The following is a 461,373-nucleotide window of genomic DNA, read 5'->3' as shown; positions in this document are numbered from 1 at the left end:
CAACACAAAGAATCCTTTGGCCCGGGCCCGATGGACACACTATCAGCGTAGGCGCGGATGAACCCTGAAAGCTGCTGGGTGCAGCAGACCCGGGCGGCATGATTCCCGTCTCCGGTCGGCACCCTCGATCACTTCAAACACACTCGTCGACAATCTCAGTCGGCCCGAACGGGCAAGGAAGAATGCCCATATCTTTCGGCCCGGTCACTGTGTTTGGTCGCTCGCAGTACACACACGTCGGTGTACTGGCTGGAACCGATCTATCGCAGCGGAATCGGTTGGCACTGAGTCCGGCCACCGAGGCGCCGGGATAAGGCGCACGAAGACGAATACGGTTAGGATAATCACGATATGAGTGCTCTTCAGATGCCGCCCAGGCTTGCCCCCGACACGTTACGAATCATCCCCCTCGGCGGGCTCGGTGATATCGGCCGCAACATGACCGCCTTCGAGATCAACGGCAAGGTGCTGGTGGTCGACTGTGGCGTCCTGTTCCCCGAGGACGACCAGCCGGGCGTCGATCTGATCCTGCCCGGCCTGGATTATCTGGACGACCGGATGGACGACATCGTCGGGCTCGTGCTGACTCATGGCCATGAGGACCACATCGGCGGCGTGCCGTATCTGTTGCGCCGCCGCCAGGACATCCCGCTGTACGGCAGCAAGTTGACGCTGGCGTTTGTCGACGGCAAGCTGCGCGAGCATCGGCTGCGCGACACCGCGATGTATCACACGGTTGTCGAAGGCGAGACCGTGCAGCTGGACGAATTCGAGCTGGAGTTCTTCGCCGTCAACCACTCCATTCCGGACGCGTTAGCGGTCGCGATCAAGACCACCGCGGGCATCGTGCTGCACACCGGTGACTTCAAGATGGATCAGATTCCGTTGGATCACCGGATCACCGACCTGCGTGGATTCGCCCGGTTGTCGAACGATGAGCGCGGCGTCGATCTGCTGATGGCCGATTCGACGAACGCGGACGTCGCAGGCTTCACGCTTCCCGAAAAAGACATCGAGCCTGCCCTCGAACGGGTCTTCAACCAGGCCACCCAGAAACTTGTGGTGGCATGCTTCGCCTCGCACGTGCACCGGGTGCAGCAGATTCTCAATCTCGCCGTGCGGCATGGCCGCAAGGTCGTTTATGTCGGACGCTCAATGGTGCGCAATATGGGCACCGCGCAGGAACTCGGGTACCTCAAGGTGCCCGGCGGTACCTTGATCGAGTTGAACGACATCGAGCGCTATCCGGACGAAAAGGTTGTGATCATCTCGACCGGTTCGCAAGGCGAGCCGCTGTCCGCGCTGGCCCGGATGGCCAACCGTGAGCACCCCATCGTCCAGGTCGGTCAGGGTGACACCGTGCTGCTGGCGTCCTCGCTGATTCCGGGCAACGAGAATTCGGTTTACCGCGTGATCAACGGACTGACCAGGCTCGGGGTCACGGTCGTGCACAAGGGGAACGCGCTCGTGCACACCTCGGGGCACGCCAGTGCGGGGGAGTTGCTCTACACCTACAACGTGGTCAGGCCGCGCAACGCGCTGCCGGTTCACGGCGAGGCCAGGCATCTCGTGGCGAACGCGAAGCTCGCCCAGCAGACCGGAATCCCGGCCGACCACACGATCGTGGCCGAAGACGGCGATGTCATCGATCTGGCGAAGGGCGTGGCCAAGCGCACCGGACGAGTGGACGCGTCCTATATCTTTGTCGACGGCACGACCGTCGGCGACGTCACCGAGACCTCGCTCACCGATCGTCGGATTTTGGGCGAAGAAGGCTTCATCTCGGTGATTGTGGCCGTCGACCTGCGTTCCCAGACCATCGTCGCCGGGCCCGATATCAGCGCGCGGGGCTTCTTGGAGGACGCATCGATCTTCGACTCGGTCACCGAGGAGATCAGACGTGCCCTGGAGCAGGGGCTGGCCGATGGGGTCGACGACCCGCACCGATTGCAGCAAAGCGTTCGCCGTGTGATCGGACGCTGGGTCTCGCGCACCTACCGCAGCCGTCCCATGATCGTTCCCGTGGTCATCGCCGTCTGAGGATATCCGGGGAATCAGTCGTTGGGTGCTGCTTCGGCGATCGGATGCCTTGGCTTCGACCATGATCGCGTGCAACAGCGAGGAATAGAGATCGCCGCTCGACGTGTCGATTCTTCATCATGGCGCAGGGTGCCCTGGTCTTGGGCTGAATCGTGAATTATGACCGCATCGGTTCTCGGCAGGGAGTATACGCCGAGAAATGCCCGCCCGAGCGGCGAACTCGGACGGGCACCTCCCGTTCCTTGATGACTGCGGATCAGTTGCCGTTGCTGATCAGACGAGTCCCGTCAGGTAGTAGAAACCGATGGTGACGAAGGCAGTGAGGCACTTCAGCAAGGTGATGGCGAAGATGTCTTTGTACGACTGCCGGTGAGTCAATCCGGTGACGGCGAGCACGGTGATGATGGCGCCGTTGTGAGGCAAAGTATCCATGCCGCCCGCGGCCATGGAGGCAATGCGGTGCATGACGTCCAGCGGGATCCCGGAGTCGTTGGCCATGTCGATGAAGTGATCGCCCATCGCGCCGAGGGCCATGCTCAATCCACCCGATGCCGATCCGGTGACGCCGGCCAGCACGTTGACCGTGACTGCTTCGCTCAACAGCGGATTCGGGATCGACAGCAACGCGTCCGCGGCCACTTTGAAGCCGGGAAGCGAGGCTATGACGCCCGCGAAGCCGAACTCGGATGCCGTATTCAAGTTGGCGAGCAGAGACCCTGCGATGGCGTCCTTACTGCTCGGGATGAATGATGCGGTGACCTGCTTGCGTCCGATGATGAAGATCGTCACGATGCCGAGAACCAAGCCGATGATCAATGCCCAGGTAGCCACCGCGCCGGAGATGGTCACCGAGGTGATCAGACTTTCCGGATCAGCGTTCTTGGCCGGGACGGAGGTGTTCTGAAACTCCACGACATCGGGGAAGAGGCTCGGCAGCGTCTTGGTGAAGACGAGATTGGCGACCCAGACCAGGACCAGCGGGAGGGCGGCTATCAGTGGGTGAACAAGTTTGTCGGTGGTGGTGGCGATGACCGGCTCATTGAGGTGCCCAGAGCCGTAGCCTTCTCCGGCGGCCTTGGCGGTGCGGCGCCGCCATTCGAGGTACAGCATTCCGACGACGAAGACGAACAGCGAACCGAAGATGCCGAGGATCGGAGCCGAGAATGCGGTCGTCCCGAAGAAGGTGGTGGGGATGATGTTCTGGATCTGCGGGGTGCCCGGCAGGGCGTCCATGGTGAAGGCGAAGACACCCAGACCGATGGTCGCCGGGATCAGCCGCTTGGGGATATCCGACTCCTTGAACATTTCGGCAGCGAAGGGATAGACGGCGAAGACGGCGACGAACATCGACACGCCACCATAGGTGAGGATGGCGCCCACCAGGACGATCGCCATGATCGTGAACTTCTCGCCGACGACCCTGACGACCGCCGAAGCGATCGATTTGGCGAATCCGGAGATCTCCATCATCTTCCCGAACAATGCGCCGAGCATGAAAATCGGGAAATAGTTTTGGACGAAGAATGCCATCCGGACCATGAAAAGGTTCGTGTAGACCGGAAGCACTTTGGTTGGTTCGGTCAGGACGACCGCGAGTAAGGCAGCTATGGGCGCCATCAAGATGACGCTATGGCCCCGGTAAGCCATGACGATCAGAAAAGCCAGGGCTCCAAGAATGACTGCGAGATGGACGAGATCCATGGTTTCTAATTTCCTCTGACTGCAATGTCTTTGGTTTGCCGGTGCATAGTACGGGCTCCCTTTCTGGTTGCATTGGCGGAGCACGGGCATACGGATATCGTTTCGTTGGTTCCGAATGCCTCACTCAAGTCGGCCGGCTCCTTTGACCGTGCTGCTGTAGTGAGTGCTCCGCGACGACGTCTGGCGTGGTCGTGCATGCCGATCGTGCAACGCTGGTTCCTGATTTGTCAAGAGAAAGAACGGCAAGCCAGAATCAGGCTGACAAAAAGCTGTAGAGATAGTTACAAAATGCTTGTGCGTCTTGTCCGGATGGACAACAATTGACACCGGACCGTTGGGTTCAACGACATGGGAGTCGAAATGAACGAATCACGTTTGGAACAGGTGCTGGTGCGGTTGGGCAGCGATCTGCCGATTCTGTCGAAGAGGGTCACTGACGTGGTCCGCGAGGGACGTGAGCCGGATGGCGAGGCCGGCGACGAGGCACTGTTCGTGAGCGTTCATCGCACCTTGGTCATGGTCTTTCGGGCGCTTCGGCAAGGACATTCCTATCTCGACGCCGAAGGCTTGGACTTGGTTTCGCAGATCATTCAGCAGCGATACCGCGACGCAGTGCCGACCGAGGACGCGGTGCGCGAGTTCGCACAGTGTGTGGGGCATGTCAACCAGCATTTCCTCCGGGTGTGCGCGGATCTCGGCGCAGATGGTGATGACGCGATGCACGGCTCGGACTGCCTGTGGCGCCTGGGTGACGCGATATCGGAACGCGTGGTGAAGCTGTACGACGACCTCAATCGCCAGCAGGCGCAGCTCGACACGCAGCAACGAACATTGCTGGTACGTCGGCTGGTCACCGGAAGAGCCGCTCCGAGCGAGTTGCGGTCGTTGCCGCTCGATGTGGACGCCGATTACGCGGCGATAAGGGTGCTGGCCAGGCCCGGGGCGTCGCTGAGCGTGCAGAACCTGGAGTCTTCAGGAGGCATGCCGATGCGCCGGGGCTTCTTGGCGGCTGTGAACGGTGAATGTATCGGGGTGGTGGCGAAAGCCCCTCAGGTCGGTGATGGGGCCGTGGCGGGGATGGGGCCGCTGCGGCCGCTGTCGGATGTCGCGCAGTCGTTCACGATTGCCGATCGCGTGGCCCATTTGGCGTCATACCGCGGCCTGGCAGGAGTGCACACCCTCGGCGAACTGGGGTGGCAGGTCGCGGCGGTGGCGCAGCCCGAAGTCAACCGGACGTTGCGGCATCGCTTCCTCGATCCGCTGCGTGGGCGGGGAGCCTTCGGCGCCGACCTCGAGGTGACGGTTCGCAACTACCTCGCACATCACTGCAACTACACCGATGCCGCTCGCGAACTCAACCTGCATGTCAACACCCTGCGCTATCGGCTGCGTCGATTCAGCGACATCACGAACGCCGATCTGGATGACCCGGTAGATCTCGTCAATGTGGTGTGGGCCTTCGAACTGGGTGACATGCCCGTCTGGCAGCCGTGCTTGCAACGAGGCTCGGGGTCGGCTCGCCAATACGAAGAATCCGCCGAGTTGCGGACCGCGCCGGTCGAGGCATTCGCGGCCGCCCGAAGTATGTCAGCCCTAAGTGTGTAATTGTAAAATTGACAGCTGTCGCGGCAGCCATGTTGGTGGATCCTCCGTAGCGTCCCGAGGACATCAGGAATAGATTTGTCCTAACAACGAGATGAGCGGTCATCGATAGACCCTTCCCATTGCCCCTGTAGCGCAGTGGCTTGTCGGGACGATGCTGTGGACCAACGTCAGTAAACGATTGGTCTGCACATAGGAGAGCGTTTATCGAGGCCCAAGGAAAGGCAGTCGAAGGGCGCTTCAATGCAGAAGTTATGCCAGCACGCCCATTGTGGGGCGTCAACGGAGATATCAGGATGACTACAAATAAGAGCTCGAAATTCATGTCGCTAGAGGAATCCATTCAGCTGATTCCCGATGGCTCGACCATCGCAATGAGCGGATTCGTCACCTGCTCTAATCCCGACTATCTGGGCGCGGGAATTGAGCAGGCTTTCTTGCGTGATGGCCACCCGCGTGATTTGACACTGGTGCATACGGCCGGAATCGGCGATGGTCAGGGCCGCGGCGCCGACCGGTTCGCCCATGAAGGAATGCTCAGGCGCGCTATCGCAGGCCACTATAACTTCGCACCCAGCCTGCAGAAGCTCATCATCGACAACAAGGTGCAGGCCTACAACCTGCCGCAAGGCGTCGTCTCCGAGATCATTCGCGATACTGCCGGCGGACGTCCTGGTACGGTCAGCAAGATCGGGCTCGGAACCTTCGTCGACCCTCGTAACGAAGGCGGGCGCATGAATGCCGCCACCACTGACGACCTGGTCGAGGTACAGCAGATCTTTGGCGAAGACTGGCTGTTCTACCACCGCGTTCCGATCGACGTGGCGCTGATCAAGGCGACATACGCGGACGAGGACGGCAACATCAGCGGTGAGCATCTGCCGGTGTGGAGCTCGGTGACCACGATGGCGCAGGCTGCGTACAACAACGGCGGGAAGGTGATCGTCCAGGTCGATGCGCTCGTCGGCAACGGCACACTCGACCCACGCATGGTGAAGATCCCCGGATTCATGGTTGCGGCGGTCGTCGTGGCACCGCCCGAGGAGCAATTCAGTACGGCTCTCGACAGCTGGGAGCCGGCGTTTTGTGGCGAGACGCGGGTCCCGCTGAGTTCCATCGGACAGCTCCCGTTGAACCAGCGCAAGGTCATTGCGCGCCGCGCCTATCAAGAACTCGGTTCCGAAGGTGGCGTCATCAATCTGGGAATCGGAATGCCCGAAGGCGTCGCTTCGGTGGCCGTCGAGGAAGGCACGATCTCTTCGCTGCATCTGACCGTCGAATCGGGCATCAGCGGCGGTATCCCGGAAAGCGGGCTGCGGTTCGGCGCTGCACTCAACCCCGACATGATCATCGACGAGGCCACCCAGTTCGACTTCTACGACGGCGGCGGTCTGGACGCGACATTCATCGGGTTGGCCCAGATGGACAAGGACGGCAATATCAACGTCAGCCGGTTCGGGCCACAGATCGCCGGCTGCGGAGGCGCCATCAACATCACGCAGACGGCCAAGCGCGTGGTCTTCTGCGGCACCTTCACGGTGAAGGGGCTCAAGGTCGAGGTGGCGGCCGGCAAGCTGAAGATCATCCACGAGGGCACCGCGCAGAAGCTGCTTGACCAGGTCGAACAGGTCACCTTCTCGGGCACGTATGCGCGGGAGACCGGTCAGCGCGTGATGTACATCACCGAACGCGCTGTCTTCGAGATGCTGCCCGAGGGTCTGACCTTGATCGAGATAGCACCGGGTGTCGACCTCGAACGTGACGTTATCGCCCAGATGGGGTTCCGGCCGCGCATCGCCGAAGACCTACGGGTGATGGACGCCCGGATATTTGCCGACGGACCCATGCAGAGCACTCCTGCTCCGGCCGAACTGGACCGCTACGTGCAGCCCGAGTCCGAAGAAGCACTGGTTTAGGAAAGGGAATCAAAAGATGAGCTTTACCATCAACGACCTGACCATCGGACAATCCGCGAGTTTCACCAAGACGGTGAGTGAAACCGACGTCTACCTGTTCGCAGGCATCAGCGGCGATCTCAACCCGGCTCATGTGAATCAGGTCGCGTCCGAGCAGACCCAATTCAAGGGACGCATCGCGCACGGCATCTTGGGGGCCGCCTTCATCTCGACTGTGGTCGGCATGTACCTGCCGGGACCCGGCACGATCTACATCGGCCAGGAGTTGCGCTTCCGTCGTCCGATTCATATCGGTGACACGGTGACCGCGACCGGCACCGTGACCGAGATCAACGTCGAGAAAAACCGGGCCAAGCTCGAGACCACGATCACCAACCAAGACGGCGTCGTCGTCACGACCGGTGTCGCCACAGTGATGCCGCCGACCGCCGAGTAGGCCACCACACAACAATCCGGACTTGCCGGTCGACGGGTCATTCGCGGCCGGCGAATCCGCAGGAACACATACCTATTTATCCCACGGAATATTTCCCAACCGCACAAAAGGAAGACAGTGATGTTTGAACTGACAGAAGATCAGCAACTGCTGAAGCAAAACGTTCGCGAGTTCATGGAGAAGAATGTCGAGCCGACCGTCCTCGAGCGTGATGCCGCCCAGAAGTGGGATCGTTCGCTCTACGATCAGGCTGCCGAACTCGGCCTCACCGGCCTGTATCTGCCGGAAGAATACGGCGGCTCCGGGATCGACTTCCTGAGCTACATCATGGCGGTCGAGGAGATCTCCCGCGTGGACGACGGCCTGGGCATCGCGCTTTCGGCTTCGGTCTCGCTGTGCTCGAACCCGATCAACGACTTCGGCACCCCCGAGCAGAAAGAGAAATACCTCACGCCGCTGGCCAAGGGCGAGCATCTCGGAGCGTTCGGCTTGACCGAGCCCAACGCCGGTTCGGACGCTGCCCGCCAGCAGAGCATCGCCCGCCTCGAAGGCGACCACTACGTGCTCAATGGTTCAAAGATCTTCATCACCAACGCCAGTTCCGCCGAGACCTACGTCGTGTTTGCGATGACCGATCCCTCGGCAGGCACCCGCGGCATCACCGGCTTCATCCTCGAGAAGGACATGCCGGGCTTCACCTTCGGCAAGAAGGAGAACAAACTGGGCATCCGCACCTCGCTGACCCGTGAGCTGCTCTTCCAGGACGTCAAAGTTCCGGTCGAGAACGTTCTCGGACAGGTGGGCAAGGGCTTCAAGGTCGCCATGGCGACCCTTGACGGCGGACGCATCGCCGTCGCCGCGCAGGCCGTCGGCATCGCTCAGGGTGCCTACGAGCACGCTCTGGCATACGCGAAGGAGCGCGTCCAGTTCAACGCCCCGATCGCCAAGAACCAGACAATCGGCTTCAAGCTGGCCGACATGGCGACCAAGATCGACGCTGCCCGCCTGCTGACCTACCGCGCCGCCTCGCTCAAGGACGCCGGCAAGCCGTTCAGCAAGGAAGCAGCCATGGCGAAGTACTACGCGTCCGACATTGCACTCGAGGTCACCGCGGACGCCATTCAGATCTACGGTGGCTACGGCTATTCCGAGGATTACCCGGTGGCCCGCTACTTCCGCAACGCCAAGATCACCCAGATCTACGAGGGCACGAACGAGATCCAGCGTGTCGTCGTTTCCGGCTCCATCCTTCGCTGAGGTTTATCAATGAAAATCGCAGTTATCTACAAGTGGGCGGCAAACCCGCAAGAGGCTTCGGTCGCCCCGAACGGAAAGATCGACTGGTCGCGCGCAACCTTTACGGTCAGTGAATACGATCATCCGGCCATCGAGTTGGGCCGCCGGTTGGCCGATGCCACCGGCGCGGAGTTGATCGGTATTTCGCTGGGCGACGAGGCAGCCGCGCCGATGGCCAAGAAGTCGGCGCTGTCGCGTGGTCTGGACGAGCTATACCTGATTCCCACTCCCGAGCAGGGTGCTGATTCGACCACTACCGGCCTCGAACTGGCGGCGGCCATACGGGCGATCGGCGACGTCGATCTGGTGCTGGCCGGAGACGCGTCCATCGATATCGGTGCTCAGCTGGTGCCTGCCGTGGTTGCCGGGGCTCTGGGATGGCCTGCCGTCGCGCAGGTGACCGAGGTTGCTTCCAGCGATGGTGGTTTCCAGGTGACCCGCAACTGGCAGGGTGGCACGCAGGAGCTTGCCTTCGATCAGGCGTGCGTGCTGTCGGTGGCCCCCGACGCGGTCAATGCTCGGGTGCCCGGCATGAAGGACATCCTGAAGGCCGGTAAGAAGCCGTCGGAGACCCTGGCACTCGATCAGCTGGACGCGAGGCTCGCACCTGCGACCACCTTGGTCAGCCGTTCGCAGCCGAAGCTCGCCGCCCGCAAGCACGAGATTCTGGACGGCGCCGACGCCGCGAATGCTGCCGGGACCGTTGTCGCAGGCCTGCGTGCCGTGGCCGCCATCTAAGTCTGACAAGGAATGACAATGACCAGTAACTGGATTGTGGTCGCCGGCGATGCTCGGGTGGCCAATCTGATCGAAACTGCGAAAACCCTCGATGGTGGTGTCGGTGCCGTCGTCGTCGGCCCGAAGGAGGTCGCCCAGCAGGTGGCCGATGGCGGAGTTGACCAGACGCTTTGGCTCGGCGACCCGGGCGAGGCGCCGCTGGAGGCATACGCCCAGGCGATCGCGAAGGTGATCGTCGAGCAGAGCCCGCACCTGGTGCTGGGTGCGGCCCGCGATGCTGAGCGCGCCGTGCTCGGCGCGGTGGCGGCGGGGTTGCCTGCTCCGCTGTTTGCGATGCCTAAGGAAATCACATCCGTTGACGGCAAGCTGGAGATCCGAAATCCGGCATTCGGCGGCATCGCCGAAGACGTCATCCAGGTCGATGGGCCTGCGGTGGCGATGCTGGACGGCGGACCTGCCCCCGAGGCCACCGGCTCGGGCACCGTGGACGAGCAAGCTGCGTCCGATGTCTTGGCGGTCAAGGTGACGCAGACAATTCGGCCGGAACGGGCACAGGTCGATCTGGGCCGTGCCGAGCGCATCGTCTCGGTCGGACGCGGACTTCGCAGCCAGGGCGATCTGAAGCTCGTCCAGCAGCTGGCCGACGCGCTGGACGCCGAGGTCGCCTGTTCACGACCGCTGGCCGAGGGACTCGGGTGGTTGAACGCTGATCGCTACATCGGCGTGACCGGCCAGCACGTGTCGCCGAAGCTGTATGTCGCGATCGGTATCTCCGGCCAGCTGCAACACGTGGTCGGGGCGCGAACGGCAGGAACGGTCGTCGTGATCAACAACGACGAGAACGCTCCCTACTTCTCGGAGGCCGACTACGGCATCGTCGGTGACCTGTACAACGTGATTCCGGCGCTGGTTTCGGCGCTCGGCTAGGAGCCTATATGAGTGAGGACTTCGAACCGGATTTCGACGTCATCGTCATCGGGGCGGGTATCGCCGGCTGCGTCATCGCTTACCAGCTCGCTCAGCAGGGCCACGAGGTGCTGCTGATCGAGCGCGGTGAACAGCCGGGTTCCAAGAACCTGTCCGGTGGGGTGCTGTATTGCCGGGTGATGGACAAGGTCTTCCCGGACTTCATCCACCAGGCGCCCGTCGAACGAGTAATAACGCAAAACCGCATTCAATTCATGAATGCCGGTTCGGTGTTCGGCATCGACTATGCCGATCAGCGTCTTGCCTCACCTGCGAACGCGGTGACCGTGCTGCGGGCAAAGCTGGACGGGTGGCTGGCCGAGCAGTGCGAAGCGGCGGGCGTGATCGTGATGCCGGGCGTGCGTGTCGACTCGTTGCTGACCACCGAAACAGGACGCGTGGTGGGCGTGAAGGCCGGCGACGACGAGTTGCATTGCCGGGTGGTTGTCGCCGCCGATGGCGTGAACTCCTTCATCGCTCGGTATGCGGGAATGCGCCCGAGACCTGCGGAGAACCAACTGGCGGTGGGCGTCAAGGCCGTTGTCAAGCTCGACTCCGACGTGATCGAGGACCGCTTCCAGTGCGCGCCCGGCGAGGGCGTGGCGTACGCGATCGTCGGCGACTGCACTCAGGGTGTGGGCGGTGGCGGCTTCTTGTACACCAACACCGACTCGATCTCGATCGGCGTCGTGCTACGGCTCGATTCGCTGACCGAATCGGGGTTGACGGCCTACGAGATCTTCGACCGCTACCTGGAGCACCCGTTCGTCGCTCCGCTCATTGAGGGCGGCGAGATCAGCGAATACGGCTGCCACCTGGTCGCTGAGGGCGGCTTGGACATGGTGGGTGAGATCGCTGCCGACGGCATCGTCATCGTCGGCGAGGCGGCAGGACTCACGCTCAACACAGGGCTGACGGTTCGGGGCATGGATCTGGCTGCAGGTTCCGCAATCGCGGCGGCCGCGGCCATCGACGAGGCAATCAAGGCGGGCGAAACCTCGAAGACCGGACTGGCGGGCTACGGCAAGCGCCTGTTCGAGAGCTTCGCGGGCCAAGACATGGAAACTTACGAGAAGGCTCCGGAGTTCTTGGAGACCGACCGGATGTATGGCGAATACGGCCGGTTGCTGGCCGATGTGCTGTATGGCGTCTTCAACCATGATCTGACGCCCCGACGGCATCTGATGAAGGTTGCCACCGACACGTTGAAGCAATCCGATCTCAAGCTGACGCAACTCGGACGAGACGGTCTCAAGGGGGTGCGGGCACTGTGAAGATGCCACCAGTTCCGGAGCGACTGGCCAAGGTACGGTTCGTCACCGATGAGGAAGAGCCACACATCAAGGTCAACCAGGCCATCGCCAAAGCGACGGGCACGGGCAAGTTGCTCTGTGCGGTTTGCCCTGCGCAGGTCTACCAAGAAGAACCGGATGGGACGATATCCGTCGAGTACGCGGCGTGCCTCGAGTGCGGAACGTGTTTGGCTGTCGCGGCTCCCGGAAGCCTCGAATGGCACTATCCACGCGGCGGGTTCGGCGTCCAGTTCCGAGATGGTTAATTGATCTCTGCGGGTGAGTGTGAGGCAGACCACGCTCACCCGCAGAGTCACATTTCAAAGTTCTCGAGGGGATTCCCCGGCGCCACCCACGAGAACGATACCCAGCCCAGATGAGTGTGCCGGATTTCCCTGGCGACTCCAACGATGGAGCCGCCCACCAAGGAGGAAAAAATGTCCTACGTACAATACGAGCTGGCCGACGATCTTGTCGTCACGCTCACGATCGATCGGCAGGAGGCGCTCAATGCCCTGAACGAGCAGGTACTGCTCGATCTGGACGAGGCCCTCGACCGAGCGGTCGCCGATCATGCTCGTGCGGTGATCGTCACCGGCGCAGGTGACCGTTCGTTCGTCGCCGGTGCCGACGTGGTCAAGATGAGCACGATGACCTCGGCCGAGGCGTTGGCGTTCAGCGATATGGCCAACCGCATCTTCTTGAAGCTGGAGCGGTTGCCGATGCCGACCGTGGCCGCGGTGAACGGCTGGGCGCTGGGCGGTGGCTGTGAACTCTCCTGCGCCTGCGACATTCGGCTGGCGTCCGAGAAGGCCGCCTTCGGCCAGCCCGAGACCGGCCTCGGCATTCCTCCGGGCTTCGGCGGTACTCAGCGTTTGGTTCGCACCGTGACGCCGGGTGTGGCAAAGGAAATGATCTACACCACGCGCAAGGTGAAGGCGGACCGCGCGCTGGCCATCGGCCTGGTCAACGAGGTTCTGCCGCCCGAAGAGCTGATGGACGCTGCGCACAAGCTGGCGTCCGAGATCGCTGCTCAGGCGCCGATCGGCGTCCGCGCGGCGAAGCGTGCCCTGACGCTCGGTACCGGTACCGACATGGCGACAGCAGTGGCGATCGAAGCGGCGCAGTTCGCGTCCTGCTTCGGATCTGCCGATCAGCGTGAGGCCATGACGGCATTTGCGGAGAAGCGCAAGCATGCGCCATTCGAGGATCGCTGAGTAATCAGGGCCCACCGAGGGCGTGACAGATGCGTGGCCGTGTCAATCGTGCGGGATTTGGCACGGCCACCTTGTATTGGCTAAGATTGGGTGGTTGCGTCTTGACGACGCGCTGCTAGACAAAACAGAACGTTATCCTAAGCGAGGAGTGCTCCCATGGCTGCCGTGTGTGAGGTTTGCGGTAAGGGCCCAAGCTTCGGGCACAACGTCCCCTGGTCGAAGAAGAAGACCAACCGGCGCTGGAACCCGAACATCCAGCGGGTGCGTGCAGTCGTGAATGGTGCCCCGCAGCGCCTGAATGTATGCACCGGCTGCCTAAAGGCTGGTCGCGTCACCCGCTGACGCTGTCTTAACCGCTTGATGCCCGTTGTCCTGTCGGACGACGGGCATTGTGCTGTGCTCGGCAGGTTCTCGCTCGCCTTAAACTGATAACGCTCGCCATGGTCCACGGATGCCTACCGTGCTGCACCACGCTCGCCTTAACTTAGTTTGCTGCTGTTGCAACGCGAGCGAACTCCCTTTGAGTAGGCGTTATGCAGGAAGGCGAGCGTGCGTGAATTGCCGCGAGCGTCTGGACGATCAGCTGCGAGGTTTTCTGCTGCGGATCAATCGCCATGCCATTTGCCCGGCGATGAACAACATCAGCGCAGCGAACAGAATGTTCCCGGCAAGCGGGCTGATCAGCGTGGCGATCCAGACCCCGAGCGAGGTGCTGGCGCAGGCGCCGAGACCCACGAAGGCGGCGGCGGAAAGATCGACGGTGTGCCGGCGGGCGTTGGCGATCGTCCCGGAGATGGCTGCCGGAAGCATCGTCAGCAACGAGGTACCGCGTGCCACCAGATCGCTGGCGCCGAACAACAGCATCATGGCCGGAACCACGATGACGCCGCCACCGACGCCCAACAGCCCGGAGAGTATGCCCATCGCGAGCCCGACGCCGATCATCCCGATGGCCGTGCCGACGGTGACCACGAGTGCCGAGTCGCGGCTGGGCGTTGTGGTGAACAAGGTGGCGACGACCACCAGCAGGAAGCAGACGAAAAACCAGCGGAGCGTACGTTCGGGCAGATGGGCCGACAGCCAGGTGCCGATCTGGGCGCCGATGACCGCTCCGACTGCGAGCAGCAGAGCCGGAATCCAGGCGACGGAATCGTGAGCGGCGTAGGAGATCACGCCGACGGCCGCGGTGGGCACGATGGCGGCCAGGGAGGTCGCCGAGGCCTTGCGTTGATCGAATACGAGAAGCCAGCTCAACATCGGGACGATGATGGTTCCGCCGCCCACTCCGAACAACCCCGACTGGACGCCTGCCGCGAGACCGATGACGACACATTTCAGAACGTAGCGATAGTCACGGAGCATGTCATGCTGCATTTGTCCGGCGTCCAATCTGAGCAGCGCCAATGGGTCAGGTGCGAGGGCGCCGATCGCCGATGATCTTACGCCTGAGCACGTGAAAAATGTCGGACGGTCTCGGTAGTCTGCAAAGGTGGTTGAAACGCACCCTCCCGAAAGATCGCGAGCTCGTCCGCAGGCAGGCGGACGAGTGGTGGGGCTGTGGCGCACGGAGGCGTATCGGCGGCTCGCCACACCGTTGGCGGAGGTACTCGGAGCGCCGACCGCGAAGGCGCTGGTTCTGCTGAAACTGGAGAGGGTGGAAGACCTGATGGGTCACCTTCCCCGCCGTTATCTGTCGGGCACCGAGACGACCGAGTTGAGTGGTCTCGAACCGGGCGAAGATGTCGCCCTGGTGGCGCAGGTGGCAAATATGGTCGCTCACCCGGCGCACGGTGGGCGAGGCTCCAGAGGGCGGCTGGAGCTGAGGTTGACCGATGGCACCGGGCACCTGCGGGCCACGTTCTTCGGCAAGGACCGCTACCTGAAGTTCTGGCAGCTGCAACTCAGCAGGGGAGTCAAGGGCATTTTCGTCGGAAAGATCAGCGTCTTCAACGGCGAGCTACAGATGAGCCATCCGAATTTCGTGATGCTCGATGAGCACGGGACCATCGTGGGCCGCGCCGATGAGACCAAGACCTCGATGGCGAATCGGGTCAGCCGCTCCGGCTTGGTAGGCATCTACCCGGCAACGAGCAAGATGCCCACCTGGCAGATTGCCGAATGCGCCGATCTGGTCCTCGAGCTGCTGAAGGGCACCGATGATCCGATGCCCGCCGAGTTGAGGTCGCGGCTGGGGCTGCCGGAGTTTTATGAGGCGTACGAGTCGATCCACCGGCCCGAGAGCATCGAAGCCGCAGAACTCGGCGTCGACCGGCTGAAATTCGATGAGGCGTTGTCGTTGCAGGTCACGATGGCCTACCGCAGACGAGACGCCGCGAACCACACTGCCGCGTCCGTGACCCGGCGCAGCGACGGTCTGCTGGCCGCTTTCGATCAGCGTCTACCATTCACACTCACCGATGGCCAGGTCGAGGTCGGAGAAGAGATCTTTGCCGACTTGGCGCGGACGCGTCCGATGCAGCGGTTGCTGCAGGGTGAAGTCGGTTCGGGCAAGACCGTGGTCGCCCTGCGGGCCATGCTCGCCGAGGTCGATTCCGGGCGCCAGGCAGTGTTGCTGGCGCCGACCGAAGTGCTCGCCGCCCAACATTTTGAATCGTTGCGGTCGCTACTCGGCGATCTGGGCGAGGGACAGGTGCTGGGCGCCCCCGACGATGCCACTGAGGTTGTCCTGGTAACCGGTTCGCAAAGCGCGGCCCAGCGCAGGGCGGCCCTCGCAGCGATTGCCGACGGACGGGCGGGAATCATCGTCGGCACGCATGCCCTGTTGTCCGAAACCGTCTCGTTCGCCGATCTCGGTCTCATCGTGGTGGACGAGCAGCACCGGTTCGGTGTCGAACAGCGTGCGGTGCTGCAATCCCGGGCTGACTTGGTCCCGCATCTGCTGGTTATGACGGCCACCCCCATTCCGCGCTCCATCGCCATGACCGTCTTCGGCGATCTGGAGGTGTCGACGCTTCGGGAGATTCCCGCGGGCAGGCAAGATGTGCAGACAACCGTCGTCCAGGCAAAGCTTCGTCCGGGGTGGCTGGACAGGGCCTGGGAACGGATCCGCGAAGAGGTCTCGATCGGACGCCAGGCGTTCGTCGTGTGTCCCCGGATCAGCTCCAATGATGAGCCGGTCCCCGACGGACTACCTGACCCCAGTGTCGAGGCACTCTACGAGTATCTCGCGGATGGCCCGTTGGCAGGGCTGCGGCTCGGAGTGCTGCACGGCCGGCTGGCCGGGGGTGAGAAAGACTCAACAATGGCGGCTTTTGCGTCGGGCGACCTCGACGTGCTGGTGGCGACGACGGTGATCGAGGTCGGAGTCGATGTGCCGAATGCGTCGATGATGGTGATCATGGATGCCGACCATTTCGGTATCAGCCAATTGCATCAGCTGCGTGGACGAGTAGGCCGCGGGGGATACCCCGGGGTCTGCCTGCTGGTCACGTACTCCGATGGCACGACCGATGCCGATCGCAGGCTGGCGGCAGTCGCCGCATCTCGCGATGGCTTCGAGCTGGCCGAGGTCGATCTGGAGCAACGTCGCGAAGGTGACGTGTTCGGTGCCTCTCAGTCAGGCGGGCGAACCACCTTGAAGCTGCTCCGCGTGCTGGACGATGCCGAGCTGCTCACCGAATCCCGCGAGATCGCCGAAATGCTGGTCGCACGCGACCCCGACAAGGCCAGCGACTGGTTGGCCGACATGGTGACCCACACCGAGTTGCGTGCCGATGCCGATTTCCTGGAGCGCTCGTAGGGTGAGCATGGCTTGAAGCTATTGTTTGCGCACGCTCGCTGCCCCCCGCCCAGAGAAAATCGGCGGCTCGGCTTCCGGAGGGACACTTTCGGGCTGCCCACCTCACGAACGCGCGGGGAAGCGTCCCTCTTCTTCGATCCGCTTGTTCAACTCGGCGAGGTACGCATCGTCGTCGAAGCGGGCCAGCTCGATGTCCTGCCCGGTCCAGCCGGATAGCTGCATGGCATTCGCCAGCCGGACGCTGGTCAGGCCGTCGGCTCCGGGAGCGATCAACGGCGTGCCGTCGGTGATGTGCTTGCCGAAGTTGTCGAGCAGCAAGGAATGCTGCTCACCCCACGCGCTGGTGTATTCGCGGGTTTCACTGGCAAAGAAGACACTGCGGTCGAATGCGCCGGACGGTACCAGGGCGGCGTCCTCGTCCGAAATGGTTCGCGCGATCTGGCGCTCGTCATCGGTGAACCGGTCGATGGTCATCTTCAGGCTGTTGTCGACCAGCACCCGTGCCTTATCGAAGCTGAGCTCCAACCGATCGGTGCCGACCAGGTCGTTGGTGCTGGTGATGAAGACACCGTTGGCGCCCCCGGGAAACTCGAGTGAGGCGCTGACCTCGTCCTCGACCGGGATATCCCGGCGGAATCCGAACCGGACTCGTGCGAAACAGCGAAGAGGCGTCCCGCACAGCCATTGCCACAGATCCAGCTGGTGCGGTGCCTGATTGACTAGTACGCCACCACCCTCGGTGCCCCAGGTGGCGCGCCAAGCCGACGACGTGTAGTACGCGTCGGGACGCCACCAGTGGGTCAGCTGCCACGAGGTGCGCCGCAGCGCGCCGAACTCACCGGAGTCGATCATGGATTTCAGATCGGCGAACAGTGGATTGGCGCGCTGGTTGAACATCATTGCGAAGGTGACCTGGGGGTGTGCTACGGCACTATCGAGCAAGCGGACGACCTGTTTGCCGTAGATTCCGGCGGGTTTTTCGAGAAGCACATGGATACCGTGCTCGATCGCCTCGATGGCCATGCGCGGATGCTCGTAGTGCGGAGTGGTGATGACGACCGCGTCCACTGCGCCAGAGTCGAGCAGCTCGCCGTAATCGGTGAACAACGGCACGCCCATCTGTTGGGCAAAGACCGCGTGAGACTCGTGGGAACTGCTGTTGGGGTTCGAACTGCACAGCGCCGCGAGTTCGAGCGAGGGTGCGCGTCCGTCTGACACGAGAGTTGCGTAGAGCCGGCCCTGCGCGCCCACGCCCACCACACCGATCCGAACCCGATCCACCATGCGCATTCTCCTTCGAATAGACCTGAGGCAGCCGGAACCTGCCAGCCGCGCGTCCTCATCTTGGCACATACGGCCAAAGCTCAGAGGATAGTGGGGTGTCCGCCGGCGAGAGCGTTGACGTCCTGGCAGGCAGTTGCTGCGAACCTCAACCTGATTGATGCTTACGAATACGCGACACCGCTGGCGTTCAGCAGCCGAACCAGGGATTCATGGGCTCGGGTCCATTCATCGGCCCCGCTGAATCCGCCGAAAGCTCCCTGACTGGCCAGATGCGGTTCCATGGACAGGAAACCATCGAAGTCGTCGTCGCGCAGTGCGGCCAACAATTCGGGCCACTGCCCGTCGCCTTCCCCCGGGACGCAGATCGAGCCGTCGGCCAGGTGAGCGTCCTTGACGTGAACATATCGAGTCGCGTCCCGCACAACGGGGTAGGCGTCCGAAAATGGATGAATGCCCGCCTGCACATAGTTCGCGGCATCGAAAACCAGACCGAAGGTGAGCCGGGGCAGGTAGCCGACCAGATCGGCGCAGCGGGCCGGCGTATCGGCCCAGACATCCGCCTCGTTCTCATGCAGATAACGGATATCGGCCGCGTCGGTGACAGCGACGATCTCGCCCAACCGATTGATGACCTCGGATCGGCAGGCATCTCGGTCTTCGCCGTCGGCCATCAAGAATGAGAACCCTCGCACGTCCGAGGTCTCAAGACGCCAAGCCACCTCGGCGGCGCGCTTGGCCCGGTCGAGATGGCCGGCAAAGTCGTCGTCCAGCCTGATCTTGCCGAGATCGGTGCCCAGCGCGCTGACCGCGATGCCGTGGTCGTCCAGCAACTGCTTGATGCGGCGCACCTGGGCATCGTCCAGATCGCAGACCTTGATGCCCCAAGCGCTACGCAACTCGATGAATCGGATTCCGCGCCGGTTCAGAAATCTCAGCTGGGCAGCGAAATCGTCGGTCACCTCATCGGCAAAGCCGCTGATGGTCCACAACGCGGATCAAGCCTGCTTCGGCTCGGGCCCGAAGACGAAGTGGCGCCCACTGATGCCGATCGTCGGGGTGACCCGCACGAAAGTCGTCTTGACGGTCGGAATCCACGGCAGCAGGGGGGCCTTGCGCGCGCGGGCCAGTTCGTCCTCATCGGTGATGGCCTCGGCCACACCCTTCACCATGACGCTCCAGCCGCCCTCGTCGGTCCAGCCGTCGACCTCGAAGACCACGTTCTTGTTGAGGCTGAGCTGGTCGAGCTTGCTACCCTCGGCGGAGCGGAAGATGACCGATTCGCCGTCAACGTAGTAATTGATCGGGAAAATCTCGGGGACGTCATGCGAGCTCACGCCGAGCCGACCGACCTCCTGCGAAGCGAGGTATCCCCAGCAGGTATCTTCCGGGATGATGGCCACGGGGTTGTTGTTGTCAGACATACCGCTATTCAACCGCACCGGCGCCCGGCTGTCATAGGGAACCCGTCACCGAATTGTTCGCTGAGGGGGTAATGATGTGCGCGAGACGGTTCGGTGGCATCCACCGGTAGACGCGACGTGGTCTGCATTGACCGTTGACCTGCGGCGATGGACGATGTCGAGGCAACGGCGAGCACCACGATCGCCGGGCGGCGGTTCATCGCGATCGTCTCGGTAGGCTGGCGTGGTGACCAGGATCATTGCCGGATCGGCACGTGGCAATCCGTTGAAGGTGCCGCCGGGCGAACGTACCCGTCCGACCACCGACCGGGTGAGAGAGGCGTTCTTCTCCGCGCTGGCCGCTTGGGCCGAAGGCATGGATTCACCGGCCGCGCACCAACTGGCAGGTATCAGGCTGCTCGACCTGTATGCGGGTTCGGGAGCGATCGGGCTGGAGGCGGCCAGCAGGGGAGCCGATGAGGTGGTGCTGGTGGATAGCTACCGCCCGGCCGGGACCACGATCAAACGCAATGCGGCGGCCATCAAGGTAGCCGATCGGGTGCGGGTACAGGTCAGCGATGTGCGCGGCTATCTCGCGGGCTCACCCCAGCGTCGGTTCGATGTGATCTGGGCCGACCCTCCCTATGCGCTCCCCGGTGATGAATTGGACGCTCTGCTGGCCCGTATCAGCGGGGGTTGGCTTGCCGATGACGGACTGGTCGTCGTCGAGCGGGACGCCAGGGATCCGGAGCCGCATTGGCCTGATGACTTCTCCGAGCGCTGGTCGCGGCGCTACGGTGAGACGAAGCTTTACTACGCGCGCCGAACGCCCCCATCAACCGAGGAAGTTTCATGACGAACTGCGAAATCGCCCAGGTACGTGCGGTCTGCCCCGGATCGTTTGACCCGATCACCCGCGGCCATCTCGACATCATCGGCCGTGCCGCGAGTGTCTTCTCGGAGGTCATCGTTGCGGTCGGACGCAACACCACCAAGAACTACATGTTCGACTTCGATGAGCGGCTGCAGCTGACGGCCGATGCCGTCGCCGAACTGGACAATGTACGGGTGGCACCGATCGAGGGTCTGCTGGTCGACTTCTGCCACGAACACGATGCAAAGGTGATCGTCAAGGGAGTCCGGTTCGGCTCCGACTTCGACTACGAATTGCAGATGTCGCAACTGAACAGGCAGCTTTCGGGTATCGAAACCGTCTTACTGCCGGCCGGACGTGAATTCGGCACCATCTCCAGCTCGATGCTGCGCGAGGTGGCTCACAACGGCGCCGACGTGAGTGCCTTCGTCACCGACGAGGTCAACCGGGCCGTCCTGGCCAAGGTTGCACGGTCGGCGTGATCGCCGGCGTGTTTTCGCCTTACTGTCCGCGTCGGCGTCGAGTTCTGCTACGCGGGGCAGAGGTGTTTTGTTGTGGCTTGAATGCCGTTCGCTCCCCGCGGTGCCGAGGTCGACTTTCTTGATTGCCGTGCCGCTATAGGCTGGCCAGATGAACGAGCACCAGCCCCTGGATCTAAGGTCGCCGTGGGTCGTAAGCATCCACGACCTGGTTCGCCGCCCCGGCGAGATGAAGGAGTTCCATCAGGAGATCCCCGCCCCGGCCGACCTCGGTACGGAGATGATCGGTGTTCCGGACGAAAGCCCGATCGTGGTCGATCTGCGGCTCGAATCGGTGAGCGAAGGCGTGTTGGCCACCGGTACGGTGAGCGCACAACTGGTCGGGCAGTGCTCGCGTTGCTTGACGGCTGTCCGCGAGGAACGCGATTTCGACCTGCAGGAGTTGTATTACTACCCGGGCCGCGACGCCGAAGAGGACGCGTTGTTCGTGGTGGACGAACACATCGATCTCGATCCTCCGATGCGTGACGCGATCGTTCTCGAGCTGCCGTTCACCCCGCTGTGCCGACCCGACTGTCTGGGGCTGTGCCCCGAGTGCGGGTTCAATCTGAATGATGATCCCGAGCACAGTCACGGTGAGCAGACCGATCCGCGCTGGGCCAGTCTGCAGGGTTTTCAAGCCGAGGGCTGAGCGGTGGGCAGCGCGGGACGCTCGTCCAGCGACGACAAATCGGGCGAATCAGCGGCATAGAACCGGCGGAGATCGGCGTTCAGTTTCTTCAGGCATCCGGGGCTGGTGTAGACCATGTGGCCCGCAGGGTAGTAGGTGAAGGCGATATTCGATCGAAGAGGTTTCGGTAGACCCAGGTGGTCGATGTCGTATTCGGTCTGGAAGAACGGCGTCGCCAGGTCGAAGTAGCCGTTTGCCACCAGTACTTTGAGCCGCGGGTTGCGGACGAGTGCCGCGGTGAGGTCGGCCATCACCTGCGGGTGGGTGATCTGTGGATCGTCCCACATCGACTTGGTGTGCTCGGGCAACTTGTGCGTCCACACCCAGGATTTGCCCGGCTCCGTGGTGCCGAAATCGATGTCTGCATAGGGACGCCGCTCTATGCTCGCGGTCCAGCCGAGCTCCTCGCGCAGGTAGGTGTTGACCAGCGCCGCATAGGCCGGGGAGATGAAGGCATCATCTGGAATAAAAGTCTCATCGTCCGACGCCTGATCGAGGTCGAAGCCCGATACCCGGCCGTCATAGCGTCCGACCACCAAGTCCCGGTCACGCAGCAGTTCTTTGCGGAACCGTCGATCGAGGACGCGCAGATTGGAGCGCAGCACGTAGTCGGGGCTGAGTCCGGTCAGCTCGCCGAACCGTTCAGCCACGCTTCTGGCAGAATCGTCGTCCAAGCGGTCGCCACGGGAGAGCGCGGCCCGCAAGCTGGTGTCGGCGAAGGCCCGAGCGTGTTGCACGTGATCTCTGAGAGCGTCGATGTCAGGGACCGGTCCCGAACCTGCGTGGTTGCCGGTACCCGAGTTCGCGGGACCCGTCTCTGAGCCGCCCTTGGCACCATCCCGTCCGGTTTTGCCTGCTCGTCCGTGGTAGTGCGCGATCGCGGCGTAGGTCGGGAAGTAGCCGACAAAGGCCTGATCTGTGGAGCCCATGATGTGGCCGTAGTCGAGGATGTCAGACAGCAAGATCAGGCCGTTGAGCGCGACTCCTGCGTCCAAAAGTGCATACGACAAGATCGAGCCACGCACCGTGCCGTAGGACTCGCCGAAGACATACTTGGGCGAGTTCCAGCGGCCGTTGGCCGACAGCCACTTCTGAATGAATTGGACGAATGCCGCCACGTCGCCGTCGACCGACCACAGTTCGGGCTTGGCCTCGTCGGCGATCTCGGAGAATCCGGTGCCGGGAGCGTCGATGAACACCAGATCGGATTCGGCGAGCAGGGTTTGCGGGTTGTCGATCAGCTGATAGGGGGCAATCGTCGAAGGGACGCCCGGTTCGGCGACGGGGTCCTCGGTGACGATCCGTCTGGGTCCGAGCGACCCCAGCAACAGGAACGTCGAAGCGGAGCCGGGGCCACCGTTGAAGAAGAACGTCACCGGGCGAGAGGGGTCGGGATGCCGGCCGTCGGGCAGCGCAATGAAGTCGGCATGAAAGACACTGGACGCGGGGCGGACCTTCGTGGTCTCGATCTGCACGGTGGCGAGAGTTGCATCATATGCCCAGTCGTTGCCGTCGACGCTCACCACATGCCGGGTGGTGTGGCTTATCGGCTCAGAAAGCGGACGCTTCGGTGCCCGGGGGTTGGGCGTGGAACCTGCATTCAGCCGCTGATCGTCGCTTGCCTTGGTGTGAGGTGAGCCGGTTTCCATAGTTCGCTTCCAATCGCGATCATCGTCGCTCGGCGCAGCCCGTCTCGCCCGGACGCTTCGCCCGCGTCCATCATCTGTCAGACCCACGTTCCCCAGACCTCTTCGCCTCGATACCGTTCTGCCGTCAAGTATGACCCTCGCGGCATTCGGTGCGCTCTATAGTGTCTACGCGGACGCGAGACCCCTGTGAGCGCCCTGAACGATTCGGTGCGAGCTAACCAGCCGCCTCGCTATCGGTATGGACGACGATAGCCAACCGTTTTGCGAATGCCTTGGGCCGCGGGGTAGTGTGTACAGGCGTGCGTCCTGACGGGCGCGGTAGAACTTTGCCCGTATGGGCAGCTCCCGCCAAGCGGGGGCACAACGATTGAAGGAGATACATCGTGGCTGTCCCGAAGCGGAGGCTGTCCCGCAGCAACACGCGGTCTCGTCGGTCCCAGTGGAAAGCGGCCGCGGTTCAGACCGTGACCTGCGCCAACCCGGCCTGCCGCAAGCCCCACCTGCCCCACACTGCGTGCCCGTCATGCGGCCAGTACGGCCCGCGTGGCGACCGCCGCCAAGTGCTTGAGGGCTGATCTCGCGAGTGGCTGCCGATAACGGCGGCAGCGCCACGTCGCTGTCATTCTTATCGCTGATCGAGGAGCTTGGTGTCCAGATGGACGCCGACCTCCTCGATCTTGCGTTGACCCACCGTTCCTATGCCTACGAGCACGGGCAGATCCCCAACAATGAGCGCCTCGAGTTTCTCGGCGACTCGGTGCTGGGGGTCATCGTCACCGAATACCTCTATCGCAGCTATCCCGATCATGCCGAGGGCCAGCTGGCCAAGCTACGCGCGAGCGTGGTGAGCGCCGTGAGCCTGGCCGAGGTCGCACGCGAACTCCACATCGGCACCATGATCAAACTCGGCAAGGGCGAGATCAGCACCGGCGGCGCCGACAAGAGTTCGATTCTGGCAGACACCACCGAAGCTTTGATCGGCGCGATCTTCTTATCGGGCGGACGCGAGAACGCCGAGACGTTCGTCCACCACATCTTCGATCCGCTGGTCGACCACGCCGCCACCTTGGGCGCCGGACTCGACTGGAAGACCTCGCTGCAAGAGATTGCTGCGTCGCTCGGTCTCGACCCGACCGTTTACGAAATCGAAGAATCCGGCCCCGACCACGACAAGCGGTTCAAAGCTTGGGCGGTGCTGGGTGACCGACGTTTCGGCCCGGGCAAGGGACACAACAAGAAGCACGCAGAGCAGCAGGCGTCCGCGGTCGCCTACAAGGTGCTGGCGGCCGAGGCCGCGAAGGCTGCCGAGGTGGTCAAATCCGCCGGCGGCGATGCCTGAACTACCCGAGGTCGAGGTGGTCCGGGCAGGGCTTGCACAAACGGTCGCCGGCCGCACCATCTCGCAAGTGCAGGTCTTGCATCCCAGGCCGGTGCGTTATCACCCGCTCGGCCAGGACGCCTTCGCCTCCGATCTTGCCGGACGCCGGGTGGGCATCCCCAAGCGCCGCGGCAAGTACCTGTGGCTACCGCTCGACGGCATCGATGCGCTGCTCATCCATCTCGGCATGAGTGGGCAGTTCCGGATCGACGATATGGACGCACCGCTGCTGCCCAACACCCGCGTCCTCTTCGACTTCACCGACGGCGGCCCACAGCTGCGCTTCGTCGATCAGCGGATGTTCGGTGGCTTGCAGCTTTCCCCGGGCGGCGCAAATCTTCCGCAGCAGATCGAGCACATCGCACTCGACCCCTTCGACGACGCATTCGAACCGGCTGCGGTTGCCGGGAAGATGCATGCCCGTAAGACGACGGTCAAGAGAGCTCTGCTCGATCAGACACTGGTGAGCGGCATCGGCAACATCTATGCCGACGAATCGCTGTGGCAGGCCCGGCTGCACTTCAACCAGCCGACCGAAACCTTGACCCAGCGCAGAGCGATCGAACTGCTCGCCGCGTCCACAGACGTCATGGCGCAGGCACTGGCCGCCGGAGGCACCAGCTTCGACGCACTGTATGTGCACGTCAACGGCAACTCCGGCTATTTCGGACGAAGCCTGCACGTCTACGGCAGGGCCGGCCAGCCATGCGACAGGTGCGGGGCGACCATCGTTCGCGAGCCATTCATGAACCGGTCGAGCTACCGCTGTCCGCGCTGCCAGCGGCGTCCGCGCCGCGTATCACAAAGAACTGACAGCTTTCAGCGATAGGTTAAGTACTCATGAGTGGAGAACCCCAACCCCGGCGGGGACGTTTCTGGGCGACGCTGATTCAGTTCATCAAATTCGGCATCGTCGGCGGATCAGGTGTCGTGGTGAATCTGATCATCGCCTACGTCATGACCCAACTGAACGGCGGTGTCGGCAACGACAACAACGTCATCTTCCAACTACCCGGACGCTTCGCCTTCCGCTTCACCATCCTGGTCTGGATCGTCGCCTTCCTCGTCGCGAACCTCTGGAACTTCCAGCTGAACCGCAGCTGGACCTTCAAACGCGACCGGATGCGTGGCTGGTGGGCCGAGTTCTGGCCATTCTTCCTCGTCGGAGCTGTCGCCGCGGCCGCCGGGGCCATCATCAAGGTGCTGTTGACCAACCCCACCTCACCGCTCTATCTACCCAGTCCGTGGTTCAACGACCACCAGGGTCTGCGCGCCCGCGCCTATTGGGCGCAGCTGTTCACTATCGTGCTGACCATGCCCATCAACTACCTGGTCAACAAGGTCTGGACCTTCCGGGCCATCAAGAACAAGGACGCCGACCCCGATCCCACCCCACACGCCGAAATATCCGGGGTCGCGTGAGGTGTACCTCAAGCAGCTGACTCTGAAGGGCTTCAAATCGTTCGCGTCGGCGACGACGCTGAACTTCGAGCCCGGAATCACTGCCATCGTCGGACCGAACGGCTCGGGCAAATCGAATGTGGTGGACGCCCTGGCCTGGGTGATGGGTGAGCAGGGCGCCAAATCATTGCGTGGCGCGAAGATGGAAGATGTCATCTTCGCCGGCACCTCAGGGCGGGCTCCGCTGGGCAGGGCCGAGGTCTCCTTGACCATCGACAACACCGATGGCGTTTTGCCCATTGACTACACAGAAGTGACGATCAGCCGCACCCTGTTTCGCACCGGCGGGTCGGAATACGCGATCAACGGTCATGGCGTCCGGCTGCTCGATGTTCAGGAGCTGCTGAGCGACACAGGCATGGGCCGCGAGATGCATGTCATCGTCGGCCAGGGCCAACTCGACCAAATCCTGCAGGCGACTCCCGAAGCCCGGCGTGGATTCATCGAAGAGGCGGCAGGAGTGCTGAAGCATCGCCGCCGCAAGGACAAGGCCGTCCGCAAACTCGAATCGACCGCCGCGAACCTGGCCCGGCTCACCGACCTGATCGCAGAGATCCGCCGACAACTCAAGCCGCTCGGACGCCAGGCGGCCGTCGCCCGCAAGGCCGCCACCGTGCAGGCAGAGCTTCGGGACGCCAAGGCCCGGCTGCTGGCCGACGATCTCACCCAGGCCCAGCTCGCACTCGATTCCGATCGTGCCGCCGAAGCCGAGCTGCAGACCCGCAAACAGACGGCCGAACACGAACTCGCTGCCGCCCGCGAAGCCGAAGCCGCCCTGGAGAGACAGCTCGACGAGCTGAAGCCCCGGCTGGCCGGCGCGCAGGAGAACTGGTATGCGCTCGCCGGTTTGGCCGAGCGGGTCACCAGCACCGGTCAGGTCGCCGCCGAACGGATGCGGCACGGCGAGGCTCAACCCGCAACCCCCAGCGGGCGCGATCCCGAAGCCCTCGAACAAGAAGAGGCCAAGGTCCGCGAACAAGAAGCAGAACTTGCAGCCGAGGTGACCACGTCCCGGCAACGGCTGGAGCAGGCCTCCGCAGATCGCAGCGCGGCAGAGAAAGCCGAAGCCGACGAGGCCCGGCGCTATCAGGCGCAGCTTCGTGCGATAGCCGACCGCCGCGAAGGCCTGGCGAAGCTCACCGGGCAGGTCAACTCCTTGCAGTCGCGGCTCCAGGCGTCGGACGAGGAAGAATCCCGGCTGAGCGCACGAGTGACCGAGGCGGAACAGCGTGCGACCGAAGCCGAGCATCAGTACAAGGTCTTGGAGACCAGGCTCGGGGGAGTCAGCGACGGCGAGTTCGATCTCGACGCGGGCTATGAGCAGGCGCTGGCCGAACAGCAAGAGGTCGAAGAGGAGATCTCGGGTCTCAAATCCGCAGAACAGGAAGCTGAGCAGCGGCAGGCGATGCTGGGTGCGCGAATCGATGCGTTGCGGGTAGGTCTGCAACGCCGTGATGCCTCCGGCGCACTGCTGGCGTCCGAACCGATCGACGGCCTGCTCGGCTCGCTGCCGGAGATGATCACCGTCGATCCGCGCTGGCAGCATGCGGTCTCGGTCGCTCTCGGCGCCGCAACCGAAGCACTCGTCGCGACGGGGTTCCCGACCGTCAACGAGGCCTTCGACCGACTGAAAACAGAAGACCTCGGGCGTGCGGGGCTGCTGATCAGCGGCCCCGCAGACCAGACCCAGTCGCATGCCCAACCGGGCCGGACGCTGCCCGGCGCCGCTTGCTGGGCCATGGACGCCATCACCGCCGATCCTCGGCTGACATCGGCGCTCCGGCAGCTACTCGGCACGGTCGCGCTAGTGGACGACCTCGCCGGTGCTCAGGCATTGATAGCGGACTTCCCAGAGCTCACCGCGGTCACCGCCGATGGTGATCTGGTCTCGGCCTGGTTCGCCAGCGGCGGCTCCGCGGCGCAGCCCTCGGTGATCGAGGTGCAAGCCAGTATCGACCAGGCCCGGACCGAACTCGAATCTGCGAAACACGACGCAGAGCAGTTGCGCTTCCGGATAGCAGCGGCGAACCAGCGGCTGCAGCAGGCCACAAATGCGACCGCCATCGCCTTCGAACAACTGAATGAGTCGGACGCACAGCTGACCGCGCTCACCGAGCAGTTGAGTACCTGGCGGCAGTCGGGCCAGAGCGCCCGGGTGGAAGCCGACCGGCTGCGGCAGGCCATCGAGCAGGCCGGGCACAATCAGGCGTCCAATCGTGAAAAGCTCGCCGAGCTCGAATCCCGGCTGGAAGCCGCCCAAAGCGAGGACGAACTGGCCGCCCCGGACGCCACGCAGCGTGACCGGCTCACCGTCGCGTCCCGCCAGGCCCGTGAAAAAGAGATGGACGCCCGGCTGGCGCTGCGCACCGCAGAAGAGCGAGCCCGCTCGCTCGCCGGACGCGCCGACTCTCTGCGCCGGGCAGCCCAAAATGAGCGGCTGGCCAGGCAAAAGGCACAGGCCAGAGCCGAGCAGCTACGCCGCGAGGCAACCGCAGCCAGAGCAGTCCTCACTGCTGCCCAATGGCTGTCGGGGCGGGTCGAGAAGGCGAAAGCCGCGGCACAAGCCGAACGGCAGGCCGCCGAAGAATCCCGCGTCATGGCCGAGACGAAGTTGGGTCAGCAACGTGCCGACGCGCGGACGAAGGCCCGGCAACTCGAAGAACTCGTCGAGGGCGAGCACAAGGATCAAATGGCCCGCATCGAGATGACCATGCGGGTCGAGCAATTGGCCGAGCGGACGATGACCGAACTCGGCATGGAGCAGGGCGTGCTGGTCGATGAATACGGTCCCGATCAGCTCATTCCCGTCATCACCAACCCCGACGGCACGCCGATCGATCCCGAAACCGACGAGGTACCCGAGCCCTACCCGTTCGTCCGCAAAGAACAGGAGTCACGGCTCAGGACGGCCGAGCGCAACCTGGCGGCGCTGGGGAAGATCAATCCTCTCGCGCTCGAGGAGTTCGAGGCGATGAACGAGCGGCACCAATTCCTCGCGGAGCAGCTGGAAGATCTGAAGAAGACCCGCAAAGACCTCCTCGACATCATCGATCAGGTCGACAAGCGGGTGCAGGAGGTCTTCGCTGCCGCCTACGAAGATGTGGCGACGACCTTCTCCGATGTGTTCGGCAGGCTGTTTCCCGGCGGTGAGGGACGATTGGTGTTGACCGATCCGGCGGACATGCTGACCACGGGCATCGAGGTCGAGGCGCGCCCGGCCGGCAAGAAGGTGCGCAGACTGTCACTGCTGTCCGGCGGCGAACGTTCCCTGGTGGCGGTTGGATTCTTGATCAGCCTGTTCATCGCCCGGCCCAGCCCGTTCTACATCTTGGACGAAGTCGAGGCGGCTCTCGACGACATCAACCTCAGCCGGCTGCTGTCGATCTATGAAGAACTGCGGGAGAACTCGCAGCTTTTGATCATCACCCATCAAAAACGGACGATGGAGATCGCCGACGCGCTCTACGGCGTCACTATGCGAGGTGACGGGGTATCCACAGTGATTTCACAACGTCTTGCCGAACGCTAGAACCGTAGTTCAGCCTCGGCGGCGTGGCGTTGCAGCGTTGCGCGCGAATTGGCTCACACTAGAGACGCACCTTTCTCTTCCCAGCTGCACCGGAGGCCCGCAATGGCGATCTTCTTTGTCACGTTATTCCTCGTGGTCGTATGCGCGCTTGCGGTGCTCGTGCTGGTCGCCGGTGAGGCATCGGGACGCGCCGCGAGCGACCAGCAGCAATTCTCGCGGTTCCGCTCGGTCATGCGTCATCTCAATGGTGATGCTCGGCCGCCGCAGGCGATCGAATCTCTGCTGCGTCGCACACCCGATGAGGACGCCGGAGCCGGGCAACGCACTGCCGATCAGCTGCCTGCGTCCGTGATGGAGGAGCCGTCGGCCGATCGATCGGTGGTGCCCTCGACTCTGGACGCCGAGACCGCGCGCCTGTCGCGCGGAGCCTCGAGGGTCAATCGCACGCAGCCATCGTCGGCTCGGGCACGAGTGAGCGAGATCGTCGCCGATACGGACGAAGGCGAGCACCTGGCAGCGTGAGCCGTGGCCTGCCGACAGGCCACCCACCGATGGCACTGCCCAGGGGCAGCGCGTGGTCGGTGAGCAGAGCACGGGTCCCACCGATGGAGGGCCCGGGTCGGCCCGTTTCGAATCACCGTCGTCAACGGTTCGCTCAGTTGTGCCGGAAGCACTACGGGTCGTAAGCGTGAGTCATCAAAGGCGCGTTTAGACACAACCGGTAGTCTGAGCCCGTGGAATGGATTCCGTGGACAGTCATTATCGGCATTCTTGTGGTGGCAGCCATTGCGGGCCTGTCGATCGTCATCAGCAAGAGGCGCGCCCAGGCGCGTGGTGAGCTTGGGACGAAACAAGCTCCCGCGGTTGAGGATGTCGCCTCCGGCGAGCTGATCGAAACCGAGCCGCCCGCCGACATCGAGGCCGCCGAGGCAGAGATTGTCGAGCCCGAGACTGCGCCGCCGCTCGAAGAGACCGCTCTGATTGAGCCGGAGGCCCCCGAGCGCGAGATCGAATCCCCGGAGAAGGCCGCGTCCAGGCTGGCCAGGCTCCGCCGCAAACTGGCGAGCAGCAACAACGCATTGGCCCGTGCCCTGGCCGATCTGCTGTCCAGCGACCGGATCGATGACGAGACCTGGGACGACTTCGAAACGACACTGATCACCTCTGACCTCGGTGTGGGACCGACAGGTGAGCTGGTCACCGCGCTGCGTCAAGAGCTGCGCATCGACGGCATCGCCGACCCCGCCCAGGCCAAAGACCTGCTGCGGGGCGAGTTGATCAAGCTGGTCAACCCCGATCTCGATCGCTCCTTGAATCTCGACCACCCTGCCGGCCAGCCGGCGGTCGTGCTGGTGGTCGGTGTCAACGGCACCGGCAAGACCACCACCGTCGGCAAACTGGGACGCATGCTCATCGCCGAAGACAAGACTGTGCTCTTCGGCGCGGCAGATACCTTCCGCGCCGCCGCCGCCGAGCAGCTCACCACCTGGGGTGAGCGGGTGGGGGTCGAGACGATCCGCTCGGACGAGGGCGCCGACCCCGCGTCCGTGGCCTTCAACACCGTCGACGAGGGCATCGAGCAGGAAGTGGACGCGGTGCTGATCGACACCGCAGGCCGGCTGCACACCAAGGTCGGTTTGATGGACGAGCTCGGCAAGGTCAAACGAGTCATCGAGAAGAAGGCTCCGGTGGGCGAGGTGCTGCTGGTGTTGGATGCCACCACCGGCCAAAACGGGCTCACCCAGGCCCGTATCTTCGCCGAGGTCGTCGACATCACCGGCATCGTACTGACCAAGCTCGACGGATCGGCCAAGGGCGGCATCGTCGTCCAAGTGCAACGTGAACTCGGCGTCCCGGTGAAGTTCATCGGGCTGGGGGAGGGCGCCGACGACCTGGCACCCTTCGACGCCGAACAATTCGTGGACGGCCTGCTGGGCAACTGACCTGGATGCCAGACGGTATCGTTGGTCAGTGATATCCGCCAGTTTGTGAGGACACCCGTGTTCGACACCCTTCAAGATCGTCTTGCTGCGACCTTCAAATCACTGCGTGGCAAGGGCCGGCTCACCGATGCCGACATCGACGCCACCGCCCGCGAGATCCGTATCGCGCTGCTCGAGGCCGACGTCAACCTCGCCGTGGTCAAAGACTTCGTCGCGCGCATCAGGGAGCGGGCGAAGGGCGCGGAGCTGTCGCGGGCCCTCAATCCGAGTCAGCAGATCATCAAGATCGTCAACGAGGAACTCATCGAGATCCTCGGCGGCGAGACCCGGCTGCTGCGCTATGCCAAACAACCGCCGACCGTCGTCATGCTGGCCGGTCTGCAGGGCGCCGGCAAGACGACCTTGGCCGGCAAGCTGGGCGCCTGGCTGAAAGAACAGGGCCACTCGCCCTTGCTGGTGGCGGCCGACCTGCAGCGTCCGCAGGCCGTCGAACAGTTGAGGGTGATGGCCGAACGGGCCGCCGTGGGCATCTATGCTCCGCAACCCGGAAACGGGGTGGGCGATCCCATCCAGGTCGCTAAAGACTCCATTGACTACGCTAAACATCATCTGTTCGATATGGTCATCATCGACACGGCCGGCCGGCTCGGCGTCGACCAGGAGATGATGCGCCAGGCCGAGATGATCAAGGCGCTCACCAAACCCGACGAGACCCTGTTCGTCGTCGACGCCATGATCGGCCAGGACGCGGTCAACACCGCCTTGGCCTTCGAACAGGGCGTCGGCATCGACGGCGTGGTGCTCACCAAACTCGACGGCGATGCCCGCGGTGGCGCGGCGCTGTCGATCGCGAGGGTGATCGGCAAGCCGATCATGTTCGCGTCCAATGGCGAGAAACTCTCGGACTTCGACGTCTTCCATCCCGACCGGATGGCCAGCCGGATTCTGGGCATGGGCGACATGCTCACCCTGATCGAGCAGGCCGAGAAGGCGTTCGACGCGGAAGAGTCCGCCAAGGCCGCCGAGAAACTGATGGGCGGCGGCGCCAAATTCGGCTTGGACGATTTCCTCGCCCAGATGCAGCAGATCCGCAAAATGGGTCCGCTGAGCAAGGTCTTCGGCATGTTGCCGGGAGCCTCCCAGATGAAGGCGATCTCGGAGATCGACGAGAAAGAGGTCGACCGGGTCGAGGCGATCATCCGTTCGATGACCCCGGCCGAGCGCGCCGACGTGAGCATTCTCAACGGATCACGCCGGGCGCGCATCGCGAAGGGCTCCGGAGTCGAGGTGCGCGACGTCAACGAGCTGGTGAACCGGTTCGTCGAGGCCCGCAAGATGATGCAGTCGATGAGCCAGATGATGCCGGGAATGCCCGGCATGGGTGGCGGAAACCGGCAGCAGCGCAAGCAGCAGGCGAAGAAGGGCAAGGGCGGCAAGAAGGTTTCGGGCAACCCGGCCAAGCGCGCCGCCCAGGCGAAGGCCAAGGCCAACCCCGAGTTGCGCGCTCAGCAGGAGCAGGCGGCCCCGATGAGCGCCGAGGAGACTCAGGCCGCCATGAAGGACTTCTCGCTGCCTCCCGAATTGCAGCAGATGCTCAACCAGCAGAACAAGGGTCCGCGCTAAACTCCGGCCACGTCGCGACCGGTGCTTCGGTGGCGACCCTTGGCTCAGGCGGCGTCGGTCGCCGACGCTCGCGCAAAAGATAAGCTCGCTTTCCGGCGACCGGGCGCCACCTTACTGTGGGGTGGGCTGATATGAACACATGTGGATGAGGGAGATGACTCAATGAAGAGTTGGCATCTGAACGGCGTCGTGCTGCCCGGGACCGATCGGGTCGATCTGTGGGTCCGCGACGGCGTGATCAGTGCCGAACCCATCCCCGGCGCCGAATCTTTGGGATCCGGGCTCTGGATCATGCCCGGCCTGGTGGACGCGCACTGTCACATCGGTTTGGGGGCGGGAGGAGCCGTCGATCGGGCCACTGCCGAACAACAGGCCATCACCGATCGCAACTCCGGCGTCCTGTTGATCAGGGACGCCGGAGCCCCGGTCGACACCCACTGGGTCGACGCCCGGGCTGATCTGCCCAGGGTCATCCGGGCCGGACGCCACATCGCGCGTCCGAAGAGGTACCTGCGCAACTACGCCGTCGAGATCGACCCCGCCACCATGGTCGCCGAGGTCGAGCGCCAAGCGCGGGCCGGTGATGGCTGGGTGAAACTGGTGGGGGATTGGATCGACCGCGAGGCCGGTGATCTGGAACCACTGTGGCCGGCCGGGCTCGCCGAGCAGGCGATCAGCCGGGCACATGAATTGGGTGCCAAGGTCACCGCCCATTGCTTCGCCGAACAATCGGTGAGCGAACTGGTGGCGGCGGGGATCGACTGCATCGAGCATGGCACCGGCATGAGCGATGAGGTCATCGCGCAGATGGCCCACCGGGGGGTCAGCTTGGTGCCGACCATGACCAACCTGGAGCACTTCCCCGATTTCGCGGCGGCCGGCGAAGCAAAATTCCCCACCTACTCGGCGCACATGCGTGCACTGCATGCCTCGCGCTACGAAGTTCTCGGCAATGCATTGGACGCAGGCGTCCCGGTGTATGCCGGCACGGATTCCGGCGGCGTGCTCCGTCACGGCCGTATCGCCGAAGAGGCCGAACTGCTGGCCAGACTCGGGGGAGCCGAATTCGCGCTCGGCGCCATTTCCTGGCGGGCCCGCGAATGGCTGGGAGCCCCGAGCCTGACTCCGGGAGCACCGGCGGATCTCGTCATCTACCGTCAAGATCCGCGTGTTCATCTCGACACGCTGCACCACCCGGCTGTGGTGATGCTGCGCGGCGCGCTCTATCCGCGCTAACTAATACGTGCGCGTAACGCCTCGCGATCGGTCGGGGCGTCCGCCAGCACCTGGCGAGCACGATCCATCGTGTCCCAGACATTCCAGGCGAGCACGCCCACCGGACGCGACTGATCGTCCAGATAGTAGACGACATGTCCATCGTCGACATCGACGACCTCGGTGGTGAGCGTAGCGTCCAGACGTCCGATCGCCTCGTAGCCGTTGTCGAAGATGTCAGACCAGAAGAACGGCGTGTAGTCGTAGACCTCGTCGCTGCCGGCCATCGAATGCCCCGCCGTCGCGCCGGAATGCCGCGCGTGGTCGACGTGCTCGATGCGGGTGCGACCGAGAATCGCATCGCGATATTCGATGATGTCTCCGGCCGCCCAGATGTCGGGATCGGAGGTCCGCAGGTGTTCGTCGACCAGTACGCCCTTGTCGACATCGAGCCCGGCCTCGGACGCCAGCCCAAGCGCAGGCTTGGCGCTCATACCGGCAATCACCACTGCGGCCGAATACGTGCTGCCGTCGTCCAGGACGACGCCGGGGCGTCCATCGGAACCGATGACTGCGTGATCGACGAGGTGACCGGCGACCAGCCTGACGCCGTGATCGACGTAGGCCTGGTGAATCTCGTCGGTGATGACCTTCGGATAGCTTCGCTCACCCAGCACCCGCTCCGGATAGATCAGCGTCACGTCGACATCGTTGGACGCGAGACTTGCCGCGATCTCGGTGCCGATGAAACCGCCGCCGACCACGATCGCGGTCTTGTCGTCCGCAATGAGTTCGCGGATCTTGCGGTAGTCGGACAGTGAACGCATCGCGATAATCCGTTCGTCCGAGCTGCCGGAAATCGCTGTGGGAACAGAACCCATGGCCAGCAGCAGCTTCTTATAGCCGATCGTCTCGCCACCCGATGTGCTGACCTCGTGGGAACCGCGATGAATCACCTTGACCGTCGTGTTCAACAGCAACGTCGCGCCCGTGTCGGCATCGGTGCCGGCCAGGATGGACTGCTCGGTGCTATCGGGATCGGTCCACAATGCCTTGGTCAGCGCCGTGCGGTCGTAGGGTCCATCGGTGTCGGCACTGATGATTCCTATCGATCCGTTCTGGTCCTGCTCACGGATTCCGCGGGCAGCCGCGTTGGCCGCCTCGCCGCCGCCGATGATCAGGTAGTCATATTCGCTCATAGTCATTGACCTCCTGCGCTGACAACAATCTTGAACAACCACGCTATTCCGCATTTCGCACCCACTGGGGTGATCTGGCACAATAGAGGGTGCGTCTGGCGTCCAGGTGCCCTCTCATCACTGGCGACGCAGTCCACCGGTGCAAACGATCATGCCCCACATGTGAGCGACCACCACCCGAATGAACCGGGAAACACCCGGGATTTTCCTACAGGAGATACCACACAAGTGGCCACCAAGATTCGTCTGAAGCGGCTCGGCAAGATCCGCTCGCCGCACTACCGCGTTGTCGTCATGGATTCCCGTACCCGTCGGGACGGCCATGCCATCGAGGAAATCGGGATCTACCATCCCAAGAACGAGCCGTCGGTTATCCGCATCGATTCTGAGCGCGCACAGTACTGGCTGGGCGTCGGAGCCCAGCCGACCGAGGCCATCGTCGCGCTGCTCAAGCGCACCGGTGATTGGCAGAAGTTCACCGGCGACGATTCGCCTGCCGGCATTGATCCTCAGCCGGAGCCGGTCGACAAGCTGGCCCGTTTCAACGCTGCACTCGCGGAGGCCGATGGCGAGCCCGTCACCGAGGCGATCAGCAAGAAGTCGAAGAAGGACGAGGCCGCCGACGAGGCTGCTGAGGCTTCCGAGGAGGCCTGATCATGCTGGCCGAGGCGCTCGAACATCTGGTTCAGGGCATCGTCAGCAACCCTGATGACGTTCGCATCCGCGACAAGGAGCTACGTCACGGCAGGATGCTGGAGGTGCGTGTGAACCCCGACGACATCGGTAAGGTCATCGGCCGTCAAGGACGCACCGCTTCGGCGTTGCGCACCGTGGTGCAGGCGCTGGCCGGGCATGAGCAGATCCGTGTCGACTTCGTCGATGTGGACCGCAGGCCCGGACGCGGCCGCCGCTGAGATTCATCACCGTCGCAGACGCCCCAACCGTGAACGATCGGTTGGGGCGTCTGCCGTTGCGGCCCTTGATGGTCGGGGACGCGATTTGCGAGAGGACAATATGGCCCAGCTGGTAGAAGTCACCGTGGGTGTCATCGGACGCGCACACGGAGTGCGTGGCGACGTCAACGTCGAACCCCGTACCGATGAGATCGAGCGCCGGTTCGCGGCCGGGTCCACCATGCGCACCGATCAGGGCGAGTCGTTGACCGTCGCAGACTTCAGGCAGCCGTCGGGCCGATTGATCGTGACCTTCACGGAAGTTGCCGATCGCACAGCCGCCGAGAAGCTACGTGGACGAGCCCTCGTCATGAAAATCGCCCCCGATGAGCGGCCCAGCGGCCACGACGAGTATTTCGATCGTCAGCTGGTGGGGTTGCGGGTGCTCGGCACCGATGGCCGGGCCCGGGGGACGATCAGCGGTGTCGTCCATGGCCCTGCCCAGGATCTCCTGGTGGTCGATGTCGACCAGGACGAACGCATGGTGCCGTTCGTCCGTGCCCTGGTGCCCGTGGTCGATGTGGACGCCGGTAGCGTGCAGCTTGCCGACGTGCCGGGGCTCCTCGATGACGAGGTGGCGGAGGCCTGATGCGCATAGACATCTTCTCGATCTTTCCCGACTACTTCGCGCCGCTGCGGCTCAGCCTGATCGGCAAGGCCATCGACGATGGTCTGCTCGACGTACGCGTCCACGATCTACGCGATTGGACGCATGACCGGCATCGTACGGTGGACGACACCCCCTACGGTGGGGGAGCGGGCATGGTGATGAAGCCGGAACCGTGGGGTGAGGCGCTGGACGCGCTGCTGGCAAGCTATAACAGCGCCGCCGCTGCCGGGCAGGTTAGCGCGCCTGCCGCCGATCGGGCCCGGTGCGCGGAGACGCTCGTGGACGCGGCCGGCACCAACGAGGCCTCGGCGCTGTCGGGAAATGATCGTTTCGGCGACCGATCGGTCGATGACGGGCGCCCGGTGCTGTTGGTGCCGTCTCCCTCGGGACGGCCCTTCACTCAGCAGGCGGCCGAAGAGCTGTCGTACCGGTCGCGGATCGCATTCGCGTGCGGGCGCTACGAAGGTATCGACCACCGGGTGGTGGAATGGGCGGACCAGCATTTTGATGTTAGTGAGGTTAGCCTTGGCGACTACGTCCTGAATGGCGGTGAAGTAGCGGCCTTGGCTATGATCGAGGCCGTTGTGCGCCTGATTCCGGGCGTGATCGGCAATCCCTCTTCACTCGTCGAGGAATCGTATTCGTCGGCTTCCGATCATCTGCTCGAGTACCCCGTCTTCACCAAACCTGCTAGTTGGCGCGGATTTGACGTGCCCGAGGTGCTGCTCAGTGGACACCACGGCAAAGTTGCCGAATGGCGTCACGAGCAGTCCGTCGAGATCACGTCACGAAGGCGCCCCGACCTGCTGAATTAGGTTTGGGCAACCCAAGACACCAGGGCCCGGCGTCCACGAGAAATGTCGAACCATTAGACTCCTGCTCGTGGCAACCAAACTCGTTACTCGCGATTCGAGCAGGACGGCCAACAACAGGGCAGTTCATTCGACGGTCTTCCGCAAAGTGCTGATGTCCGTCACAGGACTGTTGTTCGTGGTCTTCCTGCTCATGCATATGTTCGGCAATCTAAAACTCCTCATCCCCAATGTCGGATTACAGGAGTTCGATGAATATTCGCACTTCCTGCGGACGTTCCTGTACCCGATGCTTCCGTATCGCTTCTTCCTGACTCTCTTCGAGATCCTTCTCGTCGTAGCGCTGCTCATTCACATGGAGGCCGCCATCCGGCTCACCTTCCGTGACTACGACGCGCGGATGGGCATGGGGCGCTACCTCAAGCAGCGCTACCTGGCAGGTAGCTTCGCCGCCCGCACGATGATCTGGAGCGGCGTCCTGATCTTCCTCGGCGTGATCTACCACATTCTGCAGTTCACCACCCAGACCGTCACCGTCGGCTACGACGGCACCGCGGAACCGCACATGCGTGTCATCCTCGGCTTCCAGGAACTGTGGATGGTGCTTCTCTACGGCTTCTGGGTTCTCTTGGTCAGCCTGCACATCTACCACGGCTTCTACAGCGCGTTCTGCACCCTGGGTGCACGCGTCGGAGCCTTCAGCGCGAAGGTCATCAAAGCCTGCTCGGTGATCGTTTGCCTGCTGGTGTTCTTCGGCTTCATGGCAAGCCCGCTGGCGATTTACTTTGGATTGGTGACTGCGTGATGACTGAGACAACAACTCCCAAGTTCGCATTCAACGACGATGCCGACTACTACACGGTCGGCGAAGAGATCCACGACACGAAGGCGAACACAGATCTTCCGATCGACCAGGTGTGGCCCGATCGGCAGTTCCGCGCCAAGCTCGTCAACCCCGCCAACCGGCGCAAGATCAGCATCATCGTTGTCGGCACCGGCCTGGCCGGTGGCGCCGCTGCTGCGTCCCTGGGCGAGGCCGGCTACAACGTGCTGAACTTCTGCTACCAGGATTCGCCCAGGCGCGCGCACTCGATCGCCGCCCAAGGCGGTATCAACGCGGCAAAGAACTACAAGAACGACAACGACTCGACCTATCGGCTGTTCTACGACACGGTCAAGGGCGGCGACTACCGCGCTCGTGAGACCAACGTCTACCGTCTGGCAGCTGTATCGGCGAACATCATCGACCAGTGCGTCGCGCAGGGTGTTCCGTTCGCCCGCGAATACGGCGGCCTGCTTGACACCCGTTCGTTCGGTGGCGTCCAGGTACAGCGCACCTTCTACGCCCGCGGCCAAACCGGCCAGCAACTGCTGATCGGCGCCTATCAGGCACTCGAGCGTCAGGTCGCCGCGGGCACCGTTGAGATGTTCGCTCGGCACGAGATGCTCGAGCTGATCGTCAAGGACGGTGTGGCACGCGGAATCGTCGCCCGCGATATGGTCACCGGCGAGGTACAGCCCTACACCGCGGACGCGGTCGTGCTGGCCACCGGCGGATACGGCAACGTCTTCTTCCTGTCGACCAACGCCATGGGTTGCAATGTGACCGCCGGTTGGCGGGCACACCGCAAGGGCGCCTACTTCGGCAACCCCTGCTTCACGCAGATCCACCCGACCTGTATTCCGGTGCACGGCGACAACCAGTCGAAGCTGACCTTGATGTCGGAATCGCTGCGTAACGACGGACGCATCTGGGTACCGAAGAGGGCCGAGGATTGCGACAAGGATCCGCGCGAGATTCCCGAGGAAGACCGCGATTACTACCTGGAGCGCATCTACCCGTCCTTCGGCAACCTGGTGCCCCGCGATATCGCCTCCCGCCAGGCAAAGAACATGTGCGATGAGGGACGCGGAGTCGGACCGGTCGTCAAGGAAACCGATGCCGACGGCAACGTGCACGAAGTGCGCCGCGGCGTCTACCTCGACTTCTCCGAGGCCATCGGGCGTCTCGGCAAGCATGGTGTCGAGGTCAAGTACGGCAACCTGTTCGACATGTACAAGCAGATCACCGCCGAGGATCCCTACGAGGTTCCGATGCGGATCTACCCGGCCGTGCACTACACCATGGGCGGCGTGTGGGTCGACTACGATCTGGAGACCACCGTTCCTGGCCTGTTCGTTGCGGGCGAGGCAAACTTCTCCGACCACGGTGCGAACCGGTTGGGTGCTTCGGCGCTCATGCAGGGCTTGGCGGATGGCTATTTCGTCCTGCCGAACACGATCAACAGCTACCTGGCTGATCACCACGACGGAAAGCTCGCCCTCGACGATCCGGCCGTGACGGAAGCCGTCGCGTCCACCAAGGCACAGATCGAGAAGTTGCTCAGCATCAAGGGCAATCGCACCGTCGACTCGTTCCACAAGGAACTCGGTCACATCATGTGGGAGTACTGCGGCATGGCGCGCAGCGAGGACGGCCTCAAGAAGGCCATCGGCATGATCCGCGACCTGAAAGAAGAGTTCTGGCGCGATGTCAATGTGACCGGTGCCGCCGAGGATCTCAACCAGACCCTGGAGCGTGCCGGCCGGCTCGTCGACTTCTTCGAACTGGGCGAACTGATGTGTGTCGATGCCCTGCATCGCCGTGAGTCCTGTGGTGGCCACTTCCGTGTCGAGCATCAGACCGAGGAAGGCGAGGCGCTTCGCCACGACGACGAGTACGCCTACGTGGCGGCCTGGGAATACACCGGTGCGGGCAATAAGCCGGTCCTACACAGGGAACCGCTGGTCTACAAGGCAATCGAGCTGAAGCAACGGAGTTACAAGTGAAACTCACACTGAAGATCTGGCGCCAGGAGCGTGGCGCGCAACAGGGCAGGTTTGTCGAGTACCCGATCGACAACATCTCTGAAGACATGAGCTTCCTCGAGATGCTGGATCAACTGAATGAAGAGTTGACCGTCGCCGGCGAGGAACCGGTCGCATTCGATTCCGATTGCCGTGAGGGTATCTGCGGTATGTGCGGCCTGGTCATCAACGGTACGGCCCACGGACGAGGCAACTCCCCGGTGCCGACCACGACCTGCCAGCTGCACATGCGTTGGTTCAACGACGGTGACACGGTCACGATCGAGCCTTGGAAGGCCAATGCATTTCCGGTGGTCAAGGATCTCGTCGTCGATCGAACCGCGCTGGACCGGGTCATCCAGTCGGGCGGGTTCATCTCGGTGAACACCGGATCGGCTCCGGACGCGCACGCGACACTCGCACCGAAGCTGCAGTCGGACCGTGCCTTCGACAACGCCACCTGCATCGGCTGTGGCGCGTGCGTGGCGGCCTGCCCGAACGCTTCTGCCATGCTGTTCACCTCGGCGAAGGTCACGCATCTGGCCAACTTGCCACAGGGTCAGCCGGAGCGTTTCCTGCGGATCAAGAACATGGTGGGCCAGCACGATGCCGAAGGTTTCGGTAACTGCACCAACATCGGTGAGTGCGCCGCGGTGTGCCCGAAGGGCATTCCGCTGGAATCCATCAGCCAGCTGAACCGCGACCTGGTGTGGTCACTGTTCCGCAAGGATGGCTTCACGGCCTGAGCCGAGCTTTACATCGCGAGTAACCTACGGGGGCGGTGCCGGGGCAATCCGGTCCGTCCCCGTAGCATGTGCTCCAGAGATTTCGAGTGCCGATGTCGCTGCGCCATCACATTTCAGATTGCGTTCGCGGCAGTGCTTAGTGAAGCGCTCGTGGTGATGCAGGGGGGGGGATCGTCGCGGTTCCGAGACGCTCGCCGAATGCCGATCCGCTCCTGCTGCCTCGGGGCCAGACCTACCGGAACTGCCCTGCGCCTGGCAGACGGAGTGAGCTGACAGGCGACATGCACGGCGGCGGCAACCGGGGCTGGGCCGATTAACCCTATTGATCGGCTCTGTGGCATGATTATGAAGTTGCTCTGGCGTATCGGCTCCTGCCACAGGGGGATTGATCGGTCGGCAGAGTTCGAATACACGTTCTACCGCGAGGTGACCTGTGGCACCGACGAGGAAATCATCATGAATCCGATCATTGCTGAGCTCGACAAGGCTTCGATGCGCAGTGACATCCCCGAGTTCCGTCCCGGCGACTCCGTGCGGGTGCACGTCAAGGTTGTCGAGGGCAATAAGTCTCGTATCCAGGTTTTCGCCGGCGTTGTGATCGCCCGTAACGCTACCGGCGTGCAAGAGGCATTCACCGTGCGCAAGGTCTCCTACGGAACCGGCGTGGAGCGCACCTTCCCGCTGCATTCGCCGATCATCGACCACATTGAGGTCGAGCGTCGCGGTGACGTGCGCCGCGCCAAGCTGTACTACCTGCGCGGTCTGCGCGGCAAGGCTGCGAAGATCAAGGAGCGTCGCGTCTAGTTTCGCGATTTCACTCCGAAAGCCCTGGCCAAGTTTCAGCTGGCCAGGGCTTTTGCATGTTCGGGAGATGTGAACTCGTCCGGACGTTCTGTTGCCCATGACACACGTCTTGCACCGTCAGCTGTCCGCCTGTCGGTGCGATCAAGCCGCACGATGACGGGTGTCCTTTCGGTGCTTGGTCTGGCGTTAAGATTGGACGCGGTTGTTGAGCGAGAGGTCGGCTATGGGGCGCAAGGGTAAGGGTGACGAGTCCGTCGCCGAAGTCGACGATCTCGATCTTCCCCCGTCGCCCAAACCATCGAAGCCGCGCCAGGTGCTCACTTTCCTCGGTGAGACGGCCTTGGCCATCGTGGTGACCCTGGTCATCACCGCGCTGTTGCGGGTCTTCGTCTTCCAGGTTTTTCAGGTGCCCAGCGGTTCCATGGAAGAAACGTTGGAACTCAAGGACAGGATCGTCGCCACGCGGATCTCGGATTTCGACCGCGGTGACATCGTTGTTTTCGAAGACCCGGACGCAATGTGGATGGGTGAGCAGCCCGAGGCGACCAATCCGGTGCGCCGCGTGCTGGAGGAACTCTACCTGCTGCCTGACAGCAGCCAGGGATACCTGGTGAAGCGGGTTGTCGGCATGCCCGGGGACAATGTCGTGTGCTGCAACCAGCAGGGCCAGATCACGGTGAACGGGACCGCGCTCGACGAGACCGGCTATCTCTACACCGACGCCAGCGGACTACCCGTGGCACCGTCGGACACCCCTTTCGATGTCACGGTGCCGGCCGGCCACATCTTCGTGCTGGGTGATCATCGCGACCGCTCGGGTGACTCGAGATTGCACATGTGCGAGACGACGCCGGCCGATGTGCCTGCGGGAAGCTATGGCTTCATTCCCATCGATAGCGTTGTCGGGCCGGTGAAGGCTATCGTGGCGCCACTGGGACGGATCACGACGTTCAGCACTCCCGACACGTTCGCGAGTGTTCCCGATGCATCCATCGATGCTCCGGCCGAACCGATAGTGGCGGAGGGGTCCTGCGGAGGATCATGACAGTCATTCGTCCCGGCAAGGGGATATTCGGATACGAGAGAGCGCTGCACAGGGCGGGTTTCCAGCTGGTGGCAGGCGCCGATGAGGCCGGACGCGGAGCCTGCGCCGGGCCCCTGGTGGCAGGCGCCGTGGTTTTGGACGAGCGCTCGGCGCGACATCTCGACGGACTGAACGATTCGAAACTGCTGACCGCCAAGACCCGGGAGCGGCTCTACGACCAGATCACCCAGTACGCGGTGGCGTGGTCGGTCTGCGAGATCTCGCCCGCCGAGTGCGACCTTCTCGGCATGCACGAGGCCGACCTACAAGGCCTGCGGCGCGCCCTCCTCAGGCTTTATCCCGAGCCTGATTTCGTGTTGACGGACGGATTTCCGGTGGCCGGTGTCGGCTGCCCCGGCCTGGCCGTGTGGAAGGGCGACCAAGTGGCGGCGTGCGTGGCGGCAGCGTCCATCATCGCGAAAGTCACCAGGGACCACATCATGTGCGAATTCGATCAGCTGTACCCCGGCTACGAATTCGCCGGTCACAAGGGATACTGCACGCCCGTGCATCAGCGGCACCTCGAAGAAATGGGGCCTTGCGAGATACACCGCCTGCGGTATGAGAACGTCCGGGCAGCGGCTAGAGTGGCCTCACAATGAGCAGTGATGACCTGGAGGCCTACGAGGCCAAGCTGGAACTCGACTTGTACCGCGAGTACAAGGACGTGGTCGACATCTTCACCTACGCGGTGGAGACCGAACGGCGTTTCTATCTGTGCAACCAGGTCGACCTGAAGGTCCGCACCGAGGGCGGGGACGTCTATTACGAAGTCTCCATGGGAGACGCTTGGGTCTGGGACATGTACCGTCCGGCGAGATTCGTGAAATCCGCCAAGGTGCTGACGTTCCGGGATGTCTCGATCGAAGAACTGCAGCATCGCGAATTGGAGATCCCCGACCAGGAGTGATCCGCGGGAACTGACGACGCGGGGCCGCATGGGAATCGCCGGGGGACGGTGTGCCGTGTTGCCGATCAATGCGAAGACAGCGCCCGGCCAGCCGGCAATCTCGCGATCTCGTCGCGGAAAGCCGAGATTTTTCTGTGGATAACTGAACGATCCGGCCCCCATTTACCAATCATTCATCTCGAAGGAGAGGTGAACGATGGGCACATCGGATCTGGCATCCGAACCAAACGCGGAGCGTGAGGTTCGTACTATCCACGGTGCCGAATATCCGGCCGGGAAAGATATCCGGCGGGCTCTCGGCAATTGGGGTGAGCAGCTTGCGGCGGAGTACCTCATCGCCCTCGGGTGGAAGATCATTGCACGCAACTGGCGCTGCCCGGTGGGAGAAGCCGATCTGATCTGTCTGGAGCCGGCAGCGGAGAGGCTGCCGATCGGTGTCGTCGTCGAGGTGAAATGCCGCAGCGGACGGGGCTTCGGGGATCCGTTGGAAGCCATCACCTACGCCAAACAGAAGAAGCTACGGCAACTGGCAGTGGCATGGCGTAAGGCCGAGATAGCCGCGCTGTCGGACCTTCGAGTGGACGCAGTTGGCATCCTCAAGCTGCCCGGTGCTGCGCCACTGATCAGGCATGTGCGAGGTGCGGCGTGAGCACCTCGAGCGCATGGTCGGTGGCGATGCTCGGCATGCAGGGCACTCTGATCGAAGTGGAGGCGTCGATCGGTGCCGGGTTGCCCAGAACGGTGCTCGTCGGGCTGCCCGATACTGCTCTCTATGAGGCCAGGGATCGCTGTCGTGCGGCTGTCGCGGGTGCCGGGCTGGCTTGGCCCAGTCAGCTGCTGACCATCAACCTGACACCGGCAAGCTTGCCGAAGGCCGGTTCTCACTACGACCTGGCGATCGTCGCAGCCGTGCTCGCGGCGAGCGATGTAGTGCCGCGTTCCATCGCGGCCTCAAGTGTGCTGGTGGGCGAATTGGGACTCGACGGACGAGTCCGTGAAGTGCGGGGAGTGCTTCCGGCCCTGCTCGCCGCCAGAGACGCCGGTTTCGAACGAGCGATCGTACCGGCCGGGCAAGTTACCGAAGCCGGGCTGGCGACAGGTATCTCGATCTGGGGAGTGAGCTGTCTGGCCGATCTGATCGAGGTATTGCACGGGCGCCCGGTGCTCGATCCGCCTGCCGCAGCCGCCCGCGCGGCGTCCCCACCCGATGTGTATCAGCCCGATCTGGTAGATGTCAGGGGCCAGCCAGAAGCCTGCTGGGCCTTGGAGGTCGCTGCTGCGGGCGGGCATCACATCTTCTTGCACGGAGCCCCTGGTGTGGGCAAATCGATGCTGGCGCAACGGCTTCCCACGTTGCTACCGGATCTCACCGCTGAAGAATCGTTGGAGGTGTCAGCGGTGCATTCGCTGGCCGGATATTCGCTGAACAGCGGATTGATGAGGCGTCCGCCCTATTCGAATCCGCATCACAATGCATCGATGGCGGCGATGGTCGGAGGGGGAATGCGGGTGGCGCGTCCTGGTGCGATCTCGCTGGCCCATCGGGGTGTGCTCTTCTTGGATGAGGCGCCCGAGTTCAGCCCACGGGTGCTCGATGCGCTACGAACCCCGCTGGAGACCGGACAAATCACCATCGCACGATCGGCCGGCCAGGCGTGTTATCCGGCCAGATTTCAGCTGGTGATGGCCGCGAACCCCTGCCAGTGCGGCATGCTCGGTGTGCCGGGTGCGAATTGCCGATGCACGCCGATGAGCGTGCGGCGCTATAACGAGCGGTTAAGCGGGCCCATTCTCGACAGGATCGATATTCACCATCGGTTACTGCCGTCGCTGCTGGTGTCATCCCGGATTTCGGCGGGGGAGCCGAGCGCAATAGTCGCTGCACGGGTAGCGCAGGCGCGTGAAAGGCAGGCTCGTCGCCTGGCCGGCAGCCCCTGGCGACTCAACGGCGATGTTCCTGGTGCGCAATTGCGCAAGCTTCCTGAACCACAAGATATGTCCCTTCTGGACAACGCGGTGCGCGCTGGCCGGCTCAGTGCGCGTGGGATCGACAAGGTACTGCGGATTGCGTGGACGCTCGCGGATCTGGATGGGCATGACCGCGTCTCGAAGGGAAATCTGGCGGCGGCATTAGGACTTCGGCAAGACAGTTGGAGGTGCGCGGCATGAGTGGTCTCGATGAAGAGCGGCAGGCGAGAGCGGTACTGACCAGCATTTGTGAGCCTGGTCACCTGAAACTGGCGCGCCTGATCTCGGAACACGGGCCGATCGCCACCGTCGACGCCTTACGGTGCAGCGGCACCGAATCAGCGTGGGGGCAACGTGCCAGGAAAGCCGACGGCGCGACATTACTTGTCGAGGCGAAACAATGGGGGATTCGTTTCGTCATACCGGGCGATGAGGAATGGCCTGTGCAATTGGACGATCTTGAGCACGGCGCGGAAGTCCAGGGATTGGGCGGTATCCCCGTCGGGCTATGGGTGGCAGGCCCATGGTCACTGCGGGCATGGGCGCGTTCCAGCGTCGCCGTGGTCGGGGCGCGCGCCGCGACCCGGTACGGTGAGGCCGTGGCAAGCGATCTCGCCGCGCACCTAGCGTCTGGCCCCGGGGAGTACTCCGTGGTCTCGGGCGGTGCCTACGGCATCGATGCTGCTGCACATCGTGGCGCAATGGTCTGCGATGGCAGGACAATCGGTGTCTACGCCGGCGGTCTCGACGAACCATATCCGCGGGGCAATGCCCGGCTCTTCGAAGAACTGAAAGGCGAACATGTGGTGGTTTCAGAGGTTGCACCCGGAATACATGTGACCCGGGCCGCATTCTTGGCGAGGAACCGACTGATTGCCGCCCTGACCGTGGGAACCGTGGTCGTCGAGGCAGCAGCCAGGTCAGGAGCACGAAATACCGCGAGTTGGGCAGCAGCGTTAGGACGCGTGGTGATGGCTGTGCCCGGATCGGTGCACTCGGCAATGTCGGTTGGCTGCCATCGCCTGATCCGGGATGGGCAGGCGACTCTGGTCTGCGACGCCGACGATGTGAAGGCGCTGCTTGCCCCGGTGGGGCTGGGCCCTGATCTGCCTGAACGCGGAGCCGATCGGGTGCTTGACGATGTCGATCCCCACTTGCTGGCGATACGTGAGGCGATGCCGGCCCGTGGTGCGGTAGGCCCTCCGGAGTTGGCCGAGAAGTGCGGGCAGACGGTTCCGCGAGTGGTTGCCGGGCTCGTCGAACTCGAGATCCTCGGATTGGTGAAGCAAGACGAACAGGGCATGTGGCGGCTGAAGCGTCCGACCGCGGGAAAACAGCGAAGTGAAGCGACGATCTGGTAAGCGTGAGAGCCGAAGCATTAGGAATGCGCGGCATCGTGCGCTGAAATGGAGGGCATGAAACTTACTGTTCCCGTTGCCGAAGATGGCCAGATCGATCCCCGCTTCGGGAAGGCGGTGCGGATGGGTGTGGGCTCCGTCACCGATGAAGGAGAACTGCAAGATTGGCAGATACATGAGGTCGGTTGGGATGTGCTGCACGATCAAGGCGAACACGGCCAGCATCACGCCCGCATCGTGCGGTTCCTGAAAGACAACGGGATCGACCGCGTGATCTTCGCGCACATGGGGCAGCCCATGATGCACACCATCAACAAGATGGGCCTGCTCTTGATCGAGGCGCCCATCATGGACGCCAAGGACGCGGTCGTTCAAGCGGCGGCTCTTGAGCAACAGTGAACTCGTAGCAGACGCCCGTCAACGTGATGCCAGCGCGGACATGAGCTCGTGTGCAGCATCGTCCGAGTCGAACTCCATCTTGAGTGGCTTCTTACGCCCTTCGATCTGGACGACGATCCGCTGCAGCGCGCCGTGATAGTCGCACGGTTCGAAGCGTGCGGAGACGATACTTGATCGTGGGATGTCTCCGTGGCGTTTGACCGACCACATGAGCATGTCCCAATCGGTGAGGTGCAGCAGCCGCCGATCGGTCAGGACAAGAAGCCGGTATTCGGAGTGAATAGCCGAGTCGCATACGACGACCTGCACCTGCTCATCGGGGGAGAGGATCTCCCGGTAGATCGTGGCGAATTTGCGGTACCGGTAGGGCTCATGCGCCAAGGTTCGCGCAGCAGCCGCAAGGAAAGACTGCTCTGCCGGAGGAGGAGGCAAGGCCCCGGATGCCTCCATCACCGGATGGATCGGCCCGGTGGTTTGCTTCAACCGGTTGAGGGTCTCGATGAATTCGGTTGCGCTTCGTCCCTTGCTGAACCGCAATCGGATGGGCTCGCCACCCACTCTGTCGACGACAAGTCGATCGGTACTTAATACGGTCGACACCCTGGAGGCGCGGAGTACCTCTGCGGCGCCTATTTGAGTCTTGATCTTCCAACGATTGGACAGCCCGTCACTGACCAAGACGATTCGCCGATCGGTCAGCATGAGGATTTGTTCGGTGAAGCGATCTTCACCGGTCTCCCGCACCAGCACATGCACCGACTCGTCCGTGTCCAAGATGTCGTGGTAAATGCCCGCGTAGTTCCCCATGCCTCTGCGTCCGCCATGGTCTCGCCATAATGCGTCGATGAACGTCTGCTCTGCGTGGGCGGCGACCATGCGGTCAGGCTACGCCGCCGTTGGGTGATACAGGACAGCTCAGCACTCCACGACGTTGACGGCCAGCCCCGCCCGGCTGGTTTCCTTGTAGCGCTCCGACATGTCTGCCCCGGTCTGCCGCATGGTTTCGATGGTGACATCGAGCGGGACGACGTGGCGTCCATCACCGAGCAATGCCAGCCGGCTGGCGGCCACCGCTGTGGCGCCGGCGATCGCGTTGCGTTCGATGCACGGAATCTGCACCAAGCCACCCACCGGATCGCAGGTCAGGCCGAGGTGATGCTCGATGGCGATCTCTGCGGCGTTCTCGATCTGCTCGGGTGTTCCGCCGCGTATCGCGGTGAGCCCGGCCGCGGCCATGGCGCAGGCGCTGCCGACTTCGGCCTGGCATCCTGCTTCGGCCCCCGAGATCGAGGCATTCGCTTTGAAGATTGATCCGACGGCTGTCGCGGTGAGTAAAAAGGTCCGGATGGTATCTGTCGGGAAATCCTCTTCCACGCAGGCCCCGTAGAGCACCGCCGGCAGCACGCCGGCGGCGCCGTTGGTCGGAGCGGTCACCACGCGCCCGCCTGCCGCGTTTTCTTCGTTGACGGCAAGGGCGTACATCGAGAGCGCGTCAACGGAGTTGCGCGATACGCCTTGGCTCAGCAGCGAGCGCCAGCCTGCGGCGGCCCTGCGCCGCACCTTCAGTCCGCCCGGCAGCGTGCCTTCGGACGACAACCCGCGCTCGATGCATTCCCGCATGGTCTGCCAGATCGCATCCAACCCCTGTACAGCCGGATCTGCCCCGTGCAGCGCGACCTCGTCTTCCCAGGCGATTTCGGCAATGGTGCGACGGCACGAGGGAAAGGTGGTTCGTTCGGTGCCGGCGTCCGCCGGGAAGGTCTGTGCGGGAATGACCGTTGTCGGATCGGTTTCGAAATGGGTGAGCGCCAGCAATTCGGCCATGTTTCGATAGCGATGCTTGAGTTGGGTGCCTGTGGTCCCCGCACCCGGCTCCTCGCCGAGCCTGCGGATGAAACCGCCACCGATCGACAGGTAGGTCTCGGTGGCAAGAATCGAACCGGCATGCTCGGCGATCAGCATCATCGCGTTGGGATGTCCGCCATGTCTTGACAGGGGAGCGAACTCGATGTCGTCCCTGCTCAGGGGTACATGGTCGATGTCGAGAACTTCGCCCGCATACAGCCGCGTCCAATTGCCGTGAACCACGCCGGGATCGACGCTTTCGGGCTCATAGCCCCGCAATCCGGCGATCACCGCGTCCGGTGTGCCGTGGCCGACCCCGGTAGCGGCCAGCGAGCCTTCCAGCCGGCAACGGAATCGCGTTACCGAATCGAACTGGCCTGCGTCCCGCAGCCGATTCCGGAAATCTAGTCCGGCGCGCATCGGCCCCACCGTGTGCGAGCTCGACGGTCCGACGCCGATAGAAAAGAGGTCGAGCGCAGAGACATAAACTCCGCTCCCGGCCTCAGATCCATTGCTCATTAATTCAGCATAGCCAGAGCGGCTTCTTCGGCGGCCAGTGGGCCATCGCGTGTGTCCGAGAGAGGACTTGAACCTCCATGCCCTAAAACGGGCACTAGCACCTCAAGCTAGCGCGTCTACCTATTCCGCCACCCGGACGAGTGTCTTCGCTCATTTTTCGAGCGCCAGGAAACAATAGCATCAAACCCCCATTGACCGCGAACCGACTTGTTTTCGCTCCAGAGAGGACTTGAACCTCTCTCACCAGGGCCCGGATGTCCGCATGTGAACGGCACTCCCGCGCGAACGGTTCCAGCCCCCCGATTGTGCGGTGGTGCTCCTCGCGCTCCGCGCTCGTCAACAGGCTTCACTCGCCTCGGTCAAGAACGCGAGCGTCCTTTCCGCTCGGTTCTGTGAGTGTTCGTGGCACGATGGGGGGATCAAACACAGGTTGAGTTCAGGAGGTGCGATGGGCGAGCCAGCCACCACATATATCGCTTCGTGGTCGTTACGGCAGGAGCTCATCTCCGGTGCAGAGTTCGAGGTTGGCCAGATCAACCTTCCGCGATGGGTAACCAACAAGCAGGTCCAGCGCGTGCTCACCGATCAGGCCGAGCACGGCGGTTGGGAGCTGATGCGGCTGCGTCAGTATCGCGACGGCAGCCGCCAGGCCTGGTTACGGCGCAAAATCATCAAGGTACGTCCGACGCTCTACGCGTGAGCGCGGCAGGGTGGGTGCTACCAATCCCTGCCTGCGTGTGGACCACCCGTCACGTCATCGAGCGCCTGCACGATCGGCTTGGGTAGGGTCACATCGTCCACCGAGAGCAAGGACGACAACTGTTGCACGGTGCGGGCACCGAGCAATGGTGCGGTCACTCCGGGGGCATCGCGTACCCACAGCATGGCGACCTGGGCAGTCGTCAAACGCAATCCGTCGGCGGCACGGGCCACCGCGTCGACGACGGCGTCCGAGCGGGTATCGAGATAGGGCTCGACGAACCAGGCCATGTGGTCCCTGCCGCCACGCGAATCCCTTGGAGTGCCGCCTCGATACTTGCCCGTGAGCACGCCGCGTCCCAACGGGGACCAGGGAAACAAACCCATGCCGTGGTGCTGAAGCGCCGGCAGCACCTCGACCTCGGCCCGGCGGGCCAGCAGCGAATACTCGATCTGTCCGCTCACCAGGTGGGCGCGTCCGGGCATTGCCCGCTGCCAGGCGGCAGCGGTGCCCAGTTGCCAGCCGATGTAGTTGCAGACACCGACGTAGCGGGCCATGCCCGAATGGACGGCCTGATCGAGGGCGGCAAGTGTCTCTTCGAGTGGCGCATCGCCCCACGCATGTATCTGCCACAGATCGACATGGTCGGTGCGCAATCTCCGCAACGATCCGGTCAGATCGTCCAGCAGCGCACCTTTGGATGTGTCGATGGCTTGCGCGCCGCCATGCGTCCCGAATCCGGCTTTCGTGGCGATGACCAGGTCGTCGCGGCGCAGGTCGCTGCGCATATAGCGGCCGATGAGCTCTTCGGCGCGTCCCCCACCGTAGGCAGGAGCAGTGTCGACGAGGTCGCCACCCGCTTCGACGAAGGTCCGAAGCAGCGATCGCGCCATATCGGGGGAGACATCGCTGCCCCAGGTCATGGTGCCCAGCCCCAAACGCCCGACGCTTAGCCCGCTCGAACCCACTGCCCGTCGTTGCATGGCCGTCAGCTTACGCAGCCGGTCACGATCGGCACGGACGGATCGAGATAGCCGGTGAGCAGCAGGACGGCGAGGGTAAGGGCCAGCACCACCCGGTAGACCACGAACGGGGTGAACGAGTGGGTGGTGATGTAACGCAGCAGCCATGCGATCACGGCATACCCCACCACGCCCGCGATGACCGTCGCCAAGATCGTCGGGCCCCATGCAACGCATGCGTCTTCGCCGATGTCCTTCAATTTGTACAGGCCGGACGCGAAGACTGCCGGAATGGCGAGGAGGAAGGCGTAGCGGGTGGCGGCGGGCCTCGAGTACCCCATGAACAGCCCGCCGGAAATGGTGCCGCCGGAACGAGACACTCCAGGAATCAGCGCGCATGCCTGGGCCAGACCGAAGATGATCGCGTCACGCCACGTCAGGTCGTGCAATTCCTTGGGCCCGAGCTGGCGCTTGGCGACCCCTGGAACGACCTCATGCTTCGACGCGACACGGTCGGCCCATCCCAGCACCAGGCCGACTCCGCCGAGCATCGCGACAGTGATCCACAAATTGCGCAATGTGGTGTCGATCGAATCCTGAAACAAGATGCCGAGTGCGCCGATCGGGATCGATCCCGCAATCACGAACCAGCCCATCCGGGCGTCCGGATCGCTGCTCGGCACCTTGCCCAGCAGCGACAGCACCCACTGCTTGATGATCCGCCCGATGTCTTTGGCGAAGTAGATGATCACAGCGGTCTCGGTGCCCAGCTGGGTCACGGCGGTGAATGCGGATCCCGGATCGTGACCGGAGAAAAACAGCTGACCAACCACCAATTGATGGGCGCTGGAACTGATCGGCAAGAACTCGGTGAGCCCCTGAACGATGCCCAAGACGATGGCCTCGAGCCAACCCATAGACGATCCTTCCGCCATAAAAGATGGCCCTCGACTGGGCCTATCCCGCCCGTAAGCCTAGCCCGGTCGACGATCGGCAAGTCGCGAGCGGGGTACAGCACACATCACCGGCCCTGAAGGTGATCGTGTGTGTTCGAGGTAGACCGCAGATCGTTCGGACGGCGGCCGGCGGGTGTGCAACTAATCAGCCATCCATCACCGAATCCCAGCGAACCCGTAAGAACGCGCTTACCCTGAGTTTCATGGAGCCAACCCATAGGTATGCATTCCCTGACAGGTTTGTCAGTGGGGCAGTGGGTGTCGTCGAGCATCGGGTCTTCTTTGTGCAGACTCGCCAGGGATCGCGAATGACGAACGTGGTCTGCGAACCTCAGCAGATCCGAGTACTGGCCGAGCACATCAGCGAGGTCCTGAAAGAACTGGAGGGATTCGGGATCTTCGCCGAACCCGCAACCAATCGGGCTCGTCCGCACGACAGCGGACCTCTCGATGTTCCCTTGGACGAAGACTTCAGGGCCGGGACGATGGCCATCACCTGGGTGCCGGACCCTGCCTCGCTGCAGATCGAACTGTTCGCCCTCGGTGTCTACCAGAGACTGAACGAGCCGGGATCCCAAAGCAAGCCGGGCGAGGCGCTGCAGGTGTCGATAACTCTCGACCAGGCGCGTGACTTCATCGTCCGTACCGGGCAATTGCTGGGTACTGATACCCCCAGCTGTCCGTTCTGCGGACAGCCGATCTGGCCCGGCGGGCACCTGTGCCCGCGCTGCAATGGCTATCGCAAACCCTTGATCGAGTTCGACCGCCGCACCTCGAATATCGCTCGAGATTGAACGCTGACGCTAGATTTAGCATCATGCATGCTTGGTCTGCCCCTCGAGTCCCGAACCTGCCGCGCAACACGAACCCCGAGATCGACGACAGGGTACGCGTGTGGGATACCGAATCTCGCGCGTTGAAGGCAGTCGGCCCCGCCAGCGGCACTGCCGGTCTTTATGTCTGCGGCATCACACCCTACGACGCGACCCATCTGGGGCATGCATTCACCTACCTGACCTTCGACCTGCTGCAACGCGCCTGGCGTGATCTGGGGCTCGACGTCAGCTACGTGCAGAACATCACCGACGTCGACGATCCGCTGCTGGAGAGGGCGAACCAGACCGGCCAGGACTGGGAAGAATTAGCGGCCTCACAAGTGGAGCTTTTCCGTGCCGACATGGCGGCGCTGCGGATACTGCCTCCCGAGCACTACATCGCCGCCACGGAGGCACTCGACCTGGTGACCGGCACGGTCGAAAAGCTGGAAGCCAAGAACCTCGCCTACCAGGTCAAAGATGAGACGCATCCCGATTGGTATTTCCGCTCGGATGCGGTCGAAGGTTTCGGCGAGATGTCCCATCTCAACCGTGACGAGCAGCTGGTCGAGTTCGCTGACAAGGGCGGCGACCCCGAGCGTCCGGGCAAGGTGGACGCACTCGACTCGCTGGTGTGGCGGATGGCCCGCGACGGTGAACCTTCGTGGCCCTCGCCATTGGGCCGTGGCCGTCCTGGCTGGCACGTCGAGTGCACGGCAATCGCCCAGCGCTACCTGGGTGCGGATTTCTCGGTGCAAGGTGGCGGCTCCGATCTCGCGTTCCCGCACCATGAGATGTGTGCCGCGGTTGGACGCGCAGTCACCGGCGAGCGTTTCGCCGACGCCTACGTGCACGTGGGGATGGTCGCCCTCGACGGGCAGAAGATGAGCAAGTCGCTGGGCAACCTGGAGTTGGTCTCCCGGCTGCGCGGCCAGGGCATTGCCGCTCCGGTGATTCGGCTGGCTCTGCTCACCCACCACTACCGCACCGATTGGGAGTGGTTCGCCACCGATATCGACAAGGCGCAACGCAGGGCGGACGCATGGGCGGCTGCCTTCGCCAGCCCGGCGGGCACTCCGACCGGGCCGGTCCTCGATGACCTTCGCCGCGCCATGCGAGACGATCTCAACTCCCCGGAGGCCTTGGCGATCGTGGACGAGTGGAGTGCAGCCACGCTCGCCGGAGACGGTGAGGACGTCCAGTCACCCACCCAGGTTGCCGAGGCAGTGGACGCTCTGCTGGGCATTTCGCTCAACTAACGTCGGGAACTACTCAGCGGCGCCGGCCACCGACTCGGAATGGAAGTCGCTTTGAGCCGGACGCTCGATTCCGGCGATCTTGTAGACCTCGTCCTCGTCCAAGGTCTCCTTCGCGAGCAGCTCGCGGGCAATCGCGTCGAGTTTGTCCCGGTGCTCGTTGAGCAGGTCAACCGCACGGGTATGACATTCGGCGATGATCGCGCGGACCTCGGCGTCCACCAGTGAGAGCGTCTCATCGGAAATGCCGAGATCGCGCGGGTTGACGTCTTCGAACAGCACGGTCATCGGGCCGACCTTCGGCGACATGCCCCACTTGCCGACCATCTGGCGGGCGATGGAGGTCGCCGACCGCAGATCGGATTCGGCGCCGGTGGTGACCACGCCATAGACAGCGGCCTCGGCGGCCATGCCGCCCAGCGCGCCGACGATGCGTCCACGCAGATATTGCTCGTCATACCCGTATTTGTCGGTATCGGGGGTCGACAAGGTGACGCCGAGAGCCTGGCCGCGCGGGATGATCGAGACCTTGCGAACCGGGTCGGCACCCTTCTGCAACATGCCGAGCAGCGCGTGACCGCCTTCGTGGTAGGCCGTACGGCGCTTCTCATCGTCGGGAATCAGCACAGAACGGGCAACGCCCAACTGAATCTGCTCCAACGCGTTGGTGAAGTCCGACTGATAGACCACCGTGTCGTCACGCCGGGCCGCCCGCAGCGCCGCCTCGTTGGCCAGATTGGCCAGATCGGCACCAGTCGCGCCGGGCGTGGTCTGCGCCAGGGCTTTCAAATTGACATCCTCGGCCAACGGGATCTCGCGGGTGTGCACCTGCAGAATCTTCTCGCGTCCCAGCTGATCGGGCGGGCTCACCGTGATCACGCGATCGAATCGTCCGGGCCTGGTCAACGCCGGGTCGAGCACATCGGAACGGTTGGTGGCGGCCATCACGACGACACCCTCGGTGCCGTCGAAGCCGTCCATCTCGGTCAGGATCTGGTTCAGGGTCTGTTCGCGTTCGTCGTTGCTGCCGGACGCTCGGCTCGAGCCGCGGGCCCGGCCGATGGCGTCGATCTCGTCGATGAACACGATCGCGGGGGCCACTTTCTTGGCCTCGTCGAAAAGCTGGCGCACTCGCTGTGCACCGACGCCGACGATCATCTCGATGAATTCGCTGGCCGAGGCGCTGAAGAACGGCACATCCGCCTCTCCCGCGGTTGCCCTGGCCAGCAGCGTCTTGCCGGTGCCGGGCTGGCCTTCCAACAGCACGCCACGAGGTGCGCGTGCGCCGACCCGGCGGTATTTGTCGGGGCTCTTGAGGAAGTCGACGATCTCGTCCACCTGTTCTTTGACTTCGTCAATGCCTGCCACGTCGGAGAAATTGACCCGCACAGCGGTCTTCTCGATCGGCTTGATCTCGCGCTGCATACCGAATCCGCCAAGCCCGCCGCCGGATTTCGCGATCTTGCGGAACGCCCAAAAGGACACCCCGATCAACAGGCCCCACAACAGCAGCGACGAGATGATATTTGCTACCGCACCACGTTGCTCGCTGAGCGGGGTGGCCCGGACCACGGCGCCCTTCGATTGCAATTCGGCCAACAAATCGTCTTGCGCGAATGTCGGACGCTCGGTGCTGAACTCGGTATAGCTGCCTTCGTCGGTCGAGTCGTCGCCGTCGTCGGGCAGCTGAGCCTCGTTGTTCAGTTCGCCCTGGATGGTGTCGCCTTGGGCGTAAATCTCCTTGACATTACCGGCTTCGACCTGGGCGACGAACTCCGTGTAGGGAACCGTCGGGGGAGCATTGCGCGCATCCTGCCAGCTGAACAGGCCCCATAGCCCGAGCAGCACGATCCCGGCTATCAGCCAGAACTGCCACATCCGTGATCGTTTCGGCTTGTCCCCTTTGTCGTCCTTGCCCTGATTCGGCAGCCCCTCGGTGCGCCAGGGCCGTGGCGAATCCAGCGGCGGAGGTCCCGAAGGTGCTTGCGAGGGACGGCGCGGTTCGTCTGTCGAACGCTCGGGCGTGGGTACATCAGATGGCCGCGACGGGCGGGGATCGGTCATGAAACCTCCTGCATGGTTCCTCAATGCTAGACGGCCTCACTAATAGACACGGATTCGCCTTGCAGTGGCTGCAAGCCGCGGGCAGTGGTTGACTGGAGCCATGAAAAAGCTGATCAACGATCCTGGCACCGTCGTCGCCGATGCGTTGCGCGGCATCGAAGCTGCGCATTCAGCCACCTTGCACATTGACCATACCAATCGCCTGATCATCCGTTCGGACGCTCCCCGGCCCGGCAAAGTTGCCGTGATCTCCGGCGGGGGATCGGGCCATGAGCCGCTGCACGGCGGCTTCGTCGGCCCCGGCATGTTGGACGCAGCAGTCTGCGGCGAGGTCTTCACTTCCCCCACTCCCGACCAGGTGGAGGCGGCCTTGCAGGCCACCAACGGTGGTGCTGGCGCACTGCTGATCGTGAAGAACTACACCGGCGATGTGATGAACTTCGAGATGGCCGCAGAGCTCGCGGCCGCCGACGACATCGAGACCGCCAGCGTCATCGTCCAAGACGATGTCGCCGTCACCGATTCGCTGTTCACGGCCGGACGCCGCGGAGTGGGCGGCACGGTGGCCGTGGAGAAGATCGCCGGAGCGGCCGCCGAAGCTGGTCTCGGGCTCACCGAGGCGACGGCGCTCGCGCAGCGCACCGCCGACGCCTGCCGGTCGATGGGCTTGGCCCTCACCTCGTGCACCGTGCCCGCGGCCGGACGACCCACCTTCGACCTGGCCGACGACGAGATCGAATTGGGCATCGGCATCCACGGCGAGCCGGGACGCTCCCGACACAAGATCGCTCCCGTGCACGATCTCGCGCCGCTGCTGCTGGATCCGATATTGGGCGACCTCGACTTCACCGACGGACCGGTCATCGTGATCTGCAACGGCATGGGCGGCACCCCGCTGATGGAGCTCTATGGCCTGTACGCGGAGGTCAGCGACCTGCTGAAGGCCAGGGGAATTCAGATTGCCCGTAACCTTGTCGGTAATTATGTGACTTCACTGGAGATGGCCGGTGCATCGGTCACCTTGGTGAAAGCCGATGACGAACTGTTGAACTATTGGGACGCGCCGGTCGCCACGAGCGGATTGAGGTGGTAGGCACAATGCAGCTGAACGCACAGGTCATGGCCCGCTGGCTGAAGGAGTTTGCGTCCGACATCGCAGCCAATGAGGCGTTGCTCACCGATCTCGACCGACAGATCGGCGACGCTGATCATGGCGCCAACATGGTCCGGGGCACCAAGGCTGTCGCTGAACTCGATCCCGCCGACTTCGCTGACGCCAAGGCCTACGTGAAAAAGGTAGCCATGACATTGATCAGCACCGTCGGCGGAGCCTCCGGCCCGCTGTACGGCACCTTCTTTCTGCGGCTGGCCGCGGCATTGCCCGCCGACGGCCCGATCGGGCACGCCGTCTGGCTGGAATCATTGCGGGCAGGGGTACAGGGAGTGATGGATCGCGGCAAGGCACAGGCCGGAGACAAAACCATGCTGGACGCGCTGCTTCCGGCCGCCGACGCATTCGAGTCACACCCGGATCGTCCGTGGCAGGCGGCTGCGGAGGCGGCAGCAGCCGGACGCGACGCCACCGTGCCGATGGAGGCACGCAAAGGCCGCGCGTCCTATCTCGGGCAACGGAGCATCGGCGTCGCAGACCCGGGTGCCAGCAGCTCAACTCTCCTCTTGGAGGCAGCCGCGAGGACGCTGGCGTGATCGGAATCGTCATCGTTTCGCACAGCCACGCGCTGGCGGTCGCCGCGCAAGATCTCGCGAGCCAGATGGTTCCCGATAACAAACCTGAGATGGCGGTTGCCGCAGGCCTGGGCGACGGCACGATCGGTACCGATGCGGCCACCATCGCACTGGCCATAGGTGAGGTCGATTCGCCCGACGGCGTTCTGATTCTGCTCGACCTGGGCAGCGCCGTGCTCAGTGCCGAACTCGCGATCGAGTTCCTGGCCGACGACCTGGCATCCAGGGTGAAGATCAGTTCCGCGCCCCTGATCGAAGGCCTGATGCAGGCGGTCGTGACCGCCTCGACCGGGGCGTCCCTGGGCGAAGTCGACCAGGAAGCCCACCGCGGGCTCGCGGCGAAGACCGCGCACTTGGACGACGGCGATCAGCCTGCCGTACCGCTCCAAGTGAACAAACACGCCAAGGCGCCTACTGCTGCGCACCGCGTGGTCTGGCGCACCACCGTGCGCAACCCGCATGGCATTCATGTGCGTCCGGCGGCGGCGATCGTCACCTCATTACGAGGCCTGGACGCCGACGTGACGCTCAGCAACGCCTCGGCCGACAAGGGTTCCGCTCCGGCGGACAGCCTGTCGAGTATCGCCGGCCTGGAGGTGGCCTACGGGCAGATTCTGGAGGCCCGGATCTTGGGTCCGGACGCCGATGCCGCCCGTGATGTGCTCGCCGGATTGGCCGCGCACGACTTCGGCGAAGACCTGACTCCCAAACCGGCGCGGCCGAGCGAAGCCGGCGGCGCTGCCCATGCGCACGCCGCCTCGGCATCGGTCCGGGCATTCGGCGAGATTCCCGCCGCGGCCGAACGGCGGGCCGTGATCGCTCCGGTCACCAAGGTGGGGATGCGTCCGCCGGTCGGGGAATACCATCCGCTGCCACCCAAGGACGAGCTGGCCAGATTCAACGAGGCCGTCAGCGACGTGGACGAGTTCTTGAGCGGCATCATTTCTGAGGGCGCCGTGATACCCGGCATCCTCGAGGCCCAACAAATGATGCTCGCCGATCGGGAGCTGCAGCATGGTGTGGTGGGCCGCATCACGGCCGGCTTCAGCGCGGTGGACGCGGTGGACGACCAATTGACCGACCTGGCCCGCTCGTTCGACAAATTCTCCGACGCCTATCTGCGTGAACGCGGGCAGGATCTGCGCAGCCTGCGCAGGATGCTGCTGTTGGCGTTGCTGGGCCGTCCGCTTGAGCAGGAGACTCCGGACGCCCCGCGCATCTGGGTGCTGGAAGAACTCGACGCCGCGACCGCGATGCGCCTTGATCCCAGGATCTGCGTCGGCGTCATCACGGTTGCCGGCGGGCTGAGCGGACACGGCATGCTCGCCGCGCAGGCGCGCGGCATCCCGGTGCTCAGCGGATGCCAGGACGCCGACCAGATCTCCGACGGCCAACTCGTCGCCTTCGACCCGGTGACCAGGGAGTTCTGGGCACACCCTGACGACGCACTCGCGGCAGAACTCGACCGCCGCAACGAGCAACGCACAAACGCGGCGGAGCGGGCGCAGCTGCGCGCCCACGAGCCTGCTGTCACCAGTGGCGGTCAGGTCATCAAGGTCGAGGCGAACATCGGTGCGATGGACGACGCCGAAGCCGCAGCGAAGCAAGGCGCCGACGGGTCGGGTGTGGTGCGCACCGAGAACATCTTCGCCAAGGATTACAACGCGCCGAGCGTCGATACTCAGACCGACGTCTTCGTCCGCATCGGCCAGACGGTGGGCGGGGTCATTACGATCCGCACCTGGGATCCGGCCGGCGACAAGCCCCTGGCGTTCATGCCCAACCAGCCGGAGGACAATCCCGCGCTCGGGGTGCGGGGTGTCCGGATGATGCGCAAGGCCCCGCAGTTTTTCCGTGATCAGATCAGGGCGGCACTACTGGCCAGCCGGCAGGTGAAACTGCAAATCCTGATCCCGATGGTCAGCGAACCCGAGGAGATGGTCTGGGCCCGGGAACAAATCGAGTCGATCCGGTCGGAGCTGGGTGTCGATCCGGTCCCTGTCGGGGTGATGGTGGAAGTTCCCGCGGCTGCCCTGCGTGCTGCAGAATTCGCCGAACTCGCAGATTTCGTCAGTATCGGCACCAACGATCTCAGCCAGTACGTTCAGGCCGCCGATCGGACGAATTCGGCTGTCCGCGAGCTCGCCAGGCAGAACTCTCCGGCGGTGCTGGAGCTGATCAGGATCACTGCCGAGGCTCTGCCCGGCATGCGCATCGCGGTCTGCGGCGACCTGGCCAGCGATCCCGAGGTGACGGCTGCACTGATCGAACGCGGGGTCACCGAGCTATCGGTGCGTCCGGGAATGGTGGCCGAGATCAAGCAGGCAGTTCGGGCAGTGTAGGCCCGGCCTTCGGGCAGGCACTAGGCTTAGCGGTCGTGAGCAAGACTTTCGAAGAGCTGTACGCGCAACTGACCGAGATCGCCCAGACTCGTCCCGAGGGTTCGGGCACCGTCGAACGGCTGGACGCAGGCGTCCATGCGATCGGAAAGAAGATCGTCGAGGAGGCCTCCGAGGTGTGGATGGCGTCCGAGTACCAGAGTCTCGAAGAGACCGCGGAAGAGATGAGTCAGCTCATCTACCACGTGCAGACCATGATGGTGAAGCTCGGTCTGACGCCCGAAGACATCTACCGCTATCTGTAGCCGGGAACCCGGACGCCCATCGAGCCCATTGAGCGGCGCTGCGCGACGATTTCGGACCGCGGACCCGCGGTGGTATCGAAGCGGCGCCACCCGAATGTGAAAAAAGGAATTGACGTGTCAGAAATGCTGAGAGTCGCGGTGCCCAACAAGGGTGCCTTGTCCGAGGCCGCCGCGGCCATGTTGAGCAAAGCCGGTTACCGCCAGCGAAGCGACAGCAAGGATCTTGTGCTGGTCGACGACATCAATGGTGTCGAGTTCTATTACTTGCGTCCCCGCGATATTGCCGTCTATGTGGGGGAGGGCACGTTGGATCTGGGCATCACCGGACGCGACATGCTGCTCGACTCCGCTGCTCCCGCCGAAGAGATCATGGCGCTGGGCTTCGGATCGTCGAAGTTCCGGTTCGCGGCACCGGCAGGCGAAGGCTGGACGCTCCAGAAGCTGAACGGCACGCGCATCGCGACCAGCTATCCGGGACTGTTGGGGAGCTACCTCGACGAACATGGCATCACGGCACGGCTGATCCATCTGGACGGCGCCGTCGAATCGTCCATCAGGCTCGGCGTGGCCGATGCGATCGCCGACGTGGTGGAAACCGGAACCACCTTGCGCAAGGCAGGTTTGGAACTTTTCGGCGACCCGATCCTGCTCAGCGAAGGCATCTTGGTGCAGCGGCCCGGCGAGCGGGCCGAGATCGACCCGGTTGCTCTCGACCACCTGCTGCAGCGGCTCTCGGGCGTCATCGTCGCCCGCGACTATGTGCTGATGGACTACGACATCGCCGAGGACGTCGTCGAGCAGGCGATGGCCCTGACTCCCGGACTGGAAAGCCCCACGATCTCACCCCTGGCCAAGCAGGGCTGGGTGGCGGTGCGGGTCATGGTGCCCGCCAAGGGCCACCAGTTGTTGATGGACAACCTGCACGACCTGGGGGCTCGCGGCATCCTGGTGAGCGAGTTGTCCGCCTGCCGGCTCTAGCGCGGCGCTCGACTTGAGCTAGTCCAGGCGTTTGGTTTCCTTATCAGCCTTTTGATCGGCGCGGGCAGCAGTCTTCGCATCTTCGTCGCGTTGTTTGGTGGCGCGTTCCAGCTCACGCAGCCGGGCCTCCTCCTTGGTCGGCGCCTTCATCGCTCCGCCGATGAAGAACGCGACGAGACCGAGCACGGCCACGATCAGCCCCGCCCAGGTGAGGCCGCTCAACTCGCTCAAGTGACGGATCCAGGTGACGACCTGCCCGGTGAGGCCGACGAGAGCGGCGCCCACGATCAACAAGATCGCTCCGGTGGCGCGCATCAGATGGCGGGGGCTATGCAGCGAATTCCACTTCAGCACTGCCCATCCCGCTGCGACCAGCCCCAGCAGAACAGTGATCAGCACGATGATCGTTGTGTCGCTCATAGTCACAGCGTAGACGCGCTCTGGTGGTTCCCGGGTGCGGTGCACCGTGCCCGGGAACAGACCGAGTGGTACGGCTGCATCAGGGAGCCCGGGTGCGGCCGGGCCGAGGGCTCTTGGTCTGCGTCAACCGAGTACTGGTTTGGGAAAATGACCTGTCTGGGCTATAGTTCCTTGCGCTGATCGGCCTACTTGGCCGGATCCAACGAAGTGAGGGCCTGACCCTCCACCTGTGGCCGTATCTCGATGGCCTCGGGTCGGTATTGAAAGTGATACCCCGGACGGCATGTCCGGGTGATGTGGCTGGGGCGCGGAGGCGTCCGGATGCCGCAAGATCACTTGCTGTCAGGTCTTCGCATTCGCGGAGACCTTTTTCATTGGGTCGGTGGCCCTTGATCGGGTCATTCACCGGGCTGGAACAAGCCGGTCAGCCGGACTAACGACATTGGAGGACAGTCATCAGCAACGAAACTCGTATCAATGAGCGGATCAGGGTGCCGGAGGTGCGCCTGGTCGGCCCGCAGGGCGAACAAGTTGGCATCGTGCGTATCGAGCAAGCACTGCAGCTTGCCCGCGAGCACGATCTGGACCTCGTTGAAGTCGCGCCGACGGCTCGCCCGCCGGTTGCGAAGCTCATGGACTACGGCAAGTTCAAGTACGAGAACGCCCAGAAGGCGCGCGAATCGCGCCGTAATCAGGCCAACACCGTCATCAAAGAGATGAAGCTGCGTCCCAAGATCGATGAGCACGATTACGAGACCAAGAAGGGCCACGTCGTGCGCTTCCTCAAGGGCGGCGACAAGGTGAAGATCACCATCATGTTCCGCGGACGCGAACAGTCGCGTCCCGAACTCGGCGTGAATCTGCTCAAGCAGCTCGCGGAGGATGTCGCTGAGGACGGCGTCGTGGAGCAGGCTCCCCGGCTTGAGGGCCGCAACATGCACATGGTTCTCGCACCCACCCGCAAGAAGAGTGAAGCCAGGGCTCAAGAGGCCGTCCAGCGTGAAAAGCGGATGGCCGAACGCCAGGAGGCCGCCGAAGAGAACAAGCGCGTCGAGGCCGAGCTGCGCGCAAAGGCAACGAGCCAACCAAAGAAGAAGAAGGGGCCCTCAGACAACATGGACCCCGACGTCGTTCTTTAGCACTCAGGGCCCCAGGCCGTCGTGCTCACGTTGGTGAGCAGGCCTGCGGATCCGGATGTTAGCCAAAGGATCTGGCAACAGATCCTGCCCCGGTGCGGCATTCCGCATCGGGATGATCGAGAGAATGGAGCGGCACCAATGCCGAAGATGAAGACGCACTCCGGTGCCAAGAAGCGGTTCAAGGTAACCGGAAGCGGCAAGCTGACGCACAAGCGCGCGGGCAAGGGCCACTTGAACGAGCACAAGCCGTCGAAGCGCACCCGCCGGCTCAATGTGGACGGTGTCCTCGAGCCCGGTGACGCCAAGAAGGTCCGCAAGCTGATCGGTGGCTACAAGCCGAAGTCCAAGCGCGGCTGACGCCGTTCCCTACCCGAACCACTTTTCAAGGAGCACGAAATGGCACGCGTCAAGCGCGCAGTCAACGCACAAAAGAAGCGTCGCGAGGTACTCGAGCGGGCCTCCGGCTACCGCGGGCAGCGGTCCCGCCTGTACCGCAAGGCCAAAGAGCAGACCCTGCACTCGGGCGTCTACGCATTCCGCGACCGTCGCGCCAAGAAGGGCGACTTCCGCAGCCTGTGGATCCAGCGGATCAACGCCGCCTGCCGCGAGAACGGCATGACCTACAACCGCTTCATCGCGGGTTTGAAGAATGCCGGTGTCGAGGTCGATCGCAAGATGCTCGCCGAGCTGGCCGTCAGCGACTCGGCTGCTTTCGCCTCTCTGGTGAAGGTTGCCCAGACCGCCCAGCCTGCCGCCTGAGGTAGTGACTGACATCAACGACGGGCCGCACCTGCTCGCGCCGATATCGAAGGCCGAGCTACGTGCGGCCCGTCGACTGCATCAACGCAAGGGACGGCTGGCCGCCGGCGAGTTCCTCATCGAAGGCGCGCAGGCCGTCCGTGAGGCGCTGCTCGGCCCGGACGAAGTCAGGCTGCTGATCGTCGACGACCCCGATCGGCATACCGACCTGTTGGGCTATGTGGACGACGTCCCTGTCGTCGGGGCCGGCCCCGACGAGATTCGCCAGCTCGCCGACACCGTGACCAGCCAGGGCATTTTCGCCATCGTGCGGGACGTTCCTGTCCGGCTGGCCGATATCCCATGGACTGCTCGGCTGGTGGTCATCTGCGCTCAGGTCCGTGATCCGGGCAATGCCGGCACTGTCATCAGATGCGCGGACGCCTTCGGCGCCGATGGCGTCGTCTTGACCAAAGGCTCGGTGGAACGTACCAATCCGAAGACCGTGCGGGCTTCGGTCGGCAGCATCTTCCACCTTCCGGTGATCAGTGGTTTGAGCATCGCAGAAGCGGTCGATTGGGCCCATGACCAGGGTATGCAGGTTTTCGCCGCGGATGCCGGCGGCACGGCTCTCGACGAGCTACCGGACGCGAAACTTGCGCGTCCGACCGCCTGGGTGATGGGCAACGAAGCGTGGGGACTGCCCGACGATGTCATCGAATTGGTTGATGAGGTCGTCTCCATTCCGATGTGGGGCGCCGCAGAAAGCCTCAATCTTTCCACCGCGGCCGCCGTCTGCCTGTACGCGAGCGCGGTCGCCCAGCACCATGCGATATCATGACCCCATGCTTAGAGATCGCGCGGACAGGCAGTGGTCTGCTGTGGTCACCCCGGAATCTGAAATACCCTCGCGACGACCGTGCCCGTCCATCCGACCTCCGTTCGGAGCTGTTGTGCGCACGGCCGGGCCCGGAGCCATCCCCTTTATTGCGCAGGTCTAGGCCTGCAGCTCAACCACCGACCACCGCCGCCTCGCATCTTGTCACGCGAAGCAGGCCCCATGAACTGATGATGGCGCATCCGCGCGCACGGCATGTGCGAGCAGATCTGCGCGTCCTTAACATAAATACGAGGGGAGCCCATGACTACCTCACAGCCCGTTGACGCCGAGCCGAATCCGCTCGACGTCGACCATGTGATGAGCCTGGTCGATGCCGCGCTGCAGGCGATCACCGCCGCAACCAGCACCGCCGAAATCAAGCAGGTGCGTATCGATCATGCCGCCGACAAATCACCGTTGGCCCTTGCCAACCGGGCGATCGGCAAACTCGAACCAGGCCAGCGCAAATATGCCGGCCAGATCGTCGGGCAGGCCCGTGGCAAGGTGAATGCCGCGCTGGCGGCCCGCCAGAAAGAACTCAACGAGGCCGAACTCGAGCAGGCCCTGCTCGCCGAACGGATCGATGTCACCCTTCCGGTCGAGATGCACCCGCAAGGAGCACTGCACCCGATCACCGCGCTGATCAACGACATGTGCGACGTGTTCACCTCGATGGGCTGGGAGGTCGCCGAAGGCCCCGAACTCGAATCCGAATGGCTGAACTTCGACTCCCTCAACATCGGTCCCGACCATCCGGCCCGCGGCACCTCCGACACCTTGTTCGCCGAGCCGATCAGCGACCACAAGTTGCTGCGCACCCAGACCAGCCCGGTGCAGATGCGCACCCTGCTGAGCCGCGACCTGCCGGTCTACATCGTCAGCCCCGGCAAGGTCTACCGCGCCGACGAATACGACGCCACCCACCTGCCGGTCTTCCATCAGCTCGAAGGCCTGGTGGTCGACCAGGGCATCACCATGGGCCACCTGAAGGGCACCCTCGATCACCTCGCACAGGCGATGTTCGGCGATGTGCGCACCAGGCTTCGTCCGCACTACTTCCCGTTCACCGAGCCGAGCGCCGAGATGGACCTCGAATGCTTCGTCTGCCACGGCGCCTCGGTCGGCAACCCCGACCGGCCTTGTCGCACCTGCAAGTCGGAGGGCTGGATCGAATGGGGCGGCTGCGGCGTGGTCAACCCGCGCGTGCTTGCCGCCGCCGGCATCGACACGGACGTGTACTCGGGATTCGCGTTCGGCATGGGCGTCGACCGCACCGTGATGTTCCGCAACAACGCCGCCGACCTGCGCGACTTCGTCGAGGGTGACATCCGCTTCCCCCGTTCTCTGCAAGGAGGTGCCCGATGAGGGTTCCGTTGTCATGGCTGCGTGAACTCGTCACGGTTCCGGCCGAGATCAGCACCCAGCAGATCGCCGACGCCTTGACCAGGGCAGGTCTGCAGGTCGAACGCATCGAGGCCACCGGCGCCGATGTCAGCGGCCCGGTCGTGGTCGGCCGCGTCCTCGAATTCGTCGATGAGCCGCAGAAGAACGGCAAGATCATCCGCTGGTGCCAGGTCGACGTGGGCGAGGCCGAGCCTCGCGGCATCGTCTGTGGTGCCCACAATTTCGAGCCAGGTGACAACGTCGTGGTGTCGCTGCCAGGCGCGGTGCTGCCCGGCGGATTCGAGATCTCCGCGCGCAAAACCTACGGCCACAAATCCGACGGCATGATCTGCGCCGTGGACGAACTGGGCATCGGCGAGGATCACACTGGCATCCTGGTGCTGCCCGCCGAAATCGACGGCAAGCCGCTCACCCTCGGTGCCGATGCCATGGACCTGCTGCAGGCCCGCGACGAGGTCTTCGAGATCGACGTCACCCCCGACTCCGCGCACTGCCTGAGCATGCGCGGCATGGCTCGCGAGACCGCCCAGGCCTTGGAGCTGGACTTCACCGATCCCTACCCGCCCGCCGATTCCGCCGAGACCGCCGGTGGCTACCCGATCAAGCTGGAGTCGCCGAACTGCACACTGTTCGCCGCACTGAGCGTGACCGGTGTCGATCCGAATGCGCCGGTTCCGCTGTGGATGTCGCACCGGCTTGCTGCTGCCGGTATGCGTTCGATCAGCCTGGCCGTCGACATCACCAACTACGTGATGCTCGAATCCGGGCAACCGCTGCACGCCTACGACGCCGATCAGCTGGCCGGCCCGATCGTGGTCCGTCAGGCCCGCGAGGGCGAGCACCTGGTCACCCTGGACGATGTCGATCGCACCTTGTCGTCCGATGACCTGTTGATCACCGATGACTCCGGACCGATCGGGCTGGCCGGTGTGATGGGTGGCCAAACCACCGAACTGAATGAGGCGACCAGCAATATCGTCCTGGAGGCGGCGCACTTCGCGCCCGGTCCCATCGGACGAACCTTCCGCCGCCATCACTTGCCCTCCGAGGCATCCGCCCGGTTCGCGCGTGGGGTCGATCCGGCGTTGCCGCTCGCGGCGGCACGTCAGGCAGCCAAGCTGATGGTCGAACTCGGCGGTGGAACTCTGGTGGCCGATTACACCTTGACCGGTGCCGTGGTGCCGATGCCGGTCCAGCAGATCGATGCGGGGCTGCCCGGCAAAATTCTTGGTGCCTCGATTACGGCCGAACAGGTCATCAAGGTATTGAGGGCCTCCGAGATTCAGGTCACCGAACCGGCCGCTGGCTTGCTCGAACTGGTTCCGCCGACCTGGCGTCCGGATCTGGTTGACCCCTATGACTACGTCGAAGAGGTCGGACGAAAGCTCGGCCTCGACCTGATCACCGCGGTGGTGCCGACCGGTCGGGCGGGCCACGGGCTGAGCTTCGAGCAGCGTTCCCGCCGCTCGGTGCTGTCGGCAGTCGCCAATGCCGGGTTCGCCGAATTGATCACGCTGCCGTTCATTAGCACAGCGGAGCTGGACAAACTCGGCCTTGTTGCCGATGATCAGCGCAGGGCCGTCGTCCGGTTGGCCAATCCGCTGGCTGATACCCAGCCGTTCATGCGGACGACCCTGCTGCCGGGATTGTTCGCCGCAGTGGCGCGCAACACCTCGCGTTCCCAGGACGACCTGGCGCTGTTCGAGTGCGGATCGGTGTTCTGGAACAACGGCACGCCTGCTGCTCCGGTACCCGATGTTTCGCATCGCCCGACCGACGACGAGATCGCCGCGGTCACCGGCAATCTGCCCGATCAGCCACGGATGCTCGCGGCCGTGCTCACCGGGAATTGGGTGCCCGCCGGATGGCAGCATCCGGCGGTGAAGGCCGATTGGACGCACGCCGTCTATTTCGCAGAGACCGCCGCCGCTGCCCTGGGACTGACGCTGACTCGCAAGGCGGCCACCCACACACCGTGGCATCCCGGACGATGTGCCGAACTGAGTGCCTCGTCCACCGATGGCTCGACGGTCGTGGTCGGATATGCGGGGGAGCTGCATCCGTCAGTGGTGAAGGCCTTTGGGTTGCCCGAACGGGCCTGCGCCGTCGAGCTGAATCTGGACGCCATGATCGCGGCCGCCCCGCGCGGCGGCGAGATCGCCGAGCTGTCGGCCTACCCGCTGACCAAGCAGGATGTCGCGTTGATCGTGGACGCCGACATGCCCGCCGAGCATGTGCAGCAGGCGCTGGTTGATGGGGCAGGGGAGTTGCTGGAGGCGATCAGGCTCTTCGATATCTATACCGGAGCCCAGGCAGGCGAGGGCAAGAAGTCGCTGGCCTTCGCGCTCGGCTTCCGCGCCCCCGACCGGACGCTCACCGAAGCCGAGGCAGCGGTCGCCCGTGAGGCAGCCGTTGCCAAGGCCGCCGAGATCTGCGGAGCCGTCCAGCGGGCTTGATAGGTAAGCGGAATTAACCAGCGGCGGAGCCCAGGAAATACCGGTGATGGCCGGTCGTCCTGGGTCCGCCGTCGGTTGCGGATCGCGGAGCAGTGGCGGCCATATCGCCACGGGATTGCGTTGTCCACCGCCCAGCACGTCGATCTGATCCGCAAGGTCGCCGAGATGTCGGTCCGCCGCTGGTTCGCAGACGGGGCGCTGGTCCCGTCGCCCGGTAGAGCGGGGTGTCGTAGAGTCGTTTTGACACCCGGAGCTTTCAAAGATGAGCCCGGGCGATATGGAAGCTGTACTTGTGAGAGGCATCTGATCATGGACGATAAAACCGTCGTGCTGAACGCCGGACTCGTGAATTATGACGGACGGGTCGATTACCACCAGATCGGCTCGGAGGTGATGGTTTACGACGAGACTTCGGAAGACCAGATCCTGGAGCGGGTCGAGGGTTTCACGATCGTCGTCACGAAGGAGATGAAGCTTCCCGGCCACATCATCCGCAGATTCCCCGACAGCGTGCGGATGATCTGCGAGGCCGGCACCGGGTTTAACAACATCGACCTGGATGCAGCGCGCGAGAAGGGCATCGCGGTCTGCAACATCCCCGCCTACAGCAGTGATCGCGTTGCGCACACCGCGATCCTGCTGATGCTGAGCCTGGCCAGTTCGCTGCAGAAGCAGATCCGCATGCTCGAGCAGGGAAACCACGACAACTTTCGCAAACACCTGATGGTCGATCACGTGGAGGTCAATGCAAAGACGCTCGGCGTGGTTGGATACGGGAACATCGCGAAACAGATCATCCGCGTGGCCCAAGCGATGAGCATGAACATTCTGGTCAACACCAGGAGCGCACGGGACGACGTGAATGGCATCCACTTCACCACCCTCGAAGAGGTCTTGGAGAAGAGCGATTTCGTCTCACTCAACTGTCCGCTGAATGAGTCGACGAGGCATATGATCAACGCCGAGACACTGGCGATGATGAAGCCGTCCGCCTACCTGATCAATACGGCACGGGGTGCGCTGATCGACGAGGCTGCTTTGATCCAAGCGCTGAACGATGGCGTGATCGCCGGCGCCGGCCTGGACGTGCAAGAAGTGGAGCCGTTGGACGACGCGAGCCCCCTGTACGCCATGGACAATGTCATCGTCACGCCGCACATAGGCTGGCGTGGCCTGGAGACCAGGCAGCGTCTGGTGTCGATGATCGGCGACAACATCCGCGCATTCGTCTCGGGCAATCCGATCAACCGGGTGGATATCGTCGAGTAGTCGCCCGAAGCCGACTCGCACACCCGGTGGAAGCAGTTGAGTGCCGCGGGAACAGACCACTCGGGGCGTGCCAGCACGCTCAGGAACTCCTCGTTGACGAAGAGGACTTCCCGGTCCGTCCTGACCTCACTCAGCTCCTTCGACAGATCCGCATTTCATGTTAAGAATTCCGGGCAAATTTAACACGTTGCGAAGATCTATCAGATAGTTTGACACAAAACCACTCCATCGTCGCAGTACCGGAACTCATCATTATGGGAATGTGTCAGCTGGCTCGACGCAAAGCCGCGCGGTGCCGATTCATCGCCGATGACCGCGTCTCAAACCCTGATCAAGGGATCCGCGCAGCTAGTGCTGTGGAGTTCATTTGTTGAGTTTGTCAGGGCGAGCTATGACAAATTTGCGTCGGTGTGGGGTGATTGCCGCATTCCATACCCGAACTGGCGCCAGACTTCGTAGACCGCGACCGCCGCGGTACTTGCTAGGTTCAGGGAGCGCGACCCTGGAAGCATCGGTAACTGCAGGATGTCGGTGATTCGAGAGTCTTCCAGCACCTCGGGAGCCAGACCGGTGGGTTCGGGCCCGAAAAGCAGGACGTCTCCCGGTCGAAAGCGCACGTTCGTAAAGGGCTGCCTTGCCCGGGCGGAGAAGGCGAACACGCGGGCAGGGAGTAATGCGGCGTAGGCGTCTTCCAGATTCTTGTGAGCATGGAATCTGGCTCGATCGCGGTAGTCCAGGCCCGCCCGGCGCAGCTTGGTGTCGTCCAGATCGAAGCCGAGCGGTCCGGCTACGCGGAATTCGCATCCGGTGATCGCCGACAACCGCATGGTCGCTCCGGTGTTGTTGGGAATACAGGGCCGCTCGAACAGCACTGTGATCGGGCAGGGCTGCGGTTCAGTCAATTCAGTCATTGGTCGGCCAATCGAGCGGGATTTTGCTGGCGAAGTGGCGCCTGGTGCCGTCCACCGGATCGATGAAGGACAGCTCGCGCGCTACCAATTGCAAAGGTGTGGAGAAATCGTCGAGGTCGACATCTTGGATCGTGGGGTAGAGCGGGTCGCCCATTATGGGGATACCCAAGGCGTTCAGGTGCACCCGCAGCTGATGAGTTCGTCCGGTGATAGGGGCGAGCCGGTATCGTCCGATATGGCCCCGGCGTTCGGCCAATTCGACCAGCGTCTCGGAGTTGGGCTCACGGTCCGGGTACACGACGGCCTGCAAATTGCCCCGCTCTTTGACAACGTGATTGCGCACGACCTGGGGGAATTCCAGCGAATCAGAGATCGGAGCCAACGCCTCGTAGCGCTTGTGAATCTGGCGATGCCGGAACGCCTCTTGGTAGGCGCCGCGCCACTTCTTCTCGGTGGTCAGCACCAACACTCCGGCGGTCAGCCGGTCGAGGCGGTGCGCGGGCGATGCGTCCGGAAAGCCCAATTCGTTGCGTACCCGGACGACCACTGACTGCAGCACGTGATTGCCGCGGGGAATGGTGGCCAGGAAATGCGGCTTGTCGACCACTACGATGCGTTCATCGGCATACAACAACTCGATCGTGAAAGGTACCACCGGTTCGTTACGGCGATCCCGGTGAAACCAGATGAACGTGTGCGGACGATAAGGCTCACGGCCGGTGATCGGGGTACCGTCATCCAGCACGAACCTGCCATCTGCCAGCATCTGCGCGGTCGGGGCATGCTTCGCGATCTTGAAAAGCAGGAAGTCTGACAACGTTTCCCAGTCGGGTGATTCCTTGCCGCGGTCAGGCGTGCGGACCCAGGCAGCCTGCAGACCATGACGGGGCGGCAGGGGCGAACGCGGTGGCACAGCGACAACAGTACTGCTCAGTCGGGGATGCGGGTCTCCTCGCAGTACTCGGCGATGCGTCCGATGGCCTCGCGCAGCACGGACTCCTCGGGCAGTGCGACGAGCCGGAAGTGATCGGGCCGCGGCCAGTTGAAGCCCCGTCCGTGGCTGATCAGGATCTTCTTGCGCTGCAGCAGCCCGAGCGCCCACTCCTCGTCGTCGTCGATGTCATACATCTCGGAGTTCAGGTGTGGGAACAAATACAGCGCACCGCGCGCCGGCTCGCAACTGATGCCGGGAATCTCGTTCAACAACTTGTGCGCAAGCTGCAACTGATCGTGAAAACGCCCGCCCGGTTTCACCATGTCGTCGATCGACTGATAGCCGCCGAGTGCGGTTTGAATGGCGTGCTGGGATGGCACGTTCGCACACATGCGCATATTGGCCAGTAGCTGCAATCCCTCGAAAAGATCCTCGGCATCGTCCAAGGGCCCGGTGGACGCCAGCCAGCCGGCCCGCCAACCACAAGCCCGATAGGCCTTCGACAACCCGGAAAACGTGAAACACAGGACGTCGGAACCGGTCAGTGAAGCAACATTGATGTGCTCACCCGAATAAAGGATCTTCTCGTAGATTTCATCGGCCAGAACAATCAATTCATGATCGCGAGCTATATCAACAATCTGCTGCAAACATTCCCGTGAATAGACGGCCCCGGTCGGGTTATTCGGATTGATGATGACGATTGCCTTGGTGCGGGCCGTGATCTTCGACTTTATGTCGTCGATATCAGGCTGCCAGCCATTCGACTCGTCGCATGCGTAATGGACGGCATGCCCGCCTGACAGGATGGTTTGCGCCGTCCATAGCGGATAGTCCGGCGCCGGGATGAGAATCTCATCACCGATATTCGTCATCGCCTGCAGCAGCAGAGAAATAAGCTCGCTGACCCCATTGCCGATGAGAACTTGAGGTACGTCGACCTCGAGACCGCGGGTTTGGTAGTAATTCGCGACCGCGGTACGTGCCGAATAGATGCCGCGTGCATCGGCATAACCGTCGGATTCATGAATATGGGAGACGATACTGCGGACCATGGTTTCGGGCGGTGCGAATCCGAAGCTTGCGAGATTGCCGATGTTGAGGTGCAGAACGCGCTGGCCCTCTGCCTCCATGCGCTGCGCCTCAACCATGTTCTTTCCGCGCACGTCATAGTGCACGCCGTGCAATCTGCTCGCCTGCTCGAACTTCGGCATCTGCCGCCCTTTCATTCGTGAGATCACAACCGGCCATCAACCGGCGCGCGATCCTGAACCTTGATCCACCGGCTAGGACCGCCCTTGGCGGCACCGGCTGATGGCTCAGCGTCTAGAGCAGAGTATCCCCGATAGCGGAAATGCCCTGGCAATCGTTTCACTCACAGCACATGAGAGAGCATCCGGACAGGTTTGACCGATCGTCTGCATGCGGCCGAACGACTCGAACCCATCGCAAGCTGAATCGGCAGATGGGCACTGGAAAGACCGTGCCTAGGCGCACGCATGTCGATTCGGGATAGGGTCGCAGGGTGGCTGTGACGAAGGCAAGCATTGTGGACGCTGCTCTCGGGATTCTTGACCAGTACGGTCTCCCCGACCTGTCGATGCGCCGCATCGCTGACGCCCTGGGTGTGCAGGCAGCAGCGATCTACTGGCATATCGCCAACAAGCAGACCCTGTTGGCGGCGGTCTCCGATGCCATCTTGTCCGATCAGCGAAGCGTGGACGGGCAGATATCGCTCGCGGATTGGGCTCGTGATCTGCGGCAGGTGCTGCTTTCACATCGGGACGCAGCCGAACTCGTCGCAGCCAGTCTCGCGGTCGGGCTTTGCGAACGTGTCCCGGACGCCGCCGCAATCGCCCTGCTGAGCCGCGCCGGGTGGTCTTCGCCGGACGCCGAGCGTGCCGCACGCGCCATGGTGCACTTCATCCTCGCGCACGTCATGCAGGAACAGACCCGCCAAGATCTGTTGTCGGCCGGTGTGTTGCAGGCCTCGTCCGAGGCATTGGACGAAGAAGGCTTCGAGCTGGGCCTGCGGATGCTCATCGAAGGTATAGCGCGAATAACCGGAACTCCTGAATAGCCATGTCAGCAACCGTCGTAGCCCACACGGTCGGCAGTGAACATCGCTGACAGGCGGCGCGGGAAACGGAAATCGCCACTCGATGGCGGTGCTCAATCAGACCTACCCATGTCACCACACGACGGACACAGCATCGGCCGACGTGCCATGACCGCGCCGATGTCAGTCCCGGTGTTTAGCGCTTCGCGCTTTCAACCCCTGCGTTGGCCTCGGCAGTTTGAGCAAGCTCGACTGCCCGCCCTTCCTTGGGATGGGTGATGATCTGCATCGTGAAGGCGCCCGACTGCATCCCGGCAAGGTCAACCGTCACATATTTGAATCCGGCTGCGCGGATTCCCCGCAGGGCCTGTTCGTGGATTCCGGGCTCACCGAATCGTCCGAGTTCCGGCAGCGGAACCTCGATCCGGGCGATCGTGCCATGGTGACGCACCCGGGAATCAGAGAACCCGAGGTCGCGCAGCACCTGCTCGGCATCTTCGATCTGTCGCAGCTTCTCCGGGGTGACGGCTTCGCCGTGCGGAATTCGGGACGCCAGGCACGGCGCCGCCGGTTTGTCGGCCACCGACAGCCCCAGATCGCGGGCCAATGCTCGCACCCGGGATTTGGTGATGCCCGCCCCGGCCAGTGGACGCAGCACCCTGTGCCTGGTCGCGGCCTCGGCTCCCGGACGATCGACACGCGTGGCGTCGTCCGCGTTCTCGCCGTAGGCGACCGCGTCCAAGGCCAGATCATCGGCGAGACGATCTTCGATAACGGTGAACAGTTCGTCCTTGCAGTAGAAGCAGCGGTCGGCGCCGTTGGCCTGATACTCGCGGCGATCGCCCTCGTGGGTGGCGAACTCGACGACGTCGGCACCCATCTGTTCGGCTACGGAGCGGGCCGTCTGAAGCTCATGACGAGCCAACGAAGGGGAATCGGCAAGCAAACCGACGGCATGTTCGCGTCCGAGGGCACGCACCGCGACCGCCAGCAAGACCGCGGAATCGACGCCACCTGAGTAGGCGACGCCCAGTTTGTGGACGCCCTTCAACTGCTCAGCGACCGCTTCAGCGTCGGCGCGGGTCGCCACCTGCAGATCATCGAACCTCACAGCCTGTGAGTCTAACGCGCGCCTCAATTTCTACTTGGTAGGGTGCACTTCGTGCGCAACGCGCCGGATGATCTGCACGGATGCCTCTCGGCGCCAGATTCCATCCGATGTACAGATCGGGTCACAGTGCCGCGGACGAGGCGTGGTGGCCTTCCGGTTGTGGATGGGCGGTCGAGTCCGGGGCTTGGGCACTGCTCGCTGATCCCTCCGAAGCGGCTCAGAATGCTCCGAAAGTTCATCGCAGAGTGTCGTTTCGTGGCTCGAGCGTCAGCAGAAACAGAAACTGCGCGCGACAGGCGAGTTCTTCGTATCGGCATGGACGCGGCTGTTTGCATATCTATTAGTTGCACGGCATAGTTATGCGCATGACGTATTCGATCGCGGTCGCCGGATGCACCGGCTATGCCGGTGGCGAGGTGGTGCGCCTGGCCGCTTCGCATCCAGAACTGTCCATCGGCGCGCTCACCGCTCACTCCAATGCCGGCAGCAGGCTCGGTGCCCATCTGCCCAATCTGCCCGAGCTGGCCGACCGCGAGATCCTCGATACCACCCCGGAAAACCTGGCAGGGCACGACATCGTCTTCCTCGCCCTGCCACATGGAGCCTCCGCGCCGATCGCCGCCGCGCTCGGCGACGACACGGTGGTGATCGATTGCGGCGCAGACTTCCGGCTGGCGGACCCCGCGCAGTGGACGAAGTTCTACGGCACCGAACATGCCGGCACCTGGCCTTATGGATTGCCGGAGCTGCCTGGACAGCGCGCCAAACTAGCGGCGACGAAGAAAATCGCCGTTCCCGGGTGCTATCCGACCAATGTCACGTTGTCACTGTTGCCCGCACTCACCCACGGCCTGGTCACCGGACGCGACATCACGGTGGCTGCTGCGTCCGGCACGTCGGGGGCGGGCAAGGCTGCCAAGCCCCATCTGCTCGGCAGTGAACTGTTCAACTCGCTGAGCGCCTATGGGGTGGGCGGCATGCACCGCCACGTACCCGAGATCTTGCAAAATCTCGGCCTACTGGGCGCCGTCGACCCGACGGTGAGCTTCACCCCGATGCTGGCGCCAATTTCGCGCGGCATTCTCGCCGTCGTTACGGCGCCGATCTCGGAACATGGTGTTGCCGAGGTGCGAGACGCCTATGCCGATAGTTATGCCAATGAGCCGTTCTGCTGCCTGCTTCCCGAAGGGCAATGGCCGCTATCGAAGTCGGTGCTGGGCAGCAATGGCTTCCAGGTTCAGGTGACCGTGGACGAAGCCGCCGGGCGGCTGGTTGCCGTCGGCGTTCTCGACAACTTGACCAAGGGCACCGCGGGAGGCGCCATCCAATCGATGAACCTCGCCCTCGGCCTGCCCGAGACCACCGGACTGTCGGCGATAGGAGTCGCGCCGTGAGCATCACCACTCCTCAAGGGTTCGTCGCCGCAGGTATTGCGGCAGGCATCAAGCAGGCCGGCAAGCCCGACCTCGCGCTGGTCGTCAACCAGGGACCGCGCTTCGACGCGGCCGGTGCTTTCACCACCAATCGTGTCTTCGCGGCTCCGGTCGCCTGGTCGCGCGAGGCCATCGCCGACGGCGTGTTGCACGCAGTCGTGCTGAACTCGGGCGGCGCGAATGCCTGCACCGGCAAACCCGGATATCAGGATTCGGTGGCCACGGCACAGGCCGTGGCCGAGGCCGTTGAGTGCGAGCCAGCCGATGTGGCCGTCTGTTCTACCGGGCTGATCGGCGTCCGGCTGCCGATGGACGCCCTGCTTTCGGGTGTCAAGACCGCGGTCGACGAGCTTAGCGAAGAAGGCGGACCGGACGCAGCCCAGGCGATCATGACCACCGATACCCACTCCAAGCAGGCGCTCGCTCAGGGCGCTGGTTACACCATCGGCGGTATGGCCAAGGGTGCGGGAATGCTGGCCCCGGCGCTCGCGACGATGCTGGTCACGATCACCACCGATGCCGAGATCGCCCATGCCGATTTGCAGGCCTGTCTCGAGAAGGCCACCTCGCTGACCTTCGACCGCATCGATTCCGACGGCTGCATGTCGACCAATGACACGGTTGTCGCCATGGCGTCCGGTGCCTCCGGCGTAGCCCCCGATCTCGGAGAGTTCACGGCCAACCTCGCCAAGGTCTGCTGGGATCTCGCCCGGCAACTGATCGGCGACGCAGAAGGCGCTTCGCATGACATCGAGATCGAAGTCGTGAACGCCGCCACCGAAGAAGATGCCCTCGAAGTAGCCCGCGAGATCGGGCGAAGCAACCTGTTCAAATGCGCCATCTTCGGCAACGACCCCAACTGGGGACGCGTGCTGTCTGCCGTGGGCGTCACCAAAGCCGCATTTGACCCAGACCAACTCGACGTCACCATGAATGGCGTCCAGGTCTGCCGGGCCGGGGGAGTGGGCGATCCCCGCGAACTCGTCGATCTTGCCGGACGCCAATGCCACGTGCTCGTCGATCTGCACGCGGGAGCTCACGCCGCGACGATCTGGACCAACGATTTGACCTACGACTACGTCAAAGAGAATGCGGAGTACAGCTCCTGATGGCCGTTCAAAGAACCACACGAGATGAAGCGACCCTGATCGCCAAGGCAGGCGTGCTGATCGAGGCGCTGCCCTGGCTGATGGACTACGCCGGAAAGATCATGGTGATCAAATACGGCGGCAACGCGATGATCAACGACGAGCTCAAGGGGGCATTCGCCAAGGACATCGTCTTCTTGCGCCAATGCGGAGTGAAACCGGTCGTTGTGCACGGTGGTGGGCCGCAGATCTCGTCCATGCTGAAACGGCTCAACATTCAGTCCGAGTTCCGCGGCGGGCTGCGGGTCACCACTCCCGAAGCGATGGATGTCGTGCGAATGGTGCTGGTCGGCCAGGTCGGCCGTGAACTGGTGAACCTGATCAACCGGGACGCGCCGTTTGCGGTCGGATTGTCCGGCGAAGATGGTGGCCTGTTCACCGCCGCGCCCAAGCTGATCCAGCTCGACGGCGAGGAGATCGATCTCGGCCAAGTGGGCGACGTCTCCTCGGTGAACCCGGATGCGGTGGTCGACCTCATCGAAGCCGGACGCGTCCCCGTCGTCGCGACCGTGGCCCCGGGTCCCGAAGGACTGATCTATAACGTGAACGCCGACACCGCCGCGGCGGCGCTCGCCACCGCCCTCGGAGCCGACCGCTTAGTGATGCTGACCGACGTCAGCGGGCTCTATGCCGACTGGCCGAATTCGGACAGCGTCATCAAGGAGATCGATTCGGCGGAGCTCCACCAGCTTCTGCCGAGTCTGGAGTCGGGCATGCGCCCCAAGATGGAGGCCTGCCTGCGTGCGGTGGACGGGGGAGTCGACCGCGCCACCATCATCGATGGCAGAGTGCTGCACTCGCTGTTGCTGGAGATCTTTACCGACGAGGGAATCGGCACCATGGTTCGCGCCGCGGATGCCCCGAAGGAGGCCTGATGCCGACCCAGACCGAATGGATCAAACGCTACGACCACACCATGATGCACAACTTCGGGAAACTGAAGACCGTGTTCGTGCAGGGGTCGGGGTGCTATCTGCAAGACGCCGATGGCAACCAGTACACCGACATGTTCAGTGGCATCGCGGTCGGCGGCCTCGGCCATGCGCATCCGGCCATCGTCGAGGCGGTCACCAAGCAGCTGAGCACGCTCGGTCACATCTCGAACCTGTTCGCCTCCGAACCGCAGATCGAACTAGGCGAACGGCTGGCCGATCTCGCCACCGGCGGGCTCATCGGCAAGGCGGCCCGCGTCTACTTCGCGAACTCCGGCACCGAGGCAAACGAAGCCGCCTTCAAGATCACCCGGCTCACCGGACGCAAGAAGATCGTCGCGATGGAGGGTTCTTTCCACGGCCGGACGATGGGTGCTCTCGCGCTGACCTCGCATGCTGCCTATCGTGAACCCTTCGAGCCGCTGCCTGGCGAGGTCGTCTTCGTGCCCTATGGCGATCTGGACGCGGCAGCGGCGGCCATCGATTCCGACACCGCGGCGGTCATCGTGGAGACCATCCAGGGCGAGAACGGTGTGGTCTGCCCACCGGAGGGTTTCCTGTCGGGGCTCCGCCAGCTGGCCAGCGAACAGGACGCCCTGCTCTGGGTGGACGAGGTGCAAACCGGCATCGGGCGTTGTGGTGAATGGCTGACCTCGGTGGCTGACGGCCTGGACCCTGACATCATCACCGTTGCCAAGGGCCTGGGCAACGGTCTGCCGATCGCTGCCTGCATCGCGATCGGCCCGGCCGGTGAGCTGTTTACCCCGGGCAGCCATGGCAGCACGTTCGCGGGCAACCCGGTGACTGCTGCGGCCGCGCTCGCCGTGCTCAACACCATCGTGCATGAGGGTCTCTTGGCCAAGGCCGTCGACCTCGGCGATCAGCTGGTCGATGCGGTCATGGGCTTGGGTCTGCCACAGATCACCGAAGTGCGTGGACGCGGGCTGTTGCGCGGCGTCGTGCTGTCGTCCGATATCGCGCCCCAGGTTGCGCAGGGCATGCTCGACTGCGGCTGGATCGTCAACGCTCCGCGTCCCGGTGTCTTGCGGCTCGCGCCGCCGTTGATCATCACACCCCAGATCATCGGGGAATTCGCGCAGGTGCTCGGCACCGTTGTCAGCAATGCGGCGGCAGCATGAGACGCTGCAGATTTCATGTTGGGCATCCATCGTGTGGAGCGAGCGGGGCAGTGGCCTGGGCAAAGCCCGGGTGCATCAATGAGTCATCTGAACCCACCGATACCTCATGCTGGACCGCCATGGTGTTGAGCGAGCAGGGCGGTGGCTTAGCAGCACTCGGGTGCATCAAAGAGTCACTTACACCCGCCGACATCAGGAAGGTAGTCCAGTGACCGAGGAGGCGCAGCCCAGGGGGTCCAGTAGGGTGGCCCGCCAGGCCCGCATCATCGAGTTGATCCAACAACATGAGATTGGCTCGCAGGCAGAACTCGCTGAACTGCTCGCGGATAGCGGAATCTCGGTGAGCCAGGGCACTCTCAGCAAGGACCTGCTCGAGGTCGGCGCGGTGCGGGTACGCAACGCGGCGGGAGCGTTGGTCTATGCCCCGCCGTCCGCCGAGATCTCCTCTGATCACGCGGCATACGAGGCCAGATTGGCCAGGATATGTGTCGAGATGTTGATCTCCGCTCAGGGCTCGGCCAACCTCACCGTGCTGAAGACACCGCCCGGTGCCGCCCAATACTTCGCCTCGGTGATCGACAGAGTCTCGAATGAGGCCATCCTCGGCACCATCGCAGGCGATGACTCGATCCTGGTGATCGCCCGCGACGCCACCGGTGGCCTCGCCCTGGCGAGTTGGTTCGATGGCCTCGCGTCCGGCGAAGCCTCGTGAGCTCCTGGACGCCCAACTATCACCGAAGTTACGAAGTGCGCCATGATGAAACCGTGAACCAAACTCCTGATCAACCAGCAGCACAGCACGCCGAAGGATTCTTGTGGGGCGGGCGATTCGCCGGCGGCCCGGCTGACGCGATGTTCGCATTGTCGGTCTCGACCCAATTCGACTGGCGGTTGGCCTTGGACGATCTGGACGGCTCGATCGCTCATGCCGGCGCGTTGCGTTCTGCAGGTTTGTTGAGTGATGACGACCACGACGCGATGGTGCAGGCCCTGCAGCAATTGCGGGCCGACGTCGAGTCCGGGCTGGTCACCGCCGATCCCACCGACGAGGATGTGCACGGGGCGCTCGAACGGCTGTTGATCGAGCGGGTCGGTCCCGAACTGGGCGGACGCCTGCGCGCCGGCCGCTCCCGCAACGATCAGATCGCGACATTGATCCGGCGCTGGATACGCCGTGAAGTCCGCTCGCTGAGCCTCGACGTCTTACGTGTGGTGAAGGCTCTGCGTGATCAGGCGGACGCAAACCTGGGTGCGATCATGCCCGGACGCACCCACATGCAGACCGCGCAGCCGGTGCTGCTGTCCCATCAATTGCTCGCTCACGCGTGGCCGCTGCTGCGTGATATCCAGCGTCTGCACGACCTCGACAAGAGGGCTGCCGTGAGCCCCTACGGCTCGGCTGCACTGGCCGGGACCTCGCTCGGGCTGGATCCCGAGCAGGTGGCGACCGATCTCGGCTTCACCTCGTCGGTGGCGAACTCGATCGATGGAACTGCCTCCCGCGATGTGATCGTCGAGACCAGCTACGTGTTGGCCCAGATCGGCGTGGATCTGTCGACGCTGTCGGAGGACATCATCATCTGGGTGACTCCCGAGTTCGGATTCGCAAAGCTGGACGATGCGTGGTCGACCGGGTCGTCCATCATGCCGCAGAAGAAGAATCCTGATATCGCCGAGCTTGCCCGGGGCAAGGCCGGACGCTTCATCGGAAACCTCGCCGGTCTGCTGGCCACCTGCAAGGGTCTGCCGCTCGCTTATGACCGTGATTTGCAAGAAGACAAAGAGCCGCTGTTCGACTCCTTCGACCAGCTGAAGATCCTGCTGCCGGCAATGGCCGGCCTGGTAGCAACGCTGACCTTCGATGCGGATCGGATGGCCCAGGCCGCTCCGCGAGGGTTCTCTCTTGCCACCGACATGGCCGACTGGCTGGTGCGTCAAGGCGTGCCCTTTGCGAGGGCCCACGATGTGGCAGGTTCCGCAGTGAAGTTCTGCGAGGCGAACGGTATCGAGTTGGCCGACCTCACACCCGACCAACTACCGACAATTGCTCCCGAGCTGACCCCTGACGTCTTGGACGTGCTGACCATTGAGGGCTCGGTTGCCTCCCGCAACGGCCGTGGTGGCACCGCGCCCGATCGCGTCCGTGAGCAGATCACCGAGTTGGACGCCGCCTCCAGCGCCGCGAACGACTGGGCCAGCGCCTAACCCAGAGCCTGAGCGTCTCTTCAAACCTCAGCCACGATCCAGCCAAACGCTCGCAGTCGTTCACAGACGCCTATCCAAACTGAGTTCGCTCGCGTTGCAACAGCAGCGGACTCAGTTTGGGCGAGCGGGTGAAACCGGCGATGAGCGTCGGGTGGTTGCCCGGTAGTCTGGCCCTCGTGAACGCACTGCTTGATGAACTGAATTGGCGTGGCTTTGTGGCCCAATCCACCGACGCGGACGCTCTCGCGTCCCACCTGGACGCAGGGCCGGTCACGTCTTATGTGGGCTTCGATCCAACCGCCGCGAGCCTCCATATCGGTCACCTGATGCAGTTACTGCTGGCCCGTCGCCTACAAGAGGCAGGGCATCGTCCGATCCTGTTGGTCGGCGGGGCAACCGGCATGATCGGCGACCCGAAAATGACCGGCGAACGTGTCATGAATCAGGTCAATGTCGTGGCCGAATGGGCCGAACGGTTACGCAGCCAAGTGAGCAAATACGTCAGCTTCGAAGGCAGCAACGCCGCGATCGTTGAGAACAACTTCAACTGGATGTCCCAGATGTCGGCGCTCGACTTCTTGCGCGACGTCGGCAAGCATTTCTCGGTGAATCGGATGCTCGCCCGCGATGTGGTGGCCAGGCGACTGAACGATGGCATCAGCTTTACCGAGTTCTCCTACGTTCTCCTGCAGTCGTTGGACTACCTGGAGCTGTACCGCAAGTACGGGGCGACTCTGCAAACCGGTGCCCAGGACCAATGGGGCAACATCACGGCCGGCATCGACTTTATTCGCCGTACCGAAGGCGCCACAGCGCACGGCTTGGTGACCCCGTTGCTGACGAAGGCCGATGGCACCAAATTCGGCAAGACCGAGACCGGCACAGTCTGGATCGACCCCGAGCTCACCTCCGCGTTCGCCTTCCACCAGTTCTGGCTGAACGCCGAGGACGCCAAGGTCATTGACTACCTGAAGATCTTCTCCTGGCGCAGCCATGATGAGATCGAACAGCTGGCTCTCGAAACAAAGGAGGCGCCGCACAAGCGTGCTGCCCAGCGTGCCCTTGCCGACGACGTCACCGATCTGGTGCACGGTAAAGCCGAACGTGAGGCCGCCGAGCTGGCAGGCAAGGCACTATTCGGGCGCGGAGACTTGACCGCACTCCCGGAATCGACAGTCAACGCCGTGATGTCCGAACTTGGTGCGGTCGAGATCACTCGCCGCGATGGCCAATTGCCACTAGTCTCCGACGCGCTCGCTGCCAGTGGAGTGGTGAACTCAAAGTCGGCCGGACGCAGGGCCATCGCCGAGGGCGGCGCCTACGTGAACAACCAGAAAGTGACGGACGCCGAGGCTCGCTTGAGTGAGGACGATTTGCTGGGTGGACGATGGGCTCTGCTCCGCCGGGGCAAGCGCACCGTAGGCTCGGTGAAGATCCTCGGCTAGTTTCCGAGGGTAATCGCCGGTCTCTATCGAGATACCGATAGGTGTGGCCCCGTGGCTGTGAGTTCGTTTCGCAGCTACGGGGCTTCCTTCGTCATTACGGGCGGCCTTGGCCAGGTTGCGCACGAGCTGGTGGCGTTGCCGCAGCCCTGGTCAGCGCGATCAGCCGAGATCGCGAACGGGCCGGGGGCAACGAGAGACAACTCTCGATTTGCGCAGCGTGTCAGGCGTGTGTAATGTAGGCGAAGCCTTCTGGGGCTGAAAAAACAGAGGATCTTGAAATATAGGTCTTTGACTAGGGATTTTACTCTCGGTCAGGTTTTTGAGGTGCTGGTTGGCGATCAGCTTTCTGGTTCTTGCGGAGCAGAGGGGTGTGCGTCCGAGTTGGGCCCGCCCTGAGCTTTCAAGAGAAACAGAGTGGGGATCGGATCTCGATTTGATTCTCACGGCGAAGATCGTTAAAGTAGATCAAGTCGCCTCGACCGGGATTACCGGTAAAAGCGGCAAATTGAAAATGAAAGATGATTCCTTTTGAAGGTTGTTTCTGGTGATTTTTCGGAATCGCAGAGATGGGCTTCGGAATTGAATCGGTAAACATTACGGTCAGCGATCGGGTTTGACTTCGGTTGTTTGGTTTGGTAGTGTTTGCTGGGTTGCCTGGCTGGGGTTTTCGGGGGGTTTTCTTCCGGGGGTTTTGGTTGTGGTGTCCGATTTTTGAGAACTCAACAGTGTGCTTTTATAGTCAATGCATTTATTTTATGGCATGAGCAAATGTTTTTTGTTTGTTTGTGTTTCCCGTGCCAGGACTTTGGTTTTGGTTTGGGTTTCCTTTGATGAAAATTTTTGCTGGCTGATGGCCTTTTGGGTTGTTGGTTGGTTTTTTTGTCAGTGTTTGGATTCTCTTGGGGGATTGTTTTTACAGTTTTTCATTGGAGAGTTTGATCCTGGCTCAGGACGAACGCTGGCGGCGTGCTTAACACATGCAAGTCGAACGGTAAGGCCTCTTCGGGGGTACACGAGTGGCGAACGGGTGAGTAACGCGTGAGTAACCTGCCCTTCACTTTGGGATAACAGTGGGAAACTGCTGCTAATACCGGATATTCACATCTTGCCGCATGGTGGGGTGTGGAAAGTTCTGGCGGTGGGGGATGGGCTCGCGTCCTATCAGCTTGTTGGTGGGGTGATGGCCTACCAAGGCGTCGACGGGTAGCCGGCCTGAGAGGGCGACCGGCCACATTGGGACTGAGATACGGCCCAGACTCCTACGGGAGGCAGCAGTGGGGAATATTGCACAATGGGCGGAAGCCTGATGCAGCAACGCCGCGTGCGGGATGACGGCCTTCGGGTTGTAAACCGCTTTCAGCAGGGACGAAGCTTTTGTGACGGTACCTGTAGAAGAAGCACCGGCTGACTACGTGCCAGCAGCCGCGGTGATACGTAGGGTGCGAGCGTTGTCCGGATTTATTGGGCGTAAAGAGCTTGTAGGTGGTTGGTTGCGTCGAAAGTGCAAACTCAGGGCTTAACTTTGAGCCTGCTTTCGATACGGGCTGACTTGAGGGATGTAGGGGAGAATGGAATTCCCGGTGGAGCGGTGGAATGCGCAGATATCGGGAGGAACACCAGTGGCGAAGGCGGTTCTCTGGACATTTCCTGACGCTGAGAAGCGAAAGCGTGGGGAGCAAACAGGCTTAGATACCCTGGTAGTCCACGCTGTAAACGGTGGGTACTAGGTGTGGGGGACATTCCACGTTCTCTGTGCCGTAGCTAACGCATTAAGTACCCCGCCTGGGGAGTACGGCCGCAAGGCTAAAACTCAAAGGAATTGACGGGGCCCCGCACAAGCGGCGGAGCATGCGGATTAATTCGATGCAACGCGAAGAACCTTACCTGGGTTTGACATATACCGGAAGCGTTCAGAGATGGGCGTGCCGTAAGGTCGGTATACAGGTGGTGCATGGCTGTCGTCAGCTCGTGTCGTGAGATGTTGGGTTAAGTCCCGCAACGAGCGCAACCCTCGTCCAATGTTGCCAGCGGGTTATGCCGGGGACTCATTGGAGACCGCCGGGGTCAACTCGGAGGAAGGTGGGGATGACGTCAAGTCATCATGCCCCTTATGTCCAGGGCTTCACGCATGCTACAATGGCCGGTACAAACAGTTGCGAGCTTGTAAGGGTGAGCGAATCTGAAAAAGCCGGTCTCAGTTCGGATTGGGGTCTGCAACTCGACCTCATGAAGTCGGAGTCGCTAGTAATCGCAGATCAGCAACGCTGCGGTGAATACGTTCCCGGGGCTTGTACACACCGCCCGTCAAGTCATGAAAGTCGGTAACACCCGAAGCCGGTGGCCTAACCCCTTGTGGGAGGGAATCGTCGAAGGTGGGACTGGTAATTAGGACTAAGTCGTAACAAGGTAGCCGTACCGGAAGGTGCGGCTGGATCACCTCCTTTCTAAGGAGCCATTCATAGCCCGCGATGTTTCGTGTGGTTCATGTTTCCACTGGTTTGCCGGCGAGTGTTCGGTGAGTGGTGGTGGCTGTTTATGTGTGGAAGCTTGACTAGGAAAGCCAATACGGTTCGTGCCGGCTAGTACTGCCCTTTTGTGGGGTGTGGAGGGTTGGTGGGGGTGTTCGGTTGGTGTATTGGGAGCACACTGTTGGGTGTCTGAGGGATCGGCCATCGGTTGGTGATTCTTCTAGCGGAGCTTGCTGGTCATGAATGTTTTGTTTGTGGCTGGTGGGTTGTCGCCCGTATGTTGAGAACTTTACAGTGGACGCGAGCATCTTTTGTGGCAAACGTTTTGTTGTGTTTGCTGCTGTATTTTTTGTTGTTTTGTGGTAGGTAAGCTACTAAGTGCAATCGGTGGATGCCTGGGCACCAAGAGCCGATGAAGGACGTGGGAATCTGCGATATGCCTCGGGGAGTCGATAACCAGGCTGTGATCCGGGGATTTCCGAATAGGGAAACCTTGAAGTTACCGGAGTTATGTCCGGCGACCTCTGCCTGAATGTATAGGGCAGTTGGAGGGAACGCGGGGAAGTGAAACATCTTAGTACCCGTAGGAGAAGAAAACAATTGTGATTCCGTGAGTAGTGGCGAGCGAAAGCGGAGGAGGCTAAACCATGCGTGTGTGTGAGCCGGCAGGTGTTGCATGTGTGGGGTTGTGGGACTGTTTGAACCTTGCTGCCGTGGGGTTGACGAGTGATAAATGACTGTTGAAGTGGAAGCATTCTGGGAAGGTGCGGTAGAGAAGGTGAAACCCCTGTAGACGTAAGACAGTCACTCGTGAATGGTATCCCAAGTAATGCGGAACTCCTGAAATTCTGCATGAATCTGGCGGGACCACCCGTTAAGCCTAAATACTCCTTGGTGACCGATAGCGGACAAGTACCGTGAGGGAAAGGTGAAAAGTACCCCGGGAGGGGAGTGAAATAGTACCTGAAACCGGTTGCATACAATCCGTCGGAGCGACGGCTTTTGGTCATTGTGACGGCGTGCCTTTTGAAGAATGAGCCTGCGAGTTAGTGGTGTGTGGCGAGGTTAACCCGGGTGGGGTAGCCGTAGCGAAAGCGAGTCCGAATAGGGCGATTTGAGTCGCATGCTCTAGACCCGAAGCGGTGTGATCTATCCATGGCCAGGGTGAAGCGACGGTAAGACGTCGTGGAGGCCCGAACCGACCAGGGTTGAAAACCTGGCGGATGAGCTGTGGATAGGGGTGAAAGGCCAATCAAACACCGTGATAGCTGGTTCTCCCCGAAATGCATTTAGGTGCAGCGTTGCGTGTTTCTTGCCGGAGGTAGAGCACTGGATGGTCTAGGGGGCTTACCAGCTTACTGAAATCAGCCAAACTCCGAATGCCGGTAAGTGAGAGCGTGGCAGTGAGACTGCGGGCGATAAGGTTCGTAGTCGAGAGGGAAACAGCCCAGATCATCAGCTAAGGCCCCTAAGCGGTAACTAAGTGGAAAAGGATGTGGAGTTGCGGTGACAACCAGGAGGTTGGCTTGGAAGCAGCCATCCTTGAAAGAGTGCGTAATAGCTCACTGGTCAAGTGATTCTGCGCCGACAATTTAGCGGGGCTCAAGTTATCCGCCGAAGCTGTGGCAATCACACGATGCCTGATTCCTTGTGGATCCAGGTGTGTGGTTGGGTAGGGGAGCGTCGGGTGTGCGGGGAAGCGTTGGGGTGACCTGGCGTGGAGTGCACTCGAGTGAGAATGCAGGCATGAGTAGCGAATGACGGGTGAGAAACCCGTCCGCCGAATATCCAAGGGTTCCAGGGTCAAGCTAATCTGCCCTGGGTGAGTCGGGACCTAAGGCGAGGCCGACAGGCGTAGTCGATGGACAACGGGTTGATATTCCCGTACCGGCGGAGCAACGCCCGTGTCGAATCGCGTGATGCTAAGCACGCAAGCTGTCCTGGCGCGCCTTCGGGTGTGTGGGGTGGTGAGTCTGTGAACCGATCGTGTAGTAGGCAAGCTGCGGAGGGACGCAGGGAGGTAGCCGTACCGGGTGATGGTTGTCCCGGGGTAAGTGTTCGAGGGTGTCGGGTAGGTAAATCCGTCCGGCATATAGCCTGAGGCATGATGCATAGACCGTTAATGGTTGAATTCGGTGATCCTGTGCTGCCTAGAAAATCTTCGTGAGCGAGTTGTGAGCCGCCCGTACCCTAAACCGACACAGGTGGATGAGTAGAGAATACTAAGGCGATCGAGATAATCGTGGTGAAGGAACTCGGCAAAATACCCCCGTAACTTCGGGATAAGGGGGACCGGAGGGGTGCAAGCCCTGAGGGTCGCAGAGACCACGCCCAAGCGACTGTTTACCAAAAACACAGGTCCGTGCCAAGTTGTAAGACGATGTATACGGACTGACTCCTGCCCGGTGCTGGAAGGTTAAGGGGAACTGTTAGCGTATGCGAAGCGGTGAACTTAAGCCCCAGTAAACGGCGGTGGTAACTATAACCATCCTAAGGTAGCGAAATTCCTTGTCGGGTAAGTTCCGACCTGCACGAATGGAGTAACGATTTGGGCACTGTCTCCACCACGAACTCGGCGAAATTGCATTACGAGTAAAGATGCTCGTTACGCGCAGCAGGACGGAAAGACCCCGGGACCTTTACTATAGTTTGGTATTGGTGATCGGGACGACTTGTGTAGGATAGGTGGGAGACTGTGAAATCATCACGCTAGTGGTGGTGGAGTCATCGTTGAAATACCACTCTGGTCGTTCTGGTTATCTAACCTGGGACCATGATCTGGTTCAGGGACAGTGCCTGATGGGTAGTTTGACTGGGGCGGTCGCCTCCTAAAAGGTAACGGAGGCGCCCAAAGGTTCCCTCAGCCTGGTTGGCAATCAGGTGTTGAGTGTAAATGCACAAGGGAGCTTGACTGTGAGACAGACATGTCGAGCAGGGACGAAAGTCGGGATTAGTGATCTTACGGTGGCAGGTGGAAGCGCCGTAACTCAACGGATAAAAGGTACCCCGGGGATAACAGGCTGATCTTGCCCGAGCGCTCACAGCGACGGCATGGTTTGGCACCTCGATGTCGGCTCGTCGCATCCTGGGGCTGGAGTCGGTCCCAAGGGTTGGGCTGTTCGCCCATTAAAGCGGCACGCGAGCTGGGTTCAGAACGTCGTGAGACAGTTCGGTCCCTATCCGCTGCGCGCGTAGGAATCTTGAGAAGAGCTGTCCTTAGTACGAGAGGACCGGGACGGACTAACCTCTGGTGTGCCAGTTGTTCTGCCAAGAGCACGGCTGGTTGGCTACGTTGGGAAGTGATAACCGCTGAAAGCATCTAAGTGGGAAGCACGCTTCAAGATGAGGATTCCCACACCCTTGCGAGGGTGGTAAGGTCCCCGACAGATCATCGGGTTGATAGGCCGGACGTGGAAGCACAGTAATGTGTGGAGCTGACCGGTACTAATAGACCGAGGGCTTACCCCCAAAACAAACAATCCTCTTACACCAGCACACATGTTGTGTTGCCACGAGGGTCTCGCGTCCACTGTGAAGTATCCCAGGATACGGACAACCACCCAAACCCTCGGGGTTCGGATGCCGGTTTGACAAGTATTCTCATAGAGTTACGGTGGTCATAGCGTAAGGGAAACACCCGGACCCATTCCGAACCCGGAAGTTAAGCCTTACCACGCCGATTGTACTGCAGCCGCCAGGCTGTGGGAGACTAGGACACCGCCGAACACCACAAACTCCCCCAGAGCTTTCTCTGGGGGAGTTTTTTTATTTCCTGATCTCTTAATTTAAACTTTTCGGGAACGCGGCTCTTATTTGGCAGCCGCCTTAGAGGCGGTTTGCGTTTTTGTCTCTGGGCCGGTGAGGTATGGTCGGGCACCGTCTATTCGGACAGTTAATTTTGCGCAGGAAATCTTATTTCACCGACAGATATTTGAGTGCTGAGAGCTTCTTGTTGTCGACTATTTGAGATTCCGATTCAAAACGATGATCGTCCGGCTCGGGTCAATTGACCCACAGCTATGCAGGTCACGTGTGGCGGAGCGGATCAAGTCTGGAGGCAGCATCGAGACTCACTATCGATTCGGGCGTGTCCGGCGTCCGTCGGAGCGGCCTGGTGATATGTCGACTAATCTTTGGTGCGTTACCCCGGCGGAGAAGGAGCACGTGCATGGACGACGAATCAACGCGGGCGGACGATGGGCTGTTCGAGGTTGAGATGCCAGAAGAACAGGCATCACCCGAGGAGCACGATGAACTCGGGCCCACCGGGCGTCCGTTCCCTGACCTGCCAGAACCGACGCCCCCAGAATCGGGCCCCAAACACGCCATCGTGATCTCGATGACAAATCAGAAGGGCGGGGTCGGCAAGACCACGAGCACGATCAACCTGGGGGCGGCGCTCGCCGAAGTCGGACGACGGGTACTGTTGGTCGACTTCGATCCCCAAGGGTCGCTTTCCGTCGGGCTCGGCGTCAACCCCCACACCCTCGATCAGTCGATCTACAACCTGCTGCTCAGCAATGAGTATTCCTTCGATGAGATCGTGTTGTCGACGGCCACCGAGGGAATGGACTTGTTACCGGCCAACATCGATCTGTCCGCCGCCGAAGTCCAGCTGGTCAGCGAGGTTGCGCGAGAACAGACCCTGAAGCGGGTACTCGACAAGATTCGCGGCCGTTACGACTTCATCCTGATCGACTGTGCGCCTTCCCTGGGTCTGCTGACGATCAACGCGTTGACCGCCTCCGACAAGGTGATCATTCCCCTGGAGTGCGAGTTCTTCGCATTGCGCGGCGTCGCGCTGCTCACCGACACGATCTCGAAGGTCATCGATCGCCTGAACCCGGATCTCGAGATCATCGGCATCTTGGCGACCATGTACGACTCTCGCACGTTGCACAGCCGCGAGGTTTTGCAGCGGGTCTTGGAGGCATTCGGCGATACGGTCTTCCACACCGTCATCCGGCGTACCGTGAAGTTCCCCGAGACCTCTGTGGCAGGCGAGCCGATCACCAGCTACGCGTCCAACTCGCCTGGCGCTGCGGCCTACCGGACGCTCGCGAAAGAGGTGCTTGTTCGATGCCACGCCGTGTAAGTCTGCCCGGTGCAGATGAACTGTTCGGCGGGGCTCGAGCTGAAGCTCCCGACCAGCAGGCCGTGGCCTCGCAGCCGGCGAAACAGAAGAAGCCGACCTCAGGGCCGAGCGGACGCGTACGCCATGACGAGAAAATCACGGTCTACGTCAGTACCGACGAGTTGCTCAGTCTGGAACAGATCCGTTTGCGGCTGCGGGTCGACCACGGCATCAATGTCGACCGCGGACGATTGGTTCGTGTCGCCATCGGAATGCTGGCAGACGAATTGCCCGCCGGTGGCGAGAACGAGACAGTGTTGGAGCGGCTGCGCAAATGACCAGTGACGAGCAGCCGCTCGAGCCAGGCGGATCGTTCCTGATCCGCCTGGAGAACTTCGAGGGGCCGTTCGATCTGCTCCTGCAACTGATCGGGCGACGCCAGCTGGACATCACCGAGGTCGCACTCAGTCAGGTCACCGACGAGTTCATCGCGCACGTAAAGGTCGGTGGTCAGGTCTGGGATCTTGAACAGACCTCCTCGTTTCTCGTGGTGGCGGCAACCCTGCTGGATCTGAAGGCCGCTCGGCTGCTACCCAGCGGAGAGGTTGAGGATCCGGAGGATCTGGCCGTCTTGGAGGCCCGCGACCTGCTCTTCGCGCGTCTGTTGCAGTATCGCGCCTATAAGGAGGTCTCCCGCTGGTTCGCCGCGCAGATGGACGCCGAGCGGCAGGTCGCCGCGAGGCCTGGTGGGTTGGAGGAACAATTCCGCGGGCTATTGCCCGAGGTGACGATTCCCGGCGGTGTGGCTCGGTTGGCCACGCTGGCGGAGCGGGCGTTCACCCGGGAAAACGAGCAGATCATGCCCGTCTCGCAGCTGCACCTTCCTCAGATCAGTGTCGCCACGCAGGCGGAGTTCATCGTGTCCCGGCTGCGGTCGGCACGCACGCTGAGCTTCCGGGATCTCACCGCCGACGCGACGAAGCTGGAATGCGTCGCCCGGTTCTTGGCCTTACTCGAGCTGTTCCGGCGATCGCAGGTGAGCTTCGAACAACTTGCGCCCTTGGCCGAGCTGACCATCCGTTGGATGGGGGACGAGGCCGGACAGGTGGAGATCTCGGACGAGTTCGATCGTCCACCAGGCGATGACGTATCCGCAGCAAGCCCGGCAGAAGCCCCCGGAGGGACGACATGAATGCTGACCTCAGCGACGACCAGCGGGCCGGAATGTTGGAGGCGACCGGCAGAAGCCTCCGGAGGGACGACATGAATGCTGACACACCGGATCTCGTCGAGACCCCGGAGCCCGAATCGTGCGATGAGAGAACTGGCGGCAGCGGTCGCGGCGATGTGCAATCAGATCTCGAGGCATTGCTGATCATCGCGACCGAGCCATTGCCTGCCGAGCTGCTCGCGAGTGCGGTGGACGCGCCGATCGGTGTCGTCCGGCAGGCTCTCGAAGAGTTGCGTGACTTTTACGACCGGACCGGCAGGGGATTCCGGTTACGTGAGATCGCCGGAGGATGGCAGTATGCGACGCGTCCGGAACAAGCCGAGCTGATTTCCCAATGGGTGATCGAGGGTCAGCAGAACAGGCTCAGTCAGGCGTCCCTGGAGACACTTGCGGTGATCGCCTATGCGCAGCCGGTTTCGCGCTCCCGGGTGTCGGCCGTGCGAGGGGTCAACGTGGACGGGGTCGTCCGCACGCTGATAGCCCGAGGCCTGGTGTCGGAAACCGCACGGGACGAAACGAGTGGAGCCGGGCTGCTCGGCACCACGGATTATTTCCTTGAAAGGCTCGGGCTGGCTAGTCTGGAAGACCTGCCACCGATCGCACCGCATTTGCCTGAGGCCGCCGACCTGGCAGCCGAATTGTCTAATTTGGCAATCATTCCTGACGAGCTGGAGAAGACCGATGAACGACAAGCCAACTGAGGGCCTGCGCCTGCAAAAGGCTCTTGCGCAGGCGGGTGTCGCCAGCCGGCGGGCCAGCGAGGAGATGATCGCCGAGGGACGCGTCGAGGTCAATGGCCGGGTCGTCACCGAACAGGGCACCAGGGTCGATCCGGAGCACGATGTCATCCGCGTCGACGGCTCGCGGATTCCGCCGCCACGGCGTCACATGTATCTGGTGTTGAACAAACCGCGTGGTGTGGTCTCGACGATGGACGACCCGCAGGGGCGTCCGAACCTCGAACAGTATGTGCCGAGGCATCAGCGGCTGTTTCACGTCGGACGCCTTGACACCGAGACCGAGGGCCTGCTCATCCTGACCAATGATGGCGAATTCGCCAATCAGCTGTCGCATCCCTCCCACGAGGTGCCGAAGACCTATCTGGTGGAGGTCGAGGGCCTGCTCGACAACAAGACATTGCGCAGGCTGGAGAAGGGTGTCACTCTCGAAGACGGCCACATCAAGGCCGACAAGGTGAAATTGGTGCATCGGGCAGCCTCACGCAGCCTGGTGCAGATCACTTTGCATTCGGGACGCAACCGTATCGTCCGCCGCATGATGGATAGCGTCGGGCACCCGGTTCGCCAACTTGCACGGATCTCGATCGGACCGGTCAGGCTCGGGCAGCTTCAGGTCGGTGAGACTCGCGAGTTGACGCGCGAAGAGCTCGGGGAACTACTCGACGTCATTGATCGCTGAGACCGGGGCAGGGACAACAGGGTCGTGGGTGCGGCGTCCAGGTGGCGACCTCATACCGGGTTGATCGCAGGTTCTGGGATTGGTCGGGTAATCTGCATTGGTGCATGACGACCGAAATCACTCAGGATTCAAATCGCGGACGATACGCATGGGTGCTATCGCCGGCGCGCTCGCGCTGGCTTTGGCGTTGAGCGCGTGCGGCGGCGGTGACTCCGATGAGAGTCCCAGCCCTACCCCTTCTGAAGTGACGTCGAGTGACACTCCGAGTGCAACCCCGACGGTCGAGCCCGAGACCTTGACCGACCTCAGCGCCATTTCGGTGAGCGACGATTGGGGCACCGAGCCGACGATCGATGCGCCGTATCCGTTCGAGGTCGACGAGACCATGTCAAAGGTGATCATCGAAGGCGATGGCACCGAGGTGCCGAGCGACACGGCCACGGTCAACCTGCACTACGTGGGGATGAATGCGCGCAGCGGCGCGTTGTTCGACTCATCGTGGATCAATGGCGCTGCCACGACCTTTCCGCTCAACCAGCTGATCCCCGGCTTCGCCAAGGGAGTCGTGGGGCAAAAAGTCGGCAGCCGGGTGGCGATCGCGATCACCAGCTCCGATGGTTACGATCCGAATGGTCAAATCGACGCCGGCATCAATCCCGGCGATACTCTCCTCTTCATCGTCGACATTCTCGACAGCGAACTGGCCGGCCCCGAGGGGGAGCCGGTCGCCGTGCCGGACGGCCTACCGTCGGTTTCCGAAACCGACGGGGTCCCGGCGATCACCATCCCCGCCGATCTCGCCGAGCCGACCAGCGTGGGCGTCCAACCTCTGATCCAGGGCAGCGGACGAGCCCTCGAGGCGACCGATGCGCTGACGTCGCACGCAGTGTGCAGCACCTGGGACGGTACCGAGTACTACAACGATTACGGCTCGGCCGCGGTCACCGACGCCGTCGACGGTGGGGCCGTGCATCAGGCTCTCTTCAATGCCTTGGTGGGTCAACAGCTGGGCAGCCGCGTCCTGGTCACATTGCCCGGAGATCAGGCCTACCCGAACGGCAACAAGACGCCCTCGATGGCACCCAATACCGCGGCGGCGTGCGTGGTCGACATCTTGTTTACCCAGAGCTACAGCGGCTGATCGGGACGGCTCAGCAACTCAGCCGAAGACGTAGTGGCCTGATCCACCTGAACTATATGGGGGCTCTGGGGGGACGCGTGCGTTCTCGGCACGCCTGAAAGCTCGCTGTCACCATCCGCGGACGAGTCGTCCGGCATCGACAATCCAAGGCTCCCAGATCTCGGAGGCCCGCCACCAATCGCTGCCCCGCACTGCTTCGAGCAGTTGCGGGGCCGCGCCGGCTTGAGGCAATCCCGCAGATGCACACAACTGTGCGAAGACCCGAGGGGCTGGAATCTGGAGCGCGGCGAGATCGGCTAGCGTGACCGCACCATCACGTTTGGCGAGCCTGGCCCCGCTCTGGTTGATCGCCAGCCCGACATGCGCATACGTCGGTGGGCTGAATCCCAGCCTTGTCGCCAGCCACGCCTGCCGGGGAGCCGAATCGAGCAGGTCGGCGCCCCGGCAGACTTCGGAGATGCCTTGCAGGGCGTCGTCCACCACCACTGCCAGGTTGTAGGCAGGAGTGCCGTCGGCTCGGAAGAGCACGAAGTCGTCGACCGCTCCCGTGACATCGCCCGCGTGACGGTCATGAACGGTCATCATCGCGCCCTGCGCCCGCACCCGGATGGCTGCCCGCCGCGCCGCCCGCTTGGCTGCCCGCTCACGTTCGGTCAGATTCGCACAGGTGCCGGGGTAGGGACGATACGATCCGTGCGGCGCCTGTGAGGCCTCGGCGATCTCGCGGCGGGTGCAGAAACACTCGTAGGTGTCTAGGCCGGCGGCAGCGTCCCGGTAAAGATCCAAACGATCCGACTGGCGCACCGGCTCGCCATCCCAATCGATACCCAACACTTGAAGATCGCGAACCTGTCTGCGGGCGACCTCGGGTGCCGCGGCGACCCGCTGCTGATCGAGGTCTTCGATACGCAAGACGAACCTGCTCGACGAACTGCGGGCGAAAAGCCAGGCGAGCAGCGCAGTGCGCAGATTCCCGAGATGAAGGTCGGACGTGGGGCTGGGGGCGAATCGTCCGGTGGGCATGCGGGCGATTCTAGTTCGCCGCCACAGCTGCTGATGCAGTTTCAAGGGGAACGCTCGCAACGCGCGAATCGGTTGAGGTATCTCGAGGCATGCTGTCACTCACTGCCGTTGTTCTCGGAACAGCAGGGGGAGTATGCGGGCCTACGTGGGAGGGCCTCAGGGTCTGGTGGCCATGACCCTTGCCGAAGATATGCCGCTCATCGGCGGCTGCTAGCGTTTATGTGTGTCTGCGAGTAAGACCGAGAGACTGATCAACCTGACGATCCTGCTGCTCATGTCCAGGCGTTTTGTGTCCCGAGACAAGATCCGCGAGACCGTCGAGGACTATCGCGAGCTGAGTGAACAGAATTTCTTGCGCACTTTCGAGCGCGACAAGGACCTTCTGCGTTCCATGGGTATCCCGATCGAGACCGGAAGCAACGACAGCTTCTTCGAGGACGAGGAGGGCTACCGAATCTCACGAGGCGACTTCGAGCTGCCACCGATCGAATTCACTCGAGAAGAAGCGATGGCGTTGGGCATCGCCGCGAGCGTATGGCAGCAGGCGAGTGTGGCCGAACCCACCGCCCACGCGCTGGCGAAGCTGAGGGCGGCCGGCGTCGATCCGGATTCCGGCAGATTGGGGGCACTGCTGCCCCAGTTGAACGTGCATGAGCAGGCCTTCAATCCGCTTTGGGACGCGATGCTCGACCGCCAGGCCGTTCGTTTCGGCTATCGAGGCGGGGAACAGCGCATGGTGCAGCCGTGGCGGCTGATTTTGCGCAGCAACGGCGGGTATCTGCTGGGTTTCGATACCGGACGCGATGCCCCCCGCATTTTCAAGCTTTCCCGCATCGTTGGTGAGGTGTCCAGAACAGGCAAACCGGACGCGTTCGTCCCGCCGCCCGCCGAGAAGATGAACGAGCAGGTGACCAGGCTGATTCCCCAGCCCGATCTCGATGTCGTGCTGGCGATTCGGGCGGATCGGGCGCCCGCCTTGCGGCGCAGAGGAACCAAGGTGAGCGTCAGCCAGGTGCTGCCTCCCGGATTCGAGGCGTACCGGTTGCAGCTGGCCGGGGCCAACGCGGCTGCCGAGATCGCCAGTTACGGACCTGACCTGATCGTCCTGGAACCGGCCGACTTGAGAACCGAGGTATTGCGACAACTCGAAGAAGTGGTTCGGGCACACGGCGATGGTTTCCAAGAACCGACGGGGGTGTGACGGCGATGACAACTTCTCAAGATCAGGTCGCCCGGCTGCTCGCCATGGTGCCGTACCTGCAGGCGCATCCGGGAATCACCGTCGCCGAAACCGCGGAAGACTTCGGCATCAGCAAGAAGCAACTGCTGGCCGACCTGAATGTGTTGTGGATGTGTGGTCTTCCCGGTGGGCTTCCGGGCGACCTCATCGAGGTGGACATGGACGCCGCTCAGAATGAAGGCATCATCCACATCAGCAACGCCGACTACTTGACCAGGCCGGCGCGCTTCACGCCTGACGAAGCGGTCTCCCTCCTGGTGGCCTTACAAGCTGTTGCAGAGATGGCGACGGGTGAAGGGGGAGAGGCGGCGCGCAGCGCGGCCGTGAAACTTTCGGAGGCAACCGGGCAACGCGCCCCCGTCGTGCTGGCAGTCAACAAGGGAGACGATCAGATTCGTGAGACGCTGACCACCGCCATCGAGAACAGCCTGCAGCTGCGCCTTGTCTACGACGGGGCAGCCCGCGGCGAGACCAGCTATCCGGTAGTCGATCCCGCCGAGCTGCAGATGCGGGACTCGGTGGTCTACCTGCAGGCCTGGAGTGTCGAGCGCGAAGACTGGCGGACCTACCGGCTGGATCGCATCGCCGGGGCCGAACCGACCGGCAGATCGGCCACCGGCCACGGGGCCATTCCGTCGTTGGCCGGCGGCTGGTTCGATCAGTCCGATGGCGAGGTCGTGCTCGAATTGGCGCCGAGTGCCACCTGGGTGATCGACTACTATCCGGTTCGGGAGGTCGAGAAGAACGACGACGGTTCGGCTCGCGTCCGTTTCGCAGTGGCCGACGCGGCATGGCTGGACAGCCTGCTGTTGCGGCTCGGCGGGTCCGCCCGGGTAATGGTACCTGGGGGAGCAGGAGCGGCAGCGGCCGCGGCGGCGCAGGAAGCGATCGACCGGACCAGGGCCGTGTTCCCAGGAGATTGATCGTTAGGACCTCCAGAGAATTACTGCTACGCGTTAATTCTCTGTCAGGCCCTTATCGTTGTCGTGCCGGCGCTTGCAGGGCAACTATGGCTGATGAGGATGCTGGCAGTAAGGGCTTTTCATGCGGGTGGCAGTCCCGAGCAGATCTCGCTGCGGGAACGACATGCTTGTCAATTGGCCGGGTTGCGAGGCCTGGCGCTCGGCGACAGTGTGACGGTGGAGCGCATCGCGTGCAACCGGATACCATGGACATCACGCGCATCGTGAAAGCTGGAGGAAGTCATGGGTTCTATCGGTTGGCCGGAATTGGTGCTGATCCTGGTCGTCGTCTTGGTGCTCTTCGGCGGCACCCGGCTGGCAGGCCTGGGAAAGGCGTCCGGTAAGGCGATCCGCGAATTCAAAGAAGAAACCAAAGATCTCAAGAAGGACGACCCGAAAGCCGTCGAAGGCAATCAGCAGCCAACCGACCAACCTCAGATCACCGTCCAGCCAGGTGATCCCCAGCAGTACCAGGCGCAGCAGCCTTATGTGCAGCCAGGCTACGGCCAGCAGGCACAACCCCAGGCACCGCAGCAAACCGGCGGACAGCAACCTTTCACCCAACCGGCCGATCCCCGGCAGCCGTATCAGCAGGGCCGGCCCAGCTACGATCCCAATCAGACCCGGCCGGTTAACGACCCCCAGCAAGATCAGCAGCCTGGCTCGCAGCAGCAGTAGGGGCAGCTGATGTCGGCCGATGCCCCCGCCGATAGCAAACCGAAGAGCAGGTTTGCGTGGCTGAAGCCACCCCAGTTCGATGAGAACGGGGCGATGAGCATCTGGGATCACCTGCGGGAGATCCGGTACCGGCTGATCGTCTCGATGGTCGCCATCGTGGTGTTATTCATCGCGGCCTTCGCTTTTCGTGTGCAGATCGTCGAGTTGATCCTGTACCCCTATCAGCTGGCCGCCGCGAGGGTTCAGGCCGCCAATCCGGATGCAACCATTCAGGTGATCAACTCAGGTGTCACCTCTCCGATGATGCTGGCCCTCAAGTCGTCCGGACTGGCCGCTCTGATCGCGGCCTGCCCGGTCTGGCTCTACCAGCTGTGGGCCTTCATCGTGCCCGGTTTGCTGAAGAAGGAGAAGCGGGTGGCCCGGCTCTTCCTGCTTTCCGCGATCCCGCTTTTCCTGGGTGGTGTGGCCGTCGGCTACTCCGTGTTGCCGAAAGCCTTCGAGTTCATGCTGGGCTTCACCGTGGTGCAGGCCGGAGTCGCGAACCTGCAAGACCTCAACGACTTCCTCTCCCTCGAGATGCGGATGCTGCTGGTGTTCGGCATCAGCTTCTTGCTGCCGGTCGTACTTGTCATGCTCAATATGCTGGGGGTGCTGAAGAGCTGGCAACTGAAGAAGGCACGGACGATCTCAATCTTCGTGTGTTTCGTCTTCGGTGCGGTAGCCACTCCTTCGGGGGATCCGTTCTCGATGCTGGCGCTCTCTGCTCCGATGGTCATCATGTATCTGGTCAGCGAGTTCATCAGCGCGCGGCGCGATAAGACGAAACTGAAACAGCGCATCCGGGCGGGCGAGATCACTCCCGAAGAGGCCGAAGCAGAGTACCGAGGAAAGACACTTCAAACCGATGAATAGTGATGTACCCAGTCCCCGCGACTTCGGATTCCGGGTCGAGGCGAGGCTGCCGGACGGGCTGGGACGCACAGGAGTGATCCGTACCCCGCACGGCGATATCGAAACGCCGGCATTCATCGTCGTCGGCACCAAGGCCGATGTGAAGGCCGTGCTGCCCGAGCAGGTCGCGGCGCTCGGCGGCCAGGCGGTGCTCGCCAACGCCTTCCATCTCTATCTGCAGCCCGGCCCCGACATCGTGGACGAAGCCGGCGGCCTCGGCGCGTTCATGAATTGGCCCGGCCCCACCTTCACCGATTCGGGTGGATTCCAGGTGATGAGCCTGGGTGCCGGATTCAAGAAGGTGCTGGCGATGGACGTCGCCGGTCTGCAAAACGATGACGTCATCGCCGAAGGAAAACAGCGCAACGCTCATGTGGACGATGACGGGGTCTGGTTCAACTCACCGATCAACGGGGACCGGCACCGCTTCACTCCCGAGATCAGCATGCGGGTGCAGCACGAACTGGGCGCCGATATCATCTTCGCCTTCGACGAGCTGACCACCTTGATGAACACCCGCAGCTACCAGGAATCGTCCGTGGGCCGTACCCAGGCCTGGGCCAAGCGTTGCCTGGACGCCCATCGCAAGCTGACCGCTGAGCGGGGCACGCGTCCATATCAGGCATTGTTCGGTGTGGTGCAGGGCGCCCAATACGAGGATTTGCGCCGACAGGCTTGCCGCGGATTGATGGCCACCGAATCGCAAGGGCAGCACTTCGACGGCTACGGCATCGGGGGAGCGCTGGAGAAGCAGCGGCTCGGCGAGATCGTCTCCTGGTGCACGTCGGAGTTGCCCGAAGACAAGCCGCGACATCTGCTGGGCATCAGCGAACCGGACGACTTCTTCTCCGCCATCGCGGCAGGAATCGACACCTTCGACTGCGTGAATCCGAGCCGGGTGGCCCGCAACGCGGCGATCTACACCGCCGATGGACGCTATAACCTCACCAATGCGGCCAATCGAAGGGCATTCGTCCCGCTCGAGGAGGGCTGCGACTGCTACACCTGCACCCATTACACGAGGGCCTATCTGCATCACCTCTTCAAAGCCAAGGAGATTTTGTCGGCGACGCTGGCCACCATTCACAACGAACGATTCACGGTGCGCCTGGTCGACACCATCCGCCAATCGCTGCGCGACGGAGATTTTGATGCCTGCCGTACCGAAGTGCTCGGACGCTTCTATGCCCGCAAACGCGCGAGCGAAGATACGCAGCGAGTCTCATGAGAGTCTTCGCATTTGGTGAGGACGAACAAGGAGCGCTTGCCGGGTGCAGCTTGTTTGAGGTCCGGCGTCTGGACCTGACTGCGGTGCCCGGCCATCGGAGGACAGCAGGCACCGCAGGCTGGGATATCAGTCGCTCTCGAGGGTCGATAGATCCCCTTCGTCTTGTCCGAGCGCGCGGGCGCGCAGCACCCGGCGCATGATCTTGCCCGAGCGGGTCTTGGGCAGCTTCTCGGGGAAGTCGAAGGTGTCGGGCTTGGCGATCGGCGACAGCGTCTCGGCAACGTGGGTGCGTAGCTCTTCTTCCAGTTCCCTGCTCGGCTGTTGGCCGTTGGCGAGGATCACCGACGCATGAATGGCGTTGCCCTTGATCTCGTGAGGCAGCCCGATAGCGGCGGCCTCCACGACGCCCGGATGAGACACCAGCGCCGACTCCACCTCGGCGGTGCCCAGCCGATGGCCCGAGACCTTGATGACGTCGTCGGTGCGTCCGATCACCCAGATGTAGCCGTCTGCGTCCCGCTTGGCGGCATCCCCGGTGAGGTAGAGGCCCGGGTACTTCGACCAGTAGGTGCTGATGTAGCGGTCCGGATCCTTGAACAGGGTACGCATCATCGCCGGCCACGGGTTCTTGAGCACCAGGAACCCTTCGGTGCCGTCGGGCACCTCGTTGCCCGCCTCGTCGAGGATGGCGGCCTGCTGGCCGAACACCGGACGCCCCGCCGACCCCGGCTTCTGGGGCATGGCGGGCACCGTGGTGATCTGGAACATGCCCGTCTCGGTCTGCCACCAGGTGTCGATGATCGGGCAGTGGCCTTGGCCCACCACCCGGTGGAACCATCGCCAGGCCTCCGGATTGATGGGCTCGCCCACCGAGCCGAGCAGCCGCAGGCTGGAAAGATCGTGCTTGGTGACCCAGGCGTCGCCGAACCGCATCAAGGTGCGGATCGCGGTGGGAGCGGTGTAGAAGCCGGTGATGCCGTAGTACTCGATGAGCTGCCAGTTGATGTCCGGGTAGGGGTATGTCGGGCTGCCCTCGGCCATGAAGACGGTGGCCCCGTTGAGCAACGGCCCGTAGACCAGATAGGAGTGGCCGGTGACCCACCCCGGGTCGGCGGTGCACCACCAGCGGTCCTCAGGTTTGATGTCGAAGGAATAGCGCAGCGTGGTGTACGTGCCGACCTGGTAGCCGCCATGAGTGTGCAAGATTGCCTTGGGCTTGCCGGTCGATCCGGAGGTGTAGAGGATGAACAGCGGGTCCTCGGCGTCCACCTGCACCGTCTCGCAGTGACCCTTCGCAATCGGCAGTCGGGTCAGCTCGTGGTACCAGTGGTCGCGGATGGTGTCCATCGCAACCTCGGTCCCGGTGTTGGCCACAACGATGACGTTCTCCACCGTGGGAGAGAACTTCACCGCCTCGTCGACGATGTCCTTGAGGGCGAATACCTTTCCATTGACCCACGAGCCGTCCGCGGTGATGACGACCTTCGACTCCGAGTCGTCGATGCGGGTACCCAACGCCTCGGCAGAGTATCCGGCGAATACCACGGAGTGGATCGCCCCGATCTTGGCGCAGGCCAGCATCGCGAAGAAGATCTCCGGGATCCGGGGAAGGTAGATGGTGACCACGTCGCCCTTCTCGACGCCCATCGCCTTGAGGATGTTGGCCATCTGCTCGACCTCGCGATTGAGCGAGAAATATGAGAAGGTGCGTACTTTTGAATTGTCTTCGCTGACCCAGATCAGGGCCAGCTTGTTGCGTCGGGCCGATTTGAGATGTCGGTCGACCGCATTGGTGACGATGTTGGTCTTGGCGCCGGTGAACCACTTGAAGAACGGCGCCTTCCGGTCGTCCAGTACCTTGTCCCACGGCTTCGACCACTCCAACTCGCCGGCGCGTTCGGCCCAGTAGCTCACCGGGTCAGACGCGGCAGCAGCCTCGGCTGCCTGCCAGTCCGAGATCCAGGCCTTGTCGACGATCTCGTCGGGCGGCTCGAACACTTCCTGCTGCTCGCTGGTCATCTGGGTCCTCCTCGACCGGGCGCACATGACTTGTGCTGACGAGAACGAGGTAATCACAGCTGCGGGCCCGATGTGAAGTAATTCACCAAAGGTGTTCGCCACCGGCGTGACGGCGTCCGCTTAGAGTGGGCCCGCCAAGGACGACTTCATCGGCTGCCGCTCGCGACGGACCGCCCGTGTAGTTCGCGTGTAAGGATGCAGGCTTGGAGCAGTGATGGCAGTATCGATACATGACGGAGAACATGCCAGAGAATGAAGATGCACCGGATACTGCTGAGCAGTTGGACCAGCTGGCACAGTCCGATTCGCTTGTTCATCGCGGCGTGGAAGATCCACTTGATGAGGGTTACACCGCGCCGGATAATTGGTCGCCCGCGCAGGGTTATGGCAACACGCCCGAAGAGATGAAACGGGGCGAAACCATCGACCAGCGGATCGCTCAGGAAGAGCCGGAAGAAGACCCCAAGAAGCTCAAGGGGTCATGGAATCCGCATAGCGAGAATCGTCAGGTTGGCTCGCAACGGGCCGGACGCCTCAGCGCCCCCGACGGCAAGGACGGCGGTAGCAATACCGTCGAGTCGGTGGCCCAGGATGAAGGTATCTCGGGCGGCGCGGCGAGTGCCGAAGAAGCCGCGATGCACATCATCTCCGAAGACGATCTGCAAGCTCAAGGCGATGATGACGGCGACAGCGATGAGTGACGAGCTGCGATAGTAACAGCGTCATCGGCCGATTCAGCCTTTCGGCGCGGGGTAGCTAGAATTGGCCTGCGAATTCAACGAAAGGATCGTTCTGACTACCAGTCATCAACCCGATCAGGTTGCCGGAGACGGACGAGCCGCGTCCACCGTGGCTCAGATGCCCGGAAGCTATACCTTTGTGGTGCCCGCCTCGATCGACATGATCAGCATCCTCGGCCCGCGCGATGAGTTTTTGCGCATCATGGAGCGCGAACTCGCGGCGGACATCCATGTGCGCGGAAACGAGATCACCCTCAGCGGTGCAGCGCGCGACGTCACAGCCGCCAGCGAAGCCCTCACCGAACTCGTCACGATCGTCCGCACCGGGCAGGGCCTGAACGCGGAGGCGGTCGAGCGGGTGCTCGCCATGAGCGCCGAGGGCTCGCATCCGGCGGAGATCCTGACCCAAGACATCTTGTCGAGCCGCGGGCGCACCATTCGTCCGAAAACGCTGAATCAGAAGCGTTATGTCGACGCGATCGACAAACACACCATCACCTTCGGCATCGGACCTGCCGGTACCGGCAAGACCTACCTCGCGATGGCGAAGGCCGTACAGGCGTTGCAGGCCAAGCAGGTGACCCGGATCATCTTGACGAGGCCGGCGATTGAGGCGGGGGAGCGGCTGGGCTATCTGCCCGGCACGCTGAACGACAAGATCGATCCCTACCTGCGTCCGCTTTATGACGCCTTGCATGACATGCTCGATCCCGAGTCGATCCCGAAGCTGCTGACCGGTGGAGTGATCGAGGTTGCTCCGCTGGCCTATATGCGCGGACGTACCCTCAACGACGCGTTCATCGTGTTGGACGAGGCACAGAACACCTCGATGGAACAGATGAAAATGTTCCTCACCCGGCTGGGATTCGGTTCGAAGGTCGTCGTCACCGGCGACATCACACAGATCGACCTGCCGGGCGGGGTGAAGAGCGGGCTTCGCGCCGTGCAAGACATTCTCGATGGCATACCCGACATCGCATTCTGTCAGCTGACCAAGCGCGACGTCGTACGTCACAAGTTGGTGGGCGATATCGTCGCTGCCTACGACCGCTATGACTCGACACTGGCCCAGGCCTTCAGCTCCGGCAGACAGCGGGCAAACCGGTGATCGAGATCAACAACGAGTCGGGCGAGCAGGTCGACGAGCTGTCACTTGTGCAGTTGGCGGAGTTCGCGCTGGCCAGACTGCGGATTCATCCGCAAGCCGAGCTGTCGATTCTGCTGATCGATCCGGACGCGATGGCCGAATTGCATCAGCGGTTCATGGACCTTGAGGGCCCGACCGATGTGATGAGCTTTCCGATGGACGAGCTGCGCGCCCCGGCAGAAGGTGAGGAGCCGCCGCGGGGAATGCTCGGTGACATCGTGATCTGCCCGCAATTCACCTCGGCTCAAGCGCCCGAGAATGGACGCGAACCCTTCGAAGAAATCCAGTATCTGCTGATTCACGGACTGCTGCATTTGCTCGGGCACGACCACGCGGAGCCGGCCGAGAAGGCCGTGATGTTCGGATTGAACGATCAGATCATTTCGGAATGGCAACGATCAAGGGCGGGCAAGTGACCACCCAAGATTGGATCATGGTCGGCTGCGCCCTGGTGGCCGCACTGCTGGCCGGCGTCGGCTCGGCGATCGAAACCGCCCTGGTCACCATCACCCCCGGCCGTGCCGACCAAATGGTGGCCGACGGCAAGCGTGGCGCCGCAGCGGTCAAGCAGATCACCGATGACCCGGCACCGGAGACCAGCGCCGCAGCCTTTCTGCGGGTCTTCTGCGAAGTCGTTTCCGTGGTGTTGGTCTGCCTGGTTCTGGTCGACAATTTTGCCGGCCTGACCACCCGGCTGTGGGGCAGCGTCGTCATCATGACGCTGGTCTCGTTCATCATCTGGGGTGTGGCCCCGCGCACGCTCGGCAGGCAGAAGGCCGAAGCGGTTGCGGGTGCGTCCGCGCGCGTGATGTCGGTGCTCTCGGTCATCTTGTGGCCTATCTCTCAGTTGCTGATCTGGATAGGCAATGCCATCACTCCTGGCCGGGGCTACTCGGACGGCCCGTTCATCGCGGAGGCGGAGCGTATCGCGGGCGCCAGCGACGGTGAGCGCGAGATGATCGACTCGGTTTTCGAACTCGGCGACACGATCGTCCGCGAAGTGATGGTGCCGCGCACCGATGTCGTCTACATCAACCAGGACAAGACGCTGCGGCAGGGCCTGTCGCTGGCGTTGCGGTCAGGGTTCAGCCGCATCCCGGTGACCGGCGAATCCTTGGACGAGGTCGTCGGCGTGCTGTATGTCAAAGATCTGATGCGCAGGGTGTACGACAATCCTGAGGCGGAGAAGAAGGAGACCGTGTGCTCCTTGATGCGTGAGGCATCGTTCACCCCCGACTCCAAGCCGATCGACGACCTGATGCGTGAGATGCAGACGACCCGTCATCACATGGTGATCGTGATCGACGAATTCGGCGGTACCGCCGGCGTCGCGACGATTGAGGACGTGGTCGAAGAAATCGTCGGCGAAATCACCGACGAATACGATGCCGAGCCCGATCTGGCCGAAGAGGTCGAGCCGGGAGTATGGCGGATCTCGGCGCGGATGCCGGTGGACGACATGGGGGACCTCTTCGGCCTCGAACTTGAGGACGAGGACGTCGAAACCGTGGGCGGGCTACTGGCCAAGGTGCTCAACATGGTGCCGATCTACGGCTCCCAGATCACCTGGAACGGGCTGGAGATCACCGCGGAGAAATCCACCGGGCGGCGTCACCAGATCGACACGGTGCTGGTGCGCCGGGTTGACGAACCAACCGACGACGAATCAGAGGACGAGAACGATGAGTGAGCCCGCATCCAGTGCCCCCGAGGGCTTCAAATCGGGTTTCGTCTGCTTTGTCGGTCGTCCGAATGCGGGCAAGTCGACGCTCACGAACGCGCTGGTCGGCTCGAAGGTGGCGATCACCAGCAGCAAGCCGCAAACCACCAGGCATGCCGTGCGCGGCATCATCTCGCGCGATGACGCCCAGCTGGTCGTCATCGACACCCCGGGATTGAGCAAGCCGCGCTCGCTGTTGCAGGAGCGGCTGAACGACCTGGTCTATGCCACCTGGAGTGAGGTCGATGTGGTGGCGGTCGTGCTGCCCGCCAATCAGCATGTCGGGCCGGGCGACGAGTACCTGGTGCGTGAGGTCGCCGGGCTGGCGCATCCGCCCCGGCTGGTCGCGATCTGCTCGAAGGCAGATCTGGTGAGTCCTGTCCGGTTGGCGAAGCAGTTGCTGGAGATCGAGGCGCTTCAGGAGAAGACCGGGGTGGTCTTTGAGGAGATCGTGCCCTGTTCGGCGTTGTCCGGTGACCAGGTGGACGAGATCGCAGACGTGCTGGTCGCGATGATGGACGAAGGCCCCGCCTACTATCCGGACGGCGAAGTGACCGACGAACCCACCGAGACGCTGGTGGGCGAGTTGATCCGGGAAGCCGCCCTGGAGGGCGTGCGCGACGAACTGCCGCACTCCATCGCCGTTGAGGTGGACGAGATGGGCTTGCGCGAGGGGCGCCCGGACGATCGTCCGCTGCTGGATATTTTCGCCTCGCTGATCGTGGAGCGGGATTCTCAAAAGCCGATCATGATCGGACGCCGGGGCGAGCACATCAAGCAGGTCGGCACGGACGCGCGACGTCAGATCACGGCGCTGTTGGGCACCCCGGTGCATCTGGATCTCAAGGTCAAGGTGCTCAAGGAATGGCAGCGGGACCCGAAACACTTGAACAGGCTGGGGTTCTGATGGAGCAGAAGAACTATGCCGAGGTCGCTGTTGAATGGGTTTCGTTGGCAGGAAAGCGCACCGAAGAATTAGAGGATGGGTCGGTGAGGCCGTTGAACCGTGAGGAAGCCAACAGCTACCTCGGCTCGGGCGACCAGCTTTGATGGCAGCCGCGGCATCGCTGCTGCGTGATCGAAAAACCGTTCGGGCTTCCAGTGGTTGAGTGGAGAGCCCGAACGGTTTTCTCTGTGTTCGACAGGAGGAGCTAATCGCTCACTCGCCGAGGGCGTCCTTGGCTGCCGCCTCGACCCCGTGGGTGACGATGTCGTCAAGCAGCTCGGCGACCCGGTCGGTGAACTCGCCGTGCTCGGCCAACTCGGTGGGGAAGAAGCCGCCGGTCATGATCTTCTCGGCGTGCTCGTGTACATTCTTCGCGCCAGCGGTGGCCTTGGCGAGGTTCTCGCGCTGCGGTTCCTCCATCAACGCGGCGATTTCGCCCGGATCGAAGCCGGCCGGCGGGCAGACGCAGGCGATCCAGGACGCGGTGGTGAGCGCCATCTCGTGCGGCATCTGGCCCATGTTCAGCATCCGCAGCGCAGGCTCGGGAACCCGCTGCAGCAGCTTCGCGGAACCATCCGAGCCGACCCGGTAGGTCTTGTCGCCCAGGGCATGGTTCTGCCAGCGATGGAACAGCTGCGCGACATAGGCGTCCGCGTCGAAACCGTGCGGCAATTCGATGCTCGGCAAGAACTCGTGATAGATCGCGGCCCGCACCGACTTCTCGACGAACTCCTTGTCGCGGGCAGAAGGAATGGTCGGCGAATTGCTCAAGCCGCCCAGGTAGCTGATCAGCGAATGCGAGCCGTTCAGCAGACGCAGCTTGACCAGCTCGTACTGTTCGACCTCTTCGGAGAAAGTGACGCCGGGAGCGGCCTCCCAAGCCGGACGACCGGCCTTGAAGTGATCCTCCAGTACCCACATGGTGAACGCCTCGGCAGGCACCGGAGCCTCATCTCGCAGACCGAGGATCTGCTCGACCTGCGCCTTGGTCTCCTCGTTGGTGCCCGGCACGATGCGGTCGACCATGGCGTTCGGGAAGGAGACGTTCTCGGCGATCCAGCTCATGGTGTTGTCGTCCACACCTGCAGCCTGCAAGAACTCGGTCACCATTGCCTTGGTCGTATTGCCTGCCGACTGCATGTTGTCGCAGGACAACACGGTCAGCGGGGCCTTCGACTCGTGGCAGCGCTTGACCAGGCCCCAGGCGAGCTGGGCGAGTGGCGCCTTGGCCTGATCGGGTCCGATCAATCCGGGAGCGATCTCGGCAGAGTCAGTCATCAGATCGCCGGTGACGCCGTTCTTGTTGTAGCCCTTCTCGGTGATCGTCAGCGTGACGATCTTGTGATTGGGGTCGGCGATGGCCGCCAGCACCTCGGCCGGCTGCTCCGCCGCGACGAACAGGCGGCGGTGTACATCGACGATTTGTACGTCGGTGCCTTCGGGGCTCAACTGCAGAATCGAGTAGAGAAAATCCTGGTTCAGCATCGGATCGATGATGCGGCGGGAACGGTTAGCGACGCCGACGATGCCCCAATCGCCTCCGGCTTCGGCCATCGCCAATGCCGTGTTGACTGCCGCGTGTGCGCGGTGGAACTGCCCAATGCCCAAGTGCACGATGCCGGTGGCATCAGGCGCCGATGCTCCGATCTGGCGCTCAACTGGGAAATTGGAGCGATTCAGGTTTGCCATGTACATCACCAATCTGGTCGCGGATAGTGCCGGAAGCCTCAGCCGATCGTCCTCGCTTTCAACCGGACGACCGGTCTGCGCTTCGTCACCGTTCATTGTCGCAGGAACCGGTGAGCCGTGGCGAGGTGTGGCCGTTGTTGCCAGGAGTATGCATTGGACGGCTGATGGCAGCGGGAACCGAAGCAGGCCGGGCCCGAAGTATTGGGCGGGCATGTCTGTCGCGCAATCGGGCGCTCGTGTAGCAGGCGGGAGGGGAGGGCCTCAGAGCGTCCGACCAGCGATCGGTGTTTGGCCTGAGCCGACGAACGGGTTTAAGGTAGGCACGTGGCTTCGACCTTTGGCGCCTTGGTGGCGCTCCTCCTTGGTCGCCGCAGCGAGACTCGCTAAGGCCAGTCCCTCTCGCTGCGGAGTTTTTGGCGCGTCCGACTGACCCAACCTCATCCGCAGCCAAGGAGACTCTTATGACCACGACCGATATTCACGGCACCCCGAAGCCCCATATCAACCCGCAGCCGCGTCCGGTTCAGCAGCCGACGCCGATGCCCTTCCAGCGTTACCGGCCTTTCCGGCCGCTGGTGCTCGCCGACCGAACTTGGCCGAACAAGACGATCGACAAGGCGCCGCGCTGGCTGTCCACCGATCTGCGCGACGGCAATCAGGCGCTGATCGACCCGATGACTCCCGGACGCAAACGCAAGCTGTTCGATCTGCTGGTGCAGATGGGCTACAAGGAGATCGAGGTCGGATTCCCGTCCGCTTCGCAGACCGATTTCGATTTCGTCCGCTCGCTGATCGAGCAGGACGCCATCCCCGACGACGTGACCATCTCGGTGCTGACCCAGGCTCGCGAAGACCTGATCGACCGCACCGCGCAGTCGCTGATCGGAGCCAAGCGCGGCACCATCCACATGTACAACGCAGTCGCCGAGCTGTTTCGCCGGGTGGTATTCCACACCGACGAGCAAGAATGCAAGCAGCTGGCGGTCGACGGCACCCGCTGGGTAATCAAGGCCGCAGAGAAGTACCTGGGCAATGTGGAGTTCGGCTACGAATACTCGCCCGAGATCTTCACCCAGACCCCGACCGAATACGCCGTCGAGGTCTGCAACGGCGTCATCGACATCTGGCAGCCCGACGCCGAGCGCGAACTCATCTTGAACCTGCCGGCCACCGTAGAGATGAGCACGCCGAACACCTACGCCGACCAGATCGAGTACTTCTGCCGCAACATCAACGGGCGCGAGAGTGTCTGTGTGTCGCTGCACACTCACAACGACCGGGGCACCGGTGTGGCCGCGTCCGAGTTCGGTCTGATGGCCGGCGCCGACCGGGTCGAGGGCTGTCTGTTCGGGCATGGTGAGCGCACCGGCAACGTCGACCTGGTCACTCTCGGCATGAACCTGTACACCCAGGGCATCGACCCGAAGATCGACTTCAGCAACCTCGACGAGGTACGCCGCACGGTTGAATACTGCACCGGCATGCCGGTGCCTGCCCGCCAGCCCTACTCCGGCGATCTGGTCTACACCGCCTTCTCGGGGTCTCATCAGGACGCCATCAAGAAGGGACTGGAAGATCTGGAGACCAAGGCGGAGCGTGAGCGGGTGGGCGTCCACGAGGTCGCCTGGCAGGCACCTTACCTGCCGGTCGATCCACACGATGTCGGCCGCAACTACGAGGCCGTCATCCGCGTCAACAGCCAGTCCGGCAAGGGCGGCATGGCATATCTGATGAAGAACGACTACTCGCTGGTGCTGCCGCGCAGACTGCAGATGGAGTTCAGCCGCGTCGTCCAGCATCATTCGGATACCGAGGGCGGCGAAGTCACCAGCGAGCAGTTGTGGCAGATCTTCTCGGACGAATACCTGAACCGCACCGAACCGTTGCGCGGCAAGGGATTCACGTTGGAGACCAGCGAGGACGGCCAGGCGACCATCAAGGCCCGCATTTCGTCGGATGGCGTTGAGAAGGTCATCAGCGGTGAGGGCAACGGCCCGGTGTCGGCCTTCGTGGACGCGTTGACCAGCGTCGGCGTCAGGGTACGCGTGTTGGACTACCAGGAGCACGCGTTGACCGCCGGTGGCGATGCGAAGGCAGCCGCCTACGTCGAGTGCGAGATCGAGAACGGCGAGACCGAGGTGCATTGGGGCGTCGGCATCGACCCGGACATCACCACTGCCTCGCTGAAGGCCGTGATGAGCGCGGTCAACAGGCATAGTGCGGATGCTTTGGCGATCGCCGGCTGATCCTTCTCTCCTGTCGCGATAACGATCCCCGGTGGGCGCCAATACGGCGATGCCCGCCGGGGATCGTGGCAGACTCGAACCCGTGAGTCCTACTCAGCCCGCGCCCTTGATACTTCGTGATCACGTCATTGATGCCGGTCATCCGGCGGTGATGGGCATCATCAACCGGACGCCCGATTCCTTCTATGCACCGGCCCGGTATCTCGATCTGGACGGCGGCCTTGCCTGCGCCCAGCAGATGATCACCGACGGCGCCGACATCGTCGACGTCGGGGGTGTGCGGGCCGGTGAAGACGGTGACTGGGTCAGCGAGGCCGCCGAGATCGAACGGGTGCGTCCGTTCTTGACGGTGTTGCGGGAGCGGTTCCCGGAGTTGCTGATCAGTCTGGATACCTGGCGAACCGAGGTAGCGACGGCCTGCAGCGGCCTGTTCGACCTGATCAATGACACCTGGGCGGGAGCAGACCCCGAATTGGCATTCGTCGCGGCGCGCGAGGGCGCAGGCTATGTGGTTTCGCACACCGGTGGTCTTCCGCCGCGAACCGACCCGGATGGAATCGACTACGGGCCCGGTGACGCGGTGGTCGATGCGGTGCTAGGTTCGCTGGCCGCCGACGCCCGACGGGCACTGGACGCAGGAGTCGCCAAAGAGGCGATACTGCTCGACCCCACGTTGGATTTCGGCAAGACCACCATGAACTCGTTGCGGCTGGTGGCGACCACTGAACGCGTCGTGGCACTCGGATACCCGGTGCTGCAGGCGATCAGCCGCAAGGATTTCGTGGGCGAGACCCTCGACCTGGACATCGATGAGCGGCTGGAGGGCACCCTCGCGGCGACGGCTGTCGCGGCTTGGCAGGGTGCGACCGTGTTTCGTGCGCACGATGTGCGAGCCACCCGACGGGTACTCGACATGGTCGCGTCCATTCGGGGTGATCGTCCACCGGCAAAATCCGAGCGCGGACGCTAGCCGCTTTCACGGTCACGGTAGGAGCTTCTCAAGCCGTTCTTCGTACAATTCTTCGCGGGTCCAGCCGCGTCCATTGCTGCTGCCGCTGTGGGGGCGGGCGAACTGGACAAAGTCATCGGCAGCTTTCTGCCGCCGCTCGCGTTCGGTGTCGGCTCCCGCATACTCCTCCAACCGCTGGGCGAGCACCCGGTTGACCGATTCGCCGCGCTCGATCTCTCGAATTCGAGCGCGCCTGAGCGTCTCCTCATCAACCGTGATGGTCAGGGTTCGTCATGCACTCCAGGCCACGTTGACCCATGTAGCACAGCTGTGGTTCAGGCGTTCGCCGGGAGTTTGGTTCCGATACCACGGTGACGGATCGGAACGGCATGATCGTCCATCGCCGGGGCCAGCGGCGCTGGCAACTCGTCAAGTCCCTCGGGGACGAATCCCGCATCGGCGAGCATGTGAAGGTCGGCGGCACCGGCGGCACCCTCACTGGTCAGGTAGTCGCCGAGGAAGATCGAATTGACCACCTCGAGCATCAGCGGCTGCATGGTCCTGATGTGCATCTCGCGGCCGGCCGCGGCGCGGACTTCTGCGTCCGGATGCACGAAGCGGACCATCGCCAAGATGCGCAGGCATTGTTGTGGGGTCAGGTGATCAGTCGTGCCTTCAAGGGGCGTGCCGTCGAAGGGCAGCAGGAAATTCACCGGGACCGAATCGACGCCGTGCGATCGCAGATCGAAGATGACGTCGACCAATTCTTCGTCCGTCTCGCCCATGCCCGCGATCACTCCGGAGCAGGGGGAGAGCCCGTTGCGCTTCAATACCTCGACCGTGTCGATCCGGTCGTCGTAGGAGTGTGTGGAACAGATCTCGCCGTAGTGACTGCGCGCCGTGTTCGCATTGTGGTTGTAGGCGTCTGCGCCCGCTTCTTTGATGGACGCAGCCTTCTCGTCGTCCACGAATCCCAAACAGACGCACACCTCGATGTCGGGATGGGTCTGCTTGATGTCGCTCACCATCCGGTTGACACGGTTCACCTCACGGGTGCTCGGACCATGGCCCGATGCCACCAGACAGACCCGGCGGGCGCCTCCTGTGATGCCGGCTTCGACCGCTTCATGGACGGCCCGCGGGTCGGCCCAGGAATACTTCATGATCTCCGCCCGTGACCCAAGACGCTGCGAACAATAGGAACAATCTTCGGGGCACATGCCGCTCTTGAGATTCACAAGATAGTTGAGCCGGACCCTGTTGGCGAAGAAATGTCTGCGGACCTTTCCCGCGGCGGCAAGCACTGACATCAATTCGTCATCGTCGCTGCGCAGGATTTCAAGAGCCTGCTCGCGGGTGATCGATTCTCCTTGAATGCCACGTCGGGTCATCTCTGTGAGATTCATACTGCTCCTAAAGCTCGCGGGGCTCCTCTGGTTTCAGCGACCTATAACCGGCTATAAAGGCCCGCGACGACTCCAGTTGAACACCGTTAAGGGATGAACGGTGTTAAGGATAGCTGGGGCTGGGGACGGGCATGCAGCCGGGGGTGTGACCTTGGCATTCACGGTCGCCACCGCGGCGTTGCGAATACCTGACTCCGGCGTGCAGAAACGCCCCACGAAAGCTCGAGACCATGGCAGGTGTCTGCCGTGGGTGGGGACACGCACTTCGCCGAGGACCTCATGAAGTAGGTGGTGTACGAGATGGCTCGTACTCGGCGAACAATGGTTCAGATCGCGCGAGGGACTGTCAGCGAGAATGCTCCACCTGATTGGGGATGGCGCCGCCGAAGCGGCGGTCCCTGCCTGCATAGCGTTCGACGGCAGTCCACAGATCGCGGCGATCCCAGTCGGGCCAGAACTTGTCGATGAAGACCAGTTCGGCGTAGGCCGACTGCCAAACCAAGAAATTCGAGATGCGCTGCTCGCCAGAACTGCGGACGAAGAGGTCGACATCGGGAATCTCCGGCTCGTCCAGATAGTGCCGGAAGCTTTTTTCGGTGATGTGATCGGGATCCAGCCTGCCGGCCTTGGCTTCGCGGGCGATCTGGCGGGCGGCGTCCACGATCTCGGCGCGTCCGCCGTAGTTGACGCAGAATTGCATGGTCAGCACGTCATTGTGTTTGGTCTGCTCTTCGGCCTCTTCGAGCTCGCGGATCACGCTGCCCCAAAGCTTCGGACGCCGGCCCGCCCAGCGCACCTTCACGCCGAGCGCGTCGAGGTCATTGCGACGGCGGTGGATGACGTCGCGGTTGAACCCCATCAGAAACCGCACCTCATCGGGGGAACGCTTCCAGTTCTCCGTCGAGAACGCGTAGGCCGAGAGATTCTTGATGCCCATCTCGATGGCGCCCTCGATTACCTCGAACAGCACGGCCTCGCCGGCCTCGTGGCCCTTGGTGCGCGGCAGATTACGCTGCTTGGCCCAGCGCCCGTTGCCGTCCATCACGATCGCCACATGCTTCGGGATCAGATCGGCAGGAATCGCCGGAGGTCGCGCGCCGCTCGGGTGGGGTGTGGGGGAGCGGTGCGCCGGATGTTCAACCATGTTCAGGACTTTAGACGATGGGTGACGGGTGTCGAAGCTGGGCAATTGCGCGTGGCGAGACACAATAGGAGATGTGCCGACTTACCGAGATGAAGCTGTGGTGCTGCGCACCCACAAGCTCGGTGAAGCCGACCGCATCATCACCTTGCTGAGTCGCACGCACGGCAAGGTGCGTGCGGTGGCCAGGGGAGTGCGGCGCACGTCGTCCAAATTCGGTGGCAGACTCGAACCTTTCAGCCATGTGGACGTGCAGTTCGCCCAGGGACGCAATCTGGACGTCATCACCCAGGTCGAAACCCTGCACGCCTATGACGCTCCGATGCGGGTTGACTACGGTGCTTACACGGCAGGTGAGGCCATGGTCGAGACCGCCGACCGGTTGGTCGCCGAAGAAGGCGAACCCGCTCTGCAGCAGTACCGGTTACTGCTGGGGGCCTTGCGGACGCTCGGGTCAGGCACTCCTGACGGGCCGCGACCATGCACGATGATTCTCGATTCGTATTTGTTGCGCGCATTGGCGGTGGCCGGCTATGCGCCTGCGTTGACCAGTTGTGCACGTTGCGGACTCGAAGGCCCGCACGACGGATTCTCGCCCGAGGCGGGAGGCATGGTCTGCATCGCCTGTCGTCCACCACGAACCGCGCTGCCCAGCGACGGCGCTTGGACGCTGCTGTCTGCCCTGTTGTGCGGCGATTGGGAGGTCACCGCGAAGGTGCCGGATCGGGCCCGCAGCGAGGTGAGCGGGCTGGTCGCGGCGTTCGCGGCCTGGCATATGGAGCGCGGGCTGCGCTCGCTACCGCTTGTCGCGCGCTCCTAGCGGCGATCAAGCGTGCGAAACCTTCCGCAGTTGGTGAGTTGAAGCGCAGCTCTACGTGCGGGGCTTCGCGCTGGAAACCGAATCGCGGAAGCTTTTGCACGGCCACGCCGCGAGCCCGAGCCCGTGAGCGGGGGATCGATGGCCTAAAATCATGCTGTGAAGCTTCTGGCGGCGCGGCCAGCACTGCAGATTCTTCGCTCTATGAACGAGACCGGGGTGAACATCGATGGCACGAGTGATTCCGCAGTGGGAGCGCAGGTACTGGGTGCCGATGTATCTATGGTTCGGTCTGGGCCTGGCCGTCGTGGGCATTTCGACGATGTTCATGCCGGGCATGCCCGTGGTACATTTCGGCGTTCTTTTCGGGACCGTGGTGCTGGTCTGTCTGCTGGTGGCGAGCATCAAGGTATCTGTCGGTGCCGACGGCTTGGTCGTACGTTCGGGCGTCATACCCATTCCGATCAAGAAGGTCTCGCCTGGCCAGATCGCATCGGTCGAGGCACAGGTGATCCAGCCACACGATTGGGGCGGCTGGGGATTCGCGCCGGCTCGCGACGGCTGGGCCATCATCTTGAGGCGATCGCCGGGCATCTTGGTGACAAACACCAACGGACGCAGGTTCGCGATCACGCTGCCTGACGATGATGATGCCTCGCAGGCGGCGGCCATCTTGAACTCGGCGCGAACTCCAACCCCTGCTACTTCGACGCGGCAACCGTCGTAACGGTCAGGTCGCTCGACTGCCCATCCCTCTCGACGGTCACGGTGATCTCTTGGCCGACCTGGGTCGCCCGCACCAATGCAACCAGTGATTCCGCCGATGTGACGGCGTTACCGTCCACGGCGGTGATCAGATCGCCGGAGCGGATACCGGCCTGGTCGGCGGGAGAGCCAGAGGTGACATTGGTCACTTGAGCACCCAACTGCCCCGTGCCGGTGACATCTTGCGCGCTGATGCCGATCTGGGGATGCTGTGCCGTGCCGGAGGAAATCAGCTGGTCGACCACATTGCTCACCTGATTGGCCGGAATGGCGAAACCGAGCCCGATGCTTCCCGATTCGCTCGACGACGATTCACCCGAACTCAGTGAGGCGATCGAGGAGGTGATTCCGATCAACTCGCCCGACGAATTGATCAACGCACCGCCCGAATTACCAGGATTGATCGCTGCATTCGTCTGGATTGCCGCCGTCACCACAACATCCGAGCTGCTGGTGTGCGAGACGGGAGAATTGTCGGTCGTTGCCTCGGTTGTCACCGGGCGGTTCAGCGCCGAGATGATGCCGGTGGTCGCGGTATTGTCCAGGCCGAGCGGATTGCCGATCGCCATCACTTCGTCGCCCACCTGCAACGCGGACGAATCGGCGAAGCTCATCACGGACAGATCGGCCGGCGGATCGGCCAACTGCAGAACCGCCAGATCGGTGGCGGCGTCGGTGCCGACGACGGTCGCCTGATACGCGACGTCATCAAGGGTGACGATGATGGAGGCGCCGGTTCCCACTCCTGAGACCACGTGGTTATTGGTGACGATGTGCCCCGCCGTGTCGATCACGACTCCGGAGCCGAGGCTCTCCGCTCCGTTCTGGGAGGTAACGGTCACCGATGCGACGGCCTTCGAGGCCGCCTCGGCAACCGTCGTCCAATCGGGGTTGGAGGGATCGGCCTGCACGACCTGGGTGGTGACGCCGGTGGACGACTGTCCCGCGCCAAGGTAGCTGGCGACGCCGTAGGCCGCTCCGCCGCCACCGGCCGCTCCCGCGAGTACCGCAACAGCGATGATCCCGGCGAGTTTCGAACGTGATTTGCGGGGCGCGTTCGCGGCACCGGCATCTGCCGGATTCGCGGTGAAGGTCGCCGTAGCCTGCTGCCCGAAGACCGGTTCATACCCGGGCTGCTGAGGATAATTGCTGCTTCCGGATGCCCACGCCTCACGGCTCCAAGGGTTCAGGTTCTGATCGCTCATGGTTGTCCTCCTCATCGGGTTCGGCAACCATGAAAGACGCAGAGGCTATGGGAAAGCTGTGGAAGCTCCTCTTGTCGTCCGGATTCGGTGGCTAGTGCGGGTGCGATCGTACTACGGACCGAGCTGCCACCTCCGGTCTCCGCTCACACAGGCGCGCCCGGATAGGGGTGCGGGTTCTTCACAACAACCTCGCCCGGTCTCACCACGATTTCCGAGCTTGCATACTCGCCTGACAGGCCTCGTGCTGAGCCGACAGGCGGCCGTCGGAGTGTCTCAGCAGGCGCTGGAGTCAACTCGTTGCGGGTTTACCGGAGCATTCCGGGCACAGGCCATAGACCTCGACGAAGTGCTCGGGCTCGGTGTATCCGTACTGCGCGGCGACGGCACGCGACCATTCTTCAAGCGCCTCGCCGCTCACCTCGATAGCCTTGCCACACCGCCGGCAGATCAGATGATGGTGGTGTGCCACGGAGCATTGCCGGTAGGCGACCTCGCCGTCCTCGGTGCGGATCGCGTCCACGATGCCCGCCTCTTCCAGCCACTGAAGTCCGCGGTAGACGGTCGCCAGCCCGATGGTTTCGCCCTCGTTGCGCAACGTCACGTGAAGCTGCTGTGCCGTCAGGAACTCGTCCACCCGATCGAGATGGTCGAGAATGAGTTGGCGCTGCTTGGTGAGCTTCGGTTCTGGGCGGCCGGTCTGATCGGACGCGGCACCGGTCTTCGTGTCGCCGGCGCGCGACCGGGAATCCAGGCCGGCGGGCGAGCCTGCAACGGGTTCACCCCGACGATCTCGGCCAGATTCGTGCCCGGCGTTGTCAGCTTTAGTGTTCATCGAAATGATCTCCATGAGGCGCATGACGATGGCCGTCATGCAGGTAGTCCACGTGATCGCCGTGCAAGACCGCCTGGTGTCGGCCGGCCTCGGCCATCGACTCGTGAGGCTCCGCGCGTTCGAAGACCGGCTCATCGGCGACCGGCAGCGGACGCGCGCGTCTGCGGCGCTCCAGCATGGTCGAGACCGGAAGCGTGGCGACAAAGATCACGATGGCCAGCACAACGATGGTGGCACCCGACGCAGAATCGAGATAATACGAGATCACCACGCCCGCCACCGCGCAGATCAACCCGATCAGCATCGAGGTGCCCAAGCTTCTGCGGAACCCCTGGACAAGGTTGTTGCTCGTGGCGACCGGAATGACCATCAGTGCACTGACCAGCATGAGACCCACCGTCCGCATCGAGACAGCGACCGTGACCGCAGCCATCGCCACGATGACCAGATTGAGTATGCGGGTGGGTAGCCCCTGGGTATGGGCATAATCTTCGTCCGCGCACACCGCGAACAACTGGGGTGACAGGCCAATCGCGGTGACCAGCACCAGGACCGCCATCACCGCGACGACGATCAGATCCGCGTCGTCCACCGAGGTCAGCGAACCGAAGAGGAACTGCGAGAGCATGCCTGCCCCGCGTCCGGCAAGCCCGGCCATCAACACGCCGCTGGCAAGCCCGCCATAGAACAAGATCGCGAGACCGACGTCCCCGGACGCCCGGCCCGATTGCCGGAGCAGCTCGATGATCAGCGCGCCCGCGACGCACACCACGACGGCCACCGGCACCGGTGCCTGCCCGGTCATCAAAGCCAGGCCGACACCGGCGATCGCGACATGACCGAGCCCGTCGCCGAGCAGACTGAGACGCCGCTGCACGATGTAGCTGCCAACAGCGGGGGCCATCACGCCGGTCATCGCGCCGGCGACCAAAGCCCGCACCATGAAATCGAGAGCCAGTATTGAGATCATCTCAGTTCTCCTTGGCGGGATGCGTGATCAGCTCGGGCTCAAGAATCGGGCTTCCTGTCGTGGGGGAGTCATCGGCGCAGTGGTCGGTCGGCGGCCCGGCGATCAGCGGACCACTGTAGATCACTCTGCCCAGCTGCAAGACGATGCTGCGCTGCAGAAGCGGCTCCATGGCGCCGAGTTCATGCAGCACCGAGACGATCGTCAGTCCGTCCTCGTCGTGCAGGCGTCCCAGCAAGTGCGCAAGGCTGGTTTGGGTACGAACGTCGAGGGCGGCGAGCGGCTCGTCCAAAACCAGCAGGTCGGCATGGCCCGCCAACGCCCGGGCGATCAATGCGCGCTGTTGCTGGCCGCCGGATAAATGCGCCATCGGACGAGGCCCCGCACCGGAAAGGCCGACGCGCTCCAGGGCTTCGTTCACCGCGTTCTTGTCGACGGCGCGGGGCAGCCGGAGCAGCGGGCGGCGTGACAGCCTGCCCAGCATGACGACCTCTTGCACGGTGGCGTTCGGCACCTGAAGGCGCCCGCGTTGCGGCACATAGCCGATGCGCGACCAGTGCCTGAAGTGCGCCAAGGGTGTGCCGAAAAGCTCGATCTCGCCCTTCTGGTGGGGGATCAATCCCAGCAAGGTGCGCAACAGGGTGGTCTTACCGGAGCCGTTTCCGCCGAGCAGCGCAACCACCTCGCCCTTGCCGACATCGAGATCGATATCGGAGAGAATCTGCTGATCGCCCAGCCAGGTGTCGACACCAGAAGCATGGATGATCAGCTCGCTTACTTGTTGGCGTTCGCTCACTGGCAGCCGTTCGCTTTCTGCAAAGCCTCGAGGTTGGAGTTCATGACCTCGATGTAATCATTTCCCTGCGAATCGTCGCTCAGCGTCTCAATCGGGTCGAGCACATCGGTGACCAGCCCGAGATCGGACGCAATGGTCTCCGAGACCTTGGGAGAGGCCGCGGTTTCGTAGAAGATCGTGGTCAGGTCGTTGTCTTGGGCGATCTGCTGAACCTCGGCGATGCGTGCGGGGCTCGGTTCCTCCTCGGGAGACAGGCCGCTGATGCCCACCTGATCAAGGCCGTAGCGGGCGGCCAGATAGCCGAAGGCCGTGTGATTGGTGACGAAGGTCGTGGTCGCACAATTCGCCAGACCGGACGAATACTCAGAGTCCAGATCGTTCAACTGCGAGGTCAGCTGGTCGGCGTTGGCCTGGAAGGCGTCTGCGTTGTCGGGATCGATTTGGCCGAGGACCTCGGCCGTGTGGGTTGCGATCTCTGCCATGTTCTGCGGGTCGAGCCACACGTGCGGGTCGTAGGCACCGTGGTCATGATCGTCGCCGTCTTCACTGTGGTCGTGGCTTTCCTCCTCTTCTTCATTCACGCCGTCTTCTTCGGCGGTGCGAAGGGTGAGGAAGGAGGCGGTGTCGAGCACGTTGGCCGGGGCTTGCTGCTCGACTGCCTCGTCCATCGCTGCCTGATAGCCGGACTGGTACACGACGAGATCGGCTGTCTCCACGGCGCCCACCTGCTGTGGTGAGAGTTCGAGGTCGTGGCCATCGGAGCCGGGAGCAAGCAGATTGGTCACGTTCGCATAATCCCCGGCAACCTGGGCGGCGACGAACTCGAATGGATAGGCGCCGACCACAATGCTGGTCGCCGAGTCGTCCTCATCGGCGGGTGTTGAGCATCCGGCGGTCAGCAGCAAGCAGGCGACTCCTGCGGCGGTCGTGGCATAGCGCAGTGGCTTCGAAGAGATCATGAGAATCATTATCATCTAGCTGTGCCGTGCAGGCAAATTGGATGGCCACCGATGACACTCATAGTGCATGACGACGTCCACGCCTGCCCACATGAAATACCGACCCACGTGACAATTGTGGGCACCCGGAGATGTCCGCACCATGGGGCCAAAGCTGCTTCAAGGCCGTGGGTGGCTTGTAGCAGGGCTGGGTCGTCATCGGTGCCGGACGCGGTTCATCTTTCAAGCCGGAGCAGATAGCCTAGTGGGCGGTCGTCGTCCTTGGATCCTGACGGATCAAAGCCCGAGCTCGGGTTGAGGACGTCACACCCGATGCCAGCCAGGTACCGGGGAGCCGTCCCTTTCGTGGGGACCAGAACAGTAGGGCATGTCATGGCTGAGAGCACTCTCGACAAGGTCATCAATCTGTGTAAGCGCCGGGGATTCGTCTTCCCGTGCGGCGAGATATACGGCGGCACCAAGGCGGCGTGGGATTACGGCCCGCTGGGCGTGGAGCTCAAGGAGAACATCAAGAAGCAGTGGTGGCGCTACATGGTCACCAGCCGTGACGATGTCGTCGGTCTCGACTCCTCGGTCATCCTGCCCCGAGAGGTCTGGGTCGCCTCGGGCCATGTCTCGGTCTTCAATGATCCGCTGGTCGAGTGCCTGAGCTGTCACAAGCGTTTTCGCGCCGATCAGCTCACCGAGGAATACGCCCACCGCAAGGGTATCGAGGACGCCGACTCGGTTTCGCTGGACGAGGTTCCCTGCCCCAATTGCGGAAATCGTGGCCAGTTCACCGAGCCGCGCGATTTCAACATGATGCTGAAGACCTACCTCGGCCCGATTCAGGACGAGTCCGGACTGCACTATCTGCGTCCGGAAACCGCGCAGGGCATCTTCATCAACTTCAAGAACGTGCTCAACGCGACCCGTCAGAAGCCGCCGTTCGGCGTCGGCCAGACCGGCAAGAGCTTCCGCAACGAAATCACCCCGGGCAACTTCATCTTCCGGACGCGCGAGTTCGAGCAGATGGAGATGGAGTTTTTCGTCGAGCCCGGAACCGACGAGCAGTGGCATCAGTACTGGATCGATCACCGCAAGGCCTGGTATATCGACCTCGGGCTGAGCGACGAAAACCTGCGCTTCTACGAGCACCCGAAGGAGAAGCTCTCCCACTACTCGAAGCGCACCGTCGACATCGAATACAAGTTCGGTTTCGTCGGCTCCGACTGGGGTGAGCTCGAGGGCATCGCCAATCGCACCGATTTCGACCTGACCACCCACAGCGAGCATTCGGGAACCACTCTCGAATACTTCGACCAGGCCAAGGGCAAGCACTACATTCCCTATGTGATCGAGCCCGCGGCAGGGCTGACCCGCTCCTTGATGGCGTTCATGGTGGAGGCCTACACCGAGGACGAGGCCCCCAACACCAAGGGCGGCGTCGACACCAGAGTGGTGCTCAAGCTCGATCCCCGCCTGGCGCCGGTGAAGGCGGCCGTGTTGCCGCTGTCCCGCAACGAGGCGCTGTCGCCCAAGGCCCGCGAACTTGCCGCGGAGCTTCGCAAATACTGGAATGTCGACTTCGACGACGCGCAGGCCATCGGCAAACGCTACCGCCGTCAGGACGAGATCGGTACGCCGTACTGCATCACCATCGACTTCGACACCTTGGACGACGACGCCGTGACGATCCGCTCGCGCGACACGATGGCCCAGGAACGGGTGGCGATCTCGCAAGTCAGGCCGTATTTGGCCGAGCGTCTTCCGGGATGCTGAGAGGACTGCGAAGACTGCTCGGGCGATGGGGTCTGGGCGGCTGAACTCATTGACATGAGTCCGAATCCAGGCCGAATCGAGCGAGGGGCCGTCCACTGAATGTGGGCGGCCCCTTTGCGTGTTGGCGTTTGCGTGCTCTGGTCACCCGTGCTGTACTGGTCGGCAGTGATTTTCTCCAGACACCCGGGCGAGAACTTCCGCCGCATGTTCGCAGGCATGCGGCAACCCGCGCGAGGCCGCGCGAGGTGCCTTCTGCTGAATCCGCTGGAATCGCGAGACATCCGGGTCTCGCAGCCACCGGTGCCGAAACGATGTGATCCCCAGACGAAGCCGTCCAACCCCTGACGATGGGATATTCATGTGGCAATACCTCACTGACCAATGGAGCCAGATCTGGTTCGCGTCATGGCAGCACCTGTCACTCGTGGTCCAGTGCACGGTGCTCGCGACGCTGCTCGCGATCGTTCTCGGGGCACTGGTTCACCGCAACCGCACCTTGGCCGAACTCGCGAACGGTGTCAGCGCCGTCGGACTAACCATCCCGTCGTTCGCTCTCATCGCCATCCTGGTGGTCCCCTTCGGATTCGGCGTGACCCCATCGGTGGTGACCGTCACCTTCTTCGCCGTCCTGCCGATCCTGCGCAACACGATCGTGGGCCTCAACGAGGTCGAACCCAACCTGATCGAGGCGGCACGCGGGGTCGGCATGAGCGGGCCGCGCGCATTCTTCAGCGTCGAGCTCCCACTCGCCTGGCCCGTCATTCTGGCCGGTGTCCGTGTCTCCGCCCAGATGTCGATGGGTGTCGCCGCCATCACGGCGTACGCGCTCGGCCCCGGCCTCGGCGGCATGATCTTCACAGGCTTGTCGCGGCTCGGTGGCGCAAACGCCCTGAATTCCGTTGTCGTCGCCGTCGTAGCAGTCGTCATTCTCGCCCAAGTTCTCGACCTGGTCCTCGTCGGGCTCGGCCGTCTCAGCACTCCCAGGGGGATCCGTGTTAAGCACTGACATCACCAGCACCTCCGGTGGCTCCACCGGCGACTCGTCCGCAGCCTCCTTCCCGGAGTCGGCCGACCGGACGGGGCAGGGCATCCTGCTCGAGCACATCACCAAGAAGTACTCCGGCCAGCCGCGGGCAGCCGTCGACGACATCACCATGGAGATTCCTTCCGGTGAGCTTGTCACACTGGTCGGCCCGTCCGGTTGCGGAAAGACCACGACGCTCAAGATGATCAACCGGCTCATCGAGCCGACCACCGGACGCATCACGATCGGCGATCGCGACGTCATGTCGATGAACGCCGACAATCTGCGCCGTCACATCGGCTACGTCATCCAGGGCGGAGGACTGTTGCCCCACATGACGGTTGCTGCGAATATTGCCCTGGTGCCGAAGATGCTTCATTGGCCCGCCGATCGCATCGATGACCGCATCGAGGAGCTCATGGAGCTCATCTCTTTGGACTCGGCCAGCTACCGGGACCGCTATCCCCGGGAGCTGTCCGGCGGCCAGCAGCAGCGCATCGGTGTGGCACGGGCGCTGGCCGCCGATCCTCCCGTGCTCCTCATGGATGAGCCGTTCGGGGCCGTGGATCCGCTCACGCGTCAACGGCTCCAGGACGAGCTGCTGGAGATCCAGGCGACCCTGCACAAGACGATCGTGCTGGTCACCCATGACTTCGACGAGGCCATCAAGCTGGGCGACTGGATAGCGATCCTCTCCGAGGGCGCTCACATCGTCCAGTACGACACCCCCGAGCGGATTCTCGCCGCCCCGGCGAACGAGTTCGTCGAAGGATTCATCGGTGGCGGTGCCGGGCTCAAGCAGCTCACCCTCAACAGGGTTCGGGACGCCGACCTGTGGCCGGCCGTGACCTGCAACCCCGGTGACGACGCCCGTACCGTCCTCACTCGCATGAAGGAGGCCGGCGACCACAACCATGTCGTCGTCCTGGACCGGCACAACCGGCCTCTGTCGTGGCCATCGCGCCAACAGGTCGAGCGGATGACCACGATCCCCGACAGGAAAGATCCCGCGCTGGCAACGGTCTCCGAGGAATCGACGCTCACCGACGCGCTGAGTTCGATGCTGGTCTCCAATGCGGGTGCCGCACTCATCACCGGACGCCGAGACAGTTTCCAGGGCGTCATCACGGTCGAGGTCGTGATGGACGCCATCACACGTCTGCGTACCGCCGCGCCGGGGGCCGACAGCACTCCAGTCGGCGGGAATGGCTCGGACCCGAACGCACCTGATGACGCCCCCACGACCGGAGTCGGGAACGCGGTCGGAGCGGCGGTTGCCGCCGACTCGGCCGTCACCGACGTGGCCGCCGCAGGCGACGATGCCGCGATTCCTGAGACTCCGCGCCGAGGAGATGACGAAGAGTGAGTACGGTCACTGCGTCAGCGCCAGGCGCGCCGGGGACGCCGATCCCGGTGCCGGAGAATCATCCGTCCGAGGCGAAGCGGGCACCGGCCAACCGGGCCGGAAAGGGGATGTGGATCCAGCCACTGATTGTTCTGGTGATCCTGGCGGGCTATCTCGTCTGGCTCGCCACTGCGGACCTCTCGGAGACCGAGCGAGTCACCCTGGCACCGTCGGCGCTGTGGGGCTCGACCCTGGAGCACCTGGAACTGACCTTGGTATCCGCGGTCATCGTGTTGGTGATCGGTATCCCCTTGGGGGTTCTGCTCACCCGGCGTCCGCTCCGCCGTGCCTCGGGAGTGATTCTGACCCTCGCCAACGCGGGCCAATCCGCACCCGCCGTCGGTCTCATCGTCCTCCTGGCATTCTGGCAGGGATTCACCTTCAAAGCCGCCGTCATTGCTTTGGTGCTCTACACCATCCTGCCGATTCTGCGTAACACCATGATCGGCCTGGACGAGGTCGACCCCCCGCTTATCGAGGCGTCGCGCGGCATGGGGATGAGCGGCTTCGCCACGCTGTGGCGCGTCGAGCTTCCACTGGCGACGCCCGTCATTCTCAGTGGTGTCCGCACCGCACTGGTGCTTCTCGTCGGCACGGCGGCTCTCGCTGCCTTCATCGGCGCCGGCGGGCTGGGCGTCCTCATCCAGACCGGCATGCGGCTGTTTCTGCCGAGCGTCCTGGTCTCCGGCGCTCTGCTCAGCTCGCTCCTGGCCCTGCTCATCGATTGGGTCGGACGCATCATCGAGACGTTTGTCCGTCCGAAGGGACTCTGATGACTTTTTCCCATCGTGCCCGTGTGCCGCGTGGTCGTCGCTGCTGTGCGCTTCTGTTCGGGGCAGCGGTTCTGGCCACCACCAGCGCCTGCGGTCTGCAGCCCTCGTCCGCCTATGTGCCGGCCTCAGCGCCGGGATCCATCCAGCCGATTCCCGACCTGCCCGACGACGCGCAGCTGACCGTGACGACGAAGAACTTCACCGAGCAGCTGATCCTGGGCAAGATCGCGGTGCTGACGGCTCAAACCGCGGGTTTCGACGTCACTGATCAGACGAACATTCCGGGACCCCAGGCGCTGCGCCAGCTCATGCTCGACCACACGGCCGACATGACCTACGAGTACACGGGGACGGCGTGGTTGACCTATATGGGCCACGAGGAGGGCATCCCCGACCAAACCGAGCAGTGGGAGGCCGTCCGCGATGCTGATGCCGACAACGGCCTGACCTGGCTGCCGACCGCACCCCTCAACAATGTCTATGCGCTGGCGGTGAGCGCGTCGACCGAGGAGGAACTGGGCGGCATCTCCAGCCTCAGCCAGATCGCCGACCTGCCTGTCGAGGAACGCACCTTCTGCATCGAGTCGGACTTCAATTCCCGCTCGGACGGGTTCCGTCCCATGCTCGAGCACTACGGAATCGACGTGCCCGACGACAATGTGAAGATCCTGGACGCCGGCGCCGTATACACGGCCACCGACCAAGGTGTCTGCAATTTCGGCGAGGTCTTCACCACCGACGGACGCATCAAGTCCCTGAACCTCACCGTGCTCGAAGACGACCAGAACTTCTTTCCCGCCTACAACGCCTCGCCGGTGATCGGGACCGACGTGCTCGAGGAGTATCCCGAACTCGCAGACGTATACAACCAGGTTTCGCCGAGCCTCACCAACGATGTGCTCATCGAACTCAACCGGCAGGTCGATGTCGACGGACGAGAACCCGCGGATGTCGCCTTCGACTGGATGGTCCAGGAGGGCTTCATCTCCGAGCCGTAAGCCGTCGGGGCGGCACGGTTCGGCCGCGTGAGCGAGATTGCGTCGCGACCACATTGACGGCGACATGGCCGCCGAAAGGTCTCGGTTGTGGCCTTGCCGGCCGGTGCGGCGGTTGGTTGGGGTCATCGTGAATGGTCATGGGTATCTCTTGTCTGTTCTGTTGAGACGGAGCTGCCTCTAGGACCTCAAGGGCAACCCACTGGACGGCGGCAGCCCACCGATGGTAGACATGGAGACGTCATGATGTCTCGGCTCTTGGTTGACGATAGACCGAGAACGTTGAATCCGCGTGTGATGAAGGGTGGCCCGGCAGATGGGCAGTGAGCCGCTGTACTTGCGGGTCGAGCGCAGTCTTGCGTCCCAGATCAGCGACGGCGTCTGGCAGCCGGGCGATTACCTGCCGAGCGAGCAAACCTTGCAACAGCGCTATCAGGTGAGTCGCACCACGATCCGCAAGGCGATCGGTGACCTGATCGTCGACGGTCTACTGGAGATCGACCGAGGCAACGGCACCAAAGTGACGGCCGGTCGTCCGATTCAGGCAGAAGCCAACATGATGAGCTTCAGTGCGACGATGCGCGCGCTCGGGCGTGAGCCGGGAGTCACCGGCGGGCACGCGTGCGTGATCGAGGTGACGAGCGATGAGGCCCAGACTCGCAGGCGGCTGCTGGAGCGCGATTCGGCTGACCGCGGTCTGCGGGATGATCCCCGCGAGCTGATGGCGGGAGCGGGCAGCGACGAAGCGAGCGAGCCCGGCTCGTCGGAACATGAGCCCTATCTCGATGCTGTCGATGGTTCGATCCCGTCGGGGGAGGGCCGCCTGGTTCATATTCGCCGCGTGCATACCGCTGACAATGAGCCGGTCTCAGTAAGCGAGTCGTGGTTTCCGGCGTCCGTTTTCGCCGGTGTGGATCTGGATTCTCTCGCGGCACAAGCATCTCTCTACGCAGAACTGTCCGCGCTCGACGTCGGCATCACACAGACCAGTGACCGGTACGGCTTGGCTATGGCGTCCGATCGCGAAGCCGAGTTGCTCGGAATCGCGCCGGGGATGCCGCTGCTGTGCATCGACCGAGTGGGATACACCGCTCAGAATCGCCCGATCGAGACGAGCCGCATCGTCGTGAGGCCCGATCGCTACCGGCCGACCGTCACGAGCCGAAGCACCTGATCCGGCCTCGCCGCCCAGGTCGTGACGAGCGAAAACAAGAACCTCACCACTCGGCGTGCCAATCCTTCGCCGGGTCCTCACGAAAGAAGTAGGTAGGAAACCATGAGTAATGCCCAGACCACTCCCAAACTTGAGGAGCGGGCTCACGATCAATCAGCCGGTGGGCTGTCGGCCCGCAAGCTCGCCATCATGGCGATCTTCATCGCGTTGTCGGCAGTCGGTGCGCTGATCAAGATCCCGTCGCCGGTTGGCACCGTTGCGTTGGACGCGGCACCCGGCTTCTTCGTGGCTCTCGGTTTCGGGGGCTGGATGGGCGCCGTCGTCGCACTGGTCGGCCACCTGCTGACCGCGGCGATCACCGGATTTCCGCTGACCTTGCCGGTGCACCTGGTGATCGGAGTGGGGATGGGGGCCTGCGCCTGGGTGTTCGGCTGGTTGGGACGCAAGGGCACCGCCGGCCTGGTCGCGGGTTTCGTGCTGGCGCTGCTCATCAACAGTCCGGTGCTTGCGCTGATCATGCTGCCGATGGGCGGGTGGGCTCTGTACATTGCCACCGTGCCCTCGCTCGCCGTCGGTGCGGCCGTCAACCTTGCCATCGCGACCATCGCTTATCTGCCGCTGCGCAAGACCCGCCTGTTGAGTTGAGTCGTGCCCCAAGACCTGAATGCCGAGTCGGTCGGCTTTCGTTATCCGAAGTCGTCGGTTGACGCGCTGCACGAGGTCAGCGTGGGATTTGCGGCCGGCTCGAGCACCGCTGTCATGGGCGCAGCCGAGGCCGGAAAGTCGACGCTGCTGCAGACTATCACCGGAGTGATCCCGAACGGTGACGGTGGTGACCTCAACGGGCAGATCCGCTACGGACTAGCGGATTTGGCTGACTACCGGGTGCAGACCCTGACGCAATACATCGGGCTGGTGCTGCAAGACCCGGCCAGCCAGGTCATCGGACGCACGGTCGGCGAGGACGTCGCCTTCGGCCCCCGCAATCATCTGATTCCGCGTGCGGAGATCAGGCGGCGAATACAGGATGCACTCGAAGCGGTGGGGCTTGCGGGCTTCGAAAACAGGGCCACTGGCGAGCTCTCCGGGGGCGAACTGCAGAGGCTGGCGATCGCCGGGGTGCTGGCGATGGGCCCGGAGGTGCTGTGCCTCGATGAGGCGACCTCCGAGCTCGATCCCGATGGTGCGCGCGACGTACGCCGGGTCGTGGCGGCATTACGCAGGCAAGGCATCACGGTGATAGCCGCCGAGCATGATCCGGTGGCCGTGCTGAGCCGGGCGGAGCACGTCGTCGTGTTGGACCATGGCCAGCTCGCCTGGCAGGGACCTCCTGCCGACCTGTTCGCCGATCCCGATCGTGCGGAGAAGATGGGTATCCGCCCGTTGCCGATGGCCCGGCTCGGACGAGAGCTTCTGCGCGCCCGGCCCGAATGGGCGCTGAACCTGCCGGTCGGCGGGAGGTTGCCCATCACCGTTCCGGAAATGGCCGATTGGCTGCGGCGCGTGTTGGCGCTTGGTGGTCCGTCGTATTCGGGCGACAACGGCCGCCGTCACGCAGATGACGCTCTGTCTGCTCGTTCAGTGGAAACCGGGCGAACCGACTCAGACTGTCCTCACATCGTGACGGTCGGGCAAGAACTCGCAGCCACCGCATGCCTCGTGCCGCTCAATGACCAAATGCCTTGTCCTGATTCTCCGGCAGACGGGACCGGGATACGAGCCGGGCGGCCGGTGATCGAGATCGAGAACCTACATTTTGGCTACTCAGCCGGGGACGAGGTGCTGCACGGCATCGACCTCACCATCGGTGCGGGCGAGTTCGTTGCGTTGATCGGGGCCAATGGTGCCGGTAAGACGACGGTGGCCAAGCACCTGAACGGACTGCTGCGTCCGGCTTCGGGAAGCGTGCGGATCTGTGGTGAAGACATCGCCGATCAGCCGACCTGGAAGCTCGCCGGACGCGTCGGCTATGTCTTCCAGAATCCCGACCACCAGATCTTCTGCAAGTCGGTGGCCGAAGAGGTCGGGTACGCTCTGCGGATGGCCGGGCGTCCGGACGCCGAAGTCGCGCGGAAAACCGCCGAGGTTCTGGAGTTCACCGGCCTTTCAGGGGTGGCAGATGAGAACCCGCTGACCCTCACCAGAGGACAGCGGCAGCTGGTCGCTATGGCGTCCATTCTGGTGGTCGAACCGGAGATCTTGGTGATCGACGAGCCGACCACCGGCCAGGATTGGCGAGGTGTCCGGTCGATCATGCGCCTGATCGACCGACTCAACCAGCAGGGCACCACAATCGTGATGATCAGCCACGACATGGAGCTCGTCGCCGAGCATGCGAGCCGGGTGATCAGGATCGAAGACGGACGCATAGTCGCCGATGGCCCCGCTGAAATGCAGGTCAGCACGCAACTGGGTGAACTGTGGCGGACGCTGTTCGGCCTGGATATTTCACCTCGTCTCAGCGTGGCGGCAGCTCAATTGCTCGAGCTTTGCGGGAAGGAAAGCAACCGTGAGCGCAACGCTTGATCTTCCGGCGAGGCTCGCCCTCTTGCTGGCGACGACCCTTGCGGTGATGAGCTTCGCGCATCCGCTGTGGAATCTCGGCGTGCTTGCGGCGTTGTTCGCGATTGCGGTTTGGCAGCGGCTGCCGCTGCGATCGGCATGGCCACTGATCAGGGCGTCGCTGGTCGTGTTTCTTCTGGTCGGGTTTTGCGCTGCCTTTTCCACCTCGGCGCGGATGATTCATGATCCCGAGCACCTGCGGGTGATCGGCGAATGGGGGCCACTGCGGTTCACCGTCGGCGGTGTGCTGATGGGCTGCACCTTCGTGTTGCGGATGCTCGCGATGATCCTTGCCACCTGGATGGCGATGCACGACATCTCCGTGGACGACGTGCTCGATCTCGCGGTCCGCTGGCATCTGCCGAGCTGGCTGTCGATCCTCGTTAGTTCAGCCATGGCGGCCATCCCGAATCTGGCCAGACGCCGCGAACAGATCCAGCAGGCTCAGCAGGCCAGGGGGCAGCGCATCGACGCGGGCAACTTCGTCCAACGCTGGAAGGCGAATGTCGCGATCGTCGTACCGTTGCTCACCAGTTCGCTGGTGACGGCCGAGAATCTCGGGATCGCGCTGAGCGTGCGTGGCTACGGGGCCAATCGGACGATGATCGTCATGCACGACATGGTCAGGCGTCCGGCCCAAGTCGTGCTGACTACCGTGTTCATTGTCCTCGGGGTCCTCGCCGCCGCCGGACGCATCGCCTTCGGCTGGGGCAGGATCTAGGCCATCAAGAGTCTCGATGACATGTAGCGTGCGGCCGATGTTGTTTTCTAAGGATCGAGTGCTCTGCGCGGTAGGCTTCTGGCATGACTCCGAAGCTTGCGGATTACATCGCGGAAGGCAAGGCCCTCTCCGCTGATGAGCGCGAAATAGCGTCGTTGGCGCTCCAGCAGGTCGACGATGTTGAGCAGGCCGAGGTCGATAGTGCCTGGGAGGAGGAGATTGACCGACGCGTGGACGAGATACTCTCTGGCAAGGTTGAACTAGTGGATGGTGAAGAAACTCGCAGCATCATCCGCGCAGAACTGGCCGCCCGTCACAAATGACTTTGCGACGTTGGCGTGAGCATCCTGCAGCGCGAGTAGAGCTCCGCGAAGCCGCTCTCTGGTGCGACAACGAAGAGGCCGGACTGGGCGAGCAATTCGCCGATGAGATGGAAACTGCTGTTGACTTTATTCGCGAGTAGCCGGAGTCCGCGCAGCCGTATCATGGGCGTCGACGATTCCCTGTCATTCGACGCCGGGGCATTGATGTGTTTCCTTACGGGATTGTCTACTTCGTCCGCGATGATGAAGTGATCATCGTTGCCTACGCTCACGCGAAACGACGTCCTGGCTATTGGCGGAGCCGCCTCAAAGACCTGTGAGTTTATGCCTCAGACGTCCTTCTCACTCAGTCGGGCGATGGGCGAGGCCGGACGATTCGGATCGAGGAGCTCGACTACTGCGTCCATGTTGTTGGGCGGGCACGCGAACAGCACGCAGCTGGCGGGGCCGGCCGATCGCTTCGGGTCGATATCCCACCCGCCCAGCCAGCGGGATTCGAGATCGGCCACCCGGGCCATCTCGGCCAATTCGTAGCCGATGCCATGCGAGCCGACAGGGAGCGCATCGTGCACCAGGCCCGAGGCCAGCACGTCGCGCACCTCGGCAACAGTCACCTGATCGGGATGCCCGACATAGACATTGAATTCAGGGGAGGCGATCGGCAGCCCGGCGCAGATCACCACGTCTCCCGGCTGGGCCTTCGGGAGCTCGTGGTCGAGCGAGCCGATCACCGTTACCCCGATTCCGGTCGAGGTGGTCGGCGCATTCTCTTCGGTGCTGCCGCTGACGGCGTCCGCCGGAATGCCCGCTTGGGCAGCGAGAATCTCGATCTCGTCAATCATCTTCTGCCCGGTCGGATTGCGTTCGACGCACAACGCATTGATCAGCGCGATGGGCCGAGCGCCCGAGCACAGCACCTCCAGAAGTGGCACCCGCACACCGAAATGGGCGACGGTCTGCTCGTCCGCGTGCACACTGTCGCCAGGCTTGGGTCCGATCCCGCCGATGGAATCGCAGGCGATGACCAGTCGCGAAGTCGGCTCGAAGACAAGAAGATCACGGAAGCGCTGCATCACTCGTCCAGTATGGCAGCGGGGGCGGGAGCTTCCGCTGCCGCGTTGACTCCAGCTCTTGCAACCCGATCGTCGCGGAAGTCCGCCAACGCGGAACGGGCTCACCTCGCCGGACGCTCCGGAATCTCACCGCCGCGATCGCCTCAGCGCCGCTGAACACCCGGATCATGCCTGCCGGCCAGTCGTTCGCTCATGCGCGCGGGCCTCGGCGCTGAGATCAGGGCGCTGCATGGCGCGAGGCTGCCCAGCATGAGGTGCGGTTCGCCACCGGGTGAGTGTCCGTGTAAGAATTGGGTCGGCAAGTATTAGACTGACAGACGAAAACCGATTGACGAATAGTTCGCAACACTCAGCGGGAGGACACCATGACCGAACTGCACGAGGTGGCGACCGAACAACTGCCCACCCGGGCCAGCCGACTCGACCGGCTGAAGTTCGGGCGCGAGCACGGCAAGCTGCTGGCCGGTTCGGGGGCCGGCTGGGCGCTGGACGCGATGGACGTCGGCCTGATCAGCTATGTGATGACCGCTCTGGCCGTCGAATGGGATCTGACGAACACCCAACTGAGCTGGATCGGATCGATCGGTTTCGTCGGCATGATGATCGGTGCCTCGGTCGGTGGCTTGCTCGCCGACAAGCTCGGACGCCGCAACGTCTTCGCGCTTACCTTGCTGGTCTACGGCATCGCGACCGGCATGGCCGCGTTCTCGGCGGGCATCGCGATGCTGATGATCCTTCGGTTCGTCGTCGGCCTCGGGCTGGGTGCCGAACTGCCGGTAGCGTCCACCCTTGTCAGCGAATTCGCCCCGCAACGTATTCGCGGGCGCATGGTGGTCTGGCTGGAGAGCTTCTGGGCTCTCGGTTGGATCATGGCCGCTCTGCTCGGCTACTTCCTCGTTCCGCAGACGATCGGCGGCTGGTCGGGCTGGCGCTGGGCCTTGCTGGTTGGGCTGGTTCCGGCGGCTTACGCGTTGGTCGTGCGGCACGGGCTACCCGAATCGGTGCGCTTTCTCGAATCGAAGGGAAAGCTCCGGCAGGCCGAGGAGTCGGTGCGCGAGTTCGAAACGAACTCGGGGGTGGAACAGGCGATTGGCGTCGACACCGCGGTGCGACACACCCCTGTCAGTGTGGAGACCGTCGAAACACAGCAGGAATCACTCTTCTCGCCCAACCTCCGCCGACGGACGATCGCTCTGTGGGCCGTTTGGTTCTTCGTCAACCTCAGCTATTACGGCGCATTCACCTGGATGCCGACGCTTCTGCTGCGGCAGGGGCATTCGTTGGTGCGTTCCTTCGAATACACCCTGATCATCACGCTCGCCCAGATCCCCGGATACGCGGTGGCCGCGTGGCTGATCGAAAAATGGGGACGCCGCCCAACTCTGGCGTGCTTCCTGCTCGGCTCGGGGATTTCGGCTGTGCTCTTCGGCATCCAGACCGATCCCACCGGAATCATCATCGCCGGTTGCGCCATGAGCTTCTTCAACCTCGGGGCGTGGGGCGCGCTGTATGCGATCGGGCCGGAAATCTATCCCACGTCGATGCGCGGTACCGGTACCGGCGCAGCCTCGGCGGCCGGACGGGTGGCCGCCATCATCGCGCCGCTGTGCGTCCCCTTGATGCTGACCGTGGGCGGAAACCCGCTGGTCTTCGGAGTTTTCGGAGCATCCTTCTTGATCGCTGCGGGTAGCGCACTGTTCCTACCGGAACGGCGTCTGCAGAACATGGTGGAGTGAACCTGGAGCAAGCCGATCACGTGCCCTCTCGCACTAGTTACTTTTTGATTGGTCAGGACGCATTTAGAACGGATATTGCAGCTTGGTGAAGCTGAACGTCGTGACCCCATCGAGATCTCGCAGGATCTCCTTGATCTCGGCGGGCGGAGATCCTTATAAATGCGTTAGCGAACTCGGCTGTGATTCGCGGGATTTCGCGACCTTTGCTTAACGTGTTCGGCAGATGAAGCCGGGTTGGGACAGCCCCATAATCTGGAGGCGATGAGCGCAATTCAGACTTCCACCAGACTGCTGCCGAAGCTGCGGCTTTCTTCGCCGTCCCATCCGGACGCGGTGGTCATCGACACCCCGGTGATTCTCGCGCCGATGGCCGGTGTCACCAATGCCGCCTACCGGCAGCTGTGCCGGGAGCAGGGCGCCGGGCTGTATGTCTGCGAGATGATCACCTCGCGCGGCTTGGTGGTTGGCGACTCCAAGACCGCGGACATGCTGGCCTTCTGGCCGGAGGAGACCGTGCGATCGGTGCAGACCTACGGCGTCGACCCGGTCTCCCTGGAGGTCGCTGTCGACATCTTGTGCGATTCCTTCAAGGTCGACCACATTGATCTGAACTTTGGCTGCCCGGTGCCCAAGGTCACCCGCAAGGGCGGCGGGGGAGTGCTGCCCTGGAAGCTCGATCTGGTCCGCCAGATCATGACCAGCACCGTGCAAACCGCCGACCGCTACGGAGTGCCGGTCACCGTCAAGACCCGTGTGGGCATTGACGATGACCACCTGACCTATCTCGACATGGGACGAATCGCCGAAGATTGCGGGGTGGCGGCCATCTGCCTGCACGCCCGCACCGTCGCCGAAGCCTATTCGGGGCACGCCCACTGGGACGCGATCACCGAACTGGTGAAAGCCGTCGACATCCCCGTGTTGGGCAACGGCGACATCTGGGAAGCCTCCGACGCCGTAGACATGATCAACGAGACCGGTTGCGCAGGTGTCGAGATCGGACGCGGCTGTCTGGGACGCCCCTGGTTATTCCGTGACCTCGCCGCCGCAATTGCCGGAGACGACGTGCACGTGTTGCCCAGTCTCGGCGAGGTCGCGCAGATCGTCCGCCGACATGGTGAGCTGCTGGCCAGGCTGTGGGGCGAGGAGCACGGCATGAAAGATCTGCGCAAGCATATGGCCTGGTACTTCAAGGGTTTCCCGCTCGGCGGGGAGCTGAGGCATGCGCTCGGTATGGTCTCGTCGCTTGCCGAACTGGATTCGTTGCTCGCCCAGTTGGACCACGATGTGCCCTATCCCGTCGCTGAACTCGGACGCCCCCGCGGGCGCCAGGGCAGTCCCCGCAAAAAGGTCACCATGCCCTGGGGTTGGCTGGACGACCGCTGCGGCCTCGACCTGGATCTGTCGGAGGCAGAGCTGGAGACATCTGGCGGGTAGCTGCCCATCTGTGCGCCCGGAATATGATCATGCGCCCGACATGTCGTGCGTGTTCGCATTTCGGGCGCGGGAGGTAGCGGCCTCAGAAGTTGCTGCGAGAAACCAGACGATCACCAAAAATGTCAGTGCCGGATGCGAGGGTTGAGGCATGAGAACACCGGATGCGCCGCAGACCACAGGCTTTGCGGATGGGGTGGGTCGCAATGAGGAGCACACCGCCGCCGGGGATTTTGATGCGCTTGCGAATGCTGCCCGAGCCGAACGATCGGTGAACCCCAGGGCCATCAGTTGGGCGTCCACCATGCGGGGTCACGGCTGTGATCTGGTGCGGGCGCACCGTGACACCCATGCACAGATCGCCACCGGTGAGCCGATCGGACGCGAAGCTCGCGAAGAACGCGAGGCAGCGTGGCTGCGGCCCGGGGCCGCACTGGCACACGGAGCAGGAAACCGGGCCCGGGCCGAAGAACCGGACGCCGAGCGCACCTGCTTCGAGCGTGACCGGGACAGGATCGTGCATTCGACGGCATTCCGAAGGCTGGCCGGCAAGACCCAGGTGGTGGTCTATCCGACCGATCATCAACGAACCCGGTTGACCCATGCCCTCGAGGTGTCGCAGGTGGCCACTTCGATCGCCCGCGCGGTCGGCGCGAACGTGAGCCTCACCGAGGCCATCGCGCTGGGCCACGATTGCGGGCACGGTCCAGGGGGCCATGCCTCCGAGGAGGCCTTCGACGCGTTCCTGCCGGAAGGTTTCGACCACGGCCCGTGGGGTGCCGACGTGGCGCTGGCCGAACTCAATTTGTGCGAGGAGACTCTCGACGGCATCAGGAACCACTCCTGGTCGCGTCCGGCCCCGGTGACCATCGAAGGTGAGATCGTCAGCTGGGCCGACCGCATCGCCTACTGCGCTCACGACCTGGAGGATGCGGCCGGTGCGGGCATCGTGAATCTGGCCGACCTGCCGAACGCGGTGAGCGAGAGGCTGGGCACCGGGCGCCGTGAACAGCTCAGCGTCTTGATCCGCGCCATCAGCGCAAGCATCGCCGCAAGCGGGCAGGTGGGCATGGATCATGATCATGCCGAGGCGCTGGCCGAACTCAGACGGTTCAACTACCAGCAGATCTACACGCGCCCCGAGTCCCTGGCGCAATCACAGAGTGTCGTGGCCGTCTTGCAGGAACTCGTTTCCTACTACTCGGAGCACGCCTACCGGTTGCCGGAGGCGTTTCGTGGCGACGATCCGGTGCTCTCGGCAGTGACCTATGTGGCAGGCATGACCGACCGGTTCTCCTTCGACCAGGCCGAACACCTGTTGGGCTGGGCCAAGGCCGAGCTGCCCCGCAGCATGGGGCACGGTGTGGGGCCGCTTGCCTGAGGCGGATCGGAGGCTACGCAGGATGCGGCGAGACAAGGATGGGGGCTCGTGGTGGAAGATCCGTGCAGGATCCGGCCGATCGCCGCATGTTGCACGTGGGCGGAATGGACGAGATGACGCTGGCCAATGCCGAGGCCGCTCGCTTCATGTCGCATACGAGTCGCGTGCGAGCGAAGTCGGTGCTTTCGTAGCGGCGAATAGAACGGAATAGACTTGCGGCCATGGCAACCCGAATCAACGAGGAAGATATTGCGTTGGTTCGTGAACGGGCCCGCATCGATGAGATCATCGGCGCCTACGTGCAGCTGCGCAACGCCGGTGGCGGATCGCTGAAGGGGCTCTGCCCGTTCCACGACGAAAAGACGCCGAGTTTTCAGGTCACCCCCTCCCGAGGGTTCTACTACTGTTTCGGATGCGGCGAGGGCGGCGATGTCATCACCTTCCTGGAAAAGATCGACAATCTGAGCTTCACCGAGGCGGTACAGACGCTGGCCGACAAAACCGGCGTCCAATTGCGCATCAGTGACGATGGACGCCCGGCCGCTCAACCAGGGCTCCGGCAGCGGGTGCTGGCCGCCAATCAAGCGGCCGCCGAGTTCTATCAGGCACAGATCACCACGCCCGAGGCAGTGATCTTCCGGCAATTCGTCGACGGCCGCGGATTCGACCGTCAGGCGGCCGAACATTTTGGCATGGGATATGCCCCCAAGGACGGCCGCGCGCTGCACCACCATCTGAACCGGGCGGGATTCAGCGACGAAGAGCTCGTCAAGGCCGGCCTGATTCGCGAATCAGGCTGGGACTACTTCCAAGGACGCGTGCTGTGGCCGATCCGCGATTCGGCAAAATCGGTGCTGGGGTTCGGGGCACGCCGGGTATTTGACGATGACCGGATGCCTGCGAAATACATCAACACTCCAGAAACCGTCTGCTACAAGAAATCGCATGTGCTCTACGGCCTCGATCTGGCCCGCCAGCCGATCGGCAAGAAATCTCAGGCGGTTGTGGTCGAGGGCTATACCGACGTGATGGCCTGCCACCTGTCCGGAATCGACACCGCGGTGGCCTCTTGCGGAACGGCTTTCGGCGCCGACCACGCGCGCATGCTGCAGCGTTTGATGGGCAACAACGACGCCTTCAACGGCGAGATCGTCTTCACCTTCGACGGGGACGCGGCCGGTCAGGCCGCCGCCTTGAAGGTCTTCAACCTCGACCGCGCTTTCGTGTCGCAGACCTATGTGGCTGTCGAACCCAACGGCCTCGACCCATGTGACTTGCGGCTGCAATCGGGTGAGCCCGCGGTGCGTGAACTGGTCGGACGCCGAGTGCCGCTGTATCGCTTCGTGATGCGCAACGTGGTGAAGCAATACGATCTCGACCGGGTCGACGGGCGCGTCCAGGCGGTGCGGGCCGCCGCCCCGCTGGTGTCGAGCGTTCGGGACGCATCACTGGTGCGCGGCTATCTTCACGATCTGTCGCAGCTGGTCGGCATGGATGTCGAGGAGGTCCGCCGCATCGTCTCGCAGCAGTCCCGCAGGGCGATGCCGACCACGCAGGTGCCGCCCATGCGGACGGTGCGTCCGAGTGAGGACCACGATGAGGGGCCGACCCTCGACGGCCTGTCGCTGCCGTGGCCCGATCCGTTCGATCGCAATATCGTCGTCGAACGGGACACCTTGAAGTTGATGCTGCAGCATCCCGTGCTCTTCGATACGGCGTGGAACGGTGTGAGTGCCGACGACTTCACCCATCCGGCCTACCGGGCGATCTTCGAGGTCATCGCGCAGACCCCCTACCAGCCGCAGGGCTGGGCCGAGCAGCTGCAGGAGGCCACCGGCGACGATGTTGCGCGCCAGCTCGAGGTGGCGCTGCTGGTGGAGGGCGTCCATCACGACCCGGACGAGGCCTATGCGTCTGCCTACACCGCGAAACTGCAGTTATTGAGCACGATGCGCAGACTCACCGAGTTGAAATCGCGACTGCAACGGATCAATCCGGTGGATAATCCTTCCGCGCACAAGCAGGCATTCAGCGAGCTGATCGTGTTGGAGACCACCAGGCGCACCCTCGAACAGATCAGCAGCGGGGCAGATTAGCTCACGGAACTGGTGCCATCATGCACCACAGCGGGAGAGTTCGATGTGAGCAGTGCCGTTGCTATTCATAGGGACTGTTCCTTCCTCGGCACGATGCGCACGCGCAGGACCGGCAAAGCAGATCTGCCTCTTTCGTGCCGGGTTTTCGCCAAGAACGTGTTGTCCGTACTGGGCCTGTGGAAATCGGCGGACCGGACAAAAGATGGTTCATGCTCGGATCATGAGTCTCGAATTCTCCGAACGATCATTGTTGACGGCCGACGACGAGGTCCGGCTCGCTTTCGCCATCGAAGCAGGGATACTCGCCGATGAGGCGCTGAACGGAAACATCCGCGTCCCCGAGGGGACCGAAACCGAGCTGGAGCTGCTGGCAGAGCAGGGCCGGCAGGCATATGAGGAATTTTGGATGAGTAACCTGCGGATGGTCGCAAATCTGGCGTTCACCTGGGCAGATCGTGCGGGAGTCAGCGCCGATGAGCTTTTCCAGACCGGGTGCGTCGGCCTGGGGGATGCCATCATGCGTTGGGATTGCCGGCGCGGTTACCGTTTCGTCACCATGGCCTGGCGGATCGTCGAAAGAGAAATCTCCAAGGCCGCATTGCGACGATGCGGAGCGATCGAGGCCAGCGACTTTAGGCTCCGCAATGCTGCCGAGTTGCGCAGGACGCGCGAACATCTCGAAACCATGCTCGGACGAGAGGTCGGTGTGGGGGAGCTGGCCAGGCATGTCGGCCGTGACGAGCAGCGGGTGCGGGACACCGTCGGGCTCACACCTCCTGGTCGCCTCACCGCCGAGTTGCTGAACTTCTTGCCTGCCGAGGCCGACGAGCCGATAGCAGATGATCGCTCGCGCGATCTACGCGTCTGGCTGGAGAAGTTGCCGCAAGACGAGTGCGTGGTCGTCCATGCCGTCTTCGGCCTGAACGGGCCACCGGTGTCACGCTCCCGGCTGGCGCAAGAACTCGGTACGAGCACATCGACCGTGCGGCGCATCGAGCTTCGTGCACTCAACAGGCTACGCAACTATGCCGAACAGAACGACATGGTCGCGGCGTGAGGCGGTGGAACAATGGGTCCATGGCCACTCGATCAGCACACAAACTGACCACAGACGAGACCAACGAGTTACAGCAGATCCTCGGCAGGCGTCCCGATGTGCTGGTGCTCGGCCGGGGGCCGCAAGGCTTCGTCGCGCTGCTTCGCGACCGCATGGTGGTGCGTCACGCGCAGGGCTGGCAGCTGGTCGCCTGGACCGATATTCAGCGCGGCGGCTGGAACTCCGATACGAACAAGCTGCGGTGGGAGCTGGTTGACGGCACCCGCGGCGAGGCGATCCTCGATGAACCCGCCGGGCTGCCGCATGCCTTCGCGGAGCGGGTCCGGGCGTCCATCGTGGTGGCGCGCCAATTCGATCTGGACGACGATCTGGGCACGGTGCAGGTGGTCGGACGCCGCCGGCCCGGCTCCGACGATCCGATCAGCTGGCAGGCAGAGGGTCTCGGACGCTGCGATCTGACCGACCCGAAGGTCGGCTCACTCGTCCTCGATCTTGTCGAGCAGATGCGCGTCGAATACGAGTGAGCCCGAACCGTATTGCCTTCGTCTTGATTACTTGATGACGGTTATCGGTTCGCCGAGCACGTCCATGTGCGGGGCGACGCCAAGACCGGGCTCGGAGACGCGATCATGCAACCGTCCTTGATCTGAGGCCCGCCGTCCGCGATCTCGAGGCTGTGATACTCGTGGAAAGCCGATGACTGGAAGTGGAATTCCTTCGGTGTCGAGTGAGCCAGGTGGGCGATCGCGGAGGTGTCGATCTCGCCTCCCCAGGAATCTTCGATGGTCATCGCGATGCCGAGATTGATGCAAAGGTCGCGGTATTGGATGGCCTTGGTGATGCCACCGACGCGGTTGATCTTGAGGTTGATGAGATCCATCGCGCTGTCCTGGTAGCCACGCATCACCATGCGGATGTCATCCATGCATTCATCGAGAATCATCGGATGGTTGGTGTGCCGGCGAACCGCGAGGCACTCTTCATACGACAGGCACGGCTGCTCGATGTAGATGTCGACGTCGCGGATGGCCTTCACGACGCGCATCGCCTCATGCTGCCGCCAGCCGGTGTTGGCGTCCGCTGCGAGAATGCTGGAGGGCCGCGTCACCTCGGAAACCGCGAAGATGCGTTCGATGTCTGAGTCGACGCCGGCTCCGACCTTCATCTGGAACTGGTGAAAGCCCTGCTCCTGGTAGTCGATCATCTTCTGCGCCATAGCGGCAGGATCCTGCCGGGTGACCACCTTGAACAGGTTCACCCGGTCCTGCAGCTGGCCGCCCAACAAGTTGTACACGGGCTGCCCGGTCGCCTTGCCGAGCAAATCCCAGCACGCCATGTCGATGCCAGACTTGACGTAAGGATGGCCCTTCAGCAGCTGGTCCATGCGCTGGTAGATCTTGTTGACCTGCAGCGGGTCCTCGCCGATGAGGCCTTGCGCGATCAGTTGCAGACCGGTCCGGGTGCCCTCGGCGTAGGCGGGCAGGTAGGCCGGACCGAGCGGGCATACCTCGCCGACGCCGGTCAGACCGCTGTCGGTTTCGATGATCAGTACGGTGCTGTCGAACGCCGCGAAGCTCTGATTCGACCAGCTGTAGGAGCCTTCTTTGAGTGGAAGGTCGACCTGGTAGATGCTGATGCCGGTGATTTTCATGCTGGCGATCCCTCCCTTGGGATGTTGTCGTGATCAGATATCACCGTATTTCGGATGGGGCAGACACAATAGTAGGTTTAGGTCATCTTTCGGTACGGAGTGAGTTCTCGGCAGAGAGCAGGCGGTGCTTGCGCCGGTTCGGTGATGGCCGCAGATCTTTGGATAGGACGCGCGATAAAACCGGGGCCTCGGCGTCTTCACCGTGGAGGTGTGGCTCTGGTGAAACGACAGCACTCGAGTGGCTGGCTACGAAGGTGTAGATCAACGCTTATTGAACTGGGCTTGGAACCCGAGACGGGTTTCCACGGAAGGGGGCGTAATGCAGCTGGGATCAGTTGAGCTTGGTCCCACGAGGCCTGTCCCCGCGCTCGACATTCCTCCGTTACGCGTAGGGATCGCTCCTACGCCGGACTTCACGTTGATGTCGTTGTCGTGCTTCGTGGAGTTCTTGAGGCTGTCGGCAGACGAGCGGGATTACAGCCGTCAGGTCTTCTGCTCCTGGGATCTGCTCTCGCATAATGACGATCCGATCGCTGCCAGTTGCGGGTTTCAGCTGGGCCCCACCCGCCGTTTCGGCGATCCACGTGAATATGACTACATCGTCGTGCACGGCAGCGTCCTGCACTCCGCGAATCCTGTTCCGGACGAACTGACCTGCTTCGTCCGGGACGCGATCGACTGCGGAGTTCCCGTGGTCGGACTGTGCACAGGACAGTTTTTACTGGCCGGTCTCGGCCTGCTCGATGGCAGGCGATGCGCCGTGCACTTCTCCCTGGTTTCCGCTTTGCATCAGCTGCACCCCGAGGTGATTCCGGTGAGCGATGAACCAGTGGTGCGTGATGGCGATTTCATCACCTGCCCGGGCGGTCTGGCGTCCATCAACCTCGCCATGCAACTGGTGACCGAGCATTGCGGCAGCGTCCGGTCAGACAAGACGATGCACTACCTGATGGCTGATCGGGGTCTCGACCAGATGCAGGCGATGGCTCAGGATTCCGATATGGGGCTGACGTTTCCGGACCAGAGGCTGACCAACGCCGTCGCGCTCATGCGGCAGCGCCTGTATGAGACGGGCACGGTGGCAGAGATCGCGGCCTCGGTCGGCCTATCGGAACGTGAGCTGACGCGGTTGTTCAATCAACACTTGCGGACCTCACCGGCTCAATACTGGCGCCAGATCAGGCTGCAGGCCGCGCACTGGCTGGTGCTCAATAGTGGACGGTCGATCACCCAGATTGCCTACGAGTGCGGTTTCACCGACAGTTCTCACCTGACCCGCTGGTTCAAGCGCGCCTATCAGACGACGCCGTCTCGGCTGAGGCAGCTGACCAGGGACGCAGGGGTGCACTGAACGGCGGCCATGTCCTCGATCAGGGCGTAGGGTGAGAAATATGCAGTGCAAGAAAACTTCTACCTCACCGGGTAGAAGCCGCATAAATAATTGGCTCCCCGGACTGGACTCGAACCAGTAACCCTCTGATTAACAGTCAGATGCTCTGCCAATTGAGCTACCAGGGATTGGCGTTCGCGTTTCTCAACGCGAAAAGAAACACTAGCAGGCGCCCAACCGTTACCCAAATCGGAGCTTACTGTAACCGGACCGTCACTCCCTGAGTCGGGCTCGCACCAGTAACCCGCTGATTAACAGTCAGATGCTCTGCCAATTGAACTACCAGAGCCGGATCAACGTTCGCCCGCATGCATCGCTCCCGCATAGTCGCCGCGTCGCGTCCATTTCTGTCGGTTTCTCGGATCGTCGCTATGCCCGCCTATCGGCCTGGGCGCACAACCAACCGAAACTGCTACCTCCGGATGCCGATGTGGGGCAGACTGGCTGATACATCGGCGTTGTTGCGGGTGTTCCGCGCACTGCTCGTCGTCCCGATTGATCCGCACCGAATAATGCGGACGAAAGGCGGACGCGGATCACTCGCTCGATCTATTCGCCCGGTAAAAAATGCGCGTCACTTCGGTCGCAGCACAATCCGAATGACCACTCGTCAACGATGAAGGAGTACGCATGACTCAGCTGACCACCTACCAGAACTACATTGCGGGCGAGCTCCGCTCCACGGCTGACACGATTCCCGTCGAGAATCCGGCGACGGGAGAGACTCTCGCGTACGCACCAAGGGCCACTTCCCAGGATGTCGATGACGCGTTGCAGGCGGCATACGAGGCGAAGAAGCAGTGGGCGCTGACCCCTGCGCCCGAGCGCGCCGGCTACCTCACGAAGATCGCCCAGGGCATCCGGGCAAAAGAGGCGATGCTCACCGACATCCTTGTCAAAGAACAGTCCAAGACCCCCGAGCTCGCCAACGTCGAAGTCAACTTCACCGCCGACTACCTCGAATACATGTCCGGTTTCGCTCTTCGTATCGAGGGAAGCGTGATGAACTCGGCGCGTCCGAAGGAAACCATCTTCGTGCTGCGCAAGCCGCTCGGTGTTGCGGTGGGCATCCTGCCCTGGAACTTCCCGTTCTTCCTGATCGCCCGCAAGCTGGCCCCGGCGCTGGTGACCGGCAACACCTGCGTGATCAAACCGGCGTCGGTGACCCCGATCAACGCGATGGAGTTCGCCAAGATCGCCGCCGAGGTCGGCCTCCCCAAGGGCGTGTTCAGCATGCTTTCCGGCTCCGGAGCAATCGGCGAGCAGATGTCGTCCGACCCGCGGGTCGACATCGTCAGCTTCACCGGTTCGGTGCCGGTCGGTTCGGCGATCATGGCCGCGGCAAGCAAAAACGTGACCAAGGTCAATCTGGAACTGGGAGGAAAGGCGCCGGCGATCGTCCTCGACGATGCCGACCTCGATCTCGCCGATCAAGGCTTCCAGGGTGATCAACACCGGGCAGGTCTGCAACTGCGCCGAGCGGGTTTACGTCACCCGTGGCGTGGCAGACGAGTTCATCTCGAAGATGACCGATGCCATGGCCGCGACCAAGTACGGCGATCCCAGCGTGGACGAAGGCCTCGACATGGGTGCACTCATCGAGTCGAGCGCGGTCAGCCGCATCGGTGAGATGGTGGACGCGTCGGTCGGCCAAGGCGCGACACTGCTCACCGGAGGCAAGGCCGAAGACCGCGGACGCGGCTATTTCTTCCAGCCAACCGTGCTCACCGATGTCACCCAGCAGATGCCGGTCGTGCACGATGAGATCTTCGGGCCGGCGTTGCCGATCATGGTGGTCGACGACTTCGACGAGGCCATCGAGAAGGCTAACGACTCGGAGTACGGACTGACCAGTTCGCTCTTTACCACGAGCCTGGCGAACTCGCTGAAGGGCATGCGTGAGATCGACTTCGGCGAGACCTACATCAACCGGGAGAACTTCGAGGCGATGCAAGGGTTCCACGCCGGCACCCGCAAGTCGGGCATCGGCGGTGCCGACGGTCCGCTCGGTGTTGAGGAGTTCACCCGAACCCAGATGATCTACGTCGAATCCTGATACTGGAACCGCGCGGTGATCCCAGGTTCGAAGGCACACCGAGATCACCGCGGGTTAAACAACGCGGGAGCGGCTCGGTGGTGGGCGTCCGCTTGCCTGGCGGACCACAACGCTGTCAGAGTGCTCACCCCGGCCGCGAGGAACAAGGCGCCACCGAGCGTGGCATCTCCCAACCCGACCATGGCCGATTGATCTATCGCCGGTGTCTGGACGCGCATCTGTGCGGTCACCGACAACGTCAGCACAGCGAGCAGTGCCATCGTCCCAAAAGCCATCACGCGGGAGGCGCCGGGGAGAGCCCTGGAGTCGCCCGCCATCAGGTCGCCATCGGTGAGCACCCGCCAAATCAGGCTGATCAGCAACACGGCGGACGCCGAAACGACGCCGAACACCATGCCCGGCTCCGACAACGGTTCGCGGAACCGGAAGAGGGTGGCCAACAGCGCGATGATCAACGCATAATGAGCGCCCGCGTCGCTGCGGAATGTGAACCATGCGATCACTCCGGCCAGCAATAGCAAGATGCCGACGGGCTCGACCTCCCACGCGAGCCAGGTCGACGAGGTCAGGATCGACAGCGACGAGATGATCATGATGGCCCCGAATGCACCGAGCACCACGGGGGTCACGCGATCTCCTCGCCCGGCCCTGCGCCAACCCCACCACAAGGCGATGCCAGCCTGTGAGAATCGCACCACAAACAGCAAGAGATTGCTCGACCCAAGGTTCGCCAGCCAATCGGGCTGGTGCCCCAAGAAGACATCGACCAGGCCGCCGGCGATCGCCGCGATGGCGGTCAACACCATGAAGGCAAGCGTCGCCGAGGCCAGTCCGAATGCCTGCGGTACCCAGCTGTCGGCGATGGCGTCCGGAGCGGCCGGATCGTGCGACCGCGGCGTGGTGGACGAAGCCGCCGGGGCCGGTCGTGGGCCGGCATCGGGCGTCCGGATGGCAGGCCTTCGGCTCAATAAACCGGCCACGATGCCAACCGTCAGTGTCACGAGCAGGAGTGACCCGACCCAGTTTTCGGCCTCCCAGCCGAGCTTGCCCTGGTAGGTCGACCACATCGCGTAGCCGACGTTTCCGACTGCCAGCAAGCCGGCGAGCAGTTTTGTCGCCTGAACGGGCAATACCTGATCGAGTCTCAATCCCATCCACTGCGAGATCGAGACCCCGACCTGGGCGGCCGCATAACCGGTCATCATCAGCGCGGGCACCGCCAGGGAGTTGATGAATGCGAGCACCAACAACAGTGTTGCGGTGCGCATGTCGTACCCATAGTTGCCGCTCACGGCCAGCGGTCTCAGCACGCCGATGCTGACGAGTATCCAGATCACCGGAAACTCCCAGGCGACGAAGCGGCCCCGCCATCGAATCAGGAAGAAGACGACGATGCCCAGCATGCTGCCGAGCACGGGCAGCGATCCGCCGAGCGCCAGTTGTGGAGTGAGCGGCAGCAAGAAGACGGCCAGGCTGACGATCTTCAGCAACGGGTGCACATGCAGCGCCGCGGTCAGGCCAAGCGCGAGCGTGAGGCTCACCAGCCAGAGCAGCACGGTCATGGACGCACTGCCCAGCACTTGCGAGCCTTCGATGACAACCGGCCGGTCGGCGGCCCGCAGCCACGGTGCACCGAGCACGAGGACGACTCCGAACAGATACCCGATTCCGACGACCGCCATCACCGGACTGAGCCCGGCCGGCCATTGACTCGGACGCGGGCGACCCGACCGGATCGGGGCGAGAAAGACTTTGTTGAGAGCGTCGACCAGCAGCGCAGTGTGGTTTTTCATGCCTGCCACCACTCGAATTGTCCGGTGTCGCTGACGGTCAGGAGGCCGGCTTTCATCGATACGGCCCAGGTGTTGGGTGCTGTTCGCTCAATCGGCCATGAGGCGAGTTGCTGGCTATCGCTTGCGAGCATCGTTGTTGTCTGACGGCCCAAGACGAGCAGCCGGTCGGCGGCGAAGTAGATCATCAGGGCGGGGTAGTCGGCCTGCCACAATATCCGGCCGGAGAGGGCATCAATGGCGGCGACCGCGTCGGGAAGCCTGCAATACACGGTTTGCCCGGACGACAGAAGTTGCCGGCACGAGGCCGCCAACCCGACCCGCCAGAGCCGGTTTCCCTCCAGATCGAATCCGGAGAGATCTGCGGAGACGTCGCTGACCACGATCACGCCGTCTGCAAGAGCCATCGAGTTGACCTCGTCACGAACCTCGATAGGAGTCGTGGTGTCGTCGGCGTTCAGGATCACCAGCTTGCGTTCGGCCGCGGTGATGACCACCGGCCCCGCTCCGGTGTCTGCTCCGACCGCCGGGGCGACGAGGGATCCCGACGGCATTTCTGCCTCGCGGACGACGGCACCATCGGTCAGGTCGACGACGACAAGCTTTCCGTCGAGGCTCAGAGCCGCGGCACTCCGGTCGGAGACCCGGACCAGGTCGCTCGCGAGATCCGATATCTCGCTCTGCCATAGCCATTTTCCGGCGGCGCTGTAGGCGACCAGCGTCCGATCAGTGGTGGCGGCTACGACCACCTCGCCGATCCCGAGCAAAGTCGTGACATCGGCTCCCGGTCTGCGAGTTGCGTCAATGGTCCACTCGCCGCTCGGATCTGGCCGGACGAAGACCAGCTGGCCGTTGGTGCGATTGGCGTAGACAAGCCCGTCACCGACCGCGACCGGCCCGGTCGTCATGCCGACCGAGAGCGCGACGCCATCAGCCACGATGGATACCGGCAGGGGATCGACCGAGGGAAGCAGGTCGGAGTGCGGCGTCAGCGAGAGTTCCGACATGTCGGGCGCAGGTGGGGCGGTAGCATGCTGATCACCGATCGCCACGATCCCGCGTTGCTCGCAGCGGGTGAAGGGCGAGGTGGTCGCTCCTTCCGGACGCTGATCGACGATGGAGACATCCACGCATCCGGCCTCGGACGACTGGGCGATACTGCCTTGTCGCGTCCATTCTTCTTCGGTTCCGTCCGGGTTGATGGCGGTTGTCTGGGAGGTCCACGTTGTTCCCGGTCTGGGGTCGGCAGGCAGCTCGATCAACCCGGAATCGAACTGTATCTGGTTGTCGGGCATGCCGAATGCGTAAAGCACCAGGCCGGTGTCGTCCATGCCCAAGAATCTGGTGAAGAGTCCTGTCGGCATGTCCAGCAATTCGGAAACCCAGAAGCTGTTGGCCGCCTGATCAACGCCGACCGAAGCGAGTACCTGCTGAATGGTGGGCGAGGCATCGCTGAACGCCACGGCTCCCGGCAGTTGCGAGTTTTCGACGATCGTGGTCGTGGAGCCGCTCGAAAGGAACTCGCGATGGCCGGATTCGGCGAGATACTCGGCAGCACCGATCTCGGGTATACCGGTCGCCGGGCGGGTATTGAGGACCAAGGCCAGCGAGAAGATGAGCGCGACGACGACACCGATGACGCTGACGGTGGTCATGCGTGATACCGACTTGGGTGCAGGCGGTTGAGGCATCGGCGGACCGTATGCCGGTGCGGGATAGCCGTAAATGGGATTTGGCCTGCCCGGGAATCCGGCGCCATCAGGGGCGCGCCACGGTGACCCATCGTTGGGTGCCGCCCATGGGGCGCCGGCCGAAGAGGCAGCGGCGTTTGTCGGTCGGGACCACGAGGGCCAAGCGTCAGGTGATCCGTTCCACGGAAGGCCGGCCTCGGGAGTTCCTGCACTCGGCGGTCTTGCTCCCGCCGGTTCCGTCCCGCCGGGCATGCTGCCCGGCGGGACGGGCTGCGGTGGCCAGGGACCTGTCGGACCGTGCCCGAAGCGCGAATTCGGCATGGCCTGAGTGTAGGGGCCAAAGGTGCCTGAGAGCCGCCGTTTTATCGACGGTTCTCAGACACGATTGCCTTGGGCGGGCTCTCGTCAGCTTCTCCGGCCAGCAGCGCTCGGCGTGAACCGAGGAGCTCATGTGCTACGGGTCTGGGCCCTCCAGAGAATTGTCGCTGTGCGATGAGCCGAAACTGCGGATCGACGCGACGATTCTCTGGTCATGCGTTGATCAATCGAAGAGAATCACCTGGCGCACCGCCTTGCCGTCGGCCAGTGCGTCCATCGCCGAGTTGATGTCCTCCAGCTTGATGGTGGCCGAGATCAGGGCATCGACCGGCAGCTTGCCTTCCCGCCACAGTTGCGCATAGGTCGGGATATCTCGGGAGGGAACCGCCGAGCCGAGATAGCTGCCCATGATCGTCCGGGCTTCGGCGGTCAGGCCGAGCGGGCTGATCGTCGAATCGGCACCGGGCGCCGGCAGCCCGACAGTGACCGTTATGCCACCGACACCGGTGAGCTTCACCGCGGTCTCGAAGGCACGCGGATGACCGGCCGCCTCCACCACGACCGGCGCCTTGACGCCCGCCTCAATCGCCTGATCGGGTGTATAGACAGCGCTCGCACCGAGTTCGGTCGCACGGGCCAGCTTGTCCGGCAGGGCGTCCACACCGATGACATCGCCCTTGCCGAGAGAAAGGGCCGTGATCAGCGCGGCCATGCCCACTCCGCCAAGACCCACCACGATGACCGTGTCGCCGTCTTGCGGGTTCCCGGCGTTGATCACCGCGCCACCGCCGGTCAGCACCGCGCAACCGAGAACCGCGGCCACCATCGGAGGGATATCGCTCCCTACCGGAACGATCGAGCGACGGTCGACAACAGCGTGTGTCGCAAAGCCGGACACTCCGAGATGATGGAAAACCTTCTCGCCGTCGCGGTGCAACCGTTCACCGCCGGTGAGCAGACGGCCTGCGGTGTTCGCCTCGGTGCCGGGGATACATGGCAGCTTGCCGTCGGTGAGGCAGTTCTTGCACTTGCCGCACCTGGGAAGGAAAGCCATCACGACCCGCTGGCCGACCTCGATGTCATCGACTCCCTCGCCGAGTTCTTCCACGATGCCCGCCGCCTCGTGGCCCAACAGCATCGGCACCGGACGAGGCCTGTTGCCGTTGACCACCGACAGATCCGAATGGCAGATTCCGGCTGCCTCCATGCGGACGAGTACCTCGCCGGGGCCCGGGGGATCGAGTTCGAGTTCACTGATGGTGATCGGCTTTGTGTCGGCGTATGGGCGCTCACGGCCGATCTCTTCGAGTACTGCTCCTTTGATTTTCATTGGTTATGCGCATCCTTCTGGGATTCTTGATTGCCGGCAGCCGCGGCTTCACGGGTGGCGGCTGCTATATCGTCACCGGCCCTCAATGGCCGGTTGGCGAAGATTCCTTCGTGGGCGAGAACCGGACGCCTGTCGCCGGCCAGTTCTGGGTGCTTTTCTTCGAGCTTCTCCCTCTTGGCTGCCAGATCGTGCCAGTGCCGAACGGTTTCCGGGTCTCCACCCGCCGTTCGCTGCCAGGAGCGCGGCATCTGATCGCGACTGGGCCCGGCATCTGCCCGGCCACCGATGTTGAGCTTGGCCAGGCGCCGGTGTGAGGGCGCCTGGCAGACCGGGCACGGCGGGGCTTCGTCCGCAATCGAAGCGACAAGTGCCTCAAAGTCATGCCCGGTTGCACAGACGTAGTCGTAGAGAATCATCGGTACATCACGAGTAGAACTCGCCGGGGGAGAACCGCAACGACTTTCGCTGCTCGGCATCATGTCCGAAGACCAACTCGGCTCCGGTCGCATCGGCGATACCGCGCAGCTTCTCGACCGATTCGAGCCAGGCCAGATTGTCCCAGACGATCGCCGCACCGACTGCCGGTGGCCCATAGCTGTCGGCCAGATAGATGGCGTCCGAGGTGAAGATCTTCGGTCCGTCGTTCTCCAGGTCCAGTTTGAGCGACATGGTGCCCCAGGTGTGGCCGGGAGTCTGGATGACGGAGATGCCGGGCAGAATCTCGTCGTCCCCGATGATCGCGCCGATCTCGAGGCCGTCGTAGTCGGAGACGATGTGGGCGCCCTTGCTGTACCCAGTGATCGACTTGACGCCTTCCAGTTCTGCGCCGCTGGCGACGATCTTCGTCTTGGCCGGATCGAACATCTTGGCGTTCGCGGCGTGATCGAAATGCAGATGGGAGAGCACCAAAATATCGATATCGTCCGGGGTCAGTTCGAGTTCGGCAAGCGCCGTGTCGAGATATCCGGGCCCGTCATTGGGCTCGCGGACCGGGAAAAAATTGTGGAATCCGGTCGGCTCCCAGCGCGTCTCCCAATCCCGGGGCACACCGGTGTCCCACAGCACCCGCCCCTCGGGATGCTCGATCAGTACGGCATGAGTAGGACAATCACCCCACACGACAGGATCGTCCTTGTGGTATTTGTCGCGGATCGTCGTGCCGCCCTTGAGCAGGAGCCAGGTGAGATCGGTCTCCATGACTCCCGTGGAAAGGACGTGTACCTTCATCTGTGTCATCGCAACCTCCTCGTTGAGATGCCTATTTGTTGGCTGATCTTCTAGAACACTCTGATGGCGGTCTGCGCGGGTGCGCTCAACAGGTCTTTGATCTCGTCGTCGAGCTTCACCAGGGTGATGGACGCCCCGGCCATCTCGAGCGACGTGCAGTATTCACCCACATAGCTGCGCCAGACGCTGATGCCTCGATCGGCGAGCTTGCCATGAGCGATGCCGTAGAGCAGATAGAGCTCGGAGATCGGGGTCCCGCCGAGCCCGTTGACCATCAGCGCCACTTCGTCGCCTGATTCGTAGGGCAGATCGGGGACGATCGCCTCCAGCAGCTCGTCCACGATCTCGTCAGCCGGGACCAGTTTGTCGCGGCGACGCCCGGGCTCGCCATGGATGCCGACACCGACCTCCATCTCGTCGTCGGCCAGCTGGAACAACGGCTCGCCCTTGGCCGGGGGAGTACACGGCGACAGCGCGATGCCCATCGAGCGGGTCACCGAGTTCACCTTCTCACCCACACGGACGACCTCATCGAGATCGGCTCCCTGCTCGGCCTTGGCGCCGCACGCCTTCATCACGAAGAAGTTACCGGCAACGCCGCGGCGTCCGACGGTGAAAGTGGAGTCCTTGACCGCGACATCATCGTTGATGAACAGGGTCGCGACCTTGAACTCCTCGGCCTGAAGCATTTCGGCCGCCATCTCAAAGGCCATCTTGTCGCCGGTATAGTTGTTGACCAGCAAGAGAATCCCCTTGTCGGACGCTAGAAGCTTGGCGGATTCGTAGACATAGTCCATCGGCGGGGCGGCGAAGACATCGCCCGGGCAAGCGCCGTCGAGCATTCCCGGCCCGACCGCCATCACATGGGCGGGCTCATGGCCCGAACCCGATCCTTGAATGATCGTGACCTTGTCATCATTGGGCGCATCGGCGCGCATGATCAGGTTGTATTCGGGCACATACTTCAATGTGTCCGGATTGGCCAACGCGATCCCGGTGAGCATCTCGGGCACATATTGCTGGGGATCATTGACGAACTTCTTCATTGGAGCTCCTTTGATCTGAACTGCGGTGCGCAATTTTCGCATTCCCGCAACGCGGTTGACATTTCGTATTTGTACTTGTGGTGCTTATTTCCTTGCGGTGCCGTCAGCCATCGGCTTGGTGGATATGGCAGGTGTGTTGATCCTCGCCGCTTACGGCGGTTCTTATCGGCGGATTTGTAGGTTTCGGTTCCGGTGGTGCAGGCACGACGTGGCTGCAATTGACGCCCCTGCCGGTGATGGAGGTCAGCGATCGGGCCAATCCTTGGCGACTGCCGAGGCCAGTACGCCGATCGCCGTTGCTCCGGCGTCCACCGAACCGATGCTGCGTTCGCCGGTATAGGCTGCGCGGCCCCGCTTGGCCTCAAGCTTGCTGGTGGCTTCGGCTGCCTCGACCGCACGGGCGGCCGTATCGTCCAGCACCTGGCCGATCGGTAGATCCTCGGCGAGCTTGTGCTCGAGGGTGTCGGTCATCGGCACAAGGGCGTCCAACAAGGTCTTTTCACCCAAGGACGCGCCGCCGCGCGCCATGATGCCCTCTGCCGCCGACCGCAGCATCGCGACGGCGGTGGCATCATCAAAGACATCCGTCTTCTTGGCGACCATGGACGCCCGCAGGAATGCGGTGCCCCAGATCGGCCCCGAGGTGCCTCCGACGCGGCTGGTGACCACCATCGCCACCTTCTGCAGAAAGACGGCGACGCTGGAGCGATCGAAATCGTCCCATTGCTCGAGGACCTTCTCAAAGCCGCGGGCCAACGAATACCCGAAATCGCCATCTCCGACGACCGAATCCAGATCGCAGAAGTATTTCTCATTGTCAATCGCTGTTTGGGCGATCGTTTTCACCACGTACTCGGTGAGCACCAACGGCTCTGACATCGACCACTCCTTCGTGTTTGTCAACGTGATTCCAGAGTATCCACCTGCTCCGACGAAAATGCCGAAGTGTTGAACAAGCGGGTGTGCGTCAGGTTTGTGGCCTGGGTTAGAGAATGTGGTCGCGGTCTGATTGGTGGAGGCTTCTGATGGCGAGGCCGGGGCCGAGCCCGTGGAGGTTCCCGTGCGTGCCCAATTCGCCCTGAACAAGAAACCGGGGCCCTGGTGCCGGAACGCGCTGTTGGTCTGATTGAGTGCCGCCTTCGACGATTCTCGCTCACAATGCGTGTGGATCGTCCCGGAATCAGGAGGGGTTGGTGACCTCATCAAGAGCATGCTGAAACGCGTCGAAAACCTGCGCATTGAACAGCCAGAAGCGTACCTGGGTGACCTCCGGGTGCTCGGTGGTTGCCTCGGCCACGGTCGTGATGGCGATGCGAGCCGCCTCGTCAAGCGGATACCCGTACACACCGGCCGAGATCGCGGGAAACGCGACTCGGGCACAGTTGTTCTGGGCGGCGATTTCGAAGCTGCGCCGATAGGCGCTGGCGAGCAGCTGGGGCTCGCCGTGCTTGCCATCACGATAGACGGGGCCGACCGTGTGAATGACGTGCGCGGCGGGCAGCTGGTAGCCCTTGGTGATCTTCGCATCACCCGTCTCGCAGCCGTGCAAGGTGCGGCATTCGGCAAGGAGCCCAGGACCGGCGGCGCGATGGATCGCGCCATCGACGCCGCCTCCACCCAGTAGTGATTTGTTGGCGGCGTTCACGATCGCATCCACCTCACGGTCGGTCGTGATGTCGCCCTGCAGAAGTGTGATCTGAGCACTCATACATCGACTGTAGATCCCGGCCGGCGAGGCCGGGCTCGTCCTCGTCTATTCGGCTTACTTGTCGCTTCGGGTGTCATCGGGACGCCATGGTTCTTGCTCGTGCGAGAGCCATACGAGCCTCGGGTCGAGCGCACGAATGAGCTGTTGACCTTCCGTTTTGGGATTGATGAGTTCGCCGGACCACACTGCCGCGTCCCCGGCGATAATGACGGACCGATCGCCGGTGCCGATCACCACAATCTGCGAACCGCGGGTGTGCCCCGGCGCCGGCACCAACCGTACGCCGGGCAACAGCTCGAACTCGCCGTCCACCGGATGGTACTGCAACGCAACGTCTCGCGGATCGACCCACTCTCGAATCGTGTAATCATCCTGCGTCCGGGCGTCTTCGAGCTCTCGCCGCTGAACATAGATCGGTCGATCGGCGAACAGGTGATTGCCTCCGCAGTGGTCGAAATGCAGGTGAGTGTTGACCACGATGTCGATACCGCTGAGGTCAAGATTCTGCTCGGTCAATGGCCGGATCCGAGGGTCGAGATCGGAGACTGCCGGATGCAGCTCGGTCAGCCCCGTGTCGACGAGCACCGTCGCCTGGGGGTGCTCGATGAGGTAGACGTAGATCGGCATGCCCACCCCGGCCAGGTCTCCGACGTGGACAGGCGTGACGGTGATCTCGGGCTCGTCGGTGCTCATCATTGCTCGCCACCTTCACTGCGCCCTCCGTTCCTTTGGACGAAGAGCCACCACAGCGATTGGGCCAAAAGCACTGTCACCAGGCCGGCGGCCGCGAGCACGGGGGAGTTCTGAGCCCAGGCGCCGCCAAACACGGCGACCAGCAAGGACGCCGCGATGACTGCGACAAGCAGAATCACGCGCGGCCCGATCGAGGTGCTATTTCGCTTGCGCACGACCGACAGGGCAAGCCCGGCGACCTGCACGACCGCAACACCGATACCGGAGCCGATCGCGTAGGCGACAACTCCCGTAGAAATCGGTGTGTTGTTGACCGCCAGGATGACCGCGGCCGCCGTGACGAGCGGAGCGGCGGCGTCCAAGACAGCTGCGAGCAGCCGCCAGGAACCGGCACCGTCGGGATCTTGTCGTTTTCTGGGAATGAAGTCCCACGCGCGCGCCTCATGCCAGCGACTCGCTGCAAAGGCGATCACGAAAGTGCTGACTGGGGCTGCAAGTGATGCCAGCAGGCTGCCCCCGAGCGTCCATACGATCGCGCCGATGGCGACGGCCATCGGGAGTGAGCACAGGCGCGCGAACCACCATCCGCGCAGGTACAAGGAACGCGCCTCGGGTATATCTATCGGATGAAGCAGCCGTTTCACGGACGCGTCGGGCAGTGCTACTGCCTCGTGTATGTCGTTCATGATCTTCTCCAAGGTGTCGTCTTGAGATAATCGGGATCTACGCTCGCTCGGGCGAGTTCATAGACCTTCTGTCGCGCGACGCCGAGCGCACCGCCGACCGTCACCGCACTGAACTCATCGAGCAGCGCCTCCACGCAGACCGAGCGGACGCCCGCGGCACGGGCAACAAGGTGCGACATGAGCGCACTGACCTCCGCCGCCAGCAGCGCGGCGGCTTGCTCCCCACCGAATGCGGACGCCCAGTTATCTGCGCCCGAGGCAGCGGCTGCATAAAGTCGATCTCCACCGTCTTCGAGGTGGGACGCGACCTCGCCCGGGGTGACGCCCGCGGCCTCGAATCTTTCGATGACCGCGGCGACCGTTGCGGGACTGTCCTTCCGACGATGCGCAAGGACGCCCGTCCACTCCGCCTGCTTCGATGAAGTCGCAGCCGGATGGGAGTTGTCACCCCTGGGATTACTCTTCATGTGAATATCGTGACACCTTGGCTCACGCTCGTCAACCCCGGGGTGACAGATTTTGTCGTCTTGGTCTTGAGTCGCACTCAGGAGCGTGGGGGAGACTTGACCGCTCGGTCGCTTGTTCGAGTAACGGTCGGTTTCTTATCGGTAGGGCGTGCGGGGCTCGAACCCGCGACCCAAGGATTATGAGTCCTCTGCTCTAACCTGCTGAGCTAACGCCCCCTGCGCCGGATTCACCCAAGCCACCGCCCGAGGCGGTGTCGATGAATTCAGGACCAGCGGGGGCCAGTCTAGCGGTAGCGTCCAGAAAGCGCCTAGTCCGAGAAAGAGCACAGGCAGGAACGGACGGCCCACCGGCGCCGCCTTGGCTAGTTCGGAAATAACTCGAGATAGCTGTATCTCATTTCGGGCCGAAATTGCGGCCTCCGGAAGGAGCGCCGATGCTGGTTTGAAACGATTGGACTCGGGCTTGATCGAACCGGCCGCCCTGGTCATTCGAGAACGAGACCGTCACGAATTCGGAGGAGATGCCTGGGAAGAATCAACTTTAGTTGACAAGTTATCCACAGATGCGTCGTTTTCCTTGACTCGCTATCGGAGCTGGCAGAAACTTACAGTGCTTAGTCGTTCCGCTACGCACTCCCAGGGCGCAGCAGCCGCGCCGCCGCTACGGGTAATTGCCCGATGTTTGCGGTGGCGCGCTGCTCGCGAAATCACACCTTCCCAATGATGGAATGACGGCTACTCATTGCTTCTGGGATCGGGTTAAGCCATGAGCTGCTACTCGACGCGTCCATTGTTCGATGCTCCCATCGATGAGAGCACCATCGGCATAACGACCGATCAAGGCATGAATTGTCTGGGTGGTGGGCTCAGCCGGCGGCCGACTCGATCGCCTCACGCTGTACCGAGACCCTGTCCTCGAGCCTGCTGAACAGCCAGGATGCGATCGTCCCCACGATGAACAGGGCGACGGCGAAAACCAACGCCACAGGCAGACTGAGCCTTGCGTCCGCAAGCCCCGAAGCCGTGAACGAAGGAAAGACAACGGTCGGGAAAATCGCCAGCGACGAACCGACGACCATGCCCAGAATGAAGTGATACATGCCGGCGTAATAGTGGTCGAATGCCCAGGCCGCAGCCTTGGCGAAGACCAGCACACAGACGATCAGCCCCAGCACCAGCGGAATGATGACGCCGAAATCGAAGTCCTTGATTCCGGCGGCCATCTTGTCGTAGAGGCCGAAATAGATCAGGAAATTCGAGGGGCTCATGCCCGGCACGATCACGCCCAAACCGATGAGTGCGCCCGAACCGAGCCAAATGAACCAGTTCGGTGTGACATCGATCATCGACTGGCCGCCGACAAGCATGATCACGAAGATCACCACGGCGGCCGCGGCGAAGATGATCCAATGAGTCGGGTTTCGCCCCTGCTTGCCGGCCTGCCGGTAAAGCGAGGGGAAGGTGCCGACCACGAAACCGATGAAAAGACAGATGAATTGCGCAGCAAAGCGACCGAAGGCTGCGTCCACGACGATCGAGAAAAGTACGATTCCAATGACCGCACCGATGCCGATCGGAATGAAATAGAGCACATTTCTTCCGAAACGGTGGAACGGCTTCGCCAAGAAGCGGATGATCGGGTCATATACCCGAAAGATCACCGCTAGCACCCCACCCGATAATCCGGGCAGAATGAATCCGATACCCACCAAGATTCCCTTGACCATCCGGATCAGCCACGCGCCGACGCTCTCCGGCTCATTGAGATAGGCATCTGTTGCGGGTTGCGGCTGTGCGCTGCTCGGTTGACTATTGATCGGCTCGCTCATCTGTATCCTTCGTCGGGGTCCCGGACGATACTACCCGGCGAGTTTTCGAGAACCTTCTGACGAGGGTCTATTCCGGGTCAACCCGCAGGCTTTGCTCAGCTCCGCAGCCATCCCCGAAACGGTGCTGGAGGAGCCCGGCAACCGGTAACTCCGCAGCCACGATCTGGCCACACCTCGCCGCACTTCCTCGATCGGACGAGCGCGGTGGCACGATCTGCTGATGTCTCCCGCCCCTCCGCAGAGCAGATCGAACGGGTGCGGCCCGACGTCAATCGCTTGCTGGGCAGCGCCTGTCATCACGTGATCACTGACGTCATCACACGATCTGCGCGAGCGGCGTGGCGCCCTCCAGGGACCCAGGTTCGGGCAGCATAGACCATGCCAGCGCGACCGTATCTACGTGGATTTCGGCGACGCAGACCAGCAATGACAGCGTTGGATAACCGTGTGGGCGGTTGTCGCGGATGATGGCCTCGTCGTCGTCCGGCCCCAGTTGGCCACTGCTGGCGAGCAGATCGAGCCACTGCTGCCGCCAATCTTCGAAGGGCACATGCGAATCCCACTGGGCGGCCAGCTCGCGGAAATCAGGTAGCCAACGGGCAACTCGTGCCGTACCGGGATCATCCAGATCATCGTGTGCGATCATGTGGACGCCGGGCCGGGGTGTCTCGCGATGCAGGCGCGCACCCGTCCAACTGACCAGCCCGGTGTGGGCGCCATTGATCTCGATGAGGTTGAAGGTCGCCGTGTTCGGCGCGTCCGGAATGCTCGCTCCCTGGATGGAGGCGAGCACGATGCCGCCCCGCGATTCGAGTTGATCGTCGGGGGAGGCCAGCACCTCGGGATTGCGGTTCAGCAGCACCGACAGTCGTCCCGTCGACGGGTTCTCGGCGAGCCACGCCCCGTTGGCCCGGCGGTCTCTGACACCGACGACACCCGGGTGTTCGCTCGGCCACCATGCGCCGGGCGGATCCCACGGACGATTCGGATCCTCGTCGCGCACCGCTAGCAGCCTGGTAGGGCCTTCCGGGCTATCGGGAACCTGGACGATGACGGTGCACATGCTCGTGCAGTATAAGCGCAGAATCGTCGACGGCCTGTAGACGAAAATCGATGGATCTGGCATAAGCCTGATTCAGGACAGACCCGGATCTGGCAAATGACGTGCAGAGCTGCTGCCCCGCATTCGACCGAGTTTTGCGCGGTGAGGGATTGGGCCGGCGCCTTCTCGTAGGCCAGCAGTGGATCGCGGATGGCCGCGATGAAAAGATGGATGCCATGAACATCGTGCTGGGAGTCAGCGGGGGAATCGCCGCCTACAAAGCCGTCATGGTGGCGCGGTTGCTGGCGGAAGAGGGCCATGACGTGCATATCGTGCCCACCGAGGACGCCCTACATTTCGTCGGCAAGCCGACCTGGGAGGCTATCAGCCGTCATCCGGTGACCACCTCGGTGCACGAGAATGTTGCCGAGGTTCGCCATGTCGCGCTTGGTCAGCAGGCCGATCTGGTGATCGTTGCCCCTGCCACCGCCAACACGCTGGCCAAGATGGCCACCGGCATCGCCGACAACCTCCTCGGCACCACCTTGTTGGCCACCCAGGCGCCGGTGCTGGTGGCGCCTGCCATGCACACCCAGATGTGGCTCCATCCGGCGACTCAGGCCAACATGGCGACGCTGCGTTCCCGGGGCGTGCAGGTGATCGGGCCCGACAAGGGACGTCTCACCGGTGCGGATTCCGGGCCGGGACGCATGAGTGAGCCCGCCGAGATCGTTCAACGCGCCATCGAGCTTCTCGCCGCGCGCGAGGCACACGGTGATCTGGCCGGAGTGAGGATCGTGGTCAGCGCCGGCGGCACCCGGGAACCGATCGATCCCGTCCGCTATATCGGCAACCGCTCGAGCGGACGCCAAGGAGGCGCGCTTGCGCAAGCCGCCGCCGCGCGCGGCGCCACTGTCACGGTGCTCGCGGCCAATGTCGAGGACGCGGTTCTCGCCGAGATCGCCGACTTACCTGCCGTAGACATCGAGCAGGTCGGCACCGCCGCCGACCTTCAGGAAGCCGTTCAACGACATGCGGATAGTGCAGACGTCATCGTGATGGCGGCCGCGGTGGCCGACTACCGGGTCGAGTCGGTTCACGACACGAAACTGCGCAAGGAAGAGGCGTCCGGACCGGTGCTGAGCCTCGAACTCGTCGAGAACCCGGACATCCTGCGCGGATTGGTGGCAGCACGCAGACCCGGGCAGATCATCGTGGGTTTCGCGGCAGAGACTGCTTCGGACGAGGACGCCCTGCTTGAGTTGGGACGAAGCAAGCTCGCCCGCAAGGGGGTCGATCTGTTGGCGGTCAACGCGGTGGGGTGGACGCAAGGGTTCGAGTCCACCGAAAACACGCTCTACGTGCTCGCCGCTGGCGGCGAGCTGGTGGCGACAGCGAGTGGGACGAAACGTGAGGCCGCCGACGGGTTGCTGGACGCGATAGCGGGGCTGCCCGGCCGTCAGAAACTTTGAGGCAAGTGCCATCGCTGCCGGCGCAGTGATCCGGGGCTTATCATGTTCGGATCGAATGAAAGCTCTCCCCGCGCAGACATCGCCGAATAGGCAGCCAGGGTTCCTCAGTAGAGCTGCGTGAGCCTTCTGGTGTCGACGTCGTAATCGAACCCGCCGATCTCGGCGAAGCGTCCGATCAATTCGTGGTTGCGCAAGGTCTCGATGTCGGCTGCCAGATGCCCGAGCCGATCGGTGTCGGCACCGAAGGCCATGTCGAAATTCTTGATGCCGCTGGAGGCGGCGACCTTGTCGCGAAGTGTGGATTCAAGTCCGGCCATCGCGCATTTGGTGTGCGCGACCACCATGATGCGATCGACTCCCAGCGCGTGCACCGCGAGCACGCAACCTGCCAACGCGTCCGGCGTCAGATGAGCACCCGGGGTACGCAGCACCTTTGCGTCCCCGATCTTCAGGCCGGTCATCGGCAGCGGATCGACCCGGCAATCCATACAGGTCAGCAGACAAACCCCGGCCTGTGCACGGCCCTCCAGCTGACGTGGCCCAAAACCCTCGGCATAGGCGGCATTTGCCGCGAGCAGATCATCGAACGACACTCCGCCATAGTAGGCGCTACGGACGAAGATGCCTGCTCGCCACCGCGGCGATCGGTTTGGCGGCCGGGGTGCCGGAGCCGTCCCGGCGTCCGGTGGCAGGCGGCAGCTCGACCGCAGAGCCCGACGATGAGGCAGCAATCGCAGGCGCCGGTCCCGCCCAGCCCAGCATCAAGGTGTCCTCGCCTTTCAAGAAACGATGGCAGCGCACCCCTCCGGTTGCGCGTCCCTTCGAGGGATACTCACCGAAATCGGACACCTTCACACTGCCCGGTTCGGTACCCGGCAGCGACGACGAGCTACCGGACACCGTCACCACGACCGAGCCCTGAGCCGGGGCAGCGCCGAACCACACCACGTGCGCACCCTTGCCGAGCTTGATACCGGCCATGCCCGAACCTCCGCGGCCCTGGCCGCGCACCAGGGACGCCGAGAAGTGCAGCAACTGTGCGTCGGAGGTGATGAAGACGAGCTCATCGTCCAGGTCATGCAACTCGAGTGCTCCCACTACCTCGTCGCCATCGGCCAGATTGATCACGCTCCACTCGTCCTTGCTGGCGAGCAACTCGGCATTGACTCGTTTCACCACACCAGAGCGGGTACCCAACGCCAAACCGAGCGACGCGTCGGCGAGCGAGGTCAGGCCCAGCACCCGCTCACCTTTGGCCAACTCGACCAGGTCGGCGATCTTGGTGCCGCCTTGCAGATTGGGTGAGGTCGCGGTCGGCGGCACCGACGGTAGCTCGATCGCCTTCGCCTTGATCAGGCGTCCATGCGAGGTCAGCACACCGTACTCGGCGTGCGTGCTCGCCCGGAGGGCGCAGACGATCGCGTCATGCTTGCTGCGCCTGGCGTCATCGGAGGTCTCCGGCAACTCGGCCACATCGAGGCGGGCGATCCGTCCGGCGGAGCTGAGCATCAGCCAGCACGGCTCGTCCGGGATCTCCAGCGGGGCAGTGGCGGCGCTGCTGGCGGCGGCTCCGGAATCGGCCAGCAGCACGGTGCGGCGCGGGGTGCCGAACTTGTTGACGACCTCGTCGAGTTCGTCGGCGACCAGCTTGTGCAGCACCTGCTCGTCGTCCAGAATCCGGGTCAGCCGCTCGATCTCGGCCCGCAACTCGTCGCGCTCGGACTCCAGCTCGATCCGGCTCAGTTTGGTCAGCCGGCGCAGCTGCAGGTCAAGAATGTAGTTGGCCTGGACTTCGGTGAGTTCGAAGGCTTCGATCAGGCGGGCCCTGGCTTCGGCCACGTCCTCGGAGCTGCGGATGATCGCGATCACATCGTCGATGTCGAGCAGTGCCAGCAGCATGCCTTCGACCAGATGCAGCCGGTCGGTCGCCTTGCCGAGTTGGAATTTGGTGCGGCGGGTCGTCACGTCGATGCGGTGATCGAGGTAGACCTGCAGCATTTCGAGCAGCGAAAGCGTGCGCGGCTGGCCGTCGACCAACGCCACGGCGTTGATCGCGAAGGTGTCCTCGAGCTTGGTGAACTTGAACAGCTGGGCGAGCAGGGCATCGGGGTTGATGCCGTTCTTGATCTCTATCACCATGCGAGTGCCGTTGGTCAGATCGGTGAGATCTTTGACGTCGGCGATACCGCTGACCTTCTTACGGCTGACCAGATCCTTGATCTGCTCCATGATCTTCTCGGGGCCGACCCCGTGCGGCAGCGAGGTCACCACGATGCCCTTGCGGCGCGGGGTCACCTGCTCGATCTTGCAGGTGGCACGCAGCTTGAACGAACCTCGTCCGGACGCGTACGCGTCGCGCACGCCGCTCAATCCGATGATGGTTCCGCCGGTCGGGAAGTCCGGACCGGGGACATAGCGCATCAAAGCGTCGAGGTCGGCGTCCGGATGGCCGAGGAGATGCTTGAGTGCGCCGACGACCTCGACCAGGTTGTGTGGGGCGAGGTTGGTGGCCATTCCGACGGCGATACCGGACGCCCCGTTGACCAGCAGATTCGGGAAGGCGGCCGGAAGCACCGCAGGCTCCAGCTCTTTGCCGTCGTAGTTCGGGCGGAAGTCGACCGTGTCCTGATCGATACCGGCAACCATGGCCATGGCGGGCGGTGCCAGCCGGCATTCGGTGTAGCGGTACGCGGCGGGCCCGGCGTCCAAGGAACCGAAGTTGCCGTGGCCGTCGATGGTGGGCAGCCGCATCGACCAATCCTGGCCCAGCCGCACCAGCGCGTCGTAGATCGCCGAGTCGCCGTGCGGGTGCAGCAGCCCCATCACCTGACCAACCACGCGGGCGCACTTCACGTGCGGCTTGTCGGGGCGAAGCCCCATGTCGTGCATGGTGTAGAGGATGCGGCGCTGAACAGGCTTCAAGCCATCTCTGGCGTCCGGCAGGGCACGGGCATAGATGACCGAATAGGCGTATTCGAGATAGCTGGTCTCCATCTCGGACGAGATATCGATGTCGATGATGCGTTCTTCGAGATCTTCGACATCGGCTGGTGTCTTGGTGGCCATAAAACGACGTCTTCTCCTGATAGCTTCTCGCAGACCGAAGGGCCCGGGCACCCTCCAGAGAACTCCCGACCCGCACATTCTCTGCAGGGCCCCTGGCCTGGATCCACCGGTGTACAGCTTCGCGGACCCGGGCTCGGTCCCCGTCCATCATGCATTGTGCCGCCCAAAGCAGTTCGTGCGCCGGTGCGACACTCGGTCGGACGCACAGTTCGGCGCTCGGACCGACTCACGCGTCCTAAGGACCCTCCGATAAATTACCGCCGCGTTAATTTAACGTCAGGCCCTTAATCGGAGTCGAGAGCTTCACGTACCTGGGGTGCTAGGTCGTCTCCGTCGGCGCCGGCCACCTCGGTGACCACCGCAGGCTCCCACCTGAGGTCGGCAGAATCGCGCAAGACTGCGGCCGTGCCGTGCGCGAGGATCTGTTCGGTTGACGACAGCTGCCTGATAGCGATCAGCTGCACGTGATCGGGACGCAGCTCGGCGAATTCCCGGTAGAGAGCCGGATCATGCTGCCCGTCGTCGCCGACGAGCACCCATTTGATATGGGGAAAGTCACGCGCCAGCTCTGCCAGGGCCCGGCGCTTGTGATCGGGGCCGCTGCGGAACCAGGCATTCTGGGTGGGGCCGAGATCGGTGAGCAGCATCGGCCCTTCGGGAAAACCGTGGCGGTGCATGAAGCGATTCAGAAATGGCACGGTATTCCAGGCGCCGGTCGATACGTAGACGATGGGGGCGCCCGGGTGGTCCTTCAGCAGCTTCTGATACATCCTTGCCATGCCCGGCACGGCTTGGCGGTTGCCCTCGGTCATCACGAACGAATTCCATGCGGCCAGCGCGATCCTGGGCAGCCAGGTCGACAAGATGGTGTCGTCGACGTCGCTGATCAGTCCGAAATGTTGGTCGTCGCCGACGATCTGAATCGGGGCGCCGGTCTCGGGTGCCTCGTCGGTGCTCAGTGTCACCTCGTGCCAGCCTTCGGCCAGGCCGGTACCCTTCACCGTGACGTCGATATAGCCGCCCCGGTCGGTCATCAATTCGAGTTCCTCGTCGCCGACGCGTACCGTCACCGGACGCCTGGGAACCCCGGCATTGAAGAAGTTGCGCCAGCCGCGCCGATGTAAGAACGCCTCGGCATACATACCCAGGTAGCTGCGGGCCTTGATCGGACGTAGCACCAGGCGTCCGAGAACCCGCACATGCTCGGGTGAGCCGTAGCCGGTGAACGGGATGATTGATTCGCGCCAACCTCGGTGGCGCAGAAACTCCACGACCTGGTCGGTAAAGAAGTCGTCAATTCGTGTGCCGACGAATTGCTGTGACCCCATGGGGCTCAACAGTAGCGGCCGGCGGCTCCTCAGAGAATTAAGGACCCTCAGATGAATTACCGCTGCGTTAATTCATCGTCAGGCCCTCACGCTGTGCATCAGATGCGTGGAGGCGCGTCGGGCGGTGCGGCGTATTTCGCGTCCAGGTGGCAGGATGATGGGGTGAAACGAGAACTGAAGACCGGCACCGGCCAGCTACCACCGGCATTGCTGAGCCAGGTCAACGACTGCGGTTTCTTCCCACAGCTGGTTACCGATTCTGTGGGGCTGGCGGTCGGTGATGAGCCCGTGGATGTCTTTCTCGTCCATCACGAGGCGACTTTCGCTCCCGAAGGCATCGGACGCCACCTGTCGGTGCTGGTGCTCACCGCGACCCGGTTGGTGGTCTGCCATACCGATGAACACAACGGCGAGAGCGGTGGCCCCACGGCCATCAGCTCAACCGAATCGGTTCCGCTGCGGCTGCTGGGTACCGTCGCGATGACCAGAGTGGTTTCGCAGCCCGAACAATTCGGTGGTGACGGCGCCGAGACTGTCGAGACCTGGCTGACGCTCAGCTGGAACACGATGCGCAGGCTCGAACTGGAGCCGGCCAGCTGCGGCGACCCCTCCTGCACGGCAGACCACGGATTTTCCGGCACCTCGGCCGCCGAAGACATGGTGATCAGGATGAGCCCGGTGTCCGACGGCGCCGAAAGCGTGCAACGGCTCGTCGATTTCGGTACCACATTGCAGCACCGGGTGCACTGACGGTGTCGTCGATTCAGCTTCCTGACTACGGCAGATCGACTCTCGCAGAGATCCTGCCCGCCGTCGCATCGCACCTCTTGACCGAAGATGGTGCGTGCGACACGCCTTCTGCTCACGACGTGCTGGGCATACCGGACGCAACCCGCTACGTCGTCGTGATGGTCGACGGCCTCGGCCACCATCTGCTGGCGGCCCAGCGTTATCGTGCGCCTTATCTGGGCGGCTTGCTCGATACGGCGATAGCGCTGACCAGTGCCGTGCCATCGACGACGGCGACGTCGCTGACCACCGTCGGCACCGGTGTCGCACCCGGACGCCACGGCATCGTCGGTTACTCGTTCAGGGCGCTGAACGAGATCGTCAACGCGCTCGCCTGGGATGACCGGCTTGACCCCTTGACCTTTCAGCCCCAACCCACCTGGCTGGAAAGACTGCAGGCGCATCCCGATATCGCGGTCAGCACCGTGTCGCTGGCGAAGTTCCGCAATTCGGGATTGACCAGGGCTGCCCTTCGTGGCCCAAAATTCATCGGCCTGCCCAGCGAGGACGACACCGGCCGCCGTATCAAGCAGATCGTCAAGGCGTCCGGGCAGGGCGAACGGTCGCTGGTCTATGCCTATGAGCGCCGGTTGGATCATGCCGGGCATGGCGTCGGTTGTGGTTCCGAAGAATGGGTTCGAACCCTGGACGAAGTGGACGCGTGGCTCGAGCAACTGCACAACGCCCTCGATCCCCATACCTGCCTGCTGGTAACCGGCGATCATGGCATGGTCGACGTACCGGCAAGCCACCAGATCATCATCGAAGACACCCCGGCGCTCGCCTCGGGGCTCGATCTCATCGGTGGCGAAGGACGCCTGCGTCAGCTTTACTGCGATCGCCCGGCCGAAGTCGCCGCCAGGTGGCGGCGCTTCCTCGGCGAGCGAGCCATCGTGAGACGTCGCCAAGAAGCCATCGATGAGGGATGGTTCGGCCCGGTCGACGACCGGATGCGCAATCGGATCGGTGATGTGCTGGTCGCTCTGCTCGACGACTGGGCGGTGATGACGTTATCGAAGCCCGGAGAACTCACGCTCGTGGGGCAACACGGTTCACTCACCCCCGCGGAGATGCGCGTCCCGTTGCTGTTCGATCGGCTGAGCCCCGATCCGTAGCAGAGCGCCGGCGTTACGAATTCGACGGATTCGAGGGCGGGGGAGCGCCGAACATGATCTCGTCCCAGGTCGGCACCGATGCCCGCTTGCGCCGTTTGCGTGACTTCGACGCGGATTGCTGCTTGGGTGTTTGAACCAGAGCATCTTGCTCCGGTTTCTCCTGGGCGGCTTCGTCGGCAACCGACCTGTGGTGCGGTTGCTCGGCCGGCTGCTCGGTCTGCTCGGCAGGTTTCCGGGCCACCTTGGGTGAACTTTTCCGGGGTTGCCGCGTGGCCTGCTCGGACGCAGCCTCCGGCCGGTCGGTCTGCGGCTGCCCCGCCTCGGTTTGACCGGGGGAGGCCGTAGCGTCCGGCTGAGAGGCGTCAGAGCTCGGATGGTCTGCAACCGGTGGCGTCTGCTCGTCAAGAGACGAATCGTCGGCCGCTTGCTCGGCGGAGTCCGGCGTCCACAAGACGTGGTGACCGCGGCGCCGGGACCTGGGATCGCTAGGCCTCGGTTTCTCGGTCTGCGGATTCCGGGCGGCCGCCTCGGGCCGGGGCTCTTCCTCGGGTTCGGGATCAGGAGGTGGATTGACCGGCTGGGTCAGCCCGGTATAGATGCGCACCGAATCCTCGTTGAATCCCGACAACATGTCATAGAGCACATCCATGTCCGAACGTGGATTCGGGACGATGTCATAAACCCCGTCGACCTGCTCGAGTTCGGGATCGGTGTAGTCATCGGGTTCGTCGGAGTCATTCCCGGATTCTTGATCGCGGGCAGGAAGCTTTGTGATGCGCGTCGAAGGGGCGTCCGGCAGCACCGCGGGCGGCTCCGAGTCGTCTTGGACGACCCGTACGATCGCCAATTCGTCGTGCAGATCGACGGTCGGCTCGGCGTCGGGGTTCACTTTCGTCCGGCGCTTGACCGGTTGCGGGCTCTCACCCACCAGTGTCTTGGCTTCGGCGTTCTTGGCGGCGACGGTACGACCGCGCATATCGAAGTCGAATGTGGCGTGTTGCTCGGTGTCTGCCACCGGCCAGCTGATCTGCACCGTCCAGCGGCGGTTCTCGTCGCGCCACGAATCCCAGTGGATGTCTTCTGGCTTGACGCCCTGTGCACTCAAGGCATCCGTGACGATTTCGCCCAGCAGGCGTTGCGCGCCGGGATCACGATGCCCGCGTAGCTGCGAAGTGCGCGCAATGCTCGCGGCATGTTCGCGTTCTGCGAATACCGGTCCGGCATAGATATCGATCTGTTCTACCGAGACTCCCGCGGCCTGCGCGACGTCGTCGAGGGATTCCCCGCCCCGAATCCGGGCTTGAATCTCGCGCGGTGTCAGTGCGCTTTCCATTCGCCGGTCTCCCTGATGATCGAGCTGCTTGTTGGACGCACGGTGGCGTCCTATCCTTGCCAGGTAAACCTACTCCCAAGCCCCAGGATCGTCCGTCTGCCGCGCCGCCCAGATGGCAAGGGCCGCGCTCACACCGCCGTCTTTCGTGAACCTGCGACGGCGTCCATCGGTAGATCCGGGCTGGGCGCCATATCGCCCAATTTGTGTCGGTATGGTACAACATGCATCGACGCCACACGGCTCGCCGTGGGGCACACGACATGCATTACATTCGGAAGGGCACCATGGCTACTGACTACGACGCTCCTCGTAAGTCCGATGAGGAGATGAGCGAGGATTCGCTCGAAGAGCTCAAGAGCCGCCGCAACGACAAGCAGTCCGGCCAGGTTGATGAGGACGAGGTTGAGGCCGCGGAAGCGTTTGAGCTGCCCGGCGCCGACCTGTCTCATGAAGAGCTGACCGTACGCGTGCTTCCTCGTCAGGCGGACGAATTCACCTGCGCATCATGCTTCCTGGTGAAGCATCGCAGCCAACTCGCGGAGACCCGCGGCGGCCTCGACTACTGCGTCGACTGCGTTTAGTTCGACTGGGCGCCTGCCGATCGGCCGACCGCACATCGATTCGGCCGCCCGGGCAACGCACACAACTTGAGCTTCACCCATCCCCGCGAAATACAACTCACAGCAAGACAAACGTGTTCGGTCGTCTCACGAGAAGTCGAGACGACCGAACACGTTTTGTGTTTTGGGTATGGTGCAGGGGACTGTCAGTGCCCGAGGCTGCGATAGCGCTTGGCGGCGAAACGCTGCACCAGCATTTGCACGACCGAGACGCCGACCGCACTCGCAGCCACCCAGGTGACCGCAGCTATCGCCGAAGCATCGGGATCATTGGGGTCCGGCGGCTCCTGACCCGTGATCTGCTTCCAACCGCTCTTGATCAGCTTCTGGACGACAAAGGTGGCGAGAGCACCAAGTGCTCCCGCGACGATCTTGTATTCAAGCCCCGAAGTCTGGTTGCTGTTCTTCGCTTCTTCGCTCACCTGCCCAATCCTAGGGCACCTGCGCGCATCGGTTGGGGCAGTGGCAATTCTTCTTCGGAGTCCTTGGCTCGGGCGGCTCTGTGGTGGGGGCTGGGGTGCCGGGCCGCGTTCACGATAATCTGGCACGCGTGACTGACGCTGACGTGGTGGTGCCCATCCGGATACTCGACGACGGTTTGCCCATGCCGGGCTATGCCAGGCCCGGAGACGCCGGCGCTGACCTGCCGACCGCGATCGATGTGCTGATCGAGCCGGGGGAGCGGGTTCTGGTGCCGACCGGGATTTCTGTGGCGTTGCCCGACGGCTACGCCGGCTTCGTGCATCCACGGTCCGGTCTGGCGGCACGTAGCGGCCTGACGATCGTGAACGCTCCGGGCACGGTGGACGCCGGGTATCGCGGCGAGATCAAGGTCGTGCTCCTGAATACCGATCTGCACATACCGATCGAATTGCATCGAGGCGATCTGATCGCCCAACTCGTTGTCCAGCAAGTCGCCAGGGTGCGTTTCGAACCTGTGGGCGAACTACCGGCCAGCGACCGTGGCGACGGCGGGTATGGCTCGACCGGTGGGGTCGCAGCCTGGCAGGGCGAGTCACCGCGGGCCTGAGATAGCGAGACCACGGTTCACCCCGGTTTTCGACGTTGGTTAGTCTTGAACCGATTTCGAGAAGAGGACGAAAAGTGATCTTTGGCCGCAAGAAGCGTAAGGCTGCCGAACAAGACGGTGAGTTGGAAGCCGAGGAGCAGACGCTCGACAAACTCGACGATGGCGTAGATGTCGATGCGGACGACGACGCTGAAGCCGGCGAAGACCTCGAAGAAACCGCCGAGGCCGAAGATGACATCGACGAGGATGACTCGGACGACGACGAATCAGACGATGCGGATGTCGAGGGGGAAGAACCGGCCGAGGAACTCGACGAATGGGCCGCATTGGACGCCAGCCGGGATTGGCGAGAGAACGGGCCGTTCGATCTAGACGAGGTCGATCTGGACGCCGACGACGTCGAGCGCCTCGACTTCGGCTGTGTCGTGCTGACCCCGTTCAAGGGCATGCAGATGCAGCTGCAGGTCGATCAGCGCACCAAGAAGGTGCAGGCGGCCCTGGTGATGGCCGGGGCGTCCGCGATTGAGGTCGCGCTGTTCGCGGCACCCGCTCACACGTCGATGGTCGCCGAGATCCGTGACGAGATGATCGCCTCCACGCAGAAGGCCGGGGGCAAGGCGTCGCTGGCCGAGGGACCGTTCGGCACCGAGGTGCGCCGGATCATCCCGATGAAAGACCCCAAGGGCAACAAGGTCGTCCATGTCTCGCGTACCTGGTTCGCGGAGGGCCCGCGCTGGATGCTGCGCGGCGTGGTGATGGGCGAGGCCGGCCGCGCCACCGGTATCGACGGCAGCTCGGAGCTGGTCTATGAGTTCTTCAGCAACACGGTGGTGCGCCGGGACGATCAACCCAGGGTGCCCGGCGATCTGATCCCGATGACCTTGCCGAAGTCGGTTGCGACGACCGATGCCGCCGAGGCAGAAAAGACCGAGGCCAAGGGCTGAGACACGAGGAGTTCGGGCCGGCGAGTGGGCTCACTATCGGTAGTTTAAAAGGTGTGTCGATGCCCGGCCTGGCGGTCACCTGGGCGATCAATTCAGTGCGGCTCCGGAACCAAATGAGCATGACGGGTTCGTAAGGGCGGTCAGGCGCAGTTCCCGGGGCGACACATTGTGGGATGCGGGCGGCAGCCGGATTGTTGTGCTAAAAATGGTGCGCCCCGAAAGCCTCGGGTGCGATCTGTGCAGCGATGTCGATGAGACGAAGCCGAACCGATTTCTGCATCTTTTCGAAAGGTAGCCGCAATGTCCGCAGCCGAACCTATGCAGTCAACCGAGGAAGCCGACCTTCCCGATACCGGAGTGATCCAGGACGATCCGTACGTTCTCGACCCAGCGAAGGTGCAAGATCCGCCCAAGGGCTGGGGGCCGAGCATCAAGTTCCTCGGCCCCGGCATGATCACTTCCGCGGCGGTCGTCGGGTCCGGCGAGTTGATCACTGCCACGACGCTCGGCGCCAAGGTCGGCATGATGCTGCTCTGGCTGGTCTTCGTGTCGACCTTCGTCAAGGTCGCGGTGCAGATCGAGTTGGCCCGCTGGTCGATCTCGACGGGCAAACCGGGCATCTTCGGATACAACCAGGTGCCGCCCAAGATCTTCGGACGCAGCTGGGCGTCCTACATCGTCATCTTGATGTTCATCCAGTTCATGGCCAGTCAGGGCGGCGTGGTCGGTGCGGCCGGTGTGGCAATGTCGATGCTGCTGCCGATCGGCGGCGACCCGTTCTCGGCGTTGTCGATCGGTATCTGGGTGTGGATCTTCATCGTTCTGGCGATCATCATCCATCAGATCAACAAATATGAGTTGATCGAAAAGCTCTCCACGTGGCTGGTCGTGCTGGTCACGTTCTTGATCGTGCTGATGGTCTTCGGTATCCAGTTCACCGAGTTCGCGTGGACGGCCACCGATCTGGCCGACGGCATGAGGTTCCGGATCGCGGCCGGCTCGATGGGCATCGCACTGTCGATGTTCGGGCTGACCGGCGTGGGTGCCGGCGAGATCTCCGGCTATACCTTCTGGTGCGTCGAGAAGGGGTATGCGGCCTGGACCGGCCCCAACGATGGCTCGGACGAGTGGGTGGCCCGCGCTCGCGGTTGGATCTCGGTGATGAAGAAGGACGCCTGGGTGTCGTGGGTGATCTACACGCTGTCGACCGCGTCCTTCTACATGCTGGGGGCCACGGTCTTGCACAAGCAGAGCCTGGTGGTCGAAGGCAATGAACTGATTCTGACGATCTCGCGCATCTTCACCGACACCCTTGGCGCCTGGGTTGGCCCGGTCTTCCTCGTCTTCGCAGCCGTGGCGCTCTACAAGACGATTCTCGCGAACGTGCCGGGGTTGTCGCGGCAGACTGCTGCGTCCCTGGCAGTGTTCGGAGCTTACGACTGGACGAACGCCAAGAGCCGCAACAAGACGATGCGCGTTCTGATGGTCATCATGCCGATCTGCTGGGGTCTGCTCGCGACCGTGGTCAACTCGCCTCTTGTTCTGGTGATTCTCGGTGGCACGCTGAACGCCATCTATCTGATGGTGGTCGCGGTTGCGACCGTCTACCTGTCGTTCACCCAGACCGACAAGCGCATCAAGGACGGCCATGTGTTCATGGTCTATCTGATCATCTCGGGTATCGCGATCTTCGCCGTGGGTGCGATCGGACTGCACGACACACTGTTCTGATCGCCATCGGTCAAAGGCTGCCGTAATAGATCATGGCTGCCGGTATGGATCTGAGCTGACGAAATATCCAGGAGCTCTGCAAAGGTTGCCGGTATGGATCTGGGCTCGCGTCATGCGGCAAGCCATCGTCCATATCGACAGCGACTTTGTTGTGACGCGGCAGAGGCCGATTGTTGGGACGGGGCAGAGGCTTGTTGAGGCGGTGCAGATGAATGCCCAGGGCAGGCACGGAGCCGGGCGGCGGTTCGGGGCGTCGGGGTAAGGTGAGCGCGGACCTTTGCTCGGATGGCATCGAGAGCATCGACCGAGGAGACATCATGTCTGACCTGCAGACCGTCGAGCTGGGGCCAATCGCCCACGGCGGGCATTGCGTTGCTCGCATCGACGGACGCGTGGTCTTCGTCCGGCATGGCATCCCCGGCGAACAGGCGCGGGTGCGGGTCACCGACGACTCGAAGCCACGATTCTGGTGGGGTGAGGTCGTGCAAGTCATCGAACCGAGCCCAGACCGGGTGACTCCGCCGTGCCCGATCGCCGGACGATGCGGCGGCTGCGACTTTCAGCACGTCTCGCTCGCGCGACAGCGTCGGCTGAAGGCTGAGGTCGTCGAAGAACAACTACATCGGCTCGCAGGGATTGATCGGGACGTGGTGGTGGAGCAGGTGCCGGGCGACGATGAGGGGCTCGACTGGCGCACCCGGATGCGCTATCTGGTGCGCGACGGCAAGATCGGTTTGCGTGCCTGGCGTTCGGACGATCTGGTCGAGCTCCCCGAAGGCGGATGCCGAATTGCTCATCCGGACGGGCCGGTCGACCTGGGCAACTATGCGTCCGGCGACGGCGATCTGCAGGTGACCATCGCGGACGGCACTTGCACGGTGCTGGGGCCCGATGGCCAGGTGCTCGAAGGCAGCGAGATCGTCATCCAGCATGTCCGCGGACGCAAGTATCAGGTGCGGGCCGACGGATTCTGGCAGGTGCATCCCGGCGCGGCAGGTGTTCTGACCGAGGCTGTGCTCGAAGGGCTGAAACCTCGGGCGACCGAGCGCGCCCTCGATCTCTACTGCGGTGTGGGCTTGTTCGCCGGTGCATTGGTGGACGAAGGCTGCCGGGTCACCGGTATCGAGGCGAGCCGGTCGGCGATCGAGTTGGCGAAGCTCAATGTGCCGCAGGCGAAGTTCTTCGCCACCCGGATGGAGAAAGCCGGATCGAGACTCCCGAAGAAGACGGACCTGGTCGTCCTCGACCCGCCACGCACCGGCGCTGGGGCCCAAGTGGTGAAGCGTCTCGCTCAGCTGGACGCCCGGGCCATCGCGTACGTCGCCTGCGACCCGGCAGCGCTGGCCCGAGACCTGGCGACCTTCGCGAAGTGCGGCTACCGCTTGGACGCACTCCAGGCCTTCGATCTCTTCCCGATGACCCACCACGTCGAGTGCGTCGCGATCCTGCACGCGGATGCATAGCAGCCGAATACGCGGAGGCATTCACTGAGCGGTTGTGCCGCGCCCCGGGGTAACCAGGACGCGGCACGACAACTGTCCATTGAGTTCGGTGTGACCTCACCAGATCACAAGGGGATTGAGTAGTACTTGGTCTCCAGGAACTCTTCGATGCCCAACTGGGAGCCCTCGCGTCCCAGACCCGACATCTTGACACCGCCGAACGGTGCGGCGGCGTCCGAGACGACGCCGGTGTTGATGCCGACCATGCCGGTTTCGATGCCCTCGCCAACCCGCATGGCGTTCTTCAGATCGGCGGAGAAGACGTAGGCGGCCAGGCCGAAGTCGGTGCCGTTGGCGATGTCGATCGCCTCCTGCTCGTCTGCGTAGGTGATGACCGGGGCGAACGGGCCGAAGATCTCTTCTTTGAGGATGCGGGTGCCGGGCTGAATGCCCGCAACCACGGTCGGCTGCATGAAGTAGCCGGGGCCGTCAATCTTGTCGCCACCGGTGGTGACCTTGCCGCCCTTGTCAATCGCATCCTGCAGCAGGCCGAGCACCTTGTCACGCTGGTCGCCGTCGATCAGCGGGCCGACATTGGTCGCTGGATCGAGCCCGTAGCCGACCTTTTGGGCAGCCATCGCCTCAGTGAAGCGCTTGGTGAACTCGTCGGCGATCGACTCATGCACGATGAAACGGTTGCCGGCCGTGCAGGCCTCACCAAGATTGCGCATCTTGGCGTCCATCGCACCCTGGATCGCGACGTCCAGGTCGGCATCGGGCAGCACCACGAGCGGGGCGTTCCCGCCGAGTTCCATCGAGGTGCGCAGCACCCTATCGGCGGCCTGCTTCAACAATCCGACACCGACCTCGGTCGAACCGGTGAAGGTGATCTTTCGGGTCCTCGGATCGGTGATCACCGGGCTGGTGGTGGCGCCCGAGTGGTTGGTGGTGAGAATGTTCACCACGCCGGCGGGCAGCCCGGCCTCCTGCAGCACCTTGCCGAACAACAGAGTGGTGAGCGGGGTCAGCTTGGCGGGCTTCACGACGACGGTGCAGCCGGCGGCCAGCGCCGGCGCGATCTTGCGGGTCGCCATCGCCAGCGGGAAATTCCACGGGGTGATGGCCAGCACCGGGCCAACCGGCACCTTCTCGGTGAGAATCCGCTTGCCGGACGCCGGGGCGATCGCGTTATAGCCCTCGATGCGGCAGGTCTGCTCAGAGAACCAGCGCAGGTACTCATTGCCGTAGGCGACCTCGCCGAGAGCCTCGTTGAAGGTCTTGCCCATCTCCATGGTCATCAACGCAGCGAAGATCTCCTTGCGCTCATTGATCATGTCGAAGGCGCGGCGCAGCAATTCCGCGCGATCGCGCGGCTTGGTGGCCGCCCAATCGGCGGCCGCATCGCACGCGGCATCGAGAGCCTGGACGGCCTGTTCCGGCGTCGCGTCCGCCACCTGGGCGAAAGCCTCGCCCTTGGCGGGGTTCTCGACAGGGACGGTGGTGTCCGTTTGGATCCATTCGCCGCCGATGAACAGCCCGGACGGCAGGGCATCGATTACCTTGGATTCGATTTCTTCGATGGAAGCCATTACTGATCTCCTGATTGATCTTTTCTGGTTGTAGGTCGTTGTCTGAGCACGGGGATTTGGTTAAAGCGCTGATCGCAGCCTGCAAAGCCGAGGCTTGCCGCGCTCAGCGGGACCGGCGGCTAGCCGGCCATGTAGTGCCCGCCGTTGATCGGGACGATCGTCCCGTTGACGAAGCTGGAGGCGTCCGAGCACAAGAAGGCGATCACCGATGCGACCTCTTCGGGACGGCCGTTGCGTCCGAGCGGGGTTTCGTCCGCCAGCACGTCGCCCTTTTCGGCGAAGGTCTGAGCATTCATCCGGGTATCGATGAAGCCGGGGGCCACGATGTTGACGCGGATCTGGCGCCTGCCGACCTCGCCGACGATGCTGCGCGCCAGCCCGACGATCGCGGCCTTCGCGGTGGCGTAGGCCGCCTTGCCCGGGCTGCCGCGGCGTCCGGCATCGGAGGAGAACAGCACCACCGAGCCACCGTCGGCCATCTGCGGCAGCAACTCGCGGTTCAGCTGGAAGACCGCGCGCACATTGATGTTCATGATGCGGTCCCAGTGCTCATCGGGCATCTGATCGATCGGGTCACGGCCGATGATGCCCGCCGCGGGGATCAGCAGATCGAGTCCATCCATCGAATCTCGGACGAGGTCGCCGAGCTCGTGCACCTTCTCGCCGTCGGTGAGGTCGGCTGCGAAGGTCTCCACCTGCTCGGCCCCGGCCGTCCGGCATTCGTCTGCAGTGGCAGCGAGTTTGTCGGCATCCAAGTCGACGAGCACCAGCCTCGTGCCTTCGCCGGCGAGCAGCAATGCGGTCGCCTTGGCGATACCGTTCGCCGCGCCCGTAATGACAGCACGCCGATGCTCAAGATCCCACTTCATCGCCTTGTAGGCCTCCTCGCCTTTAACTGCTGAACGCCGTGCGGCGTCACTACTTCATACCGATTCATACCGGTCGGGCAACCCGTGGGCGCCATCACGACCAGGTAGCTCGACCTCGCGCGCCCCGGGCATCGTGGAGACGACGCCCGCCGGTGGCCTCCAACTCGAATGTATCCAGCTTAACCCCAACCGCCGGTGATTCGCCAGATCCCTATTGCCAAGAATCGAGCCGATTGGATACAATCGCATCATCTAGTCGGGGTGCGCGCAATCGACGGGCGCAGCCACCACTCGAAAACCGGAGAGGTCCATGAGTCACGAAGAAGTGCTTGTTTCATCGGCACCGTGGAAGCAGATCAGCACGAGCCAAGAAGATTGGGACGCGGCCGATCCGCAGCTGCTACGGGCGATGCTCGTCCAAATGCAAATCATCCGCTCCTTCGAGGAGGTCGTGCTGAAGCTGGCGGGCGAAGGTGCCCTGCACGGTCCGGCGCACTCCAGCATCGGCCAGGAGGGCGGCGCGGTTGGATCCATCATCGGGCTGCGGCCGAGTGATGGTGTCAACGGCACTCACCGCGGCCACCACCAATTCCTGGCCAAGGGCCTCAACTATCTGAAGGGCACCGACTTCGACCCTGAGAATCCGATCGACGACGAGATTCATGCCTTCGTCAAGAAGACGCTCGCCGAGATCCTCGGGCTGGATCAGGGATTCAGCCACGGCCGTGGCGGCTCCATGCACCTGCAATGGCGCGAGGCCGGCAATCTGGGCACCAACGCCATCGTCGGCGGCGGGGTACCGCTGGCCAACGGATCGGCCTTCTGCCAGAAGTACACCCAGGCCGAGAAACCACAAGAGGGCGGCTCCGACGTGACCGTCACCTACTTCGGCGACGGCGCATCCAATATCGGATCGACGCTGGAGACGATGAACCTGGCGTCCGCCTGGCATCTGCCACTGTGCTTCTTCATCGAGAACAATATGTACGCGGTCTCCACCAACGTCTTCGAGGCGACCAACGAGCCCAGGCTGTCGGCGCGTGCGTCCGGATTCGGGATGCCGGCGTGGCGGGTGGACGGGATGGATCCGCTGGCCGTTTACCTCACCATGCAGCAAGCGGCCGAGCACATGCGCCAGGGCAAGGGCGCCGTGGTCGTGGAAGCCGAGGTCTACCGCTACTTCCACCAGAACGGCCCGTTCCCCGGCAGCGCCTTCGGCTACCGCAGCAAGGACGAAGAGAAGCAGTGGCGCCAGCGCGACGCCATCCAGCGGGTCGCCGGTGAGCTGATCTCTCGCGGCCACCTCACCCAGGAGATCTTCGACCAGATGGTCGAGAAGACCGATGCGGTGATGATGGGTCTGATGGACGACTTCACCGAGGCCGATCCGGAATCGAAGCGTCCGGCCAAGCGCATTCGTCCTGAACTGTGGCCCGACCCGTCGTTCGTCGACTACGGCATTCGCGGCGACGCCTCAGAGCTCAACTCGTGGAAGACGCTTGAGGACAACCAGGTCACCAACTGGACCGAGCGAAAGTTCGCGGACGCCGCAGCAGACGTGATGGAACGCCGGATGCAGACCGACTCCCGCTACGTCACCTTGGGCGAAGACGTGCACAACCTGAAGGGCGGCACCAACGGCGTCACCCGCGGCTTGAAGCAAGAATTCGGCGACCGCATCATGGGCACCCCGATCAGCGAGAACGGATTCGCCGGGCTGGCCGGCGGCATGGCGATGGACGGCAGGTATCGTCCGGTCGTCGAGTTCATGTACTCCGACTTCATGTGGGTGGCCGCCGACCAGGTCTTCAACCAGATCGGCAAGGCCCGGCACATGTTCGGCGGCGAGCACGGCATGCCGCTGGTGCTGCGCTCGAAGTGCGCGATGGGCGCCGGCTATGGATCGCAGCACTCGATGGATCCTGCCGGGGTCTACGCGGCCCACCCCGGCTGGCGCATCGTCGCCCCCTCGAACGCCTTCGACTACATCGGCCTGATGAACGCGGCACTGGCGCTGGAAGACCCGGTGATGGTGATCGAGCATGTCGATCTCTACGAGAAGATGGACCAGATTCCCGAAGGGGATCTCGACTTTATTATTCCGCCCGGCACCGCAAAGATCCGCCGCGAGGGCAGCGAACTCACCATCCTCTCCTACCTCAACATGGTGCAGATGTCGTTGGACGCCGTGGAGGCGACCGGAATCGACGCCGAGGTTATCGACCTGCGCTGGCTCGACACCGCGTCGATGGACTGGGCGACGATCGGGGAGTCGATCAAGAAAACCAACAATGTGCTGCTCGTCGAGCAGGGCTCGCCCGGCCCCGGCTACACCAGCCGGATCGCCACCGAGATCACCGAACGCTTCTTCGACTACCTCGATCAGCCGGTGCAGCGAGTTTTTGGATCGCAGTCGACCCCGACGATCTCGAAGGCACTCGAGCGGGCGGCCTTGGCCTACGAGCCGGAGATCGAAGAGGGCATCGCCCGGGTCCGCCGCAATCTCGGCCAGGCCTGAGGGAAGGATCGATAACTCATGGCAACCGTTGTTTTGATGCCGGCCGTCGTGGCCGACGCCGAGGACGCCGTCCTCACCTCCTGGCTGGTCACTGAGGGTGACCAGGTGACCAAGGGCCAAGAACTCGCCGAGATCGAGACCGACAAGGCCAATGTCGAGGTCGAGGCCGAGACCGTAGGTACGGTCGGACGCCTGATCGGTTCGGCCGGCGACCGGATCGCTGTCGGAGCACCCATCGCCGTCCTCTTGAAAGACGGCGAGGACGCGTCGGCCATTGACGCCGCGCTGGGCGTGCAGTCTGCTCCCGAGGCGGACGAACCCGCCGCGCCACTGGATGCGGCTGATGCCCCAGCTACACAACCTGTATCGGGCACGCCTCCCGAAGCCGCACAAACATCCGCGCACAAGCCGGGGGAGCGCATCTTCGCATCCCCGTTGGCCCGCAGGATCGCCGCCGAGCACGGCCTGGACATCGCCCAGATTCCCGGACGCGGACCCCGCGGCCGAGTGATCCGTGCTGATGTCGAAGCGGCCATCGCGGCTGGAAAGGCGGAGCCCGAAGCAGAGTCGGCGGCCACCTCGGCTGCGGCTGAGCCGGCTGCCGAGCCGGCTGCCGCGAGCGCGGCCCCGCGCCGCGCGGAGCAGGTTTCGTCCGAGCCTGTGCCCGACGCCGGCGGCGCCTATGAGGACATCCCGTTGACCGGTATGCGGCGGGCGATCGCGCGCAGGCTCAGCGAGTCGAAGGCGACGATTCCGCATTGGTACGTGACCGTCGATGCCCGCCTTGATGCGCTGTTGACTTATCGCAAACAGCTCAACGAGGCGAGCCCCGTCAAGATCAGCGTGAATGATCTGCTGGTGAAGGCCATCGCGTCCACGCTGCAGGCGATTCCGGCGGCGAACGCCTGCTGGAACGGCGATTCGATCCGCCGCTATAACACCGTCGATATTTCGGTGGCGGTGTCGACTCCCGCCGGGCTGGTGACTCCGGTCGTGCGGGGTGTGGAGAAGCTGGGCATGAGTGCGCTGGCCGAGACCACCAAGGATCTGATCGAGCGCGCCCGCGACGGCAAACTGAAGCAGAAGGAAATCGAGGGCGGATCGTTCTCGATCAGCAACCTGGGCATGTATGGGGTGCGTGATTTCTGCGCAATCATCAATCCGCCGCAGTCGGCCATCTTGGCGGTTGGTGCCGCGGAACAGCGTGCTGTGGTGACCGATGGTGAGGCCGGGGTGGCGACGGTGATGTCGCTGACGTTGTCGAGCGATCACCGGGTGATCGACGGGGCGCTGGCTGCGGAGTTCATGCAGGCGCTCAAGGCGCGCCTGGAGAACCCCGTGCTGCTCGCACTGTAAGGGGACCCGTTCGTGAGAGCCGTAGTGAAGTACGCTCCCGGCGCCGACCATGTGGAGCTCCGGGATGTTCCGGCGCCGGTGCCCGGGCCAGGTCAGGCGTTGCTCGAGGTGATCTATACCGGTGTGTGCGGCACCGACCTGCACGTGATGCGCGACGAATACAAGGTGAACCCGCCGGTGGTCATGGGCCACGAGGTACTCGGACGCGTCACCCGGGTCGGCTCGGTGGAAGACGCCGGCTGGGTTGGCAAACGGGTGGTCACCGAGACCTTCTTCCGGTGCTGCGAACGCTGCGAGATGTGCCGGGCCGGACGCCGCAATATGTGCGAGAACCGCGAGTCGATCGGATCGTTCCGAGATGGCGGATTTGCCGAGCAGGTCGTCGTACCGGTGCTCAACCTGCACGAGGTCCCGAACGGCGTCCCGGACGAGATAGCCGCACTTGCCGAGCCACTGGCCTGCGCATGCAATGCCCTGCTGTTGCGCAGCAGCATCAAAGCAGGTCACAAAGTGCTGGTCACCGGCCCGGGCCCGATGGGCTACCTATCGGCTCAGGTTGCGAGGGCCAGCGGTGCCGAAGTCACCCTGGCCGGTATTCCGGCGGACGCCGGCAAACTGGCCGGGCTCGCGTCCGCCGGCATCAGCACCACGACCGAGACGCCGCAGGAAATGGCCTTTGACGTGGGCATCGACTGCTCGGGTGCGGCGGCCGGTGCGTCCAATGCCATGAGGGCCGTCAAGCGTGGCGGCAGCTTTATTCAGGTGGGCATCTTCGGGCACGATGTCAGCGTGCCGCTGGACGTGTTGATCATGCGCGAGCTCACCATGACCGCGGGGTTCTCGCAGGTGCCCCGTGCCTGGGATCTGGCGCTCGATCTGATGGGGCGGGAGGAGCTCGACCTCGCTCCCGCGGTCGGGCCGATCTTCGCGCTCGAGCAGTGGGCCGATGCGCTGCACGCCATCACCGAGGGCACTCATATGAAGGTTCTGATCGATCCGAGGAGCAGATAATGGCAATCCCGGGCTTACGCGGCACGGATCACATCGGGTTCACCGTGCCCGATCTCGAACAGGCACACGACTTCTTCGTCGATGTGATCGGCTGCGAGTTCTTCTTCGAACTGGGGCCCTTCGAATCCGATGGGCACTGGATGTCGGAGCACGTGAACGTGGACGACCGGGCACGCTTCCGCAACAGGCATTACCGGCTCGGCAACGGATCGAACTTCGAGATCTTCGAATACGAGGCACCCGATCGCAGCGAAATCCAGCCACTCAACAGCGATGTCGGAGGCTTCCATCTGGCGTTCTATGTGGACGATCTGGACGCGGCGGTCGACTATCTGAAGTCGAAGGGCGTCAAAGTGCTGGAGGGGCCGGTGGCGAGCAGCGGCGCGAACGAGGGCCAACGCTGGATCTACTTCCTGTCGCCGTGGGGCATGCAGTTCGAGATGCTGAGCTTCCCGAACGGCAAGGCCTATCAACAAGGACGCTCCAGGTTGCTGTGGAGCCCGGTCAAACCGCAGGACTGAGCGATGACACACGAGGTGATAGCCCGCACCGTGCAGGCGTCCCGGATAGCCGACGAGCTGCGCGAGCAGATCTTGCACGGCGACCGGACGCCCGGGTCCCGGCTCGGCCAGGAATCGCTGGCGGCCGAATTCGGCGCGTCCAGGATGCCGATCCGTGAGGCGCTGCGCGCCTTGGAGGCCGAGGGCTTGGTCGAGATCAAGCCACACTCGGGCGCCTGGGTGGCAGGCCTCGACCAGACCGAGTTCGAGCAGTGCTACAAGCTGCGCGAGGTCGTCGAGCCGATGGTGATTGGCGAATCTGCCCCGGTGCTGAGTGCGGAGCAACTCGATCGGCTATCCGAATTTGCCGGCGAGATCGACAACACCGGAGGTGCTCGCGGGCTGCGTGCGTTTCTGCGCCTGGACCGGGAGTTCCATCTGCTCAGTTACGCCGGGGTGAGCTATCCGTTCCTGACCGAATTGGTGACCAGGCTGTGGAACACCACCCAGCCCTATCGGCGCGAACTCGTCCGATTCATGCCCGACGCGTCCTTTCAATCGACCTGCGCCGAACATCACCTGATCGTGGACGCGCTGCGCAACCGCGACATTGAGGCCGCCCAGACCCTGGTGCGCCTGCATATCCGCCGCACCAGAATGACTCTGGGCAACTACGGCGAAGTCCTGTGGTCCGGTGACCAGAAAGAGGATTGATCTCGATGCCGCTCAATCCCCTGAGCGACGGGTGGTTGCCGCAGTTCATAGTTGCGTTGTACTCACCACTACGTCCTGCGTACATCGGTGGATTCATGCTTCAGGTGCGATCGTCCTCAACAGAACCGCGCCATCTCGAGATGGGCTACCGGCCGGCCGTCCAGGAGTGTTCCAACTCGGTGGTGATTTCCTCGAGAGTGGCATGCGCCCGGGCCAGCTGAGCATCGTCCCAGATGACATCGGGATCGGGCTCGATGTAGGAGAGCAGCAGCCCGGTCAGTGCAAACGTCGGCATCGTCCAGTCGCGCTTGTCGGCGCCATAAGCGGCTATTTGGAAAGTGTCGGCGAGCAATTGTGGCCTGGCGCCAAGCTCTGCCACGAAGCCGGTCATGAGCGCCCCCGACGCCTCGGACATCAACCGGAATCCCTGATCGCCGTCGAGTGGCGGAACCAGGCGATAGCCGAGCAGGCGGGGCAGCCGTGCATAGACGATGCACCGTTGCTCGATGAATACCTGCTGCATCTCGGCGAGCGCCTGTGTAACTTCGTCGCGCAGTGGACCATCCGGCAATCCGTGATTGGTCGCGTTGAGCGCCAGGTAGGTTGCCCATTGTGCCGACGCGGCCACCCGCTCAAAATCCGCCTGAATGCTGATGCGCAGGCCCTCCACAATGACATTCCTGCGGGCGTGCTCGTCGGACGCGAAGCCGGGGCTGGCATCGAGCAATGCCACCAGCTGGGCGACCTCGGCCCGGGAGTCGACCTCCAGATCGGTGGATCTGACCGCATCGACCAGCACGTCGGCCAGGAATTGCTGCTTGTTGGGCCAGATGCGATAGGCGGTGGCGCGCGATACGCCCGAGGCTCGGATGATCTTCTCGAGCGAGAGATGCTCCAGACTCACTGTCATCCCGTGCTCGACGACCTGGTGTCGTGCCGTGCTCAAGATGCGTTCGCGAGGAGTCGATTCGATCGGTCTGCTTTGCCTCGGATCCGTCATGAGATACAGTGTCTCACAAGAGACATGGAGTCTCAAGAAGGCTGGGTTGGTCGGTCCTGGGCCGGGGCAATCTTTCAGAGGCGTCTCGATGGCGGTGATGTGCTGAACTGGCCGGTTCTGAGCTGACTGTTCGGCGCATCGCCCGAGGCGGCCTGAGCGTCCATCTCGCCACCAGGGGCAATGGGCACGAAGATGCCCGCGACCAGCGGCCGCGCCACTTACGTCCGGTAGCCGGGCAAGGAAAGAACGAGCGAGGAGTGAATCAATGAAAATCGGAATCGTCGTTGAGTCGTATTGGAAGAACACTGCCCAAGTGGCGGCGGCGATCGCGGCGGGCGCACGCGAGGCGGGCGCCGACGTCGAGATGTGGGACGCGGCAGCCGCCCCATCGAGAATCGTCGGCAAGGACATACTGCTGGTAGGAGCGCCGACCCACAGCATGAGGCTGCCCAGCAAATCGAGCCGGCGTACCGCGGCCAAGAGGGGAGTGGCGGTGCCCGAATCCGGCGTGCGCGAATGGATTGATTCGGCCGAGATCTCGTCGCTTCCGATGATCTTTACGTTCGATACACGCGTCTCGTTGCATTCGGGTTCGGCAGCAAAAGATGCGGCCAAGAGGCTGAAGCGAGCCGGAGCGCATGTCGAGCAAGGAGAGGGGTTCTTCATCGAAGGAGAGCCGCCGGTGTTGAAGGACGGCGAGGCCGAGCGGGCGCGGCAGTGGGGAATGCAGATCGCCGGCTAACTGAGCTATGTCGGTTTGGGATAGGTTACAAGGCACCAAGAAGAGACCGAGTCTTGTGAGCAAGGGAGCATCAATGGCCGCCTCGGCGCTGGATCTGTTCAAACTTGATGGCCGCCGGGCGATTGTGACCGGTGGGGGGCGCGGCATCGGCCAAGCTATGGCCCAAGCGTTGGGCGAGGCGGGTGCCCAGGTGGCATTGGTAGCCCGCACGGCGTCCCAGTTGCGGGAGTCGACCGAGCAGGTGCCGAATTCGGTAGCGGTCGCTGCCGATGTGATGACCGTGGACGCGGCAGCCCTGCTTGACGACTGCGAGGATGCCCTCGGTGGCCCCGCAGACATCATCGTCCATGCGGCAGGGTTTCAGCACCGCGAGCCGGCCGTGGATTTCCCACGCGAGGAATGGGACCGGATCTTGCAGGTGCACCTGACGGCCCCCTTCTTGATCAGTCAGGAGTTGGGCCGCCGTCAGATTGATGCCGGGCGCCCGGGCAGCCACATTTTCATCGGCTCGCTCAACAACTTTCAGTCGGTGGTGCCCGATATCGTCGCCTACGCGGCCGCCAAGTCCGGCATCGGGGGAGTCGTGCGGGCATTCAGTAAAGAGTGGTCGGGCAAGGGCATCCGCTGCAACGGGATTGCTCCCGGCTGGGTGCATACCGCGCTCACCGAGACCTTGTTCTCCGACTGGCAGCGGGCCAAGTCGATCAACGACCGCATCCCCATGGGCCGCCTTGCGGAGCCAAGTGAACTTGGCTCAGTAGCGCTCTTCCTGGCCAGCGACGCGTCCAGCTACATCACCGGCCAGATGCTGGTGGTCGACGGCGGCTGGACCAGCGCTTGACCATTGGCTCGCGCGGTCGGTGCCAGTGCCGGCAACGCGGCAATCGCGGATGACAGACGATGACGAATCTGACTACAGTGAACAAGCCAGGACCGTCTCAGGTATTCGTTGTTCCGTGCTTATGGGCCCAGCCCTATGTCGGCCTCCGCTAGTGAGTATGTGGCCTGCCTCTGAGGTCCGGCGACGAGAGTTTCGATCAATGTGGAAGGAACATCCCCTATGGACCTCAGGACATCGCGGCGGGCGCTGTTGGGCGGAACTCTGGCGATAGGTGCAGCGGCTTGCTCGAATATCTTTGCGGCTCCGGCGCACGCCGATATCGCGAGCAGCAAAGATGCCTGGGAGCGCGCACGTTATATTCAGGCGAAGGCACGTGCGCCAAAGTTCCGTAGCCAGGAGTTCAGCATTGTCGACTATGGAGCGCTCGAAGGCGGCGAACAGATCTGCACCGAGGCCATCGCCGCCGCCATCGACGCCTGTTCTGAGGCCGGTGGAGGAAAGGTCGTGGTGCCGGCCGGCACGTTCCTGACCGGTCCGATTCATCTGAAAAGCTACGTGAATCTGCATGTCTCCGAGGGGGCAACGCTGCTGTTCAGCACCACTCCGACCGACTATCTGCCCGCTGTGCTGACCCGGTTCGAAGGCATGGAGCTGTACAACTACTCGCCGCTGATCTACGCCTACGGCTGCACCAATATCGCGGTGACCGGCAGCGGCGTCCTCGATGGTCAAGCAGACAACGAGCACTGGTGGCCCTGGAAGGGCAAGAAGGACTATGGCTGGGTCGAGGGTGCCCCCGAGCAAGGGCCGGCACGTGACAGGCTTATCCAGCAGGTCGCCGACGAGGTTCCGGTCGAGCAACGGCTCTACGGTGCCGATCAGGGTGCGGGGAACGACTATCTGCGTTCGTCGTTCATCCAGCCCTACAACTGCACGAATGTCTGGATCCAAGGTGTCACGATTCACCGCTCACCGATGTGGGAGGTGCATCCGGTGCTCTGCACCAACGTGCTGGTCGACGGATTGACCATCGACACCCATGGCCCGAACAACGACGGGTGTGATCCCGAATGCTGCTCCTTCGTGGTGATCCAGAACACCACGTTTGCCACCGGCGACGACTGTATTGCCATCAAGGCCGGGCGCAACAACGACGGACGCCGTCCCGATTCGTTGCCGTGTACTGATCTGCTGGTGCAGCGTTGCCAGATGGCCGACGGTCACGGCGGAGTCACTATCGGAAGTGAGATGTCGGGCGGTGTGCGCAATGTCTTTGTCCGCGATTGCGAGATGTCGAGCCCGAACCTGGACATCGCCCTGCGATTCAAGACCAACGCTGTGCGCGGCGGCTTCATCAACGACATCTGGGCAAAGAACCTGACGATCGGGACCGTTGCCAAAGCGGTCATCGACGTGGACTTCAAGTACGAGGAAGGTCACAACGGTGAGTTCCCGCCCGATGTCAGCGGCATCAACGTCGAGAACATGACCGTCACCAACGCCAAGCAGTCACTGAACATCGAAGGCTACGACGACGATCACATCCGCGGGCTCGGCCTGACCAACGTCGACTTCGGGACGACCCAGAAGGCGCCTCATGTGCTCTATGTCGACGACATCGTGCTGAATAACGTCACCGAGAACGGCGCCCCCTTGACCGTCGACATGTTCGCCTGAATCGCTACATCCGCAATCGGTCAGATGCGCCGTCACGATCGCCAGCGGCGCGGTGAAAGCGGGCGAAGGGGAACTGGCGGACGTTCTGTGGAGGACCAATCGCCATCTCATGTTTTGTCTTCCATCGGCAGTGAGCGGGGTAAATGACTGCCGCAGTACGCCTGATTTGGATCTGGTCTTCTGCAACCGCGGCAACGTGTTGAGGAGCGGGGCCATCAGGCGTACAAGTGAGTACAAGATGAAGAACGCGCGACTAACCACACCTCGCTGCCCCTTGCGTCCGGACGATCCGTGCAGCCTGTGCCAGCCGGGGGCCAACGGTCCCCAGGACTGTGGTCTCGTCTACCTCGTGATGGACGATCCGGAGTTGCGCGCCGTCTATGCCGCCAAGCTCAAGGAACGCCGGTCCGTCCACGACGCCGCGGACGAACACTGCTCAACAAGCATGTAGTGAGCGCACTCTCGGCCCCGAACCTTGGTGCCAGCGCCGGCGAGCTTACTTCGTGTGCGTGTGCAGACGGCGTGATCAGGCAAATGTTGGCGTCTCTTCATGCAAAAGAAATCCGCGACCGAAACGGTGAGATTTCGATCGCGGATTCATGGCGTAGATCGGGACGATGCTGCCCGTCAAGAGTGGTCGGGTCAGTATTGCTTGGGCTTGTAGTCGTTGCGGACCACCTCGATGCGCACCTTGGCCAGACCGGCCCCGATACCTGCCAGCACGGTTAATACCGGCGCCATGATCAGTCCGATAGCGCCACCGGCGACACCGGCTGCCAGCGGAACGGTCATCAGCGGGCGGCCGTCCGGATGCCTGACGACGATGCTGCGAACGGTCGTGTCTTTCCAGAGCTTCTTGATCGCGTTCGTGAGTTGATTGCCCGGAACCTCGAAGTTTTCGCCCGAGTCGGAATTGAACCTGTCTGAAGTCATGCATCGACGCTAGCCGCAGCGCGGGCGGAATTGAATAGGAGCTCGATGATTTGGGGGAGCGGTCGGGGCAAACTCGTCCGCGTCGCTGACGACCGTCACCCCGTCAGATGACTATGAGGAACTGCCGGCAGGCACCATCAAATGAGGGCCACCAACCGGGTGTTGGTCGTGCGATTTTCCGGCAACTCGGCGTGAGCGTCTCTGTGAACTCAGCGCGACCCCGACGAACTTAGCGTGCCCTTGCTTGGCGGATCGTTCGCCAAGATGTGCCCGGTCGGAACGGGTGGGAGAATTGCAGAGACATACCGCGACCGTGGTATCTTGATGTCAAGATAAATTGCAGGATGGGGATGCAGCATGAGTGTTGACAGCTTTGGTGCCAAAGACTCGTTCAAGGTTGGTGACAAGACTTACGCGTATTACCGGCTGGATAAGGTGCCGGGTCAGGAGCGTCTGCCTTACAGCTTGAAGGTGTTGCTGGAGAATCTGTTGCGCACCGAGGACGGTGCGAATATCACTCATGACGATATTGCGTTTTTGGGTGAATGGGTGGCTGATGCTCAGCCGGACCACGAGATTCAGTTCACTCCGGCTCGGGTGATTATGCAGGACTTCACGGGTGTGCCATGCATCGTCGATCTGGCGACGATGCGTGAGGCGATGGCCGATCTGGGCGGCGACCCAGCGAAGATCAATCCGCTGTCGCCGGCCGAGATGGTGATCGATCACTCGGTGATCGCCGATGTTTTCGGCTCACCGCAGGCGCTGCGGCTCAACACCGATCTTGAGTATGAGCGTAACCGTGAGCGCTATCAGTTCTTGCGTTGGGGGCAGACGGCTTTCGACGATTTCAAGGTGGTGCCGCCGGGTACCGGCATCGTCCACCAGGTGAACATCGAGCATTTGGCCAGGGTGGTGTTCCCGCGGGAGATCGACGGCGAACTGGTCGCTTATCCGGATACCTGCGTGGGCACCGATTCGCATACCACGATGGTGAACGGTCTGGGTGTTGTCGGCTGGGGTGTGGGCGGTATCGAGGCGGAAGCCGCCATGCTGGGCCAGCCGGTGTCGATGCTGATTCCGCGGGTGGTCGGATTCAAACTGACCGGCAGCCTGCCAGAGGGTGCAACCGCAACCGACCTGGTGTTGACGATCACGGACCGGCTGCGCAAGCACGGCGTCGTGGGTAAATTCGTCGAGTTCTACGGGCCGGGCGTGGCGGAGGTGCCGCTGGCGAACCGGGCGACGATCGGCAACATGAGCCCCGAGTACGGTTCGACGATCGCCATCTTCCCGATCGACGACGTCACGCTCGACTACCTGCGGCTGACCGGGCGCAGCGAGGAGCAGATCGGGCTGGTCGAGGCCTACACGAAGGCTCAGGGTATGTGGTTCGATCCGGACGCCTCACCGGAGTATTCGGAGTACCTCGAGTTGGATCTGTCCACGGTGGTGCCCTCGATCGCCGGGCCGAAGCGTCCGCAAGACCGGATCGGGTTGGCTGATGCCCGGCAGGCGTTCGAAAAAGCGCTGCCCGGCTATGCGAGCGACGCGCCTGCTCCGGTGGACGCGGTCATCGCCGATCAGCCGGTTACCTTGTCGGACGGCCTGGTGGGGATCGCAGCGATCACCTCGTGCACCAACACTTCGAACCCGTCGGTGATGATCGGCGCCGGTCTGGTGGCCAAGAAGGCAGCCGAGAAGGGGCTGCAGTCCAAGCCGTGGGTGAAGACCACGCTGGCCCCGGGTTCGCAGGTGGTCACCAGCTATCTGGAACGCGCCGGGCTGACGCCGTATCTCGACCAGCTGGGTTTTGAGGTGGTCGGCTATGGCTGTACAACCTGTATCGGTAACTCGGGTCCGTTGATTCCTGAGGTGAGTAAGGCCGCCAATAAGGACGACGTGGTGGTGGTGTCGGTGCTGTCGGGTAACCGTAACTTCGAGGGACGCATCAACCCCGACGTGAAGATGAACTATCTGGCCAGCCCGCCGCTGGTGGTGGCCTACGCGCTCGCCGGTTCGATGGACCTCGATCTGACCCGCGACCCGCTTGGGCAGGACAACGATGGCAACGACGTCTATCTTCGCGATATCTGGCCCAGCCCCGCGGAGATCGAAGAGGTCGTCGGCTCGGCCATCGATCCGGACATGTACGTGAAATCCTACGCAGACGTGTTCGCCGGAGATGACCGGTGGACGAGTCTGCCGACTCCCGAGGGCGATGTGTTCGAATGGGACGCCGATTCCACCTATGTGCGTAAACCACCGTATTTCGAGCAGATGCCAGCTGACCCTGATCGGGTCACCGACATCGCCGGTGCCCGTGTCTTGCTGAAGCTGGGAGATTCGGTCACCACTGACCACATCAGCCCGGCCGGCGCCATCAAGGCCGACACACCGGCGGGCAAGTACCTGACCGAGCACGGCGTCCAGCGTAAGGACTTCAACTCCTACGGCTCCCGCCGCGGCAATCACGAAGTGATGATTCGCGGCACGTTCGCGAACATCCGGCTGCGCAACCAGTTGGCGCCCGGCACCGAGGGTGGATTCACCCGAGACTTCAGCCAACCGGACGCCCCGGTCACCACGGTGTACGAGGCGTCCATGAACTATCAGGCTCAGGGCACACCGCTGGTGGTGCTGGCGGGCAAGGAATACGGCTCCGGCAGTTCACGCGACTGGGCAGCGAAGGGCACCATGCTGCTCGGCGTGCGCGCGGTCATCACCGAAAGCTACGAACGCATCCACCGTTCCAACCTGATCGGCATGGGCGTGCTACCACTCCAATTCCCGGAAGGCCAAAACGCTGACACGCTCGGATTGACCGGTGAGGAAACGTTCGACATCGCAGGCGTCACCGAACTCAATGAGGGTGCCACTCCCGCAACGGTGAAGGTCACTGCCACTGCGCCCAACGGCAAGGTGACCACCTTCGACGCTATCGTCCGGATCGACACCCCAGGCGAACGCAACTACTACCTCAACGGCGGCATCATGCAATACGTGCTACGCAGCCTGAAGGGCTGATCAATCGGCAGTATCCGAGTCTGCGGCCGGCGGCATCTGTGAGATGGTGTCGGCCGCAGATTTGTGTTCATCCTCCGCCGCGTCCTCCGGCACCTCGCGATACGGGTTGCCTATCGTTGTCGACGTCTCGGTCGCCATGCCCGTCTGGTCACGTAGCACCATGAATCCCGAATCCAAGTCGAGGTCACCAGGGCCGGAACCGGCCCGTTTCGACTCGACAAACAGCGACTTCTCGGCGCGCTTGACGTCCTCCCAGTGCTTCGCACCGGGCATGAACATGTTGACGAATTCAGTCATCGCGCGCTCCCGACAGTTCGGCTCGTAACAAGTCTCCCACTGCCCGCAACTGCTCGGCCGATGGCCTGCTGCGCGGCCAGAAGAATCCCCGCAGGCCGTCGCCCTTGCTGCGGGGCACCACATGCAGATGAAAATGCGGCACCGACTGGCTCACGACATTGTTGTTCGCAATGAAGGTGCCCTGGGCATTCAGCACCTTCTTCTGCGCCAAGGCGATCGTCCGGGCGGCGGCGAGCAGCTCGGTGAAGTGATCGTCCGGAAGCTCGTACAGGGTCTCGAAGTGCTCGGTCGGGCATACCAGTGTGTGGCCCGGGAATAGCGGATGAGTGTCGAGAAAGGCGATCAGACGATCGGTCCTCAGGATTATCTCTGCCGGTTCGGTGCCCGCGATTATCTTGTCGAAAACATCCACCGCACCATTGTGCGCCAGGCTCGTTGCGGTTCGCGACACGCGTGGTTGCCGGAAAACGTGCTCGGGTTGGCAGAAGCCTCGCAGCCCCGTTCGAGACACGCGTGGTTGCCGACCAACGTGCTCAGGTTGGCCGAGGCCTCGCTGGTGCCGTTCGCGACACGCGTGGTTGCTTGAATCGCAAACTCGAACATTTTTGTCATAGGGCTCATGCATACTTGAATCAATCGAACAGCAGTTCGATGATTGGGTTCAGTTCGGGATCCACAAGAGCCGGCGAGGTCGGCGGGATTGGGAGTCCTGAACTACGAACAGGAGGACGAGATGACCGCTGCTATCTTTTGCCCCGCAACACATGAGCTGCCCATCCAGGTCTTTGTGCCATCAGGCTGGCCCGAGATGGTCGGTGCGCCCGGTACGCCTGGGTGGGAGGAGGACGCGACACGATGGCTGCTCGAATCATGCCCGAGCGAATACCGGGAGTACCCGACATTGACAAGACATCCGACGCTCTTGGCGCGGTTTGCCGCCGATAATGTCGAAAGCGACCTTTGTGAGTTGCGGAAGGGTCTCGAAAGCGACCAACCGAGCCTGCTGGACGACGAGGCCGAAGAGCTGCGTCTGCTGACGGTTCGCAAGGCGATTGCGTTGGTGGAAGAAGCGTTGCGGGGCAAGGTATTCATCCGCGCGGTCAGGAATTGATCGAGCCTTGCCGCCCGGCCCGCCCTCGCGCAGGTATCTTCATTCGTGCAGGCGAGACTTGATCAAAGAACGACCGAGATCGCACGGACGAAAACCGATTATGGCCGCCCGGCGTAGTGAACCGATCAGGGTAAAACGGTAACCTCGGACATATGGCCTTGTTGGATTCGATCAGTCAACCGAGTGATCTCCGCCACCTGAAGCGTCCGCAGTTGGACGAGCTTGCTGCGGAGATCAGACAGTTTTTGATCTCCAATGTCAGTCGTACCGGCGGTCACCTCGGTCCCAATCTCGGAGTGGTCGAACTGACGATTGCGCTGCATACGGTGTTCGATTCGCCGCATGATCCGATCGTTTTCGATACCGGCCATCAGAGCTACGTGCATAAGATTCTCACCGGCCGCAGCGCAGATTTCACCTCGTTACGGCAAAAGGGCGGGTTGTCGGGTTACCCGAGCCGCGCTGAATCCGAGCACGACTGGGTGGAGAACTCGCACGCGTCCACTGCGTTGAGCTGGGCCGAAGGGCTCGCCCATGGCTTCAAACTCCGCGGTCAACGTGATCGAACGGTGGTTGCGGTGGTCGGTGACGGTGCGCTGACCGGCGGCATGGCCTGGGAGGCACTCAATAACATCGCGATCTCCGACGATCTGCCGTTGGTGATCGTCGTGAACGATAACGGACGCTCGTACTCTCCGACCGTCGGTGGGCTGTCCCGACAGCTCTCGGCAATTCGCACCGACCCGCGCTATGAACAGACCCTGGAGACCATCAAGACTCAGATGAGACGGGCGCCGTTCGGGCGGACGGCTTACGACGTGCTGCACGGCATGAAATCCGGCCTCAAGGACATGCTCGCGCCCCAGGAGATGTTCAGCGATCTCGGGTTGAAATATCTTGGACCGATCGACGGTCACGATTTCGATTCACTGTTGCAGGCACTCGAATTGGCCAAAGGGTTCGGTGGGCCCGTGATCGTGCACGCCATCACCAAGAAGGGTCACGGTTTCAGGGCAGCGGAGCTCAACGAGGCCGACCACTTTCACTCGGTCGGCCATATCGACGAGGTCACCGGCGAGCCCATCAGCACGGCCGTGCAGACAACCTGGACGGATGCTTTTGCCCAGCAGATGATGGAGCTCGGCGATTCGCATCCGAACGTGGTGGCATTGACAGCGGCCATGCTTCACCCCGTCGGCCTGACGCGGTTCGCGGCGGCGTTTCCTGAACGGACATTCGACGTGGGGATAGCCGAACAACACGCGATGACCATGTCGGCCGGCCTGGCCCGTGCAGGCCTGCATCCGGTTTTCGCCGTCTATTCGACCTTCCTCAATCGCGCGTTCGATCAACTGCTGATGGATGTGGGGCTGCACCAACTGGGGGTGACGATCGTTCTCGACCGGGCGGGAGTCACCGGGCCCGACGGCCCGAGCCATAACGGTGTGTGGGACGTATCGATCGCCGGAATCGTGCCCGGTCTGATGCTCGCGAGCCCTCGCGATGAGCCTCGGCTGGCTGAGGCTTTGAGGATGGCGGTCGAGGTCGACGATGCCCCGACGGTGATCCGTTACAGCAAGGAGAAGCTTCCTGATCCGATTCCCGCGGTCAGCAGACGAGACGGCATCGATCTGTTGTCCGTCGATGAGGGAGCCGAGGTATTGGTGGTGGCGTGGGGGGCGATGTGCTCGCGCGCGCTGAAGGTCGCAGAATTGCTGCGCGCGCAAGGCATCACCGTCACCGTTGTCGATCCGGTGTGGGGTTTGCCGGTCAGCGACGCGCTGGTCGAGATGACGAGAGATCACCGGCTCGTCGTGACGCTGGAGGACAATCTGGTCGTCGGTGGGCTAGGGTCACATCTCGAACTTGCCGTGGATGCCGCTGGGATAGAGGTACCGATGAGGCAATTCGGCGTGCCGCAACGGTATCTGGAGCCGGCCAGCCGTGGCGAGGTGCTGGAGGCAATCGGGCTCACCCCGCAATCTGTCGCGCGGGAGATCACCGAAACGATCAGTTCATTCACTCCCGCGGATTCATCCGTCCGGACGCCCGAGTTCGATCTTCGTTAGCACGAGGTTTCCACTCGTGGGCGGATGGCATCAAGCGAGCTTGCCGACGATCACCGGCGCAACCAGCTCTTGCTGCCAGGGGCGGGCGTCGCGACCGGCCAGTTGCGCCGAGACCGACTCCGTGCTCAACCCTGCGTCCAAGCCCCACAGCACATGTTTGAGGGCATCGGGGGAGATGAGATTCTCGACCGGCAGATTGAGGTCGGCGGCCAGCGCGACGACAGCCGGACGCACGCGCTCCCAGCGATGCCAGGCGTCCGGATTCAACCGTTCCCAATTGCGCGGTGCGGGAATGCCATTGCCGGCATTGCTGCCGCGCACCGGCGGAAGTTCATTCTTCGGTAGTTGAGCGACTCGATCGAGCGCCGCCAACCAGTTCGCCTGATGGGCTCGGGCCTGTCGGCGTTTGAACCCGTCGACCAAGCGCAGCTCGCGCACGCCGGGCACCGCCGGATGATCGCGAGTCACGAACGATGCCAGTTCGCTGATCGCCTTGTCCTGCACGATCTTGGACGGGGCCTTGTCGGCTTCGCGAGCCAGCTTGTCACGTACCGTCCACAACTCGCGGACGATCGCCTGCCCGCGCGGGGTATGCACGTGGTGCGAACCCGACGTTCTGCGCCACGGATCCGGCTGCGAGGCAATCGGACGAACCGCCCACCGGCACAGCCACTCGAATTCTTGCCTCGCCCATTCCTGTTTGCCGGCCTCGGTCAACTCCGCCAGCAGCTGCACCCGCAGCTCATGCAGAAGCTCGACATCGAGCGCCGCGTAGGTGAGCCACTCGCCCGGGATGGGTCGTTTCGACCAATCGGCGGCCGCGTGCTCCTTCAGCAACCGGACGCCGCAGTAGCGTCCGACCAAGGCAGCAAGGCCTACCTTCGGCAGCCCGAGCAGTCGTCCGGCCAGTTCGGTGTCGAAAAGGCGAGTCGGACGCAGCCCCAATTGCACCAGGTTGGGCAGATCTTGGGTGGCGGCGTGAATGATCCATTCCTCGTCGCCGATCAGTTTCTGGAGCGCCGCCAGGTGCGCCACCTCGGCTTCGGCAGATTCGAAGGCCTCCGGGTCGATCAGAATGATGCCCGAACCTGGACGCTTGAGCTGCAGCAGGTACGCCTTCCCGGAGTACCGGAAGCTTTGTGCGCGCTCGACATCGATGGCGACAGCCCCCGTCCCTGCCTGCAACGCGGCGATGGCGGCAGACCTTGCCCGGGGAGTGTCGGTAACCGTGGGCACGCCTCCGACAGGGGCGGCCAACACCGGCAGATCGTCCAGCTCGGGCGCCGGAGCGCTGCTCATTGTCGCTCCAGTCGGTTGGTCAGCTGGACGACGCCGTCGGCGAGCGGGGGGATACCGGCGGTCATGCATAGCAGGGCCTGCCATGCGGTCAGGTGGGGGACGATATCGGGCATTTCTTTCAGTTCCGGGGTCCATGATGCGCGGATCTCGATCTCGGCGCGATCGGCCTCGTTGGCGAGTTCTCCGAAACTACGGCTGGAGACTGCGGTGACGGTTCCCGAGGCATCGTGATAGCTCGCGTTTTGCCCTTCCAGCGCCTCGGTGAGCCAGGTCCACCCGACCTCGGCAAGGAGCGGATCGGTGACCATCTCCAAACCGACATCGGCTCGGGCAAAACTGACGCAGCGATAGTCGCCGTTCCAGGCCTGGTTGCCCTTCGGATCGTGCAGGATGATCAGGCGTCCGTTTCCTGCCTCATCGTCGGTTCCTACGGTCACCCCGGCTTCGAGCGCATACGCATATGGTGCGATTCGCTGGGGTGCGGGAATCTGCTCGGCCTGAATCTCGGGCCGCCAATTGAAGGCCTCGATGGCGCTGGTGACCCGTTCAAACGATGAGCCACCGCTCACCAGGGTACGGATCTCGCTAAGCACGTCTTCGACAATAAGCGTGACCTGCGTGATCGTCCGGCAGACGCGCCGACAAGCTCAGTCGTTGGGTTCCGAGTTGCCGTCCGGTGACGCGGCAGAGGCGTCGTCCGCAGCGGGCTCGAAGGTCAGGCTGATGGAGTTGATGCAGTAACGCAGGTCGGTGGGCGTGTCGTACCCCTCGCCCTCGAAGACGTGGCCCAGATGTGAGTCGCAGTTCGCGCACCGCACCTCGATGCGGGGCCGGCCCGGCAGCGAACGGTCTTCGAGATAACGGACGCGGTCCTCGGCCAGCGGAGCAAAAAAGCTCGGCCAACCGCAATGCGAGGGGAATTTGGTGTGGGAGCGGAAGAGTTCCGTCCCGCAGGCGCGGCAGCGGTAGATGCCCTCGGTCTCCAGATCGGTGTATTCGCCGACGAACGGGGCTTCGGTTCCGGCTTCGCGGAGCACATGAAATTCGTCCGGGTCGAGCCTGAGCCGCCACTGGTCGTCGGTGAGTTTGAATGTGCCCGATCCGGGCAGCGAGTTCGTCATGGTTGGCTCCTTTCGGCGCATCCCAGAGTAGCTATTCGGCTCAACCCGCAGGCGGTTCGATTACGCTTGTGCAATGGCGACACCGGCGGTGCAACTAGATGTCGAGGGGATCGAGGTACGGCTATCGAGCCCCGACAAGGTCTATTTTCCCGAACTGGGCATCAGCAAGCTCGATCTGGCGAACTATGCGATGGGCGTTGGCGAGGGATTCCTGGCTGGACTGAAGATGCGCCCGACCACACTGGAAAGATGGCCGGGTGGGGTTCGCCAGGGCATGAAACTCACCACCCGCGCGGGCGGCAAGGGCGATGCTTTTTATCAGAAACGTGCACCGGAGAAGCGTCCGGAGTGGGTCGATGTCGCCGAGGTGAAATTTCCTTCCGGACGCCCGGCGACGGCGATCACCCCGTCAAATCTTGCGACGATCATCTGGGCGATGAATCTGGGTACTCTGCGATTCCACCCGTGGCCGGTCAGCGCTCCCGAAGTCGATCTCGTCGATCAACTGCGCATTGACCTGGATCCGCAGCCCGGCACCGATTTCCGCGATGCCGTTGCTGCCGCGCTCGAACTGCGCACGGTCATGATGGAGTTCGGGCTGGAGCCTTATCCGAAAACCAGCGGTGGACGCGGCGTGCATGTCTTCTGCATGATCGAGCCGGTGCCGTTCGTGGACGCCCGGCATGCCGTGATCGCGATCGGACGCGAGCTGGCCCGGCGGATGCCTGCCAAGGTCAGTGTGGATTGGTGGAAGGAAGAACGCGGTGAGCGTATCTTCGTCGATTTCAATCAGATGGCTCGCGACCGGCTGATGGCGAGCCCCTACTCGGTGCGTCCGGTGCCGCAGGCCAGAGTTTCAGCGCCGTTGACCTGGGACGAATTGCCGGATGCTCATCCCGACGACTTCACGGTGCTCACCATGGCCGACCGGTACCGCGAGAGGGGCGATGTGTGGGCGCCGCTGTACGCCTCGACGCCGCAGAGCCTGGACGCGGTACTTGAGCGCTACGGCCACGACATCGAGAGCGGACTGACCGATATGCCGTATCCGCCCGAGTATCCAAAGATGCCGGGCGAGCCGCCGCGTGTGCAACCGAGCAAGCAGCGACGGCCTCACAGCGATTATTCATCGCCTACCGATCAGCGTGAATAAGGGGCTGACAGCTAATTACTGCAGCAGTAATTAGCTGGAGGGACCTGAGTCGCATTTCGGGTTAAGGCACACCACGCGAGGCGGCATCCGCGTCATTGGTAGTCGTATTTCGGTTGAAACGGCCGAATTGCGGCTGCTGGCCAAAGTGAACCCCCGTGAATATGCACGCTGGCTCGCAGCCTGTGGACGCCGTTCTCACATCACCTGACGGACGCTGTCCTGACCGGTCGATTCATCGGCCTCGGCGGAATCGGTGGCGAACTCGTCGTCCAACAGTTCCATCGCAGCGAACGAGTAGCGGGCCATCGCCAATTCACCGAGGCGGGAATCAGCACCCAGGGGAGCGCTGATGACCAACGCCCCGGAATCCAGCCCCAGCTCCGCCTGCTGCCGGTACGCTTCGGTGGGCGAGATGAACATCGAACCCACCGCTATATTGCGGCGTCCAACCTGACGAAGACTGGCGATCGCGGACGCAACATCCGGGCCGGAGCCGTCGGCGTGCGCCACGAGCACCGGAAGCCTGTGGTGGGCGGCCCACTGTCGTGCGCGACGGGCAATCAGGCCGGCGCCGCGGGTGTCACCCCACGATGGTGTGAGCAGAACCAGCCCGTCGAGTTCGGTGGCGTGCACTGTCGACAGGGCATTGCGCAACCTGACATCGAGCACGTTCAAGAGCTCAACGGCCGGCCCGATAGGACGAGCCATGATCGATTTCACTTCGGGACGATGCGCTCGCACAGAATCGAGAACCGCGGCCATCTTGTCGGTTGGGCCGCACACCCGAGACAGGTCGAGCGGAACCAACACGACCTCATCGACGCCTCGATTTGCCAACGTACCGATCACCTGAGGGCCAGTTGGGGGGCAACTATCGGCAAAGGCAAGATGAACAGAAATGGTCGGCCGCTTCGACTGCAGTTCGTGTCGCAGAGTGTGATACACCTGCTCGACCTGCGAGTCGGTCGTGCCTTGCGCAAGAAGAATCAACGCCGGAGCGCTCATCAGCTGCCTGCCCTTCCCTCATATACTGCTGAAGGCCCGGCGCCGTTGCCGCGTCACGTGCCTCTAAGATGCGACGGCTGATGTACGCATGGCAAATCGAGTCTCAGATCCTGAGACACGAATGCAATAAAACTGCCGGAGTTGCCAGGGAGGCTGTCGCTTAGGCGAGTTCTCGTGACGAAAGATTCTTCGGTGTTGTGCCCCTAGGGGCATGCGTCCGCAGATCTAGGCGCCCTTTCTTGGACGCGCTTGATTGCTGCTGAGAGTTTCTGGTAGCAGCCAGGGGGCCTCTTGCCGCCGCACGATGGTGAGCACCCAGATGATTCGTTCAAACCCAATGGCCCCGGCGCATGACGCACTCGACGGTCAGTTCGTCATCGAGTACCAGAAGGTCGGCAAGACTTCCCGGCTTGAGGTGACCGACATCGGGCAAGTTCAGATATTCGGCGGGCGCGGTTGTTGCTGCATGGATGGCATCGTGGACGCTCAGACCGGCCTCGACGGCGTTCTTGACCGCTGACTCGAGACGTAGCGTGGAACCCGCGATTGTGTCGGTGCCGGCCAGTCTTGCGATCCCCTGATCGACGTTCACTTCGAGCTCGCCGAGTAGGTAGCGCCCGTCGGGCTGGCCGGTGGCCGCCATTGCGTCGGTCACCAAGACGCCACGGTCACCGACCTGCTGTAGCACCGAGGCCGCCAAGTCGGGGTGCAGATGGACGCCGTCGAAGATGATCTCAATGCGCGCGTCCTGGTCGCGGAGCAGAGCCAGAACAGGACCGGGCTGACGGTGACGCAGCGGTGCCATCGCGTTGAAGAGATGAGTCGCGCCGGTTGCTCCTGCCGAGAGAGCATCACGGGCTTGATCGTAGGAGCAGTCGGTATGTCCGAGGGCAACAACTATGCCACGTTCGGTGAGGAACCTGATGGCCTCGATGCCGCCGTCAAGTTCGGGCGCGATGGTGACCATTTTGATGGCGCCCTGGCCGGCGGAGACGAGTTCGTCCAGCAGCGGGATGGCCGGGGCGCATAGTAAGGCCGGATCGTGAGCACCCTTGTAGATGGGACTCAACCAGGGCCCCTCAAGATGGATGCCCGCGATGTCGCCCGACCGGACGTGCGTGGCCAGCGTCTCGATCTGAGCGCGCAGCACCTGCGGTGAGGCGGTGACCAGACTGGCGATCATCGTGGTGGTGCCGGTAGCCAGATGGGTCGCCAGAACGCGGTCGATGTCGTCGTCCAGGGTGGTGCTGAATGAGCTACCCCCGCCACCATGGGAATGCACATCGACATATCCCGGAACGATTCGGTCATCCATGAAGCTCAGATCGGGCGTTGCCGGGCCGGTGCCTTCACCTACCGCAGTGATGCGTTCGCCATCAAGTTGGATCCAGCCGGGAGAGTGCGCAATCTCGCCGGTGAAAACCTCACCCGCTTCGATGATCATGTCAGCTACTCAAATCGTTGCCACGAGGGTTTGAACGCGAAGGCTTCGCGGTAATAGTCGGCGTGCTTCAGCTCGATCGCCGCTGCCTCGTCAATGACGATGGTGGCGGACCGGTGGAATTGCAGCACGGATCCTGGGCAACCGGCGCTGACTGCTCCTTCGACAAGCGCTGCGATCGCGTCGGCCTTGGCTTCGCCCTGGGCGACGAGCACCACATTCTTGGCGTCCATGATCGTTCCGAGACCTTGAGTGAGACAGTGACGGGGGACTTCGTCGAGGGACGCGAAGAATCGGCTGTTGTCGACTCGCGTTTGGGAGGTGAGGGTTTTGATCCGGGTACGTGATGCCAGGGATGAGCCTGGTTCGTTGAACCCGATATGTCCGTTGGCCCCGACGCCGAGAATCTGAACATCGACGCCGCCGACCGCCCGAATCTGCTCTTCATACTGAGCGCCCGCCACCTTGAGATTCTCGGCGAATCCGTTGGGCGTGAACACGCGGTCAGGGTTCATCTGCAGTGGCTCGGTGACCGTGCGACGAATCACTTCTGCATAGCTTTCGGGGTGGCCGGGCTGGAGGCCGACGTACTCGTCCAGAGCGAATCCCCAGGCTTGGGTGAGGTCGAGCTCGCGAGAGTCGATTCGTCGAGTGAGGTCGGCGTAGGTGGCCAGTGGGGAAGAGCCGGTCGAGAACCCGATCACGGCCTCAGGGCCGCAGGCCTTGGCTATCTGGGTGACCTTGCCGGCCGCGGTTCGGCCCGCATCTGCTGCAGTCGAGCAGATGATGACTTCCATCTCGTCTCCTTATGGTGGGCGGACGCGGCTGGGTGCCGGGCCGCCACCATGAGCCTCCCGGTTAGGCACTGAAATTGCAAGTGGCTGCCCGTCGGAATGTCAAAGATCTGCGCGGGGTTCTCACCGTTGAGTTGGTCGTTGATAGATCTTGTCCAGATCTAGTGACGATAGACGAAGCGGCCTTGTTGTGGCCTAACTCAGGTGCGTAGTGTCACGCTAACGTCACGAACTGCCTCAATTGCGGGTTCACTAGGTGGGCGATACTGGGTTCGAACCAGTGCTATCTATCTATCGAATGACACTGTTTATACGCTTATCATAGCTGACTTCACTAGTGCATATGCAAAACAGTGTCGCTGCTCGACAATATGCACACGTCGGTAGACGTAGGCTAATTCTGGCTGCTATGTTGCATGTATGTTGCACGACACGCAGTCGCAGGATCACCGCCCCGGCCCGGTCAAGGGAAGCTCCCGACGATCGTTCGGTCGGATCCGTAAGCTGCCAAGCGGACGATGGCAAGTCGCTTACACCGGCCCAGATGCGCACGTCTACAAGGCCGCTTCGACCTTCGATGACGAAGACACGGCGCGGGCATGGCTCGCTGCTGAGCGCAAACTTATTGATCTGGACGAGTGGTTACCGCCGTCGCAGCGGGGCCAGCGCAGCAAACGCCGTAAAGTTCCCCTGTTCGGTGACTACGCCTCAAGTTGGATCGAGCGTCGCATCGTGAAAGGACGAGCCCTCAAGCCGCGCACACGTGCCGAGTATGACCGGTTACTGGAGTCAGTGCTTTCCCCGGACTTCGGGAAGTTGCCACTGACCGCCATTACCCGCGAGCTCGTCTCGGTCTGGTGGGAGGGACTACCGAAGACCGCGACACAGAACGCTCGTGCATATTCGCTGCTCCGGACAATCCTTGGCGGTGCCATCGAAGATGGCTACCTTGCAGCAAACCCGTGTCATGTCCGTGGGGCCGGGAATGTGACTAGAGCGCATAAAGTAACCCCGTTGACCATCAGTGAACTGGCCGCGCTGGTCGAGGCCATGCCTGAACGTCATCGGCTGCTGGTGCTGTTGGCGGCATGGTGCTCGCTCCGGTTTGGTGAACTGGCTGAGCTACGACGCAAGGATATCGACCTCACGAACATGCAAATCAAAGTTCGTCGTGGTGTGACCCGAGCAGGCGGCGAGGTTCATATCGACACGCCGAAGTCTGACGCAGGGTCTCGCGACGTAGCGATCCCGCCGCACCTCAGGCTGGCGATTGCTGACCATCTCGATAGGTTCGCAGAGCCTGGCCGTAACGGTCGCGTCTTCCCCGCCGCTCAAGGCGGCACACTCGCACCATCGTCAGTGTACGGTCGTGCTCCCACAGCCAGAAGGACGCCCGACGGGGGAAAGCAGTATGCCGGAGGCTGGGGGTTCTATCGCGCCAGAGTCTTGGCCGGCCACCCCACGATGCACTTCCATGACCTACGGCACACTGGTGCAGTGTTGGCGGCGCAGACCGGCGCGACACTCGCAGAACTGATGAATCGGCTGGGACATTCGACACCAGGTGCGGCTCTGTTATATCAGCACGCTGCTGCCGCCCGAGACGCCGAGATCGCGACTCGATTGTCGGCTCTTGCGACCGGAGGCATGGTGTGAGCGTTGTGGGTGTGCGTGCACAACATGGCAGAGTGTGGTACTGTAACGACCACTTGGTGTTTTTGTGCACCCAAAATCAGATCGGTTAGCGATGAATGACCAATTTGCCGATTGTCTTACAGCTTGGGAAGTCGCCGGAATATTCGATGTGAAAGAGGCGACCATCCGCGTATGGATACATCGGGGCAAACTCTCGGTGGCTGGGTACCAATACGCGGACCACCCCGAGTTCACGAACCTTCAACCTCGCGCTATGTACTTCAAGCACGAAGTAGTAGCGCTCGCAGCGTCTAAGGGAATCACCGTCATCGATGATGATGACGGTGGCGTGAGAGCAATGTTCCAAGCGGAGCGCTTGCTGAATATGTCGTGGAACGAGCTTATTAAACTCGCAGAGATCGGTGAGTTGCGGCTGGCCGGCGTGACTTCCTACGGGGACCCGGTGGTTGACCTGGCGTCGGTGACCGAATACGCAGAGCGAAACAACATCAAACCGGCTGAATCTGAATAAGTAGTTTTTGCCCTGAGGGGAGGTGTCATGCCTCCCTAGGTAAGACATACCCTCACGCCTGAATAACTGAATCTCTCTATCAATCTCTAAACCCGGATGGCTCTAACGCCTCCGGGTTTTTTCATGCCCAAAACCCAGTGAGGACAATCATGGGAAACCTTGATATTCAAAACCCTGTCGCTGAGCACGTATCGCCTGAACTGGCCGCTGCCCGCTGGAATGTCTCAGTTGACACCATCCGCCGTCTTATCCGTTCTGGCCGCGTTGACGCCTACAGGCTTAATGGCCGAATCATCCGGGTCAATCTGGCCCAAGTTGACGCCGCATTCGAACCCATCGAAATGACCGAGGGAGGCCGGAAGTGAGCGCGATGCAAGAAATCAGCCCGGCAATGTGTGGTGTTGCTGACGCTGCCACGTATCTAGGCGTGTCCACTGACACTATCCGCAAACTCATTGCTGATGGCACACTTCCCGCATACCGACTGGGCCGGAAGAAGATCCTTATTAGGGTCACCGATCTTGAATGCGCGCTAAAACCTATCCCCTCTGCAGTCACGGAGGTCGTCGCCTAATGAACCAGCGCAAAGAAAACCGCTCCGGCCTGGATGGAGCCGGAGCGGTCAGTAGAGCAAATCCCGTTGCCGGGAATATCATACCAAATCGCCTCAATGTTGGCCGCGGTATCAGCCGTGTCGATCTTCGACGTGTTAACGATGTTGACCGCGAGATCAAGGGCGTCGTCGACGCGCCGCGGGGCACCGCCGTGGTGCTGGTCGTCAATCCTCGCCAGCGCATCCCGCTAGCCATCGACTACCTCCGCGAGTACGGCGGGAATCTCGGCTCAGTGAATGTTGAGTGTCCGCACGATGCCACTCGGTTGCTGTGGCTCGACGCACTGACGAACGGCGCTGCGCAGTGGGTGGACGCGCTCGGAGGTGCTGCTTGATGACGTCCATGTTCGGCGGGGACAGAGATCCCGCCAAGGAGGTCAGCCCGGCCCAGCTGCCGGAGAGCATACGGTCGCTTGTTCCGCCCGACGATATCGAGACATCGCCCGAGTATCCCGAGCTGTCGTTCGATGGTGAGGTCCGGCAACGGGCGCATCGTATGCGTGTCACCCGTGCCGCCCAAGAGTTGATCGAGGCTGAGAACCGGCCACCACGGGATCCGCTCGACCTGGGCACACTGGCCGAGGTGCTGGCTAGGCCGACGCCCGAGTCGGACAGGATCGAAGGCCTGGCGCCATGGGAGGCATCGACCCTCATCACTGCCCAGCGGAAGATAGGCAAAACGACGCTCAGCGGCAATCTGGCGCGTTGTCTCATTACGGGGGCGCCGTTTCTCGATCGGTTCGCTGTGAAGCGATTAGACGGCAATCTGGCGATGCTGAACTATGAGGTGAGCGGACCTCAGCTTGCACGATGGCTGGACGATATGGGGGTCGATCACGACCGCGTGTTGCTCGTCAACCTGCGCGGCAGATCGAACCCGCTCAGCGACCCCGAAAGTCGCGCCGAGCTCACCGAATCGTTGCGAGCGCACAACACCGAGGCGCTGATCGTCGATCCGTTCGGCAGAGCGTTCACGGGAGACAACCAGAATGACGCAGGCCAAGTCACCCGTTTCCTGATGGACCTCGAAGCCTTCACTCGCTCCGAGGTGAGGGCGCTCGATCTGTTCCTCACGAACCACGCCGGTTGGGAAGGCGAACGCTCCCGAGGCTCGACCGCACTTGAAGACTGGCCGGATGCCTTATGGCGAATTGTGAAGCCGAATGATGACGATGATAATTCCCGCTATTTCTCCGCATTTGGCAGAGATGTCGAGGTGTCGGAAGACGAATTGCAATTCGACCCCGAGACCCGCCACCTGACCCTGACCGGTAACGGTTCGCGTAAGCAAGCCAAGGTCGAGCACGAGAAGATCACCGATCGGGAAATCATTCTGAATCTGCTGAATAACCGTCAGCACGAGTTTCCCGACGGCATGTCCGGCAACGACCTCAAGACGCTTTCGGGGCACAAGGACGCTGCGTTCACAGCTGCCAGAGAGTCTCTTGTGGCCGATGGGTCGATCATTCAGAAGCCACGGAAAGGACGTGGTGGTGGCGTGCTCTATGCCATACCAGAGACCAAAAAGCCAAAGGTAGCGGACGATATCTTTCCGACACCTTCCGAACCTAGCGAACCTGTCTCTATAGAGACAGGTTCTAGTTCGACAAGTTCAGTTCGCCAACATAGCGAAGCCCCGACAAGTTCGAGGAGTGGCAAATGAGTGCCGTGTTGAAGCCGTGCGTCGTGTGTGGTGTGCCGTGCGCGTCGGGTCGTTGTGATGAGCATCCGGTGAGGCACCGGTCTGATCGGCCGAGGCGAGCGTCGCGTGCTGCTGGGTATGACACGAACTGGAACAAGCTCAGCTTGCGTGCTCGTCGTTTGCAGCCGTTCTGTTCTGATTGTGGGACTACGGAGAATCTGACGTGTGACCATTTGCCTATTGCGTGGGAAAGGCATGAATTGGGGTTGCCTATTCGATTGCAGGATGTCGATGTGGTTTGTCAGAAATGCAATAACCGTCGTGGTTCGGCTCGTGGTGAAAGGAATACCAGGGGGGATAACCCGATTGGCTCTTCCGGGCGGGGCGTCCGGCAGTCGCATTTTCAATCACTCACCGAGGATGAATCGTGAAGGCGGGTCCGAAGGGCTCTGCGGTTGAGGCCCCGCTTGAGTGGTCCCCGAGGTCGAAGGGTGCTCGTCAGTTCGCTCTTTTCTGCTCGAAGTACGTCGTCACCCCGAAGGGCACGGGCGCGCGTAAGCCGATGAAGCTGCGGGATTGGCAGATCGAGTTGGCGGGCTCTTTGTTGGATGATCCGAGGCCGCGTATGGCGTTGTGGTCGTTGCCTCGTGGCCAGGGTAAGTCGACTCTGGTGGCCGCCTTGGGACTCTTCCACGTGTTCATGAGTGGTATCGAGGGCGCGCGGGTCGTGATTGTGGCTCAGGACGAGCGGTCGAGTTCTCGTCTGCTGCATATCGCGGCGAGGATGGTCGAGCTGAACGAGGATATGGGCGAGCGCTGCCAGGTCTACAAGGACCGCATTTACATGCCTGGTAGCGATTCCCAGATCTTGGCTCTGCCTGGCGAGTCGGCCCGGATCGAGGGTGAGGACGCGTCGCTGGCGATCATGGACGAGATCGGTTTCTGCCGTCGTGACGCTTACGAGTCGCTGGTGAATTCGACCGGCAAACGGGCTGAGTCGCAGATGCTGATGATTGGCACGCCTTCGCCGCCGAGCTGGCGGGAGACCTCGCCGATGCTTGATCTGGTGTTGGAGGCCAGGGCGAACCCGCAGCCCGACTTGGCTCTTGTGGAGTATGCGGGTGATATCGGCCATCCGGTGGACTGCGAGCACTGCTGGGCGCTGGCTAATCCGGGCCTGGATGACCTTGTGAGCCGTCCGCATCTCAAGTCGGTGCTTCCACCCCGGACGAGAGAGTCGGAGTTCCGTAGGGCGCGTCTGGGCGAGTGGGTCGAGCAGGATGACGCATCGCTGCTGCCTGCTGGTTTGTGGGCTGAGCTGGCCACCGGTGAGATCATCCCGGACGGCGCCGATGTGGTGCTGTCCCTGGATGGTTCGTTCAACGGGGATTCCACCGCGTTGCTGGTTACGCAGGTGTCGACCAGCCCGTTGATGAACCTGGGTGGCATCTGGGAGCCGCCCGCCGGCCAGGACGACTACCGGGTCCCGATCCTTGAGGTGGAGGACCGTATCAGGGAGCTGGCCAAGCAGTACAAAGTGATCGAGCTGACCGCCGACCCGTACCGCTGGGCGCGGACGCTGCAGGTGATCGCCGAGGAAGGAATACCGACGACCGAGTTCCCGCAAACGGCGGTGCGGATGACTCCGGCGACCAACGACTTCGTGCAGTCCTGCCTTAACCACGAAGTTAGCCATGACGGGACGCCGGATCTTGCCCGCCATATCGGGAACGCGATTCTGACCGATGACGTGCGAGGGGTCCGAATACGGAAAGAGAACAAGAGTTCGGCCCGCCATATCGACCTGGCTGTGACCGCGATTATGGGCCACTCGCGAGCCACCTGGAAAGCCACGCATAAACCGAAACGCCGACGGGCAATGAGTTTCTAAAAGGAGACAAGATGATGGATCAATTGACAAGAATGCTGACCGCGCTCGATGCCGGGGCGGCACGACGAGCGACACTTGAGAACTACTATGCCGGGACGCAGCCCTTGGCGTTCCTGACGCCCGAGGCACGGGAGGCTATCGGCACCCGGTTCAATCGCATGGCCTCGAACGTGCCGCGTATCGCGGTGCACTCGCTGGCCGAGCGGTTGCGGGTCACCGGGCTGACGATCGATGGGCAGGCCGCGCCGCAGCTGTGGAATGACTGGCTGGCCAACGACCTGGACCAAACATCTGGTGTGGTGCATCGCGAAGCCTTGGTGCTCGGTGAATCCTTCGTGATCGTCTGGGCCGATGCCGTCGGGACCCCGCTGGTGACTGTGGAGAGCGCCCACCAGGTCGCCGTCGAGCGAGATCCTGCGACCAGGGCTGTGGTGGCTGCTGTGAAGCGCTGGACGGCCGGGGCACCTGACCAGCCCACCGGCACCGAGGCCGTGCTGTATTTGCCCGACCAGATCATCCGACTGCACTCGGACGCCGTAGGAGCCACTAGCGGCTTCACGACCACCACTGTGGTGCCCAACGCGTTCGGCGTGGTCCCGGTGATCCCGTTCTCGGGCTCGGATCGTATCTTGAGCGGGCCCTCGTCCGAACTCGACGACATCATCCCGTTGGCCGACGGTTTGAACAAGCTGCTCGCCGATCTGATGGTGTCGAGCGAGTACAGCGGCCGCCCGCGCAGATGGGCGACCGGTATCGAGGCGATCGAGGTCGAGGACGAGGACGGGGAAACCCACGCGGTGAACCCGTTCCCCGAAACCAACCGGATGATGCTCGCCGAAGATCCCGCCTCGAAGTTCGGCCAGCTCGACGCCACTGACCTCGCCGGATACGAAGCCGCCGTCAGGGTGCTGCAGGCCCAACTCTCCGCTGTCTCGGGACTCCCGCCGCACTACCTGGGTGCCTACGGTGACCAGCCGGCCAGCGCCGATTCCTTGCGGGCGTCCGAAGCCTCGCTGACGGCGAGGGTTGAGGCCAGGCAGTCGGCATTCGGCCGGAGCTGGGAGCAAGTCGCCCGGCTGATGGTGGCCGTCAGGACCGGCCAAGACCCCGCCGAGATCAAGGCCCGCATCTCGTGGGCCGACCCCGCCACCCGCAGCGTCGCACAGGACGCCGACGCTGCCGTGAAGCTCGTGGCCGCAGGTGTGCTGCCCCGTGAATACGCCCTGCGCAAGCTCGGCTACAGCAACGACGAAATTATCCAGATCAACAACCAGATGGCAGGAGCAAGCAATGAGTGACGAACTGACCGAAGATCCGACCACCACCGGGACCGATGGCGTCAGCACTACTGACGGCGTCAATGGCCAATCCCTTACTACTAGTGAGGGTGTCGGCTCGATCGACACCCTAAGCACTACTGAGGTCATCGACCCGGCCGATGGCGTCGGCAATACCGACGCATTGCAGGACGACGCCGATACCTTCCCGCGGGAGTACGTCGAGAAGATCCGCAAAGAAGCCGCTGAGGCCCGCGTGAAGGCGAAGCGCGCCGAGGATCTGGCCCGTGAGGTGTTCACCCTCAGGGTGGCCGCCACAGGCAAGCTGGCCGACCCGAACGATCTGCCGTTCGATGAGACCATCCTGGACGATCCCAGCAGGCTGGACGCCGCCATCGACGAGCTGATCAGCCAGCACCCGCACTACGCGACCCGGATGCCGCACGGGGACATCGGCCAGGGAGCCAAGCAGACGGACGGCGGGAACGTCGACCTGGCCGCCATGCTTCGGGCAGGTGCACGATGAGCGACTACATTCTGATCGAGCTGCGCCGTATCGCCGACGCCCTGGAGACCATCGCCAAGGAGTATGCACCAGACCCCAAGCCGCTACCTCCGCTGCCGCCGATGCCGCGCAGTGTGCGCCGGAGCAAGCCCCTGCTGCCGGAAAGGTGGTGACCCGATGAGCAGATGGCGACGCAAGTTCGAGTTCACGCTCGTGGCCGAAATCAAGGAGTATGACAAGTACGGCAACCCGATCGACCCGCCACGCCAGCGGACCATCGAGGGCTGCACCGACTGGCCCAACAGTACCGACGAGGACGAGCAGGGAGCCGTGCAGACCACCGACACGAGGACGCTCTCACTGCCGCGGGGTGAGGCCATCATCCCCTCTGATTGGGACCTGATCTACCCCGACGGCAAGAAGTGGAAGATCATCGGCGAGCCCTACGCCTACACCCGCGGGGTGATCATGACAATCGAACGTAAGAGCTAGCCGATATACCCTCCTGGGGTATATAGTGAAGATGTGGTCCACGGAGTCAGGCACTCCCTGACACTCCCGTTTAGCTCCTGGCGGGCGAACGTTTCCAACCGAAACCAAGCCCGCTAGGAGCTATTTTCATGTCTGTCGACACCACTACCGCAACCGAACTCACGTACGAGCAAATCCAGAAGATCCTCATCGCGCCGCTGCAAGAGCAGAGCGTCTTCCTCGCCGCAGGCCCGCGCATCTTCGACACCGCCGGACCTATCCGCATCCCGAAGAACCAGCCGGCGACCGCCGAAGGGCTCGGCTTCACCGGCGAGAACGAACAGATCGGTGAGCGCGACATCGAGTTCGACGAAGTCACCCTGATGCCGTCCACGATGAAGTCCGTCAAGACGCTGACCCGCTACTCGAACGAGCTGGCCCGCCAGTCCGCCATCGGCCTGGACGCAGCTATCAAGGACCGGCTCGTCAACGACGTGGCAGCCAAGCTCGATGCGCAGTTCCTGTCGGCTGCCGGCGACGGCGTCACGACTCCCAAGGGCCTGTTCGCCTACACCGGCACCCAGACCCTCGCTGTGGGCGGTGCGTTGAGCCTCGACGCACTCCTGACCGCCTGGGGCCTGGCCCTGGCCGCCAACGTCAACATGGCCGGCCTCAAGTGGCTGCTGACCCCCGGTGACTTCGTGGCGCTGCGCAAGGTCAAGGACAAGAACGACCAGTACCTTCTGCAGGCCGATCCCACCGCCGACGGCGTGTTCCGGCTGTGGGGATGCCCAGTCATCGTGTCCAGCCGCATCCCGGACGACGCCGAGACCGGCCGCGCAGCCCTCGTCGACTTCTCTCAGATCGCCGTGGCCCGCGACATGGCCCCGAGTGTGAAGATCCTCACCGAGCGGTTCGCCGACTACGACCAGCAGGCGATCCGCGTGGTGGCCCGCTACGACGCCGCACCGCTGAACCCTGAAGCGATCGTCACCCTGACCGGCATCACCCGCTGATCATGGCAGAGATGAAGGCCCCGGCTGCCGGCGAAGCCCTGGCCTGGCTGGCCGGGGACGGTGAGTTCAACACCGAAGACGTGACCGGAGTCCTGCCCCTGGTGACCTCGCTGGCCAAGGCGTACACCAGGGGCAAGGGCTTCGACGACGACATGTGTGCCGACGAAATCCGGGCAGTGATCTACTCGGTCACCGCACGAGTACTCAAGAACCCGTCAGGCCTCAGAATCAGCGAGACCGAAGGCCCACGCTCCTACAGCATCGCCGGCTGGGCCGGGTTCACCCTACTCGAACGCCAGGTGCTCGACCGCTACCGCGTCAAAGCGCTGTAGCCCCAAAGATGTCCGGCAGAGCGCCGGGCAATGCGTTCACCTCAGGACGCGCCGTTAGAAAGACTCCCCGAAGGTTTCCTGGCCTTCGGGGAGTCTTTTCGTTGGCTTCACCGAAAAAGGCACGTGCGTAACGCACGCGCAGCTCTCTGACGACACTCAAGCCCTGCGCGGCTCGCTGAAGGTGTGTGTATGACGCCCATACCTGCGATTGCATCCGACACACCGAGGTTGCATGAATGTTGCACGGACAAAACTTTAGGCCATCTGGTCTAGGCGAATCTCCTAGCCAGATGGCCTATCGTATTCGTGGGCGATACTGGGTTCGAACCAGTGACCTCTTCGGTGTGAACGAAGCGCGCTACCACTGCGCCAATCGCCCGCGGAGGACAACGTTAGCCGAAGGACGGCCGCAACGCCAATTGAGGTTGGTGGATCGATCTGCGCCCGGGTCTTCGTCCTTCGTTGGTTTGGCCTGAGCTCTGGTGAGCGAGGGTGGTTATGGTAGTAGCCGACGTTGCGGCGCACGACTGACCAGTTTTTCTCTTCGACGTGGGCTTGGTCGTTGGAGTGGGAGGCTCGGCCCCGGGAGAAGGTGATGTGGCGGGTGGTGCACCAGCGCAGCAGGTGGTGGTTGATGAATTCGGAGCCGTTATCGGAGTGGATGCCGGCGATGTGGAACGGGAATCGGAGGTGGAGTTGGTCCAGTCCGGCGGACACGATGCGTTCGCCTTTGGATCGGACAGTGATGGTTTCGGTCCAGCCGGTGGCGATGTCGGTGGCGTCCAGGCTGTAATGGAATTGGCCGTTGTTGTCGCCGCCTTCGTGGCCGACCAGGTCGATTTGGATGAAGCCGGGGACGGTGTCGTTCCACTGGGCCCAGGTTTTGAGTGGGATCGAGGTCTTCAGCAGGGATCCGGGACGGGTGTGGGACATGCCCTTACCGGCGACTAGCCCGACCCGGGCGGGAGCGAGACGGCGATCGATCGTGGCCGCGGACATGGCCTGGACCTGCTCGATGGCCTCGCTGGGTGTGTTGTCGAGGTGTCCGTGCCGGGTCAGGTTGGCCAGGGTTTCGGGCAGTGCGGGTCGCAGGCGTTTACCGCAGGGCCCGTCCAGTATCGCCCAGCAGCGGGTCAACAGATCGACCGCGGCCTGGTCGTAGCGCTGGAGAGGGGTCCGTGGCCGGCGTGGGCGCGGGTCAGGGTTAGCGAGCATGGTCCGGATCGCTTTACGGGCATGGTCACGATGCCAGCCAGTCACCGCACAGACGGCGTCCAGAATCTGACCCTTCTCCGTCTTGGTCGCCTTCGGCCACTTCGCCAACTGCGCCTTCATAATCGCTTTACGCGCTGCCATCGTGAGCTCCATTCGTTATAGATCCCACGCGGGCATCTTCAAATGAGTCAACGACTCGCGCTACGCGGGCATCTACGATGAGTCAACGCGTGATTTTGCGTAGCATTGGCGAGTGGGCTATGGTTTTCCATGCGCCTGAACGAGGGGTCATCTTCGACAAGACGCGAACTGAAAATGAAACATGCGGACGTGGCTCAGCTGGTAGAGCATCACCTTGCCAAGGTGAGGGTCGCGGGTTCGAATCCCGTCGTCCGCTCGGAGAGGGTGTCGCATGAGGCCGCGGCTCTCACGTGACAGGCTCTCGCGTGGTGGGTTGGCCGAGAGGCGAGGCAACGGACTGCAAATCCGTCTACACCGGTTCAAATCCGGTACCCACCTCGGTAGCGAATAACTCCATAACATGGGCGGTTGGCGCAGTGGTAGCGCGCTTCCTTGACACGGAAGAGGTCACTGGTTCAAACCCAGTATCGCCCACCAATGAATGTGCCTTTGACTAGGTTTAACGCAAAGCGCCAAATATCCAGCCGATGATTAGCAGATGATTTTTTCACTGAAATCGGTGCGGGATTAGCGGGTTGGGTCTCCAGGAATGAGCTTCAGGCGCTGCTTTCGTCATCTCATCTTTGATGCTGGTGGTGACTGGATCCCGTGTTGCGCGATGAATGACGCAGCGATCCTTCCGGTTGTTCGAGCGGCGATAACGCGCTCTTCCTCGAAAGCCTCCTCCCACGCTGATCGAGGAGACAGCCCAAGTAGGCTCCGCTGCGAGTCACCTAACTCGATGACTTCAGTGGCGAGCGCAGTTCCCCGATGCGGCTGGACGAGAGCGACGTCGTCGCACATTTCTCCGTCCATGGGGTCACCCTACAGGGCATTTCCGACCCAGCTTCATCGCATGAACCTTATTCTCGATGACGGCCGTGCTGAAGCGCGTCGTGCTTGATGGAGAGTAAAAGTGTCCGGAAAGGAATCTTGATTTTCATCCCGCTCAATGAGAAATATCCCCTCCCCGAAGTTGCGCGACCGTACAGTCCGGCTGACGCGTGAGGGGGAGCAATGTGCAGGAGGCGCCGGGCTGACAGGAAATATGGTGCTGGCTCGACCTCGAGCGTGCGGAGCTGGCTTTGTAGAGGACGATCGACGAGTTTCTGACGGTTGGGCATGTGTGACAAGACTGAGGGCGGTACCGCGAACTCGAGTGGCAAACTCCTGGTGTGATGGCTCTTCGTCATGTGAATTGCCATTTCCACACGACGCTACACAAACTCGAGACGAGCCGACCTCAATCGGCAGATGTGATTCATCTTGCCTCTGATACGAGAATAAACACTTGGAAAGTATCTAAATAACCGATACAATTAAAGCATGAAAGCGGATGATGCGCTTCGTGAGCTAGCGGGTGTCACAGCCAGTCAATGGGGCATGGTGACGACTGCTCAGGCGAGCGCGCTTGGCGTGACTCGTCTGATGCTTTCTCGTCTTGCCGAGGCGGGACATCTCGAACGGCTGGCGCATGGTGTCTACAAGGATTCCGGTGCACCTGCCAACGAATTCGATGATCTCCGCGCAGCCTGGCTGGGTACGGAACCGAAACGACTTGCGGAGGATCGCATCAGTGATGCGACGAGTGGAGTCGTGGTGGGGAGCACCTCGGCGGCATCCCTTCATGGAGTGGGCGATTCGTGGGCTAGTCGTCATGAGTTCGTCGCGCCAATTCGGCGACAGAGCCAGCGGGAGGGGATCCGCTTTCGGCAACGTGGACTCGCGGATCGTGATGTCACAGTAGTTCAGGGTCTCCCGGTGATGCGGATCGAGCGGACGCTGGCTGATCTACTCGAAGATCTAGGAGACCAGAGTCTCGTAGCCGACGCTCTGGGCACCGCAATGAAGAAGTACTCCGTTGATCTCGACCGTCTGAGCGAACTGCTGAGCCCTCTCGCCGAGAGAAATGGATTCAAGAAGAACGACGGTTCCGCGCTACTCGACAGGCTGACAGAAATTGCCGGGCTTGATCTCGACTCTGTCGCCCGTCGTATCACCGCGAACCCCGTCCTAGGCGCCCGAGTAGCTGCTGAGTATCTTCAGAACATCCTGTCTACAGAGCAGGGCGCAGGCCTTCGCAAGATGATGGCGGAGATAAAACTGCCCAAACCGGCTATAACGGCCGAACTGGCGGAGACCGTCCAAAGCGCGCTACGACCGCAGCTCGCCGCAATCTCCAAGATGCTCCCTTCAGTTGAATCGCTCGGTCTCACCCGGGCAGCCGCTGATGCGCTGAACATACAGGCACTCGCGAATCTGTCACAGCAATGGACGAAGAACATTACCTTCCCATCCGCGCTGCAGGTTCAACCTGAGCTTGCAGCACCAACCGACTCCGAGGAGCATCATGACGCAATCGAATGAGCCCTACGGGACGGCACGAGGTGTCGAGGCTGCAATCAAAGATGCTGCGAAGAGAGCTGCCGCAGCGGATCCGGCGCTCGACACAAACAAGCGGATCCAACTGGAGTACTTCAATCGCTTTCTCAGCCGCATCTTCTCAGAAGGCGCGGATTCAGAGTGGGTGCTGAAGGGAGGAGCGGGCATGCTCGCGCGCATCCCATCAACCCGTTCCACGAAGGATATCGACCTGTACCGGCAGGGGTTTACCCTCGACCAGGCGCTGGTGGATCTGAGACGTTTGGCCGCGATCGACCTGGGTGACCACTTCCGCTTCGAGTATGCAAGTCACGAGACAACGATCGGCGCTGACGCTCAGCCATACACTGACGGGTATCGCGTCACTTTCAACATCTTCATCGGCGTGACGGCGAAGGGCTCGCTGCACATTGATCTCGCAGTCGGTGCAGGTATGACCGACCAAGTGACCACAGCTACTCCGGCAACAGCGCTTGAACTCCCACGGCTTATAAGCAACCCGTATCGTCTGTATCCGGTCGTCGACCAGATTGCCGGCAAGGTGTGTGCGACCATGACTGATTACGAGGGTCGAGTTTCCAGCCGTGAGAAGGACCTCGTCGATCTCATCGTATTTGCCGTTACTCAAGACATCGATGGTGACGCGCTCGCGGTTGCGCTTGATACGGAACGGCGTCGGCGTCAGATGGAACCATTTACTGCTTTCAGCGTGCCGTCCACGTGGGGGTCCGGTTATGTGAAGCTGAGTAAGTCCGTCCCCCACTGCTCGGACTATCGAGCAGTGGGGACAGCGGCGGAACTTGCTTCCCAGCTCCTCGATCCGGTCCTTATGAGGCAAGCCGGTGGGAAGATCTGGGCGCACAAGGAGCGTCGCTGGGTGTAATCGACCTTCTCACTCCCAGTCCAAAGTTCTACAAAGCACGGGTGCCGCGTGCAAACAGCCGGTTGCGAGGGATCGGCATACGGCTCCGATCTTCGTGATTTCAAGGTCGCGATGTTCGATCTTCGAAGCCTGCCGTTGGCCGACTCCGACATGGTCGGCAAACTCGGTCTGTGTCAATCCTGCTTGTTCCCGTAACTCGCGAAGCCTATGGACCGCGCTTCGGCAAGCATGCGGGTTTTCTCCACCTCGAATGCGGCTCGATCAACGTGGTGCTCAGCTAGGTAGTCTTCCAGCTGTATTGCTCGTTGAGGCCATTGTCGGCGCGCGTAAGTGCCGTCTCATACGATTGGCTGGCATGAAGACGATCGGTGTTCTTGGTGGGATGAGTTGGGAGTCGTCGCTTGATTGGTATCGGATGGCCAACGAGCGAGTCCGGGAGCGGCTCGGCGGTTATCACTCGGCGCCCGTCCTGCTCGATTCTCTTGACTTCGCCGAGATAGAAGGGCTGCAAGCCGCGGGTGATTGGGGCCAAGCCGGACGAGTTCTTGCAGATCATGCGAAGGGGCTGGAAGCGGCGGGGGCAGGCCTGGTCGTGCTTTGTACCAACACCATGCATATTGTTGCGGACCAGATCAGTGGGGCCGTCAGCATCCCGTTCATTCATATCGGCGACACCACGGCTGAGGCCATCACGTCGACGGGGCTTTCTGTTGTCGGTCTATTGGGAACTGCGTTCACGATGGAGCAGCCGTTCTACCGGGAACGGCTCGCCCAGCACGGTGTGACCTCGCTGATCCCCGATGTCGAAGATCGTGCCACGGTGCATCGCATTATCTACTCCGAACTCGTGCAAGGCATCGTGGCCGAACAATCACGGCAAGCATATAGAGCCGTCATCGAACACCTCGTGGAGGCCGGAGCTCAGGGCATTATCTTGGGCTGCACGGAAATCGAATTGCTGATCAGCGAGGCCGACTCGCCGGTACCGGTATTCGCGACCACCTCACTGCACGTGTCTGCTGCGCTGGCTGCCGCAGGTCTCGACCCATCGGATCCTGCTATTGCGTGAGCAAGGATGTCGCACCGTCCTCGCGTCAACTACGAGGCCGTGAATCTGAGCCAGTTATCGACTTATCCATGTTCCCCCAATCAGGGGACAAGAACGAGTGGGTCGTCCGTTACTCGTTGGCCGGAAGTAGCCAGCCGATAGCGATCGCCAGCTACGATTTGCTGCCTCCCGCCGAGCAGCAAGTCTTGCCGTGTGAGGATGACCTGCGCCGTGCCCTGGATACCGACTTGTAGCCTGGGCCTTGTGAGGGCTCGGGCCGGGCGCGGTGTCCGGATTGGGCGCCGTTTCGTATCGGCCTCGTTTTCACCAGGCGCTGCCCGGATTGAACAGGTCGCTGCAGTAGTCCGCATTGCTCCGACCACTCCATCCTGGAGGGTTCCCAATCGGTCTGATTGCGAACCGGGTTACGTGACGACGATTTGGTCTGCTGTCCGGCCGATGTGTCCGCAGGTTTGGAATCCGGGTGTGGTAGCTGGGCAGTGAGGACTCTTTCCGCACCTTGGCTAGTGATCGTCTGAGTTGCTCGTGCCTATAGTTTTGGCTGTCTGAATGAGCGCGGCCAGTATTCTTGTGGGTGCTCGAAAGTAGATCGAAGGCGGCAGGCGGGATACGTATGGCGGTTGTGTCGGGTGGGGTTGATGTCGCGGAGTTCGGCGACCAATTTGCCTGCGAGGCCGCGAGACTCGACAGCTGGATGGACGCTCAACCAGCCGCCCCTTACCCCGTGCAGCGTGCCGCGAGCGAGGCCCACACGCTTTTTCACATTTTCCGATCGGGGTTGCCTGTCTATCAGGTCGGTGGTGATTCCCTGGATGAAATCCGGCTCGAATCTGAGCGCATGCTGGTTTTCGATCGGGGTGATGCGCCAACTGACAACGGTTTCCTTGCCATCGACAGTGATGCCGCGCAGTTTGCTGTGCGGACGGTGACGAACGGGTTCACCCGCGAGGTAGCGGCGAGGCCCCTGATGTTGTACGGGACTGGGAGGGTGACGCGCCGATTCGCTACATCATGTGGCGCACACTGCCCCAGCATGTGGAGCTACGAGGCTTCAGCCGTACTACTGATCTGCCGTGCGAGATTGTTCAGAATGTCGCTATCCAGCCGGTCTTTCGGGGAGGGCTGTCTGCAGTCGAGACGCCTCTCGAGTTTTTGCGCATGGTTCTCGGCAGCCGTGACCAGGCGTACGCCACATGTATTCAGGTGTATGAGTTCCTTGGCAGCGCCTGGCGGTTGATGAAGGGTCTGATGCAGGAACAGGTGACATTGAACATGGCTAGTCAAGAGCGCTGGCCTGGAAGGATGTCATCATGCCCAAGCCGTTCCCCAAGGAGTTCCGTGACGACGTGGTCCGTGTCGCGGAGAATCGTGATCCAGAAGTCACTCTCGCGCAGATCGCGAAAGACTTCGGCGTCCATGTCGGCACTCTCGACAAGTGGATGCGACAAGCCCGCATCGAGGCCGGTGATCAGCCGGGCGAGACGAAGCAGGAGTCCGTGGAGGTACGTGAGCTGCGTAAGCGCAACCGGCTCCTCGAGCAGGAGAACGAGGTGCTGCGTCGCGCGGCCGCGTATTTCGCGCAGGCGCATCTGCCGGGAAAAGGCTCTACCCGCTCGTGAGTGAGCTCGCCGTGGACGGGATCCCCGTCGTGGTGTCGTGCCGGGTCTTGAAGCTTGCTCGCCAGCCCTACTACCGCTGGTTGCGTCGTCCCGTCTCCCGGCGGGAGCTGGACGAGGCGTATCGCGCGAACGCGTTGTTCGACGCGCATCGCGATGACCCGGAGTTCGGGTATCGGCTCCTCGCCGACGAAGCCCGCCAGGAGGGCGAGTCGATGTCGGATCGAACGGCGTGGCGGATCACGTTGTCGAATGGGTGGTGGAGCGTGTTCGGGAAGAAGCGTGGCAAGAACGGCAAGAAGCCCGGCCCTGCCGTTCACGACGACCGCTGCGTCGTCATCGATGAGGACGGGCGTGAGCGTCACCAGTTCAGTGCCTCTCGGGTGAATGAACTGTGGCTGACCGATATCACCGAGCACAAGACCGCCGAGGGCAAGCTGTATCTCTGCGCCGTCAAAGACGCATTCAGCGGCCGGATCGTGGGCTACTCCATCGACTCGAGAATGAAAGCGTCACTCGCGGTCCGCGCCGTCCGAAACGCCGTCCGGATGCGCGGCAACGTTGCGGGCTGCATCGTCCATTCGGACCGAGGATCCCAATTCCGAAGCCGGAAGCTGCGCCGTGAACTCGCTGCGCACAAACTTGTCGGTTCGATGGGCAGAGTCGCGTCCTGCGGTGACAACGCGGCGATGGAATCGTTCTTCAGCCTGTTGCAGAAGAACGTGCTGAACCGGCGCTCCTGGGCCACGCGTGAGGAGCTTCGCATCGCGATTGTCACGTGGATCGAGCGAACCTATCATCGCCGTCGCCGGCAGGCCCGCCTGGGTCGTTTGACGCCGATCGAATTCGAGACCATCATGAACGAAGAACTGGCCCTCGCGGCCTAACCAGAACTGTCACCTGTTCCTGCATCAGACCCGAAGTCCGGCAGCGGCGCGGCGTCATAGCCTCGCGGGTACCGCGGCCGCCGTAAGAATGTGGGCCCCGCTTCCCGAACCGTTGAGCCGGGGAGCGAGCCTCACGTTTGAACGCGCCGTCCAGCGCTCACATCGCTGTTCTTGAGCGGATCGTTAGCAGGAATTCTCTTCCGTGTCCTTGTGGTGGCAGGACACTTTTGAAGGGAGCCTGCCATGACGACTATTGACGGGCGTCGCCGGGCCGTGGTGGATCCTGGCAGAGTCGTCGGGCCAAAGACCCTCTTGGTAAGACATTTCACCTAATCGTCCCCGCAGACGCGAGTCTCCATGCGTCCCCATCGCTTGCTGCGATTACGCTGAGGCCATGGTTGACCAGGATCTCTTAGAGCGGGTGATACGACTTGATGATGTCGCGCGCCGTGAGCTTCGTGATGCGATCGACCGGTCCCTTCCTGCCGAGGTCACACCGAACCTTGCTGCCTTGTTGGATGCTCTGATTGCTGACGCCGACGCTCACCCAGAGCAACGGGTACCGTGGGAGACCATCAGGGATCGGACGCGCGCGAAGATCGCTGAGGCGAAGAAGAGGGCCTGAGCTTCCACCTGGTCTTCACTCGTCTCGCGGACGAAGAATACGATCACGCGATCGATTGGTATCTTGCCGCTGCGCCGCACGAGGTCGAACGCTTCGAGGCCAGGTTCAACGCTACCGTCGAGATTATTCGGCAGCGCCCACTCCTTCCCCGGATTTGCATACCGGGAGCTTCGCAATGTCAAGACTCAAGTCTTCCCGTATCACGTCTGGTACCGCGTTTTCGATGACATTGAAAGAGACCCCGTCGCCTCGGGGCCTGAGGCTGACCGGTTTCTGCCGGTGTCACCGCTTCCTTTTACCGTTGGCCTTCTTATCAGTCTGTTCAGCGCGCGTCACGATCACCGGGCAGTGCGCTTCGCGGAGCACCCTCTTACTTGTGGAGCCCAGCAGCAGTCCGGCGAAGCCACCGCGTCCACGTGAACCGACGACAACCAGGCCCGCATCGACCGAGGCATCGATCAACGCCTGCGCGGGACTCGAATCAATGACCCGCAGGTCCACCTCGACATCTGGATACTGTGCTTGAACATCGGCGAAGACGTTCTTGATCTGGGCCGTGAGCTCGTCCATGATCTGGCTCATCGACTCGTCCCAGATGTCGTACTCCCAAGGGGTGCCGATCATGGCGTAGTCCCAGGCATGAATAACGACAAGAGGTACCTTGCGTAGATCGGCGGCCTCGAAGGCGACTCGGGCCGCGGCGCGCGCCTCGTTCGAGTCATCGATACCGACGATCACCGGGCCATTCTGGTTCTCCCACGACTCGTCGGTGATCACTGCAACCGGCCCATGCGAGTGGGTGGTGACCGCGTCCGAAACCCCACCGAGCAACTTCACCGACACCGGCGCGCCGCGGCCCCGTGCGCCGACGACAACCTGGGCGGCGTCCTTGGAGGCCTGAGCCAGTACGTAGGATGCATAGCCCTCGACCAACTCGCTACTGACATCCACCTCGGGATACTCGCGACGCAATTGCTCGACCTCTGCGTTCAAGCGCTGCTGGCAACGGCCCTTGAATTGTTCCTGGAAGGACTCGTTCATCGCAGTGAACGTGCGTCCGACCTGCGGGCCGGGAATCACCATTACCACGAGCAGCGGCAACCCTCGCGCGATAGCGCGCTCCGCGGCCCAGCTGACTGCCTTATAGGCACGATCAGAACCATCGGTTCCCACTACGATGTGGCCCGCAGTCTTCGAGCGGATACGTCCCGGTCCGGACGGCTGTTCACTCATGATGACCTCCTTGCCGGTCGACTACTGCGTCGTTTCGTCCATCGTAGCGAGCCCGCCGACTGGCGGTGCCGGTTGTCGGCGAGGGGTGGGCTTTGCCATAGCAGATAGTTGATCGCGAAATAATCGGACGCCACGGCCTAATGAACTTCGTAATCAACTCACGGATCACTTAAACTAGTCGCCGTGAAACGCAAGAGTTTGGCGCACCGCCTCACCATCTGGGTCGCAGCGGCACTGGTGCTGGCGCTCGCTATCGGCACGGCCATTTACCTGGCCTTTTTCTCGAGCCACGGCTTGCCGGGCGCATCAGCGGCCGGAGCCTCGGCGACCGGGCAGACCAAAGAAGAACTCGCCCAATCGATCGAAAACCGTGCCGAACAGACAAACGTAACCTTGCAGATCGACGACCACAGCCGCGACTTTAGTCTCGCCGAACTCGGCATCACCGTGGACGCCCAGGCGACCGCCGACCAGGTTTTCGCCGCCAACCAAAGCCTCGCCGATCGGATCTCGGCGATTTTCCAGAAGCGCGACACCCCCGTCGTGATGACCGTCGACGAGACGAAGGCCGACACCGTGGTCGCCGACCTCATCTCCGAATTTGGCGTTCCCGCCAAGAATGCGGCCGTGAAGCTCGCCGAGGACCAGGCATCATTTACCGTTGATCCCGCTCAAGAGGGGTCGGGGGTAGAGATCGGTGAACTGAGCAGCGCTGCGACGACCGCCGCTCAAACCCTGACTTCGCAGAAAGTCGAGCTGAGCACGAATCAGGTCGCTCCGGCCACCACCACCGAACAGGCCGAAGCCATTGCGGCCAAGGCGAACGAACTCGTCGCCCTCGATGTGACGCTGAACGGTCATGAGTCGGATCTCTACCAGGCCGACACCCTCGACAAGGCACAGTGGATCACCATTCCCGCCTCTGACGACGGCGTGTTGGGTGAACCAACCGTCGACCGTGAAAAGGTGGCCGCCTGGGTGCAATCCACCGGTGCCGCAAGCAGCGTGGAGGCCGTCGATGGTGTCCGCAACGTGAATGCATCGGGCAGCGTCCTGTCGACATCCCAAGAGGGAAAGGACGGCTGGCAGGTCAACAATGTCGACCAGGTCGTTGACGCGCTGGTCGGCGCGATGGACGCGGCCGAACCCTACGAGGGCACGTTCGACTACGACAAGGTCGAGGCCAGTTACGAAGACAAAGTGATCGCCGAGGGTGCCCAAGACCTCGCCTATCAGGCGGCCCCGGGAGAGCGTTGGATCGACGTCAATCTCAGCACCAACTCCGCGACCGCCTATGAAGGCGCAACCGTGGTTCGCGGCCCCATGTACTTCGTCCCGGGAATGCCCGGTCTGGAGACCCCCACCGGCCAGTTCAATGTCTACTTGAAATACGAGACGCAGACCATGAGGGGCACGAACCTCGACGGCACCTCGTATGTCAGCCCGAATATTCCCTGGGTGACCTATTTCACCGGCTCGATCGCCTTCCACGGCGCACCCTGGCGCGACTCATTCGGCTGGAGCGGTGTGGGCGGCTCGCACGGCTGCCTCAACATGCCGGTCGCCGACGCACAATGGATCCACGGTTGGGCCCCCATGGGGTCTGTGGTGGTCAGCCACTACTGATCAGGCGATTTATCTCGACGTCGCACGGTCTTGCGCGCGACTGGTCACCGTGCCGAACGACGAAAGCCCTACGAGTGCCCGCTGATATGTTCGTTGATCGGTAAGGTGCAGATTGGTGGATAGATCACCATGAGCGCCCGCTGATCTGCGCATCCGTGGCGTCCCACCGATGAAACCGAATCGAAAGCTGCATGCCGTTACCTTCATCATGGCGGATCACCGCCATGGACCGCAGGATGGGTGCACTGGCCATCCCCGCCCTCGGTGCATTGATCGCCGAACCCGTCTTCGTGCTCACCGACACGGCAATGGTCGGCCACCTGGGCGCCACCGTCCTGGGCGGCATGTCGGTCGGTTCAACGGTCATGCAGACCGTCATCGGACTATGCATCTTCTTGAGCTATGTCACCACGCCACTGGTGGCCCGAAGGCTTGGCGCCGGGGACAAACCCGGAGCGATCCGGGCCGGAATCGAAGGCATGTGGACGGGGCTGGGACTGGGCGTCCTGTTGCTCGTGATCGGGTTGCCCGTGGCGGCGCCTCTGACAACGGCCTTCACTCCGGACGCGGCGGTCGCCGAGCAGGCCTTCCGCTACATCGCTATCTGTGTGTGGGGCCTGCCGGGCATGCTGCTGGTGCTCGCGGCCACCGGCTTATTGCGCGGGCTGCAAGACACCCGGACGCCACTGCTGGTCGCGACCGCAGGGGCCGTGGTCAATGTCGCGCTGAACTGGCTGTTCATCTACCCGGCGGGCATGGGCATTGCGGGCTCGGCACTCGGCACGGCCATCACCCAGACGCTGATGGCCGCCGCATACATCCGGGTCGCCGTGCGCGCCGCTCACGAGCACCGAGTGTCGCTCTCGCCCGGGGTCGGGAATCGGTGGCAGGCGCTAGCCGCGTCCTCGTTGATGCTGCTGCGCACCCTCACCCTACGGATCGTGCTCGTCGTGCTCGTCTGGGCGGCGGCGCGGCTGGGCACCTTGGAGCTGGCCGCGCTGCAGGTGACGATGTCGCTGTACAACCTCTTGGTCAACGCCATGGACGCGTTGGCCATCGCCGCCCAGGCGATGATCGGCCACGACCTCGGCGCGGGTGACAGTCTCGGAGTCAGGCGGCAGCTGAACCGTATCGTCGGGTGGGGTGCGGTCGTCGGGCTCGTTCTCGCCGTGCTGGTCGCCGCGATCTCGCCGGTTGTCGGTGCGGCATTCACCTCGGACGAAGCAGTGCGCGGGTTGCTGCCTGCCAGCTTCATCATGATGGCCTGCTTCCTGCCGATGTGCGGAGTGCTCTTCGTTCTCGACGGAGTGCTCATCGGCGCAGGTGACATCCGCTACCTGGCCATCGCGGGACTATGGCCCATGTTGAGTTTCTGTGCGCTGATTGCCCTCGTGCTGTGGATTCAGCCCACGGCGGCCATGGCGATGATCTGGTTGTGGATCTCCTACTTCGGGGCGTTCATGTGCGTCCGGCTGCTGGTGCTCGTGCTGCGTGCCCGGACGAACAGCTGGCTTGTCACGGGGCACGACCGGTAACAGAACCTGTCGGCGAATCGAGGCTAGACTGCCTCCACGAGGAGGACCTTTTTCATGACGAAGACGTCAGGGGCCGCAAGAGAGCAGCCCCCCGGGCTCGCAGGCGATCAACACCCCGACGACATCGTCGAACGGCTCGGTTCCGCCGACCACATCATCGAATCCGATTCACCACCCAACCGGCTGCGCTACGTCCTGGTGTTGATCGGAGCCGTCTGTATTCAGGTTTCGGCGGGAATAGTGCTCAGCGGACTATCGATGTTCACCGACCGCATCCGGGCCGACCTATGGCCCGACGGCGAGGTCAGCCGAGCACAGGTCCAGAGCTTCTATTCGGTCATCTTGATGGTCGGCATCGCCGTGATGCCCATCGCCGGACGTCTGATCGGAAGGCTGGGTGGACGCAAACTGCTCGTCATCGGCGGCCTGATCAGTTCACTGGGCATCGCAGGGCTGGCCACCGCACAAGGCATGGCGGGCCTCTACCTGTTCTCCGCCATCACCGGCCTCGGGTTCGGGATGTCGGTCAATTACGTGCCGATCATTTTGGTGAACACCTGGTTCGACAAGTTCAAGGGCGTCGCGATGGGCACCGTCGTGGCCGGCACCGGAGTGGGCGGCATGGTCGGGTCGCTCGTCTTCTCGAACACCAATCAGCCGGTCGAAGACGGAGGTCTGGGATGGCGGGCATCGATGCTGATCGGAGCAGCCCTGTACGCGGTGTTCTGTCTGATTCCGGCATGGCTGCTCGTGGTGAACCGGCCCTCAGATGTCGGGCTGCCGGTATACGGCCGCACAGTGGTCGAAACCGACCACATCGTCCTCGAAAACGAGGTGGCCGATGGTGTGCCGCTGCCCGGGTTGAAGGTGGGCGAGGCGATCCGCAGCGGCTGGTTCTGGCTGCTCTACGCTGCCTTGATCATCATGGGTGTGTATTACGCGATGGGGCAGATCACCCAGCCGTACTACATCAATCAGGGAAGCTACCCGGGATCGGGCGTCACGCCGGCGCTGGCGGGTGCGTTGATGACGGCCCAGATGATCGGCTTGATCGTGACCAAGCCGCTGCTGGGGGCGCTGACCGAGGCAATTGGCATGATCAAGGCGATGGCCATCGTGATGATCGTGCATGCCGTCGCCGGTTATCTGCTGGGCAGCGTGCTCTTCCCCACGGGTTGGTGGATCTTCATCCTGACCGCGCTGGTCGGCGCCGGGTTCGCTATCGGGTCGCTCACTCCACCGCTGGTCTGCGCCGCAGCTTTCGGGCAACGCGATTATCCGGCGATCTACGGTGTCCTCGGCTCGGCATACCCGCTCGGATTGGCCGTGGGATCGATGATCTGGAGTGCGGCGGGCATGATCGGCGCCGACGCCGGGCAACCCTGGCAGCTCTATCGTGTGGCGATGAAATGGTGCTGGATATTGGGAGTGCTGATTCTGGCGGGATACTTCTTCGCCATTCGGGGCGGCCGGGCTCGTCAGCACAGGTTGCATGCCGAAACCCGCTGATCTGCGGGATGGATCTGGCCGGACGTGCAGGGGGCACCTGGGGTTGGGCCGCACGCGAACCCTAATTTGGCTCTTGGTTCCGGATTCGACCCAGCTGTGCGGGTAACGTTTGCTGTCGTGACGTTGCGAAAGACAGTCGGCTGATGCCCTCAACCGTGGTGCGCGAAAGCTCGCGGACGCATCGGCTGCGCTGGTGGGGACTAGGGGTTTTGACCCTGGGCCTATTCATGGCGAGCCTCGACAACACCATCTTGAATGTGGCGCTGCCCACCCTCGCCCGCGAACTTCGGGCGTCCACAGATCAACTGCAATGGACGGTGGACGCCTACCAGGTGACCTATGCGGGTTTGCTGCTGGTGGCCGGGGGACTGGTCGACCGATGGGGACGATCGCGGACCTTCCTGGTCGGCACCGCAGTATTCGGCGGCTTCTCGCTGATGGCCGGACTCGTCGGGACGACGGGGCTGCTGATCGGGGCCCGCGCTTTGATGGGTGTGGGTGCGGCGTTGCTCGCACCATCCACGCTGTCGCTGGTCTCTTTGCTTTTCGCGAACGCCAAAGAACGGACGATGGCTTTCGCTGTTTGGTCGGCCGCCAACGGCGCCGGGGGAGCGGTCGGGCCGGTCCTGTCGGGAATCTTGCTCGAACACTTCGGTTGGGGCTCGATTTTCTTGATCAACGTGCCGGTTGCGTTGTGCATCGTGATCCTCGGCGCGGTGGTGCTGCCGCGCAGTCGTCCGCATCAGATCGAAGGTGGCATCGACTACCTGGGCGCCATACTGTCGACCATCGCCTTGGCGTTGATCTGCTGGTCGGTGATCTCTGCGCCGGGTCTGGGTGCCGGCAATCCGCTCGTCCTGGCCGCCGTGCTCGCGGGCGTTGGGTTGCTCGCAGCATTCATCTATTGGGAGTCACGTGCCTCGGCGCCGTTGTTGAAGCTGTCGCTTTTCAAGATCAGGACGTTCACCGTTGCGGTGAGCGTCGCCGGTTTGGTGACCGCGGCGGGAGCAGGCGCGCTGTTCGTGCTGACGCAGTATCTGCAGTTCGTGCTCGACTACACACCGATGCAGACCGGGGTCAGGGTGCTGCCGGTAGCCGCAGCGATGCTGCTCGGCGCATTGGCGGCCCCTCGGTTCATCGCCGTCCTGCGACTCAAGCGCACGGTATTGATCGGCCTGGGGTGTGTCGGGGCCGGATACGCCTTGATCGCGACCACGTCCGCCAATTCAAACTTCATGCATCTACTGCCAGGCGTGCTGCTCTTCGGGCTCGGAGCGGGCCTCTTGGTTCCGGCGGCCACTCAGGCCGTGATGGATTCGCTGCCACCTGATGCCACCGGTGCCGGCTCGGCCACCAACACGGCCTTGCAGCAGGTGGGCAGCGCGCTCGGTGTGGCGGTCATCGGATCGCTGCTGGCGGCCCGTTACCGAGGGGTCTTGATGGCCGATTCGCTATGGCCCCAACTGGGCGACCTGCAACAGACCGCGTTGGAATCGGTGGCGGGTGCCGCCAGAGCCGCCGAACAACTATCGGCCGGGCTCGCTGCTCAACTCAACGCGTTGGCGAGCCAGGGGTTCGTTGCCGGCATGCGGGTCTCCATGCTGATCTGCGCCGTCGCCCTGCTCGCAGCCCTGGTCGCGGTCGCGGTGCTCTACCCGAGAGACGGGCGGCACTGACGGCCGCCGTCCGATGCCGCTCGTGGGCCGGGCCATCTGTCTGTCACGAGGTCACGAGATCGAAGGCATTCATCATCGCTTCAGTAAGGTTTCCTTCTTGATCGGGCAGCAGGAATCCGATCTGTCTGCCCAGGTCCTTGACCGTAATCGTGACGATGTTGTCGAGACTCACGACGCAATCATGGTCCAAGCCGTTGCGTGAACCGACCGGCAGCTCGGTGGATAGCCCTCGAATGGTCGAAGTAATGGGCGCGACAGTAACGCTGTTCAGATAAGGGCGGACGAGTTCACGGGTGAGCACAAGTACGGGACGAGTTTTGTCGAGTCTGGCGAGGTAGATGGGCCTCATCTAGATCAGTCCAAGTCGAGCGGCCGATGTGCTGCATGCCTGGCGAGCGCATCGAAATCGTCATCTGGTTGAGTGTTCTTGAGAATCTCGATATCAGCGAGCGCCGCACGATAGCGCTGCTCGCGTTCGAGAGCACGTGTCACAACCGCCGCGCGACTCGGCGCATGGCCGGCGGTAACCTCGGCGTCCACGAACTGCGCGAGCTCATCGGGAAGCCGGACTGCGATCTGCATACTCATGCCTAGATGGTACCAATCTGGGATGCGATGCGGTAGCGGTGAAACCACGCTATAGTCTTGTTCGAGCAAAACGAACGTGCCCGGGGTCGGTGAAAGTCCGAACCGGCGGTGATAGTCCGCGACCCGCATGTCATTGAGAAATGGCGATGCGGTTGAACCGGTGTAATTCCGGTACCGACGGTTAAAGTCCGGATGGGAGGCGCACGTCGCGCTCGGCAGATTGTGCCGGCCGGCATCGGTTGATGTCGGCATGCATCTCTGCCGCACGCGTCGACCCCGGCATGATGACCGGGAAGGTGGCGACGCGGCATGGATATCCGCATACGGCAGGCGCCGTTGGGTCTGCGGATTGTTGCTCCTGTTATCGCCGGCATCGTTTTGGTGTTGGTCTGGTGGTTGCTGGCTTCGTTCAGCACTGTTCCGGCAACGCTGCTGCCGAGCCCGTTGTCGGTGGTCGAGCGTCTCGGCGCCGAGCTGGCCTCGGGCAGGCTGTGGAAGCCGATCGGGGCGACGCTGCTGGAAGCATCCTGTGGCTGCGCGATGGCGACGGTTATTGCGTTGCCGGTGGCCTATCTCATCGCCCATGTGCGTCTCGCCGAGGCGACCCTCAACCCTTATCTGGCTGCCTCCCAGGCCGTGCCGGCGGTGGCCCTGGCGCCGCTGCTGGTGATCTGGGTGGGGTACGGAACGTGGCCGGTCGTCCTGCTGTGTTCTGTCATGGTCTTCTTTCCGATGGTTCTGGCCACTGTGCTCGGACTACGCAGTATCGATCGCGAAGTGATCGACGCGGCCCTGGTCGACGGGGCCGGACGCGGGCAGCTGGCTCGCTGGATCGAATGGCCCCTGGCGTTGCCCGCCACCCTGACCGGCGTTCGTAACGGCTTCACCCTGTCGATCACCGGCGCCGTCGTCGGTGAGCTGGTGATGGGCGGAAGCGGGCTGGGCCAGCGGCTCGCCGTGCAATCCCAGTCGAGCGACACCACCGGACTGTTCAGTACCTTGATCGTGCTGTGCGTTCTGGCGATCGCGATCTACCTCGGCATGACCTTTCTCGAATGGCTGGCGAATCCGTTCGCGTCCAGCTCCCGCTGGTATCGGCTCGGTCATCTTCGCCATAACAATTAAGGAGATTCAGATGCAATCCATGACCCGCCGGACCCTGCTCGGTTCGGCGCTGTTGGCCGGCCTCGCGGCCTGCTCGCGTCCCGGCCAGGGCGCCAACTCGGCGTCGTCCGGGGCTTCAGCAAGGACGGCGGCACTCACGCTCGGCCTCACCTACGTGCCGGACATTCAATTTGCTCCCGCGTATGTGGCCGACTCGCTGGGCTGGTTCACCGAGGCAGGACTATCGGTGACACTGCGCCACCACGGCGCCAACGAGACCTTGCTCGGGGCTCTGCAAACAGGCGACGAGGACGTTGTCTTTGCCGGTGGTGGAGAGATGTTGCAGGGCCGCAGCGAAGGCATCGAGGTGTGTAACTTCGCCACCGCCTACCAGAACTATCCGGTGACCATCATCGTGCCCGAGGCGTCCCCGATCCAAAGCCTTGCCGACCTGCGCGGACACAGCATCGGGCTGCCCGGCGAATACGGCGAGAACTGGTTCTACCTACTCGCCGTGCTTGCCCAGACCGGGCTGACCCGCGATGATCTCGACATTCAATCGATCGGCTTCACCCAGTTGTCGGCCCTCACCGGTAACAAGGTCGAGGCCGTGGTCGGCTTCCTCAACAACGACGTCGTTCGTTTCGCGGAATCCGACTTCGCCATCCGGACGATCAGCTTGGACGATCCGCCACTGGTCAGCGTCGGCCTCGGCGCCATGGACCAGACCATCGACGAGCGAGCCGACGATCTGACGGGCCTGCTGGAGGCGATGACCAGGGGAGCGGAGCTCTGCGCGTCCGACCCGGAGCAGGTCGTTCAGATCGCCGCCGACTATGTGCCGACCTTGGCGGATTCCGAGCAACAATCCCACGCCTTGGCGGTGCTGGACGCGACGACCGACCTTTATGGCGGACAATTCGGCGTCCAAACCCCCGACCGCTGGGACCAGATGACAAGCTTCTTCACCGAAGCAGGGCTGGTGAGTTCTCCGGTGGCCGCCACCGATGCCTTCACAACGAAGGTAGTGGAGGGATAAAGAGGTTCTGCGCGGTGAGTGGAACGCAGCCAAAATTGACGGTGGACGCAGGTAGCCTGGTTGGCGCCGATCCGAAAGGGGACATCGATGGCCGATCATCCGACCTATCAGCTGGAAACCTTGGCTGTGCACGCCGGTCAGGAAGAATCCGACCCGGCGACCAACTCGCGCGCCGTGCCGATCTACCAGACCGCCGCCTACACCTTCGACGACTCGAAGCACGCCGCCGACCTGTTCGCGCTGGCCAGGCCGGGCAATATCTACACCCGGCTGATGAACCCCACCACCAACGTCTATGAGACGCGGATCGCAGCGATGGAAGGCGGCGTGGGAGCGCTCGGCACCGCCACCGGCGCGGCGGCCATCACCTATGCCGTGCTGAACGTCGCCTCGGCGGGCGACAACATCGTCGCGCTGTCGACGCTGTACGGCGGCACCTTCGCGCTGTTCACCCACACCCTCGTACAGTTCGGCATCGAATGCCGGCTCATCGATCCCGATCGTCCCGGCGACCTCGCCGGATTGGTGGACGACCACACGAGGCTGGTTTTCGGCGAGACGATCTGTAATCCGAAGCTCAACGTGATCGACATCGACGCCTGGGCAAAGGCGAGCCACGATCTGGGGTTGCCGTTCATGATCGACAACACGGTGGCGACGCCCTACCTGTGCCGTCCGATCGAGCACGGGGCCGATGTCGTGGTGCATTCGGCCACCAAGTACATGGGCGGGCACGGCACCTCGATGGGCGGCGCCATCGTCGACGCGGGCACTTTTGATTGGGCCGCTCATGCCGACCGTTTCCCGGTGATGGCGACGCCTGACGCCTCCTATCACGATGTCGTATGGACAGATGCCGCCGGGCCGGCCGCCTACATCACCCGGGCCCGCACCGTGCTGATGCGCAACACCGGAGCCACCTTGTCGCCGATGAACGCCTGGATCATCCTGCAAGGCATCGAAAGCCTCCACGTCAGGATGGACCGGCACTGCGAGAACGCCCAAAAGGTGGCGGAATACTTATTGGGGCATCCCGCCGTGGCGTGGGTGAACTACCCGGGGCTCGAAGACAACGAATATCACGAGGTCGCAGACCGAGTATTGACCGGCAAGGGCTACAGCGGCCTGGTCAGCTTCGGATTGACCGCCGGACGCCAAGCAGGCGCCACCTTCGTCGAAGCCCTGCAACTGTTCAGCCACCTGGCCAACATCGGTGATGCAAAGTCTCTGGTCATCCACAGTGCATCGACCACGCATTCGCAGCTGAACGATCAAGAGCTCATTGCTGCCGGCGTCGCGCCGGAGATGGTACGGCTGTCGGTCGGCATCGAGAACGTGGACGACATCATCGCCGACATCGATCAGGCGTTGGCGGTCACCGGAAAGTGATGCGGGCCGGTAACTGATGCCAACTATTTCGGATGGCCTGGGTATCACCGAGACCAGATACGTCCAGCTGTTCACCGCCGACAAACCGTTGAAATTGACGGCGGGCCAGCAGCTGGACGAAGTCGTGATCGCTTACGAGACCTATGGCGAACTCAATGCCGATGCCAGCAATGCGATCTATATCTGTCATGCGTTGACCGGTGACGCCCATGCGGCGGGCTGGCATGAAGGCGACAAGCACCCGGGCTGGTGGGACACCATGATCGGGCCGGGAAAGGCCATCGACACCAACCGCTGGTTCGTGATCGCGTCCAATCTGCTCGGCGGCTGTCAGGGCAGCACCGGGCCCAGCTCGATCAACCCGGCGACGGGCAAACCCTGGGGACTCGACTTTCCACTGCTGGATACCTGCGATTTCGTGACCGTGCACCGGGCATTGATCGCCCATCTGGGCGTCCGGAAACTGCATGCCGTGATCGGCGGATCCATGGGTGGCATGCAGGCTCTGCAGTGGTCGCTGTCATATCCCGACGAACTGGAGAACTCGGTGATTATCGCCGCCTCCAGCAGACTGACGGCTCAGAACATCGCCTTCTCGGCGGTGGGACGCGAAGCGATCATCCGGGACGAGAACTTCCATGACGGCCGTTTCTCCGACTGCGGCGACAACCCGGATGTCGGCCTGTCGATCGCGCGGATGATGGCTCACATCACCTACACCTCCGAAGAGGGCTTCCAGACGAAGTTCGGACGCAATCCGCAATTCGACGAGTCCGAACCAGGGTTCGGCGTCGACTTCGCAGTGGAGGGCTACCTGGAGCACCAGGGTGAAACGTTCCTGACCAGGTTCGATGCGCTGAGTTACCTCTACCTCACCCGGGTCATGGACTACTTCGACCCGTTCTCGAATCCCACGGCACTCGATGCCGTCAAGAAAGATCCGGTCCGCTATCTGGTGATGAGCTTCGATTCGGACTGGCGGTTTTCCACCGAGCACAGCAGACGGATCGTCCGTCAGCTGGCCGCGGCCGAATTGCCGGTGACGTTCCGTGACATTCATTCTCCGTGGGGGCACGATTCCTTCCTGCTGAAGATCGACCCCTATCTCGCGACGGTGAAGGCATTCTTGGAGGCTTCCACGAATTACCAGAACACGGCTTGGGGACGCGCATGAGCCAGTCGATGCAACTGCGGGAGGACCTCCATGTCATCGCCCGCAATATTCCGGCGGGCTCCCGCGTGCTCGATCTGGGCTGCGGTGACGGTGAGCTGCTGAGCTGGCTGATCCGCCGCCGCAACTGTACGGGCACCGGCGTGGAGCGTGGCCAAGAGGAAGTGCTCGCCGCGATCAAACGGGGCGTCCCGCTGATCGAGCTCGACATCGACAGCCAGCTCGAATTGTTCGCATCGGATTCCTATGACGTCGTAGTGCTCAGCCGTACCTTGCAGGCGGTGCTGCGTCCTGACCTCGTATTGAACGAGATGAGGAGAATCGCCCCGAGACTCATCGTCACCATGCCGAACTTCGGCTACTGGCGGCACCGGTTGCGGTTGCTGGGCGGGCACATGCCCCGATCGAAGGATCTGCCCTACAGCTGGTATGCCACGCCGAACCTGCACCACGCCACCCTGGTCGACCTGGAGCCGTTGTTCGACGATACAAAGCTCGCGTTGGAGAAGCGCATCCCGTTGTCACCGCACGGCAGGCCACGCGCGCTCGGGCAAGCCGGCGCGAATCTGCTTGCCGGCTCGGCGATCTATGTGCTGGTGCGCGACGGCCAGGATCCGGCACAGCTCTAGGCCAACGACTGGTCGTCCGAAAGCTCACCGTTCGACTTCAGCAATCTGGTCATCGGTCCGCGGCTGTTGTGTTCTTCGGCGAGCTGACGGCACCGTGCGAGATCGGCTCGTCCGACCTGCAGCCGGGTGTCGACATCGTTCAACTCCACGTCCGCGGTCGCGACAACCTGCTGTGCCCGCGCGAGATACTCAGAGGCATCCACCAGGCGCTGACGCAGTCGTGCCGCCATCGGCTCGGCCGGATCATCGGCCGCGGCGAGGATCGCGTCTAGATCGCCATACTTGTTGAGCAGCGTGGCGGCCGTCTTCTCTCCGACGCCCGGGACGCCCGGCAGGCCGTCGGAGGGGTCGCCTCGAAGAGTGGCGAAATCGGCGTACTGGGCACCGGTCAGCCCATACCTGGATTGCAGCCAGGCATCGTCCACCAATTCGTGCTTGGCCACCCCCCGAGCGATGTAGGCGACCCGAATGTGATCGGCCACCAGTTGGAAAAGGTCGCGGTCACCACTGACCACGATGGCGTCCTCACCGGCGCCCGCGGCGCGGTGAGCCAAGGTGGCACACAGATCGTCCGACTCATAGTCCGCAGCGCCGAGATGAGCGATGCCGGCGGCATCCAGACAATCCAGAATCCAGGGCACCTGCTGGGCCAACTCGTCTTCGACCTGCTCTTGCTCAGCCGCTCCCGGCAGAGCCTCGGCCACCCGGTGAGCCTTGTAGCTCGGCACCAGCGCCACCCGCCAGTCGGGACGCCAGTCGTCGTCGCGGCAACAGGCGACAGCGGTGGGATGATACTGCCCGATCAGGCGGGCCAGCATGTCGAGCATTCCATGCACAGCGTTCACCGGGCGTCCCGCAGAATCCTTGAGCGTGGTGGGCACACCGTAGTACGCCCTGAAATAAAGCGTCGCAGTATCCACGATGAGGCTGAGCGCGTCGGTCATCTGTTCATGGTGCCACCATGTCGGTATGGAACAAACAGACGAGCAGATTCTTGCCTTGTTGTCGCGTGACGGACGGATGTCGTTCACCGCGCTCGGACACAAAGTGGGACTGTCGACGTCTGCCACTCAACAGCGGGTCCGCAGATTGGAGCAACGCGGCATCATCACGGGCTATCGCGCAGATGTGGACGCCGCCAAGGTCGGACGCCCGCTGACCGCTTTCATCGAGATTCAACCGCTGTCGACGACCATGGCCGACACCGCACCCGAATACTTGGAGGCCCTGCCACAGATCACTTCATGTTATTCGGTGGCGGGCAACGCCAGCTACCTGTGCCTGGCGCAGGTCGGTTCGGCCGAGGAGCTCGATGAGCTGCTGAATCTGATTCGCAGAAAGCTCGATGTGCGAACCGTCACCACCATCGTGCTGCGCACCGCATTTCGGCACCGGCCGCTGGTCAACGAGGTTCCCGGATGGGGAGAAAAGCAGCAGTAGCAGATCGCATCACAGGGTCCGCGAGACGGGCCAAAGCAGGTGTGGCTAGACTGCCGTACATGGCGCAGCGTACCCAGTCTCTCGACCACGTCCTCGTCGTTACACCGACGTATAACGAGGCCGACAATATCGAATCGATCATCGGCAGGCTGCGGGCTGCTTGCCCCCATGCCTACAGTCTGATCGCCGACGATGCCTCGCCCGACGGTACCGGCGCGATAGCCGATCGGATGGCCGCTCAGGATGACCATATTTTCGTCATGCACCGGGCGGGGAAGGCCGGCCTGGCCGCCGCCTATCTGGCCGGGTTCGATTGGGGCCTGGAGCGCGGTTTCGACGTACTGGTCGAAATGGACGCGGACGGCTCCCACCAACCAGAGCTGCTGCCATCAATGCTGCAGGCGATGCGTGACCACGACCTGGACATGGTGAAGGGTTCACGGTGGATGCGTGGCGGCTCGACTGATCAGACGAAGTCCCGCGAAATGCTGAGTCGGCTGGCCAATATCTGGATTCAGGTCGCCATGGATATTCCGGTGCGCGATGCGACAGGCGGGTTCAATGCCTTCCGTGCCTCGATTCTCCGCGAAATCAACCTGGACGATGTCGCTTCGGTGGGATACACCTTCCAGGTCGACATGACCCGCCGGGTGATCGACGCCGGCGGCACGGTGGGCGAGGTGCCGATCTACTTCCCGGACCGGGAGTTCGGTGAATCGAAGATGAGCGGATCGATCATCAAGGAGGCATTGATCCGCACCGGCAAATGGGGAGTGCAAAAGCGGACCGCTCAAGTCAAGGAATTGGGCCGGAAGGCGGCGGCAAACTTCCAGAAATTCGACTCGCGAGGTGAGTAGCAGATAGCAGAACCTCAGAGGGCCCGAACCAACAATGGCGTTGATCCGGGCCCTCTCGCTGTTCACCGCTCGCGCGGCACAGCTAGCAGAAACTCAGTAGTGGGGGGCCTTTCGGACCTCCTCGAGCCGCTCGGCGAGCAACTCCTCCAATTCAGAGATAGACCGGCGCTCCAGCAACATATCCCAGTGGGTACGCGGCGGCTTCTCATTCTTCTCGTCGGGTGGAGTGCCATCGCTGCGGGCGGCGATAGCGCCACACCTCGGGCATTCCCACTCGGCCGGAAGATCCGCTTCCACCGAAAACGTCACATCGAAGTGATGATGATTGGGGCAGTCGAATCCCAGAACGCGACGGCCGGCAAAATCGATGCCTTCTTCGTCCTCAAAGCTCTTGGCCCCCAGACCCATTCCACGCAATGCACGATCAGCCATCCAGACCAGCCTCCCTTCGCTTTACCTCAACACGGTATACAACAACCAAAGTGCCGTACTTCTTCCCTTGTCGCAGGCCCATCCCCAATCGGGCCTACCTTCAGTCTGCCCATAGTTGGTGGCTTCTGGCTACCTCTTGAAGCAACCCGATCCTGTCGCTGATGATTCCGTCGACGCCCAGATCCATCAGCCGGCCCATCTCGCCGGGATCGTTGATCGTCCAGACATGGACGCGTGCGCCCAGCTTGTGTGCGGTGCGCAACAGCTGCGCAGTGAGCACCCGTACGCGGTGGCCCTTCACATCTTGGGCCACCGGAATCTGAAAGACCTGCCCGCTGGGCCGGATAAGGCGCGGAAGCAACGGAACGTACGCGCTGAAAGCAACCGCGGGCACGGTCATCCCGGTAGCCACCTCGGGCAGCAGGCTGCGGAATTTGCTCAACCGCTGCCGACTGAAAGAAGACACGCACACCCTGTGCTGCGCGCGGTGGCGCTGCAGCACCCTGACCAGTGCGGTGGTGGCACCCGGGGCCTTGATGTCGATGTTGATGCGGACGTCCGGGAAAGATTCGAGCACCTCGTCCAAGGTCGGTATCTGGTCCACGCCTGCGATGCGTGCTTCGCGCACCGCCGCAAAACTCAGTTCGGCGAGTACGCCGTTCGCATCGGTGACCCGGTCGAGAACCTGGTCGTGGAAAGCGACGAGGTGGCCGTCGGCGGTGACGTGCACGTCGGTTTCGAGGTAGCGGTAGCCGAGATCGACCGCGCGTCCGAACGCATAGAGGCTGTTCTCTCGACCGGCATCGCTCGGGTCGAGATAGCCACCCCGATGCGCCATCGCTGCGAAAGGTTCGCTGAAGTATGGGTAGCACGCGGCCGGACGATTCACGTCGGCAAGTTTAGGCCGACCGTAAACCAAGCCTCGGTCAGGCAGGGCGATGATCGACGCCGGGCAGGTGTGCAAGCACATTGGCCGCCCACTCGGGCAGCCATCCGGGAACCCCCGTGATCGCCATCCAGATCCACCAGATGACGCCCAGGATGGCGAAGAATCCGACCCAGAACAGCCGCTGTTGGTTGACGTGCCAGTTGAGGTAGACACGCACGTAACGCAACAACCAGGCATTGATGGACTTCGCCCACAGAAATTCGCTGGACAGTACGGCCAGCCCTGCGAGGAACAACGGGATACCACCGGGGCCCGGAATCCAGCCGGTCAAAGGGGCGGCGACGATCAGGGCGAAACCGAAAACGGCCACGCCGATCCGAAACCAGCGTCGTCCTGCCGGGTGAGCTTTGAGACGTGCTCGCCACCTCAGCCGATCCGGACGCTCGTAGTCCAGCCGGGTGGCCCCGCCCACTCTCAGCGACGGAGGCAAACAGTCGATCTGCCCCATGCATCCACTTTGCCACAGCGAATTCGGGAAGCTGAATTGAGAGGTATCGGTCGATTGCTTTGCGCCGACGCCGCCGGCCCGGCGATGCGGTCTAAGCTATGGCGCGTGCCTGAAGTGTTATCCATCCAGTCGGCCGTCGCCTACGGATTCGTCGGCAATTCTTGTGCGGCATTCGCGCTGCGGCGAGCCGGGATAGACGTCTGGCCGGTCGATACCGTGAACTTCTCCAACAACACCGACTACGGCACTTGGCGCGGCCCGATAATGACCATCGAGCAGGTCACCGATGTCGTCAAGGGCGTGGACGAGCGGGGCGTACTCGCTCGGGTGGACGCGGTGCTATCCGGCTACCAGGGTGCGCCGGACATGGGCAAGGCCATCTTGGACGCTGTCCGGTTGACCCGGGAACGCAACCCGGAGGCGATCTACTGCTGCGACCCGGTGATGGGCGATGCCGATCTCGGCTTCTATGCGGCCGCCGGCATCCCCGAGTTCATGCGCGAGCGCGTGGTCGCCGAGGCCACCGTGATGACCCCGAACCTCTTTGAACTGGAGTACCTCACCGACTGCGCGCCCTCGACATTCACCGACGTGTTGGACGCCGTGGCGAAGCTGCGCGAACGCGGCCCCGAAACAGTGCTGGTGACCTCGGTGGTCGGCTTCGACGACGATGTCGACGGTATGCGGATGGTCGCTCAGAACGGTTCCCAAACCTGGCAGGTCGTCACGCCGATGATCGACCAGAAGTTCACCGGTTCGGGAGATCTGACCAGCTCCTTGTTCTTGGCGAGCCTACTGAACGGCGAATCGCTGGGGGAGGCCCTCTCGTCGGTCGCCTCTGCGGTGTACTCGGTGCTCAAGCGCACCAATGAGCTCGGACGCCGCGAACTCGCGCTCGTCCAGGCTCAAGACGAGATGGTCGCGCCGAGCCACCGATTTGAGGCCGAGCAAATCGCTTAGTGCGTGGCGGGTGCCGGCGCAAACCGAAACCAGAGCTGCGCTTTTCGGCGACCTGCAATCCGCAACCCGCAGCTCACCGGCGGCAGATGCCTCTGGTCGTAGAGCAGCAGATGTCTCTAGTCGTAGAACGGTGTGATCTGGGCGCCCAGGGCGTTGAGCCGGGTCGGTAGGTCCTCGTAGCCGCGATTGATCACATAGACGTCGCGCAGCACCGAATCGCCGCGTGCGGCCAACATGGCCAGCAAGATGCACACCGCCGGCCGCAAGGCCGGGGGAGAGACCATCTCGCGGGCCCGCCAGGCGGTCGGTCCGGTGACGTTCAACCGATGCGGGTCGAGCAGCTGCACGTTGGCGCCCAGCTTGCTCAACTCGACCAGGTGGATGGCCCGGTTCTCGTAAACCCAGTCGTGAATGAGGGTCTGCCCCTGCGCGCATGCGGCGATGACCGCGAAGAACGGCAGATTGTCGATATTGAGGCCGGGGAACGGCATCGGATGGATCTTGTCTTTATGAGCGTGCAGCGCCGAAGGCTGCACGGTGATATCGACCAACCGGGTGAACCCGTTACCGGACCGGTATTCGGGACTCACCTGAAATTGCAGCCCCATCTCTTCCAAGATGGCGAGCTCGATCTCCAAGAATTCGATGGGGGAGCGCGTGATCGTCATCTCCGAATGGGTGACGACCGCGGCGGTGATCAGGCTCATGGCCTCGATCGGATCTTCCGAGATGGTGTAGGTGACATCCTTGTTGATCTCGGATTGGCCCTGCACCCGCAAGGTGGTCGTGCCGATGCCTTCGATCTCGATGCCCAGCATCGTCAAGAAGACGCAGAGGTCTTGCACCATATAGTTCGGTGAGGCATTGCGGATCACGGTTTGGCCCGGCGTCATGGCGGCGGCCATCAAGGCATTCTCGGTGACGGTGTCGCCGCGCTCGGTCAGCACGATCGAATGCTGAGGCACGGTACGCGACATGGTGGCGTGATAGCTGCCCTCGGTGGCCACCACGTCGAGGCCGAATGCGTGCAGGGCCTGCATATGCGGTTCGACCGTGCGCGCTCCCAGCTGGCAGCCGCCCGCATACGGCAGCTCGAAGGAATCGGAGATATGCATCAGCGGTCCCAAGAACATGATGATGCTGCGGGTCCGGCGGGCGGCCGCGGCGTCCATATTGGCGAGATTGAGCACCTCGGGACGCACGATCGTCAGGTCGGTCTCGTCGGTGGACCAGGTCACCTCGACCCCGATGCTCTCCAGCACCTCGATGAGCCGGTTGACCTCTTCGATATGAGCGATACCGCGCAGCCGGGTGCGTCCGCGGTTGAGCAGGCTGGCGCACAGCAGCGCGACCGCTGCGTTCTTGGACGAGCGGGTCGTGATCGATCCGGAAAGCGGGCGTTCTCCCACGATGGACAGATTCATCGCATTGTGGCCACCGGGCACGATCAGCGGTGATTCGAGGGCCTGGGCGATGCGATTGATCATCTCGAGGGAGAGATTCTGATTGCCCGATTCGATGCGGTGGATGGCACTTTGGCTGGTACTCAGCAACGACGCGAGCTCGTTTTGGGTGAGGCCGCGCTGTTTACGCGCGTCCCGTACGAGCCGCCCGATGCTTGACGCAGTAGTCAATTGAGTCACCCCGCGAGGGTAACTCACATGTGAGATGCGTTGCAAGAAGGCTGCGTGTCCGGTGTTCATTCTCGGCGGACGATACAACATCGGTTCGCCGGGCAGCCGCGGGCGATGACCGATAGACTCAACTGCCATGAGTTCACATTTCGACGTCGTCGTGCTGGGTGCCGGGCCTGGCGGCTACGTAGCCGCGATCCGCGCCGCTCAGCTTGGACTGAAAACTGCGGTCATCGAGAAGCAATGGTGGGGAGGTGTGTGTCTCAACGTCGGCTGCATTCCGACGAAGTCACTGCTTCGTAACGCCGAGATCGCCAACATCGTGCTCCGCGATGGCAGCACCTTCGGTATCTCCGGCGACAACATATCGTTCGATTTCGGCAAGGCTTTCAGCCGCAGCCGCCAAGTCTCCGACCGAATGGTCAACGGTGTTCATTTCTTGATGAAGAAGAACAAGATTACCGAGATTCACGGCTGGGGCAACTTCGTCGATGCGAAGACCATCGCCGTCACCGCCGACGACGGTTCGGTCGACAACGTCACCTTTGACAACTGCATCATCGATGTCGGTGCCACCGCCAAACTGCTGCCCGGCACCCAGAAGTCGGCCAACGTGCTCACCTACCAGGAAATGATCCTTGCCGACCAGCTGCCGTCGTCCATCATCATCGGCGGATCCGGCGCGATCGGGACCGAGTTCGGCTACGTGTTGAACGCCTACGGGGTCGACGTCACCATCGTCGAGTTCTTGGACCGGATGGTCCCCACCGAGGACAAGGAAATCAGCGCCGAACTGGCAAAGGCGTACCGCAAACTCGGCATCAAGGTGCTCACCAGCACCGCGGTCAAGTCCGTGGTCGACACCGGCTCGGGTGTCGAGGTCACCGTCGAGCCCGCCAAAGGTGGCGAGCAGCAGGTGCTCAAGGCCGACAAGATGCTCCAGGCCATGGGATTCGCCCCTCGCATCGACGGATACGATCTCGACAAGACCGGCGTGAAACTCACCGAGCGGGGCGCCATCGAAATCGACGACAACTGCCGCACCAGCGTGCCGGGCATTTTCGCCATCGGTGACGTCACCGCCAAGATGATGCTCGCCCACGCCGCAGAGGCGCAAGGCGTGGTGGCGGCCGAGACCATCGCCGGAGTCGAGACCATGCCGGTCAACTACGCGATGATTCCACGTGCCACTTACTGCCAGCCGCAGATCGGCTCCTTCGGTCTGTCGGAACAGCAGGCCAAGGACGCCGGCTACGACATCAAGGTCGCGAAGTTCCCCTTCTCCGCGAACGGCAAGGCGTGGGGGCTGGGCGAAGCGGTCGGTTTCGTGAAGCTGATCGTCGAGGCGCAGTACAACGAGATCTTGGGCCTGACCATGATCGGGCCGGATGTCACCGAATTGCTGCCGGAACTTCAGCTGGCCCAGCAGTGGGATCTGACGGCGGACGAAGTTGCTCGTGTCGTACACGCACACCCGACCCTGTCGGAGGCTTTGAAGGAAGTCGTCGAGGGCGCCGCCGGTCACATGATCAATCTGTGACCCGGCACGGCTGATCCCCGTCGCGGGGTGCTCAGTCGACAACGCGGCCCGGCAGCAGGAGACGTCCTCTGCCGGGCCGTTACTCGTCCGATAGCAGAAGCGTGATCGACCGCCTGTTACGGTTACATTTCGATCGAGTGGTCCGGGCTGAGACGACCACGTATAACCTACGGTGCAGTAATAGTGTGCGATGCACGATGCTTGGGGCGGATCTGTTGATGAACGTATCCATGACGGATCAAGAGACTCGGCCCTGGCGAGAAACTTTGTGAAAGAGGTTCTTTATGAAGCGCAGTCTGGCCGCGGTCGCGGCTGCGACTCTGTCGCTGTCGTTGCTGGCCGGTTGTGGCGGCTCCGATGGTGCAGATAGCGATGTCGTCAAAGTCGGTGTCAACTACGAGCTTTCGGGCAATGTTGCGACCTACGGTGACGCCAGCGTCAAGGGTGTCGAGATGGCATTCGAAGAGATCAACGCTGCCGGCGGTATCAACGGCAAGCAGGTTGAGATGGTCAAGTACGACACCAAGTCCGAGCCCGCCGAGGCAACGACCCTGGCAACCAAGCTGATGACCCAGGACAAGGTCGTCACGGTCATCGGCCCGGCCACCTCGGGTTCGTTCAAGGCCACCATTCCCGTCGCCAACCAGAACGAGATCCCGGTTGTTTCCGGTTCGGCCACCGCCGAGGACACCACCGTCAGCAATGGCCAGGTGCAGGAGTACGCCTTCCGTACCTGCTTCTCCGACAACTTCCAAGGCACCGCGATGGCCAACTTCGCGTCCAACGAATTGGACGTGACCAACGCGGTCGTCATCAAGGACACGTCTTCCGACTACGCCAAGGGCCTGGCCGAGAACTTCACGAACCAGCTGCAGGAAAATGGCGGCAGCGTCGTTGGTGAAGAGGGCTACGTTGCCGGTGACACCGACTTTCAGGCGATCCTGACCCGTATCAAGGGTCAGAGCTTCGACGCCATCTACCTGCCCGGCTACTACAACGAGGTCGGCCTGATCATCAAGCAGGCCCGTGAGCTCGGTATCACCGCACCCATCCTCGGTGGTGACGGATACGAGTCTCCGACCTTGCTGCAACTGGCCGGCGCCGATGCGCTGAACGACGTGTACTACACGAACCACTACTCCTCGCTGGACGAGGGCAACACCAAGGTTGCCGACTTCACCCAGAACTTCCAGGAGAAGTACAACGCCGAGCCCGATGCCTTCGCGGCGCTGGGTTATGACACCGCCTACTTCGTTGCCGACGCGATCGGCCGGGCCGGTGACCTGAGTGGCGAGGCCGTCAAAGATGCGATGGCGTCGACCACCGACTTCGAAGGCGTTACCGGAACCTTCAGCATCAACGAGAACCACGACCCGGATAAGGCGGCACTGGTGATCGGTTTGACCGACGGTGTTCCGTCATCGGCGGTTGAGGCTGCATAATCAGGCACTGCGTGGGGTGAGGGTCGGCGAGCAGCTCCCTCACCCCACGCTCATGCCCCGGATGGGAAGAACCATATGGATCAGATACTCCAACAGCTAGTCAACGGATTGTCGTTGGGCAGCATCTATGCGCTGATAGCGCTCGGTTACACGATGGTGTACGGCATCATCCAGCTGATCAACTTTGCCCATGGCGACATCTACATGGTCGGCGCCTACGTGGGATACGCCTGCATGACGCATCTCAATCTCGGGTTCTTCACGTCGCTCGTGGTGGCGATGGCGGCTTGCGCGGTGCTGGGTGTGCTGGTGGAACGCATTGCCTACAAGCCGTTGCGCAATTCGACACGAATCGCTGTCTTGATCACCGCGATCGGGATGTCGCTGCTGCTCGAATACACCATGATGTATTTCGTCGGTGCTCAGGTGCGCTCGTATCCCGAGCTGCCCGGCTTCATGAGCGAGGTCTTCCACGTCGGCTCGGTGACCATCACCTCGCTGCAGATCGTCATCGTCGCCATCTCGGTGATCTTGATGATCGCCTTGCAGTTCATCATCAAGCGCACTCGGCTCGGCAAGGCCATGCGCGCGGTCTCGCAAGACCGTGACGCTGCGCGGCTGATGGGCATCAGCGTCGACAACACCATCTCATTCACTTTCGCGCTGGGCTCGGCACTCGCCGGGGCCGCCGGAGTGCTGGTCGGCGTCTACTACAACTCCATCAACCCCCTGATGGGCATCATGCCCGGTCTGAAGGCGTTCGTCGCGGCGGTGCTGGGCGGTATCGGACTGATCCCCGGCGCGCTCATCGGTGGCTACCTGATCGGGGTGGCGGAAACCATCGTGTCCGGTCTCGGCTTCTCGACATTCAGGGACGCCGTCGTCTTCTCCGTCCTCATCATCGTCCTGATCGTCAAACCCAGCGGGCTGCTGGGCAAGAACGTGCGGGAGAAGGTCTAAATGAACCCGCGTCTACGTACTTTCCTGACCCGGGCCGCCGTTTTGGCGGCCAGCTACCTGATCGTCCTGCTGCTGATCTCGGTCGGCGTGATCAACGCCTACATCCAGGCGACCCTGGTCACCATCTGCGTCAACATCATGCTGGCGGTGAGCCTCAACCTGGTGACCGGTTTTACCGGTCAGCTGTCCTTGGGCCACGCCGGTTTCATGGCGGTGGGCGCCTACTCGACCGCCTTGATAACGATCTCGATCCCCACCATTTGGGGGTTCATCCTGGGGCTGATCACCGGCGGCGTGCTGGCCGCCCTGCTCGGTTTCCTGATCGGTGTGCCGACCCTGCGGTTACGCGGTGACTACCTCGCAATCGCCACCTTGGGGATGGCCGAGATCATCCGCGTGATCCTGCTCAACGTCGGCTTCACCAACGGTGCCGCCGGGCTGTCCGGCATTCCCCAGTTCGTGAACTGGAGCTGGCTGTTCGTGCTGACCGTTGGCACGGTCGTGCTCATCTCGAACTTCATCAACTCCCGTCAGGGACGCGGCAGTCTCGCGGTGCGAGAGGACGAGATCGCAGCCGAGTCGATCGGCGTCCGTTCCACCAAGGTGAAGACGATGGCCTTCATGGTCGGCGCCTTCTTCGGTGCGATCGCCGGCGGGGTCTACGCGTCCTACTTCTATTTCTTGAAACCGGACCTGTTCGGGTTCATGCAGTCGATCAACATCTTGGTCATCGTCGTTCTCGGCGGGCTGGGTTCGGTGTCCGGATCGATCATCGCGGCGGTGCTGCTGGCCATCGTGTCCAGCATGCTGCAGCCGTTCCCCGAGGTCCGGATGATCATCTATTCGGCCGTCCTGGTGCTTCTGATGGTCTTCCGGCCGCAAGGCATCATGGGTTCGAAGGAGCTGTCGCTGAAGCTTCTGGGCCGGATCATTCCCAGACGGCATAAGGAGAACGACGCCACCGAAGGGGCCGTCGCATGAGCCCGATTCTCGAAGTGAAAGACCTCACTCGCAACTTCGGTGGTCTGGCCGCGGTCGCCAATGTCAACATGAAGCTGGAGCACGGTGAACTGATCGGTCTGATCGGCCCCAACGGCGCCGGCAAGACCACGATCTTCAACCTGCTGACCGGGGTCTATCCGCCGTCGAGTGGCGAGATCGTCTTCAGCCCGGAGGGGTCGCCGGTATCGATCGCCGGTAAAAAACCTTTCGACATCTGCCGCGCGGGGATAGGCCGGACCTTTCAGAACATCCGGTTGTTCAAAGACCTGACGGTGCTCGATAACATCGTGATCGCGCTGGAACAAAACGAGAACTATTCGCTGGTGTCGTCGTTTCTTCATCTGCCGTCCTGGACGAAATCGCGTGACGATGTGTTGACGGCCGCCCGTGAGCTGCTCCGCCTGATCCGGCTCGACCACAAATCGTTCGACGTAGCCCGCAACCTGTCCTACGGCGAGCAGCGCCATCTGGAGATCGCCAGGGCCCTTGCCACCAATCCGAAGCTGCTGCTGCTCGACGAGCCGGCGGCAGGCATGAATCCGGCCGAAACAGCCGGGCTGACCAAGTTGATCAGTTGGATTCGTGAGAACTACCACCTGACGATCTTGTTGATCGAGCACGATATGAGTTTGGTGATGAGCATTTGTGAACGGATCTACGTGCTCGACCACGGCATCGTGATCTCGTCGGGAACCGCCGATGTGGTCCAGCATGATCCGAAGGTCATTACGGCCTATCTCGGCGAGGAGGTCAGTGATGTTTGAGATCAAGGATCTCGCCGTCAGCTTCGGCGGTATCCAGGCCCTCAAGGGCATCTCCTTGAATGTCGACGAGGGCGAGATCGTCACGTTGATCGGTGCCAACGGCGCAGGCAAGACGACGACGTTGCGTACCGCATCGGGACTGGAGCGTCCGGAATCGGGGTCGATTTGGCTCGATGGGCAAGACCTCACCAAGGTCTCGGCGCAGGATCGTGTCAAGCGGGGCCTGATTCATATTCCTGAAGGGCGCCGGGTCTTCCCGACCATGACGGTGCTGGAGAACCTCGAGCTCGGAGCCTTCTTGCGGCGCGATCGGCCTCAGATCGCCAAGGATCTGGAAGAGGTCTTCAGCCGGTTCCCGGTGCTGGCGGATCGTCGCCAGCAGGCGGCCGGTACCTTGTCGGGTGGCGAACAGCAGATGCTCGCCATGGGTAGGGCGTTGATGGCGGCGCCGAAGGTGCTGCTGATGGACGAGCCGTCGATGGGGCTTGCGCCGCTTCTGGTACAGGAGATCTTTGACATCATCGCCGGCATCAACGCCGCAGGCACGACGATTCTGCTGGTCGAACAGAACGCGAACATGGCTTTGCAAGTGGCGGGTCGCGCATATGTGATGGAAACGGGCAAGATAGTGCTGAGCGGAGAATCCGCGAAACTGATGGCGGCCGATGAAGTGCGCCAAGCGTATCTGGGAGGTTGATCAATGTTCGTCCGTTGGCGGATGACGGCTCATCCCTTCACTGTCACTCCTTCGATGACGGTGCCGGAAGCTGTCGAGATCATGCAGACTCATGGCCTGCGCAAACTGCCGGTGCTGTCCGACGGGAAATTGGTCGGCATCATTTCGCAGTCCGATATTGACCGGGCGTCGCCGTCGATGGCCACCTCGTTCAGCGCCGGTGAACTCGTCTACCTGTTCTCGAAGCTGAAAGTTTCGAAGGTGATGACCCGCGATGTGGTTACCGTCGGGCCCGATGCGCTGCTGGAAGAGGCCGCGATCATCATGCGCGACCGCAAGATCGAGATCCTGCCGGTGGTCGAGGACGGCGAGCTGGTCGGTGTCATCACCGAATCTGATCTGCTGGATGCTTTCATCGAGCTGAACGGCGCCCGCGTGAAGGGCACCCGGCTGGTCATTGAGGCGGACGATCAGCCCGGCGTGCTGGCCCGGATCGCGTCCATCACCGGCGCTATCCGCACCAATATCACCCATGTGGCGGTCTACCGCAGTGGTCTGGAGCGCAGCCTGGTCGTGTTGGGCGTGAACACCCTCAACACCGATGATCTGGAGAAGCAGATCTCGGACGCAGGCTTCACTCTGAAGTACCGCCTGCGCAACGAGTGACCGTTCGCTCGCTTCGTGCTCGTAACGCATTGCTGGGCGCTCCTATCGCGCCTAAGTCTTCGAACGCTCGCGTAAAATTCCAAACGCTCGCCGTAACTTAGGTTGCTCGCGTTGCAACAGCAGCAAACTCGGTTTGAGTAGGCGTTGTGCACGACGGTGAGCGTCTGGAGGATCGCGGAATCGCCGCGCGCTCAGGCGTAGCGGGAGGCCGTTTCGACTGCGGCTTCGCCGTAGTAGCCGCCGAACAGTTCGGCGTGGACGAGCAACGGATGCAGCTGGTGCAAGCCGGTCCGATCTCGCCAATCCTGGTCCAGTCCGGCAGCCTCGGCGTAGGCATCTTCTATTCGGCGCAGCTCGCCGAAGCCGAAGAGTGCGAGCATGGCGAGGTCGGTCTGGCCGTGACCGCCATGGGCGGCCGGATCGATCATCACGTAGCGGTCGCCGTCGCCCAGCACGTAGCGGTCGCCGTCGCCCAGCACGTTGCCGGCCCATAGGTCGCCATGGATGCGGGCAGGTGGGCGTCCGTCGTCGAATTCGCCGTCGCGTAGCCGCTGGCACACCCGTTCGATGATGCGCATGCCGTCCGCGTGGAGCGAGCCTTTCTCGTGCGCTGCCCTGGCGTGGGGGAGCAGCCGCAGTTCCGCATAGAACTCGCCCCATCGCTCGTAGTGCCCGAGCTGGAGACGGGCATGCCCTATCCATCCGGGAGTCGTGGCATCCCAGCCATCCGGCGCGGCACCGAAAGCCGATGCGCCCGCCTGATGGGTCGCCCAGAGCGCTCGTCCGAATTCTTCTGCCGCCTGGGGCGGGGGAGTGATTTGTGAGCAGCGGGCGGTGATCAGTTCGTGGTCATTCCAGTCGATCACCTGTGTCACGGCTGCTCCGTCGTCGGCCGCGGCCAGCCAGTCGAGGCAACGTACCTCCCATTCGATCTGCTGGGGATCGCCTCGTTTGGTAAATGTGGGTGCTGTCATCTGGTTTCTCCTCTCGTCCGCCTGTGGGGCTGTCTGAGTAGTTATCGAAGCCTGCGCGTTTCCGCCGGCTGTCGAATCACCCAACGAACAGACTTGTCTGTGCTCACTCATTGTGCGACGGGCCACCAGGCGAGTCAGGGAATCGGCGAGGATTCCTCGCACCGTGGTCAGTCCAGATCACGCCAGATCTGGTCACCTGGCGTAGGTTCCGCCTCGCCCGCGGTGAGCGCGGCAAGGTTGGCTTTCGTCTTGTTCAATCGCTCCCGATCGTCGGGTACCGCGATCGTCAGCGTGACATTGTCTGCGTGGTAGTCGACCGAATGGACGAGCACTCCGGTTGCGCGCAGGCGGGTTTCGACGCGGGCGGCCTCGGCGATCGGCAGTGCCGTGGTGATCAGACGCATCCGCTGACGGGTGACGAATGCCGCGGCGTCCAGTACTGCTGCGGCTGCGTCCGAGTAGGCCTGCACCAGACCGCCGGCGCCGAGCTTGATACCACCGAAATAGCGGACGACAGCGACGACCACATCCGACAGATCGGTGCGGCCGTGGGCGATCTGACGAGCCGTGATGGCCTTGAGGATGGGTGCGCCTGCCGTGCCCGAGGGTTCGCCGTCGTCGCTGGAGCGCTGGGTTTCGCGCGCGGCACCCAGCACGAAGGCGTGACATACGTGCCTCGCCTCCCGGTGAGCGTGACGAATGTCATCGAGAAACCGGCGTGCCTGCTCCTCGGTCGAAGCGCGGGCCGCGAAGCCCAGAAATCGCGATCTCTTGATCTCGAATTCGCTGGCGGGCCGCGCGCCCTGCTTGAGAGTCGTGTATAGATTCATCAGGCTTGCGGCCGGACGAAGACCGGCCGGCCGGCGGTGGAGGCCGCCCGGTCAAAGTGGTAACCATCGGCGTCGAACTCACGAAGCTTGCGAACGCTGCGCACCCGATTACGGACGATCCACCCGGCCATCGCACCGCGGGCCTGCTTGGCGAAGAACGAGACCATCCGGCGCTTGCCCGACGGATTGACCTCCTCGAACCTGGGGGAGATGATCGGAACGTCAAGTATCTTTGGATCGACCACCCCGAAATACTCGTTGGACGCGAGGTTGATCACGGCCTCGGCACCGGGTGCGTCCGCGAGATCCTGCTTGAGGATTTCGCTCGGTAGCTCGCCCCAATATTGATAGAGGTCACGAGCGTGAGCCGTCTTGAGCGGGATGCCCATCTCCAGCCGGTAGGGCTGAATCAGGTCGAGCGGGCGCAGCACCCCGTACAGTCCGGACAGGATGCGCACCGTCTTCTGCGCCTCAGTGAAGTCTCGTTCGCCGAAGGTGTGCGGAGCGTCCATGCCACGGTAGACGTCACCGTTGAAGGCGAGAATCGCCGCGCGTGCGTTCTTGGTCGTGAACGGCAACTCGAAGTCGCGGTACCGGGCATGATTGAGGACGGCCAGTTCGTCCGAAATCTTCATCAGCTTCGACAACTCGTCCGGTGACTTGGTGCGGAGTACGTCGATGAGCTCGGCGGAGTGATCGAGGAACCTGGGCTCGGTGTGCTTGCGGGTGGCAGGCCGCGAGGTGAAGTCGAGGCTTTTGGCAGGGGAGAGCAGCACGAGCATTCCTCTACGCTACTGGAGATCTCTTCCGGCGGCGGTACTGCTGGGCCGGATAGAAGATAGGCCTCGGGCGGCGGCCCTTCAGATTTCTGGAATCGGCAGTCGACGATGCAGCTTCTTACTCGTTGTCGGGATGCGCCACGATGCGCGTCACGTTGGCAGGCCTATCGAGTGTCGAATCCCGGCGTTGGACCGACTGGATATCGTGGCTATGGCCTTTCGACGAACAGCCCGGGAATCCCGGCGGCAGTGAGGACACCAGCGATGACTGAAACTGGAATGACCGGCGGGCACTCGGCTGACCAGCACGATGTAATCAAGGTTCGCGGCGCCCGCGAAAACAATCTGACCGGCATTGATGTCGACATCCGTAAACGCCGGCTGACGGTATTCACCGGATTGTCGGGTTCGGGAAAGAGCTCGCTGGTTTTCGACACCATCGCCGCGGAGTCCCAGCGGATGATCAACGAGACCTACAGCGCGTTCGTGCAGGGCTTCATGCCGGCTCTCGATCGTCCCGACGTTGACCAACTGGAGGGGTTGACGACCGCGATCGTCGTCGACCAGGAACGGCTCGGTGCCAATTCGCGTTCCACACTTGGGACCGCGACGGACGCGAATGCTCTGCTCAGGCTGCTGTTCAGCCGGCTTGCGACGCCGCATATCGGTGGCCCCCAGGCGTATTCGTTCAACACCCCGTCTGTGTCGGGGTCGGGTGCCGTCAGGGTTCAGAAGAACAACGAATCCCGGGCGCAAAAGCGGACATATACCCTTGTCGGAGGCATGTGTCCGCGCTGTGAGGGAATGGGATCGGTCTCGGATCTCGACCTCACCGAACTCTATGACGACTCCAAGTCGCTCAACGAGGGGCCTTTCAAGGTGCCCGGCTATTCCATGGACGGTTGGTACGGCAGGATCTTCAAGGGGTCCGGATATTTCGACCCCGACAAGCCCATCCGCGACTATTCGAAGCGCGAGCTGCACGATCTGCTGTACCGGGAACCGACCAGGATCAAGGCTGAGGGCGTCAACGTCACCTATGAAGGACTGATCCCGAAGATCACCAAATCGATGCTGCAGAAAGATCCGGAGTCGATGCAGCCGCACATCCGGGCCTTCGTGGAGCGGGCGGTGACTTTTCAAACTTGCCCGGACTGCGGCGGCACCCGGCTCGCGGAACCTGCCCGCAATTCGAAGATCAATGGCTGCTCGATCGGTGATGTCTGTGCGATGCAGATCACGGATCTGGCCGACTGGATTCGTGGGGTGGACGATCCGTCGGCTGCACCCTTGCTGAACGGGATCGGCCAGCTGCTGGACTCGTTCGTTGAGATCGGTCTGGGGTATCTGAGTCTGGATCGTCCGGCCGGGACGTTGTCCGGGGGAGAGGCGCAACGTACGAAGATGGTCCGCCATCTCGGGTCGTCGTTGACCGATGTGACCTACGTGTTCGATGAGCCGACCGTCGGGCTTCATCCGCACGACATTCAGCGGGTCAATGGGTTGCTGCTGCGGCTTCGTGACAAGGGCAACACGGTGCTGGTGGTCGAACACAAACCCGAGGTGATCGCCGTAGCCGACGAGATCGTGGACCTGGGGCCGGGAGCCGGATCCGGCGGCGGTCAGATCGTCTTCCAGGGTAGCTTTGACGAACTGCGCGCCAGCGGCACCTTGACCGGACGCCATATCGACGACCGGGTCGCGTTGAAATCCGGGGTGCGGGAGGCGTCCGAGCAGTTGGAGATCCGCGGCGCGTCCACCCATAATCTGCGCGATGTCGACGTCGATATCCCGCTCGGGGTGCTGACCGTGGTGACCGGAGTCGCCGGGTCGGGCAAGAGCTCGCTCATTCACGGAGCGCTCGGCGGCAGGGACGACGTGATCGAGATCGATCAGACCGCGATCAAGGGTTCCAGGCGGTCGAATCCGGCCACCTACACCGGTGCGCTGGACGCGATCCGCAAGACCTTCGCCAAGATCAACGGGGTGAAACCGGCATTGTTCAGCGCCAACTCTGAGGGGGCCTGCCTGGCCTGCAACGGCGCAGGGGTCATCTACACCGACCTTGGATTCATGGCCACGGTGGCCAGCCGCTGCCAAGAGTGCGATGGCAAGCGCTATCAGCCTGCGGTGCTCGAATATCGGGTCGCCGGACGTAACATCGCCGAAGTACTCGATCTGCCGATGTCCGAGGCATTGGAATACTTTTCCGATGGAGAGGCGAAAACTCCCGCGGCGAAGAAGATCTTGCAGCACCTCGTCGATGTGGGACTGGGGTATCTTACCCTGGGCCAGCCGCTCACCACCTTGTCAGGAGGCGAACGCCAACGGCTGAAATTGGCCAGCAGAATGGGGGAGAAGGGCGGCATTTACGTGCTGGACGAACCCACCTCAGGTCTGCACCTGGCCGATGTCGAGCAGCTTCTGGGGTTGCTTGACAAGCTCGTAGACGCAGGCAAGACGGTGATCGTCATCGAGCATCATCAGGCCGTGATGGCTCACGCCGATTGGATCATCGACCTCGGCCCGGGCGCCGGATCCGAAGGCGGCGAGATCGTCTTCGCCGGCACGCCCGCCGAGCTGGTTTCCGGACGCTCAACCTTGACTGGCCAGCATCTGGCGTCCTATGTCGGTCAAGCATGATCGTATGCCACGGATGACGAAGGACGGACGGTCGGAATGCGCGACCCGACGGCCCGGCATCTGGCAGCCCGCATCAAATCGAGCCGTTCTGGTCGAGAATGTTGAGCCCGTCAGCCGTTCTGCCGTGGCCGGACAAAGTATCGGGAGTGATCTGCGGAACCGTGATGCCAGAGGTTTGATTTTGGCCGGTTGGATCATGAGACGTTATCTCAGAGGCGCAGCTCATATTTAGGTTCTGAGCCGAACACCCATGACTGCCCACATATGACCGATAAGAAACATTATGTCAAAACGCGAGAAAGAGATGCTCCCTCAGCGGTCCTCACGTCGTTCCCAGGGATCCTTCAAAGCGTCGTCGTAAGCAAGTATGCGTCATAGAGCGATCCTGTGGCCGTGCCCGTGTCGACGCAAACTAAGCTGCCTCCTGACGTCCGCGTCGTGGGCGCCTGGAGAGAAAGGCTGGGACAACGAGCAGGATAGAAAAACCGGCATTGTTCAGTCGCTCGTTCGTCCAGCTGTGGGGCATCAATTTCACGGTGATGCTGACCTATTACAGCCTGATGGTCGGCATTGGCCCCTATGTGATGAACCGATTCCAGGTCTCCCCCGCCACCGCCGGACTGGTCGCCGGAATCACCGTCATCGGCATCCTGATCAGCCGTGCGGCCTCCGGCTTTTTATGGACGAGGTTCAGCTCGCGCCAGCTATTGTTCGCAGGTCTGGCCGTCATCGTCCCGGCTGTCGCGCTGTACGGCTTTGCCGGAAGCGTCGGTCTCATTTTGATTCTGCGGCTCGTCCATGGTCTGGGCACGGGATTGATCGGCACCGTGTCGAATACGGCGGTCGTGTTCACCTTGCCGACGACCCGGCGCGGAGAGGGAATCGGCTACTTCACCCTGAGCAATATCGTGGCCACCGCACTCGGCCCGTTCTGCGGACTGCTGATCGTCCATCTGTCGGGCTACCAGGCACTGTTCATCGCCGAGGTCGTCGTCGCACTGATAGGGCTCGCAGCGGTGCTTACCGTACGTTCCGGCACGATCCCCGATCCCCCGGCCGCGAAATCGGTCAAACCGAAGCGCAGCGTGCTGACCACCATGATCGAGCCCGCTACTGTGCCGCTCTCACTAGTGATGACCTGGGTGTCGATGGGATACGCCGCCATCAACGTCGACCTTGCACTACTCGCTAGTGAGCGCCGGCTGACCGCCTATTCGAGCATCTTCTTCCTGGTCTATGCTGCGGTCGTTCTGGTCTCGCGGCCGATCGCAGGCCGTGTGATGGACGCGCACAGCGAGCACCACATCATCTATCCCGCGATGGCTGTCTTCGCATTCGGGCTGGTAGCTATCGGCCTCTCGTACTCGGGCGCTCCACTTTTGATGGCGGCAGCACTATGCGGGATAGGATTCGGCAACATCCAATCGGCGATGCAATCAGCGATCGCCCGAACAACCCCGGCTCGCCGTCTCGGCCAAGCCAACTCCACCTACTTCATCTTCTTCGACCTCGCCCTGGGGGTCGGGCCGTATCTGCTCGGGCTGATCGTCCCCTCGGTCGGCTACCAGCATCTGTTCGAGATACTCGCGGTGATGGCGCTGGCGGGCATGCCGCTCTACTACTTCGCGTATCACTCCAAGCACCGAGCCAGTGCAGTGATCGCCACAGCCTGAACCCGGAGGCATCTACCTACCGTTGAGTGGTGGCGGCGAGGGCCCCTGGCGCGAGAGAACACCTCAGGTGTGCTGCTGTGACCGTGGCGATCGTGAAACCCGCCGGAACAGGACAGGGGTGGTGTGCCGATCGGTGCGGGCACTCGTCCACAACGGCAAGGTGTTGGCCGTCGGGCACAACCGCCGCGAGCAGATGAACAGTGCGATCCGTCATGGTGAGACGGACTGCCTCGAGAATGCCGGGCGGCTGCCGGCCAAGGTCTATCGCGAGTGCACCCTCTCCCCCTGCTTTATGTGTGCCGGTGCCGCAATCTTGTACGAAATCCCGCGCATCGTGATCGGCGAGAACCGCAACTTCCAGGTCTCCGAAGACTGGCTGAGGTCGAACGGCAAGGAGTTGGTCATCGCCGACGATCCGACTTGCGTCTCGCTCATGGAGAAGATGATCGCCGAGCGCCCCGAGATGTGAGCCGAGGACATCGGTGAGGAAGCCTGAGCCGGTGCTTGCCTCTGGTTCGTCACTATCCTCAGTGCGTCATTGTGTAGGTTAAGCGCCTGTCATGGGCTCAGAAGCGCCACGATGATGTCGGGATGAGAGTTTCCCACCAAGGTGGTGGTAAATCCATCGTCGATGAGCTAATATCTGAACAACTATTCAGATGTTCTGATAATGCGAGGTGCAGATGCCCCACACGGACGAGATCGCTCGGGTCGCGGCCCTGTTCAAGCTGCTGGGCGACCCGACGCGCACAGCGTTGCTCTATGCGTTGCTCGAAACCGGCGAACTCTATGTCTCTGATTTGGCTGTGACAACGGGTAACAGTGAATCTACCGTGTCGCAGGCGCTGCGTCTGCTGCGCGCTTCCGGGGTCGTCTCCACCCGCCGAGACGGCCGCAAGATCTGGTATCGGCTGTCGGACGAGCACGTGCGCGAGTTGCTCAACGTCACTCTCGAGCACGCCACACATTCGGAGGCTACCGAGGAGGTTCACGCATGAGTGGGCATCCGCACTCCGACGGTCACGCCGTCTCGGCAGCCGGTAAGCATCGCACCCGGCTGATCATCACGTTCGCGTTGGTGGCGGGCTTCTTCGTGATCGAGCTGCTGGCCGCGCTCAGTTCTGGTTCGCTGGCTCTGCTGGGTGATGCCGGGCACATGGCGGCCGACGTCACGACGCTCGGCGCTGCCCTGCTCGCCGTTCATCTCGCTCCCAAAGTGGACAAGCATGGACGCCGTACCTTCGGCAACTACCGCGCCGAGGTCTTTGCGTCCGGTCTGGCCGTGCTCATCATGCTCGTTGTGGCGATCTTCATCGCGCTCGAAGCCGTGCAGCGCTTCGGCAACCCGCCCCAGCCCGCGTCCGGAACCATGCTTGCCGTCGGCATTCTCGGCCTGGCCATCAATATCGTGAGCATGTTCTTGCTGCGCGAAGGGTCGTCCGAAAGCCTGAACGTCAAGGGCGCCTACCTTGAGGTACTCGCCGACGCACTCGGCTCGGTCGGGGTCATCGTGGCCGCGATCCTGGTCAAGGCGACCGGCAGTCCGTTGTGGGACACGATCATCGCTTTGGGTATCGCGGTTTTCGTTGCGGTCCGCGCCGCCATGCTCGGACGCGAGGTGCTGCGGGTGCTCTCCCAGGCCGCTCCCCTGGGCGTCGAGCCCGCCGAGGTCCAGGACGCTCTCGAAGATCTGCCCGGCATGGCGGAGGTACACGACCTGCACGTCTGGCAGCTGACGTCGGGCATGAATGTGGCCTCCGCTCACATCGTGACGACCGAGCCGGGCACGATGCTGGCCGCGCAGCGACTGTTACGTGATGACTTCGGCATCGGGCATGTCACCCTGCAAACCGAATCCGGCAGCCGCAGGGAATGCGACCGCGCGGACTGGTGAGCCGCTGGCCTAGCTGTACTTCCCCGCGAGGTTGTGAACGCGGTCTGAGGGGCTTGCCCTTCGATTCGGGTGACGGAGATGACACACCCGCAGCGCGCCTTTCAACCCGGATCATGAGCCGCTTTTGGGCACTTGGTAAAGCTATAGGCTGGTCAGCGAGTTGCACTCCGTTAACTGATCCAAGAAAACAACAGCAACTCACTACCTGGGACATAGGTCCGGCGGCTACTCTCGGTCAGGTGAGGGCCTCACAACGAGAGGCTGCCCGTGGGCAATTTCTGGACGGGGCGCATGCGATGACGAAGAAGCATCCCGATACAGGACCCGCACCGCGGGGGTTATTGAAGTGTGGGCTCTCGGACCGAGGAAAGGGCACAATCTATGCGAACCATGCCGAGGCTAACCAAGGCATACCGCAACGCCAAAGTTGTCGAGATTGATTCGTCGTCCAGGATCGTCATCTTCAGCGATTCTCATCGCGGCGACGGTAGCTTGACCGACGAATTCCGCAAGGACCGGGATATTTTCGAAGCCGCCTTACAGCAGTACTACGACGACGGCTACACGCTGATCGAGGCCGGCGACAACGACGAGCTGTGGGAATACAGCAAACCGCACCACATCATCAAGGCCAACCCCGAGGTCTTCGACAGACTCCGGCAATTTCATCTGGACAAGCGCTATATTCGCATCTTCGGCAATCACGACATGCAGTTGCGCGATCCCGAATATGTGCGCGAACACCTCTACCTTCGCATCAACAACGTCACCGGACGAGTAGAGCCGCTGCTCGACGGCTTGAAGGTCGAGGAAGCAGTCTTGCTGCGTCACAAGAACACTGGTCAGGAGATCTTGACGGTGCACGGTCATCAGGGCGACTTCTCGAACGACCAGGCGTGGCGGACGACCATGTTCACCTTCCGCATCTTCTGGCGGCACCTGCATGCCCTCGGCATTCACAGCCCTTCCAGCCCTACCCGCAACAGCGGCCAGCGGCACAAGGTGGAGCGCAACTACGTGCGCTGGATCCTCAAGCACGGCACGGCGCTGATCTGCGGGCACACCCACCGCGAGCGTTTCCCCATCGGCGACGACGCCCCCTACTTCAACTCGGGAGCTTGCATCTTTCCCGACTACATCACCGGGCTTGAGATCGTGAATGACGCCATCAGCCTGGTCGGCTGGTCGGTGGTTCCGGACGCAAACGGCTACCTGCATGTCGCGAAGAAGATCATGGCAGGCCCCCGGCCGCTGGCCGATTTTGCCAGGCATCCCGATCCGGTCAGGCACCGGCGTCCGGAGAAGTCGCTGGACCGGTGGAAGATCATCGCCGAGGCATCGGCCCACCCCAGCGTGGGCTGAGCCTGAGTAGTCGCACCGCGCCAGAGGATTGCTACGTCCAGGCCATTGGCGTCTGAGGGGCAAGTCGGTGAGCCGACGCGGTCGGCTTTTGATCGGCATCTGTTCCGGTTTGACGAGGCCTCTTACTCCCAAGAGATGGAACCGGGAGGGTTCTCGCGCAGAACCTGGCGGCGTTTGCGCACCACCATGACGCCGGCGACGACCCAAACGATCAGCTGGCTCGACATCGCGATCCGGAAATCATCGGGTGACGGGTCTCCCCCACCCAGAACGCTCAAGATGGCGCCGATCGCTGCCACCGTGAACAAGGCCGCCAGGAATCCGCCGACGATGACGACCCCGGTCGCGGTACCGAGCCGGTCACCGGGCACATAGCTACGGTTGATGTCGAACGCGATGTTCGAGGCCGGTGGGCAGGCCGCCAGCGCGATGGCGAGTGTCACCAGCAGCCAAGTCGGCGCCGACCCCGGCCAGACCAGCATCAGCGTCCAGATCACGGCGGTCGCACCTGCGACTCCCAACACCAAGAAGACCCGGCGGTGTTGGGACCGTCTGGTGGCCACACCCATCAACGGCCCGATGATGATTCCACCGATCACCATGATGGTCAGCACACTGCCCGCCTGCGCGTCGCTCAAACCCTGCGCCTGAGTGAGGTACGGGAAGCCCCACATGAAGGTGAACATCAACGGCGCCGAAGCCGAAATCATATGGACGAAGAAGCCGAGCTGGGCGGCAGGCATCGCTATCACCTCGCGGACACCGGCGAAGGCTCCCCCGCTGCCGTGCGAGGTGACGTCGACGCCGCGTGGCGCGTCGCGCACGACCAGCACGTCGATCAGGCAGCCGAGCAGACAGGCCCCGGCAACGGTAAGAAATGCCGGCATCCAGCCGTGGTTGTTCAGAATCCAGACCAGGGGAACCGCCGACAGCCACTGCCCCACCTGCCCCATCACCGCCGTCAACTGCGTGAGCACGGCCACTTGGCGGGGCGGGAACCAGGTCACGATGAGCCTGATCGCGGACGAGAAGATCAGCGCATCTCCCCCGCCGATCAGGATGCGGGCCGCGAGCCCGAGCGGGAAGCTGGTCGCCAATGCCAGCCCGATCTGCCCGACCGAGATGATGGCCAGCCCCGCAGCGATGGTCTTTCTGCTGCCGTGGCTGTCGAGCAACACGCCAGCGGGTATCTGCATGGTTGCGTAGACCAGCATCTGAACGATGACGAAGGCGCTCATGGCACCGACCTGGGCACCGAAGTGCTCGGCCGCTTGAACACCCGCCACTCCGAATGACGTGCGCGAGAACACGGCCGCGATGAACGCCAGAGTTCCTGCGATCCAGATCGTCCAACCTCGCCAGCTGCCCCGGACGGCGTCGGTCATGGGCACACAGCTTTCGATTCGAGACGGACTTCTATCGCCAGGGGTACGGCGCGTTGAGTCTAGCGGGTGTTCACTGCGCGAGCACGCGGGCGCGCACCCCGCTGACCACCTCGGGCAAGAAGACGGCGTTCGGGAGCATCAGCGACATGGTGGCAAAACGGGCTTCCTTGCCGTTCTCATTGACGTAAAACACGTTGTAATTGCCCTGCTCCATCGCCACCCGGGTGATGGACGGCCACGGCGCACGTTTGGCGCTGAGCAGGCCGGAGACGTCGATGCCGTCGGCCGAGAACTCGAGCGGCCCGAGCTTGAACGGCATCGGCTGATTGACCAGCCAACCGATGATGCGTGGGCCGGCCTGATCGGCCAGCATGTCGATCAGCGTCCGGTAGGCCTGTTCGCACAGTTCTTTGGTGGCCTTCTTCTGCAGGGAGCCAAATGACCAGTTCAGTTTGAAATCTCTGCCGTTGGCATCTCCGAGCTTCACCTGGTAGGTGGTCTGGGTCGGGATGCCGTTGGTGAAATGCCGGGTGACCTGGATCGAGATCGACCAGATATCGGCCACGGCCATCGATTTGCCGTTGAAGGTCACCCAACTGGTCGTCAACTGCAGATGCCGCTTGACAAGCGCGCCCATCGGCAGATCGACCTCATAAACCCATTCGTTCATCCTCAGCCTCCAGCGCCAGACGTTAGCATTTGCGCTCCGCGGGTCCCCGGCCGTGCCACGAGGCGAACAGTGGTTCGGCCCAAGGTGTCGCCGTCGACCCGGCGAGCCGCTCGCCGTCGTGCAGGCGGCCTACTGAAAACTAGACGGCTCGCGTTGCAACAGCAGCGAACTCTCTTATGGCGAGCATCGTACGAGACGGCGAGCATCCGGAGCCGACGGTGAGCGGCCGGACTTATGGCTAGCGGCTGAACGACCAGATGGGCCACTCAGCGCTTCTTGTACAGCGACTTCGACTGATAGACCGGCTCGCAGGTCACCTGGACGCCCAGATTGCGGAAGATCCCTTCGTCCACCGAACCCAGGATCACGCTGGAATGTACATCGCAGCCTCGTAAGCCGGAGAGCTCGGCCAGCGCGCGGCGGGCGTTGTCGTCCGAATTCGCGCTCACCGACAGCGCGATCAGCACCTCGTCGGTGTGCAACCTCGGATTGTGGCTGCCCAGATGCTTGGTCTTGAGAGTTTGGATCGGTTCGATGGTCTCCGGGGACAGCAGTTTGATGTCTTCGTCGATCCCGGCGAGCGCCTTCAACGCGTCCAGCAGCATCGCCGAACACGCACCCAACAGCGGGGACGTCTTGCCGGTGATGATGCGTCCGTCGGCCAACTCGATGGCCGACGCCGGATTCTTGGTGCGTTTGGCAACCTCGAGGGCAGGAGCCACCACCGGGCGGTCCTCATTGGTCAGCTTCAGTGAGCTCATCAAAAGCGCGATGGCGTCCGACTGGGTGGGCTCCAACTCGTCGCGGCGCTCGGCCACCAGGGCCTTGTAGTGCCGCCGGATGATCTCCTGCTTGGACGCCTCGCGGCAGACCTCGTCGTCGCTGATGCACAGCCCCGCCATGTTGACACCCATGTCTGTGGGCGACTTGTAGGGCGAGGTGCCCAAGATCTCTTCGAAGAGCCGGTTGAGCACCGGAAAGACCTCGACATCGCGGTTGTAATTGACCACCTGCTCGCCGTAGGCGGCCAGATGGAAGGGGTCGATCATGTTGACGTCGTCCAGGTCGGCGGTGGCCGCCTCATAGGCCATGTTGACCGGGTGGTCGAGCGGCAGGTTCCAGATCGGGAACGTCTCGAACTTGGCATATCCCGAAGTGATGCCGCGTTTATAGTCGTGATAGACCTGCGAAAGACAGGTGGCCATCTTGCCGCTGCCAGGCCCCGGTGCGGTCACCACGACGAGATCGCGGGTGGTCTCGATGTACTCGTTGCGGCCATATCCGTCGTCGCTGACGACCAGCGGAACGTCGTTCGGGTAGCCCTTGATGAGGTAGTGCTTGTAGACCTTGAGGCCGCCGCGCTCCAGCTTGCGCTTGAAGCTGCGGATCTGCGGATTGGACTCGGTGACATGCGAGATCACCACCGAACTCACATAAAGCCCATAGGAGCGGAAGGCATCGACCAGCCGAAACACGTCGGCCTCGTACGAGATGCCGAGATCGGCGCGTACCTTGTTGTTGGCGAGATCGAGCGCGCTGACCACGATGACGACCTCGACCTCATCGGCGAGCTTCTCGAGCATCACGATCTTGTTGTCGGGCGTGAAACCCGGCAGCACCCGGGAGGCGTGCATGTCATCGAACAGCTTGCCACCGAATTCGAGATACAGCTTGCCGCCGAATTCATTGCGCCGGGCCACGATGTGCTCGGTCTGCAGAGCAATGTACTTGTCCCGATCAAAACCTACGGCGCGCATTGCCCTCCCCTGCCGACCCATCAACGGCCAGATCTTAGCCGAAATCCACCGGGTTCTGCTTCCTGCACGTCAGCCGCCGGCAATAAAGTGGACGCATGACTGAGCTAACCGTGGTGCCGGAGGATTTCTCGTCCGCATTGGCCATCGTCGCTCACCCCGACGATCTGGAATACGGAGCAGCTTCGGCGATTGCCCGCTGGACCGGACAGGGCAAGAAGGTCGACTATTTGTTGGCGACGTGCGGCGAGGCGGGCATCGACGCCATCGATCCGGGCCGTTGCGCCGAATTGCGCGTGGCAGAAGAACTCGCCGGGGCCCGGCTGGTCGGGGTCGACGAAGTCGAGTTCCTCGACTACCCGGACGGAATGATCGTCTACGGTCTCGATCTGCGGTGCGACATCGCCCGGGCGGTACGCCGAGTTCGCCCAGACCTGGTGATCACGATCAATCACCACGACCAGTTCGGGCCCGGACGCTATAACCAGGCCGATCACATCGCGGTCGGCCGTGCGGTGATCGATGGTGTGCGAGATGCCGCCAACCGCTGGGTCTTTCCCGAACTCGTCTCGGACGAGCATCTGGAGCCGTGGTCGGCGAAGCGAATCTTGGTATCCGGCAGCCCGCAGGCGAACGGATGGGTGGATGTCACCGACAGCTTTGACGCGGGCGTCGCGTCCCTGGCCGCCCACCAGGAGTATCTGGCCGGGCTGGGCGAGAATACGATGAGCGATCCGCGGGCCTTTCTGGAACCCATCGCGAAATCGGTGGGCGACGAAGTCGGTGTGCGGCATGCTGTCTCGTTCGAGGTGATCGAGCTATGAGTGTGGTTGCGCTCTCACTCAAAGCGGTTGGCACGCAGCGAGCGTTTCGAGTCGAAAGCCCGGCAACACGATGACCATGACCGGCGACATCATCCCCATCCCGCTACCGGACGAGCAGTTGATCTTGCACCGTTTCGCGATCAAACCGCACCACCTCGACCGGTATCTGCCGCTGTGGCGGCGCGAGGTCGAGGTTCGCCGCCGGCACGGCTTCACCACTCACCGCGCATTCTTGGAGACCAACGCCGAACCGAAGCTGACCTGGCTGTACTCGCATGCCGATCCAGACGCGGGGAATCAGGCCGTTCTGGACGACCCCGAAACCGCAGAACTCGATGCACTGAAAGCACCTCACGTGTTCCGCAACGTGAAGATCCGCCCGGTACGCGGCGAGTATCTGAGCCACCTCGACGCCTCGGCCGATGCGCATCCGCTGGCCGTGATGCGGCGGTATTCGATCGTCGGATCGTGGGATGAGTTTCTCGGCATCTGGCGGCGCATCCTCCAGGTGCGCGAAAAATATGGTTTCGGCGCGCTGTTCGCGGTGGCCGACGAACCGGAGAACATGTTCACCTGGGCATTCGAATTCGACGGCGAGTGGGCGGACTTTCCGGCCGCCCAGCGCGACTACTACCACGACGACGACCGGGTCGCCTTGCGCGGCGTCTTCGACTTCATGGCCGACTACACCATCAATCCCGCCACCCAGCTGCTATGACGATGAAGCCCATCGCCCATATCCGCAGCGACTTCCCCGCCAAATTCGGCATCCCCCGGCAAGCCGGCCTGGTGCCGGAGCTTCAAGCCGCGGTGGTCTTCGAACCGCATTTCCGCAACCCGGACGCGATCCGCGGCATCGAAGAGTTCAGCCACATCTGGCTGATCTGGGAGTTCTCCGCCGCCCGCCGCGACGACTGGAAGCCGATGGTGCGCCCGCCCCGGCTCGGCGGTGAGCAACGGCTCGGAGTGTTCGCGACCCGCTCCCCTTTTCGTCCGAACCCGATCGGGCTGTCGTCGGTGCGGCTGCTCGGTGTCGAGCACTCCCCCACGTTTGGACCCACCTTGGTCGTGGGCGGCGCCGACCTGATGAATGGCACTCCGATCTTGGACATCAAGCCCTATATCGGTGCCGACATGCACGAAGACGCTGCCTTGGGGTTCACCGCACGGGGCGGGGACTACCGCGTCCGGGTCGAGATCCCGGACGAGCTGCTGAACCAGGTACCCGCTGAGCTACGCGACGGATTGCTGGGTGTGTTGGCAGAGAATCCGCGTCCGGCTTACCAAACCGACCCCGAACGCGTCTACGGAATGAGCTTCGCCGGCCTCAACGTGAGGTTCCAGGTGGCGGGTGGAGTCCTCACCGTTGTGAGCATCGAGACGATGACGTGATTGGGAACTTGCGCCGTCCAAGATGTGCGACGCAAGAGCCGTCCAGATGGTTGTAACCGGACCGGTTTGATTCGCATGGCGATCGTCTCCGCGTCAACACGGCGATGAGACTCGTTCAAGGACTGTCCTGGTTCGATGGCGACCGGGACTGATCGCTTGCCGGTGGCTCGGCTCGAATTGAGGCCGAGGCTTTGGCGGGCCTTATGCCGACGCAGCAGCGGCCTCGGAGGCGATCAGGTCATGCACCGCCTTCACCACCCAGTCTCGTTGGCACAGCACTTTCTGCGCCTTGGCGCGTTGCCGCCAGCCGATGTCGAAGGCCAAAGTCTTTCCGAGGCGCAGTTCGACCGCGAGTCCGCCTAGGCAGACCGCGCGCGGGGAGGCCTGCACGGGATCGTACAGCGCGGTGACAGCGAGATCCCTGGCTGAGTTCAACGCCTCGCCGTTGACGATGCGATACCGGTCGCCACGAAGCCCGCTGCCCGGTGTCTTCACTACCCAGCCTGCGCTGGTCAGATCGTCCAGCGACTGATCGAGATAGAACTTCCCGCCGCCTTGAATGATCCGAACCGGCTTACGGTCGCCATGAGTTGCAAGAACCCGCAACAGAGCGTCCACCAACGGGTCGCCGGTCGGACGCAGGTCACGCACCTGAACCTTCTTGTCGATCAGCGTGACCCGTTCCTGCATGGCGAGCTCCGCCAACGTAGTACCGGTGGCCGCCAAGCGAGCGTGCCCCAAGTCACGGACGCGGCCGTTGCGCGGGTCGATGGCCAGCAGAGCCATCTGATGCGTCAGGTTTGCAAAGAACTCCATGACCAAAGCCTAGAGGTGGATCGCATCATCGCTTGTCGGATGTGAGACCACCGAATTGCCGGGGCACCGGCGCCCTCACCAGGACGGCAAGCCCGGCCCTGGCATCGCGACCTCAACGATCGTGCAGACATTGCTGGTTTGTTACGAAATCGTCCGAATGCTGAATGCGATTTGCCTGATTTTAATGGCTGGCATATATTCATTTCAGAATTCATCCGGCTCAAGGATACGTCGTATCAAGCGAGATCCGCGGGTTCGGATTGACTGAACAATGGGAGACACCATGAACACGCAAGCGAACCTGACCCCTTCGGTCACGCCTCGCCCGGCCATGTGTTGTCTCTGCTGTATGCGCTGATCGCCTTCGTGCGATAGCCGTTCTTGGGCGTCCCCACACCAGGGTCGATTGCCCCCACTGATCACCCGTAGGTCCGCGGGCCGGCATTTCTCTTCTTAAATCACCATTTAAGAATTATTGGATCACCATTCATCAGCAGTATCTCCACCATGCCCAGATATCTGGAGAATTCATCATGCATAAGAACATTCGGCGATTAACAGCGGTCGCAGTGGCCTCGATCACCTTGTTGAGCGCCTGCGGCGCTGACTCGGGATCCGGATCGTCCGGGTCGGATTCGGACACCATCTATTTCGGCGTATCCGGCCCTCAGACCGGCGCCAGCGCCGAGCAAGGCACCTACTGGCAAGAAGGTTTCGACCTCGCCCTCGAAGAAGTGAATGCTGCCGGCGGCATCGACGGCAAGCAACTCGCCCTGAAATGGGAGGATTCGCAATCCGACCCGAAGCAGTCGGTGCCGATCGCACAGAAATTCGTGGCCGACGATTCGATCATCGCCGAACTCGGTGACTTCAGCTCGGGTGCCTCGATGGCCGCCTCGGCCACCTACCAGCAGGCCGGGCTCGTCCAATTCGGATTCACCAACTCGAATCCGCAATTCACCGACGGCGGCGACCACATGTGGACGACCAGCCTGACCCAGGAGTACTACCAGAAGCTCAGCGCCGACGAGGTGACCAAGGATCACACCAAGCTGTCGATCGTCTACATCCAGTCCGACTGGGGCAAGTCGTCCTTCGACCTGTTCAAGGCCGAGGCCGAGGCTCAGGGTGCCGAGATCGTCTACGAGTCGGCCATCCAGCCCGACTCCGAGGACTACCGTCCGGTGCTGATCAAGGCGCGCGACGCCGAGCCGGACGCCATCGTCCATATCGGGTACGCGGCAGACGGTGCCCGGGTGGTGCGGCAGGTCCGCGAACTCGGCTACGAGGGCACCTTCTACGGCGGCCAGAACACTCCCGAGTTCTTGGAGTCGGCCGGAGAGGCCGCCGAGGGAACGATCATCAACGAGAATCTGCTGGTCGGCAACACCGCCCCCAGGGTCACCGACTTCTACGCCAAGTTCGAAGACAAGTACGGTCACGAACCCAGCACCTTCTCGGCCTACGCCTATGACGCGCTCAACGTACTCGTCCAGGCCGCCCAGAAGGGTGGGGCCACCCGCGAGGGAATCTACGAAGGCCTGGCGTCGGGAGACTCCTTCGACAGCGTGCAGTTCGGCGAGTTCACCTTCGCCGACAACCGCCGACCGAACGACGTCCCGACCGTGCCGGTCGTCGTCCAGGATGGCGCCTACGTGGCCTTGTATCCGCAGTCATGATCGACACCATCATCTCGGGATTGGTCCACGGCAACGTTTATGCACTCGTCGCCGTGGGCATCTCCCTGATCTTCGGCGTGACCAATGTGGTCAACTTCGCCCAGGGCTCCATCGTGGGGCTGGGGGCGATGCTCGGCTGGTGGTTCATGGGAGTGCTCGGCTGGCCCTGGTGGGTCTCGCTCGCGGCCGTGGCGCTGGTCGCATCCATCATCGGCTATCTCATCAATATCAGCGCGGTCCGCCCGCTGCTGTCCGCCCCACCGATCGCCGCCCTGCTGGCAACCTTCGCGGCGTCCATGATCCTCGACAACCTCAGCCAGATCGTTTTCGGCAGCGAAACCAGAGCTTTCCCCGAGCCGCTCGCCACCGGCAACCTTCGGCTGGGCGGCGTCAGCCTCGGCACCAGTGATCTGGTGTCGTTCGGCTTCACCATCGTCGCCATGACCGGCCTGTGGGCCTACCTGAAGTTGGGACGCAACGGCCGCGCGATCCGGGCCACCGCCGCCGACCCGGACGCGGCAGCCCAGATGGGCGTGCCGGTCGCGCGGGTGCAGAATCTCTCGTTCCTGCTGGCCAGCCTGCTCGGCGGAATCGGCGGCATCTTCTACGGCATGTTCGCCGGCGTCATCTCGCCGATCTCGGCTTCGTTCACCGGCACGGTCGGCTTCATCGCCGCCGCCGTGGGCGGGCTCGGGTCGATCACCGGCGCGGTGGTCGGCGGCCTGCTGCTCGGTCTGCTGGAGGCGCTCGGGGTCTACGCTTTCGGCGACGGCTTCCGCGACCTGTTCATCTTCGGGCTGTTCATCATCGTGCTGCTGGTCAGGCCGCACGGGCTGCTCGGCGCCAAACACACCGTCACACAAGAGCCGATGACCGGCACCTTCCTCGGCGCCGGACGAACCATCGAACTGCGCTGGTGGCACTGGCTGATCGTCGCCGCACTGGCCGCCGTCGCGGTACCCGTGTTCGGCGGCCCGGTGGCCAGCGCGGTGGGCACCCAGGTGATCATCTACGCGATCATGGCGGTGCCGATGACCCTGCTGGCCGGTTCGGCCGGGCAGGTGTCCTTGGGTCAGGCCGCGCCGGTGGCGATCGGGGCGTACGCGTCCGCGCTGCTGGTGATGCGGATCGGCTTGCCATTCGGCGTCAGCCTGCTGCTGGCCGGTGTCATTGCTGCCGTGATCGCGACGGTCGTCACGCTGCCGATCTGGAGACTGGGCGGACACTACATTTCGCTGGCCACGCTGGCCCTGGGATATGTGGTGCTGGCCGTCATCCGCAACTGGGATTCGGTCACCCAGGGCGCCTACGGGCTCACCGGCATCCCCGCCCCGCAACTGTTCGACATCGTCTTCCTGACCTCGCAGCAACGCTATCTGCTCGATCTGGCGCTGCTGGCGATCACGCTCGCGGTGGTCATCGCGATCCGCACATCGCATCTGGGCACGGTGCTATCGTCGGTCGGCTCCGACGAGGTGGCGGCCAGGTCGCTGGGCATCTTCACCCGTGACTACAAGATCATGGCCTATGCCATCACCGCGTTCTTCGCCGGCATCGCCGGCTCGCTGCTCGCCCACCAGTACAACTATCTCGACCCGACCGTGTTCCCGATCCAGATGTCGATCCTGGTGCTCACCATCGTGGTGCTCGGCGGCATGAACGCGCCCTTCGGCGCAGTGATCGGAGCCATCGTGCTGGTCGGGCTGCCCGAGGCCCTGCGCATCGCATCCGATGTCAGAATCCTGCTCTACGGCGTGATCATGATCGCAATGATCCGGTTCCGCCCGCAGGGCCTGTGGACGAGGAAGGCAGCATGAGCGACGACTACGTATTGCAGGTGCGCAACCTGCACCGCCGATTCGCGGGACTCCGCGCCGTCGACGGCGTCGATATCGATGTCCGGCGCGGCCAGACGGTCGCGATCATTGGGCCGAACGGCTCGGGCAAGACCACCACGCTGAACCTGATCACCGGAGTGCTGCGTCCGAACGAGGGTGAGATCGCCATCAACGGCGAGACCATCGCCGCCAGGCGTCCGGAACAGGTCGCCAAGGCAGGAGTCTTCCGCACCTTCCAGAACGGCCGGGTGTTCGGCAACCTGAGCGTCGCCGAGAACGTGGAGGTCGGCACTCACCTGTCGCTGACCGCGACCAGGCCGTTCAAGCAGTTCGCCGGCAACCCGCTAATGAGCTGGCTGCCGGCGCTGGCCGAAATCGTCACGGCGCTGGTTCCGCTGCCCGCGGTCCGCCGGGAACGCGCGAATATCGCGGCGCGGGTGGGGGCCCAGATCGGACGCTTCCCCGAGCGCCTGGGGCCCAGGCGCGACCACCTCGCTTACACGCTGAGCTACGCCAACCGCCGGCGCACCGAGATCGCCCGCACCCTGGTCGCCGAGCCGACCCTGTTGGTGTTGGACGAGCCGACCGCCGGCATGAACCAGTCCGAGACCGCCGAGATGCTCGCCCAGTTGCTCGAACTGAAGGCCGCCGGCCAGACGATTCTGCTGGTCGAGCACAAGCTCGATCTGGTGATGAGACTGTCGGACTGGATCTATGTGATGGACGAGGGGAAGGTGATCTCCGCCGGCCCGCCGGCCAAGGTACGAGAAGACCCGAAGGTGATCGACGCCTACCTCGGCAGCCGGTACGCGAGCACGGGAGAAGACGATGAGTGAGACCCTACTCGAACTGCGCGGCATCGACGTGAACTACGGCGCGGCCAAGGCGCTCGATCACATCAATCTCGCGGTGCCGCCCGGCCAGATCGTCTCCCTGCTGGGCGGCAACGCATCCGGCAAATCGACCACGATGAAGACCATTCTCGGCCTGGTCAAACCCGCAGCCGGTGAGGTGGTGTGGGCGGGCCAGGATATCTCGACCTGGCACACACCAAGGCGGGTCGCGTCCGGTATTGCATCGGTCCCCGAAGCCAGAAGAGTCTTCGGCCCGATGACCGTCGAGGACAACCTGATCATGGGTGCCTACACCCAGACCGACCGGTCGCGGATCCGCGAAGACCTGCAGGCGCAATACGAGCGGTTTCCCAGACTCGCCGAGCGCCGCCTGCAGGCCGCCGGAACGTTGTCGGGAGGCGAGCAGCAGATGCTGGCTTTCGCCCGGGCGCTGATGAGCAGGCCCCGGCTGATCTGCATGGACGAGCCGACCATGGGGCTGTCCCCCAGGCTGGTCGACGAGGTGCTGGCCACCATCGCCACGCTCAATTCCGAGCTGGGCGTTGCTGTGCTGATGGTCGAGCAGCAGGCAGAACTCGCCTTGTCGATCGCCCACTACGGATACGTGCTGGCCACCGGCCAATTGGTGCTCGAAGGACCGGCCGCCGAATTGCTCAACAATCCACGAGTCCAGGAGGCCTACCTGGGCAAGACAATCGAGAACGGAGAACACGCATGACCACCAAGCGCGAACGATTCCTGAAGGCCGCACGCGGCGAGCAGACCGATCGTCCACCGGTAGGTGCATGGATTCACTACGGGTCGAGCTATTGGACGCCCGAGCAGGCGGCCGAGGCTCATCTGCGCTTCTACCACCAGTACGACTGGGACTTTATCAAGGTGATGGACGACTTCCGGTTACAGGTGCCCGAGGGCCTGGAAGAGATCACCGACCCCGCCCAGTTGGACGATGTCGTGCCGGACCCGTCGGCGTCGTTGCCGAATTTGAAGAAACAGGCCGAGGTGTTGCAGATCATCCGGGCCAAGGCCCCGGAGGCCGCGATCATCGACACCATCTTCTCCCCCACGCAAACGCTGGTACGGGCGCTCGGCGAGACGGTGATCGACTACTTCAAGGCCGATCCGGCGCTGGCCCATCGCACGACCGCCCGGGTGGCGGGTGCCTTGGCGAAATACGCCGCATCTCTCGCCGGTCTCGGGGTGGACGGGTTGTTTCTGGCGATCAACGGCGCGAGCACCGATCCGACCAGTTTCGGGCTGAGCCATGAGCAGTTCCACGAGTGGATCGAACCCTACGACATCCAGGTGCTACAGGCCGCTGAGGGGCTGGTGCGGATCGGTCATCTGCATGGTGAAGGCGCCGACCCCGACCTGCTCGGCAACTATCCGTTCGAGGTTTTGAACTGGTCTGACAAGGTGTCTCGTCCCACGATCGAAGAGACGCAACCCAAGTATGGCTGGGTGCCGATGGTCGGCATGGACGAGATCAACAGCCTTTACTGGACGCCCCGCAAGGCCCGCGACGAGATTCTGGCGGCGCGCAAAGCCGCGGACGACAGGCTGATCGTCGCGCCGAACTGCACGCTGCACTCCGACGGCTCTCCGCTGGTGCTGAAGGCGCTGCGGGAGTCGGTCGATCTGCCCCTGGACTGAGTTTCAGGGACCCCACCCCAATGGTGGGCGCGGCCACTGGGCAGGCCGCGCTCACCATGCCTCTCGCCGGACGCCTTCGACCCTCTACATCGGTGACGGTTGTGCTGTCATCGCTTGTCGGGCGCGAGTCCACCGAATTGCCGGGACGCCGGGGCTGTCACCAACACGGCCGTGTTGGCGGAGAACCTTGCCTGCAATTCGTCGAGAAGCCAAAATCTGTCGATTAATTCGGAGCGTGCCTTGCGTCTACCGAAGAAACGCAGATCCGGAGCGATCTCGGAATCGAGTCCGGTGACCGAGGCCATTCCTGCCAGGTATGCGGCTCTGGTCGGCGATCCTTTCGGGTCGTTGAATCCCTGCAGCGCAAGTCTGCGAGCAACGTTGACTCGGTCGTCATCTGGCAACCGGTACCGGTTGACAGAGAGTCTGGACGATGAGACGAGCGCCAGCCAGCCGTTGCTCAGAAGTTCTTGAATCGCCAGATCGCGGTAGGTATCGCGAGGCTCCTTGATGATCAGGCGCGGGTCTCGATCAGGACGCCCGGTCAAGTCGGCCAACATGGCATCGACCATCGGCTCATCGGTGGGCCTCGAGTCCCGGACCTGTATCTTTCTCGACGGCGTCACGCGCGTCGGCGGCACCCGGCGCACACGCTCCTGCAACACGAGCTCTGCCAATACCGCGGTCGCGACTGTCGAGCCCAGCTTCGATGATTTGCGCAGTGCACCGCTCGCCGAATCAATGGCGAGCAAGACGATCTGGTGTCCGAGATTCTCAATGGGCTCCATGCGCCGAGCCTAGTCAGGCACAAGGAAGTAGGGTGAGTGCATGCGCAAAATGGTGGCTGGTGTGGTCGATTCCTGGGACGGCGAGCGCGGCTACGGCACGATCGTCATGGACGACGGCGAGCCGGTGTGGGCGCACTACTCCACGATCCGCGGCATCACCGGGTTCAGAAATCTGATCCCCGGTGAAAGGGTTGCGATGACCTTGCTCGCCAGAGACCCGGAGGCCACGAATACCGAGGCACCCGGCTTCGCCTGGATCACCGCGGATATATATCCGGTCGAGCGCATACCGGATGAATCATCCGATCCTCTCGAGAACAGGATTGCGCAGCTCGACAGGCTCGTAGGAATCGTGCCTGATGACATAACGCTTGATGAAGTGCGACTCGAGCGGTTGCGGGTAGAAATCGATGGGACCTCGGATGGGCACCACGCGTCCTTCAGCTTGGAATCCAAGTGGTGGCCGGCGGCACAAAACGAGGGACGGCTGAGCGACGACAACTAAGCGGCGGGTATCAGCAGTCCTCCAGTAACTGGCGCAGGACCCTGGCACCGAACTTGACGGCGTCCACCGGGACGCGTTCGTCCACACCGTGGAAGAGCAGGGCGAAGTTGAGATCTTCGGGCAACTGCAGCGGCACGAAGCCGTAGCCCTGGATGCCGAGCGTGTTCAGCCACTTGTTGTCGGTGCCCGCCGACAGGCAATACGGCAGCAACTCGGCACCCGGATCCTCAGCGAGAATCGCTTGGTGCATCTTGTCCACGAACTCCGACTCGCGCGGCGCGTCCAGTGAAATGCCCAGCTGATCGACGATCAGTTCGATCTGTGGCCCGGCCAATGAGCGGATGGTGTCGAGCAGTTCATCCTGGTGCCCGGGCAGGAAACGGCAGTCGATGTGCGCGGTCGCCTCGCCGGGAATCACATTGTTCTTGTAGCCCGCGTCGAGCCTGGTGAAGTTCGCCGAATCGCGCAGCGTCCCCGCCACGAAGGCTCTGCCCCCGCCCATCAGGTCGAGGAAACCCTCCAGGTCATCGCGTGGTGAGGCACCGGTGATTTCGTGAACCTCATCGAACAGCGCCTGCACGCTGGCCACGTATTCGATCGGCCACTCGTGCTGGTCGATCCGGGTGATCGCCTCCGCCAGCCGGACGATCGCGTTCTCATCGTTAGGCAGCGAGCCGTGGCCCGCCCGTCCGAGCGCCCGCAGATGTACCCAGGCATAACCCTTCTCGGCGGTCTGCAGCAGATACGCCCTTCGCTTCTCGTCCGAACCCGCGACCGGCAAGGTGATCGAATAGCCGCCCACCTCACTGATTGCCTCGGCGCACCCGTCAAACAGCTCCGGGTGGTTCGTGACCATCCACTCCGATCCCATCCGGCCGCCCTGCTCCTCGTCCGCGAAGAAGGCGAAGACCAAGTCACGCGGCGGCACGATGTTTTCGCGTGCCATCCGGCGCAGGTTGGCGAGCATCATACCGTCCATCGACTTCATGTCGACGGCGCCGCGTCCCCAGATCATGTCGTCGCGCTCGTCGGCCGAGAACGGATCGACGCTCCAATCGGACGCATTTGCCGGCACCACATCAAGGTGACCGTGCACCACCAGTCCCCCACGCTGCGAGTCGGCGCCGGCGATCCGGACGACGACGCTCGCCCGTCCGGGAGCGGACTCGAACAAGACAGGATCGAGGCCGACCTCGCGCAGCAGGCCGACCACATAGTCGGCCGCCGGACGTTCGGTCGGCCCCGATCCATCGCCAAAGTTGGAGGTATCGATGCGGATTAACTCGCGCGTGATGCGCACGGCCTCGGATTCAAGTTCGGTCCAATCGCTCACCGGTCAAGCCTTGCACACTTCCGACCGGATCAGGCGGATGATTCGGGTACATGGAGGCGGGTGGTGACGGCTTCGAGATTGCCGCGCCCGAAATCGGCTCCCGCGCCAAGTATCTCGGGCGCTTTTGCGGATTTCGGGCGCATCTGCGTCCCATGCTGTGGCTTTCAGATCAGTCGTTGGCCCGATGCTGGGTCTCCAGCACTCGGCGCTGCAACGGGCCGCACAGTGACAGCGCCAACACTGCCAGCGCGATACCCGCGACCAGCACGACAGCCATCACGATCGGCCCGCCGTCGGACGCCACGCCCATGTCGCCGGCCAACTGGTACATGGGGTATCCCATAAAGGCACCCATGCCGGCGCCGATGATCACTGCGAAGACCAGCGGCCCGAGCGTCTCCAGCCACATCACCTTGGTGTTGAAGGCGACGGGTGCCCCCATCTTGTGCATGGCAACGGTCTGTTCGGCACGCTCGAATACGGCGGAGGCCTGGTTGATGAAGATGGACGCAGCAGTCAGCGCGAAGCCGACCGCCAGTGTGATGATGACGCCCTTGGTGAAGTCCCATTGGGCGGCTTCGATGAAGGACTGGGTCGCAGCGCCGTCGTCGGAGCCACTCCCGATCTCGATCGGCATGAGAGCCATGTATCCGCCGATCAGCGACAGCAATGCGATGCCGACGACCCTGCCCCACGTGATCTTCGGATTGGACTGAATCCTGCGGGCGGCCCAGATCACCGAGGGCGCCGGGATCTGCGCGATCAGCCTGCTGAACTGCTGCAAGAACCACGGTCCTGCCACGTTGAGCCCACCGATCATGAGCAGCATGATTCCGGCCAGCAGGAAGAACATCACGGGTGCGCTCAGCTGAAGCATCGACATCGCGACCGAGCCGATCACCAGAACGACTCCGAAGATCACCACGCGCCAGGTCTTGAGTCCCGGACGCGAGGTGCGCCGGGCCACCCCGAGCGGCGAGATGCGCACCTGCCGAAGTCCGTAAGCAGCCGAGGCGATGCCCAAGACGATTACCGCAATACAGATCGCGACGATGAGATACCACGGCAGCAACATCTCGGTCGCCTCGATCGGCAACGCGGTCATGGTCAGGTTGTGCCACAGCGGCAGCGTCACCAGGTATGCCACCAGACCGAGCGCGGTGCCCAAGGTGGCCTGGACGAGGGTGTCGAGAAGCGACATCCGGGTGACATCGGCCGATGACAGGCCAAGCAGCCGAAGCGCCGAAAGCCTGCGCTCGCGTCCGCGGGCACCAAGCACCGCGGCTCCCGAGGTGAGCGAGTAGACGGCCGGTATCAGCAGTGCACAGGCGATGATCGCCAAGATGAAGTAGCTCTGAATCAGACTGTCGAAGGAACTGTCCTCGGCCAGCACATCGAGCAGGATGCCATACGGGTGCCGCCAGCGGTTATAGAACATCCAGGTGCCGCCTGCCACGGTAAGCGCCAGCCCGGACGAGATGACGAACGCCACGATGGACGCGAGGTAGAGCAGCGACTCCCCTTCACGGGCGGCGAATCTGGCCTTGGTCAGCCGGATCGTGAACCCGAGCAGTCCGCTTACCTTCGCCGTGGGGGCGCTTGGGGATGATGATGCCGGAGATTGGGCATAGGTTGCCACGGCGCTCATCGGTTACTCCCCTCCGCCACAGCAGCCCCGGCGGCATCGGTCGCGCCCGTCGGCTTGAACCCGTTGGTTCCGCTGCCCTGCGACTCGGGCATCTGCATCCTGCGGTCTGCATGAACCAGCCCGTCGCGGATCTCGATCAGGCGTGAGCACCAGCGCGCCACATTGATGTCGTGGGTCACCACGACCAGGCTGGTGCCGGAGATCTGGCAGGTGGTGGTGAGCAATTGCATGACCTCGTGGCCGGACGCCTGGTCGAGCGCACCACTCGGCTCGTCCGCGAACACCACTCGTGGACGCCCGACCATCGCGCGGGCGATGGCAATCCGCTGGGCTTGGCCACCGGACATGTCTCCGGGACGCCGGTCGCGCAAGTCGGCCAGACCGATGCGTCCTATCATGTCGTCGGCTGCCTTCAAGGCCTGGCCACGGCTTGTTCCGGTGAGCATCAGCGGCAGCGCGACGTTCTCGCGCGCCGGGAGCTCGGGCAGCAGTTGGCCGTCCTGGAAGACGAAGCCGAATTGCGACAGCCGTAGATGTGAGCGCTTCTTGTCGGAAAGACGCGAGAGCGGATGGCCGTCGAAGTCGACCGTGCCCTGCTCGGGCACCAGCACTCCCGACAGGCAGTGCAGCAGCGTGGATTTGCCCGATCCAGAGGGCCCCATGATCGCCACCGAGTCGCCCGCCCCGATGCCGATGGACACGCCGGCGAGTGCGCGTACCGTCCCGAAGCTCTTCGTGATGTCATGGGTGGCCAGCAACGGCGCGGACTGTGGATGAGCCTGAATCTGGGTCTGCGAATACGACTGCGCTTGAATCATGGTGCTATTCCAGCCGGTGGATCGGGCGAAACGAACAGTGTGAGCACCCCTCTTAGGGTAGTGCTGACACGACGGGCACCGAGGATGGAATACCCCGACGAAGCCCCGAGCGCAAGCGAGCTTGCTCGGATTGCCGAGGGCAAGGAAGGGGTTGAACGCACAGCGGAACACCCCGACGAAGCCCCGAGAGCAATGAAGCGTGAGATAGCTTGAGGCTGTGAGATTGCGCCGCCACAAGAACCAGGTTTCGCATGAACAACAGGCTGCCGACACTATTGCCGCGCTGACCCAGTCCAGGCGTGCCATCGTCGATGCCTACGAGAACGAACGGCACCGCATCGAACGTGATCTGCATGACGGTACCCAGCAGTACCTGGTGGCGGCCGCGATGATGATAGGCGAGGCACAGCTGTCCCCCAGCGTGCAAGGCGATGCTGAACTGGCCAAGCGCCTCGACGAGGCACAAAATGCCCTTCACAGGGGGCTGGACGCACTGCGAGCAACCGTCCGCGGCATCCATCCACAGATCCTCAGCGAGCAGGGGCTGGCGGCAGCGTTGGAAGACGTCGCCCGGGCCTCGGCCAACCCGGTCCGGATCGTCTGCCCCAATCCCCTGCCCCGCATCCCGGAAGGCGTGCTGGCAACGGCCTACTTCTTCGCCAGCGAGGCCATCGCCAATGGAGCAAAGTACGCGCCGGGTGCCGACATCAGCGTGCTGCTCACCGCCGACGACTGCCTCCGGGTGTCGGTGGTTGACTCCGGACCCGGCGGTGCACACTTCGTCAGTGGGCATGGACTCGCGGGAATGCGGGAGAGACTGGCCGCGGTCGGCGGTGAGTTGACGATCTCCAGCCCGGAAAGCGGCCCCACCCAGCTGCGTGCGTCCATACCCTTGCTGCTGAACCGAGGAGAACCGGGAGTGAGACTATGACGACATTGGCGATAGCGGACGACTCGGCTTTGTTGCGCGAGGGTCTGATCGGTCTATTGGAGCGGCAGGGTTTCACAGTCGTCGCGCGGGAACCCCGGGCCGACACGCTGCGGTCGACCATGACCCGGCTGGCCGACCAGGGCGAGCTGCCGGACGTGCTCATCACCGATGTCAGGATGCCTCCGACCATGACCAATGATGGCCTGCAGGCAGCGCTCGACCTCAAGACGCGGTATCCCGAATTGGCCGTTCTGGTGCTCAGCCAATATGTGGCCCCGGTCTACGCGCAGCAGCTTTTCGCGCTGCCGTCGACTTCAGGTTCGGGTGGGTCGGGCTATCTGCTGAAAGACAGAGTCTCTCACGTTGCCGACTTCATTCAATCCTTGCGTGTGGTGGCCGCCGGCGGCATGGTCATCGACCCTCAGGTGGCGAGCGCCATGATGCGATCCAGCAGATCGGGACTCGGCGACCTCAGCCCACGCGAACTGGAAGTGCTCGAGCTGATGGCACGTGGTTTATCGAACTCGCAGATCGCTCAGGAGTTGGTGCTGTCGAATGCTGCGGTTGCCAAACACGTCGCCAACATCTTCGTGAAACTCAGACTGAGGCCGGACGAGGAAAACCGCCGGGTGCGAGCCATTCTGGCCTTTCTCGCCGACGGAAAACCTGCCTAGCCTGCCGAACTCACCGGACCTCCGCTGCCTCTCACTGCTTGATCAGTTGGGCGGGTGGTATCCGCAGTGTTATCGGCTCTCAACGGGTGTTGCTCGGGCAACTGGCCCGGACGACGTCAAGGAGACGGCTGCGGCAGCCGGGGCGGACATACGCCACGGTGGGTGGCATGCCTGTGGGTTGGTGCCGACTAGAGATGGGTGCTGTCGGCCAGGTTCATGTTGCGGGTCTCCGGAGCCATGATGATCGACAGAACGAGCCCGATCATGAACAGTCCACCGCAAATCCCCAGCGTGGCCGCAATGCCGAACCGATCCATGACGAACGGGAACAAGAAAGTGCCCACCGCCGAGACGATGCGGCTGACCGCCGTGCAGAACCCGCTCGCCGTTCCACGGATGTGCGTGGGGAACAATTCGTTGGGGTAGATCCACTGATGGGCGCCCATCGAGACGTTGAACGCGCCGTAGATGATGAAGACAACCAGGATGAACCAGAACGGCATATTGAGATGTGAGGTGGCGGCGAGCACGAACAATGCCGCACCCGAGATGGCGAAGGCCCAGATCATGGTGAGCCTGCGTCCGAGGGTGTCCATCAAGAAGAAGACCGGAACCAGGCCGAGCAGGTAGAAGACGTTCATCAGGGCCGAGCCGAGGTACTGCATGTTTCCCTCGGCGAATCCCATGCTCTCCATGATGATCGGCACGTAGGTGCCGATACCAAACGTCGGCAATACCTGCAACGACCAGAAGGCGGCCACGAAGAAGACCCACTTGCCCGAGCCGTTCCTGAAGATATCGGCGAGGCGGACGCGCGGCTTGTCATCGCCGTCGTGATCATCATGTTCGGGCAAGACCACGTTCGGTCCGATCTTCGTGAGGATCTTCTGTGCGTCGGCGTCGCGTCCCTTGCTCATCAGCCAACGGGGCGATTCAGGTGCCTGGCATCGTTCGATCAGCCAGACGCCTGACAAGATGCCGGGGGTCAGCAGCATCCAACGCCAGGCGGTTTCACCGATACCGAGCATGAAGTATCCGATGACGAAGGCGGCCGCATACCCGATGTACCAGAATGCGTTGAGGGTGCCGACCAGCGACCCGCGCTTGGATCTCGGTATGAACTCGGTGAGGTAGGGACCGGCCACCGGGTAATCGGCGCCCATCGCCACTCCGAGAAGGATCCGGAAGATGAAGACGATGAGCGGGTCGGTGAAGAAGAATCCGACAATGCAAACGGTCGTGATGACGGCGAAGTCGATGATGAACATCTTTCGCCGCCCGATCAGATCGGTGAGCTGGCCGCCGATGAGACTGCCGATGAACATGCCGCACAGGGTGGCCATCCCGATGAGCGCAGACATCAGCGCTGACAGTTCCACGAACTTTTGCATCTGCGCTAGGGCGACGGCGATGATTCCGAGCGCATAGCCGTCGACGAGCGGGCATCCGGCGCTGCAGAAGAACAGCTTCATATGGAAACGACTCAGGGGTACGTCGTCCATGGATATGGGATCTTGCACGTCAGTCGTAGCCATAACACTCCTCCTTGAGCGGCCCGCGGGAAGGGCGCCGGTGCTCTTTTCGGCAGCTGCGAAAGACATCACTCGCGCGGTGACATCACAGTTGTGTCTGCAACCCCACCCAGCCAATGTGCTGGGTGATCACAGATCACACCCTACGCCAGGTGTCTTGTCGAGAAGAGCTTGGGCCCGGTCCTGGGCATGCCGTGAGGTTGCTTGCCGGGAATACGAGAGATGTAATTCTTGTTTGATATCCTGACCGGTCGAACACGTAACGGAGGTGGTGACATGCTCGACCCTGCTGAACTGTTTAACCTGGAAGCGCACCTGGACCCGGAAGAGTGCACGCAGACCGAAGGTGAGCATCCCACGCTGGTCATAACGCTGGGTGGATACGCCGATGCGGGTGAGACTCAGGAGTTGATCGCCCAGCAGATATCGGATCGGCTGGGCAACCATAAGGTAGGTACTTTCGACATCGATCAGGTTTATGACTACGCCGGACGGCGTCCGCAGATCGTCTTCGATCGTGACCATTTCACCGACTATCGCAAGCCGGAGATCTCGTTGCGCAAGGTGACCGATGACGCCGGCACCGGCTTCTACTGGCTGTCCGGCCCGGAGCCTTCGCTGCAGTGGGAACGGATGATCTCGTCCATCGAGAACGTGATGTCCGGACTCGACATCGGTCAGGTGCTTGTCTTGCAGTCCGTGCCCGCCCCGACACCGCACACCAGGCCCGTCTACGTCACGGGTTTCGCATCAGACCCAAGCCTGTTGGGCGACCGTGCAGGCTTGCCCGGCGTCTTCCAGATGAGTTCACCGTTCGTCGGCTTGCTGACGCTGCGATTGGGTGAACACGGCAAAGAGGTCATCGGCCTCACGGCCCATGTGCCCTACTACGTGGCAGAATCCGGATACCCGGAGGCCGCGGTCGCCCTGCTGGAGCAGGCGAGCTCGGTCAGCGGATTGGCGTTGCCGGCTGACGGCAGTCTTGCTCAGGCCGCGCATGCTGTCGGCGAGACGATCGAGCAGCAGGTTGCTGCGTCCATCGAGGCGCAGCAGGTGGTGGCCCGGCTCGAGGAGCAGTATGAGCAGTACATGAGTCATCGTGAGCTCACCACAAGGCAGAACGTCCCGACTGCGGACGAGATAGGCGCCGAGGTCGAGAAGTTCCTCGCCGGCCTGGACGACGGCCCGTTCGGTGGTGGCTCGCCGGGCGGCGGATCGTCCGATACCCCGGAAGGCTGACGCGGGCTTCCTATCGCTCAAGCTGATCGATGATGGCGTCTTCGGAGTTAACCGGAGGCGCCATCATCGCGTTGCGACAACAGCGATACCGCGCCGAGTGTGACCAGGCCAGCAATAGACAAAATTTGTTGCGTGCTTCTTTGCACCATTACCGATTGCCGCGATTGCGGTTATAGCCGTGCTCGAATGAATCATAGTAGTCGATAAAGTGGCGTTCCAATGCGTCTATGCTCGTGAATCCACTGTTTGACAGGGCGATGGCACGAATAGTGAAGTGGTCTCCGTGCTCATAGTCAGCAAAGATGTGGCCATTCCCTCTTCCCTCGAAATGCCCGGCGACGCGATCAAGAACTTTTTTGGCTTGGCCGACATAGTACATGTCCCGATCCTCATTATAGAGAATGTAGACACCAGTAAAATTATAACGGGACGCATACTGTGGACGCCCTCGTCCACCAAAACTTGCTCGGCGAAGCGCAAGAAATGCCTCGGGCGTCATCGAGACGGAAGTATCTGCAAGCTGGGTCATATATCTCTTGATCTTCAGCTTCCGTCGCCAGATGACGTACTTTTCGACGATCTGGACAATGATGAGCAGTACGAAAAGTCCAAGGATGCCAAGAAAGATGTGTTGGATACCCGGATCCAGGCTTTCGTAGAAAGCTTTAAACATTTCAAAATAGTCGGTCATCTTGATTTCTGTCAGTTGTCACGTGTGCACTCTGAGGCCTACTAGAACACGTCATGAAATTTTGATACGGCAAATAGCAGCTGCGGTGAGACGACAGACGAGCTATTGGCGACGATTCAGGCAATGAATGATGAATTACAGATCCCAGGCGCGCACTCCCCCGGCGATGCCTGCGGCGTTCGGGACGATCACCACATCGTCGCCCAGTGCGATGAGGGCGCTCGGTGTGACACAGCGGGAGTTTCCGCCGCCCAGGTAGACGCGATCCCAGACGAAAACCGGACGCAGACTGTCGACCACCCGGCGCACCCTCCTGGACCACATCGCGTTGCCGAGCCTGCGGCGCTCCGGCTCACCGATGTACTCGTCGTAAGTCGACATCCGGATCGGTCCGCGCGATAGCTCCAGATGCGGGGCCAGGCGTCCGCCGTCGAAATGCGCAGAACCCAGCCCCGTCCCCAAGGTGAGGACGACCTCGATGCCGCTGCCGGTGATCACCCCCGCCCCATGCACCTCGGCATCGTTGAGCACCTTCGCCGGGATCTGCAGCTCATCCGCGACCGCGCCCTGAAAATCGAGCCCTTCCCAGGCCGCGACCAACTGAGGAAGCACTCGGCTGCGAGGCCCCCGATCGGTGATGTAGTGCGGGGTGCTGATGACGACTCCGTGCCGCAGCATGCCCGGCATCCCGACCGTGATCCGGTCGGCTCTGGGCAGTTGGGCTGCGAGCTCACGGAAACAGTCGATCAGGCGCTCGGGTGGCAGCGGGTAGGGGGTGGGAATGCGGATGACGGGGGCCTTCATCGTTCCGGCCGCGTCAAGCACTGAGGCCTTGAGTCCAGTCCCTCCGCAGTCGACGGTCAACGTGGTGAGTTGCACGGGCTAACTGTAACCCGGTGATCGTCCGGACTTGACCAGGTCGGTTGGCGGAGCCGTGAGCATCACAGGCACCAGTCGTCGACACAGCGCTAAGGTCTCTCCAGAGAAGAAGAACCGAGCGGTTCATGGGCTGCCCGACCGGGCAGCCGGCCGATGTCGGGATGTCGGCGAATCGTCTTGCCGAGTAGGCTTCCCGCGTGCCCCAACCATCACAGCCGACCCCGCGTCGCGCCCGCATCGGCGTGTCGCTGAACTTCATGACGAACGGTTTGATGCTCACGTTGACCCCGAGGCTTCCGGAGATCAAACAGTCGTTCGAGCTGAGCGATGGTTTCTATGGCATCGTGGTGGCCGCCATGGGAGTCGGGGCGCTGGTGGTCGGGCCGATGCCCGCGAAGTTCATTGCGCGCTTCGGCCCGCTCAAGGTCGCTTTGACTGCGACGATCGCGGCCGCCGTCATGCTGAGTGTCGCCGCCTGCGCGCTCAACCCGGTGCTCTTTGCCTTCGCGTTCTTGGTGATGGGTGCGTTGGACGCGCACATCGATGCGGCACAGAACACCCAGGGAGTTGCCGTCCAGCTGTGGGCGGGCCGCACCATTATGAACTCGCTGCACGCCACCTGGAGTCTCGGGGCGATGACGGCGACCTTGGCGGGGTCGGCGGCGTCCGGACTGGGCATACCGCTTTACGCACACGGAATCGCCATGTCGCTGGTGATCATCACATTGGCCCTGATCTGTTACCGGATGGGTGTCATTCCGGACGACGTGAAGCGCGCGCAGATCCGCGAGAAACAATCGCATCGCTCCCCCACGAACTGGCGCCGGCTGCTGCCCGTGATTCCGCTGGCGCTGCTGGGTGTGGTAGGCGTGATTCCCGAAGACACCACCAACAACTGGGCGGCCCTCTATCTGGTCGGACGCTTCGAAGTCGGCTTTTCCCTGGCCGGGCTGGCGGTGACGGTCATGCTCATTGCCCAGGTGATCGGACGACTGCTCAGCGACCCGCTGTCGGACCGGTTCGGTCAGGAGACCGTGGCCAGTATCGGCGGCGGCCTGGTGGCTGCGGGAGGTCTATTGATGATCATCACGCCGGTGGCTCCGCTGGTCTATCTGGGCCTGGTTCTGATGGGCATCGGCTGCGCTCCGATCATTCCGATGGCCTTCAGCGCGGCCGGCCGACTATCCGGAGTGGCGTCCGGGACAGGCATCACTCTCGTCGGTTTCGCCATCCGGATCGGGCTCACGTTCAACTCGCCACTGATGGGTGGAATCGCCGAACTCGCCAGTGTCCGTGCGGCATTCACGCTCGTTGCGGTGGCCGGGATCGTGGCCTGTTTGCTGCCGTTGCGATATCGGCGCCCGCGTCCGGAAACTGTGAATGCCGGGGTCTGAACCCGATAGTGTGGCTGTGGGCCGAGCCCTGAGGTGCCGATGGATCCCGGAAGGGAGCCCATCCAGCCGGGGCGCCGAGAGTGCGACGGTGAATGAACGCGTTCATGAGCGGCGGCGAATCATCGAAGTACGCGAACCGGTGGGCCTCCGCCAGGTATAGCTGTCGAGCGAAAGTGATGAGATGAAGGTTCTGGTACTGGGCGGCGACGGATTCTGCGGATGGCCGGCGTCCCTGCACCTGTCGGCACGCGGAGACGACGTCGTCATCGTCGACAATTTCTCGAGGCGGCGGATCGATGAAGAACTGGGCGTCCAATCTCTCACCCCGATTCGGACGATGACCGAGCGCCGCCAGGCTTGGCAGCAGGTCAGCGGCCGCGATATCAAGGTCACCGAACTCGACGTGGCACAGGACTACCAGGGTCTTCTCGAATTGCTGCGCGAGGAGCGCCCCGACGCCATCATCCACTACGCCGAGCAACGCGCTGCCCCTTATTCGATGAAGTCCGGCAAGCACAAGCGCTACACCATCGACAACAACGTCAACGCCACCCACAACGTGCTGTGCGCGATCGTCGAATCGGGCCAGGACATCCATCTGGTGCATTTGGGCACCATGGGTGTCTACGGCTACGGCACGGCAGGCATGGCCATCCCCGAGGGATACCTCGACATTCAGGTGCCCACCGACGAGGGCGTGGTCGAAACCGAGATCCTCTACCCCACCAATCCGGGCTCGATCTATCACATGACCAAGGTGATCGATCAGACGATGTTCGCCTACTACGCCAAGAACGACGAGTTGCGCATCACCGATCTGCACCAGGGCATCATCTGGGGCACCAATACGGTTCAGACCAAGATGGACGAGCGGCTGATCAACAGATTCGATTACGACGGTGACTACGGCACGGTGTTGAACCGCTTCTTGATGCAGGCCGCTGTCGGATACCCGCTGACCGTGCACGGTACCGGCGGTCAAACCCGCGCCTTCATTCACCTTCAAGACATGGTGCGCTGCATCGAGATCGCGCTGGACAATCCCCCGTCCGCAGGCGATCGGGTGAAGATCTTCAACCAGATGACCGAGACCCATCGGGTGCGTGATCTGGCCAAACTGGTCGCCGAACTCACCGGCGCGGTCATCGAGCAGGTGCCCGACCCACGCAAGGAAGCCGCCGAGAACGAACTTGTCGTGCACAACGACAATTTCCTGGCGCTCGGGCTGGACCCGATCACCCTGGCCGAGGGCTTGCTGATGGAGATCAACGAAACAGCCGGACGCTACGCCGAGCGCGCCGATCTCAGCCGGATTCCTGCTACTTCGTTGTGGACGAAGAACCAGCAGGCGGGTGTACCCGCATCCCGGGCGGGAGACCGGTAAGCGGCCGCCGGCCAGGATCCGATAGGGGCCGGCCGCCGATAAAACGACGTGACCAGGCCGTGATAGAACCGGATTCAGCGCAAGATCAGAACGCCAGGAGCAACCAATACCGATGCGCATCGCAATGTTCACCGAGGTCTTCCTTCCGAAGATCGACGGGGTGGTCACCCGGGTGCTCCGCACTCTCGACGAGTTGACGGCCATGGGCCACCAGGTGATCGTCTTCGCACCGGGATCCCCGCCGCCGAGTTATGCAGGATGTGAGGTCGTCCGGGTTCGCTCGGTGGGATTCCGCCCGTGGTACCCAGAGGTCAAGATCGGGCTGCCGACCCCAAAGATCGCGGAGCAGATGATCGCTTTCCGTCCGGAGGTTGTCCACGCCGTCAACCCGGCGTGGCTTGCCGCTTACGGTGTGCTGTCGGCGAAGCACCGTGACCTTCCGTTGCTCGCGTCCTATCACACTCAGCTGGCCAGTTACACGAAAGATCTGCATCTGTCGTGGCTGAGCAGCACTGCCACCCGGTGGACGACCGCCCTGCACAATCGAGCCGAGGTCAACTTGTGCACCTCCCCGCAGATGGTGGCTGCGGCGCTCAACCATGGCGTCCATGACGTCGAGTTGTGGCCCAAAGCCGTCGATACCGTGACCTATCGTCCGCAGGCCCGCTCGAAACGGATGCGCCGCAGGCTCACCGACGGCCATCCGGAACTGCCGCTGGCGATCTACGTGGGGAGGCTCTCTCACGAGAAGAGTCTGGACGATCTGCTGCCGGTTGTGCACCAGATGCCGGGCGTCCGGTTCGCATTCGTGGGCTCGGGGCCGGCCAAAGATCATCTGCAGAATGCGTTCTCGGGAACGAACACGGTGTTCACCGGCTATTTGCGGGGCCACGAACTGGCGGAGGCCTATGCCAGCGCCGACGTCTTCTGTTTTCCGTCGACGACCGAGACTCTCGGGTTCGCAGGGTTGGAGGCGATGGCCTCCGGGGTGCCGGTGATCGGCGCAAATGCCGGCGGCATCCCCCATCTCTTCGACGACGGCGTGCAGGGTTTCTTGGTCACGCCACACGATTCGGACGAATTCGCGAGCAAGGTGCGGTTGCTGGCCGACAACCCGCAGCTTCGCGAGCGGATGGGACGCGCGGCCCGCACCGAAGCCGAGAGATACTCCTGGCGTAGCGCCACCGAAGCGCTGGTCGGCTATTACCAACTGGCCATCGACCGGCACTCAGCCGGACGAACAGAACGATGACTCTCGCCTGTCGCTGACAGCTATCTGCATACCCGGACGATCGGGATGCTGCCGTCCCAGGTCCCCTGCTCCCCGCGGGAGCGTGGGCCTTATGAAAGGGGCTGGGACCCGACCACAACAGTCCGGGTCCCAGCCCCTTCGCCGTCAACGTGAGCTCACCGCATCCGACCGATGCGCAGGCCGGCGAACGGCGCGTCCTTGACCGCTTAGAGACCTTGGATCACGGCAGCCCCAGAACTCCGAAGAAGAGCAGGCACACCAGCGCGCCGACGACGGCCATCGACAGGCCCCAGATCAGCAGGTTACGGAAGAGCTTTGCCTTGTCCTCACTCGGGTCGGCGGTCGCCAGGCACATCGCGCCGAACAACGACAACGGAGATGTGTCGACAATGTGAGAACCGACGCAGATAGAGGTGATCAAGGACAGCGGATCGCCACCGCCGATCTCGCTGATGACGCCCGGTACCATCGGCAAGAACATCGGCAGCACGACGCCCGACGAGCTGGAATACGCGGAGATGAATCCGCTGAACAGTGCGAGAACGCCGTTTGCCGTGACCGGCGTCGAGATGACGCCGATCGACCTGGTGAGAATATCCAGGCCACCGGCCAGATCCATGATGGCGATGATCATCGACATGCCGCCGACCATCACGATGACACCCCAGGGCATCTTCTTGATCGCCTCGGCATCGTCGGCGACGGTGAACATCACGAAGATGGCACCCAGAATGAACGCGGTCATGCCGACATCCCAGCCGAAGAACAACACCATCACGATGAGCGCGACGATCGCTCCGGTCGTCACCCACTGCCGCCAGGTCATCGGCTCCGGCTTCGGCGCCAGATCGTCGATGCTGATCTTGCCGGATCGTTGTTCACGCATCCATTTCCAGCCACCGAAGATAAAGAATCCACCGAAGTTGATGAGGGTCTGCGCGAGGAATGACGCAATGTACAGCGTCCAGGCGAACCCGTTCGTCATCGTGATACCCAGCTCCGGGGCCATCTTCGAGATCAGCCCGTTGGCGATGATGCCGGTCGGCGCGATCGGCGAGAATGCTGCGCCATCTGCGGCACCGACGACCAACAGCGTCATCGCGAAGGCGGGCAGACCGATTCGCCCGGCCATCGCCATTGCCACCGGAGCCATCAATGCGACCGTCGGAATGTTTCCGGGGCCGGCAGTGGTGATGGCGGCGATCAGCACGAAGATGATGATCGGGATGAGGGCTGTATTCGTCCGGGCCAGCCGGACGGCATACGAGGTGATCTTCTCCATGGTCCCGTTGACTTGAGCGCAGGAGAACATGAAGGTCACACCGGTCAGTGTCATGAACAGGCTGATCGGCCAATTCTCGAGCACCTCACCGAGCTCCAGATTGAGGACGAACACCCCGATCGCGAGCGCTGCAGCGACACCAAGAATACCTACGTTCAAATCGCGGAAACACGACAAGATGACGATCACCGCGACCGCGATAAGCGAAATTATCGCTGGAAAGGTCATTAATGACCTCCTAACTCTACGTGGCGTCATTTCATCGACGAACGTTGTCGATGAAACACTTACCGCTGGCAGTTGGACTGCCAGGCGTAGGCCCACGGCTCAGCCGAAAAGAGATGTGGAAAGCAAACGGGATCCCCGACGGCGGACATCTCGCAAGTTGAAGAACATCTCTGTTCCCTCTAATGCGCTGCTGACAAATCTCCTCCGTGTGAATCAGGCAGTGATCAGCGGCCCGACTGATGGGTCGTCTTGACCTTAGCAGGTTAATGATCAACTGACATATAGGGGTGGGCTTAGTCCCGGCGGGAGCCGACGCGCCTCGCGGGAAGGCCCTGAAAGGCCGAAACGTTATGTGATCAAATACATGATCAATACAGCTCTGACTAGCGATGGAAATTATCGGCAACCCCACAATGAGCCCACGGTGGCATCATGCTAGTTTGGGCTTCAGCATCGGATGTCGGTGCAAACAACATGTGACAGTGAGGTGACAATGACCGACACCGTGAGGCCAGAACAGTCGCCAGCAGATGAGCATCTAGCAACTCTGCGGGATATGCGGGAGAAGGCCATCCAAGGAGGCGGGCCAAAGCGTGTAGAAGCGCAGCACGCCAAGGGAAAGATGACGGCGCGAGAACGCCTGTCGATCCTTTTGGATGAGGGATCATTCCAAGAACTTGGGGCCTTGGCCACCCATAATCTGACAGAATTCGGAATGGGCGACAAACGCTATCCGGGTGACGGCGTAATCACTGGATTCGGAAAGATCAACGGCCGCCGAGTAGCGGTCTACGCGCAAGACTTCACCGTCTTGGGTGGGTCTTTCAGCCAGGTGCAGGCCCAGAAGATAAACAAAATTCAAGACTTGGCGCTTGAGTCCGGTATTCCGATTGTCGGATTGAATGATTCCGGTGGCGCCCGAGTCCAAGAAGGCGTCCGCAGCCTTGCTGCCTATGGCGAGGTCTTCCAACGCAATGTGCAGGCATCGGGCGTTATTCCTCAGGTCAGCCTGATCATGGGGCCCTGCGCCGGCGGTGCGGTCTACTCGCCGGCACTGACCGATTTCACGATCATGGTCGACCAGACCTCGAACATGTTCCTCACCGGTCCCGGGGTCGTGGCGTCGGTGACCGGCGAACAGGTCAGCGCCGAGGAACTCGGCGGGGCCGCCGTGCACGCCGGACGCAGCGGCAACGCGCACTTCGAGGCGAAGTCCGAGATGGAAGCGTTGCAGATGACCAAGTTGCTGCTCAGCTACTTGCCGTCCAATACGTCCGAGGATGCTCCGGTTCTGATCAGCGACGATGATCCCGACCGCATGAACGAGGCGCTCAACACGATCGTGTCGACCGATGAGCGCAAGGCCTACGACATGCGTGAGGTGCTCGACCAGATCTTCGACACCGACTCGATCCTGGAACAGCACGAGGCATTCGCCCCGAATGCCATCACCGCGTTCGCCAGGCTCGATGGTCGCCCCGTGGGCATCGTGGCGAACCAGCCGATGGTGATGTCCGGGGTTTTGGACATCGATTCGTCCGACAAGATCAGCCGCTTCATCCGCATCTGCGACGTGTATTCGCTGCCGGTGATCACCTTCGTCGACTGCCCCGGCTATCTGCCCGGCGTCGAGCAGGAATACAACGGTGTGATCAGGCACGGAGCGAAGATCATCTACGCCTACTGCCAGGCGTCCGTCCCGAAGATCTCGGTGGTGACGCGCAAGGCGATCGGCGGTTCCTACGTGGCTTTGAGCTCCAAACAGATGGGGGCGGATGTCGCCTTCGCCTGGCCGACCGCGCAGATCGCAGTGATGGGACCGGAAGGTGCCGCGGGCCTGCTGCACGGCAAGGAGATCAAGCAGGCCGAAGATCCGGCTGCCGCCGAATCCGAGTTCATCGCAGAGTACCGGGAGAGGTTCTTCAATCCCTATCGTGCCGCCGACCTCGGCCAGATCGATGAGGTGATCGAGCCCAAGGAAACGCGGCCGCGGTTGGCGCGTGCGCTCGAGGTACTGCAAACCAAAGTCTCTCAGACCGTTGCCAAAAAGCACGGCCTGTTCCCGGTGTAATCCGCGATGGCAGACATTGGATGGGGCTTTTGGATGATGCTGTTGGGCATGGGGACCGTGGTCATCATGCTCATCGTGCTGATGGTTGTACTGATGCTTCTCGGCCGCTTGGACAAGCAGCCGGCCCCGGAAATCGAAGAAGCACCGGCCACCCCTGAGGTGGAAACCGGATTAGAGACCGATACTGCACAGCCGGTGGACAACAAGGCCTGGATGACGATCGCTGACGACAGCGGCCTGACTCCCGAGCAGATCGCCGCCGTTTCGGTTGCCGTAGCCACGCATGCGGACGTGCGCCGCAAGCAGGGCGCCCTTAAGAACCGCGTCTATGCTCCCGGCTCGCGTCTATGGGCGAGCCGCTGGGTGGCCCAAGGGCGCAGTACCCAGATGAGTAACACCCGGAGGAGATGACAGTGCGTCGCTACGAACTCACAGTCAATAACAATCAATACGAGATCGAAGTCGAGGATCTGTCGGCCACTGAATTCGCCGTCACCATTGATGGTCAGAGCGTCGATGTGACTCTCGATTCGCAAGAGGATGCGGCTCAGGCCGCCATCACTCCCCAGATCGAGGCCAGGGTTGCTGCCGCAGCGACCGGCATTCCGAGGGCGCCCAAGGTGCCCGCGGAGATGCGTTCGGCGAAGCCCAGGACTCCGTCTCCGGCCGTTGCCGGCGGAGCTGCCCTCGCCCACTCGATGAGTGCGCCGATGCCCGGCGTGATCGATCAGATCAAGGTGGCCCCGGGTGATGCCGTCAGCAAGGGTGACGTGGTCATGGTGCTGGAGGCGATGAAGATGAAGAACGAGCTGCACGCCAGCCAAGATGGCGTAGTCGGGTCGGTCGATGTGGAGCAGGGCGCCCAGGTGAAGTACGGCCAGGTGCTGCTGCGGTTCGCAGAGGGCTGAGATGGACGCATCCACTATCCAAAATCTGCTGACCGGGTTCGAGAACCTGCATTGGCAAGGTGTGGTGATGATCGTGGTCGGCGCTCTGCTGATCTGGTTGGCCATCGCCAAGGAATACGAACCCTTGCTTCTGCTGCCGATCGGTGCCGGCTGTATCTTGGCGAACATGCCCATCTCGATGATGGTGGGCACAGCCGACGAGCCGGGCATGCTGCAGGTGCTCTACAACGTAGGCGTCCAGAACGAGCTGTTTCCGCTGCTGATCTTCATCGGCATCGGTGCGATGACAGACTTCGGCCCGCTGCTGGAGAACCCGAAGATGGTGCTGCTGGGTGCTGCCGGGCAATTCGGTATCTTCCTGACCTTGATCCTGGCGTTGCTGCTCGGCTTCGACCGCAACGAGGCTGCCTCCATCGGCATCATCGGTGCCATCGACGGCCCGACCTCGATCTACGTGTCCGCCGAATTGGCGCCGCACCTGCTGGGCCCGATCACGGTGGCGGCATATAGCTATATGTCGCTGGTGCCGATCATCATGCCGCCGGTGATGCGTTTGCTCACCACCAAGAAGGAACGCTCCATTCGCATGGAGTACTCCTCCAGGGAGATCAGCCAGCGCACCCGCATCATCTTCCCGATCGTGGTGACCATCATCGTCGGCCTGTTGGTGCCTTTTGCACTGCCGCTGATCGGCACGTTGATGCTCGGCAATCTGATGCGCGAGTCGAAGGTCGTGGAGCGCCTGTCGGGTGCTGCACAGAATGAGTTGAACAATATCGTGACCTTGTTCTTGGGGCTCGCGATCGGTTCGACGATGGTTGGCGACAACTTCATCAAGCCGCAGACGCTGTTCATCCTGGTGCTCGGCCTGCTGGCCTTCGTCCTCGACACCGCGACCGGTGTGGTGTTCGGCAAGATCATGAACCTGTTCAGCCGCAAGGGTTTCAACCCGCTGATCGGTGCCGCAGGCATCTCCGCGTTCCCGATGGCTGCTCGCGTGGTGCAGAGGGAAGTCAGCCGCGAAGACGACAACAACTTCGTCCTCATGCACGCCATGGGTGCGAATGCTGCCGGCCAGGTTGCCTCGGCGATGGCCGGTGGTGTGGTGCTGGCCCTGATGGCAGGCGCCGTCTAGCGGCCGACAACCGGCAAAGCACATCTACCGAGCGGGTGGGGTCGCGTCCTGAGGGGCGTGGCCCCACCCGCCGGCATCTGCCCAGACGTTAGGCTTTCCGATATGCAGTTGGGCATCGATTTTGGTACTACCCGCACCGTGGTTGCGTATGCCGATCGCGGCAACTATCCGGTGGTCGCTTTCACCGATCACGAGGGAGATGCCCATGAGTTCTGGCCCTCGTTGATCGGGTGGGACGACGGGCCATGCTTCGGTTTTACCGCCGGCGTCTTGCAGGCCGCAGGAAAACCCGTGCTTCGCTCGATCAAGCGAGAGCTCGCTTCGACCAGTGTGAGTGCGGCCACCGAGGTCACCATCGCCGGTCACCAGATCAAGCTCGTGGACGCACTGGGCGGCTTCCTCAGTCAGCTGCGGACCGAACTGGAGACGTCGTCCACCATCGCACGGCTGCTGGACGCCGATCCGATCAGCAGCGTGGTGATAGCGGTACCCGCACATGCCAACAGCGCCCAACGATTTCTTACTTTGGAGGCCTTCCGGCAGGCAGGATTTCCGGTGACCGCCATGCTGAACGAGCCCTCGGCGGCCGGATTCGAATACACCCACCGGCTGGCCAGCACTCCCAGTGCGCGGCGCAGCAGGCTGGTCGTCTACGATCTGGGCGGCGGCACCTTCGACGCCTCCTTGGTGGCCATCCATGATCGCAGTCACGCTGTTCTCGGATCGGTCGGAATCAACCGGCTCGGCGGCGACGATTTCGACATCGTGCTGGCCGACCTGGCCTGCGAGCGGGCGGGCGTCACCCCCGACGAACTCGGCGTGGACGACTATTTCCGGCTGCTGGGCGATGCCCAGCTCGGCAAGGAGCAACTGGCGCCGCAATCGCGTCGGATCGTCCTCGACGTTCGCGATCAAACCGTGATCGTGCCGGTGCCCGACTACTACCAGGCGTGCACGTCTTTGGTCGAGCAGTCGATTCAGGCGATGGATCCGCTGGTGGAGGGGCTGGACGCCGGTACCCCCGACCTGTCGACGCTCGCCGGGCTCTACCTGGTGGGCGGGGCGAGTTCACTGCCGCTGGTGCCGAGAATGCTGAAAGAAAGCTTCGGACGCCGGGTCTATCGCTCCCCCTACCCTGCCGCCTCCACCGCGATCGGACTGGCCATCGCCTCGGACCCGGAATCGGGATACACCTTGTCCGACCGCCTTTCACGAGGTTTCGGGGTCTTCCGGGAAGCAGAAGGCGGCCTGCGGTTGCAGTTCGATTCGATCTTCGACCGCAACCAGGCCATGATGGCAGGCTCCGATGTGCTGGTGCAGCGAACCTATCGGGCCGCGCACAACCTCGGCTGGTATCGCTTCGTGGAATATGCGGGACTCTCGGCGGCCGGGCAACCCGAAGGAGACATCGTTCCGTACGGCGATGTGGTCTTCCCCTTCGACTCGCGTCTGCAGAAGTCGTTGCCGGGCGCAGGCGAGGTGGAGATACGCCGCACCGGTGAAGGCCACCTGATCGAGGAACTGTATCGGCTCGACCAGCATGGCATCGTCTCGGTGACGATCACCGACAAAGACACCGGCTATCAGCAGACCCATCAATTGGGGGCCGGCTAGTCGGAGCGTCCTAAACTGGCTTGATGGCAGGCAAACAGGACGACTCCGATCACGAATGGCCCGACTTCATTCCCCCGGAGTTCGAGCAGCCCGACGCGGATGCACCCGATCAGCCGACTCCTCCCCCCACCGCATCTGGTCCGGTCCTGCCTCCCGTTGGTGATTCCGGCGGCAGCAACTGGTCCGGCGGCAATTGGTCGACAGGGGCGGGCAACGCAGGCTATTGGACGAACGGGGCCGGGCATTCGCCGAGTGGAGCTCAGGCGTCTGCGGGTCGTGAGCGTAAGCAGTCGGCGGACCGGTGGTTCAATCGTCCGGCAGCCGGCGGCACCCCGGCGAGCTACTTCCCGGGAGGTCGCGGCCGGACCCCGGTCACCACCACATTGATCGTGGTCTGCGTCGTGTTGTGGGTTCTGCAGAACATCGTGCCGATGATCACCAGCGCGATGATGCTGGTTCCCTCGGTCGCTGCCGTCGAGCCCTGGCGGTTCATCACCTCGGCTTTCGTGCATGCTCCTCGCTCGCTGACCCACATCGGCTTCAATATGCTGACGCTGTGGCTGATGGGCCGCTACCTCGAACCGATGCTGAAGACGGGGAGATTCCTGGCCGTCTACCTGATCTCCGCGCTGGGCGGCAGCACCTTGTTCGTCGTGCTCGCCTCCCCGCCTGATGGCGCCGGCCAGGGATCCAACTGGAATACAGCCGCCCTGGGTGCGTCCGGCGCCGTTTTCGGGCTGTTCGGGGCGTATCTGGTATTCGCATGGGCGATGAAACAGTCGCTGACGCCGATGCTCGCACTGCTGGCGCTCAACCTGGTGATCGCGGTGCTGGTGCCGGGCATCGGCTGGGCGGCCCATATCGGTGGCTTCATTGCCGGGGCAGCCGCGACGGCCGTCATCATCAGGGATATTCGCAGGCCTCGCCGAGACGGCGGTCGTTTCGTCTGGCTCGGACTGGCCGGCGTCACGGTTCTGCTGATCGGTGTGAACGTGGCGAAATACGCGACCGTGTGAGGTTTGGACGCTCGAGGCCGGGCGTCCGGAAAAGTCTCGAGTCTCAACCTTAGGATTTGCGTTGGACCACCTCGTAGCGGATATCGTCAAAAGGTGCATTCACCGGCGGCCTATCGATTGTTGCCTGGTGCGCGCTCCGATATCGGTCCCAGGCGCAGCGAGAATCAAGATTCGGGCTATGCGAGCGGCCGGCTGATGCTGGTTGCCGACGGCGTCGGCGGGGCGCCGGCGGGGCATTTGGCGTCCGGGCTCGCGGTGAAATCCATGGTGGCCGGTCTGGGCGAGATGACCGAACCCGATGCGAATTCGGTACAGGAACAGGTCGTCCGGGCAAACGCCATGCTGGCGCAAACCGGACGCGACTATCCCAGCGTGCGGGGCATGGCAACCACGATGACCGGGCTGGTCATGGCCGGCGACGTCGGATATCTGGTGCACGTGGGTGACTCGCGCGCGTTCCGGTTGCGTGACGGCGTCTTCGAGCAGATGACGGTCGACCAGTCCTGGGTACAGATGCTGATGGACGAAGGCATGCTCGATCCCGCAGAGGTCTCTACCCATCCGATGCGTAACATGTTGATGCATTCGCTGTCCGGAGCGCTGCGCGACCCCGAATACGCGCGGGTGACGCCTGTCGACCTGCGCGCAGGCGATCGGTGGCTGATAGCCACCGACGGGCTGACCGGCTACCTACCGGCCGAGGTCATCGCTGAGCAGCTGGCCGAGAAATACGACCCGTCGAAGGCGGCCGACGTTTTGGTTGATCTGTGCTGGCCGCACAGCCTCGATAACATCACCGTCGTGGTGGGCGACGTCGTCGAGACCGACGTGGCTTCTGAGGGCTGGTTCGTGGGTGCCGTCGCGGAAACAACCCGACCTGTGCGTCGCTCCCAGGCCGGCTGAAGCCCGGGCGAAATATCGGGACAAGGTCATTGGCGCGCCGTCGGCAGAATAACCGTTGCGTGGCACGCCCATTCTTCGTCACGCCCTAAGCGACGAAAAGCTCCGGGTCTCCCCCGCCTTGGCGCCTGATCTCGGGCTCATCGCCGGTCAGGTCGACAACCGTGGTCGGGGTGACACCGGCGTCTCCCGAGTCATAGACCGCATCGATCAGATGCCCGATCTCTTCGTTGACCTGCCAGCCATCGGTCATCGGCTCCGTCTCGCCGGGCAGAATCAAGGTGGACGACACCAGCGGTTCGCCCAGCCGATCCAGCAGCGCAAGCACGGCCGTATGGCTCGGTACTCGCACCCCGATGGTCTTCTTCTTGGGATGCTGCATGGTGCGTGGCACTTCGCGGGTGGCCGGCAGAATGAAGGTGAAGGGTCCGGGGGTGGCGGCCTTCACCGCACGAAAGACCCGGTTGTCCATCTGAACGTAGCGGCCGAGCTGTGCGAACTCGCTGACCACGACCGTCATGTCGTGGCGTTGGTCGAGGTGGCGGATCTCGCGGATGCGTTCGGCACCCGAATGGTTGCCGAGCAGCGACCCGAGCGCGAAACCCGAATCGGTCGCGTACGCGATCACCCCAGAATCCTGCAAAATACGGGTCACCTGGTGGAGGACGCGTGGTTGGGGATTGACAGGATGCACATCGAAGTACCGAGCCATTCGCCCAGTGTAGGACACACGACCTTGCAGGCAAGCCGAATGAAGCGCCTCACCAGCGGATCGGTCAGTCGATCTGTTGCCGATAGAGCCTGCAGCCCATGCCCTACAGCCCTTCGCCGAGAGTCTTGTCCGTTGCTTGATTGTCGGTGAATGAGTTCATGCGGTGGCGTGGGGCCAGCGGACGACGTTGGACGCGATCAGACATGAGTGTTCAGACCCTCCTCGGTGGCGGTCCCGTAGTACATCTCGCCGCTGTTGTAGGCCACGTAGCCGGGCCCGGTCTTCGGGATGGCGATGGCCCCACCCATGCCGCCTCGGCCACAGACTCGATCCAGTACCGAGTCCACGGCGACGGGCACCGATGCGTCTGTCAGCGACACGAGCGAATGAACGCTATGAGCTGCGACTTCCAGCACGAACGATTCGCCGGTGCCGGTGCATGAGATCGCCACCGTCTGATCGTTCGCGTAGTTGCCCGCCCCGACGAGCGGTGTGTCGCCGATGCGTCCGGGCAGCTGGTTCACGATTCCGCCGGTCGAGGTGGCGGCGGCAAGGTGGCCGGATCGATCGCGTGCCACCGCGCCGACCGTGCCGTGTTGGGCTTCGGGCGCCGCGCCGGCCTGAGCGTTGGCGAGCTCCTGAACGCGTTCGGCGACCGTGAAGTAGGACGGATCTGCCGTCGCGATCCCCCACTGCTCCAGCTGCTCCGAGCTAGGTGAGCCGAGGAGTACGTGGGGCGTCCGGTCCTTCACCGCCTGAGCTGCGAGAACCGGGTTCTTCACGTTCTGGACGCCCGTGACCGCTCCTGCCTTGCTGTCACCGGTCATCACGCAGGCGTCCATTTCGACAGTTCCGGTAGATGTCAGTGCCGCACCGCGACCGGCATTGAAGCAGGGAGCGTTCTCGAGCTCGCACACTGCCGCGATGACGGATTCCTCGGCGGATCCCCCCGATGAGAGCACGGAGTATCCGGCTTCGAGCGCCGCACGCAAGGCGGCGTGCTCGAAATCGTTGCCGAATGTGGCGAGAGCCTTCGAGCGGTGTCCCGCGCCACCGTGGACGATGAGCAGCGGACCGGATGCCGAACCGATCGTCAACGAGACGATGTCAGTCACGAGGATCTTCCCTCCGAATTGATTCTGGGCCACCGGGCGAAGCCGTTGCGTTCGTCGGCGGCAATGCCTCTGAACCAGGATGGCACATGTGTTTCAGCTAACGATCGTCCATGAGGCGGCAGGGCGTATCGATTCTTCGATCAAGCGGCTGCGTGAACTCGAAGGTCTGCGTGACCGTTCAGCGCATTCGCAGCTCGACGGTCGCTGACCCGTGGCCCGGCAGTTCGTCCACGCCGGCCAACGACAAGAAGGTGGTTGGGACGCTGGTCGAGGTGACCACCTGCAAAGTGCCGTCCGGTGACACCGTGGCGGCTCCGCTGATTTCGGAATCGGCAGCGATCAGCTGAGCCGCTGCCGCGACGGCCTGTTGCCCGGCATCATCGATCGTCGAACCGGAGACCAAGGCAGGCGCAGCGGCGTCCAGGCCGACACGGGCCGCCTGCGCCGCCAATGCCTCGGCACGTCTGTCGGCGGCCGCCTTTGCTGCCCCGTCGACGGCTAATCCGATACAGATCAACAGGGTGGGGATCAACAAACAGATCAGCACCGAAACGCTGAATCCCCGCTGCCCGGTCGCACCGCCCGTGCCTGGCGGCCTTTTCGTCCATCGACGGACCCGCTTGAAATCACCGTCGTCGGGTGCGTTCATGTCGGCTCCTGGGGTGAGATTGCTCCGTCGTTGGATGCAGGCTCAGTTTGTCATGGATGGCGTTCGCTGACAATGGCTGCCGCCGATAGGCTAGTGGTGTTCGCGTGGCCAAGACGAAAGGTTCTCTCACTATGGTCAACAAGGTTGGATTGCTCACTGCTGGTGGTTTTGCTCCCTGTCTCTCATCGGCGGTCGCGGGCCTCATCAAGCGTTATACCGAACTTGCCCCGGAGGTGGAGATCATCGCCTACCGGCATGGCTATGAGGGTCTGCTGACCGGCGATTCGATCGTCGTCACTCCCGAGGTGCGCGAGCATGCCGACCGCCTCTACAAGTTCGGCGGCTCCCCCATCGGCAATTCACGCGTGAAACTCACCAACGCGGCCGATCTGGTCAAACGCGGGCTGGTTTCCGAAGGCGATGACCCGCTCGCGATCGCTGCCAAACAACTGGTGGCCGACGGCGTCGACGTGCTTCACACGATCGGTGGCGACGACACCAACACCACCGCGGCCGATCTGGCCGGATATCTCGCTGACAACGATTTCGGTCTGACCGTGGTCGGTCTGCCCAAGACCATCGACAACGACATCGTGCCGATCCGCCAGTCGCTGGGGGCGTGGACGGCCGCCGACGAAGCCGCCGATTACGCCAAGAATGTGGTCGCCGAGCACAACGCTGCGCCGCGCGAACTGATCATTCACGAGATCATGGGCCGCAACTGTGGCTATCTGGCTGCCGAAACGACCAAGCGATACCAGGCTTGGCTGGACGAGCAGGAGTGGCTTCCGGAGATCGGTTTGTCGAAACAGGCGTGGGCCGTGCACGCCTGCTACCTTCCCGAGGTCGCCGTCGATCTGGACGAGGAAGCCGAGCGCCTGTCGAAGATCATGGACGAGGTCGGCAACGTCAACATCTTCTTGTCGGAAGGTGCCGGGGTCTCCGAGATCGTCGAACAGATGGAACGCGAGGGCCAGGAGGTTCCCAAAGACGCCTTCGGTCACGTGCAGATCGACAAGATCAACCCGGGTGCCTGGTTCGGCGAACAGTTCAGCAAGCGGATCGGCGCGCAGAAGACGATGGTGCAGAAGTCCGGTTACTTCAGCCGTTCGGCTCCCTCCAACAAGGAAGACCTCCAACTGATCCTGCGCACCTGCGTGATGGCCGTCGACGCAGCACTGCAAGGGCGCTCCGGCGTGGTGGGCATGGACGAGGAGAACGGCGACCTGCTCTCGGTGATCGACTTCGCCAGGATCGCAGGCCACAAGCCCTTCGACATCACCCAGCGCTGGTTCGTCGAGCTGTGCGAGCAGATCGGCATGCCGGCTCCCGAGGCGGTGAAGTAGCAGACAGCAGAAGGGGTGAGCGCGGCCATTTGCGGGCGCGCCCACCTTTCTGTGCCTTCGGGTTCGGCACCTTCGCGCTTGATAGTCGGGCGGGGCACGATCACAAGCCGAATCGCACGGGGCAAGCGGGAAGCCTGTCGAGCGCGCGACGCGTGATCGGCGTGATCCGTATGAAGCGCCGCGCCATGGGCCAAAATCGATGGGCCGGGGATCAGCCGTGCGATCTCTTGGATCTGCGTAGCCGCGCCGGGCTTGCACCACGTTTGATGTGCACGCCTCGTCCGGCCAGCGCGCGCAGGGGCCGCGGGCGTGCGTCGAGATGCGGCATGTGGACGCCACGATGAGGCGCGGAACGGTCTGTCTGCAGGCGCTGGGAGACCTCGGCGTCCGCGAAATCCCAGTGGTCGTCCACCGTCAGCGTGCTCGGCTGCTCGCGCAGGATCTCGTCGCCGGGACTGTGCCGGCGGGCCACCGCCGGCTGGTTCGAGGTGGCGATCCAGGCACACCAGAACAAGATGATGTTGGCGAAGAAATTGATGAAGAGCATCGCCACGATCACCGGGCCGAAGAGCTGAGTCGCGCGTCCGAAACTCAGCAAGGTGGTGACCAGCCCGGCAGCCGCCTGCAAGACGACAAAACACAACCCCGCCCCCAGTGAACCGCGCCAAAGCGCCCTCTTGGGGGGCCGTTCATCGGGGAAGAAGCGGTACATCAACCAGAACAGCAGGGCTGCGCCCAGCAGCGAGAACGTCAACGACACCACGCGCACCAGCCCGCTCGAGATCCAGTTGGCGATATCACTGACGTGCAACCAGTCCACGATGGTGCCGGCCAGCTGAGTGCCGATCACCGTTGCGCAAAAGGTCGCGGCGAACAAGATCAGGATGACCAGCAACAATCCCAGGTTGATCAAAGGTTCCTGCCATGGAGTGCGGCGGCGTGCCATGTCGAAGCTGGGGCGTCCCATGCCACGGATGACGCCCTTCAGATTGGCGACCCAGCTGATGCCCACCACCAAGGCGACGCCGGTGGCGAGCAGACCGACCCTGCGCCAGTTCAGCAGGTACTCGCTGAGCAAGATCAGCACCTGGTTCTGCACGATGCCCGCCGACAGATTGTCGACGAGGAAGATCTGCACCTGGCCCAGCAGATCAGGACGCAGCACGGTCAGGGTGAACCCGACGGCGGCGAACGCGAACATCAGCACAGGCACGATGGCCAGGATGGAGAAGAAGGCCATGGCGGCAGACAACTGATTGCCGAGCCGGTTCATGTAGCGGAAGTAGCCGCGCAGCAGGTGCGCGCCGGCAGGGCTGGCCTGCAACTTCTCGGCGAGCCTACGAACCCACGACATGAACCCTATCCTTGCAGCAATCCCCGTACCCCCAGGTGATGGACGCGCTAATTGGATCGCTTCCCGTCGCTTGGTGGATCGCCTCCCGACCGGCTGCCGCCGCTCGCCGGAAAACAAAAGACGGGCTCGCTACACGGCAACCAGATCGTTCGGCTCAGGTCGAATGAGCGCTAAGGGATCATTCGTATTCGGAGATCGGCGGGCAGGTGCAGACCAGATGCCGGTCGCCATAGGCGTTGTCGATACGAGCGACGGCAGGCCAGTACTTTTCCGAGTCGGCCCCGCCCAGCGGGCCGCTGACGCGTCCGGCGGGATAGCAGGCCAGTTCCCGTGAGTACGGATGCGTCCACTCATCGGCCATGCAGCGTGCCAGGGTGTGGGGCGCGTTCACCAGCGGATTGTCGTCGGCCGGCCACTCACCGGCGATCAGCCGATCAATCTCGGCGCGAATGCTGATCATCGCGTCGCAGAACCGGTCGAGTTCGCCCAGATTTTCGCTCTCTGTGGGCTCGATCATCAGCGTGCCGGGCACCGGGAAGCTCATGGTCGGCGCATGGAACCCGTAGTCGATGAGACGTTTCGCGATGTCATCGATGGTCAGGCCCGCCTTCTTGCAGATGGCGCGCGGGTCGATGATGCATTCGTGGGCGACGAACCCGTCCTTTCCCGCGTACAAGACGGGAAAGGCCTCACTCAGCCGTTTCGCGATGAAGTTCGCGTTGAGTAGCGCCACCTGGCTGGCCCGGGTCAGACCTTCGGCGCCCATCATCGCGATATAGGCGTAGCTGATCGGCAGCACGCCGGCCGAGCCGAAGGGCGCACCGCTGACCGGAAACTCGGCGTCCGGAAGATAGCCGGCCAGATGTGACCGCACCGCGACCGGACCCACGCCGGGGCCTCCGCCACCGTGGGGAATCGCGAAGGTCTTGTGCAGATTCAGGTGGCTGACGTCGGCGCCGAATTTGCCCGGACGCGCGAGGCCGACCAGCGCATTCATATTCGCGCCGTCGACATAGACCTGGCCGCCTGCCGCATGCACCAATTCGCTGGCCGCCCGGATGGTGTCTTCGAACACGCCGTGAGTGGACGGATAGGTGATCATGATGGCGGCGAGCCGGTCGGCATGGGCCTCCACCTTGGCGCGCAGGTCGTCCAGATCGATGGAACCATCTTTGGCCGCCTTGACCACCACGACCTTCAGCCCGGCCATGGTGGCCGAGGCGGCATTCGTGCCGTGCGCGGACGAAGGAATCAGGCAGACAGTGCGCTGATGATCGCCCTGGGCCTGGTAGTAGCGGCGGATCGCCAACAGCCCGGAGAACTCGCCCTGAGCCCCCGAATTGGGTTGTAACGAAACCTTGTCGTAGCCGCTGATCTCAGCGAGCCGGTCTTCGAGATCGGCGATCAGTTCGCGAATGCCCTGAGCGTCCTCGGCGGGCACCAGCGGATGCAGGTCGGCGAACCCCGGGTAGCTGATCGGCTCCAACTCGGCAGCCGCATTCAGCTTCATGGTGCAGCTGCCCAGCGGGATCATGCCCCGGTCGAGCGCGAAATCCCGATCGGCCAGGGCCTTCAGATAGCGCATCATGCTGGTCTCGGAATGATGACTGGTGAAGACCGGATGAGTCAGGAAGTCGCTGGTGCGGGCATCGGCACCGAGCGATCCGAGGCGCCGCTCCCCGGGTTCGGACGCCCCGAACGCCATGGCGACCATGCGGAGATCCTGCTCGGTGGCGTCCTCCCCCACCGAAATGCCGACATGAGTGTCGTCGACCAGCCGAAGATGCAAGCCGACGGCTCGGGCATGTTCTACGACATGGCTGGCCTGCGGAGTCTTCACCAGCAAGGTGTCGAAGAAGGCGCGATGGACCACCTCGGCCCGTCCCGTGGCATCGATGACCGCCGCGAGCCGCGTGGCGTTGTCGTGGATCGTGGACGCGATCTCGCGCAAACCCTCCGGCCCGTGATAGATCGCATAGCCGGCCGCGGTGACCGCCAGCAACACCTGCGAGGTGCAGATGTTCGAAGTCGCCTTCTCGCGACGAATATGTTGTTCCCTGGTCTGCAGCGCCAGCCGCAACGCCGGTGCGCCATCGGCGTCCGCGGAAACCCCGACCAGCCGGCCCGGCAACTTGCGCTCGGCCCCGGCCCGGGCCGCGATATAGCCGGCATGCGGGCCGCCATAGAACAGCGGGACCCCGAATCGTTGAGTGCTGCCCACTGCGATGTCGGCGCCCCACTCCCCCGGCGGGGTCACCAAGGTGAGCGCCAACAGGTCGGCTGCCGCCACCACCTGAGCACCGGCACCGTGCGCGGCCTCGGCTATTCGGGCCAGCTCGGCGGTGGACTGCAGTGCTCCGTCGGCGGCCGGGGTTTGGACGACGACACAGAATGCGTCGGCGAGATGTTCATCGGTCGCCAGATCGTCGCCCGCAAGCATCACCTCGATGCCGAGCGCGGTCATCCGGGTGCGCAACACGGCCAGCGAGCTGGGCAGAATACCGGGATCGACCACCACGATCTCGCCGGTGCGCACCGAGCGGCGCGCCATCGCGACTCCCTCGGCCAAAGCCGTGGCCTCGTCCAAAAGACTCGCCCCGGCCAGTGGCAGCGCGGTCAGGTCGGCGACCATGGTCTGGAAATTCAGCAGCATCTCCAGACGTCCCTGGCTGATCTCGGGCTGATACGGCGTGTAGGCGGTGTACCAGGACGGATTCTCCAAGATGTTGCGCCTGATCACCGCCGGGGTGATGGTGCCGTAATAGCCGAGCCCGATCATGGCGCGGCCCGGATTGTTGCGTTCAGAAAGCGACCGGAGCTTTCGCAGCGCCTCGGCCTCATCCAAAGCCTCGGGCAGCTCGAGCCGGTCGGCCGAGGCGATATCGGCGGGCATTATCCGGCGAGAAAGCTCATCAAGATCGTGGACGCCCAGATAGTCGAGCATCCGGGATTGCTGGGCGGGATCGGGGCCGATATGGCGGTGCGCAAACGAAGACACACCGACAGACTAGTTGGCCATCCGCTGCGAGCGCCGCCGGGCCAGCTCGTCGTCCATCGCGATGAGATTGTCGTCGGCCGCGGTACGTTCGCCGGGCAAGGCGAGCAGGGTGCCCTCGATGTCGCGCCAGACACCACCCAATGCGATGGCGAACATACCCTGGCCGCCGCGGAGCAGGTCGATGACCTCGTTGTCGGTGGTGCATTCGTAAACCGAGATGCCGTCGCTCATCAACGTGACCTGAGACAGATCCTGTACACCGCGCATCCGCAGATGATCGATGGCGGTACGGATCTGTTGCAGCGAGATTCCCGCGTCCAAAAGCCGTTTGACGACCTTGAGCATCAGGATGTCGCGGAACGAATAAAGCCGCTGGGTGCCCGACCCGCCGGCACCTCGGATCTCGGGGGTGACCAGGCCGGTACGTGCCCAGTAATCGAGCTGGCGGTAAGTGATGCCGGCAACGTTGCACGCGACCGGCCCACGGAATGCCAGGTCGTCGGGCAGCGGACCGAAGTCGCCTTCGAAGAGCGCGTCTTGGCCGGTGGAGGCGATCACGTTCTCCTGGGCACTGCTCACGACTCTTCTCCTCACGGGCCTGAGACCGACCGTTGCCGGTCTGGCTGCGGTAGTTGTACCGCGTTGCCCTTCAAACGGTAGGCCCACCGGTGGCTGCGAGCAATCACCTCGGCTTGAACGGTTTTCGGCGTGTCCTGTCGGCCGACCATCGACCGAAAGCGATCAAAACGTATGTGACAAGCTGATTCAGTTCTCGAAGTCGTCGGGGCTGATGTGATCGAGAAACTCGCGGAACTTCTCGACTTCGTCCTCGGCGGGCTCGGAAAGCTCAACCCCTACTTGATCCAGCAGCTCGGACGGACAGGTGAGCTTGAAGCCGGAACGAAGCGCCAGCGCCGCGACATCGGAAGGGCGTGCGCTGATCACGTGGCCGTCGACCCACAACTCGGCATAGAAGGTGCCGTCGTTCACCGTGGTGATGCGCCCCTCGAGGTTGACGTGCCCCAGCTGTGACAGCAGGTCGGCCATCAGGTCATGGGTCATCGGCCGCTCCGGGACGATACCTTCCAGTGCATTGACGATTGCCGATGCTTCGGCTGCGCCGATCCAGATGGGTAGGTAGCGCTGGCCCCCGGACTCTTTGAGCAGAAGCATCGGGGCGTTGGAGGGTACCTCTACGCGTACCCCCATGATGTCGAGCTCGATCACGCATCCAGCCTAGCTTCGGCCTGAAAGAGGATCAGCCTTCGAGGAGCGTGTAGATCAGCGCGGCATGGGCATGCACCACGAGCTGGCTGACGTCGTGCAACGTCTGGGCCGGCTTCGAGCTGGTCGCGAGATAGGGACGCACGGCCTGCTCGACCAGGCCGGCTTCCCGTTCTGCGGCCTGCTTGATGGCACGCATGTGGCGGGTATCCATGCCGTACTCCTGCAATCTACGGGCGACCACGCACACGGTGAGCGCTTCTCTGCCGTAGTAGATGGAACCCCTCCTGGGCATCACCATCTGCTGACGCTCCAACTCGATCAAGGTGGCTTCCGATAGACCGCTCACCTGCAGCAACTCGCGGCGGGTCAACTTCATCGGACGCTTCGGAGTCTGTGGCCCAGACGCGTTCGCTTGGGTACGGCCCGCAGCGGGCTGGGCCGTGGACGGCTGATCGGCGGTGCTCGCCGGGGTCTCCACGGTGGGCGGTTCGATGCCGCGGTCCATCAGATCGAGGTTTTGTCTGATGACCTTCAGCGGCAGGTAGTGATCGCGCTGCATCCGCAGGATATAGCGCAGCCGCTCAATGTCTTCATCGGCGTAACGGCGATATCCGGAGGGGGCGCGCTCCGGTGAGACCAAGCCCTCGCTCTCCAGGAATCTGATCTTCGAAATCGAGATATCGGGAAACTCGTTCTTGAGGAGAGGGAGTACTTGGCCGATGCTTCGTTTGGCCGATGGGGGCATCAACTCAGCCCGTGCTCGCTCACGAAGAACAGCATCCGGAACTTGCCGATCTGTACCTCGTCTCCGGGGCGCAGCACCGCGGCCTGATCGACCAGGGTGCGGTTGACGTAGGTCCCGTTCAGGCTGCCCTTGTCGACCAGGCTGATCTGACCATCGCTTTTCACGAATTCGGCGTGATGCCGCGAGACGGTGATGTCGTCCAGGAAGATGTCGCACTTGGGGCTGCGCCCGGCGGTGATGATGTCTTTGTCGAGCAGATAGCGGGCACCCACATCGGGACCGCGGGTCACGATGAGCAATGCGTTACCGGCGGGCAGTGTGCTGAGGGCGTCTGCGTCCTCAGCGCTGATCTCCAATGTGCGGGCGTCCTCCTCGGGCACGACGATCACACGCGTTGTCTCGGACGCCGAAGGCGCCGGCGATAGTGCATTACCGCACTTGGAGCAGAAATTGCTGCCGGCCGGGTTCGAGTGACCGCATTTAGGGCAATCGATCATGATCGGAGGCTTTCTTGTCTACGTGCCATCGCCAGGCGATGGATGGTTGGGTGACAGTTTACCGGCTTCCGCCTGTAACCGGGCTGTGCTCCTTACTGGGTTCGCGGGGCCGTCACACGCGGCGGCGCCGCGCGGCTTCAAAGGCTACTCGCCGATCTGTTCGGCGTAGTCAGCGGCTTCGAGCAGGTTGTCGGTCTCATGAGGATCGGTCATCTCCACTTCGAACAACCAGCCCTCGTCAAAGGGATCGTGGCCGATCTGCTCGGGTTGGTCGGCTACCGCATCGTTGACGCTGACGACCACGCCTGACACAGGGGCGAAGATGTCGGAAACAGACTTTGTCGATTCCAATTCTCCACAGCTGTCTCCGGCGACCACCGATGAACCGACGGTGGGCAGCGAGACATAGACGATGTCGCCCAGCTCACCGGTCGCGTACGACGTGACGCCCACGCGCGCAATCGGGGCGTTCTCGATGCGCACCCATTCGTGATCTGCTGTGAAGTACAGATCCTCGGGTAGCTCGGTCATGGATTCCTCCTGAAGATCAATGTCCTGCCGCACACACCGTAGCGCCCCGAGGCCTGGCGATGCTACGCGGGCTCGGCATATTGCGGGTCGTGGACCTGCGCGAGGCTGGTGATCTCGACCGTATCGAGTTCTTCAATGGTCACCGAGCCGTTGACCCGGTCGCTTTCGACCTGACTCACCAGGCCACCGCGGAAACGGGCACTTTCGGCCAGCGCATGGGCATCCCCGATGGCGTCGATGACGATCGGCAGGTCGATCTGCTGGTTGTCGACGATCAAGATGTTCTGCTCGTTCTGCCCCGTCCAGCTTTGAGCGACCAGCCGGACGGCATCGTTGATCTCGATGACTTCGGCTCCTGCGTCGCGCAGCTCATGGATGGTGTCCAGAAGAAGGCTCGCGCTGATCGAGCCCGCATCGGCGGAGATCGTGATGCGCACCCCGGGACCGGACGCAGGCACGGTACCGGCCAGGATGGCGAGCGTGTCGGCGCGTTTCTGGGCCTGCTCGCGGGCCACTTCGCCGGCGTCCACACCCGATTGCAGAGAATCGCGGGTGCGCTCGAGCTCGGCCACCTCTCCGGAGAGCTGATCGGTCTCCTGAGTCAGCCCATCGAGCAACTGGACCAGGTCGTCGCGGCGCATCCCGGCGTAACGGTCGCTGGCTTGCGTCGACCGCACCTGGACGACGATTGCTGCGACCACCACGGCCAGCGCGAGCGCCCAAACCAGCTGAGCCCGGCTGGGACGCAGCCAGCGAAGCAACGTTTGCCGCCACGGCTTCGCGGCCGCATCCTGGAGACCCGGTTGCCGGGGCTGGCCGGATTGACCGGATTGGCCGGGCCCATCTGCTCCGGAGGGGTTATGCGCATCCGCCACACCAGGATCGACCGGCGCGTCCGCCACGCCGGGGTCGACCGGTTCGGGTGATTCGGTGGTCGGCTCAGGCATGCAGCACGCTCCTGCGGATGACGGCGGCGTTGGTGAAGATGCGGATGCCGAGCACCACCAGCACCGCTGTCGACAACTGTGAGCCGACCCCGATCAGGTCGCCGATCCACACAATCAGGGCGGCGATCGCCACATTCGAGATGAAGGAGACCGCGAAGACCTTGTCGGAGAAGGTGTGCTCGAGGCCGGCGCGTGCGGCGCCGACCAGCGCGTCCAGGGCGGCGACGATCATGATCGGCAGATAGGGCTGTAACCAGGTGGGCATATCGGGTTGCCAGACGATGGCGAGCACGACTCCGGCGATCAATCCGATGATGGCGAGCATGAGACTTCCCCTCTTCGGCGTGTCAGGCGCACATCAACCAGCATGGCGGTTACCGTACACCAGCGTTATCGGTATCGAGACCGGGATCGGCGCCGAGTTCGAGCTCGGTGCTGGTGCCAAGCGTCCAACTCACCCCGTGGTTGCGTTTCAGGAAATTCAGCCAGGCGCCCCCGGGCCCGGCGCCGAAGTTGGTGGCCAAGGTGTCGGGATCACCGATCACTTCGATCCGGTAGGGGCCGGTCAATGATTTGTAGTCGACCGTGATGGCCGAACCTGCCTGACGAATCGCGGTGCGCGCGCTCAACCGGTGATCGTTGACCGATATCGACTCGGCCCCGGCCAGCCACAATCCGTTGATAACCTGGCGAATGTCCTGATCGACGATGATCCCCGTCTCGTCATCGGGACTGTCGGTGATGATCAACACGATGCCCGGACCCGAAACCGGGATCACGCCGGACATGACTTGCGCCGAGTCATCGAACCGAACCTGTTGGCCGAGTCGGTCCTGCTCCAATTCGTGCACCTGATTGGCGAGCTCATCGGCTTGGGCCTGAAGCTCGGCGTTGCGCTGCTGAGCGGCGTTGATCTGGCTGATCAGATCGGAGCGCTCCCCGGCGGCGTCATCGGCGCCTCGTCCGGTTCCCATGGACGAGGTGGCGAACATCAACCCGGCAAGAAAGCAGATCGCGAGCATCAGCCAGCGCGATCGTCCGCGTGCCGGCCTGTGCTCGCCGTAATGGACGCCGTACTCGGGCTCGATGGTGTCGCGCTGGATCGAGGTGAGCAACTCCATCGAGGCATCCGGTGGACGCCTCTTCGCAGGAGCCGCAGTGCCCTTCTTGGCGCTCATCGTCAGACGGCTCGTGACCTGAGCTTGGGCATGGTGCGGGCAACTTGCAGGGTCTGACCGACATACATCAGGCCTGCCCACCAGTACAGGAAGGCTCCCCAGATGGCGAACGCCCAACCGATGACGTTGGCCGCGGGCGAGATCACCCAGGAGCCCGCTCCCAGCAAGATGAGCGGCAGCGCGTAGAGCAGACAGAAGGTGGCCGCCTTGCCGATGAAATTGACCGGCAGGCTGGTGAAACCGCGAGGCTTCAGCACGGTCAGCAGACAGGCCATCATGACGTCTCGTCCGGCCAGCACCACCAGCAGCCACCAGGGAATGATGCCGCGCACCGCCAGCCCGAGCACGGTCGCGAAGATATAGAGGCGATCGGCCGCGGGATCGAGCATCTCCCCCAGCTTCGAGATCTGATTGAAGCGTCGGGCGATGCGTCCATCGAGAAGATCGGTGAGGCTGGCGACCGCCAGCAGCACCACCGCCGCCACATCGTGGCTGGTCCAGATGAGCGCGAAGAAGAAAGGCACCCCGATCAGGCGCAGGAAGCTCAGCACATTCGGGATGGTCCAGATACGGTCGCTGGCGACCTGCTCGGTGGCAACCTGCTTGTCTTCGGCCGATCCACTCACTGACACGACTCCAATCTACGCGGTGCGCTACCTGGCACCGCGGCGCATCCGACCCTTGGGTTTGTCGACGGCCAAGTACCGGTTTTCGGCGGCGATCTCGTACATTGCTACCACCTGGGGCCCAATGACCGACCAGTCGAAGGCTGCCGCTTGGGCTCTCCCCCGCTCCAGGCGCAGGTCGCGTGGTTCGTTCAAGCTGGTGATGATGGCATTGGCCAGGGCGTGGGAGTTGCCGGTCCTGAAGGTGTGACCGACCACTCCTTCACGATCGGTGAGCACCTCGACGAATGCCGACAGATTGGACGCGACCACCGGCGCTCCGCAGGCCAGCGCCTCGATCAGCACGATGCCGAAGCTTTCGCGTCCGGTCTGTGGGGCAACGTAGACATCGCTCACCCCCAGCCAGCGGTTACGTTCCGCGTCGGACACGCCCCCGACGAACCGCACGCCCTCGATCGACATCTCGGGGCCGTGCCCCATGACGATGACCTCGAGATCGGGGAAATACTCTCTGACCAGCGGCAAGGAGGCCGTCAATACGTTGAACCCCTTGCGCGGCTCGGCGTAGCGGCCCAAAAAGGCGACGCGTGGATGATCGCCGCCGCGCCAGCGTCCGGGCGTCTGCTTCAGCTCGTAGTCGTCGATGGCGAGGCCGTTTCCGATCACCACGGGCACGACGCCGGTGTGGTTGCGCGCCACCTTTGCCGCCACGGATGAGACGGCGATGGTGGCGTCCAGCCTGTGCACGGCTCCGGGCAGCATCTCGTTGATGCGTTTCCAGGTCTTGATGGTCGGCGAATTGCTGTGAAAGGTGGCGGTCACCGGACGATCGGTGAGCCACAGCGTGAGCAGACCCAGGTTGGGTGCGATCGGCTCATGCAGATGAACCACATCGAAATCGCCGGCGTCCAGCCACGCTTTGGCCTTATGCGCCGGGCCGAAGCCGAAGTTGATCCGGGCGACGGATTCGTTGACCTTGAACGGCACCGCCTTGCCGCCGGTGGTGTATTCGGTAGGCGTCAGTCCGTAGTCTGCGAGCATTCCTTTGGGCGGAAAACCCGGTGCCAGGACGGAAACCCGGTGGCCTTTGGTCTTCAGCCAGCCGGCCAAGCCCAGCACGTGGTTCTGCACCCCGCCGGGCCGGTTGAAGGAGTAGGGGCAGACTAGTCCGACCTTCATGCGGTCTCTCCTGGGAAAAATCGTTGCATCATGTGCCAATCGGTGGGGTGCTCCGCGATCTGGGACGCAAAGAAGTCAACCATCTGCTGGGCCATTTGGCCAGCGCCATCGGCGCCGTGACGACGCACGATCGGGTCGCTGAAGCTCAGCCGCAAATGTTTTCCATCGAACCAGGTGACTCCGGCGTATAGATCGGCTCCGGTCTGCTGGGCTATCAGCACCGGCCCCGGCGGCACGGTGAGATCCCGGTGACCGCCGGGGATGGGCCACTGCACAGCGATACCGTGCCGGTGGAAGTCCCGGTCCGCGATCAGGCAGACCGCGCGCCCGTGCAGCACGTCGTCACCCAGGACGCCGATCAGGCCGTGCTGATCGTAGGGATAGATCTCGAACCCGAGCCGGGCCCGCAGCCTGCTGAAGTATTCATACTGCCCTGCCGGCAGCCGCTCGGCGACCGAAGTGACCGGCAGCCCGATCACGCAGGCATAGGCGCCCGCGAGATCCCAGGAGCCCATGTGCGGCAGCGCGATGACCACCCCGTTGCTCTGCTGCGCTGCGAGCAGCCCGGCCAGCTGCCCGGGATCGGCGCGCACCCGGGCTCGGATCTGTTTCGGCGTCAGGTGACCCAGCTGGAGCGAACCGATCGTATTGCGAAACCAGGAGACCTGGGCCCGGACGCGGTCCAGGTATCCTGGGACCCGGCCGGTCACCACTCCGGCATTCAACGCCCATTGCCGCAGTGGCTTCGGCGGACGAGCCGCCAGCAGCAGGCTCACGAACCTTGCCAGGGGTAGCCAGATCGCCTGCGGGACGCGGGCCGCCAGCTCGAAGGCCCATAAGGTGGCCGTTGCGCGCCGGCTCATGCCTTCTCGTCCGCATCCGGGCGCGTCGCCTGTTCGGCGACGATCGCCTTGCGGACGATCCACATCCGCTGGCCGACGGTGAAGGCTCCGGCCGCGCACAGATAGATCAACGCAACCGGCAGCGCCCAGCTCACGCCCACTCCGGTTGCGAAAGCCCCCACCAGCGACAGCACCAGGCGGTCGGCGCGCCCGGCCAGCCCGGCGTGCACCTCGATGCCCACCGATTCGCCGCGCGCCTTGGAGTACGAGGTGACCAGGGCGAAGACAAGTGCGGCGATGGCCAGCCCGCACCAGATGAGGCCGTCGGGCCGGCTGGCGTAGTAGAGCGCCAGCCCGCCGAGGATCGCGCCATCGGCCAGCCGGTCGAGGGTGGAATCGAGGAACGCCCCCCACTTCGAGCTGCGGCCCGATTCGCGGGCCATCGTGCCGTCCAGCGAATCGGAGAAGATGAACACCAGCATGACGAGCGTCCCCTGCCACAGCCAGCCCTGCGGGAAGCAGATGACGGCGACCAGGATGGCGCCGATCGTGCCCGTCCAGGTGACGATGTCGGGAGTGATGCCCAGCTTCAGCAGGCGAAGCGCCAGTGGACGAATGACCTTCGTCCACTGGGCCCGGATCTTCTCGAGCATGACTACCTTTCCGCGGCGGAGGTGGGACTTTCGCCGGAACCGAAGAGTTCGGCCCAACCGTCGGCGAACAGCTGCCGGGTATCGGCGAGGAACTGCGGCAGCGCCTTGGTGCGTCCGATCACCGGCAGGAAGTTCGCATCACCCTGCCACCTGGGCACGATGTGCTGATGCAGATGCGCGGCGATACCGGCGCCGGCGATCTCGCCTTGGTTCATACCCAGGTTGAATCCGGCCGGCCCCGACACGTGCATGATCATCTTGATGGCCTGCTGGGTGAGCTCGGCCACCTCCCAGGTCTCCTCGGGTGTCAGATCGATGTACGACGAGACGTGCCGGTAGGTGCAGACCAGCAGATGGCCCGGGTTGTACGGGTAGAGGTTGCAGATCACATATGCGGCTTTCCCGCGATGCACGATCAGTGAGTCCTCGTCGGCCTGCCGCGGCGCGCGGCAGAACGGGCACTCTCCCGCGCTGGTGTCGGCCGGTTTGGATTCCCCCTGGATGTAGACCATCCGGTAAGGGGTCCACAGCCGTTGCAGCGCGTCCGGGGTGCCGGGCAACTCCCCCGGCTCGATGACCTCGCAGGGTTGTTCGTCACTCACCGTGCGTCGCCGCCTCCGGCTGGCCGGCCGTCGGATCATCGTTGCGCCTCGAGTCGGCCCAGTGGCGGATGAACTCCACCGCGTCTGCGATCGGCACGCCGTTGCGCTGCGAACCATCGCGGAACCGGAACGACACGGTATTCGCGTCGGCGTCGGTTTCGCCGGCGATCAGCATGAACGGGATCTTCTGCTTCTGGGCGTTGCGGATCTTCTTCTGCATCCGGTCGTCGCCGGCATCCAGCTCGGTGCGCACGCCTGCGGCCTTCAGCTTGCCGAGGATGCCATCGAGGTAGTCGTTGAAGCTTGCCGCGACCGGGATACCGACCACCTGAACCGGCGCCAGCCAGACCGGGAAGGCTCCCGCATAGTGCTCGATGAGCACCCCCATGAACCGTTCGATCGAGCCGAACTTGGCCGAGTGAATCATCACCGGCTGCTGATGAGAGCCGTCGGAGGCGACATATTCCAGACCGAAACGCTCCGGCTGGTTGAAGTCGTACTGAATGGTCGACATCTGCCAGATGCGTCCGATCGCGTCCTTGGCCTGGATCGAGATCTTCGGACCGTAATAGGCGGCGCCGCCCGGATCGTCCACCACGTTGAGGCCGGACTCGTAGGCGATCTCGGCGAGCACCTTGGTCGCCTTGTCCCACTGCTCGTCCGAACCGATGAACTTGTCCTTCTTCTTGCCGTTCTCGTCGCGGGTCGACAATTCGAGGGCGAGATCGGTCATCCCGAAGTCGGCGAGCAGGCTCAAGATGAACTTGAGCAGATGACGCACCTCGTCGGGGGCTTGTTCGGGAGTGCAGTAGGAGTGCGAGTCGTCCTGGGTGATTGAGCGGACGCGGGTCAGCCCCTGCACGACACCCGATTTCTCGTTGCGGTACACGGTGCCGAATTCGAAGAACCGCAGCGGCAGTTCGCGGTAGGAACGTCCCCTGGATGAGTAGATCAGGTTGTGCATCGGGCAGTTCATCGCCTTGAGGCGGTAGGCCTGGCCGTCGTCGTCCAGCGGCGGGAACATGGCCTCGCCGTAATAGGGCAGGTGGCCCGAGGTATAGAAGAGCTCCTCTTTGGCGATGTGTGGGGTGCCCACATAGAGGAAGCCTTCTTCGATGTGCCGGGTGCGGACGTAGTCCTCCATCACCCGCTTGATCACGCCGCCCTTGGGGTGGAACAGCGGCAGCCCCGACCCGATCTGCTCGTGGAAGCTGAACAGGTCGAGCTCGGCGCCCAGTTTGCGGTGGTCGCGCTTGGCTGCTTCGGCCATCCGGTGCTGGTAGGCCTTCAAATCGTCGCGCGTCGCCCAGGCGGTGCCATAGACGCGCTGCAGCTGCTGGTTGGCCTGGTCGCCGCGCCAGTAGGCGGACGAGGTCTTGGTCAGTGCGACCGCATTGATGTAGCCGGTGTGCGGCACATGCGGGCCGCGGCACAGGTCCTTCCAGGCGACCTCGCCGGTACGTCGAACGTTGTCGTACATGGTGAGTTCGCCACCGCCGACCTCGACCGACGATCCGTCTTCGGAGGTCGCCGATCCTTTGTCGTGGATCAGTTCGATCTTGAAGGGCTCGTTGGCCTCTTCTTCCAGGGCCTGTTGGTCGGTGACGACGCGGCGGACGAAGCGCTGGCGCTCCTTGATGATCTGCTGCATCTTCTTCTCGATGGTCTTCAGATCATCGGGGCTGAGCGGCTCGGTCTGGAAGTCGTAGTAGAAGCCGTCGGTGATGGGCGGGCCGATACCGAGCTTGGCCTCGGGAAAGACGTCTTGCAGGGCCTGGGCGGTGACGTGCGCGGCGGAATGCCGGACGATGGCCAGGCCTTCGTCCGATGTCATCAGAATGGGGACGATCTCGTCGCCCTCGTTGACGGCGGTGGCCAGATCGACGGTGGTTCCGTTGATGGCCATCGCGACGATGCTGCGATCGTCGCCGAACAGATCCAGACCGGTAGTGCCCTGGGTCACCACCTGTGGTTCGGGGTTCTGGTCACGGGTGATGATGATGTTGACCGACACTTCTCTTCCTTTCGGCGGCATACCCGGCCGCCTGATTGTCGTAAGGTGCGCGGGGCGCGCACCGGGTTCTATTCTGCCCGAATCGGCGTGAAGCAGGAATTGCGGGTCATCCGTGATGATTCGTCCAAGCGCAAACGACCTCCGACCGGTACCTGCGTTGTCGCTGCCGATCGGTTGCGCGCAGCGAGTGCCGTCTCGGCCGGCGGCGGCCACCCGATCCCAGCGGCGGCCACTCGATCGTCGTCTCGCCGTGCCCGCGTCTACCGCAGGTCCCGGCTGTCACAACCAGTCGCGGCGCTTGAAGGCGATATAAAGACCCACCGACAGCACGACGATGGAGCCGACCGACAGCCACAGGCCGTACGGTTCGTTGTAGCCGAAGTAGGGCAGATTCTGGCCGAACCAGCCGGTGATGGCGGTGGGCACCGCGATGATCGCGGCCCAGGCGGCCAGCCGGCGCATCACGACGTTCAGCTGAGTGTCCTGCAACGACATATTCGTCTCGAAGATGGTGGTCACCAGATCACGCAGCGAATCGGCCCAATCGGCGGCGCGCAACGAATGGTCGTAGAGATCGTCGAACCACGGGTCGAGCGCCTGGTCGGCGTCGGTTTCGCGGCGGTGCCGCATGATGGACGCCACCACCTCGCGCATCGGCACCACTGCGCGGCGCAGCCTGACCAGGCAAGAGCGCAGCCGGTAGATGCGCCGTTGCAAAGAGCGGGACCCAGCCACCTGCTCGAGCACCTCGTCCTCAAGGTCCTCGACCACGTCATCAAGATCCTGGGTGACCTGGAAATAGCCGTCGATGACATAGTCGAGCATGCCGTGCACCAGCATCGGCGAACCGTACTGCGAGATGAAACCGTCCTCGTTCCAACGCTCCACGATCTCGTCGAAGCTGAAGTCGGGGTCGTACCAGACACACACCATCCCGCGCGGAAAGACGAACGCCGAGAGCTTGGTGAGGGTGAGGTCGCCGGGCAGCGCCGTAGGTGCTTCACCTGCGGCGAGTGGTGAATCGGCAGGCATCATCGCGGTGCTGGTGCCCGACCACTTTGCCGCATAGACGGTGATGAACGAATACTTCGGGTAGCGGATCGCCTTCGAGCGCTCGACGTGGTTGAGAGCGTCCTCAATGGCGGCGGCGTTGATGCCCAATTCGTCGCCCAGGCCGGCCAGGTCGTCCGTGCTCGGGTTCTGTAGCCCCACCCACAGCACCTGCTCGGGGTCGGCGAGCCGATCGGAGATGGACGCGAACTCGATGTCGGTTTCACTCACCTGGTCGTTTCGCCAGACGATCGAGTGAATCACGCAGTCGGTAGTCACCTGCCCCATTGTTCACCGGGCGGGGAAATAGTGGGTCGTCCCTCCACGAATTCGTGTCCTGCCGTCTCCCGTTGCGTACGGAATGCGGGTCGGCGCAAGAAATACGTCAGACACAAAACAGATGCGCCGGCGGCCGATGACCCGAAAACCAATCCTCTACGAACGCGGACACCGCCACGGATACGTATCGCGTCGCGAAGAAATATCGCGTAAAAGCCGACCGACGCCGCGGGGCGACCCAAAAATATGATATCACTTTGATATCTAAATATTGAGGAGGACATCATGTCGAATGAGATGCCCGAAATACCCGATGAGGCATCGGTTGGCGGATTGGCCGCGGGCAAGCCGGTGGGCCATGAGGGCACTCGGGTGACGATAGCCGAGCGTCCCGCTTGGACGATATCGGGCGCGCTGGCATTGCTGTTGGCCATTGTGGTCTTGGCCGCCTCGACCTGGGGAATCATTGACACCGGGGTCGACTACGATGCGGGCCGACAGATTAATGCGCTGGTGATCGGCGGATCCATCCTCGGATATGTGGTGGCTTGCCTGGCCTTCACCTCGCTGACGGTCGTCGCGCCCGGCGACACCAAGGTCGTGCAATTCTTCGGACGCTACATCGGCACGATCCGCAAGCAGGGCCTGCTGCTGACTGTTCCGCTGTCGAACAAGAAGAAGGTCTCGGTCAAGGTCCGCAACTTCGAGACCAACGAGTTGAAGGTCAACGACGCCGATGGGAATCCGATCAACATCGCGGCCATCGTGGTCTGGCAGGTTGCCGATACCGCGAAGTCGGTATTCGCCGTCGAGGCATATGAGGATTTCGTCGCGGTGCAGGCCGAATCTGCCCTGCGGCATGTGGCGACCTCACACCCGTATGACTTCGCCGAACCGGGCGAAGAGAGCTTGCGTGGTTCGACCGATTTGGTGTCGGGCGAACTCGCCGATGAGGTGGCCGCCCGCATTTCGATAGCGGGCCTCGAGGTCGTCGAGACGCGCATCTCGTCGCTCGCGTACGCGCAAGAGATCGCCCAGGCGATGCTGCAGCGCCAGCAGGCGTCGGCGGTGCTCGCCGCCCGCAGCAAGATCGTGGAGGGCGCGGTCGGCATGGTCGAGCAGGCATTGGACCGGTTGGAGAGCGACGAGGTCGTGTCCTTGGACGACGAGCGTAAGGCGGCCATGGTCTCCAACCTGCTCGTGGTGCTCTGCGGCGATTCCCGATCGACCCCGGTGATCAACACGGGAACGCTCTACGGGTAACCAAGGATTCTTGCCATGACAAGCAGCGACGAAGAGGTGGCCCGAGGTGATGAGTCTCAGGCCACCGATTCGGCTTCCGAAGCTCGCGATGAATCTGCTTCCAAGGCTGATCCGGATCGTGTTCGGTCGGAGGTGACCATGCCATCGGCACCCGCCGGGCAGCCTGCGGGCAGTTCTCCGGGCGGAAAGAGATCGGCGAAGCCATCACGCAAGTCGGTGCTGCTGCGCCTCGACCCGGTCGTCTATGACGCGCTGGCCAAATGGGCCGCCGACGATCTGCGCAGCGTCAACTCGCTGATCGAGAAGCTGCTGCGTGATGATCTGAAGCGATCCGGACGCGCAGTGAAAGCGGGCCCGATGCGCAAACCCGGGCGTCCGCGGAGCAGTTGAGCGGTGACGTCACCCGCCTGGCATAACTACTCTGACGCCAGTCGGTCCACCTGCCGGCCACGCCAGCCTGCCCGTCTTGAGATAGCGGCGCACAGAATACGAATCCGCGCGCGAGAGTTTCCATATCTGATGTTGCGGGTCACGTTAATGACAGGGTGTCACTCCCCTGCCGCAAGCGCCTTCTTACCGGCGTCGAGCACCTCGATGATGCGATCGACATCATAGACGCAGCCGCCCCAGGTGCCGCCGGAGACATCCTGCAGCGCCGCCCACAACCGGGTGTCGTCGGGCAGGTCGCGATCGGGTGCAAGCCCCGGATAGATGTCCCTGGCCGCCAAGACCTCGGCCCCCTGCTCGGGCGACAGCCGCGCGTCCGGGGTACCGACGAAATCGAGTGAGCCGGTGAGCTTGCCGGTGTCGACGATGATCTGGACGATGTCGCCGTCGCGCAGTTTGCCGATCGGACCGCCGGCCAGGGCCTCGGGCCCGACATGCCCGAAACAGGCACCGGTCGACACGCCGGAGAACCGGGCGTCCGTGATCAGGGACACATGCTTACCGTAGGGCACCTTCTTCAGTGCCGAGGTGAGTTGGTAAGTCTCCTCCATGCCGGTGCCGAGCGGCCCGGCGCCGAGCACGATCATGATGTCGCCCGCGCCGATTTTCTGCTGCTTGATGGCGGCGATGGCCGCCTTCTCGCTGGTGAAGACCTTCGCCGGACCGGTGTGGCGGAACACGCCGTCGGGGTCGATCACGCTCGGATCGATGGCCGCCGACTTCACCACCGAGCCCTCGGGGGCGATATTGCCGAGCGGGAAGGTGATGGTGGACGCCATGCCCTTCGCCTTGGCGCCCTCCGGCGACAAGATGACGTCATCGGGATCGACTCCGTCGACCTCGCGCAGCCTCCGCCGCAGCACCTGGCGACGCTCGGATGAGGCCCACCAGTCGAGGTTCTCGTCCAAGGTCTCACCGGTGACCGTGAGCACGTCGGTGTGCAGCAGCCCCAGCTTGCGCAGATACAGCATGGCCTCGGGCACCCCGCCAGCCAGATAAACGACAGGAGTCGGATAGTCGACCGGGCCGACCGGCAGCACGCTCACCAGCCGCGGCACGTCGGCGTTGATGCGCGCCCAGTCGTACACGGTAGGCACATTCAATCCGGCGGCGAAGGCGATCGCCGGCAGATGCAGCAGCAGATTGGTGGAGCCGCCGAAGGCCGCATGCAGCACCATTGCGTTCTCGATGGCGTGGTCGGTAAGGATGTCGCGGGTAAAGATCTTGCGATGCTTGAGATCGAGCAGGGCATCGGCGGACGCCCGGGCCAGGTCATGCCAGATCGGTTCGCCCGAGGGTGCCAGTGCCGAGTGCGTCAGGGCCAGACCGAGCGCCTCGCCGATCACCTGGCTGGTGCCGGCGGTGCCGAGGAATTGGCAGCCGCCACCGGGAGACGCGCATGCCCGGCAGCCGGCATCGGCTGCATCGTGGAAGGTCATCTCACCGGATGCGTAGCGCACGCCGATGGTCTGCACCGCACCGTTGTCCTCGCCATCGGATGCGCGCAGCGTGGTGCCGCCAGGAATCAGGATGGTTGGGTCTTTATGCATGGACGCGAGCGCGATCATCATGGCGGGCAGGCCCTTGTCGCACGACGCGATGCCCATCACCGCGCGGCGGGTGGGCAACGAGCGGATCAGCCGGCGCATCACGATGGCGGCGTCATTGCGGTACGGCAGCGAATCGAACATGCCGGCGGTGCCCTGGGATCTGCCGTCGCAGGGGTCGGAGACGTAGGTGGCATACGGCAACGCACCTTGTGCGGCGACCTCCTGGGCGGCCTCGTTGACCAGTTCGGCGAGTTGATAGTGGCCGGTGTGCAGGCCCAGGGCGATCGGGTTTCCGTCGGCATCGGTGGCGCCGCCCGCGGTGCTGATGATCATCACGGCATCTTTGTTCACGTCTGCTGGGTTCCAGCCCATGCCGACGTTCATGGTCATGCCGAACAGATCACCGCTGGGCGCGCCCCTGAGCTGCTCCGGTGTTATCGGAAGGCTTCCGGCGGGGCCTGGCGCATGCGTCCGCACCTCGTAGATACCAGCGTCGGTAGCGGTGTACAGGTCGCGCAGTGCCATGAAATCTCCCTCGGCAACGAAGGTAAGCCCGGCTCACCCGGGCGGCTATTTCGAACAAGGCCCAACCCTACCCACCTCTTGCACGATCAAGTTGCCGGGTTGCTGCTTGTTACGTCCGGCCTTGATCGGTACACCTAGATGGACCCGAAAGGCAGGATCGGTGCCTGTTTAAATTCGGGAATCACCGACGCGAGGTGCACAAAGTCGCGGTCATAATGCACCACGGAAGTGTCATTGACAAGTGCCCATGCTGCGATGAGCGTATCCATGGCGCCTGCGGCACGGTATTTTTCGGCCTCCCACAATTTGCGTTGCAGCTCGAGCACAGTCTCGACCGATGGTGTGTGCAGCAGTGGGGTCCATCCCGAAATGACGTCGCGGAAGACGTCGTAAGAGCGGACTCCCTGCTGTGCTGAGAAGCAGAACTCCAGCACCTGCGGCGGGCAGGACATAAGCTCTACCGAGTCATCAGCGTCGAGGGTGCGGATCTCCAAAGCGACTGCTTCATTGTTCCTTCGTCGAAGCACGGAATTGTCGAGAAGAACTCTCATGAGTCAAGCGGATAGTCAAGTGTCGTGGGTGGCTCGGCGTCGACTGGGAGCCGCAACAAGGCCTCGATGGACGCATGCTGGCGTGCTCGCTTCTCCACGGATTCCAAAGCACGGGTTATCGCTTCTCGGTTGGTGCGGGCGCCAGTCAACTTCTTCACGCGATCGACGAGATCTCGATCAAGGTCAACGGATGTGAGTGTCATCTTTTCTCCTCCTATATAAAATGATACAGGCTTTTATATGAGCCGTTTCCAGGTGGAGGGCGGTATTAGCCTCGTGCGGATTCACCAAGCCAGGTATTGATCACTTGGGTTGCGGCCTGCGCCAGTTCAGGACCAAAGTTCGCCGCATCGGCACGGATCTGGCGTGGATCTATGCCCGAACTCGCGAGCTCGTTGGCATGCCCGATCAGCCACTGCTCAATGCGGCGGTAGTCGGCTTCGATGTGAAACTGCAGTCCGAGTGCGTAGTCGTCCAAAGCGAATGCCTGATTCGGGAAACCTGGAGTTTCGGCCAGCCGCACGGCGCCTTCGGGGATCGCGAATTCGTCGCCGTGCCAATGCAATACCGGCCTCCCGGCAAGTGCTGCCAGTGGGGAATCGAGACCAGCGGCGGTGAGCTGTAGTGGCGCGTAGCCGATCTCTTTGCGTCCGGTTGATGTCACGGGGGCGCCGAGTGCGGCTGCCATCAGTTGGGCGCCCAGGCAGACGCCGACGGTCGGGCGCCGGGCTTCGAGCCTGGCGGCGATCGCGTCCTTCTCGGCGGTGAGAAACGGGTAGGCGTCCGTCTCGTAGACACCGATGGGGCCGCCGAGCACGACAACCAGATCTGGTGTCAACACTGCTTCGGTGGTGATTGGGTCGATGCCTGCCTCCAAGTAGTCAACCCGGAATCCGCGCGCCTGCAAGAGCGGGCCGATCAAACCGAGGTCTTCGAAGGCGAGGTGCCGAATCGCGAGTGCATGTAACGTCACCACGTCAGTATCGGGCACTGCCATGGCGATGGTGAAACAACCCGGCTGTGCGATGGTCCAGCGAAATGCTGGAATCCGTTGGTGTGAGCAGGGCGCGTGCCGGGGGCAATCTGTACCCGAGTAGGCCTTTAGCGCTACCTTGTTCCGCGCTCCGAGCCCATCGTCCGGCCTTCGGACCAATAGGCCTGCACGTGCGAGTTCGTCTTGTCGAAGCCGAACTCGTTCTTCAGGCGCGGGCGAAGCGCCTTGAGCGATCCTGCCTCTGGGGCGATCCAGGCATACCAGCCGCTGTAATCACGTGCCACAATCGTGCGGGCCAATGATTCCTTGCTCTGCCTCGGCACCCAATGAATAGTCGCGCCGGGATGATCGGGCAACGGAATCTGGTGATCGGCAGAGCTATGTTCTTCGAGGTAGCACTCGATGGTGGCCCCGTCGGGAAGTGCTTCGAAAATGGCTCCGATGGCGGGCATGGAGGCCGAATCGCCAATGATCAGATAACCAGCCGCAAGGGTGCCAGACATCTCAAATCGCGCCGATCCGTAGATCATCGCTTGCACGGTGTCTCCGGTCTTGGCCTTCGCCGCCCAAGCAGAAGCCGGGCCCGCAGGCTCATGTAAGACAAAGTTCACGTTGAATTCGCCGCTTGCCGTATCGGCGTTGAGGATCGTGTAGCCGCGCTGGTATTCACGTGCTGCGGATTCCGTGCCCGGAAACCAAAAGCGCACCCACGCGGTGGGTCCGGCGTCCAGATGCGCCAGCAGCGTCGGTGAGGTCATTCGAACTTGGACGAGGTCAGGCGCGAGCGTGGTTTTGCCGACGATGGTCACGGCGTGATCCTTCGCGCCCAACCCGCGCATGATCGCGCCCGAAACCCCGCGCTTGCCCATCGCTATTCCTCCTAGACCAGGTCGCCAAACATTGGTTAGGGTACACTAAGTATGATTCGCGAGGATAGGCGCTTCCGCTATCACAGTCCGACGATCGAAAAACTTTGAGTCACTCGGCGCAAGGCCTGGCGCAGTTCATCAGTGCCTCAGCCAACGATCGCTGAGTATCGGCGGACCTGATCTTTCACACCTGGTGTAAGCGGACGCGCGAGGGCATCAACGGCCGTTCAGTTGTCGAGGTCAACCCCACGCCGTTGCGCGACCCTGGCGAGCTTTTCGTTCTCTTCCATCGGAATCGCGATGTAGGCGCGCAGCTGGCCATCGTCGTCACGGCGCAGCACGAAGATATAAGAGATCGCGGTGAGGACGGCACCATCCTTGTCGTGGAAGATCCAGCGCACTCGCACGCGAACAAGCTTTTCGCTGAGTTCGCTGACCTCGATGAGTTCGTGACCGACTGAGGCAAGTCCGAGTTTCTTGAGCTTCGGATAGGAATCGTCCATTGCGGACACCGTCTCCGCGTGGGTCTGAGCAACAATGACGTCATCGTCGGTCAGCACGGTTGCTGGATTTCCCCACAATGCAGCAACACGTTCCGCATCGAACGAAGCCATCGCAGCGGCATATTCACTCAGGTAGCCGTAAATCTCGGCGTTCTCGAAAGTCATGTATCAACGCTAGTGGCTGAACCGCCTTGGTGTGCGGACGCGGATGGTCGGGTGCGAACGGCTTCTACTTTCACCTGTCCGGGGATCGGTGATCTTCATATCGGCGAACAAGGGGCCGATGAAGTTGTCATTGATCTCAAGCTGATTGTCGCGAAATGCACGTCGGACGGCGTCAAGTGCTTCAGAGAACTTATCCGGCTGGAACTGGTTCGTAAAGAGATCGACATCGGCCGACGGCCGGTCACCCATGCCATTGGACGAGATCGCGTATCCACCTGCCAGCACGAAGCCGTAGGATTCTGCTGCACGAAGGGCGATCTCCGCAAGGCGCCGGTGAAAATCACGCATTACGCGCTCTTGACAGATGAATGAGCGAGCTCTGGGAATTTGCCTTGCCATATTTTGTCGACAACGGTGTGGCAGGTTGAGGGATGGCCAAAGCCCGATGAGGGTATCTCGATCCAACAATGAGACTTGATCGGCGGAGGTGCCAGAACGCACAACACGGGCATAGAGAACGAAGCGATGCTCAGGATCAGCCAGATCGTAGATCGGGCGCATGCTCGTGTCGATATGGCCGCCGACTTCGACCAGGCCCGACAAGGGGCCACGCAGATCGTCCAGTGAATCCGGTGTCGCATACGGAATGTGATCTTCGTAGCGCCAGCCGCGCTGGATGGTCGTGTCACTCATAGCGGTCTCCTTTCCCCTTGCCCCACCATGTTACGGGAAGGTGATTCAAACTCTGGAGTGAGTTTGGACGCCACTTGGTTCGCTTGTTAGCCTGGCTGCATGTTCTTGTGAGTTCTTGCCATCCTGCGTCCGCGGCGCGAATGCCCGGCAGGTCTCAACTCATCTTCAAGGACATGACATGAACTCACTTCCCCACTTCGACGGCGCGGCTTCCGGCACCCAGCTACGTATCGACGGCGTTTCGCTTTCTTTTCCCGATCGCCGGGTGCTGACCGACATTTCGTTCGTGGCTTCCGCGGGTGAGCGCGTGGGCATCATCGGCGAGAACGGATCGGGCAAGTCCACCCTGCTGCGGATCATCGCCGGCTTGCTGGCACCGGACTCCGGATCGGTCACCGCTACCGGACCCGGCGGCATCTCCCCCACTATCGGTCTGTTGCATCAAGAGGCGCCCTTTCGCACCAACGACACGATCGCCGAGGCGCTCGAGTCAGCGGTTGCGCCGGCCCGCCAGGTTCTGCAGGACATGGATCGCTTTGCGGCACTCATGGCCGAAGATCCGGACGACGAGAATGCGGCGTCCGGCTATGCGCAGGCTTTGGACGATGCCGAGCGGCTGAGCGCCTGGGAGACCGACGCCCGCATCGCGTCCATGCTGGCCGGACTCGGCCTGGACGATCTGTCTACCGACCGCCCCACCGGTGAGATCTCCGGTGGCCAGCGCGCTCGCCTCTCGCTGGCGTGGCTGTTGCTGAGCGCCCCCGATGTCTTGCTGCTCGATGAGCCGACGAACCATCTGGACGACCGGGCGACCGCCTACCTGCGGGGTGTGCTGCTTGCTTGGCGCGGTCCGGTGTTGCTGGCCAGCCATGATCGCGCGTTCTTGGACGAAGCCGTCACCACCCTGATCGATCTCGATCCCGCTCCGGTCCCCCATTCGGTGACCGGCTCGCTGACCGGCGACGGCCCGGGCTCGGGCATCGGCGTGACCAGATTCACTGGCAGCTATTCCGAATATCTGGAGGCGCGGCGCCTCGCCAGACGGCGCTGGGAGCTGCAGTACCGCGACGAACAGGCCGAGCTGAAAAGGCTGCGGGCCCAGGTACGCGACAATCACCAGGTCGGCCACGAGAACTGGAAGCCGCGCACCGAGGTACGGGGCGCGGCCAAGTTCTATTCGGACCGCAATGCAACGGTGGTCTCCAGGCGGGTGAACGATGCCAGGTCGAGGCTGGACGATCTGGAACAGCGTCAGATCCGCAGACCACCGGCCGACCTTCAATTCGGTGGATTGACCGTGGGCCGGTCTCAAGGAGCGGCACCCCACGCCGGCTCGTCGGTTCCCGGCGCCCGGAGCGAGAGCTCCCGCCGCGAATTCAGTGGTCCGGTGCTGGCCGCCTCCGATGTCGCGGTCGCCGGGCGCCTCGCGTCCACGTCGCTGACCGTGAGCGCGGCAGAGAAATGGTTGGTGACCGGCCCGAATGGGTCGGGAAAATCAACGCTGCTGAAGGTGCTCGCGGGCATGCTCCAGCCCACGGGCGGTTCGGTGAATGCTCCTGCCGGATTGCGGATCGGGATGCTCAGCCAAGACGTGGACCTACCCGATCCGGTCGGGCGTGGCGACCAGCGCACAGTGCGGCAGACCTACCAGGATCTGGTCGGTGAGGAAATCGCTGAGCGCGCGCAGCTGTCGAAGTTCGGGTTGGTTTCCGGACGTGACGAGAACCGGCCTCTGGCCGCGTTGAGTGTCGGGCAACAGCGCCGGCTGGCACTGGCAGTGGTGCTGGCCGATCCGCCCGACGTCCTACTCCTGGACGAACCGACCAACCATCTCTCGTTGCTGCTGGTCACCGAACTCGAAGCGGCGATCCCCGGCTACCCGGGCGCGGTCGTGGTCGCGTCCCACGACAGATGGCTGCGCCGCAATTGGACTGGTCTGCGTCTTTCTTTATCAGGTATCGAATGACCTCAGGGCTCCGGAAAGGTCGGCAGACCAGGAGCGACGCGACTATATGGGCTTCCCAAACTTGGCTGTCGTTTTCTTGAACAGAACATCCAATCTTTCGAGCATGCCAGCAGATACCCCTGCATCCTGGAATGCATCGTGGGCCTGCTCCCGCACCCCGGTAGCGACTTCCCGGACGATCACGAGAATCCGGTCCTCATCGAGCCCCGTCCGGCGGGCCAGCTTCGCCCAGTGCGACTCCTGCACGGCTTGTGCGATCGTCGCTCCCGTGATGGGCATCGCCAACCGCTTGTCCGTCAACTCCGGCCACACGGTCGTGGGAACAGCGTCGTACAAAGGCGCGAGTGACATCGACTGACCCAAAAAGATCGAGTAGTTCTTCCCGTGCGCATCTGCGTTCCCGATGGCGGTGTTGTAGGCCAACAGCCGGACGAAATCGTATGCCGAATCTGTAGAAACCCGATCCCACAGCAATCGGATCGCCTGGTCAGCGCGGATCTCATATTTCCTGTCCGCCGAAATCCCGAGGGCTTGTGCAACGTCCTCCATATGGACCCGGTGCAAAGCCCCATCGATCTCGGCCCGATCAAACCTCTCGGTGACATATGCCTGTTGGCTGCGGAACTCTAATACGCTGGACTTCGCTGCCGGCAATCCAATCCTTGATGCCAGTAACTGTCCGCCATGTTCAAGAGAAATGGTCTCGTCCAGCCAGGAAAGTTTCGGCTTCAAAATATGGGTGGAGGGCCGGGAGATCGTCGGCCACACCCACGTTTCTCCGATCCGGGACAGCGAGAATTTTCCCTGCGCCCCGGCCAAAGACATGCGTGCCTTGCCCAGCTGTTCCCGGTTCAGCCACATATCTGGATTCCGTTGGATGGCGGCAATCCGAGCTGCGATTTCATCATCGGAGGCCACTTCCACTGGTGTGCTCACACGTTCCAAGGTTTGGCCCTCGGGCAGGAAAGACAGTGCACCAGCCACATCTTCGCCCACTTGCCCCAGCAGGTCGAACGGGGTGTTGGGGGTTTGCAGTGAGTCGGACCAGAGTTGCCTCACACGGGGGTTGTTGGGCAGCAAATTGTCCAGGAATACTTCTGGAGCACGCCTGGTCCACCCGCCAAGCCTGGGCAACGAAAGCGATACCGGATATTCGGGTGCATCGTCGTCGTAGACGAACCTGACTCGGCCGGCCTCGCGGGTGAAGACCCCGATATGCAGCCCGTCCCAAAACGTCTCCAACGCGTCAGCCATGGGTATCCTCCTTCAATCTGCCATCGGTGCCGTAGGCCCATGGTTGGTAGGCGGGGATAGCACGGGGACGCAATCCCAACACTCTTAGAACATCCAGTGTTTTCTCCAACTCCGCTCGGGCGTGCCCCTTCTCCAAGTCGACGACGAACCGTCGGCCGACGCCGGCTTCTTGGGCAAGCTCCGCCTGGGTCCAGCCCTGCCGGGTGCGTGCCTCCCGAACCACATCGGCAAGCCGGTCCACAGTGTCGATAAACGGTTGCGTCTCCATACCTCAATCGTATGCGGCATGTGCGCGTTCGGGAACAGAGTGGAGGCCGCAGGCCGGTTCGGTGGGAGCAGCGTCATTGAAAATCGCGCGAGCGATGGGTGACGTCTATGGTCACCGGCTCAAGACGGTCGGCCAGCAGGTTGACGATTCCTTCCGGAGAGCGTTCCAGCTTGCCCCGGACGATCAGTGCCGCCGACGATCGGGCGATACGCCGGTAACGTTGCCACAGCCCCCGAGAGCAGATCACATTGATCAGGCCGAATTCGTCCTCCAGGTTCATGAAGGTGATCCCGGACGCGGTCGAGGGGCGCTGCCGATGCGTCACCAACCCTGCCGCCTGGACCCGGCGTCCGGATTCAAAGGTGCGCAGCTCGGCAGAGGTCAGAACCCCGCGCTTCGCCAACTGATTGCGGATATGGGCGATCGCGTGGTCATCAACGGATACCCCGGTCGAAGACAGATCATCGGACAGGCGCTCCAAGCCGGTCTGGTCTTCGAACAGCGGCGGCTGCAGCGGATTGATCGTGCCCGGCAAGGTATCGGCCCGGTCAAGGGCTGCGGTGCCGGCGCGCCACAAGGCCTGTCGCCTGGTCAATCCCAGCGGGTCGAAGGCTCCTGCCGTTGCCAGCGCCGTTAGCTGCGCCTCGGTCACCCCGGTCCTGCGGACGAGGTCCTCCATCGAGCGGTACTTCCCCGCCTGTTCGCGCTCGGTGACGATGCGTGTGGCCAGATCACGTCCGATGCCATGCACATTCGTTAATCCCAACCGCACCACGAAGTGACCATCGCGGCGATGCGCGGCCCCCTCGTCGGGCTCATTCGGGTCGAACTCCCCTACTGGCGGCTGGTAGCGCTCCAGACACGACGCCATTCCGGTGGGCCCGGCCTGCCTACATTGAGACCGCGCATTATTCAGGGGCGAGGGTGTGCAGGAGAGGCTCGTTTCATTACCGGAATGAGCGTGATCTGGATCGGAGATTGCTGCAGCTTTCGCCGGTAGCCGTTCGGGTGCGTGTTCACGATCTGTGGCCGGTACGGCCGAGGGTATTTCATTTGTTCCGAGCTCGAGTCCGGCGTCCACCCCGGAGAGCAGTAAATCGGGCCGCCTCACCTCGACCCCATGCCTGCGGGCATCGGCCGTCAATGTCTCCGAAGAATAAAAGCCCATCGGCTGGGCCCTGAGTAACCCGGCAAGAAAAGCCGCCGGATAATGCAGCTTGAGCCACGAACTGGCGTAAACCAATAATGCGAAACTCAGCGAATGTGATTCGGCGAACCCGAAATTGGCGAAGGCCTGAATCTGGTTATAAATAATATCGGCCGAGTCATCGTCCAGACCATTGCGTTTCATGCCGGCATAGAGCCGCTCCCGCACCGATTCGATGCGCTCCAGGCCGCGTTTCGAACCCATGGCCCGGCGCAGCAGGTCGGCGTCCTCACCGGAGCAGTCCCCCACCGCCATGGCCATCTGCATCAGCTGCTCCTGAAAGACCGGCACCCCCAAGGTGCGGGCCAAAACCGGCTCCAGTTTGGGGTGCAGGTAGCTCACCGGATCGCGCCCGAGCTTGCGGCGCACGAACGGATGCACCGCCCCACCTTGAATGGGCCCGGGCCTGATCAGTGCGATCTGAATCGCCAGATCATAGAATCGGCGCGGCTGAAGCCTCGGCAACAACCCCATCTGAGCACGAGATTCGACCTGAAAAACACCGATCGAATCGGCTCGGCACAACATGTCGTAGACGCTCTTTTCCTCCTTCGGCAAGGTGGCCAACTCCCACACCTCACCGGTCGAGCTCTGGATCAGATCGAAGCAATGCTGCAGCGCAGCCAGCATGCCCAACCCCAGCAGGTCGAACTTCACCAACCCCATCCAGGCGGCATCGTCCTTGTCCCACTGGATCACCGTGCGGCCCGGCATCCGGGCATGCTCGATCGGCACCACTTCCCCCACCGGACGCTCGGTCAGCACCATGCCGCCGGAATGAATACCCAAATGCCTGGGTGCCTTCAGCAGCTGGTTCGCAAGGCTGGCGACCTGGGATGGAATATCGTCACCCGGACCGCTACCAAGAGATATGTCATGGCGTTCGAGATCACGCGAGAATGCGTCCTGCTGGCCCGAGGAATATCCGAGCGATTTCGCGATATCGCGTACCGCGTTCTTCGGGCGGTACTGAATGACATTGCAGACCTGGGCGGCACGTTCGCGTCCATATTTTTCGAAGACCCATTGAATGATCTCCTCGCGGCGATCGGAATCAAAATCGACATCGATGTCTGGTTCTTCTTCACGCAGCGACGACAAGAACCTCTCGAACGGCAGGTTGAAGAAGATCGCATCGACAGCGGTGATGTCGAGCAGATAACAGATCGCCGAATTGGCCGCCGAACCCCGGCCCTGGCACAAGATGCCCCGGCGTCTGGCCTCGGCCACGATGTCATGCACGATCAAGAAGTAGCCGGGAAAATCCTTGGTCTCGATCACCTCCAGCTCATGGGCGATGCGGGTGCGTCCGGCATCGTCCAGATCGGGATACTTGCGCGGCACCGCCTGCCACACCAGCTCACGCAGCCACGACATCGGCGTGTGACCGGGCGGCACTTCTTGTTTCGGCAGGGCGGGTTTGGCCCGGCGCAACGGAAAAGCAAGCTCATCGGCCAACTCGACGGTGCGTTCAACAGCATCCGGGTAACGCGCGAAAAGCTGCTGCATCTCTGCCCCCGAGCGCACAAACGCCGTGCCTGCAGCGGGCAGCCAACCATCGAGTTCATCCATGCTGCGGTTCGCCCTGACCGCGGCCACCGCCTGAGCCAGCTGATGCTTGCCGGGGTTCGCATAGTGCACGTTACCGGTCGCCACCACCGGCAGCGTCTGCTCACCGGCCAGCTCGGCGAGCACATCGTTGTGCGTGGAGTCCATCGGATTGCCGTGGTCGGTCAACTCGACGTAAACCTGTTCGCGTCCGAAACGATCGACCAGGTCGGCCATTGCCCGTGAGGCCTCGGTGGGCCCACCTGCCACCAGCGCCTGCCGGACCGTGCCCTTGCGGCAGCCAGTCAGAATCACCCACTCGCCATTGGCACGATCGGCCAGATCATCCAGGTCATAGACCGGGCGCCCCTTCTCCTTCCCGGCCAGCTGGGCAGCAGTGAGCGCACCGGCCAACCGGTGGTACCCCTCCTCGCCGCGAGCCAGCACCAGCAGATGACTGCCGACCGGATCGGCAACCCCCTTCTGCGGTGCAGGTAGCTCCAGTGAAAGTTCTGCCCCGAAGATGGTCTTCACGCTGGTCTGCTCGGCGGCTTCCGCAAACCGGACGATGCCATACAGCCCGTCATGATCGGTCAACGCCATCCCGTACAGCCCCAACCGTTCGGCCTCCTCGACCAGTTCGGCGGGCCCGGATGCGCCGTCCAAGAACGAGAAGGACGAATGAGCATGCAGTTCGGCATAGGGCACGCCATCTTCGGGACGCACGATCGGCGGTGCCTGATAGGGACCACGTTTCCAGGAGAACGGCGCATCCGATTCGTCGGGTTTCTTGCGCCCGGTCAGCGTCCCCTCGAGTTGGCGCCAGGTGATCGGCGGATTGTGGTAGCCCATCAGTCGTACCTGCCTTCCGCCCACCACGCACCTTGGGCGTCGAGCACCAGCAGCCAGGCGCCGCCCGTGGCGTCCGCAACCTGAAAGCGGCAATTTTGCTTGGCGTGCTCACCATCCCAGCCGCGTTCGTCGACCGGCCAGGGGCCCGCCCAACTCGCCAACTGCAATGTCACGGCGCCCACCGATAGCTGTACCGGGACGCTGGTCAACAGCAGCCGGTCATTCACCCGAACTCTGGCCCCATCGGCATCGGTCACTTCCACCCGGCGAAGCCCGGGAAAAACCGTGGCCGGTAGCGGATCGGGCAGGTGCCCTGGCCATGGACGATCGGCCGGCCTGGGTGAGACGACCCGATCGCCCCATGGCACCAAGAGCTGACGCTCGGCCAATTCGCGGCCACCGCCTATCGCTGGTGTCACCACCGATTCATGGCCGAGCATCGCCTGCACCCTGGAGAGCACATGATGAACCCGCTCGTCGGAGCCCGAACCGAACAGCCCGGGCGCGTGATGGGCGATGGCATCGGTCGCCACCGGTTCGAGACGCACCCGTACCAATCCGCTGCCGATCACATCTCCTGCGGCTGCCTGCAGTTGCCAGCGCACCCGGTCGACCACCCCCGGCGCATCGAAGCAACCAGGGTGGGCCCAGACCCGTTCGGAGTACTCGCCTTGCTCGGCCTGCAAGATCACCCGAAGCTCGGTACATACCAACTGCTGGGCGGCCAGCGAGGCGATGAAATCATCGGCGGTCGTCTGCATACTGAAGGCGACCTGCTCGGCCAGCGCCAGCGGCGGATCGAAATCGATCTGCCGGGCGAAATCACGAGGCTGAACGCGGGGAACGATCTCGCGCAGGTCGTTTCCGCGGGCCAGCTCATGCAACCGGACGCCATGCTCGCCGAACCGGGCGCGCACATCGGTGGTCGTCAAGCCCGCGAAGTCGCCGAGTTTGTGGATGCCGAGCCTGGGCAGCAGTTCACTCAGCTCGGCATCGTCCAACCGGTCGACCGGCAAAGGTGCCAAGAACTCACCCGATCTGCCGGGAGGTATCACCGCTATCGGATCGGCGAATTGTGCTGCCTGCTCGGCGGTGAACAAGCCATCGGCCACTGCCGCCTTGCCGCCCGCGATACCCAGCTGGTGGGTCTGTTCCAATACCGTGCAGGCTGCCTGGTCTTCACCGCCGTAGTAACGGGCCGGTCCCCTGGCGCGCATGGCGGCCAACCCCGGGCGCACGATCTGCACCTTCGGCGTCACCTGCTCGATCTGAACCACCAGCGGAGTGAACATCAATTCGTCGCGCACCGGGTCGGCGGGCACGATCTGCAGTTTCGAACACCGGGATTGTGCCTCGCGCAGGCGATGGCCGGTTTGCACGCCTTCGGCGCGTGCGTCCGGTGAACAGGAGATCACCCGATTGGCTTCGACGATCGCCACCGCGCCGGTGTGCGGACGCTGGTCAGATAGCCACCAAGCGGTAACCGGCCAATCAGGAAACAAGGCGACCAGGCATCTGGTCGGGGTAGATGCGGTATTCATTGGCCCACCGCTTTCATGAACCGAGGCAAGAACACGAAGGTTTCCCGCGGTCCGAAATAGCAGAGAACAACTTCTTGATGCGGGCCCCGGGCCTTCCCATGCATGTGATGCTGGCTGTTCATCAGCTCACCGCCCTCAACCTGGGACGTGACCGGAACTGATCAGAATCTCGTTCGGGAGCCTCGGCCGGTCGTCCGTGGGCATCGGGCAGGATCATCCGGGCGATGCGCGGCATGGCTTGGCGCTTGTCGACGGCACTGATCACCACCTCACGAGAGCTCAGGTAGCCGTGGCCCGAACCCAGCCCCGACCAATGCCTCTCGGTGAGAGTGAGAGTCATCTGTGTTCTGGGCCACTCTCCGCAGACCAGCAACACTGCTGAACGCTCCCGAAGGCGGGCGGCGAGCCGGTTGGCGTCCGCATCTGGCACCCGCCCAGGTGGACGCACGGCCACTACCGGCAGCGCCTCGGCCAGCGCGGCCACCACCGAAAGCCAACGCTCCCCCGGTTTCGGTACCAGAACAAGCCGATCCAATGCGACCCCCGCACTGCGGGCGGCCTCCGTCCCCAACTCAGGGACGCCCACCACCCCGCACCACGCGCCTGCCTTCGAAGGTTCGGCCAACAGTGCCAGGAGCAAGGAGCCACCTGTTATCGAATAGGCGGCGCCGGGCTGCAAGCCGCCATCGAGAAGGCCTGTCAGCACCGGATGCACCGGCACTTTCTGCTGCAGCCGGGTGCCGGCGGCTGCCTGAGTATGCAGCCGCCGCAGAAGGTCCCCCTGGGGAACCGGTCGAGCCGCAGCAGAGTTGACCAACACCCTTCTACTATCGAACAAGAGTTCGAAAAAATCAAGAGGGACAATGCCGTCAATCGAAAGTATGCACCGGTGGTCGGAGGGAGAGTAATGACGTGCCAGTTCGCTCGCCGCGTCGGGATGAGCCGCGAAGGCGCCCCTACGCTAATGCGCCGTGACGGACCGTTCTACCTCACCACGGTGGATGACCTCGATTCGGCATCCCCAGCGCGGTGAAGGTACTCGCCTGTCAACGATCCCGGAGCCGTGAGCAGCCCGGCGACCGGGCCCTGATAGACGACGGTCCCGCCGTCATGTCCTGCTCCTGGCCCGATGTCGATGATGTGGTCGGCGTGGGCGATGACGCGCTGGTTGTGTTCGATCACGACGATGGTCGCGCCGTTGTCGACGAGGCGGTCGAACAGAGCCAGCAGCCGGTCGGTGTCATCTCCGTGGAGCCCCGCGGTGGGCTCGTCGAGCACGATCCGTAGCCCTTCGGCCGCACTCGTGTCGGACAGGTGCTTGGCGAGCAGCAGGCGCTGACGTTCCCCGCCGGACAAAGTGCTGGTGGCCTGCCCGATGGCGAGGTATCCCAGTCCGACATCGTCCAACCAGGTCAGCCGAGTGGTGATCTCGGCATGAGCGGCGAACAACGGGGCCGCCCGCGTCACATTCATCGCCAGGACCTCGGCGATGGTGTGGCCGCAGAATGTGGCAGCCAGCGCCGTCGGGTTGAAACGGGTGCCGCCGCAGGCTTCGCAGGGCGTGCTCACGTCGTCGAGAAACGCGAGGTCGGTGACGATGCTGCCCCTGCCTTTGCATTGTGGGCAGGCGCCGCGGGCGTTGGCGCTGAACCACGATTGGGAAAGACCGTTCGCGGCGGCAAAAGCCTTGCGGATGGGCTCGGCAATGCCGAGCACGGTCGCCGGGGTCGATCTGGTGCCGCCGTGCAGTGGCTCCTGGCCGATGACCGTGAACTCGGGATGCTGACGAGGCAGAACGTCAGCGACCAACGTGCTCTTTCCCGATCCGGCAACCCCGGACACGACCGTGAGCACGCCGAGCGGAATGTCCACGGTGACGTCGCGGAGGTTGTGGGCATCGGCGTGTTCGATCGTCACCGTTCCCGACGCCCGGCGAGGGCGGCGGTTGAGGGGGATCGGTGCGTGCAGCATATGACCTGTTGCCGTATCCGTCGCGGCAAGTACATCCGGCGACCCGGTGAACTGGACGCAGCCGCCATCGGTTCCGGCGCCGGGCCCCAGATCGATCACCTGGTCGGCGGCGGTGATGACGGCGGGATGGTGTTCGACGACCAGGACGGTGTTGTGAGCGTCCCGCAACCGGACGAGAAGGGTCAGCAGCCGGTGGACATCGTGGGGATGAAGACCCACACTCGGCTCATCGAAGACGTAACAGACATCGCTGAGCGCGCTGCCGAGATGACGGACGATCTTCACGCGCTGGGTCTCCCCGCCCGAAAGAGTCGTCGACAGGCGATCCAGGCTGAGGTAGCCGAGGCCGACCTCGTCCATCGAGTCGAGCCGGGCCAAGATGGCGTCGAGCACCGGGCCGACTCGCTGATCGTCGACATCGCCGGCGATCGTGCGCAATTCGCTGATCGGTGCTGCCGACCAGTCCGCGATCGATCGCCCATCGATCAGGCTGGCTCGCGCGGCTGTATTCAAGCGTGCGCCGCTGCACTCCGGGCAGGTCATGCGGGTCACGACTCGGTTCAATCCGGCCCGTTCGTCATCGGTGAGCCGAGATGGCGTCCGGCGCAGATAACTCTTGCGCAGTCTCGGGATGACCCCGTCGAAGGTGCTCGATTTCGGATACTGCGGGTCGGGGTTCGGCAAGGTCAGGTTCTCGGCATACAGCAGCGTGTGCAGGGCTTCGTCCGGCAACCGGGACAGCGGCGAATCGGGGTCAGCCAGCCCTGAGTGCACCATTCGCTTCCACCTATAGGTGCTCGGCGCGAAGGTCGGGAATCGGATGGCGCCCTCGTTGAGACTGCGTGAGGGATCGATCAACTCGCCGAGGTCGATGTCGTCGATCGTGCCCAGGCCCTCACATCTCGGGCACATTCCGGACGGATCGTTGAATGAGTACGCCGGTGAATAGCCGGCGTTCGGCTCCCCGATGCGGGAGAACAGCATGCGCAGCAGCGGCGCGATATCGCTTGCGGTACCGACCGTGGAGCGGGCATTACCGGTGAACGGACGCTGGTCCACCACCGTGGTGAACATCAGCCCATCGACGCGGTCGACATCGGCGCGTCCGCTCGATGGCAGGCGGTTGCGGACGAACAGTGGATACGAGTCGGCGACCAACCGCTGTGCCTCGGCGGCGATCGTACCGAACGCCAGGGACGACTTCCCCGACCCGGATACCCCGGTGAACACCGTGATGCGATGCTTCGGCACCCGCACCGTGACATCGCGCAGGTTGTTCGTCCGTGCTCCCTCGACCGTGATCCACTCGGCCCGGCCTTGGTTGTCTTCGCTGCCCGCGGTCATGGCTCCAACGCTACGGCCAGATACGGCAGTCTAGTCACGGCTCGAACCCACATCGGCAACCGGGGCCGGCCCTCCGTCCGCAATCGTCTTCCGGAACGGGTACGTGGGCGTGCGATCAAGCACGCTGCAAACAACGGTCGCAGATCAAGTAACGGCATGCCGGAGACCGACCGGCCTCTCTCACCCATACCCCGGACGGTATTCTTCTGGGCATGGCTGACACCGATGGACAGGCGCGACGCAAAACTTTGAATCGGCTGCGCCGGGCGCGCGGTCAGCTCGACGGTGTGATCAGAGCCGTCGAGCAAGGGGAAGCCTGCCGCGACGTCGTCACCCAACTCGCCGCAGTTTCGAGCGCGCTCGATCGTGCTGGTTTCACGATAATCTCTGCGGCCATGCAGGAATGTGTGAATGATCGGGATACGCAGGTTGCCGACGGTCTCGATCTGGACGAATTGGAGAAGCTCTTTCTCACCCTTGCCTAGGTCTCTGGCTCTTGTCCGGGTGGGGTAAACCTGGATGGTGCATAGTTCACTGTTCAACTTGGAGTTGCTGGAGGGCGAAACCAGTGGCTCACGGTGCAACCGGTAGAGGGGATGTCATGTGTCAGAAGGTCACCTGCGAGATCTGCGGGAAGCCGACGTGGGCCGGCTGCGGCGAGCACATCGAGCAGGCGCTGGCCGGTGTGCCACTCAGCGCCCGCTGCCAGGGGCATGACTCGCCTGTGCGCAGGGCGGGCTGACGCTGCGGGTCTCCCAGTCGGGCCGCAGCGCGATGAACTCCCCTGCTCACAAGGCGGGCCGACGCCCCGCTCGCTGTGGTACGCGCCGAGGCTGCGTCCGGCATAAATTGTCGTGCTATTCCTTCTTGTTTTTCGAGAATTATGCGCTAGTCGGCGGGTGTTGAAGTGGTGATCGCAAGTCTTCTATTTGTGCACGTCAATTTTTTGAATCTGACGTAAAGATATCTCTTCGCAATGTGCTACAAACGCGAACGTGCTACAGCGAAGCACGAATCTTCGGATTTTATCCATCGCCTCGACGGCAACAACAAAAAAGTGATGCAACCATCTTCTCAATCTCTACAAAACCAACTACTGTCAGTTACACCCGTGGGAGGGAAGAATGACAGATCTGGAACAAGAGCGATGGAACTTGGACCAGATTCAGCGAATGACCGAAGACTATTCAGAGGCGACGGGACTCGCCTCGGTAATAGTGCAAGCGCGTGGAGTGCCGGTGGCGGCGCCGTGCGCGTTTACAGAGTTTTGTAAGGCCATGCGCTCGGATCCGGTACGTGCCAAGTTGTGTGAGAGCTGCGACGCTCATGGCGGATTGCAATCTCTGATCGAACAGTCGCCCCGCATCTACCGGTGTCATGCCGGGCTGGTCGATTTCACTGTGCCGATGGTTGACGGCGACAAATATCTCGGCGCCATTGCATCCGGGCAGGTGCGGCAGTCGGGAGACGGCGACCAGCCCCCGTACTTGACCAACGGAAGCGAATGGCACGACGATCCCGAACTGTTCGAGATGTACAACCAGATTCCGGTCTATTCATCGCGCCGCATCATGGCTGCGTCCGAGACCCTGCTCGGACTGAGCAAGTCGGCAGGCGTCACACGAGAATGCCCGATCATCAGTCTCCCCACCAAGGCCGGATCGCCGGCCGCCGAAGCGGTTAAGTCAGAACGCAGCCAACCGCAGTTTCAGCTGGTACCGCCCCCGGCGCGATCGGATGATGATCCCGAGCCGGAGCCCAGCTCCGAGCATCACGCAGAACTGTGCGAGGCTTTGGCCGCGGAGAATCTCGACGAGGCGTTCAGCGTAGCCAGCATGATGTTGGACGAAGCATTTGCGTCCCACGGAGATCTGCGTGATCATCTCGCCGCGATTGAGGAGACCATCGTTTCGGTCTCGAGTGATTGCGCCCCGCGTGTCACGGGCCACCTTTCCGAATTGGTGAAGGCCCAACAACGTGCTCGCACCACAACCAACAACAGATATCAATGTCAGCTCTATGTCGAGCGGCTTGTCACCATGGTGTTGGACGAGATCACCCATTCACGCCCGCAGCGGCGCCCGGACCTGCGCGATTTGTTGAATGAGATCGCCAAACATCCAAGTCATCCCTACACGCTGACCGAGGCCTCGGAGATGTTGCATTGGTCTCCCGGGCACTTCTCGAAGTTGTTCAAATCGGTCACCGGATGCACATTCGTGTCGTATATCGCTACCCGGAGGGTCTGGCGCGCGCGGCTGATGCTAGCTTTCACGCAGACGCCGGTCCGCAGGATCGCAGCTGATCTGGGCTTCAACCAGGTGAACTACTTCTCGCGAGTCTTCCGGAGCTACACCGGAATGACCCCCAGCGAGTACCGGCGTCAGCATTCGACGCGTAATGGAGGTCCAAACAGTGCATCGCTTTCAGCTCACCACGACTCTTTGTTACGGGCCTGAGGCATTAGCGGAGCTGACTGGGCTGTCAGGGCATAAGGTCCTTATTGTCACCGACGGCTTCATGGTCAGCACTCCGCTAATGGATCGGGTACGCGAACGCCTGGCCGACGCAACCATCGAATTCTTCGACCAGGTGCAGCCGAATCCTGATATCGAAACGGTCGCGGCCGGCCTGCGGGCCTGCCTCACCTTTGAGCCGGACGCTCTCTTGGCCATCGGCGGCGGTTCGGCCATCGATACCGCCAAGGCAGTGCGCAAGATGGGGCTGGAGCAGGGACGTCGCCTCACCGATGGTTTCTATATTCTGCCCACCACCAGCGGCACCGGATCAGAGGTCTCCTCCTACGCGGTCGTCACCGACAACAAGACCCACGCGAAGCTTCCCCTGGAGTCGCGGGACATGGTCGCCGATGTCGCGATCCTCGACCCCGAAGCAGTGCGCACTGCCCCCCCGAAACTGACCGCGGATTCGGGCATGGACGCGATCAGCCACGCGATCGAGGCCTATGTCGGCAAGGGCCACAATGACTTCTCCGATGCGCTCGCCGAGAAGTCGTTACGGCTTGCCAACCAGTATTTGGTGCGTTCCTTCAAGGACGGCAACGACATGCAGGCCAGGGAGCATCAACACACCGCCGCCACCATGGCCGGTATCGCCTTCGAAAATGCGGCGTTGGGCATCGTGCATGGTCTTTCACACTCGATCGGCGGCACCTTCCACGTGGCCCATGGACGCCTGAACGGCATCTTGTTGCCCCATGTCATCGAGTTCAACGCCGGTGAACTCGGCTTCGGCCCCGGCGCGTTGACCGCAACCGCTGAGCGGTATGCGGCTTTGGCCACAGCAATTGGGCTGACCGCCGCCAATCAGCGCAATCTGGTGCTGGCGTTGTGCGAGTGGATCAAGAAGGTCCGTCACGAGATGGAGATGCCAACCACCATCACCGAGGCGGGCGTCGACCGCTCGGAGTTCAAGTCACGGATTCCCGAGATCGCCCACAAGGCCACCGGTGACTACTGCACCGCAGGCAATCCGGTTCCGGCGACCCAGAAGCAATTGGCCGCGATCTTGACGGCGATCATCTGATCTTCGGCGCCTCTTTCTCATAGCTGCTTCTTCGCCTACGGCTCCGGCCTCGGTGCTGGATGACCAGCGGGACTGTATGACCGTGCGAGGAGGCCACGACAGCGTCCGGGCGTGGATCGGCGCCAAGTGGCCCGGAATGCGATCGCCGATCGGTATCGCCGCCTATAGGTGATCAGAAAACTCGGTCAAATCCAGGCCTCACGCTGCCCGAATTAAGAGCCGGGAAGCACCTCGATGATGATCGACAAGAGTTGCACAAAACAATCATCTTTTACCGATTTGGGTAGCACATTTTGGTTATCCGATGCGCACGATCCGGTTCTGATTGTCAGGAAAAGGTGCCCAATATTGGTCATCTAATAAGGGAATTCTGCGTGTAATCCGGACGTAATCTTCTGGTTGAGCGCCCGGGTGGCGAATGCTCCCGGGGACGTCCAACGGAGGAGTTCGGAATGCAAGAGGCTCTCGGAATGGTGGAGACGAAGGGTTTCGTCCCCGCCGTTGAAGCCGCCGATGCAATGGTTAAGTCGGCAAATGTTGTTCTTATCGGTAAGCAGCAGGTCGGGTCCGGTCTGGTCACCGTCCTCGTGCGTGGCGATGTCGGCGCTGTGAAGGCCGCCACCGACGCCGGCGCGGTCGCTGCGCAAAAGGTGGGCGAGCTCGTCTCGGTCCACGTCATTCCTCGCCCGCACAACGACGTGGAGCTCATTCTCCCGTCGATCCAGAAGTGAGGTCGTGATCACTGATGGCAAATGAGGAACTGGTCAACCAGATCATGTCCGCAGTTCTGCAGCGGGTGGATAACAAGCCGGCGGCGCAGGCTGCTCCGGCCGCCGCCGCGCAGAATTCAGCGCCGAAGGGTTCGCTGCCGAAGGTGCCGGGGAAGGTGCCTGGCGTCACCGAGTTCGTCGGTGCGTCCGCTCTCGGCGACACCATCGGCCTGGTGATCCCCAATGTGGATCCGCAGATCCATGCCTTGATGGGCATCGATCCGAAGTTCCGCTCGATCGGCATCATCGGTGACCGCACCGGCGCCGGCCCGCAGATCTTCGCCGCTGATGAGGCCGTGAAGGCGACCAACACCGAGATCTTGAAGATCGAGTTGGCCCGCGACACCAAGGGCGGCGCCGGCCACGGCTCGCTGATCATCTTCGGTGCCGAGGACGTCTCCGATGCCCGCCGCGCCGTCGAAGTCACGCTGTCCGATGTCGAACGCACCATGGGTGACGTCTACGGCAACGACGCTGGCCACATCGAGCTGCAGTACACCGCTCGCGCCAGCTATGCGCTGAACAAGGCCTTCGGTGCCCCGATCGGCAAGGCGTTCGGCATCACCGTGGGTGCCCCTGCCGCCATCGGTGTGGTGCTCGCCGATACCGCAGCCAAGGCCGCGACGATCGACATCATCGGGTACTCGAGCCCGGCACAGGGAACGAGCTTCTCCAATGAGGTCATCGCCTCGTTCGCCGGTGATTCCGGAGCTGTCCGCCAGGCGATCATCGCCGCCCGCGAGGTCGGTCGCGATCTGCTCGCATCGCTCGGCGACTACCCCGAGTCGACCACCACGCCCTACATCTGATCCGAGGGATTCTAGTGAGAAGCAAGCGTTTCGAAGCGCTGGATGCCCGCCCAGTCAACCAAGACGGGTACGTAACCGAGTGGCCCGAGGTCGGTCTGATCGCAGTTGATGCGCCGAACGATCCCAAGCCCTCGATCAAGATCGAGAACGGTGTCGTCGTCGAGTTGGACGGCAAGCGCCGTGATGAGTTCGACATGCTCGACACCTTCATCGCCGACTATGGCATTCGCCTGGACGGCGCGGAAAAGGTCAACGCGATGGACTCCCTGGAGTTGGCCCAGAAGATGGTCGACTTCCGCGTTCCTCGTGCCGAGGTCGTCAAGTTGACGACCTCGATGACTCCGGCGAAGATCACCGAGGTCGTCAACAAGATGAACGTCCTCGAGATGATGATGGCCTGCACCAAGATGCGCTCGCGCGCATTCCCGGCCAACCAGGCCCACGTCACCAACGTGCGGGACAATCCGGTGCAGATCGCAGCGGACGCCGCAGAGGGCTCGCTGCGTGGTTTCGCAGAAGAAGAGACCACGGTCGGCATCGTCCGCTACGCCCCGTTCAACGCGATCTCCATCATGGTTGGTGCACAGGTCGGCCGCCCCGGCATCCTGACCCAATGCTCGGTCGAGGAAGCCACCGAGTTGGCGCTCGGTATGCGCGGATTCACCGCCTACGCCGAGACCGTTTCGGTGTACGGCACCGAGCAGGTCTTCATGGACGGCGATGACACCCCGTACTCGAAGGCGTTCCTGGCTTCCTGCTACGCATCGCGTGGTCTGAAGATGAGGTTCACCTCGGGCTCGGGTTCCGAAGTTCAGATGGGCTTCGCCGAAGGCAAGTCGATGCTCTACCTGGAGGCCCGCTGCCTGTATGTGGCCCGCGGCGCCGGATCGCAGGGCATCCAGAACGGTTCGGTCTCCTGCGTCGGTGTGCCGGCCGCTGTTCCGGGCGGTATCCGCGGCATCTTGGCCGAGAACCTGATCGCCATGGCAATCGACCTCGAATGCGCATCCAGCAACGACCAGTCGTTCACCCACTCGGATCTTCGCCGCGTGGCCCGCACCCTGATGCAGTTTGTGCCCGGCACCGACTTCATCTGCTCGGGCTACTCGTCCACGCCGAACTACGACAACATGTTCGCCGGTTCCAACTGGGATGCCGACGACTACGACGACTGGCTGATCATCCAGCGCGATCTCAAGATCGACGGCGGTTTGGTCCCTGTCCTCGAAGAAGACGTGGTTCGCGTCCGCAATCACGCCGCCAAGGCCATTCAGGCCATCTTCCGTGAGCTCGGGTTGCCCGAGATCACCGATGAAGAGGTCGAGGCCGCAACTTACGCCCGCGGTTCGGAGGACATGCCCAAGCGCAATGTCGTCGAAGACCTGAAGGCGACCGACGATCTGATGAACCGTGGCATCACCGGTGTCGACCTGGTCAAGGCTCTTGACCGTGGCGGCTTCGAAGATGTCGCGACGTCGGTTTACAACATGCTGAAGCAGCGCGTGTCGGGCGACTACCTGCACACCTCGGCGATCCTCGACGAGAACTTCCACGTGATGAGCTCGGTCAACTACCCGAATGATTACCGCGGGCCGCAGACCGGCTATCAGATCACCGATGAGAAGTGGGATCAGTTGAAGACCATCCGCCAGGCGATCAGCCCTGAGGAAATCTGAGGTGATGACAATGGACGAGAAAACACTGCGCACCATTATTGAACAGGTCGTCAACGAGTTCGCCGGCAACGCAAGCTCCGGCGGCACCGCCGTTGCGACCGCTCCGGCACCTTCGCTGAGCGAGCAGGCCGGCGACCAGATCACGGTCACCGAGGACGGTCCGGCTCAAAAGGGCGTCAGCCCCCGCGAGGTCGTCATTGCACTGTCGCCCGCCTTCGGCGGCGAGATGACCAAGACGATTGTCGGTATTCCGCACGCCAAGGTGCTCCGCGAGATCTGTGCAGGCATCGAGGAAGAGGGTCTGACCTACCGGTTCATCCGCACCTACCGCACGGCCGATGTGGGCTTCATCGCCCACGATGCGGCCGAGTACTCGGGTTCGGGCATCGGTATCGGCATTCAGTCCCGCGGCACGACGGTCATTCATCAGGCCGATCTGCCGCCGCTGTCGAACCTCGAGTTGTTCCCGCAGGCACCGCTGATCGATCTGGAGACGTTCCGCGCCATCGGCCGCAACGCCGCCAAGTATGCCAAGGGCGAGTCTCCGGAGCCTGTTCCGGTGAAGAACGACCAGATGGCGCGTCCGACCTACCAGGCGATTGCCGCGGTCATGCACATCAAGGAAGTTCAGCTCACCGATCCGAACAAGAAGCCCACGGCCCTTCGGGTCGAGTACCGATAGGAGGTCAATCATGGAATCAGAAGATCTGATCCGCCAGGTGATGGCAGAGGTGATGGCCAAACTCGGCAACGACCAGGTGGCCCATAACTCGACCGTCACCGCACCCAAGCCTGCGGCGCAGGCCTCGGGCGCCACGAAGGTCGACGCCAGCAGCTATCCGCTCGGCGAGAAAGTCCCCGACGAGATCAAGTCGGCGTCCGGTAAGAAGCTCTCGGAGTTCACCTTCGAGAAGGTTCGTTCCGGCGACCTCGGCGCGGCCGATTTCCGGATCGCTCCCGACACCTTGCGTATGCAGGCCGAGGTTGCCGAGTCGGCTCATCGTGAGCCCCTCGGAGGCAACATGCGTCGCGCAGCCGAACTGATCAAGGTGCCCGACGACGAGTTGCTCGACGTCTACAACGCGATGCGTCCCTACCGCTCGACCAAGGCCGAGCTGTACACGATCGCCGACAAGCTCGAGAAGGACTACGGCTGTGTGGTGAACGCGAAGTTCATTCGCGAAGCGGCCGACGTCTACGAGAAGCGCGGACGCCTGAAGAGCGAGTGAGTGGGGCTTCGGAGAATCTCATGGCATTGATTGCTGGCATCGACATCGGTAATGCGACCACCGAGGTCGCTCTCGCGGAGGTTTCTGCGAATAGCGAGCCGCGGTTCGTCGCATCGTCGATCGTGCCCACCACGGGCATCAAGGGCACCCCGCAGAACACGCAGGGCATCTTTCAGTCGCTGAGTGTCGCGCTGGAGAACGGCGGGCACAAGCTCGAAGATCTTGAGCGCATCCGGATCAATCAGGCGGCGCCGGTCATCGGCGACGTCGCCATGGAGACCATCTCCGAAACCATCATCACCGAATCGACGATGATCGGTCATAACCCCGGCACGCCTGGAGGTCTGGGCACCGGGGTTGGGACCACTGTCATGATCGACCAGCTCGATTCGGCCGACGCCGGCAAGCCGGTCATCGTGGTGGCCGACAAAACGCACACCTTCGGCGACGTGGCCGCCCGCATCAACCGGGCGTCGGCCAGGCTCGACATCACCGGAGCGATCTTGCAATCGGACGACGGGGTGCTCGTGCACAATCGTCTGGACCACAAGATCCCGATCGTGGACGAGGTCCGGTTGATCGACAAGGTTCCGATCGGCATGCTGGCGGCGATTGAGGTGGCCGGGCCTGGCCGCGTCATCGAGACGCTGTCGAACCCCTATGGCATCGCCACCATGTTCGGGCTGACCTCGGACGAGACCGCCTCGGTGGTTCCGATGGCCCGCGCGCTGGTGGGCAACCGCTCGGCGGTGGTGATCAAGACCCCGAAGGGCGATGTCACCGAACGCCGGATTCCTGCCGGAACTCTCACCTATAACGGCGAGAAGCGCAAGGCGGAGGTCGATGTGGAGCGTGGCGCCGACGAGATCATGCGGGTCGGCGGCACCGTCGGCCCGATGATCAACATCGAGGGCGAGCCCGGCACCAATATCGGCGGCATGCTGGAGAAGGTCCGTACTGTGATGGGCCGGCTGACCGATCGTGATCCCGCCGGTATCGAGGTCACCGATCTGCTCGCCGTGGACACCCAGGTGCCCCAGCAGGTCACCGGCGGCCTGGCCGGCGAGTTCTCGCTGGAATCGGCGGTCGGCATCGCAGCCATGGTGAAAGCCGACCATCTGCAGATGAAGCGGATCGCCGACGACATGACCACCCAGTTCGGCATTCCGGTGGAGGTCGGTGGAGTGGAGGCCGACATGGCCGTCCGCGGCGCGTTGACCACGCCGGGTACCTCGGTGCCGATCGCGATCCTCGACATGGGTGCCGGTTCCACGGACGCATCGGTGTTGCGTGCCGATGGCACCGCGCATTCGATCCACCTGGCGGGCGCCGGCAACATGGTCACGCTGCTGATCAAGTCGGAACTCGGCTTGGACAGTGACGACATCGCCGAAGACGTGAAGCGCTATCCGTTGGCCCGAGTGGAGACTCTTTTTCACGTCCGTCACGAGGATGGCTCGGTACAGTTCTTCGACACTCCCCTGCCGCCCAATGTGTTCGCCCGCACCGTCGTGCTGACACCGGACGGCATGGTGCCGCTACCCCTGAAGCAGCCGCTGGAGGCCATTCGGCAGGTTCGTATTCGGGCCAAGCAGCGGGTTTTCGTCACCAACGCGATTCGCGCGCTCGCAGCGGTCAGCCCGACCAACAACGTGCGGGATATCGCGCACGTGGTGATGGTCGGAGGTTCCTCCCTCGACTTCGAGATTCCGCAGCTGGTGACCAGGGCGTTGGCCGAATACCGGGTGGTCGCCGGCAGAGGCAATATTCGTGGCAGCGAAGGCCCCCGCAACGCGGTGGCCACCGGTCTGGTGCTGGCCTGGGACACGTCTCATGAGTGATCGTCCGGCCATCGGCCTGCTGGTGAATGAGCGTATCGACAAGGCGCAGTTGGCCTCGGTGCTGAACGGCATCGAGGAGGAGCAAGTGCCCGTCGAGTTGGAGCAGTCGTCCGAGCTGAACCCGCTGAAGCTGGCCCACACCGCGGCGCAGAAGTCCCGGCTGGGCATCGGCATCGGGATCGCCCTCGAGTACATCGTGATCACCACCGAGAAGCTTCCCGAGCAGAGCCCCTACCTGGCGGCCATGCTGAATCGCTCGGCCGCTTCGGATCGGGCCGCCGGGGCCGATGCGGCCAGGCTGGTCAAGCGGATGCCCCTGATCGATCTCACCACACTTTCCACCGCTGACTGAAGGACTGATGGAGATGCTGAAAATGAGCCTCGGCAATATCGAGGTATATGGACTTGCGGCAGCGCTGGAAGCCGCAGATGTGGCCACCAAGTCGGCCAACGTCAAGCTGATCGGCTATGAGGCGACCGACGGTCTCGGGATGGTGGCCGTCAAGATCGAGGGCGACGTTTCTGCCGTGCAATCGGCGATCTCGGCAGCCAAAGCGGCCGCCGAACGAATCTCCAAGGTTTTCGCCACTTCGGTGATCCCGCGGCCGAGCAGCCAGCTCGAGACCGTGGTCGACACCGACGTGACGGTCGGACGAGGGGCTTCCCCTTCGGCCAGGCCGCTCGAATCCAAGCCCCATCCTCGCGACCACAAGCCAGAGGATGCGGCACCTGCCGGCGGGGCAGCGGAGACCAAGACTGCTGAACCGCAAGCAGCCGAAGCTCCGCAGGCAGACCAGGCGCCGGAAGGGACCGCCGAAAAGACGGCTCAGCCAGAGAAGGCCGAAACTGCCGAAGCCGGATCGGCCAAGGCTGAGCACACCAAGCCTGCGGCCGGTAGCACGAAACCTGCGGCACAGGCGAGCAAGCCGGCGCAGACCAAGCGTCCCACTCGCCCGAGCGGACGCAGCTCACATACCACCAAGAAGTAACAAACCCACTAGGAGAGGAAGAAGCTCATGGGAGACGCACTGGGCCTCATCGAGACCAAGGGCTACATCGGAGCCGTCGAGGCGGCCGATGCCATGGTCAAGGCGGCCAATGTCGTGCTGATCGGCTACCAGAAGATCGGCGCCGGCATGGTGACCGTCATGGTCCGTGGCGACGTCGGCGCCGTGAAGGCAGCTGTGGACGCCGGTCAGGTTGCCGCCGCCCGCGTCGGCGAAGAGGTCATCAGCACCCACGTGATTCCCAGGCCGCACACCGACGTCGAGTCGCTGCTGCCGAAGAAGGCCTGAGATGGTGCTGGATACCACCGCACTCGTCGACGAGATCACCCATAAAGTTTGGGATCGTCTCGAGTGCCTGATGGACCCGACGCGCGTCGTGCTCGGCGTCTCGAATCGCCACGTTCACCTGAACGAGGCCGATCTCAAGACGCTGTTCGGCATCGATGCGCTGACGAAGTATCGTCAGGTCCGCCAGCCCAACGAGTTCGCGGCCGAGCAGTTCGTTGCCGTGCACGGGCCGAAGGGCTCGTTCGCGAAGGTTCGTGCCATGGGCCCGTGCCGCGCGAAGAGCCAGGTCGAGCTGAGCCGCACCGATTGCTTCACCCTCGGAGTCAAGGCCCCGGTCACGCAATCGGGCCATCTGGAGACTGCCGGCCCCATCGACATCGAGGGGCCGCTGGGCAGCATCCACCTGGAACACGGTGCGATGGTTGCCGCCCGGCACGTTCACCTTGCTCCCGCCGACGCGGCGGAACTCGGTGTGAAGGATCAGGACCTCGTGAAGTTCGCCTTCGGCGGGCAGCGCGGCGGCGTCCTGGACAACTTCATCGTCCGCGTGAAGTCGGACTGGGTGCCCGAGATTCATCTGGACACCGATGAAGCGAACGCGTTGGGCCTCAAGCATGGCGATTTCGGAAAGTTGATCAAGGAGTGAGTCTCATCATGGCAGACCGGAGCACCGAAGCTCGCGAAGCGGCGATCAGCCGGTTCGCAGAACTGGTGCGCACGGGCGAGGTCGAGGATTTCAGCGGCGATTTGCGGCTGGGTATCGATCTGGGAACCGCGAACATCGTCGCAGCGGTGGTGGACGCGGACAACCGTCCGGTCGCCGGAGGCTGGGTGCACTCCAGCGTGGTGCGGGATGGCATCGTCGTCGATTGGCTCGGTGCCACCACCGCAGTACGCAAACTCACCCAAGGGCTCGAGGCCAAGCTGGGCTACGAGTTCACCAAGGCGTCCGCGTCCATTCCCCCGGGAGTGGGCGAGGCCACCGCGAAGATCTTCGGCAACGTCATTCAGTCCGCGAACCTCGACATGGACGAACTGGTCGACGAGCCGGTCGCCGCCGCACGAGTGCTCGGTATGCGCGACGGTGCGGTCATCGACATCGGCCACGGCACCACCGGCGTCTCGATTCTGGAGAACGGCGAGACGGTGGTGTCGGTGGACGAAGCGACCGGAGGCCACCACATGGCACTGGTGCTGGCCGGCAACCTCGGCATCGACTACGAAGCCGCCGAAGAGATGAAGAAGGATCCTGCTAGTCAGCGCATGGTGCAGGGCGTGATCCGGCCCACTTTGGACCGGATGGCCACCATCGCGAAGCAGGCGCTGGAAGGCCGGGATGTGCCGGTCATCTACCTCGTCGGAGGTTCCAGCTCGTTCGAGAACGCCCCCGCAGTATTCACTTCCATACTGGGACGCCCGGTGATCAGGCCCGTGGAACCGCTATTCATCACCCCGCTCGGAGTCCCGATGACGGAGTCAAGCAATGACTGAAGACGAACTGAAGTCCATCATCCGACAGGTCATAGCAGACCTGCTGGCCCCGAAACCGAAGCGGGCGCTGGTGCTGTTCACCGGCGGCCTCATCGGTTTCACCGACGCCATCGAGAGCCTGCGCAGGCTGCAGGCGACCGGTGTGGAATTGCAGTGCATCCAAACCCCCAGCGCCCGGCGCATCCTCGACCAGAAACTGATCGGCTCGCTCGGCATGCGTGATGTGACCGAGCATCTGGTGGCCAACCACGACATGCTGATCGTGCCCACCCTGACCTCGAATATCGCGGCCAAGGTCGCTCATGGCATCGCCGACTGCCTGGCCAGCAATGTGGTCTCCGAGTTCCTCATGAGCAATCGGCCGGTGGTGGCCTCGAAGGCGCCGGTTTCTCCCGACGGTGCGGGCAAGAAGCAGTGGTACCCGAACGTGCCCACCGGATATGCCGAGATGATCCGCGGCAATCTTGCCGCACTGGAATCATTCGGAGTTCACCTGACCGGTTCGGCCAGCCTGTGCCGCACCGCGATCGCTGCCTTCGAGGCACATGACCGCGCCACACAGGGCCCGCTACGTCAGGCCTTCGGAAGCGCCGCTGCCTTCGCCGCGAAAACCGACTGCCAAACCGGGTCATGCCCGCTTCCGGCGACCGGCGGTACCGCTCTGACAGCCCAGTCCCCCGCGCCTGCCGCGGCCAAGCCAACAGCGTCCAATGTCGTGGTCTGCGGCCAGAAGCTGCTCAGTCAGGGCCTCATCCAGGGCCTGCCCGAGGGCACCGAGCTACGAGTCGGACCCAATGCCGTCATCACGGCGCTGGCCCGCGACACCGCTGCCACCCGCTCCATTCGAATCGTCCGGGAGGGCTGAGGCATGTTTTTGGCGAAGGTGCGCGGCAACGTCGTCTCGACGAGCAAGGACGAGCGACTAGTCGGCTTCAAGCTACTGGTTATTCAGCGGATCGGCATCGACGACAACTATGTCGGTGACCCAGAGATCGCGGTCGACACCGTCGGCGCCGGTAACGGCGCGACCGTCATCGTGACCAAGGGCAGCTCGGCGAGGTTCGCCGCCGACCGCAAGGACTCCCCCCTCGACTCGACCATCGTCGGCATCGTCGACACCGTGGAGATCGCGCGGTAGTCATGGCACAGATCTATACGAAGACCGGAGACAAGGGCACCACCGGCTTGTTCGGTGCGTCCCGCGTGCCGAAGCAGGATGTGGCCGTCGAGGCCTACGGCACCGTCGACGAGGCGAACTCGTCCATCGGCGAGGCCAAGGTCGCGGCCACCGATGAGCGGGCCAAGGAGCAGCTGCACGAGATTCAACGCCGGCTGTTCGTGTTGGGCGCCGAACTCGCGAGCGACGAAAAAGGCCGCGCGATGCTGATCGACACCATCGGCGACGCCGACATCTCCGCGCTGGAACATTTGATCGATCGTTGCAACGAGATCACCGGACCACAAACCCAGTTCATCATCCCGGGCCGTGATCTGCCCTCGGCGACCCTGCACCGGGCACGCACCGTCGTGCGCCGGGCAGAACGCCGGGTGCTGACCATGTCCGAGACCAGAGAAGTGCGTCCGGAACTGATCAAGTACCTGAACAGGTGCTCGGACACCCTGTATGCGCTGGCCCGGGTCGCCGAGCATCAGCACGATTTGGTCGAGATAGAGAAGATCGTGCGCGAAAGCGTGCAGCGGCTTTTGAACGCCGATCAGCCGAGCGATGCTGAATCGGTGAGCGATGGTTGCGAGCTTGATCACTATGACCTCGACCTGCTCAAGCAGATGTCCGAAGCCGCCGAGGCGAAGGCCCGTGAGATGGGGTTGCCGATGGTTTTCGCCGGCGTGGACGCGGGCGGCAATCTGATGCTGCTGCACCGGATGCAAGGGTCGCTGTTGGTCAGCCTCAATACCGCAGCGAACAAGGCTTATACGGCGGCTGCCTTCCAGCAGCCGACCGCTGATCTGAAGGACCTGTCAGCTGAGACAGGCCCGATTCCAGGCATTCAGAACTTCGAAGACGGACGCGTGGTCGTCTTCGGAGGAGGTTTGCCGATCTTCGTCGACGGGCAGTTGGCCGGAGGCATCGGAGTATCGGGAGGGTCCCCCGACGAAGATTCCAGCATTGTCAAGCACGCACTATCCACAGCTCGGAAGGCGAGGTAGAAATGTCCACCATCAGCCCGGACATGGTTCGGCAAGTAATTCAGGATGTCGTGCAGGAGGTCGTGGCCAAGGCACAGTCGGCACACGATGGTGCCAGCGACGGAGTCTTCGCCGACATGGATTCGGCGATCGCGGCCGCCGACAAGGCCTGGCGTCAGTACATGGAGTGCTCGATGGCCGATCGGGCCCGGTTCATCCAGGCGATCCGCGACGTGGCATCCCTCGACGAGAACGTGCGGTATATGGCCGAGTTGACGGTCGAAGAGACCGGCATGGGCCGCGTCGACGACAAGATCCTCAAGAACAAGGCCGCCGCGCTGCAGACCCCCGGTATCGAGGACCTGCCGACCGAGGCGTGGTCCGGCGACGACGGCCTGACCACCTTGGAGCTCTCCCCCTTCGGTGTGATCGGTGCGATCACCCCGACCACCAACCCGACCGAGACCGTGATCAACAATGTGATCGGCATGCTGGCCGCCGGCAATTCCGTGGTCTTCAGCCCGCACCCGCGCGCCACGAAGGTCACCCACTGGCTGATCCGCAAGATCAACGCGGCGCTGACCGTTGCCGGCGCGCCGGCGAACCTGGTGGTGACAGTCGAAAAGCCGTCGATCGACAACACCAACGCGATGATGGCTCATCCGCGGGTGCGCATGCTGGTCGCGACCGGCGGCCCCGGCATCGTGAAGGCCGTGCTGTCCAGCGGCAAGAAGGGCATCGGTGCCGGTGCCGGTAACCCGCCCGCCGTGGTCGACCAGACCGCCGACATCGTGCGTGCCGCCCGTGACATCGTCAACGGTGCCTGCTTCGACAACAACCTGCCCTGCACCGCCGAGAAGGAAGTTCTCGCGGTTGAGTGCGTGGTCGACCTGCTGAAGTTCGAGATGCTGAAGAACGGCGCCTACGAGCTGAAGGACCCGGCGAAAATCGCTCAGCTGGCCGAGATGGTGTCGAAGGACGGTCATGCGGTCACCAAGTGGGTCGGCAAGGACGCTTCTGTGCTGGCCGAGGCCGTCGGCGTCGAGGTTCCCAAGGGAACACGGCTGCTGATCGCCGAGGTGCCCTTCGATCATGCGTTCGTGCAGACCGAACTGATGATGCCGATCCTCGGCATCGTCCGGGTGAAGGATGTCGACACCGCCATCGATCTGGCAGTGGAGGCCGAGCACGGCAATCGCCACACCGCGATCATGCACTCTGCCGATGTCAACGCCCTGACCAAGATGGCCAAGCGCATCCAGACGACGATCTTTGTGAAGAACGGACCGTCATACGCAGGTATCGGGCTCGGTGGTGAGGGGTACACGACCTTCACCATCGCCGGACCTACCGGTGAGGGACTCACGTCAGCGCGATGCTACGCCCGGCGTCGTCGCTGCGCCCTCGTCGGCGGTATGAACGTCCGCTAGTTCACCTTCCCCTCCCTGACGATGCCGCCCGGCTCCGGTCTACCCAACCGGCGTCGGACGGCATCGTTGCGTCACGAAGCTTTTTTGTACGTAACGGACGCCGTTGTCCGCCACGTACGTCCATGGAGCCTAGGACATCGCCGTTGATGCGTCCGCACCGGGGTGGGGTGTCTGGCCTCGTCAGCCGGTTCGGCGCGTCCGAATTAAGCAGTGCATGCTGAGCGAAGTCGCTGCCGGTTCAGAGACAATAAACAACAGGCCGGAAAGTGGGCCCAATGGGCTCGCGTTCCGGCCTGTTGGCCGCCGAGTACCGGTCGTCCGAAACTATGCCGGATTGGCCGCGTTGGCTTCCTGCACGTATCCGTAAAGAGTCTGCCGCAGTTCGTTCTCGGCGAGTGCCGCCTCGTTCATGGGCTGGACCAATTCTTTGAAGGCGTCGGTATCGACATCGTCGTTGAACTGGGCCCCGATGGACTCGGCATGCTCGATCGACACATTGATGTAGTCGATCAGCCCGTCATTGGCGATCTGCTGTACCTCGGGCATCAGGGCGAGAAGGGCTGCCCTGTCGTCGTCACTCATGGCATTCAATATGTCGGTGTTCATCAGCAGGTAGTCCGGCACGATCATGTGACGGGTGTAGGAGAAGTACTTTGCCACTTCGCTGTGCTTGAGTCCGTCATAGACGGCCTCATTGTTCTCGGCTCCATCCAGCACCCCGGTCTGAATGGCCGAGTAGACCTCGCCCTGGCTCATCGGCGACGCGATACCGCCCATGGCCTCGATCATGGCCACCTGAGAATCCGACTGCTGGACGCGGAGCTTGAGGCCATTGAGGTCTTCAGGAGTGACAATCGGGTGCTTGCTGTTGTACACATTGCGGGTACCGGCGCTAACGCCGGCCATGACGGTGAGAGATTTGCTTTCTTCTAGCGAATCGAACAATTCCGCGAGCGGCTCCCGGTCGGCGAGCACTGCCGCCTGCGCCGCCATCGAGTCGAACACGTACGGCAAATTGAAGACAACGAAGTCCGGATTGTAACCTTCCAGAACCGCCGCAGCGGTCCAGGCCATCTCTACGGTTCCGTCAGAGACGTTCTGCATGACATCGGCTTGATTGCCAAGCTGCTCATTGGGGTAAACCTTGATCGAGTAACGACCGTCGGTGGCCTCTTCGAGCTTCTCCCCCAGCGCCACCCCGGCCTGGTATTGAGGGTGCTCCTCGGTCTGGTTGAAGGCCAGCTTGAACATGGTTTGGCTGCCGCCGCCTTCACTTCCGCCGCCACCACAGGCAGCCAGGCCGAGGGAAATGGTGCCCACCACTCCGCTCAGCAATACCTTAGACAACTTCATCGTTGGTGCCCTTCCATCGGTCTTTGAAGAAGACAGTTTCTGTTGTAGCGAATGGCTCGCAGACGACATCACTTTGAACGATGCATTATATGCAGCGATGATGCGCTACGTGCATCATCAGTCTCTGCTACTGATGGGCGATTGTCAATCCCTTGGCCGTGTTCTCTTGACTGCGTTTTTCCGATGGTGTCCCGCGCAGCCGTGAATTCCTCCGGTCTCAACGGGGACGCCGACGGCGACCAGATGCTGCTGATGCAGCCGGTCACGCCACAAGATCGGTACAATCTCCACGTACGTCAATGAGGGCCTGGCGAGAAATCAACGCGACACGCAGCGGGAATTTATCGGAGGGTCCTTAGCCTGAATCCATTGATGGGCGCCGTCGCAAGCATGCTCGGATGGGGATGCGCAGCAGGCGAGAATCGCCGGATTCGGGATGACTCACAACTGCGGCGAGAACCATAGACGAAAGGCTCTGATGGCATCCGGATCCTCCAATGACGCGGCCTCGCCTCGTGCCAACCCCGGCAATCAAAGCGTGACCCGGGCCCTTTCAATCATCGAATTATGTGCTGCCACGCCGCGGACATCTCACGAGATCTCCGAGATCCTGGGCATTCACCGCACGACCGTCACCAGGCTGTTGGCGGTGCTCTCGGATGCAGCATTCATTCGGCGGCGGGCCGACGGGCAATACACGGCGGGACTTCGACTGGCCGCACTCGGCCAGGCTGCACTCGACGGATACGATCTGCGGCGCGCCATGCATCCGCTGTTGCAGGATCTGTCCGACCGCACCGGCCAGACCGTCCAGTTCGCCGTCGCCACCGGAAGCGCCGTGGTCTATGTCGACAAGATCGAGCCGCCGTCTTCGATTCGGTTGGACACCCGGGTGGGTGCCGAAGTCGTCGAGCAGACGGCGGGAGTGGCCAAGGCGATTCTTGCTTATCTGCCCGAGGACGATCTCGACGCCCGTTTGGCCGGTTGGCAGTGGACGAGGTACACCCCATCCACTCTGATGACGCCACAGGCGTACAAACAACGTCTCGCCGAGACTCGTGCCCAGGGCTGGGCATATGACGAGGGTGAGTATGAGGAACTCTCGCACAACATCGCCGCTCCGGTTCGCGACCACACCGGGGCCGTCATCGGCGCGGTATCGGTGACGGCCATCCGCACGAAGGTCGACAGGGCGGCCCTGCGTGCAATGCTCCCCCAGCTCCTGGAGACGACCTCGACGATGACTGAACAGCTCGGTGGGCGCCGGTCCGTTGAATGAAATGCGTGAATTCGAGGACTCGGGCGCGGACAAACGGGGTATCTCTTGCCCGCGATCTTTTCTTGATCCGCGCGCACGCAATGCGAAGACGACGGCCGTGAACCCGAGGTGCCGACCGGCAGATCTGCGCTACAGCACCGGCGCCATCTCGACAATCACGTTGGCGAAGCGGCGATCATCACCGGTGACGATGATGCCGGCGGTCGTGGCCGATTCCGCAAGCTCATAGAACGCCCAGCGGTCCCGCAGTTGGACGGGCAGACTGGGCCCTGCCAGCTGTTGTATCTCATCGTGAACCGGAGTTGAGGCCGCACCATCCAATGGCTGCATCATGGTGACCTTTTGAATCCGGGCCAGCGGCAAGATGACGCCGAGAATCTCCGTAACGGTGGGAGAGCCCTTCCTCCAGCCGAGGTAGAACACCTCGGTATGCGGGCCGCGGCGAACCGATGCGGGAAAGTTCCCGTCCGAGATGACGATCTGCGAGAAGTGCCCTGCGCTGGCCAAACAAGACAGAATCCCCGGGTGGGTGATGCCCCCGGCGGTGTCGATCATGGATTCATCTTTCTGGATAGCCGGAGTCGATCAGGCGAAGTATTGGGCGCCGTTGATGTCCAGCACCTCTCCCGATACGAACGATGCCCGGTCGGTGGCCAGCCAGCCGATGGCCTCCCCGACCTCGGCGGGCTCGCCCACCCGTCCCATCGGAATGGTTGTGACGGTCTCCGCCTTCGAATCGGCGCTGGTGAAGGTGTCGTGGAAGGGAGTGTCCTCGATGAATCCAGGAGCCACCGCGTTGACCGTGATGCCTTCCGGGGCGAGTTCGCGGGCGAGCGCGCGTGTGAAGGTGATGACGGCGCCCTTCGATGACGCATAGGCCAAGGCTCCCGGATGCCCGCCGTTCTCACCGGCGAGCGAGGCGACGTTGATGATACGTGCGCCGCGCCCCATGTGGGCGTGGGCTTCGCGGGTGAAAAGCATCGTGGACAACACGTTGACATCCAGCACGGTGCGCCACAGCTCGACGGTCATGTCTTCGAGACGCGAACGCTGGACCATGCCGCCAATGTTGTTGACCAGGATGTCGATACCACCGAAACTCTCGGACACCTGCGCAACGGCGTGCACGACGTCTGGCTCCTCGGTTGCGTCGACGGCCAGGGCGAGGACGGGGTTGCCGGAGAGGTCCTCGAGCTCCCGCAAGAACCCGTCGTCCGGCTTGTGAGTGCGGTAGGTGAGTGCCACTCGCGCTCCCTCGCGCGCAAGAACCCGGGCAGTCTCGGCGCCGATTCCGACGCCGCCTCCCGTTACCAGAGCTCTCTTGCCGGCCAAGGTTCCGTTCTGATGTGTCATGTCAGTCTCCTGATCTGCTGGTGGTTCGGCGGTTCGTGCGGACCCGGACGATGCCCAGGTCTGATCGTGTCGTCCATGTTCGTTGACTTTGTCCGGCAGGGTTTCGGCGTCGGCGACGGCCTGTGCCCGAGCCTGCTGGCCATCGATGCCAAATCTAATCTACGGAACATACCCTGCTGCACAATATGCAGCAGCGATGCGTTCTGTGCAGCATTAAGTCTCTGCTCTCGTACGGCACCTGTCAAGCCCTCGCCTGCGGACCGACGACAGGGCGAGACCCTCCGCACTCGGCCGGCACCATGAGGCAAACGGGCGAGAGAAAGTTGTGCGATGTCCCGAACATAGTCAGGACCCGCACCAAGCGGTACGGGTCCTGTGGTGAGAATGCAGCGGTGCCGGGCGGCCTCGACGCCTGCCCGGCAGGCGATCAGGCGAAGATCTGGGTGAGCCCGAGGACCACGCAGGTCATCGGCCAGATGGCGCTGGCCGGGGGGTCGATGTGGGTGTCGCCACGGATCTGCCAGAGCCTCGAGAAGCCCTCGCCGACCAGGGCCGAGATACCGCCGAAGAGGCAACCGATGAGCACGGCCGCGACCGGGTTTCCGGTGATGGCCAAGAAATTGGACGCGCTGATGGCTGCGATCAGCGTCATATGGTGTGTGACCGGGATGCCGGCGCCCAGGGTCAGAAACATCAAGGACGCGGCCGAGATGCCGAAACCGAGCAGCGGAATGCTGGCCGCGGCGTCCGGGAAGGCCTCACTGAGCGCGATGGTGGCCCAAGCCGACAACAGGCCGGTGCCCAGACCGAGAACGGCGACGTTGCCCCAGCCTTCCTGGTAGCGGACCCAGCAGTCGGTGTCATTGGGAGTGAATCTCGCTTTACCGGTGAGACCTTCACTGTTGGGGCCGATGATGCCCGTCTTGCCGAAGATCAACCGGGCGGCGATGCCGCTGATGATCACGGTGATACCGGGCAGGTCGGTGTGGGTGCCCAGCCACGGGATGATGCTGACGATGTCGCTGACCACCAGACCACCGACGCCGAAGAGACCTCCGACGATCAACACGTCAGGCTTTGCCAGGCTTACCAGCGGGGTGGCGATGTCGCGCAGCCCGGTGAGGTAGCCCCTGCGATGGGCGTATGCCGCGGCGCCCACGCCGCCGGCGAACGAGATGTGGGGCCCGAAGAACGGGCCGAACGACACCAAATTGATCCAGGAGGCATCACCGCCGGTCGCAATTGCGACTGCAATGCCGACGATAAGGGTAATGCCCACAAATGAGAAGGCGAAAAGGGCACCGAAGGTAGCTCCAAGGAAGCCACCCCCAAATGCTGCTAAATACATGAGAATATCGGTGGTCACGATGGCTCCTCTTGACACGGAAAAACGATGCTGCGAAGTCGATTCGGGCAATTGCCGCTTCATTGCGAAACGCAACATGAAAGATGCACCCTCATCCCTGCCGCCGAACAGAACGTTGGAAGGGCCGAAAGGTGCGTGCTCTCTAGGCAGGACGATAGCAATACCGCTTCTGGCTTCGCTATTCACGGTTGAGTAGGAGAATGTTTTGTGCCAGTGCTCGCGTCAATCGGTTTGCAGCTTACGGGCAATAATGGCAACAAGCCGCTAATTGCGGCGATTTGTATCTCGACAGCACAGGTTTGTGTCGCAGTTGGATTCGCCTCCCCGCCTGCCCGCTCCGGACGAATATTGCCTCAATGGCGGCGGCGAGAGGTTGAATGGCGCTAGATTCTATCCATGAGAGATCCTCGCGACATCGAATGCTGGCTGACCGACAAAGACGGCGTCCTGGTGCAGGGAGAAATCCCGATACCGGGTGCCTCGGATCTCATCAATTGCTGGGTCGACACCTCGCGCCGGTTTCTGGTGCTCACAAACGATTCGAGCTATACGGCCAGAGATCTGTCCGCGCGACTCGACCAGGCGGGGCTCATCGTCCCAGAAGAGAATCTGTGGACGTCGGCACTGGCCACAGCGGATTTCTTGGCGGGCCAACATCCCGGCGCACGGGTCTATGTCGTGGGCGAGGCCGGTTTGACGACGGCGCTGCATGATGCCGGATTCGTGATGGTGGAGGAAGACCCGGACTACGTCGTGATCGGCGAAACCCGCACCTACTCGTTCGAGGCGATCACGCTGGCCATCAATCACATCATCGGCGGCGCTCGTTTCATCGCGACCAACCCCGATGTCATCGGCCCGAGCGCCACCGGTGTGCTGCCCGCCACCGGATCGGTTGCCGCACTGATCACCGCGGCAACGAACCGGCATCCCTACATCGTCGGCAAGCCGAACCCCATGATGTTCCGCAGCGCGATGAACCGCATCGAAGCCCACAGCGAAACCACCGCGATGATCGGCGACCGGATGGACACCGACATCGTCGCGGGCATCGAAGCAGGTTTGTTCACCGTTTTGGTGCTCTCCGGCATCACCGGACGCAAGGACTTGGAGCGATTCCCGTATCGTCCGAGCCTGGTCGTGGAGTCGGTGGCCGAATTGCGCGCCATGATGTGAACTATCCTCCGCTTCAGCGCCGGAACCTGGGTCGGCGTCCGGTCATGCAGCACCTATTGCCTTGGTGCCTGAAGGATGAGGACGCGTAGACGCGGATGCCCGTAGACTTGAGCAACCATGGAGCCGATGGAGTCGCTCATGCAGTCTGAAACCGGTAACAAGATGCGCACCCCGAGTGGGAGCAGCGCGGTGTCTCCCGCCTCGTCCGGCCGCAAGCACCGAGCAGGGCATCGACGTGGAAGCCGCGGCAAGACCATAGTGAAGGTGCTTGCAATCGCAGTTGTCGCCGGGTTGGTGGTCGATAAGGCGATATCGATCATCTCGCCCTCCCCTCAGGTAGGACGTTGGAAGTCCGCCGCGGCAAAAGCTGCTTATGCTTCCGCCTACGACCAGGCCATGGCGGCGCTACCCGAGCCCACCCGGATTCATGATGTCCAGGTAGATCTCGGTTCGGTACGGGTGCTGGAGTGGCAGGGCTCCGAGCCGGGACCGCCGGTGGTGTTGCTGCCGGGTCGCAGCTCCGGTGCACCGATGTGGATCGAGAACCTGCCGGATTGGATCGGGCAGCGAACCATCTACGCACTTGATCCACTCGGGGATGCAGGTTTCTCGGCGCAGACCGTGCCGCTGACCTCCTTCAGGACGTGGCGCGTCAGTACCTGAAGCTCGGGAGGTGTTGGTTGCCGGGAAGCGAGCTCATCTTTTCCTTCCGGCGAGCGTCGGCAACCATGACCGCAGGAGCACTCCAAGCTCAGGTTCCCACGGACGACTCCTCGGTCCGTCACACCCAGCCGTGCTTGACCTTGGACTGCTGCTCCTGCGATTTGAACAGGCCGAACCTGGGCAAGAACTTGTCCCAGTCGATCGAGTGTGAGTCGAGCTCGGGGCCATCGATACAGGCGTGCTTGCGCACCAGCTTGCCGTCCACCTCGACCGGCACCATGCAGGCACCGCACATTCCGGTGGCGTCCACCATGATCGAGTTCAAGGACGCGACGGTTGCCACCCCATATGGTTTGGTCAGATCGGAGACCGAGCGCATCATCATCGGCGGGCCGATGGTGGTCACCTCGGCGATCCGGCGTCCCTCGCCGCGCTGGTTGGCGTCCAGCAGATCCTTCAACGGAACCGTGACGAACCCTTCGATGCCGAACGATCCATCGTTGCTGGTGTAGATCACCTCCAGCTGGTCACCGAACTTGGCCTGCAAGTTGTCGACCCGCTCCCCCTCACCGACCCAGAACAGCAGGTCGGCGCCGCGGAATCCGGCGATCAGTGTGACATGATTGCCCAGCCGCAGATTCTCCCGGGCGATCGGATACACCGGAGGCAGCCCGACCCCGCCCGCGGTGAACACGACCGTCTGGTCGTCCGCGACCTTGTGCAGTTCGCTCGGCTGGCCCAACGGCCCGGCAATACCCTCGAGCTTGTCCCCCACCTGCATCGCGTTGATCATCTTGGAGGTGGTGCCCATCCCCTGGATGACCAGCACGATCGTGCCCTGGTCGGCGTCCCAATCTGCCAGGGTGAGCGGCACCAGCTCGCCGTTCGGCTCGGCCAGCACCCGGACGAACTGCCCGGCCTTTGCGTTCGCCGCGATGACAGGCGCATTCACCGTCAACTCGACGATATTGGGCTGCAACTCGCGGCGGGCCACGATCGTGTTCGGAGCATCCGCCAGATCGGTGAAATGTTTGGCGCCCGCCACCATCTCGCGGATCTGCGCCGCCGGCAGCAACGACGCCTCACGGATCTCCCGGGCCGCGGCCTGGCCATCCCCGGCCGCCTTCACCGCCGTCGAACCACCCCGGGCCGCGTCGCCGCCCGAGTAGACACCGTCGATCGAGGTCGCCTGGCTGCCCTCGGTGAGCTCCAGAGCACCCGCGGTCGTCACCGTCAGCGACGGCTCGGAATCGCGGATGATCGGATTCGCCGAATTGCCCAACGCCATGATCACCAGATCGACATCCACCTGCTCCGACTCGCCAGTGGCCACCGGGCGGCGGCGTCCGGAGGCATCGGGTTCGCCGAGGCTCATCACATCGAGCGTGGCCGCCTTCACAAACCCCGAGCGATCGTCCCCCAGGAATTCGCTGGGTGAACGCAACGTCGCCAACTCGATGCCCTCTTCGAGAGCATGCGCCAATTCCTCGACACGGGCCGGCATCTCCTGGCGGGTGCGGCGATAGACGATCGTCACCCTGCCGCCGAGCCTGCGCGCGGTGCGGGCGGCGTCCATCGCCGTGTTGCCGCCGCCGATGACCATGACCTTTTTGCCGCGGCATTCGGGCAGTGGTGTCTCGTAGTCGGCGCGGTGCCCCTGCATCAGGTTCACCCTGGTCAAGAACTCGTTGGCGCTCATCACATTGAGCAGGTGCTCGCCGGGCACATTCATGAACCGGGGCAGGCCCGCCCCGGAACCCACGAAGATGTGCGAGAACCCGGCCTGCTTGAGCTCGGCGAGCGTCGCGGTCTTGCCGACCACGAAGTTGGTCACGAAGCGCCCGCCCAGCGCGGTGATCTTCTCGACCACATCATCGATCAGGGTGTTCGGCAGCCGGAACTCGGGGATGCCGTAGCGCAGCACCCCGCCCAACCGGTGGAACGATTCGAAGACGGTCACCGGATGCCCGTCCGCGGCCAGCAAGAACGCGTTGATCAGGCCGGACGGCCCCGACCCCACGATCGCCACCGGCGGTTTGATCGCCTGCTCCCATGGGTCGGGCACGTTCTGGTAGCGGGAGATATTGCCGCCCGGGTCGACCACCCGGTCACGCTGCGGCAGGAACCATTCCAGTTGGCCGATCTCGATCGGACGCCCCGAATGAGCGCACACCGACTGGCACTGCAATTCCTGCGGGCAGACGCGTCCGGTCACATTGGGCAGCGGGTTGATCGATTCGATCAGGTCGAGGGCCTCCCGGAAATACCCGGTGCCGAGCATCTCCATCATGTCCGGGATGTGCACCTGCACCGGGCAGCCGCCGCGCGGCTCCTTGCGTCCGGCCAACAGCTCGCCCAGCTGGCACGGCTTGTCGGCGCACTGTTTGTCGCGCAGCGCCTCCAGCCAGACCAGCAGATCGACCTCACGCTGGGTATAGCCGATGCTCATGTAGCCGAGGTAGCCCTGGTTGACCAGCTCGAAGTCTTCGCTGCGCTGCTCGGGCGTGCGGATATAGGGCGGAATCGACGAGCCGGCCGGCCAGTTCACCGACAGATTCTTGAAGACCGGATACCGATCCGACAGATGCTTGTCGAGCGCCCGGATGAAGGTGCGCTTCTTGCCGAGCGGCAGATTCCAGATGAACCGCATCAGCACCAGCGACGCGTCGTTGCCCACCAGAAGCTTGTTCCACAAGGCCCAGGTGAACTCCGGCGTCAGTTCGGGCTGCCGGAACTCGGCCGCGATGGCACCCATTCCGTCAGAGATGAACATCTGCCGGAAGGCCCGGGGATTGTCCTGCAGTCTGCGCCCGAGCAGATCCATCTGGCGGCGGTAGGTCTCGACCGCTTCGGAGCGGCCGAGCTCCTCGACCTCATTCGCGCGATCGGCCAGTGCCTGGGAAGCAGATAGGTAACGGCTCAGTTCGTCCGGTGTCGTGGTGGTCATGACCGCCTCCTTTAGTGAATGATCTCGGCGTCACAGTTGGCGACCACCTTGGCGATCCGCTTGCGCAGCTCGTCGGTGGGCTCCACCTTGTCGATCGCCCCCGGGATCAACCGGGCCGCATCCAGGGCCTTATCATCCACGATCACCTTGGTCCGTTCGAACAGCTCGGGCAGCTCCTGCCAGCAGTTCTTGCAATCGGTGCACTTGGCGACATCCTCCGGGGCGAGCCGGACGATCGGTTGCCCGGTGTCCTCGGCTTGCGCTGCCGGTGCGCTCTGACCGCCACCACCGAAACCACCGAAGCCGGCGAACCCGGCTCCGAACCCCGCGACCGGCTGGGCCGAGGTGGAGGCCGCCAGGTCGCTCATGGCTGCGGCGATCTCGTCCATCGACGACTCGCGGGCCGCCATCGCATCGTCGTAACGCGACTGCAGATCGTCCAGGTCGGTCTTGTGCAGCGCCTTGAGCCGCTCGATGTCAACACCTGCGAGGTATTGCAGCAGTTGCCAGTTGCGGCGGCGCTCCTCAACCATCGCGACGATCGAGGCACTGACCTTGATCTTCACCAGCCGGTCGGTGGCGTCGGTCGACCAGAAGAACGGCACGTGGGTGGCCCGGTCGGCTTCCGGCAGGTCGATGAACTCCTCGACCGGCACGGCCACCGCGTCCTGGTCGGCGGGCAGCTTGCCGAACTGCTTCTTGAAGCGGGATTCGGCGAAGGCGAATTGGGCCGGGGTCAGCGGGAACTCGGCAAGGTTCAGGTTGCCGGTCTCGTCCACATATTCGATGGTGTGGTTGGCCCAGAGCTTGTCCGGGTCGGGGTTGGCGTCCAGGTCGAACCAGTCGCGCAGGTTGTCGCCCTTGCGCGGATCGTGCACGAACAGCGGAGCCATCCGGGATTCGACCGCGAGCCGGCCGCGCTGATTCGCCATGTTGTCGGCGATGCCGTTCTCGCCCTGGCATGGCGTGTACACATCGACCAGCGATGCCCCGTCGGTGAAGTTCAGCATGTCCATGGCGGCGCGCAGGAAATGCCCCTGGAAGGCGGTCGCGGTGGCGGCAACGTAGGTGTTCGGGTGGAAGGCCGCCAAGATGGCGAGCTCCTTGCGTCCCTCGGTCTTGCCGGTGGAGGCCGCGCCGACCCTGGCCAGGTCGGCGTCCTGGCCGATGAAGCTCGCGGTGGACGCCTGGCCGCCGGTGTTGGAATAGCCGCCGGTGTCGAGCACCATCATCTTCACCGGGGTTCCGGACGCAAGAATCCGCGACAGCGCACCGAAGCCGATGTCGTAGTTGGCACCGTCGCCGCCGATGGTCAGCACCGCCGGCATCCAGGCGAGTTCCTCGTCGGTGAACTGGGCCCAATCGAGGGTGGCCAGTTCTTTGTCGTGGACGCTCGTGTCATAGGCGTCGTCCAGCTCGAGCCGGGCGGTGCGGACCGCCTTGACGAGATCGGTCTGCTTCGCTGCCAGGCCCTCGAATACGCCCTTGGCCAGCGCCTGAGCGTCCTGGAAGAGGCTGTTCACCCAGGGATCGGTGAAGGCGTTAAACGGCATGGTCGAGGCGTACACGCTGGAGCAGCCGGTCGAGTTCGCGACCACCGTGGTAGCCGGCGCCTTGCCGTTCGGGCCTCCCTCGAGCAGATAGAGGCCCTTCTCCAAGGCGTCGACAGTCGAGCCGATACGTGCGGCCCGCCCCTGATCGCATGCCTCCAGTTCTGCAAGCTTGGCCTGCAACTGGTCGATGAGCGTGGTGAGCATATCGCGCTGCTCGGTCTGCCGCTTCGAGCCGAGAGCATGGCTGGTCGCCATCACCATGCGGGTGCTGGTCACCTCGCCGCAGCCGCGGCAACCGCCGTGCCCGCCGGTCACCGTGTAGTAATTGGCGCGGTCGAGGAACAGCCGCTTGGTGTCACCGCCCGGTTCCACCGCATCCTTCGTGAACCGCGCCGGAGTGTTCGGGGTCTTCGTCAAGAACTCGAACCCGGTCTCCAGCTTCTCCTCGATCGCCGGAGTCTGATCGACGCTGGCAAGGGCATTCGGGCCGCAGACGTCGACGCACTCCAGGCAGCCGGTGCACTTCCAGGGGTCGATCGTCACCGAATAGAGGCCGCCGTTGCCTGGTGTCTCGCGCTCGATCGCATCGAAGAACGGACGCGTACGGGCCACCGGGAAACCACGCAGCACCTCGACCACCGCGCCGAAATTGCGGCGCAGGTAGGAGCCGGACGCTGCCGGAACCAACTCGTCCGCGGCCTTGGCGACCAGATCGGCCAAGGACGCGGCATCCTTGTCGGCCCGGTAATACTCGCGCACCCTGGAGGCGACCGAATAGATGTGGTCGCGCATGGCGGCCCGCTGCGGCTCGTTGACCTCGATCATCTCGACCGCGGCAGCGATCAGCGTGTGAATCTCATGAACCGCATTCGGGATCGCCGCATCGGGGCAGGCCAGCGTGCATTCCATGCACCCGGTACACAGCGTTGCGTCGAAGATCGGCACGGTGCGGCGGAACATGCCCTTGTCCTTGCCTGCGGCGGTGCCGCTCGGCACGAACAGCCCGGACCCCGGGAACACCGGCGCCCGGTCGACGGTGCCCTCGCGGAACGGCTTGCCCATGATGTGTTCGTAGTAGTCGGCATCGAACAGATTGGACGCTGCGCACGGGCTCGGGCACATCGCCGCCGACAGCGCCAGTGACCGTGCGGCGGCCGGAGCCTGCTCGGCATCGATGGCCAGATAGGCGTCCTGGTCATAGGGCACCGGGACGACCGCGGTCAGCCCGTCCTCGATGACGGCCATATTCGAGGAGACGATGGTGGAGCCCTTGCGTCCGAACTTCTTGTTGATCTGGACGTAGACCTTTTCGCGCAGCGCGTCGACCGAGGTGCCGTGCGAGATACGGTCGACACCGCCGACCACCGCACCGATGAATGCGATGCCCATCATGCGGGTCTGCAATTCAGCGGTAGGAGCATGCTCGGCCGCAACAGAGAAGGCATCGATGATGGAGAATTTGATCTTCTTCTCGCGGATGGTTGTGCGAGCAGCCGCAGGCAGAGCCCGCCAGGCCTGCTCGGGCGGGAGGTTCGATTGCATGATCAAGGTGCCGCCGGCGACCAGGCCCTTCAACGGGTTGGTGTGCTGGAAGACCTTGTGATCGGGTGAGAGCACCACCTCGACGTCTTCGAGTTCGGCGTTGGTGACCAGCACCGGCTCGGGGCTCAAGGTGATGTAGTAGTTCGTCGGCGCACCCGACTTCTCCGAGCCGTACTTGGGCGCGGACTTCGAGTACAGCCCCAGCGCCCCGGCCAGGATGTCGGTCATCAGCTTGCCGGTGGCGATGGTGCCGTAGCCGCCCACCGAGTGGAAACGAATGCGCATCGCCTTGTCGGGCAGCAGTTGTGGATTCTTGCCGACCGGCAGCGCCATCAACGTGGTCTCCGGATATGCGGCGGCCAGTTTGGCCTCCAACTCGCTGAAACTGCGGCCGGACTCTTCGCTGAAGAAGGTCGAGCCGAGATAGACCAGCGGCGATGCGTTCTCCCCCGCCATGTTCTGGGCCGCCGCGACCAGGTCGCGTGGTTGCAGGTCGTGGCCACCGAGCCCGAAGATGGCGCTGGTCATCGCCGGAATCTCGTCGATCGGCTCGATGCCGGGGAAACGTCCCGGATGCGCGGCATTGGCGGCCCCGCGGAAGATCGCCTGATTGACGAAACCGGTGAGCGCCATCTGGTCGGAGCGTTCCATGATGGTGACGGCCTTCTTGCCGCGCACCGCGGCCACCAGCTCGGCCTCCGGGAAGGGCTGCAGCAGCTTGACCGCCACCAGACCGACCTTGATGCCCTGAGAACGCAGGTAGGGCATGACGGCGCGAATGTCGTCGCACACGGAGCCGAGCCCGACGAAAACATAGTCGGCGTCGTCGACGTCATAGGTCATCACTGGTGCATACGGACGACCAGTCAGCGCGGAGTACTCGTCCATCGCCTGGCGGGCCAATCTCGGCACCTCGGCGGCGAAGTGGGTGCGGTGGTCGGCGATGCCGGCCTGGAAGTCGGGCTGGTTCTGCACCGGACCGGTGAGCCCCGGGTTGGTGGGATCGACCAGCGCCGGTACCAGTTGACGGGTGCCCTTGCGGAGGGCACCCAGCCACTGCCTGCGCCACTGCGCCGCCAGATCCGCGGGCACGAAACGCAGGGTCTCGGCGATCAGTTCGCCTTCGTCGTCGTGCTCGACGGCGTCGGCGTGCCGATCGAGCCAGTCGCGGATGTCGTCGAGTTCGGAAAGCCCGAACTCGGCTGCCTTCCGGTCGATCCAGCGGCGCAGCTGCCAGACGCGTCCCTTGGCGCCGAAGATGATCTCCTGGGCGACGGTTGGGCAGTCGATGCGTCCGGCCGGATCGCCCAGGTAGTTCTTCAGCAGTTCGGGTTCGGGGAGCCTGGCCTCCGACAGCATGTGGCTGGTCGCGAAGCCGTCCATCGCATTGGCCACCGGAATCAGCGACAAAGCAGAGGTACGGTAGCTGATCGCGGCGAGGTCTGCGGCCTCCTGCGGGTTGGATCCGAAGAAGACGGTGTATCCCGACGGCAGCAGAGCGTAGACATCGTCGTGGCCAGCCATCACATTGAGCGAATGCTTCGACACCACCCGCGCGGCGACCTGCAGCACGAAGCCGCCTACCTTCTTACCGACAGTGACGAAATGCGATTCCATCGCATAGAGGATGCCCTGGCTGCTGGAGGCATTCGAGACAAATTGGCCGCCGGTCAAGGCCGCGCCCAAAGCCCCGGACTGTGCCGAATGTTCGCCTTCTGGTTCGAAGAAGAAGGGGTGCTTGCCCCAGACATTGAGCTGGCCTTCGGCGACGGCGGCCTCGTAGATCTCGCTGATCTCGGTCGACGGCGTGATGGGGTATCCGATGACTCCCCCGCAGACATGCTTCATGACATGCGCGACGGCTCCGTTGCCGTTGATTACCTGCGCGGTTCCAGGGTATTTTGCCTTGTCAGGAGCGGGGGTGGGCGCCGAGGCAGGTGCTACGTCTTGGATCACACTGTCAGTCATTCTTCATCCCTTGCCTGTCGTTGCATGGATTCACCGGATTCGCTCGGTGAGGTCATCGGCCACGAACACCGGCGACGGGCCCGCTATGCGTCCTTGCCTCGGGATCATGGTGCAAGAAGAATATCCGCCGCTATTTTGCCCTCAGCGGTGGGGTGGGTATTTGTCCGGGCATTCAAGCTCCCAAATTTAGATACTGCGATGTCTATTAATTCTTATTTGAAGGGATTTGTGACGATATTCCAGCCCGTAATTGGCAGTCGTGGACGTTACGAATATCAGATCGAACCCTGACATCCCGGTGCGCTACGGCGCGGTCGGCGACCGAGCGTGCATGCCCGCATCTACGACGACGAGTTGATGCTCAGCGGCCCCGGACTGGCACTCGGCTATCTGGGCCGAGTATCTACTCGCATGACGCTGCTGAGATCGTATGTACCCATTGCGTAGCCCGTAGAGTCGCTAACTTCAGTCTCGCGCGGCGCAGCACGTGGTTTCGCGATGACGTGTCGGTGCGGACAACTATGGTTAAAGGGTGAGCACGAGCGTAGTCCCGGCGGGGACCCGGAATTACGGCGAAGTTTTCACCCGGCGCTGGGTGGTCGAGACACTGTTGGACCTGACCGGGTATGTGCCGTCGCGTGACCTTGGCGGGCTAACTGCGGTCGAACCGTCAGCTGGCTCCGGCGCATTCTTGATCCCGATGATCGAGCGCTTGGCCGAAAGTGCAGTGCGGCACGGGCACAAATTGGGCCAATTCCGCGACGCGATCCGCGCTTGGGAATTGCAGGAGCGCAATGTCAGGAAGCTTCGCGAGACCGTTCGTACCACTCTCGTCCGGGCAGGCGTATCTCAGCTGGATGCGCGGAGTCTTGCGAAGACCTGGATCATTGAAGGTGACTTCCTGCTTCCAGACGGCGATGATCTTCTGACGTTGGAAACCACTCCGATTACGGCTGATTTCGTCCTGGGTAATCCGCCCTATGTCCGATTCGATGACATCGATGACGCCCTGTCCAAGGAATACCGTCGGCGTTGGATCACGATGCAGGGACGCGGGGACATCTATATTGGGTTCTTCGAGCGCGGACTGAGGATGCTACGTCCAGGTGGAAGGCTCGGGTTCATTTGTGCCGATCGGTGGATGCGGAACTCATATGGTGCGGGGCTGCGAGCATTAATCGCCGACCATTACGCGGTCGAAACCCTATGGCAGATGCATGACGTGGATGCATTCGAGACGCAGGTAAGCGCTTACCCCGCCATCACAGTGCTCGCCAATCGCAAGCAAGGCGAGTTGACGGTGCTGAATGCCGGCGCGGGGTTCGGGCCTGAATCGGCCCGTGAAGCGTGTGCGTTCATCGGCTCAGATAACGGTCAAACGTCGGGCACAGGATTCGTGGCTGGCAGGTTAACAGACTGGTTCGATGGACCCGATCTCTGGCCTGCAGGGGGACCAGATCAAATTCGCCTCCTCGAGGACCTCAATGACCGCTTTCCGGCTCTTGAACAAACAGGTGGAGATACACGGATCTCGATCGGCGTCGCCACGGGCGCGGACAAGGCATTCGTCGTCAGTCCTGGGTCCGTGGATGTGGAGGAAGATCGGCTGCTGCCCATCGTTATGGCAGACGATATCCGGTCGGGCCGAATCGCAGAGCCGAAGAAGGTCTTGATCAATCCCTGGGACAAAGACGGAAAGCTCGTCGACATCAAGTGCTATCCACGTATGGCCACGGCCCTCGCCAACAGCCCCAGCGTGACTAGGCGCTTTGTAGCGAAAAAGAATCCAGCCACCTGGTATCGGACGATCGACAAGGTCTATCCTGGTCTGGCCGATCAGCCAAAGCTGTTGCTTCAGGACATGAAGGCACAGATCACCCCGGTATACGAGCCCGGTGGGTTGTATCCACATCACAACCTGTACTACATAATTTCGTCCGGTTGGGATCTAGAGGTGCTGGGTGGACTGCTCTTATCGCGAATTGCTGAAGCATTTATTAATGCTTATGGCGTGAAAATGCGTGGTGGAACCCTGCGTTTTCAGGCGCAGTACCTGAGGAAAATTCGCGTGCCTGCACCGGAAGATATTCCTGCGATGATCTCCAATCGATTACGGGAGGCTTTCAGGAGTTATGACCGAGATGCCGCTACCCGTGCGGCAGAAGCAGCCTACGGACTGCCGGAGGGGCATCTTTAGATGTGACCGGTTCTTGATCGTGGTAGTGCAATAAGTTCAAGCCATGCCTCCTGACTTCAGATGGAATGCTCCGATTGAGTTGTTCTGGGACGTACGTCATCAGCAAACCCAGCGGCAGGTGGACGCTGGACTTGTTGATGCGGGTACCCGAGGGTCCGTGACCGGTGGGAAGCATATGGATCCTCTGACCCAGTCGGTGGCGGATCTATTTCGCAGCGATCCTGCTCTTCACGTGGACGTGCGTTATGGAGGCAGGGTCAGTCTGCCGGGCTACTATCGTCGAACCAAGGACTGGGATCTCGTCGTGCTCTACCGAAGTGCATTGGTAGCCGCGATTGAATTCAAGTCACAGGTCGGGAGCTTCGGGAACAATTTCAACAATCGAAGCGAAGAAGCCATTGGGAATGCGGCCGATATCTGGCGCGCGTACGAGGAAGGCGTCTTCGGCCCGGTTCGTCCCTGGTTGGGATTCGTCATGCTTGTCGAGGATGCCAAGCGTTCGACTACTCCGCTCGGCAATCCTCCTGCTTTATTCTCAACCGATGAGGTTTTCCGGGATACGAGCTACCTCGACCGATACCGCATTCTGATGCAGCGTTTGGTGCGCCAGAAGCAGTACGACGCCGCTGTGGTCGCTTCGACCAGGCAAGGCGAAGGCGTCATTGACGAACCGGTGTTTGATCTTTCCTTTGCAAATTTTGAAGCGGCGGTGATCGCCCGACCTGCCTACATCAAGGCCTTGCCGGAGACGGCCTTCTCTGCCGATTGAGAATCAAGAACCGTTAATCCGGTCTGCCCGGGTTCGACACCTATACCGGACGACCAAGCCCGGCCGGTAACCTGCCCGTGGGCACGGGTGCGCCGGGTTTCCCGAGACATCGTCCTTTGGCAACGGGCCTTCGCTGTCTGCGATTCATGCGGGACCGCGGTCGTCCATGACCGCTATGCCTCGCATGACGGCCCAACAGTGACTCAGTCGTCATCCTCATCGGAGTCTTCGAGGCTCATCATGGAGGTTGCCACCAGCAGTCCCCTCGCAATTGCGCCGCGGAGGTTGGGCGGCACGACGTACTGATCTCGTGAGCGCTTGAGAATTCCGAGCCGACGCAGGTATTCCAGCTGCCGCAGCGCGCGCATATCGAGGATATCTGCCATGGGATCGCCGTCGGGAGCGGGCAGTTCCTGCTTGGGACGCAGGGCAGCGAGGAGCCGTAGGACTGCCAAAGACACAGTCTCGCGCTCGAAGTAGTAGCCGGTATCGTCCAGGTCTTGAATGAGTAGCTGCGTTGTGAAGACCCCGGTCACCATGTCTGCCAATTCCAGGGGCGGATGCTTGTCCGCGAGCCATTCGGCAGCTTTCGGGCCGGGCCGCACCCGGGTCGCGGTGAGTTCGATGAGTTCTGTCGTGATGAGAGTGTCCCACCAGGCATTCAACGGCGGCACGTCGCGGATGGACATCGCCTTGAATGATTCGGGAATCGGCAGCGGCTGATGGGGTTTGATCTGCTCCGGTGGGAGGAACGAGGGATCAAGGCCCCGCTTGTTCACGCCGACTGCGTTGAATCCGAGCATAGCGGCGACTTCGGCGATGTCCGCTCGCCGTAATCCGCCGGCCTGGGCAACCGGACGAGATTTTCCGATCCACTCGAGAAGCGTCCGCACCTGCGCCACTACCGTCACTCGGGCGAGGGCCGCCCTATGTTGTTTCGGATCGAGCTGTTCTGCTTCTTCTATGACTTCGAAAAGCGCTTCGCTGGCGCCCGAGGGGAAGGCCTCCTCGAGTGCGTCCTCGACGATCGCATGCGCTACGAGCCAGTCGTCATATTGCTGATCGTCGGTCTCCAGCCGAAAATGCAGATATTCATCGACAACCATGAGGGCAGCGCCAAGGAAGCCGGGCTCGTCCGGATCGTCGATCTCCATGATGAAGTCGACGAGGTCTTCCATGTCGTCGGGGTTGTCGGCTTGCAGCCCGAATCCTTTGGCCACCGAGAACAGCCCGCTGAGCAAAGAGACTTCGTTATCAACCGACGGCGCAGCTATCTCATTACGATCGCCGAGCCAGATTGCGAAGTTTTCGAGTGCACCTAGTTCGGCGGTCGACAGGGCGAGATGGTCCGCGGTATCGGCGGCTTTCATCGGACGATCGGAGCTTCCCACGGCGAACATCGGCCCGGCCTGTGCTGCGACAGTGCTGCGCTCAGCCTCTGCAACCGAAGCCAGGACGCCCGCGACCACCAGAGCTGCGCCCATGCAGGTTGGTTGACCCGTATAGCTGGTGATGAAGGCGCCCACGGAGTCGAACGCCTGGCCATTTCGCGCGGCGAGCAGTATCTGTCGGCCGGCTGCCCTGGCGGCTCTATCATTCCATGCCGGGATCCTTGTGCCGGCCAGCGAAACGGCGAGGTTCGGGTCGGTGAACCAACTATCCGCCAGCCCGAGAGCCACGCCGATGAGATGAGAGGCCGCAGGCCGATCCGCGGTCGGTTCGGGCTGTACCTCGTCCAAGATCGCGTGCGCCTGGCCAAGGTCGCCGGCTTCGACCGCGATGGCAAACCGCCGGAGGATCTCCAGAGCCTGTTCGCGTTGCGCACCTACCGGTGTGAACAACTCGAAATTGTGGCGCTCGGTTGCGCGTCCCATCGCATCATTGAGCGTGTCGAGGTCGATGTCAGGGCTCAGATTGTCCAGATCGATACCTTCGGCAGCGAGCAAAGGGGCGATGGAGTCCATGAACGGTTTGGAAGAACCGGGCTTAAAGACGACACCTGCGTCGGCCATGGCCTTGCGGAACTGCGGATCATCGAACGGAGTCGGAAGATTCGACATGCCACGAGCGTAGTAGAGCACCCGTATGAGTTACAGCGTGGCCTGGATGTGTGCGGAGCGGTTACGGGCTGCCGGCGATGCTGGGCAGTTCCGAATCACAGCGCGCTGGGTCGAACCGACGAGTCGAAGACGGCCGATTGGGTGCGGATCCGATTCTGCTGATTGTCCAGCAAGGCGGCGGACGCTCTTGAAATCAAACCGGTCCTATGGTTACCTAGTGGAGTAACGAACCAGTACACCAGAGGAGCCGGAATGATCGAAGAGGGACGGCCGCTCTTCGTGCAGATCGCGGAGGGCATCGAAGACTCGATCATCGGCGGCAGCCTGGCCGAGGACACCAAAGCACCGTCGACCAACGAGTTGGCCGCCTTCTATCGCATCAATCCGGCCACCGCAGCCAAGGGGATCACGATGCTCATCGATAAGGGCGTGCTGTACAAGCGGCGCGGAATCGGCATGTTCGTCGCCCCCGGTGCCCGCGACCTACTGCTCACCGAGCGGCGTACGGCCTTCGCCGAACGCTTCATCGATCCGCTACTCACCGAGGCCCGCACACTCGGGCTCGGGCCCGAAGACCTCGCCCGGCTCGTCAGCGAGCGGGCAGCCATCACCAAGGAAGGAACGCCGCGATGACCGCCGTTATCGAGGTGAAGAACCTCACCAAACGCTATAAAGAGACACTCGCTGTCGATGATGTGAGCTTCACCATGGAAAAGAACGCCATCTATGGGCTGCTCGGCCGAAATGGTGCCGGCAAGACCACGGTCATGTCGATTCTCACGGCACAGAACTTCGCCACCAGCGGAGACGTCCGGATCTATGGCGAACATCCCTACGAAAACCCGCGAGTACTCGCCCGGATGTGCTTCGTCCGGGAGGGGCAGAAATACCCGGACGATGCCACCGCGACCCACGCCTTCAAGATGGCGCGGCTGTTCTATCCCCATTGGGATCAAGACTTCGCAGAAGAACTGATCGAAGACTTTCAGCTGCCGATGAAGACCCGGATCAAGAAGCTGTCCAGGGGGCAGCTGTCTGCTGTCGGCGTCATCATCGGACTGGCCTCCCGGGCGGAGATCACGTTCTTCGATGAGCCCTATCTGGGGCTGGACGCGGTCGCCCGGCAGACCTTCTACGATCGGCTGCTGGCCGATTACGCCGAAGTCCCGCGCACCATCGTCCTGTCCAGTCACCTGATCGACGAGGTCGCGAACCTGCTCGAGCATGTCATCGTCATCGATGCCGGACGCATCATGATGGACGAGGCCACCGATGAGCTGCGGGATCGCGCCGTGACCGTAACCGGAGCCAGCAGCGCCGTCGACAGGTTCGCCGCCGGCCGCGATGTGCTGCATCGCGAGAGCCTGGGATCGGTCAGCAGCGTCACCGTGCTCGGCAAGGTCTCCGAGTCGGAACGTGCCGAACTCGCCGCCGAGGGGATCGATATCGGCCCGGTGTCGCTGCAGCAACTCATCGTCCGCACCTCCCAACGCAGTGCCGACCAGCGCAGCGCCGAGACCCAAGGAGCCCTGTCATGAACCGCACCGCAAATGTCGTACGCATGCAATTCGTCAACCGCAACGTGTTCATCTGGATACCGTTGATCGTGCTCGTCGGAGCCTTCGCCGTCAGCCTGATGATCTATGGAATCATCTCCAGCGCCGGTGCGGCAGGCCCCTACTACGGCGGCGGAGCCCAGGCTCCGCTGTGGACCCTGCTCGCCGTCGGCATTCAGGCGTTGACTCTGTCATTCCCGTTCTCGCAAGCAATGAGCGTGACCCGCAAGGAGTTCTATCTCGGAACCTTGCTTTCGGCGGCAGTGACATCGGCCGTCCTCGCCGTGGTCTTCGTCATCGGCGGCCTGATCGAGAAGGCAACAGGCGGGTGGTGGCTCAACGGCTACTTCTTCCACCTGCCGTGGATCTGGGAGAACGGGCCCGCCGCCGCGGCACTGGTCTACTTCAGCATCGCGATGCTCTTCTTCGTGATGGGATTCTGGGGAGCAACCATCTTCAAGCGCTGGGGCATCACCGTGCTGACGATCGTCTTGGTGGCGCTCGGCCTGCTGCTCGTGGCCGCGCTGTGGCTGGTCGCGCGGGCAAATGCCTGGGTGCAGATCGGGACGTGGTTCGTCGCCCAAGGCGCGCTCGGGCTGGCGCTGTGGGGTCTGGCGTTGATCGTCGTCCTTGCCGGCTTCTCGTACTGGACGCTGCGGCGGGCGGTCCCCTGACCGGTTGTGCTCAGCCTCGCGAAGAATTAGGCATACCTTGCCAAATGCGTTGCCGGTTCAGTGTCCCTCACATCTCGCGGTGCCGATGACCACACCGTGACTACGGGAAATACTCACCTTGATCGCTGCTGCAGCGGCGAAACGCAGAAAGGCCCGCCGCTATCCCGTCTTACCGGTACCTCCTCTAGTGTTGGGGAATAATCTCATGACAGCGCCGAATCAGCGAGGAGGCAGGCATGCGCACCTTGGACTGCGATGTGGTGGTGGTGGGCGGCGGTTCCACCGGAACGGGCGTGGTGCGCGATGTCGCCATGCGGGGGTACTCGGCGATCCTGGTCGATCGCGCCGACCTGGGCCAAGGGACCACCGGCCGTTACCACGGACTGTTGCATTCAGGCGGACGATATGTCGTGAGCGATCCACGCTCGGCGACCGAGTGCGCAGAAGAGAATGCGATCGTCACGCGTATCCACGCGAGCGCGGTGGAAGCCACCGGCGGCCTGTTCGTGGTCACTCCCGAGGATGATCTCGATTTCTCCGACAAGTTCTGGGCCGGCTGCCACGATACCGGCGTGCCCGTCGAAGAGATCAGCGTCGCCGAAGCGCTGCGACGGGAGCCCCGAGTCAATCCGGGCATCAAGCGGGCCTTCGCCGTCGAGGACGGCACCGTCGACGGCTGGCAGTTGGTATGGGGAGCCGCGCGATCGGCCCAGGAGTATGGCGCAAAAATTCTGACCTACCACACGGTGACGGGGATCGAGGTCAGCGACTCGGCGGTCACGGCGGTCAGCTGTACCGACCGGCGCAGCGGCGACGAACTCACCATCAACTGCCGCTTCGTCATCAATGCAGCCGGTGCCTGGGCGCATCACATCGCCGAAATGGCGGGCTGCCACGACGTCGAAGTGGTGCCGGGACGCGGCATCATGATCGCCATGAATCACCGGCTGGTCAACACCGTCGTCAATCGCTGCATCTATCCGGCCGACGGAGACATCCTGGTGCCGGTGCACACGGTCTCGATCATCGGCACGACCGATGTGCGCGCCGACGATCCGGACAAGCTCGCGATCCCGCATGACGAAGTACAGCAGATGTTCGACTCCGGCGAGACGCTGATTCCGGGCTTCCGCAAGGCGCGCGCGTTGCACGCCTGGTCGGGTGCGCGTCCCTTGGTGAAGGACGCGCGGGTGTCCGCTCAAGACACCCGGCACATGTCTCGCGGCATGTCGATCCTCGACCACCAGTCTCGAGACGGCGTTTCGGGCATCCTGACCATCGCCGGCGGTAAGTTGACCACCTATCGGCTGATGGCCAAGAACATCGTCGACGTGATGTGCGAGCAACTCGGTGACCAGCGCGAATGCCGTACCGCCGATGAACCGGTGCCGGGATCGACCGATGGCCATAATTACGTGGTCACTCACCGGTTGCACGATCGCGAGCAGGACCGCCGCGAGGACCAGATCATCTGCGAATGCGAATTGATGAGCCGTACGATGCTCACCGACGCGATGCACGCCGATCCGAAGTCCAGCATGGACGACCTGCGCCGCCATCTCCGGTTGGGAATGGGGCCTTGCCAGGGAGGATTCTGCAGCCTACGGGCGACGGGCATCGCCTGTTCCGAAGGAATCCTTGACGCGGATGGCGCGAACCTGAGACTGCACGAATTCTTGTCCAACCGCTGGATCGGGCTGTGGCCCATCCTGCACGGCGACCAGGTGCGGCAAACCGCATTGGACGAATGGATCTTCCAGGGACTGCTCGACGTTGAGCACCTGCCCGAGCCCTCGACCGTATTGGAGCCGGTGCCATTAGACGCAGCCACTCCTCCCGAGTCAACGACCGGGGCAGCCAACAAGAAGTCGGAGGTGGCGCGATGAACGACGTCGTGGTTATCGGTGCCGGTGTCGCCGGTCTGCTCGCGGCGGCACGGCTGGTCGATCAGGGCGCCAAGGTGAGCGTCGTCACTTTCGGCATCGGTGGTCTGCAACTGTCCCATGGCGGGTTCGACGTGCTCGGGTATGCACCGGAGCGGGTCGATCGTCCATTCGATGTGCTGGACGACTTCATTGCCGCGAATCCCGGACACCCCTACGCTCTGCTGGGGACCGAGGCAGTGCGCACCGGCACAGATTATGCGGCGAGCTTCTTCGGTGATCTGCTGGCAGGCAATGACGGACGCAACTGGCTGCTGCCCACCGCTGTCGGCGCATTGCGTCCCACCTACCTGGCCTCGCCGACCATGGTGGCCTCTGACGTGCGTGCCGATCACGATCCGGTGGTGGTGGCCGGTGTCCGCGAGCTCAAAGACTTTCCGGCCGACCTGATCGCAGGCAACCTGGCGGCCCAGCAGGTACCGGCCCGCGCGGTCGAGATCTCGCTGCAGCCCCGGGGCAACGAGGCCGATCCGTCAGCACTCAGCTATGCACGCGCGATGGATCGTCCCGAGTTCAGGGCGCGTTTCGCGAAAGCGTTGAGCGCGCAATTGCTGGCTGGTGAGAAGGTGCTGGTGCCGGCGGTCGCCGGCTACCGCGATCCCCGGGCTTTCGCCGACCTCGGTGAACGCATCGGCCACACCATCGCCGAGATACCCATGCCGCCGCCGGGTGTGCCGGGCATGCGGCTCAACGAATATGCCAGCAGACGCCTGCAGGATTTGCGGGTGCGCTGGATTCTCGGCGCTCGAGTGGTCGACATCCATGGCGACGGCGGCCGGGCAACGTCGGTCGATGCTGCAACCTCCGGCCACATCACTACGCTCAGCGCTGATGCATTCGTCTATGCCCCGGGTGGTTTCGAATCCGGCGCACTGACCCTGGATTCTTATGGCGAGGTACATGAGACACACCTCGGCCTGCCGGTACGCGTTCCCGACGGACAACTCATCGGACCGGACAGACGAGCCGAGCAGCCGCTGTTTCGCAGCGGGGTTGCCGTCGATGACAAGATGCGGGTGCTCGACGCGGACGACCGGCCGGTCTTTGCGAACCTCTTCGCCGCCGGTGGAATACTGGCCGGGGCAATGCGCTGGAGTGAGAAGTCGGGAGAAGGCATCGCGGCGGCGTCGGCCGTGCGCGCCGCGGACGCGATTGGAGATCTGGCATGAGCACCAAGAAGGATCCGAAGCAACTCACCCAGGCCGAGCGCGACGAGCGCGACACCGAACGTGCCGAACGCCTGGTCACCTCACAGCAGGGGCCGAAGTTCTTGGCCCTGAACACCAAGGAACCGGATATCTTCGCGGCCCAGCGCCTCAACCGGGCGAGCCTCGATCACTGCGTCAAATGCACGATCTGCGAGACCCAGTGCCCGGTATCGGCGGTCACCCCGCTGTTCTCCGGGCCCAAATACGTGGGCCCCCAGGCCGAACGGTTCCGCCACGGCGAATCCGTTGATCATTCGCTCGATTACTGCTCCAGCTGCGGCATCTGTACGTTGAGCTGCCCGCAGGGTGTGCAGATCGCCGAACTGAACTCGATGGCGCGGGCCGTGATGAAGGCCGACCACATGCCGATCCGCGACATGCTGATCGGCGAGACGGTGATGATGGGCAAGCTGATGACTCCGATCGCCCCGGTCGCCAGGGCTGCTCTCAACAACAAGCCGATCCGTATCGTCATGGAGAAAGCAGTCGGGGTGCACCGTGATGCACCGATGCCCACACCGCAGAATCAGTCCTTCGTCGGCTGGGCCAAACATCACAAGCGCCCCAATACTCGCGTCACGCGTGGGCCGGTGGTGTTCTTCCATGGCTGCGCGGGCGGCTACTTCGAAGTGCAAACCTCGATTCATACCGTCGAAGTTCTTGAATACCTCGGCTATGAGGTCATCATTCCAGCCCAGGGTTGCTGCGGGCTGGCGCAGCAGTCGAACGGCTTGTTCACGGGAGCCCGCAAGACCGTCCGCAAGCTGTGCAAGCAGTTGCGTGCCGCGGGGAAGGACCTGACGATCATCTCATCGTCCGGATCGTGTGCCGGGATGCTCAAACACGAGGCGCACGAGATCATGGGGGTGGACGATCCGGAGCTGATCGATGTGGGCACCAGACTTCGCGAAACCTCCGAGTTCTTGATGGAACTGGAAGACGAGGGCACTCTCCCCCACACCTTCGGACGTTTGGATATGACGGTGCCCTATCATGCACCCTGTCAGCTCAAGGGTCAGGGAATGGGAATGCCCGCCATTCGGCTGCTGGAGCTCATTCCGGGATTGAAGGTCGTCGAATCCGGGCAGGCCTGTTGCGGAATTGCCGGCACCTATGGGCTGAAGAAAGAGAAGTATGACGTAGCCCAGGCGGTCGGTCAAGCACTTTTCGATATGGTGATCGACACGAACCCTGAACTCGCGGTCTGCGACACCGAAACCTGCCGGTGGCAGATCACGAAATCGACCGGTGTTCCCACCGTTCATCCCATTTCGCTGATTCACCGCGCCTACGGGCTGGATAAGGACAACTCACACAGGTGATGACCAGATCCTGAGGCCCACCGGCAGCTCAGCCGTTGGGCCTCACTCTCTGGCTGGCCTCGCGTTATGCGGTTCCTATCGGCCTGTTCGTCACGCCGGTTCCGGCCCCTGGCGCCTCGGCCGAGACACGCGCCCTAAAGCGGGGTCCAGCTATTGCTCGGCTCCGCGTTTTCTTGGCATGATGGTTGTCGGTGGATTTGTACAACGAAAGTAAGTCCGGATTCACCACAAATCTTCTGGGATCGACCCCAGAAGAACACAAATCCTGAATGCCGAGAAGAGGCGGGCCACGAGATGCCTGCCGAATCGAGGTGCCGCAAGGATTATGAGGAAGGGAATACCGGATGTTTCTGACACCCCTGGTCGTCTCCTCTCTTGGAGAGGCTTTTATTTCAGAATTCGTAGGGACAGCGATCCTGCTGCTCTTGGGCGTTGGAGTTGTCGCTAATAATTTGCTCGGGAAAACGAAAGGAAATGGAACCGGCTTCCTCTTCGTGAACTTCGGCTGGGGCATTGCGGTTATGGCCGGTGTCTATTTCGCCAGCGCCACCGGTGGGCATCTGAATCCCGCCGTCACCGCCGGGGTGGTCGTCCGTGAACTTATCTTGGGTAATTCGATCGACTGGGCGCTCGTGGGTGTGTACGTGGTTGCGCAAATTCTCGGCTCGTTGCTCGGTGCCTTCCTCGCGTGGCTGGCCTACAAGAACCACTATGACGAGGATGTCGATCCGGCGCTGAAGCTCGGCACCTTCGCCACCGGACCGGAGATTCGCAAGCCGTTCTGGAACTACCTCACCGAGGTCATTGCTACCTTCGTGCTGGTTGGCTGGGTCATCGTCGCGGGTCTGCAAGATCCCAACGGCAACGCATGGATGCCTCTCGGTGTGACCTTGATCATCGTCGGTATCGGCGCTTCGCTCGGTGGCCCGACCGGATACGCCATCAACCCGGTCCGTGACCTCGGCCCGCGCATCATCCACGCCATCGTTCCCATCAAGGGCAAGGGCTCGTCCGACTGGGGTTACGCCTGGATTCCGATCGCCGGCCCGCTGAGCGGTGGCATCCTGGCCGCGATCATCATCGTGCCGATCTATCTTGCCGTGGGCACTCTGCCGGCCGATTCGGCGCCCTTCTTCCAGCTGGTCGCGAAGTAAAGCCAACCGGCGGTCAACCAGAACTTCAACACTTCAAAGGAGTAAATCAACGTGACTGAAATGTTCATCATGGCAATCGACCAGGGAACTACCAGCACGAGGGCCATCATTTTCAATCATGATGGCCAGATCGTGTCGAGCGGTCAGCTCGAGCATGAGCAGATCTTTCCGCGTGCCGGATGGGTCGAGCACAATCCGGACGAGATCCGCAGCAACGTCAACGAGGTGATGGGCCAGGCCCTCGCCCGGGCTCGTATCAACCGTCACCAGATCGCCGCCGTCGGCATCACCAATCAGCGCGAGACCACCATGGTCTGGGACCGCGAGACCGGCGAACCGATCTACAACGCGATCGTCTGGCAGGACACCCGCACCCAGAAGATCTGTGACGAACTGGCCGGGGACGAGGGCCCCGACCGCTTCAAGGACATCGTCGGCCTGCCGCTGGCGACGTATTTCGCCGGACCGAAGATCAAGTGGATTCTTGACAATGTGGAGGGTGCCCGCGAGAAGGCGGAGGCCGGCAAACTGGCATTCGGCACCATGGACTCCTGGGTGATCTGGAATCTCACGGGCAGCCAGCACGGCGGCCTGCACATCACCGATGTCACCAACGCTTCACGCACCATGCTGATGGATATCCGCACTCTGGAGTGGGATCCGGGCATGTGTGAGGCCATGGGCATCCCGATGTCGATGCTTCCCGAGATCAGGTCGTGTTCCGAGGTTTATGCGAACGGTGACAAGGAAAGCCTCATCATCGATACCCCGATCGCGGGCATCCTCGGTGATCAGCAGGCCGCCACCTTCGGCCAGGCCTGCTTCGAGAAGGGCATGGCCAAGAATACCTACGGCACCGGTAACTTCATGCTGATGAACACCGGCGAGGAGGCCGTCTTCTCGAAGAATGGTCTGCTGACGACCGTCTGCTACAAGATCGGGGACGCGAAGCAGGTCTACGCTCTCGAGGGCTCGATCGCTGTCACCGGTTCGCTGGTGCAGTGGCTGCGCGACAATCTGAAGATCATCGCGTCGGCTCCCGAGATCGAGGAGTTGGCCGCATCGGTCGAGAACAACGGCGGCGCCTACTTCGTGCCGGCCTTCTCGGGCCTGTTCGCACCCTACTGGCGTTCGGACGCCCGCGGCGCGGTGGTGGGCCTGACCCGCTTCTGCAACCGTGGCCATCTGGCACGCGCAGTGCTGGAGGCAACCGCCTACCAGACCCGGGATGTGTTGGAGGCCATGAACGCGGACGCGGGTGTGCCGCTGGCCGAGTTGCGTGTTGATGGCGGAATGACCGCCAACAACCTGTTGATGCAGTTCCAGGCGAATCAGCTGGACGTGAATGTGGTGCGTCCGGTGGTCGCAGAGACCACGGCGTTGGGCGCGGCCTACGCCGCGGGCATCGCGGTCGGCTTCTGGGAAGGCGAAAAGGATGTTGTCGCGAACTGGGCCGAGGACAAGCGCTGGGAGCCCGAGTCCGGTGAGGAGAACGAGGCCGAGCGCGAGCGTCTCTACCGCAACTGGAAGAAGGCAGTGTCGAAGACCCTCGACTGGGTCGACGACGACGTCGTCGAGTGACGGCTGACTAGTTGACCGCGGCCGCAGTTGATGGCGGCCGGCAGACAAATCCGGGTCCGGATGAACGACTCACAGGTCGTTCCCCGGGCCCGGCTGTCTGTCTGTGTCGCCCTGTTGAGTCGCGATGGCTGTCTTGGGCGGTCCGCACTGCTCGCGGGTCACAACCGGCAACCGCAGTGGCGCGCCTGCTGAGCGCTGATGTCTACTAGGCCGGCAGCGCGACCTTCGGTTTCGCCCACGATCTGCCGTGGGTGTCTTTGAGAATGTCGTATTCGACGTCGACGTGGGGCTCGATCGCCGAGTATTTGTCGTTGGGTGCGCCGATGATCAGCTGGAATCCGAGGCCCCGCCAAGCGCCGATCGCCCGCTCGGTGAAGTGCGCGTCCGCCTTGATGAGAGCCTCGTCCAAGAAGACCGGGGCATAACGCGGCCGCGACGATCCGGCATCGCCCAGCTGATAGCGCAAGGCGGCACCGACGATGAAGGCGACGAGTTCCTGGGATTCGCCACCGGATTTCTCGCCGATATGGTCGTACAGAGCGACATGCTCCTTGGTCGTCGCATTGACGCGCTCGGCGCTGACCCGCACATGGTTGCGCACATCGATAAGGTCCGCGAAGTCGGGCGCCTGACGCCGGATCCGGTTGATCAGCTTCGCCATCCGGGCAAAGCAGGCCTCCCGCTGCTCGTCGGTCTCGGCGGCAGCGATGAGTTCACGCACCGCGCGCAATTCCCGGCGGAATTGCTGCCTGAGGTTCGACCCGGTCTCCCGGACGGTGATCTGTAGCCGGTGGTTGTCGTCGTAGAACGGCAGATCCTGCATGATCAGATTGATCGGCTCGATGCGCTCCCGGATCTCCCGCAACGATCGGCTCAGAATCGAATCCAGATTGGTCAGGTCGTTTCCTGACAGTTTCAGCAGGCTATTCCGCCAATCGCGCTCGAGGGTGTGCAGGCCGCTTGATTCCAGGTCGGTGAGGATCTGCTCGAAGTCGTTGATCGAGGTATCCGGATCGACGAGCAGGTTCGGGTTGGGCCAGCGCTCCACGAATGAGGTCAGGGTGCGGCGCAGCGTCTCTCGTTGGTCTGCGAGGCTCTGCTGGGCCGTTTCCTGATCGGACGACAACTTGCTCGCCGCCGTCGTCAGCGCCGCATCGAACCTGGTCAAACGGGCTTTGTGCGAACCGGCGGCAGCTCCCTCGGTCAGATCGAAGCTTTGATCGAGATAGTGTGACTGGGCCTCGCTCAGCGCGCGTCCGGCGTCTTCGGCGTCGTCCAGCATGGCTTGGGCCTGATCGACCTCGTCGGTGATTTCGGCCCACTGCGTTTGCACCTGCTCTTGTTTGGTGCGGGCCCGGCCGATCTCCTGCTGGCAGCGATTCACCTTCTCGCCAGCCTTGGCGATCTGGGCACGCAGTTCGGCGATCTTCGGATTGCCCTGCGTCAGGTCTTCCAGGACGCCGGACCAGCGCTGCTGTTCGGCCTGTGCGCGGGCCACATCGATCTGATCCCAGCTGAACCCGCGGACGATGCGGTACGCCTGCTGAACATCGTCCAGCCGGCCAAGCGCACGCTTCGCCTCGTCAACGGCATCGATGGCCATCACCAGATCTTGCCTGGCCACGTCGATCTGGCCGGAGAGCTGGGTCACCCTGCGCTGGTTCGAAAATCCGAGCACATTGGCCCGGCCATGCCCGCCGTGCGCTCCCCTGGCGCCCTGCGAGGTCTGGCCGTTGATGGTCAAGGCCATCGCGTGTCTGGACAGCTCATCGGCCGAGCCGACGCAGACGAATCCGAACCGGTCGCTCAATTTGGCGCGCAGCCAGCCGGCAAACGGGCCGGTGCGGTAGTCGAGGCGTCCGGGCAGAGTGCGGGCATCCAGTTGGCCACCGAAATCCTGCCCCGTTTCGACGCCTTCATAGCGCAGCCGCTTGGGGGTCTGCACGGTATTGATGGCTGTGCGGAAGTCGCGCAACTTGGAGCGGTCGATGAGCAGCGTGGTGGCGAAACCGCCGAGCGCCAGATTGAACGCCTCACGCCACGGTTCAAATTCGGGCCGCACCTCGATCAGCTCGCCGACGAACGGCAGCTCATCGGGGCTGAGCCCGGCCGCCTCCGCCAGCAGATTCCTGGACGTGTCGAGCCCTGCGGGAATGTTGCCGTTGCGCAGCCCCGCCTGTGAGCGTTCGGATTCCAGCCCGGTCAGCTTTGCTTCGGCCGACCGTCGGGTGGCTTCGGCCTCGGCGTAGCTCGTCAACGCGGCATTCTTGGCGTCCGGATTGGAGAGCTGTGAGGTGGCGGTGGCCACCAGCTCGCCGAATTGCTTGGCAGAGGTGATCTCGGTTCCCAGCGCGCCGAGGGCTTCGTCCAGCTTCGCGCGATTGTCCAGCACGGTCTGCAGGTTGTTCTCGGCGTCGCGAAGCTCACGCTGGGCGGTCTCCAGCCGGTCGCCGCCGGAGGCCCGCAGCACCTCGCTCAAGCCGTCCCGCTCGGCGGCAGCCGCCCGGGCAAGTGCCTCCTTGTTGCGGACGAGTTCATCGGCGCGAAGCTTCTGATCGCGCAACTCCTGCTCGACCTCACGCAGCAAACCGAGGCGGCGCTCTGCCTGCCACAGTGACGCCAGTGAGCGGGGATCGTCGAAGCGGCCCAGCTCGTCGATCAGCCGCAACCTCTCGGCGGCGGACTCGATCTTCACCTTCAGCCCGCGAATCGGGGCCAGCGTGCGCACCTGTTGCTGGGCGGTGATCATCCGCTGCCGGGTGGATTCGAGTTCATCGAAGTGCTCGACGACGGCGTCCGCGGCCTGCAGAGTCTCAGGCTCTTCGAGGACCATCCGCTTATAGAGCTCGTCGACCGTGGTGATCTGCTGGCCGGCCTGAATGCGGGCCAGCAGGCTCATCGCCTTGCTGCCGGCCCCGGCCGCCCCGATGCCCAGCGTCGAATGCAGCTTCGCGGCGAACTCCCGCTCGGTGCCGAAAGTTGTCAGCCCGCCCGACCGCACGGACGCATCATTCAGCCGTTGGGTCGCGGCCCTTTCGAGCTCGCGCAGATCGAAACCGCCGTCGATAGTGGCGCGAACCCGCACGGTGTCTTCGAGCGCTCGGGCGGTGGCCGGTAGATACCAGGCGCGGACGGCCGTGAACCGGGAACCGTCATGGTCGGCCCAGGTCATCGCCACCGCCGTCCAGGTGTCGGTGCCGTCGCCGCGCAGCACCCGCACCTTGGTGCCCTGTGCAGTGCGCGATTCATCGAGTTTGCCTCTGCCATACGACACGATGTTGCGCTGATCCACTCCCCGCGGGCGTCCCTGCACTCCCCCATTGGACGCGCCGTTGAAGGGCGTGGTGTGGGGCATCATCAAGGCGATATAGGCGTCCATCAGAGTGGATTTGCCCGAGCCGGAACTGCCGCACAGCAGAGTGGCGGTGGGTGAGAATCGGACCCGGTGATAGCCGTCGTAGCCGCCCCAGTTCACCAGTTGCAGGTCTTCGGCGAGCCACTGCTGGCCCCTGGAGGCAGCCGGGATGAGCCCGAAGAGGGTGTCGAGCATGGTCACAGTTCGTCATCCTCCGAAGCATCTTTGCTGGTGTCCGCAGTGCTGGCATCATGCCCACCGGCAGCCGAATCCGGGGGCACCGGCCCGTTGTCCGTGGCCCGGCGGGCCGTCCTGTCACGCAGCCATTCGCTCAGCTCGCGCAGCCGTTCGGCGCTGAGCACGATCTCGACGATCGGGCTGATCCGGTAGCGTCCCTCGGACTCCTCGTCCAGCAGCCCGTCGCGCTCCAGCCGGGAGATCGCCGAACGAATGGCCTTCTGCCTTCTGGCGGTGTTTCCGTCGGCGTCCGAGAAGTAACTGAGCACGGTTTGCTCGACCTCCTCGACATCCACTCGTACGGCTTGCTCACCGGAGGTGGACTCGCGCTGGTAAATGGTGCGCAGATAGACCAGCACCAATGTCTCCGCGCGAGTGTAGGCATCGTCGCGCAACAGGATCGGCACGTCGAAGTCGTCGGAGCGCACCTGCTCCTTATAGGCGACCCCTCGGGAGTGATCGACGATCAGCCGCACGAACAGGTCATTGAGGTGAGACTCGATCCGCAGCTGGGAGGCGACCAGCACCTTCCAGTCGTCCGGATTGCGCTCGGCGAGCAGAAACCTGCGTTGCAGCAGCCGGACGAGCACCCGCCGCTCATCCAGATCGAGCACGCCGTGGTCGCCCGGATATAGCGAATCCGGATCGCCTTCCATCGGCACGGGATCGACGAAAGCCGTGGGATCAGCTTGCTCAGTTGACATCGTCTTCCTTGGTGGTTCGCGCGTTGACGGCCCCGAAAGCAAATCTGCGGCGGCTGCCGTCCGGACGCAGGGCCTCGACGGTGGACACCTCTTCTTGCTCGGTCATGCCATTGTGGTGGGCGATCTCGAGCAGCCCGAGCAGATCGACCGGCCGCCTGTCGGTGTCGTCGGCTCCTTCGAACGCCTCGGCCACGTCGAAGGTCTGGCCGAGGCCGCGGACATACGACTCGAGCCTGGGATAGTTCGGCCCACCCCAGGCGGTGGACTCGGCGTCGAGAAACTCGACGTCGGTGGCATCCTGCAACGGTTCGGGAGCATCGGTGGGGGCGAGTTCGCTGAGCGAGCGTCGCAGATGCCCGACATCGGCCACCGGGAAGCTGCGCACCGGCTCGGCCCGTTCGCCGGGTCTCGATACCTGCATCCAGGCTTGTAAGCCCGACATCACCGTGCGCAGCAGGTCATCGATCTGCCTGTCGCGGACGGGATCGTGAGTGCGTACCTGGGTGGTGATGACATGGGAGGCCTGGCGTTGGGTTTCGAGAACGTCCCAGACGCCTTGTTCGATCCTTCGGGCGATGGCGGCGAGTTCGGCACGCTGACCGGGATCCATCACGGCTGTGAACGGCTGCACCAGCAGCGCATGCAGCTGGCCGGTCAGCCGGTCGATCTGTTCGGGATCGCCGATCAAGGCCAGGGCGCCGGCGAACGCGCGTCCCTCCGCAGTGGACTCCATGACATCTTGGCCGCGTTGCAGGTATTCGCGCAGTACCTCGCCGGTGGGCCGGATGTCTTGGCGCAGGTCTGTCACCACGTCGCGCTGCATGGCTTTGATCGACTCGGCGACCCGCGCGAAATCGGCGGGCAATTCGCGGGCGAGGTGGACGATGTTCTCTGCCTCTTCGAGCAGTTGCTCGTCGTCCGGTGGTGTGACCTGGCCGGCACTCAGTTGGGCGATCTGGTTCTCGATCTGGTTGCGCTGGGCCTGAAGTTTCGCCAGCCGGGCGGCCGGATCGGTTTCGGCATCGTCACTGAGGGCCCCGATCGCGTCGATCAGGGTCCGGATGCGCGACTTCGTCACTCGAGTGCGGCCACCACTCGCGCGGCCCGCGATCTCCAAGGCACCGACGGCATGAGCGGTCAGCCGATACACCTCGATGTCGTTCTCGATCTGGTAGCCGAGCCAGCCGACCTTCACCCAATAGCGGCACATGTCGCGGGCGGTTCCGGTGGGCATGCCGCGCTCGTATGCGGCATCACCTGCTTCGTGAAGCTCATCGATGAGTTCGTCGATCTCGGCGTGTGCGTCGGCCACCGCCACCACCGCCCGGTCGGCGGTGAAGATGGTCGATAATACGGCGACCACGAAGGGTGCGTAGCGTCCGTGCAGAAGATCAAGGGTGGGGTTCTTGAACGCCGCGATGGAACGCCGGTAGGCGGCCTCGGCTCGCGTGTTCGTCATTCGCAACACGATAGCCCGATCCGCCGATGGCCGCAGCGCGGGCGCATCGGCGGATCGCAGGATCAGCCTTCGGTCGCCGCGATCGTGGGCTGAGCGCCGGTGGCTGCGCGGCCTCCCGCGGTTGGCTGCTCGCCGGCTTGTGGCTCGACTCCTGTCGCGGTCGGTTCGGTGGTGGCTGTCGGCTCACTCGTCGCGGTCTGCGTGGGCTCGCCGGTAGCGGTGCTGGTGGAGGTGCCCGTGGCGGTAGAGGTCGCCTCAGGCTGACCGGTGGAGGTCTGGTCCGCGGTCGCCGTACCGGCCGGCAGGCCGGTCGTTGTCGAACCGCTGGACGACGAGCCGTTCAGCGTTGTTCCACTGACCTTTTCGTGAATCTCGCCGGTGCCGGTCGACAGCGACTGCCCCGACATCGCCTGGATCGCGAAGATGGCGGCGAAGGCAATTACGAAGCCGACCAGCCCGGTGATCACCGCTATCTTGATGCGGCGGTTGCGGCGCTGTTTGGCCTCCTCGGGAGTGGCGGCAGGCTCCGCGTCCTGACCTTCGGCGGCCGCTTTGGTGCTGCCGGACGACACCTCGCCGGTGCCCTTCAACTTGCCCAACTTTTGCTGACGTGTGCTGCTCAACGACTGAAGCTTTTCCTCACCGGTATGCAGTGGGCGTTTCAGCAGCGGCAGCACGATCCCCGAGACCATGCTGACGATGAAGGCACTCACCACGCTGCCCACGGCACCCAGGGTGCCACCGACGATCGCGGCGATCGCCGAGGCAAGCGCGCCGGCCAGTACATCAGACGGGCGCAATCCCCCGGAGGCCCTCACCGCCTCGGCCTTGGCAGCGGGCGCGCCAGTGCTCGAACCTTGTGATCCGGCCAATTTCTGTTCTCCTTAAACCAGCCCCTGCTGGTCTGCGTTCACATCACGACTACGTCCACCGTATGTGGATTAGGCGGCGAACCATATTTGAGTTTCCTATGAATTGCATGGCCGCCGGCACATCCTCCCTCGGCTCTCGTAACACGGACCGATGGCCCCGGATACCTTAAAATCCCGCTATGTCGATGCCTACTCGTCTCAGCCCGGCCCGGAAAGTGGTCGCGGCGGTCGGAGGCGTGTTGACGTTTGCCGGCAGCGCATTTCTCGCGTTGTTGATCGGCCTGGTCTCCGAGACCGATTATCTGCCCGGTGATGGCTTCGCCACGGTGATCACGGTGACCTGTTTGGTGATCTTCGCTGGGTTGTGGATGATGACTCCCGGCCCTGACGTGTCCCTGCTGCCGGGCACGGCGGTGGGATTGCTCGGCGGGGCGCTCGGGTGCACGGCAGGGGCGATCTTGTTTCAAGCGCCACAGTGGGTGCCGGCCGGCATGGTCGCCGCCGCAGCGGTGCTCGGAGTACTCATCTGGATCAGGCATTTCCGTCGCCGGTGGCTGTTCACTCACGGACGCGAGACTGTCGGCGTCCTGGTGGAGCTGTCCTACGGCAGCTCGGAGGGAATCGTGATCTATCAGGCGGCTGACTACGTCGTCCAATACTTCGACGAGAATGGACGACTGGCCCGTGCGGCCGGTGAGGCATCGTTCAGGACATCCCGAATGCCGGATGTGGGCGACGCGTTCCGGCTTTGGTATGACCCGGGAAAACCCGGCAGACACTACGTGGCGCCTATCGATTTCAGCGACGTGGACGAGCCGGTGATTGTCCCCGACGGGCTGCGCACTCCCGACGACCAGGCCCCACCTATCGTCCGTGGAAGTTCCCGCGCAAGGGATGGATCGCCCTGTGGGCCTCGGTGGCGCTCGCTTTTACGGGCGGCATCATCGGACTGGTCAGCTGGGTGGCAGGCCCGGAGCAATCGGACGCGGCGAACGACATCGCCACGGGCGAGGTCAATGGTGCGCAGGTCGCCGTCGTCACCTATGCCGCCGACACCTTCGGGCACATCGACGTGTTCCGGCTGAGTTCGGGAGGCACCAGCGCGCAGGTAGAAGCCTTCGACCTCGAGACCGGCAAACGGCTGTGGGATACGCGACTCTTCGTGGACTACCCGGTGCCCGCGGCAAAGGCGCTGGCGATCGGCGGCGACTAGGTCTATTTGACGACCGAGCGCGGGCTGATGATCCTGGAGGCGGAATCTGGGCGCATCATCGCCCGGCCGGACGAGATCGCCGGGCTCGGCGCCGACTTCATCGCCGGGCTGGACGCCTACGCATTGGACGCCGATGACAGTGCGATCGTGGCGTTGACCGCTTCGGGCCGGTTCATGAGCATTCCGCTGGGCACGACCACGGCCGGGCCCGCATCGTCCGAGATCGAGGAGAAATGGCACAACTTGCTGCATGGGCCATCAGGCACCTCGCAAAATATCTTCACCGCCAGCCCCGAACACTTGACCCAAGACAGGGCCACCCTGCCCGACGGTACCGAACTCGACGTCCGCGACATCCCCGGGTTCGAGGATTCTTCGATCGTGTGCTGGCCCGATTCCCGTTGGCCTGTGGGAGCGGATGCGGGCTTCGTGATCTTGGAGGAGAGCGAGACCCTGGTGCTCTGGGATCTGACTGCCGGCCGAGCCGTGGACTCCGTGCAGCTCTTTAGCGCACCGCAGTCGGTCGGGCAGGCTACGGACGGCACGGTCGTCCTGATTGCGGAGCAGGACACCGACCAGGCAGCGCTGGTGATCGCCACCCCCACCACAATTGAATCAACCGTGATCGGCGACCGCGGCTGGCTCGGCCGATGAGGTGACCTCGCGCTTGAGCCACACGCCGGTTACGGTCATGTTTCCGGCGGCGGACGCGAGCGTCCGGCTGGTGAGATTGCTGCTAAATTAACGCTCGTTGCGATCGTTCAGGAGGCATTCGTGCTTGTCATCGACACCGACCCAGGGCTGGATGACGCGCATGCACTTGCCATCGCCACAGAACTGGTGAACCCAGAGGATCTGGTGGTCACCACCGTGGCCGGCAACCTCGGTATCGACACGGTGACCGCCAATGCCTGCTGGCTGATGAGCGAATTCGCACCCCAGGTTCCCGTCTTCCGGGGAGCCGCGTGCCCCCTCGTCGGTAAGCCGGTGGAGGCCGCGCACATTCACGGCAACAACGGGCTCGGTGGCTACCCGCGACCCGACGTCCAGATCGACGTGCCGGACACCCCGGCAGCGGTGAAGATCATTGAGCTGGCACATCAGCACCCGGGTGAACTGGAGATCGTCGCTCTCGGACCGCTGACGAACCTGGCTCTCGCCCTAGGCCTGGAACCTGGGCTTCCCGATCTGGTCTCCCGGCTGACCATCATGGGCGGCAGCCCTGCTCAGCACGGCAACGCATCGCTTAATGCCGAGTTCAACATCTTCGTCGATCCGGCCGCGGCCGAGACCGTCTTCGCCCGGATGCACGGCATCTCGGTCATCACCTGGGATCTGTGCCTGCGCTACCACTTTACCCGCGCCGAGTTCGACGGGTTCTGGTCGGGTGATTCTCGTCAGGCCGGCGTCTTGCGCGCCATCAGTGAGCATCAGGCTGCCAACGATCCCGCTTACACCGAACGCGACTATTTCGGACGCGCGGACCCGCTGGCCATGGCTGTCGCGCTTCGCCCCGAGATCGTCTCGGGCGCAACATCGCACCGCATCCAGGTCGTCCACGATGGAGGTCTTGCCCACGGCGTCACTGTCGTTGACGAGCGAGACGCCACCGGCGACCGCTCCCCTTCCCGAATCATTGATGACTTCGACCGCCCAGCGCTGGTCGAAACCCTGACCGTGTAGCTTGCCGTACCGCCGTTGACAACCACCGACCACCGTGCCCGCATCCGGGGAACGGTCAATATCACCATGATTCAGGAGCGAACATGCCGCATCTCTCCCCCACGATCAGCCGTATCTCCCGCCGTGTGTGCGCCGGCGTTGCCCTCGCGGCACTGAGCGTCACCGCCCTGGCCGGTTGCTCCGGTTCGGGCGATGAGACCACCGCCTCCGATGGCACGCAGCAGGTCTCGGTGCAGCTGGGCTGGCTGCCCAACGTCGAGAACATGCCCGTGCTGCTCGCCCAGGAGAACGGGCATTTTGCCGAGCAGGGGCTTGACGTCGAGGTGCTCCCCGGCGGCCCCGATGTCAACATGGACGCGCAGATCGCGGGTGGTAACGCCCTGGTCGGGCTGCTGTCGGCAGAGATCTTTGCCAAGTCGGTGCAGGCGGGGTCCGGGCTGGTGGCGATCGGTGCCGAGTTCCAGACCTCGACCTCGGCGATCGTCACCTCGGCCGATTCCGGCATCAACGAGCCGAAGGATCTGGAGGGCAAGAAGCTGGGCATGTCGCAGACCGATATGCCGGTCTACCCCGGATTCTTCAACTTCGTCGGTGTCAACATGGACAACATCGAACAGGTGATGACCGGATCCGATCCGGCGTCGCTGGCGTCGGGCGAGGTCGACGCGATCACCGGAAGCCTGGCCAATCAGCCGGTCGTGCTCGAAGAGCAGGGCTTCGACGTCAAGACCATTCCGCTCGGTGACTACGGCTACAACCGGTGGAGCGGCGTGATCGTGGTCCGTGAATCGTCGTTGGCCGACGAGACGGAGCGCGCCGAGATCATTTCCGTCCTGAAGGCTATGCGAGCAGGCGCCGAGGACGCGGTTGCCGATCCGCAGGCCGGTGCGCAGCAGATCTACGACGCCTACGGCCAGCAGCTGGGTCTCGATCTCGAGTCGCAGCAGAAGGGCGCCGAAGTGTGGGCGGAGATTTTGCAGACCAACACCGAAGACACCGGACTGCTGAAGGTCGACGACGCCAGTCTGGCCGATTTGCAGACCTTCTACGATGCCAACGACATCAAGGTGCAGGCCACCGACATCTTCGATCTTTCGGTCGGCGAGGAGGCGTTCGCGTGAGCGAACCGGTCCAGGGCCTGGCGACCCAAGGCGTCAGCAAACATTTCGCCGGCCGACGCAGCGTCGTCCAGGCTCTCGACGATGTCACGATCGTCACGCCGCCCGGATCGTTCGCCGCGCTGATCGGCCCATCGGGCTGCGGCAAGTCGACCCTGCTGCGGATGTTCGCCGGCCTGGACGACCCGACTGCCGGCAGCCTGCGGGTGCTGGGGGTCCCCCCGCACGTCATTCAGGCCTCCCACGAGATCGGCGTCGCCTTTCAGGACGCCGCGCTGCTGCCCTGGCGCTCGGTCACCGCGAATATCGCTCTTCCGCTGCAGGTCGCGGGACGATCGGTGAACAAGAAGGCCATCGCCGATCTGGTGAAACTGACCGGCCTGGAGGGTTTCGAGGATGCGCGTCCTTCTCAGCTGTCCGGCGGCATGCGGCAGCGCGTCGCGATCGCGCGGTCGCTCGTGCTCGAGCCGAAGGTCCTGCTGCTGGACGAGCCGTTCGGCGCGCTCGACGACATGACCAGGCAGGCCATGAATCTGGAGCTGCAACGCATCTGGACCGAGCGTCCGACGACCACCTTGCTGGTCACCCACTCCTTGGACGAAGCGGTCTTCCTGGCCGACCGGGTCTTCGTGATGGCCGCCCGTCCCGGCCGCATTCTCGAAGAGGTCCCGGTCGATTTGGAGCGCCCGCGCACCCCGGCGACTCAGAAGACCCCCGAGTTCCACGCGCTGCGCGACAAGTTGTCGGATCTGCTGTTCTCGGCCCGCGAGCAGTCGAAGGCCGACGCGGCATGACGAAGGCACGTCGCCCGGGCAAGGGATTCACCACCGGTGCGGTCACGATCGTCGTTCTGCTGGCGGCCTGGTGCCTGGTCGCGCTGACATTCTCGTCCAGCGGCATCGTCCCCTACCCGTGGACGCTGATTCACCAACTGCTGAGCGACTGGGGTCTGCTCGCCTCAAACGCCGTATTTACCCTGGCCATCGCGGCCAAGGGTCTCGGCTGGACGCTGCTGGTGATGATCCCGCTGGCCTGCATCTGCCTGCTGTGGCCGGTGAGCGAGCCGGTGATCATGCAGGTCGCCGTCGTGATTCACGTGATTCCCTTCGTGGCGATCGCGCCCATCCTGATCGTCTCGCTGCCGCCCGACACCGCCCGCGTGGTGGTCGCCGCACTGCAGATCTACTTCCCGCTGCTCACCGGGCTGCTGCTCGGGCTGCGCTCGGCCGACCAGGCGTCGATGGATGTGGTGACCGCCAGCGGCGGACGCAACTGGGCGAGGCTGCGTTACGTGCGCACGTTCAGCGCGCTGCCCCAGCTGGTCTCCGGCCTTCAGATCGGCATCCCGGCCGCGATTCTCGGCGCCGTCATCAGTGAGTTCTTCGGCGCCGATCACGGTCTCGGCGCGATCATCGTGACCTCCCAGCAATCCTTCCTGACCGACCGCACCTGGGCGATCGCCGTGTTCATCGGAGCGCTGGCGGCGCTCGGCTACGGATTGGTGAGCTTGCTGGCCAAGGTCATCGTGCCGTGGGCCGGCAAGGGTGCCTCGGTGGGCACCTCGGTCGCAGGATCCGAGACGTCGAGAATCGGCCGTATTCAAGGCCTCATCGCGGGCCTGGTCGCCTTCGTCCTGCTGATCGGGTTTTGGCAGTCGCTGCGTTCGGTGTTCGATCTGCCGCAGTTCTTCACCAAGACGCCGCTCGAGATCGCGGGCTTCCTGGTGTCGGGCAACCTGCAGTCGGGTGCCCCGGCCGCAGAGTTCTGGGGCGTCTTCTTCGGCGGGCTCGGGCAAACCCTGCTGGACGCCGTGGTCGGTTTCCTGGTCGGCACCGTGATCGCCGTGGGCTGCGCCGTGCTGTTCGTTGCGGTTCCGGCGCTGGGCAAGGCCATCATGCCGGTTGCGGTCGTGCTGCGTTCGGTTCCGCTGCTCGCCCTGACCCCGCTGCTGATGCTGATCTTCGGACGAGGCCTGCTGGGCGTCACCGTACTGGTCACCCTGGTCACCTTCTTTCCGACCCTGGTCACCGTGCAAACCGGTCTGCGGACCGCACCCGAAGGCGCCGTCGACGTCATCCGCGCATCGGGCGGGACCTCGGGCCAGGCGGCCCGCTTCGTCCGACTGCAATACGCGCTGCCCTCGATCACCGCCTCGGCCCGCATCGCGGTGCCGGGCGCCATCAGCGGCGCGACCCTGGCCGAATGGCTGGCCACCGGCAAAGGGCTCGGCCAGATCTTGACCCAGTCGTCCATCAACGCCGACTACTTCACCTTGTGGGCCTCCGGGGTGCTGCTCGTCGTGGTAGCACTGATCGCATACAGCGCCATCGGCTGGCTCGACAAACTCGTCACGAGCCGCTTCGGACTCACCGACTGACATCTCACTAGCTATTTTGGAGGATCATGGCTCCCCAGGTTGCAGACCTGCTGCTTGAGCACGCGTTCATCGTCACCTTCGACGCGGATGGCACGGTCATCGCCGATGGCGCGATCGCCATCAACGATGGCGCGATCATCGACCTCGGGCCGGTCGATCAACTGCGCGCCCGGGTGAACGCCAGCGCGAAACGCGACCTCGGTGGCCAGATCGTGATCCCCGGCCTGGTCGACGCGCACCTGCACACGGCACAGACCATGATGCGCGGCTTGCTGACCGCGTTGAGCCGCAAGGGCGATCTGCGGGTGCCGACCTGGGTCGAATACCTGGTGCCGTTCGAGTCGAACCTCTCGGAGGACGATGTCGAGTTGTCGGGGCTGCTGGCCTACTCCACCATGCTGGAGACCGGCACTACGACCTTCTTCGAGGCCGGCGGGCCGTATCCGCTGTCGATGGCCAAGGCCGCGTGGACGACCGGTATCCGCGGCGCGGTTTCCCAGTCGACGATGGACGGCGGCAACCGGATCCCGGGCAGCATGCAGATGAGCGCCGACCAGGCGCTGCAGGCCAACATCAATGTCGTCGAGGCGCTCCCCCACGCAGATGACGGATCGATCCGGGTGACCGGAGGCATGTCGCTGCGCCAGATCATCGCCTGCTCGACCGGCCTGGTGAAAGACATACACCGCGAAGCCCAAGACCGCGGCGTCAAGGTGCACACCCATCTGGTGGAGGGCACCTACGAGATCGACTACGCCCTGGAGAACTTCGGGCATCGTCCGGTCGAGTATCTGCAATCGATCGGGGTCTTCGACCACACCTTGCATGGTGCGCATTCGGTTCTGGTCGGCGACGCCGACATCACTGCCTACGCCCGGCACGGCGTATCGGCCTGCCATTGCGCCAAGGGCAACTTCGGGATCGGTCCGGCACCGGCCATCCGGATGCGCCGCCGCGGCGTCGATATCGGCCTGGGCACCGATGGGGTCGCGATGCTGGGCACGCTTGATCTTTTCCGAGTCGCGATGATTGCCCGGGTGGGCCAGCAGCTGGTCGAGGGCGTGGGCCGGCATAACCGCAACGAGATCGATCCCCGCGAGCCGCTGGAGATGGCGATCGTCGGCGGTGCGGCGTCCATGGGGCTGGGCGAGGTGATCGGCTCGCTCGAGACCGGCAAGAGAGCAGACCTGGTGGTGATCTCGATGGACGGCCCGGACGCCGCAGGCTACGACTCCGAAGAGGCCTTCCTCTACGAGTGCGCCGCCGGCCAAGACGTCACAGAGGTCTACGTCGAGGGCCGCCAGGTGGTCGCCGACGGCCACTGCACCGCCGTCGACACCGCAGAGATCCGCGCCCGAGCACGTGCACGCGCCCGCGAACTGGGCGCGCTGCTGGCCTGAGTGCTGACCGCCTTGCGCATGTGATCGTGATGAACGCATCATTGATGCATGTCCATGATTCAGGTGCGAAATGTCCCCGAAGATCTGCATCGTCAGCTCAAAGCGCGCGCTGCGCGTGAAGGCGTCACTTTGTCGGAACTGGCCTTGAGTGAATTGAGGCGAGCGATGACGGTACCTACTGAGACAGAGTTGCGCGAACGCTTCAGCAATCGTCCGATCCAGCCCTATAACGGCGAGACTGCCGCAGAATCCGTGCGTGCTGAACGTGACGCGCGATGATCGTCCTTGATGCTTCTGCTGCGGTCGAGCTGACATTGTCCTTAAGGCTTTCTTCCGGGGTCCAAGAGCACCTGGAGAAAGCACGCTGGCAGATCGCTGCTCCCGAGCTTTTGACCGTAGAAGTCATCCAAGTACTGCGACGACGAGTCTTGGCCAAGGTGACGTCAGTGGAGGCTGCTGAAGAGGCCTTGGACTTGTTGGCGGATCTCAATATCCGTTTCTTTTCTCATCAGACCTTGGCCGACCGGATCTGGGAACTGCGTGACAACGCTACTGCCTATGACGCGGCCTATCTCGCGCTTGCAGAGTTATTGAGCGCAGAACTCTTGACCGCAGATTCTCGCCTCGCCCACTCGGGTGGACATGCTGCCAAGATCAGTCTGGTTAGTTGAACACGACGAAATGAACGCTTTCAGCGCGTTACCGGTGCGCGAGATAGTCGCGGCTCCGATCGACGATGAACGGCGCGGCTGGCCCTTCAGCATGGCGCCGGTCGCGCAGCTGCTGCGCGACGGCTTGGAGTTGACGGAGCTGACCATCCTGGTCGGTGAGAATGGGGTCGGCAAATCGACCATCATCGAGGCGGTCGCGATGGCCTACGGGCTGAGCGCGGAGGGCGGCAGCACGAACGAGCGGCCGTCCGATCGTCCGACCGAATCCCGGTTGCACGAGCATCTCGCGCTGATACGCGGCATCAGGCAGTCGCGCTGGGGGTACTTCGTCCGGGCCGAGACCATGCACGGGCTGCTGACCTACCTCGAAGAACATCCCGGGGCGGACGCTCCGTATCACGAGCTGTCGCACGGCCAGGCGTTCAATGCGCTGCTCGATCAGAAGCTCGTCCACATGGCCGGGCGCGGCGGCTTCTTGGTGCTCGACGAGCCCGAAGCAGGTCTGTCGTTCATGTCACAGATCACTCTGGCAAACCAGATCGGCGGGCTGCGCGATGAGGGGATCCAGGTCCTGATGGCGACGCACTCCCCCATCCTCGCTGCGATTCCGGGTGCCCAGATCGTCGAGTTGGACGAAACGGGCTTTTGCCGGCGCGAGTGGAAAGACCTGATGTCGGTCGCGCTGTATCGGCGCTTTCTGGACGACCCGGGTTATTTCGGACTTGAGTAGCAAGTAGCCCCTGTCGCGACCCCGTGCGTCGATACGATGCCATCGGGAGCGTTGTGGTCATTCCCCGATGATGTACCGGCTACGACGAACTGACATTGGCAGCCGCCAGTACATGCAACATTCGGGGACGCAATATATCTGCAAAATAGGCCCATCGCACACGCATCGGCCTCATTATTATCATCATTTAGACAGCGAAAGGAACTCCCGGCATGAAATCTGCGACCAAGACGTTTCCTTCCACTATCATCGCAATGGCACTTGCGTGTGGACTATTGATACTCACGGGCTGCGGCAAAGCGGAGAAGTTGCAAGCCTATGAATTCGACAATGACAGTATTCCCTCGGTGAACTCCGTGGTCGGTGAACGCAAGGTGAACGGGGTGTCGAGCGGGACAGGCAGCGATGGCGCGTACCAGGAGTACACCTACGAAAGCGAATCGGTAACCCAAGACCTTTATGACTACCTGCTCGTGGAACTGTATGAGAGCGGCTGGACTCCCACCATCGATTTCGATTTGAATCAGATACCGGGCACTGCGCAAATGGCGACGGAATCGATTGATAGCGGACAGATCCTACTCATGGATGTGTCCTATGAGCAAAGTGGATACACCATCAAGGTCACCAAAATGGAAGGCACCATTACCCCGAATTAGAGCATCAACGGGCACGGAGACTTATTCACGAGCAACAGTCGGCGTGGTCTCTGAACCGCTGAGCCGGAGCCGGCTTACGGCCGCCCGGGGCGCCCTGATCAGAAACAAAGGCATCCTGGATCTCCCCGCTGTGGGAGGTCCAGGATGCTTCGCCGTGCATGGCGGCTACCTGGATGAGGGTTACTTGGCGTCCTCCAGATCGGTGAGCGAACGTCCCGCGGTCTCCGGGGTGACGAAGGTCGTCAAGAAAGTGATGAGAGACAGCACCAGTGCGTAGGCGCCGACCGTCCACCACGCGTTGTTGGTGAGCTGCAAGAACCAGGCACCCAGCATCGGGGCGATACCGCCGGCAAACACCGCGGATACCTCGCGAGACAAGGCGACACCGGTGTAGCGGTGCGAGTTGCCGAACAGCTCGGGCATCAGCGAGCACTGCGGGCCGAGCATGCCTTGCACGCCGATTCCGATACCGATGCCCATCACGGTGAGCACCAGCCAGATATGCCCCAAAGTGAGCAGGTAGAAGGCTGGCAGCGAGAACAGCACCAGGAAGCCTGCACCGAAGCGGTAGACCTTGACGCGTCCCAACTTGTCGGAGAGCGCACCGAAGCCGACCACCGTGAAGATCGCGACGACCGCGGCCACCACGGCTCCCGACGGCCCGATGGTGGCGGTGCGTCCCTCGAAGGCCGGCACGGTGCCGAGGAAGGCGATGAGCAGTGCCGAATAGATGGTGGAGTTGCCGTTCTCGGCCATTCGCAGCCCGATACCGATCAGGATGTTGCGATGTGAGGTACGCAGGGCCTCGCCGAGCCCCATCTTGACCGGCTCGTCCTTTTGGGCGCTGGCCTGTTCGAAGGCGACGTAGGCCGGCGACTCCTTCAATTTCGACCGGATGTAGACGGCGACGAAGACCAGGATGGCGCCGCATAGGAAGGGCACTCGCCACAGCCAGCCGTGCAGAATGTCGGTGCTGGCCAGGCCCAACAGCGCGAACGTACCTGCGCCGATCAGAGTGCCGATCTGAATCCCGACGAACGGCAACGCGGCGAAGAAACCGCGTCGCTTCGGCGGAGCGAACTCCGACACCAGCACCGTCGCGCCGGCCTGCTCGGCCCCGGCGCCGAGTCCCTGAACGATCCGTAGCAGGATCAGCAGAATGGGGGCGACAATGCCCGCGGTTGCATAGGTGGGCAGCACACCGATCAAGAAGCTTGAGCCACCCATCAGACAGATGGTGGTGATCAGAATGACCTTGCGCCCGAGCTTGTCACCGAGATGGCCGAAGACGATGCCGCCGATCGGCCGGGCCGCGAAGCCGACGGCGTAGGTGCCGAACGACGCGATCAGGCTGGCCGACGCCCCGATCGGGGCGAAGAACAAGGGCCCGATGATGAGCGCCGTGGCGAGCCCGTAGATGTAGAAGTCGTAATACTCGAGGGCGGAGCCGACTGACGAGGCCAATACCGCTCTTCTTAGTTGTTCCGGTTCGACGGCGGGCTCTGCCACTGTCGCGTCGGTCGGCGAGGTGTCCGACATTAATGTCCTGGCTTTCTTGCTACGTTTCGTTCGGGGCTTGACCGCCCCCCAGCAGGGTAACCCCGATCATCATGAGCCGGGGCGGCGCGCGTATCGTGATCCTATAGTCGGGCTTTCTTCCCTGCCCCGGTACGGTCGCCGAGAACGTGGGAAGTTCGGGTGCCGGGCCTCCGCAAATTTTTTGAAGAGTTGCCGCAACCAGGCATCATTTTGTTCGCCCGAATCGCAGGCCGCAGAGGTTTGCGGGCACCGTAAGCTGTCCTCATGGCTGAGCTGTGCATGACGGACCTTCCATGAACCGGCTCCTTCAGGCGGTTCTGAGACTCTTCGCGGCGCCCAGGGTCGACATGCGGGAAGACTATGAGAAGGTGCGGCGTCTGCAGCGCCAAATGGCCGAGTTGCCCCGGCCGAAGTACCTTGCGCTCGACGAGCAGATCGTCTCGGACGACGGCAGTCACCCGATTCCCGCACGCGTCTTCCAGCCCAAGGAGCGCCGGCGTGATGACGTGCTGCTGTTCTTCCATGGCGGTGGTTGGGTGACCGGAGATATCGAGAGCTACACCCCCGCATGCGCGACGATGGCGGATCTGACGGGCTGTGTGGTGATCTCGGTTGACTACCGGTTGGCGCCCGAGCACCCGTTTCCCGCCGGTTTGGACGATTGCTATCAGGTCACCCGGCTATTGCTGGACGATCCGGGTCGTGCGGGTGTCAACGATGCAGACCGGATCGTCCTGGTCGGAGATTCGGCAGGCGGCAACCTGGCCGCGGTGGTCTCGCTCCTGCTGAAGAAGAACGGGCATCGCGGCGTGACTAGGCAGATTCTGCTCTATCCGGTGACCCACTGGGATCACGATCCGGCAACCTCACCATTCGCATCGGTTCGCACACATGGCGACGATTACCGATTGACCAATCTCGAGGTTGAGGACTACTTCGATCTTTATGTACCCGACCGCGAGCAGCGTCGCGACTGGCGGGTCGCTCCGCTGATGGCCACCGACTTATCCGGGCAACCGAAAACGCTGGTCGTCACCGCCGAACTCGATCTGCTGCACGACGAGGGCGAGGCCTATGGACGTGCCCTCGCAGACGCGGGCAACGACGCCTCGGTCTACCGGGTGAACGGCGCCCTGCACGGATTCATCACCTTGCCCCGGTTCGCCCGTGTACTTCGCGAAGGGTATGAGGTCATCAACGACTTTCTCGATGAAGGCACGCGGGCCGGCGGGGTGACCGACGGAGGGCAGATAACCGTGGTTCAGGCACCGGAGCCCGAGCCGTCATGACCCGCAGAACCTGGGTACGGCTCGACAATGCGTCCAATATCTTCTTGGCCGCGCGCAGCGAATCCGATCCCAAGGTCTTCAGATTGAGCGCCGAACTGGACGAGCCGGTTCGGCCCGAGACTCTGCAGCAAGCCCTGAACACCACCTATGACCGCTACCCCCTGTACCACGCAGTGCTGCGCAGCGGCATTTTCTGGTACTACCTGCAAGACAGCGACCTGCGCCCGGAGGTGACGCCCGACCGGCTGCCGACCTGCTCACCCATCTATCAGCCCGACCGCCGGACGCTGCTGTTCCGGGTGGCCTACCATCATCGGCGGGTCATCCTCGAGGTCTTTCATGCACTTTCGGACGGCACCGGGGCGTCGTGGTTCCTGGTTGATCTGTTGGACGAGTACGTCCGGCTCCTGCACCCGGGCCCCGCAGACAACACCGCAGCCGGTGAACCGGAGCCGCACCCGGATCCGGCCAGGGAAGGTGTTCCGGGGGCCGAGCGTGGACTGACCACCGACAGCTTCACCACCTACTTTCGGCGCTGGCACCTGTTCGAGCCTGATGCAGATGACGGCCCTTCACCAGCACCGGCAACGGCACCAGTACCGACACCGGGTGCGGCTGAGCGCGTCGTCCACCCCGCGGCGGGAGCGGTTTATCAGGTGAAGGGCACCCGCACCCCTGACCGGCGTCCACGGGTGGTGGAGTTGACCATGCCGGTCAGCCAGGCGCTGGCGCTCGCCCGGGGCGAAGGCGTATCCCTCACCATCTACCTGACAGCGTTGTTCTTCGAATCGATCCGGCTCGCGACGCCCGACCTGGGCAAGGCGCGCACGTTGTCGGTCTCGGTGCCGGTCAATCTGCGTCAGTTTTTTCCCTCGGCGTCCCCGCGGAATTTCTTCGCCACGACCCGGCTCGAATACACCTATGGGCAACACCTGGATGACATCTCGACTATCAGCCGAGAACTGGACGAACAGTTCCGCGAGAAGATCACCCCGCACGCCCTCGACGCGAAGCTTCGCCGCCTGATCCGGTTCGAACGCATGCCCGCCCTGCGCATCGTGCCGAGAATCCTCAAGGACGTGATTCTCGGGCTGATCAACCGATCCAACAACCGCGGGTTGACCGTCGCGATCTCCAATCTCGGCCCGATAAGGTTTCCGAAGCCCGCTGATGCCCATATCGGACGCGTCTGGCTGCACGTATCCGCCATTCGTCCGCAGTTCTGTGCGGTTTCTCACGATGGGGTTCTGGCCATCAGCTTCACGTCCCCATTCGTCGAAACCGATCACGTCAGGGAGTTCACGCGGTTGCTCACCTCCCGTGGCGTCGATGTGACGGTGGCGGCCACCCGGGTGACCGAGGAAGAACTCGAAGCCGCCGGCCCGGGCGCGCACCGAGCGCAGTGGCGGGCCGAGCGATGAAGACTTGTCCCGAGTGCGATGCCCGTGTGGTGGGCAGCTGGTCAGATTGCCCGTTGTGCGGCAAACCACTGATCACGGTGACCGCAGGGTCCGAATCGCGTGGTGAGGGCGGCCAGCCTGTCGATCCGCTGCCGGTGATCCGGCTGCGATACTCCCGAAAGCGGGCATTCCGACTGCTGTTCTGGATTTCGCTGGCCGTGATCGCCGCCTCTTTTGCCGCACAACTGCTGTTCGGCAGGCAATCCGACAGTATCGGCATCTGGCGTTCGGTGTGGCTGGGCCTGACGGCGATGTGGCTGGTGGTGATGATGGCGGCACGCAAACGCCGCAATATCGCCAAGGGCACCGTCTACCTGGTCGTGGTGGTCGCCCTGGTGTGCGTCTACTGGGATTACCTGACCGGATGGTACGGCTGGTCATTGACCTGGGCGGTGCCGTGCCTGTGCGGGTTCTCGGTCATGGCGCTGCTCATCGCGGTGGAGGCGATGCAGATCGACGCGTCGGAATACATTGTGTACAGCGGGCTGACCGCCCTGCTCGGGCTGGTGCCGATTGTCTTTCTGGTGCTCGGCTGGGTCGGCGTGGCAGGTCCCTCGATGGTGTGCATCATCATCAGCTTGGGCTCGCTGCTCGCGCTTTATGTCACTCAGGGCAAGGACATTCGGCACGAACTCAAGAGCCGCCTGAACCTTTAGATGCCGCGGCCACCACCGCCACCGCCGCCACCTCCGGAGAAGCCGCCACCCGACGAACCCCCGCGCGACGATGAGGATGACCCGGACGAATGCGACCGCGACCTCGAAGATGTGGTCCGAGACGAGGCGATGGTCGTGTCGAGGCGGCGAATCCAGCGGTCGTCGTCGGGCCGGAAATTCCCATAGAACCAGGTGGGCGAGGAGTCGCGGTAGAACGGCGCCAGCACCTGCTGCCACTCCTCCTCGATACCGAACAGCACGGCGTAGGGCAACAGCCGCTCGTAGACGTCGACGGCACCGTGATCGTCGATCACCGGGCCGCTGGGCGATTGCATCATGCGGATACGATCGGCATCGCTGAGTTGCATATATGCTCGCAGGCCCGCCAAGTGGTCGATGAGCTTTCCGCCCTTCGGCGTCGGCCGGTGGGGTCTATTGAGTCCGATGCCGAGCAGAATGGGGAGGAGGACGACGAGCGGGAAGCCGACTACGAGGCTGAGCAGCATGCCCACTGCGGCGAGTACCCCGGAGTCGATCGTGTCCAGGAGCATCACTAGCTGGATGATCGAGAGCAGCACGCCGACCCCGGACCCGATAACGGTCAGAACTATCAACCCGATGGGCGCTCGCTCGAGCAGGCCTTCGGTCTTCACCTCCTCGAGAGCGCGTTGGTCGTTGGCCGAGGCAGCGTCGCCGAGCTTGGTGCTCTTGGCCGTGAACCACACGATACGGTCGCTGCCTGGGCCTGCCTTGCGGTGGCCGAACAACTTGTGGAACATCGGCTGTTCGCTGGGCAATAGACCCTCAGAGCTGATCGAGCGCACACCGTAGATGTGACGTGTGGCGTCATAGCGCAGCTCGATCTTGCCGCGCACCGCGAAATCAAGAAGGGTGGCCGTCGCCGCCTGTTTGCTTGCGCCCAGCAGCTCACCGGCCACGGCGATGCCGAGCATCTCCGGCGGATCGTATCGTGGCAGCACAGTCCGGGTGGTATTGAGTTTGGCTGCCCTGCGGGTGGACGCGAGATACACACCCACCGAGGTAAGCAACCCCGCCAATCCGATGAGTCCTAAGAGCGGGATCCTTTTCTGGAGAGGCTGCGGTGCTGCCGCAAAGGTACCGGGATCGAATCCGACGGCCAGGGTCACGTTCTCCCCCGGACGGAAATCCTGCTCGTCGATGCTGAACGAATTGCCGTCACGGATAACACGGCATTGCTGCGTAGACCCCATGGCACCGCGATAGCACGAGGCGTCACCGTTCAGCGAGGCCACAAGATCATCGTCCAAAGTGACGCTCGCAGAAATCTGACCGAATGGCTGTCTCCATTCGGTGCCGTTGACATCCCAGTAGAACTCGTCGGCGGCGTTGTCCTCGAAGAAACGGGTGACGTCACGTTGGCTGTATTCGATGACGTAGTGCTGCTCGCCGTGCACGAACTCACCCTTGGGCACCGCCACAGTTACCGACAGGTAGTCGCCATTCTTCTCGGTGTCGAAGTCACGGGGCTCGCCGGATTCATCGGTGACCGAAAGGATCTCGGTATGGGTGCCGTGGCCGTCATAGACCCTGGTCAGGCCGCGAATCATGCCGCGGTTCTGATCGAAGTCGGGAAAGACGGCGACGATGTGCTCGGTGGTGTGCAAAGTGGAGCGTCCGTCGGCGTCGCGCCCCAGCACGTAGTCGGCATGGAAGTCCGAGATCACGAAATCGTCCGTATCCGCGTGCGCGGCGGCGGGCAGTCCGAAGCTCAGCATGGAGGCGAAAACGATGAGCAACGCGGCGATGATGGGCGACGAGACTGATCGGGATGGCAGATGTGGGTGGGGCATGCCAACCAGGCTAAACCCAGACCCTCCGATGCGCGCCATCGCCTAAAATTGGCGGATCTCGGCGAACCGTCAGCTATCAGATGCCTCGGCCGCCGCCTCCCCCTCCTCCGCCTCCGGAGAAGCCCCCGCCGAACGAGCCGCCGCTGAACGACGAGAACGAACCGCCAGAACCCGAGCCCGACGACACCGACGGGCTCGGCGGTGTCACCTTCGCCGAGTTGACGTTGGTGGCCAGGTGCTGAATCCAGAAGACGTCGGAGGCGTTGTAATGGCCCTCGTACCAGGTGGGCCGGGATTCGCGGTAATACGGTTCGAGCACGCGCTGCCACTCGTCCTCGATACCGAAGAGGACCGCGTAGGGAAGCAGCCGTTCGTAGACGTCGACGATGCCCTCGTCGTCCAATACGGGGCCGCTCGGAGCCTGCATCATGCGGATGCGATCGGCATCGTTGAGCTGCATGTAGGCGCGCAGGCCGGTCAGGTGGTCGATCAGCCGTCCGCCTTCCTTCGTGGCGCGATAGGGCCTGGCGAGTAGGTAGATGATGACGGGAACGATCACGACGAGCGCCAGGCTGCCGACGATGATCGCGGCGACCATGGGCCGCTGGCCCCAGCTGAGAGCGATCTGGGCGACGAGTAGCCCGGTGCCGGCGATCAGCACCAGGACGATGAGCGTGATCAGTGCGCCGTTCGCCGATCTGAGCAGGCCGGCCTTCTTGACTTCCACTTTCGCGCGTTTGATCGTGGCCGCGGCGGTGTCACCGAGGGTGGTGCTGGTCGAGGTGAACCAGGTCGTCTCGCCGGGCTTGGCGTCCGAATTGCCGCTGAAGCTGCCGAACAACCGGTTATAGGTTGTTCGCTCCATCGGTAGCAATCCCTGGAACGTGATGGAGCGGACGCCATAGATCTTGTTCCGTTCGTCGTAGCGCAGGTCGACCTTGCGCCGCACCGCGAAATCGAGCAGGGTCGCGGTCATCGTCCGTTTGCCGGCCCGCAGCAACTCGGCGGCCACCGCGATACTGAGCATCTCCGGCGGATCGTATCGAGGGAGCACGTTGTGCCCCACGTTCGCCCTACGGCCACGAACGAAGGCGACGAAGAAGCCGCCCAGGGACGCCACCAGGCCTGCGATACCGGCGTAGCCGAAGACCGGGATCTGCTTCCAGATCGGCTGGGGTGCTTCGGTGAACGTGCCGGGCGCGAAACCGAGAGCAAGGGTCACGTTCTCGCCGGGCCCGAAATCCTGCTCGTCGATGCTGAACGAGTTGCCTTCTCGGACGATGCCGCACTGTTGAGTGGAGCCGAACAGGCCGCGGTAGCAGCTGGCGTTGCCATCCAGTTGGGAGGCCAACTCATCGTCCATCGTCACGGTTGCGCTGATGGTGCCGAAGGGCTGTGCCCATTCGGTGCCATTGACGTCCCAATAGAACTCGTCGGCGCCGGTGTCCTCGAAGAAACGGGTGACGTCGTGCTGGGTGTATTCGATGACATAGTGCTGCTCACCGTGCACGAATTCGCCCTCGGGAACGGCCATGGTTACCGACAAGAAGTCGCCGTATTTCTCGGTCTCGAAATCTCGCGGCGCGCCGTTCTCATCGGTGACTCCGACCACGTCGATATCGGTGTCGTGGCCGTCGTGGACCCGGGTCAGGTCGCGAATCATGCCGCGGTTCTGATCGAAGTCGGGAAAGACGGCCACGATGTGCTCGGTGGTGTGCAGCGTCGATCGTCCGTCGGCGTCTCGCCCGAGTTCGTAGTCGGCGTGGAAGCTCGCAATGTCGAAATCGTTCACGTCGGCGTGGGCGCTCGCCGGTGAGCCAAAAGTGCTGAGCGACGCCAGCACGATGAGAAATGCCGCAACGATGGCCGTGAACGCCGGTCTTCTCTTCACTACCTGTGTCTCGTCCATGTCGACGAGCCTAACGGTGTAACGGCTCGCGGCGACGAAAGTCGCTACGCCTTCGTGCGCGAGCCCCGAAACACTGATGCAGGTCTGGCAGAACCCCAATGCGGCGAAGAGCCTCTGGCTCGTCTACCGGGAGGCGGTCGTGTCCCGCAGCCGCGTGAACACCCACGAGGCGGACGAACTGTTCTTCCTTCGCGAATACATGTCCCTGGCCCAAGCCGACACACCATAAGCTCCAGCGGAAACAAGGGATGCGATCGGTGAACCTCCGGCATAAGAAGTCAGAAAATATATTCCTGCCTCGATCGGAATCTCCCTAATTGCAGAATTCACTGCTACCGCCGCGCTGATCGGTTGAACGATCTTTCTATTGAGGGGGGCCAAGCGGTCCTGCACGAGCAGCGGAACATCTTCATTCGCGACTGCATCTGCTTCTCTTACGATATCCCGGATAACGCTCCGCCAGTCTTCAAACGCCGCTTCATTGGCCCGGAGCTTTGCCACGGTTCTGGCAGGAAAAACACCGGAGGGGAGGCTGACATTAGCGACCTCAGTAAGAGTTTCGACACGTTTATCAGAATGAATGAAAGACCGATAGCGTTTGGGCTCTGAACTGATCTTGGCTTGAAGCAGCTTCCAGTCAGGGTCGTGAGTCGGGGTATATATCGCCCCATAAGAATGTGCGATCGCAAGGCTCTTGGCGAGGTACATGAACTCTGTTTCCCATTGCCACCGGATATCGCTAGTGCGTACACTTCCGCCGGATAGCGAGATCTTTCCTCCTTGAATCATGTCCCATTGCGTAAGCCCGGTGGCCGTCTTTGCGGCTTCCAGCATAGATTCGGATTTTGCGTCCGTCCGAGCCGAAGCCATGACCGAGTTGATTTGATTACGCATTATTGGTCGTTGTGGACGCAAAACGATAGTTCCGTCACGTATTAAAGGAGCAAACTCACAAATTCTTTGAACCATATGGTCTACAGCGAGCTTCGCTCCTTGAATGTTCCCCTGATCAAAATAGGTAGAATACAAGTCCTGTTTTATCCAGCTTTCCAGGCTCGGCGCAATATCGCGGTACTCACCATTAGAGGCGTAATATCTGATCTGATGGACACTAGGAATCCACGCCTGGGAACCATCGTCAAAGAAGTCACAGATCTGGTCATGAAGAAGTACTCTAGGTTGATACAGAAGCATGCCCGCTATCGCGGGTTGGACAAAATCTGCGTTCCAGTATGGACCTAAGAAGCCACCAGGGTAAACTAATTCTTGCGCCGCGTGTGAGTCCTCATTTATGTGCGCGGTCCCAGACTCGTTTACCAGTCTTCCAAATAACTCAAATTCTGCGTCGGTCATAGAACTAACCGCTCCTGTTGGTGGAAGCTCTCCGAAAAAAGTCTCAATTACATCAACAACGGTTGCCTTCTGCATAAAAGTCGCCTTCTTTTCCAGAGATATCTGATCCTAATGGGGGCCAAGTAGTAGAGTTCTAACGGAGATCGCACAGGACTTAGTGGCTCTTAGTAGAAACAGCTGGGTCATGTGTGTACTCGTATGGACTGAGGACTAACAATTGGATAGCAGTGAGCTGGGACCATGAACCTGCGACCAGAGGACGACCAACTCATCACGGCCCGGGAGGCCGCCACATAGAGCAGGGCCCGCTCGCGAAGCTCGGCGTCGGCCTTGTCTTCGGGGCTGTAGTCGAAATTGCGCAAGCCGGCCGGGATGGACGTGGCTGAGACGTCGAACAAAATGACCTTGGTGAACTCCATACCTTTGGCGCGGTGCATGGTCATCACCACCGGGCCGGATCCGGTGACCGTTCCCCTGTCGACCGCCCGCGCGGTGACTCCGCGCTCGCTCAGCCCCGCTACCACTCGATCGCGTTGATAGCGGTCGCGCACCAGCACGGCAAGCGCGCCGGAACCGGCCTGGTCCTCGGCAGTCCATGCGCGCAACGTGTCCGCGGCGACGTCCAGTTCCTCAACCAATCCGGCACATGCCCGGACAGTGGGCTTCGGCCCGCGCCTCGCCGACCGATAACCGTCCACGGCATCGTCCTCGCCGTCAAGGTTTTGATACTTCGCCCCTGACAGGATCGCAGTCGCCCATTTCAGATTCTCGGCCGTCGTCCGATAGTTGAGCGTCAGCTTGCGCGACCGTCCCTGAGTCTTGATACCGAAATGCGACAGCACGAGCCGCTGGCCGTAGATTCGCTGATGAGCATCCTCAGCGATGAGGATGTCATTGGGGGCTTCAGCGACCAGTGCACGGATCAGCATCCAGTGCGCGGGCTGTAGATCCTGACCTTCATCCACCAGCACGTGATCGGCGACCCTACCCACCTCGTTGGTCGGGAGAGCGCTCTCACCCGACCGCCTCGGCTGGTTCGTCATCACCTCGGCACCGGTTCCCGGGTGGGCATCGGCGACCTGATCCAAGTAGCAGGCGGCGATTGCTGCGCGCTCAGCGAAGTCCGTGCAACCCGCCACAGATTCTTCGTCGCGGTATCGCTGGATGGCCCGCCATACTGCCTGCCGGGCCGTCTTGTTCAGCCGCACTCCTCGTCCGGGTCGACGTACCTTCAGGTACTCGGCTTCGGTGGTGATCAGATTCGGCAGCACCACCATTTGGTACTCGCTCTCCAGGAAGCGAGCGCTCGCAGCCTGCGACGGCAGGTCGACCGTCTCACGAACGACTCTGCTCCATAGCCCGTTGCTCATGCGTTCACTGAGGTCGCTGCGTGCAGCACCGAGCACCTGCTCGGCTGCGTCGGAGATTCCCTTTCCTGCAGCTCGCACTATTGTGGACGCTAGGGCGTCGATGCCGCTGACATAGATCCCGGAGGCACCCAGATCGCTGGTGGTAGGCAGATCTGGATCCAGCCTGCCGAGACTTGATTGGAGTTCATCGGCGAGATTCCGGGTGAACGTGGTGAGAACGATTCGGCGGCCGAGATCCTCCCGGCTCAGCCGCCGGGCGCGGTGCACAGCGACCACCGTCTTACCAGTGCCGGCGCCGCCCGCCAGCCGGAACGCCCCGTTCCAGTTGCGAGACACCCAGGCCCGCTGCACCGGATGCAGGAAGACCCGCCAAGCACCGAAGTCGCCTTCCTCGATCACCCGCCGCAACTCGTCGCTGCCCTCGATTCGAGCGAATTCCATCATGCTCGCCGGCTCGTCGAAGGCATCGATCAACGCCTGATCGTCGTCGGCGGCAACCTCGCGCGGCGCTGTGGATAGCTCCAACTCGTCGGTGACCTGGTCAATGGAGCTGCCGGTGGCCAGCGCAAGCAATGCCTCACTCTGCCACGTCGGCGCACCTTCCAAAGCGCTGGTGAACTCAGCATCATCGGTGATCGTCACGGCGTGGGCTGCCAGCTCGGGGTCGATGCCCAGCGAGACCAGCTCCGCGGCCGAAACGGTCAACAGTGGTGCGGCAGGTTGCGGGAGCGGTGCGCCAATCGGCGAGTCATCGACCGCGATACCCTCGGCCTCCGATGCGATCGCCTCAACCGAAGCATCGGCGACCTCCGGAATCTCCTCAGGAGATTCTTTCGGCGAAATCGGTGAGGCTGTCGGTGACTCAGCGGCGGCGGAATAACCCTTGATTGGCGCGCTGTACCCGGGCTCCGGTTCTATCAGCGCCTCGGCCTTGATGATCTCTACGACACCGTTGACCGGATTGAGGCTGATCTTGGCTGTTTTCGCCTTCGCAATGGCCTCGTCGTGCATCCAGATACCGTAGAGCACATAAACCGGGGTCTCGGCGTCGAGTTTGAATAGCACCGCGCGATATTTGTCGTCCACCCGACCGGTACGAACTCGCTTGTCAGCAGTGTGTGCGATGGGCTCAATGTGCAGTCCCGGAGAGGTGTCATCGGTGGTCAGCTTGTCCAAGAAGGTATAAGCCTTCTGTTTCACCGAGCCATCGATATCGTTGGCCTGTTTCGACATCATCAGCATGGACTTGGCCATTACTGTCCTTTCACCGCTGCGACAATCTGCTCGAGGTCAGCCGGAGCAAGCGACCAACCTTCGGCTTCCAGCAACTCCTGGTCGTCGGCTTCGGGCTGAGCCACTACGACAACCTTGGCATCCGGCCACGACAAATCTGTCGGAATACCGGCAATCTCCTCGCCCGCATCAGGCACCGGCATTCCCGCATCCGCAAGATCGCGGACGATGGTCGCGAGCCGGTGGTCATCAATCGCCTGCACAACGCCCTGCCACTCGGCGGAAAGCCCGGGTGCGGCAATGATATCGACGCGCGGTGTCGCCAAGACAGCCTTGACCGCATCATGAGCGGCCTCGGGCACCGCGGCAGCAGTCAACCCTTGCTGCACCAAGGAGACGGATACGATCTCGATCTCAAGGTGGGGCGAACGGGCAATCAGCGCATTGGAGATCTGCAGCCATTCGCGCCACGAGTCGGCGAAGGTCTCGGACGACACTGCCTGAGGCCTGTCATCCAGGATAAGGCAGGCATTCAGGTGAGGGAATCCCTTGCGCGCATCCACCAACATGCCGAGTTCGTTGTGTCGCCACCAGAACACCCGCGAGGCTCCCGCCGGGACGATCGGGTAGCCGGCGATAAACCGAGCGGCAGCCTCTGTCAAGGTTTGGTCTTCCGGTAAGTAGACCTCGGGTGAGGCAGAACCGTCGACCCCCATCATGAAGTAGCCTGGCACGGCGTCGGAGAATCGCCTGAGGCCGGCCGCCGATTCACCGGAGATCAGATAGCTGAGATAGCCGAACGGCCCGGTCGTCAGCGCGGTCAGGGCGGCCGGACTGAATCCGTACTGCTGGCGGAGCCTGCCGGTGAGCCGCTCGTCCAGCCAGGAGGGTGCAGCCGGGAACTGACCGGAGGCCAGGTGATCGGCCTCGGCGTTGCAGTCGGCCATGGTCACGGCGAGCACATGCTTGCCATCGAGTCTGAGCACTGCTCGCTTGTGCGCATCGTCTGCCACCCGATTGATGTGGGGCGACGCGTGGAAAGCGAGACCGTCGGTGAAGATGTCGACGGGGGTGATGCCCGAGCCGGTCAACTCGAAATCGGGCTTCGAGCCCAGCGTCGCGATTTGTGGGCGGAGCACGAACTGCTGAGGGCCAGCAGACAGGGCCAAGATGTTCCCAGTGGCTCCCGGCTTCTCAGTGATGGTTGCGACGGAGTCGAGACGTTTGGCGAACTCGACCCGGAACCGTTGCTCCAGGAAGGACTCATCGCTGTGCGCGGAGGCGGTCGCGACGTGCGTGATCTGCCAGGTCATCTGTGCGGTGGGCTCTGGGCCACTGGCTGATCCGGTGAGGATCTCACGCAGGTGCCGTTCAGCGGACATCCGCGACACCCGATCCACCTGCCACGGTGCTGCATACGGCAGCAGACAACGATGGCAAGCGAGCCGCTCTTCGTTTTGACAGGGGCAATCGCGCAGCCGTTTCCAGGCGCTGTGGAGCATCATCCAGACAGCATGCGGGTCGGCCAGTTTTGCGAGGTAGCCAGTTCCGCCGGGTACCTGATCGTGCAACAAGAGTGCCGGCAGCTTGTCCTCACCCGGTGTCGTCGGATCGGTGACCACCGCGACTCCGAGGTGATCGGGTGATCCGCCGAACTCGTCACGCAACCCCATCAGTACGGCCGTCTCCAGGCTGGGGATGGCGAAATGGTCTCCGCTGGTCAGTTGCCATGGCAGCGGCAGCAGTACACCTTGGGTGACCAGGGTGCGCGACAGCGCCACGTTCTTGTTGTGCTCGGCAGGGTCGTCGCGGTGCGGGCACCACGGTGCGTGTTCGACGCGGGAGTTCGCCCTGGTTTGGGTGTTGAGATGCCCACAGCCGTGACACACCTGGAACAACGGAACGAAGTGCTGCTCCCCCGCGATCATCCGCTGGCTGCCCTGTTCGACCCGCTTGCCCAGGTTCAGGAAGCGCAGTGTCAAGCGGTTGACCAGCTTTGCCCCGAACTGGGTGCCTTCGGTGAACCACTGCCGGTCGATCCGGTCGGGGTCGATGTCGGCAGCCAGCATGGTGGTGAATCCGGCGCGTACCCGCTCGTCCGACGCATCGGAGATCCGTGCAGACTCTCGGTTTACATTCGCGGAGGCCTTCTTGAACTCGATCACATCGAGTTGATTACCTACTTCGCCGATGCCGTCGGTGCCACAGCGCGGGCATTCGGCGGGTACTTGGCCCCGTTCGGTGAGGTCTTGGCCGTATCCGCATTGCGGGCAGAAGACCCAGCTGCGCACTGCTTCGGCTTCCGGGCCGAGATCAACAGAATCCACTTGAATGCCGTATCCGTGTGCGTAGAAGGTGGCCCCGGGGGCGAAGTCACGTAGCGCATTCGCCGAACCGCGCTGGTAGCTGACGGGCTCGTGCTCGTATTGGCCGGTGTCAGGGTTCAGCCAGTTCATGGCGATGTCCAGGGTCACCGTGTCGTCCAGCAGGGTGTAGTTGGGGAAGATTCCTACCCGCTCCAGCGCCGAGATCCAGTATTCGGTGCCGGTTTCGGCGATCTGTTTGTTGACGTGCAGCAGAGCACCCTGCGCGGTGCGCTGATCCATCGTCGTCGCACGAGCGAGTTGCTGTTCGACCAGATCGAGCTCCGCCTTGGCGGCCTCGAAATGCTGCCTGTCCTCGGACGACGATCCATGCAGATTCGAGGCCTTTTCGAGTTCGCCGAGGACTTTCAGAATCTGATCCTTGCGGTGGACGAGGGACTCCTGCTCATGTCGCCAAGACCCGACCGCACTGTAGACCATTGCAGCGAGGTCACTGCTGCACGGGGTTTCACCGGGTGTAGCCCAGGCCTGCAGGGTCGATTTCGCGCTCGGGTCGAGGTCGGCGAATGTGTCCAGGAAGGCATCAATGCCGCCGGGCTGCTCCCCCAGCCTGATCATCGCATCTAAGAAGTAGCCGAGGTCCGGGTTCATGGCCGCAGCGATGGTGCGCGGGTGGTGCGCGTCCACATCGTCGCGAACAAGTTCACCGGCAACGCAGGCCAGGTACTGCCGCTTCAAGATCTCTTCGGCGCTCAGATAAGTGGCCGGTGGCGCGACCTCGCCGTTGATCAGCGACTCGGGCTCCCCCAGCCTGGGCAAGAACTCGCCGCGGCCACGCACATAGGCCATGTCCAAGGCGTTGCCGGTCAACCGGCCGGCACGACCGACCCGCTGCACATAGTTCGCCACGCGGCGCGGCAGCCCGGCCAAGAAAACGGTCGACAGATCACCGATGTCGATGCCCATCTCGAGGGTGGGGGTGGCCACCAGCACGTTGGGCGCGCCCGGGTCGGCTGCTGCGTTCTTGAAGGTGTTCTCGTAGTCGGCCCGGGTGGAGTTGTCGAGCAGCGAGGTGTGCTCCCGGGAGATGACCTTGCGCATGTTGCTCGACGCATAGAGCGTGCGGTAGGCGTTGTTCGGGTCGCCCGGCTGACGGTGTAGCCGGCCGGAGCATCTGGGCGCCATACATGGGCCGTCGGCCAGGCCGCGGACCGCATCGGGGCTTGCCGAATAGGGGGTGCGGCAGACATCGCAACGCAGTGTCACTGCACCGTTTGCCAATTGTTCGGCGCGGACCGCCCCGACGAGTAGATGGTCGGGGCGGATCTGATAGACGGTGCGGCCGGTCTTGGTGATGGACGAGTCAAGGATCCCGGCCTTGGTGAGCCCGGCCAGCAGCTGCTTGGCGAGCACCCCACCCAGGGCGGCGGGCACACCGAGCACCTTGCGGGTCCAGTCCGCATACCAGGAGCGAGATCCCACCACCGGATCGAGCTGCATGTTCTTGCCAGATGCGCCGCCGGTGAGGCTCGGGCCACCGACATAGGGGAAGCCGGGGATCGATCTGCCCTTTGGGAAGGCCGGCATCCCGACATTGCGCGGTCGGCCGCCCCACAAGAAGAACTGATTGCCGTCGTTGGTGATGAACGAATCGAACCAGTGGTGCCCGATGGCACCTTGGGTGCGCATCCGCTCCAGCACACCCCGCACCCATCCGACGAGCTCGTCGTCCGGTATGGCGGTAAGAGGTTCGTCCAGCCTGTCCTGCGCGATCTCGGCCAGTGTCTGCCGGGCGATGCTCGCCAGGTCATCGGACGATGGGGTGCCGACCGTGGCCCAGACCGATCCGGTGCGTTCCAGGGTGCGCCCGAATCCTCCGGACAGGCCGAACTCCAAGGTGGCGTCGAAGGCGAGCCGGTTGCGTACCTTGGTGCGGATCGCTGTGGGGATGCCACTCCAGGTGGGTGAGGCCCAAAATGGTTTCATCTCGGGGTCGTCGGCGAGTTCTGCGGGCAGCATCCGGTAGCGGCGGAATCTGTCGGATCGGGTCAGTTCGAGCACCCGCTCGGTGAGCTCCGGCAGGGTTTTTATCTCGTCGTCGTCGAGAGCTTCGCGCAGCACGGCCCGCAAGGTGATGGAGTGTGAGCGGGCCGAGATGAATCCCGCGTAGTGTGCGGCGTCCTGCACCGAGTCGGCGAAGACCAGGGCCTTCTTGTCGCTCGGGTCGATTCCTGCCGCGCCGAACAAGTTCGACATGGTCACCGAGAGCAGAGTGGCGATCGCCGAACCCAGGAAGCGGATGCCGTCGGGCTTGCCACAGGAGGGGCATTCGTCATTCTTGGAGCGCTGGTCGGCATCGTCCCCGGTGAGCATCAGCACCGGCAGGATGAGCCCGGCGCGGTAGTCGTCATCGTCCGGTTCCGGCGGCTGCACCTCGAAGTGGCGATGCTGCGTGTGGAACCACATCAGTCGCGTGTCGATCTCATTCGAGTGGGTGGCCGTCTCATCGATGGTTTCGGCCTCCCGGGTGGCGTTGATGAGAGCGCGGAATCTGCCGGAGTGATTGGCATGGTTGCGGCGGATGTGGGCGTCATCGGCTGTCAGGTCGCTGCCGGTGTTCGCCAGTTGCACTCCCCAGCCGGAGCGTCCGCAATGCCGGCAGTAGAGGGCCGGGAACCACTCTTGCTGTGCGCCGGTCGGGTCTTCCATGTCGGACGCTGGGGTGCCGTCGTCGGCCCAGCGGTACCGCACCTGGGTACCCGCGTATCGGTCAATGCGGGAGAGCTCGCGGATCCACAGATGGGTCTCAGTGCCCACCGCCTGCCGGTCGGGCAGTGCGCGCAGGTGCCCCAGTGCCGAGGCAAGGTCGAGTAAGAAGTCGGCGCGCACCTGGTGGGATGTGGGGTCAAGGCTTTCGCCGCGGAACAGTTCGGGGTCATCGGCGAGCCGGTCAATATGAGTGGCTGCCGCGGTCTTCGAGATCAGAGCCCGGACGAGGGGGTGCGCCTTCGCCAGGTTGATCAGTCCGTCATGGTCATCGGGGTTCGGGAAGGTTGCCGGGTTTTCTTGATCGGCCGCGTCATACATTGCGACGAGCACGCGGTGGCACAGTGCCTGGGCATCTAGGCCACCGGCCTGGGCGAGCTGGTGAATCCCCGCGGCACCGCTAGTGGTGACGATGACCGGGCGAAGTCCCCGATCCTCGACTCGTTTTGTCGCGTCACCGGTCCATTCGGCGATGTCGCGGCGTGATTCGGTGACCACGCAGTCGCGGTCGAAGGGTTCGCCGAAGATGGTGGTGGCGAAATCGACCATCTGCGCAAGCCCCGCATCGGTGCCTCCGCCCAGCGTCGCTGACGTGCCCACCGGAGTGATGCGGCCCAGCGGTCGGGACCATTCATCTGTGGAGTGGGAGTCGGCAACGGTGCCGCGGGTGGGCCAATACGACTTGAGAGCCAGCCCGAGTCGGTGCAGCAGCATCGCCACATCGGTGCCCTGGGCGCCGTCGTAGGTGTGGAACTCGTCGAGCACCAGATACTGCAGGGTCTCAGCGGACTGGGCCCAGATGCGCTGGTCCGCCTCTCGCAGCAGCAACTGGTCGAGCATCTTGTAGTTGGTGAGCAGTACATCCGGCGGGGCGGAGCGAATCACCTCGCGGCTGGTGATCAGGCCCTGGTCACTGACCTTGGTGCGCTCGTGGGTTTGGTCGCCGGTGTAGATGGCAGCGGTGATGGTGCCCCACGGATTCTCGCCGGTGGCCGAGATGAGTTTCGCGAGTCTGGAGGCCTGGTCGGTGGCCAGCGCGTTCATCGGATACAGGAACAGTGCTTTGACACCAGTTTGCCCCGCACGCTTCGCCCGGACGATGTGGTCGAGCACCGGGTAGGTGAATGCTTCGGTCTTGCCGGATCCGGTGCCGGTGGTGACCAGTGTCGGCAGCGGACGACGCTCGGCGGAGTTCAGCCTGGCGAACGCTGCGGCCTGATGCCCGTAGGGGCTGAAACCTGGTGGGGTCCACGACAGACCGTCTGCCGAGCGGCGGGGCGCGGCACGAAACGGCAGCGACGTGCGCAGATAAGGCCCCTTGAAAAGGCCGCTGTCCGGGTCAGTGAGAAACTCCCTTAGCGCGGTCTGGGCATCACCGTCGGCCAGCGCAAAGGTCGTGGTCAAATACTCCAGCAGTCCGGATTGCAGCGCCCTGGCCTGCGTGGGTGGCAGCAGTTCACTCATGGAGCGGGTCTCTCTTGTACTGGTGCATGGCTCGCACAGAAACCTAAATCCTGGGCGTCTACCAAATTGCTTTTCGCCGGTGTCGGGGCGTACACACAGCGAGGTAGTCGCAAAGCGGACCCGAGATACCGGTCACGCAGGGCGCGAGCTTTTGTGCGCAGTAGTAACTTGCTCATGATTCGGGCTCGTATCCGCCGACGGCTTCCAGCCTGCGCTCGAACTCGTGATAGGCCGTCGTCATATCGGCCTCCCGGTCGTAGGTGATGAACGGCAGCTCATAGATGTAGGTGCGCCCCGACGCGTTGGTCGCGGTGCGCTCGGCCCCGGTGATGGCGTCGCCCTTCTTCTTCCAGGTGGCGTAGACGGTGTTCGGGATGATCCGGCCGTTGCGGTCGAAGATGTACTTCGACTTTCCAATCCCGGTGTCGTATTCATTTAGCACCCCGAACTGAGTTCGGTAGACCGTGCACAATTCCTCGGCGGGGATGCCCAGCATCAGCGCCGCCAGTGCGTCGATCTCCACCAGAGCCTGGCGACGATCCGAGTCCCGGCGCAGCGGGGTCGTCTTGTTCCATTCGGACGAGACATCGCCCAGCTCGGTGACAGTGTGCTCGGTGCTGGTCCAGGAATCGGCTTGGAAGGCAGGGTCGAAGCAGTCGGACCAGAGGTCGGCGTAGGCGCTGGTCAGGCAGTTGAGCCTCAGAGTGCGCAGGATCAAGGCAGGGATCAGCGGGTGATTAAGGGGTGGGAGCGGGAGGCGTTCAAATACACCTTGATAGATGCCGCTTTTGGGTGATGCCCGCACAGAGAAATCTGAAATCAGCGAGCTGACAGCGCCTGCGGCCAACGCGAGTTCTTGGTTCGAATGTGCTCCAACGCAGAACACACCGTTTGGGTGCGCAGAGCCCGGCGGAATTATCGCGGGTATCAGGGTCCGCTCTCCGGTGTTATTTGCCATACTGCGCCAGGCGACTCGGTAGTGATCCCGGGCTGGCTCGTTCTCCCAATAGGTCTCGCTCGAACCAAAACCGGCGGTCGCGGGGTCGGGGTTGTCGGACCAGTGGGTGTAGTCCCGGTCATATCTGGCACGGTCACCAGCGGGTTTGTAGCCCGTTGTCGGTACTGCGTCGGTCGCTAACTGCTCTAGGTCAACATGCGACCAGTCTCTGTGGCTCTTTAGCCCCCTATTTGGCGACTCATACATGGGATTCGCGACAAATAGGTGCGGTCCCTGCAAAATGGCATCTCTCCATGTCTCCGGTGCGCCCCACCTCTTTACGAAGTACCCCTTCTTGCGGTCGATGGATTCGTCCCAGCCACGTGAGAAATGCAGATCGAGGGATCCGATGCGATCAGCGCGAGCGACGCGAGTCAGGACATCGGAGACTCCTCGGTTCACGGTATAAAGCATTCGGGTGTGCTGCAGCGGACTGCCTGGAGATTCAAGCACGTCGCGCCAGAGTGCGAGGGTCTCGTCCGTCACGCGCTGAATTCGCGCTCGATGCGGCCTGGTGTCCCAATGTCCGTCAAATTTGAAGCCCGGTTCGTCCCCATCACCATTGTGCCGGTAGGAACTCACGATAGTTGCCGGGTGGTAGAGCGCAGTCGCGTGATCGAACGCAACAGTGCCCGGAGCACCATAAACATGCACGCCATAAGAGATCAGGTTGCCGATTTCATGGAACAGTTTCAACTGATTCTCAAACTGCCAATGACGACGCAACCTGAAATAGGTGTTCTCGCGGAGTCTTCCCGCTTTCTCGTCGGTGAAATGGGTCTCGGGGTGCACCAGCGACGAGATGCCGCGCCCGGATTGGTGGGCCCAAACCTGGGCCATGAAGCAGCGATAGAGGTCGGGCTGCAGACCGGCGAGCAACGGGTAATTAGTGGCATCACCGACGTAGGCGGCGAGCCCAGCGACATCGCCGGTACCGTCCAGCACGGCATCGACCATGCCGGGCAACGACAGCGTTGATTCGCGCTTTTCGGACTTCGCAGCCTCGGAGGGCTTGCTGGGCAACCGGGCGTTGCAGCAGGTGCTGTCCCGGCTGCTGCTCACCAAGGAGCAGAACCGACGAGAGCGCGGCTTCATCAGCTACGTCGAGCTCGGCATCAACCAGCTGGGCGCGGTCTACGAGGGCCTGATGAGCTACACCGGCTTCGTCGCCTCCCAGGAGCTCTACGAGGTGGCCCACGACGGCGACCTGAGCGAGGGATCGTGGGTGGTGCCGGTCGACCGGGCAGGTGACATCGAGCAGAAGGATTTCGTCACCGTCGAAGACCCGGACACCGGTGAGCGGGCGCCCCGGCGCTACGGCACCGGCGAATTCGTCTTCCGGCTGTCGGGCCGGGAACGCCAGCAGTCCGCCTCGTATTACACCCCGGAGGTGCTGACCCGGTTTACCGTCGGGCAGGCGCTGGACGAACTGCTCGACCAGGACGGCGTAACCACCCCGGCCGACGAGATCCTCGATCTCACGATCTGCGAGCCGGCGCTCGGCTCGGGCGCATTCGCCATCGAGGCCACCAGGCAGCTGGCCGAGCAATACCTCACCCGCAAGGAGCACGAGCTGGGCCGCACGGTCGATCCGGAGGATCGCCCCGCCGAACTGCAGAAGGTCAAGGCGTCGATCGCGCTGCACCAGGTGTACGGTGTCGACCTCAACGAGGCCGCGGTGGAGTTCGCCGAGATCACCCTGTGGCTCGACACCATGACCCAGGGCCTGCAGGCACCGTGGTTCGGGCTGCATCTGCGCCGCGGTAATTCGCTGATCGGCGCCAGAAGGGCCTGCTATCGCAGGGATCAGCTCGCCGACAAGTCGTGGCTGAACCAACCCGCCACCGATGTGCCGCTTACCGACATCGCCGAAAAAGTGCGGGACGATTCACCGACCCAGACCAAGGCTCAGGGTTTGGTGCCGCATTGGCTGCTGCCCGCCGAGGGCTGGGGCTCTACCGCTGTGTCCAAAGAAGCGAAGAAGCTGGTTCCCGACCGAGTGAAGGCCCTTAAGGATTGGCGGAAAAAGGTCAGGGTCAAGCCCTCGAACGGTGAGATCAACCGGCTGGTCGCGCTGGGCTATCAGGTCGAAGAATTGTGGACGATGGCCTACCGGCGTTTGGTGATCGCCGATCAGCAGACCAGGCGCACCATCGGGCTGTGGGGCCAGGCCCAGGATGACACTCCGGCGAGGTATGTGACCCGGGAACAGATCGAGCAGTCGCTGGCCGACCCGGATGGCGCGTATCGGCGGCTGCACCGGGTGATGGACGCCTGGTGTGCACTGTGGTTCTGGCCGCTCACGCAAGTTCAGGTGAAGCCGCCCAGCTTGGGGGAGTGGATCGAGTGCTGTGAGCAGATTCTCGGCACTCACCAGCAGGCGAAGTCTCGCGGCCGGATGGTTTCGGACGACCAGGATCAGCTCGCCCCGGCGAACGCGTGGCAGGCGCTGGCCGATCAGGAGAACTTCCAGCTGGCCGGTGCGGGTGCCGCCGACCACGTATCCCAGGTGATCGAGGCGCACCCCTGGCTGCAGGTATGCGAAAACGTGGCGGCCCAGCAAGGCTTCTTCCACTGGGAACTGAATCTCGCCCCGGTCTTCGGTAGGGGCGGTTTCGACCTCCAGGTCGGGAATCCTCCCTGGGTCAGGCCGCGCGGGGATGTGGAGGCACTGCTTGCCGAGGGCAATCCATGGTGGATGCTGGCCCTCTGGCATGCTCAGGGGACGATTCGGCCCGACCGGTGGCGGTTTCGCCGGATGTCTCGTCGGGGCCGTGCGTTGCGGCCCCGGAGCCGAGTTCGTCAGTCGGCTCGTCCAGGGCGGGGTCGGGGAAACCGGAGTCGGTGACGCGGGTGGCGTAGCCGTGGCCCTGGTCGATCAGCCGGAACAGCACACCCAGCGAATCGTAGAGATGGGTGCCCTGACGGGATTTGGTGCTGGTGAGTTTCACCTGTATGAGGTCGCGCAGCCGGTCGATGGAATACCCGGCCTCGTATTCGGGTGCGCCGAGAGGCAGGATGCCCAGTTGCGGGGAGGCCTCTGCATAGAGCAGGAACAAAATCCGGTACAAGAATCGCAGCGACTGTTTCGCCAGCGGCTGCGCCTGGTTGTCGGGCAGCGGGGGCAGACCTAGCTTGCGGCGGCGGTTGACCACATCGTTGGCGATGATCTCGATCGAGGTTCGCACGCCTTCGCGCAGGTCGGCGCTGACCCCGACGGTGTGCCGGGCCGAGTCGTCCAGGGTGTCGCGCCACCAGATGGCACCAGCCTCGTCGGGACCCAGCGAACCGGCGTCGATGCAGCACAACGCGGTATCGACTTCGCCGCCGCGTTTGGTCTCGTTGCGGTCGAGCACGGTCTGCAGGTCGACACCGAGATAGCGGCCCTGCTGCCAGCGTGCCGCCTCGGTGACGATGATCCAGCGTCCGGCGAGCACCAGCGCGAACTCGGCGGGCGGGGTCGCGTCGCGCTCCACGAACAGCGCGGACAACGCCTCGGAGACCGAGCGAACCTGCTTGGTTCCGGGCTCATCGTCCGGCAGCCAGGGCGTCAGCAGGGTCGGGGCACCCTTGATGAACAGATCCTCCAGCGAAGGCACGGGTACCGCGTCCACGATGGCCAGCGGAAACTCGTTCACCCCATGGGCTGCGTAGCGGTGCACCGGGCCGGAAGTCTCATGATGGAACTCACCGGTGCCGAAACCAAGGACGTGACGAAGCCTCCCGTACAGATCGGCGACTTTCGGACGAAGATCGTCGTCGACCAGCTGTCGGCCATTGTTACCGGCCTCACCGCTGGTGGCGTCCGGATACAGTCCGGCCATTGCGGTCAGCAGATCGCCGTGCGCGGCCGTCAGTCGGGAACGCGAGGTGTCTTCCGACGTGGCGTCCCACACCTTGCGGCGCTCGATCACCCGCTTGTGAAAGGTCTCATTCGTGGCGTCCGAGGTGAAATAGTGCTCGGCCACGAAGTCCTCGACAACCCGCAATGCATCGCTGCTGGCCATCTAATTGCCACCTTCCACCGGGGTATTCGCCGGCACCACCACCAGCAGCGGACGAACCAGTCTGCGGTCGGGAGACATCTGTGCGATCAGCTCCCGCTCCTGCTCGACGGCCATCCGTCTGCGTTTCATCGAACCGATAAGCGGCAGCTGTGCCGCCTGCGCCGACCAGGTCTCGATCTGCTGATTCCAGGCCTGCACCCTATGCTGGGTGTCGTCCATGGAGGCCTGCCCAACGTATTCGAGATAGTCAGCAGCCTTTCGCACGGCGCGCGAAATCAGCTCTTGCAGGTCGTCGATGCCTGCGACCGGTCCTGGATTGTTGAGATCACCATCCAGGCCCATGGCCCTGAACATCGCGAAACTCGAATCGTGAATGACCGGCGAGACAAAGAAGTCGTCCGGATTGAACATCACCGACATCCACACCGCCGAGATCACCTGGCCGCGTTTATTGGTGATGGTGCCGACCGTCAGCACATTCGGATGCTGCACGGCGCCGCGCACCGCGAAGATCTCGTTGCGCGATAGTGCCGCCAAACAGCGGTCGGCCGCCCAGTCGAGCACCGGATGTAGCGGGCCGAGATAGTGCGCCTCCGGCCAGCTCGATCCGTTCTCGTCGTTCAGAGCGTTCTTGAGTAGTCGGTCGGCCTCTGACTTCGTGGTGGCCAGCTTGATCCTCTGCAGCACGTGACGCTGCCTGAGGTAGGAGTCGGGCAATACCTCGAGCCGGGCCCTCAGATCGGCAGGCGGCACGAACTCCACCAGATGCTCGGCCGGGAATTCTTTCCATGAGATGCCTCCCGCGCCAGCGTCGCCGGGGGCCTTGGATTGATTGCCCTGGTAGTAGTCCTCGACCGCCTCACGCAGGAAATCGACGGCCTTCGGGTAGAGCGGGTCGCGGCTTGGTGGCTTCCGCTCAGTCGAAGTGGCCTCGACCGAGTCGGAACCGATCAGATCGAGGAAGGCGGCCAGCGAGTCGTCCGGGTCGCCGGTGAGATCGGCGGGGTCTTTGACCACATCATCGAAGTTCTTGCGGTGGGCCAGTACATCGCGGATGGCGTTTTCTTCGGCGGTCGCGGAGTACTCCCCCATTAGGCTGGCGGCATCACCGAGCGCCTGGTGGGCCTGCTGCTCTTTTTGCAGCAGCAACTGCAGTACGTGAATATCGCCGGTCCAGTCTTCGGTGCTGGGGTTGAGCAGCAAGGTGGTGATCTGCGGACGATGCCGCTGCCCGTAGCGGTCGATGCGCCCGTTGCGCTGCTCGATGCGGATCAGCGACCAGGGAATGTCGTAGTGAATGAGCTCGTGGCACTGCAGATGCAGGTTGACACCCTCGGAGGCGACATCACCGGTGATCAGTAGGCGGATCGGCGAGGACGCCTGCTTGAAGCTTTCGACGATGTTCTGCTGGTCGAGGTCGGTCATGCCGCCATGCAAGATCGCGACCTGCTCGGGTTTCAGCTTGAGGTCATGGGTGAACTTGGTGCGCAGCCAGCCCAGGGTGGGCACCCGTTCGGAGAACACCACGGCGCGTTCGGGTGAGTTCTTGGCGACACCGATCGAACGCAGGTAGTGGACGAGCTTGTGGTACTTCGCCGAATGATCGAAGCTCAGCTGATTGAGCTCTCGCAGCCTGGTGAGCGCGGCGATCTCGCGGGCCTGCGTCGGCTCAGCTGAGGTCAGGCCACGCAGCCGGTTGTCGATGGTCTCCTCAAGCGCGGCCGGGGACGACAAGTAGGCCTTGGCCAGCGTCCAGGGGAATAGCCCGATGGTGGCGCCCGAATAGGGCGATATGCCGCAGGTCGGGTGTAGCCAGGTGGTGGCCAGTTCATCGGCCACCGCGTTCTCGGCGGGTGAGGCGTCGACCAGGACGTTATTGGGTGGCAGGCGTTCGGCCCAGTCGGCGCCCACCACGCTGGCCACCTCGTCCGAATTGCGGTGCCGGCGCACCACCAAAGACTTCAGGTCGTCGGGGTTGAGGTCGCCCGCAGGGCTGACCGCGGTCGGCTCCAGCAGCCGGATGAGTTCGGCGAAGGATTCCTTTTTGCCGTTGTGCGGGGTCGCCGAGGCGAGGATCATGGCGTCGGTGTTGGGGGCGAGCACCCGCGCCAGCGAATTGTTCTTGGACGACGAGTTCGTCACATTGTGCGACTCGTCGATGACCACTATATCCCAGTGATGTTTGCGCAGGTCGCCTGCGAAGCGGTCCTGTTTGAGGGTGTCGATGGAGATGATGACCCGCTTGTAAAAGGTGAACGGATTGCGGTTGGCGGGGATCTTCTGCTTCACCCGCTGCACGCCCAGCGAGTCGAGCCGGACGAACGGGATATCGAAGCGAGACCACATTTCGTTCTGGGTCTGCTCGAGCACGTGGCGCGGGCAGACGATCAGGATGCGTTCGCCGCGGCCCCGGCGGATCAGCTCGGACAAGATCATGCCGATCTCAAGCGTCTTGCCCAGGCCGACGGCATCGGCCAGCAGGATGCGGGTGCGCAGGTGGTTGGGGTCGAGGGCCTTCTCGACGGCGGTGTGCTGGTACGGCAGCGGATCAGCCAGTGCACCATCGGAGACCACCATATCGGGAAGGTTGGCGGGAGTCGCGGTCTTGCGGATGGTCGACTCCAGCCACAGCCGGGCTTTGCGGTAATGCGGCGACGCGTCGGCGATCACCCGGGCGTCCGCGGGATTGAGCGGGACCACCCGATCGATACTCGGGTAGAAGTTCGCGGTGGTGCCCCGCACCAATTCGGAGGTACCGGTCACCTGCAGTAGCTGGCCGTCGGCCGTGCTGTCCACCGAAGTGACAAGCCACTCTTCGTCTCTGACCTGGATGATGGACCCCGGCGCAACATCCAGGTCGGTGGATACGGACATACGGCAGATGCTCCCCTTGCAACATGAACGCCAGAATCAGCCCTCACCCTAGTGGATTCTGTCTGACCTCACAGCACCCGGCCATTTGTTCACGGCCACGAAATAGGGTTCCGACACGATTTGCATTACAAAGTCCTGTCAGCAGGAGCTATACCCACCCGCGCGCTCGGCTAATCTTCGCTCCCAGGCGAGATGACGTCCAGCCCTATCGATTGGGCTGCGTCGCGGAGCCGGTGATCGTAAGTGAGAATCGCATCGGCGTTGAGCCGAATGGCTGCCTCCACATGCAATGCATCCAAGGCTCGCAAATACCGCATCGGCAAGAAACCCGCGTTGCGGTAGATCGCCCGGTCAAGTGCGGCGAGCGCCACGCCATCAAGCAATACGGTCGCGTCCGATTGATCGAGGTCTTCTCGAACCGCGAGTCGGCGCAACTCTGTCTCGAGTAGATCGCTGGAAACGAGTGTGCCCGATGTCTGATCGAGCCAGCGCAGAAGCGCATTGCTCTCTGGCTGGTCGATGAGCAGCGCGCCCAGAGCAGACGTATCAACATAGACAATCGGCCGCGAGGTCACGGTCGATCCGCGCGAAGTTCGTCGAGCATCTCGGACACAGTCCTGTCAGCATGCTTTCGCTCAATCGACAGGTCGGTCCATCCGCCTTGGCGTCGCGCGGGCCGCGTGATCGCCAAGGTGGGATTGGGCCCTCCAAAAGGAATGAGCTTCCCGACGGGAACCCCGCTGTTGGTTACGACAAATGAGCGTCCTTCGCTCACCTCTCGAAGCACACGTCCGGATTCATTGCGCAATTCACGCTGCGATAGCGTCTCCACCTCGGGTTCGATCGCACTCATGCAAAAAGTGTAGCGCCCGTGCGACGCTTCTGGACGATCTCACTCGCGATTCAATCGTCATCCCACGGAACAGAGATAGCCTCGACAAAGTCCTGATCATCGGTACTGCGATCTGCTTGAGCGACCAACTCAGATTGCCGGTGCGCCCCGGCGGCGAACTGCTCCGTTCGCGCCTGTTCTTCGGCCTGCGCCGCTTTGCGGTGGAGCTGATCCAACGCGATCTCGGCCAGTTCTGCGGGGTATGGCGTCAAGGCCCGCTCAACAATGACGGCGTCTTGGACGACACCCAACAGCTGGCTCAACTGCGCGTAGTGGTCCACCTTCTCGGTTGCGGCCGAGTCACTATCGGCAACCGATTCGTAGACGTAACGGGCGGCCTTGGCCCGCCGTCGCACCCGGTGAAGGCCGGCGGTATGCTCGCCGGGGTCGTCGTCCACCTGTCGCCAGGCCTTGCCAACCCGCCGCTCGGCCCAACCTGCGCGCGCCAGAATCTGCTTGGTGCCAGGCCCCTTGCCGCTCCTGCGCACCGAGCGCCGCCACGGTTGTGTGACCAGGCTGTCGAGTTTCTCCATCAGCAGCGCGGCCCGGTCGCCGGCGACCATCTCCATGGCCCTGGCGCGCAACGCATCCCGGCGCCCGGCCCAATCGTCCAGCACGGGTTGCGCCTGCGGATGACCGGCGAAAAGCTCGGCCAGCTCCTCGTGGATGACCTCGGCATCCCGGGCCTCGCCGAGCTCGGAATTGAACCAGTCGAGTTCAGGTATCACCTGCCCGATGAGCTTCGGACGAAGCAGCGGCCGGAAGGCTCGCAGAGTTGCCTTGGAGCGGCGGCCGGCGGCTCGCAGGTCGTGCAGGGAATCGGGCTCATCGGCCTCAAGCGCCCGGGGAAGTTCTCGCAGCAGGGCGAGCTGACTGTCCCAATAGTCCTGCACGCTGCGTGCCGCCTGTGACATGCGCCCATCCTACTTTTGGGCCGACGCAGAGCCGAGAACCCGCCGAAACGGCAGGCGTCCTGTCGGCGCCGTGCTTTAACTGCATGTCCCCGGCCACGCAGTGGATCCTGTAGGACCGGCGGGGCGCCTGCCCCTACAATCATCGGGTGCGCGGTGTCCTTAACTGGGCGGCACCGCTGACGTCGACAGAAAGCTCAGCGCGACCTATTGCGTCCTGAGGTCTTCTGCCTCAACGATCGTTCGCAATCAAGGAAGGCTGACCATGGCCATCTCGGCTGGATCCGATTACCGGGTTGTCAAGCTCAAGCACGTCGGCCGCTATTTTGCTGCAGTCGTCGTGCTGGCGATCTTCGCCTTCATCGTTGCCGCCTTCGCAAATGGCCAGATCTCCTGGGATGTGGTTGCCGAATACTTCACGGTCAAAGCGATCCTCACCGGCTTCGTCTTCACGCTCATCTTGACCGTCGTCTCCATGGCCATCGGCATCGTTCTCGGCGTCATCATCGCCGTCATGCGGCTGGCGAAGAACCCCGTCGTTTCCAGCGTGGCTTGGATCTTCGTCTGGTTCTTCCGCGGGACGCCGGTGTATCTGCAGCTTCTGTTGTGGTTCAACGTGGCACTCATCTTCCCGACCATCGGCATCCCGGGCCTGTTCGAGGCACGCACGGTCGACCTGGTGACCCCGACCATCGCCGCAATCCTCGGGCTCGGCCTCAACCAGGCCGCCTACACGGCCGAGATCGTCCGTGGCGGCATCCTCTCGGTGGACGAAGGCCAGACCGAGGCGGCCAAAGCGCTCGGGGTCAAGGGTTTCACCATCATGCGAACCGTCGTGCTGCCTCAGGCGATGCGGGTGATCTTGCCGCCCATCGGCAACGAGGTCATCGGCATGCTGAAAACCACGTCGATGGCCTCGGCGATCGGCGCCAGCGAGATCCTCAACGAGGCCCAGCACATCTACTTGGTCAACAACATGATCATGGAGTTGCTGCTTGTCTCGGCCGCCTGGTATCTGATCGCCGTGTCGGTGCTGTCGATCTTCCAGTACTACATCGAGCGGCACTTCGCGCGCGGCTCGACAACCTCCGACCTGCCGCCGACCCCCATCCAGCGCGTCAAGACCTTCTTCGGAACCCCCGGGAGGACCAAGTGAGCACTCCACAGGTGAACGTCACTCCACTGGACGAGAAGCAGCCGCTCGTCCGGCTGCGCGATATCCGCAAGTCGTTCGGGCTGCAGGAAGTGCTGATGGGCATCGACCTCGATATCTATCCCGGCGAAGTCGTCTGCATCCTCGGCCCATCCGGATCGGGCAAATCGACCCTGCTGCGGGCCATCAACTTCATCTCACCGCCGACCTCGGGCTTCGTCCATGTCGGCGACGACATCATCGGCTTCCGGCCCGACAGCAAAGATCCGAAGGTCTTGCATGAGCTCACCGAGGATCAGATCGCGGTGCAGCGCGCCCGGATGGGCATGGTCTTCCAGCGGTTCAATCTGTTCCCGCACATGACCGTGATGGGCAACATCATCTATGCCCAGCGCATCGTCAAGGGCACCAAGACCGCCGATGCCGTAGCCATCGGGCAGCGGCTGCTCGATCAGGTGGGTCTCGGTGACCGCGGTGATTCCTATCCCAGCCAGCTCTCCGGCGGTCAGCAGCAGCGCGTCGCGATCGCCCGCGCGCTGGCCATGTCGCCCGAACTCATGCTTTTCGACGAGCCCACCTCGGCGCTCGATCCCGAACTCGTGGACGACGTGCTCAACGTCATGAAAGATCTCGCCCGTGGAGGCCTGACCATGATCGTGGTCACCCACGAGATCGGTTTCGCCCGCGAAGTCGCGGATCGTGTCGTGTTCATGGACGCCGGCGACATCGTCGAACAAGGCACACCCGCAGAAGTCATCGACAATCCGCAGCAGGAACGCACCCGGGCGTTCCTGTCACGCGTGCTCAAATAGGCCGCCGCGGGGCATCCGACACCCAAGGCACCACAAACAAGAAGGAACACCATGAAACACACCATCTCATCCGCTGTCGTGGCCTCCGGTATGGCGGTGGCGCTGCTCGCCGGTTGCGGCGGCTCGAGTGACGGTTCGGCGTCCGGTTCAGCCGGTGAAGGCAGTGCGGACGGTGCCATCAGCACCATCACCGAGGGCACGCTGACCGTCGGGCTGTCCCCCGATTTCCCGCCGATGGAGTACATGGACGGCGACGATCTGGTCGGGTTCGACATCGACGTTCTCAATGAGATCGCCGGCCGGATGGGCTATGACGTCAAGATCGAAGAACAGAAGTTCGACCAGGTGCTCAACTCGGTTCGTACCGATCGTGTCGATATCGCGATCTCCGGTCTCTCCGACACCGTGGAGCGCCAAGAGACCGTCGACTTCGTCGACTACTTCAAGTCGTGGGGGCAGTTCTACACCACCACCGAACTCGCGGGCGACTTCACCGAGATGACCGATCTGTGCGGCACGTCGGTGGCCGTGAGCACCAAGACCGACTACTACCCCGCCCTCGAGCAGATGACCAAAGATGTGTGCGAGTCCGCAGGGCTCGACCCGATCGAGCTGGTCGGCGCCGATTCGGGAGCAGCGGCACGTCTGCAACTCGACCAGGGACGAGCGCAGCTCGCCGTTCAGGGCAACCCGAATCTCGCCTATTTCGCTACCACCGACCCCGGCAAGTACGAGGTCGTGCTGGACAACTTCGCCGAGTCGCCCTTCGGCATCCTGGTGAAGAAGGGCAACTCCGAGATGGCCGATGCCCTGCTCGCCCAGCTTCAGGCCATGTATGACGATGGCACCACTGCCGAGCTGCTGGCCAAGTACGGACTGGATGAGTCACTCATGGAGCCGGTCATCAATGGAGTCACGGCGTGACCTTGGAGCCTTCGACGACCTGGGTGGGCGACCGGTCCGCCCAGGTCATTTTGGCGTTTGATTTCGACGGGCCCACCGGCGACGCCATGATCGATGGCAGCATCTGGCGTCGTCCGGGCTACTTCTCATTCGGTGCCTTCGACGGACTTACGGCAGTGCCGCGCATTCTCGATATTCTGCGCTCCCATGGAGTCAGCGCCACCTTTTTCACCCCGGCCTGGGTGGTGCGGACCTGGCCCGAGCTGTGCTGTCGGATCCTTGCCGAGGGTCATGAGATAGCCGGGCACGGCGATATTCACGAGATGTTCTGGGGCAAATCCCGGGACGACCAGGCTGCCATTTTGCGCACCAGCCAGCAGACGTTCCGCGAGATTCTGGGGCAGCAGGCGTTGGGCTTCCGGGCGCCATCGGGTGATCTCGCGCCCGAAACCCCCGAACTGTTGTTGGAGTACGGGTACACCTATTCGAGTTCGTTCCGTGGTGCCGATGCACCCTACTTCCATGAGCATCTGCCGCTGGTCGAGGTGCCCGCCAAATCGCTGTTCGACGACTATTCGGTGTTCGCCTACACCCGAGGCCCCGATTTCCCGGGCACTCTCGACCGGGTGGCGCCCTATGCTGCGGCTTTCCGTAGCTGGCGCGAGGAGATCGATGCCGCCGCAGACGAAGGATTGACCGTGGCGACCATCTGGCATCCGAAGGTGATGGGCACGGCTGGACGCGCAGTCGTGCTGGACGAGTTCATCGGTTCGCTTGCCGCGCGCGATGACCTTCGGATACTGCGCGCCGATCAGGTGGTGGCCGAGTTCGTCCGGAGCAATAGCGAGCAGGTGAGCGCGCAATGATCTGGCCGGACGACTCCACATTTGCCTTCCTTCTGACCATAGACATCGATGGCGATCTGCCGCTGCTGGCTGAAAACCCGGAGAACGTGCACCGTCTCAAATCGCGCTCGGTCGGGCTGTACGGGCCCGAGCATGGTGCCGGACGGCTGCTGCGCGTGCTCGGCAAGCATGATCTGCACGCCGACTGGTTCATACCCGGCGAGATCGCCCGGCGCTACCCCGAACTGGTTCGCGAGATAGCTGCGCGCGGCCATGGCATCGGCGTCCACGGCGACAAGCATCTGGACTTCGACCGGCTGCAAGCCGATGAACAGATCGCCGAGATGGTCAACGGACGAGACGCGATCATCGATGCTCTCCGGAACCGACCTGCCCCAATCGATCAGATGCCGGACGCTGATCCCCGGCACTCTTCCGGCCCCTCAACGCACGACGCTGCGCCGGCTCGAGCATTTGAGGTAGCCGATGCGCGCGAGGATCGGCTCGGCGCATGCAACGGCTTCCGCATTCCGGCCGGTGAGTGGGCACCTGGTTTCCCGGACGCGATGGCGGCGGCGGGCTTCAGCTGGTCGTCGTCCCTGCCCTACAGCGAACTTCCTTATTCGCTCGGGCAATCGGGTCTCACGGAGATCCCGTTCAAATACGAACTGGACGACAACCAGTACCTGGGCTTTAATCTCGATCCCCCGTTCCCACCCGGCGGGTCCCGCATCACGCCGCTGGAGTTCGTCGAAGAGAACTGGGGCTACGAGTTGCAGGGCGCCGCCCAGTACGGCACATTGCTGCACCTGCGGCTCAATGCCGAGGTGATGGGCATTGCGAGCCGGGCTCGGATGCTTGACCGGTTCTTGGGCAAGGTGCTGAGCACCGAAGGCGTCTGGGTAGCAAGTTGTGATCGACTGGACGAGCTGACCCGAGGTTTCCCGAGCGACCGTACCGAAAGCAATCCCTACGACCTGTCGATGCGGCTGACTCACCGGCAATGAGGCTTCGGATATGTTCGTCGGTAGAACACACGAGCCGAACTCGGCCAGTGATCGGGTCTGCTACCCACGTGTCTGGCAATGAAGCCTCCGAGATGCTCGGTCGCAGTATGCTTGCTGGCGGTTCAAATCTACCGGCAGCAGGCCTAAGGACCCTCCGAAAAACTATCGCTGCGTGTCGCTACTCGACGCGCCAACTTTTCATCACGTCCTAAGCAACGATGAAATCGAAAGAAGATGCTTGTATGACGCTGGTCGAATCCCTCGGGAGCTGGCTCGCGAATCCGAAGCCCACCGGCATCCCTCGTCCGGTGATCGAGAAGATGCGCACCCATCTGCTCGACACCATCGGAGCGATCGTCATCGGTGATGGACGCGGCCCTGTGCTCGTGGCTGAGCAGGCGTTCGACGCGGCGGGCTCGGTGCCCGTCCTGGTGTCGGGCCGACCACGCGACATCCGCGATGCGGCGCGGGTGAACGCCGTGGCGGCGCACGCGTCCGAGATCGACGACACCGAGGGCTGCGACCACACCGGTGCCGTGGTCGTACCGACTTTGCTGGCCCTGCTGAGCGAACCCGGCGCCCTTGCCAGCGGCGACGATCTGCTGTGCGCGATGACTGCGGGTTACGAGCTCGGCCGCAGGTTGCAGAACTCGCTGGGCGGCTACGACGCGCACAACGGATCCGGTTGGCATTCGACCGGCACCTGCGGCGTCTTCGCGGCCGCAGCGGCGGCCGCTCGCGCGCTCCATCTGAACGAATCGCAATGTGCGGCGGCGCTCTCGCTCGCCGCAGATTCAAGTGGCGGCACGTGGGCATTCGCCGCCGACGGTTCGATGGCGAAGCAGCTTCACGTGGCCGAGGCGGCTGGCTCGGGCCTGCAGGCCGCGCTGCTGGCGCGAGCCGGGGCGAGCGGCCCCACCAAGATCTTCGAGCCGGTCTGGGGAGGCTTCTTCACCACGCACGGCAACGACCGCTGCCGTCCCGAGACGCTGACCGAAGACCTCGGTGTGCGCTGGTGGGCGAATCATTCGGCCATCAAAATGTATGCCTCCTGCCGCAGTACCCATGCCTCGATCGACGGCATCGTGGAGGGGGTCGAACAGGGGCTGATCCATGCCGGTGAGGTCGAACACATCCGCATCGAGATAGCACCGTTCCTGGCGCCGATGATCTGCCCACCCAATCCCGCGAGCGTCGAGGCCGCCAGGATGAGCCTGCCGATCGCGCTCGCCTTTTTGTTGCTCGGCAGGCCGCTCGATCCCGACACCTTCGAGGACTACCACGATCCGGACGTCGCGCAGATAGCCGAACAGATCGAGATCATGACCAGCGACGCCATGTCGTCCGAAGAGGTGAAGGTCACGGTGGCCGGCGCGAACAGCGACTACGTCATCGACCGCACCGAGGCCCGCGGCAATGAGGAGACGCCTTTCGGCTGGGACGATGTGCTGACGAAGTTCGTCCGCCTGGTGAGCCCGAGGATCGGAGCCGAGGCGACGCAGCTGATCGTCGACTGGGTACAGGAGTTGGGGCCGGGCGTGATCCCGGAATTTCCGGACGTCCACGCCGAGACCGGGCGCGACAATCTGATGGCTGCCCTGCGCGAAGCCTGGGACGAGGCGTAGCCCAGGGGCGGACAATGGTGCCATGGCGCAGCGTCCTGACATAGTTACCCTCGTGCTGCTGAGGAGGGTGCGCGACCGCATCGACCGCGAGTACGCCCGGCCGCTCGATGTGGAGTCGCTGGCGCGCGAGGTGTACCTGTCGTCCGGGCATCTCAGCCGGGAATTCAAACGGGTCTACGGCGAATCGCCTTATCAATACCTGATGACACGACGGGTCGAGCGGGCCATGGCGCTGCTACGGCGCGGCGATCTCTCGGTCACCGACGTCTGTTTCGAGGTGGGTTTCTCGTCGCTGGGCACCTTCAGCACTCGCTTCACCGAGCCGGTGGGAGTACCACCGAGCGTCTACCGCAGGCGGGATGCACCATTCCGGCCGGGAATGCTGCCTTGCATCGCCAAACAGATAACCAAACCGGTCAGGAATCGAGAAGTCTGAGCAGGCCACGCCCCGTAGCCTGAATGACATGACCATCACTATTCATTCCAGTTTCCTTCCGCAGCTCGACGCGGACGAGTCACTCAGGTTCTACCGCGACGTGCTGGGATTCGAGGTTCGTCTCGATGTCGGCTACGAGCAGATGCGATGGATCACCGTCGGGCCGCCCAACCAGCCAGACACCGCGATCGTGCTGCACCCGGCCGGTGTCGGCAACGGAGTGTCGGACGAAGACCGCCAGTTCGTTGTCGACCTGGTCGCCAAGGGCACAATCTTCGGCATCAATCTGGCCACCGATGACTTGGACGCCACCTTCGAAAAACTCGAGGCGGCCGGAGCCGAGATCGTCCAAGAACCGATCGAACAAGATTACGGGCTGCGCGATGCCGCAATCCGCGACCCGGCAGGCAACCTCATCCGCATTCAGGAAAACAAACCGAGTAAGAAGTGAGGCACTGACATGGCTGACAAGAACGGATTCAGCGAAGACGCCACCCTGAACGACGGCGATATGTGGGCGACGTCATTCGCCGTGATCAATGCCACCGGCGAGGTCGAGCAGCGGCTACGCGACCTCGTGAGGCGCGCAGTCGGCGAATAACGCTCATAAGGTAGCGTCTTTCGCGGACAGCGGTCGTCGGTCAAGGGAGAAATGATGATTGTCACCAGCAAGGCCGTGGAAGACGGCGTTATCGGCGACAAATACGGGATGCGCGGGCCGGTCAGCGCGCATGGGGTGCCGACGTACTCCATGCCCATCAAGATCGAAGGCGTACCGGCGGGAACGGAGTCTTTCGCCCTGGTGCTGGAGGATAAAGACGACTTTCCCTCCAATGGCGGGTTCTCGTGGATTCACTGGACTGCCGCGAACATCACCAAACGGGATCTTGCCGAGAACGAAAGCATGGACGCGCAGGGCTGGGTGCAAGGCGTCAACAGCTGGATCAGCCCGCAAGGCGGGAATCTTTCCCGCGAGGAATGCAGCAGGTACGGCGGACCGGCCCCCTCGGACGGCGAGCACATCTACGAGTTGCACGTCTATGCCCTGGACACCGAACTCGACTTGGACGATGGGTTCAACTACAACGTGCTTTACCGCAAGATGGACGGGCATGTTCTCGACGAGTACACGCTGAAGGCCACCTACAGCAGCGAGACGTAGAGCGGTTGGGGGCCAGCTACTTGTTTCGTCTGCTCCAGCGGTGCCTGACAGGCGGTGTGCAAGCGGTTACCGAGACCGCATGCCCCAGCCGCTTGCTGACGGCGGTCTGGATTCGCCCATGCATGGTGAGGCCCGCTGCCGGGCAGCCCTTGCAGTTGCCCTCCAGTGAAACCTTGATGGTGTCGTGGCCGGCGTCCACCAATGTAATTCGTCCCCCATGCGAGGCGATCCAGTCGGCCAGCTGACCGGAAATCACATCGGTCGCGACCAGCCGGAGCACCTGGTCATCGTCCGGGACAATCGTCCAAAGCTCGGGGTGCGAAAGTGCCTGTGTGAGGGCTTCCCTGGTCTCGGCGCCGATATCGTGCCAGGACGATCCGTCGGCCACCCATAGCCATACCGCTCCGGGCTCGACTATCGCCTTGGAAATGACCTGGGCGTGAAGCATCTCGCCGAGCCGCCCGGGTGCGTCCGTCAGTAAACCGGACGACAGCTGTGCGCCGCCGACGACCCAGCGCAGCGCCGCCGGATCATGCGGCACGGGCTCGGGGTGCATGGCGACCGGACGCATCTCATCGTCTTCGCCGGCAGACACGTGGCCGGTCTCTCGCGATGCCATGGGATGGGACGCCACTGGAGGGGTCATCACGCAACCAGAGCCTTCACGAGAGCCCTGACGACGAAAGCCGACACCCACGCCAACAGAGTCATGTAGCCGAAAGCGATACCCGGCCACTTCCAGCTGCCGGATTCTCGTCTCAGGGCGGCAACCGTCGACGTGCACTGCAAAGCGAAAGCGAAATAGACCAACAACGCGGCCGTGACGTCAGGAGTGAACAGTCTGTCGCCTTGATGCGGCCCGGAGATCCAGGTCATCTCTTCGAGTGCGGCGCCGGGAGAATCCGGGTCTTCGGCTGCGGTCAGCTGCCCCATGGTGGCCACGAAGGTCTCGCGGGCGCCCATCGCCGAGAGCAGGCCGACCGTGATTCGCCAATCGAAACCAAGCGGTTCGAAGACCGGCTGAATCGTTTTGCCGATGCCGGCCGCGACAGAATTGTCGATCTGGTATTCGGCGGCGGCCGCCGAATCGTCCGGATCAACACCCGCGGCCAACATCTGCTGGTCAGAAACAACCGGAAGGCTGAGCATCGCCCAAATGGCGATGGTGAGCACCAGGATGATTTTGCCGACGCGCATCACGAAGTCTTTACAGGCATCCCACATTGCCCGCACGATCTCACCAAGACGTGGTACGCGGTAGGAAGGCATCTCCATATAGAACGGCAGCGCCCGGCCCTGGCCATGCAGCAGATGCTTGAAGACCCAGGCCGCCGCCATCGCTGCGCAGGCGCCCAGCAGATACATCGCGAACAGCACCAGACCTTGCAGCCCGAGCGGGCCGAACCTCGCGTCGGAGGGCACCAGCATCGCGATCAGCATCGTGTAGACCGGCAGCCTTGCCGAGCAGGTCATCAGCGGCGCCGTCATCATCGTCGCTATCCGGTCGCGTGCCGACGGCAGGGAGCGGGTCGCCATGATTCCGGGCACAGCACAGGCAACCGAGGAGAGCATGGCGACGAAAGCACGCCCCTCGAGTCCGGCCTGGCCCATCACTTTGTCCATCAGGAAGGCCACCCGGGACATGTACCCGGTGGCTTCGAAGATCTCGATCATCGCGAACAGCAAAGCAATCTGCGGCAGGAATACCAGGACGCTGCCGACTCCCCCGATGATCCCGTTTCCGAGGAGCCCGGCCAGCCATCCGATCGTGATGTGCGTGCTGACAAGTTCTCCGAGCCAGCCGAAGAAAGTTTCGATCAGTCCCTGCAGCGGAGCGGCCACGGTGAAGATGACCTGGAAGAACACGATCATGGTTGCGACGAAGATGAGCGTTCCCCAGACAGGATGCAGGAGAACCGAATCAATTCGGCGAGTACGGCTATCGGGCTCGGGATTGCGGTAGGAGGCGCTCGCGAGCACAGAATCCACCCAGGCCGTCAGTTGCCTGGGGTTGGTCGGCGCGGGCACCATCGGCTGCTGCCAGCCAGCCGGATCCTCGAATTTGCCGACGAGCTCGGCCAGTTGGTTGCGGTTGCCGGAGGTGACGGCGATGACATCGTTTCCGACCGCGCGAGAAAGTGCCGCAAAATCGACGGTCCCGGTGCGCCGGGCCAATTCGTCGGCGAAGGTGAGCACCACCAGAGTCGGCAGCGCCAGCTGTTGTACCTGGGCCAGCAGTCCCAGCGAACGGCGCAACGACGTGGCGTCGAGTACGACGACCACTGCATCCGGGTGATCGCCTTCGCCGTCGATGACATCGGCGACGACCTTCTCGTCCGGACTGATCGGATCCAGCGAATAGGTGCCCGGCAGGTCCTCCAACACGATCGATTCGCGAGCGGTCTTTATCGTTCCGACCGAGCGGGAGACCGTCACTCCCGGATAGTTGGCGACCTTCGCGGACAATCCGGTCAACGCGTTGAACAGGGTGGATTTTCCGGCGTTCGGATTGCCTATCAGGGCGATTCGCCGGCTTCCGGTTGCCGCCTGCTCGGCGGGTAGTTCGCAGTGACTCATGAAGGCCGGACGATCACCAGATCGGCTTCTGGCTTGCGCAGTAACATCTCATTGGTCGCGACGCGGAACATCAGGGGACCTCTCAGTGGGGCTCGTCGGATGAACTCGACTTCAGTGCCACTCGAAAAGCCGAGATCGAACAGGCGGCGACTGGTTGCCATGTCATCGACATCACGAAAACCTGCAATGACTCCGCGCTGCCCTGCACGAAGTTGACTCATCGGTACACAGCCATCCTGGCCGGCGGTGACGTCGTCCATCAGATCCAGGCCCCGCTCACACAACAGGCCAATGACATTGCTCATGTATTTAGGATACCCACACCTAATCGAGCCTTTGCAGCGGGCCGGGTTATCGCGGATATGGCCTGGTAGCCTCGACGTTGTGAGTGTCACATTGATTCGCGCCTTCGTGATGGCGCACAACCCCAGCGTTCGCGATCGCCGCGCCTGACGGCGCGCTCGGTCTGCACGTTTGAGTGCGTCGTCCGTCCGAGAGCCCATTGCGCCTCGGAACGGCGAATCTGCACACCTCATCTTCGTCTGTTGCATCGCCGATCTCGGGGCGCCCCATCTCAGCTTTCTTGGAGCGCACCCATGCCTCGATCCATTCACGGCGGCCGGCACGAACTCGGCCAGAATTTCCTTCATCACAAACCGACGATCAAGCAGATCATCGAACTCGTTGCCGCTGGCGACGAGTCGATACTCGAACTCGGGGCCGGAGACGGTTCCCTCACACGGGCGTTGGCTCAGCTCGGCCGTCCACTTACCGCCATCGACATCGACGAGCATCGAGTGCGGCGGCTACAGCGCGCGCTCCCACAGGTCACCGTGAGATGCGCGGACGCGCTGAGCTACCCGCTGCAGGAACCCGTCATCGTGGGAAACATCCCGTTTCATCTCACGACTCCCATCTTGCGGAGGCTGCTCAGTAGCGACCTCTGGCAGCAGGCGGTGCTGTTGACTCAGTGGGAAGTCGCACGCAAGCGTGCGGGTGTCGGCGGAGGCACCATGATGACCGCCCAGACCGCGCCCTGGTTCAGCTTCACGCTTTGCGGACGCGTGCCGGCCCGTTACTTCACTCCCAGTCCCAGTGTGGACGGCGGCATTCTGCAAGTCCGGCGCAGACCATCACCGCTGGTGTGCAGTAGTGAGCGATTGGCGTACGAGCACTTCGTCCGGTCCGTGTTCACCGGACGCGGCGGCACATTGCTGCGTATCGTCCAGAACGCCACGAGTTTGTCCCGTGGACGCGTATCGCACGCGCTGACCGCTTCGAATATTCGTCCGGGCAACCTGCCACGAGACTTGTCCGCCGATCAGTGGGCGTCGCTATGGGATCAGGTATCAAGATGAAGGTCGGGCGTCGTCGTCGGTGATCTGTCCGGGAGTGACCAGGCCGGATTCGTAGCTCAACATCACGAGTTGGGCGCGGTCTCGCGCGCCCAACTTGGCGAGCAGTCTGCTCACATAGGTGCGTGCGGTCGATCGGCGAACTCAGCCGGCACGTTCCCGGGCAACCGGTGCGATGGATCAGGAGCCGAAGACGAAATTCGCTCCGGGAATGGCTGCCAGCAACTCACGGGTGTAGGGCTGCTGGGAGTTGTCGAACACCTCATCGGTGTTTGCGGTCTCCACGACCCGGCCCTCTTGCATGACACAGACATTGTCGGCCACCAGCCGCACCACCGCCAGATCGTGGGTGATGAACAGGTAGGTCAGCCCGAGTTCGGTCTGCAGTTCGGTCAGCAGATTGAGGATCTGTCCCTGGACGAGAACGTCGAGAGCAGACACGGCCTCGTCCAACACCAGCACCTCGGGTTTGAGGGCGAGCGCGCGTGCGATGGCGACTCGCTGACGCTGGCCTCCCGAAAGCTCGCTCGGATACCGATCGCGGGTGCCGGACGGCAACGCCACCTGGTCGAGGAGTTCACGTACCCTGGCCTGGCGTTCGGCGGGCGTCCCGATTCCGTGCGCGGCGAGTGGCTCGGCAATCGTGTTGCCGACGCTGTACTGCGGATCAAGCGTGCCGTACGGATCCTGGAAGACCGGCTGAACCCGGCGGCGGAATTCCATCAGCTCGTGGCCGCCCAAGGCGCCACTGATGTCCTTGCCGTCGAACCGGATCGTGCCGCCGGAAAGCGGTTCGAGCTTCAAGAAGAGCTTGGCGAGAGTCGACTTGCCCGAGCCCGACTCCCCCACGATCGCCGAGGTGGTGCCGCGCTTCACCATGAGACTGACATCGTCGACCGCAACGAGTTCACGCCTCTCGAACAGCTTGCGGGTACGCAGCTTGAACACCTTGCGGGCGTCGATGATCTCGATGAAATTACCGGACGCCTCGGCGGCAGCCTCGTCGCGTTCAGCGGCGCGCTCCAGCAGCGCTTCGTCGGGTGCACCCTTATCGGAAACCTGGACGGTGTCGTCGTGCAGCACCGACTGAATACGCCGGGACGCCAAACTGGGGGCCGCCGCCACCAGCCGCTGGGTGTAGGGATGCTTGGGTGCGGCCAGGATCTCCTTGGACGAGCCGGACTCCACCACGCGTCCGCGATACATCACGACCAGATGCTCCGCACGCTCCGCGGCGAGCCCCAGATCGTGGGTGATGAACAGCACCGAGGTGCCGTATTCGTCGGTCAGAGTCTCGAGATGATCAAGAATCCGGCGCTGCACCGTGACATCCAGTGCCGAGGTCGGTTCGTCGGCGATCAACAACTTCGGACGCGCCGACAGGCCGATGCCGATCAACGCGCGCTGTCGCATACCGCCCGAGAACTCGTGTGGATACTGCTTGAGCCGGTTCTTCGCGTCCGGAAGCCCGGCCTCGGTGAGCACCTCGATCGCCCGTTCCCGCACCGCCCGTTCACCGTGCGCGACGTTGTTGGCCTTGATCGCCTCTTCGACCTGGAAGCCGATCGTCCACACCGGGTTGAGGTTCGACATCGGGTCTTGCGGCACGTAGCCGATTTGCGCGCCGCGCACCTCGGTCAGGTCCTTGGACGACAGCTTCGACAGGTCGGTGCCATCGAAGAGAATCGAGCCTTGCTTGATCCTGCCGGTTCCGGGCAGCAGATCGATGATCGCCTGCGCGGTGGTGGATTTGCCGGAGCCGGATTCGCCCACGATCGCGACCCACTGCTTCGGGTAGATCGTGAGGTCGGCACCGCGCACGGCAGGCACTTCACCGGACTTCGTCTGAAAGCTCACGTGCAGGTCACGGATGGCCAGCAGTGGCTCAGTGGTCGGCGATTGGGTTGGCGCTGCAGTCATCGGCGCGCACGCTCCTTCGGGTCAAGGGCGTCTCGGACGACATCGCCGAGCATCAGGAATGAGAGAACCGTCACCGACAGTGCACCGGCCGGATAGATCAGCGGCATGGGGTTGGTGGTCAGCGATGCGCGGGCCTGAGAAATATCGTTGCCCCATGACATGACCGTCGGCGGGAGTCCGACACCCAGGAACGACAAGGTCGCCTCCGCGACGATATAGGTTCCCAGCGAGACCGTGGCGACCGCGATCACCGGAGCGATGGCATTCGGCAGCACGTGACGCAGCAGGATCCGGAAACGTGACACACCGAGCGCCAGCGAAGCCATCACGTAGTCGGACTGTTTCGCACTGATCACCGCGCCGCGCATGATACGGGCGATCTGAGGCCACGCGAACAAGGCGATGACCAGGGCAACGAAGATCGGGTTACGTGCCGGGAAACTGGACATCAGGACGATCGCGCCGAGAATCGTGGGGATGGCGAAGAAGATATCGCCCAGGCGAGAGAGCACCGCGTCCAGCCAGCCACCGTAGTATCCGGCAAGCGCGCCGACGATGCCGCCGACAATCACAACCATGATCGTCGCGATCAGACCGACCTGAACGGAGGCCCGGGCGCCGAACACGACGCGGGCGAACACGTCGCAGCCCTGCCGGGTGTAGCCGAAGGGGTGGCCCGGCTCGGGCCGGCCGTCGCTGTTGGCGAGCAAACAGCCTTGACTCGGCGATTCGGAGGTGAAGATGCCGGGAAAGATCGCCACAACGATGATGAGCACGATCAGCACCGATGAAATCCAGAACATCGGACGCCGGCGCATCGATTCCCACGCGTCCCCCCAGGTGGTGCGTGGCTTTCCCTCGACATCGACGGCGTCGACGGCTCGAAGCGGAGTCTGATCGACCGGCGCGACAAAATGCTCCTGATGGAGCTGAGCATTACTTGGCATAACGGATCCTCGGGTCGAGCCAGGCATAGAGGATGTCGACCAACAGGTTGGCGAGCATGAAGATGACGACCATCACCGCGACGAATGACACGACCGTTGGACCGTCGCCGATGGTGACCGCCCGGTAGATGGTTCCGCCCACACCGTTGACGTTGAAGATTCCCTCGGTGACGATCGATCCCACCATCAAGGTTCCGAGATCGACACCGAGAAAGGTCACCACAGGCACCAGGGAGTTGCGCAGCACGTGCACCATGATCACGCGTCGGCGCGACAGGCCCTTGGCAGTGGCGGTCCGCACGAAGTCGGCGGAGAGGTTCTCGGACACGCTCGAGCGAGTAAGCCGCACGATGTATGCGAACGAGACACTCGCGAGCACGATTGCGGGCAGCACCAGTTCGCCCCAGGGAGCTCCCGGAGAGACGGTGGTTCGTGCCCAGCCGAGTTTGACACCGAAGATCAGTTGGAGCAGGAAGCCGATCACGAAGGTCGGCACCGAGATGAGCAGCAGGCTGACCACCAGCGCGGACGCGTCGAACCATTTGCCCTTGCGCAGACCGGCGACCAGGCCGACCAGAATACCGGCGATGGCCTCGAAGCTCAGGGCCATCAGTGCGAGACGCAAGGTGATGGGGAAGGCACGAGCCATCGTCTCAATGACCGGACGACCGGTGTACGAGGTTCCCCAGTCTCCCTGGACGAGACCAGATATGTAATAGAAGTACTGATTGATGAACGGTTCATCCAGGTGATACTGGGCACGGATCGCATCGATGGCGGCCTGCGAAGGCTGCCGATCACCGAAGAGCGCTGCGATGGGATCACCAGGAAGAGCGAAGACCATCAGATAGATGAGAAAGGTCGCCCCGAAAAATACCGGGATCAGCTGCAACAGCCGGCGGCCGATGTATCTGAGCATCGACGGCTCCTAGTCGAGAATGTAGTCAAAAGACATGACGGAACACTGATCACGCATCCCGGCATGGTGCCCGGGACATCAGCGTGTCCCGGGCACCATGGCAGATAGATGCCGCGACCAGATCAGGCCTTGGTGATCTGGTAGAAGAGCGGTACGGAGTCCCAGCCGATGGTGACATCGTTCACGGACTCGCTCCACACGGACACCGCGTTCTGGTACCAGAGCGGAATCGAGGCCATATCGGTCAGCAGGATCTCCTGAGCCTCGTGATACAGCTGAGTGGCCTCGTCGACCGAGGAGGCCGCCGCGGCGTCAGCCAGCTTCTGATCGAACTCGGGGCTCGAGTAGCCCTCGTAGTTCGACGTTCCGCCGGTCGAGTACAGCGGGGACAAGAAGTTGGCCTGCGACGGGTAGTCGCCCTGCCAGCCGGCCCGGGTGCCACCGGTGAGAACCTGGTTCTCGCGATCGTCGAGAGCCGCTGCGAAGGTCGGGTAGGGCTGGCCCTCGGCCGGGATGCCCAGGGTGTTCGAGATGCTGTTGGCGACAGCATCCACCCAGGCCTGATGGCCACCGTCAGAGTTGTAGGCGATGGTGATCGGGTTGCCGGAGAACGGCTTGATGGCGTCCGCCTGAGCCCACAGGTCCTTGGCACGATCCGGGTCGTAGGTCAGCAGGTCGGCGCCTTCGAGCTGATCGGTGTATCCGGCGATGACCGGGGATGTGAAGTCGGTTGCAGGCGTGCGAGTGCCCTGGAAGATGGTGTCGGTGATCTCGTCGCGGTTGACTGCCAACGACAGGGCCTGGCGGCGAAGCGCGCCTTCCTCGTCCTGGCCGAAGCCTTCGACGTAGAAGCCCATGTTGAAGGCCTGGAAGATAGCGGCCGGCTGGTTCACGTTACGGCCGTCGAACTCGGACGCGTAGGTTCCGAAAGCGGTATCCGGGATCTGGTCGAGCACATCCAGGTTTCCGCCCTGCACATCGGCATAGGCCGATTCCAAGGTGGTGTAGAAGCGAATGTCGACGCCGTCGTTCTGCGGGGCGCGTCCACCCTTGTAATCGGGGTTCTTCACCAAGGTGATGCCCTCGTCGTGCCGCCAGGCACCCTCGCCGTCGAGCATGTAGGGGCCATTGCCGATCGGGTTCTCGCCGTAGGCGTCGATGTCGTCGAAGGCAACCGAGGGGAACGGCATGTAGGCCTCGTAGCCGAGCCGCAGCGGGTAGTCCGATTCCGGCTGGGTGAGCTGAACGGTGAAAGTCAGATCGTCGACAACGGTGAGTCCGGTCGGCTCGGTGCTGCCGTCCTCGCTGACTCCCTCGACGTTGGTGAACCAGTAGGCGCCGGCCGGGTCGGTGGCGGCGTGGGTCCAGGTGTCGACGAAGGTCTGGGCGGTGATCGCTTCACCGTTGGTGAAGGTCCAGCCGTCGTTCAGCTTGATCGTCCACAACGTGGCGTCGTCGCTGTCGATGGATTCGGCGATCTCGTTCTGGACCGCACCATCGGCGTCGTAATACACCAGACCGGCATAGATCTGCTTGAGAATCCGGCCACCGCCGACCTCTGTGGTGTCGTAGGTGATCAGGGGCTTTTGCGGCTCGGTTCCATTGGTGCTGATGATGGCGCCATCGTTGCCGCCACCCGAACCGCCGTCGCCGCCCGACCCACAACCAACAAGGGCCAAGGAGGCGGCAGTCACCAGGGCAATGGCGCCCAGGCCCTTATGTCGTCTCTTCACAATTTCCTCGTTTCTCTTCGAGAATTAGAGCGGTGCACGGACCATGGTGGCCCGTCACAATGACTCGACAGTAGTCACAGCAGCTGCAAAGTTCACAATCAGATTGCAGGTCGTAACCTGTCAGCAACATTTCCTGCCTGAGCTCGCCAGTAGCCCGGACCTCCGAGAACATGTTCTGTTACACGCCGATGTGCATGCTCACATTCCACAGCCTCGGTAATTGATATCCCGATGCACCCGATATCACGAATGAGTATAGATCCGACCCGTAGCCGGGATCGAATTGAGGCTCGGTAAACTGAGCCTGAACCCACCGGGTACCCCGCTCTTGCTGGTCTAAGGAAATCATGCCCTCTTCATCGCCAATCATCGGCACCGCCCGTCCCGCGCTCGACGGCCCCTGGCAGCGGACCGCTCAATTTGCCGGATTGCTCGATTCCAACGGTCAGCTTGCCAGCACGATCTTCGCCGAGATGACCGACCTCGCCAGGCGAACCGGGGCCATCAATCTCGGCCAGGGCTTTCCCGATACCGACGGGCCTCGCGTGGTCTTGGACGCTGCCAAGGCCGCAATCGCCCAGGGCATCAACCAGTACTCTCCCGGACGTGGTGAGCCCGGCCTGCTGGCCGCGATTGCCGAGCATCAGCAGCGTTTCTACGGGCTGGAGTGGGACCCTGCGTCCGAAATCATCGTCACGGCCGGCGCCACCGAGGCGCTCGCGGCAACCGTGCTGGCACTCGTGAGACCCGGCGATGAAGTCATCACCTTCGAGCCCTTCTATGATGCCTATGCTGCAGCGATCGGCCTGGCCGGCGGTGAGCACGTCACGGTCGGGCTTGTGCCGCCGACCTTTCAGCCTGATCTCCATGAGCTGGACGAGGCATTCAGCGACAAGACCCGGATGGTCATCGTCAATGACCCGAACAATCCGACCGGTGCGGTTTTCACTTCCGAGGTATTGCAACGGATCGTCGATCTGGCGGTTCGGCACAATGCGATCATCGTGACCGACGAGGTCTACGAGCACCTTGTTTTCGACGCCGCGACTCATGTGCCGATCGCAACATTGCCCGGCGCCCGCGACAGGACGATCACCATTTCGTCGGCCGGCAAGACCTTCTCGGTGACCGGCTGGAAGATCGGTTGGGCCGTGGGCCCGGCCGAACTCATCCGTGCGGTGCTGACGGTCAAGCAGTATCTGACCTACGTGAACGGAGCCCCCTTTCAGCCGGCCGTGGCGGCGGGGCTGAGACTCGACGACGACTTCTATGCCGGCGTGGCCGCCGATCTACAGCGCAAGCGTGACATCCTGATGGATGGACTTCGGCGCGCGGGCCTGGAGCCCTTCTGCCCCAGCGGCACCTATTTCGTTCTGGTCGGTACCGCGTCTATCGGGTTCGCCGATGCCGCCGATCTGGCCCGTAAACTGCCGGAGCTTTGCGGAGTGGTAGCTGTTCCGGCGTCCGCGTTCGTCCGCCCCGAGCATGCGGAACGCTACCGCTCGCTGCTGCGTTTCGCCTTCTGCAAGCAGGAGGATGTGCTGCGAGAGGCAGCGTCCCGTCTCGCGACGTTGCGTTAGCAGCCGGTGAACCGGTCATGCATCGAGCGGATGGCTGAGTCTGATCACGCCATCCGGGTCCCAGACTGCGGCGACTTCGCGGAGCTTGCCGGTTGCGGCGCCATAGAGGGATTCTGCCGGTACTGCCCGCTCGGTGAAGTTCTTCACCACGGTCGTCGAAGCGAAGGGTGACAGCGCTTCGGCTATGGCGTCCGCGGCGGCGTGGACGACAGGTGCCGCCTGCGGAGCCGGCACGATCCCGACACAATGGACCAATCCCGCACCATCCACCTCGCAGACCCGCCCCGCCCGGCGTGCGTCCAGGAGCCAGCGCACCGCCGAGATGACGCAACTCGACCGACAGCAACGCATGAGAGGTATCCGCGAGGCTGGCAGCGATGAAGGCGTCGATCGTTTCCGGCGTGATGCTTGACAGCAAGACCGATCGTCCGAAGGCGGGCGCCGGATCTACCGGGTCGCCATGTACCGAGGCGAGTTCGGCTGGCTTCATCGCACGCATATTGTCCATCACCGGATGCAAGTCGCGTAGCGGTGCCAAGAGCCGATTGGTCTCTGCCGGCTCGGTCTGTAGGGCCGCCTCGATCGCGACGAATGCCTGCCCTCGCAAGGGCTCGGGAATATCGGGGAGCGGCGGAAGTCGGAGCACCCGCACCAAGGAGGTCACCGACTCGGGCAGATCGGCGATCCAGGCACGCCACGCCCCCACGATCTGTGTCGTCGCTGCGATCGGCCACATCAGCGCGCCGGCGTGCAGAGCCGGAAGCCGGTGCAGTTGCACCGTCAGTGATGTGACAACGATGGGCGCTACTCCCCCTCGCATTGCCCAGAAGGGGTCCGCATCGTGTGCGGCGTCGGCATAGACGACCTCGCCGTTGGCGTCGATACCCTCGATTCCGATCACGCTGTTGGCGGCCAGACCGTGGGAACGTGCGAGCCAGCCGAGGCCGCCGAGGGTCATTCCTGTCACGCCGACCGAAGGCGCCATGCCCAACACTGCCGCGAAGCCATGTTCTTGCGCGGCCGCCGCGAGTGCACCGGCGGTCGTCCCCGCACCGACGTGAGCGGTGCCGGATTCGGGATCGATGGTGATCGTGTTCAGCCGTGCAGTTCTAAGGAGAATCGCGCCCTGACAATTCAAGGTTTCGGCGCCGTGGCCCGTTGACTGTGGTGCGACGGCGAGTCCGAGACGCTGCGCTTCACGAATCGTCAGCACGATGTCGTAGGGGTCTGCGACATCTGCCACCGCCGCCGGACGCTGGTCAACCAGCAACTGCCATGGCGAGCGGGCAGAATCCCATTCGTCGTCGCCCGGCAGATACAGGTCTCCGTGGAGCTTGCCGCGTAGGGCTTGGAATTCCTCACCCGGCAGCACCGACGCTTGCGACGGCCGGCCCGATCGTTGGGGTGGGATTCGGGAGGCGTCGTCCGCCGATTCGGTACGAGTGCTCAAAGTGCGCTTGCTTGCTTTTTTGAATGGAAACATGACGTGTCCGTGTCCTTGTCGCCGAAGGGTTTGTGAGGCAGAGGGTTGTGAACCACAAGGGCATTCATCGTCCGCTGAGCTGCACTCGGACGAGGAAGCGGCACCGTCTGACCAACGCGGTGCAGATCCGAAATCACCAGGACAGCGGTCTCGTCCGCTGCTACAGTATTAACTGTCCTCATAAAGTATTCACTACCCTTAGGGGAAAGTAAATGCCTCGATACAGCTCGCCTTTGCGAGAGGCCCAGGCTGCCGAGACTCGCCGTCGGGTACTGACGGCGGCTGCGTCGAGCTTCGGTGAACTGGGTTATTCGAGAACGTCGCTCGCGGTGATCGCCGAGCGGGCTGGGGTCTCGACGGAGACTGTGAAACAGAGCGGACCGAAGTCGGCGCTGTTGCTGGCTGCTTTCGATCAAGCATTTGCCGGAGACGAGGGCGAGGGGCCCCTGCATCATCGCCAACTCGGCACCGAGGCCGCTCCCCTGCAGGGTGAGGAGTTTCTGGCTTTCCATCTGGGCTTCATCGCGTACGCGAATGCAGCCGTGGCCAAATTGTGGCCACGGCTACTGGAAGCCGCAGCGTCCGATCATGCGGTTGCCGATCGATACACCGCGCAACAGGAGAACAGGCACTACGACATGCTCCGCTCGATCGAGGCGTACCGCCAGAAGGGCATGTGCCACAGCTCTCGCTCGGACGGAGAACTCGCCGCAGAGTTCTCCTTCATCATCTCGCCGGAGGGATACATCCAACTGGTGACCGAGTCGGGGTGGGCCGAGGACGCCTATCTGGCGTGGCTGATTCGCGCCGTCCATAAGTTGATTCTCGAGGACTGACTATCAAACAAGTTCCGCAGGCGATATTGCAACAAGTCAGGTGTTCGAGGCAGGTAGTTATCTGATTCTCATTGCGATATCGCTGGATGAATGCACAATTCACAGTTCTTGTGCATTCATCTGCTAAATAAGTCCGCGCATGTCCTCTTCGAAGGCCTCGACTGCCGAATCCACCAGATCATCTCGCAGGAGGTCGTCCAATACTTCCGGCGCCGCCGTGAATGCGCGGACTCCGACACCCACCAGGTCGGAGACATCTTTTCCGGATTTGAGCGAGGCCGCCAGCACCAAGGTATCCGTGCCGTCTTGCGGTATTGCCGCGGTCATCTTACCGAACTCGGCGAGCGCATCACGCCCAGCGAGCTTCATCCGATTGAAGTACGGGGCTATGTACTTCGCTCCCAAAACGGACGCGATGAAGATCTGTTGATGGGTGTAACCCGCCGTGAGCAATACGGTGACCCCTTGCTTCCGCAGTCGGGAGGTGACCGCGGCTCCCCGCCAGGTTCCGGGTACCTTGATGACCGCGTCCGGAGCGAACTCGCGCAGCCGCATCGCGTTCGAATACCACTCGTCTTCGGAACCTCCCCAGGTCTGGAAACAGACTTCCTCGGCACCGGCACCTAGTGCCCATCGATAGATCTCGGGGACGTCCGATAGGCGTGCGCCTGCCCTCTTGAGGATGGTGGGATTGGTCGTGAGCCCGCTGGCGATTCCCGATTGCAGCCAGGGTTCGGCCAGTTCACGACTCGCCGAGTCGACAAAGAAGGTCATGGGATAACTGGTCATGTGCTCGTTCTCCTGGTCGTGACATTTCTTCGAGGATTACTGCGCCGATCGGAGGCTATCTCCGGTCGGCGCATGGACCAGTCATCCTTGGACGATGTCGTCCAGACTCTTCAACCCCACCGCGCCACCTGGATGACTGTGAAGGACTTTGTCCCAGCTATAGCCGCTCAGTCTCATCAACGTCATACACAGGGCGTCGCCCCATGCCTCGTGAGCCAGAGTGCTCCCCATGGCGACGACTCCGCCGAGATCGGCGTTGGGGCTGACGACAACAACCGAATGATCAGCGACATGCGCCAGCGAGCTATCCGGAGAGGACGTCAGGGCTGCCGTCGATGCACCGCGATCTTTTGACCTCGTGAGCATCTCGTTCAGTTCAGTGGATTCTCCGCCCTTGGAAATCGCTATCACCAAGTCGTCCTCGGTGACCACGCCAAGACTGCCGTGCAGCCCGTCAACGGGCGACAGATAGAAGGCGGGGGTGCCGGTGACGCTCAGTAGGTGCGCAAAACGATGCGCGACCGTCCCGGATGTGCCAACGCCGGTGACGATGACTTTGCCCTTCACGGCCAAGACCTCTTTCGCGAAGTCCACGAACTCGGGACCGATTTGGTCGACGACGACTTCGACCGCCTCGGCCTCGCGATGCACGAAATCCCGCGCCGTATCGATCATTTCCTGCGACTCATACATTGATGGCCGCCTCCTTTCTATCTGCCGCCGAGAGGCGTGCCTTGGTACGGATGGCGCGCTGGGCGTGGCGCCTACGCTCAAATGCGACCACGGTTGCGCCCGCAAGAATCAAGCCCTGAATGATCTGGTAGATGTAGGGGCTCGCTCCATTGATGTTCAAACCGGACGAAATCATCTGGAGCACGAGCGCAGCGATCGCCGCACCCCCGATGGCGCGCTTGCCGCCGAACGGATTGACGCCACCCAGCACGGCAATGGTGATTGCCAGCATCAGGTACGAGTCCCCATAGGAAGCGGAAGCAGCACCGGTCCGGGAGACCATCACGATGCCGGCGATAGCCGCCAGAATTCCGGTCATCAGGTACGTGCGAATGGTGAGATTCGGGATTCTGAAGCCACTGAAAAGAGAGGCGTTCGGATTGGAGCCCATCATCGTGATTTTCACCCCGAATGTGGTGCGGCTCATGATGAACGCGACCATGATCGTCACCAGCACGAAAAGCCAAAACACCAGCGGAATACCCAGAAGATTCTCGGTACCGAGACTCAGCAGGATATTCGTGGATCCATACATAGCCTGTCCCTTGGTCGCCATGATGGCAATGCCGGAATACACCTGCATGGTGGCCAAGGTCGTCAGGATCGGCGTTATTTTGAATGTCGCCACCATGAACCCGTTGAATGCACCGCAAACTGCTCCGATCAGCAGCGCACCGCCGACAGCGATCAGCGTGGTGAGAAAATCCGTCCATCCGACCGTAGCTCCGTAGGTGGATATCACCGCCACGAAGAGCGAGGCCAGATTCGCCACAGCAACGATGGATAGATCGATGCCTGCGGTCGTCATGGCCACTGATATCGCCAGCGCGAGGATCGCGATTTCGGGCACGCTGAATGCAATCGATTGGACGTTCAAGATCGAGCCGTACACCGACGGGTTGATCACCAGGAAGATGATCGCAACCAACACCCCCATACCCGTCAGACCGACGGTGTAACCGGACTGTCCGGCCAAGTTGAAGGCACGCTTGCGCTGCGCGGTCTTGGAGGTTTGTTTCTGTTCGATATCAGACATGTTCAGACCTCGGCTTCTTCAAGGATCTTGCCGGTGCGGGTGCGCATGGCCATCGTCCGAGCCTGAACGGCGACGCAGAGAAGAATGACCGCGCCGATCACTAGGGTGTGCCAATAGCTTGAAATACCCATGCGGATGAGGCTGTTTTGCAGCACCGAGACCAAGATGACGCCCAGGATGGTGCCCTTGACCGATCCCCGGCCACCGGTATCGGGAGTTCCGCCGATGACCACGGCGGCAATCACATTGAGTTCGGTTCCCACCAGCTCGAACGGCGACGCGTGCTGAGAAAGGACGACGTGGGTCAGCCCCGCCATTCCGGCGAGGGTCCCGGCCACCAGATAGATGCACACCTGGACCTGAGGCACACGAATACCGATGCGCCTAGCCGACTCTTTGTCCCCGCCGATGGCATAGATCGAGCGGCCGAACATCGTGTGATTCATGACGTACCACAACGCAACCGAGGCCAGCAGAATCGGGACGATCAGAATGTTGACCGGCGCGCCACCCATATGAAACAGCGAGGTCGTTCCCACCGAGCCGAGCTTTGCGGGCAAGGTGGAGATGTAGGCGCTACCGACGAAGGCGATGAGCGCGCCTCTGATGATGACCTGGGTCGCGAGGGAGGCGATCAGCGTTTCCATCCGGTATCGGGCGACCAGCACGGCGTTCAGGCTTCCGAGTATCAGACCCATGAGCGCTGCGACGAGAAATGGCCACACTCTGCCGTCGAGACCGAGAGCCTGCAACAACACGACGGTCGCATATCCGGCAAATATCGCGATGGCCGGGAATGACACGTCCATGCCGCCAGAAGTGATGACCATCGACAGCCCCAATGCGAGCGCCAAGGTCACCATTCCAGAACGGAGGATATCGGCGGCAAACCTCAGCGATATCGAACCCGGCGCGCTGAACTGCAAGATCAGCAGCAGGACGAGAATGATGAGAAGGAGCAGTCCTTCGTTGTTTTCACCCCGGATGACCGACCAAACCCGCGCGGGCCATGATTGTTGTTCATTGACGTCCGTATTCACGCGTAGATCCTTTCTCGGACGTATTCTTCGCTGATCGCCTCTTGAGCGATCTCGTCCACCAGGCGTCCTCGTTTCACGATCAATACGCGGTGACATACGGACACGAGTTCTGGCAGATCGTCGGAAATGACCAGGATGCCGACTCCGGCCGAAGCCGAATCACGGAGCAGTTGGAGAATCGCGGCCTTCGAACCGGCATCCACTCCGACGGTCGGACCGTTCAGAATCAATACCTTGGGGTCAGTGAACATCCATTTGCCCAGCACGACGCGCTGCTGATTTCCACCGGAAAGCGACGAAACGGGGTTGGCGGGGTCATCGGTCTTGATGGCGAAGCGGTCCACCAGGTCGGTCGTCGCTGTCTTCATCGCTGTCGGCTTGAGTACACCTGCGAATCCTGCGGTCTTCTCCAGCGCTGCGGATACCAGATTCACTCCGATGCTCTGATCGAGCACGATTCCTTCGGTGAGGCGATCCTCGGGAACGTAGGCGATACCGGCGCCGATTGCGTCGCGAACCGAGCGCACGACGGTCCGGGTGCCGTCCACTTCGATCTGTCCGGAATCGGACGGCAGTATTCCGAATATCGACTCGGCGATCTCCGATCTGCCCGACCCGAGGAGTCCGGTGAGCCCTACGATCTCGCCTTTGCGGACGTCGAAGCTGACGTCCGCGAACAGATCTTGGACTCCCAGTCCCGTTACCCGCAACGCGGGTATCTCTCCCGCGGCAGGGTTGAGATCGGAGACTATGCGATCCTCATTGGGCAAGTAGCCCAAGAGTGCCTCGATCAGCGAGTTCGGAGTGAAAGTGCCCGTCGGCCCTTCGACAACCATCTTGCCGTTCCGCAACACTTCGATGCGGTCGGACACCATGAAGACCTCTTCAGTCTTATGAGAGACGAAGACGATGGCGACGCCGCGTTTGCGAAGCCCGTTGACGATGCGCACCAGTGACTGGATCTCGGTCCAGGTCAAAGCGGTGGTGGGCTCGTCCATGAACAGGACTTTGACGTCCAGAGCCAGTGCGCGGCAGATTGCCACCAGTTGGCGGTCCGCGACCGAGACATCACCGACTCGTGCGTCCAAGTCGAGCTTCACTCCGAGTTGGTCGGCGATGGAGCGCGCCAGGGCGAGGGCCTCCTTCTGGGTGACCGTACGCGACCGGTTGGCAACTCGCGACGATATGGCGATATTCTCCGCAACCGTGAGATTGGGGAATAGCGACATATCTTGAAAGATCACTTGGATGCCGGCCTTGACGGCATCGATGGCAGAGCCGGGTGGTAACGGCTGCCCATTGACCCGAATGGTTCCGGTGTCGGCGCGTTCCACGCCGGAGATGATCTTGATGATTGTGGATTTTCCAGATCCATTGGCGCCCGCCAGACAAAGAACTTCTCCGGGAGAAACTTTGAGATCCACATCCACTAAGGCCTTTACGCCACCGAATGACTTGTTGATGCCTTCGGCTTCCAGAGCGTATTCCATATCTAACTTCCCTTGCACAAGGGACCGCCACCATCTCGTGACGGCCCCTCGTCACTTGTGTGTTGGATTTGGTTTTAGAACGGGTAATCGTCCAGGTTGTCCGGGGTAATCGCGATCCAGGCATTGCCGTAGAAGTTGTGTTCTTGGTCCGGATCCTTCGTCATGGCCTCATATCCGGGAACATTCAGATTCATGCCGTCTTCGAGCGTGCCGCCATCGGCGAGAATCTGCACCGCTTCGAGCATCGCCTGGCCGGCCAGACCCGGATCCCATCCCGTGATGACATCGACGGCGCCGGTCTTCAGGAGCTCGCCGGCGGTCGAAGGAGTGGAGGTCCCGATCACGCAGGTCGAGTCTTCGAGGCCGGCTTCGGCGACGGCGCGCCCGATACCGGCGATATCAGTCGAAGCCGAGCCGAGGAAGCCTTTGATATCCGGGTAGGTGGAGAGAAGCTCCTTGGCGCGCTGATATGCGGTGTCCTCGTTTTCGTCGGACGAGATCGGGTCGGCGACGCGTGTGATGTCCGGGTAATTGGCTTCGGCTTCTTCGAGAGCGCCGACCGCCCAGGCATTGTGGGACGCAACGGTCAGCGAACCGACGATATGAGCGTATTGGCCCTCGCCGCCCATGCAGTCGGCCAGCTTGTCCATCTGAAAGGCGCCATAGGCGTTATTGTCGAAGGCCTCGATATTGGCGGAGGCATTCTTGATGTCCGGAGCTTCGTGGGTGACGACGATGATGCCGGCATCCTGAGCGCGCTTGAGGACGGCCTCCACTGATTGCGGTGAATTGGGGACCACGGTGAGTGCCAGTGGCTTTTGCGGAATGGCGTCGTTGATGATCGCGATTTGTTTCTCTTCGGACGCGTCGTCTCCGGCACGCTGCACCACGGTCCAGCCGGGGTTTTGCTGAGCCCATTCCTGATCCAATACGTCCATGCGGTTGAACCAGTCGCCGCCGGACAGTTTGACGATATTGATAACGGTCTGGGAGTCATTGCCTCCCGAGCCGTTCGCGGTCGTGCCGCCGCCAGAGCACCCAGTGAATGCCAGCGTGGCCGCGACCGCAACCGCTGCGGCGGCGGTCGAACGAGTCTTCCTCATGGTTTTCCTTTCGATAATGTGTCGGATCTTGCTATTTATGGAGATGTCTAATTGTTTGGACAAGTGGGCGTACTTCTGCTTCGAAAATGGCCATTTCCCATCGAAAGATAGCTACCTAATGCACGGACGCTTTCGCCGAAATGTCTCTCAGCATGTGCATGCGATCGGGTTGTTTATCGCCGAATTCGTCGTATAGCTGCTTATAGAGTTTCAAGAGTGGGGCATATCGCAACGAGCGAGCGGGATCGGGTTCGTAGGTGGCTGCCGTTGCGGGCGCGATCTCGCATGCGGCCTCGAAGGAAGAGAATCCACCGCGGGTCTCCCCTGCCGCGACTGCCGCATGCAGGGCGGCGCCTACTGCCGGGCCCTGCATCGACGAGTTCACCTCGACCGGCCTGTTGAGGACGTCTGCCAGGATCTGCATGAAAAGAGGGGACTTGAGCGCAATTCCGCCGCATGCGACGACACGTTCGATCTCGACTCCTGCATCTGCGAATGCATCGAAGATCTGGCGCTGGCCGAAAGCCGCACCTTCAAGCAGGCAACGATAGACATCTTCGGCTCGAGTCCCGATGGTCAGGCCCATGACGAGTCCCGACAATCCGCCGTCTTGGAGGGTGGATCGATTGCCGTTGAACCAGTCCAAGCAGAGCAGCCCGGTTTCACCGGGATTCATCGTCTGCGCTCGTCTTTCGAGCAAGGAGAAGATATCCGAGTTCGCGGCCTGCGCCTCACGCTGAATGCGCTCCGGAACGAGATTGTTCACGAACCAGCCAAAGGTGTCGCCCACGCCGCTTTGGCCCGCCTCGTAGGCCCAATAGCCGGGAGCCAGACCGTCAAAGACCGTTCCGCTGACTCCCCTGACCTCCTTGAAATCACGGGTCATCATGAGATTGCATACCGAGGTTCCCATGACCAGGAGCATTTCGTTCGGATTGGAGATGCCCACTCCCAAAGCCGCCACGTGGGCGTCCAGGTTGCTGCTGGCAATGATTGTGTCCGGTGTGAGTCCCAATTCAGTGGCCCATTCCGAAGTGATGGTGCCGGCGGAAGCACCCGGCGCTTTGAACTCGCTGCCCAATTTTGCGGTGACAGCGGAGAATCCGGATGCCAATTCCTCCAGGAACTTGGCATCGGGATAGCCGCCGGTAGTGGGTTGGTACGTCTCTTTGTACCCGGCCACCGCGGCCCCTCGACACTCGGCGCCGACGAGCAAAGAAACGAGCCAATCGCACAATTCATATACTTTGGCGGCGGCAGAAAAGACATCCGGTGCCTCTTCGTAAAGCTTCAAGAGCTTCGGGAATGCCCACTCGGAGGAAAGCCTGCCGCTATAGAACTTGAGGAATTCTTCCTTCCGGTCGGCGCCCAACATGTTGATCGTCCACATCACCATCAGCAATCCGGACGAGGACTACTCGGCGCTCACCGAACAGCTGCGCGTCCATCTTGGCCTTGCGGCAGTTCAGTTGGTACCACCCAACTCTGACACGGTGGCTGAGCGCAACACGCTCGGTGAGGCCGGGGCGAAAGCCCTCAGTCGTCAGATTCACGAGGGATCAAACGTGGGCTTCTCGTGGGGCAGGACGCTGATGGCGATCGCCTCACACGTGGACACATTGCCCGACGCCCAGTTCATTCAGATCACCGGTGTGATCGGCAATGATGCCTCTCAGTCCCCCATCGCGATACTCGGCCAGATAGCCCAGCACTCCAATTCGGTGGGAAAGGCGTTGATCGCTCCCCTGTTCTGTTCATCGCCCGATGTGGCTCGGGCCCAGCGAGCCGAACCGTCCGTCGCAGAGGTGCTTGCGCTGTACGACGAGATCGATTTGGCATTCCTCTCCGTGGGGGCATGGGACACCCGCGTCACCCAGCTCGAAGAGCACCTGTCTGCCGCCGATGCACGCCTCCTCGATAGGGCCGGGGCTGTGGCCGATTCCAACGGCCTTTTCTTCGACGCCGATGGACGCTACCTGGACATTCCGCTGAACGACTGCCGGATTTCCATCAGCGTGGAGCAGCTGGCGGCCATTCCTTCTGTGGTCGCAGTCGCCGGAACACTCGCCAAGGTCAACGCGATCTATGCGATCTGCCGATCGGGAGTTCCCACTTGCCTGATCACCACAACCGAGGTGGCCCAGGCACTTCTCGAATTGCCCGCGATAACCGAGCGCGTATACCGATAGTGCTGCCGGCTCCCGTGGGTTGCGGATCGGCTGTCCGCATTCGATCAGCAGGTGCCGCGCAGCACAATGGAGATATGCATAGCAAGAAGTGGTCACAAAATGTCACTGAGCACTCGGACGCCTTGGATCTCGACGACGGTGTCTTCACGTGGAAGGATCCGAAGCGCATCGCGCGATCGCTGATGGAGTCCGCCGAGAACTCGAACCGACGTAAGGCCTCATCGCCCTATCGGTCCGCGATGTCAATGCTCACGTTCTACATCAACCGTGCCGGTAGCGGACTGGGCGCCGAGCAACGCAAAGTGCTCGATGACGCGAAGGACGAGCTCAGGAAGTTGCACAAGCAGGAAACAGACGAAAAGTGATCTCGACTTCAGCACTACAGATTCATCACGCTCGCTGGGCCGAACTGTCTCTCGATGAGTTCTACGAGATTGCGCGGCTCCGGTATGACGTCTTTGCGCTTGAACAACGTGTGGAGGATGAAGACTTCGACGGACGCGACGCGCTCGCCGATACGGAGCACTGGTGGATCAGTGACCCGGAAGTCGCTGTCGTCTGTTATCTGCGACTGCTTCGTCCGGCTGACGACGAGGTGCAGCCCGATGATGTGCCCGCTGCCGTGTGGGTGATCGGACGCATGGCCACTGCCCGGTCGACCCGCAGCCAAGGGCTCGCCCATCAGCTGCTGGAGACTGTGCTCGCCGCACATCCGGACGATCCGTTCGTATTACACGCTCAGATACATGCCGCGGGGCTGTACGAGAAGTCCGGATTCGTCCGTTTCGGCGAGCCGTACGATGAGGCAGGCATCCAGCACATCGGAATGTATCGGCCGATGCTCTGAATGCTTTTGAATCCACGATCCGGAAAGGGCCGCGACCCGACATGATTGCTGCCGAAGTTCCCCTGGAGAAGTGATCGAGTTGTTCCGGCGCACCAGAAGTATTGCCAAGTCGTGATCGCCCACTGCCCGCGACGGGCTGGCACGCCCGTAGAACGGGAAGTCGTCTCTCGATAGCCCCACCTGATGGCATCAAATGCCGGACCCCGCTACACGTATCTGTTCCCCGCCTCCGGCAGACTCTCTCAGCCACCGTTTGATGTAGGAAGGAAACACTCGACCGAAGTCGTCCGCGGTCCGCCCATGCCAAGAGACTAATTCCGACCGATCGTTCACATCCTGGAAGTCTCCTTCGTGGGTTGCGATGATCTTCGATGCCATGCGCCCGGGCTTATCGTCCCACTCGACGGGATATCCCAACTCCGCCTCGACGTCGTCTCGGCGGGCTAATAGGTAGCCGAAGAGCGGCTTGTTATCGGCAATCCATAGTTGTGTTTGTAAGCGTTTCCCGACGGAACTGACCGTCAACGATATGTTGATTCCGCTGCATCCGATACTGATGTCGTACCAAGTTCGAGCCCGAGGGGTCCGGCCGACAGCCAGGTGCGGAGCGTTTTGCTCGCACCAATTCTTGAGCATGGTCCAATACTGAAGCTGGGGCCTGCTGTGGCCGTCCCGGGGAGAGTACTTCGTGGTTATTTTCTTTCGCCGGGCACTGATGGTCACATCGTCAATGCCGACTCCAGCGGTATCAGCTAATGCGCGCGCATCCATGAATTTCGCATCAGATGCTCGTCCGGACTCGTCAAATGTGATGCCCTCAGCGGCCAAAACATTCTGGGACCGATCGGTGCGGTTGGAATCATTCCAGCGGAACTGGGCCGAGGGTCTGCCGTCGTGCGTCATCACGCGCCATGCGCCCTCGGTGGCATTATTGGCGACAGCTGCGCCGACCGCTACCGGGTGGCTACCGACGACCACAGCCAATTCGGTGTACGACGTCCATCTGCCCGGCGGAATAGCGTCAATGACCTGAGCGATTCTGGCGGGCAAGCCATCATTAGGGACCGGCTCGGCTACGGATTCGTCCGGCCCTGGCCACAGAGAAATGATGCGGTCGGCGAGTTTTGCACCGCGAGAGAGGATCTCTTCCGTGCCCCAGCTTTCGTGCGCAGCGATTGTCTTATTCATCTCGAGGGGACTCTTCCCGAGTTGATCTCGTTTTATGGCGAATGGCCGGTTCGACAATTCGCTGTTATAGCCAGTTAGAGTGAGGTTGCCGATGGTATGAACGATGCGTCCGTGTTCAGCGACGAGATCCGCATCACCATCCAGTGTCTCGGCGAACTCGTCCCGGGTTTCTTCGGACAACGTCTGAGGCAGTACGTGCTCGATCGTAAGACCGGTGAGATTGGTCGTCTCCTTGCCCTCGTATGATTCTTCGAGCCATCGTAGGATCAGATTCTGCTGCGCCTTGCGGCCGTTGTGATAGAAATCGACCGTACCGACCGCCTCTCTTACCTGAGCGTCCGTGCCGAAGTATTTCCGTCCATTCGACAAATAGCTGCGCAGCGCAACGGCCACGTCGGGCTCGTCACCGACTGCGGCGACTGCTTGCAGGAGCGTCTTGTTGATGCCCGCGGTAGCACGGCCGATGACAACGCGACGCACGAAGTAGGAAATCAGCGTGTGGAATGCGCTCGTCGCTTGCTCGGCTGTAGCGGTGCCGGCAGCCCGACGCGCCAAGATCCGCAAGACAATCGGATAGGCCGTCGTAGATCCCCAAGCCTTGATGCGCTCCAACCAAATCCGGATCTCCGGATCAGACTCACGGGATGGCTCGAGGATCGAGACCAAGACATCACCGAGGGCAGCGATTCGGCTGATTTCGTTTTCGATCTCGCTCGGTGTTGCCAGCCTATCGAGGCGCTTCTGCTGACCCGCGTAGGTATCCGTCTGCTTGGCATTCTCGTCCACGAAGACCAGGTCGAGCCAGAACAGCAGTTCAAGGTCCTTCGGAGCCAGCTTCTGCTCAAGTGGCCGCCAGATGGACTGATAGACCGCATTTGTCCTATTGTCCCCCAGCCTCATAAACAGGTAGTTCTTCAGCAGGTCCGCTTGTGTCAGCGGCATACCCGTGTTGTTGAGGGATTCAAAGATTCGATGTGCATTGTCGCTTTGCTCCGCCTGTACTGCAACCAACTCCAGGCCTCGCAAGATGGCATCCTCCAATTCCTTCGCCGAGACGGAGCCATCTTCATTGTTGAGCTTGGCGAGCTTTGCCTTTAAATGATTGTAGTTCTTCTCAATTCGCGTCCCGTCGCCGGCATTTCCCAACGAGCGAATAATTGCTTCGTAAGCCTGGCGATCATCTTGTGTCGGTAGAAACTTCGTTGGCGCGCCCTTATCAAATCGGTTGATCAGGTATTGCGTGTCTATGCCCTCGCGTTCAGAACCACCGACGGTCTCGACCAGGTGATCGCGCAGTGCCGCGAGCAAGAGCGTGAGAGTTGTCAACCGCTGCTGCCCATCAACTACCAAGAACTCATTCATCCCAACGGCACCGACACCCGGGCTCACCGCGAGCACCAACGAACCAATAAAATGCGTCGCATCCGGGCTCGTGCGTCGGGTCCGGGCAATGTCGATGAGATCGGCCCAAAGCCTGTCTATTTGTTCCCGTTTCCAGGAGTATGGGCGCTGGAACAGCGGCACGACGTACTGTTTCCTGCCTTCCAGCACACCCTCAAGGTTTGTTTCCTTTGCTTGGACCACTCCAGACTCCATCGTTCGATTCGTCAGACCACATCATGCCCTAGACCTCTGACACTCACCAGGTGGTACCGGTTCCTGTCGGTGTAGCCACGAGCCCAGGCATTCGGCGAATCGGATCTATTGCGCGGCTGGCTCCTCTCGCTCTGGGTGACGAGCCTCGACGAGCACGCTGTCACGTAAACTTCGACTATGACTACGCACTTCTATACCGCGTCCAGTCTCGACGGATTCATCGCTACTGCCGATCACTCGCTGGAGTGGCTGTTCGCTCAGGATTTCGACATGGAAGGCCCGATGGCCTATCCGGATTTCATCAAGGGAATGGGCGCGATCGTGATGGGCGCCTCCACCTATGAATGGTCCCTGGCGCACCAGGAGACCTGGGAGTACACCCAGCCTGTGTGGGTATTCACCCATCGCTCGCTACCCACCATCGGTGACGCCGACGTGCGATTCGTTCAAGGAGGCGTGAGCGAGGCGTATGCCGACATCGCGGCCTCCGCGCGTGGGAAAGACATCTGGGTGGTCGGCGGCGGCGACCTCGCCGGACAATTCGCCGATGCAGGATTGTTGGACGAAGTCTGGTTCCAGTTCGCGTCAGTGACATTGGGGTCCGGCCAGCCGCTGTTGCCGCGGAACTTGCGTCTCGAGCTGTTGGATTGGGCCCGCAATCGGGACTTCTTGTGCGGACACTACCGGGTTGTAAAAGACCGGTAAGCAGCCGCGACGAGGGGTGGACGCCGAGTGGCGCTATTGTGCCGCGACACTTGTTCTCTGAGACAGATGACCACGTTCTTGAACATCATCAGTGCGTCCATGCGGACGCCTTGGTGACCTGTCGAGTTCACGCGAGTTTCGTGATTGCGAGAATCGGGCGGCCCTCCGGATTGGCCCGGCGAGAATCGGCCGGTGTTACTGTCGACCGCCGATGCCGGTGAGCCATGCGGTCAGCACATTTCTGGCATCCACCTGTTCACCGCGCACTCCATTGCCGGCCAAGCGGTCATACAGCAGCCCGTTCATGATTCCG

Annotated in this window: 414 protein-coding genes, 7 tRNA genes, 3 rRNA genes, 4 pseudogenes and 1 riboswitch (2 of these 429 running past the window's edge); of the genes and pseudogenes, 265 read left to right on the top strand and 163 right to left on the bottom strand. The window is 62.8% G+C overall.

What is annotated here, in order from left to right; all coding sequences use genetic code 11:
• Positions 1 to 6, bottom strand: the beginning of a protein-coding gene (locus tag QQ658_RS08440; RefSeq protein ID WP_286024430.1) for an ABC transporter substrate-binding protein. It extends 948 nt beyond the left edge of the window; 6 of the gene's 954 nt are visible here — the first part of the coding sequence; it begins with the start codon at positions 4 to 6; the stop codon falls past the left edge of the window.
• 345 nt (positions 7 to 351) lie between these two features.
• On the opposite strand from QQ658_RS08440, the gene QQ658_RS08435 reads away from it, so the two are divergent.
• Entirely contained in the window at positions 352 to 2,040 is a 1,689-nt protein-coding gene (locus QQ658_RS08435) for a ribonuclease J (RefSeq protein WP_286024429.1), read from the top strand.
• Between the two features lie 273 nt (positions 2,041 to 2,313).
• On the opposite strand, the gene QQ658_RS08430 is transcribed toward QQ658_RS08435, so the two are convergent.
• Positions 2,314 to 3,657: a GntP family permease gene (locus QQ658_RS08430; RefSeq protein ID WP_286024428.1), complete on the bottom strand. Its 1,344-nt coding sequence runs from the start codon at positions 3,655 to 3,657 to the stop codon at positions 2,314 to 2,316.
• Positions 3,658 to 4,101: 444 nt separating this feature from the next.
• Between QQ658_RS08430 and QQ658_RS08425 the strand changes: the two genes are divergently transcribed.
• From QQ658_RS08425 to rpmB, 10 genes are all read left to right on the top strand, one after another.
• Complete coding sequence (locus QQ658_RS08425; RefSeq protein WP_286024427.1) at positions 4,102 to 5,346, top strand: PucR family transcriptional regulator; 1,245 nt, start codon at positions 4,102 to 4,104, stop codon at positions 5,344 to 5,346.
• A 293-nt stretch (positions 5,347 to 5,639) separates the two neighbouring features.
• Positions 5,640 to 7,259, top strand: coding sequence for an acyl CoA:acetate/3-ketoacid CoA transferase (locus tag QQ658_RS08420; protein WP_286024426.1), 1,620 nt, complete (start codon positions 5,640 to 5,642; stop codon positions 7,257 to 7,259).
• 16 nt (positions 7,260 to 7,275) lie between these two features.
• Complete coding sequence (locus QQ658_RS08415; RefSeq protein ID WP_286024425.1) at positions 7,276 to 7,695, top strand: MaoC family dehydratase; 420 nt, start codon at positions 7,276 to 7,278, stop codon at positions 7,693 to 7,695.
• A gap of 120 nt (positions 7,696 to 7,815) precedes the next feature.
• Positions 7,816 to 8,952, top strand: coding sequence for an acyl-CoA dehydrogenase (locus QQ658_RS08410; RefSeq protein WP_286024424.1), 1,137 nt, complete (start codon positions 7,816 to 7,818; stop codon positions 8,950 to 8,952).
• A gap of 9 nt (positions 8,953 to 8,961) precedes the next feature.
• Positions 8,962 to 9,729, top strand: a complete 768-nt coding sequence (locus QQ658_RS08405) for an electron transfer flavoprotein subunit beta/FixA family protein (protein ID WP_286024423.1) — start codon at positions 8,962 to 8,964, stop codon at positions 9,727 to 9,729.
• 18 nt (positions 9,730 to 9,747) lie between these two features.
• Positions 9,748 to 10,656: an electron transfer flavoprotein subunit alpha/FixB family protein gene (locus QQ658_RS08400; protein WP_286024422.1), complete on the top strand. Its 909-nt coding sequence runs from the start codon at positions 9,748 to 9,750 to the stop codon at positions 10,654 to 10,656.
• 8 nt (positions 10,657 to 10,664) lie between these two features.
• Positions 10,665 to 11,969, top strand: a complete 1,305-nt coding sequence (locus tag QQ658_RS08395; RefSeq protein WP_286024421.1) for an FAD-dependent oxidoreductase — start codon at positions 10,665 to 10,667, stop codon at positions 11,967 to 11,969.
• Positions 11,970 to 11,971: 2 nt separating this feature from the next.
• Entirely contained in the window at positions 11,972 to 12,253 is a 282-nt protein-coding gene (locus tag QQ658_RS08390) for a ferredoxin family protein (protein WP_286027068.1), read from the top strand.
• Between the two features lie 171 nt (positions 12,254 to 12,424).
• Positions 12,425 to 13,204 (top strand): enoyl-CoA hydratase-related protein, encoded by a 780-nt coding sequence (locus QQ658_RS08385; protein WP_286024420.1) that lies wholly within the window; start codon positions 12,425 to 12,427, stop codon positions 13,202 to 13,204.
• Between the two features lie 156 nt (positions 13,205 to 13,360).
• Positions 13,361 to 13,546, top strand: coding sequence for a 50S ribosomal protein L28 (gene rpmB, locus QQ658_RS08380; protein WP_286024419.1), 186 nt, complete (start codon positions 13,361 to 13,363; stop codon positions 13,544 to 13,546).
• A 237-nt stretch (positions 13,547 to 13,783) separates the two neighbouring features.
• On the opposite strand, the gene QQ658_RS08375 is transcribed toward rpmB, so the two are convergent.
• Positions 13,784 to 14,566: a sulfite exporter TauE/SafE family protein gene (locus tag QQ658_RS08375; RefSeq protein ID WP_286024418.1), complete on the bottom strand. Its 783-nt coding sequence runs from the start codon at positions 14,564 to 14,566 to the stop codon at positions 13,784 to 13,786.
• Between the two features lie 187 nt (positions 14,567 to 14,753).
• On the opposite strand from QQ658_RS08375, the gene QQ658_RS08370 reads away from it, so the two are divergent.
• Positions 14,754 to 16,964: an ATP-dependent DNA helicase RecG gene (locus QQ658_RS08370; protein WP_286027067.1), complete on the top strand. Its 2,211-nt coding sequence runs from the start codon at positions 14,754 to 14,756 to the stop codon at positions 16,962 to 16,964.
• A 102-nt stretch (positions 16,965 to 17,066) separates the two neighbouring features.
• Here the strand turns inward: QQ658_RS08370 and QQ658_RS08365 are convergent, their stop codons facing one another.
• The 3 genes from QQ658_RS08365 to QQ658_RS08355 form a co-directional block, all read right to left on the bottom strand.
• Positions 17,067 to 18,248, bottom strand: coding sequence for a Gfo/Idh/MocA family protein (locus tag QQ658_RS08365; RefSeq protein ID WP_286024417.1), 1,182 nt, complete (start codon positions 18,246 to 18,248; stop codon positions 17,067 to 17,069).
• A 161-nt stretch (positions 18,249 to 18,409) separates the two neighbouring features.
• Positions 18,410 to 19,237: a sugar phosphate isomerase/epimerase family protein gene (locus QQ658_RS08360; protein ID WP_286024416.1), complete on the bottom strand. Its 828-nt coding sequence runs from the start codon at positions 19,235 to 19,237 to the stop codon at positions 18,410 to 18,412.
• A 6-nt stretch (positions 19,238 to 19,243) separates the two neighbouring features.
• Positions 19,244 to 19,669 carry a pyridoxamine 5'-phosphate oxidase family protein gene (locus QQ658_RS08355; protein ID WP_286024415.1) on the bottom strand — a complete coding sequence of 142 codons (426 nt, stop codon included), beginning with the start codon at positions 19,667 to 19,669 and terminating at the stop codon, positions 19,244 to 19,246.
• Positions 19,670 to 19,895: 226 nt separating this feature from the next.
• Between QQ658_RS08355 and rsmD the strand changes: the two genes are divergently transcribed.
• The 3 genes from rsmD (at position 19,896) to QQ658_RS08340 (ending at position 21,692) form a co-directional block, all read left to right on the top strand.
• Positions 19,896 to 20,504, top strand: a complete 609-nt coding sequence (rsmD, locus tag QQ658_RS08350; RefSeq protein ID WP_286024414.1) for a 16S rRNA (guanine(966)-N(2))-methyltransferase RsmD — start codon at positions 19,896 to 19,898, stop codon at positions 20,502 to 20,504.
• On the top strand, positions 20,501 to 21,004 hold the full coding sequence (gene coaD, locus QQ658_RS08345) for a pantetheine-phosphate adenylyltransferase (protein WP_286024413.1): 504 nt from the start codon (positions 20,501 to 20,503) through the stop codon (positions 21,002 to 21,004). Before rsmD ends, coaD begins: the two co-directional genes overlap by 4 nt.
• 148 nt (positions 21,005 to 21,152) lie before the next feature.
• The gene (locus tag QQ658_RS08340) at positions 21,153 to 21,692 is read left to right on the top strand and encodes a YceD family protein (RefSeq protein ID WP_286024412.1); all 540 of its coding nucleotides are present in this window, start codon (positions 21,153 to 21,155) and stop codon (positions 21,690 to 21,692) included.
• Here the strand turns inward: QQ658_RS08340 and QQ658_RS08335 are convergent.
• Positions 21,677 to 23,380, bottom strand: coding sequence for a S10 family peptidase (locus QQ658_RS08335; RefSeq protein WP_286024411.1), 1,704 nt, complete (start codon positions 23,378 to 23,380; stop codon positions 21,677 to 21,679). The two genes, QQ658_RS08340 and QQ658_RS08335, sit on opposite strands and share 16 nt — an antisense overlap.
• A 383-nt stretch (positions 23,381 to 23,763) precedes the next feature.
• On the opposite strand from QQ658_RS08335, the gene rpmF reads away from it, so the two are divergent.
• The 9 genes from rpmF (at position 23,764) to QQ658_RS08290 (ending at position 34,550) form a co-directional block, all read left to right on the top strand.
• Complete coding sequence (gene rpmF / locus QQ658_RS08330; RefSeq protein ID WP_286024410.1) at positions 23,764 to 23,955, top strand: 50S ribosomal protein L32; 192 nt, start codon at positions 23,764 to 23,766, stop codon at positions 23,953 to 23,955.
• Positions 23,955 to 24,719, top strand: coding sequence for a ribonuclease III (gene rnc / locus QQ658_RS08325; protein ID WP_502928957.1), 765 nt, complete (start codon positions 23,955 to 23,957; stop codon positions 24,717 to 24,719). Before rpmF ends, rnc begins: the two co-directional genes overlap by 1 nt.
• On the top strand, positions 24,712 to 25,587 hold the full coding sequence (mutM, locus tag QQ658_RS08320; RefSeq protein ID WP_286024408.1) for a bifunctional DNA-formamidopyrimidine glycosylase/DNA-(apurinic or apyrimidinic site) lyase: 876 nt from the start codon (positions 24,712 to 24,714) through the stop codon (positions 25,585 to 25,587). Before rnc ends, mutM begins: the two co-directional genes overlap by 8 nt.
• A gap of 11 nt (positions 25,588 to 25,598) precedes the next feature.
• The gene (locus tag QQ658_RS08315) at positions 25,599 to 26,180 is read left to right on the top strand and encodes a GtrA family protein (protein WP_286024407.1); all 582 of its coding nucleotides are present in this window, start codon (positions 25,599 to 25,601) and stop codon (positions 26,178 to 26,180) included.
• A 1-nt stretch (position 26,181) separates the two neighbouring features.
• Complete coding sequence (smc, locus tag QQ658_RS08310) at positions 26,182 to 29,748, top strand: chromosome segregation protein SMC (protein ID WP_286024406.1); 3,567 nt, start codon at positions 26,182 to 26,184, stop codon at positions 29,746 to 29,748.
• A 102-nt stretch (positions 29,749 to 29,850) separates the two neighbouring features.
• The gene (locus QQ658_RS08305; protein WP_286024405.1) at positions 29,851 to 30,270 is read left to right on the top strand and encodes a hypothetical protein; all 420 of its coding nucleotides are present in this window, start codon (positions 29,851 to 29,853) and stop codon (positions 30,268 to 30,270) included.
• Positions 30,271 to 30,482: 212 nt separating this feature from the next.
• Positions 30,483 to 31,691 (top strand): signal recognition particle-docking protein FtsY, encoded by a 1,209-nt coding sequence (ftsY, locus tag QQ658_RS08300; protein WP_286024404.1) that lies wholly within the window; start codon positions 30,483 to 30,485, stop codon positions 31,689 to 31,691.
• 57 nt (positions 31,692 to 31,748) lie between these two features.
• Positions 31,749 to 33,314, top strand: a complete 1,566-nt coding sequence (gene ffh / locus QQ658_RS08295) for a signal recognition particle protein (protein WP_286024403.1) — start codon at positions 31,749 to 31,751, stop codon at positions 33,312 to 33,314.
• 162 nt (positions 33,315 to 33,476) lie between these two features.
• Complete coding sequence (locus QQ658_RS08290) at positions 33,477 to 34,550, top strand: amidohydrolase family protein (RefSeq protein ID WP_286024402.1); 1,074 nt, start codon at positions 33,477 to 33,479, stop codon at positions 34,548 to 34,550.
• On the opposite strand, the gene QQ658_RS08285 is transcribed toward QQ658_RS08290, so the two are convergent.
• Positions 34,547 to 35,728: an NAD(P)/FAD-dependent oxidoreductase gene (locus QQ658_RS08285; RefSeq protein WP_286024401.1), complete on the bottom strand. Its 1,182-nt coding sequence runs from the start codon at positions 35,726 to 35,728 to the stop codon at positions 34,547 to 34,549. The two genes, QQ658_RS08290 and QQ658_RS08285, sit on opposite strands and share 4 nt — an antisense overlap.
• A 228-nt stretch (positions 35,729 to 35,956) precedes the next feature.
• On the opposite strand from QQ658_RS08285, the gene rpsP reads away from it, so the two are divergent.
• The 15 genes from rpsP (at position 35,957) to QQ658_RS08210 (ending at position 48,219) form a co-directional block, all read left to right on the top strand.
• On the top strand, positions 35,957 to 36,382 hold the full coding sequence (gene rpsP, locus QQ658_RS08280; protein ID WP_286024400.1) for a 30S ribosomal protein S16: 426 nt from the start codon (positions 35,957 to 35,959) through the stop codon (positions 36,380 to 36,382).
• Positions 36,383 to 36,384: 2 nt separating this feature from the next.
• The gene (locus tag QQ658_RS08275; RefSeq protein ID WP_286024399.1) at positions 36,385 to 36,642 is read left to right on the top strand and encodes an RNA-binding protein; all 258 of its coding nucleotides are present in this window, start codon (positions 36,385 to 36,387) and stop codon (positions 36,640 to 36,642) included.
• Between the two features lie 100 nt (positions 36,643 to 36,742).
• A complete protein-coding gene (gene rimM, locus QQ658_RS08270) occupies positions 36,743 to 37,270 on the top strand; it encodes a ribosome maturation factor RimM (RefSeq protein WP_286024398.1) in 528 nt (175 codons plus the stop codon).
• Complete coding sequence (gene trmD / locus QQ658_RS08265; RefSeq protein WP_286024397.1) at positions 37,270 to 38,106, top strand: tRNA (guanosine(37)-N1)-methyltransferase TrmD; 837 nt, start codon at positions 37,270 to 37,272, stop codon at positions 38,104 to 38,106. The genes rimM and trmD overlap by 1 nt, the downstream gene beginning before the upstream one ends.
• A gap of 67 nt (positions 38,107 to 38,173) precedes the next feature.
• On the top strand, positions 38,174 to 38,908 hold the full coding sequence (locus tag QQ658_RS08260; RefSeq protein WP_286024396.1) for a succinate dehydrogenase cytochrome b subunit: 735 nt from the start codon (positions 38,174 to 38,176) through the stop codon (positions 38,906 to 38,908).
• A complete protein-coding gene (locus QQ658_RS08255) occupies positions 38,908 to 40,932 on the top strand; it encodes a fumarate reductase/succinate dehydrogenase flavoprotein subunit (RefSeq protein WP_286024395.1) in 2,025 nt (674 codons plus the stop codon). Before QQ658_RS08260 ends, QQ658_RS08255 begins: the two co-directional genes overlap by 1 nt.
• Positions 40,929 to 41,696 carry a succinate dehydrogenase/fumarate reductase iron-sulfur subunit gene (locus QQ658_RS08250; protein WP_286024394.1) on the top strand — a complete coding sequence of 256 codons (768 nt, stop codon included), beginning with the start codon at positions 40,929 to 40,931 and terminating at the stop codon, positions 41,694 to 41,696. Before QQ658_RS08255 ends, QQ658_RS08250 begins: the two co-directional genes overlap by 4 nt.
• 456 nt (positions 41,697 to 42,152) lie before the next feature.
• On the top strand, positions 42,153 to 42,500 hold the full coding sequence (gene rplS / locus QQ658_RS08245) for a 50S ribosomal protein L19 (RefSeq protein ID WP_286027066.1): 348 nt from the start codon (positions 42,153 to 42,155) through the stop codon (positions 42,498 to 42,500).
• Positions 42,501 to 42,723: 223 nt separating this feature from the next.
• Positions 42,724 to 43,545 carry a signal peptidase I gene (gene lepB, locus QQ658_RS08240; protein WP_286024393.1) on the top strand — a complete coding sequence of 274 codons (822 nt, stop codon included), beginning with the start codon at positions 42,724 to 42,726 and terminating at the stop codon, positions 43,543 to 43,545.
• Positions 43,542 to 44,186, top strand: a complete 645-nt coding sequence (locus QQ658_RS08235; RefSeq protein WP_286024392.1) for a ribonuclease HII — start codon at positions 43,542 to 43,544, stop codon at positions 44,184 to 44,186. Before lepB ends, QQ658_RS08235 begins: the two co-directional genes overlap by 4 nt.
• Positions 44,183 to 44,494, top strand: a complete 312-nt coding sequence (locus QQ658_RS08230) for a DUF2469 domain-containing protein (RefSeq protein ID WP_286024391.1) — start codon at positions 44,183 to 44,185, stop codon at positions 44,492 to 44,494. Before QQ658_RS08235 ends, QQ658_RS08230 begins: the two co-directional genes overlap by 4 nt.
• Positions 44,495 to 44,690: 196 nt before the next feature.
• Positions 44,691 to 45,143 carry a YraN family protein gene (locus QQ658_RS08225; protein WP_286024390.1) on the top strand — a complete coding sequence of 151 codons (453 nt, stop codon included), beginning with the start codon at positions 44,691 to 44,693 and terminating at the stop codon, positions 45,141 to 45,143.
• The gene (locus tag QQ658_RS08220; RefSeq protein ID WP_502928905.1) at positions 45,140 to 46,663 is read left to right on the top strand and encodes a YifB family Mg chelatase-like AAA ATPase; all 1,524 of its coding nucleotides are present in this window, start codon (positions 45,140 to 45,142) and stop codon (positions 46,661 to 46,663) included. The genes QQ658_RS08225 and QQ658_RS08220 overlap by 4 nt, the downstream gene beginning before the upstream one ends.
• Positions 46,660 to 47,823, top strand: a complete 1,164-nt coding sequence (dprA, locus tag QQ658_RS08215; protein ID WP_286024389.1) for a DNA-processing protein DprA — start codon at positions 46,660 to 46,662, stop codon at positions 47,821 to 47,823. Before QQ658_RS08220 ends, dprA begins: the two co-directional genes overlap by 4 nt.
• Positions 47,824 to 47,877: 54 nt before the next feature.
• Complete coding sequence (locus tag QQ658_RS08210) at positions 47,878 to 48,219, top strand: NifB/NifX family molybdenum-iron cluster-binding protein (RefSeq protein WP_286024388.1); 342 nt, start codon at positions 47,878 to 47,880, stop codon at positions 48,217 to 48,219.
• 18 nt (positions 48,220 to 48,237) lie between these two features.
• Here the strand turns inward: QQ658_RS08210 and QQ658_RS08205 are convergent, their stop codons facing one another.
• The 3 genes from QQ658_RS08205 to QQ658_RS08195 form a co-directional block, all read right to left on the bottom strand.
• Positions 48,238 to 49,095: a hypothetical protein gene (locus tag QQ658_RS08205; protein WP_286024387.1), complete on the bottom strand. Its 858-nt coding sequence runs from the start codon at positions 49,093 to 49,095 to the stop codon at positions 48,238 to 48,240.
• 39 nt (positions 49,096 to 49,134) lie between these two features.
• The gene (locus QQ658_RS08200; RefSeq protein ID WP_286024386.1) at positions 49,135 to 50,583 is read right to left on the bottom strand and encodes an L-serine ammonia-lyase; all 1,449 of its coding nucleotides are present in this window, start codon (positions 50,581 to 50,583) and stop codon (positions 49,135 to 49,137) included.
• Positions 50,584 to 50,635: 52 nt separating this feature from the next.
• Positions 50,636 to 50,721, bottom strand: a tRNA-Leu gene (locus tag QQ658_RS08195).
• 310 nt (positions 50,722 to 51,031) lie between these two features.
• Here QQ658_RS08195 and QQ658_RS08190 point away from each other — a divergent pair.
• Positions 51,032 to 51,283 carry a DUF5703 family protein gene (locus tag QQ658_RS08190; protein ID WP_286024385.1) on the top strand — a complete coding sequence of 84 codons (252 nt, stop codon included), beginning with the start codon at positions 51,032 to 51,034 and terminating at the stop codon, positions 51,281 to 51,283.
• Positions 51,284 to 51,300: 17 nt separating this feature from the next.
• Here QQ658_RS08190 and QQ658_RS08185 read toward each other — a convergent pair whose 3' ends face one another.
• Entirely contained in the window at positions 51,301 to 52,266 is a 966-nt protein-coding gene (locus QQ658_RS08185; RefSeq protein WP_286024384.1) for an aldo/keto reductase, read from the bottom strand.
• Positions 52,267 to 52,271: 5 nt separating this feature from the next.
• Positions 52,272 to 53,162, bottom strand: a complete 891-nt coding sequence (locus QQ658_RS08180; RefSeq protein WP_286024383.1) for an undecaprenyl-diphosphate phosphatase — start codon at positions 53,160 to 53,162, stop codon at positions 52,272 to 52,274.
• 23 nt (positions 53,163 to 53,185) lie between these two features.
• On the opposite strand from QQ658_RS08180, the gene QQ658_RS08175 reads away from it, so the two are divergent.
• Together QQ658_RS08175 and mshC are read left to right on the top strand one after the other, a co-directional pair.
• A complete protein-coding gene (locus QQ658_RS08175) occupies positions 53,186 to 53,995 on the top strand; it encodes a DUF3090 domain-containing protein (protein WP_353057914.1) in 810 nt (269 codons plus the stop codon).
• Between the two features lie 23 nt (positions 53,996 to 54,018).
• Positions 54,019 to 55,275, top strand: coding sequence for a cysteine--1-D-myo-inosityl 2-amino-2-deoxy-alpha-D-glucopyranoside ligase (gene mshC / locus QQ658_RS08170; protein WP_286024381.1), 1,257 nt, complete (start codon positions 54,019 to 54,021; stop codon positions 55,273 to 55,275).
• Between the two features lie 9 nt (positions 55,276 to 55,284).
• Here the strand turns inward: mshC and ftsH are convergent, their stop codons facing one another.
• Positions 55,285 to 57,336, bottom strand: coding sequence for an ATP-dependent zinc metalloprotease FtsH (gene ftsH, locus QQ658_RS08165; RefSeq protein WP_286024380.1), 2,052 nt, complete (start codon positions 57,334 to 57,336; stop codon positions 55,285 to 55,287).
• Between the two features lie 100 nt (positions 57,337 to 57,436).
• Between ftsH and dhaK (QQ658_RS08160) the strand changes: the two genes are divergently transcribed.
• The 6 genes and pseudogenes from dhaK (QQ658_RS08160) to hisG all read left to right on the top strand — a co-directional run bounded on the left by dhaK (QQ658_RS08160) (position 57,437) and on the right by hisG (position 62,704).
• A complete protein-coding gene (gene dhaK / locus QQ658_RS08160) occupies positions 57,437 to 58,429 on the top strand; it encodes a dihydroxyacetone kinase subunit DhaK (RefSeq protein WP_286024379.1) in 993 nt (330 codons plus the stop codon).
• Between the two features lie 5 nt (positions 58,430 to 58,434).
• Positions 58,435 to 59,043 carry a dihydroxyacetone kinase subunit DhaL gene (gene dhaL / locus QQ658_RS08155; protein ID WP_286024378.1) on the top strand — a complete coding sequence of 203 codons (609 nt, stop codon included), beginning with the start codon at positions 58,435 to 58,437 and terminating at the stop codon, positions 59,041 to 59,043.
• Positions 59,040 to 59,444, top strand: a pseudogene (dhaM, locus tag QQ658_RS15535) (dihydroxyacetone kinase phosphoryl donor subunit DhaM); the annotation flags it as partial. The gene dhaL (QQ658_RS08155) and the pseudogene dhaM, both read left to right, overlap by 4 nt.
• A 27-nt stretch (positions 59,445 to 59,471) precedes the next feature.
• Positions 59,472 to 61,424 carry a putative PEP-binding protein gene (locus QQ658_RS08150; RefSeq protein WP_502928956.1) on the top strand — a complete coding sequence of 651 codons (1,953 nt, stop codon included), beginning with the start codon at positions 59,472 to 59,474 and terminating at the stop codon, positions 61,422 to 61,424.
• 35 nt (positions 61,425 to 61,459) lie between these two features.
• Positions 61,460 to 61,726, top strand: a complete 267-nt coding sequence (locus QQ658_RS08145; RefSeq protein WP_286024376.1) for a phosphoribosyl-ATP diphosphatase — start codon at positions 61,460 to 61,462, stop codon at positions 61,724 to 61,726.
• 114 nt (positions 61,727 to 61,840) lie between these two features.
• Positions 61,841 to 62,704 (top strand): ATP phosphoribosyltransferase, encoded by an 864-nt coding sequence (gene hisG / locus QQ658_RS08140; RefSeq protein WP_286024375.1) that lies wholly within the window; start codon positions 61,841 to 61,843, stop codon positions 62,702 to 62,704.
• An 18-nt stretch (positions 62,705 to 62,722) separates the two neighbouring features.
• Here the strand turns inward: hisG and QQ658_RS08135 are convergent, their stop codons facing one another.
• Positions 62,723 to 63,124 (bottom strand): hypothetical protein, encoded by a 402-nt coding sequence (locus QQ658_RS08135; RefSeq protein ID WP_286024374.1) that lies wholly within the window; start codon positions 63,122 to 63,124, stop codon positions 62,723 to 62,725.
• Positions 63,125 to 63,615: 491 nt separating this feature from the next.
• On the opposite strand from QQ658_RS08135, the gene infC reads away from it, so the two are divergent.
• The 7 genes from infC (at position 63,616) to QQ658_RS08100 (ending at position 71,010) form a co-directional block, all read left to right on the top strand.
• Positions 63,616 to 64,263, top strand: a complete 648-nt coding sequence (gene infC, locus QQ658_RS08130; RefSeq protein WP_286024373.1) for a translation initiation factor IF-3 — start codon at positions 63,616 to 63,618, stop codon at positions 64,261 to 64,263.
• 138 nt (positions 64,264 to 64,401) lie between these two features.
• Complete coding sequence (rpmI, locus tag QQ658_RS08125) at positions 64,402 to 64,620, top strand: 50S ribosomal protein L35 (protein WP_286024372.1); 219 nt, start codon at positions 64,402 to 64,404, stop codon at positions 64,618 to 64,620.
• A gap of 39 nt (positions 64,621 to 64,659) precedes the next feature.
• Positions 64,660 to 65,022, top strand: a complete 363-nt coding sequence (gene rplT, locus QQ658_RS08120; RefSeq protein WP_286024371.1) for a 50S ribosomal protein L20 — start codon at positions 64,660 to 64,662, stop codon at positions 65,020 to 65,022.
• 4 nt (positions 65,023 to 65,026) lie between these two features.
• A complete protein-coding gene (locus QQ658_RS08115; RefSeq protein ID WP_286024370.1) occupies positions 65,027 to 65,842 on the top strand; it encodes a TrmH family RNA methyltransferase in 816 nt (271 codons plus the stop codon).
• Positions 65,843 to 66,142: 300 nt separating this feature from the next.
• The gene (gene pheS / locus QQ658_RS08110) at positions 66,143 to 67,246 is read left to right on the top strand and encodes a phenylalanine--tRNA ligase subunit alpha (protein ID WP_286024369.1); all 1,104 of its coding nucleotides are present in this window, start codon (positions 66,143 to 66,145) and stop codon (positions 67,244 to 67,246) included.
• Complete coding sequence (gene pheT / locus QQ658_RS08105; RefSeq protein WP_286024368.1) at positions 67,243 to 69,741, top strand: phenylalanine--tRNA ligase subunit beta; 2,499 nt, start codon at positions 67,243 to 67,245, stop codon at positions 69,739 to 69,741. Before pheS ends, pheT begins: the two co-directional genes overlap by 4 nt.
• 309 nt (positions 69,742 to 70,050) lie before the next feature.
• On the top strand, positions 70,051 to 71,010 hold the full coding sequence (locus QQ658_RS08100) for a 2-hydroxyacid dehydrogenase (RefSeq protein ID WP_286024367.1): 960 nt from the start codon (positions 70,051 to 70,053) through the stop codon (positions 71,008 to 71,010).
• A 389-nt stretch (positions 71,011 to 71,399) separates the two neighbouring features.
• On the opposite strand, the gene QQ658_RS08095 is transcribed toward QQ658_RS08100, so the two are convergent.
• The 3 genes from QQ658_RS08095 to QQ658_RS08085 are packed head-to-tail and all read right to left on the bottom strand — an operon-like array spanning position 71,400 to position 74,084.
• Positions 71,400 to 71,921: a tRNA (cytidine(34)-2'-O)-methyltransferase gene (locus tag QQ658_RS08095; RefSeq protein ID WP_286024366.1), complete on the bottom strand. Its 522-nt coding sequence runs from the start codon at positions 71,919 to 71,921 to the stop codon at positions 71,400 to 71,402.
• Positions 71,914 to 72,834, bottom strand: a complete 921-nt coding sequence (locus QQ658_RS08090; protein WP_286024365.1) for a pseudouridine synthase — start codon at positions 72,832 to 72,834, stop codon at positions 71,914 to 71,916. Before QQ658_RS08090 ends, QQ658_RS08095 begins: the two co-directional genes overlap by 8 nt.
• A gap of 17 nt (positions 72,835 to 72,851) precedes the next feature.
• Positions 72,852 to 74,084: a pyridoxal phosphate-dependent aminotransferase gene (locus QQ658_RS08085; RefSeq protein ID WP_286024364.1), complete on the bottom strand. Its 1,233-nt coding sequence runs from the start codon at positions 74,082 to 74,084 to the stop codon at positions 72,852 to 72,854.
• A gap of 296 nt (positions 74,085 to 74,380) precedes the next feature.
• Here QQ658_RS08085 and QQ658_RS08080 point away from each other — a divergent pair, with 296 nt between their 5' ends.
• Positions 74,381 to 74,935 (top strand): TetR family transcriptional regulator, encoded by a 555-nt coding sequence (locus QQ658_RS08080; protein WP_286024363.1) that lies wholly within the window; start codon positions 74,381 to 74,383, stop codon positions 74,933 to 74,935.
• Between the two features lie 175 nt (positions 74,936 to 75,110).
• On the opposite strand, the gene larE is transcribed toward QQ658_RS08080, so the two are convergent.
• On the bottom strand, positions 75,111 to 76,025 hold the full coding sequence (larE, locus tag QQ658_RS08075; RefSeq protein WP_286024362.1) for an ATP-dependent sacrificial sulfur transferase LarE: 915 nt from the start codon (positions 76,023 to 76,025) through the stop codon (positions 75,111 to 75,113).
• A 365-nt stretch (positions 76,026 to 76,390) separates the two neighbouring features.
• Between larE and argC the strand changes: the two genes are divergently transcribed.
• The 17 genes from argC (at position 76,391) to QQ658_RS07990 (ending at position 95,660) form a co-directional block, all read left to right on the top strand.
• On the top strand, positions 76,391 to 77,419 hold the full coding sequence (argC, locus tag QQ658_RS08070; protein WP_286024361.1) for an N-acetyl-gamma-glutamyl-phosphate reductase: 1,029 nt from the start codon (positions 76,391 to 76,393) through the stop codon (positions 77,417 to 77,419).
• The gene (gene argJ, locus QQ658_RS08065) at positions 77,416 to 78,567 is read left to right on the top strand and encodes a bifunctional glutamate N-acetyltransferase/amino-acid acetyltransferase ArgJ (RefSeq protein WP_286024360.1); all 1,152 of its coding nucleotides are present in this window, start codon (positions 77,416 to 77,418) and stop codon (positions 78,565 to 78,567) included. Before argC ends, argJ begins: the two co-directional genes overlap by 4 nt.
• Positions 78,567 to 79,481, top strand: a complete 915-nt coding sequence (argB, locus tag QQ658_RS08060; RefSeq protein ID WP_286024359.1) for an acetylglutamate kinase — start codon at positions 78,567 to 78,569, stop codon at positions 79,479 to 79,481. Before argJ ends, argB begins: the two co-directional genes overlap by 1 nt.
• Positions 79,481 to 80,677: an acetylornithine transaminase gene (locus QQ658_RS08055; RefSeq protein ID WP_286024358.1), complete on the top strand. Its 1,197-nt coding sequence runs from the start codon at positions 79,481 to 79,483 to the stop codon at positions 80,675 to 80,677. The genes argB and QQ658_RS08055 overlap by 1 nt, the downstream gene beginning before the upstream one ends.
• Before the next feature lie 208 nt (positions 80,678 to 80,885).
• Positions 80,886 to 81,389, top strand: a complete 504-nt coding sequence (locus tag QQ658_RS08050) for an arginine repressor (protein WP_286024357.1) — start codon at positions 80,886 to 80,888, stop codon at positions 81,387 to 81,389.
• 140 nt (positions 81,390 to 81,529) lie between these two features.
• Positions 81,530 to 82,882, top strand: coding sequence for an argininosuccinate lyase (argH, locus tag QQ658_RS08045; RefSeq protein WP_502928955.1), 1,353 nt, complete (start codon positions 81,530 to 81,532; stop codon positions 82,880 to 82,882).
• A 176-nt stretch (positions 82,883 to 83,058) separates the two neighbouring features.
• On the top strand, positions 83,059 to 84,327 hold the full coding sequence (gene tyrS / locus QQ658_RS08040; protein WP_286024355.1) for a tyrosine--tRNA ligase: 1,269 nt from the start codon (positions 83,059 to 83,061) through the stop codon (positions 84,325 to 84,327).
• A 331-nt stretch (positions 84,328 to 84,658) separates the two neighbouring features.
• Complete coding sequence (locus tag QQ658_RS08035) at positions 84,659 to 84,859, top strand: hypothetical protein (RefSeq protein WP_286024354.1); 201 nt, start codon at positions 84,659 to 84,661, stop codon at positions 84,857 to 84,859.
• 391 nt (positions 84,860 to 85,250) lie between these two features.
• Positions 85,251 to 86,771: ribosomal RNA gene (locus QQ658_RS08030) — 16S ribosomal RNA — on the top strand.
• 388 nt (positions 86,772 to 87,159) lie between these two features.
• A 23S ribosomal RNA gene (locus tag QQ658_RS08025) occupies positions 87,160 to 90,263 on the top strand.
• A gap of 141 nt (positions 90,264 to 90,404) precedes the next feature.
• Positions 90,405 to 90,521, top strand: a 5S ribosomal RNA gene (gene rrf / locus QQ658_RS08020).
• Together the 16S, 23S and 5S rRNA genes form the textbook arrangement of a ribosomal RNA operon.
• Before the next feature lie 442 nt (positions 90,522 to 90,963).
• On the top strand, positions 90,964 to 91,890 hold the full coding sequence (locus tag QQ658_RS08015; RefSeq protein ID WP_502928904.1) for a ParA family protein: 927 nt from the start codon (positions 90,964 to 90,966) through the stop codon (positions 91,888 to 91,890).
• A complete protein-coding gene (locus tag QQ658_RS08010) occupies positions 91,875 to 92,207 on the top strand; it encodes a hypothetical protein (RefSeq protein ID WP_286024353.1) in 333 nt (110 codons plus the stop codon). The genes QQ658_RS08015 and QQ658_RS08010 overlap by 16 nt, the downstream gene beginning before the upstream one ends.
• Positions 92,204 to 93,061, top strand: coding sequence for a segregation and condensation protein A (locus tag QQ658_RS08005; RefSeq protein ID WP_286024352.1), 858 nt, complete (start codon positions 92,204 to 92,206; stop codon positions 93,059 to 93,061). The genes QQ658_RS08010 and QQ658_RS08005 overlap by 4 nt, the downstream gene beginning before the upstream one ends.
• Entirely contained in the window at positions 93,058 to 93,801 is a 744-nt protein-coding gene (gene scpB, locus QQ658_RS08000) for an SMC-Scp complex subunit ScpB (protein WP_286024351.1), read from the top strand. The genes QQ658_RS08005 and scpB overlap by 4 nt, the downstream gene beginning before the upstream one ends.
• Positions 93,782 to 94,519, top strand: coding sequence for a pseudouridine synthase (locus QQ658_RS07995; protein WP_286024350.1), 738 nt, complete (start codon positions 93,782 to 93,784; stop codon positions 94,517 to 94,519). Before scpB ends, QQ658_RS07995 begins: the two co-directional genes overlap by 20 nt.
• Before the next feature lie 100 nt (positions 94,520 to 94,619).
• The gene (locus QQ658_RS07990) at positions 94,620 to 95,660 is read left to right on the top strand and encodes an FKBP-type peptidyl-prolyl cis-trans isomerase (RefSeq protein ID WP_286024349.1); all 1,041 of its coding nucleotides are present in this window, start codon (positions 94,620 to 94,622) and stop codon (positions 95,658 to 95,660) included.
• A gap of 108 nt (positions 95,661 to 95,768) precedes the next feature.
• Here the strand turns inward: QQ658_RS07990 and gluQRS are convergent, their stop codons facing one another.
• On the bottom strand, positions 95,769 to 96,683 hold the full coding sequence (gluQRS, locus tag QQ658_RS07985) for a tRNA glutamyl-Q(34) synthetase GluQRS (RefSeq protein WP_286024348.1): 915 nt from the start codon (positions 96,681 to 96,683) through the stop codon (positions 95,769 to 95,771).
• A 223-nt stretch (positions 96,684 to 96,906) separates the two neighbouring features.
• Here gluQRS and QQ658_RS07980 point away from each other — a divergent pair, with 223 nt between their 5' ends.
• The 5 genes from QQ658_RS07980 (at position 96,907) to tgt (ending at position 101,742) form a co-directional block, all read left to right on the top strand.
• Positions 96,907 to 97,884 carry a helix-turn-helix transcriptional regulator gene (locus tag QQ658_RS07980; protein WP_286024347.1) on the top strand — a complete coding sequence of 326 codons (978 nt, stop codon included), beginning with the start codon at positions 96,907 to 96,909 and terminating at the stop codon, positions 97,882 to 97,884.
• A 5-nt stretch (positions 97,885 to 97,889) separates the two neighbouring features.
• The gene (locus tag QQ658_RS07975; protein ID WP_286024346.1) at positions 97,890 to 98,846 is read left to right on the top strand and encodes a helix-turn-helix transcriptional regulator; all 957 of its coding nucleotides are present in this window, start codon (positions 97,890 to 97,892) and stop codon (positions 98,844 to 98,846) included.
• Between the two features lie 282 nt (positions 98,847 to 99,128).
• Entirely contained in the window at positions 99,129 to 99,563 is a 435-nt protein-coding gene (gene tatA / locus QQ658_RS15530; protein WP_286024345.1) for a twin-arginine translocase TatA/TatE family subunit, read from the top strand.
• Positions 99,564 to 99,572: 9 nt separating this feature from the next.
• Complete coding sequence (gene tatC, locus QQ658_RS07965; protein WP_286024344.1) at positions 99,573 to 100,475, top strand: twin-arginine translocase subunit TatC; 903 nt, start codon at positions 99,573 to 99,575, stop codon at positions 100,473 to 100,475.
• Complete coding sequence (gene tgt / locus QQ658_RS07960) at positions 100,468 to 101,742, top strand: tRNA guanosine(34) transglycosylase Tgt (protein ID WP_286024343.1); 1,275 nt, start codon at positions 100,468 to 100,470, stop codon at positions 101,740 to 101,742. Before tatC ends, tgt begins: the two co-directional genes overlap by 8 nt.
• A 126-nt stretch (positions 101,743 to 101,868) precedes the next feature.
• Here the strand turns inward: tgt and acs are convergent, their stop codons facing one another.
• Positions 101,869 to 103,761 (bottom strand): acetate--CoA ligase, encoded by a 1,893-nt coding sequence (gene acs, locus QQ658_RS07955; protein ID WP_286024342.1) that lies wholly within the window; start codon positions 103,759 to 103,761, stop codon positions 101,869 to 101,871.
• 230 nt (positions 103,762 to 103,991) lie between these two features.
• Between acs and QQ658_RS07950 the strand changes: the two genes are divergently transcribed.
• The 6 genes from QQ658_RS07950 (at position 103,992) to QQ658_RS07925 (ending at position 108,418) form a co-directional block, all read left to right on the top strand.
• Positions 103,992 to 104,462 carry a DUF5709 domain-containing protein gene (locus QQ658_RS07950; protein WP_286024341.1) on the top strand — a complete coding sequence of 157 codons (471 nt, stop codon included), beginning with the start codon at positions 103,992 to 103,994 and terminating at the stop codon, positions 104,460 to 104,462.
• 157 nt (positions 104,463 to 104,619) lie between these two features.
• Complete coding sequence (locus QQ658_RS07945) at positions 104,620 to 105,609, top strand: PhoH family protein (RefSeq protein WP_286024340.1); 990 nt, start codon at positions 104,620 to 104,622, stop codon at positions 105,607 to 105,609.
• A complete protein-coding gene (gene ybeY / locus QQ658_RS07940; protein WP_286024339.1) occupies positions 105,606 to 106,064 on the top strand; it encodes an rRNA maturation RNase YbeY in 459 nt (152 codons plus the stop codon). Before QQ658_RS07945 ends, ybeY begins: the two co-directional genes overlap by 4 nt.
• On the top strand, positions 106,061 to 107,338 hold the full coding sequence (locus QQ658_RS07935) for a hemolysin family protein (protein ID WP_286027063.1): 1,278 nt from the start codon (positions 106,061 to 106,063) through the stop codon (positions 107,336 to 107,338). Before ybeY ends, QQ658_RS07935 begins: the two co-directional genes overlap by 4 nt.
• Positions 107,331 to 108,275 (top strand): GTPase Era, encoded by a 945-nt coding sequence (era, locus tag QQ658_RS07930; protein ID WP_286024338.1) that lies wholly within the window; start codon positions 107,331 to 107,333, stop codon positions 108,273 to 108,275. Before QQ658_RS07935 ends, era begins: the two co-directional genes overlap by 8 nt.
• Complete coding sequence (locus tag QQ658_RS07925; protein ID WP_286024337.1) at positions 108,275 to 108,418, top strand: hypothetical protein; 144 nt, start codon at positions 108,275 to 108,277, stop codon at positions 108,416 to 108,418. Before era ends, QQ658_RS07925 begins: the two co-directional genes overlap by 1 nt.
• A gap of 109 nt (positions 108,419 to 108,527) precedes the next feature.
• Here the strand turns inward: QQ658_RS07925 and QQ658_RS07920 are convergent, their stop codons facing one another.
• Positions 108,528 to 110,099: a mannitol dehydrogenase family protein gene (locus QQ658_RS07920; RefSeq protein ID WP_286024336.1), complete on the bottom strand. Its 1,572-nt coding sequence runs from the start codon at positions 110,097 to 110,099 to the stop codon at positions 108,528 to 108,530.
• Positions 110,100 to 110,464: 365 nt separating this feature from the next.
• Here QQ658_RS07920 and leuA point away from each other — a divergent pair, with 365 nt between their 5' ends.
• Positions 110,465 to 112,249 carry a 2-isopropylmalate synthase gene (gene leuA / locus QQ658_RS07915; protein WP_286024335.1) on the top strand — a complete coding sequence of 595 codons (1,785 nt, stop codon included), beginning with the start codon at positions 110,465 to 110,467 and terminating at the stop codon, positions 112,247 to 112,249.
• A gap of 82 nt (positions 112,250 to 112,331) precedes the next feature.
• On the top strand, positions 112,332 to 113,219 hold the full coding sequence (gene folP / locus QQ658_RS07910) for a dihydropteroate synthase (protein ID WP_286024334.1): 888 nt from the start codon (positions 112,332 to 112,334) through the stop codon (positions 113,217 to 113,219).
• 314 nt (positions 113,220 to 113,533) lie between these two features.
• On the opposite strand, the gene bioB is transcribed toward folP, so the two are convergent.
• Both bioB and QQ658_RS07900 read right to left on the bottom strand, forming a co-directional pair.
• Positions 113,534 to 114,604, bottom strand: coding sequence for a biotin synthase BioB (gene bioB, locus QQ658_RS07905; protein ID WP_286024333.1), 1,071 nt, complete (start codon positions 114,602 to 114,604; stop codon positions 113,534 to 113,536).
• 346 nt (positions 114,605 to 114,950) lie between these two features.
• A complete protein-coding gene (locus tag QQ658_RS07900) occupies positions 114,951 to 115,748 on the bottom strand; it encodes an isoprenyl transferase (protein ID WP_286024332.1) in 798 nt (265 codons plus the stop codon).
• Positions 115,749 to 115,821: 73 nt separating this feature from the next.
• Between QQ658_RS07900 and recO the strand changes: the two genes are divergently transcribed.
• Together recO and QQ658_RS07890 are read left to right on the top strand one after the other, a co-directional pair.
• Complete coding sequence (recO, locus tag QQ658_RS07895) at positions 115,822 to 116,565, top strand: DNA repair protein RecO (protein ID WP_286024331.1); 744 nt, start codon at positions 115,822 to 115,824, stop codon at positions 116,563 to 116,565.
• Between the two features lie 226 nt (positions 116,566 to 116,791).
• Positions 116,792 to 117,289: a DUF3093 family protein gene (locus QQ658_RS07890; RefSeq protein WP_286024330.1), complete on the top strand. Its 498-nt coding sequence runs from the start codon at positions 116,792 to 116,794 to the stop codon at positions 117,287 to 117,289.
• Here the strand turns inward: QQ658_RS07890 and QQ658_RS07885 are convergent.
• The 5 genes from QQ658_RS07885 to QQ658_RS07865 all read right to left on the bottom strand — a co-directional run bounded on the left by QQ658_RS07885 (position 117,264) and on the right by QQ658_RS07865 (position 122,086).
• Complete coding sequence (locus tag QQ658_RS07885) at positions 117,264 to 118,532, bottom strand: S1C family serine protease (RefSeq protein WP_286024329.1); 1,269 nt, start codon at positions 118,530 to 118,532, stop codon at positions 117,264 to 117,266. The two genes, QQ658_RS07890 and QQ658_RS07885, sit on opposite strands and share 26 nt — an antisense overlap.
• Before the next feature lie 289 nt (positions 118,533 to 118,821).
• The gene (locus QQ658_RS07880) at positions 118,822 to 119,283 is read right to left on the bottom strand and encodes a Fur family transcriptional regulator (RefSeq protein WP_502928954.1); all 462 of its coding nucleotides are present in this window, start codon (positions 119,281 to 119,283) and stop codon (positions 118,822 to 118,824) included.
• A gap of 70 nt (positions 119,284 to 119,353) precedes the next feature.
• Positions 119,354 to 120,331, bottom strand: a complete 978-nt coding sequence (locus QQ658_RS07875) for a metal ABC transporter permease (protein ID WP_286027062.1) — start codon at positions 120,329 to 120,331, stop codon at positions 119,354 to 119,356.
• 4 nt (positions 120,332 to 120,335) lie between these two features.
• On the bottom strand, positions 120,336 to 121,127 hold the full coding sequence (locus QQ658_RS07870) for a metal ABC transporter ATP-binding protein (RefSeq protein WP_286024327.1): 792 nt from the start codon (positions 121,125 to 121,127) through the stop codon (positions 120,336 to 120,338).
• Positions 121,124 to 122,086: a metal ABC transporter substrate-binding protein gene (locus tag QQ658_RS07865; RefSeq protein ID WP_286024326.1), complete on the bottom strand. Its 963-nt coding sequence runs from the start codon at positions 122,084 to 122,086 to the stop codon at positions 121,124 to 121,126. The genes QQ658_RS07870 and QQ658_RS07865 overlap by 4 nt, the downstream gene beginning before the upstream one ends.
• A 372-nt stretch (positions 122,087 to 122,458) precedes the next feature.
• Between QQ658_RS07865 and QQ658_RS07860 the strand changes: the two genes are divergently transcribed.
• The 10 genes from QQ658_RS07860 (at position 122,459) to QQ658_RS07815 (ending at position 132,824) form a co-directional block, all read left to right on the top strand.
• Entirely contained in the window at positions 122,459 to 123,847 is a 1,389-nt protein-coding gene (locus QQ658_RS07860) for a glycine--tRNA ligase (protein ID WP_286024325.1), read from the top strand.
• A gap of 358 nt (positions 123,848 to 124,205) precedes the next feature.
• Positions 124,206 to 124,853: an ABC transporter permease gene (locus QQ658_RS07855; RefSeq protein WP_286024324.1), complete on the top strand. Its 648-nt coding sequence runs from the start codon at positions 124,206 to 124,208 to the stop codon at positions 124,851 to 124,853.
• Positions 124,840 to 126,237 carry an ABC transporter ATP-binding protein gene (locus QQ658_RS07850; RefSeq protein WP_286024323.1) on the top strand — a complete coding sequence of 466 codons (1,398 nt, stop codon included), beginning with the start codon at positions 124,840 to 124,842 and terminating at the stop codon, positions 126,235 to 126,237. The genes QQ658_RS07855 and QQ658_RS07850 overlap by 14 nt, the downstream gene beginning before the upstream one ends.
• Positions 126,234 to 127,049 (top strand): ABC transporter permease, encoded by an 816-nt coding sequence (locus tag QQ658_RS07845; RefSeq protein ID WP_286024322.1) that lies wholly within the window; start codon positions 126,234 to 126,236, stop codon positions 127,047 to 127,049. The genes QQ658_RS07850 and QQ658_RS07845 overlap by 4 nt, the downstream gene beginning before the upstream one ends.
• Positions 127,049 to 128,047, top strand: coding sequence for a glycine betaine ABC transporter substrate-binding protein (locus QQ658_RS07840; RefSeq protein WP_286024321.1), 999 nt, complete (start codon positions 127,049 to 127,051; stop codon positions 128,045 to 128,047). Before QQ658_RS07845 ends, QQ658_RS07840 begins: the two co-directional genes overlap by 1 nt.
• Before the next feature lie 313 nt (positions 128,048 to 128,360).
• Positions 128,361 to 129,218 carry a GntR family transcriptional regulator gene (locus QQ658_RS07835; protein ID WP_286024320.1) on the top strand — a complete coding sequence of 286 codons (858 nt, stop codon included), beginning with the start codon at positions 128,361 to 128,363 and terminating at the stop codon, positions 129,216 to 129,218.
• Positions 129,219 to 129,320: 102 nt separating this feature from the next.
• On the top strand, positions 129,321 to 129,863 hold the full coding sequence (locus QQ658_RS07830; RefSeq protein ID WP_286024319.1) for an ECF transporter S component: 543 nt from the start codon (positions 129,321 to 129,323) through the stop codon (positions 129,861 to 129,863).
• A gap of 3 nt (positions 129,864 to 129,866) precedes the next feature.
• Complete coding sequence (locus QQ658_RS07825) at positions 129,867 to 131,744, top strand: ABC transporter ATP-binding protein (protein ID WP_286024318.1); 1,878 nt, start codon at positions 129,867 to 129,869, stop codon at positions 131,742 to 131,744.
• Positions 131,728 to 132,501 (top strand): energy-coupling factor transporter transmembrane component T family protein, encoded by a 774-nt coding sequence (locus tag QQ658_RS07820; RefSeq protein WP_286024317.1) that lies wholly within the window; start codon positions 131,728 to 131,730, stop codon positions 132,499 to 132,501. The genes QQ658_RS07825 and QQ658_RS07820 overlap by 17 nt, the downstream gene beginning before the upstream one ends.
• Before the next feature lie 83 nt (positions 132,502 to 132,584).
• Entirely contained in the window at positions 132,585 to 132,824 is a 240-nt protein-coding gene (locus QQ658_RS07815) for an addiction module protein (protein ID WP_286024316.1), read from the top strand.
• On the opposite strand, the gene QQ658_RS07810 is transcribed toward QQ658_RS07815, so the two are convergent.
• Together QQ658_RS07810 and QQ658_RS07805 are read right to left on the bottom strand one after the other, a co-directional pair.
• Positions 132,815 to 133,096: a hypothetical protein gene (locus tag QQ658_RS07810; RefSeq protein ID WP_286024315.1), complete on the bottom strand. Its 282-nt coding sequence runs from the start codon at positions 133,094 to 133,096 to the stop codon at positions 132,815 to 132,817. The two genes, QQ658_RS07815 and QQ658_RS07810, sit on opposite strands and share 10 nt — an antisense overlap.
• A gap of 57 nt (positions 133,097 to 133,153) precedes the next feature.
• Positions 133,154 to 133,897 (bottom strand): AIR synthase related protein, encoded by a 744-nt coding sequence (locus QQ658_RS07805; RefSeq protein ID WP_286027061.1) that lies wholly within the window; start codon positions 133,895 to 133,897, stop codon positions 133,154 to 133,156.
• Between the two features lie 365 nt (positions 133,898 to 134,262).
• Between QQ658_RS07805 and QQ658_RS07800 the strand changes: the two genes are divergently transcribed.
• The 6 genes from QQ658_RS07800 (at position 134,263) to QQ658_RS07775 (ending at position 142,125) form a co-directional block, all read left to right on the top strand.
• Positions 134,263 to 135,633, top strand: a complete 1,371-nt coding sequence (locus QQ658_RS07800; RefSeq protein WP_286024314.1) for an MFS transporter — start codon at positions 134,263 to 134,265, stop codon at positions 135,631 to 135,633.
• A gap of 261 nt (positions 135,634 to 135,894) precedes the next feature.
• Positions 135,895 to 137,070, top strand: a complete 1,176-nt coding sequence (gene dusB, locus QQ658_RS07795; protein ID WP_286024313.1) for a tRNA dihydrouridine synthase DusB — start codon at positions 135,895 to 135,897, stop codon at positions 137,068 to 137,070.
• A gap of 301 nt (positions 137,071 to 137,371) precedes the next feature.
• Positions 137,372 to 138,448: an HD domain-containing protein gene (locus QQ658_RS07790; protein ID WP_286027060.1), complete on the top strand. Its 1,077-nt coding sequence runs from the start codon at positions 137,372 to 137,374 to the stop codon at positions 138,446 to 138,448.
• Between the two features lie 221 nt (positions 138,449 to 138,669).
• Positions 138,670 to 140,544, top strand: coding sequence for a DNA primase (gene dnaG, locus QQ658_RS07785; protein WP_286024312.1), 1,875 nt, complete (start codon positions 138,670 to 138,672; stop codon positions 140,542 to 140,544).
• A 220-nt stretch (positions 140,545 to 140,764) separates the two neighbouring features.
• Positions 140,765 to 141,601 carry a sigma-70 family RNA polymerase sigma factor gene (locus tag QQ658_RS07780; protein ID WP_286024311.1) on the top strand — a complete coding sequence of 279 codons (837 nt, stop codon included), beginning with the start codon at positions 140,765 to 140,767 and terminating at the stop codon, positions 141,599 to 141,601.
• Between the two features lie 20 nt (positions 141,602 to 141,621).
• Positions 141,622 to 142,125, top strand: a complete 504-nt coding sequence (locus QQ658_RS07775; RefSeq protein ID WP_286024310.1) for a hypothetical protein — start codon at positions 141,622 to 141,624, stop codon at positions 142,123 to 142,125.
• A 41-nt stretch (positions 142,126 to 142,166) separates the two neighbouring features.
• Here QQ658_RS07775 and QQ658_RS07770 read toward each other — a convergent pair whose 3' ends face one another.
• Positions 142,167 to 143,252, bottom strand: a complete 1,086-nt coding sequence (locus tag QQ658_RS07770; RefSeq protein WP_286024309.1) for a cis-3-hydroxy-L-proline dehydratase — start codon at positions 143,250 to 143,252, stop codon at positions 142,167 to 142,169.
• Between the two features lie 421 nt (positions 143,253 to 143,673).
• Here QQ658_RS07770 and QQ658_RS07765 point away from each other — a divergent pair, with 421 nt between their 5' ends.
• Positions 143,674 to 144,603 (top strand): GlxA family transcriptional regulator, encoded by a 930-nt coding sequence (locus QQ658_RS07765; RefSeq protein ID WP_286024308.1) that lies wholly within the window; start codon positions 143,674 to 143,676, stop codon positions 144,601 to 144,603.
• A 91-nt stretch (positions 144,604 to 144,694) separates the two neighbouring features.
• Here QQ658_RS07765 and QQ658_RS07760 read toward each other — a convergent pair.
• A tRNA-Asn gene (locus QQ658_RS07760) sits at positions 144,695 to 144,770 on the bottom strand.
• A gap of 502 nt (positions 144,771 to 145,272) precedes the next feature.
• Here QQ658_RS07760 and QQ658_RS15430 point away from each other — a divergent pair.
• Positions 145,273 to 146,010 (top strand): annotated as a pseudogene (locus tag QQ658_RS15430) (aldehyde dehydrogenase family protein); the annotation flags it as partial.
• Between the two features lie 40 nt (positions 146,011 to 146,050).
• Positions 146,051 to 146,698, top strand: a complete 648-nt coding sequence (locus tag QQ658_RS15425; protein WP_353057913.1) for an aldehyde dehydrogenase family protein — start codon at positions 146,051 to 146,053, stop codon at positions 146,696 to 146,698.
• Positions 146,699 to 146,742: 44 nt separating this feature from the next.
• Here the strand turns inward: QQ658_RS15425 and QQ658_RS07750 are convergent, their stop codons facing one another.
• The 14 genes from QQ658_RS07750 to QQ658_RS07685 all read right to left on the bottom strand — a co-directional run bounded on the left by QQ658_RS07750 (position 146,743) and on the right by QQ658_RS07685 (position 160,546).
• The gene (locus QQ658_RS07750) at positions 146,743 to 148,491 is read right to left on the bottom strand and encodes a hypothetical protein (protein ID WP_286024307.1); all 1,749 of its coding nucleotides are present in this window, start codon (positions 148,489 to 148,491) and stop codon (positions 146,743 to 146,745) included.
• The gene (locus QQ658_RS07745) at positions 148,488 to 150,179 is read right to left on the bottom strand and encodes an outer membrane protein assembly factor BamB family protein (RefSeq protein WP_286024306.1); all 1,692 of its coding nucleotides are present in this window, start codon (positions 150,177 to 150,179) and stop codon (positions 148,488 to 148,490) included. The genes QQ658_RS07750 and QQ658_RS07745 overlap by 4 nt, the downstream gene beginning before the upstream one ends.
• A gap of 541 nt (positions 150,180 to 150,720) precedes the next feature.
• The gene (locus tag QQ658_RS07740; protein ID WP_286024305.1) at positions 150,721 to 151,827 is read right to left on the bottom strand and encodes an alcohol dehydrogenase catalytic domain-containing protein; all 1,107 of its coding nucleotides are present in this window, start codon (positions 151,825 to 151,827) and stop codon (positions 150,721 to 150,723) included.
• A complete protein-coding gene (locus QQ658_RS07735) occupies positions 151,824 to 152,243 on the bottom strand; it encodes an FmdB family zinc ribbon protein (RefSeq protein ID WP_286024304.1) in 420 nt (139 codons plus the stop codon). Before QQ658_RS07735 ends, QQ658_RS07740 begins: the two co-directional genes overlap by 4 nt.
• Positions 152,244 to 152,250: 7 nt before the next feature.
• Positions 152,251 to 153,063 carry an N-acyl homoserine lactonase family protein gene (locus QQ658_RS07730; RefSeq protein ID WP_286024303.1) on the bottom strand — a complete coding sequence of 271 codons (813 nt, stop codon included), beginning with the start codon at positions 153,061 to 153,063 and terminating at the stop codon, positions 152,251 to 152,253.
• A 41-nt stretch (positions 153,064 to 153,104) separates the two neighbouring features.
• Complete coding sequence (gene dhaK, locus QQ658_RS07725; protein WP_286024302.1) at positions 153,105 to 154,100, bottom strand: dihydroxyacetone kinase subunit DhaK; 996 nt, start codon at positions 154,098 to 154,100, stop codon at positions 153,105 to 153,107.
• A 243-nt stretch (positions 154,101 to 154,343) separates the two neighbouring features.
• Complete coding sequence (gene dhaL / locus QQ658_RS07720) at positions 154,344 to 154,979, bottom strand: dihydroxyacetone kinase subunit DhaL (protein WP_286024301.1); 636 nt, start codon at positions 154,977 to 154,979, stop codon at positions 154,344 to 154,346.
• A 301-nt stretch (positions 154,980 to 155,280) separates the two neighbouring features.
• Positions 155,281 to 155,808: an O-acetyl-ADP-ribose deacetylase gene (locus QQ658_RS07715; RefSeq protein WP_286024300.1), complete on the bottom strand. Its 528-nt coding sequence runs from the start codon at positions 155,806 to 155,808 to the stop codon at positions 155,281 to 155,283.
• Between the two features lie 54 nt (positions 155,809 to 155,862).
• Positions 155,863 to 156,504 carry an N-acyl homoserine lactonase family protein gene (locus tag QQ658_RS07710; protein ID WP_286024299.1) on the bottom strand — a complete coding sequence of 214 codons (642 nt, stop codon included), beginning with the start codon at positions 156,502 to 156,504 and terminating at the stop codon, positions 155,863 to 155,865.
• Positions 156,501 to 157,187 carry a hypothetical protein gene (locus tag QQ658_RS07705; protein ID WP_286024298.1) on the bottom strand — a complete coding sequence of 229 codons (687 nt, stop codon included), beginning with the start codon at positions 157,185 to 157,187 and terminating at the stop codon, positions 156,501 to 156,503. Before QQ658_RS07705 ends, QQ658_RS07710 begins: the two co-directional genes overlap by 4 nt.
• Entirely contained in the window at positions 157,184 to 157,654 is a 471-nt protein-coding gene (locus QQ658_RS07700) for a hypothetical protein (RefSeq protein WP_286024297.1), read from the bottom strand. The genes QQ658_RS07705 and QQ658_RS07700 overlap by 4 nt, the downstream gene beginning before the upstream one ends.
• A 142-nt stretch (positions 157,655 to 157,796) precedes the next feature.
• A tRNA-Ile gene (locus QQ658_RS07695) sits at positions 157,797 to 157,870 on the bottom strand.
• A 650-nt stretch (positions 157,871 to 158,520) separates the two neighbouring features.
• Positions 158,521 to 159,483 (bottom strand): DUF368 domain-containing protein, encoded by a 963-nt coding sequence (locus tag QQ658_RS07690; protein WP_286024296.1) that lies wholly within the window; start codon positions 159,481 to 159,483, stop codon positions 158,521 to 158,523.
• A 316-nt stretch (positions 159,484 to 159,799) separates the two neighbouring features.
• Positions 159,800 to 160,546, bottom strand: coding sequence for an NRDE family protein (locus QQ658_RS07685; protein ID WP_286024295.1), 747 nt, complete (start codon positions 160,544 to 160,546; stop codon positions 159,800 to 159,802).
• Between the two features lie 206 nt (positions 160,547 to 160,752).
• Here QQ658_RS07685 and coaBC point away from each other — a divergent pair, with 206 nt between their 5' ends.
• Positions 160,753 to 161,997, top strand: coding sequence for a bifunctional phosphopantothenoylcysteine decarboxylase/phosphopantothenate--cysteine ligase CoaBC (coaBC, locus tag QQ658_RS07680; RefSeq protein WP_502928903.1), 1,245 nt, complete (start codon positions 160,753 to 160,755; stop codon positions 161,995 to 161,997).
• Positions 161,998 to 162,101: 104 nt separating this feature from the next.
• On the opposite strand, the gene QQ658_RS07675 is transcribed toward coaBC, so the two are convergent.
• From QQ658_RS07675 to QQ658_RS07665, 3 genes are all read right to left on the bottom strand, one after another.
• On the bottom strand, positions 162,102 to 162,590 hold the full coding sequence (locus tag QQ658_RS07675; protein WP_286024293.1) for a carbonic anhydrase: 489 nt from the start codon (positions 162,588 to 162,590) through the stop codon (positions 162,102 to 162,104).
• Between the two features lie 16 nt (positions 162,591 to 162,606).
• On the bottom strand, positions 162,607 to 165,063 hold the full coding sequence (locus tag QQ658_RS07670) for a DNA gyrase/topoisomerase IV subunit A (protein WP_286024292.1): 2,457 nt from the start codon (positions 165,061 to 165,063) through the stop codon (positions 162,607 to 162,609).
• A gap of 284 nt (positions 165,064 to 165,347) precedes the next feature.
• Positions 165,348 to 166,391 (bottom strand): App1 family protein phosphatidate phosphatase, encoded by a 1,044-nt coding sequence (locus QQ658_RS07665; RefSeq protein ID WP_286024291.1) that lies wholly within the window; start codon positions 166,389 to 166,391, stop codon positions 165,348 to 165,350.
• A 162-nt stretch (positions 166,392 to 166,553) separates the two neighbouring features.
• Between QQ658_RS07665 and QQ658_RS07660 the strand changes: the two genes are divergently transcribed.
• On the top strand, positions 166,554 to 167,141 hold the full coding sequence (locus QQ658_RS07660; RefSeq protein ID WP_286024290.1) for a DUF5998 family protein: 588 nt from the start codon (positions 166,554 to 166,556) through the stop codon (positions 167,139 to 167,141).
• Between the two features lie 2 nt (positions 167,142 to 167,143).
• Positions 167,144 to 168,295 (top strand): alkaline phosphatase family protein, encoded by a 1,152-nt coding sequence (locus QQ658_RS07655; RefSeq protein WP_286024289.1) that lies wholly within the window; start codon positions 167,144 to 167,146, stop codon positions 168,293 to 168,295.
• A gap of 13 nt (positions 168,296 to 168,308) precedes the next feature.
• Here the strand turns inward: QQ658_RS07655 and sepH are convergent, their stop codons facing one another.
• Positions 168,309 to 169,682, bottom strand: coding sequence for a septation protein SepH (gene sepH, locus QQ658_RS07650; RefSeq protein WP_286027059.1), 1,374 nt, complete (start codon positions 169,680 to 169,682; stop codon positions 168,309 to 168,311).
• A gap of 230 nt (positions 169,683 to 169,912) precedes the next feature.
• Between sepH and QQ658_RS07645 the strand changes: the two genes are divergently transcribed.
• Positions 169,913 to 170,209: a DUF4193 domain-containing protein gene (locus QQ658_RS07645; RefSeq protein WP_286024288.1), complete on the top strand. Its 297-nt coding sequence runs from the start codon at positions 169,913 to 169,915 to the stop codon at positions 170,207 to 170,209.
• A 185-nt stretch (positions 170,210 to 170,394) separates the two neighbouring features.
• Here the strand turns inward: QQ658_RS07645 and QQ658_RS07640 are convergent, their stop codons facing one another.
• Entirely contained in the window at positions 170,395 to 170,670 is a 276-nt protein-coding gene (locus tag QQ658_RS07640; RefSeq protein ID WP_286024287.1) for a DUF4235 domain-containing protein, read from the bottom strand.
• A gap of 128 nt (positions 170,671 to 170,798) precedes the next feature.
• Between QQ658_RS07640 and dut the strand changes: the two genes are divergently transcribed.
• The 4 genes from dut to QQ658_RS07620 all read left to right on the top strand — a co-directional run bounded on the left by dut (position 170,799) and on the right by QQ658_RS07620 (position 175,416).
• A complete protein-coding gene (gene dut, locus QQ658_RS07635) occupies positions 170,799 to 171,278 on the top strand; it encodes a dUTP diphosphatase (protein ID WP_286024286.1) in 480 nt (159 codons plus the stop codon).
• 122 nt (positions 171,279 to 171,400) lie between these two features.
• Complete coding sequence (locus QQ658_RS07630) at positions 171,401 to 172,222, top strand: DUF3710 domain-containing protein (protein ID WP_502928953.1); 822 nt, start codon at positions 171,401 to 171,403, stop codon at positions 172,220 to 172,222.
• A gap of 300 nt (positions 172,223 to 172,522) precedes the next feature.
• Positions 172,523 to 173,953 carry an Nramp family divalent metal transporter gene (locus QQ658_RS07625; RefSeq protein ID WP_286024285.1) on the top strand — a complete coding sequence of 477 codons (1,431 nt, stop codon included), beginning with the start codon at positions 172,523 to 172,525 and terminating at the stop codon, positions 173,951 to 173,953.
• Positions 173,954 to 174,270: 317 nt separating this feature from the next.
• Positions 174,271 to 175,416 carry a class I SAM-dependent RNA methyltransferase gene (locus QQ658_RS07620; RefSeq protein WP_286024284.1) on the top strand — a complete coding sequence of 382 codons (1,146 nt, stop codon included), beginning with the start codon at positions 174,271 to 174,273 and terminating at the stop codon, positions 175,414 to 175,416.
• 104 nt (positions 175,417 to 175,520) lie between these two features.
• Here QQ658_RS07620 and QQ658_RS07615 read toward each other — a convergent pair whose 3' ends face one another.
• Positions 175,521 to 176,984: an NAD-dependent succinate-semialdehyde dehydrogenase gene (locus QQ658_RS07615; protein WP_286024283.1), complete on the bottom strand. Its 1,464-nt coding sequence runs from the start codon at positions 176,982 to 176,984 to the stop codon at positions 175,521 to 175,523.
• 119 nt (positions 176,985 to 177,103) lie between these two features.
• Entirely contained in the window at positions 177,104 to 177,853 is a 750-nt protein-coding gene (locus tag QQ658_RS07610; protein ID WP_286024282.1) for an SDR family NAD(P)-dependent oxidoreductase, read from the bottom strand.
• 310 nt (positions 177,854 to 178,163) lie between these two features.
• Here QQ658_RS07610 and QQ658_RS07605 point away from each other — a divergent pair, with 310 nt between their 5' ends.
• The 5 genes from QQ658_RS07605 to QQ658_RS07585 are packed head-to-tail and all read left to right on the top strand — an operon-like array spanning position 178,164 to position 183,952.
• Positions 178,164 to 180,371: an alpha-ketoacid dehydrogenase subunit alpha/beta gene (locus QQ658_RS07605; protein WP_286024281.1), complete on the top strand. Its 2,208-nt coding sequence runs from the start codon at positions 178,164 to 178,166 to the stop codon at positions 180,369 to 180,371.
• 18 nt (positions 180,372 to 180,389) lie between these two features.
• Positions 180,390 to 181,727 (top strand): pyruvate dehydrogenase complex dihydrolipoamide acetyltransferase, encoded by a 1,338-nt coding sequence (locus tag QQ658_RS07600; RefSeq protein ID WP_286024280.1) that lies wholly within the window; start codon positions 180,390 to 180,392, stop codon positions 181,725 to 181,727.
• A 12-nt stretch (positions 181,728 to 181,739) separates the two neighbouring features.
• Positions 181,740 to 182,738, top strand: coding sequence for an alcohol dehydrogenase catalytic domain-containing protein (locus QQ658_RS07595; protein ID WP_286024279.1), 999 nt, complete (start codon positions 181,740 to 181,742; stop codon positions 182,736 to 182,738).
• Entirely contained in the window at positions 182,738 to 183,259 is a 522-nt protein-coding gene (locus QQ658_RS07590) for a VOC family protein (protein WP_286024278.1), read from the top strand. Before QQ658_RS07595 ends, QQ658_RS07590 begins: the two co-directional genes overlap by 1 nt.
• Before the next feature lie 3 nt (positions 183,260 to 183,262).
• Complete coding sequence (locus QQ658_RS07585; RefSeq protein WP_286024277.1) at positions 183,263 to 183,952, top strand: GntR family transcriptional regulator; 690 nt, start codon at positions 183,263 to 183,265, stop codon at positions 183,950 to 183,952.
• A 145-nt stretch (positions 183,953 to 184,097) separates the two neighbouring features.
• On the opposite strand, the gene QQ658_RS07580 is transcribed toward QQ658_RS07585, so the two are convergent.
• Entirely contained in the window at positions 184,098 to 184,952 is an 855-nt protein-coding gene (locus QQ658_RS07580) for a TetR/AcrR family transcriptional regulator (protein ID WP_286024276.1), read from the bottom strand.
• 265 nt (positions 184,953 to 185,217) lie between these two features.
• Between QQ658_RS07580 and QQ658_RS07575 the strand changes: the two genes are divergently transcribed.
• The 4 genes from QQ658_RS07575 (at position 185,218) to QQ658_RS07560 (ending at position 188,663) form a co-directional block, all read left to right on the top strand.
• Complete coding sequence (locus QQ658_RS07575) at positions 185,218 to 185,694, top strand: flavodoxin/nitric oxide synthase (protein WP_286024275.1); 477 nt, start codon at positions 185,218 to 185,220, stop codon at positions 185,692 to 185,694.
• A 73-nt stretch (positions 185,695 to 185,767) separates the two neighbouring features.
• On the top strand, positions 185,768 to 186,535 hold the full coding sequence (locus QQ658_RS07570) for an SDR family NAD(P)-dependent oxidoreductase (RefSeq protein ID WP_286024274.1): 768 nt from the start codon (positions 185,768 to 185,770) through the stop codon (positions 186,533 to 186,535).
• Between the two features lie 219 nt (positions 186,536 to 186,754).
• Entirely contained in the window at positions 186,755 to 188,212 is a 1,458-nt protein-coding gene (locus QQ658_RS07565) for a glycoside hydrolase family 28 protein (RefSeq protein WP_286024273.1), read from the top strand.
• A gap of 238 nt (positions 188,213 to 188,450) precedes the next feature.
• The gene (locus tag QQ658_RS07560) at positions 188,451 to 188,663 is read left to right on the top strand and encodes a DUF6767 domain-containing protein (RefSeq protein ID WP_286024272.1); all 213 of its coding nucleotides are present in this window, start codon (positions 188,451 to 188,453) and stop codon (positions 188,661 to 188,663) included.
• Positions 188,664 to 188,854: 191 nt separating this feature from the next.
• Here QQ658_RS07560 and QQ658_RS07555 read toward each other — a convergent pair whose 3' ends face one another.
• Positions 188,855 to 189,145 (bottom strand): DUF4342 domain-containing protein, encoded by a 291-nt coding sequence (locus tag QQ658_RS07555; protein WP_286024271.1) that lies wholly within the window; start codon positions 189,143 to 189,145, stop codon positions 188,855 to 188,857.
• A gap of 357 nt (positions 189,146 to 189,502) precedes the next feature.
• Between QQ658_RS07555 and acnA the strand changes: the two genes are divergently transcribed.
• On the top strand, positions 189,503 to 192,172 hold the full coding sequence (gene acnA, locus QQ658_RS07550) for an aconitate hydratase AcnA (RefSeq protein ID WP_286024270.1): 2,670 nt from the start codon (positions 189,503 to 189,505) through the stop codon (positions 192,170 to 192,172).
• Here the strand turns inward: acnA and QQ658_RS07545 are convergent, their stop codons facing one another.
• Positions 192,173 to 192,469, bottom strand: coding sequence for a hypothetical protein (locus tag QQ658_RS07545; RefSeq protein ID WP_286024269.1), 297 nt, complete (start codon positions 192,467 to 192,469; stop codon positions 192,173 to 192,175).
• Entirely contained in the window at positions 192,462 to 192,881 is a 420-nt protein-coding gene (locus QQ658_RS07540) for an HIT family protein (protein WP_286024268.1), read from the bottom strand. The genes QQ658_RS07545 and QQ658_RS07540 overlap by 8 nt, the downstream gene beginning before the upstream one ends.
• 321 nt (positions 192,882 to 193,202) lie before the next feature.
• Here QQ658_RS07540 and QQ658_RS07535 point away from each other — a divergent pair, with 321 nt between their 5' ends.
• Together QQ658_RS07535 and dxs are read left to right on the top strand one after the other, a co-directional pair.
• Positions 193,203 to 193,580 carry a hypothetical protein gene (locus QQ658_RS07535; protein WP_286024267.1) on the top strand — a complete coding sequence of 126 codons (378 nt, stop codon included), beginning with the start codon at positions 193,203 to 193,205 and terminating at the stop codon, positions 193,578 to 193,580.
• A 152-nt stretch (positions 193,581 to 193,732) separates the two neighbouring features.
• Entirely contained in the window at positions 193,733 to 195,649 is a 1,917-nt protein-coding gene (gene dxs, locus QQ658_RS07530; RefSeq protein ID WP_286024266.1) for a 1-deoxy-D-xylulose-5-phosphate synthase, read from the top strand.
• Between the two features lie 30 nt (positions 195,650 to 195,679).
• Here the strand turns inward: dxs and QQ658_RS07525 are convergent, their stop codons facing one another.
• The 3 genes from QQ658_RS07525 to msrB are packed head-to-tail and all read right to left on the bottom strand — an operon-like array spanning position 195,680 to position 198,069.
• The gene (locus tag QQ658_RS07525; RefSeq protein ID WP_286024265.1) at positions 195,680 to 196,948 is read right to left on the bottom strand and encodes an HRDC domain-containing protein; all 1,269 of its coding nucleotides are present in this window, start codon (positions 196,946 to 196,948) and stop codon (positions 195,680 to 195,682) included.
• On the bottom strand, positions 196,945 to 197,541 hold the full coding sequence (locus QQ658_RS07520) for a DUF3000 domain-containing protein (protein WP_286024264.1): 597 nt from the start codon (positions 197,539 to 197,541) through the stop codon (positions 196,945 to 196,947). Before QQ658_RS07520 ends, QQ658_RS07525 begins: the two co-directional genes overlap by 4 nt.
• A gap of 54 nt (positions 197,542 to 197,595) precedes the next feature.
• Complete coding sequence (msrB, locus tag QQ658_RS07515; RefSeq protein WP_286024263.1) at positions 197,596 to 198,069, bottom strand: peptide-methionine (R)-S-oxide reductase MsrB; 474 nt, start codon at positions 198,067 to 198,069, stop codon at positions 197,596 to 197,598.
• Positions 198,070 to 198,142: 73 nt separating this feature from the next.
• Between msrB and QQ658_RS07510 the strand changes: the two genes are divergently transcribed.
• Complete coding sequence (locus QQ658_RS07510; protein ID WP_286024262.1) at positions 198,143 to 199,222, top strand: DNA polymerase domain-containing protein; 1,080 nt, start codon at positions 198,143 to 198,145, stop codon at positions 199,220 to 199,222.
• Between the two features lie 195 nt (positions 199,223 to 199,417).
• Here the strand turns inward: QQ658_RS07510 and QQ658_RS07505 are convergent, their stop codons facing one another.
• From QQ658_RS07505 to nagB, 3 genes are all read right to left on the bottom strand, one after another.
• Positions 199,418 to 200,227 carry a sirohydrochlorin chelatase gene (locus QQ658_RS07505; protein ID WP_286024261.1) on the bottom strand — a complete coding sequence of 270 codons (810 nt, stop codon included), beginning with the start codon at positions 200,225 to 200,227 and terminating at the stop codon, positions 199,418 to 199,420.
• A gap of 328 nt (positions 200,228 to 200,555) precedes the next feature.
• Positions 200,556 to 201,671 (bottom strand): N-acetylglucosamine-6-phosphate deacetylase, encoded by a 1,116-nt coding sequence (nagA, locus tag QQ658_RS07500; RefSeq protein WP_286024260.1) that lies wholly within the window; start codon positions 201,669 to 201,671, stop codon positions 200,556 to 200,558.
• A gap of 5 nt (positions 201,672 to 201,676) precedes the next feature.
• Positions 201,677 to 202,465, bottom strand: coding sequence for a glucosamine-6-phosphate deaminase (gene nagB / locus QQ658_RS07495; RefSeq protein ID WP_286024259.1), 789 nt, complete (start codon positions 202,463 to 202,465; stop codon positions 201,677 to 201,679).
• 417 nt (positions 202,466 to 202,882) lie between these two features.
• Between nagB and QQ658_RS07490 the strand changes: the two genes are divergently transcribed.
• From QQ658_RS07490 to QQ658_RS07430, 13 genes are all read left to right on the top strand, one after another.
• Positions 202,883 to 204,118, top strand: coding sequence for a tyrosine-type recombinase/integrase (locus tag QQ658_RS07490; RefSeq protein ID WP_286024258.1), 1,236 nt, complete (start codon positions 202,883 to 202,885; stop codon positions 204,116 to 204,118).
• A gap of 91 nt (positions 204,119 to 204,209) precedes the next feature.
• Positions 204,210 to 204,629, top strand: coding sequence for a hypothetical protein (locus tag QQ658_RS07485; protein WP_286024257.1), 420 nt, complete (start codon positions 204,210 to 204,212; stop codon positions 204,627 to 204,629).
• Positions 204,630 to 204,778: 149 nt separating this feature from the next.
• Positions 204,779 to 204,994, top strand: coding sequence for an excisionase family DNA-binding protein (locus QQ658_RS07480; protein WP_286024256.1), 216 nt, complete (start codon positions 204,779 to 204,781; stop codon positions 204,992 to 204,994).
• Between the two features lie 5 nt (positions 204,995 to 204,999).
• Positions 205,000 to 205,203, top strand: coding sequence for a helix-turn-helix domain-containing protein (locus tag QQ658_RS07475; RefSeq protein WP_353057955.1), 204 nt, complete (start codon positions 205,000 to 205,002; stop codon positions 205,201 to 205,203).
• On the top strand, positions 205,203 to 205,577 hold the full coding sequence (locus QQ658_RS07470; RefSeq protein ID WP_286024255.1) for a hypothetical protein: 375 nt from the start codon (positions 205,203 to 205,205) through the stop codon (positions 205,575 to 205,577). The genes QQ658_RS07475 and QQ658_RS07470 overlap by 1 nt, the downstream gene beginning before the upstream one ends.
• Entirely contained in the window at positions 205,577 to 206,905 is a 1,329-nt protein-coding gene (locus QQ658_RS07465) for an AAA family ATPase (RefSeq protein ID WP_286024254.1), read from the top strand. The genes QQ658_RS07470 and QQ658_RS07465 overlap by 1 nt, the downstream gene beginning before the upstream one ends.
• A gap of 406 nt (positions 206,906 to 207,311) precedes the next feature.
• Positions 207,312 to 208,775 carry a terminase large subunit domain-containing protein gene (locus QQ658_RS07460; protein ID WP_286024253.1) on the top strand — a complete coding sequence of 488 codons (1,464 nt, stop codon included), beginning with the start codon at positions 207,312 to 207,314 and terminating at the stop codon, positions 208,773 to 208,775.
• Positions 208,776 to 208,786: 11 nt separating this feature from the next.
• Positions 208,787 to 210,073, top strand: coding sequence for a phage portal protein (locus tag QQ658_RS07455; protein WP_286024252.1), 1,287 nt, complete (start codon positions 208,787 to 208,789; stop codon positions 210,071 to 210,073).
• Entirely contained in the window at positions 210,066 to 210,578 is a 513-nt protein-coding gene (locus QQ658_RS07450) for a hypothetical protein (RefSeq protein ID WP_286024251.1), read from the top strand. Before QQ658_RS07455 ends, QQ658_RS07450 begins: the two co-directional genes overlap by 8 nt.
• Positions 210,575 to 210,730, top strand: a complete 156-nt coding sequence (locus QQ658_RS07445) for a hypothetical protein (RefSeq protein ID WP_286024250.1) — start codon at positions 210,575 to 210,577, stop codon at positions 210,728 to 210,730. The genes QQ658_RS07450 and QQ658_RS07445 overlap by 4 nt, the downstream gene beginning before the upstream one ends.
• Before the next feature lie 4 nt (positions 210,731 to 210,734).
• Positions 210,735 to 211,049, top strand: a complete 315-nt coding sequence (locus QQ658_RS07440; protein WP_286024249.1) for a hypothetical protein — start codon at positions 210,735 to 210,737, stop codon at positions 211,047 to 211,049.
• A gap of 128 nt (positions 211,050 to 211,177) precedes the next feature.
• Positions 211,178 to 212,044, top strand: a complete 867-nt coding sequence (locus tag QQ658_RS07435; protein WP_286024248.1) for a phage major capsid protein — start codon at positions 211,178 to 211,180, stop codon at positions 212,042 to 212,044.
• A 2-nt stretch (positions 212,045 to 212,046) separates the two neighbouring features.
• Positions 212,047 to 212,376, top strand: a complete 330-nt coding sequence (locus QQ658_RS07430) for a hypothetical protein (protein WP_286024247.1) — start codon at positions 212,047 to 212,049, stop codon at positions 212,374 to 212,376.
• Between the two features lie 307 nt (positions 212,377 to 212,683).
• Here QQ658_RS07430 and QQ658_RS07425 read toward each other — a convergent pair.
• Together QQ658_RS07425 and QQ658_RS15420 are read right to left on the bottom strand one after the other, a co-directional pair.
• Positions 212,684 to 212,755 (bottom strand) — tRNA-Val (locus QQ658_RS07425).
• A gap of 251 nt (positions 212,756 to 213,006) precedes the next feature.
• Positions 213,007 to 213,309: pseudogene (locus QQ658_RS15420) on the bottom strand (ISNCY family transposase); the annotation flags it as partial.
• 606 nt (positions 213,310 to 213,915) lie between these two features.
• On the opposite strand from QQ658_RS15420, the gene QQ658_RS07415 reads away from it, so the two are divergent.
• From QQ658_RS07415 to QQ658_RS07395, 5 genes are all read left to right on the top strand, one after another.
• Positions 213,916 to 213,988, top strand: a tRNA-Gly gene (locus QQ658_RS07415).
• 51 nt (positions 213,989 to 214,039) lie between these two features.
• A tRNA-Cys gene (locus QQ658_RS07410) sits at positions 214,040 to 214,110 on the top strand.
• Positions 214,111 to 214,134: 24 nt separating this feature from the next.
• Positions 214,135 to 214,209, top strand: a tRNA-Val gene (locus QQ658_RS07405).
• 888 nt (positions 214,210 to 215,097) lie between these two features.
• Positions 215,098 to 216,138: a type IV toxin-antitoxin system AbiEi family antitoxin domain-containing protein gene (locus QQ658_RS07400; RefSeq protein WP_286027009.1), complete on the top strand. Its 1,041-nt coding sequence runs from the start codon at positions 215,098 to 215,100 to the stop codon at positions 216,136 to 216,138.
• Positions 216,122 to 217,036 carry a nucleotidyl transferase AbiEii/AbiGii toxin family protein gene (locus tag QQ658_RS07395; RefSeq protein WP_286027008.1) on the top strand — a complete coding sequence of 305 codons (915 nt, stop codon included), beginning with the start codon at positions 216,122 to 216,124 and terminating at the stop codon, positions 217,034 to 217,036. The genes QQ658_RS07400 and QQ658_RS07395 overlap by 17 nt, the downstream gene beginning before the upstream one ends.
• Before the next feature lie 9 nt (positions 217,037 to 217,045).
• Here the strand turns inward: QQ658_RS07395 and QQ658_RS15415 are convergent, their stop codons facing one another.
• Positions 217,046 to 217,213, bottom strand: a complete 168-nt coding sequence (locus QQ658_RS15415; RefSeq protein ID WP_502928942.1) for a helix-turn-helix domain-containing protein — start codon at positions 217,211 to 217,213, stop codon at positions 217,046 to 217,048.
• Between the two features lie 178 nt (positions 217,214 to 217,391).
• Between QQ658_RS15415 and QQ658_RS07390 the strand changes: the two genes are divergently transcribed.
• From QQ658_RS07390 to QQ658_RS07380, 3 genes are all read left to right on the top strand, one after another.
• Positions 217,392 to 218,105: an aspartate/glutamate racemase family protein gene (locus QQ658_RS07390; protein WP_286027007.1), complete on the top strand. Its 714-nt coding sequence runs from the start codon at positions 217,392 to 217,394 to the stop codon at positions 218,103 to 218,105.
• 1,310 nt (positions 218,106 to 219,415) lie between these two features.
• Positions 219,416 to 220,608, top strand: a protein-coding gene (locus tag QQ658_RS07385; RefSeq protein ID WP_286027006.1) for an IS3 family transposase whose coding sequence is annotated in 2 segments (ribosomal slippage) — positions 219,416 to 219,700 and positions 219,703 to 220,608 — 1,191 coding nt in all. Because the reading frame shifts where the segments join, the coding sequence is not laid out codon by codon here.
• Between the two features lie 394 nt (positions 220,609 to 221,002).
• On the top strand, positions 221,003 to 221,233 hold the full coding sequence (locus tag QQ658_RS07380) for a hypothetical protein (protein WP_286027005.1): 231 nt from the start codon (positions 221,003 to 221,005) through the stop codon (positions 221,231 to 221,233).
• A 282-nt stretch (positions 221,234 to 221,515) separates the two neighbouring features.
• On the opposite strand, the gene QQ658_RS07375 is transcribed toward QQ658_RS07380, so the two are convergent.
• A complete protein-coding gene (locus QQ658_RS07375) occupies positions 221,516 to 222,466 on the bottom strand; it encodes a universal stress protein (RefSeq protein ID WP_286027004.1) in 951 nt (316 codons plus the stop codon).
• Between the two features lie 183 nt (positions 222,467 to 222,649).
• Here QQ658_RS07375 and QQ658_RS07370 point away from each other — a divergent pair, with 183 nt between their 5' ends.
• The 4 genes from QQ658_RS07370 to QQ658_RS07355 all read left to right on the top strand — a co-directional run bounded on the left by QQ658_RS07370 (position 222,650) and on the right by QQ658_RS07355 (position 228,812).
• A complete protein-coding gene (locus QQ658_RS07370) occupies positions 222,650 to 224,092 on the top strand; it encodes a L,D-transpeptidase family protein (protein ID WP_286027003.1) in 1,443 nt (480 codons plus the stop codon).
• 224 nt (positions 224,093 to 224,316) lie between these two features.
• Positions 224,317 to 225,627 carry an MATE family efflux transporter gene (locus QQ658_RS07365; protein ID WP_286027002.1) on the top strand — a complete coding sequence of 437 codons (1,311 nt, stop codon included), beginning with the start codon at positions 224,317 to 224,319 and terminating at the stop codon, positions 225,625 to 225,627.
• A gap of 54 nt (positions 225,628 to 225,681) precedes the next feature.
• A complete protein-coding gene (locus QQ658_RS07360) occupies positions 225,682 to 227,136 on the top strand; it encodes an MFS transporter (protein WP_286027001.1) in 1,455 nt (484 codons plus the stop codon).
• 143 nt (positions 227,137 to 227,279) lie between these two features.
• Positions 227,280 to 228,812 carry a DHA2 family efflux MFS transporter permease subunit gene (locus tag QQ658_RS07355; RefSeq protein ID WP_286027000.1) on the top strand — a complete coding sequence of 511 codons (1,533 nt, stop codon included), beginning with the start codon at positions 227,280 to 227,282 and terminating at the stop codon, positions 228,810 to 228,812.
• Positions 228,813 to 228,855: 43 nt separating this feature from the next.
• On the opposite strand, the gene QQ658_RS07350 is transcribed toward QQ658_RS07355, so the two are convergent.
• Positions 228,856 to 229,161, bottom strand: coding sequence for a type II toxin-antitoxin system PemK/MazF family toxin (locus QQ658_RS07350; protein WP_286026999.1), 306 nt, complete (start codon positions 229,159 to 229,161; stop codon positions 228,856 to 228,858).
• Positions 229,162 to 229,166: 5 nt separating this feature from the next.
• Positions 229,167 to 229,400 carry a ribbon-helix-helix domain-containing protein gene (locus QQ658_RS07345; RefSeq protein WP_286026998.1) on the bottom strand — a complete coding sequence of 78 codons (234 nt, stop codon included), beginning with the start codon at positions 229,398 to 229,400 and terminating at the stop codon, positions 229,167 to 229,169.
• Between the two features lie 72 nt (positions 229,401 to 229,472).
• Positions 229,473 to 229,609: riboswitch (FMN riboswitch) on the top strand.
• Positions 229,610 to 229,709: 100 nt separating this feature from the next.
• Between QQ658_RS07345 and QQ658_RS07340 the strand changes: the two genes are divergently transcribed.
• From QQ658_RS07340 to metW, 5 genes are all read left to right on the top strand, one after another.
• Positions 229,710 to 230,525, top strand: a complete 816-nt coding sequence (locus tag QQ658_RS07340; RefSeq protein ID WP_286026997.1) for an ABC transporter permease — start codon at positions 229,710 to 229,712, stop codon at positions 230,523 to 230,525.
• Positions 230,526 to 230,535: 10 nt separating this feature from the next.
• Positions 230,536 to 231,543, top strand: coding sequence for an ABC transporter substrate-binding protein (locus QQ658_RS07335; RefSeq protein ID WP_286026996.1), 1,008 nt, complete (start codon positions 230,536 to 230,538; stop codon positions 231,541 to 231,543).
• An 87-nt stretch (positions 231,544 to 231,630) separates the two neighbouring features.
• Positions 231,631 to 232,932, top strand: a complete 1,302-nt coding sequence (locus tag QQ658_RS07330; protein WP_286026995.1) for an O-acetylhomoserine aminocarboxypropyltransferase/cysteine synthase family protein — start codon at positions 231,631 to 231,633, stop codon at positions 232,930 to 232,932.
• Positions 232,933 to 232,948: 16 nt separating this feature from the next.
• Positions 232,949 to 234,106 (top strand): homoserine O-acetyltransferase MetX, encoded by a 1,158-nt coding sequence (gene metX / locus QQ658_RS07325; protein WP_286026994.1) that lies wholly within the window; start codon positions 232,949 to 232,951, stop codon positions 234,104 to 234,106.
• Positions 234,103 to 234,732, top strand: coding sequence for a methionine biosynthesis protein MetW (metW, locus tag QQ658_RS07320; protein WP_286026993.1), 630 nt, complete (start codon positions 234,103 to 234,105; stop codon positions 234,730 to 234,732). Before metX ends, metW begins: the two co-directional genes overlap by 4 nt.
• On the opposite strand, the gene QQ658_RS07315 is transcribed toward metW, so the two are convergent.
• A complete protein-coding gene (locus tag QQ658_RS07315; protein ID WP_286026992.1) occupies positions 234,729 to 235,676 on the bottom strand; it encodes a 5'-3' exonuclease in 948 nt (315 codons plus the stop codon). The genes metW and QQ658_RS07315 overlap by 4 nt on opposite strands.
• 25 nt (positions 235,677 to 235,701) lie before the next feature.
• On the opposite strand from QQ658_RS07315, the gene QQ658_RS07310 reads away from it, so the two are divergent.
• Positions 235,702 to 236,172, top strand: coding sequence for an Lrp/AsnC family transcriptional regulator (locus tag QQ658_RS07310; RefSeq protein ID WP_286026991.1), 471 nt, complete (start codon positions 235,702 to 235,704; stop codon positions 236,170 to 236,172).
• Between the two features lie 59 nt (positions 236,173 to 236,231).
• A complete protein-coding gene (locus QQ658_RS07305) occupies positions 236,232 to 237,029 on the top strand; it encodes a polyprenol monophosphomannose synthase (protein WP_286026990.1) in 798 nt (265 codons plus the stop codon).
• A gap of 93 nt (positions 237,030 to 237,122) precedes the next feature.
• Here QQ658_RS07305 and QQ658_RS07300 read toward each other — a convergent pair whose 3' ends face one another.
• From QQ658_RS07300 to QQ658_RS07290, 3 genes are all read right to left on the bottom strand, one after another.
• Complete coding sequence (locus QQ658_RS07300) at positions 237,123 to 237,461, bottom strand: RNA polymerase-binding protein RbpA (RefSeq protein WP_286026989.1); 339 nt, start codon at positions 237,459 to 237,461, stop codon at positions 237,123 to 237,125.
• Between the two features lie 100 nt (positions 237,462 to 237,561).
• A complete protein-coding gene (locus QQ658_RS07295; RefSeq protein WP_286026988.1) occupies positions 237,562 to 238,350 on the bottom strand; it encodes a glycerophosphodiester phosphodiesterase family protein in 789 nt (262 codons plus the stop codon).
• A gap of 37 nt (positions 238,351 to 238,387) precedes the next feature.
• Positions 238,388 to 238,858, bottom strand: a complete 471-nt coding sequence (locus tag QQ658_RS07290) for a PGPGW domain-containing protein (protein WP_286026987.1) — start codon at positions 238,856 to 238,858, stop codon at positions 238,388 to 238,390.
• 105 nt (positions 238,859 to 238,963) lie between these two features.
• Between QQ658_RS07290 and pdxY the strand changes: the two genes are divergently transcribed.
• Positions 238,964 to 239,818 (top strand): pyridoxal kinase PdxY, encoded by an 855-nt coding sequence (gene pdxY / locus QQ658_RS07285; RefSeq protein WP_286026986.1) that lies wholly within the window; start codon positions 238,964 to 238,966, stop codon positions 239,816 to 239,818.
• A gap of 116 nt (positions 239,819 to 239,934) precedes the next feature.
• On the opposite strand, the gene QQ658_RS07280 is transcribed toward pdxY, so the two are convergent.
• The gene (locus QQ658_RS07280) at positions 239,935 to 241,461 is read right to left on the bottom strand and encodes a helix-turn-helix domain-containing protein (protein ID WP_286026985.1); all 1,527 of its coding nucleotides are present in this window, start codon (positions 241,459 to 241,461) and stop codon (positions 239,935 to 239,937) included.
• A gap of 127 nt (positions 241,462 to 241,588) precedes the next feature.
• Here QQ658_RS07280 and lpdA point away from each other — a divergent pair, with 127 nt between their 5' ends.
• From lpdA to QQ658_RS07245, 7 genes are all read left to right on the top strand, one after another.
• Positions 241,589 to 242,992: a dihydrolipoyl dehydrogenase gene (gene lpdA / locus QQ658_RS07275; protein WP_286026984.1), complete on the top strand. Its 1,404-nt coding sequence runs from the start codon at positions 241,589 to 241,591 to the stop codon at positions 242,990 to 242,992.
• Positions 242,993 to 243,276: 284 nt separating this feature from the next.
• The gene (locus tag QQ658_RS07270) at positions 243,277 to 244,434 is read left to right on the top strand and encodes an ABC transporter substrate-binding protein (protein ID WP_286026983.1); all 1,158 of its coding nucleotides are present in this window, start codon (positions 243,277 to 243,279) and stop codon (positions 244,432 to 244,434) included.
• Positions 244,435 to 244,509: 75 nt separating this feature from the next.
• Complete coding sequence (locus QQ658_RS07265) at positions 244,510 to 245,394, top strand: branched-chain amino acid ABC transporter permease (RefSeq protein WP_286026982.1); 885 nt, start codon at positions 244,510 to 244,512, stop codon at positions 245,392 to 245,394.
• Positions 245,395 to 246,375 (top strand): branched-chain amino acid ABC transporter permease, encoded by a 981-nt coding sequence (locus QQ658_RS07260; RefSeq protein WP_286026981.1) that lies wholly within the window; start codon positions 245,395 to 245,397, stop codon positions 246,373 to 246,375.
• Positions 246,372 to 247,160 (top strand): ABC transporter ATP-binding protein, encoded by a 789-nt coding sequence (locus QQ658_RS07255; protein WP_286026980.1) that lies wholly within the window; start codon positions 246,372 to 246,374, stop codon positions 247,158 to 247,160. Before QQ658_RS07260 ends, QQ658_RS07255 begins: the two co-directional genes overlap by 4 nt.
• The gene (locus QQ658_RS07250; RefSeq protein WP_286026979.1) at positions 247,153 to 247,857 is read left to right on the top strand and encodes an ABC transporter ATP-binding protein; all 705 of its coding nucleotides are present in this window, start codon (positions 247,153 to 247,155) and stop codon (positions 247,855 to 247,857) included. Before QQ658_RS07255 ends, QQ658_RS07250 begins: the two co-directional genes overlap by 8 nt.
• 3 nt (positions 247,858 to 247,860) lie before the next feature.
• On the top strand, positions 247,861 to 248,502 hold the full coding sequence (locus QQ658_RS07245; RefSeq protein WP_286026978.1) for a CBS and ACT domain-containing protein: 642 nt from the start codon (positions 247,861 to 247,863) through the stop codon (positions 248,500 to 248,502).
• Between the two features lie 191 nt (positions 248,503 to 248,693).
• On the opposite strand, the gene QQ658_RS07240 is transcribed toward QQ658_RS07245, so the two are convergent.
• The 3 genes from QQ658_RS07240 to yaaA all read right to left on the bottom strand — a co-directional run bounded on the left by QQ658_RS07240 (position 248,694) and on the right by yaaA (position 251,088).
• On the bottom strand, positions 248,694 to 249,476 hold the full coding sequence (locus tag QQ658_RS07240) for a fructosamine kinase family protein (RefSeq protein WP_286026977.1): 783 nt from the start codon (positions 249,474 to 249,476) through the stop codon (positions 248,694 to 248,696).
• A 167-nt stretch (positions 249,477 to 249,643) separates the two neighbouring features.
• Positions 249,644 to 250,306 carry an IMPACT family protein gene (locus QQ658_RS07235; protein ID WP_286026976.1) on the bottom strand — a complete coding sequence of 221 codons (663 nt, stop codon included), beginning with the start codon at positions 250,304 to 250,306 and terminating at the stop codon, positions 249,644 to 249,646.
• Positions 250,306 to 251,088 carry a peroxide stress protein YaaA gene (gene yaaA, locus QQ658_RS07230; RefSeq protein ID WP_286026975.1) on the bottom strand — a complete coding sequence of 261 codons (783 nt, stop codon included), beginning with the start codon at positions 251,086 to 251,088 and terminating at the stop codon, positions 250,306 to 250,308. Before yaaA ends, QQ658_RS07235 begins: the two co-directional genes overlap by 1 nt.
• Before the next feature lie 261 nt (positions 251,089 to 251,349).
• Here yaaA and QQ658_RS07225 point away from each other — a divergent pair, with 261 nt between their 5' ends.
• The 6 genes from QQ658_RS07225 (at position 251,350) to QQ658_RS07200 (ending at position 258,657) form a co-directional block, all read left to right on the top strand.
• The gene (locus QQ658_RS07225) at positions 251,350 to 253,728 is read left to right on the top strand and encodes an ATP-binding cassette domain-containing protein (RefSeq protein WP_286026974.1); all 2,379 of its coding nucleotides are present in this window, start codon (positions 251,350 to 251,352) and stop codon (positions 253,726 to 253,728) included.
• Between the two features lie 491 nt (positions 253,729 to 254,219).
• Positions 254,220 to 255,401 carry an MFS transporter gene (locus tag QQ658_RS07220; protein WP_286026973.1) on the top strand — a complete coding sequence of 394 codons (1,182 nt, stop codon included), beginning with the start codon at positions 254,220 to 254,222 and terminating at the stop codon, positions 255,399 to 255,401.
• A 121-nt stretch (positions 255,402 to 255,522) separates the two neighbouring features.
• Positions 255,523 to 255,870: a nucleoside deaminase gene (locus tag QQ658_RS07215; RefSeq protein ID WP_286026972.1), complete on the top strand. Its 348-nt coding sequence runs from the start codon at positions 255,523 to 255,525 to the stop codon at positions 255,868 to 255,870.
• A 214-nt stretch (positions 255,871 to 256,084) separates the two neighbouring features.
• A complete protein-coding gene (locus QQ658_RS07210) occupies positions 256,085 to 256,399 on the top strand; it encodes an ArsR/SmtB family transcription factor (RefSeq protein ID WP_286026971.1) in 315 nt (104 codons plus the stop codon).
• Entirely contained in the window at positions 256,396 to 257,295 is a 900-nt protein-coding gene (locus QQ658_RS07205) for a cation diffusion facilitator family transporter (protein WP_286026970.1), read from the top strand. Before QQ658_RS07210 ends, QQ658_RS07205 begins: the two co-directional genes overlap by 4 nt.
• Positions 257,296 to 257,685: 390 nt before the next feature.
• Positions 257,686 to 258,657 (top strand): metallophosphoesterase family protein, encoded by a 972-nt coding sequence (locus QQ658_RS07200; protein ID WP_286026969.1) that lies wholly within the window; start codon positions 257,686 to 257,688, stop codon positions 258,655 to 258,657.
• A gap of 122 nt (positions 258,658 to 258,779) precedes the next feature.
• Here the strand turns inward: QQ658_RS07200 and QQ658_RS07195 are convergent, their stop codons facing one another.
• From QQ658_RS07195 to QQ658_RS07185, 3 genes are all read right to left on the bottom strand, one after another.
• On the bottom strand, positions 258,780 to 260,042 hold the full coding sequence (locus tag QQ658_RS07195) for an MFS transporter (protein ID WP_286026968.1): 1,263 nt from the start codon (positions 260,040 to 260,042) through the stop codon (positions 258,780 to 258,782).
• Between the two features lie 70 nt (positions 260,043 to 260,112).
• A complete protein-coding gene (locus tag QQ658_RS07190) occupies positions 260,113 to 260,712 on the bottom strand; it encodes a hypothetical protein (RefSeq protein WP_286026967.1) in 600 nt (199 codons plus the stop codon).
• A gap of 266 nt (positions 260,713 to 260,978) precedes the next feature.
• Positions 260,979 to 262,469, bottom strand: a complete 1,491-nt coding sequence (locus QQ658_RS07185; protein ID WP_286026966.1) for a DUF1846 domain-containing protein — start codon at positions 262,467 to 262,469, stop codon at positions 260,979 to 260,981.
• A gap of 95 nt (positions 262,470 to 262,564) precedes the next feature.
• Between QQ658_RS07185 and QQ658_RS07180 the strand changes: the two genes are divergently transcribed.
• From QQ658_RS07180 to tsaA, 3 genes are all read left to right on the top strand, one after another.
• Complete coding sequence (locus tag QQ658_RS07180) at positions 262,565 to 263,290, top strand: PIG-L deacetylase family protein (protein WP_286026965.1); 726 nt, start codon at positions 262,565 to 262,567, stop codon at positions 263,288 to 263,290.
• A gap of 76 nt (positions 263,291 to 263,366) precedes the next feature.
• Positions 263,367 to 264,008, top strand: coding sequence for a hypothetical protein (locus QQ658_RS07175; RefSeq protein WP_286026964.1), 642 nt, complete (start codon positions 263,367 to 263,369; stop codon positions 264,006 to 264,008).
• Entirely contained in the window at positions 264,005 to 264,682 is a 678-nt protein-coding gene (tsaA, locus tag QQ658_RS07170) for a tRNA (N6-threonylcarbamoyladenosine(37)-N6)-methyltransferase TrmO (protein WP_286026963.1), read from the top strand. The genes QQ658_RS07175 and tsaA overlap by 4 nt, the downstream gene beginning before the upstream one ends.
• A 201-nt stretch (positions 264,683 to 264,883) precedes the next feature.
• On the opposite strand, the gene QQ658_RS07165 is transcribed toward tsaA, so the two are convergent.
• Positions 264,884 to 265,498: a GOLPH3/VPS74 family protein gene (locus QQ658_RS07165; RefSeq protein ID WP_286026962.1), complete on the bottom strand. Its 615-nt coding sequence runs from the start codon at positions 265,496 to 265,498 to the stop codon at positions 264,884 to 264,886.
• Between the two features lie 533 nt (positions 265,499 to 266,031).
• Between QQ658_RS07165 and QQ658_RS07160 the strand changes: the two genes are divergently transcribed.
• From QQ658_RS07160 to QQ658_RS07140, 5 genes are read left to right on the top strand one after another with little or no spacing between them, the layout of a single operon-like run.
• Positions 266,032 to 267,177: an ABC transporter substrate-binding protein gene (locus QQ658_RS07160; protein WP_286026961.1), complete on the top strand. Its 1,146-nt coding sequence runs from the start codon at positions 266,032 to 266,034 to the stop codon at positions 267,175 to 267,177.
• Positions 267,174 to 268,994 (top strand): ABC transporter permease, encoded by a 1,821-nt coding sequence (locus QQ658_RS07155; protein ID WP_286026960.1) that lies wholly within the window; start codon positions 267,174 to 267,176, stop codon positions 268,992 to 268,994. The genes QQ658_RS07160 and QQ658_RS07155 overlap by 4 nt, the downstream gene beginning before the upstream one ends.
• Complete coding sequence (locus QQ658_RS07150; protein WP_286026959.1) at positions 268,991 to 269,851, top strand: ABC transporter ATP-binding protein; 861 nt, start codon at positions 268,991 to 268,993, stop codon at positions 269,849 to 269,851. Before QQ658_RS07155 ends, QQ658_RS07150 begins: the two co-directional genes overlap by 4 nt.
• On the top strand, positions 269,844 to 270,587 hold the full coding sequence (locus tag QQ658_RS07145; protein ID WP_286026958.1) for an ABC transporter ATP-binding protein: 744 nt from the start codon (positions 269,844 to 269,846) through the stop codon (positions 270,585 to 270,587). The genes QQ658_RS07150 and QQ658_RS07145 overlap by 8 nt, the downstream gene beginning before the upstream one ends.
• Positions 270,584 to 271,522, top strand: coding sequence for a uroporphyrinogen decarboxylase family protein (locus QQ658_RS07140; protein ID WP_286026957.1), 939 nt, complete (start codon positions 270,584 to 270,586; stop codon positions 271,520 to 271,522). The genes QQ658_RS07145 and QQ658_RS07140 overlap by 4 nt, the downstream gene beginning before the upstream one ends.
• A gap of 107 nt (positions 271,523 to 271,629) precedes the next feature.
• Here the strand turns inward: QQ658_RS07140 and QQ658_RS07135 are convergent, their stop codons facing one another.
• The gene (locus tag QQ658_RS07135) at positions 271,630 to 272,310 is read right to left on the bottom strand and encodes a GPP34 family phosphoprotein (RefSeq protein ID WP_286026956.1); all 681 of its coding nucleotides are present in this window, start codon (positions 272,308 to 272,310) and stop codon (positions 271,630 to 271,632) included.
• 40 nt (positions 272,311 to 272,350) lie between these two features.
• On the opposite strand from QQ658_RS07135, the gene QQ658_RS07130 reads away from it, so the two are divergent.
• Entirely contained in the window at positions 272,351 to 272,815 is a 465-nt protein-coding gene (locus tag QQ658_RS07130) for a cold-shock protein (RefSeq protein ID WP_286026955.1), read from the top strand.
• Positions 272,816 to 272,825: 10 nt separating this feature from the next.
• Here the strand turns inward: QQ658_RS07130 and QQ658_RS07125 are convergent, their stop codons facing one another.
• The 3 genes from QQ658_RS07125 to QQ658_RS07115 all read right to left on the bottom strand — a co-directional run bounded on the left by QQ658_RS07125 (position 272,826) and on the right by QQ658_RS07115 (position 276,614).
• On the bottom strand, positions 272,826 to 274,148 hold the full coding sequence (locus tag QQ658_RS07125) for a M20/M25/M40 family metallo-hydrolase (protein ID WP_286026954.1): 1,323 nt from the start codon (positions 274,146 to 274,148) through the stop codon (positions 272,826 to 272,828).
• A gap of 169 nt (positions 274,149 to 274,317) precedes the next feature.
• Complete coding sequence (locus tag QQ658_RS07120) at positions 274,318 to 275,796, bottom strand: FtsX-like permease family protein (RefSeq protein WP_286026953.1); 1,479 nt, start codon at positions 275,794 to 275,796, stop codon at positions 274,318 to 274,320.
• The gene (locus tag QQ658_RS07115; RefSeq protein WP_286026952.1) at positions 275,793 to 276,614 is read right to left on the bottom strand and encodes an ABC transporter ATP-binding protein; all 822 of its coding nucleotides are present in this window, start codon (positions 276,612 to 276,614) and stop codon (positions 275,793 to 275,795) included. Before QQ658_RS07115 ends, QQ658_RS07120 begins: the two co-directional genes overlap by 4 nt.
• Before the next feature lie 217 nt (positions 276,615 to 276,831).
• Between QQ658_RS07115 and QQ658_RS07110 the strand changes: the two genes are divergently transcribed.
• Together QQ658_RS07110 and QQ658_RS07105 are read left to right on the top strand one after the other, a co-directional pair.
• Positions 276,832 to 277,545: a sensor histidine kinase gene (locus QQ658_RS07110; RefSeq protein WP_286026951.1), complete on the top strand. Its 714-nt coding sequence runs from the start codon at positions 276,832 to 276,834 to the stop codon at positions 277,543 to 277,545.
• Positions 277,542 to 278,219, top strand: coding sequence for a response regulator transcription factor (locus QQ658_RS07105; RefSeq protein ID WP_286026950.1), 678 nt, complete (start codon positions 277,542 to 277,544; stop codon positions 278,217 to 278,219). The genes QQ658_RS07110 and QQ658_RS07105 overlap by 4 nt, the downstream gene beginning before the upstream one ends.
• Positions 278,220 to 278,407: 188 nt before the next feature.
• Here QQ658_RS07105 and QQ658_RS07100 read toward each other — a convergent pair whose 3' ends face one another.
• Positions 278,408 to 279,754, bottom strand: coding sequence for an MFS transporter (locus tag QQ658_RS07100; protein WP_286026949.1), 1,347 nt, complete (start codon positions 279,752 to 279,754; stop codon positions 278,408 to 278,410).
• Between the two features lie 273 nt (positions 279,755 to 280,027).
• Here QQ658_RS07100 and QQ658_RS07095 point away from each other — a divergent pair, with 273 nt between their 5' ends.
• Complete coding sequence (locus QQ658_RS07095) at positions 280,028 to 280,990, top strand: PAC2 family protein (protein ID WP_286026948.1); 963 nt, start codon at positions 280,028 to 280,030, stop codon at positions 280,988 to 280,990.
• Positions 280,991 to 281,138: 148 nt separating this feature from the next.
• Here the strand turns inward: QQ658_RS07095 and QQ658_RS07090 are convergent, their stop codons facing one another.
• Together QQ658_RS07090 and QQ658_RS07085 are read right to left on the bottom strand one after the other, a co-directional pair.
• Positions 281,139 to 281,681 (bottom strand): GIY-YIG nuclease family protein, encoded by a 543-nt coding sequence (locus tag QQ658_RS07090; RefSeq protein ID WP_286026947.1) that lies wholly within the window; start codon positions 281,679 to 281,681, stop codon positions 281,139 to 281,141.
• A 135-nt stretch (positions 281,682 to 281,816) separates the two neighbouring features.
• Positions 281,817 to 282,560 carry an ROK family protein gene (locus tag QQ658_RS07085; protein ID WP_286026946.1) on the bottom strand — a complete coding sequence of 248 codons (744 nt, stop codon included), beginning with the start codon at positions 282,558 to 282,560 and terminating at the stop codon, positions 281,817 to 281,819.
• Between the two features lie 197 nt (positions 282,561 to 282,757).
• On the opposite strand from QQ658_RS07085, the gene QQ658_RS07080 reads away from it, so the two are divergent.
• The 3 genes from QQ658_RS07080 to QQ658_RS07070 all read left to right on the top strand — a co-directional run bounded on the left by QQ658_RS07080 (position 282,758) and on the right by QQ658_RS07070 (position 286,590).
• Positions 282,758 to 283,954 carry an MFS transporter gene (locus QQ658_RS07080; RefSeq protein ID WP_286026945.1) on the top strand — a complete coding sequence of 399 codons (1,197 nt, stop codon included), beginning with the start codon at positions 282,758 to 282,760 and terminating at the stop codon, positions 283,952 to 283,954.
• 181 nt (positions 283,955 to 284,135) lie between these two features.
• The gene (locus QQ658_RS07075) at positions 284,136 to 285,338 is read left to right on the top strand and encodes an NAD-dependent epimerase/dehydratase family protein (protein WP_286026944.1); all 1,203 of its coding nucleotides are present in this window, start codon (positions 284,136 to 284,138) and stop codon (positions 285,336 to 285,338) included.
• A gap of 112 nt (positions 285,339 to 285,450) precedes the next feature.
• On the top strand, positions 285,451 to 286,590 hold the full coding sequence (locus tag QQ658_RS07070) for a glycosyltransferase (RefSeq protein ID WP_286026943.1): 1,140 nt from the start codon (positions 285,451 to 285,453) through the stop codon (positions 286,588 to 286,590).
• Between the two features lie 220 nt (positions 286,591 to 286,810).
• Here QQ658_RS07070 and QQ658_RS07065 read toward each other — a convergent pair whose 3' ends face one another.
• Entirely contained in the window at positions 286,811 to 288,100 is a 1,290-nt protein-coding gene (locus tag QQ658_RS07065; RefSeq protein ID WP_286026942.1) for an SLC13 family permease, read from the bottom strand.
• Between the two features lie 493 nt (positions 288,101 to 288,593).
• Here QQ658_RS07065 and QQ658_RS07060 point away from each other — a divergent pair, with 493 nt between their 5' ends.
• The 7 genes from QQ658_RS07060 (at position 288,594) to QQ658_RS07030 (ending at position 295,747) form a co-directional block, all read left to right on the top strand.
• Positions 288,594 to 290,171, top strand: coding sequence for an acyl-CoA carboxylase subunit beta (locus tag QQ658_RS07060; protein WP_286026941.1), 1,578 nt, complete (start codon positions 288,594 to 288,596; stop codon positions 290,169 to 290,171).
• Between the two features lie 6 nt (positions 290,172 to 290,177).
• The gene (locus QQ658_RS07055) at positions 290,178 to 290,582 is read left to right on the top strand and encodes an OadG family protein (protein ID WP_286026940.1); all 405 of its coding nucleotides are present in this window, start codon (positions 290,178 to 290,180) and stop codon (positions 290,580 to 290,582) included.
• Positions 290,583 to 290,584: 2 nt separating this feature from the next.
• On the top strand, positions 290,585 to 291,079 hold the full coding sequence (locus QQ658_RS07050; protein WP_286026939.1) for a biotin/lipoyl-containing protein: 495 nt from the start codon (positions 290,585 to 290,587) through the stop codon (positions 291,077 to 291,079).
• A gap of 1 nt (position 291,080) precedes the next feature.
• On the top strand, positions 291,081 to 292,214 hold the full coding sequence (locus QQ658_RS07045) for a sodium ion-translocating decarboxylase subunit beta (RefSeq protein ID WP_286026938.1): 1,134 nt from the start codon (positions 291,081 to 291,083) through the stop codon (positions 292,212 to 292,214).
• Between the two features lie 102 nt (positions 292,215 to 292,316).
• Positions 292,317 to 293,828, top strand: coding sequence for an Hsp70 family protein (locus QQ658_RS07040; protein ID WP_286026937.1), 1,512 nt, complete (start codon positions 292,317 to 292,319; stop codon positions 293,826 to 293,828).
• Positions 293,829 to 293,851: 23 nt separating this feature from the next.
• Positions 293,852 to 294,844 carry a rhomboid family intramembrane serine protease gene (locus tag QQ658_RS07035; RefSeq protein WP_286026936.1) on the top strand — a complete coding sequence of 331 codons (993 nt, stop codon included), beginning with the start codon at positions 293,852 to 293,854 and terminating at the stop codon, positions 294,842 to 294,844.
• 93 nt (positions 294,845 to 294,937) lie between these two features.
• Positions 294,938 to 295,747, top strand: a complete 810-nt coding sequence (locus tag QQ658_RS07030; RefSeq protein WP_286026935.1) for a PP2C family protein-serine/threonine phosphatase — start codon at positions 294,938 to 294,940, stop codon at positions 295,745 to 295,747.
• Between the two features lie 85 nt (positions 295,748 to 295,832).
• On the opposite strand, the gene QQ658_RS07025 is transcribed toward QQ658_RS07030, so the two are convergent.
• The 3 genes from QQ658_RS07025 to QQ658_RS07015 form a co-directional block, all read right to left on the bottom strand.
• Complete coding sequence (locus QQ658_RS07025) at positions 295,833 to 296,456, bottom strand: L-threonylcarbamoyladenylate synthase (RefSeq protein ID WP_286026934.1); 624 nt, start codon at positions 296,454 to 296,456, stop codon at positions 295,833 to 295,835.
• A gap of 197 nt (positions 296,457 to 296,653) precedes the next feature.
• Positions 296,654 to 297,571, bottom strand: coding sequence for an isoaspartyl peptidase/L-asparaginase family protein (locus QQ658_RS07020; RefSeq protein WP_286026933.1), 918 nt, complete (start codon positions 297,569 to 297,571; stop codon positions 296,654 to 296,656).
• Between the two features lie 178 nt (positions 297,572 to 297,749).
• Positions 297,750 to 298,220 (bottom strand): pilus assembly protein TadE, encoded by a 471-nt coding sequence (locus QQ658_RS07015; protein ID WP_286026932.1) that lies wholly within the window; start codon positions 298,218 to 298,220, stop codon positions 297,750 to 297,752.
• A gap of 131 nt (positions 298,221 to 298,351) precedes the next feature.
• Here QQ658_RS07015 and QQ658_RS07010 point away from each other — a divergent pair, with 131 nt between their 5' ends.
• Positions 298,352 to 299,566, top strand: coding sequence for a pyrophosphate--fructose-6-phosphate 1-phosphotransferase (locus QQ658_RS07010; protein ID WP_286026931.1), 1,215 nt, complete (start codon positions 298,352 to 298,354; stop codon positions 299,564 to 299,566).
• A 211-nt stretch (positions 299,567 to 299,777) separates the two neighbouring features.
• Here the strand turns inward: QQ658_RS07010 and QQ658_RS07005 are convergent, their stop codons facing one another.
• The 17 genes from QQ658_RS07005 to QQ658_RS06925 form a co-directional block, all read right to left on the bottom strand.
• Positions 299,778 to 300,920, bottom strand: coding sequence for a YihY/virulence factor BrkB family protein (locus QQ658_RS07005; protein ID WP_286026930.1), 1,143 nt, complete (start codon positions 300,918 to 300,920; stop codon positions 299,778 to 299,780).
• A 178-nt stretch (positions 300,921 to 301,098) separates the two neighbouring features.
• Entirely contained in the window at positions 301,099 to 303,918 is a 2,820-nt protein-coding gene (gene gcvP / locus QQ658_RS07000; RefSeq protein ID WP_286026929.1) for an aminomethyl-transferring glycine dehydrogenase, read from the bottom strand.
• 9 nt (positions 303,919 to 303,927) lie between these two features.
• On the bottom strand, positions 303,928 to 304,497 hold the full coding sequence (locus QQ658_RS06995; RefSeq protein ID WP_286026928.1) for a MerR family transcriptional regulator: 570 nt from the start codon (positions 304,495 to 304,497) through the stop codon (positions 303,928 to 303,930).
• Between the two features lie 186 nt (positions 304,498 to 304,683).
• On the bottom strand, positions 304,684 to 305,145 hold the full coding sequence (locus QQ658_RS06990) for a bifunctional nuclease family protein (RefSeq protein WP_286026927.1): 462 nt from the start codon (positions 305,143 to 305,145) through the stop codon (positions 304,684 to 304,686).
• Between the two features lie 31 nt (positions 305,146 to 305,176).
• Positions 305,177 to 305,890 carry a transcriptional regulator FtsR gene (gene ftsR / locus QQ658_RS06985; RefSeq protein WP_286026926.1) on the bottom strand — a complete coding sequence of 238 codons (714 nt, stop codon included), beginning with the start codon at positions 305,888 to 305,890 and terminating at the stop codon, positions 305,177 to 305,179.
• Positions 305,890 to 306,387: a double zinc ribbon and FHA domain-containing protein gene (locus tag QQ658_RS06980; protein WP_286026925.1), complete on the bottom strand. Its 498-nt coding sequence runs from the start codon at positions 306,385 to 306,387 to the stop codon at positions 305,890 to 305,892. The genes ftsR and QQ658_RS06980 overlap by 1 nt, the downstream gene beginning before the upstream one ends.
• A gap of 144 nt (positions 306,388 to 306,531) precedes the next feature.
• On the bottom strand, positions 306,532 to 306,918 hold the full coding sequence (gcvH, locus tag QQ658_RS06975; RefSeq protein ID WP_286026924.1) for a glycine cleavage system protein GcvH: 387 nt from the start codon (positions 306,916 to 306,918) through the stop codon (positions 306,532 to 306,534).
• A gap of 62 nt (positions 306,919 to 306,980) precedes the next feature.
• On the bottom strand, positions 306,981 to 307,865 hold the full coding sequence (locus tag QQ658_RS06970) for a DUF881 domain-containing protein (RefSeq protein WP_286026923.1): 885 nt from the start codon (positions 307,863 to 307,865) through the stop codon (positions 306,981 to 306,983).
• Positions 307,858 to 308,190, bottom strand: a complete 333-nt coding sequence (locus QQ658_RS06965; protein ID WP_286026922.1) for a small basic family protein — start codon at positions 308,188 to 308,190, stop codon at positions 307,858 to 307,860. Before QQ658_RS06965 ends, QQ658_RS06970 begins: the two co-directional genes overlap by 8 nt.
• A 49-nt stretch (positions 308,191 to 308,239) precedes the next feature.
• Positions 308,240 to 309,043, bottom strand: coding sequence for a DUF881 domain-containing protein (locus tag QQ658_RS06960; RefSeq protein WP_286026921.1), 804 nt, complete (start codon positions 309,041 to 309,043; stop codon positions 308,240 to 308,242).
• Between the two features lie 2 nt (positions 309,044 to 309,045).
• A complete protein-coding gene (gene clsA, locus QQ658_RS06955; protein WP_286026920.1) occupies positions 309,046 to 309,675 on the bottom strand; it encodes a cardiolipin synthase ClsA in 630 nt (209 codons plus the stop codon).
• A 21-nt stretch (positions 309,676 to 309,696) separates the two neighbouring features.
• Positions 309,697 to 310,848, bottom strand: coding sequence for a glycosyltransferase family 4 protein (locus QQ658_RS06950; protein ID WP_286026919.1), 1,152 nt, complete (start codon positions 310,846 to 310,848; stop codon positions 309,697 to 309,699).
• Positions 310,845 to 311,711 carry an LpxL/LpxP family acyltransferase gene (locus QQ658_RS06945; protein WP_286026918.1) on the bottom strand — a complete coding sequence of 289 codons (867 nt, stop codon included), beginning with the start codon at positions 311,709 to 311,711 and terminating at the stop codon, positions 310,845 to 310,847. Before QQ658_RS06945 ends, QQ658_RS06950 begins: the two co-directional genes overlap by 4 nt.
• Entirely contained in the window at positions 311,708 to 312,343 is a 636-nt protein-coding gene (gene pgsA, locus QQ658_RS06940) for a phosphatidylinositol phosphate synthase (RefSeq protein ID WP_286026917.1), read from the bottom strand. The genes QQ658_RS06945 and pgsA overlap by 4 nt, the downstream gene beginning before the upstream one ends.
• A gap of 2 nt (positions 312,344 to 312,345) precedes the next feature.
• On the bottom strand, positions 312,346 to 312,945 hold the full coding sequence (locus QQ658_RS06935; protein ID WP_286026916.1) for an HIT family protein: 600 nt from the start codon (positions 312,943 to 312,945) through the stop codon (positions 312,346 to 312,348).
• On the bottom strand, positions 312,938 to 314,959 hold the full coding sequence (gene thrS / locus QQ658_RS06930) for a threonine--tRNA ligase (protein WP_502928941.1): 2,022 nt from the start codon (positions 314,957 to 314,959) through the stop codon (positions 312,938 to 312,940). The genes QQ658_RS06935 and thrS overlap by 8 nt, the downstream gene beginning before the upstream one ends.
• Positions 314,960 to 315,238: 279 nt before the next feature.
• Positions 315,239 to 316,288 carry a magnesium transporter CorA family protein gene (locus QQ658_RS06925; RefSeq protein WP_286026915.1) on the bottom strand — a complete coding sequence of 350 codons (1,050 nt, stop codon included), beginning with the start codon at positions 316,286 to 316,288 and terminating at the stop codon, positions 315,239 to 315,241.
• A gap of 285 nt (positions 316,289 to 316,573) precedes the next feature.
• Here QQ658_RS06925 and QQ658_RS06920 point away from each other — a divergent pair, with 285 nt between their 5' ends.
• Positions 316,574 to 317,551, top strand: a complete 978-nt coding sequence (locus tag QQ658_RS06920) for an SPFH domain-containing protein (RefSeq protein WP_286026914.1) — start codon at positions 316,574 to 316,576, stop codon at positions 317,549 to 317,551.
• Between the two features lie 15 nt (positions 317,552 to 317,566).
• A complete protein-coding gene (locus QQ658_RS06915; RefSeq protein ID WP_286026913.1) occupies positions 317,567 to 317,941 on the top strand; it encodes a type II toxin-antitoxin system antitoxin in 375 nt (124 codons plus the stop codon).
• Positions 317,942 to 318,099: 158 nt separating this feature from the next.
• Here QQ658_RS06915 and QQ658_RS06910 read toward each other — a convergent pair whose 3' ends face one another.
• The 7 genes from QQ658_RS06910 to QQ658_RS06880 all read right to left on the bottom strand — a co-directional run bounded on the left by QQ658_RS06910 (position 318,100) and on the right by QQ658_RS06880 (position 323,848).
• A complete protein-coding gene (locus QQ658_RS06910; RefSeq protein WP_286026912.1) occupies positions 318,100 to 320,073 on the bottom strand; it encodes a YjhG/YagF family D-xylonate dehydratase in 1,974 nt (657 codons plus the stop codon).
• A gap of 134 nt (positions 320,074 to 320,207) precedes the next feature.
• Complete coding sequence (locus tag QQ658_RS06905) at positions 320,208 to 320,624, bottom strand: PIN domain-containing protein (RefSeq protein ID WP_286026911.1); 417 nt, start codon at positions 320,622 to 320,624, stop codon at positions 320,208 to 320,210.
• Positions 320,621 to 320,827, bottom strand: coding sequence for a type II toxin-antitoxin system VapB family antitoxin (locus QQ658_RS06900; protein WP_286026910.1), 207 nt, complete (start codon positions 320,825 to 320,827; stop codon positions 320,621 to 320,623). Before QQ658_RS06900 ends, QQ658_RS06905 begins: the two co-directional genes overlap by 4 nt.
• Before the next feature lie 65 nt (positions 320,828 to 320,892).
• The gene (locus QQ658_RS06895) at positions 320,893 to 321,615 is read right to left on the bottom strand and encodes a glutamine amidotransferase (RefSeq protein WP_286026909.1); all 723 of its coding nucleotides are present in this window, start codon (positions 321,613 to 321,615) and stop codon (positions 320,893 to 320,895) included.
• Positions 321,616 to 321,731: 116 nt separating this feature from the next.
• Positions 321,732 to 322,487: a siderophore-interacting protein gene (locus QQ658_RS06890; RefSeq protein ID WP_286026908.1), complete on the bottom strand. Its 756-nt coding sequence runs from the start codon at positions 322,485 to 322,487 to the stop codon at positions 321,732 to 321,734.
• Positions 322,488 to 322,714: 227 nt separating this feature from the next.
• Positions 322,715 to 323,155, bottom strand: a complete 441-nt coding sequence (locus QQ658_RS06885; protein ID WP_286026907.1) for a DUF6841 family protein — start codon at positions 323,153 to 323,155, stop codon at positions 322,715 to 322,717.
• A gap of 9 nt (positions 323,156 to 323,164) precedes the next feature.
• Complete coding sequence (locus QQ658_RS06880) at positions 323,165 to 323,848, bottom strand: nucleotidyl transferase AbiEii/AbiGii toxin family protein (RefSeq protein ID WP_286026906.1); 684 nt, start codon at positions 323,846 to 323,848, stop codon at positions 323,165 to 323,167.
• 178 nt (positions 323,849 to 324,026) lie between these two features.
• On the opposite strand from QQ658_RS06880, the gene QQ658_RS06875 reads away from it, so the two are divergent.
• Entirely contained in the window at positions 324,027 to 325,814 is a 1,788-nt protein-coding gene (locus tag QQ658_RS06875; protein ID WP_286026905.1) for an ABC-F family ATP-binding cassette domain-containing protein, read from the top strand.
• 42 nt (positions 325,815 to 325,856) lie between these two features.
• Here the strand turns inward: QQ658_RS06875 and QQ658_RS06870 are convergent, their stop codons facing one another.
• From QQ658_RS06870 to QQ658_RS06845, 6 genes are all read right to left on the bottom strand, one after another.
• A complete protein-coding gene (locus tag QQ658_RS06870; protein WP_286026904.1) occupies positions 325,857 to 327,068 on the bottom strand; it encodes a HipA domain-containing protein in 1,212 nt (403 codons plus the stop codon).
• On the bottom strand, positions 327,061 to 327,336 hold the full coding sequence (locus QQ658_RS06865) for a helix-turn-helix transcriptional regulator (RefSeq protein ID WP_286026903.1): 276 nt from the start codon (positions 327,334 to 327,336) through the stop codon (positions 327,061 to 327,063). Before QQ658_RS06865 ends, QQ658_RS06870 begins: the two co-directional genes overlap by 8 nt.
• Before the next feature lie 73 nt (positions 327,337 to 327,409).
• Complete coding sequence (locus QQ658_RS06860) at positions 327,410 to 330,943, bottom strand: error-prone DNA polymerase (RefSeq protein WP_286027055.1); 3,534 nt, start codon at positions 330,941 to 330,943, stop codon at positions 327,410 to 327,412.
• Positions 330,943 to 332,484: a DNA polymerase Y family protein gene (locus tag QQ658_RS06855; protein ID WP_286026902.1), complete on the bottom strand. Its 1,542-nt coding sequence runs from the start codon at positions 332,482 to 332,484 to the stop codon at positions 330,943 to 330,945. Before QQ658_RS06855 ends, QQ658_RS06860 begins: the two co-directional genes overlap by 1 nt.
• A 121-nt stretch (positions 332,485 to 332,605) precedes the next feature.
• On the bottom strand, positions 332,606 to 333,304 hold the full coding sequence (gene imuA' / locus QQ658_RS06850; RefSeq protein WP_286026901.1) for a DnaE2-dependent mutagenesis accessory factor ImuA': 699 nt from the start codon (positions 333,302 to 333,304) through the stop codon (positions 332,606 to 332,608).
• A 164-nt stretch (positions 333,305 to 333,468) separates the two neighbouring features.
• Positions 333,469 to 335,799: an excinuclease ABC subunit UvrA gene (locus QQ658_RS06845; protein WP_286026900.1), complete on the bottom strand. Its 2,331-nt coding sequence runs from the start codon at positions 335,797 to 335,799 to the stop codon at positions 333,469 to 333,471.
• Positions 335,800 to 336,011: 212 nt separating this feature from the next.
• Here QQ658_RS06845 and QQ658_RS06840 point away from each other — a divergent pair, with 212 nt between their 5' ends.
• The 19 genes from QQ658_RS06840 (at position 336,012) to QQ658_RS06750 (ending at position 352,034) form a co-directional block, all read left to right on the top strand.
• Positions 336,012 to 336,284, top strand: a complete 273-nt coding sequence (locus QQ658_RS06840; protein WP_286026899.1) for a metal-sensitive transcriptional regulator — start codon at positions 336,012 to 336,014, stop codon at positions 336,282 to 336,284.
• Positions 336,285 to 336,400: 116 nt separating this feature from the next.
• Entirely contained in the window at positions 336,401 to 336,541 is a 141-nt protein-coding gene (locus QQ658_RS06835; protein WP_286026898.1) for a DUF8730 family Cys-rich protein, read from the top strand.
• Positions 336,542 to 336,923: 382 nt separating this feature from the next.
• Positions 336,924 to 338,258, top strand: coding sequence for an AraC family transcriptional regulator (locus QQ658_RS06830; protein WP_286026897.1), 1,335 nt, complete (start codon positions 336,924 to 336,926; stop codon positions 338,256 to 338,258).
• Positions 338,200 to 339,345 (top strand): 1-propanol dehydrogenase PduQ, encoded by a 1,146-nt coding sequence (locus QQ658_RS06825; protein ID WP_286026896.1) that lies wholly within the window; start codon positions 338,200 to 338,202, stop codon positions 339,343 to 339,345. Before QQ658_RS06830 ends, QQ658_RS06825 begins: the two co-directional genes overlap by 59 nt.
• Before the next feature lie 452 nt (positions 339,346 to 339,797).
• The gene (locus QQ658_RS06820) at positions 339,798 to 340,076 is read left to right on the top strand and encodes a BMC domain-containing protein (protein WP_286026895.1); all 279 of its coding nucleotides are present in this window, start codon (positions 339,798 to 339,800) and stop codon (positions 340,074 to 340,076) included.
• Between the two features lie 14 nt (positions 340,077 to 340,090).
• Positions 340,091 to 340,924 carry a propanediol utilization microcompartment protein PduB gene (gene pduB, locus QQ658_RS06815; RefSeq protein WP_286026894.1) on the top strand — a complete coding sequence of 278 codons (834 nt, stop codon included), beginning with the start codon at positions 340,091 to 340,093 and terminating at the stop codon, positions 340,922 to 340,924.
• Positions 340,925 to 340,938: 14 nt separating this feature from the next.
• Positions 340,939 to 342,600, top strand: a complete 1,662-nt coding sequence (locus QQ658_RS06810; RefSeq protein ID WP_286026893.1) for a propanediol/glycerol family dehydratase large subunit — start codon at positions 340,939 to 340,941, stop codon at positions 342,598 to 342,600.
• Between the two features lie 10 nt (positions 342,601 to 342,610).
• Entirely contained in the window at positions 342,611 to 343,282 is a 672-nt protein-coding gene (locus QQ658_RS06805) for a propanediol/glycerol family dehydratase medium subunit (protein WP_286026892.1), read from the top strand.
• Positions 343,283 to 343,292: 10 nt separating this feature from the next.
• Entirely contained in the window at positions 343,293 to 343,829 is a 537-nt protein-coding gene (locus QQ658_RS06800) for a diol dehydratase small subunit (protein WP_286026891.1), read from the top strand.
• A 20-nt stretch (positions 343,830 to 343,849) separates the two neighbouring features.
• Positions 343,850 to 345,670 carry a diol dehydratase reactivase subunit alpha gene (locus QQ658_RS06795; RefSeq protein ID WP_286026890.1) on the top strand — a complete coding sequence of 607 codons (1,821 nt, stop codon included), beginning with the start codon at positions 343,850 to 343,852 and terminating at the stop codon, positions 345,668 to 345,670.
• Positions 345,663 to 346,022 carry a glycerol dehydratase reactivase beta/small subunit family protein gene (locus QQ658_RS06790; RefSeq protein ID WP_286026889.1) on the top strand — a complete coding sequence of 120 codons (360 nt, stop codon included), beginning with the start codon at positions 345,663 to 345,665 and terminating at the stop codon, positions 346,020 to 346,022. The genes QQ658_RS06795 and QQ658_RS06790 overlap by 8 nt, the downstream gene beginning before the upstream one ends.
• A gap of 7 nt (positions 346,023 to 346,029) precedes the next feature.
• The gene (locus QQ658_RS06785) at positions 346,030 to 346,659 is read left to right on the top strand and encodes a BMC domain-containing protein (RefSeq protein WP_286026888.1); all 630 of its coding nucleotides are present in this window, start codon (positions 346,030 to 346,032) and stop codon (positions 346,657 to 346,659) included.
• Positions 346,660 to 346,686: 27 nt separating this feature from the next.
• The gene (locus tag QQ658_RS06780; RefSeq protein ID WP_286026887.1) at positions 346,687 to 346,965 is read left to right on the top strand and encodes a BMC domain-containing protein; all 279 of its coding nucleotides are present in this window, start codon (positions 346,687 to 346,689) and stop codon (positions 346,963 to 346,965) included.
• A 1-nt stretch (position 346,966) separates the two neighbouring features.
• Positions 346,967 to 347,611, top strand: a complete 645-nt coding sequence (gene pduL / locus QQ658_RS06775; protein WP_286026886.1) for a phosphate propanoyltransferase — start codon at positions 346,967 to 346,969, stop codon at positions 347,609 to 347,611.
• Between the two features lie 8 nt (positions 347,612 to 347,619).
• Positions 347,620 to 348,456 carry an ethanolamine utilization protein EutJ gene (eutJ, locus tag QQ658_RS06770; RefSeq protein ID WP_286026885.1) on the top strand — a complete coding sequence of 279 codons (837 nt, stop codon included), beginning with the start codon at positions 347,620 to 347,622 and terminating at the stop codon, positions 348,454 to 348,456.
• A complete protein-coding gene (locus tag QQ658_RS06765; RefSeq protein ID WP_286026884.1) occupies positions 348,449 to 349,321 on the top strand; it encodes a flavoprotein in 873 nt (290 codons plus the stop codon). The genes eutJ and QQ658_RS06765 overlap by 8 nt, the downstream gene beginning before the upstream one ends.
• A 3-nt stretch (positions 349,322 to 349,324) precedes the next feature.
• Positions 349,325 to 349,594 carry a EutN/CcmL family microcompartment protein gene (locus QQ658_RS06760; RefSeq protein WP_286026883.1) on the top strand — a complete coding sequence of 90 codons (270 nt, stop codon included), beginning with the start codon at positions 349,325 to 349,327 and terminating at the stop codon, positions 349,592 to 349,594.
• 2 nt (positions 349,595 to 349,596) lie between these two features.
• On the top strand, positions 349,597 to 350,625 hold the full coding sequence (locus QQ658_RS06755) for a cob(I)yrinic acid a,c-diamide adenosyltransferase (protein WP_286026882.1): 1,029 nt from the start codon (positions 349,597 to 349,599) through the stop codon (positions 350,623 to 350,625).
• 2 nt (positions 350,626 to 350,627) lie between these two features.
• Complete coding sequence (locus QQ658_RS06750) at positions 350,628 to 352,034, top strand: aldehyde dehydrogenase family protein (RefSeq protein WP_286026881.1); 1,407 nt, start codon at positions 350,628 to 350,630, stop codon at positions 352,032 to 352,034.
• A 324-nt stretch (positions 352,035 to 352,358) separates the two neighbouring features.
• Here QQ658_RS06750 and QQ658_RS06745 read toward each other — a convergent pair whose 3' ends face one another.
• Positions 352,359 to 353,387: a TRAP transporter substrate-binding protein gene (locus QQ658_RS06745; protein ID WP_286026880.1), complete on the bottom strand. Its 1,029-nt coding sequence runs from the start codon at positions 353,385 to 353,387 to the stop codon at positions 352,359 to 352,361.
• A gap of 478 nt (positions 353,388 to 353,865) precedes the next feature.
• Here QQ658_RS06745 and QQ658_RS06740 point away from each other — a divergent pair, with 478 nt between their 5' ends.
• Positions 353,866 to 354,666 carry an IclR family transcriptional regulator gene (locus QQ658_RS06740; protein WP_286026879.1) on the top strand — a complete coding sequence of 267 codons (801 nt, stop codon included), beginning with the start codon at positions 353,866 to 353,868 and terminating at the stop codon, positions 354,664 to 354,666.
• Positions 354,667 to 354,795: 129 nt separating this feature from the next.
• Here QQ658_RS06740 and QQ658_RS06735 read toward each other — a convergent pair whose 3' ends face one another.
• The 3 genes from QQ658_RS06735 to QQ658_RS06725 all read right to left on the bottom strand — a co-directional run bounded on the left by QQ658_RS06735 (position 354,796) and on the right by QQ658_RS06725 (position 357,385).
• On the bottom strand, positions 354,796 to 355,221 hold the full coding sequence (locus QQ658_RS06735; protein WP_286026878.1) for an RbsD/FucU domain-containing protein: 426 nt from the start codon (positions 355,219 to 355,221) through the stop codon (positions 354,796 to 354,798).
• A gap of 30 nt (positions 355,222 to 355,251) precedes the next feature.
• Complete coding sequence (locus QQ658_RS06730; protein WP_286026877.1) at positions 355,252 to 356,019, bottom strand: SDR family NAD(P)-dependent oxidoreductase; 768 nt, start codon at positions 356,017 to 356,019, stop codon at positions 355,252 to 355,254.
• A gap of 427 nt (positions 356,020 to 356,446) precedes the next feature.
• The gene (locus QQ658_RS06725) at positions 356,447 to 357,385 is read right to left on the bottom strand and encodes a DUF7973 family transport facilitator (protein ID WP_286026876.1); all 939 of its coding nucleotides are present in this window, start codon (positions 357,383 to 357,385) and stop codon (positions 356,447 to 356,449) included.
• 396 nt (positions 357,386 to 357,781) lie between these two features.
• Between QQ658_RS06725 and QQ658_RS06720 the strand changes: the two genes are divergently transcribed.
• Both QQ658_RS06720 and QQ658_RS06715 read left to right on the top strand, forming a co-directional pair.
• A complete protein-coding gene (locus QQ658_RS06720) occupies positions 357,782 to 358,561 on the top strand; it encodes an HAD-IIA family hydrolase (RefSeq protein ID WP_286026875.1) in 780 nt (259 codons plus the stop codon).
• A 117-nt stretch (positions 358,562 to 358,678) separates the two neighbouring features.
• A complete protein-coding gene (locus QQ658_RS06715) occupies positions 358,679 to 359,224 on the top strand; it encodes an alpha/beta fold hydrolase (protein WP_286026874.1) in 546 nt (181 codons plus the stop codon).
• Positions 359,225 to 359,342: 118 nt separating this feature from the next.
• Here the strand turns inward: QQ658_RS06715 and QQ658_RS06710 are convergent, their stop codons facing one another.
• Positions 359,343 to 362,171 carry a sulfide/dihydroorotate dehydrogenase-like FAD/NAD-binding protein gene (locus QQ658_RS06710; RefSeq protein WP_286026873.1) on the bottom strand — a complete coding sequence of 943 codons (2,829 nt, stop codon included), beginning with the start codon at positions 362,169 to 362,171 and terminating at the stop codon, positions 359,343 to 359,345.
• Positions 362,172 to 362,182: 11 nt separating this feature from the next.
• Entirely contained in the window at positions 362,183 to 367,234 is a 5,052-nt protein-coding gene (locus QQ658_RS06705; RefSeq protein ID WP_286026872.1) for a 2-oxoacid:acceptor oxidoreductase family protein, read from the bottom strand.
• A gap of 532 nt (positions 367,235 to 367,766) precedes the next feature.
• Here QQ658_RS06705 and QQ658_RS06700 point away from each other — a divergent pair.
• Both QQ658_RS06700 and QQ658_RS06695 read left to right on the top strand, forming a co-directional pair.
• Complete coding sequence (locus QQ658_RS06700) at positions 367,767 to 369,431, top strand: Eco57I restriction-modification methylase domain-containing protein (protein ID WP_286026871.1); 1,665 nt, start codon at positions 367,767 to 367,769, stop codon at positions 369,429 to 369,431.
• A gap of 43 nt (positions 369,432 to 369,474) precedes the next feature.
• Positions 369,475 to 370,200, top strand: a complete 726-nt coding sequence (locus QQ658_RS06695; protein WP_286026870.1) for a PaeR7I family type II restriction endonuclease — start codon at positions 369,475 to 369,477, stop codon at positions 370,198 to 370,200.
• Positions 370,201 to 370,403: 203 nt separating this feature from the next.
• On the opposite strand, the gene QQ658_RS06690 is transcribed toward QQ658_RS06695, so the two are convergent.
• Complete coding sequence (locus tag QQ658_RS06690) at positions 370,404 to 372,260, bottom strand: hypothetical protein (protein ID WP_286026869.1); 1,857 nt, start codon at positions 372,258 to 372,260, stop codon at positions 370,404 to 370,406.
• Positions 372,261 to 372,512: 252 nt separating this feature from the next.
• Between QQ658_RS06690 and QQ658_RS06685 the strand changes: the two genes are divergently transcribed.
• The 8 genes from QQ658_RS06685 (at position 372,513) to glpK (ending at position 381,698) form a co-directional block, all read left to right on the top strand.
• Positions 372,513 to 372,893: a GntR family transcriptional regulator gene (locus QQ658_RS06685; RefSeq protein WP_286026868.1), complete on the top strand. Its 381-nt coding sequence runs from the start codon at positions 372,513 to 372,515 to the stop codon at positions 372,891 to 372,893.
• Positions 372,890 to 373,798, top strand: coding sequence for an ABC transporter ATP-binding protein (locus QQ658_RS06680; protein ID WP_286026867.1), 909 nt, complete (start codon positions 372,890 to 372,892; stop codon positions 373,796 to 373,798). The genes QQ658_RS06685 and QQ658_RS06680 overlap by 4 nt, the downstream gene beginning before the upstream one ends.
• On the top strand, positions 373,795 to 374,490 hold the full coding sequence (locus QQ658_RS06675) for a hypothetical protein (protein ID WP_286026866.1): 696 nt from the start codon (positions 373,795 to 373,797) through the stop codon (positions 374,488 to 374,490). The genes QQ658_RS06680 and QQ658_RS06675 overlap by 4 nt, the downstream gene beginning before the upstream one ends.
• A gap of 236 nt (positions 374,491 to 374,726) precedes the next feature.
• Positions 374,727 to 376,376 carry an anaerobic glycerol-3-phosphate dehydrogenase subunit GlpA gene (gene glpA / locus QQ658_RS06670; protein WP_286026865.1) on the top strand — a complete coding sequence of 550 codons (1,650 nt, stop codon included), beginning with the start codon at positions 374,727 to 374,729 and terminating at the stop codon, positions 376,374 to 376,376.
• A complete protein-coding gene (gene glpB / locus QQ658_RS06665) occupies positions 376,373 to 377,602 on the top strand; it encodes a glycerol-3-phosphate dehydrogenase subunit GlpB (protein WP_286026864.1) in 1,230 nt (409 codons plus the stop codon). The genes glpA and glpB overlap by 4 nt, the downstream gene beginning before the upstream one ends.
• Positions 377,599 to 378,963, top strand: coding sequence for an anaerobic glycerol-3-phosphate dehydrogenase subunit C (locus tag QQ658_RS06660; protein WP_286026863.1), 1,365 nt, complete (start codon positions 377,599 to 377,601; stop codon positions 378,961 to 378,963). The genes glpB and QQ658_RS06660 overlap by 4 nt, the downstream gene beginning before the upstream one ends.
• Positions 378,964 to 379,307: 344 nt before the next feature.
• Positions 379,308 to 380,117, top strand: coding sequence for an MIP/aquaporin family protein (locus QQ658_RS06655; protein WP_286026862.1), 810 nt, complete (start codon positions 379,308 to 379,310; stop codon positions 380,115 to 380,117).
• Positions 380,118 to 380,177: 60 nt separating this feature from the next.
• Positions 380,178 to 381,698, top strand: coding sequence for a glycerol kinase GlpK (gene glpK / locus QQ658_RS06650; protein ID WP_286027054.1), 1,521 nt, complete (start codon positions 380,178 to 380,180; stop codon positions 381,696 to 381,698).
• 205 nt (positions 381,699 to 381,903) lie between these two features.
• On the opposite strand, the gene QQ658_RS06645 is transcribed toward glpK, so the two are convergent.
• The 4 genes from QQ658_RS06645 to QQ658_RS06630 all read right to left on the bottom strand — a co-directional run bounded on the left by QQ658_RS06645 (position 381,904) and on the right by QQ658_RS06630 (position 388,325).
• Positions 381,904 to 385,248 (bottom strand): ATP-binding protein, encoded by a 3,345-nt coding sequence (locus tag QQ658_RS06645; protein ID WP_286027053.1) that lies wholly within the window; start codon positions 385,246 to 385,248, stop codon positions 381,904 to 381,906.
• 2 nt (positions 385,249 to 385,250) lie between these two features.
• On the bottom strand, positions 385,251 to 385,994 hold the full coding sequence (locus tag QQ658_RS06640) for a DUF4194 domain-containing protein (protein ID WP_286026861.1): 744 nt from the start codon (positions 385,992 to 385,994) through the stop codon (positions 385,251 to 385,253).
• Complete coding sequence (locus tag QQ658_RS06635) at positions 385,984 to 387,453, bottom strand: DUF3375 domain-containing protein (RefSeq protein ID WP_286026860.1); 1,470 nt, start codon at positions 387,451 to 387,453, stop codon at positions 385,984 to 385,986. The genes QQ658_RS06640 and QQ658_RS06635 overlap by 11 nt, the downstream gene beginning before the upstream one ends.
• Before the next feature lie 62 nt (positions 387,454 to 387,515).
• A complete protein-coding gene (locus tag QQ658_RS06630; RefSeq protein ID WP_286026859.1) occupies positions 387,516 to 388,325 on the bottom strand; it encodes a hypothetical protein in 810 nt (269 codons plus the stop codon).
• 179 nt (positions 388,326 to 388,504) lie between these two features.
• On the opposite strand from QQ658_RS06630, the gene QQ658_RS06625 reads away from it, so the two are divergent.
• From QQ658_RS06625 to QQ658_RS06570, 12 genes are all read left to right on the top strand, one after another.
• Entirely contained in the window at positions 388,505 to 389,410 is a 906-nt protein-coding gene (locus QQ658_RS06625; protein WP_286026858.1) for a hypothetical protein, read from the top strand.
• Positions 389,398 to 389,538: a hypothetical protein gene (locus QQ658_RS06620; protein ID WP_286026857.1), complete on the top strand. Its 141-nt coding sequence runs from the start codon at positions 389,398 to 389,400 to the stop codon at positions 389,536 to 389,538. The genes QQ658_RS06625 and QQ658_RS06620 overlap by 13 nt, the downstream gene beginning before the upstream one ends.
• A gap of 6 nt (positions 389,539 to 389,544) precedes the next feature.
• Positions 389,545 to 390,192, top strand: coding sequence for a hypothetical protein (locus QQ658_RS06615; RefSeq protein WP_286026856.1), 648 nt, complete (start codon positions 389,545 to 389,547; stop codon positions 390,190 to 390,192).
• A gap of 120 nt (positions 390,193 to 390,312) precedes the next feature.
• Positions 390,313 to 391,221, top strand: coding sequence for a nucleoside hydrolase (locus QQ658_RS06610; protein WP_286026855.1), 909 nt, complete (start codon positions 390,313 to 390,315; stop codon positions 391,219 to 391,221).
• 83 nt (positions 391,222 to 391,304) lie between these two features.
• Positions 391,305 to 392,342, top strand: coding sequence for an ABC transporter substrate-binding protein (locus tag QQ658_RS06605; RefSeq protein WP_286026854.1), 1,038 nt, complete (start codon positions 391,305 to 391,307; stop codon positions 392,340 to 392,342).
• Positions 392,339 to 393,133: an ABC transporter ATP-binding protein gene (locus tag QQ658_RS06600; protein ID WP_286026853.1), complete on the top strand. Its 795-nt coding sequence runs from the start codon at positions 392,339 to 392,341 to the stop codon at positions 393,131 to 393,133. The genes QQ658_RS06605 and QQ658_RS06600 overlap by 4 nt, the downstream gene beginning before the upstream one ends.
• Positions 393,130 to 394,716, top strand: coding sequence for an ABC transporter permease (locus QQ658_RS06595; RefSeq protein WP_286026852.1), 1,587 nt, complete (start codon positions 393,130 to 393,132; stop codon positions 394,714 to 394,716). The genes QQ658_RS06600 and QQ658_RS06595 overlap by 4 nt, the downstream gene beginning before the upstream one ends.
• A gap of 26 nt (positions 394,717 to 394,742) precedes the next feature.
• Positions 394,743 to 396,116, top strand: coding sequence for an amidohydrolase family protein (locus tag QQ658_RS06590; protein ID WP_286026851.1), 1,374 nt, complete (start codon positions 394,743 to 394,745; stop codon positions 396,114 to 396,116).
• 48 nt (positions 396,117 to 396,164) lie between these two features.
• Positions 396,165 to 396,395: a FitA-like ribbon-helix-helix domain-containing protein gene (locus tag QQ658_RS06585; RefSeq protein ID WP_286026850.1), complete on the top strand. Its 231-nt coding sequence runs from the start codon at positions 396,165 to 396,167 to the stop codon at positions 396,393 to 396,395.
• Positions 396,392 to 396,787, top strand: a complete 396-nt coding sequence (locus QQ658_RS06580) for a type II toxin-antitoxin system VapC family toxin (protein WP_286026849.1) — start codon at positions 396,392 to 396,394, stop codon at positions 396,785 to 396,787. Before QQ658_RS06585 ends, QQ658_RS06580 begins: the two co-directional genes overlap by 4 nt.
• A gap of 10 nt (positions 396,788 to 396,797) precedes the next feature.
• The gene (locus QQ658_RS06575) at positions 396,798 to 397,517 is read left to right on the top strand and encodes an AAA family ATPase (protein ID WP_286026848.1); all 720 of its coding nucleotides are present in this window, start codon (positions 396,798 to 396,800) and stop codon (positions 397,515 to 397,517) included.
• Positions 397,518 to 397,729: 212 nt separating this feature from the next.
• Positions 397,730 to 398,176 (top strand): hypothetical protein, encoded by a 447-nt coding sequence (locus tag QQ658_RS06570; protein ID WP_286026847.1) that lies wholly within the window; start codon positions 397,730 to 397,732, stop codon positions 398,174 to 398,176.
• A gap of 180 nt (positions 398,177 to 398,356) precedes the next feature.
• Here the strand turns inward: QQ658_RS06570 and QQ658_RS06565 are convergent, their stop codons facing one another.
• Positions 398,357 to 399,640, bottom strand: coding sequence for an MFS transporter (locus QQ658_RS06565; RefSeq protein WP_286026846.1), 1,284 nt, complete (start codon positions 399,638 to 399,640; stop codon positions 398,357 to 398,359).
• Between the two features lie 368 nt (positions 399,641 to 400,008).
• On the opposite strand from QQ658_RS06565, the gene QQ658_RS06560 reads away from it, so the two are divergent.
• The 3 genes from QQ658_RS06560 to QQ658_RS06550 are packed head-to-tail and all read left to right on the top strand — an operon-like array spanning position 400,009 to position 403,120.
• Positions 400,009 to 401,004: an alpha/beta hydrolase gene (locus QQ658_RS06560; RefSeq protein WP_286026845.1), complete on the top strand. Its 996-nt coding sequence runs from the start codon at positions 400,009 to 400,011 to the stop codon at positions 401,002 to 401,004.
• Entirely contained in the window at positions 401,001 to 402,425 is a 1,425-nt protein-coding gene (locus tag QQ658_RS06555; RefSeq protein ID WP_286026844.1) for an alcohol acetyltransferase, read from the top strand. Before QQ658_RS06560 ends, QQ658_RS06555 begins: the two co-directional genes overlap by 4 nt.
• Complete coding sequence (locus QQ658_RS06550; protein WP_286026843.1) at positions 402,422 to 403,120, top strand: DUF6320 domain-containing protein; 699 nt, start codon at positions 402,422 to 402,424, stop codon at positions 403,118 to 403,120. The genes QQ658_RS06555 and QQ658_RS06550 overlap by 4 nt, the downstream gene beginning before the upstream one ends.
• On the opposite strand, the gene QQ658_RS06545 is transcribed toward QQ658_RS06550, so the two are convergent.
• The 6 genes from QQ658_RS06545 to QQ658_RS06520 all read right to left on the bottom strand — a co-directional run bounded on the left by QQ658_RS06545 (position 403,117) and on the right by QQ658_RS06520 (position 419,325).
• Positions 403,117 to 404,952, bottom strand: a complete 1,836-nt coding sequence (locus QQ658_RS06545) for a DUF2207 domain-containing protein (RefSeq protein ID WP_286026842.1) — start codon at positions 404,950 to 404,952, stop codon at positions 403,117 to 403,119. The genes QQ658_RS06550 and QQ658_RS06545 overlap by 4 nt on opposite strands.
• A 76-nt stretch (positions 404,953 to 405,028) precedes the next feature.
• Complete coding sequence (locus tag QQ658_RS06540) at positions 405,029 to 406,861, bottom strand: DUF2207 domain-containing protein (protein ID WP_286026841.1); 1,833 nt, start codon at positions 406,859 to 406,861, stop codon at positions 405,029 to 405,031.
• Positions 406,862 to 406,984: 123 nt separating this feature from the next.
• Positions 406,985 to 408,289: a hypothetical protein gene (locus QQ658_RS06535; protein WP_286026840.1), complete on the bottom strand. Its 1,305-nt coding sequence runs from the start codon at positions 408,287 to 408,289 to the stop codon at positions 406,985 to 406,987.
• 107 nt (positions 408,290 to 408,396) lie between these two features.
• Positions 408,397 to 410,838, bottom strand: coding sequence for a UvrD-helicase domain-containing protein (locus QQ658_RS06530; protein ID WP_286026839.1), 2,442 nt, complete (start codon positions 410,836 to 410,838; stop codon positions 408,397 to 408,399).
• Positions 410,838 to 417,371: a DEAD/DEAH box helicase family protein gene (locus tag QQ658_RS06525; protein WP_286026838.1), complete on the bottom strand. Its 6,534-nt coding sequence runs from the start codon at positions 417,369 to 417,371 to the stop codon at positions 410,838 to 410,840. Before QQ658_RS06525 ends, QQ658_RS06530 begins: the two co-directional genes overlap by 1 nt.
• A 172-nt stretch (positions 417,372 to 417,543) precedes the next feature.
• The gene (locus QQ658_RS06520) at positions 417,544 to 419,325 is read right to left on the bottom strand and encodes a restriction endonuclease (protein ID WP_502928940.1); all 1,782 of its coding nucleotides are present in this window, start codon (positions 419,323 to 419,325) and stop codon (positions 417,544 to 417,546) included.
• Positions 419,326 to 419,515: 190 nt separating this feature from the next.
• Between QQ658_RS06520 and QQ658_RS06515 the strand changes: the two genes are divergently transcribed.
• Positions 419,516 to 421,216: a DNA methyltransferase gene (locus QQ658_RS06515; protein ID WP_286027052.1), complete on the top strand. Its 1,701-nt coding sequence runs from the start codon at positions 419,516 to 419,518 to the stop codon at positions 421,214 to 421,216.
• A gap of 1,159 nt (positions 421,217 to 422,375) precedes the next feature.
• Here the strand turns inward: QQ658_RS06515 and QQ658_RS15405 are convergent.
• From QQ658_RS15405 to QQ658_RS06490, 4 genes are all read right to left on the bottom strand, one after another.
• Entirely contained in the window at positions 422,376 to 425,249 is a 2,874-nt protein-coding gene (locus tag QQ658_RS15405; protein ID WP_353057949.1) for an SNF2-related protein, read from the bottom strand.
• Positions 425,250 to 425,419: 170 nt separating this feature from the next.
• Positions 425,420 to 425,824, bottom strand: a complete 405-nt coding sequence (locus tag QQ658_RS06500) for a type II toxin-antitoxin system VapC family toxin (RefSeq protein ID WP_286026837.1) — start codon at positions 425,822 to 425,824, stop codon at positions 425,420 to 425,422.
• Positions 425,821 to 426,102: a type II toxin-antitoxin system Phd/YefM family antitoxin gene (locus QQ658_RS06495; protein WP_286026836.1), complete on the bottom strand. Its 282-nt coding sequence runs from the start codon at positions 426,100 to 426,102 to the stop codon at positions 425,821 to 425,823. Before QQ658_RS06495 ends, QQ658_RS06500 begins: the two co-directional genes overlap by 4 nt.
• A 50-nt stretch (positions 426,103 to 426,152) precedes the next feature.
• Entirely contained in the window at positions 426,153 to 427,055 is a 903-nt protein-coding gene (locus tag QQ658_RS06490; RefSeq protein WP_286026835.1) for a CHAD domain-containing protein, read from the bottom strand.
• 262 nt (positions 427,056 to 427,317) lie between these two features.
• Between QQ658_RS06490 and QQ658_RS06485 the strand changes: the two genes are divergently transcribed.
• The 10 genes from QQ658_RS06485 to QQ658_RS06440 all read left to right on the top strand — a co-directional run bounded on the left by QQ658_RS06485 (position 427,318) and on the right by QQ658_RS06440 (position 434,995).
• Entirely contained in the window at positions 427,318 to 428,208 is an 891-nt protein-coding gene (locus tag QQ658_RS06485; protein ID WP_286026834.1) for an amino acid ABC transporter permease, read from the top strand.
• A 95-nt stretch (positions 428,209 to 428,303) separates the two neighbouring features.
• Positions 428,304 to 429,017, top strand: a complete 714-nt coding sequence (locus tag QQ658_RS06480) for an amino acid ABC transporter ATP-binding protein (RefSeq protein WP_286027050.1) — start codon at positions 428,304 to 428,306, stop codon at positions 429,015 to 429,017.
• Between the two features lie 51 nt (positions 429,018 to 429,068).
• Positions 429,069 to 429,941, top strand: a complete 873-nt coding sequence (locus QQ658_RS06475; RefSeq protein ID WP_286026833.1) for an ABC transporter substrate-binding protein — start codon at positions 429,069 to 429,071, stop codon at positions 429,939 to 429,941.
• Entirely contained in the window at positions 429,938 to 430,786 is an 849-nt protein-coding gene (locus QQ658_RS06470) for a polysaccharide deacetylase family protein (protein WP_286026832.1), read from the top strand. Before QQ658_RS06475 ends, QQ658_RS06470 begins: the two co-directional genes overlap by 4 nt.
• On the top strand, positions 430,783 to 431,772 hold the full coding sequence (locus QQ658_RS06465) for a polysaccharide deacetylase family protein (protein WP_286026831.1): 990 nt from the start codon (positions 430,783 to 430,785) through the stop codon (positions 431,770 to 431,772). The genes QQ658_RS06470 and QQ658_RS06465 overlap by 4 nt, the downstream gene beginning before the upstream one ends.
• 242 nt (positions 431,773 to 432,014) lie before the next feature.
• The gene (locus tag QQ658_RS06460; protein ID WP_286026830.1) at positions 432,015 to 433,397 is read left to right on the top strand and encodes an MmgE/PrpD family protein; all 1,383 of its coding nucleotides are present in this window, start codon (positions 432,015 to 432,017) and stop codon (positions 433,395 to 433,397) included.
• 22 nt (positions 433,398 to 433,419) lie between these two features.
• Positions 433,420 to 433,833 (top strand): helix-turn-helix transcriptional regulator, encoded by a 414-nt coding sequence (locus tag QQ658_RS06455; RefSeq protein ID WP_286026829.1) that lies wholly within the window; start codon positions 433,420 to 433,422, stop codon positions 433,831 to 433,833.
• A 28-nt stretch (positions 433,834 to 433,861) separates the two neighbouring features.
• Positions 433,862 to 434,284, top strand: coding sequence for a VOC family protein (locus QQ658_RS06450; RefSeq protein WP_286026828.1), 423 nt, complete (start codon positions 433,862 to 433,864; stop codon positions 434,282 to 434,284).
• Between the two features lie 9 nt (positions 434,285 to 434,293).
• Complete coding sequence (locus QQ658_RS06445) at positions 434,294 to 434,434, top strand: hypothetical protein (RefSeq protein WP_286026827.1); 141 nt, start codon at positions 434,294 to 434,296, stop codon at positions 434,432 to 434,434.
• 54 nt (positions 434,435 to 434,488) lie between these two features.
• On the top strand, positions 434,489 to 434,995 hold the full coding sequence (locus QQ658_RS06440) for a YbhB/YbcL family Raf kinase inhibitor-like protein (RefSeq protein ID WP_286026826.1): 507 nt from the start codon (positions 434,489 to 434,491) through the stop codon (positions 434,993 to 434,995).
• Between the two features lie 16 nt (positions 434,996 to 435,011).
• Here QQ658_RS06440 and QQ658_RS06435 read toward each other — a convergent pair whose 3' ends face one another.
• Genes QQ658_RS06435 through QQ658_RS06425 form a run of 3 tightly spaced genes read right to left on the bottom strand, consistent with a single transcriptional unit; the run spans position 435,012 to position 437,877 of the window.
• Complete coding sequence (locus QQ658_RS06435; RefSeq protein WP_286026825.1) at positions 435,012 to 435,614, bottom strand: NifU family protein; 603 nt, start codon at positions 435,612 to 435,614, stop codon at positions 435,012 to 435,014.
• Between the two features lie 26 nt (positions 435,615 to 435,640).
• Positions 435,641 to 437,512: a ferrous iron transporter B gene (gene feoB, locus QQ658_RS06430; RefSeq protein WP_286027049.1), complete on the bottom strand. Its 1,872-nt coding sequence runs from the start codon at positions 437,510 to 437,512 to the stop codon at positions 435,641 to 435,643.
• Positions 437,513 to 437,568: 56 nt separating this feature from the next.
• Positions 437,569 to 437,877, bottom strand: a complete 309-nt coding sequence (locus QQ658_RS06425) for a FeoA family protein (RefSeq protein ID WP_286026824.1) — start codon at positions 437,875 to 437,877, stop codon at positions 437,569 to 437,571.
• A 291-nt stretch (positions 437,878 to 438,168) separates the two neighbouring features.
• On the opposite strand from QQ658_RS06425, the gene erm reads away from it, so the two are divergent.
• Positions 438,169 to 438,930 (top strand): 23S ribosomal RNA methyltransferase Erm, encoded by a 762-nt coding sequence (gene erm, locus QQ658_RS06420; RefSeq protein ID WP_286026823.1) that lies wholly within the window; start codon positions 438,169 to 438,171, stop codon positions 438,928 to 438,930.
• A 177-nt stretch (positions 438,931 to 439,107) separates the two neighbouring features.
• On the opposite strand, the gene QQ658_RS06415 is transcribed toward erm, so the two are convergent.
• The 4 genes from QQ658_RS06415 to QQ658_RS06400 form a co-directional block, all read right to left on the bottom strand.
• A complete protein-coding gene (locus QQ658_RS06415; protein WP_286026822.1) occupies positions 439,108 to 440,847 on the bottom strand; it encodes a dipeptide ABC transporter ATP-binding protein in 1,740 nt (579 codons plus the stop codon).
• On the bottom strand, positions 440,844 to 441,794 hold the full coding sequence (locus QQ658_RS06410) for an ABC transporter permease (RefSeq protein ID WP_286026821.1): 951 nt from the start codon (positions 441,792 to 441,794) through the stop codon (positions 440,844 to 440,846). The genes QQ658_RS06415 and QQ658_RS06410 overlap by 4 nt, the downstream gene beginning before the upstream one ends.
• Positions 441,784 to 442,713, bottom strand: a complete 930-nt coding sequence (locus tag QQ658_RS06405) for an ABC transporter permease (protein WP_286026820.1) — start codon at positions 442,711 to 442,713, stop codon at positions 441,784 to 441,786. The genes QQ658_RS06410 and QQ658_RS06405 overlap by 11 nt, the downstream gene beginning before the upstream one ends.
• Positions 442,714 to 442,835: 122 nt before the next feature.
• Entirely contained in the window at positions 442,836 to 444,446 is a 1,611-nt protein-coding gene (locus QQ658_RS06400) for a peptide ABC transporter substrate-binding protein (RefSeq protein ID WP_286026819.1), read from the bottom strand.
• Between the two features lie 347 nt (positions 444,447 to 444,793).
• Between QQ658_RS06400 and QQ658_RS06395 the strand changes: the two genes are divergently transcribed.
• Positions 444,794 to 446,026 (top strand): aminotransferase class I/II-fold pyridoxal phosphate-dependent enzyme, encoded by a 1,233-nt coding sequence (locus QQ658_RS06395; protein ID WP_286026818.1) that lies wholly within the window; start codon positions 444,794 to 444,796, stop codon positions 446,024 to 446,026.
• Positions 446,027 to 446,041: 15 nt separating this feature from the next.
• Here QQ658_RS06395 and QQ658_RS06390 read toward each other — a convergent pair whose 3' ends face one another.
• Together QQ658_RS06390 and QQ658_RS15400 are read right to left on the bottom strand one after the other, a co-directional pair.
• Positions 446,042 to 446,260, bottom strand: coding sequence for a hypothetical protein (locus QQ658_RS06390; RefSeq protein ID WP_286026817.1), 219 nt, complete (start codon positions 446,258 to 446,260; stop codon positions 446,042 to 446,044).
• Between the two features lie 637 nt (positions 446,261 to 446,897).
• A pseudogene (locus QQ658_RS15400) lies at positions 446,898 to 447,509 on the bottom strand (FAD-binding oxidoreductase); the annotation flags it as partial.
• 212 nt (positions 447,510 to 447,721) lie between these two features.
• Between QQ658_RS15400 and QQ658_RS06385 the strand changes: the two are divergent.
• On the top strand, positions 447,722 to 448,345 hold the full coding sequence (locus tag QQ658_RS06385) for a TetR/AcrR family transcriptional regulator (protein WP_286026816.1): 624 nt from the start codon (positions 447,722 to 447,724) through the stop codon (positions 448,343 to 448,345).
• A gap of 123 nt (positions 448,346 to 448,468) precedes the next feature.
• Here QQ658_RS06385 and QQ658_RS06380 read toward each other — a convergent pair whose 3' ends face one another.
• From QQ658_RS06380 to QQ658_RS06350, 7 genes are all read right to left on the bottom strand, one after another.
• Positions 448,469 to 449,134 carry a transaldolase family protein gene (locus QQ658_RS06380; protein WP_286026815.1) on the bottom strand — a complete coding sequence of 222 codons (666 nt, stop codon included), beginning with the start codon at positions 449,132 to 449,134 and terminating at the stop codon, positions 448,469 to 448,471.
• An 81-nt stretch (positions 449,135 to 449,215) separates the two neighbouring features.
• A complete protein-coding gene (locus QQ658_RS06375; RefSeq protein WP_286026814.1) occupies positions 449,216 to 449,827 on the bottom strand; it encodes a KpsF/GutQ family sugar-phosphate isomerase in 612 nt (203 codons plus the stop codon).
• Positions 449,820 to 450,902 carry an ABC transporter permease gene (locus QQ658_RS06370; RefSeq protein WP_286026813.1) on the bottom strand — a complete coding sequence of 361 codons (1,083 nt, stop codon included), beginning with the start codon at positions 450,900 to 450,902 and terminating at the stop codon, positions 449,820 to 449,822. Before QQ658_RS06370 ends, QQ658_RS06375 begins: the two co-directional genes overlap by 8 nt.
• A 2-nt stretch (positions 450,903 to 450,904) precedes the next feature.
• Positions 450,905 to 451,942, bottom strand: coding sequence for an ABC transporter permease (locus tag QQ658_RS06365; protein ID WP_286026812.1), 1,038 nt, complete (start codon positions 451,940 to 451,942; stop codon positions 450,905 to 450,907).
• Positions 451,939 to 453,432, bottom strand: coding sequence for a sugar ABC transporter ATP-binding protein (locus tag QQ658_RS06360; RefSeq protein ID WP_286026811.1), 1,494 nt, complete (start codon positions 453,430 to 453,432; stop codon positions 451,939 to 451,941). Before QQ658_RS06360 ends, QQ658_RS06365 begins: the two co-directional genes overlap by 4 nt.
• Before the next feature lie 74 nt (positions 453,433 to 453,506).
• Positions 453,507 to 454,535: a substrate-binding domain-containing protein gene (locus tag QQ658_RS06355; RefSeq protein ID WP_286026810.1), complete on the bottom strand. Its 1,029-nt coding sequence runs from the start codon at positions 454,533 to 454,535 to the stop codon at positions 453,507 to 453,509.
• Between the two features lie 115 nt (positions 454,536 to 454,650).
• Positions 454,651 to 455,931, bottom strand: coding sequence for a ribulokinase (locus QQ658_RS06350; RefSeq protein ID WP_286026809.1), 1,281 nt, complete (start codon positions 455,929 to 455,931; stop codon positions 454,651 to 454,653).
• Between QQ658_RS06350 and QQ658_RS06345 the strand changes: the two genes are divergently transcribed.
• The 3 genes from QQ658_RS06345 to QQ658_RS06335 all read left to right on the top strand — a co-directional run bounded on the left by QQ658_RS06345 (position 455,909) and on the right by QQ658_RS06335 (position 457,571).
• Positions 455,909 to 456,724: a sugar-binding transcriptional regulator gene (locus QQ658_RS06345; RefSeq protein WP_286026808.1), complete on the top strand. Its 816-nt coding sequence runs from the start codon at positions 455,909 to 455,911 to the stop codon at positions 456,722 to 456,724. The genes QQ658_RS06350 and QQ658_RS06345 overlap by 23 nt on opposite strands.
• Before the next feature lie 74 nt (positions 456,725 to 456,798).
• Positions 456,799 to 457,089, top strand: coding sequence for a DUF3175 domain-containing protein (locus QQ658_RS06340; RefSeq protein ID WP_286026807.1), 291 nt, complete (start codon positions 456,799 to 456,801; stop codon positions 457,087 to 457,089).
• Positions 457,086 to 457,571 (top strand): GNAT family N-acetyltransferase, encoded by a 486-nt coding sequence (locus tag QQ658_RS06335; RefSeq protein WP_286026806.1) that lies wholly within the window; start codon positions 457,086 to 457,088, stop codon positions 457,569 to 457,571. Before QQ658_RS06340 ends, QQ658_RS06335 begins: the two co-directional genes overlap by 4 nt.
• 189 nt (positions 457,572 to 457,760) lie before the next feature.
• Here the strand turns inward: QQ658_RS06335 and QQ658_RS06330 are convergent, their stop codons facing one another.
• Entirely contained in the window at positions 457,761 to 460,343 is a 2,583-nt protein-coding gene (locus QQ658_RS06330; RefSeq protein WP_286026805.1) for a DUF4268 domain-containing protein, read from the bottom strand.
• 189 nt (positions 460,344 to 460,532) lie between these two features.
• Between QQ658_RS06330 and QQ658_RS06325 the strand changes: the two genes are divergently transcribed.
• Complete coding sequence (locus QQ658_RS06325) at positions 460,533 to 461,060, top strand: dihydrofolate reductase family protein (protein WP_286026804.1); 528 nt, start codon at positions 460,533 to 460,535, stop codon at positions 461,058 to 461,060.
• A gap of 195 nt (positions 461,061 to 461,255) precedes the next feature.
• Here QQ658_RS06325 and QQ658_RS06320 read toward each other — a convergent pair whose 3' ends face one another.
• Positions 461,256 to 461,373: the 3' end of a TetR/AcrR family transcriptional regulator gene (locus QQ658_RS06320; protein WP_286026803.1), read on the bottom strand. 449 nt of this gene lie beyond the right edge of the window; 118 of the gene's 567 nt are visible here — the last part of the coding sequence; the start codon falls outside the window, past its right edge; the stop codon is at positions 461,256 to 461,258.

Origin of the sequence: Propionimicrobium sp. PCR01-08-3 (genome assembly GCF_030286045.1) — a bacterium.
Lineage (GTDB): Bacteria > Actinomycetota > Actinomycetes > Propionibacteriales > Propionibacteriaceae > Brooklawnia.
The sequence above is the reverse complement of the archived record's forward strand: the minus strand, read 5'-3'. Positions and strand labels throughout refer to the sequence as shown.

What these genes read in the sequence shown, in the direction of transcription:
- QQ658_RS08415 (WP_286024425.1), top strand. Translation starts at nt 7,276, where the DNA reads ATGAGCTTTACCATCAACGACCTGACCATCGGACAATCCGCGAGTTTC.
- QQ658_RS07365 (WP_286027002.1), top strand. Translation starts at nt 224,317, where the DNA reads ATGGACCGCAGGATGGGTGCACTGGCCATCCCCGCCCTCGGTGCATTG.
- QQ658_RS08235 (WP_286024392.1), top strand. Translation starts at nt 43,542, where the DNA reads ATGACAGTCATTCGTCCCGGCAAGGGGATATTCGGATACGAGAGAGCG.
- QQ658_RS07475 (WP_353057955.1), top strand. Translation starts at nt 205,000, where the DNA reads ATGCAAGAAATCAGCCCGGCAATGTGTGGTGTTGCTGACGCTGCCACG.
- QQ658_RS08055 (WP_286024358.1), top strand. Translation starts at nt 79,481, where the DNA reads ATGCCGACCCAGACCGAATGGATCAAACGCTACGACCACACCATGATG.
- QQ658_RS08180 (WP_286024383.1), bottom strand. Translation starts at nt 53,162, where the DNA reads ATGGGTTGGCTCGAGGCCATCGTCTTGGGCATCGTTCAGGGGCTCACC.
- QQ658_RS06575 (WP_286026848.1), top strand. Translation starts at nt 396,798, where the DNA reads ATGAACGCTTTCAGCGCGTTACCGGTGCGCGAGATAGTCGCGGCTCCG.
- QQ658_RS06385 (WP_286026816.1), top strand. Translation starts at nt 447,722, where the DNA reads ATGCCTCGATACAGCTCGCCTTTGCGAGAGGCCCAGGCTGCCGAGACT.
- QQ658_RS07710 (WP_286024299.1), bottom strand. Translation starts at nt 156,504, where the DNA reads ATGATGAGCACCGACGAGCCCGAGATCACCGTCACGCCTGTCCACGTC.
- QQ658_RS07195 (WP_286026968.1), bottom strand. Translation starts at nt 260,042, where the DNA reads ATGACCGACGCCGTCCGGGGCAGCTGGCGAGGTTGGACGATCTGGATC.
- QQ658_RS07765 (WP_286024308.1), top strand. Translation starts at nt 143,674, where the DNA reads ATGTCGTTGTCGTGCTTCGTGGAGTTCTTGAGGCTGTCGGCAGACGAG.
- QQ658_RS06455 (WP_286026829.1), top strand. Translation starts at nt 433,420, where the DNA reads ATGGCGCAGCGTCCTGACATAGTTACCCTCGTGCTGCTGAGGAGGGTG.
- QQ658_RS07885 (WP_286024329.1), bottom strand. Translation starts at nt 118,532, where the DNA reads ATGAGCGATCAGAACCTGAACCCTTGGAGCCGTGAGGCGTGGGCATCC.
- msrB (WP_286024263.1), bottom strand. Translation starts at nt 198,069, where the DNA reads ATGACGAACTCGCTGCCCGGATCGGGCACATTCAAACTCACCGACGAC.
- QQ658_RS07840 (WP_286024321.1), top strand. Translation starts at nt 127,049, where the DNA reads ATGACTTTTTCCCATCGTGCCCGTGTGCCGCGTGGTCGTCGCTGCTGT.
- QQ658_RS06730 (WP_286026877.1), bottom strand. Translation starts at nt 356,019, where the DNA reads ATGACACATCAGAACGGAACCTTGGCCGGCAAGAGAGCTCTGGTAACG.
- QQ658_RS08255 (WP_286024395.1), top strand. Translation starts at nt 38,908, where the DNA reads ATGACTGAGACAACAACTCCCAAGTTCGCATTCAACGACGATGCCGAC.
- QQ658_RS07535 (WP_286024267.1), top strand. Translation starts at nt 193,203, where the DNA reads ATGACCGCTGCTATCTTTTGCCCCGCAACACATGAGCTGCCCATCCAG.
- QQ658_RS08230 (WP_286024391.1), top strand. Translation starts at nt 44,183, where the DNA reads ATGAGCAGTGATGACCTGGAGGCCTACGAGGCCAAGCTGGAACTCGAC.
- QQ658_RS06380 (WP_286026815.1), bottom strand. Translation starts at nt 449,134, where the DNA reads ATGACCAGTTATCCCATGACCTTCTTTGTCGACTCGGCGAGTCGTGAA.
- mshC (WP_286024381.1), top strand. Translation starts at nt 54,019, where the DNA reads ATGCATGCTTGGTCTGCCCCTCGAGTCCCGAACCTGCCGCGCAACACG.
- QQ658_RS08100 (WP_286024367.1), top strand. Translation starts at nt 70,051, where the DNA reads ATGGACGATAAAACCGTCGTGCTGAACGCCGGACTCGTGAATTATGAC.
- QQ658_RS06840 (WP_286026899.1), top strand. Translation starts at nt 336,012, where the DNA reads ATGGCTGACACCGATGGACAGGCGCGACGCAAAACTTTGAATCGGCTG.
- QQ658_RS08405 (WP_286024423.1), top strand. Translation starts at nt 8,962, where the DNA reads ATGAAAATCGCAGTTATCTACAAGTGGGCGGCAAACCCGCAAGAGGCT.
- QQ658_RS06865 (WP_286026903.1), bottom strand. Translation starts at nt 327,336, where the DNA reads ATGGAGACGCAACCGTTTATCGACACTGTGGACCGGCTTGCCGATGTG.
- QQ658_RS06845 (WP_286026900.1), bottom strand. Translation starts at nt 335,799, where the DNA reads ATGACCGCGGGCAGCGAAGACAACCAAGGCCGGGCCGAGTGGATCACG.
- QQ658_RS08095 (WP_286024366.1), bottom strand. Translation starts at nt 71,921, where the DNA reads ATGACTGAATTGACTGAACCGCAGCCCTGCCCGATCACAGTGCTGTTC.
- QQ658_RS06715 (WP_286026874.1), top strand. Translation starts at nt 358,679, where the DNA reads ATGGAGCCGATGGAGTCGCTCATGCAGTCTGAAACCGGTAACAAGATG.
- QQ658_RS07100 (WP_286026949.1), bottom strand. Translation starts at nt 279,754, where the DNA reads ATGGCTACGACTGACGTGCAAGATCCCATATCCATGGACGACGTACCC.
- dnaG (WP_286024312.1), top strand. Translation starts at nt 138,670, where the DNA reads ATGGCAACCCGAATCAACGAGGAAGATATTGCGTTGGTTCGTGAACGG.
- QQ658_RS08365 (WP_286024417.1), bottom strand. Translation starts at nt 18,248, where the DNA reads ATGGTGGATCGGGTTCGGATCGGTGTGGTGGGCGTGGGCGCGCAGGGC.
- QQ658_RS07290 (WP_286026987.1), bottom strand. Translation starts at nt 238,858, where the DNA reads ATGGGGCAGATCGACTGTTTGCCTCCGTCGCTGAGAGTGGGCGGGGCC.
- QQ658_RS06695 (WP_286026870.1), top strand. Translation starts at nt 369,475, where the DNA reads ATGCCTCCTGACTTCAGATGGAATGCTCCGATTGAGTTGTTCTGGGAC.
- QQ658_RS06360 (WP_286026811.1), bottom strand. Translation starts at nt 453,432, where the DNA reads ATGGAATACGCTCTGGAAGCCGAAGGCATCAACAAGTCATTCGGTGGC.
- QQ658_RS07665 (WP_286024291.1), bottom strand. Translation starts at nt 166,391, where the DNA reads ATGGGGTCACAGCAATTCGTCGGCACACGAATTGACGACTTCTTTACC.
- QQ658_RS06655 (WP_286026862.1), top strand. Translation starts at nt 379,308, where the DNA reads ATGTTTCTGACACCCCTGGTCGTCTCCTCTCTTGGAGAGGCTTTTATT.
- QQ658_RS07255 (WP_286026980.1), top strand. Translation starts at nt 246,372, where the DNA reads ATGAGCCCGATTCTCGAAGTGAAAGACCTCACTCGCAACTTCGGTGGT.
- QQ658_RS06530 (WP_286026839.1), bottom strand. Translation starts at nt 410,838, where the DNA reads ATGGCCAAGTCCATGCTGATGATGTCGAAACAGGCCAACGATATCGAT.
- QQ658_RS06465 (WP_286026831.1), top strand. Translation starts at nt 430,783, where the DNA reads ATGATCTGGCCGGACGACTCCACATTTGCCTTCCTTCTGACCATAGAC.
- tatC (WP_286024344.1), top strand. Translation starts at nt 99,573, where the DNA reads ATGTCGGCCGATGCCCCCGCCGATAGCAAACCGAAGAGCAGGTTTGCG.
- QQ658_RS06950 (WP_286026919.1), bottom strand. Translation starts at nt 310,848, where the DNA reads ATGAAGGTCGGACTAGTCTGCCCCTACTCCTTCAACCGGCCCGGCGGG.
- QQ658_RS06450 (WP_286026828.1), top strand. Translation starts at nt 433,862, where the DNA reads ATGACCATCACTATTCATTCCAGTTTCCTTCCGCAGCTCGACGCGGAC.
- QQ658_RS07615 (WP_286024283.1), bottom strand. Translation starts at nt 176,984, where the DNA reads ATGGCTTCCATCGAAGAAATCGAATCCAAGGTAATCGATGCCCTGCCG.
- QQ658_RS06965 (WP_286026922.1), bottom strand. Translation starts at nt 308,190, where the DNA reads ATGCTCGCCATCATCGGATTGATCGCCGGAGTCGTGCTCGCCATCGTC.
- QQ658_RS08210 (WP_286024388.1), top strand. Translation starts at nt 47,878, where the DNA reads ATGAAACTTACTGTTCCCGTTGCCGAAGATGGCCAGATCGATCCCCGC.
- QQ658_RS06750 (WP_286026881.1), top strand. Translation starts at nt 350,628, where the DNA reads ATGTCCACCATCAGCCCGGACATGGTTCGGCAAGTAATTCAGGATGTC.
- QQ658_RS06645 (WP_286027053.1), bottom strand. Translation starts at nt 385,248, where the DNA reads ATGCTCGACACCCTCTTCGGGCTCATCCCGGCTGCCTCCAGGGGCCAG.
- QQ658_RS06590 (WP_286026851.1), top strand. Translation starts at nt 394,743, where the DNA reads ATGGCTCCCCAGGTTGCAGACCTGCTGCTTGAGCACGCGTTCATCGTC.
- erm (WP_286026823.1), top strand. Translation starts at nt 438,169, where the DNA reads ATGCCTCGATCCATTCACGGCGGCCGGCACGAACTCGGCCAGAATTTC.
- QQ658_RS07685 (WP_286024295.1), bottom strand. Translation starts at nt 160,546, where the DNA reads ATGTGCACCGTCATCGTCCAGGTTCCCGATAGCCCGGAAGGCCCTACC.
- dhaK (WP_286024302.1), bottom strand. Translation starts at nt 154,100, where the DNA reads ATGAAGAAGTTCGTCAATGATCCCCAGCAATATGTGCCCGAGATGCTC.
- QQ658_RS07525 (WP_286024265.1), bottom strand. Translation starts at nt 196,948, where the DNA reads ATGAGCAGCGCTCCGGCGCCCGAGCTGGACGATCTGCCGGTGTTGGCC.
- QQ658_RS06780 (WP_286026887.1), top strand. Translation starts at nt 346,687, where the DNA reads ATGGGAGACGCACTGGGCCTCATCGAGACCAAGGGCTACATCGGAGCC.
- QQ658_RS06550 (WP_286026843.1), top strand. Translation starts at nt 402,422, where the DNA reads ATGAAGACTTGTCCCGAGTGCGATGCCCGTGTGGTGGGCAGCTGGTCA.
- QQ658_RS07890 (WP_286024330.1), top strand. Translation starts at nt 116,792, where the DNA reads ATGGCACGAGTGATTCCGCAGTGGGAGCGCAGGTACTGGGTGCCGATG.
- QQ658_RS07310 (WP_286026991.1), top strand. Translation starts at nt 235,702, where the DNA reads ATGGAACAAACAGACGAGCAGATTCTTGCCTTGTTGTCGCGTGACGGA.
- rimM (WP_286024398.1), top strand. Translation starts at nt 36,743, where the DNA reads ATGGCCCAGCTGGTAGAAGTCACCGTGGGTGTCATCGGACGCGCACAC.
- QQ658_RS06435 (WP_286026825.1), bottom strand. Translation starts at nt 435,614, where the DNA reads ATGGCATCGCGAGAGACCGGCCACGTGTCTGCCGGCGAAGACGATGAG.
- QQ658_RS07330 (WP_286026995.1), top strand. Translation starts at nt 231,631, where the DNA reads ATGGCCGATCATCCGACCTATCAGCTGGAAACCTTGGCTGTGCACGCC.
- QQ658_RS07025 (WP_286026934.1), bottom strand. Translation starts at nt 296,456, where the DNA reads ATGGCTCGGTACTTCGATGTGCATCCTGTCAATCCCCAACCACGCGTC.
- QQ658_RS07175 (WP_286026964.1), top strand. Translation starts at nt 263,367, where the DNA reads ATGACCGGCGACATCATCCCCATCCCGCTACCGGACGAGCAGTTGATC.
- QQ658_RS15425 (WP_353057913.1), top strand. Translation starts at nt 146,051, where the DNA reads ATGCCGACCTCGATCTCGCCGATCAAGGCTTCCAGGGTGATCAACACC.
- QQ658_RS07855 (WP_286024324.1), top strand. Translation starts at nt 124,206, where the DNA reads ATGTGGCAATACCTCACTGACCAATGGAGCCAGATCTGGTTCGCGTCA.
- QQ658_RS08225 (WP_286024390.1), top strand. Translation starts at nt 44,691, where the DNA reads ATGGGCACATCGGATCTGGCATCCGAACCAAACGCGGAGCGTGAGGTT.
- QQ658_RS06825 (WP_286026896.1), top strand. Translation starts at nt 338,200, where the DNA reads ATGGAGGTCCAAACAGTGCATCGCTTTCAGCTCACCACGACTCTTTGT.
- QQ658_RS07565 (WP_286024273.1), top strand. Translation starts at nt 186,755, where the DNA reads ATGGACCTCAGGACATCGCGGCGGGCGCTGTTGGGCGGAACTCTGGCG.
- QQ658_RS07575 (WP_286024275.1), top strand. Translation starts at nt 185,218, where the DNA reads ATGAAAATCGGAATCGTCGTTGAGTCGTATTGGAAGAACACTGCCCAA.
- QQ658_RS07835 (WP_286024320.1), top strand. Translation starts at nt 128,361, where the DNA reads ATGGGCAGTGAGCCGCTGTACTTGCGGGTCGAGCGCAGTCTTGCGTCC.
- QQ658_RS06980 (WP_286026925.1), bottom strand. Translation starts at nt 306,387, where the DNA reads ATGATCGATTGCCCTAAATGCGGTCACTCGAACCCGGCCGGCAGCAAT.
- dhaL (WP_286024378.1), top strand. Translation starts at nt 58,435, where the DNA reads ATGCAGCTGAACGCACAGGTCATGGCCCGCTGGCTGAAGGAGTTTGCG.
- QQ658_RS07865 (WP_286024326.1), bottom strand. Translation starts at nt 122,086, where the DNA reads ATGATCTCTTCGAAGCCACTGCGCTATGCCACGACCGCCGCAGGAGTC.
- QQ658_RS15405 (WP_353057949.1), bottom strand. Translation starts at nt 425,249, where the DNA reads ATGTCCGTATCCACCGACCTGGATGTTGCGCCGGGGTCCATCATCCAG.
- QQ658_RS07560 (WP_286024272.1), top strand. Translation starts at nt 188,451, where the DNA reads ATGAAGAACGCGCGACTAACCACACCTCGCTGCCCCTTGCGTCCGGAC.
- QQ658_RS06490 (WP_286026835.1), bottom strand. Translation starts at nt 427,055, where the DNA reads ATGTCACAGGCGGCACGCAGCGTGCAGGACTATTGGGACAGTCAGCTC.
- ftsH (WP_286024380.1), bottom strand. Translation starts at nt 57,336, where the DNA reads ATGACCGATCCCCGCCCGTCGCGGCCATCTGATGTACCCACGCCCGAG.
- QQ658_RS06675 (WP_286026866.1), top strand. Translation starts at nt 373,795, where the DNA reads ATGAACCGCACCGCAAATGTCGTACGCATGCAATTCGTCAACCGCAAC.
- QQ658_RS06520 (WP_502928940.1), bottom strand. Translation starts at nt 419,325, where the DNA reads ATGGTCGATGCCGTGCTGGACGGTACCGGCGATGTCGCTGGGCTCGCC.
- QQ658_RS06355 (WP_286026810.1), bottom strand. Translation starts at nt 454,535, where the DNA reads ATGAGGAAGACTCGTTCGACCGCCGCCGCAGCGGTTGCGGTCGCGGCC.
- nagB (WP_286024259.1), bottom strand. Translation starts at nt 202,465, where the DNA reads ATGGAAGTCATCATCTGCTCGACTGCAGCAGATGCGGGCCGAACCGCG.
- QQ658_RS07270 (WP_286026983.1), top strand. Translation starts at nt 243,277, where the DNA reads ATGAAGCGCAGTCTGGCCGCGGTCGCGGCTGCGACTCTGTCGCTGTCG.
- QQ658_RS06425 (WP_286026824.1), bottom strand. Translation starts at nt 437,877, where the DNA reads ATGAGCAATGTCATTGGCCTGTTGTGTGAGCGGGGCCTGGATCTGATG.
- QQ658_RS07430 (WP_286024247.1), top strand. Translation starts at nt 212,047, where the DNA reads ATGGCAGAGATGAAGGCCCCGGCTGCCGGCGAAGCCCTGGCCTGGCTG.
- QQ658_RS06555 (WP_286026844.1), top strand. Translation starts at nt 401,001, where the DNA reads ATGACCCGCAGAACCTGGGTACGGCTCGACAATGCGTCCAATATCTTC.
- QQ658_RS06580 (WP_286026849.1), top strand. Translation starts at nt 396,392, where the DNA reads ATGATCGTCCTTGATGCTTCTGCTGCGGTCGAGCTGACATTGTCCTTA.
- pduL (WP_286026886.1), top strand. Translation starts at nt 346,967, where the DNA reads ATGGTGCTGGATACCACCGCACTCGTCGACGAGATCACCCATAAAGTT.
- QQ658_RS07035 (WP_286026936.1), top strand. Translation starts at nt 293,852, where the DNA reads ATGGCAGGCAAACAGGACGACTCCGATCACGAATGGCCCGACTTCATT.
- QQ658_RS06405 (WP_286026820.1), bottom strand. Translation starts at nt 442,713, where the DNA reads ATGCTCAGATACATCGGCCGCCGGCTGTTGCAGCTGATCCCGGTATTT.
- QQ658_RS07225 (WP_286026974.1), top strand. Translation starts at nt 251,350, where the DNA reads ATGACTGAAACTGGAATGACCGGCGGGCACTCGGCTGACCAGCACGAT.
- QQ658_RS06585 (WP_286026850.1), top strand. Translation starts at nt 396,165, where the DNA reads ATGTCCATGATTCAGGTGCGAAATGTCCCCGAAGATCTGCATCGTCAG.
- metW (WP_286026993.1), top strand. Translation starts at nt 234,103, where the DNA reads ATGAGCCAGTCGATGCAACTGCGGGAGGACCTCCATGTCATCGCCCGC.
- QQ658_RS07505 (WP_286024261.1), bottom strand. Translation starts at nt 200,227, where the DNA reads ATGAGCGCTCCGGCGTTGATTCTTCTTGCGCAAGGCACGACCGACTCG.
- bioB (WP_286024333.1), bottom strand. Translation starts at nt 114,604, where the DNA reads ATGAATCTCACAGAGATGACCCGACGTGGCATTCAAGGAGAATCGATC.
- tatA (WP_286024345.1), top strand. Translation starts at nt 99,129, where the DNA reads ATGGGTTCTATCGGTTGGCCGGAATTGGTGCTGATCCTGGTCGTCGTC.
- argC (WP_286024361.1), top strand. Translation starts at nt 76,391, where the DNA reads ATGACGTATTCGATCGCGGTCGCCGGATGCACCGGCTATGCCGGTGGC.
- QQ658_RS07205 (WP_286026970.1), top strand. Translation starts at nt 256,396, where the DNA reads ATGAGTGGGCATCCGCACTCCGACGGTCACGCCGTCTCGGCAGCCGGT.
- gluQRS (WP_286024348.1), bottom strand. Translation starts at nt 96,683, where the DNA reads ATGCCCACCGGACGATTCGCCCCCAGCCCCACGTCCGACCTTCATCTC.
- QQ658_RS08010 (WP_286024353.1), top strand. Translation starts at nt 91,875, where the DNA reads ATGCCACGCCGTGTAAGTCTGCCCGGTGCAGATGAACTGTTCGGCGGG.
- QQ658_RS08390 (WP_286027068.1), top strand. Translation starts at nt 11,972, where the DNA reads ATGCCACCAGTTCCGGAGCGACTGGCCAAGGTACGGTTCGTCACCGAT.
- QQ658_RS06545 (WP_286026842.1), bottom strand. Translation starts at nt 404,952, where the DNA reads ATGCCCCACCCACATCTGCCATCCCGATCAGTCTCGTCGCCCATCATC.
- QQ658_RS07440 (WP_286024249.1), top strand. Translation starts at nt 210,735, where the DNA reads ATGAGCAGATGGCGACGCAAGTTCGAGTTCACGCTCGTGGCCGAAATC.
- QQ658_RS06605 (WP_286026854.1), top strand. Translation starts at nt 391,305, where the DNA reads ATGCCGCATCTCTCCCCCACGATCAGCCGTATCTCCCGCCGTGTGTGC.
- QQ658_RS08410 (WP_286024424.1), top strand. Translation starts at nt 7,816, where the DNA reads ATGTTTGAACTGACAGAAGATCAGCAACTGCTGAAGCAAAACGTTCGC.
- QQ658_RS06890 (WP_286026908.1), bottom strand. Translation starts at nt 322,487, where the DNA reads ATGGGCAAGCGCGGGGTTTCGGGCGCGATCATGCGCGGGTTGGGCGCG.
- dhaK (WP_286024379.1), top strand. Translation starts at nt 57,437, where the DNA reads ATGAAAAAGCTGATCAACGATCCTGGCACCGTCGTCGCCGATGCGTTG.
- QQ658_RS07150 (WP_286026959.1), top strand. Translation starts at nt 268,991, where the DNA reads ATGAGCGACGACTACGTATTGCAGGTGCGCAACCTGCACCGCCGATTC.
- QQ658_RS08335 (WP_286024411.1), bottom strand. Translation starts at nt 23,380, where the DNA reads ATGGAAACCGGCTCACCTCACACCAAGGCAAGCGACGATCAGCGGCTG.
- QQ658_RS07445 (WP_286024250.1), top strand. Translation starts at nt 210,575, where the DNA reads ATGAGCGACTACATTCTGATCGAGCTGCGCCGTATCGCCGACGCCCTG.
- QQ658_RS07995 (WP_286024350.1), top strand. Translation starts at nt 93,782, where the DNA reads ATGAACGACAAGCCAACTGAGGGCCTGCGCCTGCAAAAGGCTCTTGCG.
- mutM (WP_286024408.1), top strand. Translation starts at nt 24,712, where the DNA reads ATGCCTGAACTACCCGAGGTCGAGGTGGTCCGGGCAGGGCTTGCACAA.
- QQ658_RS06375 (WP_286026814.1), bottom strand. Translation starts at nt 449,827, where the DNA reads ATGTATGAGTCGCAGGAAATGATCGATACGGCGCGGGATTTCGTGCAT.
- coaBC (WP_502928903.1), top strand. Translation starts at nt 160,753, where the DNA reads ATGGATGCCATGAACATCGTGCTGGGAGTCAGCGGGGGAATCGCCGCC.
- QQ658_RS07140 (WP_286026957.1), top strand. Translation starts at nt 270,584, where the DNA reads ATGACCACCAAGCGCGAACGATTCCTGAAGGCCGCACGCGGCGAGCAG.
- yaaA (WP_286026975.1), bottom strand. Translation starts at nt 251,088, where the DNA reads ATGCTCGTGCTGCTCTCCCCTGCCAAAAGCCTCGACTTCACCTCGCGG.
- QQ658_RS07645 (WP_286024288.1), top strand. Translation starts at nt 169,913, where the DNA reads ATGGCTACTGACTACGACGCTCCTCGTAAGTCCGATGAGGAGATGAGC.
- QQ658_RS08175 (WP_353057914.1), top strand. Translation starts at nt 53,186, where the DNA reads ATGGCCCTCGACTGGGCCTATCCCGCCCGTAAGCCTAGCCCGGTCGAC.
- QQ658_RS06755 (WP_286026882.1), top strand. Translation starts at nt 349,597, where the DNA reads ATGGCACAGATCTATACGAAGACCGGAGACAAGGGCACCACCGGCTTG.
- QQ658_RS07055 (WP_286026940.1), top strand. Translation starts at nt 290,178, where the DNA reads ATGGCAGACATTGGATGGGGCTTTTGGATGATGCTGTTGGGCATGGGG.
- pduB (WP_286026894.1), top strand. Translation starts at nt 340,091, where the DNA reads ATGGCAAATGAGGAACTGGTCAACCAGATCATGTCCGCAGTTCTGCAG.
- acs (WP_286024342.1), bottom strand. Translation starts at nt 103,761, where the DNA reads ATGACCAGCGAGCAGCAGGAAGTGTTCGAGCCGCCCGACGAGATCGTC.
- QQ658_RS07780 (WP_286024311.1), top strand. Translation starts at nt 140,765, where the DNA reads ATGAGTCTCGAATTCTCCGAACGATCATTGTTGACGGCCGACGACGAG.
- QQ658_RS06680 (WP_286026867.1), top strand. Translation starts at nt 372,890, where the DNA reads ATGACCGCCGTTATCGAGGTGAAGAACCTCACCAAACGCTATAAAGAG.
- QQ658_RS06835 (WP_286026898.1), top strand. Translation starts at nt 336,401, where the DNA reads ATGTGTCAGAAGGTCACCTGCGAGATCTGCGGGAAGCCGACGTGGGCC.
- QQ658_RS07340 (WP_286026997.1), top strand. Translation starts at nt 229,710, where the DNA reads ATGGATATCCGCATACGGCAGGCGCCGTTGGGTCTGCGGATTGTTGCT.
- QQ658_RS08200 (WP_286024386.1), bottom strand. Translation starts at nt 50,583, where the DNA reads ATGAGCAATGGATCTGAGGCCGGGAGCGGAGTTTATGTCTCTGCGCTC.
- QQ658_RS07975 (WP_286024346.1), top strand. Translation starts at nt 97,890, where the DNA reads ATGACAACTTCTCAAGATCAGGTCGCCCGGCTGCTCGCCATGGTGCCG.
- pheS (WP_286024369.1), top strand. Translation starts at nt 66,143, where the DNA reads ATGACTACCTCACAGCCCGTTGACGCCGAGCCGAATCCGCTCGACGTC.
- QQ658_RS06415 (WP_286026822.1), bottom strand. Translation starts at nt 440,847, where the DNA reads ATGACTGCAGCGCCAACCCAATCGCCGACCACTGAGCCACTGCTGGCC.
- QQ658_RS07545 (WP_286024269.1), bottom strand. Translation starts at nt 192,469, where the DNA reads ATGACTGAATTCGTCAACATGTTCATGCCCGGTGCGAAGCACTGGGAG.
- QQ658_RS08430 (WP_286024428.1), bottom strand. Translation starts at nt 3,657, where the DNA reads ATGGCGCCCATAGCTGCCTTACTCGCGGTCGTCCTGACCGAACCAACC.
- QQ658_RS06785 (WP_286026888.1), top strand. Translation starts at nt 346,030, where the DNA reads ATGGAGATGCTGAAAATGAGCCTCGGCAATATCGAGGTATATGGACTT.
- QQ658_RS07210 (WP_286026971.1), top strand. Translation starts at nt 256,085, where the DNA reads ATGCCCCACACGGACGAGATCGCTCGGGTCGCGGCCCTGTTCAAGCTG.
- QQ658_RS07730 (WP_286024303.1), bottom strand. Translation starts at nt 153,063, where the DNA reads ATGACACAGATGAAGGTACACGTCCTTTCCACGGGAGTCATGGAGACC.
- rpmB (WP_286024419.1), top strand. Translation starts at nt 13,361, where the DNA reads ATGGCTGCCGTGTGTGAGGTTTGCGGTAAGGGCCCAAGCTTCGGGCAC.
- QQ658_RS07700 (WP_286024297.1), bottom strand. Translation starts at nt 157,654, where the DNA reads ATGAAGAGTAATCCCAGGGGTGACAACTCCCATCCGGCTGCGACTTCA.
- QQ658_RS07395 (WP_286027008.1), top strand. Translation starts at nt 216,122, where the DNA reads ATGACGCAATCGAATGAGCCCTACGGGACGGCACGAGGTGTCGAGGCT.
- QQ658_RS06830 (WP_286026897.1), top strand. Translation starts at nt 336,924, where the DNA reads ATGACAGATCTGGAACAAGAGCGATGGAACTTGGACCAGATTCAGCGA.
- QQ658_RS08340 (WP_286024412.1), top strand. Translation starts at nt 21,153, where the DNA reads ATGAACGAGCACCAGCCCCTGGATCTAAGGTCGCCGTGGGTCGTAAGC.
- QQ658_RS07750 (WP_286024307.1), bottom strand. Translation starts at nt 148,491, where the DNA reads ATGAAAAACCACACTGCGCTGCTGGTCGACGCTCTCAACAAAGTCTTT.
- acnA (WP_286024270.1), top strand. Translation starts at nt 189,503, where the DNA reads ATGAGTGTTGACAGCTTTGGTGCCAAAGACTCGTTCAAGGTTGGTGAC.
- argB (WP_286024359.1), top strand. Translation starts at nt 78,567, where the DNA reads ATGGCCGTTCAAAGAACCACACGAGATGAAGCGACCCTGATCGCCAAG.
- QQ658_RS06790 (WP_286026889.1), top strand. Translation starts at nt 345,663, where the DNA reads ATGAGTGATCGTCCGGCCATCGGCCTGCTGGTGAATGAGCGTATCGAC.
- QQ658_RS06905 (WP_286026911.1), bottom strand. Translation starts at nt 320,624, where the DNA reads ATGAGAGTTCTTCTCGACAATTCCGTGCTTCGACGAAGGAACAATGAA.
- QQ658_RS06920 (WP_286026914.1), top strand. Translation starts at nt 316,574, where the DNA reads ATGTCGAATGAGATGCCCGAAATACCCGATGAGGCATCGGTTGGCGGA.
- QQ658_RS07305 (WP_286026990.1), top strand. Translation starts at nt 236,232, where the DNA reads ATGGCGCAGCGTACCCAGTCTCTCGACCACGTCCTCGTCGTTACACCG.
- QQ658_RS07070 (WP_286026943.1), top strand. Translation starts at nt 285,451, where the DNA reads ATGCGCATCGCAATGTTCACCGAGGTCTTCCTTCCGAAGATCGACGGG.
- QQ658_RS08285 (WP_286024401.1), bottom strand. Translation starts at nt 35,728, where the DNA reads ATGAGCGAATATGACTACCTGATCATCGGCGGCGGCGAGGCGGCCAAC.
- era (WP_286024338.1), top strand. Translation starts at nt 107,331, where the DNA reads ATGAGTGAGCCCGCATCCAGTGCCCCCGAGGGCTTCAAATCGGGTTTC.
- QQ658_RS07600 (WP_286024280.1), top strand. Translation starts at nt 180,390, where the DNA reads ATGGCAACCGTTGTTTTGATGCCGGCCGTCGTGGCCGACGCCGAGGAC.
- ftsR (WP_286026926.1), bottom strand. Translation starts at nt 305,890, where the DNA reads ATGCCCCCATCGGCCAAACGAAGCATCGGCCAAGTACTCCCTCTCCTC.
- QQ658_RS07355 (WP_286027000.1), top strand. Translation starts at nt 227,280, where the DNA reads ATGCCCTCAACCGTGGTGCGCGAAAGCTCGCGGACGCATCGGCTGCGC.
- QQ658_RS07165 (WP_286026962.1), bottom strand. Translation starts at nt 265,498, where the DNA reads ATGGAGTTCTTTGCAAACCTGACGCATCAGATGGCTCTGCTGGCCATC.
- QQ658_RS07610 (WP_286024282.1), bottom strand. Translation starts at nt 177,853, where the DNA reads ATGAAGTGGGATCTTGAGCATCGGCGTGCTGTCATTACGGGCGCGGCG.
- QQ658_RS06970 (WP_286026923.1), bottom strand. Translation starts at nt 307,865, where the DNA reads ATGCCTGAGCCGACCACCGAATCACCCGAACCGGTCGACCCCGGCGTG.
- QQ658_RS08290 (WP_286024402.1), top strand. Translation starts at nt 33,477, where the DNA reads ATGAAGAGTTGGCATCTGAACGGCGTCGTGCTGCCCGGGACCGATCGG.
- QQ658_RS07920 (WP_286024336.1), bottom strand. Translation starts at nt 110,099, where the DNA reads ATGAACGGTGACGAAGCGCAGACCGGTCGTCCGGTTGAAAGCGAGGAC.
- QQ658_RS07335 (WP_286026996.1), top strand. Translation starts at nt 230,536, where the DNA reads ATGCAATCCATGACCCGCCGGACCCTGCTCGGTTCGGCGCTGTTGGCC.
- QQ658_RS07450 (WP_286024251.1), top strand. Translation starts at nt 210,066, where the DNA reads ATGAGTGACGAACTGACCGAAGATCCGACCACCACCGGGACCGATGGC.
- QQ658_RS08425 (WP_286024427.1), top strand. Translation starts at nt 4,102, where the DNA reads ATGAACGAATCACGTTTGGAACAGGTGCTGGTGCGGTTGGGCAGCGAT.
- QQ658_RS06485 (WP_286026834.1), top strand. Translation starts at nt 427,318, where the DNA reads ATGGCCATCTCGGCTGGATCCGATTACCGGGTTGTCAAGCTCAAGCAC.
- QQ658_RS07060 (WP_286026941.1), top strand. Translation starts at nt 288,594, where the DNA reads ATGACCGACACCGTGAGGCCAGAACAGTCGCCAGCAGATGAGCATCTA.
- scpB (WP_286024351.1), top strand. Translation starts at nt 93,058, where the DNA reads ATGAATGCTGACCTCAGCGACGACCAGCGGGCCGGAATGTTGGAGGCG.
- QQ658_RS06560 (WP_286026845.1), top strand. Translation starts at nt 400,009, where the DNA reads ATGAACCGGCTCCTTCAGGCGGTTCTGAGACTCTTCGCGGCGCCCAGG.
- glpA (WP_286026865.1), top strand. Translation starts at nt 374,727, where the DNA reads ATGCGCACCTTGGACTGCGATGTGGTGGTGGTGGGCGGCGGTTCCACC.
- QQ658_RS06395 (WP_286026818.1), top strand. Translation starts at nt 444,794, where the DNA reads ATGCCCTCTTCATCGCCAATCATCGGCACCGCCCGTCCCGCGCTCGAC.
- QQ658_RS07065 (WP_286026942.1), bottom strand. Translation starts at nt 288,100, where the DNA reads ATGACCTTTCCAGCGATAATTTCGCTTATCGCGGTCGCGGTGATCGTC.
- QQ658_RS07815 (WP_286024316.1), top strand. Translation starts at nt 132,585, where the DNA reads ATGACTCCGAAGCTTGCGGATTACATCGCGGAAGGCAAGGCCCTCTCC.
- QQ658_RS07605 (WP_286024281.1), top strand. Translation starts at nt 178,164, where the DNA reads ATGAGTCACGAAGAAGTGCTTGTTTCATCGGCACCGTGGAAGCAGATC.
- dxs (WP_286024266.1), top strand. Translation starts at nt 193,733, where the DNA reads ATGGCCTTGTTGGATTCGATCAGTCAACCGAGTGATCTCCGCCACCTG.
- QQ658_RS07625 (WP_286024285.1), top strand. Translation starts at nt 172,523, where the DNA reads ATGTCCGCAGCCGAACCTATGCAGTCAACCGAGGAAGCCGACCTTCCC.
- QQ658_RS06685 (WP_286026868.1), top strand. Translation starts at nt 372,513, where the DNA reads ATGATCGAAGAGGGACGGCCGCTCTTCGTGCAGATCGCGGAGGGCATC.
- coaD (WP_286024413.1), top strand. Translation starts at nt 20,501, where the DNA reads ATGACGAACTGCGAAATCGCCCAGGTACGTGCGGTCTGCCCCGGATCG.
- QQ658_RS06765 (WP_286026884.1), top strand. Translation starts at nt 348,449, where the DNA reads ATGACTGAAGACGAACTGAAGTCCATCATCCGACAGGTCATAGCAGAC.
- QQ658_RS06910 (WP_286026912.1), bottom strand. Translation starts at nt 320,073, where the DNA reads ATGGCACTGCGCGACCTGTACACCGCTACCGACGCTGGTATCTACGAG.
- rpmI (WP_286024372.1), top strand. Translation starts at nt 64,402, where the DNA reads ATGCCGAAGATGAAGACGCACTCCGGTGCCAAGAAGCGGTTCAAGGTA.
- QQ658_RS07315 (WP_286026992.1), bottom strand. Translation starts at nt 235,676, where the DNA reads ATGACCGACGCGCTCAGCCTCATCGTGGATACTGCGACGCTTTATTTC.
- QQ658_RS06745 (WP_286026880.1), bottom strand. Translation starts at nt 353,387, where the DNA reads ATGAAGTTGTCTAAGGTATTGCTGAGCGGAGTGGTGGGCACCATTTCC.
- QQ658_RS06345 (WP_286026808.1), top strand. Translation starts at nt 455,909, where the DNA reads ATGTTGATCGTCCACATCACCATCAGCAATCCGGACGAGGACTACTCG.
- QQ658_RS07510 (WP_286024262.1), top strand. Translation starts at nt 198,143, where the DNA reads ATGGCGACACCGGCGGTGCAACTAGATGTCGAGGGGATCGAGGTACGG.
- QQ658_RS06710 (WP_286026873.1), bottom strand. Translation starts at nt 362,171, where the DNA reads ATGACCACCACGACACCGGACGAACTGAGCCGTTACCTATCTGCTTCC.
- QQ658_RS07245 (WP_286026978.1), top strand. Translation starts at nt 247,861, where the DNA reads ATGTTCGTCCGTTGGCGGATGACGGCTCATCCCTTCACTGTCACTCCT.
- QQ658_RS08085 (WP_286024364.1), bottom strand. Translation starts at nt 74,084, where the DNA reads ATGAAAGGGCGGCAGATGCCGAAGTTCGAGCAGGCGAGCAGATTGCAC.
- QQ658_RS07190 (WP_286026967.1), bottom strand. Translation starts at nt 260,712, where the DNA reads ATGAACGAATGGGTTTATGAGGTCGATCTGCCGATGGGCGCGCTTGTC.
- QQ658_RS07105 (WP_286026950.1), top strand. Translation starts at nt 277,542, where the DNA reads ATGACGACATTGGCGATAGCGGACGACTCGGCTTTGTTGCGCGAGGGT.
- QQ658_RS07455 (WP_286024252.1), top strand. Translation starts at nt 208,787, where the DNA reads ATGATGGATCAATTGACAAGAATGCTGACCGCGCTCGATGCCGGGGCG.
- QQ658_RS07380 (WP_286027005.1), top strand. Translation starts at nt 221,003, where the DNA reads ATGGTTGACCAGGATCTCTTAGAGCGGGTGATACGACTTGATGATGTC.
- QQ658_RS07160 (WP_286026961.1), top strand. Translation starts at nt 266,032, where the DNA reads ATGCATAAGAACATTCGGCGATTAACAGCGGTCGCAGTGGCCTCGATC.
- tgt (WP_286024343.1), top strand. Translation starts at nt 100,468, where the DNA reads ATGAATAGTGATGTACCCAGTCCCCGCGACTTCGGATTCCGGGTCGAG.
- QQ658_RS06885 (WP_286026907.1), bottom strand. Translation starts at nt 323,155, where the DNA reads ATGACTTTCGAGAACGCCGAGATTTACGGCTACCTGAGTGAATATGCC.
- QQ658_RS06875 (WP_286026905.1), top strand. Translation starts at nt 324,027, where the DNA reads ATGAACTCACTTCCCCACTTCGACGGCGCGGCTTCCGGCACCCAGCTA.
- QQ658_RS06915 (WP_286026913.1), top strand. Translation starts at nt 317,567, where the DNA reads ATGACAAGCAGCGACGAAGAGGTGGCCCGAGGTGATGAGTCTCAGGCC.
- QQ658_RS07735 (WP_286024304.1), bottom strand. Translation starts at nt 152,243, where the DNA reads ATGATTCTCTACGACTACGTCTGTGCAACCGGGCATGACTTTGAGGCA.
- QQ658_RS07235 (WP_286026976.1), bottom strand. Translation starts at nt 250,306, where the DNA reads ATGAATCTATACACGACTCTCAAGCAGGGCGCGCGGCCCGCCAGCGAA.
- QQ658_RS06325 (WP_286026804.1), top strand. Translation starts at nt 460,533, where the DNA reads ATGACTACGCACTTCTATACCGCGTCCAGTCTCGACGGATTCATCGCT.
- QQ658_RS07240 (WP_286026977.1), bottom strand. Translation starts at nt 249,476, where the DNA reads ATGACAGCACCCACATTTACCAAACGAGGCGATCCCCAGCAGATCGAA.
- QQ658_RS06760 (WP_286026883.1), top strand. Translation starts at nt 349,325, where the DNA reads ATGTTTTTGGCGAAGGTGCGCGGCAACGTCGTCTCGACGAGCAAGGAC.
- QQ658_RS07180 (WP_286026965.1), top strand. Translation starts at nt 262,565, where the DNA reads ATGACTGAGCTAACCGTGGTGCCGGAGGATTTCTCGTCCGCATTGGCC.
- QQ658_RS06740 (WP_286026879.1), top strand. Translation starts at nt 353,866, where the DNA reads ATGGCATCCGGATCCTCCAATGACGCGGCCTCGCCTCGTGCCAACCCC.
- QQ658_RS08190 (WP_286024385.1), top strand. Translation starts at nt 51,032, where the DNA reads ATGGGCGAGCCAGCCACCACATATATCGCTTCGTGGTCGTTACGGCAG.
- QQ658_RS07090 (WP_286026947.1), bottom strand. Translation starts at nt 281,681, where the DNA reads ATGACCGACTATTTTGAAATGTTTAAAGCTTTCTACGAAAGCCTGGAT.
- QQ658_RS06445 (WP_286026827.1), top strand. Translation starts at nt 434,294, where the DNA reads ATGGCTGACAAGAACGGATTCAGCGAAGACGCCACCCTGAACGACGGC.
- QQ658_RS07775 (WP_286024310.1), top strand. Translation starts at nt 141,622, where the DNA reads ATGGCCACTCGATCAGCACACAAACTGACCACAGACGAGACCAACGAG.
- QQ658_RS08275 (WP_286024399.1), top strand. Translation starts at nt 36,385, where the DNA reads ATGCTGGCCGAGGCGCTCGAACATCTGGTTCAGGGCATCGTCAGCAAC.
- QQ658_RS07015 (WP_286026932.1), bottom strand. Translation starts at nt 298,220, where the DNA reads ATGAACGCACCCGACGACGGTGATTTCAAGCGGGTCCGTCGATGGACG.
- QQ658_RS06635 (WP_286026860.1), bottom strand. Translation starts at nt 387,453, where the DNA reads ATGACGAACACGCGAGCCGAGGCCGCCTACCGGCGTTCCATCGCGGCG.
- QQ658_RS07400 (WP_286027009.1), top strand. Translation starts at nt 215,098, where the DNA reads ATGAAAGCGGATGATGCGCTTCGTGAGCTAGCGGGTGTCACAGCCAGT.
- eutJ (WP_286026885.1), top strand. Translation starts at nt 347,620, where the DNA reads ATGGCAGACCGGAGCACCGAAGCTCGCGAAGCGGCGATCAGCCGGTTC.
- lepB (WP_286024393.1), top strand. Translation starts at nt 42,724, where the DNA reads ATGGGGCGCAAGGGTAAGGGTGACGAGTCCGTCGCCGAAGTCGACGAT.
- QQ658_RS06495 (WP_286026836.1), bottom strand. Translation starts at nt 426,102, where the DNA reads ATGAGTGCGATCGAACCCGAGGTGGAGACGCTATCGCAGCGTGAATTG.
- QQ658_RS07945 (WP_286024340.1), top strand. Translation starts at nt 104,620, where the DNA reads ATGCCCGGAAGCTATACCTTTGTGGTGCCCGCCTCGATCGACATGATC.
- QQ658_RS06525 (WP_286026838.1), bottom strand. Translation starts at nt 417,371, where the DNA reads ATGAGTGAACTGCTGCCACCCACGCAGGCCAGGGCGCTGCAATCCGGA.
- QQ658_RS06900 (WP_286026910.1), bottom strand. Translation starts at nt 320,827, where the DNA reads ATGACACTCACATCCGTTGACCTTGATCGAGATCTCGTCGATCGCGTG.
- trmD (WP_286024397.1), top strand. Translation starts at nt 37,270, where the DNA reads ATGCGCATAGACATCTTCTCGATCTTTCCCGACTACTTCGCGCCGCTG.
- QQ658_RS07095 (WP_286026948.1), top strand. Translation starts at nt 280,028, where the DNA reads ATGCTCGACCCTGCTGAACTGTTTAACCTGGAAGCGCACCTGGACCCG.
- QQ658_RS07045 (WP_286026938.1), top strand. Translation starts at nt 291,081, where the DNA reads ATGGACGCATCCACTATCCAAAATCTGCTGACCGGGTTCGAGAACCTG.
- QQ658_RS06570 (WP_286026847.1), top strand. Translation starts at nt 397,730, where the DNA reads ATGAAATCTGCGACCAAGACGTTTCCTTCCACTATCATCGCAATGGCA.
- QQ658_RS07620 (WP_286024284.1), top strand. Translation starts at nt 174,271, where the DNA reads ATGTCTGACCTGCAGACCGTCGAGCTGGGGCCAATCGCCCACGGCGGG.
- QQ658_RS07705 (WP_286024298.1), bottom strand. Translation starts at nt 157,187, where the DNA reads ATGAACGACATACACGAGGCAGTAGCACTGCCCGACGCGTCCGTGAAA.
- rplS (WP_286027066.1), top strand. Translation starts at nt 42,153, where the DNA reads ATGAATCCGATCATTGCTGAGCTCGACAAGGCTTCGATGCGCAGTGAC.
- QQ658_RS07570 (WP_286024274.1), top strand. Translation starts at nt 185,768, where the DNA reads ATGGCCGCCTCGGCGCTGGATCTGTTCAAACTTGATGGCCGCCGGGCG.
- QQ658_RS07375 (WP_286027004.1), bottom strand. Translation starts at nt 222,466, where the DNA reads ATGAGTGAACAGCCGTCCGGACCGGGACGTATCCGCTCGAAGACTGCG.
- QQ658_RS06350 (WP_286026809.1), bottom strand. Translation starts at nt 455,931, where the DNA reads ATGGTGATGTGGACGATCAACATGTTGGGCGCCGACCGGAAGGAAGAA.
- QQ658_RS06535 (WP_286026840.1), bottom strand. Translation starts at nt 408,289, where the DNA reads ATGCAGAAGGCAACCGTTGTTGATGTAATTGAGACTTTTTTCGGAGAG.
- QQ658_RS06795 (WP_286026890.1), top strand. Translation starts at nt 343,850, where the DNA reads ATGGCATTGATTGCTGGCATCGACATCGGTAATGCGACCACCGAGGTC.
- QQ658_RS07185 (WP_286026966.1), bottom strand. Translation starts at nt 262,469, where the DNA reads ATGCGCGCCGTAGGTTTTGATCGGGACAAGTACATTGCTCTGCAGACC.
- QQ658_RS06595 (WP_286026852.1), top strand. Translation starts at nt 393,130, where the DNA reads ATGACGAAGGCACGTCGCCCGGGCAAGGGATTCACCACCGGTGCGGTC.
- metX (WP_286026994.1), top strand. Translation starts at nt 232,949, where the DNA reads ATGCCAACTATTTCGGATGGCCTGGGTATCACCGAGACCAGATACGTC.
- QQ658_RS07745 (WP_286024306.1), bottom strand. Translation starts at nt 150,179, where the DNA reads ATGCCTCAACCGCCTGCACCCAAGTCGGTATCACGCATGACCACCGTC.
- QQ658_RS06860 (WP_286027055.1), bottom strand. Translation starts at nt 330,943, where the DNA reads ATGGGCTACCACAATCCGCCGATCACCTGGCGCCAACTCGAGGGGACG.
- QQ658_RS07485 (WP_286024257.1), top strand. Translation starts at nt 204,210, where the DNA reads ATGAATGACCAATTTGCCGATTGTCTTACAGCTTGGGAAGTCGCCGGA.
- QQ658_RS07950 (WP_286024341.1), top strand. Translation starts at nt 103,992, where the DNA reads ATGACGGAGAACATGCCAGAGAATGAAGATGCACCGGATACTGCTGAG.
- QQ658_RS07470 (WP_286024255.1), top strand. Translation starts at nt 205,203, where the DNA reads ATGAACCAGCGCAAAGAAAACCGCTCCGGCCTGGATGGAGCCGGAGCG.
- QQ658_RS07300 (WP_286026989.1), bottom strand. Translation starts at nt 237,461, where the DNA reads ATGGCTGATCGTGCATTGCGTGGAATGGGTCTGGGGGCCAAGAGCTTT.
- QQ658_RS06960 (WP_286026921.1), bottom strand. Translation starts at nt 309,043, where the DNA reads ATGAGCGCCAAGAAGGGCACTGCGGCTCCTGCGAAGAGGCGTCCACCG.
- QQ658_RS07010 (WP_286026931.1), top strand. Translation starts at nt 298,352, where the DNA reads ATGGTCAACAAGGTTGGATTGCTCACTGCTGGTGGTTTTGCTCCCTGT.
- QQ658_RS07260 (WP_286026981.1), top strand. Translation starts at nt 245,395, where the DNA reads ATGAACCCGCGTCTACGTACTTTCCTGACCCGGGCCGCCGTTTTGGCG.
- QQ658_RS06540 (WP_286026841.1), bottom strand. Translation starts at nt 406,861, where the DNA reads ATGGACGAGACACAGGTAGTGAAGAGAAGACCGGCGTTCACGGCCATC.
- QQ658_RS07690 (WP_286024296.1), bottom strand. Translation starts at nt 159,483, where the DNA reads ATGAGCGAGCCGATCAATAGTCAACCGAGCAGCGCACAGCCGCAACCC.
- QQ658_RS07585 (WP_286024277.1), top strand. Translation starts at nt 183,263, where the DNA reads ATGACACACGAGGTGATAGCCCGCACCGTGCAGGCGTCCCGGATAGCC.
- QQ658_RS07860 (WP_286024325.1), top strand. Translation starts at nt 122,459, where the DNA reads ATGGCTGAGAGCACTCTCGACAAGGTCATCAATCTGTGTAAGCGCCGG.
- QQ658_RS07770 (WP_286024309.1), bottom strand. Translation starts at nt 143,252, where the DNA reads ATGAAAATCACCGGCATCAGCATCTACCAGGTCGACCTTCCACTCAAA.
- QQ658_RS06370 (WP_286026813.1), bottom strand. Translation starts at nt 450,902, where the DNA reads ATGTCTGATATCGAACAGAAACAAACCTCCAAGACCGCGCAGCGCAAG.
- QQ658_RS06410 (WP_286026821.1), bottom strand. Translation starts at nt 441,794, where the DNA reads ATGCCAAGTAATGCTCAGCTCCATCAGGAGCATTTTGTCGCGCCGGTC.
- QQ658_RS08305 (WP_286024405.1), top strand. Translation starts at nt 29,851, where the DNA reads ATGGCGATCTTCTTTGTCACGTTATTCCTCGTGGTCGTATGCGCGCTT.
- QQ658_RS06720 (WP_286026875.1), top strand. Translation starts at nt 357,782, where the DNA reads ATGAGAGATCCTCGCGACATCGAATGCTGGCTGACCGACAAAGACGGC.
- argH (WP_502928955.1), top strand. Translation starts at nt 81,530, where the DNA reads ATGTTCGCATTGTCGGTCTCGACCCAATTCGACTGGCGGTTGGCCTTG.
- QQ658_RS07360 (WP_286027001.1), top strand. Translation starts at nt 225,682, where the DNA reads ATGACGAAGACGTCAGGGGCCGCAAGAGAGCAGCCCCCCGGGCTCGCA.
- QQ658_RS07265 (WP_286026982.1), top strand. Translation starts at nt 244,510, where the DNA reads ATGGATCAGATACTCCAACAGCTAGTCAACGGATTGTCGTTGGGCAGC.
- QQ658_RS08015 (WP_502928904.1), top strand. Translation starts at nt 90,964, where the DNA reads ATGGACGACGAATCAACGCGGGCGGACGATGGGCTGTTCGAGGTTGAG.
- QQ658_RS07800 (WP_286024314.1), top strand. Translation starts at nt 134,263, where the DNA reads ATGACCGAACTGCACGAGGTGGCGACCGAACAACTGCCCACCCGGGCC.
- QQ658_RS08375 (WP_286024418.1), bottom strand. Translation starts at nt 14,566, where the DNA reads ATGCTCCGTGACTATCGCTACGTTCTGAAATGTGTCGTCATCGGTCTC.
- QQ658_RS06855 (WP_286026902.1), bottom strand. Translation starts at nt 332,484, where the DNA reads ATGAATACCGCATCTACCCCGACCAGATGCCTGGTCGCCTTGTTTCCT.
- tsaA (WP_286026963.1), top strand. Translation starts at nt 264,005, where the DNA reads ATGACGATGAAGCCCATCGCCCATATCCGCAGCGACTTCCCCGCCAAA.
- QQ658_RS07790 (WP_286027060.1), top strand. Translation starts at nt 137,372, where the DNA reads ATGCGGGGTCACGGCTGTGATCTGGTGCGGGCGCACCGTGACACCCAT.
- pgsA (WP_286026917.1), bottom strand. Translation starts at nt 312,343, where the DNA reads ATGCTCGAGAAGATCCGGGCCCAGTGGACGAAGGTCATTCGTCCACTG.
- QQ658_RS07250 (WP_286026979.1), top strand. Translation starts at nt 247,153, where the DNA reads ATGTTTGAGATCAAGGATCTCGCCGTCAGCTTCGGCGGTATCCAGGCC.
- QQ658_RS06515 (WP_286027052.1), top strand. Translation starts at nt 419,516, where the DNA reads ATGAGCTACACCGGCTTCGTCGCCTCCCAGGAGCTCTACGAGGTGGCC.
- QQ658_RS07075 (WP_286026944.1), top strand. Translation starts at nt 284,136, where the DNA reads ATGAAGGTTCTGGTACTGGGCGGCGACGGATTCTGCGGATGGCCGGCG.
- QQ658_RS06625 (WP_286026858.1), top strand. Translation starts at nt 388,505, where the DNA reads ATGTCGATGCCTACTCGTCTCAGCCCGGCCCGGAAAGTGGTCGCGGCG.
- QQ658_RS07435 (WP_286024248.1), top strand. Translation starts at nt 211,178, where the DNA reads ATGTCTGTCGACACCACTACCGCAACCGAACTCACGTACGAGCAAATC.
- QQ658_RS07900 (WP_286024332.1), bottom strand. Translation starts at nt 115,748, where the DNA reads ATGGTTGAACATCCGGCGCACCGCTCCCCCACACCCCACCCGAGCGGC.
- QQ658_RS06660 (WP_286026863.1), top strand. Translation starts at nt 377,599, where the DNA reads ATGAGCACCAAGAAGGATCCGAAGCAACTCACCCAGGCCGAGCGCGAC.
- leuA (WP_286024335.1), top strand. Translation starts at nt 110,465, where the DNA reads ATGACCACGACCGATATTCACGGCACCCCGAAGCCCCATATCAACCCG.
- QQ658_RS07155 (WP_286026960.1), top strand. Translation starts at nt 267,174, where the DNA reads ATGATCGACACCATCATCTCGGGATTGGTCCACGGCAACGTTTATGCA.
- dhaL (WP_286024301.1), bottom strand. Translation starts at nt 154,979, where the DNA reads ATGTCAGAGCCGTTGGTGCTCACCGAGTACGTGGTGAAAACGATCGCC.
- QQ658_RS07115 (WP_286026952.1), bottom strand. Translation starts at nt 276,614, where the DNA reads ATGATTCAAGCGCAGTCGTATTCGCAGACCCAGATTCAGGCTCATCCA.
- QQ658_RS07490 (WP_286024258.1), top strand. Translation starts at nt 202,883, where the DNA reads ATGTTGCACGACACGCAGTCGCAGGATCACCGCCCCGGCCCGGTCAAG.
- QQ658_RS06800 (WP_286026891.1), top strand. Translation starts at nt 343,293, where the DNA reads ATGGAATCAGAAGATCTGATCCGCCAGGTGATGGCAGAGGTGATGGCC.
- QQ658_RS08315 (WP_286024407.1), top strand. Translation starts at nt 25,599, where the DNA reads ATGAGTGGAGAACCCCAACCCCGGCGGGGACGTTTCTGGGCGACGCTG.
- QQ658_RS07345 (WP_286026998.1), bottom strand. Translation starts at nt 229,400, where the DNA reads ATGAGTATGCAGATCGCAGTCCGGCTTCCCGATGAGCTCGCGCAGTTC.
- QQ658_RS06460 (WP_286026830.1), top strand. Translation starts at nt 432,015, where the DNA reads ATGACGCTGGTCGAATCCCTCGGGAGCTGGCTCGCGAATCCGAAGCCC.
- QQ658_RS07390 (WP_286027007.1), top strand. Translation starts at nt 217,392, where the DNA reads ATGAAGACGATCGGTGTTCTTGGTGGGATGAGTTGGGAGTCGTCGCTT.
- QQ658_RS08435 (WP_286024429.1), top strand. Translation starts at nt 352, where the DNA reads ATGAGTGCTCTTCAGATGCCGCCCAGGCTTGCCCCCGACACGTTACGA.
- pheT (WP_286024368.1), top strand. Translation starts at nt 67,243, where the DNA reads ATGAGGGTTCCGTTGTCATGGCTGCGTGAACTCGTCACGGTTCCGGCC.
- QQ658_RS07130 (WP_286026955.1), top strand. Translation starts at nt 272,351, where the DNA reads ATGCGCAAAATGGTGGCTGGTGTGGTCGATTCCTGGGACGGCGAGCGC.
- QQ658_RS06820 (WP_286026895.1), top strand. Translation starts at nt 339,798, where the DNA reads ATGCAAGAGGCTCTCGGAATGGTGGAGACGAAGGGTTTCGTCCCCGCC.
- gcvH (WP_286026924.1), bottom strand. Translation starts at nt 306,918, where the DNA reads ATGACCGAGCTACCCGAGGATCTGTACTTCACAGCAGATCACGAATGG.
- QQ658_RS06735 (WP_286026878.1), bottom strand. Translation starts at nt 355,221, where the DNA reads ATGATCGACACCGCCGGGGGCATCACCCACCCGGGGATTCTGTCTTGT.
- QQ658_RS08205 (WP_286024387.1), bottom strand. Translation starts at nt 49,095, where the DNA reads ATGGTCGCCGCCCACGCAGAGCAGACGTTCATCGACGCATTATGGCGA.
- QQ658_RS07925 (WP_286024337.1), top strand. Translation starts at nt 108,275, where the DNA reads ATGGAGCAGAAGAACTATGCCGAGGTCGCTGTTGAATGGGTTTCGTTG.
- QQ658_RS07200 (WP_286026969.1), top strand. Translation starts at nt 257,686, where the DNA reads ATGCCGAGGCTAACCAAGGCATACCGCAACGCCAAAGTTGTCGAGATT.
- QQ658_RS07805 (WP_286027061.1), bottom strand. Translation starts at nt 133,897, where the DNA reads ATGCAGCGCTTCCGTGATCTTCTTGTCTTCGAGCCGACTTCGCGACTG.
- QQ658_RS07480 (WP_286024256.1), top strand. Translation starts at nt 204,779, where the DNA reads ATGGGAAACCTTGATATTCAAAACCCTGTCGCTGAGCACGTATCGCCT.
- QQ658_RS08185 (WP_286024384.1), bottom strand. Translation starts at nt 52,266, where the DNA reads ATGCAACGACGGGCAGTGGGTTCGAGCGGGCTAAGCGTCGGGCGTTTG.
- dprA (WP_286024389.1), top strand. Translation starts at nt 46,660, where the DNA reads ATGAGTGGTCTCGATGAAGAGCGGCAGGCGAGAGCGGTACTGACCAGC.
- QQ658_RS08135 (WP_286024374.1), bottom strand. Translation starts at nt 63,124, where the DNA reads ATGAGCGACACAACGATCATCGTGCTGATCACTGTTCTGCTGGGGCTG.
- QQ658_RS07040 (WP_286026937.1), top strand. Translation starts at nt 292,317, where the DNA reads ATGCAGTTGGGCATCGATTTTGGTACTACCCGCACCGTGGTTGCGTAT.
- QQ658_RS06880 (WP_286026906.1), bottom strand. Translation starts at nt 323,848, where the DNA reads ATGAGTGACACGACCATCCAGCGCGGCTGGCGCTACGAAGATCACATT.
- lpdA (WP_286026984.1), top strand. Translation starts at nt 241,589, where the DNA reads ATGAGTTCACATTTCGACGTCGTCGTGCTGGGTGCCGGGCCTGGCGGC.
- QQ658_RS08395 (WP_286024421.1), top strand. Translation starts at nt 10,665, where the DNA reads ATGAGTGAGGACTTCGAACCGGATTTCGACGTCATCGTCATCGGGGCG.
- QQ658_RS07350 (WP_286026999.1), bottom strand. Translation starts at nt 229,161, where the DNA reads ATGAGGCCCATCTACCTCGCCAGACTCGACAAAACTCGTCCCGTACTT.
- QQ658_RS07465 (WP_286024254.1), top strand. Translation starts at nt 205,577, where the DNA reads ATGACGTCCATGTTCGGCGGGGACAGAGATCCCGCCAAGGAGGTCAGC.
- QQ658_RS08420 (WP_286024426.1), top strand. Translation starts at nt 5,640, where the DNA reads ATGACTACAAATAAGAGCTCGAAATTCATGTCGCTAGAGGAATCCATT.
- QQ658_RS07715 (WP_286024300.1), bottom strand. Translation starts at nt 155,808, where the DNA reads ATGAGTGCTCAGATCACACTTCTGCAGGGCGACATCACGACCGACCGT.
- QQ658_RS06805 (WP_286026892.1), top strand. Translation starts at nt 342,611, where the DNA reads ATGGACGAGAAAACACTGCGCACCATTATTGAACAGGTCGTCAACGAG.
- QQ658_RS07120 (WP_286026953.1), bottom strand. Translation starts at nt 275,796, where the DNA reads ATGAGCGCCGTGGCAACCTATGCCCAATCTCCGGCATCATCATCCCCA.
- QQ658_RS08005 (WP_286024352.1), top strand. Translation starts at nt 92,204, where the DNA reads ATGACCAGTGACGAGCAGCCGCTCGAGCCAGGCGGATCGTTCCTGATC.
- QQ658_RS06705 (WP_286026872.1), bottom strand. Translation starts at nt 367,234, where the DNA reads ATGACTGACAGTGTGATCCAAGACGTAGCACCTGCCTCGGCGCCCACC.
- QQ658_RS07580 (WP_286024276.1), bottom strand. Translation starts at nt 184,952, where the DNA reads ATGACGGATCCGAGGCAAAGCAGACCGATCGAATCGACTCCTCGCGAA.
- QQ658_RS06870 (WP_286026904.1), bottom strand. Translation starts at nt 327,068, where the DNA reads ATGGCTGACGCGTTGGAGACGTTTTGGGACGGGCTGCATATCGGGGTC.
- QQ658_RS08400 (WP_286024422.1), top strand. Translation starts at nt 9,748, where the DNA reads ATGACCAGTAACTGGATTGTGGTCGCCGGCGATGCTCGGGTGGCCAAT.
- QQ658_RS07590 (WP_286024278.1), top strand. Translation starts at nt 182,738, where the DNA reads ATGGCAATCCCGGGCTTACGCGGCACGGATCACATCGGGTTCACCGTG.
- QQ658_RS07005 (WP_286026930.1), bottom strand. Translation starts at nt 300,920, where the DNA reads ATGTCGTGGGTTCGTAGGCTCGCCGAGAAGTTGCAGGCCAGCCCTGCC.
- QQ658_RS06480 (WP_286027050.1), top strand. Translation starts at nt 428,304, where the DNA reads ATGGGCATCGACCTCGATATCTATCCCGGCGAAGTCGTCTGCATCCTC.
- QQ658_RS07145 (WP_286026958.1), top strand. Translation starts at nt 269,844, where the DNA reads ATGAGTGAGACCCTACTCGAACTGCGCGGCATCGACGTGAACTACGGC.
- QQ658_RS06945 (WP_286026918.1), bottom strand. Translation starts at nt 311,711, where the DNA reads ATGAGCCGGCGCGCAACGGCCACCTTATGGGCCTTCGAGCTGGCGGCC.
- glpB (WP_286026864.1), top strand. Translation starts at nt 376,373, where the DNA reads ATGAACGACGTCGTGGTTATCGGTGCCGGTGTCGCCGGTCTGCTCGCG.
- QQ658_RS07670 (WP_286024292.1), bottom strand. Translation starts at nt 165,063, where the DNA reads ATGGCCACCAAGACACCAGCCGATGTCGAAGATCTCGAAGAACGCATC.
- QQ658_RS06340 (WP_286026807.1), top strand. Translation starts at nt 456,799, where the DNA reads ATGCATAGCAAGAAGTGGTCACAAAATGTCACTGAGCACTCGGACGCC.
- dusB (WP_286024313.1), top strand. Translation starts at nt 135,895, where the DNA reads ATGAGCGCAATTCAGACTTCCACCAGACTGCTGCCGAAGCTGCGGCTT.
- QQ658_RS06475 (WP_286026833.1), top strand. Translation starts at nt 429,069, where the DNA reads ATGAAACACACCATCTCATCCGCTGTCGTGGCCTCCGGTATGGCGGTG.
- glpK (WP_286027054.1), top strand. Translation starts at nt 380,178, where the DNA reads ATGTTCATCATGGCAATCGACCAGGGAACTACCAGCACGAGGGCCATC.
- QQ658_RS08385 (WP_286024420.1), top strand. Translation starts at nt 12,425, where the DNA reads ATGTCCTACGTACAATACGAGCTGGCCGACGATCTTGTCGTCACGCTC.
- QQ658_RS07740 (WP_286024305.1), bottom strand. Translation starts at nt 151,827, where the DNA reads ATGAAAATCAAAGGAGCAGTACTCGAAGAGATCGGCCGTGAGCGCCCA.
- QQ658_RS06690 (WP_286026869.1), bottom strand. Translation starts at nt 372,260, where the DNA reads ATGTCGAATCTTCCGACTCCGTTCGATGATCCGCAGTTCCGCAAGGCC.
- QQ658_RS08355 (WP_286024415.1), bottom strand. Translation starts at nt 19,669, where the DNA reads ATGTCTGACAACAACAACCCCGTGGCCATCATCCCGGAAGATACCTGC.
- QQ658_RS06440 (WP_286026826.1), top strand. Translation starts at nt 434,489, where the DNA reads ATGATTGTCACCAGCAAGGCCGTGGAAGACGGCGTTATCGGCGACAAA.
- QQ658_RS07555 (WP_286024271.1), bottom strand. Translation starts at nt 189,145, where the DNA reads ATGACTTCAGACAGGTTCAATTCCGACTCGGGCGAAAACTTCGAGGTT.
- QQ658_RS07830 (WP_286024319.1), top strand. Translation starts at nt 129,321, where the DNA reads ATGAGTAATGCCCAGACCACTCCCAAACTTGAGGAGCGGGCTCACGAT.
- rplT (WP_286024371.1), top strand. Translation starts at nt 64,660, where the DNA reads ATGGCACGCGTCAAGCGCGCAGTCAACGCACAAAAGAAGCGTCGCGAG.
- nagA (WP_286024260.1), bottom strand. Translation starts at nt 201,671, where the DNA reads ATGATCATCGAAGCGGGTGAGGTTTTCACCGGCGAGATTGCGCACTCT.
- QQ658_RS07135 (WP_286026956.1), bottom strand. Translation starts at nt 272,310, where the DNA reads ATGGAGCCCATTGAGAATCTCGGACACCAGATCGTCTTGCTCGCCATT.
- QQ658_RS06640 (WP_286026861.1), bottom strand. Translation starts at nt 385,994, where the DNA reads ATGTCAACTGAGCAAGCTGATCCCACGGCTTTCGTCGATCCCGTGCCG.